Annotated in this window: 383 protein-coding genes, 13 tRNA genes and 8 pseudogenes (2 of these 404 running past the window's edge); 200 read left to right on the top strand and 204 right to left on the bottom strand. The window is 44.4% G+C overall.

From position 1 onward, the window contains the following. Both sbcB and MASE_RS07650 read left to right on the top strand, forming a co-directional pair. Positions 1 to 290, top strand: the 3' end of a protein-coding gene (gene sbcB / locus MASE_RS07655) for an exodeoxyribonuclease I (RefSeq protein ID WP_014949167.1). It extends 1,141 nt beyond the left edge of the window; only the last 290 of its 1,431 coding nucleotides appear in the window; its start codon lies beyond the left edge, outside the window; its stop codon occupies positions 288 to 290. 127 nt (positions 291 to 417) lie between these two features. Next, positions 418 to 2,073, top strand: coding sequence for a FapA family protein (locus tag MASE_RS07650; RefSeq protein ID WP_014949166.1), 1,656 nt, complete (start codon positions 418 to 420; stop codon positions 2,071 to 2,073). A gap of 19 nt (positions 2,074 to 2,092) precedes the next feature. Here the strand turns inward: MASE_RS07650 and MASE_RS07645 are convergent, their stop codons facing one another. The 4 genes from MASE_RS07645 to MASE_RS07630 all read right to left on the bottom strand — a co-directional run bounded on the left by MASE_RS07645 (position 2,093) and on the right by MASE_RS07630 (position 7,273). Further along, entirely contained in the window at positions 2,093 to 3,496 is a 1,404-nt protein-coding gene (locus tag MASE_RS07645) for a diguanylate cyclase (RefSeq protein WP_014949165.1), read from the bottom strand. Between the two features lie 132 nt (positions 3,497 to 3,628). Beyond that, positions 3,629 to 4,864: a kynureninase gene (kynU, locus tag MASE_RS07640; protein ID WP_014949164.1), complete on the bottom strand. Its 1,236-nt coding sequence runs from the start codon at positions 4,862 to 4,864 to the stop codon at positions 3,629 to 3,631. Beyond that, positions 4,854 to 5,996, bottom strand: a complete 1,143-nt coding sequence (locus tag MASE_RS07635; RefSeq protein ID WP_014949163.1) for an alpha/beta hydrolase family protein — start codon at positions 5,994 to 5,996, stop codon at positions 4,854 to 4,856. The genes kynU and MASE_RS07635 overlap by 11 nt, the downstream gene beginning before the upstream one ends. Before the next feature lie 101 nt (positions 5,997 to 6,097). Then, entirely contained in the window at positions 6,098 to 7,273 is a 1,176-nt protein-coding gene (locus MASE_RS07630; RefSeq protein WP_014949162.1) for a thiolase family protein, read from the bottom strand. 352 nt (positions 7,274 to 7,625) lie between these two features. Between MASE_RS07630 and MASE_RS07625 the strand changes: the two genes are divergently transcribed. The 7 genes from MASE_RS07625 to MASE_RS07595 all read left to right on the top strand — a co-directional run bounded on the left by MASE_RS07625 (position 7,626) and on the right by MASE_RS07595 (position 16,077). After that, positions 7,626 to 8,033, top strand: a complete 408-nt coding sequence (locus MASE_RS07625; protein ID WP_014949161.1) for a MerR family transcriptional regulator — start codon at positions 7,626 to 7,628, stop codon at positions 8,031 to 8,033. After that, positions 8,030 to 9,199 (top strand): isovaleryl-CoA dehydrogenase, encoded by a 1,170-nt coding sequence (locus tag MASE_RS07620; RefSeq protein ID WP_014949160.1) that lies wholly within the window; start codon positions 8,030 to 8,032, stop codon positions 9,197 to 9,199. Before MASE_RS07625 ends, MASE_RS07620 begins: the two co-directional genes overlap by 4 nt. Positions 9,200 to 9,456: 257 nt before the next feature. Then, positions 9,457 to 11,064, top strand: coding sequence for a carboxyl transferase domain-containing protein (locus MASE_RS07615; protein ID WP_014949159.1), 1,608 nt, complete (start codon positions 9,457 to 9,459; stop codon positions 11,062 to 11,064). Positions 11,065 to 11,075: 11 nt separating this feature from the next. Continuing rightward, entirely contained in the window at positions 11,076 to 11,876 is an 801-nt protein-coding gene (locus MASE_RS07610) for an enoyl-CoA hydratase/isomerase family protein (RefSeq protein WP_014949158.1), read from the top strand. Next, positions 11,866 to 13,884: an acetyl/propionyl/methylcrotonyl-CoA carboxylase subunit alpha gene (locus MASE_RS07605; protein WP_014949157.1), complete on the top strand. Its 2,019-nt coding sequence runs from the start codon at positions 11,866 to 11,868 to the stop codon at positions 13,882 to 13,884. Before MASE_RS07610 ends, MASE_RS07605 begins: the two co-directional genes overlap by 11 nt. Before the next feature lie 4 nt (positions 13,885 to 13,888). Continuing rightward, a complete protein-coding gene (locus MASE_RS07600) occupies positions 13,889 to 14,785 on the top strand; it encodes a hydroxymethylglutaryl-CoA lyase (protein WP_014949156.1) in 897 nt (298 codons plus the stop codon). A 314-nt stretch (positions 14,786 to 15,099) separates the two neighbouring features. Next, positions 15,100 to 16,077: a transposase gene (locus MASE_RS07595; RefSeq protein WP_041693454.1), complete on the top strand. Its 978-nt coding sequence runs from the start codon at positions 15,100 to 15,102 to the stop codon at positions 16,075 to 16,077. A 6-nt stretch (positions 16,078 to 16,083) separates the two neighbouring features. Here the strand turns inward: MASE_RS07595 and MASE_RS07590 are convergent, their stop codons facing one another. Further along, the gene (locus MASE_RS07590; RefSeq protein ID WP_014949154.1) at positions 16,084 to 17,238 is read right to left on the bottom strand and encodes an MFS transporter; all 1,155 of its coding nucleotides are present in this window, start codon (positions 17,236 to 17,238) and stop codon (positions 16,084 to 16,086) included. A gap of 76 nt (positions 17,239 to 17,314) precedes the next feature. Further along, on the bottom strand, positions 17,315 to 17,860 hold the full coding sequence (locus MASE_RS07585) for an SRPBCC family protein (protein WP_014949153.1): 546 nt from the start codon (positions 17,858 to 17,860) through the stop codon (positions 17,315 to 17,317). 752 nt (positions 17,861 to 18,612) lie between these two features. On the opposite strand from MASE_RS07585, the gene glgC reads away from it, so the two are divergent. Further along, on the top strand, positions 18,613 to 19,899 hold the full coding sequence (gene glgC / locus MASE_RS07580) for a glucose-1-phosphate adenylyltransferase (RefSeq protein WP_014949152.1): 1,287 nt from the start codon (positions 18,613 to 18,615) through the stop codon (positions 19,897 to 19,899). Between the two features lie 69 nt (positions 19,900 to 19,968). On the opposite strand, the gene MASE_RS07575 is transcribed toward glgC, so the two are convergent. Together MASE_RS07575 and MASE_RS07570 are read right to left on the bottom strand one after the other, a co-directional pair. Next, complete coding sequence (locus MASE_RS07575; protein ID WP_014949151.1) at positions 19,969 to 20,781, bottom strand: alpha/beta fold hydrolase; 813 nt, start codon at positions 20,779 to 20,781, stop codon at positions 19,969 to 19,971. Between the two features lie 71 nt (positions 20,782 to 20,852). Continuing rightward, positions 20,853 to 22,175: a spinster family MFS transporter gene (locus tag MASE_RS07570; protein WP_014949150.1), complete on the bottom strand. Its 1,323-nt coding sequence runs from the start codon at positions 22,173 to 22,175 to the stop codon at positions 20,853 to 20,855. A 169-nt stretch (positions 22,176 to 22,344) separates the two neighbouring features. Between MASE_RS07570 and MASE_RS07565 the strand changes: the two genes are divergently transcribed. After that, entirely contained in the window at positions 22,345 to 23,160 is an 816-nt protein-coding gene (locus MASE_RS07565; protein WP_014949149.1) for an acyl-CoA thioesterase, read from the top strand. A 39-nt stretch (positions 23,161 to 23,199) separates the two neighbouring features. Here the strand turns inward: MASE_RS07565 and MASE_RS07560 are convergent, their stop codons facing one another. After that, the gene (locus MASE_RS07560; RefSeq protein ID WP_014976262.1) at positions 23,200 to 24,045 is read right to left on the bottom strand and encodes an HDOD domain-containing protein; all 846 of its coding nucleotides are present in this window, start codon (positions 24,043 to 24,045) and stop codon (positions 23,200 to 23,202) included. A 489-nt stretch (positions 24,046 to 24,534) separates the two neighbouring features. Here MASE_RS07560 and MASE_RS07555 point away from each other — a divergent pair, with 489 nt between their 5' ends. After that, positions 24,535 to 25,824: a glycosyltransferase gene (locus tag MASE_RS07555; protein ID WP_014949147.1), complete on the top strand. Its 1,290-nt coding sequence runs from the start codon at positions 24,535 to 24,537 to the stop codon at positions 25,822 to 25,824. Positions 25,825 to 25,845: 21 nt separating this feature from the next. Here MASE_RS07555 and MASE_RS07550 read toward each other — a convergent pair whose 3' ends face one another. Together MASE_RS07550 and MASE_RS07545 are read right to left on the bottom strand one after the other, a co-directional pair. After that, complete coding sequence (locus MASE_RS07550) at positions 25,846 to 26,238, bottom strand: SufE family protein (RefSeq protein ID WP_014949146.1); 393 nt, start codon at positions 26,236 to 26,238, stop codon at positions 25,846 to 25,848. Positions 26,239 to 26,254: 16 nt separating this feature from the next. Beyond that, on the bottom strand, positions 26,255 to 26,650 hold the full coding sequence (locus MASE_RS07545; RefSeq protein WP_014949145.1) for a DUF2750 domain-containing protein: 396 nt from the start codon (positions 26,648 to 26,650) through the stop codon (positions 26,255 to 26,257). 318 nt (positions 26,651 to 26,968) lie between these two features. Here MASE_RS07545 and MASE_RS07540 point away from each other — a divergent pair, with 318 nt between their 5' ends. From MASE_RS07540 to MASE_RS07520, 5 genes are all read left to right on the top strand, one after another. Then, positions 26,969 to 27,688 (top strand): heme oxygenase-like domain-containing protein, encoded by a 720-nt coding sequence (locus tag MASE_RS07540; RefSeq protein ID WP_014949144.1) that lies wholly within the window; start codon positions 26,969 to 26,971, stop codon positions 27,686 to 27,688. 182 nt (positions 27,689 to 27,870) lie between these two features. Next, a complete protein-coding gene (xthA, locus tag MASE_RS07535) occupies positions 27,871 to 28,680 on the top strand; it encodes an exodeoxyribonuclease III (RefSeq protein WP_014949143.1) in 810 nt (269 codons plus the stop codon). A 43-nt stretch (positions 28,681 to 28,723) separates the two neighbouring features. Next, positions 28,724 to 29,365, top strand: a complete 642-nt coding sequence (locus tag MASE_RS07530; RefSeq protein WP_014949142.1) for an energy-coupling factor ABC transporter permease — start codon at positions 28,724 to 28,726, stop codon at positions 29,363 to 29,365. 111 nt (positions 29,366 to 29,476) lie between these two features. Continuing rightward, entirely contained in the window at positions 29,477 to 30,652 is a 1,176-nt protein-coding gene (locus tag MASE_RS07525) for an FIST signal transduction protein (protein WP_014949141.1), read from the top strand. Beyond that, the gene (locus MASE_RS07520; RefSeq protein ID WP_014949140.1) at positions 30,649 to 32,091 is read left to right on the top strand and encodes a sensor histidine kinase; all 1,443 of its coding nucleotides are present in this window, start codon (positions 30,649 to 30,651) and stop codon (positions 32,089 to 32,091) included. Before MASE_RS07525 ends, MASE_RS07520 begins: the two co-directional genes overlap by 4 nt. Positions 32,092 to 32,115: 24 nt before the next feature. Here MASE_RS07520 and MASE_RS07515 read toward each other — a convergent pair whose 3' ends face one another. Next, complete coding sequence (locus MASE_RS07515; RefSeq protein ID WP_014949139.1) at positions 32,116 to 32,679, bottom strand: phosphoribosyltransferase; 564 nt, start codon at positions 32,677 to 32,679, stop codon at positions 32,116 to 32,118. 77 nt (positions 32,680 to 32,756) lie between these two features. After that, the gene (locus tag MASE_RS07510) at positions 32,757 to 34,067 is read right to left on the bottom strand and encodes a lipoprotein-releasing ABC transporter permease subunit (RefSeq protein WP_014949138.1); all 1,311 of its coding nucleotides are present in this window, start codon (positions 34,065 to 34,067) and stop codon (positions 32,757 to 32,759) included. 192 nt (positions 34,068 to 34,259) lie between these two features. Here MASE_RS07510 and MASE_RS07505 point away from each other — a divergent pair, with 192 nt between their 5' ends. The 4 genes from MASE_RS07505 (at position 34,260) to MASE_RS07490 (ending at position 40,769) form a co-directional block, all read left to right on the top strand. Next, positions 34,260 to 34,862: a PilZ domain-containing protein gene (locus MASE_RS07505; protein ID WP_014949137.1), complete on the top strand. Its 603-nt coding sequence runs from the start codon at positions 34,260 to 34,262 to the stop codon at positions 34,860 to 34,862. Positions 34,863 to 34,920: 58 nt separating this feature from the next. Continuing rightward, positions 34,921 to 38,418: a transcription-repair coupling factor gene (gene mfd / locus MASE_RS07500; protein WP_014949136.1), complete on the top strand. Its 3,498-nt coding sequence runs from the start codon at positions 34,921 to 34,923 to the stop codon at positions 38,416 to 38,418. 1 nt (position 38,419) lies between these two features. Continuing rightward, a complete protein-coding gene (locus tag MASE_RS07495) occupies positions 38,420 to 40,171 on the top strand; it encodes a CsiV family protein (RefSeq protein ID WP_014949135.1) in 1,752 nt (583 codons plus the stop codon). 82 nt (positions 40,172 to 40,253) lie between these two features. Then, a complete protein-coding gene (locus MASE_RS07490; RefSeq protein WP_014949134.1) occupies positions 40,254 to 40,769 on the top strand; it encodes a cob(I)yrinic acid a,c-diamide adenosyltransferase in 516 nt (171 codons plus the stop codon). 46 nt (positions 40,770 to 40,815) lie between these two features. Here MASE_RS07490 and nagZ read toward each other — a convergent pair whose 3' ends face one another. Further along, complete coding sequence (gene nagZ / locus MASE_RS07485; RefSeq protein WP_014949133.1) at positions 40,816 to 41,826, bottom strand: beta-N-acetylhexosaminidase; 1,011 nt, start codon at positions 41,824 to 41,826, stop codon at positions 40,816 to 40,818. A 98-nt stretch (positions 41,827 to 41,924) separates the two neighbouring features. Here nagZ and MASE_RS07480 point away from each other — a divergent pair, with 98 nt between their 5' ends. Both MASE_RS07480 and ybaK read left to right on the top strand, forming a co-directional pair. Continuing rightward, entirely contained in the window at positions 41,925 to 44,327 is a 2,403-nt protein-coding gene (locus tag MASE_RS07480; RefSeq protein ID WP_014949132.1) for a penicillin acylase family protein, read from the top strand. Further along, complete coding sequence (gene ybaK, locus MASE_RS07475) at positions 44,324 to 44,794, top strand: Cys-tRNA(Pro) deacylase (RefSeq protein WP_014949131.1); 471 nt, start codon at positions 44,324 to 44,326, stop codon at positions 44,792 to 44,794. The genes MASE_RS07480 and ybaK overlap by 4 nt, the downstream gene beginning before the upstream one ends. 28 nt (positions 44,795 to 44,822) lie before the next feature. Here ybaK and MASE_RS07470 read toward each other — a convergent pair whose 3' ends face one another. The 4 genes from MASE_RS07470 to pheS all read right to left on the bottom strand — a co-directional run bounded on the left by MASE_RS07470 (position 44,823) and on the right by pheS (position 49,168). After that, on the bottom strand, positions 44,823 to 45,368 hold the full coding sequence (locus tag MASE_RS07470; RefSeq protein WP_014949130.1) for a hypothetical protein: 546 nt from the start codon (positions 45,366 to 45,368) through the stop codon (positions 44,823 to 44,825). A gap of 114 nt (positions 45,369 to 45,482) precedes the next feature. Then, positions 45,483 to 45,782, bottom strand: coding sequence for an integration host factor subunit alpha (gene ihfA, locus MASE_RS07465; RefSeq protein WP_014949129.1), 300 nt, complete (start codon positions 45,780 to 45,782; stop codon positions 45,483 to 45,485). Between the two features lie 3 nt (positions 45,783 to 45,785). Next, positions 45,786 to 48,173: a phenylalanine--tRNA ligase subunit beta gene (pheT, locus tag MASE_RS07460; RefSeq protein ID WP_014949128.1), complete on the bottom strand. Its 2,388-nt coding sequence runs from the start codon at positions 48,171 to 48,173 to the stop codon at positions 45,786 to 45,788. A 14-nt stretch (positions 48,174 to 48,187) separates the two neighbouring features. After that, the gene (gene pheS, locus MASE_RS07455; protein WP_012518127.1) at positions 48,188 to 49,168 is read right to left on the bottom strand and encodes a phenylalanine--tRNA ligase subunit alpha; all 981 of its coding nucleotides are present in this window, start codon (positions 49,166 to 49,168) and stop codon (positions 48,188 to 48,190) included. 285 nt (positions 49,169 to 49,453) lie between these two features. Here pheS and MASE_RS07450 point away from each other — a divergent pair, with 285 nt between their 5' ends. The 3 genes from MASE_RS07450 (at position 49,454) to MASE_RS07440 (ending at position 53,054) form a co-directional block, all read left to right on the top strand. Next, the gene (locus MASE_RS07450) at positions 49,454 to 51,298 is read left to right on the top strand and encodes an acyltransferase family protein (RefSeq protein ID WP_014949127.1); all 1,845 of its coding nucleotides are present in this window, start codon (positions 49,454 to 49,456) and stop codon (positions 51,296 to 51,298) included. A 135-nt stretch (positions 51,299 to 51,433) separates the two neighbouring features. Then, positions 51,434 to 52,018, top strand: a complete 585-nt coding sequence (locus tag MASE_RS07445; protein WP_014949126.1) for a serine O-acetyltransferase — start codon at positions 51,434 to 51,436, stop codon at positions 52,016 to 52,018. A 172-nt stretch (positions 52,019 to 52,190) separates the two neighbouring features. Next, positions 52,191 to 53,054: a glycosyltransferase family 2 protein gene (locus MASE_RS07440; RefSeq protein ID WP_014949125.1), complete on the top strand. Its 864-nt coding sequence runs from the start codon at positions 52,191 to 52,193 to the stop codon at positions 53,052 to 53,054. Positions 53,055 to 53,126: 72 nt separating this feature from the next. On the opposite strand, the gene MASE_RS07435 is transcribed toward MASE_RS07440, so the two are convergent. Then, positions 53,127 to 54,224 (bottom strand): glycosyltransferase, encoded by a 1,098-nt coding sequence (locus tag MASE_RS07435; RefSeq protein ID WP_014949124.1) that lies wholly within the window; start codon positions 54,222 to 54,224, stop codon positions 53,127 to 53,129. A gap of 330 nt (positions 54,225 to 54,554) precedes the next feature. Here MASE_RS07435 and MASE_RS07430 point away from each other — a divergent pair, with 330 nt between their 5' ends. After that, positions 54,555 to 57,032, top strand: coding sequence for a right-handed parallel beta-helix repeat-containing protein (locus MASE_RS07430; RefSeq protein WP_014949123.1), 2,478 nt, complete (start codon positions 54,555 to 54,557; stop codon positions 57,030 to 57,032). 148 nt (positions 57,033 to 57,180) lie between these two features. Further along, positions 57,181 to 58,008: a polysaccharide pyruvyl transferase family protein gene (locus MASE_RS07425; protein ID WP_014949122.1), complete on the top strand. Its 828-nt coding sequence runs from the start codon at positions 57,181 to 57,183 to the stop codon at positions 58,006 to 58,008. A gap of 108 nt (positions 58,009 to 58,116) precedes the next feature. On the opposite strand, the pseudogene MASE_RS07420 reads toward MASE_RS07425, so the two are convergent. The 10 genes and pseudogenes from MASE_RS07420 to MASE_RS07370 form a co-directional block, all read right to left on the bottom strand. Next, positions 58,117 to 58,380, bottom strand: a pseudogene (locus MASE_RS07420) (helix-turn-helix domain-containing protein); the annotation flags it as partial. 94 nt (positions 58,381 to 58,474) lie between these two features. Beyond that, complete coding sequence (locus tag MASE_RS07415) at positions 58,475 to 59,083, bottom strand: hypothetical protein (RefSeq protein WP_014949120.1); 609 nt, start codon at positions 59,081 to 59,083, stop codon at positions 58,475 to 58,477. A 165-nt stretch (positions 59,084 to 59,248) separates the two neighbouring features. Further along, positions 59,249 to 60,709, bottom strand: a complete 1,461-nt coding sequence (locus tag MASE_RS07405) for an oligosaccharide flippase family protein (RefSeq protein ID WP_014949119.1) — start codon at positions 60,707 to 60,709, stop codon at positions 59,249 to 59,251. Positions 60,710 to 60,754: 45 nt separating this feature from the next. Continuing rightward, positions 60,755 to 61,684 (bottom strand): glycosyltransferase family 2 protein, encoded by a 930-nt coding sequence (locus MASE_RS07400; RefSeq protein ID WP_148275219.1) that lies wholly within the window; start codon positions 61,682 to 61,684, stop codon positions 60,755 to 60,757. 19 nt (positions 61,685 to 61,703) lie between these two features. Further along, positions 61,704 to 62,687, bottom strand: coding sequence for a glycosyltransferase family protein (locus MASE_RS07395; protein WP_041693448.1), 984 nt, complete (start codon positions 62,685 to 62,687; stop codon positions 61,704 to 61,706). Between the two features lie 50 nt (positions 62,688 to 62,737). Then, entirely contained in the window at positions 62,738 to 63,598 is an 861-nt protein-coding gene (locus MASE_RS07390) for a glycosyltransferase family 2 protein (RefSeq protein WP_014949116.1), read from the bottom strand. A 55-nt stretch (positions 63,599 to 63,653) separates the two neighbouring features. Then, complete coding sequence (locus MASE_RS07385) at positions 63,654 to 64,613, bottom strand: acyltransferase family protein (protein WP_014949115.1); 960 nt, start codon at positions 64,611 to 64,613, stop codon at positions 63,654 to 63,656. Positions 64,614 to 64,622: 9 nt separating this feature from the next. After that, positions 64,623 to 65,729 (bottom strand): glycosyltransferase family 4 protein, encoded by a 1,107-nt coding sequence (locus MASE_RS07380; protein WP_014949114.1) that lies wholly within the window; start codon positions 65,727 to 65,729, stop codon positions 64,623 to 64,625. Further along, positions 65,729 to 66,631: an O-antigen ligase family protein gene (locus tag MASE_RS07375; protein WP_232362827.1), complete on the bottom strand. Its 903-nt coding sequence runs from the start codon at positions 66,629 to 66,631 to the stop codon at positions 65,729 to 65,731. Before MASE_RS07375 ends, MASE_RS07380 begins: the two co-directional genes overlap by 1 nt. Positions 66,632 to 67,071: 440 nt before the next feature. Then, positions 67,072 to 68,211, bottom strand: a complete 1,140-nt coding sequence (locus tag MASE_RS07370) for a glycosyltransferase (protein ID WP_014949112.1) — start codon at positions 68,209 to 68,211, stop codon at positions 67,072 to 67,074. 333 nt (positions 68,212 to 68,544) lie between these two features. Here MASE_RS07370 and MASE_RS07365 point away from each other — a divergent pair, with 333 nt between their 5' ends. The 5 genes from MASE_RS07365 to MASE_RS07345 all read left to right on the top strand — a co-directional run bounded on the left by MASE_RS07365 (position 68,545) and on the right by MASE_RS07345 (position 73,817). Continuing rightward, positions 68,545 to 69,273, top strand: coding sequence for a transglutaminase-like cysteine peptidase (locus MASE_RS07365; protein WP_014949111.1), 729 nt, complete (start codon positions 68,545 to 68,547; stop codon positions 69,271 to 69,273). Then, positions 69,273 to 71,210 carry a bifunctional diguanylate cyclase/phosphodiesterase gene (locus MASE_RS07360; protein WP_014949110.1) on the top strand — a complete coding sequence of 646 codons (1,938 nt, stop codon included), beginning with the start codon at positions 69,273 to 69,275 and terminating at the stop codon, positions 71,208 to 71,210. Before MASE_RS07365 ends, MASE_RS07360 begins: the two co-directional genes overlap by 1 nt. A 119-nt stretch (positions 71,211 to 71,329) precedes the next feature. Beyond that, positions 71,330 to 71,899 (top strand): hypothetical protein, encoded by a 570-nt coding sequence (locus MASE_RS07355; protein WP_014949109.1) that lies wholly within the window; start codon positions 71,330 to 71,332, stop codon positions 71,897 to 71,899. A gap of 47 nt (positions 71,900 to 71,946) precedes the next feature. Continuing rightward, the gene (locus MASE_RS07350; protein ID WP_014949108.1) at positions 71,947 to 73,356 is read left to right on the top strand and encodes an O-antigen ligase family protein; all 1,410 of its coding nucleotides are present in this window, start codon (positions 71,947 to 71,949) and stop codon (positions 73,354 to 73,356) included. Positions 73,357 to 73,406: 50 nt separating this feature from the next. Further along, positions 73,407 to 73,817 carry a hypothetical protein gene (locus MASE_RS07345; protein ID WP_014949107.1) on the top strand — a complete coding sequence of 137 codons (411 nt, stop codon included), beginning with the start codon at positions 73,407 to 73,409 and terminating at the stop codon, positions 73,815 to 73,817. A gap of 12 nt (positions 73,818 to 73,829) precedes the next feature. On the opposite strand, the gene MASE_RS07340 is transcribed toward MASE_RS07345, so the two are convergent. The 5 genes from MASE_RS07340 to MASE_RS07320 are packed head-to-tail and all read right to left on the bottom strand — an operon-like array spanning position 73,830 to position 79,326. Next, on the bottom strand, positions 73,830 to 74,594 hold the full coding sequence (locus MASE_RS07340) for a VpsP family polysaccharide biosynthesis protein (protein ID WP_014949106.1): 765 nt from the start codon (positions 74,592 to 74,594) through the stop codon (positions 73,830 to 73,832). Continuing rightward, entirely contained in the window at positions 74,594 to 75,325 is a 732-nt protein-coding gene (locus tag MASE_RS07335; protein ID WP_041693445.1) for a tyrosine-protein phosphatase, read from the bottom strand. The genes MASE_RS07340 and MASE_RS07335 overlap by 1 nt, the downstream gene beginning before the upstream one ends. A 9-nt stretch (positions 75,326 to 75,334) precedes the next feature. Next, entirely contained in the window at positions 75,335 to 77,551 is a 2,217-nt protein-coding gene (locus MASE_RS07330) for a GumC family protein (protein ID WP_014949104.1), read from the bottom strand. Between the two features lie 24 nt (positions 77,552 to 77,575). Beyond that, entirely contained in the window at positions 77,576 to 78,109 is a 534-nt protein-coding gene (locus MASE_RS07325) for a polysaccharide biosynthesis/export family protein (RefSeq protein ID WP_039227210.1), read from the bottom strand. An 11-nt stretch (positions 78,110 to 78,120) separates the two neighbouring features. Beyond that, the gene (locus MASE_RS07320) at positions 78,121 to 79,326 is read right to left on the bottom strand and encodes an outer membrane beta-barrel protein (protein ID WP_014949102.1); all 1,206 of its coding nucleotides are present in this window, start codon (positions 79,324 to 79,326) and stop codon (positions 78,121 to 78,123) included. Between the two features lie 683 nt (positions 79,327 to 80,009). On the opposite strand from MASE_RS07320, the gene MASE_RS07315 reads away from it, so the two are divergent. Together MASE_RS07315 and MASE_RS07310 are read left to right on the top strand one after the other, a co-directional pair. Continuing rightward, positions 80,010 to 81,464: an undecaprenyl-phosphate glucose phosphotransferase gene (locus MASE_RS07315; RefSeq protein ID WP_014949101.1), complete on the top strand. Its 1,455-nt coding sequence runs from the start codon at positions 80,010 to 80,012 to the stop codon at positions 81,462 to 81,464. 33 nt (positions 81,465 to 81,497) lie between these two features. Then, on the top strand, positions 81,498 to 82,907 hold the full coding sequence (locus MASE_RS07310; RefSeq protein WP_014949100.1) for a mannose-1-phosphate guanylyltransferase/mannose-6-phosphate isomerase: 1,410 nt from the start codon (positions 81,498 to 81,500) through the stop codon (positions 82,905 to 82,907). Positions 82,908 to 83,198: 291 nt separating this feature from the next. Here MASE_RS07310 and rplT read toward each other — a convergent pair whose 3' ends face one another. The 4 genes from rplT to thrS form a co-directional block, all read right to left on the bottom strand. Continuing rightward, positions 83,199 to 83,555 carry a 50S ribosomal protein L20 gene (gene rplT / locus MASE_RS07305; RefSeq protein ID WP_012518092.1) on the bottom strand — a complete coding sequence of 119 codons (357 nt, stop codon included), beginning with the start codon at positions 83,553 to 83,555 and terminating at the stop codon, positions 83,199 to 83,201. Between the two features lie 18 nt (positions 83,556 to 83,573). Beyond that, positions 83,574 to 83,771, bottom strand: a complete 198-nt coding sequence (gene rpmI, locus MASE_RS07300) for a 50S ribosomal protein L35 (RefSeq protein WP_012518091.1) — start codon at positions 83,769 to 83,771, stop codon at positions 83,574 to 83,576. Between the two features lie 118 nt (positions 83,772 to 83,889). Then, complete coding sequence (gene infC, locus MASE_RS07295; protein WP_071814473.1) at positions 83,890 to 84,429, bottom strand: translation initiation factor IF-3; 540 nt, start codon at positions 84,427 to 84,429, stop codon at positions 83,890 to 83,892. A 111-nt stretch (positions 84,430 to 84,540) separates the two neighbouring features. Then, positions 84,541 to 86,457 (bottom strand): threonine--tRNA ligase, encoded by a 1,917-nt coding sequence (gene thrS / locus MASE_RS07290; RefSeq protein WP_014949098.1) that lies wholly within the window; start codon positions 86,455 to 86,457, stop codon positions 84,541 to 84,543. Between the two features lie 447 nt (positions 86,458 to 86,904). Between thrS and MASE_RS07285 the strand changes: the two genes are divergently transcribed. The 3 genes from MASE_RS07285 (at position 86,905) to MASE_RS07275 (ending at position 89,852) form a co-directional block, all read left to right on the top strand. Next, positions 86,905 to 87,789: a fructosamine kinase family protein gene (locus MASE_RS07285; protein WP_014949097.1), complete on the top strand. Its 885-nt coding sequence runs from the start codon at positions 86,905 to 86,907 to the stop codon at positions 87,787 to 87,789. Positions 87,790 to 87,924: 135 nt separating this feature from the next. Continuing rightward, positions 87,925 to 88,674: a pteridine reductase gene (locus MASE_RS07280; RefSeq protein WP_014949096.1), complete on the top strand. Its 750-nt coding sequence runs from the start codon at positions 87,925 to 87,927 to the stop codon at positions 88,672 to 88,674. Then, complete coding sequence (locus MASE_RS07275; protein WP_014949095.1) at positions 88,671 to 89,852, top strand: DUF3080 family protein; 1,182 nt, start codon at positions 88,671 to 88,673, stop codon at positions 89,850 to 89,852. Before MASE_RS07280 ends, MASE_RS07275 begins: the two co-directional genes overlap by 4 nt. Before the next feature lie 153 nt (positions 89,853 to 90,005). On the opposite strand, the gene MASE_RS07270 is transcribed toward MASE_RS07275, so the two are convergent. Both MASE_RS07270 and MASE_RS07265 read right to left on the bottom strand, forming a co-directional pair. Beyond that, positions 90,006 to 91,256 (bottom strand): mechanosensitive ion channel family protein, encoded by a 1,251-nt coding sequence (locus MASE_RS07270; protein ID WP_014949094.1) that lies wholly within the window; start codon positions 91,254 to 91,256, stop codon positions 90,006 to 90,008. 47 nt (positions 91,257 to 91,303) lie between these two features. Then, a pseudogene (locus MASE_RS07265) lies at positions 91,304 to 91,929 on the bottom strand (CPBP family intramembrane glutamic endopeptidase). 426 nt (positions 91,930 to 92,355) lie between these two features. Here MASE_RS07265 and MASE_RS07260 point away from each other — a divergent pair. The 12 genes from MASE_RS07260 to MASE_RS07205 all read left to right on the top strand — a co-directional run bounded on the left by MASE_RS07260 (position 92,356) and on the right by MASE_RS07205 (position 108,177). Continuing rightward, positions 92,356 to 93,189 carry a MurR/RpiR family transcriptional regulator gene (locus MASE_RS07260; protein ID WP_014949093.1) on the top strand — a complete coding sequence of 278 codons (834 nt, stop codon included), beginning with the start codon at positions 92,356 to 92,358 and terminating at the stop codon, positions 93,187 to 93,189. A gap of 200 nt (positions 93,190 to 93,389) precedes the next feature. Beyond that, complete coding sequence (locus tag MASE_RS07255) at positions 93,390 to 93,953, top strand: DUF924 family protein (protein ID WP_014949092.1); 564 nt, start codon at positions 93,390 to 93,392, stop codon at positions 93,951 to 93,953. Between the two features lie 183 nt (positions 93,954 to 94,136). Continuing rightward, positions 94,137 to 95,402: an amidase gene (locus MASE_RS07250; RefSeq protein ID WP_014949091.1), complete on the top strand. Its 1,266-nt coding sequence runs from the start codon at positions 94,137 to 94,139 to the stop codon at positions 95,400 to 95,402. 168 nt (positions 95,403 to 95,570) lie between these two features. Continuing rightward, positions 95,571 to 97,148, top strand: coding sequence for a gamma-glutamyltransferase family protein (locus MASE_RS07245; protein WP_014949090.1), 1,578 nt, complete (start codon positions 95,571 to 95,573; stop codon positions 97,146 to 97,148). 72 nt (positions 97,149 to 97,220) lie between these two features. Continuing rightward, entirely contained in the window at positions 97,221 to 98,039 is an 819-nt protein-coding gene (locus MASE_RS07240) for a sulfite exporter TauE/SafE family protein (RefSeq protein ID WP_014949089.1), read from the top strand. A gap of 10 nt (positions 98,040 to 98,049) precedes the next feature. Continuing rightward, positions 98,050 to 99,318, top strand: a complete 1,269-nt coding sequence (locus MASE_RS07235) for a pyridoxal-phosphate-dependent aminotransferase family protein (protein ID WP_014949088.1) — start codon at positions 98,050 to 98,052, stop codon at positions 99,316 to 99,318. After that, positions 99,311 to 100,555, top strand: a complete 1,245-nt coding sequence (locus tag MASE_RS07230; RefSeq protein WP_014949087.1) for an allantoate amidohydrolase — start codon at positions 99,311 to 99,313, stop codon at positions 100,553 to 100,555. Before MASE_RS07235 ends, MASE_RS07230 begins: the two co-directional genes overlap by 8 nt. A 36-nt stretch (positions 100,556 to 100,591) precedes the next feature. Continuing rightward, a complete protein-coding gene (locus tag MASE_RS07225; RefSeq protein WP_014949086.1) occupies positions 100,592 to 100,957 on the top strand; it encodes an AraC family ligand binding domain-containing protein in 366 nt (121 codons plus the stop codon). 216 nt (positions 100,958 to 101,173) lie between these two features. Continuing rightward, positions 101,174 to 102,652 (top strand): adenosine deaminase family protein, encoded by a 1,479-nt coding sequence (locus MASE_RS07220; RefSeq protein ID WP_014949085.1) that lies wholly within the window; start codon positions 101,174 to 101,176, stop codon positions 102,650 to 102,652. A gap of 2 nt (positions 102,653 to 102,654) precedes the next feature. Further along, positions 102,655 to 104,232: a uracil-xanthine permease family protein gene (locus MASE_RS07215; protein WP_014949084.1), complete on the top strand. Its 1,578-nt coding sequence runs from the start codon at positions 102,655 to 102,657 to the stop codon at positions 104,230 to 104,232. A gap of 241 nt (positions 104,233 to 104,473) precedes the next feature. Further along, positions 104,474 to 106,909: a TonB-dependent siderophore receptor gene (locus MASE_RS07210; RefSeq protein ID WP_014949083.1), complete on the top strand. Its 2,436-nt coding sequence runs from the start codon at positions 104,474 to 104,476 to the stop codon at positions 106,907 to 106,909. 131 nt (positions 106,910 to 107,040) lie between these two features. Further along, positions 107,041 to 108,177: a purine nucleoside permease gene (locus tag MASE_RS07205; RefSeq protein ID WP_014949082.1), complete on the top strand. Its 1,137-nt coding sequence runs from the start codon at positions 107,041 to 107,043 to the stop codon at positions 108,175 to 108,177. Between the two features lie 14 nt (positions 108,178 to 108,191). On the opposite strand, the gene MASE_RS07200 is transcribed toward MASE_RS07205, so the two are convergent. The 3 genes from MASE_RS07200 to MASE_RS07190 form a co-directional block, all read right to left on the bottom strand. Then, positions 108,192 to 110,195, bottom strand: a complete 2,004-nt coding sequence (locus MASE_RS07200) for a hybrid sensor histidine kinase/response regulator (RefSeq protein WP_014949081.1) — start codon at positions 110,193 to 110,195, stop codon at positions 108,192 to 108,194. 159 nt (positions 110,196 to 110,354) lie between these two features. Next, entirely contained in the window at positions 110,355 to 111,275 is a 921-nt protein-coding gene (locus tag MASE_RS07195; RefSeq protein ID WP_014949080.1) for a diguanylate cyclase, read from the bottom strand. A 222-nt stretch (positions 111,276 to 111,497) separates the two neighbouring features. Continuing rightward, entirely contained in the window at positions 111,498 to 113,603 is a 2,106-nt protein-coding gene (locus tag MASE_RS07190; RefSeq protein ID WP_014949079.1) for a two-component system response regulator, read from the bottom strand. A gap of 331 nt (positions 113,604 to 113,934) precedes the next feature. Between MASE_RS07190 and MASE_RS07185 the strand changes: the two genes are divergently transcribed. After that, entirely contained in the window at positions 113,935 to 114,297 is a 363-nt protein-coding gene (locus MASE_RS07185) for an Hpt domain-containing protein (RefSeq protein ID WP_014949078.1), read from the top strand. A gap of 65 nt (positions 114,298 to 114,362) precedes the next feature. Here MASE_RS07185 and MASE_RS07180 read toward each other — a convergent pair whose 3' ends face one another. Further along, a complete protein-coding gene (locus MASE_RS07180) occupies positions 114,363 to 115,361 on the bottom strand; it encodes an adenosine deaminase (protein WP_014949077.1) in 999 nt (332 codons plus the stop codon). A 322-nt stretch (positions 115,362 to 115,683) separates the two neighbouring features. Between MASE_RS07180 and MASE_RS07175 the strand changes: the two genes are divergently transcribed. Continuing rightward, positions 115,684 to 117,015 carry an NCS2 family permease gene (locus MASE_RS07175; RefSeq protein WP_014949076.1) on the top strand — a complete coding sequence of 444 codons (1,332 nt, stop codon included), beginning with the start codon at positions 115,684 to 115,686 and terminating at the stop codon, positions 117,013 to 117,015. A 107-nt stretch (positions 117,016 to 117,122) separates the two neighbouring features. On the opposite strand, the gene MASE_RS07170 is transcribed toward MASE_RS07175, so the two are convergent. The 3 genes from MASE_RS07170 to MASE_RS07160 all read right to left on the bottom strand — a co-directional run bounded on the left by MASE_RS07170 (position 117,123) and on the right by MASE_RS07160 (position 119,056). Continuing rightward, the gene (locus MASE_RS07170) at positions 117,123 to 117,380 is read right to left on the bottom strand and encodes a hypothetical protein (RefSeq protein ID WP_014949075.1); all 258 of its coding nucleotides are present in this window, start codon (positions 117,378 to 117,380) and stop codon (positions 117,123 to 117,125) included. Between the two features lie 100 nt (positions 117,381 to 117,480). Further along, positions 117,481 to 118,410 carry an allantoinase PuuE gene (puuE, locus tag MASE_RS07165; RefSeq protein WP_014949074.1) on the bottom strand — a complete coding sequence of 310 codons (930 nt, stop codon included), beginning with the start codon at positions 118,408 to 118,410 and terminating at the stop codon, positions 117,481 to 117,483. A 1-nt stretch (position 118,411) separates the two neighbouring features. Beyond that, a complete protein-coding gene (locus MASE_RS07160; protein ID WP_014949073.1) occupies positions 118,412 to 119,056 on the bottom strand; it encodes a TetR/AcrR family transcriptional regulator in 645 nt (214 codons plus the stop codon). A 408-nt stretch (positions 119,057 to 119,464) separates the two neighbouring features. Between MASE_RS07160 and xdhA the strand changes: the two genes are divergently transcribed. The 7 genes from xdhA to MASE_RS07125 are packed head-to-tail and all read left to right on the top strand — an operon-like array spanning position 119,465 to position 127,648. After that, entirely contained in the window at positions 119,465 to 120,910 is a 1,446-nt protein-coding gene (gene xdhA / locus MASE_RS07155) for a xanthine dehydrogenase small subunit (RefSeq protein ID WP_014949072.1), read from the top strand. Beyond that, positions 120,903 to 123,269: a xanthine dehydrogenase molybdopterin binding subunit gene (gene xdhB / locus MASE_RS07150; RefSeq protein ID WP_014949071.1), complete on the top strand. Its 2,367-nt coding sequence runs from the start codon at positions 120,903 to 120,905 to the stop codon at positions 123,267 to 123,269. The genes xdhA and xdhB overlap by 8 nt, the downstream gene beginning before the upstream one ends. Beyond that, positions 123,266 to 124,165 (top strand): xanthine dehydrogenase accessory protein XdhC, encoded by a 900-nt coding sequence (xdhC, locus tag MASE_RS07145; protein ID WP_014949070.1) that lies wholly within the window; start codon positions 123,266 to 123,268, stop codon positions 124,163 to 124,165. The genes xdhB and xdhC overlap by 4 nt, the downstream gene beginning before the upstream one ends. Next, a complete protein-coding gene (gene uraD, locus MASE_RS07140) occupies positions 124,155 to 124,658 on the top strand; it encodes a 2-oxo-4-hydroxy-4-carboxy-5-ureidoimidazoline decarboxylase (protein WP_014949069.1) in 504 nt (167 codons plus the stop codon). The genes xdhC and uraD overlap by 11 nt, the downstream gene beginning before the upstream one ends. 58 nt (positions 124,659 to 124,716) lie before the next feature. After that, positions 124,717 to 125,043 (top strand): hydroxyisourate hydrolase, encoded by a 327-nt coding sequence (uraH, locus tag MASE_RS07135; RefSeq protein ID WP_014949068.1) that lies wholly within the window; start codon positions 124,717 to 124,719, stop codon positions 125,041 to 125,043. 5 nt (positions 125,044 to 125,048) lie between these two features. Continuing rightward, entirely contained in the window at positions 125,049 to 126,341 is a 1,293-nt protein-coding gene (gene guaD, locus MASE_RS07130; RefSeq protein WP_014949067.1) for a guanine deaminase, read from the top strand. Between the two features lie 47 nt (positions 126,342 to 126,388). Continuing rightward, on the top strand, positions 126,389 to 127,648 hold the full coding sequence (locus MASE_RS07125) for a urate hydroxylase PuuD (RefSeq protein ID WP_014949066.1): 1,260 nt from the start codon (positions 126,389 to 126,391) through the stop codon (positions 127,646 to 127,648). 43 nt (positions 127,649 to 127,691) lie between these two features. Here MASE_RS07125 and MASE_RS07120 read toward each other — a convergent pair whose 3' ends face one another. After that, positions 127,692 to 128,969: a diguanylate cyclase gene (locus MASE_RS07120; RefSeq protein WP_014949065.1), complete on the bottom strand. Its 1,278-nt coding sequence runs from the start codon at positions 128,967 to 128,969 to the stop codon at positions 127,692 to 127,694. A 293-nt stretch (positions 128,970 to 129,262) separates the two neighbouring features. On the opposite strand from MASE_RS07120, the gene MASE_RS07115 reads away from it, so the two are divergent. Further along, positions 129,263 to 129,538, top strand: a complete 276-nt coding sequence (locus MASE_RS07115; RefSeq protein ID WP_014949064.1) for a putative quinol monooxygenase — start codon at positions 129,263 to 129,265, stop codon at positions 129,536 to 129,538. A gap of 49 nt (positions 129,539 to 129,587) precedes the next feature. Here MASE_RS07115 and MASE_RS07110 read toward each other — a convergent pair whose 3' ends face one another. Further along, the gene (locus MASE_RS07110; protein WP_014949063.1) at positions 129,588 to 129,947 is read right to left on the bottom strand and encodes a winged helix-turn-helix transcriptional regulator; all 360 of its coding nucleotides are present in this window, start codon (positions 129,945 to 129,947) and stop codon (positions 129,588 to 129,590) included. Positions 129,948 to 130,243: 296 nt separating this feature from the next. Between MASE_RS07110 and MASE_RS07105 the strand changes: the two genes are divergently transcribed. The 3 genes from MASE_RS07105 to MASE_RS07095 are packed head-to-tail and all read left to right on the top strand — an operon-like array spanning position 130,244 to position 133,786. Beyond that, on the top strand, positions 130,244 to 130,735 hold the full coding sequence (locus MASE_RS07105; protein WP_014949062.1) for a (2Fe-2S)-binding protein: 492 nt from the start codon (positions 130,244 to 130,246) through the stop codon (positions 130,733 to 130,735). Next, on the top strand, positions 130,732 to 133,029 hold the full coding sequence (locus MASE_RS07100) for a xanthine dehydrogenase family protein molybdopterin-binding subunit (RefSeq protein ID WP_014949061.1): 2,298 nt from the start codon (positions 130,732 to 130,734) through the stop codon (positions 133,027 to 133,029). The genes MASE_RS07105 and MASE_RS07100 overlap by 4 nt, the downstream gene beginning before the upstream one ends. A gap of 16 nt (positions 133,030 to 133,045) precedes the next feature. Continuing rightward, a complete protein-coding gene (locus MASE_RS07095; RefSeq protein ID WP_232362825.1) occupies positions 133,046 to 133,786 on the top strand; it encodes a hypothetical protein in 741 nt (246 codons plus the stop codon). 88 nt (positions 133,787 to 133,874) lie between these two features. Here the strand turns inward: MASE_RS07095 and MASE_RS07090 are convergent, their stop codons facing one another. Then, positions 133,875 to 134,369: an acyloxyacyl hydrolase gene (locus MASE_RS07090; RefSeq protein WP_014949059.1), complete on the bottom strand. Its 495-nt coding sequence runs from the start codon at positions 134,367 to 134,369 to the stop codon at positions 133,875 to 133,877. A gap of 287 nt (positions 134,370 to 134,656) precedes the next feature. Between MASE_RS07090 and MASE_RS07085 the strand changes: the two genes are divergently transcribed. From MASE_RS07085 to MASE_RS07060, 6 genes and pseudogenes are all read left to right on the top strand, one after another. Next, complete coding sequence (locus MASE_RS07085; protein ID WP_014949058.1) at positions 134,657 to 135,307, top strand: NAD(P)H-dependent oxidoreductase; 651 nt, start codon at positions 134,657 to 134,659, stop codon at positions 135,305 to 135,307. 1 nt (position 135,308) lies between these two features. After that, positions 135,309 to 137,233 (top strand): annotated as a pseudogene (locus MASE_RS07080) (monovalent cation:proton antiporter-2 (CPA2) family protein). A gap of 278 nt (positions 137,234 to 137,511) precedes the next feature. After that, positions 137,512 to 138,645, top strand: coding sequence for an efflux RND transporter periplasmic adaptor subunit (locus MASE_RS07075; RefSeq protein WP_014949057.1), 1,134 nt, complete (start codon positions 137,512 to 137,514; stop codon positions 138,643 to 138,645). Positions 138,646 to 138,648: 3 nt separating this feature from the next. After that, entirely contained in the window at positions 138,649 to 141,696 is a 3,048-nt protein-coding gene (locus MASE_RS07070; RefSeq protein WP_014949056.1) for an efflux RND transporter permease subunit, read from the top strand. Positions 141,697 to 141,939: 243 nt separating this feature from the next. Further along, the gene (locus tag MASE_RS07065; protein WP_014949055.1) at positions 141,940 to 143,007 is read left to right on the top strand and encodes an MBL fold metallo-hydrolase; all 1,068 of its coding nucleotides are present in this window, start codon (positions 141,940 to 141,942) and stop codon (positions 143,005 to 143,007) included. Between the two features lie 194 nt (positions 143,008 to 143,201). Continuing rightward, a complete protein-coding gene (locus tag MASE_RS07060) occupies positions 143,202 to 145,136 on the top strand; it encodes an EAL domain-containing protein (RefSeq protein ID WP_014949054.1) in 1,935 nt (644 codons plus the stop codon). Between the two features lie 159 nt (positions 145,137 to 145,295). On the opposite strand, the gene MASE_RS07055 is transcribed toward MASE_RS07060, so the two are convergent. The 4 genes from MASE_RS07055 to MASE_RS07040 form a co-directional block, all read right to left on the bottom strand. Beyond that, a complete protein-coding gene (locus tag MASE_RS07055) occupies positions 145,296 to 147,014 on the bottom strand; it encodes a sensor domain-containing protein (RefSeq protein ID WP_014949053.1) in 1,719 nt (572 codons plus the stop codon). 197 nt (positions 147,015 to 147,211) lie between these two features. Next, a tRNA-Val gene (locus MASE_RS07050) sits at positions 147,212 to 147,288 on the bottom strand. Positions 147,289 to 147,446: 158 nt separating this feature from the next. Beyond that, entirely contained in the window at positions 147,447 to 148,523 is a 1,077-nt protein-coding gene (locus MASE_RS07045; protein ID WP_014949052.1) for a patatin-like phospholipase family protein, read from the bottom strand. Positions 148,524 to 148,719: 196 nt separating this feature from the next. Continuing rightward, positions 148,720 to 149,148 carry a MarR family winged helix-turn-helix transcriptional regulator gene (locus tag MASE_RS07040; RefSeq protein WP_014949051.1) on the bottom strand — a complete coding sequence of 143 codons (429 nt, stop codon included), beginning with the start codon at positions 149,146 to 149,148 and terminating at the stop codon, positions 148,720 to 148,722. 397 nt (positions 149,149 to 149,545) lie between these two features. Here MASE_RS07040 and hmgA point away from each other — a divergent pair, with 397 nt between their 5' ends. After that, a complete protein-coding gene (gene hmgA, locus MASE_RS07035; protein ID WP_014949050.1) occupies positions 149,546 to 150,841 on the top strand; it encodes a homogentisate 1,2-dioxygenase in 1,296 nt (431 codons plus the stop codon). A 292-nt stretch (positions 150,842 to 151,133) separates the two neighbouring features. Beyond that, positions 151,134 to 152,207 (top strand): 4-hydroxyphenylpyruvate dioxygenase, encoded by a 1,074-nt coding sequence (gene hppD, locus MASE_RS07030; RefSeq protein ID WP_014949049.1) that lies wholly within the window; start codon positions 151,134 to 151,136, stop codon positions 152,205 to 152,207. 37 nt (positions 152,208 to 152,244) lie between these two features. Here the strand turns inward: hppD and MASE_RS07025 are convergent, their stop codons facing one another. Then, on the bottom strand, positions 152,245 to 152,610 hold the full coding sequence (locus tag MASE_RS07025; RefSeq protein WP_014949048.1) for a VOC family protein: 366 nt from the start codon (positions 152,608 to 152,610) through the stop codon (positions 152,245 to 152,247). Between the two features lie 632 nt (positions 152,611 to 153,242). On the opposite strand from MASE_RS07025, the gene MASE_RS07020 reads away from it, so the two are divergent. The 7 genes from MASE_RS07020 (at position 153,243) to MASE_RS06990 (ending at position 158,258) form a co-directional block, all read left to right on the top strand. Then, positions 153,243 to 153,632, top strand: a complete 390-nt coding sequence (locus MASE_RS07020; RefSeq protein WP_014949047.1) for an ACT domain-containing protein — start codon at positions 153,243 to 153,245, stop codon at positions 153,630 to 153,632. A gap of 4 nt (positions 153,633 to 153,636) precedes the next feature. Beyond that, on the top strand, positions 153,637 to 154,137 hold the full coding sequence (locus tag MASE_RS07015) for a PTS sugar transporter subunit IIA (protein WP_014949046.1): 501 nt from the start codon (positions 153,637 to 153,639) through the stop codon (positions 154,135 to 154,137). A 257-nt stretch (positions 154,138 to 154,394) separates the two neighbouring features. Next, entirely contained in the window at positions 154,395 to 154,742 is a 348-nt protein-coding gene (locus tag MASE_RS07010) for an ArsC family reductase (RefSeq protein ID WP_014949045.1), read from the top strand. Further along, on the top strand, positions 154,736 to 155,872 hold the full coding sequence (dapE, locus tag MASE_RS07005; RefSeq protein WP_014949044.1) for a succinyl-diaminopimelate desuccinylase: 1,137 nt from the start codon (positions 154,736 to 154,738) through the stop codon (positions 155,870 to 155,872). The genes MASE_RS07010 and dapE overlap by 7 nt, the downstream gene beginning before the upstream one ends. Positions 155,873 to 155,881: 9 nt before the next feature. Beyond that, entirely contained in the window at positions 155,882 to 156,568 is a 687-nt protein-coding gene (locus tag MASE_RS07000) for a M15 family metallopeptidase (RefSeq protein ID WP_014949043.1), read from the top strand. Between the two features lie 14 nt (positions 156,569 to 156,582). After that, entirely contained in the window at positions 156,583 to 156,792 is a 210-nt protein-coding gene (locus MASE_RS06995) for a DUF2897 family protein (protein WP_014949042.1), read from the top strand. 206 nt (positions 156,793 to 156,998) lie between these two features. Then, complete coding sequence (locus MASE_RS06990) at positions 156,999 to 158,258, top strand: dicarboxylate/amino acid:cation symporter (RefSeq protein WP_014949041.1); 1,260 nt, start codon at positions 156,999 to 157,001, stop codon at positions 158,256 to 158,258. A 239-nt stretch (positions 158,259 to 158,497) separates the two neighbouring features. Here MASE_RS06990 and MASE_RS06985 read toward each other — a convergent pair whose 3' ends face one another. The 7 genes from MASE_RS06985 to seqA form a co-directional block, all read right to left on the bottom strand. Then, entirely contained in the window at positions 158,498 to 158,824 is a 327-nt protein-coding gene (locus MASE_RS06985) for a heavy metal-binding domain-containing protein (protein WP_014949040.1), read from the bottom strand. Between the two features lie 56 nt (positions 158,825 to 158,880). Then, positions 158,881 to 159,291, bottom strand: a complete 411-nt coding sequence (locus tag MASE_RS06980) for an HIT domain-containing protein (protein ID WP_014949039.1) — start codon at positions 159,289 to 159,291, stop codon at positions 158,881 to 158,883. Further along, complete coding sequence (astE, locus tag MASE_RS06975; protein ID WP_014949038.1) at positions 159,284 to 160,315, bottom strand: succinylglutamate desuccinylase; 1,032 nt, start codon at positions 160,313 to 160,315, stop codon at positions 159,284 to 159,286. Before astE ends, MASE_RS06980 begins: the two co-directional genes overlap by 8 nt. 145 nt (positions 160,316 to 160,460) lie before the next feature. Further along, positions 160,461 to 161,765: a putative bifunctional diguanylate cyclase/phosphodiesterase gene (locus MASE_RS06970; protein ID WP_014949037.1), complete on the bottom strand. Its 1,305-nt coding sequence runs from the start codon at positions 161,763 to 161,765 to the stop codon at positions 160,461 to 160,463. Between the two features lie 297 nt (positions 161,766 to 162,062). Next, a complete protein-coding gene (locus MASE_RS06965) occupies positions 162,063 to 164,540 on the bottom strand; it encodes a glycogen/starch/alpha-glucan phosphorylase (protein ID WP_014949036.1) in 2,478 nt (825 codons plus the stop codon). 218 nt (positions 164,541 to 164,758) lie between these two features. After that, positions 164,759 to 166,411, bottom strand: a complete 1,653-nt coding sequence (gene pgm, locus MASE_RS06960; protein WP_014949035.1) for a phosphoglucomutase (alpha-D-glucose-1,6-bisphosphate-dependent) — start codon at positions 166,409 to 166,411, stop codon at positions 164,759 to 164,761. Between the two features lie 47 nt (positions 166,412 to 166,458). Then, the gene (gene seqA / locus MASE_RS06955) at positions 166,459 to 167,244 is read right to left on the bottom strand and encodes a replication initiation negative regulator SeqA (RefSeq protein WP_014949034.1); all 786 of its coding nucleotides are present in this window, start codon (positions 167,242 to 167,244) and stop codon (positions 166,459 to 166,461) included. Between the two features lie 500 nt (positions 167,245 to 167,744). Between seqA and MASE_RS06950 the strand changes: the two genes are divergently transcribed. From MASE_RS06950 to cynS, 7 genes are all read left to right on the top strand, one after another. Continuing rightward, a complete protein-coding gene (locus tag MASE_RS06950; RefSeq protein WP_014949033.1) occupies positions 167,745 to 168,692 on the top strand; it encodes an AAA family ATPase in 948 nt (315 codons plus the stop codon). A 36-nt stretch (positions 168,693 to 168,728) separates the two neighbouring features. Beyond that, on the top strand, positions 168,729 to 169,862 hold the full coding sequence (locus tag MASE_RS06945; protein WP_014949032.1) for a DUF58 domain-containing protein: 1,134 nt from the start codon (positions 168,729 to 168,731) through the stop codon (positions 169,860 to 169,862). Continuing rightward, positions 169,859 to 171,925 carry a transglutaminase TgpA family protein gene (locus MASE_RS06940; protein WP_014949031.1) on the top strand — a complete coding sequence of 689 codons (2,067 nt, stop codon included), beginning with the start codon at positions 169,859 to 169,861 and terminating at the stop codon, positions 171,923 to 171,925. Before MASE_RS06945 ends, MASE_RS06940 begins: the two co-directional genes overlap by 4 nt. Before the next feature lie 441 nt (positions 171,926 to 172,366). Continuing rightward, positions 172,367 to 173,215 (top strand): formate/nitrite transporter family protein, encoded by an 849-nt coding sequence (locus MASE_RS06935; protein WP_014949030.1) that lies wholly within the window; start codon positions 172,367 to 172,369, stop codon positions 173,213 to 173,215. Between the two features lie 126 nt (positions 173,216 to 173,341). Beyond that, entirely contained in the window at positions 173,342 to 174,463 is a 1,122-nt protein-coding gene (locus tag MASE_RS20230) for a PP2C family protein-serine/threonine phosphatase (RefSeq protein WP_232362824.1), read from the top strand. 77 nt (positions 174,464 to 174,540) lie between these two features. After that, positions 174,541 to 175,251 carry a serine/threonine protein kinase gene (locus MASE_RS20225; protein ID WP_332306445.1) on the top strand — a complete coding sequence of 237 codons (711 nt, stop codon included), beginning with the start codon at positions 174,541 to 174,543 and terminating at the stop codon, positions 175,249 to 175,251. Between the two features lie 18 nt (positions 175,252 to 175,269). Continuing rightward, the gene (cynS, locus tag MASE_RS06925) at positions 175,270 to 175,719 is read left to right on the top strand and encodes a cyanase (RefSeq protein WP_014949029.1); all 450 of its coding nucleotides are present in this window, start codon (positions 175,270 to 175,272) and stop codon (positions 175,717 to 175,719) included. Between the two features lie 113 nt (positions 175,720 to 175,832). Here cynS and fusA read toward each other — a convergent pair whose 3' ends face one another. The 5 genes from fusA to MASE_RS06900 all read right to left on the bottom strand — a co-directional run bounded on the left by fusA (position 175,833) and on the right by MASE_RS06900 (position 181,293). Continuing rightward, positions 175,833 to 177,920, bottom strand: a complete 2,088-nt coding sequence (gene fusA, locus MASE_RS06920) for an elongation factor G (protein WP_014949028.1) — start codon at positions 177,918 to 177,920, stop codon at positions 175,833 to 175,835. Between the two features lie 183 nt (positions 177,921 to 178,103). Beyond that, complete coding sequence (gene rlmM / locus MASE_RS06915; protein WP_014949027.1) at positions 178,104 to 179,201, bottom strand: 23S rRNA (cytidine(2498)-2'-O)-methyltransferase RlmM; 1,098 nt, start codon at positions 179,199 to 179,201, stop codon at positions 178,104 to 178,106. After that, the gene (locus MASE_RS06910; RefSeq protein WP_014949026.1) at positions 179,194 to 179,661 is read right to left on the bottom strand and encodes a DUF423 domain-containing protein; all 468 of its coding nucleotides are present in this window, start codon (positions 179,659 to 179,661) and stop codon (positions 179,194 to 179,196) included. The genes rlmM and MASE_RS06910 overlap by 8 nt, the downstream gene beginning before the upstream one ends. 35 nt (positions 179,662 to 179,696) lie before the next feature. Then, positions 179,697 to 180,389, bottom strand: a complete 693-nt coding sequence (locus MASE_RS06905; RefSeq protein WP_014949025.1) for an alpha/beta family hydrolase — start codon at positions 180,387 to 180,389, stop codon at positions 179,697 to 179,699. A 1-nt stretch (position 180,390) separates the two neighbouring features. Beyond that, a complete protein-coding gene (locus tag MASE_RS06900; protein WP_014949024.1) occupies positions 180,391 to 181,293 on the bottom strand; it encodes a transcriptional regulator GcvA in 903 nt (300 codons plus the stop codon). 216 nt (positions 181,294 to 181,509) lie between these two features. Between MASE_RS06900 and MASE_RS06895 the strand changes: the two genes are divergently transcribed. Then, positions 181,510 to 181,788, top strand: a complete 279-nt coding sequence (locus MASE_RS06895; protein ID WP_014949023.1) for a hypothetical protein — start codon at positions 181,510 to 181,512, stop codon at positions 181,786 to 181,788. Between the two features lie 62 nt (positions 181,789 to 181,850). Here MASE_RS06895 and kdsA read toward each other — a convergent pair whose 3' ends face one another. The 6 genes from kdsA to hemA all read right to left on the bottom strand — a co-directional run bounded on the left by kdsA (position 181,851) and on the right by hemA (position 188,297). Continuing rightward, complete coding sequence (gene kdsA / locus MASE_RS06890) at positions 181,851 to 182,705, bottom strand: 3-deoxy-8-phosphooctulonate synthase (RefSeq protein ID WP_014949022.1); 855 nt, start codon at positions 182,703 to 182,705, stop codon at positions 181,851 to 181,853. Between the two features lie 20 nt (positions 182,706 to 182,725). Further along, entirely contained in the window at positions 182,726 to 183,097 is a 372-nt protein-coding gene (locus MASE_RS06885; RefSeq protein ID WP_014949021.1) for a SirB2 family protein, read from the bottom strand. A gap of 232 nt (positions 183,098 to 183,329) precedes the next feature. Next, a complete protein-coding gene (locus MASE_RS06880; protein WP_014949020.1) occupies positions 183,330 to 184,892 on the bottom strand; it encodes a response regulator in 1,563 nt (520 codons plus the stop codon). Positions 184,893 to 185,045: 153 nt separating this feature from the next. After that, on the bottom strand, positions 185,046 to 185,885 hold the full coding sequence (gene prmC / locus MASE_RS06875) for a peptide chain release factor N(5)-glutamine methyltransferase (RefSeq protein ID WP_014949019.1): 840 nt from the start codon (positions 185,883 to 185,885) through the stop codon (positions 185,046 to 185,048). A gap of 36 nt (positions 185,886 to 185,921) precedes the next feature. Next, entirely contained in the window at positions 185,922 to 187,007 is a 1,086-nt protein-coding gene (gene prfA, locus MASE_RS06870) for a peptide chain release factor 1 (RefSeq protein WP_014949018.1), read from the bottom strand. A gap of 15 nt (positions 187,008 to 187,022) precedes the next feature. Further along, entirely contained in the window at positions 187,023 to 188,297 is a 1,275-nt protein-coding gene (gene hemA / locus MASE_RS06865; protein WP_014949017.1) for a glutamyl-tRNA reductase, read from the bottom strand. A 131-nt stretch (positions 188,298 to 188,428) separates the two neighbouring features. On the opposite strand from hemA, the gene lolB reads away from it, so the two are divergent. The 15 genes from lolB to MASE_RS06790 all read left to right on the top strand — a co-directional run bounded on the left by lolB (position 188,429) and on the right by MASE_RS06790 (position 198,998). Further along, positions 188,429 to 189,055: a lipoprotein insertase outer membrane protein LolB gene (gene lolB / locus MASE_RS06860; RefSeq protein WP_014949016.1), complete on the top strand. Its 627-nt coding sequence runs from the start codon at positions 188,429 to 188,431 to the stop codon at positions 189,053 to 189,055. After that, positions 189,055 to 189,921: a 4-(cytidine 5'-diphospho)-2-C-methyl-D-erythritol kinase gene (gene ispE, locus MASE_RS06855; RefSeq protein ID WP_014949015.1), complete on the top strand. Its 867-nt coding sequence runs from the start codon at positions 189,055 to 189,057 to the stop codon at positions 189,919 to 189,921. The genes lolB and ispE overlap by 1 nt, the downstream gene beginning before the upstream one ends. Positions 189,922 to 189,954: 33 nt before the next feature. Next, a tRNA-Gln gene (locus MASE_RS06850) sits at positions 189,955 to 190,030 on the top strand. Positions 190,031 to 190,063: 33 nt separating this feature from the next. After that, positions 190,064 to 191,011 carry a ribose-phosphate pyrophosphokinase gene (locus tag MASE_RS06845; protein ID WP_014949014.1) on the top strand — a complete coding sequence of 316 codons (948 nt, stop codon included), beginning with the start codon at positions 190,064 to 190,066 and terminating at the stop codon, positions 191,009 to 191,011. Between the two features lie 255 nt (positions 191,012 to 191,266). Further along, on the top strand, positions 191,267 to 191,749 hold the full coding sequence (locus MASE_RS06840) for a hypothetical protein (protein WP_014949013.1): 483 nt from the start codon (positions 191,267 to 191,269) through the stop codon (positions 191,747 to 191,749). A 124-nt stretch (positions 191,750 to 191,873) separates the two neighbouring features. Beyond that, complete coding sequence (gene ahr / locus MASE_RS06835) at positions 191,874 to 192,875, top strand: NADPH-dependent aldehyde reductase Ahr (RefSeq protein ID WP_014949012.1); 1,002 nt, start codon at positions 191,874 to 191,876, stop codon at positions 192,873 to 192,875. Between the two features lie 365 nt (positions 192,876 to 193,240). Beyond that, a complete protein-coding gene (locus tag MASE_RS06830) occupies positions 193,241 to 193,873 on the top strand; it encodes a 50S ribosomal protein L25/general stress protein Ctc (RefSeq protein ID WP_014949011.1) in 633 nt (210 codons plus the stop codon). A 5-nt stretch (positions 193,874 to 193,878) separates the two neighbouring features. Next, entirely contained in the window at positions 193,879 to 194,460 is a 582-nt protein-coding gene (gene pth, locus MASE_RS06825; protein ID WP_014949010.1) for an aminoacyl-tRNA hydrolase, read from the top strand. 41 nt (positions 194,461 to 194,501) lie between these two features. Next, entirely contained in the window at positions 194,502 to 195,593 is a 1,092-nt protein-coding gene (gene ychF, locus MASE_RS06820) for a redox-regulated ATPase YchF (RefSeq protein WP_014949009.1), read from the top strand. 277 nt (positions 195,594 to 195,870) lie between these two features. Beyond that, entirely contained in the window at positions 195,871 to 196,713 is an 843-nt protein-coding gene (locus tag MASE_RS06815; protein ID WP_232362822.1) for a peptidylprolyl isomerase, read from the top strand. A 171-nt stretch (positions 196,714 to 196,884) separates the two neighbouring features. Further along, a tRNA-Met gene (locus tag MASE_RS06810) sits at positions 196,885 to 196,961 on the top strand. Between the two features lie 36 nt (positions 196,962 to 196,997). After that, positions 196,998 to 197,073, top strand: a tRNA-Gln gene (locus tag MASE_RS06805). 34 nt (positions 197,074 to 197,107) lie between these two features. After that, positions 197,108 to 197,192: transfer RNA gene (locus MASE_RS06800), tRNA-Leu, on the top strand. Between the two features lie 4 nt (positions 197,193 to 197,196). Then, positions 197,197 to 197,272, top strand: a tRNA-Gln gene (locus MASE_RS06795). Positions 197,273 to 197,591: 319 nt separating this feature from the next. After that, entirely contained in the window at positions 197,592 to 198,998 is a 1,407-nt protein-coding gene (locus tag MASE_RS06790) for an alanine/glycine:cation symporter family protein (RefSeq protein ID WP_014949007.1), read from the top strand. A 175-nt stretch (positions 198,999 to 199,173) separates the two neighbouring features. Here MASE_RS06790 and MASE_RS06785 read toward each other — a convergent pair whose 3' ends face one another. After that, the gene (locus MASE_RS06785) at positions 199,174 to 199,830 is read right to left on the bottom strand and encodes a cupin domain-containing protein (RefSeq protein WP_014949006.1); all 657 of its coding nucleotides are present in this window, start codon (positions 199,828 to 199,830) and stop codon (positions 199,174 to 199,176) included. Positions 199,831 to 199,880: 50 nt separating this feature from the next. Continuing rightward, the gene (locus MASE_RS06780; RefSeq protein ID WP_014949005.1) at positions 199,881 to 200,501 is read right to left on the bottom strand and encodes a flavin reductase family protein; all 621 of its coding nucleotides are present in this window, start codon (positions 200,499 to 200,501) and stop codon (positions 199,881 to 199,883) included. Positions 200,502 to 200,593: 92 nt separating this feature from the next. Here MASE_RS06780 and MASE_RS06775 point away from each other — a divergent pair, with 92 nt between their 5' ends. Beyond that, a complete protein-coding gene (locus MASE_RS06775) occupies positions 200,594 to 201,151 on the top strand; it encodes an acyl-CoA thioesterase (protein WP_014949004.1) in 558 nt (185 codons plus the stop codon). Positions 201,152 to 201,219: 68 nt separating this feature from the next. Here the strand turns inward: MASE_RS06775 and MASE_RS06770 are convergent, their stop codons facing one another. After that, positions 201,220 to 203,784: a TonB-dependent receptor plug domain-containing protein gene (locus tag MASE_RS06770; protein ID WP_014949003.1), complete on the bottom strand. Its 2,565-nt coding sequence runs from the start codon at positions 203,782 to 203,784 to the stop codon at positions 201,220 to 201,222. Positions 203,785 to 204,376: 592 nt separating this feature from the next. Continuing rightward, the gene (locus tag MASE_RS20055) at positions 204,377 to 204,547 is read right to left on the bottom strand and encodes a hypothetical protein (protein ID WP_014949001.1); all 171 of its coding nucleotides are present in this window, start codon (positions 204,545 to 204,547) and stop codon (positions 204,377 to 204,379) included. Positions 204,548 to 204,794: 247 nt separating this feature from the next. Here MASE_RS20055 and MASE_RS06755 point away from each other — a divergent pair, with 247 nt between their 5' ends. Further along, complete coding sequence (locus MASE_RS06755) at positions 204,795 to 204,977, top strand: hypothetical protein (RefSeq protein WP_014949000.1); 183 nt, start codon at positions 204,795 to 204,797, stop codon at positions 204,975 to 204,977. Between the two features lie 161 nt (positions 204,978 to 205,138). On the opposite strand, the gene MASE_RS06750 is transcribed toward MASE_RS06755, so the two are convergent. Continuing rightward, the gene (locus MASE_RS06750; protein ID WP_014948999.1) at positions 205,139 to 205,690 is read right to left on the bottom strand and encodes a carboxymuconolactone decarboxylase family protein; all 552 of its coding nucleotides are present in this window, start codon (positions 205,688 to 205,690) and stop codon (positions 205,139 to 205,141) included. A 149-nt stretch (positions 205,691 to 205,839) separates the two neighbouring features. Here MASE_RS06750 and MASE_RS06745 point away from each other — a divergent pair, with 149 nt between their 5' ends. Then, a complete protein-coding gene (locus MASE_RS06745) occupies positions 205,840 to 206,430 on the top strand; it encodes a TetR/AcrR family transcriptional regulator (RefSeq protein WP_014948998.1) in 591 nt (196 codons plus the stop codon). Positions 206,431 to 206,507: 77 nt separating this feature from the next. Here the strand turns inward: MASE_RS06745 and MASE_RS06740 are convergent, their stop codons facing one another. From MASE_RS06740 to MASE_RS06735, 3 genes are all read right to left on the bottom strand, one after another. After that, a complete protein-coding gene (locus tag MASE_RS06740) occupies positions 206,508 to 206,990 on the bottom strand; it encodes a hypothetical protein (RefSeq protein WP_014948997.1) in 483 nt (160 codons plus the stop codon). Positions 206,991 to 207,071: 81 nt separating this feature from the next. Next, a complete protein-coding gene (locus MASE_RS20050) occupies positions 207,072 to 207,248 on the bottom strand; it encodes a hypothetical protein (RefSeq protein ID WP_014948996.1) in 177 nt (58 codons plus the stop codon). Further along, entirely contained in the window at positions 207,248 to 208,447 is a 1,200-nt protein-coding gene (locus MASE_RS06735; protein ID WP_014948995.1) for an FAD-dependent monooxygenase, read from the bottom strand. Before MASE_RS06735 ends, MASE_RS20050 begins: the two co-directional genes overlap by 1 nt. A 305-nt stretch (positions 208,448 to 208,752) precedes the next feature. Here MASE_RS06735 and miaB point away from each other — a divergent pair, with 305 nt between their 5' ends. From miaB to MASE_RS06705, 6 genes are all read left to right on the top strand, one after another. Next, positions 208,753 to 210,186: a tRNA (N6-isopentenyl adenosine(37)-C2)-methylthiotransferase MiaB gene (miaB, locus tag MASE_RS06730; protein WP_014948994.1), complete on the top strand. Its 1,434-nt coding sequence runs from the start codon at positions 208,753 to 208,755 to the stop codon at positions 210,184 to 210,186. 28 nt (positions 210,187 to 210,214) lie between these two features. Continuing rightward, positions 210,215 to 211,297, top strand: a complete 1,083-nt coding sequence (locus tag MASE_RS06725; RefSeq protein WP_039216249.1) for a PhoH family protein — start codon at positions 210,215 to 210,217, stop codon at positions 211,295 to 211,297. Continuing rightward, positions 211,294 to 211,770, top strand: a complete 477-nt coding sequence (ybeY, locus tag MASE_RS06720; protein ID WP_014948992.1) for an rRNA maturation RNase YbeY — start codon at positions 211,294 to 211,296, stop codon at positions 211,768 to 211,770. The genes MASE_RS06725 and ybeY overlap by 4 nt, the downstream gene beginning before the upstream one ends. Before the next feature lie 116 nt (positions 211,771 to 211,886). Beyond that, positions 211,887 to 212,744, top strand: coding sequence for a CNNM family magnesium/cobalt transport protein CorC (gene corC, locus MASE_RS06715; protein WP_014948991.1), 858 nt, complete (start codon positions 211,887 to 211,889; stop codon positions 212,742 to 212,744). A gap of 106 nt (positions 212,745 to 212,850) precedes the next feature. Next, positions 212,851 to 214,356: an apolipoprotein N-acyltransferase gene (gene lnt / locus MASE_RS06710; protein WP_014948990.1), complete on the top strand. Its 1,506-nt coding sequence runs from the start codon at positions 212,851 to 212,853 to the stop codon at positions 214,354 to 214,356. A gap of 116 nt (positions 214,357 to 214,472) precedes the next feature. Beyond that, positions 214,473 to 215,771: a Xaa-Pro dipeptidase gene (locus MASE_RS06705; RefSeq protein ID WP_014948989.1), complete on the top strand. Its 1,299-nt coding sequence runs from the start codon at positions 214,473 to 214,475 to the stop codon at positions 215,769 to 215,771. 211 nt (positions 215,772 to 215,982) lie between these two features. Here the strand turns inward: MASE_RS06705 and pta are convergent, their stop codons facing one another. Further along, a complete protein-coding gene (gene pta / locus MASE_RS06700; RefSeq protein ID WP_014948988.1) occupies positions 215,983 to 218,124 on the bottom strand; it encodes a phosphate acetyltransferase in 2,142 nt (713 codons plus the stop codon). Between the two features lie 44 nt (positions 218,125 to 218,168). Further along, a complete protein-coding gene (locus MASE_RS06695) occupies positions 218,169 to 219,350 on the bottom strand; it encodes an acetate kinase (RefSeq protein ID WP_014948987.1) in 1,182 nt (393 codons plus the stop codon). A gap of 389 nt (positions 219,351 to 219,739) precedes the next feature. Here MASE_RS06695 and MASE_RS06690 point away from each other — a divergent pair. Continuing rightward, positions 219,740 to 220,188: pseudogene (locus tag MASE_RS06690) on the top strand (Hsp20 family protein). 100 nt (positions 220,189 to 220,288) lie between these two features. Here the strand turns inward: MASE_RS06690 and MASE_RS06685 are convergent. The 8 genes from MASE_RS06685 to dapB form a co-directional block, all read right to left on the bottom strand. Next, positions 220,289 to 220,681 (bottom strand): DUF3224 domain-containing protein, encoded by a 393-nt coding sequence (locus MASE_RS06685; RefSeq protein WP_014948986.1) that lies wholly within the window; start codon positions 220,679 to 220,681, stop codon positions 220,289 to 220,291. 91 nt (positions 220,682 to 220,772) lie between these two features. Continuing rightward, on the bottom strand, positions 220,773 to 221,312 hold the full coding sequence (locus MASE_RS06680) for an NUDIX domain-containing protein (RefSeq protein WP_014948985.1): 540 nt from the start codon (positions 221,310 to 221,312) through the stop codon (positions 220,773 to 220,775). 10 nt (positions 221,313 to 221,322) lie between these two features. Next, a complete protein-coding gene (locus MASE_RS06675; RefSeq protein ID WP_014948984.1) occupies positions 221,323 to 223,173 on the bottom strand; it encodes a hypothetical protein in 1,851 nt (616 codons plus the stop codon). A gap of 125 nt (positions 223,174 to 223,298) precedes the next feature. Continuing rightward, complete coding sequence (locus tag MASE_RS06670; protein ID WP_014948983.1) at positions 223,299 to 224,069, bottom strand: methyl-accepting chemotaxis protein; 771 nt, start codon at positions 224,067 to 224,069, stop codon at positions 223,299 to 223,301. Between the two features lie 489 nt (positions 224,070 to 224,558). Then, positions 224,559 to 225,035: a transcription elongation factor GreA gene (gene greA, locus MASE_RS06660; RefSeq protein WP_014948981.1), complete on the bottom strand. Its 477-nt coding sequence runs from the start codon at positions 225,033 to 225,035 to the stop codon at positions 224,559 to 224,561. A 117-nt stretch (positions 225,036 to 225,152) separates the two neighbouring features. Continuing rightward, complete coding sequence (carB, locus tag MASE_RS06655; RefSeq protein WP_014948980.1) at positions 225,153 to 228,374, bottom strand: carbamoyl-phosphate synthase large subunit; 3,222 nt, start codon at positions 228,372 to 228,374, stop codon at positions 225,153 to 225,155. 13 nt (positions 228,375 to 228,387) lie between these two features. Next, complete coding sequence (gene carA / locus MASE_RS06650) at positions 228,388 to 229,518, bottom strand: glutamine-hydrolyzing carbamoyl-phosphate synthase small subunit (protein ID WP_014948979.1); 1,131 nt, start codon at positions 229,516 to 229,518, stop codon at positions 228,388 to 228,390. A 370-nt stretch (positions 229,519 to 229,888) separates the two neighbouring features. Next, positions 229,889 to 230,692, bottom strand: coding sequence for a 4-hydroxy-tetrahydrodipicolinate reductase (gene dapB, locus MASE_RS06645; protein WP_014948978.1), 804 nt, complete (start codon positions 230,690 to 230,692; stop codon positions 229,889 to 229,891). Between the two features lie 403 nt (positions 230,693 to 231,095). On the opposite strand from dapB, the gene MASE_RS06640 reads away from it, so the two are divergent. Then, positions 231,096 to 231,779, top strand: coding sequence for a cytochrome b/b6 domain-containing protein (locus tag MASE_RS06640; protein ID WP_014948977.1), 684 nt, complete (start codon positions 231,096 to 231,098; stop codon positions 231,777 to 231,779). Here the strand turns inward: MASE_RS06640 and MASE_RS06635 are convergent, their stop codons facing one another. The 4 genes from MASE_RS06635 to MASE_RS20215 all read right to left on the bottom strand — a co-directional run bounded on the left by MASE_RS06635 (position 231,780) and on the right by MASE_RS20215 (position 238,030). Beyond that, positions 231,780 to 233,684, bottom strand: coding sequence for a propionyl-CoA synthetase (locus MASE_RS06635; protein ID WP_014948976.1), 1,905 nt, complete (start codon positions 233,682 to 233,684; stop codon positions 231,780 to 231,782). Positions 233,685 to 233,873: 189 nt separating this feature from the next. After that, positions 233,874 to 236,462, bottom strand: a complete 2,589-nt coding sequence (locus MASE_RS06630) for a bifunctional diguanylate cyclase/phosphodiesterase (RefSeq protein WP_014948975.1) — start codon at positions 236,460 to 236,462, stop codon at positions 233,874 to 233,876. Positions 236,463 to 236,768: 306 nt separating this feature from the next. Further along, positions 236,769 to 237,413 carry a hypothetical protein gene (locus tag MASE_RS20220; RefSeq protein WP_232362821.1) on the bottom strand — a complete coding sequence of 215 codons (645 nt, stop codon included), beginning with the start codon at positions 237,411 to 237,413 and terminating at the stop codon, positions 236,769 to 236,771. 2 nt (positions 237,414 to 237,415) lie between these two features. Then, complete coding sequence (locus tag MASE_RS20215) at positions 237,416 to 238,030, bottom strand: hypothetical protein (protein ID WP_232362820.1); 615 nt, start codon at positions 238,028 to 238,030, stop codon at positions 237,416 to 237,418. A gap of 101 nt (positions 238,031 to 238,131) precedes the next feature. Here MASE_RS20215 and MASE_RS20045 point away from each other — a divergent pair, with 101 nt between their 5' ends. Continuing rightward, a complete protein-coding gene (locus MASE_RS20045; protein ID WP_187289708.1) occupies positions 238,132 to 238,278 on the top strand; it encodes a hypothetical protein in 147 nt (48 codons plus the stop codon). A 121-nt stretch (positions 238,279 to 238,399) separates the two neighbouring features. Here MASE_RS20045 and MASE_RS06620 read toward each other — a convergent pair whose 3' ends face one another. The 5 genes from MASE_RS06620 to MASE_RS06600 form a co-directional block, all read right to left on the bottom strand. After that, positions 238,400 to 238,885, bottom strand: coding sequence for a c-type cytochrome (locus MASE_RS06620; protein ID WP_014948974.1), 486 nt, complete (start codon positions 238,883 to 238,885; stop codon positions 238,400 to 238,402). A 311-nt stretch (positions 238,886 to 239,196) separates the two neighbouring features. After that, the gene (gene dnaJ / locus MASE_RS06615) at positions 239,197 to 240,327 is read right to left on the bottom strand and encodes a molecular chaperone DnaJ (RefSeq protein WP_014948973.1); all 1,131 of its coding nucleotides are present in this window, start codon (positions 240,325 to 240,327) and stop codon (positions 239,197 to 239,199) included. Between the two features lie 200 nt (positions 240,328 to 240,527). Then, positions 240,528 to 242,456 carry a molecular chaperone DnaK gene (gene dnaK, locus MASE_RS06610; RefSeq protein WP_014948972.1) on the bottom strand — a complete coding sequence of 643 codons (1,929 nt, stop codon included), beginning with the start codon at positions 242,454 to 242,456 and terminating at the stop codon, positions 240,528 to 240,530. Between the two features lie 119 nt (positions 242,457 to 242,575). Continuing rightward, entirely contained in the window at positions 242,576 to 243,199 is a 624-nt protein-coding gene (gene grpE / locus MASE_RS06605) for a nucleotide exchange factor GrpE (RefSeq protein WP_014948971.1), read from the bottom strand. 212 nt (positions 243,200 to 243,411) lie between these two features. Beyond that, the gene (locus MASE_RS06600) at positions 243,412 to 244,317 is read right to left on the bottom strand and encodes a tetratricopeptide repeat protein (protein WP_014948970.1); all 906 of its coding nucleotides are present in this window, start codon (positions 244,315 to 244,317) and stop codon (positions 243,412 to 243,414) included. Positions 244,318 to 244,564: 247 nt separating this feature from the next. Here MASE_RS06600 and MASE_RS06595 point away from each other — a divergent pair, with 247 nt between their 5' ends. After that, positions 244,565 to 248,080: a hybrid sensor histidine kinase/response regulator gene (locus tag MASE_RS06595; protein WP_014948969.1), complete on the top strand. Its 3,516-nt coding sequence runs from the start codon at positions 244,565 to 244,567 to the stop codon at positions 248,078 to 248,080. 81 nt (positions 248,081 to 248,161) lie between these two features. Here MASE_RS06595 and MASE_RS06590 read toward each other — a convergent pair whose 3' ends face one another. The 3 genes from MASE_RS06590 to MASE_RS06580 all read right to left on the bottom strand — a co-directional run bounded on the left by MASE_RS06590 (position 248,162) and on the right by MASE_RS06580 (position 252,521). Next, a complete protein-coding gene (locus MASE_RS06590) occupies positions 248,162 to 249,055 on the bottom strand; it encodes an aspartyl protease family protein (protein ID WP_014948968.1) in 894 nt (297 codons plus the stop codon). Positions 249,056 to 249,244: 189 nt separating this feature from the next. Continuing rightward, the gene (locus MASE_RS06585) at positions 249,245 to 249,913 is read right to left on the bottom strand and encodes a response regulator transcription factor (protein ID WP_014948967.1); all 669 of its coding nucleotides are present in this window, start codon (positions 249,911 to 249,913) and stop codon (positions 249,245 to 249,247) included. Between the two features lie 229 nt (positions 249,914 to 250,142). Continuing rightward, positions 250,143 to 252,521, bottom strand: coding sequence for a TonB-dependent receptor (locus MASE_RS06580; protein WP_014948966.1), 2,379 nt, complete (start codon positions 252,519 to 252,521; stop codon positions 250,143 to 250,145). A gap of 263 nt (positions 252,522 to 252,784) precedes the next feature. On the opposite strand from MASE_RS06580, the gene MASE_RS06575 reads away from it, so the two are divergent. The 4 genes from MASE_RS06575 (at position 252,785) to MASE_RS06560 (ending at position 257,433) form a co-directional block, all read left to right on the top strand. Then, positions 252,785 to 254,080 carry a GntP family permease gene (locus MASE_RS06575; protein WP_014948965.1) on the top strand — a complete coding sequence of 432 codons (1,296 nt, stop codon included), beginning with the start codon at positions 252,785 to 252,787 and terminating at the stop codon, positions 254,078 to 254,080. Positions 254,081 to 254,184: 104 nt separating this feature from the next. Beyond that, a complete protein-coding gene (locus MASE_RS06570; RefSeq protein ID WP_014948964.1) occupies positions 254,185 to 255,606 on the top strand; it encodes an E22 family MetX-like putative esterase in 1,422 nt (473 codons plus the stop codon). After that, a complete protein-coding gene (locus tag MASE_RS06565; protein WP_014948963.1) occupies positions 255,603 to 256,673 on the top strand; it encodes an extracellular catalytic domain type 2 short-chain-length polyhydroxyalkanoate depolymerase in 1,071 nt (356 codons plus the stop codon). Before MASE_RS06570 ends, MASE_RS06565 begins: the two co-directional genes overlap by 4 nt. After that, positions 256,666 to 257,433: a 3-hydroxybutyrate dehydrogenase gene (locus MASE_RS06560; RefSeq protein ID WP_014948962.1), complete on the top strand. Its 768-nt coding sequence runs from the start codon at positions 256,666 to 256,668 to the stop codon at positions 257,431 to 257,433. Before MASE_RS06565 ends, MASE_RS06560 begins: the two co-directional genes overlap by 8 nt. An 88-nt stretch (positions 257,434 to 257,521) precedes the next feature. On the opposite strand, the gene MASE_RS06555 is transcribed toward MASE_RS06560, so the two are convergent. Next, on the bottom strand, positions 257,522 to 258,682 hold the full coding sequence (locus MASE_RS06555; protein WP_041693433.1) for an iron-containing alcohol dehydrogenase: 1,161 nt from the start codon (positions 258,680 to 258,682) through the stop codon (positions 257,522 to 257,524). A gap of 237 nt (positions 258,683 to 258,919) precedes the next feature. Here MASE_RS06555 and MASE_RS06550 point away from each other — a divergent pair, with 237 nt between their 5' ends. The 6 genes from MASE_RS06550 to tmpT all read left to right on the top strand — a co-directional run bounded on the left by MASE_RS06550 (position 258,920) and on the right by tmpT (position 266,325). After that, the gene (locus tag MASE_RS06550) at positions 258,920 to 261,262 is read left to right on the top strand and encodes a fatty acid cis/trans isomerase (protein ID WP_014948960.1); all 2,343 of its coding nucleotides are present in this window, start codon (positions 258,920 to 258,922) and stop codon (positions 261,260 to 261,262) included. A gap of 90 nt (positions 261,263 to 261,352) precedes the next feature. Beyond that, entirely contained in the window at positions 261,353 to 262,228 is an 876-nt protein-coding gene (nadK, locus tag MASE_RS06545) for an NAD(+) kinase (protein ID WP_014948959.1), read from the top strand. A 259-nt stretch (positions 262,229 to 262,487) separates the two neighbouring features. Next, positions 262,488 to 262,997, top strand: coding sequence for a DNA starvation/stationary phase protection protein Dps (gene dps, locus MASE_RS06540; RefSeq protein ID WP_014948958.1), 510 nt, complete (start codon positions 262,488 to 262,490; stop codon positions 262,995 to 262,997). A gap of 402 nt (positions 262,998 to 263,399) precedes the next feature. Further along, positions 263,400 to 265,085 carry a DNA repair protein RecN gene (gene recN / locus MASE_RS06535; protein ID WP_014948957.1) on the top strand — a complete coding sequence of 562 codons (1,686 nt, stop codon included), beginning with the start codon at positions 263,400 to 263,402 and terminating at the stop codon, positions 265,083 to 265,085. 124 nt (positions 265,086 to 265,209) lie between these two features. Next, positions 265,210 to 265,566, top strand: coding sequence for an outer membrane protein assembly factor BamE (locus tag MASE_RS06530; RefSeq protein ID WP_012517879.1), 357 nt, complete (start codon positions 265,210 to 265,212; stop codon positions 265,564 to 265,566). A 105-nt stretch (positions 265,567 to 265,671) separates the two neighbouring features. Next, positions 265,672 to 266,325: a thiopurine S-methyltransferase gene (tmpT, locus tag MASE_RS06525; RefSeq protein WP_014948956.1), complete on the top strand. Its 654-nt coding sequence runs from the start codon at positions 265,672 to 265,674 to the stop codon at positions 266,323 to 266,325. A 133-nt stretch (positions 266,326 to 266,458) separates the two neighbouring features. Here tmpT and MASE_RS06520 read toward each other — a convergent pair whose 3' ends face one another. The 3 genes from MASE_RS06520 to MASE_RS20395 all read right to left on the bottom strand — a co-directional run bounded on the left by MASE_RS06520 (position 266,459) and on the right by MASE_RS20395 (position 269,010). After that, on the bottom strand, positions 266,459 to 267,745 hold the full coding sequence (locus MASE_RS06520; RefSeq protein ID WP_014948955.1) for a DUF445 domain-containing protein: 1,287 nt from the start codon (positions 267,743 to 267,745) through the stop codon (positions 266,459 to 266,461). Between the two features lie 12 nt (positions 267,746 to 267,757). Beyond that, positions 267,758 to 268,252 carry an arsenate reductase family protein gene (locus MASE_RS06515; RefSeq protein WP_041693431.1) on the bottom strand — a complete coding sequence of 165 codons (495 nt, stop codon included), beginning with the start codon at positions 268,250 to 268,252 and terminating at the stop codon, positions 267,758 to 267,760. 623 nt (positions 268,253 to 268,875) lie between these two features. Further along, positions 268,876 to 269,010, bottom strand: a complete 135-nt coding sequence (locus MASE_RS20395; protein ID WP_269719637.1) for a hypothetical protein — start codon at positions 269,008 to 269,010, stop codon at positions 268,876 to 268,878. Between MASE_RS20395 and MASE_RS20210 the strand changes: the two genes are divergently transcribed. Continuing rightward, positions 269,011 to 269,430: a hypothetical protein gene (locus MASE_RS20210; protein ID WP_232362819.1), complete on the top strand. Its 420-nt coding sequence runs from the start codon at positions 269,011 to 269,013 to the stop codon at positions 269,428 to 269,430. 40 nt (positions 269,431 to 269,470) lie between these two features. Beyond that, a complete protein-coding gene (locus MASE_RS06505; protein ID WP_014948951.1) occupies positions 269,471 to 270,034 on the top strand; it encodes a sugar O-acetyltransferase in 564 nt (187 codons plus the stop codon). 223 nt (positions 270,035 to 270,257) lie between these two features. Here MASE_RS06505 and dkgB read toward each other — a convergent pair whose 3' ends face one another. From dkgB to MASE_RS06475, 6 genes and pseudogenes are all read right to left on the bottom strand, one after another. Further along, on the bottom strand, positions 270,258 to 271,061 hold the full coding sequence (gene dkgB / locus MASE_RS06500; protein ID WP_014948950.1) for a 2,5-didehydrogluconate reductase DkgB: 804 nt from the start codon (positions 271,059 to 271,061) through the stop codon (positions 270,258 to 270,260). 228 nt (positions 271,062 to 271,289) lie between these two features. Next, on the bottom strand, positions 271,290 to 272,186 hold the full coding sequence (rluB, locus tag MASE_RS06495; protein WP_014948949.1) for a 23S rRNA pseudouridine(2605) synthase RluB: 897 nt from the start codon (positions 272,184 to 272,186) through the stop codon (positions 271,290 to 271,292). Positions 272,187 to 272,226: 40 nt separating this feature from the next. Then, positions 272,227 to 272,820 carry an SMC-Scp complex subunit ScpB gene (scpB, locus tag MASE_RS06490; protein WP_014948948.1) on the bottom strand — a complete coding sequence of 198 codons (594 nt, stop codon included), beginning with the start codon at positions 272,818 to 272,820 and terminating at the stop codon, positions 272,227 to 272,229. Further along, positions 272,807 to 273,670 carry a segregation and condensation protein A gene (locus tag MASE_RS06485; protein WP_014948947.1) on the bottom strand — a complete coding sequence of 288 codons (864 nt, stop codon included), beginning with the start codon at positions 273,668 to 273,670 and terminating at the stop codon, positions 272,807 to 272,809. The genes scpB and MASE_RS06485 overlap by 14 nt, the downstream gene beginning before the upstream one ends. 224 nt (positions 273,671 to 273,894) lie before the next feature. Then, positions 273,895 to 274,515: an L-threonylcarbamoyladenylate synthase gene (locus tag MASE_RS06480; RefSeq protein ID WP_014948946.1), complete on the bottom strand. Its 621-nt coding sequence runs from the start codon at positions 274,513 to 274,515 to the stop codon at positions 273,895 to 273,897. Between the two features lie 226 nt (positions 274,516 to 274,741). After that, a pseudogene (locus tag MASE_RS06475) lies at positions 274,742 to 275,597 on the bottom strand (PHP domain-containing protein). Positions 275,598 to 275,875: 278 nt separating this feature from the next. Here MASE_RS06475 and MASE_RS06470 point away from each other — a divergent pair. From MASE_RS06470 to MASE_RS06440, 7 genes are read left to right on the top strand one after another with little or no spacing between them, the layout of a single operon-like run. Next, on the top strand, positions 275,876 to 277,612 hold the full coding sequence (locus MASE_RS06470; RefSeq protein WP_014948945.1) for an anthranilate synthase component 1: 1,737 nt from the start codon (positions 275,876 to 275,878) through the stop codon (positions 277,610 to 277,612). Beyond that, positions 277,609 to 278,241, top strand: coding sequence for an aminodeoxychorismate/anthranilate synthase component II (locus tag MASE_RS06465; RefSeq protein ID WP_014948944.1), 633 nt, complete (start codon positions 277,609 to 277,611; stop codon positions 278,239 to 278,241). Before MASE_RS06470 ends, MASE_RS06465 begins: the two co-directional genes overlap by 4 nt. After that, the gene (gene trpD, locus MASE_RS06460) at positions 278,234 to 279,265 is read left to right on the top strand and encodes an anthranilate phosphoribosyltransferase (protein WP_014948943.1); all 1,032 of its coding nucleotides are present in this window, start codon (positions 278,234 to 278,236) and stop codon (positions 279,263 to 279,265) included. Before MASE_RS06465 ends, trpD begins: the two co-directional genes overlap by 8 nt. After that, positions 279,258 to 280,667 (top strand): bifunctional indole-3-glycerol-phosphate synthase TrpC/phosphoribosylanthranilate isomerase TrpF, encoded by a 1,410-nt coding sequence (gene trpCF / locus MASE_RS06455; RefSeq protein ID WP_014948942.1) that lies wholly within the window; start codon positions 279,258 to 279,260, stop codon positions 280,665 to 280,667. The genes trpD and trpCF overlap by 8 nt, the downstream gene beginning before the upstream one ends. Positions 280,668 to 280,687: 20 nt before the next feature. Beyond that, positions 280,688 to 281,869 (top strand): tryptophan synthase subunit beta, encoded by a 1,182-nt coding sequence (gene trpB / locus MASE_RS06450; protein ID WP_014948941.1) that lies wholly within the window; start codon positions 280,688 to 280,690, stop codon positions 281,867 to 281,869. Further along, positions 281,869 to 282,678: a tryptophan synthase subunit alpha gene (gene trpA / locus MASE_RS06445; RefSeq protein ID WP_014948940.1), complete on the top strand. Its 810-nt coding sequence runs from the start codon at positions 281,869 to 281,871 to the stop codon at positions 282,676 to 282,678. Before trpB ends, trpA begins: the two co-directional genes overlap by 1 nt. A 4-nt stretch (positions 282,679 to 282,682) precedes the next feature. Beyond that, positions 282,683 to 282,982, top strand: a complete 300-nt coding sequence (locus tag MASE_RS06440) for a YciI family protein (RefSeq protein WP_014948939.1) — start codon at positions 282,683 to 282,685, stop codon at positions 282,980 to 282,982. A 317-nt stretch (positions 282,983 to 283,299) separates the two neighbouring features. Here MASE_RS06440 and MASE_RS06435 read toward each other — a convergent pair whose 3' ends face one another. Beyond that, on the bottom strand, positions 283,300 to 283,764 hold the full coding sequence (locus MASE_RS06435) for a pyridoxamine 5'-phosphate oxidase family protein (RefSeq protein ID WP_014948938.1): 465 nt from the start codon (positions 283,762 to 283,764) through the stop codon (positions 283,300 to 283,302). Between the two features lie 631 nt (positions 283,765 to 284,395). Here MASE_RS06435 and MASE_RS06430 point away from each other — a divergent pair. From MASE_RS06430 to MASE_RS06420, 3 genes are read left to right on the top strand one after another with little or no spacing between them, the layout of a single operon-like run. Next, positions 284,396 to 284,665: a PepSY domain-containing protein gene (locus MASE_RS06430; protein ID WP_014948937.1), complete on the top strand. Its 270-nt coding sequence runs from the start codon at positions 284,396 to 284,398 to the stop codon at positions 284,663 to 284,665. 1 nt (position 284,666) lies between these two features. After that, the gene (locus MASE_RS06425; protein ID WP_014948936.1) at positions 284,667 to 285,341 is read left to right on the top strand and encodes a response regulator transcription factor; all 675 of its coding nucleotides are present in this window, start codon (positions 284,667 to 284,669) and stop codon (positions 285,339 to 285,341) included. After that, positions 285,338 to 286,669, top strand: a complete 1,332-nt coding sequence (locus MASE_RS06420) for an ATP-binding protein (protein ID WP_014948935.1) — start codon at positions 285,338 to 285,340, stop codon at positions 286,667 to 286,669. Before MASE_RS06425 ends, MASE_RS06420 begins: the two co-directional genes overlap by 4 nt. A gap of 372 nt (positions 286,670 to 287,041) precedes the next feature. Here the strand turns inward: MASE_RS06420 and MASE_RS06415 are convergent, their stop codons facing one another. Then, complete coding sequence (locus MASE_RS06415) at positions 287,042 to 288,082, bottom strand: AI-2E family transporter (RefSeq protein ID WP_014948934.1); 1,041 nt, start codon at positions 288,080 to 288,082, stop codon at positions 287,042 to 287,044. A 73-nt stretch (positions 288,083 to 288,155) separates the two neighbouring features. On the opposite strand from MASE_RS06415, the gene folX reads away from it, so the two are divergent. Together folX and MASE_RS06405 are read left to right on the top strand one after the other, a co-directional pair. Continuing rightward, positions 288,156 to 288,524, top strand: coding sequence for a dihydroneopterin triphosphate 2'-epimerase (gene folX / locus MASE_RS06410; RefSeq protein ID WP_012517852.1), 369 nt, complete (start codon positions 288,156 to 288,158; stop codon positions 288,522 to 288,524). A gap of 23 nt (positions 288,525 to 288,547) precedes the next feature. Further along, on the top strand, positions 288,548 to 289,444 hold the full coding sequence (locus MASE_RS06405) for a TIGR01777 family oxidoreductase (RefSeq protein ID WP_014948933.1): 897 nt from the start codon (positions 288,548 to 288,550) through the stop codon (positions 289,442 to 289,444). A 328-nt stretch (positions 289,445 to 289,772) separates the two neighbouring features. Here the strand turns inward: MASE_RS06405 and MASE_RS06400 are convergent, their stop codons facing one another. Further along, a complete protein-coding gene (locus MASE_RS06400; RefSeq protein ID WP_014948932.1) occupies positions 289,773 to 292,295 on the bottom strand; it encodes an ABC transporter permease in 2,523 nt (840 codons plus the stop codon). Continuing rightward, positions 292,296 to 292,994: an ABC transporter ATP-binding protein gene (locus tag MASE_RS06395; RefSeq protein ID WP_014948931.1), complete on the bottom strand. Its 699-nt coding sequence runs from the start codon at positions 292,992 to 292,994 to the stop codon at positions 292,296 to 292,298. Positions 292,995 to 293,010: 16 nt separating this feature from the next. Between MASE_RS06395 and MASE_RS06390 the strand changes: the two genes are divergently transcribed. After that, positions 293,011 to 293,667: an arylesterase gene (locus MASE_RS06390; protein WP_014948930.1), complete on the top strand. Its 657-nt coding sequence runs from the start codon at positions 293,011 to 293,013 to the stop codon at positions 293,665 to 293,667. A 559-nt stretch (positions 293,668 to 294,226) separates the two neighbouring features. After that, positions 294,227 to 295,201 carry a transposase gene (locus MASE_RS06385; RefSeq protein WP_014948929.1) on the top strand — a complete coding sequence of 325 codons (975 nt, stop codon included), beginning with the start codon at positions 294,227 to 294,229 and terminating at the stop codon, positions 295,199 to 295,201. A 29-nt stretch (positions 295,202 to 295,230) separates the two neighbouring features. Here the strand turns inward: MASE_RS06385 and dusC are convergent, their stop codons facing one another. From dusC to gltX, 7 genes are all read right to left on the bottom strand, one after another. Continuing rightward, positions 295,231 to 296,169, bottom strand: a complete 939-nt coding sequence (gene dusC / locus MASE_RS06380) for a tRNA dihydrouridine(16) synthase DusC (protein WP_041693428.1) — start codon at positions 296,167 to 296,169, stop codon at positions 295,231 to 295,233. 283 nt (positions 296,170 to 296,452) lie between these two features. Beyond that, positions 296,453 to 296,641 (bottom strand): DUF1289 domain-containing protein, encoded by a 189-nt coding sequence (locus tag MASE_RS06375; RefSeq protein ID WP_014948927.1) that lies wholly within the window; start codon positions 296,639 to 296,641, stop codon positions 296,453 to 296,455. 277 nt (positions 296,642 to 296,918) lie between these two features. Next, the gene (locus MASE_RS06365) at positions 296,919 to 297,824 is read right to left on the bottom strand and encodes a M14 family metallopeptidase (RefSeq protein WP_014948925.1); all 906 of its coding nucleotides are present in this window, start codon (positions 297,822 to 297,824) and stop codon (positions 296,919 to 296,921) included. Between the two features lie 348 nt (positions 297,825 to 298,172). Further along, positions 298,173 to 298,248 (bottom strand) — tRNA-Glu (locus MASE_RS06360). Between the two features lie 155 nt (positions 298,249 to 298,403). Next, positions 298,404 to 298,479: transfer RNA gene (locus tag MASE_RS06355), tRNA-Glu, on the bottom strand. A 179-nt stretch (positions 298,480 to 298,658) separates the two neighbouring features. Further along, positions 298,659 to 298,734 (bottom strand) — tRNA-Ala (locus MASE_RS06350). An 85-nt stretch (positions 298,735 to 298,819) separates the two neighbouring features. Then, on the bottom strand, positions 298,820 to 300,229 hold the full coding sequence (gene gltX, locus MASE_RS06345; RefSeq protein WP_014948924.1) for a glutamate--tRNA ligase: 1,410 nt from the start codon (positions 300,227 to 300,229) through the stop codon (positions 298,820 to 298,822). Positions 300,230 to 301,135: 906 nt separating this feature from the next. Between gltX and MASE_RS06340 the strand changes: the two genes are divergently transcribed. Next, positions 301,136 to 301,197: transfer RNA gene (locus MASE_RS06340), tRNA-OTHER, on the top strand. Between the two features lie 244 nt (positions 301,198 to 301,441). Next, entirely contained in the window at positions 301,442 to 303,064 is a 1,623-nt protein-coding gene (locus MASE_RS06335) for a response regulator (protein WP_014948923.1), read from the top strand. A 45-nt stretch (positions 303,065 to 303,109) separates the two neighbouring features. On the opposite strand, the gene MASE_RS06330 is transcribed toward MASE_RS06335, so the two are convergent. Both MASE_RS06330 and moaA read right to left on the bottom strand, forming a co-directional pair. After that, on the bottom strand, positions 303,110 to 303,637 hold the full coding sequence (locus tag MASE_RS06330; RefSeq protein ID WP_014948922.1) for a GNAT family N-acetyltransferase: 528 nt from the start codon (positions 303,635 to 303,637) through the stop codon (positions 303,110 to 303,112). Positions 303,638 to 303,765: 128 nt separating this feature from the next. Next, positions 303,766 to 304,734, bottom strand: coding sequence for a GTP 3',8-cyclase MoaA (gene moaA, locus MASE_RS06325; RefSeq protein ID WP_014948921.1), 969 nt, complete (start codon positions 304,732 to 304,734; stop codon positions 303,766 to 303,768). Between the two features lie 324 nt (positions 304,735 to 305,058). Between moaA and MASE_RS06320 the strand changes: the two genes are divergently transcribed. The 3 genes from MASE_RS06320 to MASE_RS06310 all read left to right on the top strand — a co-directional run bounded on the left by MASE_RS06320 (position 305,059) and on the right by MASE_RS06310 (position 307,484). Further along, positions 305,059 to 306,879, top strand: a complete 1,821-nt coding sequence (locus MASE_RS06320) for an ABCB family ABC transporter ATP-binding protein/permease (RefSeq protein ID WP_014948920.1) — start codon at positions 305,059 to 305,061, stop codon at positions 306,877 to 306,879. Continuing rightward, the gene (locus MASE_RS06315; RefSeq protein ID WP_014948919.1) at positions 306,880 to 307,095 is read left to right on the top strand and encodes a DUF3820 family protein; all 216 of its coding nucleotides are present in this window, start codon (positions 306,880 to 306,882) and stop codon (positions 307,093 to 307,095) included. A gap of 65 nt (positions 307,096 to 307,160) precedes the next feature. Next, on the top strand, positions 307,161 to 307,484 hold the full coding sequence (locus MASE_RS06310; protein WP_014948918.1) for a hypothetical protein: 324 nt from the start codon (positions 307,161 to 307,163) through the stop codon (positions 307,482 to 307,484). Here the strand turns inward: MASE_RS06310 and MASE_RS06305 are convergent. The 8 genes from MASE_RS06305 to MASE_RS06270 all read right to left on the bottom strand — a co-directional run bounded on the left by MASE_RS06305 (position 307,481) and on the right by MASE_RS06270 (position 315,330). Continuing rightward, on the bottom strand, positions 307,481 to 308,845 hold the full coding sequence (locus tag MASE_RS06305) for a TrkH family potassium uptake protein (protein WP_014948917.1): 1,365 nt from the start codon (positions 308,843 to 308,845) through the stop codon (positions 307,481 to 307,483). The two genes, MASE_RS06310 and MASE_RS06305, sit on opposite strands and share 4 nt — an antisense overlap. After that, on the bottom strand, positions 308,842 to 309,498 hold the full coding sequence (locus MASE_RS06300; protein ID WP_014948916.1) for a potassium channel family protein: 657 nt from the start codon (positions 309,496 to 309,498) through the stop codon (positions 308,842 to 308,844). Before MASE_RS06300 ends, MASE_RS06305 begins: the two co-directional genes overlap by 4 nt. Continuing rightward, positions 309,498 to 310,193 carry a response regulator transcription factor gene (locus MASE_RS06295; RefSeq protein ID WP_014948915.1) on the bottom strand — a complete coding sequence of 232 codons (696 nt, stop codon included), beginning with the start codon at positions 310,191 to 310,193 and terminating at the stop codon, positions 309,498 to 309,500. The genes MASE_RS06300 and MASE_RS06295 overlap by 1 nt, the downstream gene beginning before the upstream one ends. Positions 310,194 to 310,197: 4 nt before the next feature. Further along, the gene (locus MASE_RS06290; protein WP_014948914.1) at positions 310,198 to 311,196 is read right to left on the bottom strand and encodes a sensor histidine kinase; all 999 of its coding nucleotides are present in this window, start codon (positions 311,194 to 311,196) and stop codon (positions 310,198 to 310,200) included. Positions 311,197 to 311,327: 131 nt separating this feature from the next. Further along, positions 311,328 to 312,671, bottom strand: coding sequence for a class II 3-deoxy-7-phosphoheptulonate synthase (locus MASE_RS06285; RefSeq protein WP_014948913.1), 1,344 nt, complete (start codon positions 312,669 to 312,671; stop codon positions 311,328 to 311,330). 177 nt (positions 312,672 to 312,848) lie between these two features. Continuing rightward, positions 312,849 to 313,802 carry an ABC transporter ATP-binding protein gene (locus MASE_RS06280; RefSeq protein ID WP_014948912.1) on the bottom strand — a complete coding sequence of 318 codons (954 nt, stop codon included), beginning with the start codon at positions 313,800 to 313,802 and terminating at the stop codon, positions 312,849 to 312,851. A 16-nt stretch (positions 313,803 to 313,818) separates the two neighbouring features. Continuing rightward, a complete protein-coding gene (locus MASE_RS06275) occupies positions 313,819 to 314,796 on the bottom strand; it encodes a FecCD family ABC transporter permease (RefSeq protein ID WP_014976065.1) in 978 nt (325 codons plus the stop codon). 57 nt (positions 314,797 to 314,853) lie between these two features. Further along, on the bottom strand, positions 314,854 to 315,330 hold the full coding sequence (locus MASE_RS06270; protein WP_014948910.1) for a low molecular weight protein-tyrosine-phosphatase: 477 nt from the start codon (positions 315,328 to 315,330) through the stop codon (positions 314,854 to 314,856). 93 nt (positions 315,331 to 315,423) lie between these two features. On the opposite strand from MASE_RS06270, the gene pepE reads away from it, so the two are divergent. Then, the gene (gene pepE, locus MASE_RS06265) at positions 315,424 to 316,146 is read left to right on the top strand and encodes a dipeptidase PepE (RefSeq protein WP_014948909.1); all 723 of its coding nucleotides are present in this window, start codon (positions 315,424 to 315,426) and stop codon (positions 316,144 to 316,146) included. On the opposite strand, the gene bioD is transcribed toward pepE, so the two are convergent. From bioD to bioB, 4 genes are read right to left on the bottom strand one after another with little or no spacing between them, the layout of a single operon-like run. Further along, complete coding sequence (gene bioD, locus MASE_RS06260) at positions 316,117 to 316,887, bottom strand: dethiobiotin synthase (protein ID WP_014948908.1); 771 nt, start codon at positions 316,885 to 316,887, stop codon at positions 316,117 to 316,119. The two genes, pepE and bioD, sit on opposite strands and share 30 nt — an antisense overlap. Further along, positions 316,884 to 317,966, bottom strand: a complete 1,083-nt coding sequence (locus MASE_RS06255) for a methyltransferase (protein ID WP_014948907.1) — start codon at positions 317,964 to 317,966, stop codon at positions 316,884 to 316,886. Before MASE_RS06255 ends, bioD begins: the two co-directional genes overlap by 4 nt. Before the next feature lie 2 nt (positions 317,967 to 317,968). Continuing rightward, positions 317,969 to 319,330, bottom strand: a complete 1,362-nt coding sequence (locus MASE_RS06250) for an aminotransferase class I/II-fold pyridoxal phosphate-dependent enzyme (RefSeq protein ID WP_014948906.1) — start codon at positions 319,328 to 319,330, stop codon at positions 317,969 to 317,971. After that, the gene (bioB, locus tag MASE_RS06245) at positions 319,330 to 320,454 is read right to left on the bottom strand and encodes a biotin synthase BioB (protein WP_014948905.1); all 1,125 of its coding nucleotides are present in this window, start codon (positions 320,452 to 320,454) and stop codon (positions 319,330 to 319,332) included. The genes MASE_RS06250 and bioB overlap by 1 nt, the downstream gene beginning before the upstream one ends. A 98-nt stretch (positions 320,455 to 320,552) precedes the next feature. On the opposite strand from bioB, the gene bioA reads away from it, so the two are divergent. The 3 genes from bioA (at position 320,553) to MASE_RS06230 (ending at position 323,251) form a co-directional block, all read left to right on the top strand. Beyond that, entirely contained in the window at positions 320,553 to 321,818 is a 1,266-nt protein-coding gene (gene bioA, locus MASE_RS06240; RefSeq protein ID WP_014948904.1) for an adenosylmethionine--8-amino-7-oxononanoate transaminase, read from the top strand. A 172-nt stretch (positions 321,819 to 321,990) separates the two neighbouring features. Beyond that, positions 321,991 to 322,512, top strand: coding sequence for a DUF2937 family protein (locus MASE_RS06235; RefSeq protein ID WP_014948903.1), 522 nt, complete (start codon positions 321,991 to 321,993; stop codon positions 322,510 to 322,512). A gap of 457 nt (positions 322,513 to 322,969) precedes the next feature. Continuing rightward, complete coding sequence (locus MASE_RS06230; RefSeq protein ID WP_039233500.1) at positions 322,970 to 323,251, top strand: hypothetical protein; 282 nt, start codon at positions 322,970 to 322,972, stop codon at positions 323,249 to 323,251. 125 nt (positions 323,252 to 323,376) lie between these two features. On the opposite strand, the gene MASE_RS06225 is transcribed toward MASE_RS06230, so the two are convergent. Then, positions 323,377 to 324,651 (bottom strand): GNAT family N-acetyltransferase/peptidase C39 family protein, encoded by a 1,275-nt coding sequence (locus MASE_RS06225; protein ID WP_014948901.1) that lies wholly within the window; start codon positions 324,649 to 324,651, stop codon positions 323,377 to 323,379. Further along, the gene (locus MASE_RS06220) at positions 324,648 to 326,135 is read right to left on the bottom strand and encodes a RimK family protein (protein ID WP_014948900.1); all 1,488 of its coding nucleotides are present in this window, start codon (positions 326,133 to 326,135) and stop codon (positions 324,648 to 324,650) included. The genes MASE_RS06225 and MASE_RS06220 overlap by 4 nt, the downstream gene beginning before the upstream one ends. A gap of 252 nt (positions 326,136 to 326,387) precedes the next feature. Between MASE_RS06220 and MASE_RS06215 the strand changes: the two genes are divergently transcribed. Beyond that, a complete protein-coding gene (locus MASE_RS06215; RefSeq protein WP_014948899.1) occupies positions 326,388 to 327,356 on the top strand; it encodes a calcium/sodium antiporter in 969 nt (322 codons plus the stop codon). A 182-nt stretch (positions 327,357 to 327,538) separates the two neighbouring features. On the opposite strand, the gene MASE_RS06210 is transcribed toward MASE_RS06215, so the two are convergent. Further along, on the bottom strand, positions 327,539 to 328,027 hold the full coding sequence (locus tag MASE_RS06210; RefSeq protein WP_014948898.1) for a hypothetical protein: 489 nt from the start codon (positions 328,025 to 328,027) through the stop codon (positions 327,539 to 327,541). A gap of 325 nt (positions 328,028 to 328,352) precedes the next feature. On the opposite strand from MASE_RS06210, the gene asnS reads away from it, so the two are divergent. Beyond that, complete coding sequence (gene asnS / locus MASE_RS06205; RefSeq protein ID WP_014948897.1) at positions 328,353 to 329,750, top strand: asparagine--tRNA ligase; 1,398 nt, start codon at positions 328,353 to 328,355, stop codon at positions 329,748 to 329,750. Positions 329,751 to 329,840: 90 nt separating this feature from the next. On the opposite strand, the gene MASE_RS06200 is transcribed toward asnS, so the two are convergent. Beyond that, entirely contained in the window at positions 329,841 to 330,614 is a 774-nt protein-coding gene (locus tag MASE_RS06200; RefSeq protein WP_232300918.1) for a hypothetical protein, read from the bottom strand. 413 nt (positions 330,615 to 331,027) lie between these two features. Here MASE_RS06200 and MASE_RS06195 point away from each other — a divergent pair, with 413 nt between their 5' ends. The 7 genes from MASE_RS06195 to MASE_RS06165 all read left to right on the top strand — a co-directional run bounded on the left by MASE_RS06195 (position 331,028) and on the right by MASE_RS06165 (position 340,788). Then, complete coding sequence (locus MASE_RS06195; RefSeq protein ID WP_110288075.1) at positions 331,028 to 332,170, top strand: paraquat-inducible protein A; 1,143 nt, start codon at positions 331,028 to 331,030, stop codon at positions 332,168 to 332,170. Further along, positions 332,167 to 333,819 (top strand): intermembrane transport protein PqiB, encoded by a 1,653-nt coding sequence (pqiB, locus tag MASE_RS06190; RefSeq protein ID WP_014948894.1) that lies wholly within the window; start codon positions 332,167 to 332,169, stop codon positions 333,817 to 333,819. The genes MASE_RS06195 and pqiB overlap by 4 nt, the downstream gene beginning before the upstream one ends. A 177-nt stretch (positions 333,820 to 333,996) precedes the next feature. Next, a complete protein-coding gene (locus tag MASE_RS06185; protein WP_014948893.1) occupies positions 333,997 to 334,608 on the top strand; it encodes a PqiC family protein in 612 nt (203 codons plus the stop codon). A gap of 2 nt (positions 334,609 to 334,610) precedes the next feature. After that, a complete protein-coding gene (locus MASE_RS06180) occupies positions 334,611 to 335,726 on the top strand; it encodes a GGDEF domain-containing protein (protein WP_014948892.1) in 1,116 nt (371 codons plus the stop codon). A gap of 139 nt (positions 335,727 to 335,865) precedes the next feature. After that, positions 335,866 to 337,014, top strand: a complete 1,149-nt coding sequence (locus MASE_RS06175; protein ID WP_014948891.1) for an efflux RND transporter periplasmic adaptor subunit — start codon at positions 335,866 to 335,868, stop codon at positions 337,012 to 337,014. Between the two features lie 9 nt (positions 337,015 to 337,023). Continuing rightward, positions 337,024 to 340,203: an efflux RND transporter permease subunit gene (locus MASE_RS06170; RefSeq protein ID WP_014948890.1), complete on the top strand. Its 3,180-nt coding sequence runs from the start codon at positions 337,024 to 337,026 to the stop codon at positions 340,201 to 340,203. 93 nt (positions 340,204 to 340,296) lie between these two features. Next, positions 340,297 to 340,788 carry a GNAT family N-acetyltransferase gene (locus MASE_RS06165; RefSeq protein WP_014948889.1) on the top strand — a complete coding sequence of 164 codons (492 nt, stop codon included), beginning with the start codon at positions 340,297 to 340,299 and terminating at the stop codon, positions 340,786 to 340,788. Positions 340,789 to 340,882: 94 nt separating this feature from the next. On the opposite strand, the gene MASE_RS06160 is transcribed toward MASE_RS06165, so the two are convergent. Further along, entirely contained in the window at positions 340,883 to 342,964 is a 2,082-nt protein-coding gene (locus tag MASE_RS06160) for a TonB-dependent receptor (RefSeq protein WP_014948888.1), read from the bottom strand. Positions 342,965 to 343,473: 509 nt separating this feature from the next. Beyond that, a complete protein-coding gene (locus tag MASE_RS06155; protein ID WP_014948887.1) occupies positions 343,474 to 344,088 on the bottom strand; it encodes a TetR/AcrR family transcriptional regulator in 615 nt (204 codons plus the stop codon). Positions 344,089 to 344,298: 210 nt separating this feature from the next. On the opposite strand from MASE_RS06155, the gene MASE_RS06150 reads away from it, so the two are divergent. Next, complete coding sequence (locus MASE_RS06150) at positions 344,299 to 345,381, top strand: efflux RND transporter periplasmic adaptor subunit (RefSeq protein ID WP_041693425.1); 1,083 nt, start codon at positions 344,299 to 344,301, stop codon at positions 345,379 to 345,381. A 3-nt stretch (positions 345,382 to 345,384) separates the two neighbouring features. Then, a complete protein-coding gene (locus MASE_RS06145; RefSeq protein ID WP_014948885.1) occupies positions 345,385 to 348,426 on the top strand; it encodes an efflux RND transporter permease subunit in 3,042 nt (1,013 codons plus the stop codon). Positions 348,427 to 348,529: 103 nt separating this feature from the next. On the opposite strand, the gene MASE_RS06140 is transcribed toward MASE_RS06145, so the two are convergent. Beyond that, complete coding sequence (locus tag MASE_RS06140; RefSeq protein WP_014948884.1) at positions 348,530 to 348,949, bottom strand: CBS domain-containing protein; 420 nt, start codon at positions 348,947 to 348,949, stop codon at positions 348,530 to 348,532. A 113-nt stretch (positions 348,950 to 349,062) separates the two neighbouring features. After that, positions 349,063 to 349,556 (bottom strand): annotated as a pseudogene (locus tag MASE_RS06135) (M48 metallopeptidase family protein). A 331-nt stretch (positions 349,557 to 349,887) separates the two neighbouring features. Between MASE_RS06135 and MASE_RS06130 the strand changes: the two are divergent. Genes MASE_RS06130 through MASE_RS06120 form a run of 3 tightly spaced genes read left to right on the top strand, consistent with a single transcriptional unit; the run spans position 349,888 to position 353,176 of the window. Beyond that, positions 349,888 to 351,132 carry a hypothetical protein gene (locus tag MASE_RS06130; protein ID WP_014948882.1) on the top strand — a complete coding sequence of 415 codons (1,245 nt, stop codon included), beginning with the start codon at positions 349,888 to 349,890 and terminating at the stop codon, positions 351,130 to 351,132. A 9-nt stretch (positions 351,133 to 351,141) separates the two neighbouring features. Next, positions 351,142 to 351,585 carry a hypothetical protein gene (locus tag MASE_RS06125; protein ID WP_014948881.1) on the top strand — a complete coding sequence of 148 codons (444 nt, stop codon included), beginning with the start codon at positions 351,142 to 351,144 and terminating at the stop codon, positions 351,583 to 351,585. After that, on the top strand, positions 351,578 to 353,176 hold the full coding sequence (locus MASE_RS06120) for a sensor domain-containing diguanylate cyclase (RefSeq protein ID WP_014948880.1): 1,599 nt from the start codon (positions 351,578 to 351,580) through the stop codon (positions 353,174 to 353,176). Before MASE_RS06125 ends, MASE_RS06120 begins: the two co-directional genes overlap by 8 nt. 137 nt (positions 353,177 to 353,313) lie before the next feature. Here MASE_RS06120 and MASE_RS06115 read toward each other — a convergent pair whose 3' ends face one another. Beyond that, complete coding sequence (locus tag MASE_RS06115) at positions 353,314 to 353,880, bottom strand: cytochrome b (RefSeq protein ID WP_014948879.1); 567 nt, start codon at positions 353,878 to 353,880, stop codon at positions 353,314 to 353,316. Between the two features lie 480 nt (positions 353,881 to 354,360). On the opposite strand from MASE_RS06115, the gene asd reads away from it, so the two are divergent. Further along, complete coding sequence (asd, locus tag MASE_RS06110; protein ID WP_014948878.1) at positions 354,361 to 355,485, top strand: aspartate-semialdehyde dehydrogenase; 1,125 nt, start codon at positions 354,361 to 354,363, stop codon at positions 355,483 to 355,485. A 118-nt stretch (positions 355,486 to 355,603) separates the two neighbouring features. Here the strand turns inward: asd and MASE_RS06105 are convergent, their stop codons facing one another. From MASE_RS06105 to MASE_RS06095, 3 genes are all read right to left on the bottom strand, one after another. Further along, positions 355,604 to 355,963, bottom strand: coding sequence for a VOC family protein (locus MASE_RS06105; protein WP_014948877.1), 360 nt, complete (start codon positions 355,961 to 355,963; stop codon positions 355,604 to 355,606). 173 nt (positions 355,964 to 356,136) lie between these two features. Then, positions 356,137 to 357,327, bottom strand: a complete 1,191-nt coding sequence (locus MASE_RS06100; RefSeq protein ID WP_232362818.1) for an OprO/OprP family phosphate-selective porin — start codon at positions 357,325 to 357,327, stop codon at positions 356,137 to 356,139. Between the two features lie 162 nt (positions 357,328 to 357,489). Continuing rightward, a complete protein-coding gene (locus tag MASE_RS06095; RefSeq protein ID WP_014948875.1) occupies positions 357,490 to 358,506 on the bottom strand; it encodes a 2-dehydropantoate 2-reductase in 1,017 nt (338 codons plus the stop codon). A gap of 220 nt (positions 358,507 to 358,726) precedes the next feature. Between MASE_RS06095 and MASE_RS06090 the strand changes: the two genes are divergently transcribed. Together MASE_RS06090 and MASE_RS06085 are read left to right on the top strand one after the other, a co-directional pair. Beyond that, complete coding sequence (locus MASE_RS06090) at positions 358,727 to 359,896, top strand: patatin-like phospholipase family protein (RefSeq protein ID WP_014948874.1); 1,170 nt, start codon at positions 358,727 to 358,729, stop codon at positions 359,894 to 359,896. A gap of 236 nt (positions 359,897 to 360,132) precedes the next feature. Beyond that, a complete protein-coding gene (locus MASE_RS06085) occupies positions 360,133 to 360,567 on the top strand; it encodes a hypothetical protein (protein WP_014948873.1) in 435 nt (144 codons plus the stop codon). Positions 360,568 to 360,754: 187 nt separating this feature from the next. On the opposite strand, the gene MASE_RS06080 is transcribed toward MASE_RS06085, so the two are convergent. The 16 genes from MASE_RS06080 to aspS form a co-directional block, all read right to left on the bottom strand. Beyond that, positions 360,755 to 360,845 (bottom strand) — tRNA-Ser (locus MASE_RS06080). A gap of 122 nt (positions 360,846 to 360,967) precedes the next feature. Next, entirely contained in the window at positions 360,968 to 362,023 is a 1,056-nt protein-coding gene (nadA, locus tag MASE_RS06075; RefSeq protein ID WP_014948872.1) for a quinolinate synthase NadA, read from the bottom strand. 244 nt (positions 362,024 to 362,267) lie between these two features. Continuing rightward, positions 362,268 to 362,343 (bottom strand) — tRNA-Lys (locus MASE_RS06070). 24 nt (positions 362,344 to 362,367) lie between these two features. Beyond that, positions 362,368 to 362,443 (bottom strand) — tRNA-Lys (locus MASE_RS06065). 292 nt (positions 362,444 to 362,735) lie between these two features. Then, positions 362,736 to 363,530, bottom strand: a complete 795-nt coding sequence (ybgF, locus tag MASE_RS06060; protein ID WP_014948871.1) for a tol-pal system protein YbgF — start codon at positions 363,528 to 363,530, stop codon at positions 362,736 to 362,738. Next, positions 363,530 to 364,096, bottom strand: a complete 567-nt coding sequence (pal, locus tag MASE_RS06055; RefSeq protein WP_014948870.1) for a peptidoglycan-associated lipoprotein Pal — start codon at positions 364,094 to 364,096, stop codon at positions 363,530 to 363,532. Before pal ends, ybgF begins: the two co-directional genes overlap by 1 nt. A gap of 40 nt (positions 364,097 to 364,136) precedes the next feature. After that, complete coding sequence (tolB, locus tag MASE_RS06050) at positions 364,137 to 365,492, bottom strand: Tol-Pal system beta propeller repeat protein TolB (RefSeq protein WP_014948869.1); 1,356 nt, start codon at positions 365,490 to 365,492, stop codon at positions 364,137 to 364,139. 4 nt (positions 365,493 to 365,496) lie between these two features. Beyond that, the gene (gene tolA, locus MASE_RS06045; RefSeq protein ID WP_014948868.1) at positions 365,497 to 366,390 is read right to left on the bottom strand and encodes a cell envelope integrity protein TolA; all 894 of its coding nucleotides are present in this window, start codon (positions 366,388 to 366,390) and stop codon (positions 365,497 to 365,499) included. Positions 366,391 to 366,397: 7 nt separating this feature from the next. Then, positions 366,398 to 366,817, bottom strand: a complete 420-nt coding sequence (gene tolR, locus MASE_RS06040) for a protein TolR (RefSeq protein WP_014948867.1) — start codon at positions 366,815 to 366,817, stop codon at positions 366,398 to 366,400. 29 nt (positions 366,818 to 366,846) lie between these two features. Beyond that, positions 366,847 to 367,536, bottom strand: a complete 690-nt coding sequence (tolQ, locus tag MASE_RS06035) for a protein TolQ (protein ID WP_014948866.1) — start codon at positions 367,534 to 367,536, stop codon at positions 366,847 to 366,849. After that, complete coding sequence (gene ybgC, locus MASE_RS06030) at positions 367,526 to 367,924, bottom strand: tol-pal system-associated acyl-CoA thioesterase (protein ID WP_014948865.1); 399 nt, start codon at positions 367,922 to 367,924, stop codon at positions 367,526 to 367,528. The genes tolQ and ybgC overlap by 11 nt, the downstream gene beginning before the upstream one ends. Positions 367,925 to 368,511: 587 nt before the next feature. Then, entirely contained in the window at positions 368,512 to 369,516 is a 1,005-nt protein-coding gene (gene ruvB / locus MASE_RS06025; protein WP_014948864.1) for a Holliday junction branch migration DNA helicase RuvB, read from the bottom strand. A 68-nt stretch (positions 369,517 to 369,584) separates the two neighbouring features. Next, the gene (ruvA, locus tag MASE_RS06020; protein ID WP_014948863.1) at positions 369,585 to 370,205 is read right to left on the bottom strand and encodes a Holliday junction branch migration protein RuvA; all 621 of its coding nucleotides are present in this window, start codon (positions 370,203 to 370,205) and stop codon (positions 369,585 to 369,587) included. Positions 370,206 to 370,241: 36 nt separating this feature from the next. Beyond that, on the bottom strand, positions 370,242 to 370,760 hold the full coding sequence (ruvC, locus tag MASE_RS06015; RefSeq protein ID WP_014948862.1) for a crossover junction endodeoxyribonuclease RuvC: 519 nt from the start codon (positions 370,758 to 370,760) through the stop codon (positions 370,242 to 370,244). Beyond that, the gene (gene nudB / locus MASE_RS06010; RefSeq protein ID WP_014948861.1) at positions 370,760 to 371,200 is read right to left on the bottom strand and encodes a dihydroneopterin triphosphate diphosphatase; all 441 of its coding nucleotides are present in this window, start codon (positions 371,198 to 371,200) and stop codon (positions 370,760 to 370,762) included. The genes ruvC and nudB overlap by 1 nt, the downstream gene beginning before the upstream one ends. A 3-nt stretch (positions 371,201 to 371,203) precedes the next feature. Beyond that, positions 371,204 to 372,964: an aspartate--tRNA ligase gene (gene aspS, locus MASE_RS06005; protein WP_014948860.1), complete on the bottom strand. Its 1,761-nt coding sequence runs from the start codon at positions 372,962 to 372,964 to the stop codon at positions 371,204 to 371,206. Positions 372,965 to 373,211: 247 nt separating this feature from the next. On the opposite strand from aspS, the gene MASE_RS06000 reads away from it, so the two are divergent. Then, positions 373,212 to 374,063, top strand: a complete 852-nt coding sequence (locus MASE_RS06000; RefSeq protein ID WP_014948859.1) for a DUF72 domain-containing protein — start codon at positions 373,212 to 373,214, stop codon at positions 374,061 to 374,063. A 124-nt stretch (positions 374,064 to 374,187) separates the two neighbouring features. Continuing rightward, a complete protein-coding gene (locus MASE_RS05995; protein ID WP_014948858.1) occupies positions 374,188 to 374,673 on the top strand; it encodes a GAF domain-containing protein in 486 nt (161 codons plus the stop codon). A gap of 86 nt (positions 374,674 to 374,759) precedes the next feature. Here the strand turns inward: MASE_RS05995 and MASE_RS05990 are convergent, their stop codons facing one another. From MASE_RS05990 to MASE_RS05945, 10 genes are all read right to left on the bottom strand, one after another. Continuing rightward, positions 374,760 to 376,100: a sigma 54-interacting transcriptional regulator gene (locus MASE_RS05990; RefSeq protein WP_014948857.1), complete on the bottom strand. Its 1,341-nt coding sequence runs from the start codon at positions 376,098 to 376,100 to the stop codon at positions 374,760 to 374,762. Then, the gene (locus MASE_RS05985) at positions 376,097 to 376,681 is read right to left on the bottom strand and encodes a hypothetical protein (protein ID WP_014948856.1); all 585 of its coding nucleotides are present in this window, start codon (positions 376,679 to 376,681) and stop codon (positions 376,097 to 376,099) included. The genes MASE_RS05990 and MASE_RS05985 overlap by 4 nt, the downstream gene beginning before the upstream one ends. A 1-nt stretch (position 376,682) precedes the next feature. After that, entirely contained in the window at positions 376,683 to 378,080 is a 1,398-nt protein-coding gene (locus MASE_RS05980) for a sensor histidine kinase (RefSeq protein WP_014948855.1), read from the bottom strand. Positions 378,081 to 378,140: 60 nt separating this feature from the next. Further along, on the bottom strand, positions 378,141 to 378,422 hold the full coding sequence (locus tag MASE_RS05975) for an EF-hand domain-containing protein (protein WP_223866688.1): 282 nt from the start codon (positions 378,420 to 378,422) through the stop codon (positions 378,141 to 378,143). A 298-nt stretch (positions 378,423 to 378,720) separates the two neighbouring features. Then, positions 378,721 to 380,349: a putative bifunctional diguanylate cyclase/phosphodiesterase gene (locus MASE_RS05970; protein WP_014948853.1), complete on the bottom strand. Its 1,629-nt coding sequence runs from the start codon at positions 380,347 to 380,349 to the stop codon at positions 378,721 to 378,723. A 215-nt stretch (positions 380,350 to 380,564) separates the two neighbouring features. Continuing rightward, positions 380,565 to 380,792 carry a hypothetical protein gene (locus tag MASE_RS20205; RefSeq protein WP_014948852.1) on the bottom strand — a complete coding sequence of 76 codons (228 nt, stop codon included), beginning with the start codon at positions 380,790 to 380,792 and terminating at the stop codon, positions 380,565 to 380,567. Positions 380,793 to 380,973: 181 nt separating this feature from the next. Beyond that, positions 380,974 to 381,414 carry a tellurite resistance TerB family protein gene (locus MASE_RS05960; protein WP_014948851.1) on the bottom strand — a complete coding sequence of 147 codons (441 nt, stop codon included), beginning with the start codon at positions 381,412 to 381,414 and terminating at the stop codon, positions 380,974 to 380,976. 251 nt (positions 381,415 to 381,665) lie between these two features. After that, the gene (locus MASE_RS20200; RefSeq protein ID WP_014948850.1) at positions 381,666 to 382,148 is read right to left on the bottom strand and encodes an ATP-binding protein; all 483 of its coding nucleotides are present in this window, start codon (positions 382,146 to 382,148) and stop codon (positions 381,666 to 381,668) included. Then, positions 382,115 to 383,341, bottom strand: a complete 1,227-nt coding sequence (locus tag MASE_RS19805) for a SpoIIE family protein phosphatase (RefSeq protein ID WP_014948849.1) — start codon at positions 383,339 to 383,341, stop codon at positions 382,115 to 382,117. Before MASE_RS19805 ends, MASE_RS20200 begins: the two co-directional genes overlap by 34 nt. Before the next feature lie 43 nt (positions 383,342 to 383,384). Continuing rightward, positions 383,385 to 383,690 carry an STAS domain-containing protein gene (locus MASE_RS05945; RefSeq protein WP_014948848.1) on the bottom strand — a complete coding sequence of 102 codons (306 nt, stop codon included), beginning with the start codon at positions 383,688 to 383,690 and terminating at the stop codon, positions 383,385 to 383,387. A gap of 171 nt (positions 383,691 to 383,861) precedes the next feature. Between MASE_RS05945 and yciH the strand changes: the two genes are divergently transcribed. The 3 genes from yciH (at position 383,862) to pheA (ending at position 386,595) form a co-directional block, all read left to right on the top strand. Further along, positions 383,862 to 384,194: a stress response translation initiation inhibitor YciH gene (gene yciH / locus MASE_RS05940; protein WP_014948847.1), complete on the top strand. Its 333-nt coding sequence runs from the start codon at positions 383,862 to 383,864 to the stop codon at positions 384,192 to 384,194. Between the two features lie 63 nt (positions 384,195 to 384,257). Further along, positions 384,258 to 385,058, top strand: a complete 801-nt coding sequence (locus tag MASE_RS05935; RefSeq protein WP_014948846.1) for a response regulator — start codon at positions 384,258 to 384,260, stop codon at positions 385,056 to 385,058. Positions 385,059 to 385,341: 283 nt separating this feature from the next. Further along, a complete protein-coding gene (gene pheA / locus MASE_RS05930) occupies positions 385,342 to 386,595 on the top strand; it encodes a prephenate dehydratase (RefSeq protein ID WP_014948845.1) in 1,254 nt (417 codons plus the stop codon). A 42-nt stretch (positions 386,596 to 386,637) separates the two neighbouring features. Here the strand turns inward: pheA and MASE_RS05925 are convergent, their stop codons facing one another. From MASE_RS05925 to MASE_RS05895, 7 genes are all read right to left on the bottom strand, one after another. Further along, the gene (locus MASE_RS05925; RefSeq protein ID WP_014948844.1) at positions 386,638 to 388,398 is read right to left on the bottom strand and encodes a GGDEF domain-containing protein; all 1,761 of its coding nucleotides are present in this window, start codon (positions 388,396 to 388,398) and stop codon (positions 386,638 to 386,640) included. 17 nt (positions 388,399 to 388,415) lie between these two features. Beyond that, entirely contained in the window at positions 388,416 to 388,628 is a 213-nt protein-coding gene (locus MASE_RS05920) for a hypothetical protein (protein ID WP_014948843.1), read from the bottom strand. Positions 388,629 to 388,799: 171 nt separating this feature from the next. After that, positions 388,800 to 389,303, bottom strand: a complete 504-nt coding sequence (locus tag MASE_RS05915; RefSeq protein WP_014948842.1) for a GNAT family N-acetyltransferase — start codon at positions 389,301 to 389,303, stop codon at positions 388,800 to 388,802. Beyond that, entirely contained in the window at positions 389,303 to 390,073 is a 771-nt protein-coding gene (locus tag MASE_RS05910) for an SAM-dependent methyltransferase (RefSeq protein WP_014948841.1), read from the bottom strand. Before MASE_RS05910 ends, MASE_RS05915 begins: the two co-directional genes overlap by 1 nt. A gap of 28 nt (positions 390,074 to 390,101) precedes the next feature. Further along, on the bottom strand, positions 390,102 to 391,394 hold the full coding sequence (locus tag MASE_RS05905) for a pepsin-like aspartic protease (RefSeq protein WP_014948840.1): 1,293 nt from the start codon (positions 391,392 to 391,394) through the stop codon (positions 390,102 to 390,104). Between the two features lie 45 nt (positions 391,395 to 391,439). Next, positions 391,440 to 392,594: a bifunctional chorismate mutase/prephenate dehydrogenase gene (tyrA, locus tag MASE_RS05900; protein WP_014948839.1), complete on the bottom strand. Its 1,155-nt coding sequence runs from the start codon at positions 392,592 to 392,594 to the stop codon at positions 391,440 to 391,442. 75 nt (positions 392,595 to 392,669) lie between these two features. After that, positions 392,670 to 393,758, bottom strand: a complete 1,089-nt coding sequence (locus MASE_RS05895; RefSeq protein WP_014948838.1) for a 3-deoxy-7-phosphoheptulonate synthase — start codon at positions 393,756 to 393,758, stop codon at positions 392,670 to 392,672. 428 nt (positions 393,759 to 394,186) lie between these two features. On the opposite strand from MASE_RS05895, the gene MASE_RS05890 reads away from it, so the two are divergent. Continuing rightward, complete coding sequence (locus MASE_RS05890) at positions 394,187 to 394,903, top strand: enoyl-CoA hydratase/isomerase family protein (protein ID WP_014948837.1); 717 nt, start codon at positions 394,187 to 394,189, stop codon at positions 394,901 to 394,903. Positions 394,904 to 395,000: 97 nt separating this feature from the next. Here MASE_RS05890 and MASE_RS05885 read toward each other — a convergent pair whose 3' ends face one another. From MASE_RS05885 to rpsP, 5 genes are all read right to left on the bottom strand, one after another. Then, the gene (locus MASE_RS05885; protein WP_014948836.1) at positions 395,001 to 395,630 is read right to left on the bottom strand and encodes a trimeric intracellular cation channel family protein; all 630 of its coding nucleotides are present in this window, start codon (positions 395,628 to 395,630) and stop codon (positions 395,001 to 395,003) included. Positions 395,631 to 395,759: 129 nt separating this feature from the next. Then, positions 395,760 to 396,119: a 50S ribosomal protein L19 gene (rplS, locus tag MASE_RS05880; protein ID WP_024015986.1), complete on the bottom strand. Its 360-nt coding sequence runs from the start codon at positions 396,117 to 396,119 to the stop codon at positions 395,760 to 395,762. 18 nt (positions 396,120 to 396,137) lie between these two features. After that, on the bottom strand, positions 396,138 to 396,899 hold the full coding sequence (gene trmD, locus MASE_RS05875; protein WP_014948834.1) for a tRNA (guanosine(37)-N1)-methyltransferase TrmD: 762 nt from the start codon (positions 396,897 to 396,899) through the stop codon (positions 396,138 to 396,140). Beyond that, positions 396,900 to 397,421, bottom strand: coding sequence for a ribosome maturation factor RimM (gene rimM / locus MASE_RS05870; RefSeq protein WP_014948833.1), 522 nt, complete (start codon positions 397,419 to 397,421; stop codon positions 396,900 to 396,902). A gap of 23 nt (positions 397,422 to 397,444) precedes the next feature. Next, positions 397,445 to 397,696 carry a 30S ribosomal protein S16 gene (gene rpsP / locus MASE_RS05865; protein ID WP_014948832.1) on the bottom strand — a complete coding sequence of 84 codons (252 nt, stop codon included), beginning with the start codon at positions 397,694 to 397,696 and terminating at the stop codon, positions 397,445 to 397,447. Between the two features lie 388 nt (positions 397,697 to 398,084). Here rpsP and MASE_RS05860 point away from each other — a divergent pair, with 388 nt between their 5' ends. Next, positions 398,085 to 398,579, top strand: a complete 495-nt coding sequence (locus MASE_RS05860; RefSeq protein WP_014948831.1) for a hypothetical protein — start codon at positions 398,085 to 398,087, stop codon at positions 398,577 to 398,579. A gap of 25 nt (positions 398,580 to 398,604) precedes the next feature. On the opposite strand, the gene MASE_RS05855 is transcribed toward MASE_RS05860, so the two are convergent. Beyond that, positions 398,605 to 399,279 (bottom strand): DsbA family protein, encoded by a 675-nt coding sequence (locus tag MASE_RS05855; RefSeq protein ID WP_014948830.1) that lies wholly within the window; start codon positions 399,277 to 399,279, stop codon positions 398,605 to 398,607. 191 nt (positions 399,280 to 399,470) lie between these two features. Here MASE_RS05855 and MASE_RS05850 point away from each other — a divergent pair, with 191 nt between their 5' ends. The 3 genes from MASE_RS05850 to MASE_RS05840 all read left to right on the top strand — a co-directional run bounded on the left by MASE_RS05850 (position 399,471) and on the right by MASE_RS05840 (position 405,578). Continuing rightward, positions 399,471 to 401,279 carry an ABC transporter transmembrane domain-containing protein gene (locus MASE_RS05850; RefSeq protein WP_014948829.1) on the top strand — a complete coding sequence of 603 codons (1,809 nt, stop codon included), beginning with the start codon at positions 399,471 to 399,473 and terminating at the stop codon, positions 401,277 to 401,279. A gap of 131 nt (positions 401,280 to 401,410) precedes the next feature. Next, positions 401,411 to 402,469, top strand: a complete 1,059-nt coding sequence (locus tag MASE_RS05845; protein ID WP_014948828.1) for an efflux RND transporter periplasmic adaptor subunit — start codon at positions 401,411 to 401,413, stop codon at positions 402,467 to 402,469. Beyond that, positions 402,462 to 405,578, top strand: a complete 3,117-nt coding sequence (locus MASE_RS05840) for an efflux RND transporter permease subunit (protein ID WP_014948827.1) — start codon at positions 402,462 to 402,464, stop codon at positions 405,576 to 405,578. Before MASE_RS05845 ends, MASE_RS05840 begins: the two co-directional genes overlap by 8 nt. A 206-nt stretch (positions 405,579 to 405,784) precedes the next feature. On the opposite strand, the gene MASE_RS05835 is transcribed toward MASE_RS05840, so the two are convergent. The 7 genes and pseudogenes from MASE_RS05835 to ffh all read right to left on the bottom strand — a co-directional run bounded on the left by MASE_RS05835 (position 405,785) and on the right by ffh (position 417,545). Further along, positions 405,785 to 407,041, bottom strand: coding sequence for an alpha/beta hydrolase (locus MASE_RS05835; protein ID WP_014948826.1), 1,257 nt, complete (start codon positions 407,039 to 407,041; stop codon positions 405,785 to 405,787). A 35-nt stretch (positions 407,042 to 407,076) separates the two neighbouring features. Further along, positions 407,077 to 407,469, bottom strand: a complete 393-nt coding sequence (locus MASE_RS05830) for a TerB family tellurite resistance protein (protein WP_014948825.1) — start codon at positions 407,467 to 407,469, stop codon at positions 407,077 to 407,079. A gap of 462 nt (positions 407,470 to 407,931) precedes the next feature. After that, entirely contained in the window at positions 407,932 to 409,149 is a 1,218-nt protein-coding gene (locus MASE_RS05825; RefSeq protein WP_014948824.1) for a hypothetical protein, read from the bottom strand. Beyond that, positions 409,146 to 409,781, bottom strand: coding sequence for a hypothetical protein (locus MASE_RS05820; RefSeq protein ID WP_014948823.1), 636 nt, complete (start codon positions 409,779 to 409,781; stop codon positions 409,146 to 409,148). Before MASE_RS05820 ends, MASE_RS05825 begins: the two co-directional genes overlap by 4 nt. Beyond that, positions 409,778 to 413,499: pseudogene (locus MASE_RS05815) on the bottom strand (ATP-binding protein). Before MASE_RS05815 ends, MASE_RS05820 begins: the two are co-directional and overlap by 4 nt. Positions 413,500 to 413,851: 352 nt before the next feature. Next, positions 413,852 to 415,918, bottom strand: a complete 2,067-nt coding sequence (locus MASE_RS05810) for a YncE family protein (protein ID WP_014948820.1) — start codon at positions 415,916 to 415,918, stop codon at positions 413,852 to 413,854. Positions 415,919 to 416,105: 187 nt separating this feature from the next. Then, a complete protein-coding gene (ffh, locus tag MASE_RS05805; protein WP_014948819.1) occupies positions 416,106 to 417,545 on the bottom strand; it encodes a signal recognition particle protein in 1,440 nt (479 codons plus the stop codon). A gap of 298 nt (positions 417,546 to 417,843) precedes the next feature. On the opposite strand from ffh, the gene MASE_RS05800 reads away from it, so the two are divergent. Together MASE_RS05800 and MASE_RS05795 are read left to right on the top strand one after the other, a co-directional pair. Continuing rightward, positions 417,844 to 418,635, top strand: a complete 792-nt coding sequence (locus MASE_RS05800) for a cytochrome C assembly family protein (protein WP_014948818.1) — start codon at positions 417,844 to 417,846, stop codon at positions 418,633 to 418,635. 175 nt (positions 418,636 to 418,810) lie between these two features. Beyond that, positions 418,811 to 420,106: an HlyC/CorC family transporter gene (locus MASE_RS05795; RefSeq protein ID WP_014948817.1), complete on the top strand. Its 1,296-nt coding sequence runs from the start codon at positions 418,811 to 418,813 to the stop codon at positions 420,104 to 420,106. Between the two features lie 37 nt (positions 420,107 to 420,143). Here MASE_RS05795 and MASE_RS05790 read toward each other — a convergent pair whose 3' ends face one another. Both MASE_RS05790 and sixA read right to left on the bottom strand, forming a co-directional pair. Then, positions 420,144 to 420,338 (bottom strand): hypothetical protein, encoded by a 195-nt coding sequence (locus MASE_RS05790; protein ID WP_014948816.1) that lies wholly within the window; start codon positions 420,336 to 420,338, stop codon positions 420,144 to 420,146. 121 nt (positions 420,339 to 420,459) lie between these two features. After that, positions 420,460 to 420,975: a phosphohistidine phosphatase SixA gene (sixA, locus tag MASE_RS05785; RefSeq protein WP_014976012.1), complete on the bottom strand. Its 516-nt coding sequence runs from the start codon at positions 420,973 to 420,975 to the stop codon at positions 420,460 to 420,462. Between the two features lie 171 nt (positions 420,976 to 421,146). Between sixA and MASE_RS05780 the strand changes: the two genes are divergently transcribed. From MASE_RS05780 to MASE_RS20040, 3 genes are all read left to right on the top strand, one after another. Next, on the top strand, positions 421,147 to 423,894 hold the full coding sequence (locus tag MASE_RS05780; RefSeq protein WP_014948814.1) for an insulinase family protein: 2,748 nt from the start codon (positions 421,147 to 421,149) through the stop codon (positions 423,892 to 423,894). Between the two features lie 225 nt (positions 423,895 to 424,119). Continuing rightward, the gene (locus tag MASE_RS05775) at positions 424,120 to 428,673 is read left to right on the top strand and encodes an EAL domain-containing protein (RefSeq protein WP_014948813.1); all 4,554 of its coding nucleotides are present in this window, start codon (positions 424,120 to 424,122) and stop codon (positions 428,671 to 428,673) included. Between the two features lie 300 nt (positions 428,674 to 428,973). Continuing rightward, positions 428,974 to 429,138, top strand: coding sequence for a hypothetical protein (locus tag MASE_RS20040; protein WP_014948812.1), 165 nt, complete (start codon positions 428,974 to 428,976; stop codon positions 429,136 to 429,138). A 98-nt stretch (positions 429,139 to 429,236) separates the two neighbouring features. Here MASE_RS20040 and MASE_RS19890 read toward each other — a convergent pair whose 3' ends face one another. The 3 genes from MASE_RS19890 to fadI all read right to left on the bottom strand — a co-directional run bounded on the left by MASE_RS19890 (position 429,237) and on the right by fadI (position 433,113). Continuing rightward, positions 429,237 to 429,434: a hypothetical protein gene (locus tag MASE_RS19890; protein ID WP_014948811.1), complete on the bottom strand. Its 198-nt coding sequence runs from the start codon at positions 429,432 to 429,434 to the stop codon at positions 429,237 to 429,239. 207 nt (positions 429,435 to 429,641) lie between these two features. Next, the gene (fadJ, locus tag MASE_RS05770) at positions 429,642 to 431,783 is read right to left on the bottom strand and encodes a fatty acid oxidation complex subunit alpha FadJ (RefSeq protein ID WP_014948810.1); all 2,142 of its coding nucleotides are present in this window, start codon (positions 431,781 to 431,783) and stop codon (positions 429,642 to 429,644) included. A gap of 19 nt (positions 431,784 to 431,802) precedes the next feature. Next, on the bottom strand, positions 431,803 to 433,113 hold the full coding sequence (fadI, locus tag MASE_RS05765; protein WP_014948809.1) for an acetyl-CoA C-acyltransferase FadI: 1,311 nt from the start codon (positions 433,111 to 433,113) through the stop codon (positions 431,803 to 431,805). 428 nt (positions 433,114 to 433,541) lie between these two features. Here fadI and MASE_RS05760 point away from each other — a divergent pair, with 428 nt between their 5' ends. From MASE_RS05760 to MASE_RS05680, 17 genes and pseudogenes are all read left to right on the top strand, one after another. After that, positions 433,542 to 434,498, top strand: a complete 957-nt coding sequence (locus MASE_RS05760; protein WP_014948808.1) for an AAA family ATPase — start codon at positions 433,542 to 433,544, stop codon at positions 434,496 to 434,498. 3 nt (positions 434,499 to 434,501) lie between these two features. Further along, complete coding sequence (locus MASE_RS05755) at positions 434,502 to 435,476, top strand: DUF58 domain-containing protein (RefSeq protein WP_014948807.1); 975 nt, start codon at positions 434,502 to 434,504, stop codon at positions 435,474 to 435,476. Continuing rightward, positions 435,476 to 436,138, top strand: coding sequence for a DUF4381 domain-containing protein (locus MASE_RS05750; protein WP_014948806.1), 663 nt, complete (start codon positions 435,476 to 435,478; stop codon positions 436,136 to 436,138). The genes MASE_RS05755 and MASE_RS05750 overlap by 1 nt, the downstream gene beginning before the upstream one ends. Further along, complete coding sequence (locus tag MASE_RS05745) at positions 436,131 to 437,207, top strand: vWA domain-containing protein (protein WP_014948805.1); 1,077 nt, start codon at positions 436,131 to 436,133, stop codon at positions 437,205 to 437,207. Before MASE_RS05750 ends, MASE_RS05745 begins: the two co-directional genes overlap by 8 nt. Continuing rightward, complete coding sequence (locus MASE_RS05740; RefSeq protein ID WP_014948804.1) at positions 437,207 to 439,285, top strand: vWA domain-containing protein; 2,079 nt, start codon at positions 437,207 to 437,209, stop codon at positions 439,283 to 439,285. The genes MASE_RS05745 and MASE_RS05740 overlap by 1 nt, the downstream gene beginning before the upstream one ends. Next, entirely contained in the window at positions 439,286 to 441,106 is a 1,821-nt protein-coding gene (locus MASE_RS05735) for a BatD family protein (protein WP_014948803.1), read from the top strand. A gap of 205 nt (positions 441,107 to 441,311) precedes the next feature. Next, positions 441,312 to 443,165, top strand: a complete 1,854-nt coding sequence (locus MASE_RS05730; protein WP_014948802.1) for a DUF885 domain-containing protein — start codon at positions 441,312 to 441,314, stop codon at positions 443,163 to 443,165. Positions 443,166 to 443,281: 116 nt separating this feature from the next. Beyond that, the gene (locus tag MASE_RS05725) at positions 443,282 to 443,839 is read left to right on the top strand and encodes a sigma-70 family RNA polymerase sigma factor (protein ID WP_014976004.1); all 558 of its coding nucleotides are present in this window, start codon (positions 443,282 to 443,284) and stop codon (positions 443,837 to 443,839) included. Further along, positions 443,832 to 444,536 (top strand): DUF3379 family protein, encoded by a 705-nt coding sequence (locus tag MASE_RS05720; RefSeq protein WP_014948800.1) that lies wholly within the window; start codon positions 443,832 to 443,834, stop codon positions 444,534 to 444,536. Before MASE_RS05725 ends, MASE_RS05720 begins: the two co-directional genes overlap by 8 nt. Positions 444,537 to 444,965: 429 nt before the next feature. Further along, positions 444,966 to 446,714 (top strand): GGDEF domain-containing protein, encoded by a 1,749-nt coding sequence (locus tag MASE_RS05715; protein WP_232362816.1) that lies wholly within the window; start codon positions 444,966 to 444,968, stop codon positions 446,712 to 446,714. Positions 446,715 to 446,829: 115 nt separating this feature from the next. Continuing rightward, positions 446,830 to 448,335, top strand: a complete 1,506-nt coding sequence (gene putP / locus MASE_RS05710; RefSeq protein ID WP_014948798.1) for a sodium/proline symporter PutP — start codon at positions 446,830 to 446,832, stop codon at positions 448,333 to 448,335. Positions 448,336 to 448,600: 265 nt separating this feature from the next. Beyond that, positions 448,601 to 449,515 carry a sulfate adenylyltransferase subunit CysD gene (cysD, locus tag MASE_RS05705; protein ID WP_014948797.1) on the top strand — a complete coding sequence of 305 codons (915 nt, stop codon included), beginning with the start codon at positions 448,601 to 448,603 and terminating at the stop codon, positions 449,513 to 449,515. Then, positions 449,515 to 450,111: an adenylyl-sulfate kinase gene (gene cysC / locus MASE_RS05700; RefSeq protein WP_014948796.1), complete on the top strand. Its 597-nt coding sequence runs from the start codon at positions 449,515 to 449,517 to the stop codon at positions 450,109 to 450,111. Before cysD ends, cysC begins: the two co-directional genes overlap by 1 nt. Beyond that, positions 450,111 to 450,901, top strand: a pseudogene (gene cysQ, locus MASE_RS05695) (3'(2'),5'-bisphosphate nucleotidase CysQ). The gene cysC and the pseudogene cysQ overlap by 1 nt, the downstream one beginning before the upstream one ends. Position 450,902: 1 nt before the next feature. Continuing rightward, positions 450,903 to 452,318, top strand: a complete 1,416-nt coding sequence (cysN, locus tag MASE_RS05690; RefSeq protein ID WP_014948795.1) for a sulfate adenylyltransferase subunit CysN — start codon at positions 450,903 to 450,905, stop codon at positions 452,316 to 452,318. Between the two features lie 16 nt (positions 452,319 to 452,334). Continuing rightward, positions 452,335 to 454,059, top strand: a complete 1,725-nt coding sequence (locus MASE_RS05685) for an SLC13 family permease (RefSeq protein WP_014948794.1) — start codon at positions 452,335 to 452,337, stop codon at positions 454,057 to 454,059. Positions 454,060 to 454,336: 277 nt separating this feature from the next. Further along, on the top strand, positions 454,337 to 455,041 hold the full coding sequence (locus tag MASE_RS05680) for a YIP1 family protein (RefSeq protein WP_014948793.1): 705 nt from the start codon (positions 454,337 to 454,339) through the stop codon (positions 455,039 to 455,041). Between the two features lie 312 nt (positions 455,042 to 455,353). On the opposite strand, the gene MASE_RS05675 is transcribed toward MASE_RS05680, so the two are convergent. After that, positions 455,354 to 456,223, bottom strand: coding sequence for a DUF3025 domain-containing protein (locus MASE_RS05675; protein WP_014948792.1), 870 nt, complete (start codon positions 456,221 to 456,223; stop codon positions 455,354 to 455,356). Positions 456,224 to 456,293: 70 nt separating this feature from the next. On the opposite strand from MASE_RS05675, the gene MASE_RS05670 reads away from it, so the two are divergent. Then, on the top strand, positions 456,294 to 457,961 hold the full coding sequence (locus MASE_RS05670) for a M28 family metallopeptidase (RefSeq protein ID WP_014948791.1): 1,668 nt from the start codon (positions 456,294 to 456,296) through the stop codon (positions 457,959 to 457,961). A 392-nt stretch (positions 457,962 to 458,353) separates the two neighbouring features. Beyond that, positions 458,354 to 460,024, top strand: a complete 1,671-nt coding sequence (asnB, locus tag MASE_RS05665) for an asparagine synthase B (protein WP_014948790.1) — start codon at positions 458,354 to 458,356, stop codon at positions 460,022 to 460,024. Positions 460,025 to 460,093: 69 nt separating this feature from the next. On the opposite strand, the gene MASE_RS05660 is transcribed toward asnB, so the two are convergent. Together MASE_RS05660 and queE are read right to left on the bottom strand one after the other, a co-directional pair. Next, positions 460,094 to 460,990 (bottom strand): type 2 periplasmic-binding domain-containing protein, encoded by an 897-nt coding sequence (locus tag MASE_RS05660; RefSeq protein WP_014948789.1) that lies wholly within the window; start codon positions 460,988 to 460,990, stop codon positions 460,094 to 460,096. Between the two features lie 76 nt (positions 460,991 to 461,066). Further along, on the bottom strand, positions 461,067 to 461,373 hold the end of the coding sequence (queE, locus tag MASE_RS05655) for a 7-carboxy-7-deazaguanine synthase QueE (RefSeq protein WP_014948788.1). 368 nt of this gene lie beyond the right edge of the window; 307 of the gene's 675 nt are visible here — the last part of the coding sequence; the start codon falls outside the window, past its right edge — the gene reads right to left on this strand; it ends in the stop codon at positions 461,067 to 461,069.

Here is a 461,373-nt window from a genome sequence, read left to right as displayed (position 1 = left end):
AAGCACAGCCCGATGATTTAGCCACTCTGAGTGAAAAAACACAGCACGAAGGGCTCAGAAAGCAGCTATTTCGATACCGCGCTAGAAATTATCCTAATACACTGACTGCAGATGAAATGACCAGGTGGCAGCATCATCGCCAAGCTCGCTTGACTGATTCAGCTTTTCACGGCTCAATCACATTAGAAAACTATATGATGCGGTTGGAATCACTGGCGCATGAACACAGCGACAATCCTGAGAAGCAGGCCATTTTACGCGCACTTTACCAATATGCCGAAAACCTTTGACGGGCGTTTTAGAACGCCTTAAATTAGTAGATGAAAAAAATAGACAGGCCGAGAACAAGTCAACGTCAAGTAATCGATAGATGCCGCCGATAAAAAGAATACACGTGCGCAAGGGAATAAAGAAGTTATGAATGGCGTAACAATAAGCTTCGACAAATCAAGAACCTACATTAACTTACAGTTAAATCCTTCTGATTTCACGTCAGAAGTTGATAGTAGGGAAATAAGAAAGCAACTAGAGAGCGGTGAAACTAAGCGGCTGTATGTTTCTGAAAAAGCGTTAAAGTCGGCCTGTGATACAGCTAATCATTATTTTAAGACGGGTGATAGCACTGTCGTTCAGGAACGCATTGGCGAACGCAAAAATGCTGAAATTGAATTTCGCATTCCCGAGGATGGGATGCAGGCGAACCTTGTGCTGACCACACCCTATGGCGGTAAACTTCCCTCATTAAGTACCGTTAAATCTCTAGCAGTAAAAAACAGAATCATTCGTGGCTTAAGCACCAAAACCATTGAATCTATGCTTACCCAAGCAAGGCAGTCTCCTCCAGGCATAGTGCTAGAACAAATTGTCGCGAAAGGCCTACCAGCTAGAAATGGCAAAAACTCAAAGTTTATTCCTCTAGTGCCAAACGCACTTGAAAGGGTGTTAAAACCCCAGACGGGTGATGGCGAGCGCGTGGACATGCGTAATTTAGGCGAAGTTATTTGCGTTAAAGTGAACACGCCTGTTCTGAGAAGAACCGAGCCAACTCAGGGCCGTTCTGGCTTCGATATCAAAGGAAATAAAATTCCAGCCGTTGCGGGCGAATGGGTCAACTTTAAAATGGGCAGCGGCACCGTGGTGTCCGACAACGACGCCAATTTATTAATGTCTGCAATTTCTGGTATGCCGAAATACCGAGACCAGATAATGAACATCGACGACACCTTCATTTGTAGCGGCGTGAACGTTGGCTCTGGGCACGTGAATTACGAAGGTGCAGTATTGGTAAACGGCGATGTTACAGAGAAAATGCAAATCAAGGCCGCTGGTGATGTAACCATTAACGGCTTTGTGGAGTCGGCGTATATCGAGTCTGGCGGCGACATCATCATTACCGAAGGCGCGATGGGTAAAGTTAACGATACCCAAGGTGAATTCCAATGCCAACTAGTCGCAGCCGGCAGTATCCACGTTCAACACGGTCAAGGCATTGATATTCAATGTAGCGGTAATATTACCGTTGGTCGTCAGTTGGCGTATAGCCGCCTGCGTTGCGGCGGCGCAGTCATAGTTGGACAAATTGATAAGCCCATGGGAAACCTATTTGCTTGTGACATTATCAGCCAAGATCGCGTTGAAGCTGGCACCTTAGGCGCTGTATCTGGCAGTACATTGAAAGTTGATTTTAGCCCGGGCTTTAACCAACTGTTAGAGCGCAAAGACTCTTTAGATGAATTGTTGAAGCAAATTCGCGAAAACAATCTTAAACACAAAGAAAAGATTAACCTTATTCAAGGTAAGAAAGTGCCTAAAGAGCTTCAACGTAAAGTAGCTGAAGCGTTAGAGCTTTTTAACAATGAGAGCGCATTGCTGGAGTGGCTTGAAAACAAAGCCAACGACGTCAAAGCAGCAAAAGAAAACTACCAGTCAGATATAAAACTTATCGCAAACAAACGTCTTTATCCCGGAGTATCGGCGAAGCTTAATAACCGTAACTGGCGTTCTGAGCGAGAATACGACAGGGCGCAAATTCGTTACGATTCGCACCAATGGCACTACGACCCTTTAATTTGACCTAACTAGTTCACTGAAGTTACTGTGCCACAGTTACGTTGCCATACCCTTGGCGCTTTGACTGGTACAGTGCCTTCATGGTGCGTTCAAACCACTCTGTGAATTCCTCAGACTCCCTGAGCTCAGATAAACCCATGGCCGTTTTAAAGCTCTCGACAAGCGAGTGATGTGTAGAAATGCAGTCTAACAATCTGTCTGCAAGGTTTTTAGCTGCGTTTAACTCGGTTTGAGGGCACAAGATAATGAACTGTTCACCGCTAAAACGCGAAACAACATCGACTTCTCGAACGGTATTTAGACAATTCGTTGCCACGGCTTTTAGCGCCTCTTCTTTAGCCGAGGGCTCAATTGAATCTCTGTCATCGCTTACAGGGGTTAGTTCGATAACAATTAACGAAGCCGTAGTGTGAAATCGATGGAAACGTGAGATTTCTTCTTCCGCACGCTGGATCATATGATTGCGGTTATATAGCCCCGTTACCGTGTCGTGAGCAGACAAGAAAGCAAGGGTCTTGTTCTTTTCTAACAAGGTTGCTTGTAACGCACCTATTTCCTCGTTTTTCTGGTTAATAATACGCTTGTAGCCGCTAACGTTTCTATTTCTAAAAGTAAAAAGCAAGAAAACTAAAATGACAATTGCGGTGCTCAAAACCATAACGACATAGTTACGACTATAGCGAACTTGGACATTATTCCACTGCTTATAAATTTCTACCTTTCGCGTTTCTGGAATACGCTCAATGGCAAAGTTAAGCTTGTCCACCAGGTGGCCATAGGTTTTGTTCACACCAAAAGCTAATGAGTCGAAGGGCTCGGCGTAACCAACAATATTGAGGTCTTTAAGCTTCAAATTATTAATGTGCATATTTACGCTCATTAATGAGCCCACCATTACATCAAACTCATCATTCGCCAGCTGCTTTAGCCCTTCTTCTTCAGACGGAATAAGCTTTAAACGTAACCCCGGATAGTGACGTGAAATATATTCAACTTGGCGATAACCCTGAACAATCCCTACTACTCGATTTCCCACTCCAGCATAGCCTTGTATCATTGGCATTCCAGACTTAGCCACCAGCACATTGGGCGCTTCAAAATACGGCACGCTAAAGTCGAGGAACTGCTTTCGATAGTCGGAAGTATTTAGCATGGGGATAACTTGGCACTTCCCCTGCTGAACGTACTCTAGGCTCTGTTGCCAGCTCTCAGTGGGCACTAGGGTAAACGTTAACTCAGATATTTCAGCAATAAGCTGCATATATTGGGCAGAAATCCCCACATGGATGCCGTTTCTGATTGCTTCGTAAGGCGCCCAGTTAGGATCTATACAGTACGTTACATTATTAGATTGTTCAGATGCCGCCTTTTGACCAGCTTCTGCTTGTAGGAACGCGCTAGAACAACTCGCTCCTACAAACAACATGGTACAAAGCAGATATTTTCTTATTTTTTTCAACTGCACACCCAAAACATGTGAAGATATCGATGACAACCGCGAAGTATTAAGCGTAAATTCAAAAATTGCAATTATTTAGCTGATAATCTCGCTTTTCAGCTAGGTAACGCTCTGTCTTTGCTGAAACTCATCGTTTTCATAGCGCTTTTCATTCATAATTTTGGTCAGGCTTGCCACCGCTTTTTCAATATCGACGAAACTTAAATACAATGGCGCAAAACCTATTCGCAGAATATTTGGTGCACGGAAATCTGCAATCACCCCCTCAGCGATCCAAGCTTGGCAAATGGCGTAAGCGTGGTCGTGAGCGAAAGCTAGCTGACTACCTCGATTATCAATATTGGGGCTTACAATGGAAAACTTTTCCAGAAGGCCTGCGCGCTTGGCTTCAGCGATGAAAAATGCCTGTAGCTTTTTGGATTTTTCATCAATAGCTTTAAGTGATACATCTTCAAATACGTCTAATGCCGCATCTAAAATGCTCATTCCAATAATTCCTGGCGTACCGCACAAGTTTTGCTTCACGGAATTGTCGCCAGCGTAATCAGGAGAAAATGAGAAAGGCGAGCTGTGCCCCATCCAACCAGACAAAGGTTGTTGATACTGTGCTTGATGTCGTTTAGCGACATAGATAAACGCTGGCGCGCCAGGGCCGCCATTTAGATATTTGTAGGTACAGCCGACTGCAAAATCCACATTACATGCGTCTAGGCTGACAGGAAATGCTCCAGCACTGTGCGCTAAATCCCACAAAGTTAAAATGCCTTTTTGATGGGCTTGCTCGGTAATGCTTTGCATATCGAGTTTGTTGCCACTTCTGAAATTTACCTGTGTCAGCATCAGTACGGCAATATCATCAGTTAGCTGCGACCCAATGCATGCTTCGTCAACATAGCGAATACTGTAATCGCTGCCGAGTAAGTCAAGCAGGCCTTGCACCATGTATATGTCGGTAGGAAAATTATCGCGGGTAGTCGCTATTACCTTGCGACTTGGGTGCATTTTTAACGCCGCGCTTAATACTTTAAACAGATTGATAGAAATGGAGTCACAACAAATAACTTGGCCACTTTTAGCGCCAATCAGACCGCCTATCTTATCACCCACTATTTGAGGTAGATGGATCCACTGATGCTTGTTCCAGCTTGTAATGAGCCCCTTTCCCCACTGTTCATTGACAACGTCGTCAGCTTGCTGTTTCGCTGCCTTAGGCAGAGGCCCTAGCGAATTGCCGTCTAAATAGACCGTATTAGCGGGAAGCGAAAACGCCTGCGCCTTGTCACGGAGTGGATCTTTAATATCAAGTTGTTCAGCTGAAAAAACCTTATTCATCATGTTCACTAATAACCTCAAGTAAAGCATCAAAGGATGTTGATTCAGGGTGAAGCCAATCGAAATGGCCACCATTTTTAATTATTTTTTGGTTGGTTCCAGATAATACAGCGTGGCGCGCTGGCACAATACTATCAGCATCGCCTTGGAGTAGTGTAATTGGCAAACTGCCATGGGTTGGCCGTGGTGTAGCCCTTTGATATGCGGTTGGAACATCTTCAGGCGTACCGTTCATGAATTTCGCTGTAGCCAACTGGCAGCTATTATGGCCCATGGCATAGGACTGGATGTCCGTAATTGCTGCTAATCCGATAATCCGTTTTATGTTTGCGCGCGATAAGTTCAAGGATGACGAAGATAGGCGTTGCGCAGCAAGCAAAGCTAAGTGCCCACCAGCAGAATGCCCCGCAATGTAAATGTTGGTGTAGCGCCCTTCGTTCTCTATTCGTTTTAAGGCTGTACTTATTGCTTGTGTCACGTCGTCTAAACTACCGGGCCAGCCACCGCCTTCATCACCTACGCGCCGATACTCTGTTACGTAGACACCCATCCCAAGCTCTGCTAAAGCATGGTACATCCCTTTCGCGTGTTCGTAACCGTAGGCATTAAGCCAACACCCACCGTGAATAAATATTAACGCTTTATCAGCGTACATTTCGTTCGTAGACGAACGTCCATGCCAAGTATAAATAGTTTGTAGTAGGTCATCGCCGTAGCTGAATTGTTCATCAGCTTCGCTTGTTGGCAAGACACCCAACGCTGAATAAGGTACCTGGCTTATTTTCTTGGGGTAGATAGCTGACGATTCACTGTTGGCATGGGCACTGTTGGCATGGGTGTTATCCGAAGTCTTTTTTTCTTCGTTAGTGTGGGTGTCTTCCGAAACAGCGTCGTCAGAACCATCAACGGTTGATTGAGTTTCGTGAAGCGCAGACAGAGTTAAGTCATCGTGGGTGTCTTCATTACTCGATAAAGAACGTGATTCCTCGTAGTGAGTGCCATTGTTATCGTGGGTGTCTGCGTAAGTCGAGTTTACTGAAAACGATGAGCCAGCTTGGACTTTCGCAACAAGCGTTAAAGTGGATAGCGCAACCGCAAGGGTTATAGAGTTGATAACGTAAGTCACTGTCTTCATGCTTTTGTATTTTTCTTTATATTGAACCACAGAGCGAAATCAATGTGATTAGGCTCCGTGATTAAATATTTTACATATTTGCCATCTATAGCTATAGCGGCTTAGAGCATTTCAACGGCAAGCGCTACACCCTCACCACCACCAATACATAAAGATGCGATACCTTTGCGACCACCGCGTTGCTTAAGCGCGTGAAGTAGTGTTACCAAAATGCGTGCACCAGAGGCTCCGATTGGGTGACCCAATGCACAAGCGCCGCCTTTTACGTTTACTTTACTTTCATCTAGTCCAAGCTTCTTGACAGCCAACATGGTTACCATGGCGAAGGCTTCGTTAATTTCGAAAAGATCGACTTCTTCTTTCGTCCAACCTGCCTTATCCAGCACTTTTTCCATAGCGCCAACAGGCGCAACGGTGAAGTTTTCAGGTTCAATAGAATTTGTAGCGTGAGCAACCACGCGCGCAAGCGGTGCTAGACCAAGTTCATTTGCTTTGCTTTCGCTCATTACAACCAGTGCCGCTGCACCGTCAGAGATTGAGCTTGAGTTAGCAGCCGTGACCGTACCGTCTTTTTTGAAAGCCGGTCTTAGTGTTGGAATTTTTTCTGGGCGAGCGGAACCTGGGCCTTCATCGGTATCAACAACGGTATCGCCCTTACGAGAAGAAACTGTAACGGGTACTATTTCATCGACGAAAGTTCCGCTGTTTATTGCTTCATGTGCCTTGGAAAGCGAGCTTAGAGCAAACTCATCCATTTCACCGCGAGAAATATTTTCTTCATCAGCAGTATCCTGTGCGAAGCAGCCCATTGCTTTGCCGTCATAGGCATTTTCCAGACCGTCTAACATCATATGGTCAAGCACTTGACCATGACCCATACGATATCCAGTTCTAGCTTTAGGCAACATATATGGCGCATTACTCATGCTTTCCATTCCGCCTGCCACGACTGCTGTCGCACTGCCTGCTTTAATTAAGTCGTGGGCCATCATTACCGCTTTTAAGCCCGACCCGCATACTTTGTTGATAGTTGTCACACCTGCACTTAGCGGAAGCCCCGCACCCAGCGACGCCTGACGCGCTGGAGATTGACCAAGACCAGCAGGTAATACACACCCCATGATGACTTCATCAATTACAGAGACATCCATCTCTTCACAGGCTGCTTTAATCGCAACTTCTCCAAGTTTGGTCGCAGCAAGCGAAGACAAATTACCGTTGAAACCACCCATTGGTGTGCGCTTAGCTGCGACAATAACTACTGATTCGTTACTCATAACCGTGCCCTTAAAATTCATTAAAATTATAGAGTTAAGTGAAGAAAGCTACGTAGATGTATACAAAAGTAAACACCCCTAACAGCTACAACGTCTTGCCTTCACCATGAAAAATTGACGTTAGCAAAATGTTACTTTACCTTAACGTAAAATGTAATTAACGTTAACGTAAACCTGTACTAAGTATGTGTCAACCAAACACTACGTTTTAATATAGCGGTATATAAAACCATCTACCTTAAAACGATAGTGCTATTGCAATGACACCCAACCTACTACAGAGAATTTAATTACAATGACACCCACGTCAAAACAAGGGTGTTAATCAGCGCTGAAATACAAGGTACGTGTAATGAGCAAGTACGACGACGAAACAACATATGCAATAGGCGAACTCGCTCGAGAGTTTGACATTACTCCTCGTTCAATTCGTTTTTACGAAGAACAAGGCCTAATGTCACCGTCAAGAACGGGACAAAATCGCGTCTATCTGAACAAAGATAGAGTGCGCTTAAAGCTGATCTTGCGAGGAAAACGACTAGGATTTTCCCTTGCTGAAGTCAAAACACTGTTCGACATGTACGACACCAACCCCAATTCGGCTATTCAGTTAGAAGCCATGCTCGAAATGACTGAACAGAAAAGAGCGGTGCTTAAACAGCAGCTAGAAGACATCCAGATGTTAATGACTGAACTGGATGATGTTGAAGCACGTTGCCGTGAAGAACTCGCAGAACTCAAACGAGGAAATATCGCATGAACACCTCCTACCCTACTTTAAATTTTGGACTTGGCGAAGACATCGAGATGTTACGTGATCAGGTCTATCAATTTGCACAAAATGAGATTGCTCCTCTTGCTGAACAAGCAGACGCAGACAACCAATTCCCAAACCAATTGTGGACAAAACTTGGCGATATGGGCCTATTGGGCGTTACAGTTTCAGAGCAATATGGTGGCTCTGATATGGGCTACCTTGCGCATACTATCGCAATGGAAGAAGTTAGCCGCGCGTCAGGTGGTATCGGTTTGAGCTATGGCGCACATTCGAATCTTTGTGTTAATCAGATCTTCAAAAACGGTAACGATGCCCAGCGTGAAAAGTACCTGCCTAAGTTAGTAAGCGGTGAACACATTGGTGCACTGGCAATGAGCGAGCCCAATGCAGGTTCGGACGTTGTTAGTATGAAGTTGAAAGCTGAAAAACGCGGCGACAAATACATCCTAAACGGCAATAAGATGTGGATCACAAACGGTCCTGATGCACATACCTTTGTTATCTACGCGAAGACCGACCCTAACGCGGGTCCACGAGGGATCACAGCGTTTATCGTAGAACGTGACTTCCCCGGCTTTAGCCGCGCGCAGAAACTCGACAAACTTGGTATGCGCTCATCTAATACCTGTGAATTAGTATTCGAAGATTGCGAAGTACCAGCTGAGAACATTCTTGGCAAAGAAGGCGAAGGCGTTCGCGTACTTATGAGCGGCCTAGATTACGAGCGCCTTGTTTTATCAGGTGGCCCGCTAGGCATTATGCAATCGTGCATGGATATCGTAGTACCTTACATTCACGACCGTCAGCAGTTTGGCCAATCAATTGGTCAATTCCAGCTAGTACAAGGCAAAGTAGCTGACATGTACACGCAAATGAATGCCGCACGCGCGTATGTCTACACCGTTGCACAGTCATGCGATCGCGGTGAAACAACGCGAAAAGATGCTGCTGGCGCTATCCTTTATTCAGCGGAACTAGCAACCAAAATGGCATTAGATGCTATTCAACTACTTGGTGGTAATGGCTACATCAACGAATATCCGACAGGTCGCCTATTACGTGATGCCAAGCTTTATGAAATTGGCGCAGGAACGTCTGAAATTCGCCGAATGCTTATAGGCCGCGAGCTATTTAACGAATCGAAGTAATACGGAGTTCTGGGTGGAAACAAACTTCGTTTGAAACAGGGAAAACTCAGGCATTCCCTGTGTCATAGAAATTAGGAAGACACCCACCCTACTCTATTTAAAGTAGATTTAGAAACGCTGAACTTTATTAATAGGCTAATGAATTGCAAAGACACCCAGCGCAGCGAAAGCGCTTAGCATGGGTGTCTTGCTAATCATCTTGCTAACTAGTGGCTAACGCGACAGCCGGTCGCATAGGCCCAACACAAGGAGGGGTTATGCCCGTTCTTCGCTCAAGTATAAATACGAAATCTGAAACATTTATCGCAAATGCCGAGCACATGCAGGCTCAGGTAAATGATCTCCTCGAAAAAATCGAACAAATTTGCCAAGGTGGCGGTGAAAAAGCGGCGGAGCGCCACGTGTCTCGAGGAAAACTTCTACCTCGCGACCGAATCAACGCACTGATTGACCCAGACACGCCTTTCCTAGAAATAGGCCAGCTGGCTGCATGGGAAGTCTACGAAGACTATGTACCTTGTGCCGGAGTCGTTGCCGGTATCGGTATCGTTGCAGGTATCGAGTGTATGATTGTAGCTAACGATGCTACTGTAAAAGGCGGGACGTACTACCCCCTTACCGTGAAAAAGCACCTTCGTGCTCAGACTATCGCAGAGCAAAATAACCTACCTTGTATTTACTTAGTAGATTCAGGTGGCGCTAACTTACCTCGCCAAGATGATGTATTCCCAGATAGAGAGCACTTTGGTCGCATCTTTTTTAATCAAGCGAATATGTCTGCTAAGAATATTCCTCAAATTGCGGTAGTAATGGGTTCCTGTACAGCTGGTGGTGCTTATGTTCCCGCCATGGCTGATGAAAGCATTATCGTTAAAGAACAAGCGACTATTTTTCTGGGCGGCCCACCGCTTGTTAAAGCTGCAACAGGTGAAGTTGTTACCGCAGAAGAGCTTGGCGGTGGTGACGTTCATACTCGAATTTCGGGCGTTGCCGACCATCTCGCCAACAACGACCACCACGCACTCTCATTAGCGCGTAATGCTGTCTCCAGACTAAACCGAAAGAAGCCAGAATGCCTAGATGTGGCCGAGGTAAAACCTCCACGCTACGACACCAAAGAAATCTACGGCATTGTGCCTGCTGATAGTCGTCATACATACGATGTAAGAGAAATCATTGCGCGTGTTGTGGATGACTCAGACTTTGATGAGTTCAAACCGCTTTACGGCACAACCTTGGTTTGTGGTTTTGCGCGCATTTTCGGTTTCCCCGTAGGCATTGTGGCTAACAACGGCATACTTTTCGGTGAAAGCGCGCTTAAAGGTGCTCATTTTGTCGAACTATGCGCCATGCGAAAAATCCCTCTCGTGTTTTTGCAAAACATCACAGGCTTTATGGTCGGTAAGCAATACGAGCATGGCGGTATCGCAAAACACGGCGCAAAAATGGTAACCGCCGTTGCATGTGCGAATGTGCCAAAGCTCACAGTGCTTATCGGCGGAAGTTTCGGTGCAGGTAACTACGGCATGTGCGGCAGAGCCTATGACCCACGCTTCCTTTTCATGTGGCCAAACGCTCGAATTTCTGTAATGGGTGGTGAACAAGCTGCTGGCGTTCTCGCTCAAGTTAAGCGCGACCAAAAAGAGCGCTCAGGCGAATCATGGTCTGCAGAAGAAGAAAAGGCATTTAAACAACCTGTTATCGATACGTACGAAAAACAAGGACATCCATACTATGCGTCTGCAAGGCTTTGGGATGATGGCGTTATTGACCCAGCGGATACTCGATTAGTGCTTGGACTATCGCTTTCAGCGGCGCTTAACAAGCCTATCGAAGACACCCAATTTGGCATATTTAGAATGTAGGAGTGCAGGTAATGGAACAATCAGTAATTTACAGCGTAGATGAAAGAAACATTGCCACTGTTACTTTAAACAGAGCTGAAAAACATAATGCCTTTGACGACGAAATGATAAACGAGCTTACTCGCGTTTTTAAAAAAGCGGGGGAAGATAAAAGCGTTAGGGCACTAATCCTGAGAGCTGAAGGCAAAAGTTTCAGTGCAGGAGCCGATCTTAACTGGATGAAAAAAATGGCCAGTTATACCGAAGCGCAAAATGAAAGTGATGCACTTGCATTAGCAACCATGCTGCAGACGCTTTATAAAATGCCGAAGCCCACGATAGCAAGAGTACAAGGTGCAGCTTTTGGCGGTGCTGTTGGTTTAATTGCATGTTGCGATATTGCTATTGGAAGCAAGCTCAGTAAATTTTGCTTAAGTGAAGTTAAAATTGGCCTTATTCCAGCAACCATCAGCCCTTACGTGGTTGAAGCTATGGGCGCACGAGTATGCCGACGCTACTTCCAGACCGCTGAAGTATTTTCTGCGCGCAGAGCAAGACGACTTGGACTTTTGAGCGAATCAGTAACAGAAGACGAACTCGATAGCACTATCGACAATATTTTATCAAACATACTGAAAAACGGCCCCCAAGCAGTGGCGAAAGCAAAAGACTTAGTGCAATGGGTGTCTACGCAAGAGATTAACGATGCGCTTCTCACAAAGACGAGCAAACTTATCGCACAAGTTAGGACATCTGAAGAAGGTCAAGAAGGTCTGTCAGCCTTTTTAGAAAAGCGCAGTGCTTCATGGGTGGAGGTTAAGAATGATAAATAAATTACTAATTGCAAACCGTGGTGAAATTGCATGCCGCGTTATAAAGACAGCCAACGCTCAAGGTATAAAGACGATAGCCGTTTACTCTGACGCCGACAAAAATGCCCTTCATGTACAAATGGCTGATGAAGCTGTTTATCTAGGGCCATCTCCGTCGAAGGAAAGTTATTTACGAGGCGAGTTGATAATTGAAAAAGCAAAGGAGCTTGGTGTAGACGCTATCCACCCAGGCTACGGCTTTCTCTCAGAAAATGCTGAGTTTGCGAATCTATGCGCCAAAAACAATATTATCTTTGTAGGCCCACCAGCATCTGCAATTGAAGCGATGGGGTCTAAGTCTGCCGCCAAACACATTATGGAAAAAGCAGGTGTTCCTTTGGTTCCAGGCTATCACGGCGACGATCAAAGTGAAGCGGTATTGAAAGGCGCTGCCGATGATATGGGCTACCCAGTCCTATTAAAAGCCGCTGCTGGCGGTGGCGGTAAAGGCATGCGCCAAGTTTGGAGTGATAAAGAGTTCTCTCAAGCATTAAACGCAGCCAAACGTGAATCTATGGCGAGCTTTGGTGACGACCACATGCTGGTTGAAAAGTACCTGACGCGCCCTCGTCATGTTGAAATTCAAGTTTTCTGTGACACCCATGGCAACGGCGTATACCTTTTTGAACGTGATTGTTCAGTTCAACGCCGACACCAAAAGATTATTGAAGAAGCCCCTGCCCCCAATATGTCTCAGTCAGTGAGAGAAAAAATGGGTGAAGCGGCGATACTCGCGGCGAAAGCCATTAACTACGTAGGTGCGGGAACGGTTGAGTTTTTACTTGATGAAGACGATTCATTTTACTTCATGGAAATGAATACACGCTTGCAAGTAGAGCATCCTGTGACAGAAATGATCACCCGTGAGGACTTGGTTCACTGGCAATTAACTATTGCCGAAGGAAAGCCCCTTCCCAAACAACAAAATGAACTCACCTTAACAGGACACGCATTCGAAGCGCGCATTTATGCTGAAGATCCAAACAACGAGTTTTTGCCTTCTACCGGCACGCTGTGCCTTTTACGTACGCCAAAAGAAAACGACGTAGTTCGCGTTGATACAGGTGTTGTTGAAGGTGATGAGGTAAGCGTTTTTTACGACCCTATGATTGCCAAGCTTGTGGTTTGGGGAGAGAACCGTGAAATAGCGCTCAAGCGCTTAATTAGTGCACTGGGTGACTACTACATCGACGGTGTAAGCACAAACATCGACTTCTTAAAGCGTGTCGCTACACACCCTGCGTTCGTTGCCGCTGAGCTTACAACTACGTTTGTGGAGAAACACCATGATTCGTTGTTTAGCGCGACAAGTGATGATGCAGCTAGCGATGACACCCAAGTAAACATTCCTGTGATGGCATTGCTTTCACTTTTAAATAGAAAAGTTTTTAGAAGCGATAAAACCCCATCTGTGTGGTCAACCGCCGGTGCGTGGCGCGCTAACGCAAATCATACAGAAACTCTCACCTTGCTTTGCAACCAAGAAGAAGTGCATGTTGGAGTCAAACACCAGCGTCACGGAACTGAAGATGCTTGGGAGCTATCTGTTGGAGACAATTCCTATAACGTTAAAGGCAAGCTGGTAGATAGTGCTTTGCAAGCAACGATTAATGGGTACAAATCAACATTTACGTTTTCAGATAATGATGGCGTGTTTACACTCCTCAACAAAGACACCCATGCTAAGTTCACCCTAATCTCAGCATCTCTTGGTGATGATAACTATGATAATGGCGACGCTAATTTCAGTGCCCCGATGAACGGAACCATAGTGGCGCATTTGGTCGAAAAGGGTGTGTTGGTCAAAAAAGGCGAGCCTATACTAGTTATGGAAGCGATGAAAATGGAGCACAGCATCATTGCCCCGCACGATGGTGCAGTGGAAGAGTTCTTTTTCAATCCCGGTGAACTAGTTGACGGTGGCGCAACACTGTTGGCGTTCTCCACTAAAGAAGCTGCCGAGGTTTGATGTGATGTTTCCTAAAGAAGTGAGTATTGTTGAAGTAGGTCCTCGAGATGGCCTTCAGAATGAAAAGCAGGCCTTAAGCGCCGAACAAAAGATTGAACTTATTCAACTTCTTTCTAAAACTGGCCTTAACCGTATCGAAGCAGGAAGCTTTGTATCGCCCAAATGGGTGCCCCAAATGGCGAACTCGGATGCGGTTTTTAAGGCGCTTAGCCCCGAAGACAAGATTCATTATTCTGCATTGACACCCAACCTTAAAGGCTTGGAAGCAGCCATTGAAGCGGGTGCGAAAGAGGTTGCAGTATTCGGTGCTGCCTCTGAGTCCTTTTCACTAAAGAACATTAACTGCTCTATAAGCGAGAGCTTAAAGCGTTTCGAGGCTGTGTTTGACCTGGCAAGCGAAAACAAAATCAAAGTGAGGGGCTACGTTTCGTGCGTAATGGGGTGTCCTTATGAAGGTAAAATTTCACCTAGTGCCGTTACACAGGTGAGTAAGGAACTTATTGACATGGGGTGTTACGAAGTATCCCTTGGCGATACTATCGGCGTAGGTACACCAATGTCTACAAAACTGCTATTAGATGACGTCTTAAATGAGGTTGATGTCAGCAAAGTTGCCGCCCATTTCCATGATACTTATGGACAAGCGCTAGTGAATTTATACACTGCCCTTGGATATGGCATCTCTTCCATTGATTCAGCTGTTGCAGGACTTGGAGGCTGCCCGTATGCCAAAGGCGCAAGTGGGAATGTTGCAACTGAAGACGTCCTATATATGTTGAACGGTATGGGTATATCAACAGGTATAGACATGGCGAAATTGTTAAAAGCGTCTTCTTACATTTCAGAACTTTTAGGCCGCTCTCCCGTGTCGAAAGCAGCTAATGCGCTTCTAGCAAAATAAAAAACTGATGGGGGATGCGGCAATGCGCCCCCTCTAAGAAAGACACCCACCCTAATTGTGAAGTCTCACTTTAAATCACCGTTTATGTAATGGGCGTCTTTATAAGTTTATAGGCACAAACTCAAAAATACATTCTTTCACGCTCAGCCAGTTAACTTTGCAATGGATGTCTCTCCAAATATTCATTACTTTTCATCGAAAAGTCTTACGTTGGGTGTCTCTTCTAAAACAAAACAAGTCCATCGGTCAGGTCACAACTGAATATTCACAATGCTAAGGTCACACAATGACTAATTACCTTGCATTTATCTAACATGGCGCAAAGCAGAAAATCCCTCATTAGTTTAAAAGATACACCCTACTATCATTGTATATCTCGCTGCGTGCGCCGTAGCTACTTATGCGGGTACGACCGAAACAATAGAATTAGTTACGAGCATCGAAAATCGTGGGTAGAACAACGGCTGTTATTTTTGAGCCGGGTATTCGCGATAGATATTTGTGCATACGCTGTTATGAGCAACCATGTCCATATCGTTTTATGCGTGAATAAAGAGGCAGCGCTCTCATGGTCATTACAAACTGTGTTACATCAATGGCATAAAATGCACAAAGGAACAGTACTCACTCAAAAGTTTATGAAGGGCGAAATCTTGAGCGAAAGTGAGTATGAGACAGTTAAAAGTACTGCTGATGTGTATAGAAAAAGGCTCTACGACATAAGCTGGTTTATGAGAAATTTAAACGAGTATATTGCGAGAAAAGCAAACGAAGAGGACGATTGTACTGGCAGATTTTGGGAAGGTCGCTTCCGTTCACAAGCATTGCTAACAGAAAAAGCCCTACTGTCATGTATGGCATATGTTGACTTAAACCCTATACGCGCAAAGGTCGCAACGGGCTTACAAGACTCATATCACACAAGCATTAATAAAAGATTGAACACGAGTATTTCACAAAACAAGACAATAAAAGGGTTAATGCCATTAAAGAGCCACCAACGATGTAGAAACACTCGCGGCTTAGATTTAACGTTGAATGACTATTGCGATCTTCTTAACCAGTCAATCGAACTGTTGCGCGACACCGATTCGACAGCCGCTCAAACGAGACCCATTCAACATGTAAAACCTCTTGGTGTATGCCAACATCATTGGCATCACATTATCAGTGATTTCGAAAACGTATTTTCAGTCGCGGCAGGAGACGGTTCATCTATGCGGAAGTTCCAAGCAAATACTAAAAGAAAACGAATGGCCAAAATATCTTCGGCAGCGATATGCTTTGACTAAACCAATCTACTTCTCGTCAGGTAAGATAACAGTAGTGATAATTGCCAGTAACAGCATGCCAGCCATAATATAAACCACTGAAAAGGTTAAAACAGAGGTTAATGCAGCGTAAAGTGCACCGAATGCTAATAAAATCATACCTATAGCCGTGTTTGAGAAGCCAACCAGCTCTGTTCTTTCATGGCCTTCTTTAACATCTAAACTATATGTTTTCCGTCCGGTTCTTACGCCAGCATGGGATACCGATAACAAGAAAAACAACAGTGCAGAGGTTACAATCGTCGTCGTTTGCAATGTAAGCAAACCAATGCATGAAATTATCGCGAGTAACCCTGAAATTTGAAGGGTTAACTTTGCGCTTTTGTCTGCAATCTTTCCCCAAATTATTGATGATAGAAGAGCAGCAGTTGCTTCGGCTCCTATATAAATAGGAAGCAGCTCTTTTACATCTCCATTTTTTTCTATCATGAAATAAGGCGCAACCAAGGCTGAGTGAACGAAAAGCCCTCTTACCAAAATGAATTTGTAAACCGTGGCGTCGAAGTCAATACTAAACGCTTTTTCCTCTTTATCACCCACATCTACCGTCGTTTTAACAGGCCATACACATATAAGGGTCAAAACAAATGATAAAAGACTCCCGCACAAGACTATCAGCAGCACGTTCGAAGAAAGAGAGCCGTCGTAAATTGCCAAAGGTATAGCGATAACAAGGGTGACCATGCCTGAAACGGTAGATGCAATTCCGATTAGGTTACCCCGCTCTCCTTTCTTAGCTACGTCAGCCTCCATATCTTTCACGGTAAGAGAGCAGGCAGAGCGACCCAGGCTCAAGAAGACAAGGGAAATAAGTATCAAGGTACCCGCCAAGCCCCCTGAAAATAAAATGACCGCGAGCAGCATACAGAAAACTGAAAGCGTTTGTGTGAGCATACCGACACGCCAAACCAAGTGCCGCTGAGTATGTTTTCGAAGATAAATGCTAATAAGTACTTGAGGCAGAAGCGCGCCCGACTCTCTAATTGGAACCAGCCAGCCTATCATCCAAACTGGTGCGCCGATGCTAATAAGAAGTGCGGTCAAGGTTGTTTTAGCAGAGATCAGTAGGTCGGCTAGTTTATTAAGCGAAAGGCCTGTAATAAGTAATTTTTTTTGTTTCATGGAAGGTAAGCATGCACCGCAATTCGATTGAACATATACGGTGCACTTATCCAGTCAGATCAGAAAGTTATATGCCCTACCCAGCGTTTTCAGCGAGTATTTTGAGATTTTCTAGGCCCATTTCGAAATCCGGACCAATCATGCTGTCCATCATCAAAGCAAAATATTTGTTTATAGGGTTATTGTCTACCGAGCCTTCATCTCTCCAGGTTACAAGAGAACCATTTTCTGTGGGCTCAATTTCTACGACGCCCGATGAACCCATGTCAAAATCGGGAAAATATAATCGGTACATCACACGTCTGTTATGCTCTAGTTGCGTAATCTCCATTTCTCCATTTCCCTCGGTTTCACTTAACCACTCGGAACGCATCCCAATAGCCCTATCAGGCCCTGAATAATCAAGTTTCATATCAGGATCACGCTTGAACCATACGCCCCATTTCTTCCACTCTTTCAAATCAACGACATAGGGATATATTTCTGATGGCTGAGCATCAATATTAATTGTCCTTTCAACGCTGTAATCTTTAGGAATAAAAAAGCTTGTTGCGACAAATAATACTATAACAACACCTACGACCATTAAGAGTTTTTTTAACGCTCCCATCTGAGACTCCATAAAAGAATTGATCCTTTAAATATAACATTTAATTAACATTTGTCACTGAAAGATCTTTCTTGCTCATTTTACTGTTAGATAGACACCCACCCCGTCATGTTTAACGCAGTTGAAAGCAAATTTATACACAAAATAACTATTATGAGCCTTCTCTTTCGCGTTACCGAGAAAGGACACTCAGCAATAAAACCTTATGATGCATGAAGTAACCACTTCGTTTATCGAGCAAAGTGTAGACTAACTTTCTACAGTTTAAAAATGGGTGTCTACACAGTGACTTGCTTTGATCGAGGGTCTTTTCTGGATGCGCATGATGAAATTGAATTGTGTGTCTCGCTAACTTTTTTATCGTCAAATTTACTAAGTAACTAACTCATAGTAGCGATGGGTGTCATGCTAATACTTTAATTCTAGAAGCCTATTCCAGCTTAATAATAAGAGATAGGGGTGGGTGTCTTTGTAAGAGCAACATTTGAATGCCATTGGATGAGATTAAGGGAATTAGGGTGGGTGTCTCTGTAAGGGCGAGAGCCCCCCAACCTACAATTTTTTAAAAACATTTACCATTTCATCACAAAGCATGAAAATCGCGCTGTCATTCTAAATTATCTTGTGTAATATGGATTTAGGTTATCAAGAAAGCCTGTTCAATCAGGCCTATCATGCATAGCGCAGTCAATCGCAACACTTCGTTTTCTTTTTATATTTCTATCGATACACAGTTGTCGCTTTATTACAGGAGTTTATAGGAAATGGCAGATCAAAGTTCTCGTTACATCAGTAACCTTACTCGCGATACATATGCGCTCATCCTCGCGGGTGGTAAAGGTTCTAGACTACACGAGCTCACTAATTGGCGAGCCAAACCGGCACTTTATTTCGGCGGTAAATTTAGAATTATCGATTTCCCGCTATCAAATTGTGTTAATTCAGGTATCCGTCGAATAGGCGTGGTTACCCAATACAAGTCGCATTCTCTTATTCGTCACTTGGTTCGCGGTTGGGGTCATTTCAAAAAAGAACTTGGCGAATCTGTAGAAATCCTACCCGCTTCTCAACGTTTCTCCGACAGTTGGTATGAAGGAACCGCAGACGCGGTCTTCCAAAACATAGATATCATTCGTGATGAGCTTCCAAAATATGTCATGATCCTTTCAGGCGACCACATATACCGTATGGACTACGGTGATATGTTGGCCAAGCACAAAGAATCTGGTGCAAAAATGACGGTTTCATGTATGTCAGTGCCCTTGGGAGAAGCCGCGGGTGCGTTTGGCGTTATGTCGGTTGATGAAAACTATCGTATTAACGGATTTGAAGAGAAGCCAGCTAACCCGACTCCACTTCCTAATGACCCAACGCGCTGCTTAGCATCTATGGGCAATTACGTGTTTGATACAGAGTTTTTATTCGAGCAATTACGTGTTGATGCTGAAAATATGGGCTCGCAGCGAGACTTCGGTAAAGACATCATTCCATCAATCATCGCCGACCACCCTGTATACGCCTATCCTTTTGAGAAAAGTGGCGGAGACAACGCCTATTGGCGCGACGTAGGTACTATCGATTCATTTTGGGAAGCCAATATGGAAATGGTTGCTCCTGTACCTCAATTGAACCTCTACGATAGAAAATGGCCTATATGGACATACCAAGAGCAACTGCCACCAGCAAAGTTTGTTTGGGAAGACCACGACAGACGTGGTGAAGCGATTAACTCCGTAGTTTCTGGGGGCTGTATAATTTCAGGCTCTACACTTCGTTCATCTATTTGCTTTTCCAACGTACGCGTACATTCCTATGGCCTTATTGAGGACGCCGTAATTCTTCCTGATGTGGAAATTAAACGCCATTGCAAGCTGAAAAAGGTGATTATTGATCGAGGTTGTGTCATTCCTGAAGGTACTACGATTGGTTACGACCACGAGCAAGACAAGGCACGTGGATTCCGCGTATCTGAAAAAGGTGTGGTACTGGTGACGCGAGAAATGTTAGGTCAGCCCGTGGGTGGACTAAGCAAGCCTAGAAAGCACGACTAACTCATTTATCCTAATGTTATGGCGAGATTGATTTTGGCGTTAAAACGCTTAAATCAATCTCCGTAATATTTAATTCGCCTCATGACTCCACTGCGTTAATGTACGCTCAATAAAGCTCGCTACCTGCTCAGGGTGTTCTAGTGGAAACATATGCCCACCATCGAGCACGCTATGCTCAATAGCATTATGCTTCAGAAGCCGCGAGTACATTTCTGGCTTACACACGTTACTTTTGCTTCCTGTCGCCAATACGGCCGGACACTTAAGCTTTCCTTTATATTTACCCAAATTGTGCGGAACATTGCGAAACAAATCTGCTTCTACTTCTGCACGAAATGTGAGTGAAATATTGTCCCCCTTCAAGGCGGTTACAGATTTTACATAATCGCGTACGCATCGTTTATCCATATCCCTAAACAATGCTTTGCTGTGAAAGTACGCCACCATGTCAGTATTCCTTGGCCAACTGGTATTGCGTGTTTGCGCGAGTTTCGCTGGCGTTAGCTTGTTAATTAACGGCGTGTGTTTCGCGAATTTAAAAAAGTAACTTAACGGGCCGACAACAAGTGGCGGATCGAATAAAATAATGCCTCTGAACAGCTCTGGCGCTTCGCAAGCCGCCATGTAGGTAATTACAGCACCAAATGAATGCCCAATACCATAAACGCCTCGCGGATCCTTGTTCTCTTTTTTTATATGCTTGATAAGTTCTTGAACTTGATTGCGCCAGTTACCATTCACAGGAAGCTGAGGATCGTGTCCAAAGCGCTCAACATGAAGACGGTGAAAGTGATCAGGTAACGCTGAAAACATCGCATTATAACTACCTGCCGGAAATCCATTTGCATGGGCAAAATGAAAACTCAACTCTGACGATGTCACCAATACACTCCTTTATACTCAAACAACAAAGGGGCTTTAAATCAGCCCCTTAGCATGAAAGTTCGATAATACTATAAGCCTCTGGCTTCTGCCATTTCCCAATCTTTTACAATCTTCGTGCTCGTCCATAAGAACACGGCAATAGAAAGCGCGTAAGGAACTACTAGGTAGATGAGTGCCTGTCTCAATGCCTCCGTCTCGCCTAAAGATGGCACCAATGCTTGGCTAATAATACCCGTCAGCGTTGGGCCACCGCCCAGAGCAATGATGTTCAATACAAAGAAGAACAACGCTGTCGACATAGCTCTTACGTTTATTGGAGCTAGTGTCTGTGCCATCGCAAAACTTGGGCCTAGGTATGAACCACTGGTGAATAACAACAGCGCCATGAGCCCTACTGATAACCACAAATCTTGCACTTGTAACGATGCATAAAATGCCGGCACACCAATAATAAGTGCGATAGCGGGCAATAACGCATAAGCTTTTTTATTGTGCTTACCCCATCTATCAGCAATATAGCCTCCTAGCCATACACCGAGCGCATAGGCGGTGCCATTGATAATGCCAAAAACGATTAGCAACTGTGTAATATCTAAACCCGCAAAGGCGCGAACGTAGTAATCAATTACCCATGTCGATATGGCATAGTTACCGAATGATCCAAAGGAAATACCCAGTGCCATTCCCCACCACGTCGGAATTTTCAGTAGCATCTTGAGAGACGACTTTACACTCGGCTTGTTCGCATCATCTGCGCTTGGTAAAGAGACCGTTCTGGCAGGTTCCTTGACCGTGAGCTTAAGCAAAATAGCCAGTAACACCCCTGGAATACCCACGCTGTACATTACCGTTCGCCAGTCGGCAGAACCGCCCTGTAAAAAGAACGCTGATGCAAAAAACGCAAGCATAACGCCAAAAGGAATACCTAAAGAGTATATTGCGAGCGCGCCCGCGCGTTTTTCTTTAGGGAATAAGTCAGAAATAATACTGTGGGACGGTGGACTACCACCCGCTTCACCGATGCCGACACCAATACGTGCTATGGCAAGCTGCATGTAATTGGCAGCTAACCCAGATGCAGCGGTAAATCCACTCCAAAGCGTTAGAGAGATCGCAATGATATTAACGCGGCTGTACCTGTCGGCAAGCCATGCAATTGGGATCCCCATCACGGTATAAAGTAGCGCAAAGTAGATGCCTTTAAGCCACCCAAGTTGGGCGTCATCTAACCCCAAATCGGCTTTGATAAAAGGAGATAGAATCCCAATGATTTGCCTGTCTATAAAGTTAAAGGCATACACCAAGGTTAATATGAATAGAACGTAATTCCGGTAACTTCTAGATGCTCCTGCTTCTGCAGCGGGAATACCTTCAACGTGAGTATGGGCCATAACAGTCCTTTTGAGTGACAATAGCTCAGTCTATGCATTAGGCAAAAAAATAAACAACTAATTGTTACTTATTTGTTAACATAACGAAAATTTCTAACTGAGGCTTTTCGTTCTATAGCGCTTAAGGTACGATGACAAACACTTAACTCATCAGACCAGACAAGCAAATATGACAGTAGATGAATTGCTCAATATTCCTCAATTATCTCAAACTTCGGAAAACACATGGAAAGTTGATGGACTAGTTATCCCTAAGACGTGGGGACAGGGACGAACTGCGTTTGGAGGAATTTCTGCCGGTATGCTTTACACCGCAGTAAAGCAGCAAGTCACTGATAACCGCGTGCTGCGCTCTTTTACCACTAACTTTGTTGGTCCCCTATCTCTTGAAACGCCTTTTTCTATCGAGGTAACGCTACTTAGAACAGGGAAAAACGTCTCTCAGTTCACCGCTCATGCTATTCAAGACGGCAAAAGCTGTGTTTTTTCGCAAGCCTGTTTTGGTGTTGCGCGTCAGTCAGGTATTCAAGTTGAGAATACAGATACACACGACATGCCTCAGCCGAATAAAGCAAAGTTCATCCCGCAAATACCTAAAGTTACGCCTAAATTCTTACGCTATTTTGATTTGGCAATTGAAGATGGCGGCATTCCATTTACGCGCAGAAAAACCAGCCATTATCACGGCTTTATGCGCTTCAAGCAGCCCCCCGAAGCCATCACTGATGCACATATCATTACTATGATCGACGCATGGCCACCTACACTTTTACAAATGATGAAGCTTCCGGCACCAGCCAGTACAGTAAGTTGGAACTTAGAATTTATCCATCCTCACAAGCCGGTAAGCCCGACAGACTGGTTTGCTTATAAAGCTCACACAAGACAAGCTGCAGATGGTTATGGCCATACTGAAGCGACGATTTGGGATAAGGATAATGAAGTGATTGCCATCAGTAGGCAAACCGTAGCGATTTTCGACTGATCGCTACGGCATTTCGAAAAGCACGTTAAAAACGTTACATTAATACAGCATAAACGCGTTAGGGTTAAACAGGGAAATTACCGAAATACACTGCAGGTTGGTTATATCTAGCGCGTCTTCTAAATCTTCGCGATTAAGCGACAATGCCTCATGCAATTCTGGCTTTAAGTTGTGATAACTCGGGTAGATCTCAGGGTTGACGTTATCGAGTGCCAACACATACGAGAGTTGTAGAATCTTCTCATCTGTAGAAGCAGACTCCTCCTCTTCTTTGTGGATACTGGCAATTGGCGTATAAATAGAGCTTGGAATATCCCACTTTTCAATTAATCTTGCCGATAATTCCGCATACGTGAACCCTAGCACTCCAAATTGAAGCTCAGCAGGACTTACTCTGGTGTTGAATGCCTGACAACGGGTTGCCGACTCAGGCAAAACCGAAACGGTTACCAGCTCGCCTATGTTGTGAAGCAGCCCCGAAACAAAGAGTCGCTCAGGCTCACGAATATTGCGCATATCCGCAAAGTACTTTGCCAGAAGACCGCATGAAACACTTTGCTCCCAAAACTTGTCGAGATCGATACGTTGACCGTCTACATCACTGAATGCTTGACTTACGCCATAAGCCAGTGCCAAGTCATAAGTGGAGCGGGTCCCCACTACCTGGATGGCTCTTGTGACGGTGTCTATTTTATTAGGAAAACGATAGAGCGCTGAGTTTGCTACTCTTAGCAATTGCGTTGCCAATGACGGATCGAAAGCAATAATATCGCCGATGTCGTCAATGCTTGAAGCTTCATCATCCATACAAGCTTTAAGTCGAGTTACCGAATCAGGTAAAACAAAGAGGTTTTCCGCTTTCGAAACTAGTTCATCTAAATTCATTCGTGCACTCTCTTTCATGCCGCCTTTGTCAATGTAGCGTTGAAGGCACCTCCATTCGCCTTGCGTTCATTAAGGTATAGGCACAAAAATGTAGTTGGTCAATAAGTATCAACTAGTAAAAAAGTATGATTTCTTTACTAATCATTAAGTTAACCTAAATCCTTCATAAGCCTTGATACCGCGGGGCTCATTTTCAATTTGAAAATCTTGCTTTACGCTGAACATCAACAATTCACGCAACGCCGCTGATACGCACTACACTCGTGTATTCAGCGCATCTCTGGAAGGCCTGTATTATAGCTTTTTGCCCCTTTTTACATACAAATAATTCTAATACATAGAAAAACTTAGGGTAATTACCCATAAGAATTAGATTTTCTAAGGAACACTTGCTTTTGTAATGACCAATTCAAATTTATGGTAGTATTTGCACACTATTTACTATGCCCTTGATGGCAAAGTTCTTAAAGCAAAAGTTGTAATCCATCCATGTTAAATGTCGCTGTTATCGGTTATGTGTGGCCTGAGCCAAATTCTTCGGCCGCGGGCCAAAATATGTTAGCTATTATTAAGCGTTGCTTATCTGCCGATTTCAATGTGACATTTCTGACCGCTGCCACCGATAGCGACCATAAAGAAGACCTTACAGCATTAGGCGTTGATGTGCATTCTGTGGCATTGAATTGTAGTTCTTTTAATAGCCAAATAGCGCATATAAAGCCTGACGTTGTTATATTCGACCGCTACATGACAGAAGAGCAATTTTCTTGGCGAGTAAAAGAAGCGTGCCCAGATGCACTTCGAGTTTTAAACACTGAAGATTTGCACAGCCTGCGTCAGGCTAGGCACGAAGCGGTAAAACAGGACAATGATGCTCGCCTTGCTCAGTTAAATAGCGAATTGGCGCAAAGAGAAGTTGCAGCAATACTAAGAAGCGACCTTACATTAGTAATTTCAAAACGAGAAATGGCGCTTTTGACGGAACATTACGGTGTACCTAGAGCGCAGCTCCAATACCACCCTCTTGTTGTAGGAAAAACGCCCCTCGTGACGCTTCCTTTTGAGGAAAGAGCGCACTTTGTTCATATTGGAAACTTTCGCCATGCGCCTAATTGGGACGCGGTCCTGCAACTAAAGCAAAGCATATGGCCTGAGATAAGAAAAGCGCTACCTAAAGCAGAATTGCACATATACGGCGCTTACCCGCCTAAAAAGGCCACCCAACTGCACAACGAAAAACAAGGCTTTTTGGTAAAAGGTTGGGCCGAAAATGTGGAGTCTATAATGTTGAGTGCAAAGGCGCTGATCGCTCCTTTACGATTTGGCGCAGGCATTAAAGGCAAACTAATTGATGCGATGCGCTGCGCTACTCCTAGTATCACCACGTGGATAGGCGCAGAAGGTATCACCTCAACCGCTTCAATCACTGCTAATAGCAATATACAGGAAATCGATGATCCAAAGCAGCTAGCGCAATGGCCTGGTGCGCTTTGTAGCGCGAATACAACTGACGCAGCGGTTATTCAAGACTACGTCAGACAAGCTGTGGCACTTCACAATGATAAGTCTACGTGGGATAGCGCTAGTAACTTAACGGCGACAATACTTAGCTCTTTTGAAAGCGAACAGCCAGAAGTGCCGTTAATTGAAAAAATCACTGGTTTAAAACAGTCGCTTAACACGCATAGAAACGGTTTATTTATGCAAAGCTTGCTGTGGCATCAAACACTGACGGCGAGCAAGTACATGAGCCAGTGGATTGAAGCAAAAAACAAATAACGGCAGCCACTAGTTTAGCGGCTAGATGCCCTTTAATTTAGCTATTACAGATTTAATCCCGTTTCCACGAGACTGACTTAAGTAGCGTTCCAGCTGACAGCGAGACAAATATCTCTCAAAGTCGAATTCACTGCGCTGCTGCGGGGTTAATTCGTTTGCTTTTTCTAACAATACTGCAAGCACGCCGCGAATCACTTTGCTAGGCGAGTAAGCCATCAAATTGCCTTGTTCGTCAGAAGTGGCGAGCCATACCGGGCTTTCACACCCTTCTACTTCTGTTTCAGCCAAACGTTTTTCCGCTGGAAGCGGGACAAGCGATTTACCCGCAAGCATCAGTGTACGAGTAAAATCGTCCCACCCTTTCGCGTTAGCCAAAGATGAAGCCAGAGGAAGCAAAGTTTCGAGAGAACTCATGATCTCTATACCTTGCTTAATTTCCGCTAAGCTCTGAGGCTAAATCATCTGCAGTCATAACTAGGTTTTCAACATCACTCGTGGTGGGGAACATTACTAGCTCAACGCCATTCTTCTCAAGGCCTGGCAACCAAGTTTGCATAAACTCATCGAGTGTAATATTCACGCATTGGCCTTCAATTTCGTTTATATCTACAAACTTTTGAGCTAAATCGTGATGCGGGAATACTGGTAGCTGAACGCTTTCAGCACCTTCAAACATCACAAAACCTTCACTACCTTGCACCATCCAAATTTCATTTGCTTTTGCAATATAGCTCACTACAAGCTCTTGTCGGTCTTCTGCACTTAGCTTCATCGCTTGCTCGATAACCGCATCACTCAATTTGTCTGCAACTGTTTCTGGAAACACGTTATTTCACCTATCTCAAATTTTGCGGCAAGTATACCTGCCCCAGTAATAGGCGCAATGCAATAAGCGTTAAAAAAGCCCCCTCGGCTAACACACTTACAAAGACACCCATCCGTAGCTCTTCTTCTTCATCAAAAACAATATAAAGAAGACACCCAAGTTTACCCCTGAAATTACGGGAATCATTGTCCGATTGTAACTCGATCAGCCATTACATTATTAACATTGACATTTTTCGCCCGTTACGAAGACACCCATGATAAAGTTAGAGCAAATCATTCAACGCTGTGAAAGCTTAAACGCAAAGACCTTTACCTCATGCGCAATCTATTTACTGCTCTTAAGCAAGACACCCATGCCAACCACGCTATCTTGGAAAATACCTTTCCCTTCTCGATGTACCACAAAGATAGTGAGTTTAACCATGAGGCCTATCTTGCCATCCTTAACATCATGAGGGTGTTTCACCAAACAACAGCAGAAACCGTAAAACAGACTGCACTCCAGACCCCTTCCCTTAACCGCATCGCCTCAATGCTCAATAGCGAAGTTGTTCTACTAGCGCTTAACAATGACACCCACGCGTTGTCGTCCGCAACACTGTCTGCTCAACAACGTTACAATGACACCCATGCCAAGCTCGAACCTACTACAAGAATAAAAAACAAAGATGAGCCAGTCTTAAACGCCCAGGCTATCGCACAGTTAATTCCTTGCTCTAATTCAACCACCAGCCAGGCTATCGCAGCCATCTATGTATGGTTGGGCTCATCAATGGGCGCCAACATTATTGTTAGGCGGTTAGAAGCCATGACGTTAGATATTCCTACCGAGTATTATCAAGCGATGGCAGGGTGTGCCAAAGCATGGGTGTCTTTCAAACAAGACGTAGAAACACTCTTACCCGAGCTCGGCCTAGATAATGAAAGCTTTGTTAAGAACGCGGTGCAAGACGCAAATGCTTGGTTTGAGTTCTTGATTTCACTCGGTAAGCGCACGGCACCAAATGACACTCCCTACCATGAGGCAAACGTGTGATTAAGGGATGACTAAATTTATGCTAATGACGAGCTTTTATACACAGCGATTTCACCATTAGCTATAAATAAACTTAATCTAGCCAATCGACTGAATGCATTAATATAGTGGCAAAACGTCGTTAAGCGGCCGTGCAGTTTCTGGTAAACTCTAGCCAAATTCGAAGCAACCACTAAAAAAGCATGAAAGTAATCTCATTTAATATAAACGGTATTCGCGCTCGTCTACATCAACTTCAGGCGGTTATCGACGCACACCAACCCGATATTATTGGCTTACAGGAAATTAAAGTTCACAACGAACAGTTTCCGGTAGAAGCCGTTGAGGCCATGGGCTATCACGTTTATTTCCACGGACAAAAGAGCCATTACGGCGTTGCTTTTTTGGCGAAGAAAGAGCCGCTTTCTGTGTCGATGGGTTTCCCAACAGATGACGAAGACGCCCAACGTCGCATGATTATTTTAAAAACCACCGATGATGCTGGCGAGCCCGTTACCGTTCTAAATGGTTACTTCCCTCAGGGCGAAAACGAAAAGCATGAAACCAAGTACCCAGCTAAGCGTAAGTTCTACAAAGACTTAATGACTTATTTAGATGATAACCACACACCAGATGACAACGTAATTGTTATGGGCGATGTCAACATCTCTCATACAGACTTGGACATTGGCATTGGTGAAGACAACCGCAAACGTTGGCTGAAAACTGGAAAATGCAGCTTCTTGCCGGAAGAGCGTGAGTGGTTGAACACAGTAATTGACTGGGGCTTTGAAGATAGTTTTCGAACACTCAACCCAGAGACAAACGACAAGTTTTCATGGTTCGATTACCGCTCAAAAGGATTCAACGATAATCGTGGCCTTCGCATAGATTTGATTTTGGCAACAAAACCGCTTCATGCAAAACTACATGACGCCGGTATTGATTATGAGCTGAGAGGCATCGAAAAGCCGTCTGATCATGCGCCTATTTGGGCTGAGTATAAAGGGTAAACAGTACTAAATACTGCTCCCCGCCATTAACTAAGGAGTAAAAGTGAGTTCACTACAACTGCTAGCATTGCTGATTTACGGTGTATTATTACTCGGTGCGGTCAGGCATGTGGACTTTACTCATTTTGCGAGTAACAAGCAGCAGCAACACCTTATTTTTGGTACTGCTGCTTCGCTTTTCGTTCTCTGGTTGTTTAAAGCAGGCATCTTCGAGGGCCTAGATGTTCATTTTCTAGGCCTTTCAGTTTTGACATTAATGCTCGGCTTTAGAAACGCTATTATTGCATCGTTTATCGCGCTATTAGGCGCAAACGCAGTCGGCTACGGAAGTTGGGAAAACTTTGGCGTTAACGGGCTACTCGGCACCGTTGTACCTATTGGCATAACCTATCTATTTTATATGCTTTCTTTTCACCGTATCCCTCGACAACTTTTCGTGTACATTTTTGTTTGTGCCTTTTTCCCTGCCGCTCTTTCTATTGCATTAAAGACGCTAACGCTCGGCGCATTTTATTACATTGAAGGTACATATACTTGGGACATCATTTTTGACAACTACGTTTTGCTTATACCACTTTTGGTCTTTCCTGAAGCTCTGTTAAACGGTATGGCGATAACGCTTTTAGTGATCTACCAGCCAACGTGGGTTTATACCTTTCACGACAAGTTTTACCTCGATAATTAAGTTCTCTTCAACACAGTTACTGTAACTCGTGTAACTCTTCAACTAATGTTTAATAAGCTTTTCCTAATTTCAATCTATTATTAAAGAGTATGGTTGAGTGGTAAAGGCCGAATGTATATACAAACATTTTCGTTGGAGTGTAACGACGCACCTAGTATGGCGTCCGAAATAGATAGGTTATTTAGTGAAAATACACCTTCACTCGTTATTGGCTACGGCAATGCAGACTTACCTTTTAACGAGCTTCAACATGGCCTTAGCGCGTTTACCGCGCCTTATTTCATTTCCAGCTCTTGTTTAGGAGCGCTACTTTGCGACGGCAGTACCGTTGACGCGGGTTGCCAGTTAGCGCTTTTTTGTGTGAATGACGATGGTGGAGCCTACGGCGTTGGAAGTGCAGACGCCTCCTGCTACAGCGCCTTTGAAGCTGGCGCCATCGCGTTACAAAATGCGCTAAACAATGCGGGAAGACCTTATGAAAGCCCAGCGTTAATTTGGTGTGCGTTGCCGCCAGGAGAAGAAGAAAGAATACTTGAAGGTTTCGCCAGCATTGTAGGGACTCAAGTTCCTATTTTTGGTGGTTCAATGGCAGACAACACGGTTTCAGGCGACTGGACAACCGTTACAAAAGATGCGTGCGGACCACACACTGTGGTAGTTGCAGTTATGTATCCCTCTACTCCATTAGGGGTGAGTTATAGCTCAGGATACAAGCCAACCGATACCCTATTTGAAGCAACGAAAGCGAAAGGACGCCAACTACAACAGCTTAACAATAGCGGTGCAAGCACCGTTTATAACAAAGCGACCAATAACCTTATCGCTCAACAGCTATACGGCGGTCAAATCTTAGGACTAACATCGTCAGCGCCGCTAGGCAGACCAGTAGAATTAGACAACGGTGCGGTGAATTACCTTCTGTGCCACCCCGATTCTGTCGATGAAAGTGGTGCACTACATGTTTTTTCAGAAGTAGAAGAAGGTGAAGAGTTGGTGTTGATGGAAGGTAGCATTTCTAGCCTTACGTCTCGTGCAGAGCGTGTGATAAACAATGCGGTTATGTTGCTGCCCGAAAATAGAAAGCCTGTTGGCGTACTAATGATTTACTGCGCAGGATGTCGCTTGATGGTTGGAGACGAAATTAATTTCATGCTGAATTCGCTGCAAGAAAAATTTCCAGCATTACCTATTTGCGGCCCGTTTACTTTTGGTGAGCAAGGGCGCTTTTTAGATGGCAAGAACAGACACGGCAACCTTATGATATCAGCGGTAGTGTTCTCTCAATGAATAAAGATTACGAAAATGTTTTAGAAGATCTAGCGCTAGTTTACCGTCTTAAACAGCAGGCTGAGGCACATAAGAAGGAAAGCGATGCTTTGCTAGAAGGCACTCGTGTATTACTTACCGCAGAGGACGAACAAGACCTTTATAAAAAAATGTTTAGTGTGTTCAAGGGACTGTATAATTATCAAGTTTGCTTTGTTCTTGAGAATGAAAGCGCTGGCAAAATGAGGTGCATTAACAGCACCCATCCACCGCTACTTAACACCGTATGGCAAATCGATGACACACTCTCCCGTGCGGTTAAAAGTGAGCCTATAGCACTATTCAACATTAAGCAGCAAGCGACGTGGCAACGCCACCTATCCTTATTCGACACGCCCGTCACCTCTGTACTTTATTGTCCATTTAAAGTACATCAGCAACACGCAGTTATTGTGTTTTGCCATCAAGCACTGGGTTATTACACCCAAGAATTTGTGGATATGGCTAACAGATACCGTACATTTACCGAGCAAATGGCCATGGGGATGCAGGCTAAGCTAATGGCGCTTGAAACGGTGAGGTTGAAAGAAGAAAAAGCCATTGTAGAAAAAAGCCTTATCGATTCAGAAAAAATGGCATCGCTAGGTTTACTTGCCGCTGGTGTTGCCCATGAAATTAATAACCCTGTTGCTTTCATTAATAGCAACATTCACTTTTTACGGAACGTGCTGCCTGCGCTTTCGCAAATGCAAGACATCGTCTTACAATTGGCGGCTAGCGCAACCGACGATGAGAGGCTGAAGGTAGCTGAAGCTGCGAAACAGTGGAGGGTTGAAAATAAGATTGATTCATTAAGCGACGAAATTGCAGATATTTGCAGCGAATCAGAGGAAGGCCTAAATAGGGTTACAGACATTATCACCAGTCTTCGCTCTTTTTCCCACGATGCAGATATTCCCGATGATGAAACCGTAAACGTGAACGACTGCATAGCTCACGCCTTGCGATTAGTAAACAGTGAATTGAAGCACCGCATAAAGATTCAACAGCACCTAAGCGATGTGCCTTTAATTAAGGGAAAAACAGGAAAATTAAACCAAGTATTAGTCAATTTATTCGTAAATGCTGCGCAAGCGATGGAAGATGGGGATAAATTAACTATTTCTTCGTTTGAAGAAAAAGATCACACCGTCATAACGGTAAAAGATACGGGCTGCGGTATAGAAAAGCATGCCCTTCAAAAGCTCTTTGAACCGTTTTACACCACCAAACCAACCGGCAAAGGCACTGGGTTAGGACTTTATATCTCGTTCTCCATCGTTGAAGCGATGGGGGGAACCATTAGCGTAGAAAGTGAAGTAAACGTGGGCACCACATTTACACTATCTTTTCCAACAAAGTTGGAAGATAAAAAAACCGCACAAGCGTGCGGTTTAGATACGTTTGACAGCAACTCCTAGTCGCTTATATCAAGCAATTACTCACTACTTTTTGAACAAAATGTCCATAACGTCAGCCAGCTCGCCTTTGCCTTCACGAATTTCTTCTTCCGACAAACCCGCAATTTCATGAGGGAAAACTAGCCATTCATCACTTTCGTTAACGTAATAATCTGGCACGATGTCTGTTGTGTTGTTTTGCGGCTTGTACCACGGACATGCAATGCGAATATCTTTGGGCATGTTCAAACGCATTAGTTTATTAATTTGCTTAATAAGTGCATCTACGCTGCGGCCTGAATCGAAAACATCATCAACAATCAACAACTTGTCATCAGCATTCGCGTTTTCTACCAAGTAGTGTAATCCGTGCACACGGATCTCTTTCGATTGTTTGTTTATTCCGTAGTAAGACGATGTACGTACTGCGATATGGTCGGTTGACGTATTCTTAAATTCAAAGAATTCTTGAACCGCGATACCAATGGGAGCACCACCACGCCAGATACCAATAATAAAGTCAGGGCGAAAGCCGTCTTCATACACCTTTGCCGCTAGGCGAAAGGAATCCTGTAGAAGCGATTGCGAGGTGATAAAATTCTTGTTCATGACGTCTCACTGGGCAAAATTTAAAAGACCGCGAGTATAGTGAATTTTGCACTAACTTGCACGGTAAATTCAGCGATTTATTCGTTTTGGAGCGCTTGCGATGGTGCAATTTTCATCGCTTTTCGCGCTGGATAAACGCTGGCTAAAACACACAGTAGCAAAGACAGCAAAGCAATACCTACAATTTGTACAACGTCCATTTCAATTGGCAGCCCTCTACCATCTGCCGCTAAGGCTAACGGCGACCCGATAAGGTCCAAAATGTTATTTAATTGGAGCGTAATCACTACGCCTAATACTAGACCAATGCCAGCGCCTTTGATGCCGTTAAACAAGCCGTTTAACACAAAAATCCACATTACTGAACTGGGTAACATACCTTGAGTTTGGAGTACTGCGATATCGCCTTGTTTTTCCGTTACCACCATTACCAGTGCCGAAACGATATTAAATGCCGCTACCGCGATAATAAGCAGCAACATGAGCGTCATCATGTTCTTCTCCATCTTGACGGCATCAAATAGCGGCCCCTGACGCTCACGCCAAGTCTTCATATTATTTACAGAGACACCCACCCTATCGGTGAGCGCGCTAACAACTGCTTGGTAGTTAAAAGCGTCATTTAAAAAGAGTCGAAGCGATTGTTCGCTACCTTTAGGATCTCGCATTAAGCGGTTCACATCCTTAAGGTTCATATACATCACTTTGTCATCCATCTGCGAGCCCATATCGAAGACACCCACCACGGTTACAAGCCGTTGACTTGGCATTCTTCCAAAAGGTGTATACACACTTGCGCCTGCCACCATGACACGCAATCTATCTCCTACTCGTGCTTCAAGTTTTATGGCAAGCGAGCGCCCAATGATCGCTGCAAAACTTCCTTTGGTTAGATCGCTAAATCGCCCCTGCTCCATATGGTTTGCAACCAAAGTGTGCTCAATCATTACTTCAGGTTGAACACCGTGAACCTGGACACCACGCAAGTCCGAGCGAGACTGCACTACTGCTTCAGCTTCCCTGTAAGCCATAGTGGCAACAACGCCTTTGATGGGTGTCTCGCTAATTTCTTTTAAAGTCACTGTCTGCGTTTTTTCTGCAGTTTGCGTGGGTGTCTCTGAAATTGCGTTTTCGTTGGATGTCCTGCTAGGGTTCTCGCTTATGATGGGTGTCTTTGTAACTTCAATATGAGGGACAATGCCTAATATGCGCTGTTTTAGTTGACCTTCTAGGCCGTTCATAACAGACACAACGATAATGAGCGCCATCAATCCCAGTGCAATACCCGCCACTGAAAATCGATTAATGAATGAAACAAAACTGGTTTGGCTTGCTTTGTTAGACTTGGCATAACGATAAGCAATGAATGCAGAAAGAGGATAAAACATAGCGCCTTGCTTTTCAGTAATACGGTAATCTGCCTTATGTTTAGCTATGCTTAATGAATGAGAAATTCAGATAAGTAGCCCAAAGACGAGATGACGGGTTAACCCCAAAATAGTAAAGTGGGTATACTACGTGTGATCGGTATACTACTTATAAGTTACTAACTGCACAAGAATTAGTGGCAGAGGAATGATGTGAGCGAACTTAGCCTAGAACAAAAAAAAGCCCAATTCGATGAATATTTTTCAATCGCACATCGCATAAACGCCAATATGCGCCCGTTAGGTGAAGACGAAGTAGTGCCTGATGAAGAAAACTTAGAGGAGTCGATGCCGTATGCATTTCGCATTGCCAGCGAAATGGCCGCTATTGAAGCGCAAGCAATTCGTCCGCTTCGCAACTTAAGTGACCACGCTGAGTCGCTGGCTGACTACTTAAACCATCAGTCTCGAAAAATTGACTTGATGATGTCGTTCGTTTTGCACCAGCAAGACGAGCCAGAGTTTCGCTTCAAAACCGTAAAGCTCGGTGGTGGCGGTGTGGTCATCGAGTCAAGAGAAGCATTGGATGTGGGCGCCAAAGCGGAACTTAAACTTTTCTTGGATGCCGAAGCAGCAGCAATATTTTGTTTTGGCGAAGTAATTACTTGCGAGCAAGTAGAAGACCGTTACCATATCGCCTTTATTTTTAACACCATTCGAGAGCAAGACCAGGAACTTTTAGTTCGCGCTAGCTTGCATATTCAAACGCAACAGCTAAGAAAGCGGGCAAAAGAAAAAAAAGCGGGATCTGAATAGACCCTAACATCAGTATATAAGCCGTAAAACTCATCTTGCACTTAAAAAACAGGACGTCATGACAGCCACTTTATTATCGCTTCCATTACCTGCGCCTATAAAAGAAGCCTCATCACAAGATCACAAACACTGGGGCCAACTTCAAGGCAGCAGTGCCGCACTATGTATCAGCCAAGCACTCAGCCAATACAAAGGCCCTATTGTACTGATTACCGCCGATACACCGTCGGCAATGAAGCTCGAAAAAGAAATAGCCTTCTTCTTAAGCGATAATACAAAGCATACACCTATTACTCTGTTTCCAGATTGGGAAACACTGCCCTACGATTCGTTTTCGCCCCATCAAGACATTGTTTCTCAGCGATTAGAAACCCTATTCCGCTTTACACAGCAAGGCGAAGGCATATTCATAGTGCCTGTTAACACGTTAATGCAGCGTTTAGCCCCTACCAATTATTTAGCAAAGTATTTGCTTATGCTAAATAAGGGCGACACCTTAGATAGAGATCAGTTCAGACGCAACCTCGAACAAGCCGGCTACCTGCATGTTAGTCAGGTAATGAGCCACAGCGAATTCTCGGTGCGCGGCAGCATCATCGACCTTTTTCCGATGGGAAGCGACCAGCCATTTCGAATAGACTTGTTTGATGACGAAATCGACTCCATTCGCTATTTCGATACTGAAACCCAACGCTCTGGCGAGGCTGTTAACGAAATTCGCTTGCTTCCAGCACGAGAATTCCCCACAGACAAAGAGGCAATCACGCTTTTTCGCCAGCAGTTTTTAGAAAAGTTCGACGCAAACAATGCATCTGAAAGCGTATTTTCTCAGGTAAGCAAGGGCACCATGCCGAGCGGTGTGGAATATTATCTTCCCCTCTTCTTTGAAAAAACCGCTACGCTTTTTGACTATCTTCACCCTAAAAGCCTGCTATTACTTCACGGTGATGTGCAAGACGCCAGCGAGTTTTTCTGGGCCGACGTACAAGAACGTTACGAGCAGTATCGTTATAACTTAGCCCGTCCACTGCTTGCACCAGACGAGCTGTTTTTACCTATAAATGAGCTATTTGGTGCCATAAAACAGTGGCCACGTGCATCCCTTTCTAGCAAGGTGCTTGAAGAAAAATCAGGTACTAGCAACCTTCAGTGCGAAAAGCTTGACGACATCGCGATTAACTCGCAGAAAAAAGTACCTGCTGAGCGACTCATTAAAACGGTAAATCAAGCCACTGACAACGGGGCTAAGGTACTGTTTTGTGCTGAAACCCAAGGTCGCCGAGAGGGTTTGCTAACCGTACTCGCAAAAGCAGGCATCAAACCAAAGATTGTTGATAGCTTTAGCGATTTTATCGCAAGCCACGACGCCATTGGCATTACCGTGGGTATGGTTGATAACAGTTTCCGCTGGCAAACTCAGGAAGGCGAGCTGTTATTCATTACCGAAACCGAACTATTAGGGCAAAAGGTAAGCCAGCGCCGTCTTCGCGATAAACGCACCGCCACCGACGAAAGCGCCATTATCCGCAACCTGGCCGAACTTTCTATTGGTCAGCCTGTGGTGCACCTCGATCACGGTGTTGGCCGTTATTTGGGTCTTCAAACGTTGGACGCGGGCGGCGTAGCAACCGAATATTTGTGCATCGAGTATGCCAAGCAATCTAAGCTTTACGTGCCTGTGGCCTCGCTTCACTTGATTTCACGCTACACCGGTGGCGACGCCGACAGCGCGCCAGTAAGCGCCCTAGGTTCTGACGCATGGACAAAAGCCAAGCAAAAAGCCGCCGAAAAAGTTCGTGACGTGGCCGCTGAGCTTTTAGATGTATATGCCCGCCGCGCAGCCAAGCCAGGTTTTGCGTATAAAATTAACTGGGACGACTACCAAGCCTTCTCAGACAGCTTCCCCTTTGAAGAAACGCCTGACCAAGCCCAAGCCATTGCTGCGGTTATGCACGACATGGGCAGTCCATCGGCTATGGATCGCCTCGTTTGCGGTGACGTAGGTTTCGGTAAAACCGAAGTTGCCATGCGCGCGGCATTCCTTGCAGCTAATGCTGGTAAACAGGTGGCTATTTTGGTGCCCACTACCCTACTGGCTCAGCAACATTACGAGAACTTCAAAGACCGTTTTGCTGCGTGGCCGTTTGAAATTGAAGTGATGAGCCGTTTTGTGAGCGGTAAAGCGCAAAAATCTGTGGTTGAGCGTATCGGCGAAGGGAAAGTAGATATCGTTGTAGGCACACATAAACTGCTGTCTAGCGATATAAAATACAAAGATTTGGGGCTGGTGATCATTGACGAAGAACATCGCTTTGGTGTGCGTCAAAAAGAGAAACTTAAGTCCTTACGTGCCGATGTAGATATCTTAACGTTAACCGCTACGCCTATTCCTCGGACGCTTAACATGGCGTTATCAGGCATGCGCGACTTATCGATTATTGCCACAGCCCCGGCTCGTCGTTTATCAATTAAGACTTTTGTGCAGCAGCGTAATAAAGCCGTTATTCGCGAAGCCATTATGCGTGAGATACTGCGCGGCGGTCAGGTTTACTTCCTTCACAACGAAGTGGATAGCATTGCGCGAACGGCCGAAGAAATCGCTGAAATCGTTCCCGAAGCCCGTATTGCAGTGGGTCACGGCCAAATGCGCGAGCGTGAACTTGAAGGCGTAATGAGCGACTTCTACCACCAGCGCTACAACGTACTTGTGTGTACTACCATCATTGAAACAGGTATCGACGTACCAAGTGCGAATACCATTATTATGGATAGAGCCGACCATCTAGGTTTAGCGCAGCTGCACCAGCTTCGTGGTCGTGTGGGTCGCTCGCATCATCAAGCGTACGCCTACTTATTAACGCCTCATCCAAAGCGCATGACCAAAGATGCAGTAAAACGTTTAGAAGCAATATCGCAGCTTGAAGATTTAGGTGCAGGTTTTGCGCTTGCTACCCACGATTTAGAAATTCGTGGTGCCGGTGAGCTGCTAGGCGACGATCAATCGGGGCAAATAGCGAGTATTGGTTTCAGTTTGTATATGGATATGCTCGATAAAGCCGTTAACGCGCTTAAAGAAGGCCGAGAGCCATCATTAGACGACGCGACCTCAGGCCATACCGAAGTTGAACTGCGTATTCCAGCCCTATTGCCTGAAGACTATATTGCCGACGTTAACACTCGCCTATCGCTATACAAACGTCTGGCCAGCTGTACGTCCCAAGACGACATTGATGAATTCCAGGTAGAATGTATTGACCGCTTTGGTCTATTGCCAGAGCCAGCTAAAAACTTGATAGAAGTGGCTGAAATTAAACTAAAAGCCCAGGCGTTGGGCATTCTAAAAGTAGACTTGTCGGCACAAGGCGGTACCATAGAGTTTAAAGAAACCACTAAGGTTAACCCAGGCTATATTATTAGTTTGGTGCAAACCAAACCAAACACCTTTAAGTTTGAAGGAAGCCAAAAACTGCGTTTGGTGAAAAAGACCGAAACAGCTAAAGAGCGCATCGCGTTTATTAGCGATATTATTGCCGATTTTGCAAAGGAGTCGCGGTAACATGAAGTTATCTCGCTGGTGCCCGTTAGTTGCATCAATAAGCGCCGTTTTCTTAACGACAATTTCAACTGCAGCTAACGCCAATGACAACTGGTGGTTCGATGTGGAAGTTATTGCGTTTAAGCGCAACGTAGCACTAACTGAGTTAGAAGAGCAGTTTTCTTTGGCTGACAACTTGTCAGCCCCTCGCGCTCAGGCAGACATCATCAGCGATATCATTTCGCCTGATATAAGCTATCTAAAACAAGGGTTAGCCGTTTGCGGCGCTGATACATCGGTTAAGTGGCCTAGCAACGGACTTTTGAGCGTGCCCGCAAAAGATGTAGATTTTTTGTCGCTGCCTAAAGATAACAGTGCGCAGTACGGTGACATGTCTCCTAGCTCTTACTCTGAAGAAGCGGGCTATGGATATAATGAAACATCTGGTTTAACAGCCAATGAGCCAACTCCTACACCAGACGTAGCGAGTCAGGCACAAAGCGAAACCATTAAAGGCGATGAGTATGGCGCTACTTATTCTTCAACAGACTCAGACTATAGCGATAGCCTTGACTACTCAAATGAGGGGATCATCACTGACGACGCGACACCCGCTCCTGATGCTGCAACCATCGCCAGCTATTGGACGTCATTCTTCGGCGTAAAAGATTCCTCACCTGTCACGGTGCCTGTATTTAAGTACTGTGAAGAAGAGAAGCCATGGCTTAGCGCTGAGGTAACCACTGCACTGAACGTTGTTGTTCGAGGCGACGACGAACTAAACTCAGGCGTTTCGACAAGCGAGAGCAAGTCTAGAAGCAGCGCGCTTCAACCTGTAATCGTATGGAAGGTGAATCAGCCGGATAATAGGCTACCCGCTCCAGCAAGCTTACCTATTATCATTGAAGGGCACGACTGGCCGCTTGCGTCAAAAGCGCATCTGCTTACCAGTAATCAGCAAGCACTGTCTTCAATTTCTCGCCAAATACGTTCTAATCGCGAGCTAGAACGTTTGTTTCATGCAACCTGGCGTCAGCCAGTTATATTTGGTAAGAACAAAGCTTTCAACGTGCGTCTTTATGGTGGGCAAAACTACGCGCAGCAGTTTGACTTGAACGGTGATATGCGAGCTCCAAAACACGTTGATAATGTAAACAGTGAAACTGACGATTCCGCTCCAGAGTTTGGTTACGGCTCCACCGCCGCTCTTACTGATAATGATGCTTATAAAAACACATCGAGCACAGATGAAAACAGCCTAAGTGGTGTAAGTACTGCTTTTGAAGCTGATAAAACTGCAGCGCATGGCACTGATCAATTTCTTGCTGTTTCAGATATTTTTGCCGATTTGGACCGCCGTTTGTCAAACCCACAGGCTATAGAGTATGGCGCATTTAAAGCGCTTGATACGCCGATTATTGTAGAGCAAGGTGAAGATGACACTACCGACGCTTCATTAAGAACCCCCATTTGGGAAATTGACGGCACTATCAAAGTATTTCTTAAGTATATTAACCGCGTACCTTACCTTCATGTAGATGGCGAGATGTTTTATCGCCAGCCGGTGCCAATGAGCTACTTCAGCAGTGAAGATGACAGCTCTGGTAATGCTGCTAAGCCCCGTCAGGCGACATCAACAGCGTACAAACTGGTTTCAGTTCCGTTAGCTGAGCAAAGACGTGTAATCAGTACGCAACTGCATTATTTCGACCACCCGCTGTTTGGTTTTGTAGTACAAATTCGTCGCTATAATCGCCCTGACGTTAGCGAGTAATTTGAGTAAACACTTAGTGTAAGTGCTTTGGTTTTAAAGACAAAAAACAACATTTGCGATTGATAGAGAGATATAGGTTTTTATGAAGATTTACACTCGCACTGGTGATAAGGGCAGCACGCAAATTTACGCTGACAAAGCCGTTCGTGTAGATAAGGATGATTTAGTAGTACAAAGCTATGGCGATATGGACGAACTCAATAGCCACATCGGGCTACTCGCAGCGCATGTCACTGACAAACATAGGCCAATGCTCCAGGACATTCAGCGCAACCTGTTTCAAGCTGGCTTTGCTATTTCAGCAAGCTCAACGCTGACGCAAACTGATATTGAGAACCTAGAAAGCCTTATAGACAATATTACCCGTCAAATGCCGCCTAATACGTCGTTTGTGCTGCCTGGCGGATGTAAGGCTGCTGCCCAAGCTCATGTTTGTCGAGCTGTATGCCGCCGGGCTGAACGTGCTGTCATTAGCCTATCTAAACATTATGACGTGCCGGAAGTGGTACATGCTTATTTAAATCGCTTAAGCGATTTTCTCTTCACTTTTGCGCGATTTATGAATGTAGAAGCTGGCGTAGACGAAGTACCAGTATAAGCAAACGGCATTAAAAACAGAAAATGAAAAACGGTAGTTATAAAAACTACCGTTCGCTTAAACGCTTCACCAGCTCAACCGCACTGTCGTATTTATCATTAAGCCCTACTGGCATAATACGATCGTAAAGCGCCATAACGCGCTCTTGCTTTTGTAAATCGTTGTGAGACGGATTAGCAAAGCGCATTTCCAATCCATCAAGGATAGTCTCAGCCCCTTTCGGATTGTTGCACGCAAGTACCATGTCGCAACCTGCTTCCAGCGCTGCCTCAGCACGCTCAACGTAACTTCCCGCAACACTTGCGCCGTGCATAGACAAGTCATCAGAGAATACTGCGCCGCCATAGCCTAGATCCTGTTTAAGGATATCCTGCAGCCATTTAGTTGAGAAACCCGCAGGCTTATCGCACACCTGATTATAAATAACATGGGCAGGCATAACGCCATCAAGCAACGCACGCTCAATTAAGCGTTCAAAGACCACCATATCGGTACTGCGTATCTCATCAAATTCGCGTTCATCGACGGGTAACGCTACATGAGAATCTGGCGCTACACTGCCATGCCCAGGAAAGTGCTTTCCAATAGCTGGCATATTTACAGCTTTTAAACCTTGGATTAAATGAGCGGCAAGGCGAATAACGTCGTCTGCATTGTCTGAAAATGCCCTGTCACCAATAACTTGCGATACACCATTTATATCAAGCACCGGTGCAAAGCTAAAATCGATGTCTAAGGTTTTAAGTTCATAAGCCAATACTAATCCACACGCTTTTGCGTATGCAGCACTTTCATCTTGATGCTCTGACTGCCTTAAAATATCGCCCATTGCAGGTATGGCAGTAAAGCCTTCACGAAAACGCTGAACGCGGCCTCCTTCATGATCGACGGCGATCAGTACTGGACGCTTTGCAAAGCGTCTTATATCTTGAACCAGCGCAGAGAGCTGACGTTTATCATGATAGTTGCGGCTAAATAAAATAACGCCACCCACTACTGGATGTGTTAACTTTTCCTTTTCTTCAGGCAGAAGTTCTTCGGCCTGACAATCCAACATTAATGGCCCCACGGCACCGCCTTAGTATGTGTCATAAAACATCACTTCAATTTTGCAAGTTCTGTGGTTAGGATAGAGAAAAATAGGGAGTTTTACACGTGATAAATTGGTTCAAGTGGTTGGTTTTAAGTGTTTTAGCACTGCTTTTTTTAACGGTACTGGGATTGTACATCTCGCTTCGTATGAGTTTGCCCGCACTTGACGGAAATAGCGCCACCTATCACGTAAACGCACCTACTGAGCTAAGCCGTGACGAACTAGGCCAAGCTGTTATTAAAGCCAACGATATTTTCGACGCAGCCTATGCACTGGGTTTTGCGCATGCTCAAGATCGCTTTTTTCAAATGGATTTACAGCGCCGCGCCGCATCGGGTAGTTTGTCACAGTGGGTGGGCGACATTGCCCTAGATATCGATAAGAAAGCCCGCTTTCATCAATTTGAGAAACGAGCAAAAGCCGTATTCGATAACCTTCCCTCAAAACAACAAGAACTACTTGTACGTTACGCCCACGGCGTAAATGACGCATTGTCTGAGTATACGTTGCCACCTTTTGAATACCTAGCTGCAGGCGTTGATATAAAACAATGGCGCCCCACCGACAGTATTCTTGTGATTTACAGTATGTATTTGGATTTACAAGGTAGCCAAGTAGAGCTTGATTTAGCAAGAGAGGCATTGCTTTCAACATTTGGGAATGATGTATACAGCTTCATTACTCAGCCGAGTAATTATCAGGCAGCGCTTGATGCCAGCGAGATACCACTGCTTGAAGCACCTATTCCAGAGTACCCTGCATCGCTACGCCCAATTACTCACTCACCAGAAGATAGTAATGGCGAGAGCATTAAGCAAGAGCCTGAAGACGCGACTACTCAGTACTTAAACGATAACGACAATACTGCGATCGCCCGAGCACAATATAACGGTACTGAGCTTCCTGATATTGGAAGCAATAACTGGGCGGTGACCGGGAGTCACACCACTACAAGCGCAGGCCTTTTAGCAAACGACATGCATTTGGGCTTACGGGTTCCCATCATCTGGTATCGCGCCCAGCTAAACTATCAAGAATCGGGCAGCGATGTGCAAGTAACCGGGGTTTCCCTTCCGGGCATTCCTGGCATTGTTGTAGGCACCAACGGCCATATCGCTTGGGGTTTTACCAATGCAAATTTAGACAATGTAGATTGGATTGAACTAGGCGAATCGACGGCCACAAGTACGGTAACAGAGCGTATTCCTTTACCTGATGGTGAGCACACATTTGAGTTTGAAGTAAGCTCGTATGGGCCAGTGAAAGAACTCAATGGCAAGCGCTATGCACTTAATTGGGTAGCGCATCATCCGTTTGCTGCGAACTTGGGAATAATAAACTTCGGCAATGCAAAAAATGTCCAAGCAGCGATAAAGATGGGCCAACGCATTGCTATTCCCACGCAAAACCTCGTGATTGTTGATGAAAGCGGCAATGCGGCTTGGCTTCCTGGCGGCGCAGTTATGGAAAGGCAGCAGGCTTCATTCACTGCTATAAAAGAACAAGAAGCAGTAAACACACCACCAAAGCGCGCATCAAAGCTTCCCATGGTTTTAAACCCCGATATGGGAAGAATATGGACTGCAAATGCCAGAGTAATTTCAGCTGATGACTTCAAAGTCTGGGGCGACGGTGGTTACGCGCTAGGTGCTCGCGGACAACAAATAAGAGACCGTTTATTTGAAAAAGACACCTTTACTGAGACTGACTTTTACGCCATTCAGTTAGATAATCATGCCCGCTTTCTTATTCCTTGGCAGCACCTTTTGTATGGGCTGCTCAATATGCAAGACATTGAATTTAAACCCGACCTCGCTTACCTAAACACATGGGACGAATGCGCGTGTGAAGATTCGGTTGGCTATACGTTAGTTAAGCACTTTAGGCAGGAGGTGGTACAAACCCTGTTTGGAGGCGTACTTTCAACGTTAGACCAACAAGGTGTAAACAGCCGTACACTCTTACGTGGCATTGAACCTGCTGTGTGGCAACTTATTCATAGTCAGCCTGACTCTTGGCTACCTAACGATACTGAAAGCTTCGACGAGCTACTTGTAGACGCTTACAGGCGCGCCAAACACAAGCTGTTAGACAAGTATTCACCAGTAGAAGCTAATATGGAAACATTAGCCTGGGGCAAGGTGAACGCACTTTCTGTTAAACATCCATTTGCTGATCAAATTCCTCTAGTTGGTGATATGTTAAACATGCAACAAGTAGAAGGTTTTGGTGATACATACATGCCTGCTGTACAAGCACCTAGTTTTGGTGCCTCTGAGCGACTATTTGTCAGCCCTGGCCATTTAGAGGATGCCATTCTAACACTACCTGGCGGACAATCTGGCCACCCACTGTCAAATTTTTTTACAACTGGCTTTAACGACTACGCAACACACGCAGCTACCCCTCTGCTACCCAGCCAGCCGATATATAGCCGAACATTTTACAAAAAAGAGGTTGAATGACACCTGCAATCACTTTGCTTACTAAAAAGCGTATCGCTCACAGCGTTTTAAAATATGAACACGACGCAAATGCGGCGTCATACGGGCTAGAGGCGGTTGAAAAGCTAAACCTCAATGCGGATACCGTTTTTAAAACATTGGTAGTGAGTACAGATAACAACAAGCTTGCCGTGGCCGTGGTCCCTGTAAACACCAAACTTAGCGAAAAGAAAATGGCTAAAGCGTTAGGTGTTAAAAAGGTAGAAATGGCGCAAGCAAACGCGGTAATTGTTGCAACAGGCTATGTGTTAGGTGGTGTAAGCCCTTTAGGGCAAAAAAAGCGCTTAGCGAGCGTTATTCATTACAGCGCTGAAAATCTGCAATCTATTCACGTAAGCGCTGGAAAACGAGGATTGGAAGTGGCGCTCGCCCCTTCTGATCTAGCTACGCTCACTAGTGCTAAGTTTGCAGATATTTCAGTAGATTGAACAAAGATTGAGAGAGTGCGTTACTTGGCTACTTGCTAGCCTGGGCTAACCACTGCTTGCGTGCTTCTTTAAGCGCGGCTTCATCAGGCTGCTCGCTTCCTGCAATGGCTACAGCAATTTGTTGAATGATAGCGTCACGCTTTTCAATCAGTGCATCAGTACGAGTAAACAAGTCCTTGGCTTCCGGGTACTGCTCTTTAAGCGTTTCTACCTCTTCCAACGCATAATAACGCGCTTCAAACGCTTCGTTGTACAGCTGGCGCTTAGCATTGAATACAACGTAGTCTTTCGCAGTTTCTGAATTAAGATAATCCATATCTTCAGATGACAGGTTGGCAGCCTGCCCTACTTCACGGGCTTGTACCATCCAAGAATCTACTACTTCGATATTCCCATCTTTTACAGCCTGCTTAACGCCTTCCTGCAAATCACTAGCGTGAAGAATTTCCATGACTGTGATTAGCGGAACTTGCGCTGCGTCTTGGTCTCGTTTGTCTGCATCCAGCGACAGATAAGCAAACCATGAAAACGTAGCAGCAATAATAATAACAAGAACGACAAGTGCTTTCTTCACACTTTCCTCCAAAGAAATTGCATATGAAAACCAGTGCGACGGCACTGTATAAAAGAAGCAATACAAAAAGAGCGAGAGACCCCGCTCTTTTTCAGTATTGTAACGACCTAAAGATTATTGGTCGACAGGTGCAGAGTTTTCAACTCGGCTTTTCAATTTTTGACCCGGGCGGAATGTAACCACACGACGTGCTTTAATTGGAATGTCTTCACCGGTTTTTGGATTGCGGCCAGGACGTTCATTTTTATCACGCAGGTCAAAGTTGCCAAAACCTGACAGTTTCACTTGCTCACCAGATTCCAGAGCGCCTTTAATCTCTTCGAAAAAAAGCTCTACCAGATCCTTCGCATCACGCTTGTTAATGCCTAGTTTCTCGAATAGGTGTTCAGCCATCTCGGCTTTGGTCAATGCCATAGTTTACTCTCTTAACGCGGCCCCAAACTCAGATTCCAGACCTTTAACCACAGTATCTACAGCTTGCTGAATCTCAGCTTCTTCCAAGGTTTTATCCGGATCTTGTAAATGAAGTGACAAAGCAAGGCTCTTATAGCCAGGCTCAATTCCCTTGCCTTTGTACTCATCGAACAAGTTTAGAGCAACTAGTTGATTTACGCCAATATTTTCTATGTAAGAAAGAACATTCCCTACACGCACTTCATCTTTAACCGTAATAGCAATATCACGGCGATTCGATGGGAAGCGCGATACTGGTACGGCTGACGGTAACTTGCGATCAGTAATGGCATCTACCACTAGTTCGAACACAAATACACGGCCGTTAACACCAAGCAATTTAGTGAACTGCGGGTGTATAGCACCAATATAGCCAACTTCTTCATCATTAAGCAAAATTTTTGCCGTCATGCCAGGGTGTAACGCACTGTGTTGCCCTGTAACGAACTGGAACTCACCGGTTCTGCCTGTAAGTGCCAATAACGCCTCAACGTCGGCTTTTGCATCGAAGAAATCAACCGGGCTGTCGCCCAAGTCCCAATGTTCTTCATTACGACGCCCTGCTACTACACCACCAATTACTTGCTGTTGCAATACACCATTTGGCGCATCTTGTTGAGGTATAAAGCGTAATCCGGTTTCAAACATGCGAACACGTTGCTGCTGACGCTTCTGATTATAAGCAGTAGCACCTAGCAAACCCGGCCATAAACTTACACGCATTACCGACATATCAGATGAAATTGGGTGTGGTAACACCATACCTTTTACGTCTGGGAATAATGCGTTTTGAATTTTAGGGTCTACAAACGAATACGTGATTGCTTCGTTGTAGCCACGGCTTAGAAGCAATGACTTCATTGTGTTTAGCGGCAGCTTGGCTTCTTGCGAAGGCAGCATTGCCAACGTCGCTTTTGGTGCCACGTTTGGAATGTTGTTGTAGCCGTATACACGCGCAATTTCTTCAATCAAATCTTCTTCAATTGAAATATCGAAACGATAGCTTGGCGCAACCGCTTCCCAGCCAGCTTCGGTTTGCGTTACGTCTAAACCAAGGCGGTTTAGCATTTCGGTTACTTTTGCATCGTCAATGCTAATGCCTAGTACGCGAGACAAACGTTCGCGACGAAGCGTAACCGTAGCCTGCTTGGGTAGCTTGTCTTCAGCCACTGTTTCAACAACAGGGCCAGCTTCACCACCGCAAATTTCTAGTACCAGTGCAGTAGCGCGCTCCATGGCTTTACGCTGAAGCTGTGGGTCTACACCACGCTCGTAACGGTGCGACGCATCGGTATGCAAACCGTACTGACGGGCACGGCCCATAATCGCATCACGGCTAAAGAAAGCACTTTCAAGTAAAATATCTTGGGTTTCGGTGGTAACACCAGAATGTAAGCCGCCGAAAATACCTGCCATAGCTAACGCTTTGTTGTCATCAGCGATAACTAAAGTATTGCTTTGTAACTTAGCTTCGGTTTCATCAAGTAGTGTAAGCGTTTCGCCTTCATTAGCCATACGCACGTTAATGTTGCCTTCAATGCTGGCAAGATTAAACGCGTGCATTGGCTGGCCAAGCTCTAACAATACAAAGTTAGTCACATCTACAATGGGGTCGATACTGCGAATACCGCAGCGACGTAGCTTTTCAACTAACCATAGTGGTGACGCTGCTTTAACGTTAACGCCCTTAACCACACGGCCTAAATAACGCGGGCATGCGTCATCAGCGCTTAGCGTAATTGATAATTTATCTTCAATAGTTGCGTTTACCGCAGCTACTTCAGGCTCGCACACGTCAAGGTTATTAAGTACGCCAACTTCACGGGCAATGCCGCGAATACCCAAGCAGTCTGCACGGTTTGGTGTTAGGTCTACTTCGATTGCGTTGTCATCAAGACCAAGATAATCGCGAATGTCTGTGCCAATAGGTGCATCGGCGGGAAGCTCGATAATACCATCGTGGTCGTCGCTAATACCTAGTTCAGAGAAGCTACATAGCATACCGAATGACGGCTCGCCGCGAAGCTTTGCTTTCTTAATTTTAAAGTCGCCTGGCAATACAGCACCAACAACAGCAACTGCTACTTTAATGCCCTGACGGCAGTTAGGCGCACCACAAACGATATCAAGTAGCTCATCGCCACCTACGTTTATTTTAGTCACGCGCAGTTTATCGGCGTTAGGATGCTGACCGCACTCCACTACTTCACCTACTAGCACGCCTTTAAAATCGCCTGCCACTGGCTCAACGCCGTCTACTTCTAGGCCAGCCATGCTCAACTGTTCAGACAGCTCATGTGCCGACAGCGACGGGTTAACCCACTCTCTTAACCATTTTTCACTGAATTTCATGTGTACTCTCTGCCTTAGTTGAACTGCTTAAGGAAACGAAGATCGTTTTCAAAGAACGCGCGTAAGTCGTTAACACCGTAACGAAGCATTGTTAAACGCTCTACGCCCATACCAAAGGCAAAACCTGTGTACTCTTCTGGGTCGATACCTACCGCTTTAAGTACATTTGGGTGCACCATGCCGCAGCCCAATACTTCAAGCCACTGACCGTTTTTACCCATTACGTCGACTTCAGCTGACGGCTCAGTAAACGGGAAATAAGACGGACGGAAGCGAATTTCTAGTGACTCTTCAAAGAAGTGATGTAAGAAGTCGTGCAAAATACCTTTAAGATCGGTAAAGCTGACATTCTTATCAACCATCAAACCTTCCACTTGGTGGAACATCGGCGTGTGTGTTTGGTCGTAGTCGTTACGATACACACGGCCTGGCGAGATAATACGCAATGGTGGCTTTTCTGCTTCCATAGTACGAATTTGAACACCAGAGGTTTGCGTACGAAGCATCATGTCTGGGTTGAAGTAAAACGTATCGTGGTCGGCACGCGCTGGGTGATTCGCAGGAATGTTCAGCGCGTCGAAGTTGTGAAAACCATCTTCAATTTCAGGGCCAGTTTTAACTGAAAAGCCAAGCTCGCCAAAGAAAGACTCAATGCGTGCAATCGTGCGGCTAACCGGGTGTAAGTTTCCTGGCTTTTCTGTGCGACCAGGCAACGTTACATCTACTGCTTCTTCTGCTAGCTTCTTGTTAAGCTCTTCAGTGCGTAAAAACTCACCTTTTGCAGAAATAGCTTGCTGAATAACCTGCTTAGCTTGGTTAATCTTTTGGCCTGCGGCAGGACGTTCTTCGTTAGATAACTTTCCAAGCCCTTTAAGTAAGTCGGTAAGTTTACCTTTCTTACCCATGAATTCGACCCTAACTTGGTCTAATGTGGCTGCATCTTGTGCAGCGTCAATCTGGCTTTGTGCCTGATTGATAATAGCGTCAAGCTCCATGTTTTCCTCAATTTACATGATGACTGCATGGCCAAAGCATAGGAAGAATTTTTCTGTGCGCTAAGGCTTGCCTGAAATAAAAGCGATAGTTTACACGAGTGACTGACATTACCGCTACCCTATATAGCTGATAATGGCGAAATTTTAGAAAAAGCTAGTAATTATATAAAAGCCCTACATAAATACTCGACTAACCATTACCCTTATTAGACAATGCCGGTGCAAAGTGTGCGTTTTTAGTGGATCGTATATTCTTTAACACTGCTTAATTGAGAAATATGTAATATGAAATTCAGGGAAGATATCAATGCCCTGCGAGCCATCGCAGTAGCTTCAGTAGTCGTTTTTCACTTCAATCACAGTTGGTTGCCTGGCGGCTTTGCAGGTGTAGATGTCTTTTTTGTTATTTCCGGCTTTCTTATGACAATGATTGTTGTGAAAGGCTTGGAAAAAGAAAATTTCTCAATTCTTTCGTTTTATATTGCGAGGGTAAAAAGAATCATTCCAGCATTGTCTGTTCTTTGCTTTACTCTGTTGATCTTCGGTTTATTTTTCATTTCTCCGATAGACTATTTGAACTTAGGCAAACACGCGGCGGCAAGTTTATCTTTCGTATCAAACATGGTTTATTGGTCGGAATCAAACTATTTTAACCCTTCATCAAATGAAAAATGGCTATTACACACTTGGAGCCTTTCGGTAGAGTGGCAGTTTTATCTAATCTACCCATTGGCTCTAGTTTTTCTTAAAAAAGTTCTGACATTTCGACAATTGAAGTTCGTTGTACTTTGCGGAACTGTACTAGCTTTCATGTTTTCTGTTTTCGTTACCATTAAATCAAGCAGCGCAGCATACTTTTTGCTACCTACTCGAGCCTGGCAAATGTTAGCTGGAGGTTTAGTATTTCTCTATCCTTTGAGCATCAAAGATTGCTTTAGGCCGCAGCTACAATTAACTGGCCTAATATTAATAATAATAAGCTTCTTTATATTCTCTTCATCTACGCCTTGGCCGGGGTACGCTTCACTAATACCAATTATTGGTTCGTGTATGGTACTAGCTTCTAACAGTGACTCTAAGCTTGTAAGCAACAATATTGCTCACTCACTTGGCAAATGGTCTTATTCTATTTACTTATGGCACTGGCCCATAGTCGTTGCTGGGTATTATTTTGAATTGGGTCCGTATTGGTGGCTAGTTGGTATACCCCTATCAATTTTGCTTGGTGCTCTAAGCTATAAATATATTGAATCTAAAACGCTAAAAGATTACCACTTGGATAATTTCAAAGTGCTTTTACGCCCCTTACCATTCGCAATTGTAGTAGCTCTAAGTGGCATGGCCATTTTTTATACTAACGGGCTTTTGCACCGTTTTTCACAGAGCGAACAATTGTTGGTTAAATCTGCTTTAGAAGCAAAAGACGACTGGAATTATCCTAAACCTAATATGGAAATAGCGGGCTTAGAAATAAGATTTATAAAAGGTAGTTCAGATAAAAATTTATTGGTAATGGGAGCAAGTCATGTAGAACAACTTTACCCTTACGTCAAAAGTTTAGAAAACAAATACAATATATATTTTCTGACGCAGAGCGGCTGCTTTGTTACGCCTTCGATGAAAAACCCTAAATGGGGATGCAGTGACCTTCAAAACTACAAAAAGCTGCTCGATAAAATCAAGTTTGAGAAAGTACTGACATCGTTTTACAGTTTTAACTCGTATCTACCAACCTCAACTTCCCAGAGAAATAGCGAAAAACTTATCCGGATAAAAGAATTCGATAATTTTATGCTTGTCCTGAAAAGTAAAGTTCGTGAAATTTTCTTATTAACGGGCGAGCCTAAGGGCACAGAATTCGATCCCGTTTTCGCAGTCCGTAATAAACTACCCGATAGTATTGCAGAAACACAAGTCCGTATAAATTATTCAGAGCATGAAGAAGCTTTAACTAAGCTAAAAAATATTGATGACATAAACATCATTGATCCTATTGCCTATCTCTGCCAAAACAAACAATGTAAAACAAGAGATGAAAAACGAGGCTTCTACTACCGAGACAACAACCATATGCGGCCATGGTATTCAATTCATGCGAACTCGTATCTAAATAACATCTTTCTACTGTAGAAGTAGTAATTACGGTCATTTAAGGCTAAACCATAAGCTTCATGAATTTAGTAACAAACAATTGATTTAGCTATAAAATATTTTTAAACCTAATAATATAGGCAAAGAAAATAGCTTTTTAATTAAGAGAGAGAGATGATGATAAAAAATAGACGCGACTATTTACATTTCTTAGAACAAGATAGATTAGCATTGAATGTAAAACCAACTCTTAAAAACTACTTAACCCATGATATTTGGCGTTTCCAAGTAGCTTTAAGAAAATTAGAGTTTAGGAAAAACACTTCTAAAACTTTAATTGGCAAAGGTTATGCTGCGTATTTGCAGTTAAGGGTACGAAGGCTAGGACGTAAGCTAGGTTTTTCTATACCTGCCAATGTCTTCGGCCCCGGTTTATCTATAGCTCACGCAGGTACCATAGTAGTCAATGGAAAGTGTAAAGTTGGTGCAAACTGTCGAGTCCATGTATGCGTTAACATCGGAGGAAGTTTATCTAAAAAGGGAGCTGCTCCTCACATTGGCGATGACTGCTATATAGGCCCCGGCGCCAAAATATACGGCGATATAAAAATTGGCGATAATGTCGCGATAGGTGCTAATGCTGTAGTGAATAAATCCTTTGACAGTGACTGTACTATCGGTGGCATACCTGCAAAAGTTATCGCAGATCAAGGGCCACTGGAAATTTTAAAAAACAAGCGAACAGAAATTAAATATTAACTCTATGCTGAAGAGAATACTTGCACACACACGTTTTTAACGTTTTAAAATGACACTTCAATGTTTTTCTAGAAGAGCTAAGATAGTACACTGCTGCCCTGTATGTTCGGCAACGGCATTTATATTGCTTCCCGGTAGATAGTTTAAGTTCGGTAAAAGGATATTAAAAAATATGGAAGTACAAGTGCTACCTTCAGTGTCCGTTATAATCACGACACACAATCGCCCTGACTATTTAAAAGAGTCACTCGCTGCAGTATTAAAACAAACTGTTATGCCAAAAGAAGTGTTCGTTATTGATGATGGCTCTTCGGTGAGCTATGAAGAAGTGTTATCTCTTTTTCCAAAAGATCAATTTACTTATATCAAGGTCCCCGTTGCGTCAGGTGCTAATGCAGCACGTAACTTAGGAATATCTAAGTCGACATCAGATATTGTTGCGTTCTTGGATGATGATGACGTGTGGGACAACGACTATCTTGAACAACATATTGCAGTACACCAACACGCTGATGCTGTAACCTGCGGATACCGATTCCTTGAAACACCAGATAAAATTCACATCAACGAAACTGAAGTTATCACCACAGATGTGATCAAGAAAGGTAATAAATTCTGCGGAATGAGTGGCGTTACGTGCAAGGCTTCATTAGCTAAAAAGCTGATGTTTGATGAAGAGCTAAAGAATAGCCAAGATTGGGACTTCTTTGTTCGTATTACATTAGAAGATACTGTTTTCAGAAACATCCCTAAAGATATTTATTTCTATCGCAGAGGTCACGTTAGTATTTCTACCGAAGTAGCCAATATGCCACTAGAAAAAGTCTTCCCTAGGCTCAAGGCATTTAAAAAACATAAGGCGCTATTAGGCAAAGAAGCTTATAACGACCGAGTTGCTAATCAAATTCTTAGTCAAATTGGCAAGAAGAATAACAAGCTAGGTTGGATTAGTTTATCTGTGCGAGAAGCGGGGTTAGTAGCAACAGCCAAAGTTATCTTAGGGAAAGATAGGCTTCGTCGGAAGTTCGGCAAGTAAGCAGCATTTACAAAATAGTAATGCGCGCTGTTACCGACGTTAACAGCGCACTTTTTATGTAGAGATAAAACTTTATAAACTCTCTATCACGTCCGCGTATCGCTCAGCTACACTCTCCCAACTAAAATCAGCTGCTTGCTCAACTGGTGCATTAGCCCAGTCGGTTGATAGTGTGGTGGCTATGGCAGCAGCGTATTCTTCAGTGTTTTCAACATTACAAACCACACCTGCTTTACCTATTAGTGTTCTACGCATGGAGTCATCGGTAGCTACAACGGGTAAGCCACTTGCCATTGCCTCTAGGTACACTCGCCCAAAAGGCTCGTCTTCAGATGGTAATGTAAATGCATCAACTGAACGATAAACATTGGGAATATCAGCAAAGTCAACTTTAACGATGTTAAAACGTTGTGCACCTAACTTTTGTGAACAAAGGTCATTAAAGTACTGTACATCTGGGCCATCACCACAAATAAGTAACGACACACCGTTTAGTTGACTTACTGCCTCGATGGCTAGATGTATACGCTTGTGATTTTGCCTACTTAACGCACCAACAGTTAATAACACTTTGCCCTGTAAACCATGCTCATATTTTTCGCCCTGCGGGCTGAATTTAGCTAAGTTTACACCGTTAGGAATAATCTCCACCCGTTGTTCAGGTGCTATAGAATGAACATACTCTTTGGTTTCTTGGTTAAACACAACCAAGCAGTCAGGTTTAAATTTCAAATTGCGACGTAATACTTTACCGTTCGATACCATCCCTGCCCTTTCGGTATAAAGAATGGGCGTTTTGAATAGTTTTCTAATTACTGTTGCTACTGCCAAGCCACCATAATCGTTATTAGGGTAAATGACATCACAACGCTCAAAAATTAAATATGGCGTGTATGTTAGGAAGCTAGTTAGCGACTCGATAAGCAGAGATGGATTAGAAACAAAGCGCGTCAGCAACCAATCAATGGTTTTATTGCGCTGGGCTTTTTTCACTTTCCCTCTGGGAATACAGGGAATAACTACACTGTGTTCACTACATTTGGATGAGCTTAAAAGCTTTACGTCAAAAAATGCGGCAAGATGTTCCGCCATTTCATACGCACTGAGCTGAGATCCGCCGCTTGATGAAAACCCTGCCTCAGGGTGAATAACGGCTACTTTTTTCTTCATAAAATTTCCATTTTAGTGCATAGAAGTAATTGCTTTGTCCGGTATTCTTTTTAAGTATACCAAATTGTCTTCAAAGATTATTCTTGAAATAGGCGAGTTAGTAATAAACTATCATTAATAGTCCATTTTCGAATATTTAGATTAAGCAATTTAGATTCCGTTTTTTATAAAACTTAAAAGAACCAGAGTAAGGCGAGCTGTTTTACCAGCAGTAGCAAACTAAAATTGTAAAGATCCCATCCACAGGCTTGCTACGTACCAAGGTTAACACTACCCTTTCGATACAGCCCTAGTTTTCCTTTCATGCTTTTCAACCTATAGGGATATACCATGCACTCTGCTAACTCAAAGCCATCTATTTTTCGCTTCGCTTTTATTGGTTTACTGTCGTTTCTAATGCTTTCTTGTGCCACAGTGAACAAGAATGATAAAGATTATACAAAAGGCGGCCAACCCGGTGATATTTTGCATAACTATCTTAATGCGAATATTAGTAATAATAATACTGTAAGCTCATTACTAGCTAATTACAAAGGTCCTAAAAACCTATCAACCGTTATTGAAAAGTACGAAGACGAGATAGCCCAGCTTTATAAGCAACATGTGTTAATACCTAGGCCATCTATAAGTGAAGAAGAAAAGAAAGCGCTGTTTGCTAATATAACGTCTAATCAAGCCTCAGCTCTGTTTGCTTTGTATCCTATCGATACTGCAAAGTGGATGAAAATAATTTCAACATATACGGGCTTAAGCAAAAACGATATTTACGAGTCGGCGATTACAGCAGGGTTAGACCCTTCAATAGTTTTTGCCGCATCAGCCTCAGGGTTTGAAGATACCGCTACGCCGCTTATCAACTCGATAGGGTTGGTAATTTACGGCCAAGATGAAGAAAGTACTGCCACCGTTAAATTTAGGGCTGATGATGATACCTATTGGCGTGAAGGGTTAGACCTAGCGTGGGAGCCCATTTACGGGTCGTTCACTGGAAGCATAGTGTATCTAGAAGCAAACACTACGTACCATATAGAAGTTAAGATTACAGATATTTATGGCGACGTAATAGAGCATACCTTTCAAACAACAACAAAGCTCAATAGTCCCCCTATCGACCCAAATAAAATTTATTACCTTTCAGAAATTTATTCTGGCGGCCAACTGGATTTAGAAGCGCTAAATATAGAAGGTAGCGAAGATGGTTACGCGAAAATTATTGGTGATGGCCCCGCTATTGAAGCTGGCAGCGATGTACTCTCGGCTGTGAATATTGGTAACAATTCATACGTAATGCTAGAAAACCTTACCGTTAAAGGCGGGCAGCGTTACGGTATATTCGCTAAAAAAGCACACCATATCTGGATTAAGGGCTGCAATGTTTCTGAATATGGTAGAGAGGCTGTAGATATAAGGGATGGTATTGCCTACTCAAGCACCACTAATAACTCACCTATTAATTACGATTCCGGTATTTACTTGGAACGAAGTGGTATTGCGGTAATAGAAGAATGTGAGGTACATAGCCCTAACTTGGGTGCAAATAGCTGGGCAGCAGGTCACCCTAAAGGTGCAAATGCGCTACAAGTTTGGGCATATCACGACAGCGACGCCTACCGAGGTGAATTCATCGTTAGAAACAATCGCTTTTACGGCGCGCCCGATCATAGATTCAATGATGTTATTGAGGGCAGAAAAAATTTCGAAAGGCGCGGTGGCTTCGTTAAGAATTCGGCAATCTATGGCAACTACCTAGCTTATGCAAATGATGACTTAATAGAAATAGATGGTGGTCAACAAAATGTGTTGGTTTACGACAATGAAATGGAGCAAGGTTATGCAGGTATAAGTATAGCGCCGAATACTTTGGGACCTAGCTATATATTTCACAACTACATACATAATTTAGGTGATGAAACAGGCAAAGAATGGACTGCAATAAAAGCAGGCGGGTTGATTTCTAGACCAGCGGGCAGAACCTTCGTATTCGAAAATGTGATTGACGTTGAGCGTAACGGTATTGCTGCATCCAGAGTTGATAACGATTCTACATTTTGGGTAACCACGCAAAACAATATCATATTCACGAAGAAGACTGGCTATTCTGTTGGGCACTGTATTTTTGACAAAGAAAAGTATTCGGGCAGCACAAGTACTAACGACCTTTGTTTTAACGAGAATTCAGCCGATGCAAGATATGAATTTAATTTAGATAATGTTGTTGAGCACCCATACTCCGACGATATCTCATACATTGAGTCACTACAAAGCTCACCCAAACCAAAGCTGTATATATCGGATGAATTCAAAATTCCTAACTTTTCTTCGGAAGAAGTTTTACAAGCCGTAGTAGAGCAGACACCAACAGTGTGGGAGTTTAAAGCGAACGAAATTGAGTACACCGGCTTTCCCAAACAGTATCGTTACGGAACGACAACCGTTACAAGTGACCATACTGTTACTTTAACCGGAAATAACTGGCACATGTTCCCGATTAGCTACACATTGACCGAAGACTCTGTATTAGAGTTGGACCTTGAAGTAGAAGGTAACCCCGAAATAGTAGGTATTGGCTTTGAAACAGACACTGAATTAAATAGCTCTAGAGTGGTTAACTTTTTTGGTACGCAGACATGGGGTATAAAAGGAAAGGACTTTTTTACGTTTACATCAAGTACTATATCATTCCCTATAGGGCAATATGTAAAAGGTAAAGTGAACTACTTAATACTAGTGTTAGATAATGACGATATTGAAAGTTCGCGTAATAGAGATAAAGTAAAATACAAAAACATTCGACTAGTTGAGTATTAAATAAGGACAAGAGTTAATTTTCAATGTACAGATCCTTAAATGCGTATAGTCTATTGATTGCTAGAAGCTCTAGGTATAGGAAATAGCGATGTTTGGCATCAATTATGCTGCAAAGGAATTTCAATTTTTCTACTACTAGAGGTAAACAGTGCTAAAGAGTTTATTTAACAAAGGAAATAAAAGTAAAGTTGATAACAAATTATCATTAGCATTAAATTTACAAGAAAAAAATTTTTTCTGGAATCCAAAGGATAGGACACCAAACATTGGTGATTATTTAGCATTCGAGACCGTTAACTACTTACTAAATTTAAAAGATAAGCACCCAATTGAGATTCGAGATGGAAAGATACTCTCTATTGGATCTGTACTTCATTTTGCAAGAGATAATGATGTTGTATGGGGTACGGGGAGAAATGGAAAAATCTCTGAAGATAAACATAATTTCAGCAAGTTAGATGTTAGAGCTGTTAGGGGCCCTAATACTAGGAAATATCTAGAAGAAAAAGGGATAGAAGTTCCAGATATTTTTGGTGACCCAGGCATACTAGCACCTTTAATTTATCCGAAACACATGTTAGAGCAGGTTTTTGAGTGCCCCAAGTCAAACTTTGTAATTATTCCTCAACTAAATGACAATATTGAAAACTATAAAGGTTATGAGAAACATTTGGTTTCTCCTAGGCAGTTTCCAGCTCATTTCATAAGCAATATAATCAATGCGGAGTTAGTTGTTGCGAGTAGTTTACACGGCTTAATTCTAGCAGAATCATATGGAATTCCCGCCGTCTTTTTCAATTCAGGTAGTGGAGAAACAATGTTTAAATATGAGGACTATTATTATGGTACAGGAAGAGAATCATTTATAGTAGAAAAGGAACTAGCCTCCTGTTTTGATAAATCCACCCCTCCCATACCGGAACTTAGTCGAAAACAGGAGGCACTTGTAGCAAGTTTCCCGTATGACAGATATTAAAACTACTAAAGGAAAAGCCTTTTATCTAGTTTTACAAAAGGTTTTTCTATAAATCTAAATATCAACGCCGAAAAATGCATCATACGGAACGGTATTGTTAATATTTGATTCTCTCTCGAGGCGTTTTATTTTTTCGGCTGGTGTTTCTTTTGAACTTGGCATAAGTGGATGCTGAAATGGTTTCGACCAGTCGAGTCTACCATGCTTTCTGAGCCAAACCAGTACCGTCGACCTTCCTTGTATTCCGAAGTGAGCTTGTGCCTGTTTATAAGTGAATTCGCCTTTTTCTACACGCTCAACTACACCCAATTTAAAAGCTAATGTGTAATCACGCTGTGTGCGCTTAGGTCTTTGATTACTTGAAGTTGTCATAAAGAAGTCCTCTTTATGTCAACGTATTTTAGGACGGGACAGCGAAAACAAAAAAGCCAGGTCGTAAACCTGGCTTTTCCATAAACTAAGTCAGTTAACGCTTTAATCTGCGAGATGCAAATAAAATCATCAACGAAGATAAAAGAATTGAAAGAATACCCGGCTCGCTTACAGACGTAAAATTGCCGTTTGAAGCCGTTATGCTGTAGACAGAGTTCGCGTTTACACCTTCAACATCTTGATCGTTAATGAAAACGATATAGTTAAACGTGCCCGTTACGAAGCTACCCACGTTTACAAAAAAAGTTTCGATAGTATTTACTGTTTGGTAAGTGTTGAAATCCTGAACACCAAACGTTTGAGAACCCGCTAATTGAAAGTATCTATTCGTTCCGTTTCTGTAATCATCTTGAGAGTCAAAAATCACATCATCATCAAAACCAAACCCATGAAGTTCGCCTAACAGCGATGAAAAAAACGTAACTTCTAGAACGGTATCCTGTTCTATAACAAATGGCCCTTCAAACGCAACCCAATTATTGCCGTTCATTGTCAAGCTAGCACCACCATTACTTGCTTCAACCTGACCATTCTCAAACTGATTGCCATAATCGGAGAATGAGCTCGAAAAATCCAACGATATTACTGCAGCGTTTACCGAAAACGCGAACAGAGAAATGAATACTGCGATTAATTTTGTCACTACTTTACATCCAAATGTTAAGACTACACCTGAAAAGGTAATGCAAAAAAAATGCCAAGATAAAATAACCTATAAAAATCAGCAATATGAGCAAACCCAATTTACTTTAAAATATTCTGTTGTAAAAAAAACAGACATGATGCTTTATGGATAACTAAACTTTAATTAATTATTAACTTTCTTACGAAAAAACATGTCTTTCAATTCTAGTAAACTCAACTTTAAATGCGGATAGAACAGCACAGCTAGAGTTAAGGGATAGACTAGTGCGCCTATGGTAACAAGCCCAAGTAATAAAATAATATTATTCTTTAGAGTCTCTGCTAACACTGGTTTAATTAAATTTAAAACTGTAAACATTATTACAGAAGATACAACCGCGGGAGCTACACCCGACAAAAGACTCTTTATGTTGATCGGAACGTGCTTTTTCACTATGTAGAGCCTAACAGGTAATATAAAAAAACTCGCAACTACCAATGATATCAACATCACTTTTACACCAAACCATATCGTGCAGCCAGCCACTAAAATGTTGGACACTAAATTAAGCATTGTAAGCCTCAAAGCGTCGTGAGTCTTTCCTTCAGAAACTAATAAGTTTGGAAGAAACCAAGCAATAACACTTGGAAACATAGCGAAAGCTGAAATAGTCATATAAGCGGCACTGGGAGAAAACTTTTCTCCAAATGCTATGATAACAAAAGGGTCTGCAATAGCAGCTAACCCCATAAAAATTGGAAGTACAAGTAATGCTGTGATCGAAACCATTTTTATGTAAAGGGTGCCAAGCCTGTTTTTTTCTGTCACTCTAGAAAAGCTTGGAACAACCATCGAATTTATTGAACTCATTGTTACCTGGTTTATAACTAACTCCCCTTTATGAGCTGCAGCTAGTAATGCAAAACTTGCTGGACCTAACACGAATCCTGTAAACATGTTGCTAGCTTTCCTGTGAAGGAAGTTCATTATTGTCATTCCGAAAAGAGGTAAGCAAAAGCTAATCAACTCTTTGTTATCGCTTTTATCGAAATGAAAGTAAGGTTTAAATTTAGCCACATAAAGTAAAAGAAAATATTGGACTATAGCATTAACTAACTTACCGATAATTAGCGCCCAAAGACCATAATCATTCTCGGCCAATACAATAATCGTCACGGCAGAAATTATAGTGGCACAGAACTTTGCCCCCCCCATTTGCTTGTTCTTAAATTCGCGAAGTAGTTTCCCACTAACAACTACCTGTAGGCTTGTCACTAGCGTAATTGGGGCAAGGCTGGCAACAACCCAAGCGGCTAATTCGGAGTAAGAGTAATAGGCTATAGGCGCTCCTATACCCAGAATTCCTAATACAACTATCATTCCCATACCAGCAACAAACGTCATTGTACTGGCAGCGTATCTGTCTTCCCACTTGTCTCTTTGAACTAGGTTCTGATTAACACCCGCATTTACTAGAGTATTGGCAAATTCAATGAACAGAAAACAGAAACCGGCCAAACCGAATTCCTCTAAGGTAAGAACTCGAGCCAAATAGGCATATACCAGAAAATCAACAACGTTGATCCCCGTTCTTGTTAAAGACGTCCAAATACTACCTTTTGTAGCTTTTTTCTTAAGCGACATTCATTTCTCAATAATTTAACTGGGAGTGGTTTTCGAAAGTATTAACTAAGTTCTATTTGCTTCTTTACCTAATTGAAGCAAAAGAAACTCCGTCATACTGGTGAGAAAAATTAAAAAAAGTAACCAAGTAAGACTAACCTTGCGTTTGAAGGAAAAGCTGGCATTAGTAAAAGTCTTCTTTGTTCGCCCCAAGAACATTTTTACTAAGCCAACACAAAACCGAAGTTTTCGACCTACGCTAGCCTTTGAAAGTTCTGCGTCCCAAGTCCCCCCTACTACACGCTTTCGTTTGATTAACAACTCTTCTTTATTGCGCGATGGGTGAAAAACTTCGGCTTTTTCTGAATATACAATTTTGCCCCCGGAGCTCACTACTCGCTGACTAAACTCAACGTCCCCGCCAGATTTTAACTTTTCGTTAAACCCGCCGTGTGTTTCAAGTAGTTGCTTTGTACAAAACAAATTTGCAGTTATGCACTTGCCGTTTTTTGCGTTCTGGTCTTGCTTCATAGAAAACATGTTTTCAAAGTCTAGAGCACATTGTTCAGTATTTTTCGCGCTATCTGAGAAAAACGATACTTTTCCTGCGACCACAGTCCTGCCACTTTGCGCTTTCCAACAATCAAGTAGGCTCTGAAGCCAATTTTCAGAAACCACACAATCGGAATCTGTAAATGCAACGAATTCTCCTTGAGCCAATTTAAGCCCTTCATTTCGTGCAGCATAAGATCCGGGCGTAAGGCACTGGATAAGGCGGAACGCTTTTTCATCCAATTCAGAAATTAATTTTTGCAGTAGTTCGTATGTACCGTCAGATGAACCATTATCAACAATTATGACTTCATACTTATCTTTTGGAAAAGTCATGGCCCCAAGCTTTTCAATACAAAGGCCTACTCTGTCAATGTCGTTATAAACTGGTATTAAAACGCTAACTTGTGGGGTATACAGGGAAGCACTATTATCTGAATTCATTTCATTTTCTACCAATACTCTAGGCATTATTAAGAACCATGTTCCAAGCTTCGACTACACGGTTTTCACCGTAACAAGCTAACACTTCTTTGCGAACTTCTTTTTTAGATACAAAAAGAGTTCGCAGCATATCCTTTGAAACTTTTCCAATATCTACTAGGTGAACAAATGAATGCTGCTCGCTTTTGACTTTTCCAAACTGGCTTGCGTTCACCAAAACGTTACATCCTTCTCCGATAGCATGATAAAAAGACCCAGAACTTATCATAGTGTTATCTGAATGGGGTAAAAGGACGAACTTTGATGCTCTCAACATTTCATTCAACTCATCACTTGAAAGAAAGCGATTATCCCAATCAACGTTGAGGCTTCGTTCTTCAATAATCTTTTCTAACATCTCGGTATAAGTTGGATCCGAACACTTTCCCGCTATCTTCAACGGAATTGATGAAGGCCAGTCGAGAAGGACTTTATCTAAATTTTTATAAGGCTTTATTCCACCGAAAAACAACACATCTATAGTGCTTTCTTGCTCTGTTGCTTTAACGTCCTCAATGAGTTCATTGTTTGATTTATACAATGGATGAATAAGAGAAGGAGACGAAAAGTAACTCTCTAGTGATATTGGGGGTATGTTTAGCTGTGAGTACAACTTACATAGAAAATCAAAGCGCTTAGTACTCCCTTTGCTATTATGTGGCCGAAAGTTATGCTTTATCCAGATCACTTTTTTAGCACAGATTTTAGAAAAGACGACTAATAAGATCATTTTAAAAAAATACTGAACAGTAGTTTTATATGACCTGCCATATACTCTATCTTCTACCCAGTTTAAAATCACGATGGCTTTTTTAGGGTGAATTAATAAATACTTAATAAAAGTTAAATCGGTTGGCTTAACATCGTAACCTAACTTTCGAAGTGCTTTTTTATTTAAGTCTAAAAACTCATTTTGACTTCTTGGTGGATACATAAAAGCTTTTTGCATACTTTCCTGCTTCATTACGCTAATCCCAACTTAATTTTCCCTTCGCTTTTATTCCAATAAAAACACTATATCGCCATAGGCTTTTTCAATATTTTTCTACGTAAAACTCTGACGAAATAGTTTGCTGTAGCTTTAATACCGGCAAGCTCTATCGACAGAAAAACCCATTCTTTTTTGTTTTTCTTATGTTTTAGCGAAAAGAGTACTTGCTCACTCACACGCTTTTTAAACCAGTAGTCACCTAAAAACTCCTTGTGCTTATATGCAGAAGCTAGCCTAGGGTAAATATCTTTAGGGGCTAGTTTACGTACTTTAGCTCCAATTCCATCTTCATTTTGGAAGCGATATAAAAAAAGCGCCTTTGGTATGTTTCTAAAATCCATTCCTTTTGTAAATAATCTCACAAACATGTCCCAATCTTGGCCATTGGGGAGGTTTTCATCGAACTGGTTCTCCTCTAAAACTTTTCTGCGACAACTAAACCCAGACATTCCACAGTAGGTATTCCCTCTTTGCAAAGAGGGTTTAGTCACTTTTTCATCGTTATTTACGACTATTACATTTTCATTTCCTAGTTGTTTAAAACCAGTTACAACCGCATCAGCCCCTTCCAAAAACCTTGCATGCACTTCACTGAGATAGTTAGGAAGCCAAACATCATCATCATCGAGAAAAGCAACGATAGCTCCTGAGGAATTATTAATACCTATATTTCTAGCCGCATTTGCCCCAACGTTAAACGGTTGTTTTAGATATTTAACACTAAGGCTTTCCATTAACGATTCAATGTTGTCATAACTCTCAGTAGAACAGTCATCTACAACTATTATTTCGAATGGCTTGATATCTTGGCGGCTTATTCCATACAATGCCTCTTCTAAAAAATGAGGTCTATTACGAGTCGTTATAACAACAGAAATTTTCACTAAATTCCCTTTCCATTAAAAATTAATTATCGAACCATTTTGTGTGCCCTATAAATTAGGCTGCGCGTCTATTTTTCTCACCTAAAAGCAAGAACCTGGCGAAAGCTACCTTGGCCACAATCAAATAAACAGCTATCGGCCCGATTAAACCCGCCGCCAATCCAAACGCGAAGTTAACTTCAATAGGTAGCTCAACAACTTTATTAATAATTATCCTACTTGCTGCTGTAAAGAAAACATGGAATATGTAGATGCTATACGAATAAATGCCAATTTTTGCCAGCCAATGAATTTGCAGCCTTAAACCTAACAAGAAATAACAGCTAATCATTCCTATTACACAACCCAATAAGCTTCTGCCATATACACCGTCCGTCAGAAAGTAAATTGCAGCCATTATTCCTATAAAACCGATTAGGCTAGGTAACACAGGTAAAGGAGGTATTTTGAAACGCACTATGCTCATTCCAAACAAAAAGAACGGCGTTAAATATATAAACCCTTTAAAGGCCAGTAATTTCGTGTAGGGCTGTCCAATGGCTAGAGCTAAAAAAGCCGCAATAGTTAAAATTGTAACTAGTCTATTATTTAATAACCTATTGAGTTCAAGCGGTATTATTAAAACAAACACCCAAAATAACGCCTCTACAAACCAAAAATGTTGAACTGGATATATATGTAGAAGCCACCAATTGTCTATTTTATTGTTGGTGCCAGGCACTAAAGCTTGAATTATAGCGAATAGCGTACCTACAACTAACATAGGAATAAGCAGTCTTCGTGCTTTACCTTTTAAAAATTTCGGCCAATTACCTGACAACGGCCTATAGGCATACACCATACCCGAAAGAAATGTAAATAAAGGCATTCTCACGGTTTCAAGCAAGTCATTAATCTCCCGCAGAAAGCCACTTTCTATATGCAAGCCATTTGACGGGTTATTACCAATTACATGGTAACCCACCAAAAATATGCAAGCCAATCCGCGAAGCGTGTCTATTCTTATATCTCTCATTTACTCTGCTTACTTGTCGCTTCCATCTAATGATTGGATGTATTTTTTTGTATAAAGCGCTATTTGGTCCCAATCGAACTGAGTTAAAAACCTTTCCCTGTCGATGTATAAATTCAGAGCATCCAAATTATTCAGCTTAGAAGTGAGCATAGCTTCGTTACCTACTTCAAAATAAGTATCTGCAGGCGCTTCTATATCTAAATTAGGGATGATGTCACTCAGCAATACATCGGTTCCCGAACTGATTGCTTCTAATGCCACAATTGGAAGGCCTTCGTGATAAGACGGCAACACGAAAACTTTTGCATGTTGATACAGTGCTTTTAGTTCGCTGCCAGAACGACGCCCTGCGAAAATAATATTTTCAGATGCCATTGCTTTTAGCGACGTGGAGTATTCGTCTTCGTGATCGGTATTACCTACTATAACTAGTTTAAGCTGCGTATTTGCCTTTTTATAAGCGTTTACTAGGTTATGAAAACCTTTTTCTGGTACTAAGCGCCCTACCGTTACAATGTAGCCGCTACTAGTAAGGTTAAGTTGAGCGGGCAAGTCACTCTCTGGTGATCGGCCAGTAAACGAAGGCAGCATACCGTTAGGAACATAATTTATTTTGTGTGCATGTTTTGGGTACTGTTCTTGTAGCCGCGCTGTTAGAGACTTGCCAACCACAAACATTTTCTGCGAAAAAACAACGCCCATTTTTTCCCCAAATTTTAGAATACTTTTTGCAAAACTATTCCACTTTTGCCTGTCGTAATCTGCACCATGATGTGTAACTACTACCTTCATACCCAGCAATCGTGCAAGGGGTGTGAAGAGTGCTGGGCCTATAGCGTGAAGATGAATAACATCGGGCTTTAAAAATAAACGTGCATAAAAAATAGCGATAAAAGTGTGAAGAAAAGTTTCTAAAAATTTGTTTCGCACAGCCCAAACTGAACGCACTTTAACGCCTTCATATTCGCAAGCTTTTTTACTCAAATACGGCGAACGTCCAATAACGGTTATATCGAGATCATCGCTTTTCATTCGGGGGTAAATATTCTGGCAATGAGATTCGATCCCCCCCATTACATCTGGTATTCCACGCAAACCGATAACAACAATATTCATTAAATAGCATTTCCCTGTGTTGGATTTATTCCCATAACTTTTTCAATACTTGAAATAGGCGCTTTACGTTGCTTGTTTGGTTTATTGGCGAAAACTAACGCCCCCATTAAGCTAAAGAATATAAGGCCTTCTATATTCCATAACGGCATAGTCGCCATGTTCATAGCCATAAAACCAAAAAACGATAGTAGCAACAGCTTTTTAAGACCTGAATCAGATAAAGTAAGGGTCTGAAATACAATAGAAACACATAATAATAGGAATGATAGCAGCCCTAGCAAACCGTACTCATAAAGATAAGAAACGAAAGTATTATGTGCATATTGCGCAAAAACACCGCGCCACGAATCAGGTCCAAACCCGAAAAGTTGGTTCAGGAGGTCAGCATTTATAAAGGCGTTTATGTAAAAGCTCCAAATATAAACCCTAGCAGACATTATATCCTTTTCAGCCTCGCTGAAATATATAGGAGCTTTTAAAACAACATCGAGATTAGATATGAGAGTTCCAATATCAGCGAACCGCTCGCGCATCGTTATAGAGAGCGCCATAAAAGCGAGAATGATGACCATGCTAACAATCGTCATAACTGACACTTTTTGAGAGGGGCGAATTCGCTGCTCTATCAAATTGTAATAGAATACGGCTACTGTAGGTAGAACTGCTAACATTGCTGTTCTGTAATTGACTAATATCAGTAAAAACACAGCCAGGCTAAACAGCGTACTTCTAAACTTTATACTTCCGCGCTCTGTTAAACCAATGACAAAAATAAAGCTTACAATAATCATTGAAAACGCAGCTTCGTGATTATACCCGCCTATATAACTGGCTGAACCGTCAGCTTCTGTAGCTTTTACTTCGCCTAACAAAAACGAAAACACTTGTAACATTACTGGCATAACAAACGCGACAGCGAGCTTTTTGAACGTATCTGCGTGACCCTGCATGCGGATTGAAAGAAACAGTGCGCCAGATAGAACTAAGAAGTAACACCATTTAACTAAAACATTAATGGTGCCTGGAATTTCAAAATTTACTATGCCGCTTGCCGCGATGGCCGCGAAGAAAAGGTAATAAGGAAATAGTTTCCTTAAAGTAAAAACAGCAGTAGGTATTAATAGTAAGCCCAAACCAGCTACGCCAATGCTCCCCAATGCATTTATTGAAAAGCCAGCTACTAATGACGAGTAAGTAATGCTATGAAACGCCGACAAAAAGAATCGCAACCATATAGCGCAAATAGCAAACGCAAGATATTTATTGCAGTTCCCAGTTATGGTGCGATACACCAAAATAAAACTTATTAGGCCAACAACTACTTTTAACCCTTCAAACATGTTTATTTGCAAACCTTTTCAATAATGGCTATTACTTTTTCTTGAAAGGCATTGTAAGAAAATTGCTTTGCACAGCTTTTGCTTTTTGCAGCGTAAGATGCCCGAACAGTTTCATCACTGAATGAGCTTAACGCACTTGCAACACCTTCAGCGTTATTTAACTCACAAAGAATACCGTTTTTTTCATTGCTAGCGCCAGTTACTCTGTAAGGGTATTGCTCGGCAATAATTTCCGCAGGGCCAGATTCGCAGTTTGTTGCTATTACTGCTTTTTCTAAACACATGGCTTCAACAATGGCATTAGGGAACCCTTCAGCATTCGACGTGCTTACAAAGTATTCGGCATTGCTTAAATAAGGGTATGGGTTTGCTTTAAAACCAAGAAACTGCGTTTTATTTTCAATTCCCAGTTCTTTAGCTTGTGCTTTTAGGTTCGCTTCTTCATCGCCCACGCCCAGAATCACTAAGTTTTCTGCAATGTTAGCTTTAGCATAGGCGTTAAGTAATAAAGAGAAATTTTTATTTTTGACTAAGCGCCCTACCCCAATAATGTAAGGCTTTGCTGGTAGATCCTGCACACTTTCCGATGCCTGAGCCTGAAGTTGCTCGATATCATACGGGTTATACAGCACCGAAATTTTATCTCTTGATACTGCATAGTTGTCGATAAGGTCGGCTTTTACACCTTCAGAAACGGCTACAACGCTGTCAGCTTTGTTGTAAAGCAAACGAACTAATAGTCGGCTAACACTGTCTTTTAGCCCGCCAGAAAGATGGCTTGTTGTATTAACCCGCTCGCTTATTATGGCTTTAAATTTTAGCCGTTTAGCCAAGATAACGTTTAAGAAGTTACTTCTTGTTAAAAAGCTGAAGCAATATTCTGGGTTCAGATCTGCCAATACGGGTTTTAGTTGCTTATACCCTGAAACCAAACTTCCTTCGGTATTAAGTACTATTTTATTTACGTACTCGGGGCATACCTGTGACTCTGGCAAGTCGTCAAGAAGAATAAGATGGACAGGAACACTTTTAGCAACAAAGTACGATTGCATTATGGTTAATAGTTTAACCATAACTCGTTCAGCGCCGCCGCCTTCAAGTGAATTTATGATAAACACCGCTGGACGCGCTGAGTACTTCATGAAAGTTCCTTTTCGTTGTAATAAAACTACAAACAGTTCTAATGATATCAGGTGTTATTGATATTCGTACATGGTTTCCGCCCTTCAATGCTAATTGATGGCAAGTGCTTATCGAAGCTTTCGAGGGCGCTGCACGATTTACCTAGCTTATAAGAAACACGAATTATGCCAATTATGATCACTTTTGAGTAAAAGATAATTCAGTTAAGCAAAAACCTTTCAAGTTATCACCAAGTTTGCCATCATAACGCAATCACAGGTGAGACAGCGTACAACGTTGTAGTGAAACATTTTTTACATTCGCCTTAATCTATTGCATAAAGTATCCACGGCTTGCACCAAAAAGAACGCTACGTCACGCGAACACAGAACCCAGTCAAACTCCGCAGTTTAATTACTGCTTTTCGCGCTGGCGTTATTATGATGTCTTGCGTATTTGTCGTCGCGTCTGGTATTGCTCAACAAAAAACGGTCTTTACCGAGCAGGTTTATAAGCGGATTAATGACGTATATGGCAGTAACGCTGCCGAAGATGTTGCTGATTGGCGACAACTGATCGATGAATTACAACAAGAGGCGATTGATGAAAAACTCTATTCTATCAACCGCTTCTTTAACCGGTTCGATTTTGTTGACGATCTTGTTCACTGGAACGAAAAGGACTACTGGGCCACCCCTATAGAGTTTATTGCCACTGGCGCAGGCGACTGCGAAGACTACACCATTGCGAAATATTTCTCACTCATTGAGCTAGGTGTACCAGAAAGTCAATTAAGGCTTATGTATGTAACAGCATTAGAATTACGTCAACCTCACATGGTGCTAGCTTATTATGAAACGCCTAGCTCAGTACCTTTAGTTTTAGACAATATTAATCGGCGAATTTTACCGGCGAATAAGCGCAGAGACTTATCCCCTATTTACAGTTTTAATGGTAATGGATTGTGGGCTGCGAAAGCGATGGGAACAGGCCGGAAGTTGAGAGGTAGTGGCCCAATGAAAATGTGGGACGACATGGTAGAGCGACTAGACCGCGTAATGTACGGAGATAAAGAAAAATAATGAGACTATCTACCCAATTAAGTACGAGCTTAGCCATTTTTTTAGTTTTAGTATTTGCTGGCTCTTTCATTATAAATGTAAAGCTAACTCGAGAATATGTTAACGAGCAACTAGCGACTCACGCTCAAGATACAGCAACGTCTTTAGGCCTTTCCATCACGCCTTACATTGGCGAACCCAACGGAATAATCGTTGCGGAGACTATGGTAAATGCCATTTTTGACAGGGGTTTCTATCAGTATATTACGGTCTCTGACATGGAAGGAAATTTACTGATTGAGCGTAAAAACCCAAATACTCAAGATTCAGTGCCTGCGTGGTTCACTAATTTAGTAGAAGTCACACCACCCGTTCAACGAACTGAATTAAACGACGGCTGGACCCTGGCCGGGGAGCTAACCGTTCAAAGCAACCCAGGGCTTGCAAATGAAACGCTTTATGAAAGTGTCAAACAAAGTGCCTTTATGTTTTTTGCCGCGTTCGTTGTAGCCTACATCGCGTTGCTTTTCATAATTACCGCTATTACAAAACCGCTTAGAATCGTGGTTCGCAAGATTAATGACATTCAAAACCAAAAGTTTTCTCAAATAAACTATAAGCCATTTACCCAAGAGCTTACATTTATTACCCAAGCGGTGAATAAGCTGTCTTCATCTGTAGAAGGGATGTTTAAAGAACTTTCCCAAAAAGCAGAACACTTCAAGGCGCAAGCGTACGAAGACAGCCTTACGGGCGTTCAAAACAGAAGTGCCTTCACTCGTCACATGAACGCTTTATTAAGTTCGACAGCCCATTCAGATGAAGGTTATTTAGTTATAATACGACTAGCGCACCTCAACGCTATCAATACTTCTCTCGGAGCCCAAGAGGGCGACAATTACGTTACTTCAGTTGCCAACATTCTTAAGCAGTTCTCCAAAGAGTCGGCTGAGACTACACACTTATTCAGGCTATCAGGCGCCGACTTTGCACTAGTCACTGAAGCCATATCAAAGAGAGAATGTTCAAATAAAATCGAAGATTTAAGTGAAACTCTCGTACATTGCAATCCTCTCAAAGACGGAAATCGCTCGGTGTGGATGGGCGTGGCGCAATTTAGCGATAAGCAGTCTTTTTCCGAAATTATGGAAAATGCTGACAGCGCGCTTATGGCTGCAACTAAACAAGCTAATGGATGGCAATTTGCTTCAGAACTCTCTCATATACACAGTAACACTGCATGGAGAGAAAGGCTTAATGTGATATTGGAGCAACAGTACGCTGACATGCTGATACAACCCGTCATGAGTATTGCTGAAAACACTCCCTCATATTTTGAGGCTTTCGCACGCTTCAAAGACAAAGAAAGCGGCAGTGTTATACCAATGTCGCAGTTAATCCCCGCTTCAGAACGATTGAACCTTATTCCAGAGGTCGATAAGTTGGTAGCAACCCTCGTTTTTAAAAAGCTTTCTCAGGCAAAATGTGATGTGGCCATTAATATTGCAAATGCATCTCTAGCTAATTCCCATTTCAGAACCTGGCTAGTTGCACAATTGAACCAAAACACGGCACTTTGCACTAAGTTGGTGTTCGAATTCGAAGACTCAGCACTCATTCACCATAAAGATGACACCATATCTTTTTGCAAGACTCTAATGACATTAGGCTGCCGCGTAACAATTGAGCACTTTGGAGAAAATCTTGCATCACTTGCAGGATTGAGGGCTATTCAGCCTCATTTTGTAAAAATTTCCGGCAAGCTTACGAAAGATATTCACACAGATAAAGATAATCAGTTGTTTGTAAGTAGCTTGTTGAGCATAGCTCGAGGATTAAATATCAACGTAATTGCTGAGCTTGTTGAGAATGAAGCAGAGTCAGTGGCATTAACTCAACTCGACGTTGCTTATCAGCAAGGTTTTTATTTCGCAAAGCCTACGCTTTGGCAAAATTAAGTTACTTAGCCGAAAAGTCGTATAACAAAGTGAAGACCTAGCACGCTTATTTGTTATACAATGATTACTAATGGTGTTAGCAAGACGCTGACCCGACGTTTTATTTAAAAGGATAAGCTATGCGTAGCAACGTTATTTTATCTCTACTTTTGATTGCACTGGTTGTGCTAACGCCTGTTTCTTCAGCGCAAGAAAATAGCGCACCGGGCACTCAAGTAAGAACGTTACTTGTTAATGAACTTGATAACGGAGCGAATATACAAGACGCCGCAAATCAAGTTAGTCAGACTGTAATCAATGAAGGTCTTTACTTCGATGCTGCAGGCACTGCGTATTTATCTGACAACCAAGATTCATTTGAATCTGTAGTAAGTTTACTTAACGAAAATGCCACAGGGTTCGAATTAGCCATCGCTGGATTTACACAATTTCCAGATCAAGCATCTCAAATCATAACGATTACTGTTTTAATGTTTCCTGAGAGTGCAAGCGAGATCTACAATATCGCTCTTCAAATGCAGGTAATTAGTGAAGACGATGCACTGCTAGCAGTTATTAATGCTGGTGTAGATCCAAGCACATTAACAGCTACTGCAGCAGGTGGAACGGGCAATACGTTTTCTCCGCTTGGTGTCGGTACTGGGGCAGCGGGTGCAGGTGGTGGTGATACAACAATTTCTGCCAACTAACCAAAACGTAACTGCTTAAACTTTAACTATTTTTGTTGTAGTTGTTTATGGTTAATGTTCTGAAAACCGAAAAGTTTCTTTTCGGTTTTCTTTTATTCACTTTGTTCTGGCTTCCTCTGTCGTTGGGCGCAAATCGCCCGTGGGCGTGGGCGCTGATGCAAATGTCGCTGTTTTCAATTGGCGGCACCTTGGTTCTGCTAAACACTTCTCTACTTCATCAACTCTACACAAAATATCGAACATTCATTATTCTTTGGGTTATTTTTCTTGCTTGGCAGCTTATCAATATTGTTCCTCTACCCTTTGCGCTGGTCGAGGCAATAAGACCTGAACGTGTAAGCTACCTCTTAAGTGAGCAATGGGGTAACCAAGAGAACGTCACTTCAAAGTGGCTATCTTTGAGTTTTGATGTAGGCCAGAGCGACGTAACTTTCTTCAAGTCTCTTGCCTATTGCTTTCTATTTTTCATCGCATTAACCCTTGTCAATTCAGCTAAGCGTTTACGCTACACCCTTATAGTCATTAGCGCAGCTGGCATATTTCAAGCTATCTACGGCGCACTAGAAGTACTTTCAGGTATTAAGTACAGCCTGGTGTTCAAGCAGCCGGTTTCGCACATCGCGACTGGCAGCTATATTTACAAGAATCATTACGCAAATTTTCTAATGCTCTGTTTGAGTGCCGCAATCGGGTATTTGATAGCGAGTTTGCATCAAGACAACACCACCAGTAAACGAGAAAGGCTGCGAAGGCTGGTGAAGTTTTGGCTAAGTAACAAAGTACTATTTAGAATAGGCATAATTATAATGGTGATTGCGTTAGTCATGTCCCGTTCTCGAATGGGTAATAGCGCTTTTTTTATAGCCATGACAATTACTGCCACGCTCGGCTTGATTTACTTTAAGCCCCGTCAAAAAAGCTATATCACTTTGTTTATCAGCATGCTGATTATCGATATTTTGTTAGTCAGTAGTCTTTTTGGCCTCAAGCAAGTGCAACAGCGCTTAGAACAAACAAACTTTGCACAAGAAAGTAGAGATGAAGTAATAACAGACGCACTCCCCCTCTTAGGTAAATACGGACTAATAGGTACCGGAGGTGGAACTTTTTACACCGTTTACCCTCAATTTCAGAGTGAAAGTATCCAGCACTTTTACGATCACGCACACAACGAATATCTTCAATTTAGCATTGAGTTTGGTGTCGTAGGTGCCTTTGTTCTTGCTCTGCTAGTGCTGCTGTGTACTAAAAATGCACTTAGCGCCGTTCGAAATAGACGCCACCCTTTACCCAGGGGCACCGCTTTTGCAAGTATTATGGCAACTATCGGCATGGCTTTGCACAGCAGTGTGGATTTCCCTCTACAAGCACCAGCAAATACGGCTATATTTATTGTTCTTCTAGCATTAGGAGCGCTAAGCAGAAATATTTCTATGGGAAGGCAATCACATAGATAAACTGCTTAACTCAATTTTTTCTCGATCGTTTTATCGTAAAAGGACGCAGTGTGGTTTTAAAAATTAAACGCCCCGTTAGAGAAGAGCCCAACGTTCAACACATGCTTGAGCGTATGCCGAAAAAAGTAGCTGACTCATTCTCTGATGAACAATTATCTCATTTAAATACTGCGCTTGCGGGAAGACGTTGGGGTAATCATAAAGTGGATGTTCGGGGCACCATTAGCCTCCTACGCAGCCGCTATTATTTCGTAGTGTTAGCTGGAACAGATAAACGAGATTTATCCAGAACTGAAAGTAGAATTGGCAGAATTGCTATGGCAGCAACTGTTGCGCTTTTTTTCTGCGTATCGTTAATACTTGGTTTGGTACTTCTTTATATCCTCAAAAGTTGGTTAGGAATAAACCTTTTCGAAGGATTTTCACTGGGGCTTTGGGACTGGTTGAAAGGAAAAAGTTAATTTCGGTCGTTTTTAGTCGTATGTCACGCAATTAGGTATACGCTTTTTGACAGGGTAACTCGAAGTATTCAACCAACGACACACTACTTCCTCTGCGCTATGCTTTTGGATAGCTTCTAAAACAAAATTTCTGCTAAGTGGATTTTGAATTCCTAAATCTAAATGGCGCTTTAATAGATCTTTCACTTTTACATAATGCACTGAGCGTGCGGCAAACATGTCTAAGCCATATTCTACGATAAATTTGTGCACTATGGCATCTTGTGCTCCCACATCAACGGCACGCGTTACATAATCATAGAATGCACTATCTAATTCTCTCTGTTTCCACTTAACTGACGCTAGCCCTATCCAACTGCCGCTCCAATTCGGTCTTAGCTCTAGACTCTTTTCGTAGGCGGTAAAGGCTTGGTATAAATTTCTCTTCGAATCAAAAGCTGCTGTTTGAGTGTCGCTCGACACGCCGGCTTCACCCACACTATATGCTTTCCATTCATATAATTGCCCTTGTACTTGATAGTAGAGTGCGTTTTTCGGGAAATAACTAAGCGCTGTTTCTATTTTATTTAGAGCTCGCTCTATCTTCTCTGTAGTCGCACGCTCAGGCCTTTGCTGCCACATATCGATGTTATTCTTTACGCTATAGTACGCATTACCCGCAATAAAAAGCTGCACACTCCACACTAAACTCCATAACGCCATAAGCGCTACGATCCATTTAAGCGCTATACTAAAAATTTGTTGGTTGTGAAAGCTAGCGAGATGAAACGCCTTCATTAAACACCTTGCCTAAGTGCTTTACCTATTATTTCACCAGGCTTGTTAATGAAAACGTCTTGAGCGAAGACCCTATCGAAGGCAGCGACAACGTCAAACGCATCTCTCATGTCATTAGGCCGTCGTACTAAATCATGGGTATCAGAGGCAACGACATGAAATGCTTTTCGCTGCATTAAACTTAATGCAAATTGTGCTACGTTGTCTCCAAATCGCCCCGTCAAAGCGCCAGCGGTAACTTGAAACAAACACCCTTGTCGTTGAAGCCAGCTAAACTTAGTTGGCTCTGCTAACAACTCCCGATTCCGTTCTGGATGCGCTATAAGAGGTTGAACGTTATTTCTTAATAGCCATTTAACTAGGGTCTCAAGCCCCTGGGGAACATGGCTATGAGGCATTTCAAGCAGAAGTATTTTTTTATCGCTTAGTTCACCGATGAATGGTAGCTCCCCTTGTTTCAACCAAACGGGAATAAGCTCATTCACTCTCACTTCAGCTGCATAAGAAAGTGTTAAGGGAATCGCCGCTGCTTTGACAGCTTTCACAAACTCATCAAATACAGGCTTTATTGTGCTGGGAGAATTGTCGAAGTAGCCTTTATGGATATGAGGCGTGCAAACCATGTGACTTACGCCACAGTCAACAGCTTGCTGTGCCATTTCTATGGCGATATCTAAAGACCTGGCACCGTCGTCGATGCCAGGCAATATATGACTATGTATATCTATCAATAATTACTGTTAGCTGTCTTTATGACTCGTATAACCGTATTGGTCGTAGAATCCAGCATACCTTTGTGCTGCACCAGATTTACGTAAGTCTACTTGATTTAGCACTACCCCATCAAGACGATGACCAACTTGAAGGAATCGAGACAAACCATTATTTATTAACTTCTCACTGGTACTGTCTGCACGAACTACGTAGATTACAGAATCACATGAGTTTGCAATAACCATAGAGTCACTAACAGCTTGAGTTGGTGCAGTATCAACAACAACGTATTTGTACTGGGTCTTGAGCTGGGCGATAAGTTCGCCGAAGCCTTTGTCAGCTAGCAATTCTTGTGGATTTGATGGGATAGTTCCTGCGGATAATATATCTATCTTAGATTCTTCATCCTGCACTAAGCATTCATCAAAAGTATGTGATTTTAAGATTAAGTTCGCAACACCGGGCTGGTAATTTGGAATGCCAAATTGCTTGCCAACGCTAGGACGACGTAAGTCGGCATCAATCAGTATGGTCTTATCCAGCTGCCCCAAGGCAAACGCTAAATTAATCGAAACGGTAGTTTTACCTTCTTTAGGCACGCTCGATGTAATCATTATGGCCTGCTGCTCTTTATCTAAATTCAATAATGATAGGCTAGTTCGCAGGGTACGAACCGACTCTGCAAATTGATGCTTTTTACCATCAAAGAACGAACGAATTGGTAAGTCAGTCTTCTTCTTGTGTGGAAGCCATGGGATAAGACCCAACATACGCTGTCCAAGTTTACGCTCAACATCTTCAACCGAACGAATACCGCTGTTAAGGGTTTCCATTGCAATGGCCAAGAAAACGCCAAAGCCCATACTAAAGACAAAAGCAGCACCTATTAACAGCTTTTTGTTGGGCTCGGAAGGCGTATATTTGGGTAACGCCGCGTCGAGTACTCGCGCATTTGCTGACTCAAAGCCGCCCAGCTCATCGGTTTCCTTCAAACGAGTAAAGAAAGAGTTGTAAAGCTGCTGATTAATATCAACTTCACGTTGCAGAGCTCGCCGCTGGTTGTCTAACGCTGACAGTGAACGGAACTCAGCTTTCGCTTGCGCGACTTCTTGCTCTAGCTGTACAACGCGGTCTTCCGACACTTCGTATTGCGTTGTAATACTCGTTATCAAATCTCTAATCTGACTGCTCAGTGTTTCCCGAATAGAAGAGAGCTCTGCATTCGCAGCAATCATTCTAGGGTGTTTAGGGCCATAAACTTTACTTAGCTCGCTCACGCGCGTCATCGCCTTTGCTTCGTCACGTCGAACATCTCTGATGGTTGGGTGATTCAGTACTTCAGGAAGACGCGCTATGTCTTCTAACGAAACATCGTTGCGCGTTTGTCTATAAATAACAGCATTGAGCTTAAGTGCGGTTTGCGCATCGAGTAACTGCTTGCTCAGCTGCTCTAGTTCATCGGCCGCTAAGCCCACTACACCATCTATGTTAACGACTTGATTTTGTTCGTAAAACTTAGCAAGATTACGTTCAGCCACGGTAAGCTTTTGCTTGAGGCCTTCTAAGCTATCTGTAAGAAAAGACGTTGCTTTCGCAGTCATATCAAGCTTAGCCTGCAGATAGTTTTCAATGTAGACGTCTGCGACTGCGTTAGCCAGTTCTGCTGAAAGTGTAGGTGATTCAGTAGTAATGGTTATTCTCATTACTTGCGTATTATCGACCATTTCAACGGTAAGTGCGCTCATTAAGAGTGAAGTAGCTTTGCGCTTTTTTGCCGCTAAAATTTGCTCTTCAGTTAAATCTTTAGGCTCTTCCTGTGGAAGAAACGGTAAAGCTTCGACTACCCTAGCTTTTAGTTCATCGAATAGACTAGGGCCCTCATCAACTGGCATAAACTCTTCGTTGTTATAAAGCGATAAGCTTTCAACCGTGCGTTCTGCAATTTGACGGGACTGCAGTATTTCAAATTGCGTTTGCATGTAGTCCTTGCGCTTTGTGTCAAGACCATATACTTCTTCTATTGAAACAACGTTCGCCTTTTCTGCCTCTACTAAAATAGTTGTAGTAGAAGTGAACATGGGCGTCATACGCATAACTAGCAATGCAACTAAGATCGTAAATGCAATTGCTAATGATACAATTCGAAATGCGTAACGCTTAATAATTCCCAAATAATGAGCAATGTCGATGGTCTCATTTTCAAACACACCAGCATTGAACTCTTCCCTGCCATTTACTGCCATTTTATTTCCTGCACGCTACGTAATTTAGAAGAAACGCTGATTGATGGTGATAATATCACCAGGCTGAATCATATCGCTCACGGTTACGGTGAATTCGTTTGTTCTGCCGTCCTTTTCACGAATTATGGTAATTTTGTCGCGGGCCGCTCGCTCTGTGTAACCGCCGGCTAATGCAGCTGCTTTATTAACAGAAAGGCCTGGTTGATATGGATAGCCGCCCGGCCTTTTCACTTCACCATCAATAAAGAAGGGCCTGTATTCAACGATAGCTACTGAGACAGAAGGGTTAACCAAATAATCCCCTAGCAAACCATCATAAATTTTCTTTTCGACTTCATCGGCAGTTAAGCCTACCAATTTAATTTCCCCTAAGAATGGATAATTAATTGTACCGACGTCAGGTAGACGTACTTCCATCGAAAGATCATCTTGGCCAAAAACACTGATTTTTATTCTGTCACCAGATCCAAGTTGATACTGACTCATGCTCAAGTTTCCTTCCTGAGCGAAGGAGAACGCCGAGTAAAGAATTATGAATAGTATCGAAGCTAAACTAATTACCTGTCGTTTCACAGTGTTACCTCAGCAGTTACCCCAATTTCGCTCTTATCATAGCCAATGGTCTCTCGGTTACTATCGCGATCTGTATACTGATAATAAGTGCTGAATTTTAACCATCTGCGAGCTTGATAACTTAAAGATGCTGAGTAATTTATGAGTTCGTCGTCTCTATTATCGATATCAATTTCGTTAAATACATATTCGTCATCTTGTTGAGTGACACTAAACGAGGTACTTAAACGCTCAAGCCAATCATGATTCCAGCGAACACTATAGTTTTGTCCACGGATGAAATCGCCTTCACCATTCGTTTCGAAGGTATCTGCACTTGTCGAGATTCTAAACGTAGAATAGCTCACTGGTTGCCAATCTATTCCAACCTCCCAATCTGTGCCGTAGAATGTCCCTCGTGATTGATCCTCAAACTCTTTCTCTTTATAACCTACTTTTGCAAAACCTGTTGTCGCAGCAGTGCTTTCCCAAACAACACCAACTAAAACGCGTGTCTCATCACTGTCGCGAGTGACAAAGTCTAACTGCTCATCATATCTAACGTAGGTTTGCGTAATATCAATAACAGCACTAGTTGCAGCTCCAATTTGGTAGCCAAACTCACCGCCAACCATGGTTTTTACCCTATCGCGGATCAAATAGGCGTCTTCAGATCTGTCATAGTCTAGTGATTGTCGACGTGTTTTTAATGTAATAAGACCATCAGAAGTCACGGCACCATACGTGTATTCAGCAGAAAGGTTCGAGCTTTTATAAGTATCTGGTGTTGAAATATCCAACCCAGAACCAATTGAGAAGCCGGTTCCGCGATCTTCATGACCATCTTCATATTGAGCGAGCGCACTCACACGATGACGACTATTCAATTCAAAGTCGCCCGAAGCTTCTACAAAATGGTCAGTATAATCATCATTGCTACTGGAAAAATATACACCACGCTCCAGTCTATAACCAATCTGAACGGGGTTGCCGTTGACTTGTGTAGCGGCAATAAGTTCAGGGGATAAAGTGGTACGCCAGCTGTATATTTTACTTTGGTTATCTCGTGCATTCGCCACGTTGTCAACATACGCCATCGAAGACGTAAATGAAGGGATCAAATCAAATTGCCCAGCTTGAATTCGACCAGCCTCTTGGGCAAATAGAGTCGGTGTGGCGCAAATTACCGACAGAGCTATTATGCTTTTGGTCCTTTTTAACATGTTATTTCCTTCCTACGATGGCTTGGGTGTATTAAAACGGTGCATTATTTCGATATAGCGCTTTCAAATACATCCTTACGTAAACGCTATAAACCGCGAAACAGCCGGAATATGTGTAATTCTTACAAACTAAACAAGGTGAATGCCTTAATAGTTCATGGATAATCAATGTCGAGCAATAGGCGTGCCGCTTTTGCTTTGCTAGGCTGTGAACATTACTAGCGAACACATTAGAGCAAAAGTCAATTTGCTCTATATTGTTTGACTCAACAGTCAGTTAACAAAGTACTGCAACTTATACCTAGGTATTGTTGCATCTATATGTCCAAGGCTGCAAACGCGGTATATGCTATCTTAATTATATTGTTCATGAAAAGCGCTAGCGCCGTATTCTACTCATTTTGCACCAAATTAGTACGGAATGAACTTTGTTTTTGTAATAAAATTACAATATCCATATAATACGCTGTTGCTAGAGCACTTAAGCGCTAGACGTGAAAAATTTCAACGCGAATATAATCAGCACGTTGTGATTATTCATCTTACGCGCTTAAAAGTGGGCACAGTATTTGCCTAACTTCCATAAGTTGTCTTCGCTATTCTTCTTAATTCATGGCTTAGCTTGTTTTTGTTGTCGTTAGCTTTGGCTACAGGCTTCACTTTTTCACTTAGAGATTACTTAAATGGACAATAGAGTAGAATCTAACAAAGCACTTAAAGCTCACCCCGTTGAGTCTAATACTAATGGTGGTTTGGTAGTCAGGAACCAAAGTGGTTTTTCAACCATTTACAGACTCATCGATCTTTCGCTGGTAACGATTTTGTATTATTCAGCAGCAGCGTATTACGGTACCCAGATAGATACCACCAGCTTAATTCTTCTTTTTGTAAACGTTATTTGCTTTCAAATTTCTGCCGAAGGCGTTGAGTTATATCGGTCGTGGCGTGGGCACAGAACGCCTGAAATGCTGAGAGCGGCTGCAATCACATGGACATTGAGCGTTCTCGGTACCATGTCAATGGGGTACTTTTTCGTTCAAGAAATAAAAACGCCCCCACCTGCAATATTGCTTTGGTTTGCATCTTCGTTTGTCGTTTTGATTCTGTGGCGTTTTATTATGCGCAAGTTCCTCTTCCGCATCCGCAAAAGTGGCTTGAACACACGCCGTTCAATTATCATTGGCGCTACTCATTTAGGTGCGAATGTTGCTCTTCAGATACAACAGAACGAACATTTAGGTATTCGCTTTAACGGTATTTATGATGACCGTGAAGCAGAACGTCTCCCTCATGAGATGCAGGGCGCTGTGCTCGGCAACATTGAAGAAGCCATAGAAATGGCCAAGCGCAACGAAGTTGATTACATCTACATAGCATTGCCAATGAGTGCAGAAAATCGCATTCGTGCAATTCTTGAACAGTGCAGCGATACCACCGCTAACGTTTATGTAATTCCGAACTTCTTTATGTACAACTTGCTTAACGCTCGCTGGCAAACCGTGGGTAATGTACAGGCACTAAGTGTATATGACACCCCTTTCCAAGGCGCCAGTGACGTATTGAAGCGGTTTGAAGATGTTGTATTAAGCAGTCTGATTTTAATGTTGATATCCGTTCCCATGTTAGCAATTGCGGCCGCAGTTAAGCTCACATCTAAAGGGCCAGTCATTTTCAAACAAAAGCGTTACGGATTAGATGGTAAACAAATTACGGTTTACAAATTCCGGTCTATGACTACGCAAGACAACGGAGCAGTTGTTAAGCAAGCAACGAAAAACGACGCGCGTTTAACCAAAATAGGTGGTTTCTTAAGGCGCACATCGTTAGATGAACTACCTCAGTTTATCAATGTTCTGCAGGGTCGCATGTCAATTGTAGGCCCTCGCCCGCACGCGGTTGCTCACAATGAGGAATATCGTAAGATCATCACAGGTTACATGCTGCGGCATAAAGTTAAGCCTGGTATTACAGGTTGGGCACAAGTAAATGGTTTGCGCGGTGAAACGGAAACCACTAACAAGATGGTACAGCGTGTAGAGTACGATTTAGACTATATACACCGCTGGTCTATTTGGTTCGATATTAAAATTGTATTCATGACTGTATTTAATGGATTCATTAACAAAAACGCATATTAGAAGTACACCAAATCAAGAAAAGGACATCATCATATGAAACCTGTTGTATTGGCTGGCGGCACTGGTAGCCGCCTTTGGCCAAAGTCTCGCGCCGCTCTTCCAAAACAGTTTTTGTCGCTTACATCCAACAGCACGATGCTTCAAGATACAATAACTCGACTTAAAGGAACCAATGCGGAGCCTCCTGTATTTATATGTAACGATGCGCATCGATTTTTAGTTGCTGAGCAGCTTCGTAAAAAAAATATAGAACATGATGGTATTTTATTAGAGCCCGTTGGGCGAAATACTGCACCAGCAATAGCGCTTGCGGCATTACATGCCACAAAAAATGAGAATGACCCTGTTCTTCTTGTCCTCGCTGCGGATCATTTAATTAAAGACCAAAGCGCATTTCATAGTGCCATTACTAAAGCAGAAGTATTAGCAAACGAAGGAAAGCTTGTAACTTTTGGTATAGTTCCAGACCAGGCCCACACCGGCTATGGCTACATCAAGGCTGGAAATGTACTGAATGTTGGATTTGAGGTAGCTGAGTTTGTCGAAAAGCCAGAACTTGAAACAGCAAAACAGTACGTTGAGTCAGGTGATTTTTTCTGGAATAGCGGCATGTTTATGTTTAAAGCCAGCCGTTATATTGAAGAATTAGGTAAGTATCACCCCGAGATGCTAGAGATTTGCCGTCGCGCAATTGAAACTGAAGCACCTGATTTAGACTTTATTCGAGTTGACTCTGAAATTTTTGCTACGTGTCCTGACGACTCTATTGACTATGCAGTGATGGAAAAAACTGACAGCGCTGCAATGGTGCCATTAGATGCAGGGTGGAGCGATGTAGGCAGTTGGACATCGCTTTGGGAAACCGCCGATAAAGATGACAACGGCAACGTTTGTGTAGGCGATACGATTTTAGAAAATACTAAAAATAGTTACGTGAACGCAGAACAGCGATTAGTATCTGTCATTGGCTTAGAAGACGTTATTGTTGTCGAAACCAAAGATGCCGTTATGGTCGCACATAAAGATGACGCTCAAAGTATTAAGACCGTGGTCAACAGGCTAAAAGCTGAAAAACGTCCTGAGTTTGAATTCCATCGCGAAGTTTTCCGTCCGTGGGGTAGCTACGATTCAATTGACAGCGGTGCACGCTTTCAAGTTAAACGTATTACGGTAAAACCTGGTGAAAAACTATCTGTGCAAATGCACCACCACCGCGCTGAGCATTGGATTGTGGTATCGGGCAGTGCCAATGTGACTATTGATGACAATACTCAATTAGTAACAGAGAACGAATCTGTCTATATCCCAATCGGTGCAGTACACGCACTAGAAAACCCCGGAAAAATCCCTCTAGAGCTTATAGAGGTGCAATCGGGCGCATACCTTGGTGAAGATGATATAGTTAGGTTGTCAGACCGCTACGGGCGTGTAGAGAAAAAATAATAGCACTAAGTGCTAAATTGCGAATATAAGCAGAGCTTTGGCTCTGCTTTTTTGTGCTTAAAATTCCACATGTAGAAGCCCCCCTACTCTTTTGTTCTTTGCGCATGAAAACCTAGAGTAAAGCTAGAGAAGGCGCGCTTTTCTACAGATATTCAATAAGTGGATATTAGAAGGGCGTTGTTAAACTATGGACTAGATAAGTTTAAAACAAAGTCTGAACCCCAAAAACGAAAAAAGGCGAGCATCCTGCTCGCCTTTTTCCGAAAGAACTTAAACTTAATTAGTTAATAATTAAGCTAATGCGCCTTTAGCCGCTTCGACTAGTGCGCTGAAAGCTGCTTTGTCATGTACTGCGATGTCGGCAAGGATCTTACGATCGATTTCAACAGACGCTTTCTTCAAACCGTTAATGAAACGGCTGTATGACATACCATTTTGACGAGCAGCAGCGTTAATACGTGCAATCCATAGTTGACGGAATTGACGCTTGCGCTGACGACGGTCACGGTAAGCATATTGACCAGCTTTAGTTACAGCTTGTACCGCTACGCGATATACACGTGAACGTGCGCCGTAATAACCTTTTGCCTGCTTGAGGACTTTTTTGTGACGAGCACGTGCGATAGTGCCGCGTTTTACTCTAGCCATTAATCAGTCTCCTAAGTCTTATACGTAAGGCAACATGCGCTGAACCAATTTGGTATCAGAGTCATGAACCAGTTTTTTGCCACGAAGGTGACGTTTACGCTTAGAGCTCTTCTTAGTCAGAATGTGACGTAAGTGAGACTGTTTGCTTTTAAAGCGGCCAGAACCCGTTTTCTTAAAACGTTTGGCGGCACCGCTTACAGTTTTCATTTTAGGCATTGCTAAAACTCCGCATTGTTTAATATCGGTATTTTTCGTGTTGCAGTCACTTCATACCGGTTAATGTTTAGCAGCAAGGTGTTTAAGGGTGCAGATTCCTTAAAACTTTAGACCGTTACTACTTCTTATTTGGGGCTAGCACCATGATCATCTGACGGCCTTCCACACGACGTGGGAAAGACTCGCATGTAGCGATATCTTCTAAATCGGTTTTAACGCGGTTAAGTAGATCGATACCGATGTCTTGGTGCGCCATTTCACGACCGCGGAAGCGGATCGTAACTTTGGCTTTATCACCACCTTCAAGAAAGCGACGCAGGTTGCGCAGTTTGACCTGGTAATCGCCTTCATCAGTGCCAGGGCGAAATTTAATCTCCTTGACCTGAATTTGCTTCTGTTTTTTCTTCTGCTCTTTTTGAGCTTTACTTTTTTCGAAGAGGAATTTGCCATAGTCCATAACTTTACAGACTGGCGGCTCGGCATTCGGACTGATTTCTACAAGATCTAGGCCCGCTTCTTCTGCGTTACGAGTAGCTTCTGCTAGAGAAACCACACCAACCTGTTCACCGTCTTTGCCAATTAATCTTACTTCTCTGGCTTTAATCTCATCGTTAATGCGGGCTTTGTCGCCCTGAGCCTTGTTGTTAGCGCCTTTAATGTGCTATTCCTCCAAACATTTAATTCTTTTGTCTGCTTTTGGGAGGTCGGTTGACCCAAAGTAAAACCAAAAGCAGACACCTTAATTGTGTATTATACACAATTTGCTCAACTACTTAATCGTCTTTTCAACAACTTCTTGTTGAGCCATGGCAATAAAGTCTTCCAGGCGCATTTTGCCTAGGTCGTCACCGCGACGAGAGCGCACTGCTACTTCGCCCGCTTCCATTTCTTTATCGCCCACAACTAGCATATACGGAATACGCTTCAAAGTGTGCTCGCGGATTTTAAAGCCGATCTTCTCATTTCGCAAGTCAGACTTTGCTCTAAAACCTAATTCTTGCAGTTTTTTTACACAATCTGAGGCATATTCAGCTTGTTTGTCGGTAATATTCATTACCACAACCTGCTGAGGTGCCAACCAGAGTGGGAAGAAACCTGCAAATTCTTCGGTCAAAATTCCAATGAAGCGTTCTAGTGAACCTAAAATAGCGCGGTGAATCATTACCGGCACTTTGCGTTCGCCATCTTCTGCTACATAAGTAGAGCCTAAGCGACCTGGCATTGAGAAATCTAGCTGTACGGTTCCGCACTGCCATGCACGGTCTAAGCAATCGTGCAGTGTAAACTCAATTTTTGGCCCGTAGAACGCTCCTTCTCCAGGCTGATAATCGAACTCGATGTCATTAGCTTTAAGTGCATCTGCAAGCGCAGCTTCTGATTTATCCCAAATCTCGTCAGCACCTACGCGCTTTTCTGGGCGAGTAGACAGCTTAACTTTGATATTTTCGAAACCAAACGCAGCGTATGTCTCGTACACCATCTTAATACAGCCACTCACCTCTTCTAGGATCTGTTCTTCAGTACAGAAAATGTGAGCATCGTCTTGTGTAAAGCCACGAACACGCATTAGACCGTGTAGTGCACCCGATGGTTCGTTACGGTGACAGCAGCCAAACTCAGCCATACGAAGAGGCAGGTCGCGGTACGACTTCAAACCTTGATTGAAAATCTGTACGTGGCCTGGGCAGTTCATTGGCTTAACGGCATATTCACGCTTTTCAGATTCAGTCGTAAACATGTTTTCAGCGTATTTGTCCCAGTGACCTGACTTTTCCCAAAGCGAGCGGTCCATCATTAATGGGCCTTTTACTTCGTCGTAACCGTATTCGCGTAGTTTCTTACGAACGTAGCTTTCAAGCTCGGTATAAATTGACCAACCGTCGTTGTGCCAAAACACCATGCCTGGCGCTTCTTCTTGCCAATGGAAAAGGTTAAGTGCTTTACCAATTTTACGGTGGTCGCGCTTTTCAGCTTCTTCTAAGCGCTGTAGGTAAGATTTAAGCTGCTTCTTATCTGCCCACGCAGTACCGTAAATACGCTGAAGCATTTTGTTGTCGCTATCGCCACGCCAGTAAGCACCCGCCACTTTCATCAGTTTGAAGTGATGGCAGAACTTCATATTTGGCACGTGAGGGCCACGACACATATCTGTGTATTCTTCGTGGTGATACAGTGCTGGGCGGTCGTCCTTGCTGATGTTCTCATCAAGAATTTCCATTTTGTAGCTTTCGCCGCGCGCTTCAAATGCATCGCGTGCTTCTCGCCAGCTAACTTTGTTCTTAACCACGTCGTAATTAGTTTTAGCCAGTTCAAGCATACGCTTTTCTAGTTTAGCTAAATCTTCCTGGGTTAGGCTTTCTTCCATATCAACATCGTAGTAGAAACCGTTGTCGATAACAGGGCCGATAGCCATTTTGGTGTTAGGCCAAAGTTGTTTGATAGCGTGACCTAACAAGTGCGCGCAACTGTGACGAAGAATTTCTAAACCTTCATCGTCTTTTGCAGTAATAATTTGAAGTTGTGCGTCCGCGTCAATCATATCAACGGCGTCAACTAACTCACCGTTTACTTTTCCTGCAATGGTTGCTTTGGCTAAACCAGGGCCAATATCATTTGCAACATCTAGTACAGAAACAGCGTTATCGAAAGCGCGTTGGCTTCCATCAGGAAGGGTAATTACAGGCATTTTAATTCCTTTACAGTGGTGACGCCTACTCTGCGCCACATGCATATTTTTGAAAATTTAATCGTGCTTTATAGCACTCGAAACTTGCTTTATTTGAAGCGACTAAAGTACAGCATAAAAATACAGCGCATTGGTACTGCAAAACTGTATACGCGTCGAACTTACTGAGTTTTCTCAGTATTAAAGCAAGTTGTGGATTATAACCAGTGTAGGGGCAACTTCAATATCGAAAAGCCTTTATTGGCTAATTTGTGAAGGTTTGATTTCGTTTAGGAAGATTTTGAGTAGGAATTTATGCATTTCACCGTTTTTATCCCATACTTTAGTGTAAGGCGATAAAGGCTGCTGGACTGGTTCTTTGCAGGTGCTCTAGTGTGCCATAGGAAAGTAGTCACTCAACACTCCAATCGCCTTGAAAAAAGCATTAGAACAAGCAGAGCGTACAATATGTGGCATTTTATTAGCGAGCATATTTCAGATGAAACCCAGCAATTTTTTATCTGCCAAAAAGCACAGCGCGTAAGCGGCGGAGATACGCACGAAAGTTACATCATAAAGGATACGACCCATCGCTACTTTGTTAAAACCCGCAAATATGATGATACTCAGCAATTATCTCATGAAGCCGAAGGACTAGCGGCCATCGCTAACACGCAAACCATTGCTACCCCGCGAGTCATTTGCCATGGAATTACAGCCAATGAAACGCCCAATATGGAATATTTGGTACTTTCTCACGTTCGATTTATTGAACCTACTGAAAATGACTATTTCATTTTAGGACAGCAACTCGCTGCACTTCATGCGGTTAACGCCTACACCAGCTATGGGTGGCCGCATGACAATTACATTGGCGCCAGTGTACAAACCAATGGAAAAATGGCGTCTTGGGCTGACTTTTTTGCAGAAAAACGAATTGGTAGCATGCTAGAACGCTTGGCATCAATTGGTACATGGAAAAGAGAAGATGGCAATATAGACAATATTGTTACTCGAGTAAGACATCTCTTGAGCTTACATCAACCCCACCCTTCCCTACTTCATGGCGATTTATGGGCGGGTAACGCGGGATTCAATAAGAAAGGGCCAGTCTTATTCGACCCAGCGGTGTACGTTGGCGACGCCGAAACCGACCTTGCTATGGCCGAATTGTTTGGCGTTTTTCCCCAATCATTCTTCGAGGGCTACCATCAACACACCCCAATCGAAAATAATTACCGCTTAAGAAAACCAATTTACCAGCTTTACCATATTTTAAATCACGGGTTATTATTTGGCGCGCACTACATAGCGCAAGCCAAACAAATATTAGACGACATTTACAAGCACTAATGCGACATGCAAACTAGCTCGCATTTCTTGTCCATCATTCGTTTAATCGTCGTATGGTTGCCACCCCCACTTAACAATGAACATGCAGGCGATAGATAGACAGCATACGATTTAAAATAGAGAGCAGCTTTAATTATGAAAAACTCAGGCCCTGTTGCATTTATTACCGGGGCAGCAAAACGAATAGGCGCCGCTATGGCGTGTCAGCTTCATAGCGAAGGCTATCGCGTTATTATTCATTATGGACATTCCAAAGACGATGCACTCGCACTGACTGAAAAACTTAACAATCAGCGAGCGGATTCAGCTATCTGCCTTCAGGCCAACCTTTGTAATTCAGACGAAGTAAGTGCACTTGGGCAGCGAGCATTAGGCATTTGGGGTCAGATAGACGTTTTAGTAAATAATGCTTCTAGTTTTTACCCCACTCCGGTGGGCGAAATTTCAGAAGACGACTGGGTATCTCTGATAGGCAGTAACGTGAAGGGGCCATTGTTTTTGTCACAAGCATTGGCACCAGCATTAGCGGTAAGTAAAGGCTGCATTATCAATATGGTCGACATGCATATCGATCGTCCACTTCCCAAGCATAGTGTTTATTTGATTGCTAAATCAGGCCTTGCCTCACTGACCAAGTCACTAGCAATAGACTTAGCACCCCATGTTCGCGTAAATGGTATCGCGCCAGGGGCTATTTTGTGGCCAGAAAGAGAAATGGGTGATGATGAAAAAGAAAAATTATTGTCGAGTATTCCGTTAGGGGAATTAGGTACACCTGCAGACATTGCCAAGACATTGTCGTTCTTGGTATCAGCCCCCTATATCACAGGACAAATCATTTATGTCGACGGCGGGCGCGGACTTCATACCGGTGCCTCCGCGTGAGGAAATTTCAACGAAAAGCCTTGCAACCAAAAGTTTCGCACTTAAGAAGCGCCTGCCGAAATGTCATTATCAGCGTGGGCTTACTTTCTTTAACGGGTTGTTTTGGCGGTAGTACTGTGAAGCAAAGCATTGATGATTACGCCGCACGGCTTTCTCGCGTGCTCGATATGCCCCTACCCGACTCGTTTAACAATAAGATTACTACACCACTTCCCAAACTTGCCGACTCCGCAACGCTTAAGCACACCATTGAAGGCGTGAGTATAAACCTGCGTGAGTTTTATGCGCTGCAAGATTGTGAGCTGGGCACTGTAGTTGCCGAGCGCAATACGTCACTAGGAAAAAGTCAGTTGCCATCCCAACGGCTTGTTTATGAGAGCAAACTGCTTACCGTGCTTAAAAGCTGCGAGGCGGCGCTTACTAAAGAAGGCGAAACTAGCCAGAGTAATGCGGCACTGGCCGCAACCATCGCATCGTGGCGTGAACAAAAAACGCAAGACTACAGCAAAACTTGGGCAAACCTAGTCCAAGGAAGCCAAGAATTACGTTTGGCGCTTAATACACCTGAACGTCTATTTTCAGTTGAAAATAATAAAGACACACTTTCTAGCGTAAACGCGCTTTATTACATCAATAGCTTAAGTAACAAAGAAGTGCTCTTGAGCGATATGTATTTCTCAAATACAGCACCGAGCGATACAGAAACAGAGGCTACGAATGAAAATAATAGTGAGAGTATTATTGAGAGCAGCGAGCTTGAACAACAGTTGAAAATTATACGCTCAGCCAGGTTACCCGCTACACTTTGGCATACACAACAAACCTTAACGCAAAACCTCTCATTGCTTACAAATATGCTTGAAACCGAGCTTGATGCGGTAAGCTGCCCAGAAGGCCGCGCCAGCGACAAAGCAAAAATATTGCGTAATGTATTCTATCTTTTTTTTATTGAGGAAATTCAACCTGTAGGAAGCTTGGTAAATCAATACCACTACAAACTAGCGCCATTATGGGAAGAGTGGCTTGCGCAGCCGTCGCTGCACGAGGAATTCAAACGCTACATCAGGCAACAGTCACAAGACGGATTCAACCAATACAGCAGCGTAATGAAAGCGCATGTCAACTTATGGCAAGGATTCCTTGGTAGATGTAATCTATCGCCCGTCGCGCCTATTTAATAGCGCGACGAGCAAATCCACCAGCCCAGCTTTTGCTGAACATCTCCTCACCTCTGGCTAGCTTTGCCGAAGCACGCTCAATTTGCACGGTTCCCTTCTAGATTTGAAAAGAGGGCAAATGACACATTCCAATAATCCTTTACATAACAAATGTTAAAGAATATTTTCTCCTGCTTCTGGGTCTCTCGAATTCCGAGCCTGCTCTCGTATCTCATGGGCTTCGGAAGACACATCATCATTAATTTTCGAGTCTTGTGGGCGCGTATTTCCAGCCCCTTTAGCACTTGACCTTTCGTTTCGATTTTCTGTGGCTCCACTATTCTTTTCGCTATCCAAGCTTTTTACGTTCTTTTGGCCTGTAGTTATTTCACTTAACTCATTTGCTTCATTTTCAGAAGGACGAGCGCTTGAAGCGTCTTTCTCGGAAGCGTGGTAAATATGCATACCCTCAGGGAAAATGCGCTCTCTCGCGTCATCAGGCATACTGATATTCGCCTCTAAGAAGGCTTGGGTGATTTTACGCATCAGCACCGATGCCATTTTTAGTACACTCGTTTTCTCTACATCCACCCAAAAATAAACCTTGATGTTGTAGGTCGAGGGGCCTAGTTCGTCGATAAGAATTTGCGGTTCAGGGTCGATTAACACGTTGTCTTGTGCTGACGTAATTTCTTGCGCCATCTGCTGTGCGTGTTGTATATCAGCATCGTAACCCACGCCAATAACAAACTGACCACGCATTAGCGGGTTGGCCGTAAGGTTTTTGATTACCCCTTTGTAAATAGTCGCGTTAGGTATTTGAATATGGTTGCCGTCAAAATCCACCAGCGTGGTCGCACGTGCCGTTACTTTCTGAATGATGCCGGTGAAATCGTTGATTTGTACGATATCCCCTATTCTAAAAGGGCGTTGAATAGTAAGCAGTAGGCTAGAAATAAAGTTCTCTGCGATGTCGCGAAAGGCGAAACCAAGAATCAGCCCTACCACACCTGTACCACTCACCACCGCGATTGCAAATCCGGTGAGCCCAGCTAAGAACAAAAATAGATAAATACCGAGTAAAATTAAGACTAAACTGACACTTCTTTGAATGACTGAGCGCAGCAATGGAGATGTGGTCGTACGGGTTAACGGTTTAACTAAAACCTTGGCAATATGTGGCGCTAAAAGGATAAACGCCGCCATGATAACTAAACCTAGCGCCAACCCTGGTAATCGATAAACAAAGTTCTCCCAAAGCTGAGAGAGTAGCGACTGTGCACTTGATAAACTGCTTATTGCGCCACCTTCGTCACTTTGTTGAAGCAAAGTTTGTATTAAAGGTTCGCTGTCGGTTTGCGGGAAAAAAAGCCCCGCTCGCTTGTTTAAAATAGAGGGTTGCAATATTTGTTGCGCACTGAACATCACCTCACTCCTTGGCGTTCATGTGTTTCGGTTTTTAATATAAATAACTACGACGCGATAACTAAATAAGATCCCAGCCCGATGGTAAATAAAAAACTGCCCCATATAGCGTGTTCTATAACCACCACGGGCGTCGAGTTAGTTTGCATATACCTATAACCGAAAATGCCACCGCCAATCCAAGAAATGACTACAGCAATCCAGTTACCGTACACTAAGTGGGCTAAACCAAATAAAAAAGTACTTAAGGCCCACCTTGCATATTTCGAAGGCAGTATTCGCTTGTAACGGTGAAAAAAGTACGTTCGAAAAATGATCTCTTGCGGGATGACCGACACTAACGGATAAATCAATAATGTAGCTACCCACATCCATGGCTGGTTCATAGGCCAATGTAGGAACAATTCCGGTTTAAAAAAGTAAACTACCAGCGCCAGTAAGCTCGCCCAAGGCAAAAATAACCTTAGCGTACTTTTAAATGCGTTCGATAGTCTTCCCAATGCCACAATTTAATGCGTTTAAATTGCTTATCTGCTAACAAGATAGCTAAGCAACAAAGTCCCATAACACCTAAAATAGGCATGAGATAATTTGCAAAATGCTTTATCCAGTAGAGAACGGCAAAGGGAATCACCACAAAGAGCAAGATCAATTCAGACCACAGCTTTGCCACAACTCACCTCTTTCTCTCGATCATGCTAGGTTCGCTGATCGATTCCCCAAACGTTTTTACTAACTAGAATCGATGCTAAACCAACAAGGTAATTACCAACCGATGACACTTTTGTGAATTTTTACGGTTTATGTCTATGAAAGTGTAGTGCCAATTTGCAAAGCATGAGTGATTAATTAAGTGCTACTTTAGCCCTATACTTTACTGCGCATTCGTAACTCTCTATATAGATAAGATTTTTTAAGAACAGTGGAAACTTGTGAGCGTTTTTTAGTAATGAGCAACAACGCTTATTATAATGTTCTACTTCAATAGTCGGCTTCGAAAAACCTATTTTGAAGTACGTAAACGCGTTGAATTCAGGTAGTGTTTGTATATCGCACAAAAGTCGTGAAATAATTGCATAAGATGTAAGAGGCGATACCAATGACAAAAAATAGCCCTAGCGACGTTTTACAGCAAATTGAAAACCACTATGCCTCTTTGTCCCCTTCGGGCAAGGCTATTGCGCATTATATTCAGCAGAATCCTATCGCAGTATTAAGCCAATCTACGTCTTTAATTGCAGAAAAAACGGGGACGTCAAAGGCCACAGTCAGTCGCTTCTTTCGCCAGCTGGGTTTTGACTCGCACCAGCAAGCTAAAGAGGCGCTTGTTCAGCTACGTGAGCAAGGCGTGCCTGTTGTAAGCCCTTCAAGTGGCGTACTTCAGCATGAGAATGATAGTAAGAATTTGGCCAATACATTTGATAGCACTTCCTCAGAGGCATTGACAGATATTGCTAAATTGCTGGCATCAGCAGGCCAGGTCACCTTGATTGGTTTTAGAAACGCCTACCCCATTGCACTTCATTTTAGGCAGCAGCTCAAACAAATTCGTGCGTCGGTCCGTGTGCTTCCCCAGCCCGGTCAAACACTTAGTGAAGATATTATCGACCTAACCGAAAATGATCTTGTCGTACTTTTTGGTTTTCGTCGTAGAACCCGACAATTCAAATTTGTTTTAAATAGCATTAAACACTGTAAAACCGTATTAATTACCGATCCAACGGGCCAAGGATATCGTCACGATGTCGACCACCTGTTGGTTACCCACATTGGCAGTGACTCGCCTTTTGATAGTTACGCGGCTCCAATGAGCCTGGTTGCATCACTGTGTAACCTTACCTACGAAGCATTAGGAAGCCAGGCCGCAGACCGCGTCGACGCGATTACTGACATCTACATTCAAATGGATGAGCTAGAAAGTCCAAAGCGTTAACCCTTCCCACAGAACACTTTTTAAGCAATACTATAAAGAGAGCGGATAGCAGAGAATTGTTATTTTGCAAGCGTAAAGGGAACTAAAGCGCTTAAAAATGGGTATAAGTATTAATTCACAACGCTTATTTTGGGTTTTAATGCATAAAAACGTACCTGTTAATTTAATTTCACTGCTAAAAGCGTGTGGTTGGAGTTGATATGGATAAAACGCAAGTAGTCATGGAAGAAGCTAACGGTGTGCTAGACTTTTGGTTTGGAGAACTCTCCCCAGAGCAATGGTTTAAGGAAGATGCAGCACTAGATAAAACGATCACTTCGCGATTTTCAAAATTGCGCGCAGCAGCCATAAAGGGCGAGTTGTGGCCTTGGCGAGCGACGGCTACCGGTCGTCTTGCCGAAATAATTCTTCTCGATCAATTCTCGCGAAATATTCATCGCAATGACAAAGATGCATTCAGTGCAGACAGCATTGCTTTGGTTCTTGCGCAAGAAGCGGTAAGTGTTGAAGCCGATAAAGTACTTACACCGCAGCAGCGCGCGTTTCTGTATATGCCGTTTATGCATAGTGAATCACTCGCAATCCACGACGTCGCATTGGAACTATTTTCACAAGAAGGCCTTGAAAGAGAATTCTCCTTTGAAAAGCGCCATCAACAGATAATTGAAATGTTTGGCCGCTACCCTCACCGCAACCGAATTTTAGGGCGCGAGTCGACACCAGAAGAAGTTGCATACCTGAAGCAAAACCCCCAAGGCTTTTAGCAACTTATTTAGTGTTCTTTAACGATTTACTCAGCGCTTTACCAATTATGTAACTCACAGAAAATAATGTACGTACTAAAATGCCCAATGAAGTAACGTTCGTTTCTCTTGACTTTTTAATGAAACAGTTGTTTCATTAATCTAAAGACTAATAAAGAAACAATAACGAATAAGTAACGCGCTGTGAGCTCTCCTTTTGTACTGAAGCCCTGTGATGCCAAGTTCACACAGGCAATTAAAAACCTAGAAATCGCATTCAGTCTTGACGGTAGTGTTAAAGATGACGCATTTTCGGCGTCAGGAAAAGCGCTGAATCAGGCAAAAAGTCAAAGTAAATTGCCGCTTAGCGGACTAGGTCTGGCAGTGAAAGATTTGTTTCACATTGAAGGATTGCCAACTGCAGCAGGAAATCCTGATTGGTTAGCCACACACGCGATTCCGAAAAACACAAATCGTTGCGTAGCAAAGATGCTTCAAGCGGGTGCCACGTTCAAAGGCAAAACCATCACTGATGAACTTGCCTACAGTTTACACGGGCAGAATAAGCACTACGAAACACTGGTAAATCCAGTGGCACCAGCTCATATACCTGGTGGTTCTTCGTCAGGTTCAGCGGTGGCCGTTAGCGCGCACCTTGCCGACATAGGGCTTGGCACCGACACCGGCGGCTCTATTCGCGTACCGTCTAGCTATCAAGGGTTATGGGGGCTTCGCACCACGCACGGCGTTGTGGCCTGCGACAATATGGTGGCACTTGCTCCGTCGTTTGATACCGTGGGCTGGATGACACGCGATTTAAACACGCTGACTAAGGTTGCCAATGTCTGCATAGATAGCGCAACACAAAGTGAAATATCAGGTTCGCCTCGATTTGGCATAGCAGCGCATTTATTTGAGCAGGCCGCTCACAAATCGCTGTGCAAAACATGGCTTGCAGCGCTGGCTGATAACAACGACTGTATTGTATTGTCAGAGACACAGCTAGATTTAAAAACCTTACAAACTGCCGCTACCTTTCGTACCTTACAGGGCAATGAAATATGGCAGCAACATGGCGAATGGATTGAATACACTCAACCCGATATCGCCAAAGATATAATGTTGCGCTTGAATTGGTGTAAAACCATAACAACGCAAGAAGTAGAACAAGCTAAAGCGCAACAATCTGTGGTAATCAATCATTTAAACACGCTGTTTGAAGAAATAGATGTATTGATTATTCCCACGACACCCGGTGTAGCACCTCGATGTGATGCCGATGAAACAACGCTGGCAAATGATAGAAACGCTCTGCTCGCACTCACGGCGATAGCTGGGCTTGCGGGATTACCCCAACTTCATTTGCCGTTGTTTACCCTACACAACGCCCCGTGCGGATTATCGCTAGTGGGCAAAAAAGGCAACGATCTTGCACTTCTCGCGTTAGCAAAAAAGCTAACCACTCGCTAAACGTGTAAAGCGCGCCTGTTTTTTTAAGTTGCACTTAAAAAAAGCATTAGCGCCCTATCGCATTCAAGTTGAAACTAGAAAGCGGAAGTAAGACCTAAGCGCCCGTCATTTTGCCTGATTTGGGCTTAAACTGACTGCGCGGTTGCCGAGTTTTTGAAGGAATTAAAAATGAGTGAAAAACCAAATATAGCGTTTACTGCCCCTCACTTTGCGGCATCGCAAGTGGGCTTGAACATATTAGAAAAAGGCGGCACCGCTATTGAAGCTATGGTAGCTGCTGCAGCATCTATCGCGGTTGAATACCCGCACATGAATGGCATGGGCGGTGATGGATTTTGGCTAATCAGTGAACCTGGTAAAAAGCCGATTGGCATTGATGCATCTGGCGTAGCAGCAAAGGGCGCGACACCTTCTTTCTACGAGGGTAGCGATGCCATACCGAGTCGAGGCGGAAAGTCAGCATTAACCATGGCAGGCGCAGTTGCTGGTTGGCAAGCCGCGCTTGAATTAAGTCACAAATGGCAAAGCGGTTTACCGTTAAGCACATTGTTCGATACGGCGATTAGTCAAGCTAACTGGGGGATTGAAGTTACCCAGAGCTTGGTGGATGCCAGCAACAAAACCTTTGAAGAGCTAAGTGCGGATGAAAATTTCGCTCAGTTTTTGATTAAGGGGAAAGCCCTTAAAAAAGGTAAAATTTTAAAGCTAACAAAGCTCTCTGAAACTTTGAAGCATTTAGCAGAAAAAGGGTTAGATGATTTTTATCACGGTGAGTTAGCTTCACAGCTGGCTGAAGACTTAGAAGCCGCCGGCTCCCCTATTCGTCTTGAAGATTTTAACAATTACAAAGCGACAATTGTTGAGCCATTGTCAGTGTCCACCAGCAAAGGCAAGCTTTATAACTTGCCGGCGCCCACACAAGGTGTGGCGTCGCTCATTATTTTAGCCTTGTACGACAAAGTTCAGCATTTAGGCAGCACCGATGCTGACATGGTGCATTTACTTATTGAATGCACGAAACAAGCCTTCATTGCGCGTAACGCGAACGTAACCGACCCATCTCGTACGCCTGTTAGTCTTCAAAGCCTGTTAAGTGACGATGTGCTTGATGAAATGGTGAAGAACATCTCATTAGATAAAGCACTTCCTTGGCCGCACGAAGCCAAGCACGGCGATACTATTTGGATGGGTTGCTGCGATTCTGAAGGCCGAATGGTGAGCTACATACAGTCACTTTACTGGGAGTTCGGCTCGGGCGTAGTGAGCCCGCAAACAGGCATTGTTTGGAACAACCGTGGCACTTCGTTTTCACTCGATCCAAACAGTAACCAATATTTGACCCCAGGCTTGAAACCATTTCACACACTTAACCCCGCTTTCGCTGAGCTTGTTGACGGTCGACGCATGAGCTACGGCACCATGGGTGGTGAAGGTCAGCCTCAAACCCAAGCGGCGCTGTTTGCTCGTCATGTGTACCACGACCAACCTATCGCCAAGGCTATTTCCCTAGGCCGTTGGCTACTTGGTAGAACTTGGGGCGATCAAAGTCACAACTTAAAAGCAGAGCGAGATTTAGTTGAGTATGTGGGTGAAAGCTTACTGGCACGGGGCCACGATATGGTGACGGTAGATCCTTGCAACGAACTCATGGGTCATGCTGGTGCAATTATTTGCGACACAGAAGGTACGGTTAGCGGCGCAAGCGACCCAAGAAGTGACGGCAAAGCCTACTTTGGACATCGCTAGTTTATTCGCGGTGGCTAAGACGCAGCACTGACAAATAGTTAAACCAACAAACGTTAAAGAGAAAGAAATCACATGCAGTTTTTAATGGATAACCTAACGGTTATATTATCGCTAGCAGGAACAGGCGTGTTCGCAGGCATACTAGCAGGAATGCTTGGCGTAGGTGGCGGTATTGTCATCGTGCCGGTACTGTTTTTCTTGTTCCAAGCCCTCGGTGTGTCCCCTGAGAGCGCAATGGTTATAGCCACGGCAACGTCTCTGGCAACCATCGTCCCTACTTCAGTAAGCTCTATTCGTGCTCATCACAGTAAAGGCAACGTAGACTTTGCGTTGCTAAAAGCGTGGGCAGTGTTCATTTTAATTGGCGTGCTTGCCGGAAGCTATGCGGTGACGGCTGTTAACCCGACGTTCCTTACCTTACTGTTTGGCATTATTGCAACCTTGTCTGCCATTAATATGCTCATTGGCAAGAAAGACGCGCTATTTAAAGGGCTACCGGGCCGCGCGGGTCAGTCGATTATGGCAACCTGCATTGGCCTATTTAGTTCTATGGTAGGCATTGGTGGCGGTACGTTAACCGTGCCGACTCTCACATTTTGTAACTACCCAGCACACAAAGCGGTGGGCACCGCTGCTGCAGTCGGTTTGATTATTTCGCTTCCAGCGGCGCTTACGCTGCTATTTGTTGGTACCACTCCTGTTGATGCGCCCTTCGCTACGTACGGCTATGTAAACTTGCTGGGGTTTGTCTGCATTGTTCCGCTCACCGTGTTATTTGCGCCTGTCGGTGCAAGCATAGCCAATAAGCTAGACGCTGGCTTACTTAAGAAAATCTTCGCCGTTGTTCTCATCATCACTGGCTTGCGCATGCTAGCGCAAGTGCTTATCTAGGAGTGCCCACATGTCTAAAGAAGCTTCTAACAGAACGTTTGCTCCACTATCCCCGCCGCCTCGCTTGCTAATGGGCCCGGGCCCAATTAACTGCTACCCCCGTGTGTTAAGCGCCATGTCTACCCAGTTAGTAGGTCAATATGACCCTGTAATGACTGGCTACATGAACGAGGTCATGCAACTTTACCGCGATGTTTTCAATACGAAAAACCAGCAAACCTTCTTGGTTGACGGTACGTCGCGCGCTGGAATTGAAGCTGTATTGGTATCGGCAATTGAGCCAGGCGATAAAGTCCTCGTGCCTATCTTCGGGCGTTTTGGGCATTTGCTTGCTGAAATTGCAGAGCGCGCCGACGCTGAAGTTCACACCATTGAAGTGCCGTGGGGCGAAGTGTTTTCACCTGAACAAATTGAAAAGGCGATAAAAGACGTAAAACCAAAACTGCTTGCCATTGTTCAAGGGGATACGTCCACCACCATGCTGCAACCGCTTGCAGAAATTGGCGCGATTTGTGAAGCAAACGATGTGTTGTTTTACTGCGATGCAACAGCGTCAATAGGTGGGAACCCGCTAGACGTTGATGCTTGGAAATTAGATGCGGTGTCAGTTGGCCTGCAAAAGTGCTTAGGAGGCCCATCAGGCAGTGCTCCTATTACACTAAGCGACAAGTTTGTTAAAACCGTGCGTACCCGTCACCACGTTGAAGCCGGCATTCGCGATGCTCACCATGAAGCTGCGCGTGGCCCTAAAATTCGTTCTAACTACTTCGACTTGCCCATGATCATGGATTATTGGGGCGAGGAGCGACTAAATCACCACACCGAAGCGGCCAGTATGCTCTATTGCGCCCGTGAATGCGCGCGCCTGCATTTAGAAGAAGGCCAGGAGAACGTGATTGCTCGTCACAAAGTAGCGGGCGACGCGATGCTAGCCGGTATTCAGGCCATGGGACTTGAGCCCTTCGGCGACCTGAAACACAAAATGTACAATGTTGTAGGTGTTCATATTCCCGAGGGTGTTCATGGCGAAGAGGTACGCGAAACCTTACTTCTGCGTTTTAACATTGAAATAGGCACTAGTTTTGGTCCGCTAAAAGGAAAAATTTGGCGCATTGGCACTATGGGCTATAACGCCAGAGAAGATGCCGTGTTACATACCCTCCAGTCCCTTGAAACTGTGCTTCGTATGCAAGGGTTTGCGCTACCTGCTGGTAAAGGTGTAGATGCTGCGCTTAGCGTTTATGCTAAGGCTAAAGCGGCGGGAGTCACCAATGGGTGAATTCGCAGAATTTGCTGAATTGGCTACGCAAGTCATGGCAAGGTGCGAAACATTAGGCACCTTAAGCCAGGACCCAGCCTGTTTAGACAGGCGCTATTTGACCGAACAACACAAGCTTGCAAATCAACTAGCCTCAGGGTGGATGATTGAAGCAGGAATGACCACCTGGCAAGACGCCGTTGGCAATATATGGGGGCGCTATACATCAAGCGTGCCCAACGCACCGCGATTAATTCTAGGTAGCCACCTCGACACTGTGCCTAACGGCGGAAAGTACGACGGCATGCTAGGCGTGGTCGCCGCTATTTCGCTGGTCGCTATGTTTGACGGCACGCAAACCAAGTTCCCTTTTCATATCGATATTGTGGGTTTTTGTGATGAAGAAGGCACGCGATTTGGCACCACCCTTTTAGGAAGCCGCGCGCTCACCGGTAAGTGGCAAGAGCAATGGCGTCATTTAAAAGACGAAAATGGCGTGAACTTAGAGCAAGCCATGGCGAACTTCGGCCTTAATTTCGACGCAGTAAACAGTGCCGCTATTTCCCGTACCGACATTTTGGGCTACATAGAGCTTCACATTGAACAAGGCCCTGTTTTAGAGCAAGAAAATCTGCCTGTTGGCGTTGTCAGTGCTATTGCAGGTGCAAAACGTTTTAATTTTTCAGTAGAAGGCATGGCGGGTCACGCTGGCACTGTGCCAATGTCTATGCGACGAGATGCGCTGTGCGCAAGTGCAGAGATGCTATTGGCTGTAGAGAGCATTAGCTTGCAGCGTCCGGGCGTTGTAGCCACGGTAGGTAAAATTGAAAATGCGCCAAACGGCGTTAACGTCATTTCTGGTCGCACACGTTTTTCTCTCGATATCAGAAGCGAAGATGATGAATTGCGAGATTCTGTATTGGCAGAAATATTGCAAAAGTTTGATGCCATTGCGCATGCAAGACAAATAACGCTAACACGGGAGCAAACCCACAGCGCGCCCGCGGTACATTGCGATAGCCAGCTAAAAGAAGCACTCGTTCGGGGGGTAGAAGAAAGCGGGATTAAGCCAAGAGTCCTTGCCTCGGGAGCAGGTCATGACGCTATGGCTATTGCTGATATTTGCCCTGTGGCCATGTTGTTCACACGTTGTAAGGGCGGAATAAGTCACCACCCTGCAGAATCTATTACCATTGATGACGTGGCCGCAAGTTTGTCAGTACTTTATAAAACCATTAGCAAGCTCAAGCATACGTAGTGGTCAAATCAGTAAAGTTTCAATGAAGGGTTAATAATGAAAATAACAAGGATTTACAACGATGAAGCAGGCAAAAGTCACTTTGGCGAAGTGGAGATTGCGCTAAAAGACGGCGGTCCTATCGGCATGCTTTCAGAAAAATTTGGAGCCGATAAGATCATTTTTCGCGAAACCCCTGCAGATTATGATTTTAGGTGGCATCCAGCGCCGGCACGACAACTCCTTTTCATAATTAAAGGGCGTGCTGAATTTACGGTGTCTAACGGTGAGCGACATGTGTTTGGAGCAGGTGACGTATTATTGCTAGAAGACACAGAAGGCGAAGGCCATTGTTCCCGCGCAATGTACAATGAAGTGCGCCACTCAATTTTTGTGACGTTAGATGAAGGCGTAGTCCTTTAAAACGACCGTTCGCACTGCTCTGAAAAAATGCGCTAATTTAGCGCATTTTTTTGTTTAGGCACCAAAATGGGGCTTACGAATTGCCTAATTATTTGCTCCTTACCCAAACCCACATAAAAAACATTTTAAAACAAAAACTTAAAAACACATTACTAAGCAGACCAACTGGTCAATATCTTGCAACCATAGAGCAACTATTGCTAAGAAAAATTGCTCATGTCATTTGTTGTACGAACCCTGTTCATTTTGTCTTTATCCTTTGTTGGTCTTTATTCCGCCGCAAACCCCTTTCCTACTGAAGAAGACGCAAACAATTGGTTTAAGCAATATACACAGTCATTGACCGACTCACAGACCTATCAACTACTTAAACAGTTTCCAAAAGGCGGTGACTTGCACCATCACTTATCAGGTTCGGCGTACGGCAAATGGTGGTATGAGCTAGCAACTAATCAAGCACTAAACGGCGGCTATCAGTACTTCACTAAGATAAATCATAGCGAGTGTGACTCGGCGCCGTTGTTTCATACCATTTCTAACACTACCCACTCTAAACTAACGAAATGTGAGCAAAAGCAATATAAAGCGCTGAATGCCCTAAGTAACAAAGAGCAAGAAGCGTTTATCCATAGTGTTGAACTTGATAAGCCAGAAGAAGGTCGAGAGGAGTTTTTTGAGTTTCACTGGCAGCGTTTAAGCGAGCTTACTCAAAACCCCTATATTACAGCGCAAGTTCTGCTTAGAAACATGCAGCTGTATCAACAAGAAAATGTGCGCTATTTAGAAACGCAAATGAACGTTAGGCTCATGAATCGCGCAGATGGTAGCCGCTTTCCTCCTGCTGAAGCACTTAAAGTTATTACAGACATGCTCGATAGCGAAGCAGCTAAAGCTACTGGTGTCACCGTTCGTTTTCAATATGCCTTGGTTCGTTTTACTGACAACATTGAAGCCCAATTAGACTGGATCTTCAAATTCGTAGACGCCAATAGAAAATGGTATGTAGGGATAAATTTGGTTGGCAGGGAGGATGATCCCCGAGGTCAACCCACGCGCTTTTTAGCGCCTATAACGAAACTAAGAGCTCAATATCCAGCCATTCGCCTCTCCTTTCATGCAGGTGAATCTGAGCATGCAGATACCAATATTCGCGACACCTTATTGTTAGGCGCAGAGCGAATAGGCCATGGCATTAATCTGCTAAAAGATCCTTCAACGTATTTGCTCATGCGCCATAACCGCTATTTGATTGAAACCAATTTAATTTCAAACCTAAAGTTAGAATACATCGACGATTTGAGCGCTCATCCCTTTCCTCAACTTTTAAGAACCGGTGTACCCACTGCACTTTCAACCGACGACCGAGGGATGTGGGATGCCACACTCACAGATGAATATTACCTGGCATTTACCCAGTTCAATATAAGCTGGAGTGAGCTAGTTACATTAAGTCAAAACAGTATCAAGTACAGCTTTTTACAAGACGAGAAAAAAGAGCAACTACTTACTGAGCTAAACCGAGATTTAACACAGTTTTTAGCCTTAATAGCGGAAAGCGCTAACCAAATACCATCAGCAAACAGCAAAGTACAACCTCTTAACAGCAACGTGGAACGCTACAGTGATTTCATCTGCGAGTTTGCCGCCTCGGTCTGCGCCAATGAAGGAAATAATAAGGAAACAACAAGGAAATAACCATGTCTTCAAATCACAACGAACTACTTTACGATTTACATGATAGTCCGGCATTTCTTCCTTCACTTACCGCGGCATTTCAGCATTTACTTGCAAGCTTTGTCGGTGTCATTACCCCGACTCTTATCGTTACATCAACACTGGGCCTTACTGAATACACGCCTTATCTTATCAGTATGGCCTTGTTTGTAAGCGGCTTAGGCACGGCAATTCAAACAAAGCGTATAGGCCCGGTAGGCAGTGGATTGGTAGCCATCCAAGGTACCAGTTTTGCGTTTATCAGCGCGTTAATACTGGCAGGAAATCAGGTCAAGGCGGATGGAGGAACACCCGAAGATGTCTTGTCTTTGTTGTTTGGATTAACTATGGCGGGAGCCATGGTCGAAGTGGTGTTTAGTCTGTTTGTACATAAGCTCAAACGTATCATTACGCCATTAACTACAGGAATTGTGATAACCGCTATTGGGCTAAGCTTGATAAACGTAGGCATGACTGATCTTGCGGGCGGTTTTCACGCCGCTGACTTCGCCAGCACAGAAAACTTAGCCGTCGGCCTTGGGGTGTTACTCATCATTGTTTTCTTGAACGCCTCAACAAATCATTGGCTGCGTTTAAGCGCCATCTTTATTGGTATGGCGATTGGCGCAACCTATGTCGGCTTTACCAAAGGGTTAGATTTTAGCGGCCTTGCTTCACTTTCTGTCATAGCAATCCCCACTCCGTTTGCCTTCGGCATTGCCTTTGATATCAATCTCTTTTTACCTATTGCGCTTATTTATTTGTTCAGTGCAATAGAAACGGCCGGCGACTTAACCGCAAATAGTCTTTTCTGTAACCAGCCTTTGAGCGGTCCGATTTATTTAGCAAGAGTGGAAGGCGGAATCTTGGGCGATGGCATAAACTCGTTCCTTGCTGGCATGTTCAACACCTTTCCAAATACTACATTTGGCCAGAATAACGGGGTTATCCAATTAACCGGTATCGCCAGCCGTAAGGTCGGCTTTTTTGTTGCAGCGCTTTTCGTTGTTATTGGGTTCTTCCCCATTGTAGGTGGTGTGCTGCAGGCTATTCCCAAGCCAGTTCTTGGCGGTGCCACACTCGTTATGTTTGCCATGGTGGCGGTAGGCGGCTTAAAGCTATTAGCCAGCTACGCGCTTGATAGGCGCAGTAGCTTGGTGACAGCGTGTGCTCTAGGTATGGCGATTGGTGTAATGATGGTTCCAGAAGCCCTTGCTCAATTGCCTTCATGGCTTGAAAATATCTTACTTTCCCCAGTAACCTCGGCCGGCCTCACCGCCGTCATCCTTGATTTAACCTTACCAGGAAAAAAGCCCATTGCTTCGCCACACACTAATGCACAAAAAGTAGAAAGCAGCACTGACGTTGCTCAGGAAAACCCTTCTTACGAACCTATTCACAACCCAAAGCCAGAAAGCAGCCGTAGGGCAACGAAAGTCCCCTATGAAAAAGCCTTTGTAAACCATGAGGCTGTTAAGCACTCAGCACACTCGACATCCATTTTAAGTATAGACGGACAACCGGGCGTAACCTCTGCTCTTTTTAGTGCAAAAGCTCGCTAAAAATCACCTTAAAAGTGCATGCATTTATGCGATTGAGTTTATTTACATAAAAATAACAATATAAGAACAATATTATATATTTTTATCCCTATAATTCAGCAACTTAAGAGAAGGTTAAAAGTTGACCAACTGGACAAGTAGTTGGCACTCATCCTGCTAACTCTCTTGCCAATAACAAAACGCATATAAAAATGCGTGAAAAGAGCCCTAAAAAGGGGCAACTAAAAATAACGAGGAAACCATGAAAAACACTACATTCAATTTATCTCCTCTAGCAAAAGCTTTTGCAATGACTACCGCGGTCGCGCTATCGTCGCAAGCTTTTGCTCAAGAAGAGACAGAGGTTAAAGAAAAAGACGTTGAAAAAATTCAGGTAACAGGATCTCTTGGGAGCCTTCCTGGCCAAGACGTTGAGTCAGTTTTTGGCTTTGGCAAATCTATTCTCGAAACGCCTCGCTCAGCGTCCACGATTTCTCAAGAGCAAATGGAGCGCTTCAACGTTTCAGACATTGATGAACTCGTCGCGTTCGCACCAGGTACATTCACACAGTCGTTCTTCGGTGTTGCAGGCTCTCTGGATGTGCGGGGCACGCCCGGGGAAACTTACTTCCGCGGTGTTAAGCGCTTAGACAACCCAGGTAACTACCCTACGCCTATTGGCGCGTCCAGCCGAATCGACATCGTTCGTGGTCCGGCATCACCTATTTACGGCCCATCAAAAATTGGTGGTTATCTGAACTTTAATCCCAAGTCTGCCCGTGCGTCATCGGGGCAGTATTTAGATGCACCGACGGGCGCGTTGTCTTACACAACGGGGTCGTGGAACAAAAGCATTTTAACCGCAGAAGTTGGCGGACCGACTAGTGTTGCCGGTAAAGAAATGGGCTATTACATATACGGTGAGCTAGAAAACTCTGACAGTTACTACGACAATACCCAGACTGATCAAACCGTACTTCAAGCATCATTTAATATCGATATTACCGATAACCTTCGCTTTGAATTTGGTGGTATGTACCACGACTACGATGGTAACCAAGTGGCCGGCTGGAACCGATTAACTCAGGAGTTAGTTGACGACGGAACCTATATTACAGGTACGGCTCAACCATTAGATACGGACGGCGACGGTCAAATCAGTCACGAAGAATATGCTGAAGTTGCCGACTTGATTTCACCGTTTATTTTCACGCCAGCTGTCCCATTAGATTCGGTTACAGGCGACTTTTTCGATCCTTTAATGGCATTACAAAACCCAGGTACTACGACCTTAAGTGGTAGCCAAACTTTGGTAGCACCTGATGACCAACTTGGTAACGAAGCCATAACGCTCTACTTCGACACCATTTACTACACGGATAATTGGGAAATTCGCAACCAGCTTTTCTATGATGCATACGACAACATAAACGAAAATGCTTATGGCTTCTCACAATTCCATGACAGCTGGGTTATAGAAGACAAACTAATTTTTGCGACAGAATATGAGAACGACGGACTATTAGCGCAATTTCAATTTTCACCATCTGTACGCTATACCGACTTTGAGCACGGCGATGACTTCACTTACGAGTTCTTTAATCGTCGCGACCTTACCATGCCGTCTTCAGCGCTCGATCGCCGCCTTTTGTCTACCCGCTCGGGTAAAAACTACGACAACTATGACGTAGGTAATTACTTAGACTTAGGCATTGCTGCAATGACCGATTTAACTTGGGACTGGGGTTTAAACTTAGTACTAGGTTTACGATACGACACTATTGATATTGAAAGCACATCGCGCACGGATTTACTTTTGGGCGCTACTGGAGATGAAACACCAGTTTATGCTGAAGAAACCGTAGATGGATGGTCTTGGAACGCTAGTATTTCATATGAATTTGAATTTGGCCTTATTCCTTATATCACTGCAGCAGAGCAAGCTACCCTTGTTGCAGGCCAGGGCGCCGAGATTGGTGTTGGCCAACTCAATCAACCTGGTGGTGGCGGTGCATTCGACACCTCTGAGCTGATGGAATACGGTATTAAAGGTTCTCTCGTTGACGATACACTCTATTTTGCACTTTCATTCTTTGAGCAAGAGCGTACCGACTTCAATACTCAGAATACGGTTACCAACAACACAACCAATAACGAAGGCACCGAATTTGAACTTCGTTGGGTAGTCAATGAGAACCTTGTTGTTTCTGCTGGCTATACAAATATAGAAGTTATCAACTTAACTGCACTTGCCAATGGAAACCAATTTGGGTTCTTAGGTGCTGACGATTTAGTTGCTCTTGATGATCCTTCGTTAATTTTTGGCGGGAACGTAGTAGGTCTTAACCTTGTTGGTGAAGGAGAAACAAACTCTGACGGACGAAAGGCCGGTATTCCTGAAAATATTTACACGCTGACAGCAACCTATGACTTCCAAAATGGTTATGCTGCCAACGTGAGTATTGTGGATGTGGATGAGGTCGCGTCTGGCTACTCAGCTGCAGTGACACTTCCAGCCTACACGTTAGTCAATGCTGGCTTGTCATATCAGGCGGAAGATTGGTCGTTAAACTTAACCGTTAAAAACTTAACTGACGAGCGTTATTTCCGCTCTAACTTCCCTGATCTATTTGGTAGTCAAATTGTACTACCTGAACTACCGCGTCACTGGAATGCTAAATTTACTTACTCATTCTAAGTTCGCATACTCTTTGAGCGTGGTCGTGCCTCATGTGTAGATTGAACGTTCGACACACGCTCTCAGGCCTGTAAGTTTTTTCGATAAGAAGCCCAGTTTGATAATGCTGGGCTCTTTTTTAGGAGTACTAAATGCATCTTTCTTTTTATCCACTGCTTAAACAAAAACGGTCTGCCTTTTTCAACGCTTTGCTTATATTGGCTATGTTTTTGGGTTTCTGTAGCAGTAGTTATTCTGCCAGTGTTAAAACCAATGACGCTAAGCCGCCAATGAAAGTGAAGGTTGTTGTGGTAAGTATGTTCGAAATTGGCAGCGACGAAGGCGACGCGCCTGGTGAATTTCAATTGTGGAAGGCTCGCCAGAAACTCACAACCCAATACCCTTTGCCTCATGGCTTTCACGACATTTACGCCAATTCTGATACAGGTGTAATCGGTATGGTTACGGGAATGGGCATTGCGCGCGCTTCAGCAGCAATAATGGCACTAGGTCTTGATCCTCGCTTTGATTTATCCCAAGCCTATTGGTTGGTCGCAGGGATCGCGGGAGTCGACCCAGCGGATAACACCATTGGGAGTGCAATTTGGACCGATTACGTAGTCGATGGCGACCTAGCACATCAAATTGACGCTAGAGAAATTCCGTCTCAGTGGAGTACGGGCTATTTCCCCCTCTTCACTCACGCGCCCTTTGAAAACGCTGACGCTGTAGACGTAAACAACAGCCCAAATGGCGAGGTGTACGCGCTGAACTTACCGTTAGCAAAGTGGGCCTATTCGTTGACAAAAGACACCAAGCTTTTAAACAACGAAGCGATGGATGCACTGAGAGACAAGTACGCCAACTCCGCTAATGCAAGGGCACTTCCAAATGTATCTATGGGTGCGCATTTATCTGCTTCTACCTTTTGGCATGGCGAAAAACTAAATACGTGGGCAAACGATTGGGTAGCATACTGGACGCAGGGCAAAGGAAATTTTGTTACCTCGGGCATGGAAGACTCAGCAACACTTCAAAGCTTGAGCTACTTGGACAATGCAGGGTTAGTCAACAAAGACCGCTTACTTATTCTTAGAACGGCGAGCAATTTTACCATGCAGCCACCATCGTTGAGCGCTGCGGAGAACCTAAAGTTAGAGAGTTCTGGCGATGGATATGCAGCAATGGGAGCCGCTATAGAAGCCGCCTATAAAGTCGGCTCACAGGTGACAGACTATATTGTAACGCATTGGGAAACCGTAAAAGATACGCCCCCTTCAGCGGAATAAACGCACTTTAACCTCTACGCTGTCACTGATTTAGCATTTAGTGCATGGCGCACCTGAAGGGTAACGTCATTTTGTACTACGGGCTTGGCAAGAAAATCGGCCATGCCCGCATTGCTACAATTAGTTTTATCTTCAGGCGTTGTATTTGCCGTTACAGCCACAATACGACCGTGTTTGGGCAATAAGTTTTCTTGGACAATAATCTTAGTCGCACTTACCCCATCGAGCACTGGCATAGCGCAATCCATAAAAATAATGTCGTATTTTTTAGCTCGGGCCATTTGAACGGCCACTTCGCCATTTTCGGCTTCATCTGGAAGGTAATTAAACTTCTCTAGCATGGATGCAAGCACGAAACGGTTTATATCGTTGTCATCAACAACCAAAACGTTAAGAGGAACGCTAAGCAAGTCTGAAGAGAGGATAACGTCACTCTGCTTTTCTTTATCTAAAACTGCCATTTCTACAGGTATAGCTATATCGAAACAGGAGCCTTTCCCTGCGCTTGAACGTACTTCAAGCTCGCCGTCCATTTTGCCAACAAGTTGATTGACGATAGACAGCCCTAAACCGTTTCCATTTAACTCTTCAGAGGCACTGGCGGTGTCGTTTTGAAATGGTCTAAAAATACGTGACAATATTTCATCACTCATGCCCACACCAGTGTCTTCAATTGACGCAAGTAAGATAGGCACATCGCCTTGATGCTTTAACGTAACTTGCACCGAAATATACCCTTTCGGCGTAAATTTGACCGCGTTCGATAGTAAATTTGTAATGACTTGACTGATTCGGGCGGCATCTCCGTGAACATAAGTGTTTTCGTCAAAAGACAGCACCGCGTAAAGCCTTACGCCTTTCTCTGCACATTTTGTTTTAAATACATCTAGGATATCTTCAATTAACGAACGCGCACAAAAATCGCTATATTTTAGTGAGAATTCGCCGTTAATGATGGAGGTGTAATCCAAAACATCGTTTATAAGAGACAATAAGCGGTCTGCGCTATGAAGCGCCACATCCGCTTTGCGCATTCGCACATTTTCTTTATTTTCGAACTTGAGCGCCTGCAGCATGCCGGTAATGCCATTAAGCGGCGTCTTTAACTCGTGGCTTATACGGGATAACAACATGCCACGTTCTTTAGACGCAGCTTCGGCTTCCCTTCTTCTCTCTTCCAATTCGAGTCTAAGTTGCACCGACTTGTTTACGTTTTGGCAAGTCCCAAACAAACGAATACACTTTCCGTGCTTCATCTCAGCCATGCCGTGGGTTTCTATCCAAACTGAATTACCTTTGGCAGAGACAAGTTCAAGCGTTGCACTCCACGGTTCACCCGTAGCGACTGTGTGGGAGACAATGCGGTTTATCTCATCTCTATCAAACCCCTCTTTGTAGAAGTTGATAGCTGTTTCTAATGTGGGTACAAAGTCTTCTGAGACTTCGTGAATAAGCCGAGTTTGTGAAGACCAGCTAAGTGCATTAGTGGTCAAATCAACTTCCCATGTGCCTATGTTCGCTACACTTTGTAACTTTTCGTACAACGTGTTTTGATTGGTCTCTGCTTTTTCGAGATGAAACTTATCCAACATCACGCTCAGGCAATCGTCTAACAGCGACAGCTTGTCGAGGTTTACCGACTGTTCTGGGCACGCATTAATAAAGACTAAGCAGACTTGGCTTCCATCTAGGGTATGAACACGGCCTCGAATGTATTTTTCGGCATTAAAATAAGTAGAAAACCATTGTTTAAATGCAGTAGAACACTTAGCGCTGTTTACAGGGAAACAGTTGTCTACTGGCACACAGGTAGAGAAAGAAGGGACCGACTTAAAGTTGGGTGCATACGCCGACGAAGCTTTAACCAATATATTAACTGTCTCTTCGTCCAGCTGTAAAAGTAAACCTTGAAACACGCCAAACGAATCGCAGCCTCGCTGTACCAAACTGGTTAGCGATGCCTTCAACTGGTGTTCCAGTTTCACATTCAAACTCGATTGTTCGTCAAAATAAACCATGGTTCGCTACCCAAGCGTAAAGACCACAAGATTCTTGCCGCCTTGCTCGATTCGTGCACAGCGGCCCCGCATTTATAATGATAGCTTGGGATTTGAATACGGGATATTAAACAATAGGCTAGAAATTCTATTTTTATGATGGGATATTGGGCGGTGGCCTCAGCCCTTGGCTTGGTTTCGCCCTAATTCTTTTGCTTCAAACAATGAAATGTCAGCGTCTTCTATAAGCGCAGCCACATCGTCTTCAACCACATCCGTAGCTTTCCAAACTGCAAAGCCTGCACTTATTGATACGCGGCTTTCTATCCCTTTACCATGTGGAATGCTTGCATTGGCGACAGCCTCAACAAGCTGTTGTGCCACTAGCTTTGTGCCCTGATGGTCGATATAGGGGAGGACGACCAAAAACTCTTCGCCGCCAAAGCGAATAACGGCATCTTTCGGCCGTTTAACCGTATCCGATACAATTTGCGCCACTTTTTGAAGACAAATATCGCCTTCGAGATGCCCGTACGTATCATTGAAAAGCTTAAAATAATCGATGTCGATCATTATTGCTCCAACCGTACCTTTGTCTCTCGCAACTTGCTTAATGAGTAACGGAATTTCCTTGGTTAAATACGTACGATTGTACAAACCCGTTAGCTGATCGTGAAATGTCATCATTTCAAGGAATTCGGTGCGAAGCTTATTTTGCAGATGTGTTTTGATGCGATGCGTTAATGTAGAGGCGTTAACCGGTTTCATGACAAAGTCTGACGCCCCTACTTCCCAGCACGCATTTTCACTCTCAATATCCATTGTAGATGTAACGAAAATGACGGGGATATGATTCGTTTCAGGCGAGGCTTTTAAAGCGGTACAAACATCTAACCCATTAATGTCTGGCATGTTCATGTCAAGCAGGACTAGGTCAGGAAGGTTTGCCTCGCAGTAGGATATGGCTTCTTCTCCCGACTCGGCTGTAGCACAGGTAAACACCGACTCTAGGATGGATTCGAGCAGCATACGACTCATCGGCTCATCGTCCACAATAAGTACGTTACACTCTGCGTAGGGTTTTATTTCTTTTCGATTCATCAGGTACTTTTATTGTTACTACACCAAGGTGACCATTCTCGCTTGCGTTGTTTCTGCTTTTACAATATCAAAGTAATAACAACGCTTTACGCAAGTCTAACACCTTACATCCAAATTTGTATCGAAAAGTCAGCTAGTTTGCTTTCAAGTAGGTATGGTTTGAACGACAAGGTTATAAAGAAGAGACTATCGATTAGCACTCAACTCAGCGTCCAGTGAACTTTACGCTACTTGGCAATCATCGATGAACTTCGTGAAGAAATCCGCCATCGCCATAGGGCGACACATAAAATACCCCTGCCCTAAGTGACACCCAAGTGCTTTGAGCGCGGCAAAATGAGATTGGGTCTCTATCCCTTCGGCAACAATGGTTAACTCTAAGCTTAATGCTAAATGCACTATTGCCGTTACGATATCATGTGCCTGCTGTTCTTTATCCATATCAATAACGAAAGAGCGATCTATCTTAAGCACATTCAATGGGAACTGACGTAAATAAGAGAGACTTGAATAGCCCGTACCAAAATCATCCAACGCAATAGTAACGCCCAATGAAGCCAAGTCGTTCAGGATATCTCTGGTTTGTTCAAAGTCGTGCATTAAGGCTGATTCTGTTACCTCCAATTCTATAGACGACGCGGCGATACCCGCTTCGTTGATAATTTCAGCAACTTCTTTTGCGAACCCTGGGTTTGAAAGCTGTTTAGCAGCTACGTTTACCGCCACTTTGAAGTCTTGCCCCAATTCGTTGCATCTAGCGACAAACTCACAGCTTTTTTGCAACACTTGCTTACCTAACTGATGTATTAGCCCAGTCTCTTCTGCCAGCGGGATAAATTCATCGGGTCCAATAACTTTTCCATTTTCGTCGAACATTCTGACTAAGCTTTCCGCACTTAATACTGCGCTATCGTCAAAGTTATATTTTGGCTGTAGGTAAATGGCGAGACTGTCGTTCTCGATAGCATTTCTAAGCTTTACCTCCATCTCCACACGATGATGCATGGCATGCTGCAGGTCTTTTGAAAAGAAACTGAAAGTGTCTTTGCCTTTTGATTTAGAGCGGTACATGGCTGAGTCTGCATGGCGCATCATCTCTTCCGCATTAACAGCATCTTGGGGATAAAGGCTAATTCCAATGCTTAAGCTAAGTTGATGGGCCTTACCGTCTATATCAATGGGCTCTCTGCCCGCCTGCAAACACGCCATAGCAATACTGTCTGCACTGTAGCCCGAACCAATTTCAGTAAGTAAGCAGGCAAACTCATCGCCACCCACGCGGGCGAGCGTAGCGCTTTCTCCAACAACCTTTGCAAGGCGCTTTGCAATAGACGCAATAATATAGTCGCCGACTTGATGCCCCAGGCTGTCATTGAGGTATTTGAAATTATCGATATCGATTAACAGTAACGCTATGCTTTGCTTAGAGGTAAAACAACGAGTGATAGCTTGAACAACTCTATCGTGCAGCAGAACTCGGTTTGGCAGGCCCGTGAGCTGATCATGATTGGTTAAATGTGTCATCTTTACTGCCATTTCAATGGCTTCTGACACATCTTGGAAAACGATAACCGCGCCAGACAGATGGCCATCCTCATCAATGATGGGCGACGCTGTATCTTCTACCCTGAATACTTGATTGTGTCGGCTTACCAGCGTGGCGTTATAAGACATAGCTACCGGGCGCATCACTTCTAGTGCGTAAAGAGCGGGGTTTAAAAGACGCTCATTTGTCGAGGCATCTCTTAAATTCATAACCTCATCGATAGGTTTGCCAAGGGCTTCCGTTTCACTATAACCGGTTAACCTTTGCGCTACCGGGTTAATAAAAGTTACATCCCCTGCTGCGTTAATTGAAATAACGCCGTCAGCTATAGATTTGAGAGTAATAGCAAGCTGCTTTTTCTCTGCTTCTAATTCGTGATTAACACGAGCAAGCTTCGTTTTTTGGTCCTGAATAGTGAGATGATTTCTAACTCGCATCTGGCACAACCCAATATCAATGGGCTTGGATATAAAGTCTATGGCACCTAACGACAATGCCACATGTTCATTTTCTGGATCGCTATGGGAAGTGACAAAGATTACTGGAATTGCTGCCGTTTCTGGACACGCTTTTAACTGCTTGCAGACCTCAAAGCCAGATAGCTCAGGCATGCTTATATCTAGAACAACCAAATCAGGAAGTTGTGCTTTTATCACCGAAAACGCATTCGCGCTTTGCGAGACCGTAACAACCTTTGCTAGAGATTCTACTGCACTTTCTAATAACAAGAGTGTTGTTGGTTCATCGTCAATGATGACTACTTTCTGTGTCTCATTATCCATGAGAAATTCCACACCATGTAACAAATATCAGAATAAGTATCGCCCGAGATACGTAAAAAAAAATTAGTCTTTAGTCTAGGGCCTGTTGACCTTTGGTGTACGAATTTTGGTCTAAATGGCAGCCTTTTAATCGCGGAACAGTCCTGCAAGCCTAGCGGGCTAAGTTAAAGCTAGATGGCACACAGACCGCTGCAAAAATGTACAGCAAAGGTCAACAGGCCCTAGGTTTTGCTGGTTTATGAACCGCAGTATGCTATGCCACTAAACTTGCTATTTCTTGATTAGAACATGTATTGTACACTGGCATAACGCTTCAATTACGGTGGCACATATGGACACATCTAACTCAAACGATACGCCCACTCGAGAACAATTATGGAACCGCGATGCTGCAATAAGCAGGTTGGGTGGAAATGAGGGGTTATTGAACCGTATTGTTGAAATGTTCCTCGCGCAAATAGAACAAAAACAACAAGCACTTAAAAGTGCAGCGACCGCATTGGATGTTGAAGCTGTTAGATTCAACAGTCATGCTATGAAAGGTGTGTCGGGCGATGTAGGTGCCGATGCCATTCGGGAAAAGGCATCGTCTATTGAAAACAAAGCCAAGCAAGACGATTTAAGCGAAATCGTTCAAGACATCACGGAATTAGACAATTTGATTAAGCAAACTATTGCAGTCATGCAATCGTAAAATCACATTAGCTTCTCGCATTAATCGCCAGAAGCTAACTCGACTATCATCCACTCCTCGCCTTGCTAGGCTGAAAGAACCTTTTCAACAAGCTGGTTTTTCTGCTCCTGCGGTAAAAAACTTGCCTTAAAGCTATTTGCTACCAACGTACGAACTGTTTTTTCATCAATACCCAGCGACTGGTGCAACGCTTCAAAATTGTCATTTAGGAAGCCACCAAAATACGTAGGATCATCAGAGTTAACCGTGACCAGAAGCCCAGCATCAAGAAGCTGGACAATATTGTGGTCTTTCATATCATTTATCACACACAGCTTGAGGTTACTTAACGGACAAACAGTGAGTGGAATTTGTCTTTCTTTCAAGAGGTCCATAAGCGCCTCGTCTTCTTGGCAGCGTACACCGTGGTCAATACGATCAACGTCCAATAGCTCGATGGCTTCCCAAATGTAAGATGCCGGTCCTTCTTCTCCAGCATGGGCGACAATTTTAAATCCCAGCGCTTTGGCTTTTTTGAATACGCGTTCGAACTTTGATGGCGGATGCCCAAGTTCGGAGCTATCTAACCCTATCGCTGTAATGTGCTCGTAATAAGGCTCTGCTGCAGAAAGCGTATCGAAGGCAGCATCTTCTGGCAAATGGCGAAGGAAAGACATGATTAAATAGCTACTGATACCGTATTCATCTTTTGCTTTTTCCATCGCCTTCAAAAAGCCTGGCATGAAAATATCGAAACCTATGTCACGCTCTGTATGGGTTTGCGGATCAAACATAATTTCTGTGTGGACGATATTGTCCTCATGACACCGCGTTAAGTATTCCCACATTAAGGCAAAGAAATCATCCTCATCGCGAAGCACGCCCGCCCCTGCATAATATAAGTCAAGGAAGCTTTGTAGATCTTCAAAGTTATACGCCGCTTCTATCTCTTCCACGCTAGCATAAGGAAGTGATACACTGTGCTTTTCAGCTAGGCGCCACATAAGTTCAGGCGTTAAGCTACCTTCTATATGCAGATGCAGTTCGGCCTTTGGAATGTTTTTAATTATTGATGACAGCGACATGGCCCCTCACTTATTTGCACCACAACAATGCAATGGCATTTAATTGGTGCGTAATAGTTTATCTTTAATGCTATCTGTAAACGAGTTCTATTGCTCATTTAGGTTTTGTTTGCGGTTTTTTTGACTTCATCTATGTTGATTACTAACCGTTTGGCTGGCTTTGTGCTGCCTGGCTAGTGACCTTGAGTCACGCAATGGCTATTAATTAGTCATTGTACTGAAAAGTAAGTTAGCACAAAACACACCAACAAGTTGACTAATTGGTCAGTTTATTGCTTTCAACGCACAAAACACACAATGAAATACTAACAGAGAACTCTTGATGTCCAACAACGTAATCGAACGGCTATTTAAGCTGCAGGAACACGGAACAACAGTAAGAACAGAGATCATTGCAGGACTTACTACGTTCGCAGCCATGTCTTATATACTCGTGGTGAACCCAGGTATTCTTGGGTTAAGTGGCATGCCCGTAGAGGGCCTAATTACAGTGACAGCAATAGCGGCGTGTATTGGCACTTTAATGATGGCGCTAATGACTAACTACCCTATTGCGTTGGCCCCAGGCATGGGCTTGAACGCCTTTTTCGCGTTTACCATTTGTCTTGGTCGTGAAATCCCATGGGAAGCAGCGCTTGGTATTGTTTTCTGGAACGGCATTCTCTTTTTACTCCTTTCTCTCACCGGAGTTCGAACCAAAATAGCCGAGTCTATACCTCCTTCTCTCAAAATCGGCGTGCAGTGTGGCATAGGTTTATTCATTGCCTTTATCGGCCTTAAAAATGCGGGGCTGATTGTTGATAATCCTGCAACCTTCGTACAGCTTGGCGACCTTTCTGAGCCGGCAGTAATGTTAGCGCTCATCGGCATTATCTTTACTATCGTTCTTATGGTGAAACGCGTTACAGGCGCTATCTTAATCTCTATCGTAACACTCACCTTAATTGGTGCTTTTATCCCCACTGAAAACGGTACCTTAACTGCAACGCCTTCTGCTGTAGTTGGCATGCCAGAATCTATTTCAAACACCTTTATGGCAATGGACTTTTGGTACCCAATCGATCACCTTGCTGAAACGTGGGACCTCATTTTCGCACTTATGTTTGTGAACATGTTCGATACCATAGGTACCTTAATCGGCGTATCTCGAAAAGCCAATCTACTTACACCCGAAGGCAAGCTACCGAAAATTGGCTCAGCAATGACAGCCGATGCATCAGCGAGTATTGCTGGCGCATTAGTGGGTACATCTCCAGTAACTAGCTATGTGGAGTCCGCTACGGGCGTATCGGCGGGCGGCAGAACCGGGCTTACCGCAGTAGTGGTTTCTGTCTGCTTCTTACTCTCGCTATTTTTAACACCGCTAATGAAAGTTATCCCGCTGATGGCCACTACGCCAGCGCTATTGATGGTAGGTATTTTGATGATGGAATCGATTCGACAGGTTGATTTCGACGACTTAGGTGCGTTAGCCACTGCTTCTGTTGCACTTATCGCCATGCCGCTCACATTCAGCATTAGCGAAGGCATTGCCCTTGGTTTTATTACTTATGTTGGCATTAAGGTAGGTACGGGAAAATTTAAAGAAGTAACACCGCTCACTTATGCACTGGCGATTGTTTTCTTATTACGATACTTATTGGATTTAAAATAATTCAACGGCGCTTATTGCGTGCCTGTAAGTTAACGCTTTAGATACAAAAAAGGTGGCTTTCAACGCCACCTTTCTTTTTAAACTAGGCAAGTGAAAAAGATATACGTTTACTTCAATCCATCGTAAGTGAAGGTAACGGCTTTATCACCCATAAATACGATTTTAACGTGCTTACTGTCTTCATTGCCCCATGTACATGCCATGGTACCCATTGTTTTTCCGCAGTTGTCAGCTGACCCTAGAATTGCTTCAACTTCGTCCTGAGACATACCCATTTCTAATTTATCGTAGTTTTCTTTAGTCAGCTTTGAACATGCTGTCAGCGCTAGCGCCCCAAGGGCAATAATGGCTAGTTTTGTTTTCATGGTTTTGTCCTTTATTAAGTGAAGGCGGTAGTGATCAATCTGTTTCACTCTCGTCTCTTCACTTTACTGTACTTCAAATATAGTAGGCGTACTGTAAACGCTACGTACGCGGCTTGTCACCACCATCTTTAGGATGAAGCTCCAACCAGTGACGGGCAATTTGCTCTCGTGTCGCTAGCCATACTTTATCATGAGACTTAACGTACTCGATAAAGCGCTTAAGTGCGGCGAGTCGAGCAGGCCGTCCTATTATGCGATTATGAAGGCCGATAGATAGCATCTTAGGCGCTTCTTCTCCTTCTTCATACAACACGTCAAACGCATCTTTTAAGTAGGTGAAAAACTGTTCCCCACTGTTGAAGCCCTGAGGCGTGGCAAAGCGCATATCATTGGTGTCTAATGTGTACGGCACCATCAATAACGGCTTGCTGTAATGGCAGTCGTAGTAAGGTAAGTCGTCAGCATATGAATCGGCGCAATATAAGATATCGTCGCGCTCTGCAATCAACTTCAGCGTATTCGGACTCGTTCTTCCTGTATACCAACCTACAGGTTTACTGCCCGTTAACTGCTCATGAAGAATAATCGCCTCATCAATTTGTTTACGCTCTTGCTCTTCGTCCATGTCTTGATAATGCACCCAGCGCATGGCGTGGCTGGCGATTTCCCAACCTGAATCCATCATGGCTTTTACGGCGTCAGGGTGTCGTTGCATAGCCATAGTGACGCCAAACACAGTAACGGGAATGTCGTATTTATTAAGCAAACGGTGTAAACGCCAAAACCCTGCACGACTGCCGTATTCGTAAATAGACTCCATGCTGAGGTGGCGGTCTTTATACGCTTGTGCGCCGATAATTTCCGATAGGAATATTTCCGACGCCTCGTCACCATGAAGCACGCAATTTTCGCCACCTTCCTCGTAATTTAATACGAACTGAATCGCGATTTTTGCTTCGCCCGGCCACTTAGCGTGAGGTACATGTTGACCATAACCAATCAGATCACGAGGGTAAACAGACTCTGTCATGCTACACCTCGAAGTTTTCTGGCACAGATAACCCACAGCCACCGAGCACGAGTTTTACCACTTGTTTTGTAGCGTCTTCAAAATCTGATTTTGTCATTTTTTTACCGCGTAGACGGGTTATTTGCGCAGAGAAGTCAGCATAGTGCTGGGTACTCGCCCAGATTGTGTAAAGCAAGTATTCACCTTCAACAGGTGGCAGTTTGCCGGCCTTTACCCATGCATCAATAACCGCAAGTCGCCCTTTCATCCAAAGCGCATGCTCTTCATCAAAGTAGCCACTTAAGTTTTGTGCACCATTGATAATTTCCATCGCAAAGATCTTAGAGGCCATTGGATGCGTTCGCGACACTTCCATTTTCTCGGCGATATAATTGGCGAGTACCTCGGCTGGGTCGTCTTCTACTGTGGCTTTATCAAAACGTGAGTTCCACAGCGAGAGGGTTTCTTCTAGTACCGCTACGTAGAGCTCTTGTTTTGTTTTGAAATAATACAAAACGTTAGTCTTAGGAAGTCCTGCTTCATCAGCAATTTTTTGTACTGCTGTGCCTTTGAAGCCAAACTGTGCAAAACATTTTTCAGCGGCTTGGAGTATTTTTCTTCTGTTCATAGCGCCAACGCCAGCGTCAGCACTTTTTACCTTCATCATTATTATTAAAATTCCTTTGCAATCTACTTTGCAAGCGCACGGGCAGTATAAATGCTGCATGCCTTTTCGATAGGTTAGCATTTATTGCCGACGAGTTGCTATGCTCTTATAGATCATACATACCCTATACAGGGAGTGTTAACCATACTAAAACACGAATTACGCGAATAGTTCAAAACCTTGCACGAATCTTGCCTTATTCTTTATTAACAAATCGACGTAGTGCTTAGCAAAAGAAAAATAGAAAGGTATCACTTCTTTTTTTCCAATCAAATTTGCGCAAAATCATGGCCTTTTAGAACTCGGCCTTTTTTTATAAGCAATAAATTGACCAAATGGTCTACTTTTATTGAAAAAATACAGCTATATTAATGAATACAAGAATGAATATAACAAGAAGGTGTGAGTATGATTCGCTTTCTAATAAATAACGATGTCGTTGAATTAAATGAAGCGCGGGCCGACCTCACCCTTCTACAATTTATTCGCGAACATCGCAAAAAAACAGGCACAAAAGAAGGCTGTGCAGCAGGAGACTGCGGTGCATGTACCGTAGTACTTGTGGAACCAGCCTCCTCAAATAGCGCTGCAAAACTTAATTATCGAACAGTGAATAGCTGCATCACGCTAATGAGTGCAGTTCATGGGAAGCAGCTTTTATTTGTTGAGCATTTGAACGATGGTAAACACTTACACCCCGTACAGCAGGCGTTAGTTGATCACCATGGTTCTCAGTGTGGCTTTTGCACACCTGGTTTTATCATGTCGATGTTTGCCTTATATCACAGCAATACAAAACCAAATCGCGACGATGTGCTGCACGCTTTATCAGGCAACTTATGTCGCTGCACAGGCTACCGCCCTATTATCGATGCTACGATGGAGGTGTGCGAACAAACACCTGTTGATCAATTCACTGCACGCCAAGCTGCCACCCTTTCTACATTACTGTCATTATCTGGTGAGAAACCCACTGGTACGGGCAATATCCATACGCCAACGTCTCGCGAAGAACTGAAGACTCTGATTCAAGCGCATCCAGCTGCACAGCTAGTCGCTGGCAGCACGGATTTAAGCCTTCAGTTCACGCAACAGCTAAAAGATGTAGAAACGCTTATCAGTGTGACGCATATTGATGCACTAAAACAATGCACCAAAAGCGAGCATTCTCTTATTCTTGGTGCAGCTGTACCGCTAAATGATGCGGCACCTTTATTACTAAATGCATTTCCGCAAGTGGCTGAGCTTGTTACCCGATTTGCCTCGTTGCCTATCCGCAATCAGGCTACCATTGGCGGTAACGTGGCTAACGCTTCCCCTATTGGTGATATGCCACCGTTACTACTCGCGTTGAATGCCATACTGCATTTAGATAACGGCGAGAGCGTTCGTATGATCCCAATTAGCACATTCTTCACAGGCTATCGCGAGACCATGCTGGCGAAAGATGAATGGATAAGTGCAATAGAAATACCATTGAAACAGCCCAATCAAGCATTAGCTGCATATAAAATATCGAAACGATTTGAAGATGATATTTCTGCAGTATGCGCCGTATTTAATGTCACACTCGACAACGGCAAAGTAGAAGCCATTAGCAGTGGCTTTGGTGGTGTAGCAGCAGTTCCGTCAACCTGCAATGCGTTAGAAAACGTTTTGAAAGGTAAGCAGTTCGCTAGCAACGAATGTTTAACGTTGGGCAAACAAGTCTTATTCGATGCATTTTCACCTATCGATGATGTGCGCGCTACAGCCCAATACCGTAAAACTGTTTTAGCTAACCTGTGGCATCGCTTCTGGTTAGAAAACCAAACAGCAAACCAATTTGAAACACGGGTGGTGCAGCATGCGTAAGTTAATTGATGCCCCTAATTCACTGCAACAAAACGACAAGCAAAGTGTCGTTCACGTATCTAAAAAGCACGAGAGCGCAACACGCCAAGTACAAGGCAGTGCCAACTATGTTGACGATGTTATTGAACCTCAAGGCACTCTTTATGCTGCCGTTGGTGTAAGCCAATGCGCAAAAGGTACAATTAACTCGATAAATCTTGACGCTGTTCGCCAAAGTGAAGGCGTTGTAGATGTGGTTACGATTGACGACGTGCCTGGCCATAAAGATATTGGACCTGTGTTCGAAGGCGATCCGTTACTTGCTAATGGCGAAATCAAATTCTTCGGTCAGCCTGTATTTGCAGTGCTTGCCACTTCGATAAACCTTGCCCGACAAGCTGCGCTAAAAGGGAAAGTAGAGGTGAGTGAAGCCAAACCTATACTTAATGCCGAAGCTGCCCACCAGCAGCAAACGTTTGTGCGTCCCCTACATCGGTTTGGCCAACATACTGACCGCGTTGAAAGTACATTTGAAAAAGCGATCCACCAAGCACATGGCACGCTCAGTATTGGTGGACAGGAACATATGTACTTAGAAGGACAAGTGAGCCTTGCGATCCCTGATGAAGAAGATCGCATGAAAATCTATACGTCTAGTCAACATCCCAGTGAGGTACAAAAACTCGTTGCCGAAGTGCTCGATGTAAAATTGCACCGTGTAATGGTAGACATGCGACGTATGGGCGGCGGCTTTGGCGGAAAAGAAACGCAAGCCGCGCAATGGGCCTGTATAGCGGCTCTACTGGCATCGCGCAATCAATGTGCGGTTAAGCTTCGCTTACCACGCTTCACCGATATGCATGTTACTGGCAAACGTCACCCGTTCGAAAACGAGTTCGACGTGGCCTTTGACGAGACAGGTAAAATTGAAGCCACCCGCATGACAATCAATGGTATTTGTGGGCACTCGCCTGATTTATCTGACGCCATTGTCGATAGAGCCATGTTCCATGCGGACAATGGTTATTTCTTAGGTGATAGCGACATTGTTGGCCACAGATTGCAAACCAATATGGTATCGCACACCGCTTATCGAGGCTTTGGCGGACCGCAAGGTATGATTATGGCTGAAGCCGTGATTGATAAAATTGCCCGTGCTATTGGCAGCGACCCCCTATCGGTAAGAAAACGTAATTTATACGGCCCCACTACAGGTAGTTTTACCCCCTACGGAATGAAGGTAGAACATAACCTTCTGCCCGATATGATTGCCGAGCTAGAAGAAACCGCTCAGTATTGGCAGCGCCGTGAAGCTATTGCAGCGTTTAACCGCGAAAGCCCGGTGATTAAGAAAGGTTTAGCGCTAACGCCTGTTAAGTTTGGCATTTCATTCACCGCGAAGCATTTAAACCAAGCTGGCGCTTTAGTGCACATTTATACTGATGGTAGTATTCAGGTGAACCATGGTGGTACTGAAATGGGCCAAGGGCTTCACACCAAAATAGGCCAAATTGCAGCCAATGAATTTGGACTAGATTTGGATATGATTGAAGTCACTGCAACACGCACTGACAAAGTACCTAACACTTCACCAACAGCAGCTTCAAGCGGCACTGACTTAAACGGAAAAGCCGTACAAAATGCATGTATTACGCTAAAAGCCCGTTTGGCCGAGTGCTTTGCCAAAAGCTTAGGTCTAGAGGACCGCGCTGGCGACGTGCTATTCATTAATGAGCACGTGGTATTGGATGAGCACAAAATTACCTTTACCGAGCTTGTGCAGAAAGCGTATTTTGCTCGTGTATCTTTGTCTTCAAGCGGTTTCTACAAAACCCCAAAATTACAGTATAACCGCGAAACCGGTGAAGGCCGTCCGTTTTTCTATTTTGCCTATGGCGTCTCAATGAGCGAAGTCTCTGTCGATACACTTACCGGTGAATATACGGTAGATAAAGTTAACGTACTCCACGATGTTGGCAACAGTCTTAACCCTGCCATTGATATTGGCCAAATAGAAGGCGCGTTTATTCAAGGTATGGGTTGGCTTACCACAGAAGACCTTAAATGGAATGAAGCGGGTAAGCTGATAAGTGAAAATATGGCGACCTATAAAATTCCAGCCATTGGCGATACGCCAAAAGAGTTTAATGTGAAGCTGTTTGGTAGAAAGAATGCTGAAGACAGCATTTACCACTCAAAAGCGGTTGGCGAGCCACCATTTATGCTGGCTATTTCAGTGTGGTGCGCCCTTAAAGACGCCATATCTAGCCTATCTGGCTACACAGTTGATCCGCAACTAGATACACCAGCCACACCAGAACGCGTGTTAAATGCAGTAAGTGCTATGCAGCATTCTTCCAGTCGAGGCGGTGTTTTATGACACTCACGGCAGCAAAGTCATCTCGCGCGCCCCAATCATTTCGTGCAACAAACTGGTATGAGGGAATAGCCGAATGCCAAGCGCGTAATGAAGGCTATGTGCTTGTGACTGTGGTTGGCACTGCAGGCTCTACACCTCGTGAACCCGGGAGTAAAATGGTAGTTACCGCTTCACAAAGCATCGATACCATTGGCGGCGGGCACCTTGAGTTTAATGCCATTGCCCGCGCACGAGAGTACCTTGCAAAAGGCGAAGCATGCACTGAACTTCACAGCTACCCGTTAAGCAGTTCTTTAGGACAGTGCTGCGGCGGCGCGGTAAAGGTGCTATTTGACGTGTGTAACGTTCATCAGCAGCACATCGCCATTTTTGGTGCTGGCCATGTTGCAAAAGCATTGGTGCCTATTTTGGCTCAATTGCCTGTACGCATTTCGTGGATAGACAGTCGCGAGGAACTGTTTCCATCGTCTTTGCCAGCCAACGTGCACAAAGTCGTGGAAGAAGCACCAGAGAGCGAAGTTAGACACCTTGATGAGAACAGTTGGCTGATTATACTCACCCACGATCATCAATTGGACTATCGCATTACAGAACAGGCGTTAAAGCAACCTTCCCTCCCCTTTGTTGGGTTAATTGGTTCAGACACCAAAGCAAAGCGCTTTATTACCAAACTGACTCAGCGTGGGTTTGACGACAACGCGCTGGCAAGGCTATTTACGCCAATAGGTAACCGAGATATCCCTGGCAAGCAACCAATTGAAGTTGCCGTTTCTATATCTGCGCAAATTATCGAGCGTCTTCATGTAAAAGAAGTAACGGCAGGCAACAGTAACAAATACAGTGAGAAACCCGTTACAGCTTTTCACAAAGAAAAGGACACCACCAGTGACACTTAAAGAATTAAATACGCTAAGCGCTGAAGAGGCATCTTCTTGGTTTGAGCAATGCTGCGCGGCGAAAACCTGGATTTATCAAATGGTAAAAGCACGCCCCTACAGCGACAAGGACGCACTTGTTAATCAAGCGAAGAGCGCGTGGGCCAAATGCAGTGATGACGACTACCTTGAAGCTTTTACGGCACACCCCATGATTGGCGACGTTGATTCGTTGCGCAAAAAGTTTGCAAATACCAAAGCCATTGCTGCGGGCGAGCAGTCGGGTACAGCCAGCGCGTCCGAGGCCGTTTTACACCAGTTAAAAGAAGCCAATCACGCCTATTTAGACAAGCACGGGTTTATCTTTATTATTTGTGCCACCGGTCTTTCTGCGCAGACTATGTTAGAAGCATTACAAGCTAGGCTACCCAATACCACACAGCAAGAGATTACCAATGCTGCTGCAGAGCAAATAAAGATAACCCTATTGCGTATTAACAAAGCGCTGGATTAACCCCCGTATTTTCAAAAATATGGTCAATACGCATTGAATAGTTTTTAAGGAAAACAGTATGAATACGCTTTCTAGCCACGTACTCGACACTACATTAGGTAAGCCAGCACAAGGCATTGCCCTTACACTTACACTACCTGACGGTAGCACCCTTTCGGGTGAAACGGATAATGACGGGCGTTTTAACAACTGGGGCGTTGAAGACGGTTTTGCCGCAGGCGTTTATACCCTGCGCTTTCACTGCAAGCCTTACCTTGTAGAAACGCATGACAAAAGTTTCTACCCACACATTGATATTACATTTGAACTTGATGAGAATGGCGGTCATTATCATGTGCCACTTCTTATCTCTCCATTCGGTTTCAGCAGCTACAGGGGCAGCTAACAAACATGCAGCTTTTTCGTGCAAGCATTGCGCACTTTCCTAACCAAACTACACAGTTCGATAATGACATCGCTATATTCAAAGACGGTGGTTTGTTAGTAGACAATAAAGAAATAAAAGACATTGGCACATTTGAAGAGATAGCAAAGCGCTACCCGGCTGCCACTGTGACAGATTTTTCAGGCAAGTGGATTTTGCCAGGTTTAATAGACAGCCACCTGCATTATCCGCAAACACAGAGCATAGCTCATTATGGCGAGCAGCTGTTGAGCTGGCTTGAAAACTATACGTTTCCCACAGAAATGCAGTTTGCTGACAGTGAACACGCTAAAACCATTGCTAACGTATTTTTGCGCCAATTGCTAAAGAACGGTACTACCACAGGTTTTGTTTTTACTACGGTTCATAAAAGCAGTAGCCACGCATTATTTAGTGCAGCAAGCGAAATTGATATGGCAATTGTGGCCGGTAAAGTATGTATGGACAGGAATTGCCCTAGTGCGCTTAATGACTGCGCCGACACAGCACAAGCTGACAGTGCAGAATTAATCGAAGCTTGGCATAACAAGGGCCGCAACCGCTATGCGCTAACGCCCCGTTTTGCGCCAACCAGTACTGAAGCTCAGCTTGCTGCATTAGGGGAACTTGCCAAGCAGTATCCCGACGTTTTCATTCAAACACACTTGTCTGAGAACTTAGACGAGATTGCATGGGTGAAGAGCTTATTCCCTAAAGCGGACGGCTATTTAGATGTATATGACACCTACAGCCTTGTGCGTGAACGTGCGGTGTTTGGCCATGGCATTCACCTTACGCCCAACGAATGGGCGCGCTTAGGCGAAAGCGGCGCTACGGTGGCCTTCTGTCCTACATCTAACCTGTTTTTAGGAAGTGGCCTTTTTGATATGACCGCAGCGCGTGCTAACAAGGTCCATGTGGCCATGGCCACCGATGTGGGTGCAGGCACTACGTTTAACATGTTTAAAACCTACGGCGATGCATACAAGGTTAGTCAATTGCGCAGCGAGCCCATCAGCCCGTTAGAAGGCTTTTATCTTATGACCCAAGGCGCGGCCGTAGCTCATGCGCTTGATCATGAAATAGGCAACTTAAAGCCAGGCACCACTGCTGACTTTATCGTTGTTGAGCCTAGGTTTGACGAATTGACACAATTGAGAATAAAAGAAGACGCGGACTTTGACGATGTGTTTTTTGCCTTGAGTATTTTAGGTGATGACCGCGCTATCGACCAAACGTGGATAAGCGGCACCTGCCGCTATAAAAAAGAACATCATTAATAACAGGCTGCTGTAGGGCTTTTTGGCCCTAAATAAGGAGAACAATAATGCCGTGGCTAGATTGGATAAGTTTATTTGTACGTTGGTTCCACGTTGTAGCGGGTGTAGCGTGGATTGGCGCGTCGTTTTACTTCATTTGGTTGGATAACAATCTACGCACGCCACCTAAATGGAAACAGGACAAAGGTATCAAAGGCGACTTATGGGCTATTCACGGTGGCGGCTTTTATGAGGTCGCAAAATACGCCTATGGCCCAGAGAAAATGCCAGAAACACTGCACTGGTTTAAGTGGGAAGCCTATACCACGTGGTTATCGGGTTTCGCACTACTCATAATTGTTTATTACTTTGGTGCTAGCGCTTATCTTATCGACCCTTCGGTAAACGCCATGTCACCGACCACGGCAATATCTTTAAGTTTAGGGTTAATCTTTGGCGGACTAGCCTTATACGAATTTGCTTGTCGCAGCCCATTGGCAAAATATCCACTTGCCTTCGGTATTGGATTAGTCGCGCTTGTTTGTATTGTCAGCTACCTGTCTACCCAGTGGTTTAGCGGTCGCGGTGCCTATATTCACGTTGGTGCGCTTATTGGCACTATCATGGCAGGGAATGTCTTTTTCAACATCATGCCGAACCAGCGCAAAATGGTAGCAGCTGTAGCCGATAAGAAAGATATTGATCCTACTTGGGGTGCGAGCGCTAAATTGCGTTCGGTACACAATAACTACTTTACGCTGCCTCTGCTGTTTATCATGATTTCAAATCATTACCCCATGACGTATCAACACCCGCAAAATTGGCTGGTACTCATTGCGATAATGGCCGCTGCCGCTTGGATACGTCATTTCTTTAACTTGCGTCATGTGGGCATCACTAAACCAGGTATTTTAGTGTCTGGCGCAGTCGCTATGCTAGCAATAGCGCTATGGGTGTCATGGCCTCAGTCGCCATCACATACATCGAATGAAGGACATGAAGATGTGAGCCTTGTCGATGAAGTAGGTAAAAAAGTAACGGCTAACAATGCAGTCGCCCAAGCGAGTTCTGAAGTAAGCAATGAGCGAGTAGTAAGCTTAATTACAACCCATTGTGTGGGTTGCCACTCGCGCACGCCAACCGACGATATCTTTAAAGTCGCGCCTTTAGGCGTAGTATTAGATACATGGGAAGATATTGAAAGGTTTGCGCCACAAGTGGTTCGAAGAACCACTGTGACCAAAGACATGCCATTTTTAAACAAGACAAAAATGACAGACGAAGAGCGTCAGGAAATAGCGCGCTGGTTCGCTCAAAGACAAAAATAGAATGGCGAAAGCGATGTAGATATCGAGTCTCAGGAATAGCTGTCTACATCGCTTTATCAATCGCGGTTAAAACTTGCTGATAACGCTTTTTTCCGTACATTACCTCATCGGCCTTATCTAGCCACTCCTGCACGGTTTCAATCCCTTCGCTCCACTCAACCCAGCCAACACTGAAGCCAATTGGTACTACCTTATTGCCATCTACATTAACTTCAAAGTCGCTTTGGGCAACCCTATTAAAAAAAGCTTCCGTTTCCTTTTCACCCGTGCCATAGAGCAAGATGACAAATTCATCTCCTCCAATACGACCGAATCTATCACTATCACGCAGCAAACTACTCATTCTTTCAGAGAACTCAACAAGCGCCTTGTCTCCTACCTTGTGACCATATTTATCGTTAATTTCTTTGAATTTGTTTAAGTCTATATAAACAAGCGTTGACGTTTGTTGGCCACGATCCATACGAGAAATTTCGTCACTTAACTTGCTAAATATCTCTCTCCTATTCGCAAGTCCAGTGAGCGAGTCGGTTTTCGACAGGTGCTCTAATTTAGTGACGGCGCTCATCAGAGCTTGTTGCTGCGTTTTCTCTCTTGTTATGTCGTCGGCTGTACCTAAAATAAGCGACTGCATTTCACGGTCGTCAAATATCAAGCTTCCGCGATCGTGAAGGTACTTCACTTCGCCTTTCGAGTCGTATATACGATATTGAATATCCCAATTCTGCAAAGGGCGTTGACTGAACAGTTTTAACACCCGTGCTTTATCATCTTCATGTACATGATCAATAAAGCTCATAGGGTTACAGTAAAGTTCGTACTCGTTGCGACCGAATATGTTTGAATAGCCATCGTTAACGTATTGCAGTTTAGACAAGTCTGGCGTCGCCACCCATATAAACGTTCTATCAGAAAATGCGCTAACAATTTTGCTAAACAAGGCATCAACTTGAAAGAGCTCAGACTGGATGCGCTTTTTCTCGTCGATATCTTCCACAATAGAAATAAAATAGTCTGGGTTGCCGCGCTGATCTCTTACTAAAGACACTGTTAACTTCGCCCAAACTTGCTCGCCATCGCGCCTTACATATCGCTTTTCAATCGCATAGTCATCGATATCACCTGCCATCAGGCGCTCTAAGTAACTTAGATCTTCATCAAGATAATCTGGCGCAGTTAATTCTTGAAAGGTTAACGTCGTTAGTTCTTCATCAGAATATCCTAAAAAATCACACAGTCGCTTATTTACACGTATAAAGCTTCCATCCACGCTTACGTGAGCGAGCCCAACAGGACAAAAGTGAAAAGTTTTTTCAAACATAGGGCATCGCCCCGTTCGGTAATTGCATTCCGTCGCCTCAAGAGGTGGCACTCAAAGGATAATGAGCACCCTTTTATACTTTAGTATAAGCCATTATAGATTAACTTTTTTCATTCGCTAAAAAATGCATCTAAGAAAAAGGCTTAGATAGCGTCTAACTGCGACATAGCGGTAAAAGGCATTTGATGGTGGAGATTGCTTTTCACCTGAAAAAAGTTGCTAGTCAGCTTTAAACGCTAACCATTACTCCGTTAGTTGCCTATGTTAGCGTTTTTTCTCAATAGGACAGTAAAATGATCGAGTTTTCAGTCGTAATCTATTCTCAACCAAACCAACAAGATGCACTTTTAGACGCATTGTTACCCTTGGTTAAATCAAGCCGAGAAGAAGTCGGCGCAGTGATGTATGACCTACATGCAAGTGAAGAGGGTGTGTTTGTTATTACGGAGAAATGGCAATCTCAGGATGCCCTTGATGCTCATGAAGCTACTGAACACTTTGTTGGTTTCCAAGAAAAAGCCGGAGAGCTTGTTGAAAAAGTACTTCGATTACCGCTAGTGTCGGTCTAGCTCTTTATAAAGCAAATGCGGTGAGATAAATGCTCACCGCTAGCGGTATTCAATCATTCGTGTGGTTTTCAGACCAGACTCTTAGCTGTTCAAGAATATCTAGCGCTGAGCGCCCAAACTCGGTGAGACTATAAGCAACCGCAATTGGACGAGAGTCGATAACGTTGCGGATCACCATACCGTTGTTTTCCAGCTCTTTAAGGCGCTGATCGACCATCTTCCGGCTGGCGCCGCCAAGCATTCTACACAGGTCGTTAAATCTAACAGGCTCATCTTTGAGATGATAAATAATAGAACCCGTCCACTTTCCACCAATTAGGCGCATTCCACGCTCTATAGCACAAGGCTCTGTACAAGTATTTAGAACGGTTTTTCTACCCTTAGCGTCTGTTTTTATTTCACTTTCCATCTATTTTCCTAAAAAAGCCACCTAGTTACTAAAAGTATACTAATTGTTTGTTTGAACAAGGTAACTAAAATAGACCACATAAGCAAGTTTGGCCTCTAGTATACCTTTAGTTAATTAGTCTAACTCCAATTCGAAAGGTTCATTCGGGCGTCTATGGAGTGAGCGGTTATTAAAGGGAGAGCCAACGCGGCCAGATTTTAATAATACCAATTAAAACAGGCAAAACAGACCGTTCAAACCAAGTACAGCGCCTTGGCGAGAGCATATTAAACATTAACTTCACGGTGACACAAACCATGATTGAATTTACGTTAAATGGAAAAAGAGTGCAGACAGATGCTGCATCAGATACGCCTCTCGTTTGGGTAATACGCGATGAATTTGGACTAAAAGGTACCAAGTTTGGGTGCGGTGTAGCGATGTGTGGCGCATGCACGGTACATATTGATGGTAACGCTATTCGCTCTTGCTCCTATCCCGTTTCGTTAGCTAAAGATAAGAACGTAAACACTATTGAAAGCTTCAACAACGCGCATCCGCTGCAATCTGCTTGGGTAGAAGAGCAGGTTCCTCAGTGTGGCTATTGCCAGTCTGGCCAAATCATGCAAGCAGCGACATTGCTAGACAGAAATCCAAACCCGAGCGACCAAGATATCGTTAATCACATGAGCACCAATTATTGTCGCTGTATGGCTTACCCGCGCATAAAAAAGGCGATTAAGCGCGCTGCAACGTCTTCCGTTCAATACTTTGATCCAACCGCTTCATCAGAAGGGGAAAACGCATGAGCATGAAAAATATCTCTCAAGAAAAGAAAGATATGATCAACTTATCTCGCCGTTCTTTCATGGTGGGATCAGTGAAAACGTCTTTATTCATGGCATTTGGTGCTGCTGCTATTCCATCCCTGCTGTCGGCGAAGGAAAGTATTGAAAACAAAAAGTTTTCTCCAAATGTTTGGTTTGAGATGGATATAGATGGCAACGTCACCGTCAACATAGCCAAAGCGGAAATGGGTCAGCATATCGGCACGCCAATCGCTAGAATCTTGGCTGATGAGCTTGAGTGCGACTGGGAGAAAGTGTCTATTGTGCACGTTGATACAGACCCTAAATGGGGCTACATGATAACAGGCGGCTCTTGGTCAATTTTCCATACTTACAAGCCCATTTCTCAGGCGGGCGCCGCTGGCCGCATGGTGTTAACTGCTGCAGGTGCGAAGCTACTTGGCGTGCCTGTCGATAGTTGTAAGGCAGAAAAAGGCTTTGTTATCTCAGGTAACAAGAAAATTAGCTATGGCGATATCGTAGCGAATGGCAAAGTAGACAAAACATTCAGTGCAGATGAGCTTGCGGAACTGCCGATTAAGCCGGGTAAAAAACGCCACCTTATTGGCGTTAATGCAGACTATAAGGCTCTCGACATACCGCCTAAAACTAACGGTACTGCGGTATACGGTATTGATGTTGAAGTGGAAAATATGCTTTATGCACGCCCCATTCTGCCGCCGACGCGTTATGGCAGTACAGTAACGAATGTCGACGACAGTAAGGCTAAGAGTCTACCGGGATATAAAGGTTATAAAGTGCTTACCGATCCAAGCGGTACCATCGAAGGCTGGGTCACTGTATTGGCTACAGACTACCCCACCGCGATTAAAGCTGTTGATATGGTAAAAGTCAGCTATAACGCCGGTAAAACCGCTAATGTTTCTGAAGCTGATATACAAAAAGAAGGCGAAAGAATTGTACGTGACCGCAATGAAGGCACTGTCTTTGTTGACGAAGGCGACGTAGTTAAAGCACAGGCTAATGCTGCCTCTACTATTGAAGCGATATATACAACCTCTACGGCGAGTCACTTCCAACTAGAACCGTTGAACGCTATTGCGGAATTCAAAGAAGGTAAATGGCACATCCATACAGGCAACCAGTGGCAAGGACTGACGCTGCCGGCCGTAGCCAAAGCTGCTGAAGTGTCGGATGACGAAGTCGTTATGCATCAATACTACCTAGGTGGTGGTTTTGGACGCCGTCTTTTCGGTGACTGGGTTATTCCAGCTTTACTTACTGCTAAGGCGGCAGGTCAACCAGTAAAACTGGTATTTATGCGCCCAGACGATGCCCTGTTTGACCAACCTCGCTCTGCATCAACATCATTGTTTAACGCATCGTTTGACGAAAATGGTGAATTCACAGGAATGGAACATGCACTCGCTGCCGGTTGGCCAACCTTACACATGGCGCCAGATTTTCTTGTACCTGGCGTTGATGGCAAGGGCAAAGTAGACATGTTCTCAGCGTCGGGAGCCGATCACTGGTACACCATGTCACATCACCGTGCTCGCGTTGTTAATAACAAGGTCGCGCAAGATACTTTCACACCAGGCTGGCTGCGTTCGGTAGGTCAAGGTTGGATTGTATGGGGCTTAGAATCGTTTATTGACGAAGCTGCCATTAAAGCCAACAAAGACCCTGTCGACTTCAGGCTTGCGATGTTAGACGGTAAAGGTAAACAAGGAGGCAAAGCGCCAGAAAGTGTGGGCGGAGGCAAACGACTTGCCAATACTCTTGAAATTCTTAAGAAAAAGACCGCAAATATTAAACTTGGCGCTGACGAAGGCATTGGTTATAGCGTGACAGCAGGGCAAGAACGTACAATGCCAGCGTGGCTAGCCACCGCTGCACATGTCCATGTTAATAAGCGCACAGGAAAAATAACCGTTAAGAAACTTTGGGTAGTATCGGATGCCGGTATTGTTATTCACCCAGATGGCGCCATGGCGCAGCTTGAAGGTTCACTGTTGTGGGGGCTCAGCTTGGCCTTATTTGAACACAATGAAATAAAAAATGGTCAAGTCGCGAAAACCAACCTACATACTTATCTTCCTTTACGCATGAACGATGTACCAGAAATGGACATTGAACTGGTAGAGAGCGATGAATTCCCAGTTGGTCTTGGTGAACCTGGCGTTATTGGTGTAGCCCCTGCTATCGGCAATGCAGTATACCAAGCGATTGGTGTACGGCTACGTCATTTGCCCATGCTTGCTCAACACGTTACCGCAGCATTAAAAGCATAAGGGCAGTATGATGAAAATGATAACAGTCCTATTAAGTGGTGCTCTCTCATCATTCGTCCTGAGCGGGTGTATTGCAAACAAAAATGACGATAGCGACCATAGTAATTTGACCGCTAGCGTTTCAAAAGCAGCTAACTCAACGCCTGCTTTTGAAGCTTATCAGCAAGATCCTAACCCAACGACAGCATTTAACTACTTGTTCGATGTAGCAACACATCCACGGTGTGTGAACTGTCATGGTGTTATTGAAGATGGCGCTCACCGACCGACAGTGGGCGACAACAGCGTCCCCCACCCTATGAACATTACCTCTGTGAATAATTTGAAAATGGCGGTGCAAGATGGAAAGTTTGTTCAGGTTGGCGAAACGCACCCCGTAAACTGCCGCGGATGTCACCAAGATGAAAATGCGCGTGAACCTGGCAGGCCACCTGGTGCAGCAAACGACCTTATGCCAGGTTTCGTGTGGCACATGCCGCCTCCTACCATGATTATTGGCAGCGACATGACACCCTCAAAATTATGCAACAATTGGTTAAACCCGCGTTTGAACTCTTTTCTTGCTCAACGTGGGGGAAGAGATGACATGAAAACGTTCAAAAAAGAATTTGAACACCATGTCAGTGATGATCCATTAGTGAGATGGGCATGGAACCCCGGCCCAGGCAGAACACCTGCTCCTGGCACACATGCACAGTTCGCTAAGGCAATGTCGGTTTGGATTAACGGCGGCGCACCTTGCCCGACAGAAAGTTAAGTTAAAAAAGTCTTTGCCAAAAATGAACAGCCCGCGTTTTAAGCGGGCTGTTCAACAAAAGAAGTAGGCATTGCTTGTTTAGGCGAGATTAGAAATGGTAGTGAGCGCTCAATACGAACGATTCTGAACCAGGGTTCGTGTCCCCTAGCCCACCGTTAGAAATATGGCCAATTTCAGCCTCTAGCGAAAAAGATTCAGAAAAATTGTAGAGTCCGGAAAGTGATGAATAGAACTCAATGGTGTCGCCTAAATTTTCAGATTCATCAACAATGCCCGCGTGAAAGGCAACGCGTACTGAAAAGTCATTGTATTTGTAGACGTCTTTTGCCAACCCCGCAGCGAAATAGTGTTGGCCTTGATCTGCGTTTACCAAGAGAACTGTTGGTCGAATTCCGTAAAATGATTCGAGCGGTTTGTGAACATAAGCCACATGCAATGCGTAACGGTCTGCGTCATCAAACAAGTTCCATACCGCAGCCCCAGCTTTAAGCTCACTTCCTTGCGGCAGGGCTTGAGTAGAAAGAGAAACAAGGGGAGAAAGTAAAGATAATGCAAGTGCGAGTGTTTTTACTGGTGTTTTCATGTTTATACTGTTCTAAGCAAAAGTTAAAAATAGTGTTCCGTCGACGCTTCTATTAGAAGCGGTTTTTATACGTGAGTACATAATGGTAATCAGGTTACTTTTTTCAACCTAATAAATATTAGTAACCTTATAACTTTGAGGAAAAACACATTCTTATTTGCTCTAAACGTACAGATTGAATTAATGAATAACCTAGGGTCTTTTGACCTTTGCCGTGTTTTGCACATCAAAAATCAACGGCTCCTTATCGCTCAACTAGAGCTGGATGTAGCACTGAGTAGAAATGTATGACTGACGAGAACATCATTGAAAGCAATGTAGAGAGCACTAAGAAAAGTAAGAAAGTACTGGTTCTCTTTGCCCATCCCGCGCAAACCCGTTCAGAAGTAAATGTGCCGCTTTTTCACGAAGCAAAAATGAATAAACACGTTACTGCTGTTGACTTGTATGCGGAATATCCAGATTTCAATATTGATATTGAGCGGGAACAGCAGCGTTTAGTTGACCACGATGTCATTATTTTTCTGTTTCCACTTTACTGGTATTCCACACCTTCAATCTTAAAAGAATGGCAAGATTTAGTGTTGGAATATGGTTTTGCCTATGGGCATGAAGGCACTGCACTTAAAGATAAATTATTTCTTTGCGCATTAAGTGCAGGCGGTAAGGAAGAAGCCTATCAAACTGATGGCTTTAATCATTACACCATCAGGCAACTGCTCCAGCCTTTAGAGCAAATGGCTCAGATCACGCACATGACCTACATTGCTCCTTTTGCGATCTTTGGCTCTCGTACCGCGCAAGAAGAGCATCGCGTTGCTGAACATAGAGGTAAGTGGACAACCTTGCTAAACAAATTGACCACTAACACCCTGAATCTAGAAAAAGCAAAGCACATCGAGAATCTCGCAGACCTTTGTACATCGCAAGGAGAGTAACGTGACTGGCTATTTCTTATATGCATTTATCTATCTGGTCGCCGCCGTAATTGCAGTGCCCATTGCGAAGCGTCTTGGATTAGGGTCTGTACTAGGCTATTTAATAGCAGGGCTAGTGATTGGCCCCATATTCGGCCTTGTTGGTGACGAAACTGTTGCCATTCAACATTTTGCTGAATTTGGTGTAGTCATGATGCTGTTTTTGGTTGGGCTAGAACTAGAGCCTCGCTCGCTGTGGGCGATGAAGTCAAAATTAATGGGATTGGGCGGCCTTCAGTTAGCGTTAACCACCGCCCTTATCACAGGCGTAGCCATATTGCTTGATCAGCCTTTTAGCATTGCCCTTACAATAGGCCTTATATTCGCCCTTTCTTCAACTGCCATTGTTTTACAAACGTTGCAGGAAAAAGGGCTGCAAAAAACGGAAGGAGGCAAAAGCGCTTTTTCTGTGTTGCTGTTTCAGGATATCGCGGTTATTCCCATGCTTGCGCTTATCCCCCTCCTTGCCATACCCGAGCTGGTCGAAGCAGGAAATGCACATGGCGGCGATACAGGGTCACACGATAGCTTTAATTTAGTTGAAGGGCTTGCCCCATGGGCTTCAGGTCTTGTGATCATTAGCTCAATTGCCTTTTTAACCATCGGAGGACACTACTTAAGTCGCCCCTTATTTAAGTTTGTTGCTGCATCGGGTTTACGGGAAATTTTTACCGCCACTGCGCTCATGCTCATTATAGGAATTGCAGCACTAATGGGACTTGTAGGTCTCTCTCCCGCCCTTGGTGCATTCTTGGCTGGTGTAGTTTTAGCAAACAGTGAATTCAGGCATGAACTTGAAGCTAATATCGAGCCGTTTAAAGGCTTACTGTTAGGCCTCTTTTCATAACGGTAGGCGCAGGCATTAACTTTTCCGTACTTAGTGAGAGCCCAATGCTAATAGCAGGGCTAACCGTAGCTGTTATGCTTGTGAAAGCCATTGTGCTGTTTATCATCGCCTTAATTTTTAAAATAAAAGGCACTAACAAATGGCTATTCACATTAAGCCTTGCTCAGGCGGGTGAATTTGGCTTTGTGCTATTAAGTTTTGCCTCGCAAAACTATGTGCTTCCCAGCGACATTATTTCTGTTCTCTCGCTTGTTGTTGCCATTTCAATGTTCCTAACACCAGGACTTTTTATTCTTTTCGACAAGGCCATCATTCCTCGCTACAAAAACGCGAAATCACAGCGAGCTGAAGATGAAATTGACGAGAAAGGCACCGTCGTTATTGCTGGAATTGGGCGCTTTGGACAAATCATTAACCGTCTTTTAGTGGCCAACGATGTAAATACCGTTGTGCTTGATATTCGCTCTGAGCAAATAGACCTTATCAGACGGATTGGCACCAAAGCCTATTTTGGCGATGCATCCAAACCAGACATTTTGCATACTGCTGGCGCCCATGAAGCATCGTTACTAGTTATTGCTATAGACGATAAAGAAACCGCTGCCGAAATGGTGAAATACGCCAAGCACGCATTTCCTAACATTAAAGTGCTTGCGCGTGCCTTTGACCGCGGTCATGGGTATCGCTTGCGCCAGTTGGGTGCAGATTTTGTGGTATCAGAAACGTACCACAGCGCTCTTGAAATGGGCGCAGAGGCACTTCGCTCACTCAATATTCACCCTTTCCAAGTTGAACGGCAAAAAATGGCGTATAAAAATATTGAGGCTCAGCAAAACGATGTGCTGTATCACGCGTGGGCGGATGAGGCCAGCGGAGAACGAGTAGACAATAATTATTTGAAACTCTTTATTGAACTTGAGTCGCTAATCGAAAATGCGCTAAAAGCAGATTTACACGACAAGCATTCGAAAATGCGTGGCTGGACGCCACCACCGAAAGGCTATGCTGAAAACCTCGCGCCCGATGAGAAACCTGATTAGGGTGAATTGCGAACTAGCCGGCGGTATTTCGAGAAGGTAATTGTCTGATAGTGACCGGACACCCACGAATATTTATGGGTGGTAGCATACTATCGCCTTGTAAAAATAAACAAAAAGCTGATCGAAAAGGGAAAAAAGCGCTATAACCTGTATGTATAACAAACTTGTCGTATATTGGCTTTTTATCTTTCACGTTCAAAAGTTAACACGCGCCTTGTACAAGATAACCCATTGCCTTAGTGGGAATAAAAAGTGGTCTATTTAAATGGAGAGTTACCATGTTGTCTGAAAAAAGTCTCTTTCACAGCTTAGCCCTGCGCACTGTGATGGTATTTACTGCACTCGCTGGATTAAGTGCGTGTGAGGAAGCCCCCACGCCACCCAAAGCAGTCTCATCGACACCGGTAACGCTTTATAAAGTGCAGCACTCAGACGAAACCATCGCCAAATTCCCGGGGCAAGTGGAAGCGGCTGAGTATTCAAACCTTTCGTTTCGCATTGGCGGCAAACTCCAAGAACTCAGAGTAAAAGCTGGTGAAGAAGTTAAAGAGAACCAGCTTATCGCAAGACTTGATGATAGAGACGCGAAAGCACAGTTAGCCACCGCCCAGTCTCAGTTTGACGTGTCATCGGCTATGTTTGAACGTATGGAGGCTTCCGTTGAAAAAGGCGCGGTAAGCCGCTCTACTTTTGATGAAGCGAAAGCCAATTTTTTAGCCGCTAAAGCCAGTCTGACCAACGCACAGGACCAGCTAAGCTATACTGAGCTTCGCGCACCGTTTGCGGGGCTTATAGCGTCTGTTCCTGTTGAAAATTACCAAGTCATTGTACCGCAGCAAACCATTGCCGAGCTTCATATGCCGGGTGCAATCGACGTTACGTTTCAATTGCCAGAGCAAAAAATGCGTATGATTGATCGCTCACGAGCCCGTAAAAATCGTACATCTGAAATGGCATGGGTGAGCTTTTCAGGTATGCCAGACAAGCGTTACGCGGCCATGTATAAGGATCACGAAAGCACCACGCGACAAGGCGAGCTTAGTTATGAGGTAACAATTACTCTGCCAGAACCAGACGACATCAATGTTCTAGCGGGCATGAGCGCCACCGTATTACTTGATATGTCGAAACTCATTGAGTCTAACGCAAAACTTTGGCTAGTGCCTTTTGGTGCGGTGGTTACCGACAATGCAGATCCGGACAAAGCGATTGTATGGCGTTTTAAACCTAGTGATAGCGACGCAACGAAGGGCACCGTAGAAGCAGTAGAAGTGATGATTACGCGCGGTATTTCCAACGGTCTGTTAGTTGAAGGCCCGCTAAACGACGATGATAAAATCGTTGCTGCTGGCGCTCATCTTGTAAAAGAAGGCCAAGCTGTTACGGAGTGGACGAAAGAAGGGGGCCTATAAGCCATGGTCGAGTATTTTTTTCGTCAAAAAGTAATTAGCTGGATGGTCGCCATCATCTTGGGTGTTGGCGGCATTGTGACTTTTCTTGGCTTAGGTCAGCTAGAGTTTCCTGAATTCACCATTAGAAATGCTCTGGTTATTACTCAATACCCAGGGGCAACGCCTGAGCAAGTTGAGGAAGAAGTTACGCTGCAGCTTGAAAAGGCGATTCAGCGTATACCCAACGTAAAACGAATCAGCTCAGTAAACATGGTTGGGCTATCGCAAATTACTGTTGAGCTTAAAAGTAGTGTTCAGGCCAAGGACCTAGAGCAATACTGGGACAACTTGCGCCGTAAAGTGGGCGATGCACAAGCATCGCTGCCACCTGGCACCAGCACCTCGATTGTGAATGATGACTTTGGTGACGTTTTTGGCCTGCTGCTTACTCTTAAAAGCGAAGACTACTCCCTTAAGCAAATGGAAGACTTTGCAGATTTAATGCAGCGAGAGATTCAGCTTGTTGACGGTGTAAAAAAGGTGTCGATTGCCGGTACCGTTAATGAACAGATTATTGTGTCGTTAGATCACGATAAAATGAAAACCCTTAATGTTTCTGCAGAATCCATTGCTGGCCTTTTAACCGCGCAAAATGTAGTGGGCAACGCGGGTTCGATTAAGGTTCAGGGCAAGCGCCTGTCCATACAGCCCACTGGCGAATTTGATAACCTAGAAGCGTTAGGTCAGGTGGTGATTGGCTCACCGGCAAGCGGCCTTATTCGCTTAACAGATATTGCGACTATTGAGCGCAAGCTTAACGATACCCCTTCAATCCTTTATCACAGTTCTGGCACGCCGGCTCTGTCAATTGGTGTGTCGTTCGCGTCGGCGGTAAATGTAGTTGATGTAGGTAAACGGCTTGATAGCAAAATAGCCGAGCTAGAGCAGCGTATGCCCCTGGGTATGACGCTGGATACCGTTTACAACCAGCCTACAGTGGTCGACGATTCTGTAACTGGCTTTCTTATTAACCTTGTTGAAGCCGTGGCCATCGTTATTTTCGTGCTGCTACTTTTCATGGGCTGGCGCAGTGGCGTTCTGATGGGGCTCATTCTTGTGCTTACCATTCTCGGCACCTTTATATTGATGTCGGTAAAAGGCATTGAGTTGCAAAAAATCTCCTTGGGTGCGCTTATTATTGCTCTGGGCATGTTGGTCGACAACGCCATCGTGGTAACCGAAGGCATGTTGATTGGTGTGAGAAAAGGGCAAACCAAACTTCAGGCGGCAAAAGACGTGGTATCGCAAAATGGGTTGCCGCTGCTTGGCGCGACTGTGATTGCCATCACCGCTTTTGCGCCAATTGGTCTATCGCCAGATGCCACAGGTGAATTCGTCGGCTCCCTCTTCTGGGTACTGTGCTTTTCGCTTTTCTTAAGTTGGATCACCGCACTTACCATTACCCCCTTCTTTTTCGACTTACTGTTTAAAACTGAAAAGGAGCGCGGAGCTAATGACGAAGATGACGACCCATATAAGGGCATTATTTTTACGGTATACAAGCGTGTGCTTACTGCTGCTATCAATCATCGTTACGTGACAATTGTACTGGTACTTGTTGCATTAGTAGGCAGCATGGCGTCAGGTAAATTCGTAAAAAATGCATTTTTCCCAGATTCATCCACACCGCTGTTTTTCGTCGATTTGTGGTTGCCTGAAGGTAGCGATATCTTAACCACCGAGCAGTCTATTCGTCGCTTAGAAGACAACGTGTTAGGCATGGAGAATATCGCCAACGTAACAAGCGTTATTGGCGGTGGAGCACAGCGCCTTACCCTCACCTATGCGCCAGAAGACAGATACGCCAGTTATGGTCAGCTTATCGTTGAAACTGATACGGTTGAGTCTCGTGATGCTCGTATGCGAGAAATTATCGAGCTGGTGCAAGAAGACTTCCCTAATGTGCAATACAAGGTAAAAGCACTGCAAGTAGGCCCTTCTGCAAAAGCGGCAATTGAAGCGAGAATTTACGGACCAGAGCCTGAAGTTTTGCGTGAGATTAGCAGCGACATTGAAGCCATATTTCAAGCAGAGAAAACCATGGACAGCGTTCGCTTGTCGTGGAGCAACAAAGTCCCATTTGTTGAACCTGTGTTTCTGGAAGAACAAGCTAGGCGTATCGGCGTAACGCGAGATGCCGTTCACACCGCATTTTTACTGAACAATGAAGGTGAAACTGTGGGCCTTTACCGCGAAGGTAGTGATTTAATACCTATCGTCATGCGCAACGATCCAAACCAGCGCTATGACATAGATAACCTCGCCTCGCTCAACGTATGGAGCCAAGAACAAGGTAAATATATTAGCATGGCTGATGTTATCAGCAATGTGGATGTATCGCTTGATAACCCTATCATCAAACGCCGCAACCGGGTGCGGATGCTAGCGGTTTATGCAGAGCCCATGCCTTTATCCGGTGAGACGGCCGCGAGTGTGCAAGCTAAAGTTCGCCCTCTTGTAGAAGAGCTTAAACTGCCTGATGGCTACCACATTGAATGGGGCGGCGAATACGAGACCTCAACAGACGCACAAAGCGCCCTATTTGCAAGTATGCCTATTGGTATATTAGGTATGTTCATTATCACCGTTTTGCTGTTTGGCAAGCTTCGTCAGGCGTTAGCGATATGGGGCGTAATTCCACTCACCACTATCGGCATTATTGGCGGGTTGGTGTTAGTTGGTGCACCCTTTACGTTCATGGCGCTGCTCGGCAGCTTAAGCCTTATTGGTATGGTGCTTAAAAACGGGATCGTATTAATGGAAGAAATAAACGTACAGGCAAAGGGTAACAGTGGCGCATTCGATGCCGTAGTAGCCGCGTCAGTATCTCGTGTACGTCCCGTTTCAATGGCAGCCATTACCACCATACTGGGTATGATCCCGCTGTTTTCTGACGCGTTCTTCGCGTCAATGGCAGTTGTTATTGTATTTGGTCTGACCGTTGCCACCGTACTTACACTGCTTATATTGCCTGTGCTGCACTGTACGTTCCACGGTATAAAGTCAGAATAAAAAGTACGCACAACAAATTCGATTAGTTGTGCGCTAGTTCGTGTAGGTAGCACAAAAACGGTGCGGACCTAATATTGTTAACAGCCAGCATGAGGAGAGTCTACTCATGCTGGCTGCATACTATCGCTTAGCTGCAATCTATCCTTCTCAACAAAAACTACACCCACCAGTTTACTTTTAACAAAATTAGTTTAATATGGGTATACTACACTGTGCAGTATACTTTTTGTTTAAGGTGAGAGCATGCCCGTTTTTAATCGCACACGCTTTCTTGTTGGAGTTTTATTTATGACATCTTTCTGTGGTTCTTCAAACACCCTTGCTGCAAGCGCGTCGCAACCTGAAAAATTCACTAATACTCATATTGAATATAAAACGACGTGGCGAGACATGTGGAAAGTCACCAAAGCGTATTTTCGTGACAATAGAGATGCTGCAACGCCAACGTTTGACATACCCGTGTCGGCACTTACACCACAGATGCTTGACGCAGTTGCAGAAGACAGCGTGATAAAGCTGGGCCACTCTACTACCCTATTGAAACTTGCCAAACGTTATATCTTGATCGATCCGGTCTTTAGTGAACGTGCTTCTCCCGTCCAATGGATGGGGCCCAAGCGTTTCCACCAAGCGCCAATTTCACTGGAAGACTTGCCTAAATTAGATGCCGTTATCATAAGTCATGACCATTACGACCATTTAGATAAAGGCAGTATTGAAATACTAAAAAACAAAGTCGACGTGTTTATTACACCGCTAAAAGTTGGCAATCATTTACGTGACTGGGGTGTGGATGCAAATAAAGTTGTTGAGCTAAATTGGTGGCAAAGTACAAAGCTGAGCGACATTGAAATAGTGGCCACACCGTCTCAGCATTTCTCGGGGCGAGGTTTATTTGATAGAGACGAAACTCTTTGGGCAAGTTGGGTTATTAAATCTGCAAATACCAACATCTTTTACAGCGGTGACTCGGGATATTTTGACGGATTTAAAGCCATTGGTGAAAAGTACGGTCCGTTTGATTTATCGATGATTGAAACCGGTGCGTACAACCAGCTATGGTCTGACATTCACATGCTGCCTGAAGAGAGCTTGCAAGCCCATATTGATATTCAAGCTAGTGTCATGATGCCCGTGCACAACAGTACCTTTGATTTAGCACTACATAATTGGAATGAGCCTTTAATAAAAATCACAGACCTTGCTGGTGCTAAGGGTGTTCCCACCAGTATTCCTATCTTTGGCGAAGTTGTTCCGGTTAAGGGTGCAGGCGAAGCTCCGAACAAAACCTGGTGGTTAGACGAAAGGTGAGTAGCTAATAAACAGCGCTTGCTTCATTATTCTGGGCTTTAATTGCTCGCTTAACTCTATGTTTTGCAGTACATTTATTATTCGCCGCTTAGGCACTATTGGCGGGTATAACAAAAGCCTCAATCAAAGTGATAGTACTCGATTTGGTTGAGGCGAATAATAAATTTCTCAGTTAAAGGAGCTAACTGCTAGCAATGAAGCTGTCTAGTCAAATTAATTTGGGCGTTTTTGCCCTTATGCTTTTAGCATTTACGGTGTTGTCGAGTATTGAGCTAAGCGAAATAAAATCTCGCACTTCAGTGTCAATCGAGCAAGAAGCTGAAGAAGCACGGCTGCGTTACGAAACAACCGTCTTACAAACCTCTGCCTTGTCTTCTCAGTCGAAGCAATCAGTGATTGATGCCATGCTTCGTCAAATGGTATTGCAGCCGTTTTTATCTGCAGCCAAAGTCATTGATGTCGAAGGAAATGTGTTTGCGAAGTACGAGCGCTCGCCTAACACTATTGTTCCTAATTGGTACTTACAGCTGGACTCCGCACCTGCCGTTAACAAGAAAATTCCTTTTTCGAACAATGATGGTTATTTGTTAGTTACGTCAGACACGTCTTATATTTACACTGAAATCACCGCTATTCTCATCAAAAATGCTGTTATCTTTTGTGGGCTATTTTTCGCCCTCGCGCTATATATCGTCACGGTAACCAAATTTGCTAGGCGCCCCATTGCCAACACCATTAAGAAGCTTAATGAGATAAATAGCCACGACTTCACCCCCTCGCAGGTAAATGCGTTTACAACAGATTACCGCCAACTTACCAGCACAGTGAACACCCTAACCACTTCGTTAGCATCAAAATTTAATGACATTGCTCAGCAATCTGAGCGATTCAAAACAGAAGCCAATAAAGATACATTGACGAAGTTGTCGAACCGCAGTGCATTCGAGCGACACACTCGCGCGCTGTTGTCTGACACGTCTAATTTCCAGGAAAAAGAGCTTATTCTCATCAGGCTCGCTCAACTTACCACTATAAATACTAAGTTGGGCATGTTAGCTGGTGACAATTATGTAAAATCTATCGCGGACTTTCTTGTGCATGAGGCGAAGCACAATTGCAAAAGTGGCTTTGTATTTCGGTTATCAGGCGGAGATTTCGCCTTGATAAGTGAAATTATGGGGCGGGACGAACGGGATTTGATGTTAGAAAATATGTCGAAGCAGTTTGCAAACGCCACGCCACTTCGAGATGGAAGCAAAGCAACGTGGATGGGCGTTACACGTTTTTCTAGCCAAATGTCGTTACAGCAGGTAATGGAAAGTGCTGACAGTGCGTTGATGGCGGCAATGAAAACGCAAAAAGGATGGCAGTTTTCTTCAGAAGTGTCTCAGGTTCATAGCAATACAAAATGGCGTGAGCGCCTCAATTACATCGTGTCGCAGCAATATGCCGATATTCTCATTCAACCCGTGATGAATGTAGAGCGAAACGCACCAGCATATTACGAAACGTTTGCTCGATTTAAAGACAAAGACACCAATGATGTTATACCCATGGCGCAACTTATCCCCGCATCGGAGCGATTGGACCTTATTCCTCAAGTCGATAAGTTGGTAGCAGGCATCGTGTTTAAAAAACTAACGGTAACGTCTCATCAGGTTGCTATAAATATTAGTAACGCCTCAATTGCCAACGGCGAGTTTAGAAAATGGTTAATTGAAGAGCTTCGAACCCGGGAAACGCTATGCCCAAGACTTATTTTTGAAGTCGAAGATGCAGCGCTTATTCACCATCGAGAAGTAGCCGAGAACTTTTGCCGTCAACTCATACAGCTGGGCTGTAGAATTACCATAGAGCACTTTGGCGATAACTTTGCCTCGCTTGCGGGTTTAAGGGCAATTCAGCCTCAATTCGTTAAGCTTTCGGGACGGCTAACCCAGGGAATTCATACCAACAAAGATAATCAGTTATTTGTCTCTAGCCTTATCAATATTGCGAAAGGCCTTAATATCCATGTTATTGCGGAAATGGTAGAAAACGAGGCTGAGTCTGTTGCACTGAGAAAACTAGACGTTGAACACCAACAAGGCTATTACTTTTCTAAACCCTCACTTTGGACAATGTACTAAGTGTAAGCTCGCTGGTCTGAGGCACTGAACGTCAGGATAAGTATTGACGCTTTATGTGAGACCCCGCGCTTTATACGAATTTATTGTGCGTCGATTCGATGAAACGTTTAAGGCGGTGTTGTGAAAATCTCTTTCATATACACCTCCTTTGAACCGCATTTACTGTTCGTTAAGCAGCTTTACAATGGCGTCAGAGCGAATGGGTTTTGAATACAGAAAGCCTTGCACATATTCAACGTTAAGAGACTTGCAGTAGTTCGATTGATTTTGAGTTTCCACGCCTTCAACAACAATGTTTAAATCGAGTTTGTGACCAACATTCACGATAGCCTCCATTAACGCGCTATCGTAGGCATTTTCCGGTGCACCTCTTAAAAATGAACGATCTATTTTTAAGTGGCTAACGGGAAACTGTTTTAAATAACTAAGCGAAGAATAACCCGTACCAAAGTCATCAATTGATATTTCAACGCCTTGGTCGCGTTGCACTCTCAAATTTTCTAAAATCGTATTGTCAGACTTAATAAGCACATTCTCAGTAAGTTCTAACCCAATATCTTTAGGCAGTAAACCGTGCCGCTCTCGACACTCCCTTAGGCGTTCGAAATAAGCATTCTGCTCTAACTCTTTTCCTGAAACATTGATATCAACGCGAATATTAATGCCCTGCTCTTTCCATAACTGTGCCTGTTTGCACGCCTTTTCTAACACCCAATTTCCAATGTGAACAATTAACTCACTGCGCTCAGCGATGGGGATGAAGATATTGGGTGGAACAGCCCTATCCTCATCTTTAGGACGCCACCTTAACAGCGCTTCACACGATGCCACTTTTCCAGTGAGCAAATCTATTTGAGGTTGATACAAGAGTTCAAACTCATCGTTAACCAAAGACTCATGGAGATAAGCTGCGATACTTCGCTGTTGTCGAACTTTCTGACTTAAAGCGTGGGTGAAAAAATGAAAACGGTTTCGGCCTTCAGCTTTCGCCTGATACATTGCGACGTCTGCATTTTTCAGAAGATCATCAATCTCACTTCCGTCTTTAGGGAACATACTAATACCGATACTTGAAGTGATATGCACGTTTTCAGTGCTAAGTGCGAAGCTCTGCTTGAAACACTCAGTAAGTTTCTTAGCAATGTCAGCACTTTCATTTTCAGAAGTCACTTGTGTGGCGACAAAAACAAATTCGTCTCCACCGAACCGAGCCAGTAAGCCTTGCTCGCTCAGACAATCTGACAGCCGCTTAGAAACAGAGCGCAGTAATTCATCACCCCAGGTATGCCCAAGCGTGTCATTAACTTCTTTGAACATATCTAAGTCAATGAAAAACAAAGCGAAGCCAGACTCATTGCGCGATGCATCCTCGATGGACGACGTCAAAAACTGCTCTAACAGGCGTCGATTAGGCAACTCGGTTAACAAATCTGTGGATGCCATTCGCTCAAGTTCTTGCCTGATGTTGTGCTGCTCACTCAGGTCAATATCCACACAATACATTTCGGGTGAATCTGTGCCTTCTTTCAGCATGACGTGAGATGAGAAAACATGGATAGGCTCGCCACTTTTCTTCTCAAGCACGAGTTCGTCTGAAGGAATTGCCTCACCGTAATCTATCCATCGCTGATGTAGCTTTATCACTTCACTTTTCATGAACGAGGGAATGATGAGATCTTCAAGTTTTTGACCTAGTGCTTCGCACTCACGAAAGCCATACATGTCTTCACTTGATTTATTCCAGTAGATAACTTTTCGGTGCTTGTCATAACCTTGCACCGATACCTTTGGCAAGGCACTAATAAGCTGAAGGAACCGCCTTTCAGCCGAACCATGTTGTTCAAATAACGGGGGCTCTTGGTATTTCTGTAAGCTCATCGTACTCCCGCGAGTGCTAAATTGTTAGATAGCAAAGATATAAAAACGGCCACCATTCTTTTAGTGTAGTCCAAATCACACAGACCACCCGACATTAAAAAGTTAAATTACTCATGAATATCGCTGAATAGAGAAAAGGGTAGCAGTGCGTGTTACGCAGAACTTGGGTAAATAAAAGATGAAATTAAATCGTAAGATGGTGCGTCTACCCTGATTCGAACAGGGGACCTCTACCATGTCAAGGTAGCGCTCTAACCAACTGAGCTATAGACGCATATAGAATTTTGTTGCACCTGATAGGTGGGCGAATGCCAAGCAACGGCGCGTATAATACTTAGCACGAGCGTTGCCTGCAAGGAAAACTTATCAAATGACGATTCAAGTGACTAATTTGACAGCAATTAGCCACTTTCTTCAACAATTTCGATTAACTTAAATCATTTTAAATGGAAGCGGCTTGATAGCGTCCACTAAGGAGCCATCGTTAACAGCACGCATAAAATATTCACCCAACCTGTCAGTTTCTTTCAATACTGTTTGCCAATACTGGATGCGCGTTTTTGCATCGAGTACTTCAAAATCTTTCCTATCGGGGATTTTGCTATAAGGCAAATTAGCAACAAACGATGCCGAAGGCACAAGCATTACAACGTTATCGTAGCTTGAACGATGAGGCACTCTGCCCTTCAAGCCCTTGTCGAACCAGCCTGGAATGGGCTTGTCATAAAAATGAGGGTATAACACTAAGCCATCATCTGGTCCGAAGGACAAGTCGAAATGGTAGTCAATAATACCGCCATCTCGATACATTCCGGCTGGCGCACCTTCAATTTGCTGTACGCCCTCAATTACCACAGGAATAGAACCAGACGCTAGCAGCGCGGTATGAATATTTCCACGCGTTAATGCATGGTACTGAGTAGGCAGTTGATACGGGTCGTTTATCGCAAACTCCGTACCCGGCGTTGAGAACACGTAGCGCTTGTATAAGCGAGAAAGGTGTCGTCGGTTCACTGTATTGGCCGCTGCACTCATCGCCAAGCCCGAAAGTTGCCTAAACTTACTTTCAAAACGAGTAGCACCTAAACATTTAGCAACGATCAGGTGCGCTTTAAAGCGGGAGTTAGACAGCACTTCTTGCTTACCTGCTTCATCCACCATTTCTTTCAGCAGGTCTTCAGCTTTAGCCGTAATTTCTCTAGGCGTAGGCTTATCACTGCTATAGGTCGTTGTTGAATAAGAAGAGGCTAGACGATTTATGGCTGCTAGGGGATCATTTTGAACAGCGCAAATGGTACGAAACGCACCTGCTGAAGAGCCAATCACGTGAATTTGATGCTTAACGTTGGCAAACCACTCAGGGAACAGTACGCGATCTAGACCAGCCAGAGAAAACCATTTCGGGCCGCCAGATGCCCCCAGAAAATAGCTAAATAACTCAGGCGTAAATCCGTTTTTCATTATGGATTCACGTGCTTTTTTACCTGCGTATATTTCTAAGGGTGCCACTCAATGTCCTCGCTGTGCGCCGAATAGAAGCGCTTGATAAATATTTAGGGGGTAGCAAGCCATGACCAATAAATCCAATAACTTCCCCATTTAATTAGTTTCGGGGGAATTTAACAGTTAAAGGCGCGAAAGTAACCTTTATAGCAATGCCCTCACATCTGCTCAGACCAGACTTTTCAACGACTTCACCCGAATCTTAAGGCGTTAGTGCATCTATCACTTTTACAAATATTCGATACTCATCTTCATTGATATTTTCCAAACGCTTATTTTGCCAAGCCACAATTTTAGGCAACAGCGCCCGATAGATTCGTTCTCCTTCCACTGACAATGAAATTAATGTGGCCCGTTTATCTCGCTTGCTCACACGCTTAACGATAGCATCTCGCTTAACCAATCGCTCCAGCGCTCGCGAAACCTGCACTTTATCTAGTCGTGTTGCAATAGCGATTTCTTTTGCCGTTAGCAGTGATTTTGGCGAGCTTTCATTTCGGCCGCCTAATGTGGCTAAGATTCGCCACTCTGGTTTAGTAAGTTTATATTCTGCATATTCTTTTGAGAGCGATTCACTTAAATCGCTCGCGAGCATGGCTACCTTGTAGGCAAGCATATCTTCTAGCTGCATGTTTTAAGCCCTTATCACTGTATTACTCTTGCTATTTTTACTTCTGCGACCGCCTTAAAAGCCATGGTTGTTTTTCATTTACCTTAGGCGTTACTTATACCCACAGTGTCGCTACCATCTGTCGAGCGTTCAGGCGCGTTCAACATTAACCCAGGTAACTTTCACAGCTAACATCGTGCATTAAAAACACGCAATACGTGTAACCTTGTAATGGCCCTCACATAAAAGGTGTAAAGCTAGCGTACCAAATGACGTTGGTTCTATTCCCTCTACTCGCCCACGGCCATTGATTTACATTTCATTTACCTCTAGCCTAAACCACATAGTTTCATTTGTAACTACTTTTATTTAGCATTCATCTGTACAGCCACATCGATGGCCGCCTGTGGGAGGGTTTATGGATAATTTGTCGTATTTAACGGGTTTTAATAACGAGCACGAGACAGAGGCACTGCCGGGTGCCCTTCCTAAAGGCCAGTTCAGCCCACAAAAAGTGAATTATAAGCTTTACGCTGAACAGTTTAGCAGTACAGCATTTACTGCCCCACGAGCAGAAAACCGCCGCAGCTGGACCTATCGTTTACGCCCCTCTATTGCTATGGGCGACTTTGAAAAAATTGATAACGGCCTGGTAAAAACAGCACCTGAGTCTGATGTCCATTGCCCTCCGAATGTACTTAGGTGGGATCCTGTTCCCTTACCAGACAAAGACGTTGATTTTGTAGACTCGCTTGTAACCATCGCCACTAACGGTGACGCTAAAGCCCAAGTAGGTATGGGCATTCACTGCTACAGTGCCAGTGCTAATATGCAAAATCGTGTTTTCTACTCATCAGACGGAGAAATGCTTATTGTCCCCCAGCTAGGCGACATGCTGATCACCACCGAGTTTGGTAGGCTCAACTTGTCTGTAGGTGAAATAGCCGTTATTCCTCGTGGCGTTCGTTTTTCGGTTAACCCTATTAATGGGCCAATTCGCGGATATATATGCGAAAACTACGGTCATCCTTTTGTGCTGCCAGAGCGTGGCCCTGTAGGCGCGAATGGCTATGCGAACCAGCGTGATTTTTGCTATCCCACGGCCTGGTTTGAAGATAATGAGACGCCTCACACTTTGGTAAACAAGTTCTGTGGAAATTTGTTCGAAGCAAAACTCGATCACTCTCCCTTTGATGTGGTGGCTTGGGTAGGTAACTCTGCCCCTTATAAATATGATTTGTCCCGTTTCAACGTTATGAACACCGTAAGTTTTGACCACCCGGATCCGTCTATATTTACCGTGCTTACCTCACCATCTGAGCTGGAAGGTACGGCGAACGTTGACTTCGTTATTTTCCCTCCAAGGTGGATGGTTGCTGAAAATACTTTTCGCCCACCGTATTACCACAGAAATATTATGAGCGAGTTTATGGGGCTAATTGAGGGGATGTACGACGCCAAAGAACACGGTTTTGTGCCCGGCGGCATGAGCCTTCACAACTGTATGACTCCCCATGGCCCAGAAGCTGAAGTATTTGAAAAAGCCTCGAACGCCGAGCTTTCACCGCAGCGTTATGAAAACACGCTGGCGTTTATGTTTGAATCTCGCTATGCCATTGCGCCAACGGAGTTCGCTTTAAACAGTTATATTCGTCAACGAGATTATTTGGCGTGCTGGAAAGGCCTTAAAAAGTACTACGATGGTGAAAAATAAGCTCCCTGGGATTTGTAACGTTACACGTACCGATACCTAAACAAGCAATTGTACTGATTTTTGAACACAACCGACAAGCATCACATTTGCTCAATATCATTTATTTTCAACAAGTTAGGGGAAGTCAGCTTTCCCTAACTCAGCATCTCATTCACGGGTGAAAACAAAACGTTACAGCTTTGCTTTCCATGCCCAAAATCCTTGAACTCGACACCTATTGCTTGCTTTTTCACTGCGCCCTTACAATCAGGTAACAATTATAAAATGTGATTTACGTTGAGGATGTATCGCTATGGCTGATTTGTTTGAAAACCCTATTGGTTTAGACGGGTTTGAATTTTTAGAGTTCACTGCGCCGAAAAAGGGCATGTTGGAACCCATTTTTGAAGCTATGGGCTTTACCCTTGTTGCTCGCCACAAATCAAAAGACGTGGAATTATGGCGTCAAGGCGACATCAATTTATTAAGTAACTACGAAAAGAAATGTCATGCAGCCTATTATGCCGAAGAACACGGTCCATCAGCGTGTGGTATGGCATTCCGCGTTAAAGATTCACAGCACGCATATAAAGAAGTGCTTGCCCGCGGTGCTCAGCCTATGGATACCCATACCGGTCCAATGGAACTGAAACTTCCTGCTATTAAAGGTATTGGCGGTGCGATGCTTTACCTTATAGACCGTTATGAAGGCGAAAATACCATTTACGACATCGACTTCAATTGGATTGAAGGCGTTGATCGCCATCCTGAAGGATGTGGCTTCCATACGCTCGATCACCTCACCCATAATGTGTACCGCGGCCGCATGAATTTCTGGGCAGGGTTCTACGAAAAGCTATTCAACTTTAAAGAAATTCGCTATTTCGATATTAAAGGTGAATACACAGGTCTATTATCGAAAGCAATGACGGCGCCAGACGGTAAAATTCGCATACCGCTAAATGAAGAGGCGGTTGGCGGTGGTGGCCAAATTGAAGAGTTCTTAATGAAGTACAATGGTGAAGGTATTCAGCATATCGCTTTCGCTTGTGACGACCTAGTGGCGTGTTTAGACAAGCTTAAAGCGAAAGGCATGAAGTTTATGACGCCTCCACCAAACACTTACTACGATATGCTTGAAGAACGTCTTCCTGGGCACGGCGAAAACGTAGATGAGCTACAAAAGCGCGGTATTCTATTGGACGGCACAACGGAAAATGGTGAGCCTCGCCTACTGCTCCAGATATTTTCTGAAACCGTTTTCGGCCCAGTGTTCTTTGAATTTATCCAACGCAAACAAGATGAAGGTTTCGGCGAGGGTAACTTCAAGGCACTATTTGAGTCGATTGAACGCGATCAGGTAAATCGCGGCGTGCTAAACAAGTAATTCGATAGCTAACACAATACTAGGGCAGCAAGTCTCATCACTTGCTGCCTTTTTCATAAAGCGCGCACGCAGCGCCGCTTGGGTCAATAATGACACAAAAGCTGTCTTTGCCGTGATGACGTATATCACCCGCCTGCTTTCCACCTTTGGAAGTAACTTCTTTCAACGCGGCATCTAGATTTTCTACGGTAAAGTAATTAATCCATCCGCTTGGGTACTGCGCGTTTACACCCCGCTTATGACAAATGCCGCCCACAGGTGTGCCGTCGGCCTTCATCATGACATAATCATTGTAGCCACCCATATCTATGGATTCTTTCTTCCATCCCATCACCGCTTCATAAAAGCTGACAAGTTCGTCTGCGTTTTCTACAGTAATATCGCACCATGAAGAATCTGACATTGTCTCTCCCTCTGTTTTTTTTTAGGGCTGTTGTTTTGTAAGGGCTCTATTTATGGTTGAGGCATTTTTTCTAGTCAGCGCTCTTGTTCTGGTTAGAGATCAAATACCTAGTAAGCTACATAACTGATAAGCGCAATGCCCCATTGCTTCAATAAGCAAAACCCAAGACTAAATTAACTACTAACAGTAGTACCTTACTGAATATTTGTTAACTAATAGATCATTTTAATGTACTGATGTTTTAAAGGTAAAAAGGCTAGAGTCTATTGACCTTTGCTGTACATCAAAGATCAACATGGCCAAAAGAGTTCGATCATTTGAATCTCGCGTTTTAGTAATACGCAAATTTCTGAAAAAAGCCATGGTTGTCAAGCTAAGAAATTGCAAAATTACAAAACATTTTTTATTTTAGTTGTAGACATGGCCTGTGGAAAATGCTTGTAAAATTGAGAATGTTATCCACTGAACATTGTTTGTACAGTTTATTTATTCCTTTAAATACATACACTTACAACAAAGCCCCAAACTACTCAACAAACTTATCCACAGATTAAGTGGATAACACGTAGCACTTAATCACAGTTAGTGGTTTAATGTGAATATCTTCGAAGTTATCTTTTTTTCGGTTTCTCATGCCCAAACAAACACTTTTAGTCAGAGAATCTTTGTTTACCATTCACAGCTTGGATCCTGAAACCAATATCCCCGCATCTGTGCTTAATAGCCCTCTTTTTTTCTTAGGTAAAACAGAAGATGAACTATCTATTGTTGTGCCTGACTCGGTAGACGTACCGTCACTAGATAGTGATGAAGGTTGGCGTGCACTTGAACTGTTAGGGCCTTTGCACTTGTCCATGGTAGGGATCATGGCCCAAATCGGCCAAGTGTTAGCATCAGCAAAAGTGGCTATATTTGTGGTATCAACCTTCGACACTGACTTCTTTTTAGTAAAAGACAATAAACTAAAAGATGCCATTAGTGCGCTTAAGAAAGCTGGCTATTCGGTAAGTGAGGACGTTTAATACCGTGAATGCTAAGCAACTACAATACGCACCAGACAGTTTTACCAAGCAGTTTGTAACTTTAAGCCCATTTTCAGGGCAAGTGGTTTCACTCTCACACATTGACGATCCCTATTATAAAAGTGGCCTTATGGGGCCTGGTGCAGCAATAAGCTCAACATCAAATACTGTCTTATCGCCTTTCGCTGGTAAAGTATTGAGCGTTTCCCCGCTAGATTACGCAATCGACATACAGTCTAGCGCGGGCCTTAAATGCAAGATTAAATATGGTGGCGATACTAGTCATTTGCATGGCGCACAATTCGCCTGTTCTTTGAAGCGGGGCGATGAAATAAGACTTAAACAAGTACTTTTTACCGTGAATGCTGCATGGCTAAAGCAGCGCGGTGTTAGCAATACCTGTTCAATGACGTTGCTTAATGCAAATGCGCTTATCGGCGTGGTGCCTACGCATCAAAAGTTTGTCGAAGCGGGCGAAGATACGTTGTTGACACTTTACCTCTAAGGCCTGTTGACCTAATTGTAAAACAGGCTTTCAGCCCTGAATGATTTACTATTAAAAATCATCGCAAGTGAGTTTATCAACGTATCAACAGCTTGTATGATGGAGCACATTGAAAAACAAAAATGTACAGGCGCACTGTTTTCGGGCTATTGCGGTTTTCTATTTTCTCTAGCTCTTCGAAACAGCGCCACATAATGGCACTGTTCTAACCAGCGTCTTTCATTTACAAACAACAAAGTAGTACGGAATAAATCACCATGAGCACAATCCTTTATGGGATCCCAAACTGTGACACCATTAAAAAAGCAAAAAAATGGTTAGCAGACAACGATATCGCTTTCACATTTCACGATTACCGCAAGGACGGGATAGATAACGACTTTCTTGTACGAGCCGAGTCTGAGCTTGGCTGGGAAGCAATGCTCAACAAACGCGGCACGACCTTTCGCCAGCTAGAAGAGCAAGAGAAAGCGAATCTAGATAAAGATAAAGCACTGGCTCTGCTAGAGCTTCATCCTGCCATGGTTAAACGCCCTATCCTTGTTCATGACAACGCGTTTTATATTGGCTTCAAACCCGCGCAGTATGAGGAAATATTTTGTTAAACGACTCTGTTATTGAAATTGCTAAACAATTAATAAACCGCCGTTCTGTAACGCCAGAAGACGCAGGTTGCCAAGAAGCCATGGGCGAGTTTTTAGGTGCTTTAGGGTTTAATAATGAAACCATGGTATTTGAAGACACGACGAACCTTTGGTCTCGCAGAGGTAAAGAAGGCCCGGTATTTTGTTTCGCAGGCCACACTGATGTAGTGCCTAGTGGCCCTGAGTCAGCATGGAAAACACCGCCATTTACCGCGACAGAAGTTGACGGCTATCTGCATGGGCGCGGCGCAGCTGACATGAAAGGCAGTCTTGCCGCTATGCTAGTAGCCACCCGCGAGTTTGTGAACAAATACCCTGATCACAAGGGAAGTATTGCGTACCTTATTACTAGCGACGAAGAAGGCCCTTTTATAAACGGTACCACTCGCGTTATTGATACCCTTGAAGCCCGCAACGAAAAAATTGATTGGTGTATTGTTGGCGAACCCTCTTCAACCGATGAAGTAGGCGATATTGTTAAGAATGGCCGTAGAGGTTCATTAACGGGTGATTTGATAGTAAAAGGTATCCAAGGCCATGTCGCCTACCCTCATTTAGCTAAAAACCCTGTTCATAGTGCAATGGCAGCCCTTGACGAGCTAGCTAAATCTCATTGGGATAACGGTAACGACTTTTTCCCTCCCACCAGCTTCCAGATATCAAACATTCACGCGGGAACAGGTGCGGGCAATGTGATCCCGGGCGAGATGCACATTTGCTTCAACTTCCGTTTTTCAACGGAAGTAACCGACCAAATTCTCATTGAGAGAGTCACGGCAATTTTGGAAGCCCACGAACTGGAGTACGAGATTAAATGGACGTTTAACGGTCAACCCTTTTTGACCGATACGGGTGCCCTGTTAGAAGCCACTCAAGGTGCAATAGCTGCGGTTAAAGGAACACCTACCGTGCTGTCTACTGCTGGCGGTACATCAGATGGTCGCTTTATCGCGCCAACAGGTGCACAAGTGATAGAGCTAGGCCCGGTGAATGCCACTATTCACAAAATTGACGAGTGCGTGAAAATGTCTGACCTTGAACAGCTTGCTGATATGTACTTCGGTATCTTAGAACGCTTGCTGGCTCAATAGCCGCTATTGATGGTTATGAATCAAGTGCCAGAAAAAGCGTGGTTGGGCCAGCACAACGACTATCTCGTTGATGCTGGCAACGGCCATAGACTGCATCGCGACGTGATATCGCCGTTTCTTGCCATGCAAGATGCTGCGCAAAAAGACGGTATAGACTTACAGTTGGTCAGTAGCTTTCGAGATTTCGACAGGCAAACAGCCATTTTTAACCGCAAATGGGCAGGTCAAGCACAGCTTCTTAATACCAACGGTGATGAACTGCCATTCGAGGCACTAAGCGATAATGAAAAGCTTCATGCTATTTTGACATGGTCAGCACTTCCCGGCGGCAGTCGCCACCACTGGGGCACTGACATCGACGTGTACGACAGAGCTGCCGTGCATAACTGGGGGGGCAAGTTTAATCTTGTCGAACGCGAATACCTTTCTGGCGGACCGTGCCATGCCCTTTCATGTTGGCTAGCTGACAATATGGAACAGTTTGGCTTTTATCGCCCTTTTTCGGTTAATACGGGTGGCGTCGCAGTAGAGCCATGGCATTTAAGCTTTCAAAACACAGCGTATGCTTTCGAAAATGCCAGGCACTTAGATGGCTTTACGAAAGCCATCGAACAAAGCGATATAGAAGGCAAAACATGTATTTTGCCACAGCTACCTAGCTTGTATAATCGCTACGTATTGAACAAAGGGCTGTAGCCTACGGAATTTTTATGAGTACTACCTGGGTCATCATCATTATTGTTTTAGTATTGGGCGTTGTGATTGGGAATATCACGCTGCTTAAATACAGTGCTAGATTTAAATTTCCGACACCTTCTAAACCTTATGATGATAGTGACGACGATTCAAACAAGGACAGTGAAAGCGCGAATACATCCGTTAAAGACCAAGATAAAGACAGCAACACCCCTATGAAATAACCCTATCCTGATAGCGTCAATCGCGGCATTTTAATCGAAGCCTAAGTAAAGCTTTTATAATTCGAGGCTTTTATAATTCGAGGCTTTTATAATTAGAAGCTTTTACCCATTGTTTATGCCGACGCGGGCACTTCAGTATTAGGGCTCTCAATTATTCATTCACAAATCACTTTTCACATTTAAACACACTCTAAGAGGTTCTAGACGTGTCTAAAAAACAATCCTTACTGGGCAATATCGGCGTACAAGTTGTCATTGCTATGATTATTGGCACCGCTGTTGGCGCCTTTATGGGTGAAAACGCTGAAATGTTCGCACCACTAGGTGCCATTTTTATCAATTTAATTAAAATGCTGGTCATTCCACTGGTGGCAGTAGCGCTTATCTCTGGCGCTGCGGGGCTTGGCAACAGCACTAATGCAGGAAAAGTGGGGCTATCTACCCTTGCTTATTTTGCGTTAACGTCAGCACTTGCCGTAACACTGGCCCTCATTATGGGTGAAGTGTTTAAGCCAGGAATAGGTATCGACGTTTCTGCGGTAGAAGGTATGTTCTCTGGTGAATACGCCTCTAAAGGTGAGCTACCTTCATTTTGGGCTACCGTTACAGGTATGATCCCCACCAACGTATTTGCGTCGTTAACCAACGCGAACATTCTTCAAATTCTGGTGTTTTGCTTGTTCTTTGGCCTCGCCCTTTCCAAACAACCTAAAAAGAACCGTGAGCCTATTTTAAATGGCGTGAACACTATCGTTGATGCCATGGTATGGATGATCAACTGTGTGATGAAAATCGCGCCTATCGGCGTATTTGGTTTAATGGCAGAGGCCGTAGGAACATTTGGTTTTGCCGCGCTCATGGTTGTATTCAAACTCTTCTTGGTATTTACTGCGGCAATTTTAGTATTTGGTTTTGTAGTTTACCCGCTTTTGGTACAGCTATTTACAAAAACGTCGGCTAAGTCATTTCTCGTGGCTATGAAAAAGCCTCAGGCGGTTGCTCTTTCAACCGCGTCATCCATGGCGACACTTCCGCTCACTATGAATACAGTAGAGAATGAGCTAGGTGTAAGAAACGCAACGGCATCTTTTGTACTGCCGTTAGGCGCCACCATCAACATGAGCGGAAATGCCATTTATTATGGCTTGGTAGCGGTGTTTTTTGCGCAGCTTTTCAATATAGATTTATCAATGGGTGCATATGTTGCCATCGTCCTAACCTCTACCCTTGGCGCGGTTGGTCAAGCGGGCGTTCCTGGGCCATCATTCTTGGTCGTTGCGGTGTTGCTTGCTGCCGGCATTCCCATTGAAGGTTTACCCCTGCTATTTGCCTTGGACAGAATTTTCGACATGATCCGCACTGCGCTAAATATTACGGGTGATGCAGCATGCGCAGTGATCGTAGATACGATTGCCATTGATGCTGATGCTGTTGAAGAGCAAGCAATAGAAAATACGGCCAAATAAAGCCTAGTCTTACAGATAGAAAAGGGCAGCAAAGCTTTTTGAAACGCTTAGGCTGCCCTTTTTTGATTGGATTGTGTCGCTTTTTGCTTATCGCAATTTTATACCAGTCCGCATAGACAATTACCCACTCAGCGAGACTTAAAATGTTCGTATGAGTGGGCAATTATCTATGCGGATTGGTATTAATCGGCACTTAATTGATAAACGTTAATTCACCAAAGCATACGCCCTTCATAATCTTATAAAGGGGTTGTTTTCACCGCGGTACCGCTAATGCTCACCATAAGCATACTGCCTTTATCGCCAATCACTTGATAATCTAAGTCGATGCCAACCACAGCATTTGCGCCCATGCTTCTGGCTTCATGCTCAAGCTCAGTAAACGCTAACTTACGTGCGGTGGTTAACTCTTCTTCATACGACCCAGAACGGCCGCCAACGATATCGCGAATAGAGGCGAAAAGATCTTTAAATACGTTTGCGCCCATCACGGCCTCGCCCACAACAATACCGTAATAAGCTTCAATTTTATGCCCTTCAAGCGTTGGGGTAGTTGAAACTATCATGCATAACTCCTTTTAATGTGAACTGTTTATTTTGCGCTATTAAGGGCGTGCGCCCTCTAGCTGTTGTTTTCGAACCACTGCTTAACAGACTTAACAAGTGCCTGAGCATCGTTTGTGTTATACGCCACTGCTGGCTGGTTGCCCCACACAGGTTTTGGCCACGCACAATCATTTTCAAAACGTGCGACGTGATGAACATGAAGCTGCCTTACCACATTGCCTAGTGCTGCCACGTTAAGTTTAAGCGGTGAAAACAAGGACTGCATGGCTTTTGATGCCAATGCAGACTCTTTAAGTAAAGTAATCTGCTCTTCTTCTGACAAATCGATAATTTCCGCAATATCATTTTTCATCGGCACTAAAATAAGCCACGGAAACTGACTATCGTTCATTAACAGTACACGACACAGCGAGAGATCACAGACAAAAAATGTATCATTGTGTAAACGGCTATCAAGTTTAAACATCTAGCTTATCCAACGTAGTAGGCACAACGGTTAATAAGGCGCGTTGTCCAATGGCCACTTTTGCATTCGGGAAAACAATGGCTTCGCCGTCCTGCTCTGCTATGTACTCTTTACTCGGTTCAGAAGCCAATACCGTGCCTTTAGGGTAGTCAGTGAAGTTTGGCGTATCGTCATCGAAATGAAGCGTAAACTGTTCTTCGTTTCGGTTTATAACTTGGTTCACGCGATAAATATCAAGGTCATCCATATCAACCTTAGGCGCGTACTCGGTTTGAGTAATTAGCTGCGTTATCGCTTGTTTCGCATCTTCAAATCGACGCATATCGTTTTGCCCAAATGGACGCACTTTGCCAAGTTCAACCGTAAACGCGTGCGCGTTGTATTGATATGACGAGAAATAGCTAAAGGTGGTTGTCGAGCTTTCCGACAGTAATATGGTTTTCACACCACACGCGGCGAGAAATGCCAGCTGCCCTTTGCTGTGTATTCTGTCATGAAGATAAGGATATACCGCAAACTTTTCATTTTTTGAGGCGCGAATTGCTGTGTGTAGGTCGTAGTGATATCGGGTGCCCTCTCCCGCTTCAAAGAAAGACGCCACAGCATCTTCGAGCTGTTTAGCACGAACGCGCTCTGCGTTCACTAAACCTTCGCCCTTCGAGTGTGCACCGCTAAACAAGCGGTTCATGTTCTCTTCAACGAAACGCTCTGCAATATCCATCGCTGGCAGGTTGCCAAATAAGAACAAAACATCATGTGCCAGCGTTATGTTCCCTGTAAGGATCCCCTTAACTAAATCATCACAGATTTCGATAGGTGCGGTTTCATTACCGTGCACACCACACGATAAAACAATGCGTTTATTAGGCTTAGAGGTTGGCTGTACTGAAAAACTGATAATGCCAGGTGCGGTAATATCGACGAGCGTACCATTAGCTAATGTAAATTGATGAGAGCGTTCAAATAATGCGGAATTACGGCGAGAAAGTGTTAAAAATTGGCCGCTTTCGATAAGTTCTTGCATAAGTGTGAGCTTTGTCTACGTTGTCTAATCTCGAATGCTTCCAGTGTACCCAGACAGGCCTTCAAAATCACGTTATCTCACTGTTTAATTCCCAGTAGCTGTAAGCATTGAACAACGGAACTACAGATTGCCGCACTTTCAGATACTACGCTTGAGCGCGTCTAGGCGAGTTGCCGATAATTATCTCTTGTTGGGTAAGCTGTACGAAATCAACGAATGGAATGGCGCGAGAGAATAGGTATCCCTGCCCTTGTGTAACCCCTATTTCTCTGAGTATGTGAAGCTGCTCTACGGTTTCTATGCCCTCGGCGACTACACAGCACTCTTTTGCATGCCCTATCACTTTCGCCGCTTCGATAATGGCGCGATTAACAGGGTGAGCTTCAAGTTCCATCACAAAGGACTTATCGATTTTCAGCGCATCCAAATCCAGATCTCGAATATAAGCAAGATTTGAATACCCTTTACCAAAATCATCTACAGAAATAGATACGCCTAAGCTTCGCAGCTCATCTAACTGCTTTTTCACCATTAATGAATTAGACAGTGCCACGTCCTCGGTAAGCTCCAACTCGATTAACGAAAGCGGCATTGAATACGTACGACTCAGCATCGTCAGGGTTGGAACTAACTGGTTGTCGTATAACTGTGTAGGAGAAATATTCACAGACAGCATTAAAGACCGCTTCATTAGGTCCAATTCCGAGAGCGCCCTAAAGGCTTGCTCAAGCGTCCAGTAGCCCAGTTCGCTCATCATATTATACGACTCGGCCGCTTCGATTAGCGGACCTGGAAATAAGACGCCATCAAGAGGGTGATTCCAGCGAAGTAAGCACTCAGCCCCCACTACTTCTAGCGTTGTCAGATCGACTTTTGGTTGATAGTAAAGCTCGAGTTCATTTTGTGCTAATGCACGTTTTAAATCTGCTTTTAGCGCCAAACTTCTGCCCGTGTCGGTTTTGTCTGACTTAGTCAACGCGAAGTAATTTTCGTATTTGTTTTCTTTTGCTTGTTTTAAAGCCGTTTCCGCTCGGGAAACAAAGGAAGTGATATCAAAGTCATTCTTAATACTGCACACCACACCTACGTTAAAGTCTGCAATAAAAGCCGTACCATCATAATGCATAGGCGTTTTGAAATGCTCGACTAAGCGTTCGAACATTTGTCGCATTACGGTTTCATTACTTTCATTAGGAAAAACGATGCCAAAAACATCACCACTGATACGGCCAATCGATACCGCAGTTCCAAATAGGAGTTGGATGCGGTTGGCTATTTCAAGTAAAAAGCGATCGCCTACATGAATGCCCAGACTGGTTGTCACATCAGAAAAACGCACTACATCGACCAGCATCAATGAAATAGAAGCACTGCGAGATGCTTGCTTCGAAATGCTATCGATAAACGCATAGCGATTGGGAATGGTTGCCAGTGATGTGTGTTGGCTCATGATGTTTTCCTTGAGCTTTACGCTTCGAGGTACTAAAAACAACTAGTTATATAAAACCATGGCGCTACGAAAGGCGCAACGACAGTAACGTATTATTTTGTATACCGTCTTATACTTTTGTACAACATTAGCCTAATATTGGACAAAAAACATGGCTGTAGTACTTATTTCTGGTGACGTTAAGAACAAACTGTGCCGTATTTTGAACCCAATACGAAACAATGAAGAAGTATTTAGAGGGTAATAAAAAACCCGGCGAGTGTACCACTGCCGGGCTATTTCTTTACGGTTCTGCGATTAGCTTTCAATCTTACACGGTGAAAGTTTCCAAACGCGTTCTACGTAGTCACGAATTGAACGATCTGAGGTAAATTTACCCATCTTCGCTGTATTGATGATGGCCATTTCTGCCCAACGCTCTTTGTCGCGGTATGCAGCATCAACTGCAATTTGTGCATCAGAATAAGCACGGAAATCTGCAAGCACCATGTACGGGTCACCGTTATCAAGTAAGCTTTGCTTAATTGACACCAATGCACCTGGTTTACCTGGCGTAAAGTAATCCGTTTCTAACCAATCCAGCACAGCTTTAATTTCTGGATCTTTATAGTAGTAGTCATGTGGGTTATAGCCATTCGCTTTAAGCTCGTTCACTTCTTCTACTGTAAGTCCGAAGATAAAGATGTTGTCATCGCCCACTTCTTCAGCAATTTCAACGTTTGCACCATCAAGTGTACCAATAGTTACCGCACCGTTCAGCGCAAGCTTCATATTACCGGTTCCTGATGCCTCTTTACCTGCCGTACTGATTTGCTCAGATACGTCTGCCGCTGGAATCATTTTTTCAGCGAGTGATACACGGTAGTTTGGTAAGAATGCTACTTTAATCTTGTTATTTACGCGCGGATCGTTGTTGATCTTATCCGCTACCTTGTTAATAGCGAAGATAATATCTTTCGCAAGCTTGTAGCCCGGTGCCGCTTTAGCACCAAACACAAATACACGCGGGTGCATATCGTAATCAGGGTTTTCTAGAATACGACGGTACAACGCCATAATATTCAGAAGCGCTAAGTGTTGACGCTTATACTCGTGCAAACGCTTAATCTGCACATCGAAAATGGCGTTAACGTCTACTTCTATATCAAGGGACTTGCGAATTTCCTCTGCTAGTAACTCTTTGTTCTCAAGCTTCACTTTCATGAATTGCTTCTGGAACGTTTTGTTGCTCGCAAATTTAGCCAACCCCTGCAGTTTGTCTAAGTCGCGCGGCCAGTCTTCACCAATCTTTTTATCGATTAGCTTGGACAGCGCTGGGTTACACGCTTTCAACCAGCGGCGTGGTGTAATACCGTTGGTTACGTTAGTTAGCTTACCTGGATATAGTTCATCGAACTCTGGGAACAGAGACGACTTAACAAGACGAGAGTGCATTTCTGCCACACCGTTAACGGCAAATGAACCGATTACCGACAGGTGGCCCATACGAACCATCTTCTCGTTACCTTCTTCAATGATTGAAAGCTTAGCTTTCATGGCATTGTCGCCAGGCCACTTCTTATCAACCTCTGCCATAAAGCGGTGGTTAATTTCATAAATGATTTCTAGATGACGAGGAAGGATCTTCTCAATCATGCGCGCAGGCCACTTTTCAAGTGCCTCTGGCAGCAAGGTGTGGTTGGTATATGCAAATACTTTTGTACAAATCCCCCACGCTTCATCCCAGCCAAGCTCTGCGCGGTCAACAAGAATGCGCATTAGCTCTGGTATAGAAATAGCTGGGTGCGTGTCGTTTAGCTGAATAACAACCTGATCGGCGAAACGGCTCCAATCGTCACCATGAGCACGCTTGTAACGACGGATAATGTCTTTAAGCGAGCACGAGCAGAAGAAGTACTGCTGAATAAGACGCAGCTCTTTACCCGCTTCGGTCTCATCGTTTGGATAAAGTACTTTTGAAATCGTTTCAGCTGATACATTTTCACGCTGTGCATCAACATAACCACCAGCATTGAATACGTCCCAATTGAAGTAGTCAGACGCTTCTGACTGCCACAACCGCAGTACGTTTACGGTTTTACCTTCGTAGCCTACAACCGGAATGTCCCACGGCACACCTTTAACAATTGAGCCAGGGTGCCATTCTTTCAGCACTCGTCCGTTGTCGCCGTATTTAGTCTCTACATAGCCGTAAAGCGATACTTCTTGAATAGATTCTGGACGGCAAATTTCCCATGGATTACCGTAGTCACGCCAGCTATCTGGACGCTCGATTTGCGCACCGCTTTTAATTTCTTGGCGGAACAAACCGTGCTCGTAATGAATACCATAACCTATTGCAGGTAATTCCATTGTCGCTAGTGAGTCGATGAAGCAAGCCGCTAGTCGGCCAAGGCCACCATTACCTAGCGCCATATCAGGCTCTTCTTCAAGAATGTCTGAAATTTCAACACCTAGCTCTTTCAACGCACCACTCGCTACATCGAATAGGCCAAAGTTTTGTAGGTTGTTTGAAAGCAAACGGCCCATTAGGAATTCAGCAGAGAAATAATGAACGGCGCGGGTGTCGTTCAGGTAATGACTTTTCTGGGTTTTGCGCAACCCTTCAAGTACTTGTTCTTGAATTGCAGCGCACGTTGCTTTCCACCAAGCGTGATTGTTTGCTTTGTTTTCGTCGGTGCCTAGCGTGCAGTGTAAGTGTTTAATAACCGCTGCTTTGAATGCAGCCTTATCGATCACTGGAGAGGGTTGCGTCTTGGTCGCTTTTGCGTTCATTTTGCGTCTCACTCTTAAGTAGAAGCGGTGTTTACACACCGAAAACGTAATTTAATTACAGAATAACTTCAGAATATGACAGCAATATAGCAGCGCTTAAACGATTATGTTGTAATAATTTTGTTAAAATAACAAAAAATCGCATGAATTCGTATGCATTCATGCGATTTTTAACAATTGATTTACAAAAAAGAATTTAAAGTGATTTATTTTTGTACTTATTTAATTATTTTTCCGACTAAGGCTTCGGCTTCAGCAATTAGATCCTGTAAGTGGCTTTCACCGTTAAAGCTTTCCGCATAGATTTTATAAATTTGTTCGGTGCCAGAAGGACGCGCTGCGAACCAGCCATTTTCTGTCGATACTTTAACGCCACCAATTGCCGCATTATTACCTGGCGCATGGGTTTGAACGGCAGTGATAGGCTCGCCTGCCAACGTATCGCTAGTGACGACAGATGCATCCATCGCCGAAAGCTTTTGCTTTTGTTCAAGTGTTGCTGCCACGTCAACACGGCTGTAAACCGGCGCTGCAAATTTTTCCGTTAGCGCTTTGTAGTGCTCGCCAGGATCTTTGCCTGTGATGGCTAGGATTTCAGCTGCCAGCAAACAAAGAATAAAGCCGTCTTTGTCTGTCGCCCACGTGCTTCCATTGCGTTCAAGGAAAATTCCACCAGCACTTTCTTCACCCGCAAAACCAATAGTGCTGTTTGATAAACCATCAACAAACCATTTAAAGCCTACCGGCATTTCAGCCAAAGGTTTACCTAAACTGTTGGCTACGCGGTCAATCATACTGCTAGACACCAGTGTTTTACCGATATTTAAATCGCTAGGCCATTCTGGACGGTGGGTATAAAGGTAGTTAATAGCCACGGCCAAATAATGGTTTGGGTTCATAAGGCCCGCACTTTTGCACACAATACCGTGACGATCGAAGTCAGGATCATTGCCCCAAGCTAAGTCAAAGTTATCTTTCAGCTCGATAAGCCCTGCCATCGCATAGGCAGACGAACAATCCATGCGAAGCTTACCGTCTTTGTCACGGCGCATAAAACCAAACTGTGGGTCAACCGCGTCGTTAACAACGGTAATGTCCAATCCATACTTTTCAGCAATACGCGACCAATATCCGACACCTGCACCACCGAGTGGGTCTGTACCTAGTTTTAAGTTAGCTTTTGCAATCGCTTCCATGTCGATAACGTTCGCTAGGTCTTCAATATAAGGTTCCATGAAGTCTTCTTCACGAACCAATTTGCGCGCGGTAGCTTGACGAATATCAATGCGCTTAACGTTTTTATTGCCATCGGCAATTAGTTCATTCGCGCGTTCTTGAATTTGCTTGGTTACGTCGCTATCGGCAGGTCCACCATGAGGCGGGTTGTACTTAAATCCACCGTCTGAAGGAGGGTTATGAGAAGGCGTAATGACGATACCATCTGCCTTGTCGGTGTTACCTGCGCGATTGTAGCGAATAATAGTACGTGAAATAACAGGTGTCGGCGTATAGCCCATGCTTTCATTGTCTGCGCGCTGCACGACAACATTGACACCGTTTGCACACAAAACTTCGATAGCGGTAATCATGGCAGGCTCAGATAACGCGTGGGTATCTTTACCAACGAACAGCGGACCGTCGATACCTTCTTGTTTACGATACTCTACCAATGCTTGGCAAATTGCACTGATGTGGGTATCGGTAAACGTAGCGTTGGAAGCTGTACCTCTGTGACCTGACGTGCCAAAAGAGACCGCTTGACCCGGGTCATTCATATCCGGTTTATAGCTGTAATACTGGCTCACTAACTGCGCTACGTTAATGAGTTGCTCTTTTGCTGCATGCTGTCCAGCCTGCGGATGTAATGCCATGAAAAAAATCCTTATTTAGAAGTTTCGTTGTTCTATACCTTGGCTTGCTATTTACCTTCTGAAGAGAAACGCGCAATCACGGTTTCAATAACATCGGGTTGATAGCCTAAGTTACGCAAAACTTGTTCCAGCATATTCGTTTTCTTGGCAGTATTGTTATTTGTTACCACCCAGAACGGGCTATCAGGGATAGCTTTAGGATTAGTACTGCTGCCGTTTTCCAACAATGCCGCCTTACTTGTCGCAAAGTACGTACGGTTTTTACCTTTTATACTTTCAACACGAGTAAAGTTTTCTGCATTAAGCTTGTGCGCTGCACTTAAAACAAACAGGAATTGATCAACGCGCTTGGTAAATGTGCCTAATGCATCTTTTGACACCGCTTCAAGAATGTCTCTTTTCGAGTGAGCTTCTGTTGCTGGCGTTACTGAAGAAACTTCCGAAACCTTTTTAGCTGCCCTTGAGCTCGCAGGCGCTTTTGCTGCCGTTGCTTTAGCTGGAGCTTTCTTCGCTGCAGCCTTTGGCGCTGCTTTAACTGCTGAACTGGCTGTCGCTTTAGTAGGCGCTTTGGTTTGTACTTTAGTCGCCACTTGAGTTTCAACTTCGGGTGTTGACTCACTTCCGTTATCTGCGGTTTCTACAACGTCTGTACTTTTTGGTTCGCTTGTTTTTACAGATGTAGATGAAGCCCCACCATGCTGGACACCGTGGGACACGGCACCGTCTTCAGGCAAAAGTAAACGTCTTAAAATTTGTGATGCACTCTCACCAATATGCTTCGTTTGGCTGGCGATGAAGGCATATAAATCGTCATCTATTTCAATGCTTTTCATAACTACTTCCTTTTTAAGAGGCACCATTATAGACAACACAGATAAACTACGCAGCACTTAATAACAGATGTTTTGCGGGAATCTATGCTAATAAGGCAAGAAAGTGACGTTTTACTGCTTCCCATCCCGTCGTATCTGCTGTCGATAAAGTCCATGTAAGCCGTTTTTACTTTTTTTAAAATAGACGTCGCCTTAACAACATTAAGAACATAGGAGAAACAACGCAACGAACCATCAAGTCGCTGATATACCTGCGTATAAAATTTAACAGGTAATTCAATAGAAAGCCTTTCACTATCGTTGCTATTATTAAGAAGTAGTGACCTTCGAAACACCACATTGTCGGCACTCGTTACCGTTCGCTAAACATGTAAGCTAGAACATGAACTCAGACATGAACTTAAACATCATTGCGCAACATCCTTAGAAAAGCCTTAATCGCTTTCTCACTGTTTAATACGTAGTGTGACAGAGTAACTTTAAACTTAAGTGACAATCATATGCGCCAAGATATCATTAACGTACAGCGGGCTCTTAGTCAGAAAATTATTGGTAAAGATCACCAATTAAAACTCGCAATAACTTGTTTACTTGCCAATGGCCACTTATTAATTGAAGACTTACCGGGAATGGGTAAAACCACCCTTTCTCATGCGCTTTCACAAGTTTTTGGCCTACAATATTCTCGCATTCAATTTACTTCTGACTTACTCCCATCAGATATGTTGGGCGTAAACATTTTTCATAGTAATGAACAAGACGAGGCAAAGCGCTTTTCGTTTAGACACGGCCCTATTTTTAGCCAAGTGGTGTTAGCGGACGAGCTAAACAGAGCCAGCCCCAAAACACAAAGCGCTCTGTTAGAAGCGATGGAAGAGCGACAAGTAAGTATCGATGGTGTAACCCACGCGCTACCCTCTCCATTTTTTGTTATTGCTACACAAAACCCAAGCTATCAATCGGGCACTTATCCCTTGCCAGAGTCCCAACTCGACCGTTTCTTTATGCGTATCTCTTTGGGCTATCCAGCGTGGGAAGCAGAAAAAGCCATGCTATTGCAACAGGATGCATCAGCACCGCTTGCACAAATACTAAATGAGGAGAATTTGTGCGAGATGCAACGAGAGGTAGCCGCTATTCATACCAGCGATGCCATTATTCATTACATTCTAAGATTGGTGAGTGAAAGTCGAGAAAGTAATGATTACCCTAATCCCCTATCGCCACGAGCGAGTAGAGCGATACTCCAAGGTGCCAAAGCCTGGGCGTTTGTTTCTGGAAAATCATATGTTACTCCCGAAGATGTACAGGCCGTCTTCGTGGCCATTACCGCTCATAGGCTAACATTGTCTTCACATCAGTTGGCACAAGGGCAGCAAACCCATGCTTTTGACGGTGAAAAACTGAGCCAGAAATTACTCGATAGTATTGACCCACTGGCAGCCTAGCATTCATGAATTTTCGGAGCGCTAAAGGTGCGTAGAATGCCAGCTTCACTTTCGAATTACCTACAACGCAGGCTATTAAAGTGGTTAGACAGGCGAGTTCCGGCTTCTCACGAACATCACCTCAACGTAAACAGTATTTTTATATTGCCGAGCGGATTCGGTTGGTCTTTTATTATTCTATCGCTGTGTTTGTTTTTACTTGGCACTAACTACCAAAACAACTTGATGTTGCTGCTTAGCTATTTGTGCTTAAGCATTATGCTATTAACGCTGTTTTACACTCATCAAAACTTTGCGCGTTTAGCGCTTAAAGCGACGCCCCCCAGTCCATTTCACTGTAACTTACAGGGTGAATTGCAGCTTCAGGTTATCCCTCACGCGGCAGCGCCAACGAAAACGTGCAATGGCGTATTAGCAATAAAGTGGCTAAATACAGTGCGCCCCATGGATACGACTGCTCATGCAAGCAATGAAAACATTTCAGTGGCTCAGCAGACGTACAGCTTTTCTTTAAACGACAATGAAGTTACGGATACAAAACAAACGCAAACCCTCAGCGTGCCTCTTCCAATACCAGTACGGGGGCGATTTGCACTCGGCAGACTAACCATTGCATGCGATTTTCCGTTGGGATTATACAAATGCTGGACCCACCTCGATTTTGACCAACAAGTCACTGTCTACGCAAAACCTCAAGAAGGTCCGGTCACTGTTAATAAGGTAGCGAGTTCTAATGAGTCGGATAGCGTCAGTCAGGTTAACGACCTTACAAGTAACGAAGACTTTTACGCATTAAACGATTACGAAGTTGGACAGCCGCTTAATCGCGTATCATGGAAGCATGTGGCGAAAAACGGAAATTGGGTTTCGAAATCCTTTACCTCCTTGCAAAGCGACAGTTTTGTACTTTCAGTTCCCTCAAACATAGATGTGGAAACTGCCGTGTCGGCGCTTACCTATGCAACATTGTCTTGGACAGGCGCAGACCGGGTATTTGGAATACAGTACAAAGGGCTTAACATTGCCCCTGCTCACGGGGTAAAACAAATGCACGAATGTCTTAGTGCACTTGCGTGTTTGAATTCGCATTCATCACAAGCTTCTTCAACCTCAAATAAAACGGTCTCAATATCTTCCATAAAGAATGAAAGGGCGAGGTCAACGAAATGAGCTCCGCTATCTTAAGCCGTTTAACGCAATTAACCGTTGTTAAAAGCGTGTTTAGCCAACCAACGTCCGTGGCTGTGCTTATGCTCTGCATAGCTTTCTCTCTTATTCTTTTTACTCTTACCGCGCCGCTTATGACATGGGTAATTATGCTAGGTGGGTGTGCTGTGATAGTGAGAGCCGCAGGCCTTAGTGCGTTGAATAGTTTGCCAACATCACGCACGGTTAACTTGCTGGCAATATTGGCAGTGTTCGCATTATCGTGGTTCGGCTTTTCAGTAGGATTGCTTGATAGCATGATTAACCTATTGACCGTCGCGTGCGCGCTCAAAATCATGCTGGTTGAGAAAAAACGAGATTTTCACTTAATTGTATGTACCTGTTTGTTCTTGATCGGCTGCGGATTTATCTCGTCTCTAAGCGTATTTGCGTGGATTGGCTATACAGGAATACTGGCCCTGCTGCTATTCGCGACTGCCATTTATCACGGTGCAGGAGTACCCAAATCAAAAAGCATTAAATTCGTGACCGTACTTATTGTCCAAGCTTTCCCTATCGCGCTGCTACTGTTTTTACTGCTTCCCCAACTCCCTCCGCTTTGGCAGATGCCCACGTCAAAGTCGACTGAAACCGGGCTTTCTGACACGGTGACGCCTGGTGATATTGCGTCACTTGCAAGTTCATCTGAATTGGCTTTCAGCGCCACATTTGAAAACGCAGAAGCAGTCCCTGTTGCACCGTCCAGGTATTGGCGCGCTATGACCTTAGAACATTTTGACGGGAAAACCTGGTCTATTAGCAACAAACGCAAACAGGCAGAGCAGCAGTTAGCTTACATGGGCAAGCCAACACCCTTGTCAGCTCTGGCCGAGGAAAATACGCCTCAAGTGATAAGTTATGAATTGATCGTGGAACCCACACAGCAAACGTGGCTGTTTGCGCTAGCGCCTTCGACACCCAACAACCGCGAGAACAGTATTTTCGTAAGAAGTCTTTTTGATTTTACGTTAAGGGCGAATAGCCCAATATCCAGTAAAAAAGCGTTTTATCTGCGCTACTATCCAACTGCGCAAATCACTAGCGGAATAGGAAATTTTGAATCGCAACTAAACCTTCAGGTTTCCATGAATGGCAACCCTCAAGCCAGAGCATGGGGACAGACACTTGCCAAACAATACTCAAGCGCACAGCAAATTGTTAGCGCAATAATGCGTGAATTTAATCAAGGGGGCTTCCGCTACACCCTATCGCCGAACGCCATGCCTACCGACCCCATCGACCGTTTTTTATTTGAAGAACGCTCAGGTTTTTGTGCCCATTACGCAGGCGCCATGGTGTATGTGCTTCGCGCCGCAGGGGTACCGGCAAGAATGGTGACAGGCTACCAGGGCGGAAGCGCACTTAATGACAATGTGCTGCAAATAAGGCAGTACGATGCACATGCGTGGGTGGAAGCATTTATTGATGGTGTATGGATTCGACACGACCCAACGAGTATGGTGGCACCGTCACGCTTAACCTTCGGGCTTGAACGTGCGTTGGAAGAGCTTGGGGAGTCTCGTGAAGCGAGTATTTTGGGCGACCTTAGCAACGCTGCCATTTTTGCAACGTTACAAAGCTGGTTTCAACAGCTCGATTACTCATGGAGTAAATGGGTACTGGGCTTTGACAATACTGCGCAAACCAACATGCTTGAAGAATTACTAGGCTCGCTAACGCCGCAAAAAATGCGAGTTGTATTTCTTTCCGCCATTGGCCTAATTGGGCTTATTTTAGCACTTTATTTTTTACCCAATACGCATCGCAACACACTGTCGCCCTCACACAGAGTTTTACTAAACGCAATAAAATGCGTTGAAGCTAAAACAGGAAAAGAAAGAGGGAATAAAACCTTGTCCGCCTTTATGAGTGAAGTTAACCCTTTGATAAACGAAGATGCTACCAAGGCACTAACACTTCTGTGTGAACTATTTGAGCATGAAAAATACGCACACCGAACACAAGAGACAAAAGTTTATCCAACCATGAAGCGTCAGTTAAAAATGTTAAAACAGGCATTAAAGTAGGAAATGGTTAAACCGGTTGCACCTTAAACACTCACACTCCCCCCCTTTTTAGTGCAGACTAATTAATAGTGCCTTGGCGCAAGCGTCTATCAACACAGCCATGAATTTATACAAAGCATTGTTTTTAATAGCAATAAATAACGCATTTAGGTACATTTTGGTTATTGGCACTTTTTTAGCTTTGTACAAATGGATAACAAAAGTACGAAGGCGCTTATACAAGTATTAGTTGCCAACGGGCTTCAGAGTACAAAGGCGTACATATAACCGACGGTTTATTTGTTAGCTACCACAATGCATGAGTTTCGGACAAAGGCGTCCCCAGTTCTTTCTTACGAGAGCGCTGCGGACGCCTTTTTTTGATCTTCTGGAACGCATTGAAACAGTAAACGCCAACATACAGATGACAACTTATTAATAACGACAACGTGAGGTGAAACCATGGCTTATCTTCTCCCCGCTGAGTTTGCAACCAAGATGGTAGATGCAGGCGAAGCCAAAATTTATATGTCTACACGAGATACTCTAATTCGCGCTTATATGGCAGGTGCAATATTGGCCCTAGCCGCTGTTTTTGCCGTTACCATTGCCGTTCAAACCGGCGTGTTTCTTCTTGGCGCAGTGTTATTCCCAGTGGGCTTTTGTATGCTCTACCTTATGGGGTTTGACCTATTAACCGGCGTGTTTGTACTTACCCCGCTCGCTTGGCTTGCACAGCGACCTGGCGTCACGCCAAAACAAATTCTACGAAATTGGGGATTAGTATTTTTAGGTAACTTTGGCGGCGCATTAACCGTGGCCTTTATGATGTCGTTTATTTTTACCATGGGGTATAACGTGGATGGCGGTGCCATCGCGACTAAGGTAGCCAGCATTGGCGAAGCTCGTACATTGGGCTACGCAGAACACGGCGTTGCAGGCTGGTTCACCATTTTTATTCGCGGCATGTTGTGTAACTGGATGGTGTCGCTAGGCGTAGTGGGTGCAATGATTTCAACCCACGTTAGCGGAAAAGTACTAGCCATGTGGATGCCAATCATGCTGTTCTTCTTTATGGGTTTTGAGCACTCAGTAGTAAACATGTTCCTTTTCCCATTTGGCCTTATTATGGGCGGCGACTTCTCGGTTATGGACTACTTCATTTGGAACGAGATCCCAACTGCACTTGGAAATCTTGTTGGTGGCCTCGCCTTTACTGGACTAACCCTGTACACCACCCACGTTAAGACGCTACCCAAACGTACTATCCCTGTTGATAAAGCCGCTGCATCGCAAACACTGCCTATTTAACTAAAGCGCTTATCTTAAAGCCATCATGCCTTGCCCCTACAAGACACGTCATGATGGCGTTATCCGTTTCCTTGGAAATAACTAATTGGGCTCATAATTAAATATGCAGGTAAGAAGCAATTAAACATGAATGAGCGAGCCGCGTTAAACGCCCCAATTAACCCACCAGCTAACACGCTCAGTGTAAGTGCATTTTCTACAGCCGGCGTTAAAGCGATAAACCAAGATGCATACGCTTTTCATGTTTCTGATAACCCAGATCAAAGCAGCGTTTTTGTTATCGCCGACGGTGTAAGTAGCAGTACGGTTAGCCAAGTTGCTAGCGACTTTGCTACCAGTCAGTTTATTAAACTGTTTAATATGGCGCCGGAACAATGGTCGGTTAAGACGCGCGCTGAAACCATTATTAAAGAGATAAACGCGCTGCTTTACACACGTACGCAAAGAAGTCCCTTTTGCTATACACCAGAAAAAGGTTATGTTTGCACGTTAACAGTGGCAGTGGTAACAGGCAATCACATGGATGTATTTCATGTGGGGGATTGTCAAATTCAAGTTCTTTCTAAGAACGCACAGTCGCCTGTCTTACTCACAAAACCTCATCGTCAAGTATCGGAAAGTGAGCCTTCGCAGAGTTATCTTACTAAAGCATTAGGCGTTAAAGCGAATATAGACATCGACCACACAACACTCACCCTCAACTCATCGAGCACGTTTTCGATAAGTAGCGACGGGGTTTATGAGTTTGTTTCGCTACCCACCATTCTTATGAAAATCAGTGAGGCCGATACGCTTTCTGAAAACCAAGCTGCGCTGGTAGTACATGAGGCATTTACTAGAGGAAGCGATGACAACCTCACCTTACTTCTCGTAAAGGTTCTTGTAGCTAGCCATGATGGCCTAGACGATCACAGACACCCACTGTATACAGGCGTTTCAACTTCACCTCATTCATCTGTACTTAACAGGTCGTTGGGCGAACAACTGATAACCAATTCTGAGGTTTCTGATGCTGCGATTCATTACTCAAATCAGCATTCTGATGAACATGTATGCGAAGAGCCTGCTGCCGCAAACTTTAAGACGGGTGATGATGTTGATGGACTGAAGCTAGAACGACAGCTTTATACGTCGGCCCGAAGCCATGTTTTTATTGCCACCAATTCGTCTTGTGAAGCTACGCACAGAAACAGCCCTGTGGTTGTAAAACACCGGCTACCGACTTTACCCTATCACCAGAAATGGTAAATGGATTCCTAATAGAGAGCTGGTTTTCGAGACGGATTAATTCGGCACACGTTATTAAAAGCCCAACGTTTACTGATTTGGGTTTACCGTACCCTCCTTCTTCTTTTTACAGCGTAAGTGAATATATTCAAGGTCAAACGCTAGCTCAATGGGCTGTTGATAATCCTACGCCGCCATTAGAGCAAGTTAGGAATATAATCGAGCAGGTTGGTAAAGGTTTACAGGCAATGCACCGTCAGGGCATTGTTCATAGGGATATACGCCCCGACAATATTATTATTAGCGAACAAGGGCACTGTACTATTATAGATTTGGGTTCAGCAGCCTTAGCCGATGCCCCAAGCCTCTATAGTGACACACCTATTCCTGGCGCTGCACTTTTTTCCGCACCTGAATACTTTTTAGGAAATGTTGGCACAGAGCGCTCTGATCTGTTCTCCTTAGCCGTACTCACCTACTATCTTTTGTGCGGGCGTTACCCCTATGGCACAAAGCTCGCTCATTGTCGCACGTTGGCCGAGCAGAAAAAGTTAAAATACCAAACCGCATTGGCTCCTAATCGACCAATACCTAATTGGGTTGATAGCGCCCTTAAGCGTGCTTTGCATGTGAACCCTGATAAGCGATTTTCTTCACTATCTGAGTTTCTTTTTTCGCTTCGCTACCCAAATCCATCACAACATACGGCGTACGAGCCGTTAGTAAAACGACACCCTCTTTTTGTGTACAAGGTGCTAATACTGGCACTTATTTTCAGCAATCTAGTTACGCTCATTTTGTTTAACTAACCCTTTAAGGAAATGCAAATGATTACATCGAGAACCCAAGTTACCGACATGATCCAGTCAGCCAAAATTTTAAAAGGCATAAAGTGGAGTCAGATTGCCGAAGTTGTTGGTCAGTCAAAAGAATGGAGTACAGCAGCTTGCTTAGGACAAATGGCCATGACAAAGCAGCAAGCTGAAGCCGTGGGTGAGTTACTTGAACTCACCGACGAAGCCATTGCTTGGCTTCAAATCGTGCCTTACAAAGGCTCGTTACCCACAGAAGTCCCTACCGACCCGCTTATTTACCGCTGGTATGAATTGGTGAGTGTGTATGGCACTACATTAAAGGAATTAATTCATGAAGAGTTTGGCGACGGCATCATGAGTGCAATTGATTTTTCTATGGATTTACAGCGCGAAAACGATCCTAAAGGTGACCGTGTCAGCGTAGTTATGTCAGGGAAGTTTCTGCCATATAAGATGTACTAAACGTATTTCAGGATGGGACACCCGACATAAAAAAAGCCGGTCATGCGACCGGCTTTTTAGTATTTCTTGAAGCGTAAGCTAACCCAAAGTCAGCTTACGTTCGCAAAGGCTAATTACTTAGCAGCTTTACGTGCTTTCGCTTCTTCAATTACTTTGTCAGCTACGTTCTGAGGACATGCTGAGTAGTGGCTGAATTCCATAGAGAACTGACCACGACCAGATGTAATAGTACGTAGGTGACCGATGTAACCAAACATCTCAGATAGAGGTACGTCAGCCTTGATGCGAACGCCAGTAGCGCCAGCTTCTTGGTCTTTGATCATACCACGACGACGGTTAAGGTCACCGATTACGTCACCAACGTTGTCTTCTGGGCTGAACACGTCAACTTTCATTACAGGCTCAAGAATTTGAGGACCTGCTTTTGGCATTGACTGACGGAATGCGCCTTTCGCTGCAATTTCGAACGCGATTGCTGATGAGTCAACTGCGTGGAAACCACCGTCGAATAACTCAACTTCAACATCTAGTACTGGGTAGCCAGCTAGTGGACCCACTTCCATCATGCCTTTGAAGCCTTTTTCAATGGCTGGGAAGAATTCTTTAGGTACGTTACCGCCCACAACAGAAGAAGTGAACTTGAAGCCTGAGTTAGTTTCGCCCGGACGGATGCGGTAATCAATCTTACCGAACTGACCAGAACCACCAGACTGCTTCTTGTGCGTGTAGCTGTCTTCAACCGCTTGCGTGATAGTTTCACGGTATGCAACCTGAGGCTGACCAACTTCTAGCTCAACGCCGTAAGTACGCTTCAAGATGTCTACTTTGATATCTAGGTGAAGCTCACCCATACCTTTAAGGATGGTTTCGCCTGAATCTTCGTCAGTTTCAACTTGGAAAGATGGATCTTCTGCTACTAGTTTACCGATAGCGATAGACATCTTTTCATTAGCGCCTTTGTCTTTTGGCTTAACAGCAATCGAGATTACTGGCTCAGGGAAGATCATTGGCTCTAGTGTACAAGGGTGCTTCGGATCACATAATGTGTGACCAGTTTGAACGTTCTTCATACCAACAACAGCTAGGATGTCACCTGCTTGTGCTGAAGTAAGTTCTGTACGTTCATCAGCGTGCATCTCAACCATACGGCCGATACGCTCAGTCTTACCCGTTGCGCTGTTAAGAATGGTGTCGCCTTTGTTAAGTTTACCAGAGTAAATACGGATAAACGTAAGGGCACCGAAACGGTCGTCCATGATTTTGAACGCAAGTGCACGGAACGGCTCGTCAACAGATACTGTTGCAACTTCACCAGTAGGCTCACCCGTTTCTTCGTCAGTTAGATCCTGTGGATCAACTTCTGTTGGAGAAGGTAGGAAGTCTACAACCGCGTCAAGAACTAGCTGAATACCTTTGTTCTTAAATGCAGAACCACAGTATGTTGGGAAGAACGCTAGGTCACGAGTACCTTTACGGATACAACGCTTGATGTCTTCTAGAGACGGCTCTTCACCATCCATGTAAGCCATCATTAGGTCGTCGTCTTGCTCAACAGCAGTTTCGATCATTTGCTCGCGATATTCTTGAGCTTTCTCAACCATGTCTTCAGGGATGTCTACAACTTCGTAGTTTTCAGGAAGACCTGAATCGTCCCAGATGTACGCTTTCATATCTAGAAGGTTAACAACACCTGTAAACTCGTCTTCGATACCGATTGGAAGCGTCATTACTAGTGGGTTTGCAGCAAGTACTTTCTTAACTTGGCCAACTACACGGTAAAAGTCTGCACCCATACGGTCTAGTTTGTTTACGAAGATTACACGCGCAACTTCTGATTCGTTAGCATAACGCCAGTTAGTTTCTGACTGAGGCTCAACACCGCCAGAACCACAGAATACACCGATACCGCCGTCTAGTACTTTAAGTGAACGATATACTTCAACTGTAAAGTCAACGTGTCCCGGAGTATCGATGATGTTCATGCGATGATCTTTCCAGAAACAGGTTGTTGCCGCTGACTGGATGGTAATACCACGCTCAGCTTCCTGCTCCATGAAGTCAGTTGTTGATTCACCATCGTGAACCTCACCAGTTTTATGGATTTTACCAGTAAGCTTCAAGATACGTTCTGTTGTGGTAGTTTTACCCGCGTCTACGTGGGCGAAAATACCAATGTTTCTGTAATGAGATAAGTCTGACATTAGTTCACTTTCATTGGTTCAGAGTAAAAAAACGGCCGGATTATAAAGGATTTCTATACCAGATTTACACCTTTTTTAGCATAAACCTTAAATTCGTTTGCCAAAATCCGCGCCACCATTAATTCTTTTCTTTAAGTATCAATAACTTATTAATTAATGACACTTTTTTGAAAAATAACAAAATCACACCTCATCTTTTGAAGTGCGAACAATTGTTACTGTAACTTCATCTCTGTCGTGGTAGAGATGCCTCACCTTCACCGCAAATGCATCTTCCAAGGCATTTAATCGGCCTCTTAGCAACGTCATGGCTTCAACTACAGTTTCATAACGTTGTTTCATAGGTAACTTTAAATTGAATATTGCGTGCGTTGCCCAGTGCTTAACTAACCAATCACCCATCAATTTAGCTACCCTATCGGGTTGCTCTATCATATCACATACCAGCAAATCTACACGACCAAATTGTGGTCGATAGGTAAACCCGTCTGCCGCGTGATGTTCAACCAAGCCCGTGCTCATTAAACTATCGGCTACAAGTCCATTGTCGATAGCTTCAACATACATTCCGCGCTTCACCAGCTGATATGTCCAACCGCCCGGGCATGCACCTAGGTCCACGGCACGTCCACCGCTTCGAAGTACCTTAGCCTGCTGTTTGTCGCTCAGCATATTCACTAAGGCATCTTCAAGTTTAAGCGTCGAGCGGCTCGGCGCATCACTTGGGAACTTTAACCGGCAAATACCCAAGTGATCGCCACTAGCATGACTGGGTAATGTATAGCCAATATGGCAAATCTCAAATGACTCAAAGAAAATATGTAGCTTTGGTTTACCTAAATTTTCCTTTGCGGTGAGCCATCCCGCCTTTCTTAGGGCTTGGCGAAGAGGAACCGTAAACTTTCGGCAGAACTTTGCGAGGGTTTTACCTTCTTCTGTATCTGGGTATTCGACGTCTATGGCGCCAAAAATTTGAAATGGTTTTTCTACCTCTTTCAAAGCCTCGAGCACTTGCCCTACCCTGTCCTCTTTCTCTATATCGTTTAGCGTGGCAAAAACTGCCACCAGCTGACGAGGGAAGATACTGTCGTGAACAGCAAACTGGGTAATGGTTTGCTCAAGCTGCTTGGCATCATATAAATGATAAAGTACAAAGCCACTGTTCTTCTTAGATACTGGGTAGCCATAACACTGGGCTTCACCGTAACGAGAGGTAAGCTCGTTAGCCGTATCATTTTCATAACCAGGTCGGCAATAACCTAAAATACTGGTGTTAGACATTACCTGCCCCCGGCATGTGGTGAGTTTTGTTCTGCTCTTCTTTTTGTTGCTTGTTTAAATCATGACCCTTTATCAGCCCAATCACTAACAACACCCAACCGATAATAAAGAACATGCCACCCAAAGGGGTTATCGGGCCAAACCATTTTATGCTGCTTATTCCTAGCGCGTATAAACTTCCACTAAACAACACCGTACCGGTAACGAAACAAAACGCTACCCGATTTGCCCACGTCGATGAGACAACGCCTGACAGCGCAGGCAAAATCAGCAAGGCTAATGCGTGATACATTTGATAACGCACGCCAATTTCAAACGTGTTGAGCTGCTGTGCAGTTAAGACGCTTTTTAAACCATGTGCGCCAAACGCACCTAGCACGACAGAAAGGCCCGCTAGCAATGCGCCAATAATAAGATAAGGTTTAGCAACGGTGGCAAACCTAAGTTTTTCAGTTTTCATTAAATTAGTCTTTCGCTCTGATTTCTAATTAACCATTAATTATTTAAATGGGCTTCAATAAAAGAAGCGGTAAGCGTGGCAGCGGTAACAATATGTTCTTCCTGCGTTTTGCCACTTGCTTTGCGAGGCTTAAAACTGTGATCGCCGTCGTCTAAATAGGCGCATTCAATGTCTGTAGATAATACGCTGCGCTTTTTGTAATCCTCTACTTCGCTCTTTGTACCAAAGGTATCTCGTTCACCCTGAATAATAAGCAAAGGCTTAGACGCCGTTTGCAGATGGTCGGTGCGTGTTTTTTCTGGCTTACCAGGAGAATGGAACGGATAGCCCAGCGCTATCGCGCCTTTTACATTGCTCACCGCTTCGTACACCATGGTCGCCATACGCCCGCCCATCGACTTTCCACCGATGAACACAGGCAAGTTATGCAAGGCTTTGTTATCTTTGCTGCAGGTTTCAATCACCGCAGTAAAATGTGACATAAGTTTATCGGCTTTATCGGGAGGCCTACGCTTACCGGTAGCTTTTATGGTTTGCATATAGGGAAAGTTAAAAAGAACGGTTGATATACCTCTAGCAACAAGTTCCTTCGCAATGTCTTGCATGAACTCATGCTCCTTACCGGCGCCGGCTCCATGGCCTAGTATCAAACACGCTAAGGGCTTATCGGCTTCATGCAATTCAATGTCAAAACTAGGCTGTTCAGCAATGGTGTTCAACTTAGTCATATTACAACAAGTCCTCTTGTTCAGCTTCGACCAGCGCTAAGATCCAGTCTCTAAATGCCGCAATCTTACCGAGTTCAGCCTGTGATTCCTCACACACGAGATAAAACGCATCGCGACTCTCCACTCGTTCTTCAAACGGCATAACTAGCCTTCCCGCTTCAATTTCCGGCCTTGCAAGTACCGTGTTACCCAACGCAATGCCTTGACCGAGTGCAGCGGCTTGCAAAACTAGCATGGAGTGACTGAAAACCGGTCCTTGGTTAACGTTTACGCCAACCACACCTACATGCTTCAACCAATTTTTCCATGCAGTACGGCTTAAGTCGTGAAGCAACACGTGGTGCCGTAAGTCAGACAGGCTGGATAAAGGTTTGGGGCCTTGAAAAAGCATTGGAGAGCAAAGCGGAGTAAGAAACTCTCGATGTAGCTGATCGGCTTGAAGACCAGCCCAACGACCTTTACCGTAATATATCGCAACGTCTACATCGTCTTCTAAGAAGCCTTCATCGAAATCAACTGCCTTGATGCGTACGTCGATGTCTGGATGCGCCAAACTAAACTTATGAATACGGGGTACCAGCCATTGGCTCGCAAAGCTGGGCGGCATCGCTACCGTGATAGCACCTTTACTGCCCTTCGCAAGTAGCCTTTCTGTCGCATCTTGTAAGTTTTTGAAGATATCTTTTAGCTCAAGAAAATAAGCTTGACCTTCTTCGGTTAGAAGCAGGGTTCTATTTCTTCGAAGAAATAGCTTCATCGATAAGAAATCTTCAAGTGCTTTTATCTGGTGGCTAACGGCAGCTTGCGTAACAAACAGCTCATCGGCAGCCTTAGTAAAGCTCAAATGGCGAGCAGCCGCTTCAAACGATTTCAAGGCGTTGAGAGGGGGTAAACGTCGATGCATATATCGTTTTTAATCCAGTGTGACCGAAGCATGACAAATTCATTAGTTTTTCTAATGACAACCCATACTTTTACTCGTTTTATTTTTCACCACCCACTGACTATAATTTACCCGAAATTAAAAAAGAACATTTAATTTCAGCATTTTATGATGAACATTTGTTAAACATTTTAACATTCATCAACAATTATTTAATTATTTTTATTAGGTGTGAAAATGAAAAAATTACTTTTAGCTAGTGTTTCTGTAATGGCTTTTGTAAGCGCTGCTGCAAATGCTAACGCACAACCAGAAAAGATCAATCTACAATCGTTAATCAACACAGCAATGACCAGCGTAAAAATGGCCGAAGTACTGCCAGAAAACGATGCGCACATTGTTGTGAAAAAGCAGTCTAAAGCGATTTTAGCTGAAGAGACGCAAGTTCAGCTTCACAAGAACTTATTAGCAATGACAAAAGGTGAAGAGCGCGTAAACGTTTCTGAAGCGGAATAAGCAACTCACACACCTGATACGCATGCCGGTGCTTGCACCGGCATACGCCATCAAATACTAGCTTAGGTATTACTTGTATCTAACGCGTCAAAACCTTTCACCAATTCATCTAGTGCTTTCATCTGCTGCAAGTAAGGCTCTAATTTTGCCAACGGCAGTGCGCAAGGCCCATCACATAGTGCTTCATCAGGGTTAGGATGCGCTTCTATAAATAGCCCTGCCAAACCTAATGCCATACCACTTCTGGCCAACTGTGCAGCTTGCGCTCTACGACCATCTGCAGACGTCGCACGGCCACCCGGCATTTGAAGTGCGTGAGTCGCATCAAATATTACTGGGGCATATTCTTTCATTGCGTCCATGCCAAGCATATCCACAACTAAATTGTTATATCCAAAGCAGCTACCACGCTCACAAAGAATAACCTTATCGTTCCCCGCTTCGCCTAGCTTTCCTATGATGTGACGCATTTCATGCGGTGCTAAGAATTGAGGCTTTTTCACATTGATAACGCTACCGGTTTTTGCCATTGCAACCACAAGGTCGGTTTGGCGCGCCAAGAAAGCAGGCAGTTGAATAACATCCACCACTTCAGCTACGGGAGCTGCTTGGTGCGGTTCGTGCACATCAGTGATAAGCGGAACGTTAAAGGTCGACTTAATTTCTTCAAAAATACGCAACCCTTCTTCCATGCCAGGCCCACGGTAAGAAGTCACAGATGAACGGTTCGCTTTATCAAACGAGGCTTTAAAAACGTACGGGATATTGAGCTTTTGCGTTACTTCAACATAGTGTTCTGCAATACGCATAGCGAGATCGCGAGACTCAAGTACGTTCATTCCACCGAACAGAACAAACGGCAAGTGGTTGGCAACGTCAACGTTACCTACATTAATAATCTGTTGAGATTCAGACATTATCTATTTCCAATTAAATCTTAAAAAAGAGGTTGTTTGGTTACAGCAACCATAGCCGTTGCCATAAGCACAACAAGCGCTGCTACGAAAAAGCTCCATTTGCCTAACGCTGTTTTGGCTTTTTTCAATGCAAACAATCCAAACACTATGTACAGCACCACGCCCACAACTTTAAATGTGAGCCATGCATTAACTAAAGGATATTGAGACAAAATAATGCATAGCCAAATTGCGCTGGCTAATAGCACGGTATCAATGATATGAGGGAGAATTTTAACCCATTTTTTGCTAAGTGCTGTAGCGTCGAATTGACTCCATATAAAGCGAAAGACAAAAAATAATATGCTCAAGCCAACGGCGGTCATGTGAAGGTGTTTAGCCATCATGTACATAATGTGTTCCTGTTCTTATTAGATAGTAAGGCTGCTTCTGGTTACTTTAACACAGGTGTTAATTGAGCCGATTTAGTTTTACAGCAATGCAAAATTCAACAGACTCAGAATACGAGTAGCAGACTCAAAAAAACAGGTGCATGTAGCACCTGCCTTCGTTTTAATTATGGCGCCTGTCTAGAGGCTGTTATTGTAACGTATTACAGTACGTAAATAACGGAGAAATAAATCATTATGCGTCAGGGAATTGAGCTTGAATTGCCATAAAGGCCGGAAGGTCATTTAGCATACACTGAACTAAATCAGGGTCGAAGTGCTTGCCACTTTCCTCTTTCAATACGGCTTCAACCTTATCAATTGTCCACGCTGGCTTATACGGCCTTGCGTTTAACAGTGCATCAAACACATCAACTAACGTGGCAATACGGCTTTTTATATCAATTTCTTCGCCTTTAAGCCCGTCTGGATATCCCTTTCCATCCCAGCGTTCGTGATGCTGCTTTGCTAACATTGCTGCAAGTTGGATAGTGGGCCGGCTTGAATCTCGCAAGATCTGGTAACCAAATTCAGCATGCTGACGTATTTTAAATACTTCCTCTTCGGTTAACGGCGTCGTTTTGTGCAAAATAGATTTAGGCACTATAGACGTCCCAATATCATGGAGTGGCACGGCAAGGCGTAATGCGTGGATGTCTTGCTCGTTCAGCCCAACCTTTTCTGCCAACAGTTGCGCCATTTCAACCATTCTTGTGAGATTATTTGATGCATTTGACTCATGCTCTAACGCTCGACCTAAACGCTCAATTATTTCTTTCTGCGTCGCTTCAACATCTACGGTTTTAAGTACGTTGTCAAAAGCAAGCTGAACACTGTCTGAAAAGCGTTTTACCAGATGACGATCACTTTCCCCTATTCGTCTCGGTAATCCTGACAAGTACAAGAGTGCGCCATTGTGGCTTTTACTGTTGCAATAAGCCACAACGTGATCTTCTGCATAAACAATTTGCTTATCGCGCATGGCTCTTGCGCACAGGGCATATTCTTGTGCGCTAATCGCGTCTTTTAAAGGCACCCCTTCCTTACTGGCGTACTCACCGTTGCCAGCAAAAACATATAGTTCGTCGTCACCCAATTTGTTGTTGCTGGTATTAATAGTACGCGATGTGGTTGCCACCGCTGTAGTAATGTAGGCTGCATCCTTTGAACAGCCCAGAATAGATGCCAGCTGTTGAATAATCCCCTGCATGAACTTTTCGAGGGAACGGGAGGAAAATAAATCCACAGACGCATCTATAATTTTTTCAAGGCCGCGTCTATTTTCTTCGATAACGATAATATCTCGATATGAGCGGAGCGCTGCAATGATAACAGTAAAAAGTTTTTGCGCGGTCAGTTCGGTTTTCGACTTGTAGTCGTTGATGTCGTAATTAATGATGACATCTTTTTCAGGGGCTTGGCCAGGTTGTCCAGTACGCAAAATAATACGCGTGAAATGATTGTCTAATTCGTTACGAACATACTCCGCCACTTTAAGACCGGCGTCATCAGTCTCCATAACAACATCAAGTAACACAACGGCGATATCATCATGGGTTTTGAAAATGGCCTTCGCTTCCTCTCCGCTATAGGCACTAACAAACTCAAGGGTTTTGCCATTTAAACTAAAGTCATTTAGCGCCAGCTTGGTAACGGCGTGTACTTCGGGTTCATCATCAACAATGAGTACTTTCCAGCTACCCAGATCATCTACTTCATTTTCATCGTCATCTTCTGCGAAAAGAAAGTCATCATTCATCTGGTACGTCCTGTAGTGTAAGAGATTGTTTAACTTAGTGCTTTTTGAGGTCTTACAACCGCTTAATAGATACTAATGTAAAACAAAATATTAGCAAGTTTGCAATTAAATTTTGATAACTACAGGAAAGATAATTTCTTTGGAAGTTGAAAACTACTGCCACTGTCCTAGCGTTACACGGTCATTGTCGCCGTAGTCTTTAACAGTTTTGACTTCTACAAATCCCGCATCTACGAGCAAAGCGTTTACCGCAGCCCCTTGGTCAAAGCCGTGTTCGAATGCAAGTAAGGCACCTTTATTGAGATATTGCGGCGCGTTATTAATAATCTGTTTGATGTCGTCTAGACCATCACTGCCCGAGGTTAATGCTGTTTTTGGTTCAAAACGCACGTCGCCCTCATTAAGGTATGGACTGGATTCTTCTATATAAGGTGGGTTTGAAACAATAATGTCGAAGGTTTGACCTGCCAGCGCACTAAACCAATCACTTTGAACAAAATGCGCATTGGCTATGCTATTAGCTTGGGCATTACGGGTAGCAAGGTTCACCGCCCCCGCTTGAAAGTCTACGCCAGTAACGGATGCTTCTGGCAGTTCGCTCGCTAATGCCAACGCAATGGCGCCGGTGCCTGTTCCCAAATCACAGATTGATAAGGATGCAGAGGAGTGTTGATTTGCCCAATTAAGCACGTGCTCAACCAATACTTCAGTATCCGGTCGTGGAATTAACGTATCTGGCGAGGTAAACAGTGACAGAGTCCAGAAATCACGCTTGCCGATAATATACGCCACGGGCTCACCCCGTTTACGCTTGGCCACATCCGCTTCAAACTGCGCTTTTTGGGCGGCATCCAAGGTTTTATTAGGCCATGTGAATAGGTAAGTTTGTGACTTACCTAGAATGTTCGCCAACATGACTTTGGCATCAACAGAGGGTGACTCCCCACCCTCTAGTTGCTCAGCAGCCCATGCTAAGGCGTTGTCTATGCGCATTGTTTTTCTATAAACAGTTTGTGTAACAAGACAGCGTTATTCGTCAGAAAGAGAGGCCAGCAAATCGGCCTGATGCTCTTGCAAAATTGGGTCGATAAGCTGCTTAAGGTCACCCTCCACTACTTCGTCTAAACGATAAATAGTCAGGTTGATACGGTGGTCGGTTACACGTCCCTGCGGGAAGTTATAAGTACGAATTCGCTCAGAGCGGTCACCGCTACCGACTAGGCTCTTACGAGTAGAAGCCTCTTCTGCTGCTCGCTTCTCTTCTTCAATCTGATTTAAGCGCGCTTGAAGTACCGACATCGCTTTCGCACGGTTTTTGTGCTGTGAACGCTCGTCCTGACATTCCACTACCAAGCCTGTTGGCAAGTGAGTAATACGAATAGCCGAGTCGGTTTTGTTAACGTGCTGACCACCCGCACCTGATGCACGGAAGGTATCGATGCGAAGCTCTGCAGGATTAATTTCAATTGCCTGCGACTCTGGAATTTCTGGTAATACCGCCACGGTACATGCCGAGGTATGGATACGGCCTTGTGATTCGGTTTCTGGTACACGCTGTACGCGGTGACCGCCCGACTCGAATTTCAATACGCCGTACACGCCATCGCCGCTAACATTCGCAATGACTTCTTTATAACCACCATGCTCACCTTCATTGGCGTTTACTAACTCTACACGCCAGCCACGGCTTTCGGCATAACGGCTGTACATGCGGAACAAGTCACCTGCGAATATTGCCGCTTCGTCACCACCCGCACCAGCGCGAATTTCCAAGAAACAGTTGTTATCATCGTTAGGATCTTTTGGCAGGAGTAGCACCTGAAGTTCAGTTTCAAGGCGTTCAATTTCCGCCTTGGCATCTTTCATCTCTTCCTGCGCCATCTCGCGCATTTCGGCGTCGTCTTCATTCAGCATTTCCTGCGCTGAAGCCAAGTTTTCTTGTGCTTGCTGATAAGCATTAAAGCCTGCCACTACATCTTCTAGCTGACTGAACTCTTTTGACAAGTTGCGAAACTTATCCTGATCGCCGATAACTCCAGGGTCGCCTAACAACGCCTGAACTTCTTCGAAACGCTCGACTAAGTGTTCGAGTTTCCTAACTACCGACTCTTTCATATGCTTCTTATTACCTTATTTATTATCGTCTGACGAAAAGTCAGATAAATCTAATGCCTGTCCCATCCATCGGCTCAATGCCGGGTCATCGTGCATGGCAGCCTCGCGTAACGCTAAGGTTGTTGGGTGCAATAGCGTATTGGTTAATTTATACGCCATTTCTTCTAATACCGTTTCGGCATTTTTACCTTCCGCTAATTGCGCTTTGGCTTTTTCCACAATATCGTCACGCTGTGCCATGCCTTTTTGGCGATACTGTCTTACTAAATCTATCGATTGCTGCGACTGCTTCCACGTCATGTAGTCGCCAGCTTGTTTGTCGATGAGCTTTTCCGCTTCTTTTGCTGCTTGCTCGCGGTTTTCTAAATTCTTCTGAACAATATGCTGCAGATCATCAACAGTATAAAGATAGGCATCGCCTAGCTCGTTAACCTCTGACTCAATATCTCGTGGTACCGCCAAGTCCACCAAAAACATCGGCATATTTTTGCGCTGTTTAAGGGCTTTCTCCACCATCCCCTTGCCAATTAAGGGCAGTTGGCTAGCGGTAGAGCTTATCACGATATCAAAGTCTTTTAAGTGCTCTGGCACTTGCGATAAGGTAAACACACTCGCATCTAGTGTTTCGGCTAAGGCCTCTGCGCGGGCTACGGTTCTATTCGCCACCGCCAAACAGCTCACGCCCTGCTCTTTCAAATGCTGAGCCACAAGCTCAATGGTTTCGCCAGCTCCCACTAATAACACTGAACGTTTTGGTAGTTCAGCGAATATATGCTTGGCCAACTGAACGGCTGCATATGCCACGCTTACCGCGTTTGCACCTATATCTGTTTCACTGCGAACTCGCTTCGCCACCGAAAACGTATGTTGAAACAGCTTATCAAATTCGCTGCTCACCATACCTGAGTGTTTTGCATCACCAAACGCCTGCTTCACCTGACCTAAGATTTGAGGTTCTCCCAAAATCAGTGAATCAAGTCCGCTGGCTACACGCATAATGTGCTTTACCGCTTCATCCTGCGCGAGCACATAGCTGTTATTGGCAATCTCTTCTACATCCAAGTGATGGAAGTCACTTAACCATTGTAGAAGCTTTTGGCCGGTGTCGTCTTGAGTATTGACGTATAGCTCAGTGCGGTTACAGGTCGATACAATGACAGACTCATCTACGCCTTCCAGCTTTTTTAAACTCGCAAGCGCTTCCACCAGAGAATCCGGTGTAAAGGCCACTTTTTCGCGAAGTGCTACTGGTGCTGTTTTGTGGTTAATACCGAGGGCGAGTAAAGTCATTAAAATCTGTGCTGGCAACGTCGGAGCGGCATTGTACGAAAAACCCAAAATGATTGAAAGTGTTGGTGAAACTGTGTTCCCATAATGTCACAATTAAATGTGTTTTATTTTTATACAGGTAACGCGCCTTAATGATTCGCTTTATTTCCCTACTGTTGTTTCTCTGCTTCGTACTGAGCGCATGCACAACCGCTCCCAAAGGCCCAGAAAACGCGGTAAACCTCACGGCCCAACTTGAAAAAGTTGCTGAAGTACATAAGTGGCAAATGCGCGGAAAAATTGCATTTCGCCAAGGAAAGGAAGCGGCCAGCCTTAATTTAGTCTGGAAAAACGATTCCGGTGATTTTGATTTTCGATTAACCAATTTTCTAGGGGTAAGTCTGGTTAACCTTTACGTTACCCAGCAGCAGTCGGTATTAGAGGCTGACGGTGAAACGTATGTAGATGCTTTACCAGAACCACTTATTTATCAGATTACGGGAATGGTCATTCCGGTGGAATCACTATTGTCTTGGGTAAAAGGCTTACCGCTAGACGGTGATAAATTCACCCTAACTGAAAAAGGGTTGGTTAATACCCTAGAGAGCTATTGCCAAGGTTGCCGCAATTGGCAAGTTGCTTACGGTAACTACGGTAGTGTTGAGCTAGATGATGGCACATCTGTATGGTTGCCTCACAGCATAACGCTTACCCAGAATGAAACGCCGGACATGCCTAATACTCAGCTTAAAATTAAAATTTATCAGTGGACTCTGTAGTGAACTCATCTGTTTCAGAACATAAAGATTGGTGGCCTTCCCCCGCTAAACTGAATCTTTTCTTGCATATACTTGGCCGCTACGACAACGGCTATCACCAGCTTCAAAGTCTGTTTCAAATGCTGGATTACGGCGATGCACTCGCCTTTGACATAAGTACAGACGACACAGCCATTCGCATGGAAACACCTCTTGATGGTGTGCCAGACGATGACAATTTAATTGTAAAAGCAGCGCGACTGCTGGCAACAAAAACAAAATGTGATAAAGGTGCCGTTATTTCGTTAGACAAGCGCCTTCCTATGGGGGGCGGAATTGGCGGGGGTTCATCGAATGCGGCAACCACGTTAGTGGCGCTTAATCACCTTTGGAACACAGGGCTAAGTGAAGATGAACTGGCTGAGCTTGGGTTATCTTTAGGCGCTGATGTACCTATTTTTGTGCGAGGTCTAACTGCATTTGCAGGAGGCGTTGGAGAAGAGATAACGCCAGCTCCCCAAAAAGAACAGTATTTTCTTGTAGCGAACCCAAATGTTCATGTCAGCACAGCCGAAGTGTTCACCTCGCCGGATTTGCCCAGAAATACACCTGCGATACGTTGGGAAGACTATAAATTTGAAAAAACTTGGAATGATTGTCAGCAATTAGTCGCGAATCGCTATCCTGAAGTTGCAAAATTATTACAGTGGTTGGTACACTACGCACCGTCGCGAATGACGGGCACAGGTGCATGCGTGTTTGCCACTTTTTCTGACTACACTTTAGCCGAACAAGTTAGGGCTCAAATGCCTGAAACTTGGCAGAGTTTTGTCGCAAAAGGTGTGAATCGCTCACCACTATTAGACAAATTAGAACAACAAAGATAGCGTGTACGCCACATCGGACAAGAACTTAAAAATTGGGGTATAGCCAAGTTGGTAAGGCAGCGGGTTTTGATCCCGCCATTCGTAGGTTCGAGTCCTGCTACCCCAGCCAAACCTCTTTTATCAACGCACTGAGGAACCACTTGTGCCAGATATGAAGCTCTTTGCAGGTAATGCCGTACCAGAACTTGCCCAGAAAGTTGCCGATCGCCTCTACACCAAACTTGGAAATGCCAAAGTTGGCCGTTTCAGTGACGGTGAAATCAGCGTAGAAATTCATGAAAACGTCCGTGGCTCGGACGTTTTTATTATCCAGTCTACGTGTGCGCCTACTAACGATAACCTTATGGAACTTATTGTGATGATCGACGCACTACGTCGCGCATCAGCTGGTCGTATTACAGCAGTAATTCCTTACTTTGGTTATGCACGCCAAGACCGTCGTGTTCGTTCAGCTAGGGTGCCTATTACTGCGAAAGTAGTGGCTGACTTCCTGTCTAACGTTGGTGTTGACCGCGTACTTACTATCGACCTACACGCCGAACAGATTCAAGGTTTCTTTGATGTTCCGGTGGATAACGCATTCGGTACTCCTATCCTTCTTGCTGACATGGTAAGACGTGATTTTGCCGACCCTGTAGTCGTTTCTCCTGACATTGGCGGTGTTGTACGTGCACGTGCTACTGCGAAACTACTTAACGACACCGACCTTGCCATTATCGATAAGCGTCGCCCTAAAGCGAACGTGGCTCAGGTAATGAACATCATTGGTGACGTAAAAGACAGAGACTGCATCATTGTCGATGACATGATTGATACAGGCGGTACGCTTGCAAAAGCAGCCGAAGCACTTAAAGCACATGGCGCGCGTCGTGTTTATGCTTACGCAACTCACGCTATCTTTTCAGGTAACGCTGCAAACAACCTTAAAGAGTCTGTTATTGACGAAATTATCGTTACCGACTCTATCCCATTAAGTGCAGAGATGAAGCAAATTGGAAAAGTAAAACAGCTTACTTTATCTGAGATGCTTGCAGAAACTATTCGTCGTATCAGCAACGAAGAGTCTATTTCAGCAATGTTTGAATACTAAAATTTAAATATTGTTACTCCTACCAAAGAGCTGGCCCATGTAAGTGGCGCCGGCTCTTTTTTTACCTTTCTTTTTTCTTTGAAAGCGAACATCGCCTTAAAAATAAGAACAGTACATCAAGCCAAACACATTCCGTTTACGCCTTAAATATACTTTATTGCCGTTTTCCGACTCGTTAATGTGACTTTCTTTTCATCAATTTTAGGTTTAACGTTAAGAATTGTTGCGCGTTAAAACTACTATGAAGGACATAAAATGAAAACAAAAACACTATGCCTTGTTGCAGTAATTACTGCCCTTTTAAATACAACGGGCTGCTCTGGAGATGACGACTCAGTGAAACAAGCAGATCTTGAGAAACAAGGAACTGAAATGAAAGACAAATCTTCCACAGTTCAAGCTAATGATAAGAGTTCTATGCCCAAGGAACTGGTAGCCGAACCAGTTACTCAGGCTGAAGCCGTAGAAGATAATGCAAAAGGTGAAGTCACCATGAAGGGCAGTATTATTTATAAAGATCTCGAAGGCGGTTTTTATGCTTTTATTGCTGAAAACGGCGATCGCTATACGCTACATGGTTTAGATGAAACTTATCAAAAGAACGGCCTTGTTGTGGAAGTTAAAGGTACTCCTAAACCTGACATGATGACCTTTACGCAATTCGGTACGGTACTTCAAGTATCAAGCGTTAAAGTACTCGATACCAGTAAAGTCATTGATAACCTGCAAACACAATGATCGTGAATGTAGCTATGCGTGTAGCAAATTACTTATAAAGGTAATTAAGCTAGCGATTTAGCAATTATAGAATTTTTGCTTACGCGTTAATGTTGCGTAGCAACACTTAAAAGGACGGTTATTGATGATAAATGCATATGCCGCTAAAGAAGCGGGTGGAAAACTAGAAAAGTTTCAATACGACCCCGGTAAGCTTGGCTCACATGACGTTGAAATAGACGTTGAAAGCTGTGGTATCTGCCACAGCGACCTAAGCATGCTCGATAATGAATGGGGCATGACAGAATATCCCTTTGTGCCTGGTCACGAGGTTGTCGGCACAATTAGCCAAATAGGTGAACATGTAACGTCACTTAAGGTGGGACAGCGTGTCGGTTTAGGCTGGCATTCAGGCTACTGCAATAGTTGTAGAACCTGCGAAGAAGGCGATCATAACCTGTGTGCCGATGCTACGATGACCATAGGTGGTCGTCACGGTGGATTTGCAGATAAAGTCCGCGCCCAAGCACGTGCCGTTATTCCCCTTCCCGATGCTATCGATAGCACAAAGGCAGGCCCTCTTTTTTGCGGAGGTATTACCGTCTTCAACCCATTAGTCCAGTTTGGTATTAGTCCTACCAGTGAAGTGGGTGTAGTTGGTATTGGCGGCCTGGGTCATCTTGCCCTGCAATTTTTAAATGCGTGGGGATGTAAGGTAGTTGCGTTCACATCAAGCGAATCTAAAAAGAAGGAAGCGCTAGAGCTAGGTGCATCAGATACAATTAATAGCCGTGATGAAGACGAAATTAAAAAAGCGCGCGGTCGGTTTGACTTAATTATTTCAACCGTAAATGTGAAGCTAGACTGGAATTTGTACCTATCTACATTGGCACCGAAAGGCCGACTTCACTTTGTAGGCGCCACCCTTGAACCCCTAGATATTGGTGCATTTAACCTAATTGGTGGTCAAAAAAGCGTGTCGGGTTCGCCAGTAGGAAGCCCCGCGACCATTAAGACCATGCTAGATTTCGCAGCACATCACAATATTGAACCTGTGACCGAAACCTTCAAGTTTGAAGACGTGAATGACGCAATTGCGCGACTAAGAGACGGTAAAGCCCATTACAGAGTGGTGCTGACGAAGTAAACGCTTGTGTAAAAAGTTGCTATGTTCCCAAGGCCTGTTGACCTTGTGAAGCCACAGGAAAGAGACATTAACGGTCAAGTTAGTCTTAGCAAAGTGCTTTTTTCTATAAATATGATAGAAGCGCGCCAAGGTGCGCTTCTTCTATTGTGAGCAACGTGAACACTCACATTTGCTTGGTTGGATATTTTATCTGCCTTTGTAATTGTATGTTTTGGTAGGTGGTGTTAGAATTCGCCGCCCTTGAATTTTGGGCTGGTGTTTTATTGCGCATAAAAAGTTATTTTTAAACGTAATTCACATCATTTTACCGTGGGTTTTGGTCGCAAAAATCCACATCATTAGACTTATATTTTTGGAGACAGACAATGTCTGAAGCAAATTTCAAACTAGACGCTTCTGTTCGTACAGACCTAGGGAAAGGTGCGAGCCGCCGCCTACGTCGCGAAGATAAGCTTCCTGGTATCATCTACGGTGGTGAAGAAGCACCAGTTTCTATCACACTAGATCATAACAAAGTAAACAACTCTGCTGACTTTGAAGCGTTTTATTCTCACGTTCTTGAGATTAACCTTGACGGTAAAGTTGTTGAAGTTCTAGTTAAAGATATGCAACGTCACCCGTTCAAGCCAAAGATCACACACATTGACTTCCAACGTGTAATCGCTGGTCAAGACGTTCACACTAACGTACCACTTCACTTCGTAAATGAAGAGAAATCTGCTGCTGTTAAAGCTGGCGGTATTGCTGAGCACCACGTAACTGAAATCGAAGTTACTTGTCTACCTAAGAACCTTCCTGAGTTCATCGAAGTAGATATGGCTGGTGTTGAAATGGGTCAAACGCTACACCTTTCTGACCTAACTCTTCCAGCTGGCGTTTCTTCAGTAGAACTTGCGAAGAACGACGAAGCTCACGACCTAGCGGTTGTAACTGTTAAGCCTGCTCCTAAAGCGGCTGACACAGAAGAAGACGGCGAAGAAGCAGCTTCTGAGGAATAATCCTCTTGGCTGATATCCGCCTTATCGTGGGTCTGGGTAATCCAGGCCCCGAATATGAAAATACCCGACACAATGCCGGTGAATGGTTTCTCAACCAACTAGCCGACACCTACAACGCCCCGCTAAAACCAGAAACCAAATTCTTCGGTAAAACTGCTCGCATTACAGTTGCAGGCAAAGATATCCGTTTGCTCTACCCCACTACCTTTATGAATAAGAGTGGACAAGCCGTAGCAGCACTGGCTAATTTTTACCGCATAGAACCAGAACAAATATTAGTAGCGTTTGACGAGTTAGATTTACCCCCAGGTGTTGCAAAATACAAAGTGGGCGGAAGCTCTAGTCAAAATGGCGTGCGTGACATTGTGGCTAAAATGGGTAACAACAAGAATTTTTTGCGTTTGCGCATAGGTATTGGTCATCCAGGTCATAAAAGTCGCGTTACCGGCCATGTTCTTGGAAAACCACCAGCAGAAGAAAAAGCAGCCATTGAAAGTGCCATCGATGAAGCGGTACGCTGTACAGAAATTTTGCTGAAAGAAGACCTTAAGCAAGCACAAAACAGGTTACACTCGCACAAAGGGTAAACCTAGCCAGTTATCACTTTTCCAAACTAAGGATCCATACCATGGGTTTTAAATGCGGTATTGTTGGCCTACCAAACGTAGGTAAATCAACACTTTTCAATGCATTAACTAAAGCAGGTATTGAAGCGGCAAACTTCCCGTTTTGTACTATCGAGCCAAACACAGGTGTTGTTCCTGTGCCAGATCTTCGTTTGGACAAGTTGGCTGAAATCGTAAAACCTCAGCGCGTTATTCCTACTACCATGGAATTCGTAGATATTGCTGGCTTGGTTGAAGGTGCTTCTAAAGGTGAAGGTTTAGGAAACAAATTCCTTGCTAACATCCGTGAGACTGACGCTATTGGTCACGTAGTACGCTGTTTTGATGATGAGAACATTGTTCACGTTGCAGGTCGCGTTAGCCCTAAAGACGATATCGATGTTATTAACACCGAGCTTGCACTTGCTGACCTAGAAACGACAGAAAAAGCACTTCACCGTGTTGCTAAGCGCGCCAAAGGTGGCGATGCTGAAGCTAAGTACGAAATGAAAGTGCTTGAAAAGATTAAGCCACACCTAGATGAAGGTTTGTTACTACGTTCACTTGAGCTAACTAAAGAAGAGCTTGCGGCAATCAGCTACATGAACATGCTTACCCTTAAGCCAACCATGTACATTGCAAACGTGAATGAAGACGGTTTTGAAAACAACCCGTACCTTGATCAGGTTAAAGAAATTGCAGCAGGCGAGAATGCCACTGTAGTTGCAGTGTGCGCGGCAATCGAGTCTGATATTGCTGAGCTTGAAGACGACGAACGTGAAGAGTTTATGCAAGACATGGGTCTGGAAGAACCAGGTCTTAACCGCGTAATTCGTGCGGGTTACAGTCTTCTTACACTACAAACCTATTTTACTGCAGGCGTAAAAGAAGTACGTGCGTGGACCTTCCCTGAAGGCTCAACTGCACCACAAGCGGCAGGTAAAATTCACACCGACTTCGAAAAAGGATTTATTCGCGCTGAAATCGTAGGCTACGAGCACTTCGTTGAGTTCAATGGCGAGCAAGGTGCGAAAGACGCAGGCAAATGGCGTTTAGAAGGTAAAGACTATATTGTTAAAGACGGTGACGTTATTCACTTCCGCTTTAACGTGTAATTTCTATTGTAGAAATTAGCACTGTTTACTAAAGCCACCGCAAGGTGGCTTTTTTGTTTCTAGCGAATAATTGTGAAGCGCACATAGGCCTGATATAACTAATAAAAAATTAACGGCTTTTGTAATGACTATTAATCAGCTTTGCGCTTCGCTCCCTTTAACTTGCAGCAAATCACAGCACGCCAAACGGTTTTCTGTATTAAGAACCTCAATTAAAGCGTTGTGCTTGTTAAGCCTGGCTAATTTTTCTTTTGCCAGTGCCCCCCAAACTAACCCTGTGAATTCACAAATCAATAGCGACGCTGTTGAAAAGACAACAGCAATAGCGAGTAACACCGCCAGTTGGTATCAAGTACGTCACAGTAATACTGTGACGTTTAAAACAGCGTATGGTGATGTGGTTATTGCGCTTCACCCTGCCCTTGCGCCGAAACATGTGGCCAGATTTAAAAGTTTAATAGACGCAGGCTTTTATAACGAACAAGCATTTTATCGTGTAGTAGACGGGTTTGTGGCACAAGCAGGCAGTAACGATACTCACGATGCCTCAAAATTTCCGCCGACACTGCTTAAGCCAATCAACGCTGAATTTACCCAACCGCTCAATAGCAATGTCAACGTAGTTGAGAGCAAAGATATGTTTGCGCCTAACACCGGCTTTTTAGATGGCTTTCCAGTAGGCATTGATCAAAGCCGTAAAGAAATGTGGGGGCTTCACTGCCCAGGTGTTGTGGCTTTTGCTCGCAATAGCGAGAAAGATACGGCCAGTACGGAATTTTATATTGTGATTGGGCAAGCACCACGACACTTAGACAGAAATATGTCGGTCGTAGGTCGTGTAGTCCAAGGTATGGATATACTTCAAAAATTACCGCGAGGGAATTTGGACAGAGGTGGCGTTCTAGATGATATAACGCAAGAAAGCAAAATTAAGCAGGCTTTTGTGCATGCAAACAACGCTACACCTTATTTCTTACAAACGCCGCATCATGAAGAATATAAAAAACGGGCAAACACAGGAAGAAACTTAGATAACCCGTTTTTTCATGACAATACGTATGGCCCGCGCCCTATTGACGTATGTTATTACCAAACAAAAACCAGTAACAAAGCGTGGTAAATAGCTAGCTTATTTCGTGCAAGTTGTTCAATTTCACGGCTTTTTGCACGTATTTCGCCCTAATGCGCACACTTAATGAGCATTTAAAAAAAGTTAGTAAAAAAGGGGTTGACGGTTGCCAGTCATATACGCATAATACGCGCCACTTCCTGAGAGGGAAGAGAATAGCAAGGCTACGTAGCTCAGTTGGTTAGAGCACATCACTCATAATGATGGGGTCGCAAGTTCGAATCTCGCCGTAGCCACCAACTCTCACTTATCCCTTTTAGGAAAGTCTCCACGACTGGGGTATAGCCAAGTTGGTAAGGCAGCGGGTTTTGATCCCGCCATTCATAGGTTCGAGTCCTGTTACCCCAGCCATTCTTTTTGAATGACTATTATAGCTAGCGTCTACGCGGAAGTGGTGGAATTGGTAGACACGCTGGATTTAGGTTCCAGTGCTTCACGGCGTGAGAGTTCAAGTCTCTCCTTCCGCACCAATATTGGGGTATAGCCAAGTTGGTAAGGCAGCGGGTTTTGATCCCGCCATTCATAGGTTCGAGTCCTGTTACCCCAGCCATATTCTTGAAAAAGCCGCTCTTTTGAGCGGTTTTTTGTTTGTACTCTTGTTTTGTTCAGCAAATGTGTTCTTCTCCCCCATGAATGAATAAATTTGCTATATGCGAGCATAAAACGTCATAGTTTCAGTACGTTTTCATTGTCCAATCATTTAATTGTCGTGCTAGTATTGGTTTTTTATCGATATAGCTCGGCTCATTCCAAGGTTTAGCAAATATAAGTTTGCTTAAGCCGAAGCGTTTGTTCTGACAACGCACCTGTCATGTTCAGTTCATTTCTACACGCCGAGCAATAATTAAAACAATAACGAAGGAAAGTGCGTGATAAACGAATTCGTTTCATTAGTTAACAATATTCTTTGGGGAGACGGTCAGGTACTTATCATTATGCTGCTTGCATGTGGTATCTGGTTTACCGTTAAACTTGGCGGTGTGCAGCTTAGGCACTTCGGCCATATGTTCAGCCTACTAAAGGGCAGTAACACTTCTACTAAGGATGGGATCAGTTCATTCCAAGCTTTGTGTACCAGCTTATCGGCTCGTGTAGGCACGGGTAACTTAGCTGGCGTCGCGGTTGCTATATCTCTAGGTGGTGCTGGCGCTATTTTTTGGATGTGGATGATTGCCCTTCTCGGTATGGCCACTGGCTTTGCCGAAAGTGTATTAGGTCAGCTATACAAGGTCCGTGACGAAAACGGCGAGTTCCGTGGCGGTCCCGCTTATTATATCAAGCAGGGTTTGAACAAAACCTGGCTTGCAGTCGCATTTTCTCTATGTTTGTTCTTTGGCTACGGCTTTGTCTTTAGCGCCGTTCAAGCCAATACTATTACCGATGCATTAAACAATGCGTACTCTTTCCCCACAGAATATGTGGGCCTAGCCATTATTGCTCTGGCAGCCTTAATTGTAGTAGGAGGCCTTAAAAGCATTGCGCGCTTTGCCGAGTTTGTGGTGCCATTTATGGGAATAGGCTATGTGCTTGTAGCGCTCGCTATTACCTTTATTAATATTTCCGAACTGCCAGCCATGCTGCTCGATATCGTTAAATCAGCATTTGGCTTGCAGGAAGCTGGCGCTGGTGCACTCGGTGCGGCCATTAAAAATGGTATTCAGCGCGGACTGTATTCGAACGAAGCGGGCAGCGGCTCTGTACCGCACGCTGCGGCGAGTGCAGTGCCAAACCCTAATCACCCGGTATCACAGGGCTACATTCAAATGCTAGGCGTTTTCTTAGATACACTCGTGCTATGTACGTCTACTGCCTTCATTATTTTACTTGCTGGCGGTTCAAGCTCTGATCAAATGGAAGGCATACGCCTAACCCAAGACGCGATGAGCAGTCACCTAGGCGAAGGCGGTACTGACTTTGTGGCTGCCGCCATCAGCTTATTTGCATTCACATCTGTAGTAGCAAACTACGCTTATGGCGAAAGTAACCTTCACATGTTCAAGTTGGATAACAAAATAGGCCGTGCAGTTTACACTATTGGTTATTTAGGCATGATTTATTGGGGCGCACAGGCAGCACTACCTCAGGTATGGGCCATGGCCGATATGGCGTTGGGCCTAATGACGGTGATAAACATCATTGCTATTGTATGGATGACCCCTACCATTGTGTCTATCAGCAAAGACTACTTTAAGAAAAAAGACAGTGGCGCAAACATGGAATACAAAGCGGGCGACTGTGAAATACAGGGTAAGTCAGAAGATGGTATTTGGGATTAAGTCCGGATTTTACTAGGTTAGTGTTTTAAAGTTAGGTGTTACCGGGCTAACTTTAACCTAGTGAGACTAAACAAAAGAAAGGCTAACCTCAGGTTAGCCTTTTTCGTTTGTAGCAATTGACCGCAAGTAAAACAAACACTGGTTTTGATTTACCTGCAACAAATGAAATGGCGACCTACAACGCTACTGGCAAATGCCCTGTCTTCACCCAAATTACTGTTTCCTCATCCACGTAGGGATGATGCTGACTCATATGTGGGCTTCTTATCCACGTGCTTTTTGGGTATTCACCATGCTCATCTTTGAATGTACCCGACAGTACGAAAATCTCTTCACCACCAAAGTGCTTATGAGGCTTGAATACCTCACCCACGGGCCACTTAACTAGCGCTACATGTTCATGCTCAAAGTTGTGGAGCGGCATCACTTGTAAACCGCCCTGCCCTTGCAGCCATTGTGCTTTATTTGTATTTACCCGTACTTCACTCAAGTCGCGCTTATCAAACTGGTTCAGCTTCACTAAAATAACACAGCCTTCTTTACTAAAAGGGCTATGTTTACTGCCTGGCGGGTTACGCAAGTAAGTGCCCGCAGGGTAATCACCGTGTTCATCGGAAAACACACCTTCAAGCACCAATATTTCTTCACCATAAGGATGACTATGCTGCTTAAAACTCGCGCCAACTTCGTACTTCACGACGCTTGTTGTATGACCAGACTCTTTTGCTTCACGCTCTAAAGGCTTCCGCCATACCGTAGAAGACGGTGACGCCTGCCACTCTTGCATTTGCGTATTAATCGCTAGGCGTTCATCAAAGTTCATATTTAGCATTTAGGTCACCGTTTAATATTGACGCGTTGTCACTGTTTTATTAAAGACCGTTACTCTGGTCTTAGCATTTCGAAAAAGTTATCTCGGGAAATAGTGTAATAATCGCCTCGTCCGCCACCACGGGTAACTGGCGCACTTTTCAGCGTGCTGTAAACGCCGTTCTCTATGAGTGACTTATCAATGTGTACACCCACTACTTCACCCATGATAAACCAGCTATTCACCTCCTCACCTGAGGCGGTCTTAAGCTGTACCACATCAGTTAGCTTACATTCCATGCTCACCTTACTCGCTTTTACGCGGGGAACGTTTACCACTTCACTTTCTACAGTTTGAAGCCCTGCATGGTCAAATTCACTTTCTTCAGGTGCCAGAGGTTTACTTGTCGTGTTCATTGCATCAATCAAATCTTCTGATACAAGATTCCAGCAAAACTCACCCGTTTCCTGTACGTTTACCAGTGAATCTTTCTTACTGCCTACTACTGAAAAGCCGATAATTGGCGGCGTATAGTTCAGCGCATTGAAAAAACTATAAGGAGCAAGGTTTAGCACTCCCATTTTTGATTTTGTAGAGATCCATCCGATTGGGCGCGGTGCGATGATCGCGTTAAACGGATCGTGAGCCAAGCCATGACCTTCTTTTGGTTGATAAAAATGCGTTTGTGACAAAACCAATCCTTAAAATTTGTGGTAGGGTAAATCTAATACTGATATGAACGCTTATTCGGCGCTTTTCAAGGGCTTAAGATCAAAGGTTGTTTATGACTGCACGTAATGTCGCTTTTTCAAGAACAAGACTGACTGAATTAATGGTGCCATCTTTTGCTAATTTTGGCGGTAAGGTGCATGGGGGTGTCATTTTATCGTTAATGGATAAAGTCGCCTATGCCTGCGCAAGTAAACACGCAGGGGCCTATTGTGTAACCGTTACTGTTGATGGCGTCGAGTTTTTACAGCCTGTTGAAGTGGGTGACTTACTTCACCTCGACGCTACCGTTCATTATGTCGGAAACACATCCTTGGTAGTAGGGATAAAAGTTACTACGGAAAATATCAAAACCAACGAGGTCAAACATACCAACAACAGCTTTTTTACCATGGTTGCCAAAGATGACAGCGGCACACCTGTTTCAGTCCCTGAGCTAGAGTTATCTACTCACCATGAAATGCGCAATTTCGTAACGGCTATACGCCGCAGTAAAATTCGCAAAGAAGCACAAGTTAAGCTGCAACGTGATTACGACGCTTTTATTCCCAAAGAAGACTTTGCGCTTTTAAACGAACATCGCTGTGCGGTTACCTTTGAGAAAAATGAATAAGTAACAGGTACAAAAAAGCCAGTTGATTATTAATCAACTGGCTTTCAACACTCAAGAACCGATGCTAATTAAAAGCTATACGAGACTTTTCCGTAAACAAAACGGCCTGTAAAACCGTAAGGCGAAAAGCCTGAATACGGGAATAAGCGCGAGAACGTGGTTACATCATCCACAAGTTCACGGGTTGTTTCTGGGTACACATCAAACAAATTGTTAGCACCAACAGAAACGGTAAGTCCTTCCGTTAACGCAATGCGAACGTCTAGGTCTGTGATCCACTCTGATGGAATGATTTCATTGCGTGCTTCAACTGACGATGGGTCTTCCACTTCACCATAACGAGTAGTGCGTAAGGTTGTTGTGTAGCGGTCATAATTCCACGTAACACCTAAGTTAAGTTTGCTGTCAGGCGAAGCCGTTTCGAAGCGACGTAGTTCAACATCATCGAACAAGTTAGCCTGGTCGAAGCCTGCATTTTGCAACACATCAGGTGCATCGATAACATTTGTTACCTCGTTATCGTTAAAGTTAGCACCTGCGTTAAAGTTAAACGCACCATAATCTGACGTATTAAGCGTATAGGTAGAAACGATATCAACACCTTCCGTACGCGAATCTATCGCATTTAAGAAGAATCGAGCCTGATTAGCTCCCGTACCCGCAAGTAGTGCTTCTATACCCTCACCTGATAGGTTGTTAGACAGCACGATACGATCGTCGATATCAATGCGATAAAAGTCTACTGTCAGGTTGAAATCAGCAGTTGGCGAGTAGGTAAAACCTGCACTGTAGTTATTCGATTCTTCTGCATCAAGACCTGGGCTGCCCAGCGCTTGCGCAACATCACTTGACGGCGCAAATGTGCCTGTCTCTGTTGGCTCGCCATCAACAAATACCGTCGCGATTGAAGTGAAGAATTGCTGTTGTAGCGATGGTGCTCTAAAGCCGGTTGATACTGACGCTCGAAGTGCAAATGCATCACTCAGGGTTACACGGTGAGACATTTTCCAATTAAACGTGCTGCCGAAGTCAGAATAATCTTCATAGCGCCCTGCCACCGCTACGTTCCAGTTTTCTACAACGTCAGCTTCTACATCCACATAAAAGCTATAGTTATGACGGCTGTTTTCACCTGCAGATTCTGGTGTAAAGCCAGGGAATACTTGCGAACCAGCAGCACCAAACGGGCCGTCTACCGGGTCAGTCACCACGCCGCCAGGTCCAAACGAACCTTGTATGTAAGACCCTTCTTCACCTGCGGTTATTTCATAGCTCTCATGACGATATTCTGCGCCCATAGCGAAGTTCATTTCGCTGTAGAAATACCCGGTATCTACCAAACGCGACGCGTCAGCATTCACAATTGTGGTGTTGTATTCTAGCGTACCCGCGTCAAACTCAGTTTGACTCGTTGGACCTAAAGACGTGTTTAGGGTGTTGATAACACCATACTCAAGCTCATTACCACCATGTGTTACGGACAAGTCGTAATTCCACACATCGCCATAGCCCTTAATACCAGCAAGCAGCGACATATCGGTTATGTCAGTTTGAATAGAAGGTAGGAATCCGTCTGGATAAATTTCAACTACGTTTCGTGAATCTTGAGCACGACGGTAAAAGCCTCCGCCTACCGAATCACGAGTGCTGTAGCCTGCGGTAGTATAAAACTCAACGCTATCAGTAAGGGCTTTGCCCGCGTTTATGAACAAGGCGTAGTCTTCTACCTCACCATTTCCGTAAACGTGATTGTAGCGGTTGACCGTAAGCTCACGAGGGTCTAAGTTGCCGTCCGCGTCTCGCGCATAGTTTTCTCGCTGGTCGTAGTCAGAACGGTTCGCCTGTCCACGGTCGCGGTATTCACCTGATACGTTAACAAAGCCGTCATCTCCCCATTCGAAACCTACGTTGCCGCGAAGGGTAAAGGTTTGTCCATCGGTTACGTCTCTGTCGCTTCCTTCAGCGAATGCTAAATTACCGTCAGCACCAACACTCACACCTTCAAGGTTAGGCACACCGTCCATTGTTGTAACGTTGGCACCATACGTTGCCGACACTTCACCGCCTTCGGCAGCATCTTTCAAAACAATATTAATAACACCGGCAATGGCGTCTGAGCCGTACTGAGCCGCAGCACCGTCACGCAACACCTCAATACGCTTAATCGCATTAGCCGGGATAGCGTTTAAATCTACCGCTGAAGAGCCACGCCCCACCGAACCATTTAAATTAAGAAGCGCAGAGGTGTGACGACGCTTACCATTAACTAATACCAGCGTGTGGTCTGGTGCTAAACCACGCAGCTGCGCTGGTCGTACGTGGTCGGTGCCATCAGTAATAGATGGCTGAGGGAAGTTAAAGCTGGGCAGTAACTGGTTTAAGATCATGTTGGTTTCAGTGAGCCCCGTTGCTTCTATAGATGAAGCATCGATAATGTCGATAGGTACAGGGGAGTCATTGATGGTGCGACCAACGCGACGTGAACCTACAATTTGGATTTGCTCAACATCTTGCTCATCAACAGAAGCTTGCTCCTGTGCAAGCACTGACGAAGAAGAAAAAGCCATTCCTGCAATTGCAGAAGCAATGAGGGAAAGCTTGAAAGCAGAAGCGTTAAATTTTGCCTGTTGCATTGTGTTGTTCCTGAATTCTTTTAAATTTTACTTTTCGAAGTGTGTAGTTTTGTATTTCGTGAATTAAAAACGCGTTGAAATACAATATCTTCTTTCTGTTGTTGGGGTACTGCTAAACGCCAGATTGTCTGATCAGACTTATTATTATTAGAGATGAAAAGCACGCGGTGCTTGAAGGCTGAGTAAATCACAAAAAGATTCGCTCGCACAATACTAAAGTTGTAATAAATCCTTAATATCGACGACAGGCGGAATTTTGAAGATGAAGCGACGGAATCATCTATTGCACTGGTGGTAAGAGGCGGTAGGAAGGTGCCCCCTTCACAAAAGGTAATTTGGACTAGAGTACATGAAACAAAAAAAGCGCTCCGTTCAGAGCGCTTTTCATACTAAATTTGCACTAATGAGTGCCAAATAGGCGCTTATGCTTTTTTAAGCTTCTTCTTAAGCTTTTTAAGCTTTCCTTCTTGCTTAGAAATTTTCGCCTTAGTTGCTTTAATCGCTTTTTTTAACTCTTTTTTCTTAGCCATAATGTAAATCCTTATCTTTATTTGTAGTGTTCGCTTCACTCACATAACGTTTAGCAAAGCCGCTATTGATCGCCGTGTTTGGCAATAAATTCTCGAATAAAGTGTCTAACTTCACGAGCAGCAGAAGTGTCTAGGTCTTCACATAACGCGATAAACTGAGCACGCTCTTCGTCGTTGATTCGAATAATCATCTGACTATTCTTTTTCTTCTTTTTATTGTTTTTTTCAGACACCTTAAATCCTTGCAAATACCAATACGTGCAGTATGTCGTTCAATGAGAATCTGCAAGTACTACCACATTATTCGAACACAAAATGTATAGCCTATGTATATACATTTCAAGGTATTTTGAACTTTTCACCCTTATTTTTCATAAAAGCATAATGCTAGCGTCACATTAGTGACTTCAGGCTAAGCCAAAGTAATCCCAATAAAAATGGAAACAACGAACTTACGTAAAATTAAAAGTGAAGTAGACCATGACACAAGCACAATCTATAACTCACCTATCGTGTTTCATCGAAGCAGTGGCTATCGCGAAACAAAATAAATGCAGTAATTGCGACGATTTGAAAACACTGTTGCAGGAAAAGGGATACGAAGAGTTAGTTGCAATGGAAACCGTAGAAGAATTAAGCCCGCAGCTGCCCTTAGCGTCTTAATAGTCGTATTTTGAATAGGAATAGAAAAATGCTGTTTGCGCTTTTTATCTACACACTGTGTAGCCTACTGCTATTCAGCTTTTGCGAGATTGCTCGCAAGCGTTTGAACCAGAAACAAAAAACGGAAGCCTTGCTTCCGTTTTAAAAGAGCTATCAAATGATTATTTAGGCGACCAATCAAATTTTTTGAAAGGTTCGTCTACAGGCGTATCGGCCAAATGATTGGTATAATTACTCATCACTTTTTGCGCCAATATAAGTATGATTTCTAACAATTGCTGATGCTTGTATCCAGCACTGTAAAATGCGTCAAGCTGCGCATTATCAACATTACCTCGCCCGCGAGTTACAGCTAGCACAGTTTCTTTAAGCGTATTCAATTTGCTGTCAGACAGTGTTTCATCGTTTCGCAACTCTTCAATTAGGTCATCGCGCACTTTCATACTCTTAGCAATACCCGTATGCGCTGGAACGCAGTAATGACACGCGTGCTCTACATTCACAGCCTGCCAAACCACCGTTAACTCTTCTGCATTGAACGATGTTTCTTGCGCTAGTTTATGCAGCACTTGATAGCCTTCAAGCAAAGTCGGCGCTTCTGCCATTACTGCATGTAGATTTGGAATCATTCCAAATGCTGCTTGCGAATTATCAAGTAAAGGCTTCGCTGCTTCTGGCGCACTCTCTTTCGTGTGTAAAGTAAAATCGCTCATGTCACTCTCCTATTGATGTGATCAAAAACTGCAAGCAACGCTTTGCGCTACTCACAACTCGTATGCCAATAATAATAGGTTTACTTGAACGCTCGTTCAAGCGATAATTGAACATATGTTCAAAATATTCACGTATAAGGTATGCAGCGATGAAATATGACCACGATGAGATTATAGAAAAAGCCACTACGCTTTTTTGGCAACGAGGCTTTCAGGCGGCTGGCATGCGTGATATTCAGCAGGCATTGGATATGCGCCCCGGTAGTATTTATGCGCGTTTTCAAAGCAAAGAAGGTTTATTCAAACTTGTTGTTAAGCATTATGCAGACAACAGTGCAAAACGTTTAAAGCAAGTCACAGAAGCTCAATCACCTTTAGATGCTCTTTACCATTTTTTTGAAACAGCATTAACTGGCCCCGACGAGCAACGCTACATGCGCCAGTGCTTGCTGGTTAAGTCTATTGCAGAATTAGAACTCATTGGCGATATTGCCAAAAAAGCTGTACTTGAGAGCATGCAAACCCTCAAGGCTGGTTTTAGAAATATTATTGAAGCCTGTATCGAAAAAGGTGAGCTGCCTGAACATACGCCAACGTCAACAGCCGCAGAGTGGCTTCAAAATCAGTTCGTTGGCTTACGAGCGTTTGCCTTACTGCAAGACGATAATCAAACAACTATTAAGATGATAGACAAAGTCATTATTGATTTGAAAGGACAATGGCCACAACAAACACATTAATGTAGATGAAGGCTTACAAAAACTGACGCAGTGCATTTCATGAAAATTGCCGTGAAACCAGTTGGATGAGCCCTGGTTTACTTAACTAAGCGGCTCGGAATGAACCGATTAAACCAAGTGGAAAAACCATTTTTGTCCGTTTTCAGATTAACGTAGGCTCGCTTTACCTCAACCCACTGTTCCTGGTCAACAGTCACTTTACCATCAGCAAACGGTACATATAGCTGATCGCCTTCAAAGTGGGTTCTAAATTCTAAGTAAAAGTCGCCGTGTAACTCCTCAAGTAAGGCATCGGACTCCCCCAATCCGTTGGGGAGGAAGTAATGAAACCGAGTGAGAATAAGGCTTCCTTCAGCACTTAACTGGTAACTGCCTGCATAGCCATCCCAGCAGGCAGACATCACCTCAACCTTTTCAGGGTCAGGTTTACTCTTCAACTGATAAAAGTGTTTTTCGCCTACGTCTGCTGGATGCCCTTGCCAAATATAATAAAGGCTATAGCCTTTTAGATTAACCCACGGACATTGATTGGAGAACCCTTGCGAAAATTGTACGGTCATTCCTTTGAACCTTTGAAAAAGTGAATTGATTTGAGTTCGGCAAGTGGCTAGATTTTGTGACTTTTTAAACCTAAGCAGCAGCTAAGAGAACAGTAACCGCAACAACTGGGCGATAAGTAAAATCCCCATTAAGGGCCAAATCCACTTTGCCCATTTCGCAGCATCCTCATTACTGATTCGCATTTTAGAGCGTTCTATTAGCGGTATAATCAATGCTAGCGCACCAAATAACACCGCCAGTAAAATTAACACTTCCATTATCGTAACCCTATCGCATATTTGAGCACTTCTTGTTTAGCAGGCTCTATGCGCTGCGCCACAGAAAGAAGCTGGTTTCTTATCCATTTTATGGGGGCAACGTCATTGCTAAACAAGGTATAAAACCCATCCATTGCCGTCATCATCACCAAATTATCTCGCTTTCGTGGCTTTTCATAATTGCTGATAAGCCTTTGAGAAAATACTTTATCGGTTAGCGACAATGCGTTGTCGCTACCGAATGGCTTGAATTCAGCACACACAGAAAGAAAGGTTTCTACATCTTTAAAACCTAAATTAACACCCTGTCCGGCAAGCGGATTAATAGTGTGTGCTGCATCACCAACTAACGCACAACAGCCTTTCACATAGTGATTGGCATGAGCACGCGTGAGTGGAAAAATCGCTTTATCAATAACTGAAAAGCTATTGCCATTTCTGGTTAATTCGTCTGGAAACGTTTTAAGAATTTCACTTTCAAGTTGGTTCGCTTTTAAACTTTTAATCCGTTTGAGTTCGTCAGGCGAGTCATACCAAACCAGCGAAGCGAAGTTATCAAACATAGGTAAAAAGGCTTTAGGGCCGCTCGATGTAAACTGCTGCCAGGTTACAGGTTCAACGGCGTTCTCCATCTTTATAGTGATCCCCATCGCCTGCTGCGCATATTGCCAACCTGTAGTGCCAATGCCCGCCGCCTTTCTCACCTGAGAGTTTGCGCCATCTGCACCAACAAGCCAGCTCGCTTCAATGGTTCTGCCATTCGAAAGGCTGACCTTAGCCGTATTCGTTAATTGAATATCTTGCACCGTTTGTCCGGTAATGAGCTCAACATTGTCAAACTGCTTTAATGCGTGGTGGCATCCTAGCTGCAACAATCGGTTTTCCACAAAAAAGCCTAGTTGGGGCATGTCAATACTATGTGCGGTAAAATCTGTTCGATGGGCTGGGTCGTCCCACACGCTTAGGCCTGTGTAAGGTTTAACACGCATGGCGGCTATGTGTTCCCAAGCGCCAAGGGCTTTTAACAGCGTTACCGATGCTTCGCTGATGGCTGAAACCCTTAAGTCAGGCCCCTTCTCAGCGTTAAAAGGTGCTGGTAGATACGGCTCTATCACTGCTACCTTAAACTGCTGCTGAGCAAGTCCCAACGCAAGTGCAGCACCTACCATACCGCCGCCATTTATACAAAAATCGACCATTTACTCTCCTTAAAACACGCACTTGCATTATGTCTTAAAACACAAAGCGCTGTGAAGTAAAACGTAGAACTGGCTTGCCCTAGATCAATTCTTAACGAATCGTCTCAAGATACTGGGAATATGCTTGCATAACAGGTAAAATATGCGGCTATTTTGAACATCTTCCTGTAACTGACATTATCAGTGTTTTTTACGTGGTGATTTAAGCGCCTCACGTAAAACAACATTCTAGCAGCCACCTTTTCTAAACAACGGTGAAACTGCTCTCACTTACAGGAACACTAACAGGTTATCGAATAGTTGTTATGACTAAAAAGCTGTATATCAAAACCTGGGGCTGCCAAATGAACGAGTACGACTCGGAGAAAATGGCAGACTTACTAGACTCAACGCATGGCTACAGTGCTGCAGAAAGTGCTGAAGAAGCCGATGTTATTTTGCTTAACACATGCTCAATTCGTGAAAAAGCACAGGAAAAGGTGTTCCACCAGCTGGGACGTTGGAAAACACTTAAGCAAGATAAACCTGAACTTATTATCGGTGTGGGCGGCTGTGTAGCCTCTCAAGAGGGCGATACTATTCGTCAACGCGCGCCTTTCGTAGACTTAGTATTTGGTCCACAAACACTGCACCGCTTGCCTGAAATGATCAATCAGCTTCAGGGCGGCGCAAAGTCAGTCATTGACGTTAGCTTCCCAGAAATTGAAAAATTTGACCGTTTGCCTGAGCCACGTGCTGAAGGTCCAACGGCGTTCGTTTCAATCATGGAAGGCTGTTCAAAATACTGCACATTTTGTGTTGTGCCTTACACCCGCGGTGAAGAAGTAAGCCGTCCTGTTGACGACGTGTTGCTTGAAATCGCTCAGCTTGCAGGTCAAGGCGTGCGTGAAGTAAATCTTCTAGGTCAAAACGTTAACGCGTATCGCGGTGAAAATTACGACGGTACAATTTGTCGTTTCTCTGAGCTGCTTGAATTGGTAGCGGCCATAGACGGTATCGACAGAATTCGTTACACCACCTCACACCCGGTTGAATTTACTGATGACATTATAGAAGCATACGCGTCTATTCCGGAGTTAGTAGACCACCTACACTTGCCTGTTCAAAGCGGCTCTGACCGTATATTGAACTTGATGAAGCGTGGCCATACAGCAATCGAATACAAGTCTAAAATGCGTAAGCTGAAGAAAATTCGCCCGAACATTAGTTTGTCGAGTGACTTCATTATTGGTTTCCCAGGTGAAACAGATGCCGACTTTGAAGCCACCATGGATTTGATTCAGGCAGTCGATTACGACCTTAGCTTCAGCTTTATTTACAGTGCTCGCCCGGGTACGCCTGCTGCCGACGCAGTAGATGACGTAAGTGAAGAAACTAAGAAGCAACGTCTTCACCTACTACAGCAGCGTATTACGCAACAGGCCCTTCGTATTGCTCGTCACATGGTTGGCACAGAGCAGCGAATCTTGGTTGAAGGTCCGTCGAAGAAAAACCCAATGGAGCTTTCGGGACGTACTGAAAATAACCGTGTAGTGAACTTCGAAGGCACACCAGACATGATTGGCGAATTCGTTGATGTAAACATCACTGACGTATTCACTAACTCATTACGTGGTGAAGTTGTGCGCAGAGAGAGCGAAATGGGCTTGCGTGTTGCCGTTTCGCCCCAATCTATCATGGCAAAGCATCAGGCAGATTTGCCCGATGAGCTTGGCGTGGGTCAATTTAACCCAGCCTAAATACATTTATAGCGAGGAAAAAAGTAGCTTGAGTACATTGGTTAGTAACGAATTTGAATTAGAACCGGCAGATAGCAAACGTTTGTCGAGTTTATGTGGCCCCTTTGATGACAACATTAAACAAATTGAGCGCAGGTTAGGCGTAGAGATTACCTACCGCAATAACGCATTCAAGGTGTTGGGTGAACCGCAGCAAATAAAAAGTGCTAGCGAATTACTTAAGCTTCTTTACATAGAAACACAGCCTATCAAAGGCCGTATTCCCGAGCTAGAAGCGGAACAAGTTCATCTTGCCATTCAAGAAGCCCGTGTTATTGAAAAAGACGCAACAGGCGGCTACGGCAAAGAAGTGAATATTAAGACCAAGCGCGGTGTGATTAAGCCGCGTAACCCTAACCAAGCGCAATATGTGGCGAACATTGTAAACCACGATATTACTTTTGGTATTGGACCTGCTGGTACGGGTAAAACCTACCTAGCCGTCGCTGCTGCTGTGGACGCGCTTGAGCGACAAGAAATTCGCCGCATCTTGCTTACCCGCCCGGCGGTAGAAGCGGGTGAAAAGCTCGGTTTCTTACCCGGCGACCTTTCACAAAAAGTTGACCCGTACCTTCGTCCGCTTTACGACGCCCTATTTGAAATGTTGGGCTTCGAGAAAGTAGAAAAGCTTATGGAGCGCAACGTGATTGAGGTTGCACCGCTGGCCTATATGCGTGGTCGAACACTGAACGATGCCTTTATTATTTTGGATGAAAGTCAAAACACCACGGTAGAGCAAATGAAAATGTTCTTAACCCGTATTGGCTTCAATTCAAAAGCGGTGATCACCGGTGACATCACGCAGGTAGACTTACCTCGCGGTGCAAAATCAGGTCTTCGTCATGCTATTGAAGTGTTAAGTGAAGTGGATGACATTTCATTTAACTTCTTTAACGCTGAAGACGTGGTTCGTCACCCTGTGGTTGCGCGTATCGTTAGAGCCTATGAAGTGCACGATGCTGAACAAGAGCGTCTTCGCAAAGCACGTAAAGAAGAAGCGTTGCGACTTCAACGTGAACAGGCTTCCCAAGACGATAATGCCACGCAAACGAAAGACGACAACGCATCGTGAGCGCCATTATTGATGTACAGCAAGCGTTTGAAGGTGACGAGGCCATTTTGTCGGCCATTCCCTCACCTTCGGAACTTGAGCTTTGGGCTAACGCCGTGCTCAAGTACGAAGGGTTAGCTGAGCAAGAAGTGACCATTCGCTTTACTGACGAAGCCGAAAGTCAAAGCCTTAACCATGAATACCGAGGAAAAGATAAACCCACAAATGTTTTATCTTTTCCGTTTGAAGCGCCTCCAGGTATAGAAATAAACCTTTTAGGCGACCTGGTTATTTGTGCCCCCGTTATTAGTCGAGAAGCCGAAGAACAGCATAAAGACGTAAGCAACCACTACGCGCACATGACTGTTCACGGGCTATTGCATTTAATGGGTTACGACCATATTGATGATGCGGAAGCTGAAGAAATGGAAAGCAAGGAAATTGATATTCTTGCGCACCTTGGCATTGCTAATCCTTACGAATCTATTGATTAACAATTCAATATAAACCATTGTTAGTTAAGTACTTTAACACTTAATAACAATAAAACATTGACGACCAGCGAGAACCATTTTAACGTTGGCGTTGAACTAACAATTAAACGGACATTATGAGCGACGATAATCCTCACTCTACCAACGGCTCATCAGGCAAGAGTTGGTTAGATAAACTAAAAAATTCAATTTCTGGCGAGCCGAGAAGTAAAGAAGAGTTAGTATCGGTTATTACTGATGCTGAACAGAACGAAATCATAGACCCACAAACCCGCGAAATGATTGAAGGGGTTATTGGGGTAAATGAAATGCGAGTAAGGGATATCATGATCCCTCGCGCTCAAATGACCACCATCGATGTAGAGCAAAAGGTAGAAGAGTTTTTACCTGTAATGCTTGAATCTGCTCACTCCCGTTTCCCTGTTATCAGCGAAGATAAAGACCACATCGAAGGTATCCTGTTAGCAAAAGATCTTTTGGCTTTTGCTTTTAACGCGGAAAAAGAATTTAACCTTCGCGATATTCTGCGCCCAGCGGTTATTGTTCCAGAAAGTAAACGCGTGGACGTTCTGCTTAAAGAGTTCCGTCAGCAACGCTACCACATGGCCATTGTTGTAGATGAATATGGCGGTGTGTCTGGTCTAGTCACGATTGAAGATATCCTTGAAATTATCGTGGGTGAAATTGAAGACGAATACGATACGGAAGAAGATGGTACCGATGATATTCGCCCGTTAAATAAATCAACATACTCTGTTAAAGCCTTAACGCCGGTTGACGATTTTAACGAGTTTTTTGAAACCAAGTTTAGCGAAGAAGAAGCCGACACTATTGGCGGTATTGTGCTGAAAGCGTTTGGTCATATGCCTGAAACCAATGACGAAATCACCATTGGCGACATTCAATTTAAAGTGACTAACTCTGATAAGCGCCGACTTATCCAACTTAAGGTTTCAGTGCCTTCGCTCGAATAGTGAAGTAACGCAAACTACGCCTGTTTCAGCATAGGGCAGCATGATTTTATGCGTGCTCACCCTATGTTGACGTAACAACTCTATTAACCACGATCAGATGACTCCTATGCTGAAACGGTTTACTCCCCACCTTCTTCTTTTACTAAGTGGTGCAAGCTTAACCCTTGCTTTTGCTCCCTTTAACATGTGGCTTTTAACTATTCCTGCGCTTGCACTTGCTATACGTCAGGTGATAAAGCTCAAACATCGCCCATTTTTAGCCGGATGGCTTTTCGGTGCGGGATGGTTTGGAGCGGGTATAAGCTGGGTTCATGTGAGCATTGCCGACTTTGGCGGGCTTCCTATTGCGGCATCTATTGGCATTATGGCGTTACTATGTGGCTACTTATCGCTTTATCCTGCGCTTGCCACCAAGTTAACCGCCAAGTTCTTCTCTCCTCAATTGTGGCCAATGACGTTACCTCTTTTCTGGGTTGCGGCTGAGTGGTTACGAAGCTGGATGCTAACCGGCTTTCCATGGTTATCTTTAGGGTATAGTCAACTAGAGAGCCCTCTTTCAGGCTTTGCGCCAATCATCGGAGAAACGGGAATAAGCGCGCTTATCGTTATCAGCGCTACGCTATTTGCGTTGATACACAATAAGCGAACTTTCGCCAACGCAGTGCTAGTGGCACTGTGCTTATTTACCAGTGGCTACCTTCTTAAACAACATACTTGGGTTGCCCCCCAAAAAAACTACTCAGTAGGCATGGCTCAAGGCAACATCGCGCAAAGTCTGCGATGGGTGCCAGAGCAAGATGGTCCAACCATGGACACCTATTGGAAATTAACTGAAAGCTTATGGGATAACGACCTCATCATTTGGCCTGAAGCCGCGGTTCCTAAGTTAGAACCATTAGCCCAACCTTATCTTGCTAAAGTTAACGAAAGAGCCTTTCAAGAGAACACGGCACTTATTACGGGTATTGTTAATTACAACTGGGAAACTGATGAAGCGTGGAACAACCTAATTGTGCTAGGTAAACGTACGCCAGATGCCGCTTATCCCGACTATCAATATTTCCACAACAACCGATTTTCGAAACATCATCTATTGCCCGTAGGCGAATTCGTACCTTTTGAAGACTGGCTTCGCCCGCTCGCTCCCCTATTCGATTTACCTATGTCATCATTCTCTCGAGGTGACTATCAACAGGCAAACCTTGAAGCTAACGGCATTCACCTAGCCCCCGCTATCTGTTTTGAAATTGCGTTTCCTCATCAAGTGATGGCAAATGTATATGAAAATACCGACATGATCATAACCGTGAGTAATGATGCGTGGTTTGGTCACTCACATGGGCCTGCTCAGCATTTGCAGATAGCGCAAATGCGCGCCCTTGAGTTAGGCCGCCCTGTCGTTAGAGCGACAAATAATGGCATTACGGCTTTTATAGACCACAGAGGCGAAATAACTGCTCGGCTACCTCAATTCATGGCAGGTAATATTTCGGCGCCAGTTGTCGCAACCAGAGGGTTTACACCGTATTACCATCTTCAAGAGCTAGGTGTTTGGTTTATAGTTATTTTGCTATTTGTTAGTGCGTTGCTTCTTAGACGAAGACAGAGATGATCTGTACAAGTTAAAGGTACCGACACAATAGTCATTCAATAATAATACTAACTCGATGTAGGACATGCTGAGCTTGTTTTTGCAAAGTTCAATGTGTGCTAATTAAGGAAATACTTGTGAACTGGGTTTCTCTTTTTTCAAAAAAACTACTCACCTTTTCAATCACTGCCATTGTTTGCTCTACTGCTGTTTTGGCAGAGACAACGGTTATTACTGCAGATCGCATGATAGACGTTGCTAACGGGAAAGTCGTCAAACAGGCGGCTGTTATTGTAAACGACAATATAATTACTGCATCTGGTCGTCTTAAAGACCTGACAGTTCCAAACGAAGCAACACGTATTGATTTAGGCAATGCCACGCTAATGCCTGGGTTAATGGATATGCACGTACACTTAACCAGTGATGCAACTCGACACGGGTACAAGCGTTTAGAAGTATCACTGCCCCGCGCGGCTATTACTGGCGTTAAACACGCTAAAGCAACGTTAGATGCAGGTTTTACCACTGTGCGTAATGTGGGTGCACCTGGTTTTGCTGATGTTGCGTTAAGAGATGCCATCAACGCGGGCGACGTAGTGGGACCGCGCATGTTTGTAGCTGGGCCAAGCCTAGGCGTAACTGGCGGCCATTGTGACAGCAATCTTTTGCCCTATGAGTATGACAATTATAGCGAAGGTGTAGCCGATGGCCCGTGGGAAGTACGCAAAAAAGTACGTCGAAATATTAAGTACGGCGCTACCGTGATCAAATTCTGCGCTACAGGTGGCGTTTTGTCTAAAGGCACAAAGGTAGGTGCACAGCAATACACATTCGAAGAAATGAAAGCCCTCATTGATGAGGCCCATTTGCGTGGTTTGACAGTAGCGACTCATGCTCATGGCACTAATGGCATTAAAGCAGCCATTAAAGCGGGTGTAGATTCAGTAGAACACGTAAGTTTGCTTGATGACGAAGCGATAGATTTAGCGAAAAAGAACGGTACTTACTTCTCTATGGATATTTACGTAACTGAATATATTCTGGGTGAAGGAGAGAAAGCCGGTATTCTAGAAGAAAGCCTGAATAAAGAGCGTATTGTTGGTAAAACTCAGCGCGAAAACTTTGAGAAGGCAGTTAAAGCTGGTGTAAATATGGTATTTGGTTCCGATGCCGGGGTTTACCCTCACGGTGATAATCCTAAGCAGTTTGCCCGGATGGTGAAGTTCGGTATGACCCCCATTCAGGCTATTCAAGCTGCTACTATAAACCCTGCCCGCTTACTGAAACAAGAAGCTACCCTTGGAAGTTTGGAAAAAGGTAAGCTGGCAGATATCGTCGCAGTGCCCGGCAACCCACTAGATGATATGAGCCTTATGGAAAAAGTGGGCTTTGTTATGAAAGATGGACAAATTGTGAAGCAGTACGCGATGTGATGAATGGCCGCTAAAGGAAAATCTTTAGCTTGTAGTTCATAGATTGCAGCTTGCTGCACGGAGCAGAGGATAGTCGCTACGCAAGGTTAATAGCTTAGCAAAACATAACACTGCATCAGACTAAGAAATAAAAAACGGCGCTAACTTCATTTGAAGTAGCGCCGTTTTTGTTAGCAGCAACTACCTTACAACAGATAGGTAGTGTACCCTGTTAAACGTTACCTGCCGCCTGAATAGCAGTAAGTGCTATGGTAAATACAATATCGTCAACCAATGCACCGCGACTTAAATCGTTAACGGGCTTTCGCATGCCTTGCAGCATTGGGCCAATACACACTAGATCGAAGCTACGCTGTACCGCTTTGTAAGTGGTATTTCCGGTATTGAGGTCAGGAAAAACAAACACGTTTGCCTTACCAGCAACAGGGCTATTTGGTGCCTTGCTCTTGCCCACACTTTCGATAGCCGCTGCATCGTATTGAAGTGGACCATCAATAAGTAAATCAGGGCGAAGGCTTTGCGCAATTTTGGTCGCTTCTCTCACCTTTTCTACATCGCTTCCTGCTCCTGACGAACCAGTGCTGTAGCTAATCATCGCAACCCGCGGTTCAATGCCAAACATTTGTGCAGATTCCGCAGATTGAATAGCAATATCAGCGAGCTGTTGAGCGTTGGGATCTGGGTTAATTGCACAGTCGCCGTAAACCAAAACTTGGTCAGGCAACAGCATAAAGAATACTGACGACACCAAAGACGCGTTTTCAGCGGTCTTTATTAACTGGAGCGCTGGGCGAATAGTGTTCGCAGTTGTATTTACTGCACCTGACACTAATCCATCCACGTCATCTTGCTGAAGCATCATCGTGCCCAGAGTCACATTATCTTCTAACAACTCTTGGGCAACCACTTCCGTCACACCTTTATGGCCGCGTAGCGCCACTAAACTCTCAACATAGTCTTTTTTAATGGCCGACGGCGAGAGAATCTCAACGCCTTCGCTCAGTACAACACCTTGCTGTTCTGCTACCCGCCTAATCTCAGTTTCATCGCCTAGCAATACAGGACGAGCAAGACCCCGCTTGGCACAAATAGAGGCCGCCACCACGGTTCTTGGCTCGTTTCCTTCAGGAAGCACAATGCGTTTATTTACCTGCCTTGCACGGTTTGTTAGGTAAAAACGAAACGCTGATGGAGAGAGTTTTTTCTGGCGCGACACTTTTTGGGTAAGTGAATTTACCCAACTTGCGTCTAAACTTTCCGCAGTGTGAACCATCACCTTTTCAATGCGTTTACTGTCATCTACAGGTACTTCCTGATTAAAAGCGTGAAGTGCTTGTGCTGTTTGCCACGTATTGGAATTTACCAGCATAACCGGTAAGCCCGTTTCCATGGCCTGGCTACACAACGCCATAATGTTTTCATCTGGCTGATAGCCGCCGGTAAGCAAGAGCGCGCCTAGCTTTGTGCCGTTTAATGCAGCTAAACAGCACGACACAAAAACATCGCCGCGATCACCCGACATTACAAGTAGCGCCCCCGGCTTTAAGGTGTGCGTCATGTTGTGAATTTCTCGCGCGCAAAACGTGACACTACTTAAACGCCGCTCAGCCAACTCGCCTTCGTTTAACAAGCTAGCGTTAAGATGCTTCGCTACGTCGGTGGCGCGAGGAGATACTAAATCAGCGCTCCAGTCAATTGTGCCAAGTAGACTCAAGCCCTTTTTGAAAATAGGCAAATCACGTAACGCTTGGGTTCGCTCTTCGTCGTGCTCAGGGGCTTCTATTGCGCCAATATCAGCGCGTAAGCGACCATGTTCATCAAAAGACGCGTTAACCTTATTGAAGATACAGCCCACTACTTTTTGACTTTTGTGACCGCCATAGGTGTCTACAACGATTTCGAGGCGATGATTGATATCTGTGGTCGACTCATTTCCAGGCACAGCCACGAAAACGATGTCGGCATCAAGTGCCCGACTAATCTCTAAATTCAGGCGCTCTGCATAAGGATGATGGCGAGTTGTCACCAGTCCTTCAATAACAGTAACAGCTTCTTGAACACTGCTTTCTTCAAACCGCTCGATGATCTCCTCTAAGAGCTCATCGGTGCTGTCGTTACTGATCATTCGCTCTACGTATTCAAGCTCGAAAGGCGTGATGGGCGACACACTGGCATGGTGCGCAATAATTGCTGTAGAGCGCTCTTCGCCGTTATCGCCTTTACGTGGCTGTGCAACGGGCTTAAAGAAATTGAGCTTTATGCCTTGTTCCTCGATAGCACGAACAAGGCCCATGCTGACCGTAGTTAGGCCAACACTTGTGCCTACGGGGATCAACATAATTCTGCGAGACATAGTTACTCCTGCTTTTGCTAACGCGTTGGCGTTGCTTATATAATTTACGCGAAGGTTGCAGCTTCTGCGGCTATCACCCATTCTTCATTTGTAGGCACAACATAAACTGCCGTTGATGCGGTATCAGCGGTAATCTTTCCACCTTGACCAAATCGCGCGTCGGTATTTCTTTGCTCATCTAAGCTAATTCCAAAGTGGGCGAAATACCCCATAGTTGTCTCACGAATAAGCGATGAGTTCTCCCCTATTCCGCCTGTAAATACAATAGCGTCTAACGTGGGCACGGCTACCATATAACCCGCGATGTATTTAGCTAAGCGATAGCAAAAAATTTCAATGGCCAATAATGCACCTTCGTGACCTTCAAGCGCCGCATCTTCAAGGGTTCGACAGTCGTTACTCAGCTCTGAGATACCAAGTAATCCAGACTGTTTGTTAAGTAAATCACTTATCTCATCTGCGGTTTTGCCAAGCTTCTTCTGCAACGTTCCCGGTAGACTCGGATCTAAGTCGCCACAGCGAGTGCCCATAACTAAGCCTTCAAGAGGAATAAAGCCAAGGCTTGTGTCTACTGCCACACCTTTTTCTATAGCCGACACACTGCAGCCATTGCCTAGGTGGGCACTGATAATGCTGGTATCTGAAACCGGCTTCTCAAGAATTTTTGCCATGCTATCAAGTATGAACTTGTGACTGGTTCCATGGAATCCGTAGCGTCTTATGCCGTGCTCGCGATAAAGCGACATGGGTAAAGCATAAATGAAGGCTTTTTGGGGTAAGGTTTGAAAGAAAGAAGTATCAAATACGACTACGTGAGGCAGGTCAGGGTAAGCCTCTTGCGCCGTGACGATCCCCTTTAGGTTCGCCATATTATGAAGCGGAGCCATGCTTGCATAATCTTCAATTGCTTTTAGTACGCTATCATCGACAAGTGCAGCCTGCTTAAACTTTTCACCACCATGAACAACACGATGCCCTATTGCGATAGGCTTAACGCCCGTACTAGCGATAACTTCTGAAATTGCGCTTAACGCTTCGGTATGGCCAGCTTTTTCAGGTAGTGCGCGTTTTTCTTTTTTGCCGTTTAACTTGTAAGACAAACTAGCATCACTATTACCTAGTGCTTCAGCAATACCAGACAGTCCAGCCTCTCCAGTGTCAGCGTCAATTATCGCGAACTTTACGGACGAACTGCCGCAATTTAAAACTATAACTTCTTTCTTCATTTTTTAAATTTACAAATAAAAGTGGTAAGACATTTTGCTTAACCAAATTGTAGCATTTATAAACAACCGGATTGGTTAAACAATTGCTAAATGTTTTATAAAAAACATCGCATACACTTATTGTATGTGAGGTTTTTTCTCAATATTTATTGAAAAGCACGCGATTCATTTCATGCCGTAAAAAAAGAAACAAATAAAACCAATAAATACATACACTTAAAATTAAATCCAAGTTTTTTGGAAAAAATATGCATTTTCTTTCTTGAAAAGTATTTGGGCCATTCCTATATATGTTTTGTCGGCGCTGAAAGGTCAGGTCGACAAAACCGCCGCCGCAGAGTCGGGGCATTTAAACTTTTAACATATTGCTTAATTTTGAGGATATGACTATGCGTACTATCGATCTATCTCCACTTTACCGTTCATTCATTGGTTCTGATCACCTAGCGTCATTAATTGATGCAGCATCTCGTGCTGAGAAGCAAAGTACCTACCCGCCGTATAACATAGAGTTACTTGGCGATGACAAGTATCGTGTAACCATGGCTATTGCCGGCTTTAGTAAAGACGACGTTCTATTCAGGTTGAAGAAAACACGTTGACGATTACGGGCACGAAGAAAACGGAAGCGGACGATAAAGAAAGCAAAGAGCGTAAGTTCTTACACAAGGGCATTTCAGAGCGTAACTTTGAGCGTAAATTCCAACTTGGCGACCATGTAAAAGTGCTAGCTGCAGATATGGAAAACGGTCTGTTACACATCGATATGGAGCGAGTCATTCCCGAAGCCAAGAAGCCTCGTCAAATAGAGATTGGTTCTCGTTTAATTGAAAATTAATAGCTAGTTTCTTGGTTTGTTTCCCAACTTTTAGCGGCGCCTTTCGGCGCCGTTTTTTTTGGGGCTTAAAAAATCGCTTTTAGTTGGCGCTTACCATTACTCAAGCGTTGTCGATTTCAATGGCGTAATCAGCTTTACCCGATTCACCAGACTTAAAGTTACCTCGAAGGTTTTTCCCCGTCAGTTCACCTGTAGCAGACCCTTCAATTGATATAAATTCGCTGCTTGCAACTCCATTCTCAAACTTACCGGCATGCTGAAAAGTAACCGTGCCGCGCATACCGTTTACTACGCCAACGAAGGTTTCAAACCCGGTAAATTTGGCAGACATCTGAGATTGATAAGACATCAAAAACTCGACATTAGATTCGCCACTCATTTCACCAGAATACACCTGCTTAATACTAGCGTGAGATACCTTAATTCCCTCTGATCTTTCACTAAGTGTGTCTTCGTCCCATTGAGTAATGGAAAAACTTCCTTTGAACGCCATAAATATCTCTTTATAAATGGTTTTTAGTTATAAACTGTAAACCCTAGCTTCTCAGAAAGAAAAAAACAGTCAGCAAATTGTAACAGGGTGTTTAGATAATCCCCTTAAGCATGGCTAACCCCACTGCGTTACAGGTGCTTGCGTCCTTGATTTCACCACGTTTTATTTTCTCCTTTAACTCATTTAAGGAGAGTGAAACAACGCGCAAGTCTTCTTCCTCAATATCGAGTTTTTGTGCGCCTTGAGTGAGGCCTTTAGCTACATAAATGTGATAACCCTGATTACAAAAGCCGTATGCTAAATATTGAAAACCCACATATTCCATTGAATCTGCAGTTAAGCCAGTCTCTTCTTTAAGTTCACCTTTCGCCAATTCAACAGGGTCGACATCAGGGTTACTTTCCCATGCACCTTGAGGCAACTCAAGCTGGCGCTCTTTTATGGTATAGCGATATTGCTCAACCATGTAAACCGTATCGCCTTCTATCGGCAAAATAATAGCGAAGTCAGGCTTTTCCACCACGCCGTAAATGCCTTCGTTTCCACTGCTGCGTTGTATTTTGTCTTCTCTTACGCGAAGCCATTTATTTTCGTACACAACTTTTGTATCTAGTGTTTTAATATCAGCCATGCCTCACTCCTCACTCACTGTCTTTTTCGTTTCGAAGAAAACCTGCACTTTCTTCCGTCTCTTTAAGTGTTAGGCGATCGTCAGGGTTTTTATTAAACGCTCGGGTTTGTTGATTAACTTGATGAATGGTACTTGCATTGGCTAAGTCTGATTCATTAGTGATGGAAGCGATGGTCTCTCTACCGCGTAAGAATGCTTTAATTTCGTCGACGATTTCCTTCAATTCTCCGTCGTTTTTGTTCATTCCCATTACAAAGCGCGGGGCTTCCAGATTGTTCATACCGCTAGTGGCGAATATAGAAGTGTTAATTCGGCTAGTAATGATCCACGGTGTGATACTGCTTCTAACTACGACATTTTCAGACCGTGTAGAATCGTGAATTGCCATACCTGTTGAAACTCTAGACTCGGTATACGTGCCTTCGGTTTTCATGTACATAAGCAAAGAGTTAAAGTTCAGCTCGCCCCAAAACATGTGAGACGCGTTATTTAAAATACTTCCTGCCGCTCTGAAAGTAAGCCAAGCGAATATCAGCATGAGCAAATTATTGACCATAGAAAAAGCATTATTCAACAGTGCGCTGTTATCTACACCGATATTGATAACCAGATGTAGTAGCTCAGCGAGCTGTACGCCAGATGAGTAAAACAATACCGCGGCAACAACGACGGCAACTTGCGCAATAGCGCTCAACGCTACCTTAGCCCCTTTGGGTAATGCTACCCCCTCACTGAGGGTTGGCTGAGTTTCTATCAATAATTCCCCTTCAAAACTACCCTTCCCTTCAGCCTGCTCTTTAAGCTTAGGAACAAAATCGGCGTATATTCTGTTTGGGACTTCCTTGTAACGACGGTTGGCAAGCACGATGTTTTCTATATTGATAAAAATCTCATTGGGATGAACAGACTCTTGCATGTTTGCTCGAAATTCGCTGACTTCAGTTTGTGGTGTCACTAAATCCATGCGCTTTTTAAGTAATGGAAATACAAGACCTATCACCACGCCGATACTGATGAAAAGGTATACAAAGTTCAGCCAAGCGCTAAAAAAAGCGTGTTCTTCAGACCAGTTTTTAAGTTCATTGATATTACTTCCCACCACACCATCGAGAAACACACCCGCACCAAGAGGAAGGACTAGTGCTAATCCAATGATTACACCAATTGACAACCCTCCCGCTTTAGCAAGTTGCGAGTTTCCTTCGTTATGGATGCCCTTTGCCGTAGAGGTCCAGTTGGCAACAAAATAGATAAGCAATACCAAAGAAAGAACAGGCATAACGACAATTTTTGCGACTTCACCTGCAAAGCCATTACTTACTAAAAAATAGACGATGGCGTAGGTAACTAAGCCCACGATAAGTGTCGCCCCCATGGCTAAAATTTCTTGGGCAAGATGGCGTAGCGGGTAAGGTAAGAAAACAAGCTTAGGAAAAACGCTGTGAACTAGCCGAGCGAGCCAGCCTTTTGGCTCCTCAAAGGTAGTATTTCGTCTTCCCATAAGCATAGAGTGCAGTGACTCTTTTGAGTAAAGCAGGGATTTTTGCTCTGCCTGAGCAGCATCTTGTTCAGATTTTGAGAAGTTGTAGGCCAGTGAAGTGGGAACCGTTCTACCTACAAAAAAGCGCATAAGTTGAAGGATACCAACCGCCGTATGGCGTATTCCCGATACCACTAAAACAAAACCAACCGCTAGCAAGGTATAGCCTTTCACCTTGTTGGCGTCAAATATTGCCGGCACTGTGAAAACAACGTAAACCGCTAACAATAGCGTTAAGACACCACCCAGTGTTCTTAGCGCTCCTTCTGTCTTAAATGGGTTCTTTATCCCTAGCGTCTGAGAACCAAAATCATAAGCCATGATGCATCCTTTCGAAAACAAAAGGAAAAATCATACTTAGTGTAAGTAGATTGAGCAATGATTTTAAGTAGAGCGCCCCGCCAGTCAGAGACTACAATTTTTTAAGCTCGGGCTATTAACCGTTCTTAATCTACGTTAAACCCCGCAATAGTGCGTTGCAGTAACTGGTTGTTGCGCTGCATTTCATCAGACAGCTCAGACAATTGTTGTGCAATGTGAAGTTCGTGCCGCGCCGCTTCCTCAACCGCTACTACATCTTTAGCTACCACTTCCGTGGTCACTGACTGTTGCTCGGCCGCAGACGACATATTATTCGCCATAAGCTCAAGCTCGCACGCTGCTTCTTTCACCTTTTCCGCAGTTTGCCGACCTTCAATAGTTGTATTCATTGACGCTTCTATAGATATAACACTCTTGTTGATATCATCGACAACAATTACGCTAGCGTCCTTTAGACTCACTAACAGCGTAGATATTTTATCTGACGATTCCCTGCTACTTTGTGCAAGCTTTCTTACTTCGTCAGCAACGACGGCAAAGCCTCGGCCATGCTCCCCTGCTCTAGCAGCTTCAATTGCTGCATTAAGTGCGAGAAGATTAGTTTGGTCGGAAAGGGTATTGATAGTTTCCAGTATATTTCCTATTTCGCTGACTTTCATTTCCATTTGAGCGGCATTAGATTGAACATTTCGAATATCATCAGAAAGCACTACCATGCTCTTTCGTATATTGTCGTTGGCTAAGAGCGAATGGTCAGCTAAACGATCTAGGCTTTGACTCGCATTAAGCGTTGCCAACGAAGAACTGGCAATCTCACGGCTTGTTACCGCCACCTCTTCAACCGCCGATGCAATATTAGTGGTGAGTTGCTGAGTACTCCCAGCGTCACTTAGCATTTCAGCACACGCCGTTTCTAAATTGTTTGATAATCGAGAGCTTGTGCTTATCGACTGGCCTACCCCCCGAATAAGGTCACGTAAAGCTAAGATGGTTGTGCTAACAGAACGAGATGCATCACTTCTTTCGAAGCAACGGATTAATGAAAAGGTGATAAAACCGATACATCTACAACTGGTTCCAGAGCTAAGTATAGGCCTCTTTGTAAAAGCGGTGGATTTTTATACTAAAAATCGCATGTATTTTGGGATAGGAAAACGCAAAAGTGAGCTAACGGGACAGCGTCATCACTTAATTTTATTCTTATAAGTACGAGCGCAGCAGGAACAGGGCTAACCGTTGAGTTCAATCAATGCTTATTAAACAACAATACACAGGCAAGAAAATTAAAAAACGCTTTGGCTTAACAGATTACAAATCCATGATCGGATTCAGAAGTTTTGTGACGGAAAATATAGCCAGCAGAAGGACTCTGCTGGCTTGCGTAGTTAGATATATTCTACTTCGATGATTTCAACTTCAACTGCGCCGGCTGGCGTTTGAATCGTTACCATGTCATCAAGCTCTTTGCCTATTAGACCACGAGCGATAGGTGAATTAACCGAAATCAAGTTGTTCTTAATATCAGCTTCGTCATCACCAACAATACGGTAGGTGGTTTCTTCATCGGTATCGACGTTTAGAATGGTTACGGTAGTACCGAAAATAACCTTACCCGTATTTTCCATTTTGGTAACGTCGATAATCTGTGCATTTGATAGCTTGCCTTCAATATCTTGAATGCGGCCTTCACAGAAGCTTTGCTGCTCACGGGCCGCGTGATACTCAGCATTTTCTTTTAAGTCACCATGTTCACGTGCTTCGGCAATAGACTCGATAATACGTGGGCGTGTTTTGGTTTTTAGCTCATTTAATTCGTCACGCAGCATTTGAGCGCCGCGCGCTGTCATTGGATACTGACTCATGAATACCGTCTCACTTAGCTAGTAATTTAAACAGAAAAGTGCGCCGCGAAGGCGCACTTTTTATTCGTTCACACAAATGTAATATTGCTAGGATACCTCGTATCCTAGCGTATGTCATTAGTGTTTGAGTCTAGCGTGTAGTTCTTGAACTGACGCCACTTTATTGCGGTCATCAGCAGACTTAGCACGGATAGTTGCGAACGCTGCGTTCATTGTCGTGGTGTAGGTTACCTTGTTTAGCAAGGCTTCACGACGAATGTACACTGAGTCGGTGATGGCTTGACGACCTTCTGTTGTATTAATCAAATACGCGTATTCGCCATTTTTGATTGCATCAACAATATTAGGGCGGCCTTCAGACATCTTATTAACCACAGTACTCATGATGCCTGCATCATAAAGCTCGGTAGCCGTACCGCGGGTAGCTTCAATGCTGAAGCCCGCTTCAACTAACGCTTTTGCCAGTGCGATCATACGAGGCTTGTCGTTATCACGTACTGAAATTAACGCTTTACCTTGCTTAGGTAGTGGCGCACCCGCACCTAAGTTAGCTTTAGCATAGGCTTCTTCGAAGGTATCGCCAACGCCCATTACTTCACCCGTTGAGCGCATCTCTGGGCCTAGCAGTGGGTCAACACCTTGGAACTTAGCAAATGGAAGCACCACTTCTTTCACAGAGTAGAAAGGTGGAATCACTTCTTCTGTTACGCCCTGCTCGGCTAGGCTCACGCCAGCCATTACACGTGCTGCAACTTTAGCAAGAGGTACGCCCGTTGCCTTAGAAACGAATGGAACGGTACGTGCTGCACGAGGGTTAACCTCGATTAGGTATACTTCACCATCTTTAATCGCAAACTGTGTGTTCATCAGACCGACTACGCCAAGTTCAAGCGCCATGGCTTTAACTTGTTCGCGCATGACATCTTGAATCTCTTTTGAAAGCGAGTGTGGAGGTAATGAACACGCAGAGTCACCAGAGTGAACACCCGCTTGTTCAATGTGTTCCATGATGCCGCCAATCACTACGTCTTTACCGTCGCAAATAGCGTCGATATCAACTTCAATAGCATCATCCAAGAAACGGTCTAGCAATACTGGCGCGTCGTTGGACACTTTAACCGCTTCATTAAGGTAACGCTTAAGATCTTTGAGGTCATACACGATTTCCATCGCACGACCACCTAGCACGTAGCTTGGACGAACCACTAGCGGGAAGCCAATCTCTTCAGCCATAGTTAGCGCTTGCTCAACGTTAGTTACCGTGGCATTCGCAGGCTGCTTGAGGTTAAGCTTGTTCACCATTTGCTGGAAGCGCTCACGGTCTTCGGCACGGTCAATCGCTTCTGGTGAGGTACCGATAACCGGTACACCCGCCGCCTCTAGTGCACGGGCAAGTTTAAGTGGCGTTTGACCACCATACTGCACGATAACGCCTTTAGGCTGCTCTTTAGCAACGATTTCAAGTACATCTTCCAGCGTTACAGGCTCGAAGTACAGACGGTCTGATGTGTCGTAATCGGTAGATACTGTCTCAGGGTTACAGTTAACCATAATGGTCTCGTAACCGTCTTCACGCATTGAAAGCGCCGCGTGAACACAGCAGTAGTCGAACTCAATACCTTGACCAATTCGGTTTGGACCGCCGCCCAAAACCATAATCTTGTCTTTGTCAGTTGGCGCTGCTTCACACTCTTCGTCATACGTTGAGTACATGTAAGCTGTACTGGTAGAGAATTCTGCTGCACAAGTATCTACACGCTTGTAGACAGGAGAAATACCAAAGTCACGACGGGTTTCTCGAATATCGCTTTCTGCCACTTTGGTTAGCTCAGCAAGACGCGCATCAGAGAAGCCTTTACGCTTAAGTGCGCGCATAAAGTCAGCATCAATACCCGGTAAACCAAGCTCTGCTACTTTAGCTTCAAGAAGAATAAGATCTTCAAGCTGTACAAGGTACCAGCGGTCGATATTAGTAAGGTTAAATACCTCTTCAACCGTCATGCCCATACGGAATGCATCACCGATGTACCAAATGCGCTCTGCACCAGGCTGACGAAGTTCATAAACCACTTTATTACGTGACTCAGGGTCTTCAAGGTCAACCATTGGGTTCAGGCCTGTCGCACCTACTTCAAGACCACGAAGGGCTTTTTGCAGTGATTCCTGCTGGTTACGGCCAATGGCCATCACTTCACCTACAGACTTCATTTGGGTAGTCAGTCGGTCGTTAGCACCGGCAAACTTCTCAAAGTTAAAGCGTGGGATCTTAGTCACTACGTAGTCAATAGACGGCTCGAAAGAGGCTGGCGTTAGGCCACCTGTAATGTCATTTGCTAATTCATCTAGCGTGTAACCTACCGCAAGTTTCGCTGCCACTTTCGCGATTGGGAAACCTGTTGCTTTAGACGCAAGTGCTGATGAACGCGATACACGCGGGTTCATCTCGATGATTACTACACGACCAGTTTTCGGATCTACACCGAACTGTACGTTTGAACCACCGGTTTCAACGCCAATTTCGCGCAGTACAGCCATCGCTGCATTACGCATTAGCTGGAATTCTTTGTCAGTCAGGGTTTGTGCTGGAGCAACTGTGATTGAGTCGCCGGTATGCACGCCCATAGGGTCGAAGTTTTCGATAGTACATACAATAATGCAGTTATCTGCTTTATCGCGTACTACTTCCATTTCGTACTCTTTCCAACCTAGCAACGATTCATCGATAAGAAGCTCGTTGGTAGGAGAAAGGTCTAAACCACGGTGACAAATTTCATTAAATTCATCAATGTTGTACGCGATACCGCCGCCGGTTCCACCCATGGTGAAAGACGGACGAATGATACAAGGGAAGCCGATGCGGCTTAGTACATCGTGCGCTTCATCCATGCTGTGCGCGATTTCCGCACGTGGACATTCAAGGCCGATGTTTTTCATTGCTTTGTCAAAGCGCTCGCGGTTTTCTGCTTTATCGATTGCATCTGCCGTTGCACCGATGAGCTCACAACCGAACTCTTCAAGTACGCCGTGCTTGTCTAGCTCTAGCGCACAGTTAAGCGCAGTTTGTCCACCCATTGTAGGTAAGATGGCATCTGGACGTTCTTTTTCAATAATCTTGCGAACTACTTCCCAGTGAATAGGCTCGATATAAGTCGCATCTGCCATTTCTGGGTCGGTCATAATGGTTGCTGGGTTAGAGTTAACCAAAATAACACGGTAGCCTTCTTCTCGAAGGGCTTTACACGCTTGCGCGCCTGAATAATCGAATTCACAAGCCTGGCCGATAACAATAGGGCCAGCACCAATGATAAGAATACTTTGTATGTCGGTACGTTTTGGCATAGCGGGCTAATTCCTACTGCTTGTGTTGTTCAATAAGTTCGATGAAGTGGTCGAATAACGGTGCCGCTTCATGAGGACCTGGGCTGGCTTCAGGGTGACCCTGGAAGCTGAACGCAGGCTTGTCGGTGCGGTGAATACCCTGCAGCGACTTGTCGAACAACGAAATGTGAGTTACTTCTAGGTTATCTGGCAAGCTAGACTCATCAACTGCAAAACCGTGGTTTTGGCTAGTGATCATAACTACATTACGCTTAAGGTCTTTAACCGGGTGGTTTGCACCGTGGTGACCAAACTTCATCTTCACTGTCTTCGCACCACTTGCGATAGCAAGTAGCTGGTGACCAAGACAAATACCAAATACAGGCGTACCGGTTTCGACGATAGTTTTGATTGCGGTTACTGCGTAGTCACATGGCTCTGGGTCGCCTGGGCCATTTGACAAAAATACACCATCAGGATTCATGGCTAGTACGTCTTCAGCAGGCGTTTGCGCTGGTACTAACGTAACTTTACAACCGCGGTCAGCTAGCATGCGAAGAATATTATTTTTAACACCGTAGTCAAAAGCAACAACGTGATATTTGAACTCGCTTGGTGTTACATAACCTTTACCAAGTTCCCAACTGCCCTCTGTCCATGTTTTTGGCTCAGTAATACTTACTACTTTTGCCAAATCCATGCCTTTAAGGCCAGGGAAAGCTTTTGCTTGCGCTAGTGCGCTAGACTCGTCTAATTCATCAGAGCAAATAATGCAGCCGTTTTGTGCACCTTTGTCTCGCAAGATACGCGTTAAGCGACGTGTATCAATGTCGGCAATACCCACAACGCCTTTCGCTTTAAGGTATTCAGACAAAGTTTGCTGTTGACGAAAGTTACTAGCAACAAGAGGTAGGTCACGGATGATTAGACCTTTCGACCAGATTTTATCTGCTTCGACGTCTTCTTCGTTAGTGCCGGTGTTGCCAATGTGTGGATAAGTAAGGGTGATGAGTTGTTCAGCGTAGGATGGGTCGGTGAGAATTTCTTGATAGCCGGTCATGGAAGTATTAAAAACGACTTCCCCAACGGCGGAGCCTGTAGCGCCTATCGCCGTACCTTTAAAAACAGAACCATCCTCTAACACCAAAAGGGCAGAATTAGCCAAGTCAACCTCCAGATTAAGGATAACTATGTGTTTGTGCAGTTTTCTGCACAAACCCCACAAAAACGGGAGTTATTGATAACAATACATCCCGTTTTACGATCTTTGCAGCTAATAAAACCGCACTCTTCAGCCATTTTGGCGGCCTCAGAATACGAAATTCTGGCAAATTCCGGCGAGTATACATCACTGACCGAAAATGGCAAATTTATTTGTAATAATTTACTAAAATACCGCTTATACCACGATTTTTGCGCAGAACCACCGAAAGTACGGCTTATTGCTCATTTAAAGTGCAACTTTAGTTTAACACTTTGATAACGCCCTCAAGCTCGCCTGCTAATTTAGCTACAGCATGCTGGCATAAAAACGCCTATAGCTTTAAATCAAGTACATCAACCATGGAGTATAGACCAGGTTCTTTTCCATACAACCACTTCGCTGCATGCACTGCGCCTTTCGCAAAAGTAAGTCGACTTGATGCCTTGTGCGTAATCTCCAGGCGCTCACCAATATCTGCAAATAAGGCTGTGTGTTCACCGACAATGTCTCCGGCTCGAATTGTTGCGAAGCCAATAGTACCTTGGTCGCGTTCAGGCTCTTTTCCTTCTCTGCCGTATACAGCGCAGTTTTTTAAATCACGGCCCAATTCGTCAGCAATGGCTTCACCAATGGCCATGGCTGTACCAGAAGGCGCATCTTGTTTAAATCTGTGATGTGCTTCTGTTATTTCGATGTCAGCCGTTTCACCCAGCACACTTGCAGCTTGTCGAACTAGGGAAAGCATTAAATTTACGCCCACACTGTAATTAGCCGCAAATACGATAGGTATATGCTTTGCTGCTTCGTCGAGTGCCGCCAACTGTGAATCGTTTAATCCAGTAGTTCCAATAACAACAGGCATTTTATTTTTAACGCACCACGTAAGATTACTTTCAATAACCGAAGGCAGGGTGAAATCGATCATTACATCTGCATCATTACCACTTAAATCTGATAGCGCAGTACAATCAACGTCTTTTTTGCCAATGCCCGCAAGTTCGCCCACATTTAGTCCAACCCAAGGTGAATCATCGCGTACCGTTGCCACGCTAAGTTGTGCATCGTCACTTAAATCTAGCGCTTCAACTAAAACCCGTCCCATACGCCCGTTGGCGCCAAATAATCCTACTTTCATTTTTTCGTTTTACACTTTAATAAACCTTCAACTGTGAGGCATTTTGCCAAATGCCGTCACTATTGCAATGTGAGATTCATATTAAATAGGCATAACAAGGAATCGGTAAGATTTAACTAGTACCAATCTGCATAGTTCTATGCCAAAACTTCAGGCTCGGATGTAAAAAAATTCAGTACACGATGCTTAGGACATGTTGAGCTTTACTGCGCATTTTTGATGCAAAGATCAACATGTCCTAATTGCAACACTAAGACAAACAGAGGTTTTCTGCCGTTGGGCCTACTTGTTTTATAGAGTAAGTTAAGCGACGCTATGGCAATTAACAGATGACCGAGTACTTATGCGTCACCGCTGAACGGTAAGTGTGGATAGGTCAGAATACAACCCAACTAAATTTACTATGCAAAAAACTCTTATATGGGATATTCCCACCCGGCTTTTTCACTGGCTTATTGTAGCGAGCCTTTTAGCGCAATATGCAACAGTAGAATGGCTTGAAAACAAAGTGCAATGGCACTTTTACATTGGGTACTTCACCTTATTCCTTATCGTTTTCCGCATAATCTGGGGATTTGTTGGTACGCAACACGCCAAGTTCAGTAGCTTTATTACTGGTCCCAGAACGGTTTTCAATTATATAAAAACCTTATTTAATAGGCAGTCCGAACCCGCTATTGGCCACAACCCTTTAGGCGGATGGTTTGTCGTCGTTATGCTAGTGTTGCTTACCATACAAGCGGTATCGGGATTGTTCATGACCGATGATATTTTCTTAGACGGTCCCTATCGCCAGTTAGCCGGAGAAGAAACACTAGCGCTAATGAACACTCTGCATCACCTTGCCTTTGATGTGTTACTTTACGTTATCGCACTTCATATAGGCGCGGTAATATTTTACAGCGTGTATAAGAAGCAAAAATTGGTTCCTGCCATGGTGCATGGCAATAAGGAGTCAGCAACAGCAGGTATTACTGACTCGCGAATTCTACGTGCTTTTGTTGTGGCGCTCATCGCCGCAGCAGCTGTATATATGGCTATTGAAGTATACCCGCCAGCTCCACAGGCAGATGAATATTACTACTAGCTAAACAGCCGTGGGCTTGTTGACCAAGCCCTTCTCTCGCATGAGCGTCTCAATCTCACTTACGCTTGACGGATCATCGATGGTTGAGGGTACGGCAACAGATTCATTGGCTGCAATTTGACGCAGCAGTTTGCGGAGTATTTTACCTGACCGGGTTTTGGGTAAACGATTGACGACGATGGCTCGCTTAAAGCACGCCACTGGCCCGATTTTATCTCGAACCCGTTGAACCAAATCTTGCTCAAGTGCCTGTTCATCAACGGTAACGCCGTCTTTTAGCAGTACCAATCCAACTGGCAATTGCCCTTTCAGTGCATCATGGATGCCTATTACACTACATTCAGCAATGGCAGGATGTCCTGCAAGCACTTCTTCCATTTCACCGGTAGATAACCGGTGCCCGGCAACGTTTATGACATCGTCGGTGCGACCCATTATAAATACGTAGCCATCTTCATCTACGTACCCGTTATCTCCGGTACTGTAATACCCTTCAAATTCTCGTAAATAGCCATCAACAAACCGTTGATGGTCTTGCCAAATCGTTGTCAAACAACCTGGGGGAAGCGGTAACTTGATAGCAATAGCGCCTTTTTCACCGGTTATTTGCTGTTCATCAGCTCCTTGCAATACCTTTACGTTAAACCCAGGTGTAGGCACGCTTGATGAACCGGGTTTCGTAGCCATTGGCTCAAGCCCCATCGGGTTTGAACAAATTGGCCAGCCAGTTTCGGTTTGCCACCAATGGTCGATAACAGGAACACCTACTTTCTCGCTCGCCCAGAAATATGTTGGCGGATCTAGACGTTCACCCGCCATAAATAAGGTACGCAAGCTCGACGTATTGTATTTAGATAAAAACTCAGCATCAGGGTCCGCTTTTCGTATCGCTCTAAATGCTGTTGGAGCTGCAAAAAGCACATTCACTTTGTGAGACTCTATCATACGCCAAAATGCACCGGCATCAGGAGTGCCAATGGGCTTTCCTTCGTACAGTACCGTCGTTGCGCCTTTTATGAGCGGGCCATAGACAATATATGAATGACCGACCACCCAACCAACATCCGATGCAGCCCAAAAAATATCGTCCTCACTAATACCGTAAATCGCGCCCATTGAATAATGAAGAGCAACCGCGTGCCCGCCATTATCTCGAACGACCCCCTTGGGTTTACCGGTTGTACCTGAAGTATAAAGAACATAAAGCGGGTCAGTTGCATCGACGGCAACAGGAGAAGCTGGCACGCTAGCTTCAACCAGAGAGAGCCAATCGTGGTCAGTTGCTTCATTTAACTCAGCAATTAGCTGAGGGCGTTGATACAACACGCATGCCTGTGGTTTGTGCTCTGCCAATGATATTGCTTCATCAACAAGAGGTTTGTACGGTAGAACTTTATTGCCTTCAATGCCACATGACGCAGTAACAATAACTACCGGTTTTGCGTCATCTATTCGTACTGCAAGCTCATTTGCGGCAAAGCCACCAAACACCACAGAGTGCACAGCTCCCAAACGAGCGCAAGCAAGCATCGCGATCACTGCTTGCGGGATCATGGGCATGTAGATAATCACGCGGTCGCCTTTCGTCACACCCAAGCGAGATAAGCCGCCTGCGAACTCGGCAACACGGTTTAATAGCTCTTTGTAAGTAAAGTGCTGAGTGGTTTGTGTAACAGGTGAGTCATAAATAAGCGCGGTTTTATCGCCACGACCATTTTTTACGTGATGATCAAGCGCTAAATAGCTAGTGTTAAGCTGCCCTCCCCTAAACCAGTCGAAGTAACCATTATCTGTAGGTTGGCATCCTTTTTGAGGAGGTTGAAACCACGCTAGCTTTTGTGCTTGTTCTAACCAAAACTCATCGGGGTGCTGGGTCGAGGCAATATATTCATCTTTATAAGTCATAACCATGTCCTGAGTAGGGTTTATCTTCACCCTACGATAGTTACATGACATCTACTAATAAGACTTCAGGCGTAGATCGACTAACAAATTGATTTACATAAATTTAAACTTTATCTATCCGTTTGATAACAAGAGGTATCGAAGCGGTTGTTTCAACGCATACTTGAATAAGCCCTCGACTGCGTAGGGTCAAATACCTTCTTTATATTGCTTCTCACTAATTTTACTTTTCCAATCACCTACACTCATGGGTTTATCTAAGTAATATCCCTGAAATGCTCCGCAACCACATGCCTTAGCTTGATCTAATTGACCCGTTGTCTCTATTCCCTCAGCTACGGTATTTATGTGCAACGCTTTAGCCATGTTACAAATACTTGTAACTAATAATGTTTTTTGCTGCGAGCCTTCCATCGCTTCGACAAATACCCTGTCTACTTTCAGTTCGGTAATTGGCAAATCTTGAAGATAATTTAAATTTGAGTCACCAAGACCAAAATCGTCGATAGACAAACTAAACCCTTGTTCCGCTAATTCTCTGACGCGACGTTGAATAACGCTCACCCCTCTTATCAATGCACCTTCAGTGAGCTCTAGAGTTAAATTTTTGTGTGACACTCGCCACTTATTTACTATTGCGACAAACTTACTCACAAAATCAGCTCGCGCTAAGTGCTTTGCACTGATATTAACAGACAACTTAGTGTTAATTTTATTTGACTGGCATTCACTAAGTAACCCGCAGGCTTCGTTACACACCCACAGCCCGAGTTCAGCAATAAAATCATTCTCTTCGGCAATAGGAATGAATTCAGAAGGGCTTACTGTACCCATATGAGGATGCTTCCACCTTAACAACACCTCTGAGCTTATAACGTTCTTCGTTGCATCGTATTGAGGTTGTAGCTCAATATATAACTCGTTGTTAGAAATAGCCCTGCTCAGAGAGTGTTTAATGTAATTGTACCGCTCGATATCAATTGCATTAACATGAAAATACTCGTGCTCCGACTTAAAAGTAGAAGTATTTTTTACCTCTCTTAAAGGTTTTCTCGACAATAGTTCTTTTATCTTTTTAAACGAAAAATGCTTCGTTGGAACCGTGCAACTTATGGTTTGCGTTTCAATATTTAAGAGGCTGTTGTGCAGGGTTATTGGCGCTAGCACGTGATCGTGGATAAGAATAGCGCAATCGTGTGCAGCATTTAGAGACTGTGCTTCTTCACTAAAATATTGATGAAGATGAATATAAAAAGCGCCTCTCTCACATTTGAATATACTGGCTGAATTGCGCTTGTTAATTTCGAATATGCGAATGAAGCGACTAGCCAAAATTCTCAGAATATAGTCTATCGTTGGCTCTCCAAACGCATTTTCGTATTCTTTTATGTTACAGATAGCAACGCGCATAAACGTGGCAAATGGTTTAGATGACTTGTCGTCATGAGCTTTATCGCCAAGGTATCGCTCAAATTGGTGTAAGTTCGGAAGACCTGTCACCGTATCGATTAAAGCGAGTTGTTTGTAATGCTCAATTTCGTGGTTTTGATTAGTGATATCGCGCACTGAGGCGATAATTAATTGTTGATTATGTACAGAGCATTTCGACAAATTAACTTCACAGGCAATACGTTTACCATTTTTATGGCGAAGACATTCGTTTACCGAGCCATTTTCGCTACACCATGCTAAACCCGCTGGTATGTTTATGAAACAAGAAGGCGCATCGGTATTTTGCACCTTGGTTGATATTAATTTTATATCTTGCCCAATCAGCTCTTCGGGCTCAAAGCCTAATACAGAATAAACGCGTTCATTTGCAGTTAGAATAGTGCCATGTTCATCTATGCTTAACACCACGCTATCCACATTATTCAATAAACTGGTCAGATAATCTGTGTAGTTATGTTGTGAATCCGATAGACGCTGTATTTCCGTTTCATCCTGCACTGCGCCATAAAGCCGGGTTAATTTAATTCCGCTAGCATTTCCTCGCTGAACCTGTAAGAACACGGTTAGTTTTATACTTTTTCTGCGACCTTGCTTGTCGTGAAATTCAAAGTGCTTTACGAACTCTCTATCTTCTTTAAGCGCTTTAAAAACGCGCTGCTTTAAGTCTCTTCTATCACTCGAGGTAAGCATATCGAGCACTTCATTAATGCCGACGCTTTTTACACGAGGTAAGCCTAATAAGGCTTTCATCACCTCAGTCAGAGAGAGTACGCCTGTGAATCTGTCAATCTCCCACGCGCCCACTTTAGAAATTGAACTCACCTCTTCTAACAAGGCAAGCTGTTCGGATAACTTGTCTGAATAGGGATGACGCGCCAGCTCATATTGGTAACTAAGCTCTACTTTTTGGCGCGTAATATCTATCAATGTATGTTGTAGAGGGCTCAATACACTGTGGCGTACAAAAGTGAGAACAACACCCATTACTTCATTTTGCATATCTCGCACGGTAGCAACTACTACATAGCTATCAGCATAATGTTCGAGTGAAGGGGGAAAGATAAAATCTTTGCAAGGTATTGGAGCGCTCAAAGGTGTAAGCGGGAGCATGAGCAATACATGTGAAGGAAAAACAACACTCTCGGCTTCTAATGATAGGTGGTTTACGTCGCAAGATAATACCGTTGCTCTTCCATTGCTAGGGTTTACCGAGGCAAGTAATATACACAGAGCCTCTGTTTTCGTTCGACTTTCATTGAGCAACACAGAAATGTTTTGCTGTGTTGTGCGCATGGTTGACAACATGCGTTCACTGCGTAAATCCATCTAAGCAAACCTTTTGATATCTCTTCGAATTCAGCACAAACGATAGCAGCACGACAATAAAAGGATGAAAAGTTGTGTCGTGGTTTTAAGCGCTTTACAAGTTTTGCTGTTTCAGTTGTCTACGAGCTGTTTTATATTTTTTAAAAGCAGGACCTGCGAAGATTGGGTACCTAAACGCGTACCTTCAGTCGAAGAAAATTATCGCCAAGCCTGAGTGTTTAACATAGCCAAGAATTGTACAAATTTCCAGCAAAAACCCATTGAAACGTTTCGAACCCGTGGAAAGTTCTTATTATTACGAATTAACTATTTGAAATCCGGGATAGTACTTGAGAGCTCTTTTATCTGAACAGGATCTAACACTACTGAGCTTAGCGCGCTAGAAACAGTTTGCGTGGGAAGGGCTGTATTCTTGCTAAAAAATTCACGGTCACGCAACTTGAATTTACGCGTTATTGTCGGATACAAGTAATTTTCTGTCAGCCAAAGGACTGCCGCTACTTCTGGACCCGCCGCCATAAGACCCGCAGCGAAAAAGCCTACGCCAATAGCGACCCTCGCAACTGCAGATTCCGATTGCTTTTCACCAAACAACGATGACAACTGCTTCGAATAGGCACGAGCCTCAGCAGTTAAACACTCTTCTGTACCTTGCCCAGAAAAATAGTCATCTTGAGCTTGACGGTATGCTCTCAACTGTTTGCCGACATCGCTAAACGGAGATACTAGTTCCGCCCATTTTGGCCCGCTATTCATTGATATATTTTGCGGTACACGCAATCCGGGTATTGAAACGTGCTGCATTTGTAACTCTTGATCTACTTTGGATAAATCAGCAAACGCTGAGCTAAATCGTGTTTCGACCAAAATTTGCTGTTTCGACAAAGACGTCTGGCTGCCCAAGCAAACACCGAAATTGTAGTGATACGCCTCACAGGCCAGGTGCATCATAGCTAGAGCCCTTGATGGTTATCAGCTAAGCACTCAGTGACCGCAGACTCCCAACGGGTTCGGGTAGCCTCTTTGTCGTATCGATTTGATTGTTCATACAAATCAAACACTCGTCGCCACTGGTCATGACTGACACTGCCAATTGATAAGTCTTCTGGTGTGCGTTCAGCCAACCGCATGATCATTTGATCAAAGCCATGACTGATGTGTTTTTCTGGCCAAGGTATAAAATTATCCGTTTCTTCTAACAGTGGCTGCCACTTACGTAATTCTCGCTTCAAACTTGGCCATTCGGCAGAATTTTTCAAAACGTTGAAACTGGCAACACCTTGATCCGCCATTTTCTCTGGTAAGGAGACTAAATCGGCGTTCCGCGATAAGATCCTTACAAAACCTTGCTCAATTAGTGACGTGAGCGGAGAACAACTGGGGTTTAGAATAGCTTGCCTTGCCGCACTATTATTAAGTAAATACCCATCATTGATAAGTATCTTCTCTCCTAATATAGCCTTCCTCACTAGCAATTGATTAAAGTAGTTTATATCAGCGTCGAATTGCCAAGGAAAACGCTCTACAACATCGTCCAGTGTACCTACATACGTTAGCGAGGGTCGCATCTTATCTCCATATTAAAAATCTGTTGTTAAGCACTTACGAATATACCACAGCGTATGGGTCTTAACGATGTACTCTCGTAGACACGTTCTACAAGGCTATAATGAAGTCAATTTCTGAGGTGGCTAAGTGTGTGGCGATGCCTGATGCTTATTACCTACAAAGCCCTGGACGAAAAAGTACACTACTGTTTGAGGAAGGTTGCGAGTCTGCGCTTCAGCGCCACTCTCAATTTATCTGTATGATTTAATTATAAAATACTAATTAACACATCGAAGTACTAATCGAGGTTTTGGGTCAGTAAAATGCAATAGTACATTCTTACTGACCCGATATTAGAGCGCTTTCACGTGTTGAAAAACAAGCTTGGGCTAGTCCTTCTTATAGTCGTCATGGCATGATTTACAACTTGCACCAATTTTACCGATTGCACCTCTGTACGCGCTTTCATCACCCGCTTTAACAGCTGCTTGAAGCCCTTGCGCTGCCGTTTTAAGTGCCATCACTTTCTTTTCTACATCTGAGAAATTTTCCCAAATTTCATCTTTTGCGCCAGTTTCAACGTCAAACTTACGGGTATCAACTGATAAATAATCGCCCATCATGTCAGCAAGTTGTTCTAGACGTACGGCATTTGTTTCCATAACGCTTTCGTCAAAAGGTAGAGCACCTTTTGCCATGCCACCTAACGGTCCCATGTTACTGCGTACTAACTGAAAAACGGCCTGGCGATATTGTGTTGCAGCTCCCGCGTGTTTTTCTGACGTTGCTTCTGTCACGTCAGCAGCTAATACCGAGCCTGATAAGATTGCGCCTGCCGTGGCAGCGCTCAGTAGCAATTTACTTGAAAATTTCATGCCTGTTCCCTTGTTAGGTAAATATTATTCATTGGTCTCAAACGGGCTTTTAAGCCTTGTGATCTGCAAGCTAAAAGTCCCGATACTTGGGTTATCGTGACGAATAGTCGGATGATGCGCAAGATTTTTAGCGGTAAAAGTAAGTAAAGAAAAGACTAACTCCCCCTTTCCTTCTTAAAGTGAGCACTTTCTATTACAAATACCAATCTGCATGGATAATTGGCCACTCATAAGAGCGCGTTTAAGTGCCTTTCAAAAATAAAAAAGCCCTCAACTGAGGGCTTTCAAATGAAGTATGTACTACTAAGCAATTAGTTCGTTAAGTCGTCAAAGAACTTTTTAACGCCGTCAAAGAAGCCTTGCGCTTTCGGGCTATGCTTACTTGACGCTTTACCCATCGACTCTTCAAGCTCTTGAAGTAGTTCTTTTTGGCGAGATGATAAGTTTACTGGTGTTTCGACCACAACCTTACACATTAAGTCGCCCATGGCACCGCTTCGCACTGATTTAACACCTTTACCACGTAGACGGAACATTCGGCCAGTCTGCGTTTCAGGGCTGATTTTCAGTTTTACTTTCCCATCTAGCGTTGGCACTTCTAGCTCGCCGCCAAGGGCTGCCGTAGTGAAGCTCAACGGTACTTCACAGTACAAATTGTTGCCATCGCGCTTAAAGATATCGTGCTCACGTACGTGGACCTGAACGTATAAATCACCTGGAGGTGCACCGTTCTCTCCAGCTTCACCTTCGCCTGATAGACGAATACGATCACCGGTATCTACGCCAGCTGGAATTTTAACGTTAAGGGTCTTAGTCTTTTCTTTACGACCGTGGCCATGACAGCTGTTACAAGGATCTTCAATGATCTTGCCTTTGCCCGAACACGTAGGGCAAGTCTGCTGAACAGCAAAGAAACCTTGGCGCATTTGAACTTGGCCATTGCCGTGACAGGTTGGACAGGTCTTAGGTGAAGAGCCTTTCTTCGCACCAGAACCATCACAGACTTCACACTCGACCAAAGTTGGTACGCGAATATCTACGCTCTTGCCACGAACCGCTTCTTCAAGCGTTAGCTCTAAGTTGTAGCGGAGGTCTGAACCTTGACGTGCGCGAGATTGACGACCTCCTCGGCCACCGCCGAAGATATCACCAAATACATCACCAAAAATATCGCCGAAATCGGCACCACCACCGAAGCCACCGCCACCACGGTTAGGATCTACTCCCGCGTGGCCATATTGGTCGTATGCTGCACGTTTCTGCGAATCTGACAGAATTTCGTAGGCTTCCTGGATTTCTTTAAATTTATCTTCCAGGCCTTTATCGCCTTGCGTACGGTCAGGGTGATATTTCATCGCCAGCTTCTTATACGCCTTTTTAATTTCGCGTTCGCCTGCGCTTTTATCTACCCCGAGTACTTCGTAGTAGTCTCGTTTCGACATATCGTTTACATATCCTACTTTTTGTCGATAAGCATTTTATGCTCATCGAATCTACATCTGACTGTTGTGAAAATAACCTGAACACACATTCAATAAAGCCAAGTCATTTACACAACAAAGGCGCAACAAGAAATTCCTGCTGCGCCTGAACTGCTTACACGGCCCGCTAACATGCTATGTAACGGGCCTGACACAACAGTTTACTTCTTGTCGTCGTCTTTCACTTCTTCGAATTCAGCGTCAACAACGTCATCGTCTGCTTTACCAGAAGAAGCTTGCTGCTCTGCACCTTCTGCGCCACCGGCTGCAGCTTGCTGAGCTTGCGCCGCTTCCATCAGCTTGCTAGATGCTTGGATAAGCTCTTGCGTTTTCGCTTCGATGTCCGCTTTGTCTTCGCCTTTAACTGCAGTTTCAAGTGCTGAAAGTGCTTCTTCGATTGGCGCTTTGTCTTCTGCACTTAGTGCATCGCCAACTTCTTCAAGCTGTTTACGTGTGGCGTGAACCATACCGTCAGCTTGGTTACGCGCTTGAATCAGCTCTTCAAACTTCTTATCAGACTCTTTATTCGCTTCCGCGTCAGCTACCATTTTTTCTACTTCTTCATCGCTTAGGCCTGAAGAGGCTTTGATAGTGATCTTCTGCTCTTTACCTGTGTCTTTGTCTTTCGCAGACACGTGTAGGATACCGTCAGCATCAAGATCGAATGTTACTTCGATTTGCGGTACACCGCGTGCTGCTGGACGAATACCTTCTAGGTTGAACTGACCAAGAGACTTGTTGCCACTTGATTGCTTACGCTCACCCTGTAGTACGTGTACTGTTACCGCAGACTGGTTGTCTTCAGCAGTTGAGAACGTTTGCGACTTCTTCGTTGGAATTGTCGTGTTCTTCTCGATAAGCACAGTCATCACGCCACCCATAGTCTCGATACCTAGAGACAGAGGTGTAACGTCTAGAAGTAGTACGTCTTTAACGTCACCTGACAGTACGCCACCTTGAATTGCTGCGCCTACTGCAACTGCTTCGTCAGGGTTTACGTCTTTACGTGGCTCTTTGCCAAAGAATTCAGTCACGTACTTCTGTACTAGCGGCATACGAGTTTGACCACCAACTAGGATGATGTCGTTGATGTCGCCTACAGAAAGATCTGAATCAGCTAGTGCCTTCTTAAGCGGCTCAAGTGAATTCTTAACTAGGTCTTCAACCAAAGACTCAAGTTTTGCACGAGTAAGCTTAATAGCTAAGTGCTTAGGACCTGTTGCATCTGCAGTGATGTATGGCAGGTTAACTTCGGTCTGTTGAGAAGAAGAAAGCTCAATCTTCGCTTTTTCACCGGCTTCTTTAAGACGCTGCATAGCAAGCGGATCTTTACGAAGGTCGATACCTTGGTCTTTCTTAAACTCTTCAACTAGGTAGTTGATAACACGGTTATCGAAGTCTTCACCACCAAGGTGAGTATCACCATTAGTTGCTAGTACTTCAAACGTGTGTTCGCCGTCTACTTCATCGATTTCGATGATAGAGATATCGAACGTACCACCACCTAAGTCGTATACTGCAACAACGTTGTCGCCTTGCTTTTTGTCCATGCCGTAGGCAAGAGCAGCAGCAGTTGGCTCGTTGATAATACGCTTAACTTCAAGACCAGCGATGCGACCCGCGTCTTTAGTTGCTTGACGCTGAGAATCGTTGAAGTAAGCAGGAACAGTGATAACTGCGCCAGTAACTTCTTCACCAAGATAATCTTCAGCTGTCTTTTTCATTTTCTTAAGTACTTCAGCAGAAATCTGCGGAGGCGCCATTTTCTCGCCTTTCGCTTCTACCCACGCATCACCATTATCAGCACCTACAATTTTGAAAGGCATGATGTCGATGTCACGCTGTACTTCTTTATCTTGAAAGCGACGACCAATTAGACGCTTAATTGCGAATAATGTGTTAGTCGGGTTAGTTACCGCCTGACGCTTTGCAGACTGACCAACTAATGTTTCCCCATCGTTTGTGTAAGCGATGATTGAAGGGGTTGTACGATCGCCTTCCGCGTTTTCAATTACGCGAGGTTTGTCGCCGTCTAGAACTGCGACACATGAATTCGTTGTACCTAAATCGATACCAATGATTCTACCCATTTCGTGTCTCCGAAAAAGTTTCTTAATTCTGTACTTTTAGTGGGGTTATTCCCCAGCCTTTTCAATAGATGTCAGTAAAAAAACTGACATTTTTGTGTGTTTATCGCAAAAAGCGTGACTTACGCTTGCGTGTCCACACCACCACTTGGCGCACGCGATACCATAACCATGGCAGGGCGTAACAAGCGGCCGTTAATTTGATAACCTTTCTGCATAACCGCCATCACCGTATTTGGCTCGTGGTCTGCACTTTCTTGCATAGACATTGCCTGATGCAAGTCAGGGTTGAAGGTTTCGCCCTGCGGATCAATAAGGCTTAATCCAAATTTCTCAATAGTGCTTAAGAAAGTTTTGTGGGTCATTTCCACACCTTCTAGAAGCGGCTTAACCGCTTCATTGTCGCCATCGGTCATTTCGATAGCACGCTCTAGGTTATCGATAACCGGAAGCAACTCTCCAGCAAAGCGTTCAAGGGCAAATTTACGCGCCTTTTCTACTTCACCTTCAGCACGACGACGTGCGTTGTCAGCATCTGCACGCGCGCGAAGCACGCCATCTTGCTGCTCTTTGATTGTGGCTTGCGCCTCAGAAAGTGCCGTTTCTAGCTCGTAAATGCGTTGAGCATTTTCATCAAGCTCTACGCCTTCTGCTTGTGACGCTTCTACTTGCGCTTCTTCAGCATTTTGTACAGTTTGATCAACTGTATTTTCTTGTTCTGCCTGCACGTCGCGATTATCGCTCATGCCTACCTCCAAACGTTTTTCTTAATTAGGCATTGCCCAATAACGTTAAAATTATTGGGAATAAGTCTGTTGCGCTTAGTTATGGGGCTAGATTTAAGGTGATCAAGGGTATCCACATTATTTTTGTGGGTGATTTTAAAAAAATATAAAAAAAGCCAAACTTCAATACTAAGTTTGGCTTCCTAACGCTTTAATGAGTTTCTTTAATTTAGTTACCTAGTGGTACCAACTTGCCAAAATGTTGGCGTTCGTATTGAACCACTATCTAGGATAACACACTGAGGGTCACCTCTTTTGCAACCATTCCCTTTTATCCTGCTTCCCGTTTGCCCATGGTGCTTTCTGAGTTCACTTAGCATCAACCCGTGAACATCGCCCATATTGATACTAATTCCAGTCACCGTAATAGTTTCAATGCTGCTATCGAGACCAGCAGTAGCCTTAGGGTTCTCATTATCCTGCGCTATAACTTTCTCTCCACTTAATTGTTGAAGTAGCTCTACAGAATTGGCGTATTTACCTGACGCTGGAAATGCTAATAGAGACTTCGCTTTCACTATATCCTTTTCCACAAACTCTCCATTGATATAAAGAACGGCTAATACATAGTTAGCGAGGTAGCTCATTCCTTCTTCAACTTCGGCTTCCAAAAATTCAACCGCAGTCGCTTTTTCTTCGTCGGTAGATTCATTATCAGAAAAGACGAGAACAGCATATTCCTCTGCCGTTCTATTAACGCCTTCATCTGCAGCAAATTTCATCAATCGCTTGGCTTCAGCCATATTCTTTTGTGTACCAATTCCCTGTGCAGCCATCCCCGCTGCTTGTCGGTAAGCTGGCAGGAAGCCCTGTTTGGCAGACTTATCAAAGTAATAATAGGCATTTTCTAAATCTGTCTTTACCCCAGATTCAGGATTCATAAAGATGTGGCCAAGGGAGAAGCTGGTTTGTTCATGACCTCTGGACGCCAAAGCTCGAAGTGTATTCAGCTTAGCAACTGAACAATCTTCGTCTGCGCATTCAGGTTGATTCGGAATAGCCCAAACAGATGCAGATATTATAGTTGAAATTAGTAGTGAGATTCGCAGAATACGTGTGCTTGCTGAATTTTGTTTCATTAAATTCCCTTTTTATTATTCCGGTGATTGGCTAAGACCGACTTATGTGTAAATCCTACTGCTCAAAAAGACGTCGCCTTGTATAAAAACCTATCACTTATCGTTCAAATTGCAAATAATTAACTCCGAAATATTGCTTGTGTACCAACAGAAGATACCTCGCATGTGAAAACTATGTTAATGTAAATCAACAATAAAACGCGCTTTCAATTGCGCTAATAAATGCGTTCAACTACACGGAATATCTATGCTAAGTATCTGGACGGTTGGCACTATTGTTGGTTGTTATCTCCTCGCGCTTTTCGCTTTAGCATTTTGGGGCGATAAGCGTTTACGTGACAACCGGCAACACCCAATATTGTACAGCCTTGGATTGGGTGTGCATTGTACATCTTGGGCATTTTTCGGCACTACCTCTCAAGCAGCACAATATGGCTGGGCAGTTATCCCTACTTATTTAGGGATTATGCTGACTATGGCATTTGCGTTTCCTGTGGTGCTTCATATAAGCAGACTGTGTCAACAACACAACATCAGCTCTTTAGCAGACCTCATCTCACTTAAATACCAGCACTCCCACTTGATTGCCGCGCTTATCACTTTACTGTGTTTTTTCGGTGTAGTGCCCTACATCGCCCTGCAGTTAGACGCCATTACGAAATCAATAAATTTGTTGACTGACGACGCGCATACAAGCACGCCATGGTTAAGTATCTACGTAGCTATCTTGCTCGCATTATTTGCCATTATCTTCGGTACCCGTACACTCAACTTGACCGACAAACACCCCGGTCTGCTATTTACTATAGCGTTTGAATCGGTTATAAAGCTTGTTGCCCTGTGCGCTGTAGGTGTTTTCGTTTGCTTCTATCTGTTTGATGGTGTGTTGGATTTGGTGTCTAACGCCGCCTCAAATGCCAGTGCTCGAGAAGTCATTTATGCTGATAGCGCACCCTGGGTTTATGTATCACATGTTGTTTTGGGCGTTTGCTCTATGTTCGTTTTGCCACGACAGTTTCATATGAACTTCGTTGAGCAGAACGGTGAGGGGGAGCTTAGAACAGCAAGGTGGCTATTTCCCCTCTATTTATTTGACATGACCCTTTTTATTATTCCTATTGCACTTGCAGGAAAAATGCTGCTGCCAGTGGATACGAGCTCTGATGCGTATGTGCTTGCCCTACCTTTATATGCTGAAAATATCGCGCTGTCGTCATTTGCTTTCATAGGAGGTCTTTCTGCAACCACCAGCATGGTGATTGTTGCAACCTTGGCGCTGGGAATAATGATCTCGAACAATGTTGTCACGCCACTTTGGCTAAAAGCGCGACTAAAGACTTCGCCCAATCGTTCAATGCAGCCAAACAAAATACTGTCTATACGTCGTATTACCGTTGTGGTCGTACTTAGCATTGCGCTCTGGTATCACTTGAATATAAGTCAGGCTGCACCTCTGGTTAAAAGCGGGGTGATTGCTATAGCATTATTAGCACAGTGCATGCCTGCACTTATGTTTGGTCTTTACTGGCCGAAAAGCAACAAAGCTGCCGCTATTTGCGCCTTATTGGTAGGGTTCACATGTTGGGCAGCATTCCTCCTCTACCCAAGCTTACTGTCGAGTTATTATTTCAACCCAGTACCCACTGACCAAGCGCTTGGTTTGGGCTTTGCCTTTTCCTTATTGGCTAATTGCCTAACATTCGTTACGGTTGCATTGATTACATCAAGACGTGGCATGAAGCCAAATGATACGCTCCTCACAGATCACGACACACCTCGTTTACTGGTAAAAGTGAGGGACTTAATTGCACTCACCGAACGTGTGCTCGAAAGTGCCACGCACTCTCAACTGGTTAAGCAGCTATCAGTTGACGTCAATCGCGCCGCTAGCAGTGGTTATGCCAGTCAGGCGCTTATCGACAGGGTAAATAAGTTGCTTGCTGCACAAGTAGGAGCACCTAGTGCTCGTATATTACTGGGTGCCATCGCAGATACAGGCAGCGATAGCTTTCCAGAACTGGTTGACTGGGTAGAAGAAGCTTCTCAGTCATTTCAGTTTAACCACGAGGTACTTCAATCGTCAGTGCAAAACATTGAGCAAGGCATAAGTGTGCTTGATGACAAACTGCAGCTACTAGCGTGGAACGAACGTTACGTGGAGTTATTTGCCTACCCTAAAGGATTTCTAAAAGCGGGCATGCCCATTACCGATATACTTAGCTACAACGCGAACCGAGGGTTGTTTAGCCCCTCATCTATCGAAAAGCGCGTTAGCTACATGCTGGAAGGCACCCGTCATAAACATATTCGCAAACAGCCTGACGGAAAAGTGATTGAACTTAACGGCGCGCCGCTACCTGGTGGCGGCTACGTGACTACCTATAGCGATATCACTGAATACATAGCAATTCAAAAAGAATTAGAAAGTGCAAAAGAAGACTTGGAGGCAAGGGTTGCGCAGCGTACAGCAGAATTAGAAGAAGCCAAACAACACGCTGACAAAGCTAACGAGAGCAAAACCAAATTTCTGGCCGCGGCTGGGCACGATCTCATGCAACCTTTCAACGCCGCAACATTATTTGCCAGCATGCTCAGCAAAAAGACGCAAGGTAGTGAACTGGCCACACTATCTGAAGGCGTGGTGAATTCTTTGGACAATGCTCAGAGCTTACTTTCAATGCTACTTGATATGACGAAATTAGACGCTGGCGTACTTACCCCTCAAAAGACTGAATTTCCAGTCAGTGATATGTTGTCTTCATTGGTGCAGGAATTTAGTGTCATTGCAAAGCAAAAAGGTATTGAGCTCAGGTATGTACCGACCAGAGTTATGGTGTACTCGGACAAAGTGCTACTGCGACGGGTGCTTCAAAACTTGCTGTCCAACGCAGTCCGCTATACCGCAAAAGGCCGTATTTTGGTGGGCGTGAGACGCACAAGAGTCACAAATACCGAGCAGGTTATAAAGCTTTGTGTTTACGATACCGGACTAGGTATCGCCGACCACCAACAGCATGAAATATTTAGTGAATTCCACCAGCTAGAGAGCAACAACAAAGGCGAAGGAATTGGATTAGGCCTGACTATTGTAGATAAGATATGTCGACTACTCGGTCATGAAGTCGGACTGACTTCATCGCCAAATAAAGGAAGCTGCTTCAGTGTGGCTATATCTAGAGCATTTCAAAGCGAAGCCTCGATTCCCACAGCATACAAAAGCAACACTAACCATGTTGACTCCCCTTTTAATAAATCGGTATTAACGAAGAACTCAGCAAGTGCGCCAAATAATTCAGTAAGCGTTCAAAAAAGCGCATTAGACAGCCGTTCTCGCCCTGTCTCCTCGCACTCCCATCAAATGCCCTCTTTAGACTCAGCGAATAAAAACAACAATGCATTTTTAAAAGACACCCGTTTTCTACTTGTAGAAAATGACGAGCAAGTGGCAAATGCAATGTGTACCTTACTGAGAGATTGGGGAGGGAGTACAACATTGATAGCGGGCGGAGCAGAAGTGTCGAGTATTTCACAAGAACACTTTGATGTGCTCGTCGCCGATTATCACCTAAATTATGGCGAAACCGGTTTTGACGTTGCAGCGATTCTTTCTGAAAATAACGTGCGTTTTGCCTTAAAGATTTTAGTCACTGCCAACAGAAGTAACGACATAAGAGAGGAAGCGGCGGAGCAACAATTTAGCTACCTGCCAAAACCCTTAAAGCCTGCGGCACTTAAGCGACTGCTAAAGCAATCGCTTGTTTAATAGAGAACTCGTGATCGCGTTTATAGTACGGCAGTAGGTATTTCGTCTTCTTTTGGTAGCTGGTTTGCATCAAGATACGTTTTACTTTTGCGGTAACGCGATGTGAAGTTTCCCGTAACGATAATCAAGTGTTACAACGAAGTCTTTCAACAAATCATAGCCTATTAAGCCTACTACCCGCTTTCCACCTATCCGGCTACCCGTTCTTTCATACTGGCTTTCTAAGTTTGTCTTTTGCCCTTCAGCAGGAAAGCTAACCTTAACGTCACTAATCTCGAATGGGCCAAACTTCACGACATCAGACGTAGCGAACTCATTGACCCCAGAACTATTGGCACCAAATGACGTGCTTGCGCCTTCCACTTTTTCAAGCAACCCAACCTTGGACGCCGCTCGACGGTTAATCAAAATTGTACCGGCGTTACCAGTATCGACTAATAGCCACAAAGCAACACCGTTAATTTCTACTTGCGCGATAGGCATTCCACTACCCTGTTGAGAGTTGGCTCGAACATTTGCCACCTCCCCCATATCTATCGAATCACGCGTTACTAAACGAATTTTTCTGTGGGGATAGTCCAATTGAACAATGAAGTTATTGAAAAAACCTGCCCCCAGTAGCATACCATTAGAGTGATGACCTAAGCTGGATTCGACAAGTGAATCCAGCTCGAAATCACTACTGAATATTTCAACGTTTACATTGTTGTAAGCGTTACGCCTTTCAACGTCATACACCCCTTTAACGGTCACGGGGCGCCCTTTATCAAGGTCTAAATCATGCTTCCCGATAAACGCGCGATTGATACTGTTTATTTGTGCTCCTGAATCCAGCATGACCCGAGATTCGATGCCTTCTATGGTAACAGGCAGAAAAACGTGACCGTTGTCCAGAGTGAAATCTGTCCATGCTGTAACGGCACTAAACGCATTGAAAGAACTAAGAAGAAGGGAAAGTAAAATAAATCGCGTCATAAATATCCTTTTACGCCAGTAAACTAATCCTTTGAAATCTTACGCTAGCACATGAGCTGATTGAGATCGAATTAGCACGATGAACCGAACGCGTAAAAATCCCTAATCTAGTGGAAAGCATCTAATACGTGTTAGTGCTTAAACTATATCGATATGATCATAGTCTTGAAGACGACTATCGCTTTCCGTTTAGCTTAAATGCATTGCATTTTTGAACGCGATACCAGCCTTGGTTCTGTTAATAACACCAAGCTTTCTCAATACTGCAGATACATGCTGTTTAACGGTGGACTCAGAAATGGCCAGTTCGTAAGCAATCTGCTTGTTAAGCAAGCCGTCTGATACCATTCGCAACACTTTAAGTTGGTGAGGGGTAAGTTGCTTTAATCGGTTGGTGAAATCATCTTGGCCAGAGTGGCCATTCGCATTCGATGCAGTGGCATTTGGCATCGTAGCTGATGCATTGTGAACTGAAGGCGGGATCCAAGTTTCACCGTCTAACACCGTATTTACCGCGTCAATAATGCAATCGACCGAAGCTGATTTGGGTATAAAACCGCTTGCGCCTAACGCAAACGATTTTGCCATAACATCAGGCTCTTCTTGTGCGGTAATAACAACAACAAGTACATCAGGATAGAGCGCATGTACCTCAGCAAGGCCATTTAACCCTTCATTGCCTGGCATAGTGAGATCTAAGAAAAGCAGATCGATGTCGTCATTTTCTTCAAGACTAGTGAGCGTATCGGGGAACGTGGAAGTTTCTACAAGTTCGATATGCTCCACACTAGCTAACGCATGGCACATCGCAGCCCTGAACAGAGGATGATCGTCAGCAATCAAGATTTTCACAGACATAATGCTATCAACTTGTAACTACCTTGTTAATCAACATACTACCACGCCGGTAAAAAAAGGTTAATCTTATTGGCGTATCTGTTATTTAGTAAGGCTCCGCACCACGCCCTTCACTGCTCGACATATCCGCCGGCCAACACAATCGAAAGAGGTCGAGCAAACGTGAGCACGCCTAAGCGCAATGGCCTAGGCGTGAAACGTGTTGCAGGTCTTCTTCAGAACATACCGTTTAGAATCGATAACCTACCGTAAGGTGAACTGTACGTGGGTCACCGTAATAACCGATAAGTGTCGTATCACCACCAAGGCCCGGACCAAAGTTACCTTCATCGTCTTGCGTGACAAAGTCATAACCACCAACCAGATACTCTTCATCGGTCAGGTTTTTGACGTGTAGTCCAGCATACCAGTCGCCTTCAACGCTTTCCCAGCGCGCGCTTAAGTTCACCATCCCATAGGCATCTTGTTGAATAAGATCGCTGGTTTCAAAGATAAGATAATCATCGCGATAGTAGTAGTTGGCGTTGAAAGTAATATCCCCAAAACTCGTTTCTAGTAGGTAGTTGGCATTAAGATTAAAGGTATTCTCTGGCGTACTTGCTAGACCAATCAACGGAGGGATTGCATTGTTTTTCTTAATCTCAAAGTCAATATAACCATAAGCAACGTCAAACTGAAGGTTATCCGTGGCTACCCACGTCATCTCCAACTCGGCGCCTTTTGCAGCCGTTTCTGCAGCATTGCGCAGTCGCTGGTCAAGGGCTGTTGGATCAGACAAATCTCCTTCTACACCAATATACTGACGATCTTTGTGGTCGTAAGAGAACAATGTGATATTCATACGAAGTGCGTCGGTTAAGTCACTCTTCACACCCACTTCGAAGCTGTCAACGACTTCTGGTTCAACACCAGGCTCGTTAGTCTGAGCACGAGGGTTAAACGTGCCCGATTTGAAGCCTTGTGAATAGCTCGCGAAGAACATGGTATCGCGGTCCATTTGATACTCCACGCCCACTCGCGGGGTAAAGCGCGACCAACTTTCTACCGCTGGCGCGTCTAACACTTCATCGCCATCGGTGTCTGTCCCAAGTACTTGAGGTACTAATTGTCCGTCGGGACGCACGTACCCATCAATCCAGTCGGTATAAGGATAAACATTGGCGAATACCAGACCGTTATTTACAAACGCGGTCTTTTCTTCATCGGTGTATCGGGCACCAAGCGAAAGCGATAGTTTATCGGTTACGTCATAGTTCATCTGCGCATAGGCAGCCCAGCTTTCTGAGTTATTACAACCCGTCACTTCCCGCGTTAACCCTGAGGCACCAAGCGATTGACCTAACACACCTAAAATGGCATCAAAATTACCGCAACTCTCACCATCGTAAAAATAGAGCCCTGACACTAAGCTAAACGCGTTCCCGGTATAATTCGCTTGAATCTCGTGAGTATCATTACTGTCGTCATACTCTGCCGGTACATCAAAAATAGGCAGAGGCGTATTGTCAAAATCAATGTTGGTAGGTGAATAGCTCTCTCTATGCGAACCAATATATTTAAGCTCTAAATCATCATTCACTCTGTATCGTGCCAGCCAGTTATAGCCTTCTAACTCGACTTTATTCCATGTAGGTAAGCTGGTGTACGAATCGAAAACCGAATCAGGCACGGGCGCATCAGTTAATATACTTGGGATTAAACGGTAGCCGCCTTTCGCATTTGATGTGTCTTCGGTCTTATCCCACCCAATACGGAAAAACAAATCTTCACTCGGGTGAACTTCTAGCGTTACACGTGCTGCCCAGAGATCTTTGTTATAATTCTCTTTATCTTGATTGGGCAACGCGCTTACCAGATATTCGCCGAAGCCGTCGCGGTTTAAGTTGGCATAACCCACGCCTAGATACACCGTGTCTTCAATCAGCGGTATTTGACCTGTCACTTTGATATCACGCTGACTGTAACTACCTACCGTAGCTTCAACGTTCATCTGCGTATCGCCGGTCATTTCTTTCGTAACGTATTTAACCGCGCCACCAATGGTATTCTTTCCGTAAAGCGTCCCCTGCGGGCCACGTAACACCTCAATACGCTGTACGTCTAACAAATCAAGTACGGCCCCTTGTGGGCGAGCAATATAAACATCATCAACATAAATACCCACGCCTGGTTCATAGCCCCAAAGCGGGTCTTGCTGACCCAATCCGCGAATAAACGCCGTCAAGGTGGAATTGGTACCGCGACTAGTTTGTAGCGTAGTGTTGGGCGAAAACTGCTGCACTTCAGTCAGCACGCTAATCCCTTTTTCTCCAAGTTCAACCGCACCAATAGACGTGATAGCTACCGGCGTTTCCTGTAGCGACTCTACAGTTTTTCGCGCTGTCACCTCAATGCGTTCTAATTTTCCTTTTTGCGCTTCGGCATCGGCATCAGCTTGACTATCCTGAGCAAATACTGGCGCTGTGCTTAAAACGCTAGCCACCGCTAGGGCACAAAGGCTGCGAATGGGGAGCTTAACTGAATCGCTTTTGCGTTCTACTGTACTAACAGAGGCTGAATGTGATTGGTAGGGTAAAACCAAGCCATTTGTGTGTATTGATTGAGACATAGTGAGTCCTTGTTGTTCTAAGTTCTGGTCACTGCCGGATGTATTGCCTACGGTCAAAATCACTTTAGTTAATTATTTGTTAATAGTATGTAGTACCATCGTACTATGGGATTTTGATAAAAGTAACGTCAAACTTTATGTCTGTTATGAACGCTTTTTATCTGATTTGTATACACTTTGTGGTTTTGAGTGTAAGCAAATCTTAAATCGACTTAACTGTTTAGGATCATCTGCGGTCACAGATTTTTTAAGGAATAATAACTATGTTAAGTATGATTGGCTTAGTAGGCGGTCTGTTGTTGCTTATTGTTTTGACAATACGCGGAATGAACCTCTTTATTGCTGCACCTTTGTGTGCGCTTGTAGTTGCCATTACCAATAATATCGGCGTCTTCACCGGCGACGTAAACTTCGTTCAAACCTATATGAGTGGTTTCTCTGGCTTTATCGCCTCTTGGTTTTTCATGTTTTTACTTGGTGCGTTATTCGGTAAATTCATGGAAGACACAGGAGCAGCAGATGCTGTTTCTCGCTGGATTATCACCAAAATTGGTTACAAGCGTGCCGTATTAGCTGTTGTGCTAGCTTGCGCTATTTTGACCTACGGTGGTGTAAGCGTGTTTGTGGTAGCGTTTTCTGTTTACCCTATGGCGGTGAGTTTGTTTAAAGATGCCAACCTACCCCGTCGCTTCATACCTGCTGCCATGGCATTCGGGTCGGTAACATTTACGATGACCTCCGCGGGCTCGCCAGAAATCCAAAACTGGATCCCTATAAAGTATTTGGGTACCTCCCCTTTTGCCGCGTGGGAAGTTAGCCTTGTCGTCGCCATATTCATGGCATGCTTCGGTTACTGGTGGCTTGCTAAGATGATCAGAAAAGCCGTTAATAAAGGCGAGGTGTTTGAAGCCAGAGCAAGCGACCCTGAAGTGCGAAACAGAGCGCTACCCCACCCGCTTACCGGAATTGTGCCGTTAGTCGTGGTGTTAGTCATTTCGTTTCTATTCCATGAAGAACTCGCTCAGCTTGCGCTTATTCTGGCGTTAGGCGGCGGCGTACTGTGTTTGCTGGCGATTAACTACAAACATTTTCACAGTTTACCGGTTGCCATAAATGCGGGTACCACCGGCGCATTGATCGCCATAGGTAACACCGCAGCTGTTGTAGGTTTTGGCTCGATAGCAAAAAACACCGAAGCGTTTCAAACAACAGTAGCGCTTATGACCCAAATTCCTGGTAACGAGCTTATTGGTGCCGCCATTGCCGTAAGCGTGATTGCAGGATTAACAGGAAGTGCATCTGGCGGACAAGCCATTGCCTTACCCTTGGTGGCTCCGCATTACCTTGACCAAGGCGTAGAGCCAGAACAGCTACATAGAATTGTGTCTATATCATCAGGCGCATTAGATTCGTTACCTCACAATGGCTATGTGGTTACTACCATACGCGCCATTTGTAACGAAACCCATCAGGCTGCCTACTGGGCGGTTGGTGCGCTAACAGTTGTGGTGCCAGTTATTGGCCTTGCCATGGCCATTGGCCTGTTTAGCATTATGTAGCATTAGTCAAAGCCAAAGATATGGCCTAAGGCCGCACGATATATAAGTCACTCTAGCAAAACATTGCCATCTAAAAATGCGGCCAGAGAAAGGGATAAGAAAGTATGAATTGGAAAAAGACGCTTGCTTCCACGCTAGTGTGGAGTAAGAGCAAAGGCATCAATAAGTTATTGAAACAGCTCAGCTCACAACGAGTGCAGAAACACTTAGCAATAGCAAATTTGGTTGAGGTGTATTTAGTTAAAAAGCAGCGCTCCTTGGTGGGATTATTTGCCACACTAATGTTGACGGTACATTGCCAGGGCATTGCTGGCGAATCCGACGATACATCGCCATCGCTCAGTTCTTCAAAAGCACCTACTTCTGAGCCCGTTTCTTCCTTGCCAAGCGCTTCGCTGATGGTAGAAAAACGCGTTTTTGAAATGCCTCATTTCACAACCTTTGGTGGTAAACAAATTAAAAACGTAAAAGTTGGCTGGGAGGCGTACGGAACACTAAATGAAGCTAAGAGTAACGTTATACTGATTACCCACTATTTTTCTGGATCTTCTCATGCCGCTGGAAAGTACGATGAAAACGATCCAGCGCCAGGCTACTGGGATAGTATTATCGGCCCCGGCAAGGCGATTGATACAGACCGCTTTTATGTAATAAGCGTTGATACGCTGGCCAATCTAAATGCTTACGACCCGCACGTTATTACAACCGGTCCTACGTCAATAAATCCAGATACAGGTAAACCCTATGGCTTAGACTTTCCCGTCGTGACAATACGTGATTTTGTCAATGTTCAAAAAGCACTTCTCGAAAGTTTAGGTATTAGCAAACTGTATGCGGTTATTGGGCCTTCTATGGGCTCTATGCAGGCTATCGATTGGGCGAGCGCTTACCCAGACTGGGTTGAACGTATGATTTCAGTTATCGGCGCAGGTCAAAGCGATGCATGGACTACCGCGGCATTGGAACACTGGGCAACGCCAATCACTCTAGATAAAAACTGGAACAACGGCGCTTATTCCAAAGAGCAAGCCCCTCTTAATGGCTTAGCTGCCTCGCTCATGTTAATTACGCAAAATGCCCTTACCCCTTCTTTTTTCAACCAAACCGGCAACACGTTAGGGTATAAAAATGTTGAGTCGGCGCCGCTGAATGACATACGTCAATCACACAGTATTGTGAACTGGCTACGTGAGCGAGCGAAGACCCGGGCAAAATCTATGGACGCAAACCACCTTTTATATTTGGTTCGAGCTTGCCAGCTCTTCGTTGCTGGACATCAAGGTAATCTTGAGCAAGGGCTGGCGTCGATAAAGGCGAAAACGCTGTTTATTCCAGCTCAAACTGATTTGCTTCTTATGCCCTACTTATCGCAAAGTGCACACCAAGGTTTAACTTCAATGAATAACGACAGCACATTGGTTACGCTAAATGGCAAATTAGGTCATTTGGAAGGCGTGACGAATGTATCCGCTCAGGCTCAGGCTATTAGCCAATTTTTAGAAAATGATAAGGCAGCAATGCAATGATGAAATCTACCCCCTTTTTACGCCACGCGCTTTGTCTGTCTGTATTAAGCGCACTTGCCGTTAGTGTACCGGTATTCGGTAACGAGTCATCTGCGCAAGACGCGCTCCCTTCACTCACCATTGATTTAAAGAACGTTACCGTATCTGGCTTATCGTCAGGCGGTTACATGGCAACACAATTTCAATTAGCACACAGCGACTGGGTAAAAGGCGTTGGCGTTATTGCTGGTGGCCCGTACTTCTGTGCACAAGGTGATATAACCACTGCCCTGGCACAGTGCGTGAACAAGGTAGAGGGAGAAATTAACCTTGAAGCGCTGAATGAAAAAGCCAAACAGTATGAAACTGAAGGAAAAATTGCGTCGCTTTCCAATATGAAAGACACAAAAGTCTGGCTTTTTCACGGTACGCAAGACACCAGAGTGATTGCACCAGTGAGCGATTTATTATTTGAGCAATACAAATTGTGGACAGACACACAAAATATTGCCTATATCAATGATAAACCGATGGCTCACCTTTTTCCCACCAAAAACAATGGGGTTAACTGCATGAAATCAGAGAGCCCCTTCATTGGAAACTGCGATTACGATGCAGCAGGTGCCATGCTCTCTCATCTTGTTGAAGATGTTTCGACACCCGACGAGTCACTGTCAGGGCAAATTCATTCAATTGATCAGCAAAAAATAGCGGGTGACGATGCCAAAACATTAGCAAGTGAAGGCTTTATGTATGTGCCTGAAAGCTGTGCACAAGGCGAGCCATGCAGAGCCCATATTAGTTTCCACGGCTGTAACCAGTATGCCGATGCCGTAGGCGATGCCTACACTACCCAAACAGGGCTGAATGAATGGGCTGATGACAACAATATTGTTGTGCTTTATCCGCAAACTAAGAAGTCGTTATTCATGCCGTTAAATCCACAAGGCTGTTGGGATTGGTGGGGCTATGCCTCTGGCGATTACGCCAACAGGAACGGCGCACAAATAAACGCAGTAAAACAGCTGCTGTTTTCATTAAATAGTGCACCTTCACTAAATAAATCCAACGGAAGTAACAATGACTAAGCGCACAATATTTATCACGGGTGGAGCAAGCGGCATTGGCTTTGGCATTGCTGAGTCAATGATGAAACAAGGGCACCATGTGATCATCGCCGACATAAACGAACAGGCAGCAAAAGAGGCTGTGACTCGACTTGCGCATTTAGACGGTTCGGCCAGCGCAGTAGCCGTAGACGTGTGCGATGCAGGGCAAGTCGCAGCGCTACCTGAGGTACTAGGGAAGCATACCGTTGATGTACTTATAAACAATGCCGGTATTCAGCACGTTTCACGCATAGAGGACTTCCCTGCAGATAAATGGCAGCAGCTTATAAATATCATGCTTGTTGGACCTGCTCTTTTAACCCAAGCTTTTTTACCTGTCATGCGTAAGCAAAATTACGGGCGCATTATCAATGTAGGATCTATTCACTCGTTGGTAGCCTCGCCCTATAAGTCTGCTTATGTAGCGGCGAAGCATGGGCTGTTAGGGTTCGCAAAAACTATCGCGCTTGAAACAGGAGATTGCGATGTAACTATCAATACCCTTTGCCCCGCCTATGTGAAAACACCATTGGTGGAGAAACAAATTGCAGCTCAGGCAAAAGAAAACAATCTTACCGAGGAAGATGTTATAACAAAAATAATGTTAGAACCCATGCCTAAAAAGCAATTTGTTAGCGTTGAAGAGCTTGCCGATACCGCAAGCTTCTTAATGTCACCCAGTGCCCGCAATATAACTGGGCAAACCATGGTGCTTGATGGGGGCTGGACGGCACGATAGCCCGCAAGCTTTTTACACAATATTTCTTTTCACATAAAAAAGACTGCAATAAGCAGTCTTTTTTCATTTAGTGTTTTCGCAAAAAGCGCTATTCCCAAAGAGATACATAAATGGCAACCATTTCTTCAATGGTAGGTACACGTGGATTATTACCGGGAGAACCTGATGCCAGAGCTTGTTCTGCCATTGTTGACGTCGCTGCAAAAAATGCCTCTTTATCAATACCGAAGTCGGCAGGCGTAGGTACCTGCAAATCTGCATTCAGTGCTTTTAGTTCGTTGATAAGCTTTTGATTCGCCACCTCATCAGAGTCACTTTGGGTAGCAACACCCATGGCGCGGGCACATTGTGCATAACGCACTGATGCACTTGGAATAGAAAAGGCGGTAACCGCGGGCAACAACATGGCATTCGACAATCCGTGAGGCACATGGAACGCCGCACCGATAGGCCGGCTCATTCCGTGAACAAGGGCAACTGAAGCATTTGAAAAAGCAATGCCCGCGAGCGTTGAGCCCAGCATCATTGATTCTCTCGCCGTTTCATTTGATGGGTCTGCAAATACAGTGCGTAGATTAGGCGCAATTAACGCCATGGCTGACAATGCCTGTGCATCACTGTAAAGATTGGCTTTACGGCTTACAAACGCTTCAATAGCGTGAGTAAGTGCATCAATGCCTGTATCGGCTGTCACGCGGGCAGGCAAACTTTGCGTTAATGAATAATCGACTAAGGCTGCCGTTGGCATAAACCCTAAACCAACACACAACATTTTTTCAGTGGTATCTTCGTCAGTGATAATGGTAAACCGGGTTGCTTCTGAGCCCGTTCCCGCTGTTGTGGGAATGGCGATAATTGGTAGCCCCGCTTCATCTACAACCCGCGGGAATTTGTAGTCTCGCATTTCGCCGCCGAACTTACCCAAAATAGCGATGGCTTTTGCGCTATCAATAGGGCTTCCACCACCTAAGGCAATGATGCTGTCATAAGTGTGGGTTTTGAACGCATCCACACCGCGATAAATAGACCTCACCGTGGGCTCTGGCACCGTATCTGAAAATACATCGGCGCTTATTCCTGCCTCTTCCAGCACCTGTACTATGGCAGCACTATATCCCAACTCAACCATTACCTTATCGGTAACCAGTAAAGGTTTATGGCAGTTGAGTCCTTTTAGCGTTTCAGCAACCCGCTGACTCGCCCCTTTCCCTATGTGCATCACTCTTGGCAGAATAATTTGATGAGACATGTTTCCCTCGCTGCGAATTCTTTTCATCAGCATACCTAGTACAACGCCCAAAGCAATGACAATGTAAAAATAATGTTACCGCCCCACTACCTCTCCAGCTTTCCTCCAAATACATACAAATGCGTGGTTGTTTCCATTGCCAAGAGTTAATGGTTAATTATTAACATCACCGTACGTGAAATGAGTGATAAACTGATTAGAACTTTTCTGTGGACTACGATTATGAAGAAACTCGGTATGATTTCGTTGCTGATAGCAATTATCGCTATAGCGATATGGCAATGGCCGAAACCTGACGCTCCTTTACTTTCATCAAACAACGTCATGCCCGCCATGGAGAATTTGCCCGACAATTTCTTTGATACACAAGTAAACCCAGTACTAACGCAGCGCTGTGTTGTCTGCCACGCCTGCTACGATGCGCCATGCCAACTAAAAATGTCATCTCCAGAAGGTATAGCCAGAGGTGCTAACAAAGAAAAAGTCTATGAAGGGACACGACTCACCGCTGCCCAACCCAATAGAATGTTTCTCGACGCCCACAACGTAGACGCATGGCGAGAGCGTGGCTTTTTCGACGTGCTCGAATCGAAAGAAAAACCTAACGCTTCGCCGACCCAATCTTCGGTGCTAGCGCAAATGCTTTTGCTAAAAAAACAGCACCCTTTGCCCAACACCGCTCATTTAGGTGACAATTTCGATATAAGCTTAAATCGACAAAACCAATGCCCAACAATAGATGAAATGGGCGGGTACATAGCAGGCCAGCCCCTGGGAGGCATGCCCTACGCACTGCCAGCCCTGTCGGATGCAGAGCACAATACACTCATTCAGTGGTTAAACCATGGCGCGCCGTTACCTTTACCCAAAGGGCTCTCACAAGAACTGAATGAGAACATAACTGATTTGGAAGTATGGCTTAATGGGGATAGCAACAAGATGCAGCTTTCCGCACGCTATATTTACGAACACTTGTTTACGTCTCACCTCTATTTCGAAGATATTTCAGAAAAAGGTAAAACGCCTCAGTTTTTTAATCTAGTGCGCTCGCGTACACCACCCGGACAAGCGTTAGATATTATTGCTACTCGCAGACCCTTCGACGACCCGGAGGTCGAGCGCGTTTACTATCGTCTACAGCCAGTGCATTCAACTATTGTGAGTAAAACACATCAAGCGTACGCCATTAATAAAACACTGATGGATAAATGGCAATCGTGGTTTGTCGACGCAGAATTTTCTGTAGAAACATTGCCATCATACAAACCCCAAGTGGCGGCCAACCCATTAACGGCCTTTACCTTATTGCCAGTAGAAAGTCGTTATCGATTTATGCTTGAGCGCGCGCAAAACACCATTATGGGTTATATCAAAGGTCCCGTGTGCAGAGGACAAGTCGCTCTTAACGTCATTAACGATCGATTCTGGGTGTTCTTTGTCGACCCAGACATTGCAGCCTCTGAAAAAGTAAATGCTTTTTACGCTTCTCAAAAAGAAAACCTCCACCTTCCCGCTGAAAAAGATAGCTCAGCCCTTGCGGTAAACTGGGTTAAATACGCAAAGCGCCAAGGCGAATATATGCGTGCAAGAACCACCTTTTTGAACAATGAATTCAAAAATGAAGAGCATTTGAGTGTGTCGAGTATATGGGATGGCGACGGCGATAATACCAATGCCAGCTTAACCGTATTTCGTCATTTCGATAATGCCACAGTTGTTAAGGGGATGGTTGGCCAGCCCACTAAAACAGCATGGGTGATTGACTATGCCTTGTTAGAGCGCATTCACTATTTGCTTGTGGCTGGCTTTGATGTTTACGGCAATTATGGCCATCAGTTATTGACCCGTTTGTACATGGATTTCTTGCGCATGGAAGGTGAATCGAACTTCCTTAATCTGCTTCCTCCAACTACCCGCCATGACCTTCTCGACGATTGGTATCAAAACGCAAGCCCTGAACTTACCGATTATTTGGAAGGTGATATCAACAGTTTCGAACAACCTTCTGGCATAGCGTTCGAAACAGATAATCCTCAACAAGAACTTTATCAATTGTTATCGCAATACTTGGCTAAGGTTCAACCGAACGCCTCAACCTACAATAAACGTTTGCTATCAGCTGAACAGTTCGAAGCATTAGAGCGCTTAGATTCACTTCCTGCTCAACAAGCGACCTTGATGCCTGAAACTACCATGATTGTGATTCAAGACGACAAAAACCCAGACAACATTGATGTATTCACTGCCCTTAGAAATAGTGCGCATTACAATGTAAATAGCCTATTTGAAGAAGAGGAAAACCGGGAGCCTTCTAAAGATTCAATCACGCTAGTTCATGGTTTGTTGGGCAGTTACCCTGACGCATTCTGGTATATCAATGCCTCAGAAATAACGTCTTCGATTGAGAAGCTTAAATCTATTAAAAGCGAAGCCGATTACAAAGCCTTGCTCATCGATGTTGGCATGCGCCGAACCAACCCTAACTTTTGGGCGTTTAGTGATAAACTAATGCAATGGTCTAGCGAGCGCTATCCTATTGAAGGCGGTCTTCTCGACTATAATCGGTTAGAAGATCGCTAAACCTTGCGCTGTGTGCCGTTTAACGCTTTTCTTTTGTAAAAAACCTGTGCTAATGTCCAACCATTGGAAATGAAAGGACATTAGCATTCCATGCCCTATCAAACCGTTGCTTTAATTGGAAAACCTCAGCACGCTGCAACCCACGACAGCCTGAACATTCTTGCCGAATATTTATTGGCAAAAGGCTGTAAATTATTGGTTGAGGAAAGTATTGCTGAAGAACTTGAAACCGAAAACTTCAAAAGCTGTAACCTTGTCACTATTGGCAAAGAGGCTGACCTTGCCGTTGTGGTAGGCGGTGACGGCAGCATGCTTGGTGCAGCACGTGTGCTCGCTCGCTTTGACATTCACGTTGTCGGTGTAAACCGCGGAAATCTCGGCTTTTTAACTGATATCCACCCCGATGATATTGTTCAACAACTTGACCTTATCTTTAACGGTGAATGCGTAGTAGAAGAGCGCTTCTTACTTGAAGTAGAAGTTTATCGACACGAAAAGCTTAAAAGTAACAACTCTGCTGTAAACGAAGTGGTACTTCACCACGGAAAAGTTGCCCATATGATGGAATTTGAAATTTACATCGATGAGCAATTTGTATTCAGTCAGCGCAGCGACGGATTAATAGTAGCCACACCTACAGGTTCAACGGCTTACTCTTTATCAGCGGGCGGCCCTATTATTATGCCCAAGCTAGATGCACTTACGTTGGTACCCATGTTTCCTCACACACTGAGCAGCCGTCCAATCGTTGTTGATGCTGACAGTCAGGTATCGATGAAAGTATCAAAGGTTAATAGTGACTCGCTACAAGTGAGTTGCGATAGCCATATTGTTCTGCCGGTGCTACCTGGCGATGAAATTCGAATAAACAAAAGCGTAGACAAACTCCATCTTGTTCACCCTAAGGGCTACAGCTACTTCAATGTACTTCGTAAAAAGTTAGGTTGGGGTAGTAAGCTTTACTAACCTCCCTGCTCCATTTAGTTGATTCCATGTGCATTTATTACATAAGCCTGTAGCATTTTCTTGATTGCTACAGGCTTGAAAAATAAAGATTTTTTAATCTTCTCTAATTTCCTTAACGAAAACCAAGACTTATAGAAATATAAGTTTTCGGCATACCTGTTGCACCTATTACAACAAGTCGTCAGCACAAGGTCTTTGTTATTTGGCCTAAATGATGTTTCGCATCCCGCTGACTTATTTGCATTCAATAGGAGATATCATGAGTAACACCAATATCAAATTTACAGCCCCTGGAATGGATAACGATGCAGCTGCCAAAACAATCAAGGTATTGGATCAGCGATTGGTTGCACTATTAGATTTACAGTTAACGTTGAAGCACATTCACTGGAATGTAGTAGGACCAAATTTTATCGGTGTGCATAAAATGTTGGATCCGCAGGTAGATGCGGTACGCGAAATGACCGACACAATTGCAGAGCGAATTGCCACGTTAGGTGGCGTACCTAAAGGTACACCGAAAGCCATTGTTGAAGGTCGCAGCTGGAACGATTATGAGTTGGGTAAAGGTTTAGTACTTGACCACCTTAAGGCGCTGGATGCCGTATATGACGGTGTAAATGGTGACCATAGAAAAGCGTTAGAGCTTTTAGGTGAAATTGACCCAGTATCGGAAGATATGATCACCGGCCAACTTGCAGATTTAGAACAGTTCCAGTGGTTTGTGCGCGCGCACATTGAGTCTGGCAGCGGTGAGCTACAGCAATAATGTATAATTGCTGGTAAACCACATAGTCATTTGGACTACCTGCTATTTAATTGAAATTGAATTTTAAGGAGAGCTTACGCTCTCCTTTTTGCTATCAGGTTCTCTACTGCGTTGTGGAATTGTTTACCGCTAGCTTTTGAGTTATTCAGCTACTTAGCATTGAGCTAATTTACTACTGTATAACCACTGTAACGAACGCATCTAGCGCAGCCTATTATTAATGGGTTACTCATAACCACTCCTTTTTAAACGCTCTATACAATATTGATTTCTTTAAACTTTTCACAATCCACTTTAATTTTTAAGTAAAATATTTACGACTTAACTTTACACGGAAAAAATACTGTATATATTATCAGTTACTGTATATATCATCATGTTCAACTTTTTTCGAGTGTGGTTATGTTAGCGCATCTTTCTATTTCAAATTTTGCTGTTGTAAAACAATTATCGGTTCAACTGGAAAACGGGTTGACTGCTATAACCGGCGAAACCGGTGCTGGTAAATCCATCGCCATTGATGCTTTAAGTTTGTGCTTAGGCGAGCGCGCCGACGCAAATGCGGTGCGAAAAGGCAGCGCAAAAGCGGAGATCATTGCTCACTTTTCTCTAAACGGCAATGTATTAGCTAAAGCCTTCCTCGATGAACATGAGCTCACCTCAGATGAAGATGAGAATAGCTGCTTTATTCGCAGAGTTATTTCAAAGGAAGGCCGTTCAAAAGCTTTTATCAACGGTATTCCCGCCTCACTTCAGCAGTTAAAAGGCTTAGGCCAGTTTTTGTTGGCCATTCACGGTCAAAATACTCACCTACAGTTGCTGAAAGAAGACCACCAAAGGGAATTAGTTGATGGTTACGCTAAGCACGACGACATATTAGTGCAAGTTAGAGAAACCTACTCTCTTTGGCGTGATAAGCAGCGCACGTTAAAGGCGCTTCAAGAACAAGCCCAGCAGCGCGAAGACAGAATTCAGCTGTTAACTTATCAGGTTCAAGAACTTGATGAATTCGCCATTGAAGAGGGTGAATTTGAAGAGTTAGAAATAGAGCACAAACGCCTGAGTAACGGGCAAAGCCTTTTAGAGCAAGCACAGACCAGCGTATACAATTTATATGAAAGCGATGAAGGCAACGCATTGTCAGTTATACAAAGCAGTATTGAACGTTTAGGCGAACTAGAGGCGCACGACGCTAGTTTAACGCCAATCATTGCAATGCTTAATGATGCAGCAATTCAAGTAGAAGAAGCGGCAGGAGAGCTACGTAGCTACTGCGATCACTTAGAGATCGATCCACTTCGCTTACAGCAAGTTGAGGCGCGCTATGCGAAGGCGATGGAACTTGCCCGTAAACATACTGTGATGCCAGAGGGACTTTATCAGCATCACCAAGAGCTAGCCGCCGAATTCAATGCTTTATCGGAACAGGAAACACTGTTAGGTACGCTTGAAGGCGAAGTAGAAGAAGCACGAGCAACGTATTTAACCGCGACCAAAGCGCTTTCCGAGAGCAGGCAACGTGCTGCTGGTAAGCTAAGCGAAGATATTGAAGTGCAAATTCGCCAAATGAATATGCCCCACGCAAAAGTGGATATTCAGATTCAATACGACGAACTTAAGAAGCCGGTGAGCACAGGTCTAGATACCGTAGAATTTAAAGTGTCTACCAACCCTGGTCAAGATGCAGACAAATTAGAAAAAGTCGTATCAGGTGGTGAACTTTCTCGTATAGGACTGGCTATTCAGGTTATCGCGAGCGGCCATCACGCTACCCCTACTATGATTTTCGATGAAGTCGATACGGGCATTAGCGGCCCAACAGCATCAATCGTTGGCGGGCTTTTACGTAAATTAGGTAAACAATCGCAAGTAATGTGTGTTACCCATCTACCTCAAGTAGCGGCACAGGCACATAATCAATTGTTTGTTACCAAGCTTACCGACGGGGAAAGTACTGAAACCCAGATGTTGGCGCTGACTAAGCAAGACAGGATCGATGAGCTTGCAAGACTGTTAGCCGGTGATAAAGTAACCAAATCGGCGCTAGCGAATGCAAAAGAACTGCTTAAAAGCGCAGCATCGAACTAAAATGCAGTTGATTGGTCATAGTTGTCAATGTAGCATGCCTTCGCGCTTGCAATAAAACAGTCTCGAAATTCGCTTTAGCGAAGTTCATTGACACTAACAAAGGCAATACTGGACAAATTAACGCATGAAGTTGCAACACCTATTAGTAATTCTTGGTATCACACTAACATCAACCGCTTGCTCGAACTGGATTTATCGAATCGACGTTCCTCAAGGAAACTTCCTTGATCAAAGAGATGTGGAAAAGCTGCGCGTTGGAATGACAAAAGAACAAGTTATTTATGTACTAGGTAACCCTGTTGTTCAAGACTCATTCGACGATGACACTTGGTACTACGTTTACGATATGAAGCGCGGTATGAAAAAGCGTGGTGAAGATTTTCAAAAGCAAATGGTGATTAACTTTGTAGACAACAAAGTGACAACGGTTGAAGGTGACTTCGAGTTATCTGAAGACTTCAATACACCGCTTGATAACTAATTTTGTTTAAAAGGTAGCGTTTCTCGCTACCTTTTTTGTTTCTAATACCCTTCATAAAAACGCCTGTTTTTTTAGAGATATATCGCTTACCTACTTGAGGTTTATATGGAACATAGTTTTTGGCACAGTAAATGGCAAAAGAACGAGATTGGATTTCACGAACCTGAAGGGAATGCACTTTTAGTAAAGTATGCGTCTTTTCTGTTTGGCGACGATAGTCCTAGCACATCTTTAAAGCGCATTTTTGTACCACTATGTGGAAAGACCCGTGATATTGGTTGGTTACTGGCTCAAGGTTGTGAAGTGGTTGGTGCTGAGCTAAGCGAAGTGGCTATTATACAGCTGTTTGAAGAGCTAGGTGTAGAGCCTACCGTTACCACTACTTCCAACGGTAAAATTTACGCTAAAGACGGTTTAACCATTTACGTAGGTGATATCTTTAAACTTACATCAAGCGACTTAGGTGACGTTACGGGCATTTATGATAGAGCCGCTTTAGTCGCACTGCCTAGCCCGCTTCGCGAGCAATATGCTGCGCATTTAATGGCCATTACTCAATGCGCTCCCCAGCTAATCATTTCTTTCGAGTATGACCAGAATGAAATGGCCGGCCCTCCCTTTAGCGTAAACGAAAAAACCGTTGACGCTCTTTATTCAGTGGACTACAACATTCAAAGGTTAGAGCGCTCGGTGCTTGAAGGCGGTTTGAAAGGCAAAGTAGACGCTGATAATTTGGTATTTGCACTAACGGCGAAGTAGACTTTTTTAAAATTTGTTGCCAATAGAAAGCGTTGAAATGGTTGCTTTATAGTTTGCGTTTTAGCGCTGATTAACAGCGACACTTAAGCTATTCATACCCACACCAGCTAATGCGACTTGCTTAAATAAATGACTAGAGGCCAAGCAGGGCCTCTATGCCAAACAATATTGCACCTATCAACCCGCCTACGATCGTGCCGTTTATGCGAACTTTTTGAAGATCGCGGCCAATATTCAACTCTACCTGCTCAGCCATTTCACGTTCATCCCAGCTATTGATGGTGTCACGAATGTGACGGGTTAGAAATTCAGCCAACTCAGGCGCCATATATTTAGCCGCTTCTCCAATGTGCTTATTGAACGCTTTTGCTAGCTCACTGTCTTGCGTTAACGTAGTACCCAAATCTTTTAAAAGGCTCGACACCTTTGTTTCTGCTTTACCATTTTGCTGTTCAAGAGACGTTAAAAGCCATTGATGAAACTTGGCCCATGATTGCTGAACATACGCGTTTAACGCTGGGTCATTAGTAATTTTTTCCCGATAGCTGTTTACCTTTTTCTCCATTAACGGGCTGTGCTGTAGTTCGTAAAGAAATTCGTGTACTTGCTCATCAAATGCATGGCGAATGGGGTGATGCTCATCTTCGTATACATCTTCCAAAATACTTGAAACCGCTTTAACAGCAATGAGTGCCCCCTGCTCGCTTAGCCAACTAGACGGCAATAGCTTTTCAATACGACTGTATTCGGTTTTTAGCCAGACTACTAACGTATCTGCTATGTAGATTTGTGTTTCAGGCTCTGCAAGCAGTGAGGCCAATTTCCCTAACACCCTATCAAGCACTACCTGATGCTGGCGCTCTTTCGTAACGGCGCTTAACGAGGTTGCCATCAATTGCCTAAGATCAAGTTGGTTAATGCCCTTCTGTGCGGTTTTAGCGATAAACGCTTTCACAGGTTTGTCATCGAGCACACGCAGAACGCCTGCAAAAGCATCGCATAGAAAGCGACTTAAACGGGAAGCGTTTCTATCCTGTGACAACCACCTTCCCGCGCCCTTAGCAGGGTCGCTGTCCCGAATTAGCTTCTCTATTGCTTCAGGATGAAAGAACTTTTCCTTAACGAACAATGACAGGTTATTAGCAATAACAGACTTGTTACTAGCCACGATATTGGTGTGCGGAATGGGGTACTTCGCTGGAATTGGCTTAAATAATGCTGTCACTGCAAACCAGTCAGCTAGACCACCGATGAGCGCCGCCTCACTGGCCATCTTAATAAGCCCCAACCACCATGCTCCTTGCAAGTTTGGATAAAACTTGGGAAGTAAAACCGTTAAAACAAATACACTTGCGGCAAAAATCAAACAGGCCAATGCAAGCCTTTTAGCCTTATTTAATTGCGTGTACTTGTCCTGCATAAACTACTCCGTTTAAATTACTCGTTTACCATCTTGGTCTATAAGTGGTGTGCCGTCTTCTTTAGCAAAAGGGCCTTGTGGCCATACAGGCAAAATATCCAGTACAGCTTCACTTGGCCGGCATAATTTCACTGTTTCTTTTGCGTTATTCGAATAGGAATTACCTTCAACTCTCCCAAGAGGTAAAGAAACTGCTTTTTCGTGTTCACCTTCGGGAATGCAAACAATAGGCCTATTCACTAAAACGGGATGTTCCAGCATCAATTCAAAGATGATTTCGTTACTCACTGTTTCATCAAGTAACCCTAATTCAGCAGCAGGCGACTTTGTTGTGCGAAGCGCTTGTCGAGGGTTAAGGTTAGCCGCATTCAACAAATAAGTTAGTTGTTCACGTTCCCACCCAACACGTAAATACTCAATAACCTGCACCTCATACCCAGAGGCCTTGATCACCGCCAGTACATTCCTAGACGTGCCGCACTCTGGGTTGTGATAAATCTTTATCATCGCCACCTAACCTCACTAAAAAGTAAAAACCACATATACCAACATACTATTAAAATTCGAGGACAGACACTCGCATAGGCTAAAACCTTGCCTGTACTCGTTGGACACACACTCAAATAGCTACCTGTACTTCTCGGACACACACTCAAAAAAGCAGCTTGTAACCAAAAAGATGTATTCACATTGAGTGTCTGTCCATTTCTTTAAATAATTTCTTCAAGCGAGTGTCTGTCCCCTTCTGAGCTCCCTTCTGAGCTTAGGGCCATGTGGTGCAGAATGGTCAAATTCGCCATCCGATGGCAGATGAAACTATAAAATTAGTCATTACACTATTAAGGCAGTCTCCCCCTTTAGCATGTTAAACCAACCTTTTGATTTTAAATGCTTTTTAAGAGTGGCATGATACGTGATATGTATTTTATAAATGCACAACAAAATTTGTGTTTGATATCAATACCGTTAAAGCGTGTTATTAAGTATTTATGAAACAATCAAGGATATAAGAATATGAAAAAGTCTATTATTGCTAGTGCAGCTATGTTGCTTTCAGCCTCTTTGCTTACTGGCTGCGTTATCCATGTTGGCGACGCTAGCGCATTAGAAGGCAGCGATTCAGTTCTATTCTAGGCAATATTGACATAGCTGAAGGGAAACACGCTGGTGATATTTCTTCTGTTAATGGCAATGTGGAAATTAGCGATCATGGTGGCGCGGATGAAGTCAGCATCGTTAACGGCAATCTTGAAATGGGTAGCCATGTGTCTGTCCGAAATATCGATATTGTAAATGGCGATGTAAGCGCAGCTTCACACCTCAATGTACTTAAGGGTGTAGAGACCGTGAATGGAAATGTTACGCTTCCTACGCAAAGTGCAATTGGCGGTAGCGTTGAAACAGTGAATGGAGACATAACAGCCGTTGATACAACCATTGAAAAACACATCAAAACACTCAACGGCGATATTACTTTATCTGGCTCTTCTCACGTTTTAGGCGATATCGTATATAAGGAAAGTGAAAGCGCTTGGGGCAAGAAATCAGACAACAAACCTACCCTATCGATTAGTGCATCGGTTACTGTAGACGGCAACATTGTTTTGCACCGTCCTGTTAACTTAGACATTGAAAGCGATGAACTAAAACAAAAAGTCATTGTAAGCTACGGCAGTGCACAGTAACGTATTGGCTTAATCATTTAAGCTTACCTACTGGAAATGCATGACTGAACAAGAAAAGATGCTTGCTGGCGATTTATACTTTCCGTCAGACAAAACATTATCGGCATTGCGCAAGCAATGCCGTATGCAATTAGACGAGCTCAACACAACTTGTCAAAGTGACCACAAAAAGCGTACAAAACTACTAAAAGAGCTGTTTGGTAGTACTGGAAAAAGGCTTTACATCGAGTCATCATTCAAATGTGATTACGGCGAAAATATTCACGTAGGCGAAAATTTTTTCGCTAACTTCAATTGTGTGATTTTAGATGCAGCGAAGGTCACGATAGGTGATAACTGCATGATTGCGCCTCAAGTCGGCTTGTACACCGCTACGCACCCATTAGATCCTGTACAAAGGGCAACCGGCATCGAGTTCGCCAAGCCCATTACTATTGGCGATAATTGCTGGATTGGTGGTATGGCGGTCATAAACCCTGGCGTAACGTTGGGAGACAATGTGGTTGTGGCCTCTGGCGCGGTGGTAACTAAGTCTTTTGGCGACAATGTGGTCATAGGTGGTAACCCTGCCAAAGTCATCAAAGAAATAGAGCAAGCCGAATAGAGCATGTGATGTTTTCGGTATCACATGCCTTAAAAAACACCTTTACACGAGTCCATTCCAAGTCACATCTATCGATTTAATCTGAACCGGTAATTCAAAGACTCTTCAGGGGCCGCCATTAGTACCTCAAAGGCGGCCCCTGATTTTAGCCCTGTACACAGAGCTAGGTAAAATTAAACGCTATCCCGTTAGTAGTCTAAAGACAAACGCTCTCTACAAATCGTTAATCCCAGTCTGGAGCAAAATCCGGGTTTACAATTCGGTCGCCGTTATCAAGATCATCAATAAGCGCGAGCTCTGAATCAGTTAAGTGTACACCACCGTAAGCTAAATTCTCCGCCAAGTGTACTTTACTGGTTGATGAAGGGATTGCGTAAATGTGACGTTTCTCCATCCACGCCAGAACAACTTGCGCCGGCGTCGCATCGTGGTTTTGTGCTATTCGCAATAACGTTTCGTCCTTCATTACTTTTCCTACCGCAAATGGCATATATGCAGTCGCTTTTATGCCTTTTTCCTTACACGCTTCAACAACTTTCTTATTTTGCATGAAAGGATGGATTTCAATTTGGTTGGTGTAAATCTCGCCTTTACCAAGAACCTTTTCGGCCTTATCTAACAAATCAATAGTGAAATTAGACACCCCAATATGACGAGTAAGCCCTTGCTCTTTCGCCTTTGCAAGATTGCCTAAGTAACTTTCGAGTGAAATATCATTGCCAGGATATGGCCAATGGATAAGAAGCAAATCAACATATTCTAGCTTCAGCTTTTCTAAGCTTTCGTGAACACTTGGAATAAAATGGGTATCGCCCAATGACTCGTGCCACACCTTGGTGGTGACAAACAGTTCGCTTCTATCAAGGCCGCTGGTTTTTATGGCATCGCCAACTTGTGCTTCGTTGTCATAAAATTGTGCGGTATCAATGTGTCTGAAACCAACCTCTAGCGCTTTACTGACTGACTCACGGGCCTCGTCACCTTTCAATCGAAACGTTCCCATTCCTAACTGAGGCATATCTTTCATTACTATCTCCTTTTCCGTTTTGGTCTTACCCTACTTGACGTAGCAGCTTCACACTTTGCTACGCCATCGCTTAGAAAGAAGATCGTAATCATCGTGACTGAAATCAGAATTAAATGGGGGACAAACCTAGTGATTAAGTTGAAGAATGCACGTCACTGAAATAAAAAAGCCGCTAGCGAACGCTTGCGGCTTTGAGTAATCACTTACACGTCAAGAATAAATTAACTATTACTTACGTTTGGCGGGACGCCCAGCTCGTTTATTTAAGCCTTGTTGCTTACGCACTTTATGCTTTTTAACCGAGCGACGCATGCGACTTAAACGCGCGTGGTCAAGTTTGCCCTGGCGCACATTAACCATAGTTTGCGTTTCATCCGGCAGTTGAACATGGCTACGAAGCGCGTTCACGTCTTCTAATCCTAGTTCTACCCACGCACCTTGGGGTAGACGCTTTTGCAATTCAATTGGGCCATACTTAACACGGATCAAACGGCTTACCTGCACGCCTTGCGACTCCCAAAGACGACGCACTTCGCGGTTACGCCCTTCTTTCAACGTTACGTTGTACCAACGGTTCATGCTTTCATCTTCAGCATGCTGCGGCGTAGGCGCACCTGAAATTGTCAGGAACTTTGCTTCGCCGTCTTCCAGCTCTACACCTTTTTGAAGGGTATGTAGTGTTTTGCCTGTTACCTCACCGAATACACGTACTGCGTATTCGCGTTCTACTTCGCACTTAGGGTGCATTAGGCGGTTGGCTAATTCACCATCGTTAGTGAATAACAGCAGGCCACTGGTGTTCATGTCTAGACGACCAACGGTGATCCAGCGCCCTAGTCGAATAGCGGGTAGACGGTCAAATACCGTATCGCGACCTTCAGGGTCGTGACGGCTACACAATTCACCTTCGGGTTTGTTGTACATCAACACTCGGCAAATTGGCTGTTCTGTTTGACGAGATAGCAAATGACCATCAACACGGATTTGTGCGGTGTGGTCGACTCTATCTCCTAATGTTGCTTTGGTGCCATCGACCGATACTCGGCCTTCTTCAATCCAACGTTCCATTTCTCGTCGCGAGCCTAGCCCTTGGTTAGCCAGTACTTTTTGCAACTTTTCAGTCATGGGTTTTCACTCTTTAATTGCTTGTTTACGGTCGCACGGTCTATTCAGACGGTGCCTCATTTAACACCTTAAGCGGCGAGTCTGACGCAACGCTTTCAGCCATGTTTTCGAAAGCATCAGCATTGGGCAAATCGCTCAACGACGTCATCGAAAAATAGTCTAAGAAGCCTTTGGTAGTTGCATAAAGTGCTGGTCGCCCAGGCACTTCTTTGTGGCCTACTACCTTTACCCAGTCTCGTTCTGTGAGTGTCTTTATAATATTACTGCTTACCGCCACGCCCCTTACCTGCTCTATTTCTCCGCGGGTTATAGGTTGACGATAGGCAATGAGTGCCAAGGTTTCGAGCATTGCTCTAGAATACTTTGGCGCATTTTCCTGCCACAATTTGCTTAACCACGGGCTTAACGCATCTAACGATTGAAAGCGATAGCCACTTGCTACTTCCACCAATTGAATGCCTCTTGGCTGATAGTCTAACTTTAGCTCGTTAATCACCTTACTCAAGGTTCTATCAGCGACGGTAAACTCATTGAGTACCGTTTCTTTTAAATGCTGCTTTGAAATAGGTTTATCAGCAACAAATATTGCTGCCTCTACCAATTGTTTAAGCTGCGCCGTGTTAATTTTCTTCATGGGCACCTAATTTTACATGAATTTTTGCATAAGGACCTGCCTGAATGCATAAAATTAGCTGTTCTTTTACTAATTCTAAAATTGCTAAGAAGCAAACCACTACCCCAGCTTTACCTTCTTCAACCGTAAATAGGCGTTCAAGTGGCGTATATTCTGTTGTTGTGAGTAACGACAAAATGAGCGACATGCGCTCTCGCGTGCTCAGTGCTTCCCGTGCAATGGTATGGTGTTCAAACGCTTCAGCGCGCTTCATGGCCGCACTGAACGCCAATACAATTTCAGCTAAAGACACATCGGGCTCAATGCGAATTGGCGCCACATTCTCACTTAGTTCAACGTGAGTGGTGAAAATATCCCGTTCAAGTCTAGGCTGAATATCTAAATCTTCTGCCGCTTGCTTTACTAGCTCGTATTCTTTTAATCGGCGAATAAGCTCTGCTCGAGGGTCTTCTTCTTCGTCGGAATCGTCACTGCGTTTAGGAAGTAGAAGCCTGGACTTAATTTCCGCCAATATGGCTGCCATCAGCAAGTACTCTGCCGCCAGCTCTAATTTTAGCGACATCATGGCATCCACATACTCCATATACTGCTTGGTAACATCAGCGATGGGCAGTGTGGTGATATCAAACTTTTGTTTTCTAATCAGATAAAGTAGTAAGTCGAGCGGCCCTTCGAAGGTTTCTAATATGACCTCTAGGGCATCGGGGGGAATGAAGAGATCTTCAGGCTTTTCAATTAGCGCTTCGCCATTAATAAACGCAAGTGGCAACGGCTGCTGAACAGGTGTCAAAAGCCCCTTCTCAACAGAGGCATCATTATCGTTATTATTTTCTTCAACAAGCTCTGACACAGTTCCACAACCGTTTTTACGCGCTAACAAAGCGGCGATTATTGATATTATTATTTACGCGTTCACGCGAGAACTTGCAGCGCTTCGCTGCAAACCGAAGCGCTACAGGCCCTCGCAACATAGCTTACGGTTTCCTACTATAACTCCCACCTGCAACTAGCAAAAGAAGCTATTTAAAATAACCTATTTAAAACAGTCTCTTCAAAAAGCCAGCCTAACGAAAGTTACTCAAAGGGAGACGGATCGCCCGTGCCATGTCGCACAATTACTGGTGTGTCTTCCGACAAATCAACCACGGTAGTGGGCTGCTCACCAATGTAACCACCGTGAATAATAAGCCCTACTTGCTTTTCTAAGTTGTCGCGAATGACATCTGGGTCTGATTCGGCCATGGTGTTACCTGGCAAAATCAAAGACGTTGACATCAACGGCTCGCCCAGCTCTTCCAATAATGCAAGTGCAATGGCGTTATCGGGCACGCGAATACCTATGGTTTTACGTTTAGGATTTTGCAAACGCTTTGGTACTTCGCGGGTCGCTTTCAACACGAAGGTGTAACGCCCTGGTGTGTTGTTCTTAATTTGCCTGAACGCCGTGTTGTCTACCTTTGCGTAAATTGATAGCTCAGACATGTCTCGACACATTAAGGTAAAGTTGTGATCTTTATCGATTTGACGAATACGACACAACTGCTCAAGCGCCTTTTTGTCTTCCATTTGGCAACCTATGGCGTAGCCTGAGTCTGTCGGATACACCACCACTGCTCCCTCTCGAATTAACTCACAAGCCTGACTAATTAGGCGCTTTTGCGGGTTGTCGGGGTGCACATAGAAAAATTGACTCATAATTACTTCCTTTTCTTAAACGCGCAGAACGATACTACTTTGCCAACGAGGTAAGTGTCTGTCCACTCGTAAAGCTTGCTGGTTAAGCTCGTGGGTAAAACTCGTTTTTAAGCTTTTTACCAACCAACTCTCGGCATTTTAATTAGCTTTAGCGCTCATCAACCGTACGTGAACCATTTGCCTTACCTTGCCCATTTATACCGAGAGCGTTGCAAATTAGATTTCCTTAGCTCTCGGCCACCTGCCCTTCAAATTGTTTCCAATTATGCCATACGGGTGTGAGCTTACTGCTAATGCCGAGGTTCTTACCCAGCTCAGTCCAACGAGACGGAAAGTGAAAATCAGAGCCCGCCGATGCTAGTAACTGATGGGTTTGTGCAAGCTCATTAATAAGCTCTTGTTTGGTTTTATTGATACCTGGAAATGCGGTTTCAATGGCGTCGCCACCGGCTTGTTCGAACAATGCCACCAAGCGCCGTAGCCACTTCGCTGTCATATCATAATGAGCAGGATGAGCCAGTACAGCTTGTCCACCTGCATCGTGGATCCACTCGATAGCCGTTTCGATGCTTGGCCACTCTGCTTTAACTGCAGCTCGTTTGCCTTTGCCAAGATACTTTTTAAACGCGGCGTCCATACTTGGCACACCGTAGTTATTTACTAATACGCGCGCAAAGTGCGCCCGTGTCACCTGGCCAACGCCCGCTAGCGCTTTTGCTCGCGTTAGAACACCTTCAAACCCACACTTTTCGAGCTTATCAGCAATTTTTTCAGCTCGAGCTTCTCGGGTTTGAGACTGGCCTTGCAGCCGATGATGAAACGCCTTGAATCGGCGTAACAGGGAATCCAACTACATGGATATCGAAACTGTGCCAAGTGGTGGAAATTTCAACACCATCAATAATGGTTAATGCACGTTTTTGCTTCGATTGAGTAGCATGTGCTTCTTCCAAACCGGCTACGGTATCGTGGTCGGTAACGGCAAGCGCATCCACCTGCATGGTGTGCGCGCGAAGGATTAATTCTTCTGGCGTTAGGTGGCCATCAGAGAATTTTGTATGACTGTGTAGATCTATTTTCAATGTCTTATGCAAATTTTAGGTTGACACAAACGGCAATTTGTTTTCTTCTATACACACAAAGTATACGTACTAACCGCTTCAAATCCTATTGAAGTTTGGAAAAACAACGAGTAATTCATGCATTCATACAATATTTCAACAGCAATGACAGTTGCAGCTTGGTGGTGGCACTCCCTAACTTAACGGGCGGTGTGCACTGTAGTGCGTGAATGAATACACATAAAGGCCCGTTAATACGGGCCTTTTTTTTGTCTTTTTGCAGTTGGAGAGTAGCAAAAATGAGTTTAGCGGAACTGGGGATTTCTCCAGGTAAGGTAGAGACAATTGAGCAGGTGGGACACTATGTCGATGATCCACTTGCCGCGTTTGCCCACCTTTGTGGCAATAAAAATAACGCATTGCTTTTAGAGTCGGCAGAAATTGATTCTAAAGACGATTTACAAAGCTTGTTAATGGTTGACGCAGCACTGCGCATGGAATGCCGGGGCAACCGCGTTGAAGTGAAAGCACTGACAGGCAACGGCGCTTCAGTGTTACCTTTATTTGTTGACCACGCCCCTGACGGCCTACACATCAAAGAAAGGACAGACACTTCAATTACGTTGGTGTGTGATGAAGCCGACGGTGAACTTGACGAAGACAGCCGCTTAAAGGCCGCAAGCGTAATGGACGCGCTTCGCATTGTTATCAATAAGATAACGCCAATCCGCCAGCATCCCCACGCCGTTTTCTTAGGCGGTGTTTTTGCCTATGACATGCTAGCAGGCTTTGAAAAATTACCTAACGTTGCAGAAGGTGAAAATGACTGTCCAGACTTTGTATTTTACTTAGCAGAAACTTTAATTACCGTTGACCACCAAACCCGCGAAACCCATTTAATTGGCAGTGTTTTTAGCGGACAAGACGTAGCCCAGCAATACTTTGCCATTGCTCAGCGCTTAGAAGCAATTCATCAGCAGCTACACGATATGCCCGCTGAACCCGTGCTAGTAGGTGCAAATACAGCAAAGATTGCTGATGTAGAAAGTGAAGCACAAAGCGGACAGTCACTCGTTTCCAACTCAGAAAACTCAAACGAAACTCAAAACGGACAGTCACTTTCTTCTTTTGACCCAAGCGTTGAAGTTAGTGTTGATTTAAGTGATGAACAGTTTTGCAACCATGTGCTGGACTTAAAACAGCACATTTTAGCCGGCGACATTTTTCAGGTTGTGCCCTCGCGCACATTCTCTCTCCCCTGCCCGTCGCCGCTACTTGCTTACGCTAAACTTAAAGAATCAAACCCAAGCCCTTACATGTTTTACATGCAAGATGCCGCTTTCAGCATATTTGGCGCCTCTCCTGAATCAGCGCTCAAATACGAAAGAGAAAGTAATCAGGTAGAGATCTACCCGATTGCCGGTACCCGTCCACGTGGCAAGCGCCCCGACGGCAGTATTGATAGAGATTTAGACAGCCGTATTGAGCTCAACCTTCGCGAAGACACCAAAGAAAAGTCTGAGCACATTATGCTGGTTGACCTTGCCCGAAACGATGTTGCAAAAGTGAGTCGCCCAGGTACGCGCTATGTGAAAGACTTGCTAAAAGTTGACCGTTACTCTCACGTGATGCACTTGGTGTCACGCGTGGTTGGCCAGCTACGTGACGACTTAGATCCACTGCACGCTTATCAAGCCTGCATGAATATGGGCACTCTAGTTGGCGCACCAAAAGTAAGCGCAGCGACGTTAATTCGCGAAGTAGAGAAAAAACGCCGCGGCAGTTATGGCGGTGCGGTTGGCTACTTGAATGGTCAAGGCGATATGGACACTTGTATTGTCATTCGCTCAGCGTTTGTGAAAAACGGCACGGCTTATATTCAAGCGGGTGCAGGTGTAGTATATGACTCGGTTCCACAAGCTGAAGCTGATGAAACCCGCGCTAAGGCACAAGCGGTAATTGGTGCAGTAAAAGCAGCGCTACAAGAAGAAGCTGAAAGTATCAACGTTGCATTAAATGAAGGAGGCAACGCATGAATCAGCAAGTGACCACCCTATTTTTGCTCGACAATGTAGACTCATTTACCTACAACCTTGTGGACGAACTGCGCACCTTAAACCTAGACATTAAAGTCTATCGCAACACGGTTTCAGCAAATGCTCTGTTTGAAAGAATGCAGGAACAAGCAACAAAAGGCCCAGTGCTTCTTATGCTGTCGCCAGGCCCAGGTGCACCAAGTGAAGCTGGCTGTATGCCTGAGCTACTTAAAAAGGTACACGGCGTGTTCCCCGTTATTGGAATTTGCTTAGGCCACCAAGCCATTGTTGAGCATTACGGCGGCACCGTAGGTCGCGCCAGCCAAGTTATGCACGGCAAGTCTTCTGCTATTACCCATTCTGAAGACGCCATGTTCAAAGGCTTACAGCAGCCCTTACATGTAGCACGCTACCACTCTTTAGTGGCACATTCATTGCCTGAAAACCTTACTGTTTGCGCATCTACAATAAACGATGACGGCAGTGAGGCCGTAATGGCAGTTTACAACAGCGAAGATCGCATGTTGGGTTTCCAATTTCACCCAGAATCTATTTTAACAGCCCACGGCAGTATGCTGTTAAAGCAAAGTATTGACTATTTAACGTTACAGGGAGCGAACCATGCTTAATGCAGGCCCTCTACTAGAACAAATTATGTTGCGAGAATCACTGTCGCAAACCGAGGCATACAGCTTGTTTAACAGCATCATGCACGGTGAACAAAGCGAGGTGATGATTGCTTCAGTGCTGACTGCGCTGAAAATGAAAAAAGAATCTCCCAGCGAAATTGCGGGTGCGGCGAGTGCCATGGTTGCCAATGCACTGCCCTTTCCCACACCGTCTTATGAGTTTGCAGATATCGTTGGTACAGGCGGAGATGGCCACAACACCATTAATATTTCCAGTGCAGCTGGGGTGGTTGCCGCTTCTTGTGGCGTGAAGGTGGCGAAACACGGTAATCGCAGTGTATCGAGTAAGTCTGGCTCTGCTGATTTGTTTCGCCAGTTTGGTCTTAATTTAGAAATAAGCCCAGAAACTTCCCGCAAGTGCTTAGATGAAGCAAATTTCACATTTCTTTTTGCACCGGTTTATCACGCCGGTATGCGCCACGCAGCCCCCGTGCGCGCTGCGATGAAGACCAGAACCTTATTTAATATACTGGGGCCGCTGGCAAACCCGGCGGGTCCAACTCATGGCGTTTTCGGCGTATACTCTCCTGAACTGCTTGAACCTTACGCAAAAACCCTTATGCTGCTTGGCCAACACCGCGCAATGATAGTGCATGGCGATGGCTTGGATGAACTGGCGCTTCACGGCGAATCAATGATTTACGACCTTGAGCATGGCGATATTCGCAAGCTTACCGTTACCGCCGAAGACTTCGGTTTACCTCATTATCCTCTTTCTGCGATTGAGGGCGGTGAACCTGAAGAAAACAGACAATTTGTTGAAGCAGCGCTAAACGGCGAAGGTAAAGAGGCGCACCGTGCCGCTATCGCCATGAACTGCGGGGCACTGTTGAAAGTAACCGGCAAAGCCTCAACCTTCAAAGAAGGGGCTGAAATGGCGATGAACGCTATGGCCGAAGGGTTACCCATGCAGTTATTAACGAAGGTTGCCAAAATTACTCAGGAGGTAAGCACGAATGGCTAATGTGCTTGAGAAAATTGTTGCAGACAAACGAGAAGAAGTGGCCGCACGCAAAGAAGCACTGCCGCTGGAAAGCTTCAAGGCGAATCTAGTTCCTTCCGAAAAGAGTTTATTTGCCGCACTTAGTGAGCCAAACGCAGGCTTTATCTTCGAATGCAAAAAAGCATCGCCTTCAAAAGGTCTTATTCGAGAGCATTTCGATTTAGACGAGATCTTAGCGGCTTACACGCCTTATGCTGCCGGTATTTCTGTGCTGACAGACGAGAAGTACTTCCAAGGTAAATTTGAGTACTTAGCTTATGTTACTGAGCGTGTTGCTCAGCCTGTGCTTAACAAAGATTTCTTCGTTGATACCTATCAAGTGTATCTAGCCCGTCACTATAATGCCGACGCAGTGCTATTAATGCTTAGTGTGCTAAATGATGACGAATATCGCGAGTTGGCAAGCGTTGCCAATGCTCTGTCATTAGACATTCTTACCGAAGTAAGTAATGAAGAAGAAATGGAGCGCGCTATTGCCCTTGAAGCCAACATCATTGGTATCAATAATCGCAACTTACGCGACCTTTCTACCGATTTAGCCACAACCGAACTCCTTGTGCCCATGCTTGAAAAAGCCACGCACGACTACGTGGTTATTTCAGAGTCGGGCATATACACACATCAAGACGTGCTTCGTTTAGCGCCTGTATCCCAAGGCTTTTTGGTGGGCAGTGCGTTAATGGCAGAGGCTGACCTACCGCGCGCTGTGAAAACGTTAGTGAATGGCGCAGTTAAAGTGTGCGGGCTTACCAACCCCGAACAAGCGCAAATGGCGTTTGATAAAGGCGCTAGCTTTGGCGGGCTTATCTTCGCTGAAAAATCGCCACGCTATGTGAGCGAAGCACAGGCTTTGACTATAACGCAGAGCATTGACGGTGCTTTTGTTGGTGTGTTCGTTAATCACGACATTGATGAAGTGGCATCACTCGCCGCCTTGCTCAACCTTTTTGCCGTGCAGCTTCACGGCAGCGAAGATGACACCTACATTTCAGCGCTTGCTGCCAAGCTTCCAGAAGGTTGTGAAATTTGGAAAGTCGAAGGTGTTAAAGCAACCTCTTCTGGCGCACTACCAGACGCAGTGGACAGACACTTAAAAAATAGCCTTGTAAGCCGTGTTCTTCTGGATTGCCAAGTGGGTGATGCCAAAGGCGGTACAGGCGAAGCGTTCAACTGGCAACTATTAAACGATATCGAAGCGAAGCATAAGTTAGTGCTTGCTGGCGGTATTAACGCCCAGAATGTTGCAGAAGCTATTGCAACCGGCTGTGGTGCTATTGATGTGAATTCAGGCGTAGAAACCGCACCCGGCGTGAAAAGCGAAGAAAAACTCGACGCGCTTTTTGCCATTTGCCGCCGTTACTAATTTAAATACAGGACAACGTAATGAACCAGTTAGATACAAAATTTGGTGAATTTGGTGGCATGTACGTGCCCGAACTACTAATTCCAGCACTAGACCAACTGGAAAAAGCATTTTTGGATGCCAAGGACGACCCGACATTTAACGAAGAGTTTTTATCTCTGTTAAAAGACTACGCCGGTCGCCCAACGTCAATGACGTTAACTCGCAATCTGGTAAGTAACCCAAAGGTGAAGTTATACCTAAAGCGTGAAGACTTACTACACGGTGGCGCTCACAAAACTAACCAGGTGTTGGGCCAAGCGCTACTTACCAAGCGCATGGGTAAAAAAGAAGTTATTGCCGAAACAGGCGCGGGCCAACACGGTGTTGCAACTGCGTTAGCATGTGCATTGTTGGGGCTAAAGGCACGTATTTATATGGGTGCGAAAGACGTTGAGCGTCAAGCGCCAAACGTGTTCCGAATGAAGCTTATGGGCGCAGAGGTTATTCCTGTAAACGCAGGCTCAGGTACCCTTAAAGATGCCGTAAACGAAGCCATGCGCGACTGGTCAGCAAACTATGATAAAGCGCACTATTTGTTAGGCACAGCCGCGGGTCCTCACCCGTTCCCGACTATTGTTCGTGAATATCACCGCATGATTGGCGAAGAGACTCGCGCACAAATTATGGAAAAAGAAGGTCGCTTACCTGACGCAGTAGTGGCATGTGTGGGCGGAGGCTCAAATGCTATCGGTATGTTTGCAGACTTTATTGAAGAGCCTTCTGTACGCCTGGTGGGCGTTGAGCCTGCGGGTAAAGGTGTGCACACCAAAGAGCACGGCGCAACTATCGTGACGGGTACAAAAGGTATTCTTCACGGCGCATACACCTTCATTATGCAAGACAAAGAAGGCCAGATTGAAGAGAGCTACTCAGTATCTGCTGGACTGGACTACCCTGCTGTTGGCCCTCAGCATGCTTATCTTCACGACATTGGCCGAGCGGAATACGTGGCCGCCACCGACGAAGAAGCGCTGAACGCATTCCAATTGCTTGCAAGAAAAGAAGGTATTATTCCTGCCCTTGAATCGTCGCATGCCTTAGCGCACGCGCTTAATATGGCAGATGAAGCGGAAGAAGAAACCATCATCGTAGTTAACTTATCAGGTCGTGGCGACAAAGATTTAGCGCACGTTATCAACATTTTAGGGGACGATTTATAATGGATAGATATGCACAAATGTTTGCCGGGCTTGATAAAAAGAACCAAGGCGCTTTCGTACCTTTTGTAATGGTAGGTGACCCCGATTTAGCGCAATCTGAAGCCATTATTTGCCAGCTGGTAGAAAGCGGTGCTGACGCACTTGAGTTAGGTATACCTTACTCTGACCCCATCGCCGACGGCCCCACAATCCAAGCTTCTGCCATTCGCGCATTAAGTAATAAGGTGACGGTAGCAGATTGCTTGGGCGTTATTTCACGTGTTCGCGCAAAATATCCTAATGTGCCTATCGGCTTGCTACTGTACAGCAACTTAGTAATGGCCCAAGGTATTGAGAACTTTTACAATAAAGCGCAAGAGGCAGGCGTTGACTCAATTTTGGTCGCTGACGTTCCTATTCGCGAAGCGGCACCTTTTCAAAAAGCAGCCGAAGCCACTGGCATTTCACAAATTCTGATTGCACCACCTAATGCTACTGACGAAACCATGGAAAAAATCGGGGAATACTCGAAAGGTTACACGTATTTGCTGGGTCGTGCTGGCGTTACTGGCGCAGAAACTGCCGCAAACGTGCCTGCTTCAGAGCTTATTGAGCGCTTGAACAAACACAAAGCAGCACCAGCATTGTTAGGTTTTGGTATTTCTACACCGGAACAGGTTAAATCTGCTATTGACGCTGGTGCCGCTGGCGCAATTTCAGGCTCGGCGACAGTGAATATTATCGCTGCCAATTTATCGGACAGTCACAAAATGCTAAGCGAGCTCGGCAGCTTTGTTGAAAGCATGAAAGCCGCTACGGCGAAAGGATAAACGCATGCTATATATGATTTGTGCAACCGATGTTGCGGACAGTCTAGAAAAACGCTTGGTAGCGCGCCCTGCTCACCTTGAACGTTTGAATGTATTAAAAGATGCGGGCCGTTTAGTTATGGCAGGCCCCTTCCCTGCTGTAGATAGCCCAGATCCTGGCCCAGCCGGCTTTACCGGCTCTCTAGTAGTAGCAGAGTTTGATTCACTAGAAGCTGCTCAAGCATGGGCAGACGCTGATCCGTACATCGAAGCTGGTGTTTACGAAAGTGTTGTAGTTAAACCTTACAAAAAGGTCTTGCCTTAGATTTTGAGCTAAGCGTTATATCGTAATTAATGTTAAATAGCGAAAGCCCCTGAAAATCAGATTACTTTGGTTTTCAGGGGCTTTTTTGTTTCTTCAACAATAATGAAGCTAACTTTGGACAGACACTTATTTACCGAAATAATGTGGACACACACTTGTAATCGTTCACCAAGCTTCACATCATTGATAGTGGACAGTCACTTAATAATCAGCCAACAATCGCAATAAACAATCCCTTGTGGACAGACACTCGCTCCTCTGAGTAAGTCTCCTAACACCTCCAAGCTTCGCCATAAAATTGGCCCAAAATGCTGCGTTTAAAGTTCGACCTTTTCGTGTTCACCCATCTCTTCTGGCTTTACCGTTTTACCAGTGAGCATTTTAAACATGCCTTTTAGCGAAGGATCTGCATCCCACACTTCTGCATCTATAAGTTCAAAGCGAAGCATTAATAAAGAAGGATCATCTTTACCTTTCTCGAACCATGCTTCTACTGGATTAGACCAGTATTTATCAATCACGTCTTTACGTGATTCAACAGTGAGGTTGCCTCGGATACAAGCAAATACATCATGACCTTTGGATGCAAAGTGAACCATGGCTTTTCCACCTTTAGCAATGCGGTTGTCTCGACTAGTGTAAAACCAAAACTCACTATCAGCGTCTTTATCAAGTTGGGCGTACATAGGCTCGGCATGCATATCCTCACCAACCAGACTTACCATGACTTTTGGACTATCTGACATTGCTTTCCACATTGTTTTCTTAATATCGCTAGACATAACTTCTCCTTGTTGAAAATGAATGTCTGTCCGACTTTACTATCTAATTAAGTAGTTGAGCTGAACAGCTTATTTTCGTTTTGTTGATTCATCTGAAGCTTATGCCTCGCACGTGGCATGCCAAAAAAGTCAATATCATCCCGCTCAGCTGCCAAAAGAGTTATTGAGAAACGTAAGCTCTTCACTACACACTAGTTAGGTACAGCTTTGGACACACACTCGTACATCCATATGAGCGTTGAGAACTAATTTACAAAAACCGTGGACAGTCACTCGTTTGCACAATAAACATTGGTCCCCCTTAATAACAATCAACAAAGTGGACAGACACTTTTTCAAAGTAGAAGTAAAGATTACTCAATATGACTTACTAACGAGAGCACTTAAATATATGCGTCACTTTGAAGCTTAGAAATAGACTTGTGGACAGACACTCTCATTTTGACTTGTGGCCTCTTAGCAACTAAGTGTCTGTCCACAATATTTGCTCTTTCGTAAATGCCATTTACTTAAGGCTTATATACAGCTTTTGCTCCGCAAGGTAGACTAAACCCAGTTCAGAATCGGTTCAGTTAACCAAGTTATACTTATCTGTAGTTTGGCCTGAGTGGGATAATAATTGTGAGGTTGTATGAAATTATCGCTTCGTGTTGCAGTAGTTTGTTTAGTGTTAGCTTTGTCTAACACAGCGCCAGCTTTGGCGTTTCAAGACTCTGGCGGCGATATATCAAAAAGCGAAGCTGCTGAGCGTGCTCGCGTTGCTGTAAATGGACGCGTCTTAAAAGTTGAACAGACCTCAAAAAACTACCGGGTAAAAGTACTTAAAAAGTCAGGGCGAGTAGTATCAGTAGATGTAGACAAACGCTCAGGCAAGGTAAAAACAAATAAAGATAAGGACTAACATGCGTATCCTCGTAGCCGAAGACGATAGCAGATTATTAACCCAGCTTGATGCGCTCCTTCAGCAAAATGGCTATAGCGTAGACCTCGCAGATAATGGTGAGCACGCGCTTTTTCTCATTAAAGAATATAGCTATGACCTGGCTATCGTCGACATCGGCATGCCAAAGCTAGACGGATTTGAGGTTATACGAAAAGCCCGTCAAGCTGATATTTCCTGCCCTATACTCATTTTAACTGCTAGAGATAGGTGGCAAGAGAAAGTGGAAGGCCTTGATGCCGGAGCCGATGACTACCTCACCAAACCCTTTCACAACGAAGAGTTACTTGCTCGAACAAAAGCACTAATTCGACGAGCTTCAGGACAAGCGAACCCAACCATTCAGTTCGGCCCTATCTCGCTGGATACCGTTAGTGAAGAACTATCGTTAAACGGTCAAGCTTTGGATCTAACAGCTTACGAATACAAAGTCATGGAGTACCTTATGCTTAACCCGCAAAAGGTCATCTCTAAAACAGAGCTAACCGAGCACATTTATGACCAAGATTTCGATTTAGATAGTAATGTAATAGAGGTTTTCGTGGGAAGACTGCGGAAAAAGCTGGACCCGACCGGTGAGTTAAAGCCAATCGAAACCCTTCGAGGTAGAGGCTATAGGATAAATAGAAGTTTATGAGGCAATTGTCGCTACGTCTTCGGAGTATCTTTCTAGCGATTGTTCTTCTAGCGTTATTTGCGCCCTTTACTGTTGTCATTTTAGACGAGGCATATACTGATAGCCTTACGCAAGCCAAGATGAGTGAGCTTAGGTTGATGAACTTAGGTCTGTTATCGGCTTTCGAGTTAGATGGCGACCTGCCCTATATGCCTGAAATTTTATACGAAGAGCAGTTAAACCTTCCGGGATCAGGTTATCTTGGCGTGATTGTGTTTCGAGACGAAGTAATTTGGCAGTCAGCCTCAGCTCTTGAATATACCTTTTCACCACCAGAGATAGACGTTGCAGTCGGTAACGAGTTATTTTTGGATTCCCATACACCTAAGTTTGAAGAAGGTTCCCAGTTTTTTGTATATGCCTTCACTGCAGAATTTGCTTCAAGTAAAGACTTCGAGCCTGTTCGGTTTTATATATTTAACAATAAAGCACTTTTTGAAGCAGAGCGGAATACGTTCTTAGACACGACGTGGCAGTGGATTTTCACGCTCTGTATAGCGCTCCTAATTTTTATTATTATCGGGATTAGCCTAGTACTTCTTCCCGTTAGGAAGTTAATTGACGAAATTTCACAAGCCTCAAGTGGGCATAAACGCCAGTTAGAATCACGCTATCCCGTTGAATTCGATTCCTTAAAACAATCCATTAATGGTTTGCTTCAAACTGAGGCCGCCCAAAGGGCGAGATATAAAAACAGTTTAGGAGACTTAGCACATAGTTTGAAGACGCCTTTGGCAGTAGCATCGGGCACTAGCGATTTACCTACTGAGGTAAACGAAGCATTACAGCAAATTGACCGAATCATTAAACGCCAGCTGAAAAGAGCGAGTGCTGGAAAATCTGGCTGGCAACAAGCTATCTATATATTACCCATTTTGCACAAGCTTGCCGATGCAATGGACAAGGTCTATCAAGATAAAGCCCTTACTATTGAGTTTGAACTGGATGAGGATACTCAGTTTAAAGGAGACGAGACCGACTTCATGGAACTATGTGGCAACCTTCTAGACAATGCATGCAAAGCAGCGACCAATAGAATTATCGTATCAGCGTCGAAGCGTGCTGGTTGGCTAACAATTAAAGTAGAAGACGACGGCCCTGGTATTCCTGACGACAAAAAGGTGCTTTTGTTAGAGCGAGGAACTCGACTTGATACCTATACAGAAGGCCACGGAATAGGCATGGCGTTGGCGGCCGATTTAGTTTCAATCTACGAAGGTAGAATGCTCATCGAGGACAGTTCGCTTGGCGGTGCTCGTATCGTTATTCAATTTCCCAATCACGAATAGTGCTTTAAAAAGTACAACGAAGTTTGTGCATGATCGTTAACCCCTTTAGCTTTCAATTCCTCAAATATGAGAGTGGACAGACACTTGAGTTCCTACAAAAATTTGGTGCGTATGGAAAGTGGACACACACTTAGATTTACACAAAAGTTTGGGGCAGACAGACACATTCTCAACTGACTGTTTAGCTAGAAACCAATGAGAAAATTCTGTTTTAAAATGGATTGCGTGTCTGTCGCCTTTTAACCTTTCTTTTTCGGGCGTAAAAATTGTACAAGTAGAAGCAGACAGTCGCTTTTATCTAGCTTGAGTGCAGTCTTTCGAAGAATTACGCTAAAACAGCTGAGTGTCTGTCCACTTTCTACTTCCACTAAGTTACGACGCAGACTTCTCACCTTCACTCGATAACAGCACAGCAAGCCACTTGCTCTCTTCGCGAGACTCTAATGCTATTTTTACCACCATGGTTAACGGAACTGATAGCAACATTCCAACGGTGCCTAGCAGCCACCCCCAAAATATTAACGAAAGGAATACTACAAGTGTAGAGAGCCCCATGCCTTTACCCATCAATCTGGGTTCCACCATATTTCCCATGATGGTATTAACAAGCACAAAGCCAAGCGCTGCGAAACCTGCTGAGGCAGGGCCAAGTTGAACAAAGGCTATCAACACTGCGGGCACAGCAGCGATAATTGAGCCAATGTTAGGAATAAAGTTGAGCATGAAAGCCAACACAGCCCATAACATGAAATGATCTACTCCCATCACATACAGCCAAATACCAATAATCAGACCTGTTCCTAAACTGACCACAGTTTTTATCGCTAAGTAACTGTTCACAGAACGAATAAATCTGTCGATATGCTTTAGTTTCATTCCAGGATCGGCAAGGGCAATATGCAACCGGCGGGGAATACTGTCTGCTTCAAAAAGCATGAATATGACAGTAAGAAGAATAAGGAATAGGTTTGAAAGTACGCCGCCCATCCCGCTGATGAAATTTGTTGCTACAGACATAGCCGTCGCTGGGTCAAGGTGCGAAGCAATTAACTCTCTATTGATGTGAATATTAAATTCAGCCAATTTGGACACAACCCAGGCAAACTCTGTATCAAGCTTACTTCTGTATTCTGGCAGATTTTCTCGAAACTCGGTCATAGACTGGCCAACTAAGCCAGCTAAAAGAAAACCAAAAACAACGATAAGCAGTATAACAAAAGTTATAGAGAGCCATTTAGGCACGCCGAATTTCGAAGTCCAACGTATTATTGGGCTACACGCGATCGCTATAAAAATAGAGAGAAAAAACGGTACCATGATCGTACTGGCGGCTTTAATACCAGCCATTACCACTACTAAACATGCTAAAACGATTAGAATTTTTGCTGTTGGCGAGCGTAGTTCCATTGACATTTTGTGCTACATTCCTGACTGAAACGACAACACTTTACAACGACTTATAAACAACTACAAACAAGAGACTTCAATGAACTTTAATCTCGCCACTATTAAAATTAAAAACTTAAGACTACGCACATACATCGGCATCAATGAAGATGAAATAAAAAACAAGCAGGACGTTGTTGTTAACGTGAAAATTGATTACGACGCTGAAAAAGCGACGAACACCGACGATATGAGTGATGCGCTTAACTATAAAACGATTACAAAGGCAATCATCAAGCTTGTAGAAGACAACCGTTTTTCTCTTCTGGAAAAACTTACCGCCGATGTGCTAAGCATTGCCGCAGAACATTCTTCGGTGCGCTACGCTGAGGTTGAGGTCGATAAGCCACATGCCCTTAGATTTTCTGATTCCGTGTCCCTGACACTATCTTGCAATAAGACGGGATAAGGTCATACCTCGAGGAGCTAATTGTGAACATTCTTTTGACCGGTGGAACAGGGCTGATAGGAGGCGAATTTATTCGTCAATATTCTCGAGAACATGAATTTACGGTGATTTCTCGCGACTTTGCAAAAGCAAAGAGCAAATTGGGGGATAACGTCAAAATCGTCGAGAACGTTTCTTCGATAGAGAATTTTGAGAATTTCGACGCAGTAATTAATTTAGCTGGTGAGCCTATCGCCGATAAGCGCTGGACAGACACTCAAAAGAAAATAATTTGCAATAGCCGCTGGGACATCACTTCTGAGCTAGTCTCAAAAATAAATAGTTGTGATGCGCCTCCGCCTGTTTTCTTATCGGGCTCCGCGATTGGTTACTACGGCAATCAAGGAGACAAGCTTGTAACTGAAGAAACTCCTCCTCATAACGAGTTCACCCATGAACTGTGCGCTAAATGGGAGACTATTGCCCAAAGTGTAGATCAAGCTAAGACACGTGTCGTAACGCTTCGAACTGGTGTAGTTCTCACCGAAAAAGGCGGAGCGTTAGAGAAAATGGCACTACCGTTTAAATTGGGGGCCGGAGGTACACTTGGGAGTGGTAGTCAGTATTTGGCCTGGATCCACTTACAAGATATGGTGCGTGCTATCTCCTTCTTGCTCGAGAATAGTGCATGTTCTGGTGCATTTAATTTAACGGCACCAGAACCAGTGACGAACAAGGAGTTCTCTAAAGCGCTCGCAAAATCACTTAATCGACCTTGCCTGTTCAATGTCCCGGGCTTTGTTATGAAAATAGCAATGGGCGAATCGTCGACGATGATACTTGAGGGGCAAAGAGTCATTCCTCAAAAGCTTACTACCGCCGGCTTCAGTTTTGACTTCCCTTCTATCGACGAGGCGCTAAGAGAAATATATCGCGCATAGTTGAATTACGGAAATTCGTTATGTGCCTTGTGGACAGTCACTTGAATTGCTAAGCAAGTGTGTGTCCACATTTATTGCACAACATTATCGCGAGGCACTTTGCTTAGTTACAAACCTCAAAAACATCTATTTACTATCAAACCAGAGCACTTCTCAAACTCTTCGCGAAAACCATTCTTTTGTAATTAGTGAACTTTGCTGTGAAATGCACAGTGGACAGACACTCATTTGAATTGAGTGACTGTCCACTGCCCTTAATCTAAACGGCACTTGACCGAGCGTCTGTCCGTTTTGTATTAAAGCGCATTTTAAACTAACGCAACAATACCTAAACCATATTCCGCAGCATCTGACTGGTATTAAGTGTAAGCAAACGCCAGCATCCAAACGCACCTAATATGCCTACAACGACAGCGCCAACGCTTGGCGCTATTGCCCAGTATTCTGGGTGTAAGCTTGCTTCCATTTGGAATACAGAGGTTTGAAGTAAATAAAGGCTCAACTCATTGGCCATTGCTGCCATAAAGCCTGCTACTACACCAATGATAACAAACTCAAAAATAACACTTTTTCTTATCAACGCCCCCTTTGCACCTAGCGTCCGAAGTATGGCTATTTCCTGTCTGCGTTCATCCATACTCGCCTGTACTTGTGCAATCAATACCAGACTGCCCGCTAACAATACCAGCACCAAAATAAATTCAACGGCAACAGACACCTGATCCACAATCTCTCGCAACTGATTAATTCGAGCATCAACGTCGAACATAGTTATTGATGCAAACGGTTTAAGTAGGTTAGTTAACTCTGCCTTTCTCTCGGTAGGAAGGTAGAAACTAGTAATATAAGTTGGGCTAAATGCGGCCATTGCCTCAGGGTGAATAACGAAGAAAAAGTTAGGCTGCATAGTCTGCCAATTCACAGTACGAATACTCGTTACTTTCGTTTCGACAATCTCGCTTCCCACATTAAAAGTAAGCCGATCGCCCATTTTAATGTTCAACCTTTCTGCAACGCCTTCTTCAACGGAAACCGGGAACCATCCTTCGCTGTAGTGTTTATCCTCATCGCCATGCCAGTTCCCGTCAATGACCTCGTTTTCTTTTTGAAGCGCGTTGCTCCAAGTTAGGTTTGCTTCTCTGCCTAAACCTCTTCGGCCTTCTCGATTCGGCTCATCTTCTTTAGAAACCTCGGTGTTTACCCCTTCTCCATTTACCGAAACAAATCGGCCTCGAATGACAGGATAAAACTCTTCGATTTTTACTCCATTGTCAGCGAAGTGTCTGTCCAATTCTGGTTGGATGTCTGGCGTAATGTTAATTAAGAAATAATTGGGTGTACCTTCGGGCAATTGCGAGCGCCATTGCGAAACCATATCGTTGCGCATTACCAGCACCACTAAAAGCAACATAATGGTGACGGAAAAGCTAATAAGCTGCACGCTGTTGTCCATTGCACGTCGCTTAATACGTGCCCATGCCAACTGCCACGCCCCCATTCTTCCACTGCCCAGCTTGCGACCTACAGCAATTAAGATATACGTAGCACCAAGTAATCCGAGCACCAACGCAGCGCCAGAAACGAAAAGAATAGCGCTAATTTTTAAATCTCGACTATACATCCACATCAGTAAGAATATTGCGCCACCGGAAGCCACGAACTGAATGCTTCTGGAACGTAAATTCGCTGATATGTCCTTTATTAATACGCGAAGCGGAGGAACTGAAAATAGCTGCAAAAGCGGATATAAGGAAAAGAGCAATGCACACGTAGCGCCTGTAGCAACGGCGATTAAAAGCGGCCGCCAATGCCACACATCAAGAGATACATCCACTCTGTCCGCTACAAGTGAAATCACTACTTGCTGACCGATAAAACCTATAACGAGGCCAATAAAAATACCAAGCCCAGTGATAAATAAAATTTGGAACAAATAGACTTTTCGAATGGTACTGCTTGTTGCCCCCAAGGTCTTCATTATTGCTACGGGATCAAAGTGACGTTGAGCATAACGCTGAGCAGCAACGGCAATGGAAACGGCCGCTAATACTATTGCTAACAAACTCGCTAACAGAAAATAGCGCTCAGCACTTGCGACAGAACGCCCTATCGCTGACTCGTCATCTTCGACTGTACGCCACGAATGTAAGTCGTCATTTAATTGGGGCAATAACCAGGTATTGAAGTTTTCTATGTCACCCGCATCACCGGCAAAAAAGCCCACATAACGAGCGCGACTCCCTGGCCCGGTTATCGCAGTTTTTTCCAAGTCGTTTAAGTTAATTAGCGCAATAGGGTCAGTATTAAACACGCTAAAACCAGCATCGGGAATATCTACCAATACATGCGTAACGGTAAAAGTGCCATCACCAATATCGATACTATCGCCAATAGAAAGCCCCAAGCTCTGAAAAAGCCGAGACTGTACCCATGCTTCCCCAGACTGAGGTAATTCTGCAGTATTGCGTTTTTCTCCAAAAGGCTGGTCGGTAATATTGACTGTCCCTTTCAGTGGATAAGCGTCATTCACGGCTCGTAAATCAACAAGCGACATCTCGTCGCCTTTAAATACCATTGAACGTGTTGCTACCTGCTTTGCCGTCGCAAGGCCCTCTTCTCGGGCTCTAGCCAACCATTCCTCGTTTATAGGGTCGTCTGAACGAAGTTGCGCATCTGCTGCAATGAAAGCCGCAGAGCGAGACTTTAGTGCGCCCTGTAAACGCTCGCTAAAAAGTGACAACGACAATACGGCTGCCACAGAAAGCACAATGGCCAGCAATATGATGGTCAGTTCACCACGTCTAGCTTCATGCTTGAAAAGCCGCCAAGCTAAATTAAAAGACGTCGACATCTAAACCGCCTCTTTCTTATTCATTGTGTTCGCGCCAGTTGTTTCAACTAATTCGCCAGCATTCATAGTGAGTTGCCTGTCACAATGTTCCGCAAGCTCGTTATCATGAGTTACGAGTACGAGAGTTGTGCCTTTTTCTCTATTCATCTCAAACAACAGCGCTTCGATTTTTTCACTATTTTTGGCGTCTAGGTTGCCGGTAGGCTCATCGGCGAAAAGTATTTTGGGAGAGGTAATAAATGCTCGCGCTATGGCAACACGCTGTTGCTCGCCCCCCGACAACTGATTCGGGAAGTGATGTGCGCGATGTTTCAATCCGACTTGCTCTAGAATACCCAAAGCTAGTGCCCTTGGGTTATCAAGCCCTGCAATTTCTGCCGGTAGCATCACGTTTTCTAAGGCTGTTAAGCTTTGAACTAACATAAAGCTTTGGAAGATGAAGCCTACTTTATTTCCTCTTAAAATTGCGCGCTCTTCTTCATTCATACTGTGAAGTGCTTCGCCATCTAAGAAAATTTCCCCTTCTGTAACTTGGTCAAGTCCAGCTAACAAGCCCAAAAGAGTTGACTTACCCGAGCCTGACGCGCCAATAATGGCAACGGACTCACCAGACTTGACTTCAAAAGAAATAGGACGAAGGATCTGCAGTGAACCTTCACTCGTATCCACTACTTTGGTTACAGCATTAGCTTTTATCATAAGAGGTCATCAATTCGTGTTTGTTAAATTTCGTTGTTTGTTCGCGTTTTTACTTATTCTTTTAATACCCTTTCAAGCGCTATCAGATCAAGCCGAGCAGAGCGACACAAGCGAAAATGCGGTTTTACTTATCTTAGGTGACAGTTTATCCGCGGCTTATGGATTACAGCAACATGAGGGTTGGGTCAGTTTGTTACAAAAGATGTGGCAAGACGACAACATTCCGATTGATATTGTAAATGCTGCGGTAAGCGGAGAGACCACTGACGGTGGTTTAGCGCGATTTCCCCGTTTATTAGAGCAACACAACCCTACCCATGTATTGATTGAACTGGGCGGTAATGACGGCCTTCAGGGCCATAATATCGGTAAGATTAGGGATAATTTAGATTCACTGGTAAGTGTTGCGAAGGAGAGTAATGCCGTAGTGTTTCTGCAAGAAATGCAAATTCCTTCTAATTATGGCAAGCGCTATACGCAGATGTTTACTCAAAACTTCAATAAAGTAGCGGAAGCTCAGGACGTTCAAAAAATTCCATTTTTCCTTGAAGAAATAGCGCTAAATAAGGACTTAATGCAAAACGATGGTATTCATCCCAATGCTGAGGCACAGCCTTTGATCGCTAATTTTATGGACAGACACTTAAGAAGTTTAATTCTTAGCGCTCAATAATTGTGCTAATCTTATCAAGTGATTTTTTAAATGCGAGGTTTGTTTATGGACGTTTCTTCTGTTAATTCGTCTCCTGTTTCCACTGTCTTAGAATCGCCACAGCGACCTACTCAACAGGTTGAGCCCCGTAATGTGCAAGAAAGTCGCGAGACTCAGCCCCAGAGCACACAGCAGACCTCAAGCGCTAACGATGGGCGTGTGGGTTCTAGGGTTGACGTGTTTGTATAACTTGCCCTTTAAATTAAATTGTTAGGGACAGACACTCGTTGGTACTTTTGCTTAGTCCTCTTGCTAGTAGAGGCGGCTTTGCAATAAGGAAATTAGAAAGGACAGAAACCCGGCGAATAAGGGTGTCTGTCCTTTTTCTTTTGGGTCAAATAGACTTAACGATTGACGTCTATCCGTTATGAAATTCGAGTGTCTGTCCACGATTGCCAGTTCTGAGATTTGATCGAAAGAGCACTCATGAAAAATAACCGTCCCTAAAACTGTCCCAAAGACCACTTAAAATTGACGCCGTAAATCTCATAATGTCAATAAATAACTATGGGATACGGATATGCCTCTACCTCGTTACAAGCAAATAAATACTGATGTTACACCTTATTACCACTGCATTTCTCGCTGCGTGAGGCAATCTTACCTTTGTGGTCGCGATGCCCGCACTGGCATAAACTATGAGCATAGAAGAAAGTGGATTCAAGACAGGCTCCATAAGCTTTCTCAAGCTTTTGCCATCGACCTATGCGCCTACGCTGTTATGCACAATCACATTCATGTGGTATTACATATAGCAAAAGGCAGAGCTGAAGGCTGGACGATGGATGAGGTCTTGCTTCGGTGGAGGATGTTTTATAAATGCCCGCCCGTAGTGCAGCGATATTTAGAAAACTTTGATTCTGTAACGTCAGAAGAACTTGCTGAATTGAAATCATTATCTGTTTTATATCGAGAGCGACTTCAAAGCATCAGCTGGTTTATGCGTATGCTCAATGAATATATTGCTCGAAGAGCTAACAAAGAAGATGAATGTAAGGGCTATTTCTGGGAAAGAAGGTTTAGGTCACAAGCTATACTCGATGAGAAAGCACTGGCCAGTGTAATGGCTTACGTCGATTTAAATCCCATTCGAGCAAAAATAGCGACGACGCTAAGCAACTCTCACCATACTAGTATCCAATATCGGTTGAATGCCAAACGCTCGAATAAAACGCCTAAGTTTTTGATGCCCTTTAGCGATAGTCACCACAAGAACACAGTGCCGTTGCCCTTCGCATTTACCGATTATTTGCAGCTTATCACTGATACGATGAATGCAGAGAGTAATAACGATATCTGCAAAGTCCCAAAGCTTCCTAACCGCTTGCTAAGTAAGCTTGGAATGACAAAAGAAAACTGGCAGCTAGTAACTAGTAATTTTGAAACACTTTTTACTGGGCCTGTCGGTTGCCCCGAGATGATGGAGAATTTCGCCAGATGCTGCCAAAGGGCATGTCGCCCAAACGTTGCAAATGCCCAAAGGTATCTGTCGTGAACCTCTAACACTATTGCAAAAGTACTTGGCTAAATATCGGCTTGGCGTGCAAGCACATCAACAATGTCCTGAGATTTCGTTAGGCGCCTTATGTCGTTGAACAGAACTTCAGCTTCAGGGTATTGTCTTTTCAGATAGCCGCACCATTGCTTAATTCGGTTGGGGTAATATTTGCCCTTATCACCAAAAATTTCGTAGCCAGAGTACTGAATCAGCAAAGCAGCCAGTTCAGACCATGGCATAGGTGCTACACCCTCTTTAATACTCATCGCCAAATTAGGCATTGCCAATGCACCTCGTCCAATCATAAGGTTGGTACACTCTGATTGGCTCTGACAACGCTGAGCGTCTTCAGCGTTCCAAATTTCACCATTTGCGACAAGTGGAATATCGGTGTGTTGTTTTATCTTCGCTATCCAGTCCCAATACGCCGGTGGTTTATACCCCTCCGTTTTGGTCCGCGCATGAACAACGAGCTCAGAAGCGCCCGCTTCAGTGATAGCTATAGCATTCTCGATAGCTAAAGATTTGTCTTCAAAACCTAGTCTGATTTTGGCTGAAACTGGGATTTCTGCAGGAACAGCGTCCCTTACAGCTTTCACAATGTCATAAAGGGTTTGGGTTTCTTTCAACAAAACCGCCCCGCCCTTACTCTTATTAACTGTTTTGGCAGGGCAACCAAAATTTAGGTCAACACCAGGAGAGCCCAGCTCTATTGCTGTTTGTGCATTCTCTGCAAGCCACTGTGGATGTTGTCCTAATAATTGAACTCGGACAGGCACACCTGCCGGAGTTTTGCCGCCATTATGAAGCTCAGGACAAAGTCTATAAAACGTTTTCTTTGGTAATTTTTGATCGACCACTCTTACAAATTCAGTAACACACTGATCGAAACCACCCACGCGAGTGAGCATATCTCTCATTAAGTGGTCGACAACGCCCTCCATAGGGGCAAGCATTACTCTCATTGCAAACGTCTCAGATTAATAGAACATAAAATTGGCGCGGGAGTTTAGCAAAAAGCACTTATATCAGCCAGGCTTTGATGCTTAGTTTTTCAACTTCTGTGACTGTCTATTTAAGGTGCATTTAAGGTGGTTTTAAATTGCAGCTATTTAAATTTAGTAAGTGTCTGTCCGCTAGACACTTTAATTCATGTGGGAGTGATGCAGGCTTCTAATTCTATACGAATAGAAAAGCTTGTGTGTCTGTCCATATGTAGAAAGTTCTTGATAGAAGTTCGCACTTAGCCTATTTACGAGGCTGTGACTGGGTAGCGGCTTCCTTTTCTAAATTTTCAAGGCGAGTGAATACGGCCTTCTTTTGATTATCGGTGTATGTCCGCCAATTAATGATTTCTTCAATCGTACGTTTACACCCAATGCAAATGTCTTCTTCGGTTAATTTGCACAAGGCTACACATGGGGAAATTAAGTTCATAAAGCTTCTGTTTTATCCAGACCGTCTTTTTTACTCTGTACTCGCGAAGCTGCGATAGCTGCCATTGTAGTTTCTGATAGCTCTTTATTGGACCACAAACAGACATGACAACCAAAGCGCGATTCAAGATATGAGGAAAACTCAGTGTCTGTCCCACAGTCATACCTCACTAAATTTTGCTTTTTACCGTCGTAAATAACCGCAGAATAAGTAAACACAAAGAGCCTCCTAAAAAAGAGGCTCAAATATACATCTAGACGTCTAAACGTTCAAGCGTCTAATTTAAATAATCGAGTGCAGCGCAAATTGCGGCCACCTGAGCATCATTGCAATTTTCGGGTGTCGCATTATCGCTATCGGGATAGACTTCTGTAGTTGTGACGTACTTAGCATCTGTCATACCTCCACAAAGGTACAACGACTTCTTGTCATAGCAAATTACACCTTCACTCACCACATCTGCACCTATAATCTTTCCGTTTTCATCGGCCGGTGCGATATGCGTTACTTTTTTCACAGCCTCAATAACTGCTTTTTGAAACTCTATTTGGGGGCTTGGAGTATTAGCAACCGTATAGAAACCATCTGGAATGTTCCAGTTATCATGGGTCACCCCATCCCGCGCAGCCAGTGCTGGTCTAAACTCACTATTGTCCGTGTCTGTCGTTTCGTGCAAATCAATATGAAGCGTAAGAGATAACGCTAAATCAGATACTAATTGCATAAGCTGAGCAGACTCTGGTGCAGGAGAATCACTGTAAAACGAGCGATTCGGATCTAATGCCATTGGGTTCCATCGATTTATCGACTCGTATCCCCAGGGACTTACACATGGCACCACAACTATATTTACTTGCTCTGCGTACTGAGCCAACTTTGTTTCAATAAATTGAAGCGCTCCTTGCACACCACTAGTTTCGTAGCCGTGAACACCGCCTGTAACGAGTGCAGACGGCTTTTCAGCGTCAAAACTCTTGGGAATTACAGCATATAGTGGGTAACGCGCTGTATCATAAGGAAGTGCGCCATACTGCTTTAACTCAAAGCCTTCAGGGATAATGCTGAAGAGTTTATTAAGTACTTCTTCCTGATAACTTCTTTTCACAGTCTGCTGTGCTTTCCATTGGGCTTTTTCTTCTTCGCCCCACGGCTCACCAGGAGTTCCAATTGGATAATTCTGCATATAACACCTCTTTTGTATTTTTTAGATCATAACAGTTCAACAAGCTCACGTATCTATCACACAAAAGTTTCTTAAAGGGTTGTGACATGAGTTCTTTACGCATTGAACCTCTGAAAAGTACTTGCGCGAAGGTGTTGACGCCTCTTTTGTAAGAATTGCAAATTCCGATGAAAATGATCGGTGTATGTCTAGGTAGATGGTTTAAAGAGGGAAAGAAGAGTGTCTGTCCACTGAAGCTTTCTTAAAATGGCTTTGCATCTATTTGCTTACAGATTTAATTGCAGTGTCTGTCCACAAAGTTTTAAGCCAGAAACAAAAAAACCAGCCGAATGGCTGGTTTTTTCGATATGGCGTCCCCTAGGGGATTCGAACCCCTGTTACCGCCGTGAAAGGGCGGTGTCCTAGGCCTCTAGACGAAGGGGACTGAAAATTTCTTTCGGAAGCAACGCTTTCGAGATTTCAGTAAGGCGAAGTGAGTCAGCTAACTGAGCGACCTTACCCTACCGAAACTTTCAGTCAGAAGTTGAATAATCAACTCCAGCCTATTTCACAGTTTTAATCGACTGTGACGCGATAAAATGGCGTCCCCTAGGGGATTCGAACCCCTGTTACCGCCGTGAAAGGGCGGTGTCCTAGGCCTCTAGACGAAGGGGACTGAAACTTTCTTTAGAAAGCACCGCTTTCAAGATTTTCAGTAAAGCGAAGTGAACCCGGTGTCCTAGGCCTCTAGACGAAGGGGACTGAATTCTTTCTTCGAAACTAAATTTTCGAATTTTTCAGTCCGAAGCTGCCTTAACAACTTCAGCCTATATCAAACCACATCTCAATGTGACTTGGTGGAGCCAGGCGGGATCGAACCGCCGACCTCCTGCATGCCATGCAGGCGCTCTCCCAGCTGAGCTATGGCCCCATCATGGTACCAGTCATTTTGTGTGACTGTTCCGTGACAGCGGGGCGCATTCTAGGCATCCCCCCCTGTCATGTCAACGCTTTTTTTATGAATTTTCTCTGTTTGCTATAAAAGTAAGCGCTTTGTCGATTCTCTCGCCAATTTTCTCTTTTGAGATAAGATTCAACGTGATATCTAACGACGGTGAATTACCACCACCTGTCACAGCTACACGCAGCGGCATACCTACTTTCCCCATGCCCACTTCCAATTCTTCGGCTGTACTATTTATAGCAGCCTGAATATTTTCTGGGTTCCACTCTTCAATTGCCATTAATTTATCTTTAGCAAGCTCTAATGGGCCGCGAGCGACTGGGCGAAGGTGTTTTTTTGCTGCGTTCGCATCAAAATCTTCATAGTCTTGATAAAAGTACGTAGAAATCTCAGCTAACTCTTTTAGCGTTTTTACTCTATCGGCCTGAATAGCAATTATAGATTCAAGCGCTGGGCCTGTCGTTAAATCAACATTCAACTCTTCAAAGTGCCATTTAGCGTGTGACGCAACTTCACTTGCTGGTAATGTCTTAATGTAGTGTTGATTCAACCAGATTAGCTTTTCTGTGTTAAATGCCGATGCAGATTGCCCAATGGCATCTAAGCTGAATTTCTCAATCATTTCATCAACTGAGAAAATTTCTTGATCGCCGTGAGACCACCCCAACCTAACAAGGTAATTAAGCACAGCTTGCGGTAGGAAACCATCATCGCGATATTGCATCACGCTTACAGCGCCATGACGCTTAGATAACTTCTTGCCGTCATCACCTAAAATCATAGAAACGTGAGCATATTCTGGAACAGGTGCACCAAGCGCTTCAAGAATATTGATTTGACGTGGCGTGTTATTAATATGGTCTTCACCACGAACTACGTGAGTAATACCCATATCCCAATCATCAACAACTACACAGAAGTTATATGTAGGGGTACCGTCAGAGCGCTGAATAATAAGATCGTCTAGCTCAGTATTGCTAATCTCGATTTTTCCACGCACGTGATCATTAATTACCACTTTACCTTCTAAAGGGTTTTTGAAGCGGATAACAAAAGGCTGACCTTCTGGATGATCCGTTCTGTCTCTCCACGTACCTGGGTAGCGAGGCTTCTCACCACGTTCTTTTTGCGCTTCACGAATCGCATCTAACTCTTCAGAGCTCATAAAGCATTTATACGCTTTACCTTCATCCAAAAGCTGCTGAATAAGTTCTTTATATCTATCGAAACGCTCAGTCTGATAGATTGGACCCGTATCCCACGTTAAACCTAACCATTGCATTCCGTCTAGAATGGCCTGCTTTGCTTCTTCAGTTGATCGCTCGATATCTGTATCTTCAATACGAAGAACAAACTCGCCGCCTTTGCTTTTAGCAAGAAGCCAAGAATAAAGCGCAGTTCGTGCGCCGCCAACGTGAAGATAGCCTGTTGGGCTGGGTGCAAATCGTGTAACAACCGACATGGTTACTCTCTATTGTTAATGTATTTCTAAAGTTGGGCGCATTCTACCAGTGTAAGCGCGACTTCAAAAGTAAGATAAGAATAGAAGGAAAAAGAAATCCCTTGAAGTAGTTTAGATGGTACGAAGAAAGTGAGCTATAAAGTGGACAGACACTTATTGTTGAAGCCCACTTTTTCAAAATTCTTTTCTTGCTGAAGTGGACACACACTCAGAAAAGTCTAACGCTCAAAGAGTGCCAGAACTGAAAAAAACTCTAAAAAAGTAAGTGTGTGTCCGAAAAGACCAGGTAGTTTAAATAAAAAGATTCTGCACGCACTTTATCAGGTTTACGTGAGTGTCTGTCCTTTCTCCTTCTCTCCTTTGTTTTTTCGTTGCGTGTTTTTTAAGTGACTGTTCACTTGGTAATTCAATTGATATTTCAAGAATAAAGTAAGCACCACTTTTATTTGGTTAGGTTTACTAGCGTTAAGCTACGAAAAAATAAGTGGGTGTCCACTTTGCGCTTGCACTTTGTCCTTGTTTGCCACTTCTTCTTTTAAAAAATGAGTGTGTGTCCATTGTGCGAAGCCCCATTGTGCGAGGCCAATTTAATTATATGTTTGTGGTAAATAAGTGACTGTCCACTTCAATTACACCCAACCTCTATTTCAACTCTTAGTAAGAAGCAAGTGTCTGTCCCCCCCACAAACTCCAACTGGCTCGTGTAAACCCACGCTGCAGTTTTTGTCTATCGATGGATTCAAAACGCGATTAAAAACGCTGTTCTTTTCATCAATTTAGTTAAGATGCAGCCAGAGTGTCTAAAATTCGGGCACACAGTCATTTTTCTTTAATTTTATTGTTGACACTAACGGAACCGACTCTATAATACCGCCCCACTTGCTTAGGCAAGCTTTAAAGAAATATGGACGCTTAGCTCAGTTGGGAGAGCATCAGGGTCACTGGTTCAAGCCCAGTAGCGTCCACCATCCCTCTCAATATATCAATCTTTAGAAACACAACAATCTAACTATGTCTTAGTCGTTGTCACGTTAAAGCATTTTGGCTACTCCTACACCAAATCCAGCAATCATTATCAATAACCAGTACTGAAATTCAGCTACGAGCAGCTTCCATTATGCGATAGTCTCCATAAAGAACTATACTTAAGGTGTACTTACCGTGATATGGTAAGAAAAATAAGGGTTCTCATGTTTCAGAGGCTACTAATTGATGAAACTACACTTAGCTAGAAATACTAAGTTGTTAATTGCTGAAGACCAGGTGCTGGCGAAAAGCCATATGCACTATGCACTTGAGCAGTTAGGTTTCAAGAACATGAACTATGTTGATAGGCCCTCTCATGCCCTTTCGGCACTGCAAGAACATGATTATGACGCCATTATCTGCTCTTATAATTTGCGCTCTGAACAAGGCGGTTATTTTTTACTTGAGCAACTAAACGAAACTCAATCACTCCCCCTTACCAGCGCATTCATCTTCACCAGTGCAGATACCTCAGCAGAAGTCGTCCACGCCATCATAGAGTTACAGCCGGATGAGTTTATCGCTAAGCCTTTTTCGGTTAACGAGTTAGACAGGCGACTTTCTAGAGTTTTATCAAGGAAAAAAGCGCTAAAGAATATCTATTCATTCATGGATAAAAAGGACTACGAAAAAGCCCTGGCCGAAGTTGAGTTCTTTCTATTACAGCCTGAGCAAGCCGAACACTTTCCGCTAGCGATGAAGATTAAAGGCGATTTGTTGATTATCACAGAAAGGTTTCAAGAAGCCGTAGCCTTCTTTGAATCGATAATTAACGTTCAAGATTTTAGCTGGGCAAAAATGGGGATCGCGAAGAGTCTGTTGGCACTCAATGAATTAGACGATGCCGAAAGAGAAGTTATCCAGTTAGCGATGCGACCTGACTCTGCGCTTGAGGCCTATGACTTACTCGCCAAACTGCAAATTAAGCAGTCAGCTTTTGACGAAGCGCTGGAGTGTACATCGCTGGCGTGCAATATCTCACCTCAAAACATTGCTAGACATAAGTTAGCGATAAATTTGGCGCGGATCACCCATGATTACGAAAGTCAGTTTAACAGCGCTAAAAAGGTGGTCCGCTACGCGAAAGACTCTATCCATGACAAGCCAGATATTTATTTAACTGCCGCAAGAGCGGGTGTTGATTTTGCTATGACATCTGAGCCCGAACACGTAAACAGCATAGTTAAACAAACTAATGAGTATTTGCGACAGTTGAAAAAGGCTCACCCGAAAGCAGCCTTAAACGATGAGCTGACGGTGATTGACGCGCGTATTCATTATTTGAAAGACGACACAGTGAAAGCACAAATGCTGTTGTCAGATTTTCACACTGATCATGCCCAACACCACTCCACAGAAGCCTTACTTGATAGAGCCAAAGCCCTTCATGAAGTAGGAATGAAGAAAGAGTCCCTTGCGATTTTAGACGCCATTTCCTCAAGGCAGGATGAGGAGAACGATGAATTAAACCTCATGGCCACCTATTTAAAACAAGAGAAAGAAGAAAAAGAAGCGATTACGCTAAGCCCTAAAATACTTAACAACACCGCCGTTGCGCAGTATAAACGAGGTAATTTAGAACAGTCTTACACAACATTTGCTCAAGCGTTCCGCGTCATGCCTAAAAATCCCTCTATTGCGCTTAACTACCTTCAAGCAATAGTAAGGGCCCGAAAAGCTAACACGCCTATGCTTGCCGACACCCTTTCGGCCATCAAAAAATGCAGAGAAACACTCGAGTCGGCAGCTTTGTCAGAAGATCAGTATTCTCGCTACGAGAACGTAAAAAGCATTCTAAAGAGCGAATGATAACGTCAGTCATTCCCCTCGCCCTTCTTATACCAATACGATTACTTAATTAGAGTAGACGACTACTGTCTCGTGATAGAGTTTGTCTTTATACTCAAGCTCGTGACTAAACGTCATTCCTAGCTTTTTCATAATATTGATAGACGCACTATTTTGCGGGTTAGCAATAGCAGAGAATTTTTCAACACCTATATCATACAGCGCTTCTTTAACAGACTCCGCAGCCTCTGTTGCGTAGCCCTTGCCCCACGTATGGCGCTTAAAACGCCACCCTAGTTCCATATTGTCACTTTCGGGGTGTTGAGTAAAAAAGCCAAAGGGTCGAACTAAAATCCAACCAATGCTTTCCTTTTCGACTAGCGTTTCCACGCGCCACAGTCCCCACCCTAGAGCTGGATTGGAATAGGCTTGGAAACGAGGAACAAAGATTTCCCGAATATCTTCCTTAGAAGACTTCTTGCCACCGTTGATATATTTCATGACAAGCTCATCTTGATCGAGCTCCCATAAAAAGTCTGCGTCTTGTTCGGTGATATAATGGTAGGAAAGACGCGCACTGTCCTTGATATGCATATACTTCCTTTATCGTTATTATTTTTAATATACTTACACCGCTGAATATAGCTCATTTTTACAACAAACCAAACTTATTCGATGTATTTATTTTGCCCTACATTTTCCTTTAACGTAGAGCCAATTAACTAGCCTCCCAGCATGGCAAGGTGCTTGGTTGCCCCTGTTTTACCTTCATGCAAATAGTGTGTTTCGTGTTTTTGACCGAGCACATCTTGTAAAAAAGCGACCACTTCATCCACATTTCCAGTGGCAAGAAGATGTCTCATGTCTATTCCGTTTTCACTAAACAAGCATAGGTGTAGCTTTCCTGGGGCAGAAACACGTAGTCGATTACAAGTTTTACAAAAATCTTTGCTGTAAGGCATGATTAAGCCAATTTTACCGGCATAGTCAGGGTGGTAAAACTCTTGCGCTGGCCCCGCATCTTTTCTACGCAACAAAGGCTGCCAGCCCATTTCTAACAACGTACTTTTTAGCGGCGTACCACTTTGATGTTGCTTATTGAAAAACTGATTTAAGTCGCCTGTCTCCATTAGTTCTATAAACCGGAGCGTTACTGGCATATCTTTTAGCCAAGCAAGAAACCTATGAAGACGGCTATCTGAAAAATCGTTGAGTAAGACAGAGTTCACTTTCACGTCTAAGCCGGCATCAATCGCTGCGTCTAACCCTCGAAGTACAGCTTTAAGCTTGTCTTGTCCTGTTATAGCGGCAAACTGACGGGGATCTAAACTGTCAATACTTACATTTACTTGGTGTAACCCTGCTTCTTTCCACTGATGCGCAAACTTTTCCATTCGCGCTCCATGTGTTGTCATCGCTACACGTTCGATACCAGGCGTATTACTTGTTAGCCGTAAAATATCAAGAAAGTCTCTTCGCAGCGTTGGTTCGCCGCCTGTTAGGCGCACTTTCGACGTACCTAGCTTAGCGAACGCTTTGAGCAAGGTATCAATTTCGTTTAGCGTCATAAACTGATCGCTCGTCGGGCCTTCATATCCGTCTGGCAAACAGTACTGACAACGAAAGTTGCACGCTTCGGTCACTGACAAACGTAAATAATGAAACTGTCTACCGAAACTATCTTCTAACAAACTAACTCCTTAATCCTGTGCTGCTTAGTCATTCAATTCACGGCTTTCTCAATCTAACAAAAGCCAGTAAAACATTGAGTGAATAACAAGGTAACTAAATTAAACTACCTCTAGTGTACGCGCGGAGAAACCAAAATTAAACACATTCATCGCTATAAATAAGACCATTTTAATCTCTAGCCTATTTCAAAACGTACTTCAAAAAGCGAAAATCGCCCTACACGAGCAGGTTAGCTCAATATCTATTACATCGTTTACGAAAAGCGATTTTTTGAATCAGCGCATTCCTAAGACTGTAAACACAATAATAAAGCACACTATAAAATGAGAAAAAACCGTTTTCCTACCAATGTCGACGAACCTGTTAAATGGCACGTTCTCTCACAGCTTTGGCCTTATCTCCTAGAGTTCAAGCACCGTGTATTTCTTGCTCTACTCTGCCTAGTAGCAGCAAAACTTGCCAGTATCGGCCTACCCTATGTATTGAAATACACTGTCGATAGCTTAAATGGCGACCTAACCACGCTTGCATTAGCGGTACCTATCAGCCTTATCGTTGCCTACGGAACACTGCGTTTACTGAATGTTTTGCTCGGCGAAGTACGCGACACGCTATTTGGACGAGTTACAGAGCGTGCCATGCGCCGCCTTGGACTAAAAGTCTTCAAACATTTGCACAACTTAGACTTGGGCTTTCATTTAAATCGACGCACAGGCGGATTGTCACGAGATATAGAGCGCGGTACCAACGGCGTAAGCTTCCTCATGCGTTTTATGGTGTTTAATATTGTTCCTACCCTATTAGAGATCACTCTTGTTGTAGGCTTACTCTTGTTTCAGTTTGGCGTATCTTTCGCGTTAATTATTGTAGTTAGCGTGGTGGCTTACATTGGCTTTTCGATGAAAGCCACGGATTGGCGCACTCGCTTTGTTACTCAGATGAATGAAGCTGACTCGACCACCAATTCCCGGGCGGTAGACAGCCTGCTAAATTTTGAAACCGTTAAATACTTTAACAACGAATCCTTTGAAGCCAATCGCTACGACACGGATTTAGCTGCATGGGAAAAGGCACGAAGAAAAAACCGCTTGTCGCTATTTGCATTGAATGGCGGCCAAGCTGCCATTATCGCTATCGCCATGACATCTATGATGGCAAACGCTGCCTTTGGCGTCATGAATGGCGAGATGACCATAGGTGACTTTGTATTGATAAACGCCTTCACCATGCAAATTTTTATGCCCTTAAACTTCTTGGGGTTTGTGTACCGTGAAATTCGAGGGAGCCTTGCGAATATCGATAAACTGTTTGACCTTCTCGCCCAAACTCCGGCCATAAAAGATGCCCACGACGCTACGGAATTAACCTGTGCGAACCCCGCACTGCGATTTAACAATGTCCATTTTGCATATACTGAGAAACGACAAATACTTAACGGCTTAAGCTTTGATGTACCGCCAGGCTCAAAAGTAGCGGTAGTGGGTGAAAGCGGCGCGGGAAAATCAACGCTGATGAAACTACTCTTTCGGTTTTATGAGCCTCAACAGGGCGACATCACGATAAATGGAAAAGACATCACATCGGTTACGCAACAAAGTCTGCGTTCACATATCGGCATTGTCCCTCAGGATACGGTGCTGTTTAACACTACCTTGCTGGAGAACATTCGCTACGGTAACCCTGACGCCAGCGATGAAGACATTAAACAAGTTATCAAACTCGCGCATCTTGAAGCATTTGTAGAAAGCCTACCTGAAAAGCTAGACACAACGGTAGGTGAGCGAGGCCTAAAACTTTCTGGTGGCGAAAAGCAGCGCGTTTCTATCGCAAGGGCCTTACTTAAAGGCGCGCCAATCATGATTTTTGATGAAGCCACCAGCTCGTTAGACAGCACGTCAGAACGCGCGATATTAGCGGCCCTTCGCGACGCTGCTAAAGGACACACCAGCTTAGTCATCGCCCATAGACTGTCCACAATTGTTGATGCCGACAAGATCCTTGTACTTAAAAACGGTACCATTGTAGAGGAAGGGACACACACTTATTTGCTTGAGCAAGGTGGTGAATACGCAGCACTATGGCAAGCACAACAACGTGAAGATGAAGACCTCAACGAAAATCCCAAGACAAAAGGTAGTCAGTGAATGGACCCAACGCTTATCAAAGCCGCTATTAACCAAGTGATGCCCTTTGGCAAATACGCTGGAAGACGCCTATTTCATTTACCTGAACCCTATTTGGTCTGGTTTCACAAGCAAGGCTTTCCAGAAAACAAGCTTGGTGAACAGCTCGCTTTAATGTATGAAATTAAGCTAAACGGCTTAGAGTCTGTTGTAGAACCGCTATTAAATGACGACTAGCAATCACAAGGGGACTCAGCGTCCCCTAATGGCAAAATGAGTAAACTCTAACCACACGAAGATTTATGTTAGCAAGACCCAGAAAGCAACGTCGAAGTGACGTAAACGAACGTATCAAAAAAATACACAATGCCATTGCCGACAAACTGATGTTGCAACCAGAACTATTTGAAGAAGTCGAAAAAACATTAGAAACCCGTTATCACAACAAAATGATGCGCTATGGAAGCTACCTTCTTTGGAAAGGAATAATTGAGGCTCGCCATCAACCAGACGTATTTAAGGCGCTTCTTTTGGCTGACGACGAGCGCACAGCCAACCTAAGAAGAGAAACCATCTTCGTCGGTATTTTAAGTGAAGATGAACGAGCCGCTGTTTTTGCAGGTTAACCAATTGCTAGTTTAGCTTCTGGGTATTTAATGCGGCTTATTCGAGGGCTGGCAATAAAATAAGCCAATGTCAAAGGCCCTAATCTACCCGCGTACATCAGTAAGATAATGATCCACTCACCACTGTTTGACAGCTCGCCAGTTAGCCCTCTGGAAAGACCCACGGTCCCAAGAGCAGAAACCGCTTCGAACACGATATCCAAAAAGTCAGCTTTTTCTGACATTAATAAAAGAAAAATAGCTATCCACGTAATACCTATGGAAATCATCGTAAGCGCTAGCGCTTTGCTGATAGTGTCATTTGAAATTGTTCTGCCAAAGAGTCGTGGTGCAGCTCCCCGCTGAATATAGTTGTATGCGGCAATGATCAAAACGATGAAAGTCATCAGTTTTATACCGCTTGCGGTACTCATTGAGCCCCCGCCGATAAACATTAACAACAACATTAATGCTGTCGTTGGATCTTCTAACGATGCTATATCCAGCGTATTAAAGCCGGCTGTTCTTGGAGTAACGGCTTGAAACCAAGATGCCCATAATGCGCTTTGAGTATCGAGGTTCGCCAAGGTTGCAGGATTATCACTTTCAATAACAAAGATAAGCAAAAAGGCGGTTACATTGACAATTAGCGTACCCAATATCATTGTCTTGGCATACACAGAGATACGTTGCCATCTGCGCTTTTTATGAAGCTCTATCCAAACGGAAAACCCGAGACCACCAATAATAAATAATGCAGAAATAGTGATGTTGATAATCGGGTCTCCCACATAGGCGGAAAGACTATCCCCACTAAGTGCAAATCCTGCGTTGTTGAACGCAGAGATGGTGTAAAAAAACGCGTGAAATAACGCTTCACTTACTCCTTTTTCCTGCATCCAGTAGGCCGACAGAATACAAAAACCCACTAACTCAACGAAGAAGGCAAAAATCAGTACCGACTTTGCTGTAGATACAAGTGTTGATAAATCTGTTTGATTAAACGCCTCCTTCACTGCCGATTGCTGCAAGAAACTTATTTTACTTCCTAAGGCAATGAGCGTGACGATGGCAAACGTCATCAACCCTAAGCCCCCCAGCTGAATTAAAACCGCAATCACCGCTTGTCCAGCAGTTGTAAAAACAGATCCGGTATCGACAACCACAAGACCCGTTACTGTCACCGCCGATGTGGAAGTAAATAGGCTTTGGATCCACGAGATGGGCTCATGAGTCATCATTGGTAATTTTAGGATAACGGTGCCTAAGAAAATCACCGCCACAAAGCTTAGAGAGAGAATAAGAGGCGGCCCTACCTGAATTTTATTGATACCTCTAGGCGAGCGCTCTATAGGTCTATAGCCAGGATCCCATCTGTTCATTGTGCTAGCCTAGGCGCTATTTTAACAAGGTTCTCTCTATGGCCGCAGAGAATAACGGTATCTTTCGAAGTAACTTCAAAGTCTAACGATGGATTATGATGTAGCTGGTGACCTCGCTTAACTAACAAACAAGAGACCTGCCCCTTTCCGACGGACAGCACGTCTTTTAAGCGCTGTGAAGAAAAGTGATCGGACAAAATAACATCAACGATATAAACGCCGTGTCCTATACCCAAGTAGTCATTCACCATTGGGTAGTTAAGCGCTTGCGCCACCCTTGCTCCCATCTCTTCTTCAGGATGAATAATTTTCGACACACCCAGCTTGGATAAAATAGCGTGGTGAGCAGAGCTATTAGCTTTCACCCAAATATTGGCTACGCCCAAGTTTTTTAGTGCTAACGTACACAGTAAGCTAGCTTGCATATCTTCGCCAATAGCGACAAGCACGGCTTCGCTCTGACACAAGTTTAATTCCTTGAGCGCACGCTCATCACTGGCATCACACACAACGCACTGCGTAAACTCACCTGCATACTGTTCAACCAGCTTTTCACTTTGGTCAATTCCTGTAACAGTGTGCCCCATATGAATTAACTCTAAACTGGCCGTTAAGCCAAACTTGCCAAGCCCAATTACACTAAAATGCGACATTAATTAGCCTCCGGTTTATCAACCGCTATTCGGTAGCCTTGTTTAGGCATTGTCTCTATTAAATCTTTCTCGAACGGATCTATCTTCTTTCTTAGCTGTCTTACAAGAACGCGGATGTAGTGGGTATCTTCACTGTGATGTAGCCCCCATATTCTTCTTAACAATTCTTGCTGACTAATAAACGCCCCAGGCTGTTTTGTAAGCTCGTCAAGAAGCTGAACTTCTTTTGGGGCGAGCGCGATAACTTCGCCTTCAACGAGCAGCCGTCGCTCGGTAATATCCAACGCTATCTTGCCAATCTGTCGTGTGGGCGATGTGGGCTCAACCACAGGATTGAAGTCTCTTAGCAGTACTTTCACACGGGTGACAAGCTCTCTGATCCCAAAAGGCTTGCTGACATAGTCATTGGCACCCCGGGACAACAGGTCGACTTTGTCTAACTCCTGATCTCTTGCAGACAACACGAGCACTGGCAGGCGACTAGATTCTCTTATGCGTTTAAGTACTTCACTCCCCTCACCATCAGGTAACCCTAAATCGAGTATGACAAGGTCAGGACGGTGCTGATTAAACAATGACAAAGCTTCTCGAACCGAAGCAGCTTCAACACAAAGGTAGCCTTCTGCACCTAGCGCAATGCTCAGCATCTGACGAATATTCGCATCATCTTCAACAAGTAGAATGGTGTGGCTCATTGCGCTAATCCCTTTTTGGAATTGTGATACTGACGAGAAGGCCTGGTGTGGTATTCGACAGCTTGATAGCACCACCATGGGCGTGAACTATGCCTGCTGCTACGCTTAGCCCTAAGCCAATGCCGCCTTTTCCGCTATCGCTGCGACGACTGGTTTGAAAAAGCTGTATTGGCGCTTGTAGCTGTTCATCGCTGATCCCTTCGCCTTTATCGGCTATTTGAAACTTAAACTCTCCATCAGAGCGGCTAACCATCAGCAATACACTGTCATCGCTGAATTTAAGGGCATTATCAATTACGTTAAATAAAGCTTGTTCAAACAGTGATTCAGACACAGTTATACCGCGACTGTCACTGTTGTTGATCACTTTTAGTCGACCACTGTTAATACGACTTTCAAGGTTAGCTAAAAAGGCAGTCAGGTTTACATGGGTTAAATTTAGCGCTAACGCGTTATGCTCAATTCGTGTGGCTTGAAGCAGGTTCTCAACGTAAACATAAAGGCGTTTACCTTCATCGTGAACCCCTTTTAACAGTGCCTGTCTCTCAATGTCATCAAGCTTGTCTTGATATGTCATATAGGTTTCAACAGAACCGATAATGGTAGAGAGCGGCGTACGCAAATCGTGGGACACAGATCGCAGGACACTAGATTGTGTTTTAACAACCTGTAGTGCATGTTGTTGAGAATTGACGTAGACAGCAAGCTCGCTAATGAGGATGGCTACAATGATGAAAACGACAAAATTTATGCTGTCTTCAACTTCTGCAATTTGAAATGAGTGCAAAGGCTCGGTGAAAAAATAATTAAAGCTCAGTGCTCCGGCTACCCCTGCAAGCAAGCCGTAAAACCTTGAGGTCGTTAACGCCACAATGGCACACGCAAGCTGTAGTATGAGCAGAATACCGCCAAGCGGCAGTAACCAGTTACTAAGTGCTAAACACCCTAAAATAGCCACAGCCATAATAAAGAGTGTATAGAAACCGTGTTTAAATTGGGTCATAGGTCAATCGTGTTTACTTCAACACAATGAGCATATCAACCTAACCTCAAATATACGCGTAAAATTTAGGTAAAAAAAACGGCATCTCAATGATGCCGTTTCTTCAACTTGCCAATGCGATGTTGGTCACTTTAAGCATTACGCAAATGATCAGCCACCAAGAATGCCATTTCAAGTACTTGGTCTGCATTTAAGCGCGGGTCGCATTGCGTTTTGTAGGCTTGCGCTAAGTCTTCATCGCTAATTTCATAAGCACCGCCAGTACACTCCGTTACGTGCTGACCGGTCATTTCAAGGTGAATACCACCTGCGTGAGTACCTTCTGCTTCGTGAGCTTGGAAGAACTGCTTAATTTCTTTCAAAATTGCATCGAAGTTACGGGTTTTATAACCGCTAGATGCCGAGAACGTGTTGCCGTGCATCGGGTCAGAACTCCACACAACGTGTCTGCCTTCAGCTTTCACTTTACGCAATAAGCCTGGCAAATTGTCGGCTAAATTATCGGCGCCCATACGCGTAATTAGCGTTAAACGACCTGGATCGTTTAGCGGGTTAAGCGCATCAATCAAACGAATAAGCTCGTCTTCTTGCATGCTTGGCCCCACTTTCACACCAATTGGGTTGTGAATGCCACGGAAAAACTCAACGTGCGCATGATCAAGTTGACGGGTACGCTCGCCAATCCACACCATGTGAGCCGAACAATCGTAAGGCTTACCGGTAAGGGTATCGATGCGTGTTAGCGCCTGCTCATAGTTCAACAGCAATGCTTCATGCGACGTGAACAGTGAGGTCTCGTGCAGCGTAGAACTGGTTTGTGCGTTAATACCAATAACATCCATAAATTCAAGGGTATCTTGAATACGGTTGGCCATATCAGAATAACGCTCTTTAAGCGGATTGTTTTCAACGAACGCCATGTTCCAGCGGTTAACTTCATGAAGGTCGGCCAAACCACCTTGCGCGAACGCGCGAAGTAAATTCAGGGTTGACGCACTGCGATGGTAGGCTTCCAACAAACGGTCAGGATCTGGTCGACGGGCCGCTTCGGTAAATTCGAAGTTGTTGATGATATCACCACGATAGCTTGGCAAGGTCACGCCATCGCGGGTTTCGAAATCTGATGAGCGCGGCTTGGCGTACTGGCCTGCCATACGGGCAACCTTAGTTACCGGACAACGACCAGCAAAGGTAAGCACAATGGCCATTTGAAGAATAACTTTAAAGGTATCGCGAATTTTAGGCGCATTAAATTCGTCAAACGACTCAGCACAGTCGCCGCCTTGTAAAAGAAAGCCTTTACCCAAGCTGACTTCACCTAGCTGGCGTCTAAGCTCACGGGCTTCAGCAGCAAATACAAGCGGTGGATAAGAACTTAATGTTTGCTCTACTTCTTTTAAACGTGCTTTATCGTCGTACTCTGGTTGCTGAAGAATAGGTTTATTTCTCCAACTGTCTACTTGCCAATTACTCAACGGTGTTCTCCTGAATAAAAAACGTAGGGCAAACGTTTTACTGAAAATATTTATTGAAGCTAGATGCTTCGAATAAAAAGACTGTAACGCGCTTAACAGTGCGTCTGTAGCGCTTTTTTCTAATCAGTCTAATGTGAAAATGTGAATCTAAAAAATGCTGGGGGCACTTTACCACATTTATTCTAGGGAAATAGGTGCGCAAACTTGAATTTCTAGAAAGTTATCGTGCTTGCTTATAGCAAAATGGCATTCAAACACACTTTCTAAGTTTGTTTGCGTGGCCACCTCTTGTGGCTTACCGAACGCTACCATGCGACCTTTTTGCATAAGCCATAAACTATCGCAATAGTTGGCACTAAGCGCGATGTCGTGAGACGTCATAAGTAGGGTATTCCCTTTATCGCAAAGGAATTTTACCAAACTAGCCAGTGCATATTGATGCCTTATATCAAGTCCTTGCAATGGCTCGTCTAAAAGCACTACCCCCTCTCCGCGCTCTAGCTGCGGCCAAATTTGCAAAAGCGAACGACAAATCTCAACTCGCTGACGCTCGCCGCCAGAAAGCTGGGTGACAATTTGGTTCAAGAAACCCGATATTTCGAGTGCTTTTTCTAAAACCGGAGGAATTAGTTCATCTTGCTGTGCTGTTGCATAAAAGCTTAGGTATTCTTTTACCGACAAGTGAAAACCACTTTCGCTTTGTTGCGCTAATAAGGTGCGCACACTCGCAAGTGTTGCCAGCGACCAATCGTTCATTGGTTTGCCTAGCAGCATGACGGTGCCCTCATCAGCGTCAATAAGACCCGCAAGGGTAAGCAACAGCGTTGATTTCCCTGCCCCATTTGGTCCTATAATGTGAACGCACTCGCCTTTTTTTGCACGTAAACCTTCCACCGAAAGTCGCGATGCTACTTTTACATTCTGTAAGCTTAAAACGGTACGACTATCTGCTAGGTTATGGCTATTCGCTGGGCTATTGCTATCCGCTTCGCTTGGGCTTTCTCCTACACCATTTTTGCTGCTGGTGTTTTGCTTTGTGTTAACACCAAGTGCGGCATGGCCACTTGTATTTATTTTTACATCGCTGGTCGAAACTGGGCGTTGGTAGGTAGTACTATTGTTTGTCGTCATTTCATTTCCCCCTTCACTACCCTTTTATTTGACCTTTTGCTAATGCCCAAATTAATAATGGACCGCCTAACGTAGCTGTTACCATAGACACCGGAAGCGTAATGGCACGGGTCATTTCAGAGCTTAACGCAACCAGCATCAGCAGACTTGCACCACTTAATGCACTTAACGGCAACAAATAGCGATTATTATGCCCGATGATCAAACGTAAGATATGCGGTACTAACAAGCCAACGAAAGCAATAGAGCCTGCCATAGACACCGCAGTACCTACAGCAATAGCGCAGACAATGAGTGCGCGCTCAGTGAGTTTCTCCACATCCACACCACTACTTTTTGCTGCAAGTTCACCGGCATAGAGCTTGTTTAAATCGCCAGCGAAATAAAGCTGTAATGCGACAGCAACAGCGATTAACGGACCACCCACTGATAAAATTAACCAGTTAGTTTGGTACAAACTACCCATTAACCAGAAAGTAAGATTGCGCAGGGCATTAGCGTCGCTGAACATGTAAAGCCACGCTATAACGGCGCCGCTAAGGGTAGAGATGGCAATACCCGCTAGAATAACAGCCGTAGAGGAGCCCAACAGTTTTCTTGCTAAGCGGTAGATAATAAATGTAGATAACAACGCACCAATAAAACATCCCAAAGGCAACAAATAGTGTAGGTACGCTGTAGCCCATTGTGGGGTTAGCAGTAGCAAAAGCGCAGCAACCAAGCTTGCGCCACTCGTAATGCCAATAATTCCCGGGTCTGCCAAAGGATTTCGCAGCACTACTTGCAAGGTAGCTCCACTTGTAGACAGTGCCGCCCCTACTAAACACGCAGTAAGAATAAGCGGTATTTGAAGCTGAACAATAATATGCTGTTTTAGTTCAGCCGCCGTATCAGACAGCCCTGTCACGCCAACAATCCCTACCACACCTATGACGAGTGACAAAAGTACTGTTATTACAACCAAAGTGACGGCGGTGCGTTTAGTTCCTGTCATTGTCAATACGGGTTCTCAAGGTGGGCTTTCGAGATGGTTTATCAATATGATTTGCGTTTATTGTTGTTGGGTTTGTTTAATATGCGCAATCAAACCGTCCGACGCTTCTTCGATAAGATCCAACACCAGCTCAAAGCCGCGCTTGCCGCCATAATATGGATCAGGTACTTCCTTATCGTCTGCATTTGCAAAATCAAGAAACAGCTTAATTTTATCGTGGTACTGGCTAGGCGACATACCGTGCAAATTAGCAAGGTTGCTGTTATCCATGGCAAGAATGAAATCAAATCGCTCAAAGTCGCTTTCATCCACACGTCGGCATTTTAGCCCTTTGAAACTGTAGCCTCGTTCTACGCCTGCGGCTTGCGAACGCTTATCGGGCGGGTTACCAATGTGATAGCCGTGGGTTCCCGCTGAGTCAATTTCAATATTTAATCCGGCTTGTGCAGCCTTGTGTTTGAACACGGCTTCTGCGGTTGGAGAACGACAAATATTACCCAAACACACGAACAACACCGATGTAGATTGTTTCATTCAAAATCCTATTTCAACACAGTGACGGAGCGTGACTAAACTTTATGCCTAGTTTCACGTATGATACGCCGTCAGAAAAATTGTGGAGTTAGTATGACCGCACATGTACTTATGCTAAGTAGCTCACGCCAAGGCGACGAGACTTACTTAGAGCACGCTAGAGCGCTTATTTTTGCACACTTAGGCGAAATTCGCGACCTTCTATTTGTTCCTTACGCCGCCGTCACTCAAACGTACGATAGCTATGTAGACGCCGTTGCTACCGCCCTGCCAGAGTGCAAGGTTACTGGGCTACATTCCGTTGAAGATCCGGTTGCTGCTGTAAATAACGCAAAGAAAAACGGCCAAGCCATTGTTGTAGGCGGTGGAAACACCTTTCACCTGCTTTCTACTCTTTATGCAAACGCGCTTATTGTGCCAATAAAGCACGCCATCGCCGATTGTACTCCTTATATTGGCTGGAGTGCGGGTTCGAATATTTGTGGTCAATCAATTAGAACCACTAACGACATGCCCATTATCGAGCCGCCGAGTTTTGATGCACTAGATATCGTGCCGTTTCAGTTAAACCCACATTACACCGATTATCAGCCGCCGGGTCACAATGGCGAAACCCGCGACCAACGTTTGGCAGAGTTCACTACGCTTAATCCAACCACACCAGTAGTTGCTATTCGCGAAGGCACAGCGCTGCGCCTTACTAATAATCAACTTAGCCTAGTGGGTGAAAAAGACGGCTTTATCTTTCTAGGTGAAGAAAAAACGCCAATCAGTTCAGGTGATGATTTAACTTATTTGCTTGATAGCGGCGAATAGTGCCTCATCATTAGGCGTTACTTGGTAGGGAATTTCTGCCAGTAGCGGCTCGGGTAACATGGCTTTAAGAGAATGAATATTTTCTTGGTACCGCGTCATGTTACCTGTGATGTCGTTCGCAACCCATCCTTTAATGGTAAGTCCATCAGCACGAATTGCTTCTGCGGTTAGTAGCGCATGATTCAAACAACCTAAGCGCATGCCTACAACTAAAATCACATCCATTTTGAGTGTTTTCACGACATCAGAAAGATAGTAAGTGGGCGTATACTCATCACCTACCGTTAGCGGTAAACGCCACCCACCTGCACCTTCCATTAACAGAAGATCGGGTTGATAGGCGTGCAGTTCATCAAGCCCTCTAGCTATTTCGTCAAACGTTAACGCCACGCCTTCTTCAAGGGCAGCAATATGTGGCGCAATAGCCGGCTTTAGTGCAATTGGATTTATTTGATGCAAAGGAAGTGTCTGTCCACTTTCTTCGTTGTTTTCATTTACGCTTTTTAGCTCGTTATTGTCTGTAATTTTAATGGCTTTATTTGCGCGTATTTTGGAGCACGCTTTCTGAATATTTAGCGCATCTTCGTTAACCCACTCGCCGTTTATCTGTTCGCATCCGGCCGCAATAGGCTTGTAGCCGATGGCGCTTAACGAGGCTTTTTGCGCAGCTTGTAGTAGTTGGCAGGTGACATAGGTTTTACCTACCTCGGTGTCGGTACCGGTAATGAAATACTGCCTCATCGTTTTTCCAATCTAAAATGACTCACGCGGTAGGTAAGCGGTAACTTACTTTCTACACCGCTCATATTGCTGTAAGCCATGGCTAATTTTTTAATATCTCGACGGGTTAGCGGCGGTTGTTTTTGGCCGGTCTCTCCTGCCCCCACCCCTTTCACAGAGCGCAATAGCGACATAATATCGCAGTGAGTATCGACATAGTCCTTGGTAATCACCCGTTGCAAAGCAAGGGCCGACTGCTTAAAGCCATTTACCCATTGTGCGGTTGTTGGCATATAGGTTTCGGCCTGTGGAAGCTGCGCTACTTTGCGCGCCGTTTTAAGCTCACTAAATGAACCCGCCACCATAATCGCCAGCTCGGCAATACCACTCTTTTCAAGCACTCGCGCTATCTCATTAGCAACAATCCCAGTATCGCTAACCCACTGAAGCGCCATAGATGAAAATACGGTTGAAAATTGGCTATCACAGAAAGGCAAATCAACAGCACTACCTTCCACGAAAATGGGGTCAGAGTACATTTTTCTGGCCTGCGCTAACATGCCCTCGGCAATGTCTACGCCAGTTGCGGCTGCACCTTTATTTGCAAGGGTTTGGGTATGAATGCCAGTACCACAGCCGATATCAAGAACCGTACCCTGTAAGTCTATCGGTAAGTTCGCTAATGCCTGCTTAGCAATAATGCGCTGAACACCCGCAATACTGTTGTACTGCACAGCCGCTTTTGAAAAACGATGTGCCACGTCCTGCTCATTAATTGTTGAAGCAGTACCATTACGCTCAGCTTTTGCAGCGCCTTTAATTGTTATAGAGCCTTCAGCTGTAATATAGCCCTCAGTTTTTGCCTTCTCCTCGGCATGCATATTGGCCGAAGCTTTGGAGGAGCAATCAGAAGGGTAAGCACTTTTAACTGTGAGAGCCCCTTCAGCGTTGGTCGCACTTTTAAAATCGAGAGGTGCCTCGGACGAAAAAACCCCGTTTGCCTTAAAAGCCGCCTGCGCCGCGTCACGCGACAGCTTACCGTCGAAGAGACTTCTCGATTCTGCCGACATAGCAGCTTTTATAGCGGGACTTAGTGACATCGTTACATCTCTTTTTTACTTACAGAGTCAGGAGTATTCACAGCGCTGTCTGATTCTTTTTCTACTGAAGTCTCACTTAACAGAAAGTTATTAAGTGAAAGCTCTAGGGCATCAAGCAATACGTCAATATCCTGTGATGAATGATTTGACGTAAGCGTAATACGCAGCCTGTCTTGGTTTTTCGGTACAGTAGGCTGCCTGATAGCCGTTGCCCAAATGCCGCGCTGTTTTAGCCCGTCACTTAGTGCAACTGCACGTTCTGGGCTACCAACGATAATAGGCTGAATCGCGCTTTGCGATTGCCCCAAAGTGATTTCAATTGGTGCTTTGTCTTTCTCGCTTGAATTGAGTGTCTGTCCAAAACGCTTTTGAAACGAGTCTCTGAAATAGGCGATATTGTTATGCAGCGTTTCGCGGCGGGCAGTATCACTGGCGATATGTGTAAGAGAGTACAACGTCGCGACCGCTTGTGCTGGTGGCATGGCAGTGGAATACACATAATGTTTAGAAAAATTCACCAGATAATCAATTAGGGTTTGGCTTCCTGCAATAAAGGCGCCGGCCGTGCCCACTGCTTTGCCAAATGTTCCCATAACAATAGGCGCTTGTTGCTGGCTTAAGTTTAGTGCTTCTGCTGTGCCAAAACCGTTTTCACCCAATACACCCATACCGTGTGCATCGTCTAACATGAACCATGCATTATATTTAGCGGCCAGTTCAGCGATACCTTCGCAAGGCGCTACGTCACCGTCCATACTAAACACACCTTCACTGGCAATCAGAATGTCTTGCTGGTTTGCATCAGAATTACCAACCGCATCGGATAACTGGCTGTGACAAACGTTTGATAGCACGCTCTCTAAATGACTTAGATCGTTATGCTTGAAACGGCGAAGCTTAGCGCTGTCAGATACACATTGCGCACCCTCTAAAAACGAAGCGTGCATGAGCTTGTCGGCAATAATATGACCCGCACTCGCGCTTTTATTAGGGAGAGACATGTGAGGAAAAAGTGCCATGCACAGTGCCTGATTGGCGGCAAAGCCAGAGTTAAACAACAGCGCAGCTTCTCGGTTTAACCCATCGGCAATGTAGGCTTCTAGCGCCAAATGAGCCTGTGTGTGCCCAGTTACCAAAGGCGATGCACCACTGCCACCACCAAATTGCGCTAGCCCCTCAACCCAACTTTGCAATACACCCTCATGCTGGCGCATGCCTAGGTAGTCATTGCTTGAAAAGTTAAGATAGTGCTCACCGTTAATACAAATAATGTTGTCTTTTTCGTATTGTTGGCAGTGGCGCTGGCGCAGCAAGCCTTGCTCGGCACGCGCGCTCAGCGAATCGTCTAACCAGTGAAAGGCCATTACGCCTCCTTTAAATGCTGTTTCTTTGGCGCTACCTTAGGCTTGGTTGCATCAATAAACAAGTCGTTACTGTCGTCGGCTTGTTCTTGTTGCTGGGCAATTTCTTCTTCTAACACTTGTTGATGTGCTTCGTCTGAGTAATCCCTTGTACGCTCAGTATTAATACCAAGCTTTTTGAACAGCATTACATCTTCATGGGTATCTGGATTTGACGTGGTTAACAGCTTGCAGCCATAGAAAATGGAATTCGCACCTGCCATAAAGCAAAGCGCCTGCATTTGTTCGTTCATTGCTTCGCGGCCTGCCGACAAGCGCACATGTGACTTAGGCATCATAATACGGGCAACGGCAATAGTGCGAATAAACTCAAAATAGTCCAAGTCTTCTACACTATCGAGTGGCGTACCTTTTACTTTAACCAACATATTAATAGGTACACTTTGAGGCTGCTCAGGAAGGTTTGCTAATTGCACTAACATACTAGCGCGATCGCTCACCGTTTCTCCCATGCCAACAATTCCCCCAGAGCAAACATTCATACCTGCAGCACGCACGTTCTCTAACGTATTCAATCGGTCCTGGTAAGTACGGGTCGTGATAATATCGCCGTAGTATTCCGGAGAGGTATCAAGGTTGTGATTATAATAATCAAGGCCCGCTTGCTTTAAGGCCACAGCTTGATCGCGGGTTAACATACCCAGCGTCATGCAGGTTTCTAAGCCTAAGCTTTTCACCTCTTCAACCATTTTTAAAATGTAAGGCATGTCTCTGTCGCGCGGGTTTCGCCAAGCAGCCCCCATACAAAAACGGGTTGAGCCTACATGCTTTGCTTCTTTCGCACGCTGGATGACTTTTTCAATTTCTAGCAGGCGCTCTTTCTCTAGGCCCGTATCATACCGAGCACTTTGCGGGCAGTACTTACAGTCTTCAGGACAAGCACCGGTTTTAATCGACAAAAGCGTGCTAACCTGCACTTCATTCGGATTAAAATGCTGCCTATGCACCACTTGGGCATTAAACAGTAAATCGTTAAATGGCATGGCAAACAAAGCTTCGACTTCGGCTTTGGTCCAATCGTTTCGAATAGTTGTCGTTTGCGCAGAAGGCGCACTAGCCAGCGTCATTGACTGTCCTTTACTAATTATTATTGCTGGCTTAGTCTATGCCCCAATATCGAGTTGTCAACTCTGACCAATTTAAAACATTTACTAACGGTTAATTTGTGAACAATATAGAATTTGATAAACAACACATTTGGCACCCTTATACCTCGGCGGTTAATCCCCTTCCCTGCTATGAAGTAGTTGGTGCAAAAGGCGCTGAACTTACCTTGGCCACAAGTGAAGTGCTAGTAGATGGCATGTCTAGCTGGTGGGCAGCTATTCACGGTTACAACCATCCTGTACTCAACGATGCTGCGCACAAGCAAATTGACGCATTTTCTCACGTTATGTTTGGCGGTATTACCCACCAGCCGGCGGTAGATTTGTGTAAATCGTTACTGAACATGGTGCCGGCAGGTTTAGAGCGTGTATTTTTAGCAGACTCTGGCTCAGTGTCTGTTGAAGTTGCGATAAAGATGGCGATTCAGTATTGGGCGTGTCAGGGGCGCTCAGAGAAGTCACGCATTGTCGCGCCGCGCAATGGCTACCATGGCGACACGTTCGCTGCAATGAGCGTGTGCGATCCCGTTAACGGCATGCATAGTTTATTTGAGGGTGTACTAAGCAAGCAGATTTTTGCGCCCGCTCCTCAAACTCGCTTTGGCCAAACGTTTAGCGAAGATGACATTCTTCCACTTGAAGAGATTTTTGAAAAGCATCACCACACGATGGCAGCCCTTATCCTAGAACCTGTTGTTCAAGGCGCAGGCGGCATGCGTATTTATCACCCCGAATACTTAAAGCGCTGCCGACAGCTTTGCGATACCTACGACGTACTTTTGATTTGCGATGAAATTGCCACTGGCTTCGGCCGTACAGGTAAGCTCTTCGCTTGTGAGCATGCAGGTATTTCGCCTGACATCATGTGTTTGGGTAAAGCGATTACGGGTGGTTATATGACACTGGCCGCGACCTTGTGTACCGAAGACGTGGCTTTAGGGGTTTGCCAAGGGGAGCCTGGCGTATTTATGCACGGCCCCACATACATGGGCAACCCGTTAGCCTGCGCGGTGGCCAATGCCAGTCTGTCGCTAATTAACGAAAATCATTGGCAGCAACAAGTTCCTGCTATTGAGAAACAATTACAAGCCGAATTGGCAAAATGTGCAGACTTGCCGAGAGTCGCTGACGTAAGGGTGTTAGGTGCTATAGGGGTAGTCGAGACGGTAAATCCCGTCAATGTTGCCGAAATTCAACGCCATTTTGTGAAACATGGCGTGTGGATACGGCCATTCGGGAAATTGGTATACATTATGCCTCCTTACATTATATCTTCCGAGCAGTTAAGTAAGCTGACCCATGCGATTTACACCGCCTTGAAATAGTGTGTGAGATTGTTACGCTAACTATCTTCTTGGGTGAAATATGAGTTTTGAACCACCAGTTGACGTCAATTGGCCCGAGGGTTGATGTTAGTTTTGTTATAGAGTGAACATTCAACTTTAAAGCGGGTCACTAATTAGATCATTAATGCAGAGTGTTTATAGCGAGATTTGAATGATAGTACGTGTTTTAGATAAAGTTGTATTTGCAGTCTTGTTTATCATTACACTTCAAGTCCCCATCTTGGCGGATCATTATCGTCAATACCTCAATGGTTATTATGATGCACTGAGAGATGAAGTTTCTAGTTCGTCAGCGCTCGCCAAGCAGCATGGTTTTTCTTCGGTTGAAGCCATGCTTGAAAGCTTACAGAAAAACAGTGAGCCAGTTGTGCGAGAGAATGCCTCGATGAAAGCCACACGCTTCGCCCAGATCACCACTTTAGAGCAAGGTATGAGGAAGCTAGAGCACGGTCATTACTTCGAAAAGCTTGTGTTTATGGCCTCGCCTTCTCAATATGGTACGCTGAAGCGCGTGTTAGATAATTTCAGCCCCTCTGTCCCACTAACGCCTTCGTCAATTGTGTTCAGCCTTGTTACCGCTATCTTACTTAATCTGTTAATTTGGACGCCACACTTCTGCTATTGTCAGGTAAAGAAAATTAAAAATAAACCCAAGCGCTACGCTTATAAATAGCACTTGGGTTTATCTTGTTAATACGTGGTTTATTATTTTTTTAAAAAGCCACTTCTACCAGTCCCACTAAACCAACACATTAGATCTTAATGAGCAGCATGGCTCTGATATTTCATGGCCTGAGATTTCAAGGCGTCATGCAAGCCATGCACTAAAATCGCTCGGGCTTTTCTCTATCCGTTAGCCGGCTTCGCTATTTTTCCTTTTAGCTTTTCCTCGCTCTCTTTTCCTCGCTCTCTTTCTCGCTTTAGTGAGCCTCAACAGTTGCAATCCGCATTTAGGCACATTTGGCGTGTTCTAAGTCATCTACTAGTAAGAGTTGGCATCTTTGCTGCAACACTTATTATGAGTGTGTGTTGAGATGTTGCTGAATTTACACTACGTCTATCAAAGTAAACACTTAATGCCTTTGATAAACAGCAACTTAAGCACAAAAAGCTATACAGGAGATATTATTATGCCAACAGATGCACAATTATTAATCGGGAAAGTGTTGCAAATAAAAGACAAAATTATTGCAAAACGCCACTGTATTCCAAGTGACCTAAAAGCGGAATGGAACACGCTTAATGAGCAAACTGCGTGTTTTGAAAGTGAGGCGCTTTATAGAAGTGCTGTGAAAGGCCAGGAAATGAATAAGCACATTGATTATTCAGGTTCGGTGAAAGAGCTTTCTCAATTAGTAAAACAACTTAAAACGCTAAATAAAAAGGTTAACGTTACACGAGTTCATCACTAATACCTGCGATGACACGCCACGGTTATGGCTATTTTAAGTTTCGCTGAGTGGCTATTTATCTTTGCGGACTAATGGTATGAGGCCTCAAGCATTCTCCGTGCCTCAGGCCTAAGCAAAAATTCGTGTTACTTTTTCTTTTTAAGGAGTACCAATGTTCTTACTTTACGCGTGCCATAGCTGGCAAGCCTTAGAAAGTCTTCGCGGGCAACCGGAATGTGTTGATACTCGACAGGCTGCCCCTCACTCGCATCTGGATCGTGCAGATAATAGCAATGAGAATCGCAGCTAGTCACCGCAACCCAATGGGGAACCTTTTTCTTATCGAACGCGTATGTGCTGATTAAGCACAATACTGCCCCGCCAGCTTTAAGGGTTTGGTCGATAACATCAACTCGCCAGTCAGAGATTTCAACAGAAATGCCTTTTCTACGTGCCTCTGCCATAAACTGCGACTCAACATTTTCGACTATCGCTTTCTTGTTAGTATCTCTAACGCCATCAACAAAAAGCGGGACATCCTGATTGATGACCACTTTCGCTGCATAACCTTCGTTTACCGCGGCGAGCGCTAATCCCACCGGGTGGCAACCGCCATGACCTGACATCATAAATATCGTGGTCGCAGTACGCCACAACGATAGTTCTTTTTCTTGGGTCATTTCATAGCGATTGTTCAATGCACACATTGCCATCATTAATGCTGATGGACCGCAGGTAAAATCAGTCGTTTGTTGGTACCACGGATAAACCTCTGGCTTAACTGATTTACTCGGCACCAACACTTTTTGCATACGTAATGCGTCAGTGTGATCGTCGTAGTAATCGGTATACATACCAAACTGACTAAACCCTAATTTTTTATACAGAGCAATGGCGCCGGCATTACCTACTGCCACTTCCAGGCGCATAAATCGCTTTCCCCGCAAAAGCGCCCGCTCCCCCAAGCTATTTATGAGCTTTTCAGCAACGCCAAGCCCTCTCGCCTCAGGCAAGACTGCGATAGAATACAGTCTAGTGAGCTGCGTTCCACGACGTAGTAGCAACAGTCCATAGCCAACAATGCTATTTACACTCGGCTTATTTTTGTCGAGGTTAGAACTTGAAGTCGACGGCTCACGCTCGGCCACAATAAGCTCTGCGTGCTGTGCATCAATGTAAAATTTGAAACGACTTTTACTTAGCCTGTCGGTGGTGAAACAAGTTTGCTCAATGTGCTGAAGCGAAGCAAGATCGTGTAATGTCGCAATGCGCAGCACTACACTCGACTGCGTAGAAGGCACACCAACACTATTTGTCGATTTAGTATTAGATGCGCCCTCAGCTAGGCCATATGCACGATTTGCGCTTTCCTGTGGACTTGCATTATTCACTTCAATTACTCGCTCAGCCGATGTAATCATCGCCCTCTTTGCTCCAACCTGTCAGCAAATTCCTGCATAATTAATTCGTACAGTTCTTTGCCTAAATATTTGTCTTCAACACCCGAGTCGATACTTGGGTTGTCGTTCACTTCAATAACATAAACTGCATTGCCGGTTTGCTTGATGTCTACACCATACAAGCCGTCACCCACCGCTTTAGCGGCCTTGATAGCAGCTTGTAACACCGGCTTAGGCACTTCAAATGTTGGCATTGTGGCAAATCCACCCGAAGAGAATCGGTCTCCCTGATGGTTGTATATCTGCCAATGGTTGCGCACCATAAAGTATTGGCAAGCGTAAATAGGTTTGCCACCTAATACACCAATTCGCCAGTCGAATTCAGTGAATATATATTCCTGAACCAAAACAAGCGCCGATTCAGCCAGCATTTGTTCTAAGCGCGTTTTTAACGCTTCTTTATTTTCAGCTTTATGCACGCCGCGGGAAAACGAGCTTTCTGGCAGTTTTAAAACAAGCGGCAAACCAAAGTCAGCTATGAGTTTTTCGCATACTTCATCAGTAGCGCTCGATACAAACGTCGCTTTCGGCGCTGGCACTTTTTGATAAGCAAACGCATCCTGCAGGTACACTTTGTTACAGCAGCGCAGAATTGACTGCGTGTCGTCCATAACCACAATGCCTTCTCGCTCTGCGGCACGCGCTAAACGGTAAGTATGATGGTCAATCGCTGTCGTTTCACGAATGAACAATGCATCATAGTGACCCAATTCTTCTTGCGACAGGCGACTTACCACATCTGCGCGAAAGCCCACTTTTTCAGCTGCTTTCACAAAGTTTTTAATGGCGCGTTCGTCACTAGGCGGCGTGCTCTCTTCTGGGTTAACCAAAATGGCCATATCCCAACGAGTACTTTTGCTCGTTTTACCGGCTTTCCACTGTATTTTGGTATGTGCTTCTAATTGCTCAATGAAACGCGCTTGTTGCTTGGCATTTAAGTCCTTAAACGCTTTTGCCTGTACGCTTGCAAAGCCTTCAATTTGTACTTTACCCGTGGCTTTAGGCGACACTTTCGTATCGGTAACTGTTGGGCTTAACACCAAAACAGGGTACGGGTACTTTTCAAACGCTTGGCGCGCCAAACGCTTAAAGCGCTGATCTTTCACTTCGCCGAAAAGTACTAATATAGGCTCATCAGTAATTTCCATATTGTCTTGAGATACCGACAAAGAGAAGACGATGCGATCGATACTTTTCTCTTCCGCCATGCGTAAATCGTTAATGGTATTTACAGAAGGCAATACAGAGTGATTACGTGCCTGAGCCAAAAGTGAACAATAGTACCCTTCGCTTAAGTAACGCGTAGTATCACAAATGTTGATCACGCGTGTTTTGGGCTCGTTCAACTTTGGAAACTCAGCAAGATAATCTTGAAAAGTCAGCACGGTTAAAGCTGTGTTACAAAAAGGAGTAACATCATCAGTAACAATCAGTGTATTGTGCATGTAATTCGCTTCTAAATAGTGTGTTGTCAGTTACAATTATTACTGTGTTTGTTCAATTTACAAACACGATTAAAGTAGCGCTGAGTTTACGCTTTACTCATCATTTGCATAGCATTATCAGCACGGCTTTTTTTCATCGTTAAGACAACAAAAACTAATGTGTATTTGAATAGATTGAAACGACTTTTGTTTATTGAGTTTGCCTATACATTGAAGTAAGCAAACAAGATACGAATGGTTTAAGGAGTACGTATGTTATTAGCCAGCTTGGCTATTTTAATCGGATTACCGGTTTTGCTTTGGAGCGCAGGGAAGTTTGTAGGTGGTGCCGCATCGGTAGCCAATCATTTCGGTGTTTCACCCTTGCTCATCGGTATGCTCATTATTGGGTTTGGTACATCGGCCCCTGAAATCATCGTTTCAGTGTTTGCAGCTATTCAAGGCAACTCTGGCATAGCGCTGGGTAACGCCTATGGCTCTAATATCGCCAATATCCTGTTAATCCTTGGCCTTACCGCAATCATTAGTCCTATTGCGGTTAAATCAGAAATCATTAAGAAAGAGCTGCCTGTTTTACTTGGCATCACCTTCTTTGCCGCATGGCAGGTGTGGGACTTAAATATCTCGAAAGACGACGCATTCTCTTTGTTAGGACTGTTTGTGCTTCTGCTTTCTTGGAGTATTTATCACGGTATGAAAGGCGACAAAGACGCCCTCGCCGACGAATACGATGAAGAGATTAATAGCAACGAAGGTACGGTAAAAACCCACGTAATGTGGTTGATTGCGGGGCTTTTATTGCTAGTTGCAAGCTCGCGTATGCTGGTATGGGGCGCGGTAGAAGTCGCCACCTTCTTCGGTGTTAGCGATACTATTATCGGGTTGACGGTTATCGCAATTGGTACATCGTTACCAGAACTTGCATCATCGCTAATGGCGGTGAAGAAAGGCGAACACGATTTAGCCATTGGTAACGTGATCGGATCTAACATGTTCAACACCTTGGCAGTAGTGGGCATTGCAGGCACCATTCAGCCAATGGCTGTAGGTTCTGAGTTTTTATACCGCGACGTTATGGTGATGTTCGCATCAACCATTGCCCTATTCATTTTCTGTATTGGCATTAAGCGCCAAGGACGTTTAAACCGTCTGGAAGGCGGAGCATTTGTGCTGGCCTACGCGGCCTATACGTACTGGCTTATCCAAGCAGCTTTTATTTAAGTTATTGCCGCAAGCCTTGTAAACAATAACGCTTTTTATGCATCGCTCACTTGATGGGAAGGTCATAGCAACCCCATCAAGTGACATAAACACCGTTTGTCGAAAGCGCTACTCACAAAGCTTTGTTATTTGTCCTTGAGTTATGTTTTTGTCGTGCACCCCATGTAGAGCGCTTTCACTATTTACAGGCCCAGTGTGGTAGCCAGTGTGATTAGGCTTATCGCCGCAATAGCAAATAAAATGAATAGGTTTATGCCAAAACTATCGCTTTGACGACGGTTTCTTCTGGCACGCATAATTATGCTAATTAAACTCACTATCAAACATACCTGCAGCATGATGGTCATGGCCGATAAATGACTTTCAGACCAACTGGTATCGCCTTTTATTCCCCAGTACTGCTGCACGCCGCTGATAAAATCTGGGCGCGCATAGTGAAACAGTATGAGTACGACAACCATGCCAACCCAGCCAACGATGTTTAACCCAAGCATCACCTTATAAAAAGGCGTTTTAGAACGGGGCGTTGAACGTCGCTCTGCAAGTTGCTCGTAAGTCATAGAACTTCTCTCATTTTCGGCATCGCTAGAACGGTCAGCGTCACTTTGCGTAGCACTCGGTTCTTGTGCTTGCTGAGACACTTGCGTGTTCGAATCATTTTTATTTCCCATTTGTCACTCTGTTCTCTGGCATCCCGCTTTATGTTGGGTATACTAGCGTGCTATTGGATTGTATTTCATTGGTTATTTTTACATCACCAAGTCATGTTTCGATCTGTATTTTGCTTATATTTGGCACCAAGCGAATTGCGAAATGCCTTTTTGAAAAGCGAAAAACTAATACAGATTCTAGTAAGTTATCGGCATGGCAATCCAAAAACATTGACTATAAAGCAAATTTTAGTGCATTTTTTCATTCACAGTTTAATGCACTGTGTTGTTGAAAATGACTCAATAGTAAGCAACAACATAAAATTAGTAAGACGGAGAAATTAACATGACGCATGCGCCCGTAGTTGACGTACTTAAAGGTAAGTACGCCGTTGGCGAATCGGTAACCGTAAAGGGTTGGGTAAGAACACGCCGCGACTCTAAAGCGGGGTTATCATTTATTGCACTACACGACGGTAGTTGCTTCGATCCTGTACAAGTTATTGCGCTAAATTCTCTGTCAAATTATGCCGATATCCAGCGCTTAACAGCAGGCTGCTCATTATCGGTTACCGGTACAGTGAAAGAGTCTCAGGGCCAAGGCCAAGCCGTTGAAATTGACGCGACTGACGTTGAAGTTTTGGGTTGGGTAGAAAACCCTGATACCTACCCAATGGCCGCTAAACGTCACAGCATTGAGTACCTTCGCGAATATGCGCACCTTCGCCCACGCACTAACGTTATCGGCGCGGTAACCCGTGTTCGCAACTGTTTGTCTCAGGCGATTCACCGCTTTTTCCATGAGAAAGGTTACTTCTGGATCTCTACGCCTATTCTAACGGCAAGCGATACAGAAGGTGCAGGTGAAATGTTCCGCGTATCAACCCTTGATATGATGAACCTTCCACGCGACGACAAAGGCAATGTTGACTATTCAGAAGATTTCTTCGGCAAAGAAACCTACCTTACGGTATCAGGACAGCTTAACGTTGAAACTTACTGTACAGCTATGTCTAAGGTGTACACCTTCGGCCCTACGTTCCGTGCAGAGAACTCAAACACATCTCGCCACCTTGCCGAGTTTTGGATGATTGAGCCTGAAGTGGCGTTTGCTGAATTGAAAGACGTAGCACAGCTTGCTGAAGACATGCTGAAGTATGTATGTAAGGCTGTGCTTGAAGAACTGCCTGACGACATGGCGTTCTTTGCTCAGCGTATTAAGAAAGACGCCATTGAGCGTTTAGAAAAGTTAGTAAGCTCTGACTTTGTTCGCATGGACTACACTGACGCTATCGAAATTCTGCAAAACTGCGGCAAAGAATTCGAATTCCCTGTTGAATGGGGTATCGATTTATCTTCTGAGCACGAGCGCTATCTTGCAGAAGAACACGTTGGTGCGCCAATTATCATGCAAAACTACCCGAAAGATATTAAAGCGTTCTACATGCGCATTAACGACGACGGTAAGACAGTTGCAGCAATGGATGTACTCGCGCCAGGTATCGGTGAAATCATCGGTGGTTCACAACGTGAAGAGCGCCTAGACGTTTTTGACGCACGCCTTGACGAAATGGGCCTATCGAAAGAAGACTACGCGTGGTACCGCGACCTTCGCCGCTACGGCACCGTACCTCACTCAGGTTTCGGTCTTGGTTTCGAGCGTCTTGTAGCATACGTAACCGGCATGCAAAACGTACGTGACGTGATCCCATTCCCACGTACACCAGGCAACGCTAGCTTCTAAGCAGTTGCTGTATCAATAAATAAAAAGCTCGCCACAGTTTGCTGTCGCGAGCTTTTTTACTTCTTGAACCGTTATTATCTCAGCGCTAGTTTACGGACTTACTGAAATTCCAATTGCAGCAGAGCGACAAGGTTCAACCGTGTAAATAAATCCCTCTTCCACTTCATCTGTCTTTTCAATCTGCAAAATTTCATAGTCGTTAAGCTCTATAACGCGGGTTCCCTCGGGATGAGCACAGCGTGAGAGTGAGTCAGCTTCAAACTCATAAATGAAATAGGCTAAGGCACGTCGTTGTGACTTTTTGTAATCAACACTCTTTTGTTTTGCGTTAGTCAGTAGCGTGGTTAAGTCCTTTTCTAACTCAGAAATATCTTCCGCTTGTTCCTTAGTAAGTTGCGCTTCACCATTTTCAAGCTCATTTTCCGTTACGTTTTCTATGCTTATTAAAGGGTTAGCACTTTCACTACTAAATTCAGAGAGTAGCCCAACTTGCCCAGCTAAAACTCCCAGCTGCAGCGCCACGCCCAATGTCCATGCTAATCTTGCCAATGTGGTAGAGGTAGCAAACCGATAGTGTTTGGGATGCCAAAACCGCGCAACGCCAAACGGCTTCAATAGCAGTAAGAAAAACAGATAGAAAATAATAAGAAGCATACCACCCACAAGCCCTAACATGGTGGTAACAAAGAACCAGCTTGGCACCATAAGAATAAGCGCAAAATTGTGACTGTAGGGCAAGGCGTTTGCTGATACGCCAGTTATGCTATTCACTAACCCACTTGCAGAGGCGAGTGCAAAGTTTGCGATGATTGCATATATAAACAGAATCACAGCTTTACCTGGTAAGCTGTTCCAAAGTGTCATGAACCTGGGCCATGTCTCGCTAACAATGCCCGTAAGAGCAAAACCAAACATTATTGCTTCAAACAGTCTACTTTCTATGTTCAGAAATATTTGCAACAAAAGCATGCTGGTTGCTAAAAAATAACATCGCTGAGCAAAGGTAATACTCATCCAAAAACGTAAAAAACCAACACGCCTTTTCAGGAATAAACGACTTACCTGCTTCTTAATTTTTCCATATACACTACGAATTTCGTTTGCTATTTCCATCACTTAATCGTCAATTATTGTTGTTATACTGCTAAATACGACTGGCTATACTTCCCGACATGCCTGCAATAAGCTATGCTGTTGATTCTAAAAATCAACGGGTTATACCTCTAGGCTGCTATCTATCATACAACGAGCATACAAAAAGTGGCGTGCAAAAGCATATGGCTGAATCAAATACGTTATCTATAGTTTGTGAGCAATGCCATACTCAGGTACACATTCCCGCCCTAGCACACAGGCAACGGGCCGTGTGCCCAGTATGTAACCACACACTAATATCTCATCGCGATGGCGCAAGCGAAAAGTTGCTCGCTTATACTTTCAGTGCTCTGATATTTTTATTACTTTCGTTACCTTTTAACTTTCTGACATTTAAAGCTAGCGGTCAAAAGCACAGTATTGACTTGCCCACCGGCATTACCGTACTCATTGAAAACGATTATTTATCACTAGCGATAATAACCAGCTTAGCGACGTTACTGCTGCCCGGAATGGTACTCGGCGGCCTGCTATTGTTATCGTTAGCTCAAATACAAAACCGACGCCCCTTTTACTTGCCGCGGCTTTACAAACTTGTGAAAGCCCTCTTACCGTGGAGCATGGCAGAAATTTTTCTTGTTGGCACCTTGGTTAGCCTTATCAAAATTACCGAGTTGGCCGACGTTTCCATAGGCCTATCATTTTACGCATTCGTTGGCTTTTCAGCGTTCACGGCTCTTTGTATATCCCAATTTGATCCCACACGCTACGCCATGTGGATGTCTCAAGGCCAACCACCACAACCTAAACCACTGTGTGAAGCACAAGCGCAAGAGAGTATTCAGCGCACGTGGGCGTTGTTGATCACCGCTTGTATCTTATATATTCCTGCTAATGTACTGCCAATTATGTATACTGAATTTTTTGGCCAAGAGACGCCCAATACCATTATTGGTGGTGTCATATCGTTGTGGGAATCGGGCTCGTATCCAGTGGCGATTATTATTTTAGTTGCCAGCGTGGTAGTGCCAGTGGCAAAAATTATTATTCTTGCTTGGCTCAACTTTTCCGTACAGCGAGAGAAAACCACTTCAAAACAATTACGTATACGTTACTACCGCATCACTGAGGCGATAGGCCGCTGGTCGATGATAGACGTTTTTGTTGTAGCAGTGCTGGTATCCCTTATTCAGATGGGGAACACCATGTCTATTTATCCGGGCCAAGCGGCACTCGCCTTTTGTGCCGTTGTATTTGTAACGATGATAGCCGCGATGACGTTTGATTCGAGGCTAATTTGGCAGCAGTGGAAGCAATTACCATGACCACAAACGATCCGAACATTAATGAAGCTAAGGTCAAACCGACCTCGTCCATTTCTCGCATTTGGATTATCCCAATTCTTGTTATCGTTATTGGTGGCTGGATGGTGTACTACCAATGGAAGAATCAGGGCCCTCTTATTACGATAGAGCTGCATTCGGCAACAGGTATTGAGGTAAACAAAACACCAATAAAAGTGCGCGACTTAGATATTGGACAGGTCAAAAAGATAACGCTAAAACCCGACTTAAACGGCGTACTTGTCACGGCCAGAATTGATGCAAGCGCGGCCCATCTACTCAATGAAAATGCAAAATTTTGGGTTGTCGCCCCCCGTATAAGTTTTTCTGAAGTTTCAGGGCTCAACACCCTCTTGTCTGGCAGCTATATTGCTATGTCAGCCCATGATAAAGGCAAAGAGCAACTCCATTTTACGGCACTTGAGCGCCCACCGGTTACGCCTCCTGGCACTCCAGGGCTGCATGTTATGTTAAAAAGTGACGACGAATTTGCCTACAAACCTGGCGATCCTATTATTTATAAAGGGTTTAAAGTTGGCGAGTTTGAAGACGCTACCTTTAATATTGAAGAACGTGTGGTGTATTACGACGCATTTATTGAAGCGCCCTACCATAAACTCATAACCAACACGACACGTTTCTGGGATGTCAGCGGCGTTAAATTGTTGCTTGAATCGAACGGTGTAAGCGTTGAAACAGGCAGCTTGGAAACCCTATTAGCGAACGGTATTACCTTTGGGATCCCTGACGGCGTGCCAAAAGGTGAACAAGTGCTAGATAACGCCTTTTTCACAATTTATGGGGATAGCACATCCGCCTCAGATGCACGTTATAAAGTCGCCGCTGAATACTTGCTACTTATCGATGAAAGTGTGCGAGGTCTAACCGTTGGCGCTCCGGTTGAGTACCGTGGTATTGAAATTGGCAACGTGACTGCTATCAACTCCTTCCCTGCTTTGGATGGCAACATTTTGGAGCGAGATTATCCCATCCCCGTGCTTATTAATATTTACCCTGGCAAAGCAAGGCAGCCAGATACTAAAGAAGGCCTTAGTGCAATAAAGCAAACCATTCGAAACTGGCTAGAAAGAGATCTTCGCGCATCGCTACGCATGGGTAATGTATTAACAGGTGGCTTGTATGTAGATTTACAGCATGTACCCGACGCTGACAGTAACAGCGGCATTGAAGTGATTAACGGCTACGAAGTAATTCCTACTGTTAGTAACGAGTTCACGCAATTGACGCAAAAGGCCGACGCAATTTTAGACAAAATCAATCAGCTTCCGCTTAAGGAAATGGTGGAAAATGTACAGTTAGCCGTTGAAGACATGCGTTTAGCTGCTGAGTCTGTGGAAACGGCAAGCAGCGACTTTGATGTACTTATTGCTGATATTGATGCGAAAGCATTAAATAGTAATCTTAATCAGGTTCTTGTTAGCCTTGATGGCCTGCTTAAAAATTACAGCGAGGGTGGTTTTAACCAGTCTGAGATAAAAGAGACCGTTGATGCGCTGCAAGAAACCATGCGCAACATTCAGCCTTTATTATTAAAGCTAAACCAGTCTCCGAATAGTTTAATATTTTCAAAGGATGATGAAGCGGACATTCAACCTAAAGCGAAGAATTAGCGCAGTAGAGTCAAACAAATGCGCGGTTAATTTTCGAGCAACAATGGCGTAAAAAATGAATGCTCTTTATCCTTGATAATTAGCCAATATTGAGAAAGTAATACGCTACAGTGAATGTCAATTGACAGTATTGCCATAGCGAAACATCCAAAAACAAGGATGGAAGGAATAAATAGAATGATACAGCAGTTTAAGGTTTTCCCATTTCAACCTACAGGTAAAGCACTGTTTATCGGTGTATTTGCGCTTTTCGCCTGCGTATTATCGGCGTGTAGTAGCGCGCCTCGTTCGCTGACATACTACTTACTTCACACCACGGGTGACAGTGCATATACCGTAAACAAAGCATCAACGGCTGTTGTAATAGATAAGATAACCCTACCGGAATATCTCAAACACCGTGGGCTTGTGTACCAAACCAGTGACACCAACTTGCATATCTCAACCAGTCACTTATGGGCCGAACCTGTAGACGAAGGGCTTACTAAGGCCCTAACCAGCGCGTTAGCATCAAAGCAAGTGTCATTGCTTCGCCCCGATCACTACGCAAGTGAAGAAGCCATTCATATGGCGTTGCACCTCAATGATTTTGTCAGCACCTATGAAGGGGAAGTTATTCTATCTGGCCAATATGTGATTACTCACGTGAAAGGCCAAACGCAAAGCTACCCATTTTTATTCAAAACGCCCCTGGAAGATGATGGATTTTCTCCAAGTATCAAAGCAATGAGAAATACTATCCAACAACTCGCAGAAGATATTAGAAAAACTGTGACAAAATCTGCTTAATCATGTTCGGCTCTCTCAAACAATACGTATTTAGTGGTGTAAGCCGTCACTACAAAGATGAAACCAACAGACGCATTATGGTGGTGAACCTTTTTGCGGCAGTGGGTATGTCTATCACGTTCTTGCTTGGCTCCAGGGCTTTTATTGACGGTGAATATTCTCTTTCAACTACGCTCTATACTGCCAGTGTAGTATTTGCTATTTCACAGCGCTTACAAGTTCGGTTTGCGTCAGCCAGAGCTCGTACATGGTCTATAACACTTCTCATTATCTGTTTAATGGTACTGACTCTCCTGCTGCTGATTACCGGTGGTAAAGACAATACCGGTCCCCTTTGGATTTACTTGGTGCCGCCAGTCACTATGTTTTTTGCAGGCTTTGTCAGAGGCCTCATCGCACTTATTGCCTACACGCTAGTTAGCGCCATCGTGCTGTTTGGCTTCAACGACGCTTCATTTGTAGCAAACTACACCTACGCGTTTAAAACTCGTTTACTGTATTCTTTTTTAACCGTTTCATTTCTGTCGGCGTTTTATGAGTACAGTAGACAAAAGAGTTACGACACCGCGCTTTATTTAAGTGAGCAGTTTGAGCGCCAGGCCAAGCATGACCACTTAACTCAGTTGTTAAACCGGCGAGGCGCGCAGCAGTGTCTAGAGCGCGAGTACGCAAGAATGCTGAGAAGCAAACGTAAATTTTCGGTCGCCATTGCAGATATTGACCGCTTTAAAAGTATTAATGACACCTTAGGCCATGAACAAGGTGACGAGGTCCTTCGTCAGATTTCAAAAGTGTTTAGTTCTCGTCTGCGAGGACAAGATATTCTCGCACGGTGGGGTGGCGAAGAATTCATGTTCATCTTTACCGACACTGATGAAGCGGGTGCTGTAAATGCTTTGGAAAATATTCGAGATATTTTGAACAACGCACCGCTTAATATTAACGGTAGCGAGATCCATGTAACGAGTAGTTTCGGGGTGAGCGAAGTGAATCCCGACATAGATATTTCCTGCGCTGTTCGTCGAGCAGACCAAGCACTTTACTATGCCAAAGATAATGGTCGAGATTGCGTGTGTGGATTTTCGTCGTTGAGCTCCCCCTCTTTTTCGGAAAACTAAACCAATTTCCCTGTTTAAATCAGTACGGATAACTGACTTTACACAAAATTGACTCATGTTTAGTTACATTTGCGCTGTATTCCTGAAACACTTTAGCGCTACACTATGTAAAGTATTCGCTATAAAAGTAGATTTAGCCATGAAATGGATGAAAGTTGCACTGCCTATTGGTGTTTTATTAGTAGGCTACTTAGGTATGAAAGGAATCGAAGCCTCTGCCTCTGATAATACTATTACAGAAGAAGTTGATACCCGCCCAACGGTGACTATTGAAGCTTTATCGCCAGAAGACGTGCGCGTTCAACTTACCTCGTATGGCGAAATAACGCCCCTTGAAACCACAAACCTTGCAGCTCAGGTATCGGGAGAAGTTGAGCGCTGGAACCCTAAGTTTGTGAGCGGCGGTCTGGTTCGACGTGGCGAAACCTTATTTGAAATAGAAGCTGACGCATATGAAGCGGCATTGTTGCTGGCTGAAGCTAACCTCGCTAGCGCGCAAGCACAGCTTATCCAAGAGCAAGCCCAAGCTGATGTCGCTGCCAAAGAAGCGAAAACGATGCCTAACGCACGGGTTACTGACCTTTACCTTCGCAAACCTCAAGTGATGAGTGCGCAAGCTGGCGTAAAATCAGCAGAGGCGCAGCTTAAAATCGCCAAGCGTGACTTAGACAACTGTAAGGTAAAAGCACCTTACGATGCACTTATAGTATCGAGAGATATCAGCACTGGTGACTATGTAACTCAAGGCACGCCAGTCGCTGTCATTAACAACATCGAATACGCTGAAGTAACCTTCCCTGTAGCCGGCTTTGACCGTGTTTTTCTAGCAGACAACACCATTGGTAGTGAAATCGCCATCGAAGTAGATGATGTGCAGGGCGCTACTGTAAAAGGTACCATTCACCGTGATACGGGTGTGGTAGATAACACCACGCGTATGAGCTATTTCGTTGCCCGTATTGAAGATCCTTACGCCATCAATTCGTCGAAGCCTATCGTGAAGTTTGGTTCATATAGCACAATCGCATTTGAAGGAAAAACCCTTAGCGACGTATACCGCGTACCTCAAGAGTTGGTAACCAATCGATTGTTATGGACGTTAGATGACGAAGACAGATTAAAATCGCAAAAGGTTAAAGTTGTTCGCGAAGAAAATGGCGACTTCCTTATTCAAGGCGATTTCAATGCCAAAAAAGTCGTGATGAGTTTGCCCGAATATCCTCAAAACGGTATGCCTGTTAAGGTCATTGAGACCACGACCGAAATTGTGACAGCAAAAGCGAACTAAGGAGCTGTCATGGAAAACCACAACGATACACAAGCCGGCATTATTTCTTGGTTCGCCAGAAACTCCGTGGCCGCCAACCTACTGATGATTTTTATCATCATCATGGGGATAGCGAGCTATTTCACTATTCAGCGTCAGATGTTTCCAAACATCGAAATAAACTACATCACCGTTGAAGCCAACTACCCTGGAGCTTCACCTCAAGAGATTGAAGAGAGTATTTTCATTAAAGTTGAGGAAGCGGTAAAAGACATTACTGAGATTAAGCGTACGGTTTCACGTGCATTTCGCGGTGGCGGTGCAGTTACACTGGAAATTGATACCAAAGCTGAATTAACAGATGTACTTGATAAGGTGAAGCTTCGCGTTGACAGTATTGCCACCTTCCCTGCAGGCATGGAGCCGGTTAATGTTTCCCAAGTAGAGTTCCAGCAGCAAGTTATCGAAATGCCTATTGTCGGTGACTTGCCTTTATCAGAACTCAAAGTACTGGCAAAAGAGGTGGAAGATGAGCTTCTACAACTTGGCTCTATCTCTTTGGTTGAAGCCAATACGCCGGACGATGAAATTGCCATCGAAATTAAACCTGATACGCTTAGGAAGTACGGTTTAACTATTGCCGATGTCACACAGGCAATTAATAGTTACTCTGCCAACATTTCCGCAGGTCAGCTTAGAACTAACTCAGGTATCGTATCGGTACGTGTTGAAAACCAGTACTACAGCGGCGATGAGTTTAAGCAAATCCCTATTAAAATTGGCACAGGCGGCGCTAAGGTAACCTTGGGCGATGTCGCTTATATCAACGATGGATTTGTTGAAGGTGAACGCTACTTTAAATACAACGGCATGAACGCTATCTACATTGCCGTTAAAGCCACTAAAACCCAAAACACCATTCCTGTAGCCGAAACCGTAAAAGCCTATATTGATCAGAAAAACGAAAGCCTTCCTCAAGGAGTAAGCCTAGAAATTCTGGTTGATATGACCTATTACCTTAACGCTCGTTTAGACATGATGTTGTCGAACCTGGTTCAAGGCTCAATTCTAGTGGCGCTAATGTTAACCCTGTTCTTGCGCTTTAGGCTTGCCGTGTGGGTTATGGTTGGTTTACCGGTATGTTTCCTTGGTGCCATGATGCTAATGCCTTTGTTTGGTGTAAGCATAAACATCCTTTCGCTGTTCGCATTTATCATGGTACTGGGTATTGTGGTTGATGATGCGATCGTTATTGGCGAGAGTGCTTACACCGAAATTGAAAGCAAAGGTGGCGGTGTTGACAATGTAATCCGCGGTGCCAAGCGCGTAGCTACGCCCGCCACATTCGGTGTTTTAACCACTATCGCCGTGTTTGCTCCGTTTACGCTAAGCAGCGGGCCTGAAGGCGCGTTCTTCTATAATATCGCTGTTGTCGTAATTTTGTGTTTAGCATTCAGTCTAGTTGAATCTAAGCTCATTCTGCCGGCCCACTTAGCCCACACTAAATTTTCCCCAGTTAAACAAAATAGCTGGCGGTCGCGTTTTAACAAGCGATTCTTTGCTTTTGTTAACGGTCCTTACAAGCGTTCTCTAGCGAAAGCGATTGAATGGCGCTGGGCTGTACTCATGATGTTCGTCGCAATGCTAATGCTAAGTATGGGGCTTATTGGTGCTAATTACGTAAGAATGGTCCCCAATCCGAAAGTACCTCATGACTTCCCAAGCGTTAAAATAGAGATGAATGAAAACGTCTCAGATTTAGCAACCATTAACGCGTTAAAAATTGTTGAGCAAACAATCTTAGACGTTGAAGAACAAATCATCGATGAGTTTGGTCAAGGCATGATAAGAGACCGCCTGGCGTTTAACGATGACAGAACTGAAGGCCGTATTTTAACGCCGTTAGTTAATGAAGAAGACCGCCCTATTGACACGTTTGAGCTTGCTCGTCGCTGGCGCGAAGCCATTCCTGAAATTACCGGCATGAAATCATTTACCGTAGTTGATGACGTAAACGGTGATGGCGATGACGGCGAATTTGGCTATTTACTCTTTGGTCCTGATATCGACACGCTTAACGCTGCAGGCCTTAAATTTATTGAAATGCTGCAGCAGCAAGAGGGCTTGTTTGACGTTAGCTCAACTATCGACCCTCCAAGCAAAGAAGTACAAATGACATTGCTTCCAGTTGCGTACGATTTAGGTCTTACTCTGTCTAATATCGCTTCTCAAGTAGGTGCAGGCTTCTACGGCGGCGAGGCACAACGTGTTATTCGAAACGGTGAAGAAGTGAAAGTAATGGTGCGCTACCCAGAACTTACCCGCGAACGCTTCGCCGACTTGAAGTACTCTTTGATCACCACGCCTAATGGTCAGGAAGTTATGCTGGGTGACGTTGTGGCCTTAGAGGAGAAACCAGGTATAAGCTACATTCGCCGTGAAGGTGGATACCGTAGCGTTTACATTTGGGGCAATATCGATGAAGAAAAGATTGAGCCAAACGAAGTGGTCACTGAAATTAGAGAGAAGCTACTTCCTCAATTAAAAGAGTCGTTTCCGTCGGTTATGACTGAACTTGGTGGTGACATTGAGGAGCAGCAAGCGCAACAGAATGAGCAGATATTGTTTTTCTTAGCTGCCATGATCATGGTGTATATCCTTCTTGCTGTACCACTTAAAAGTTATGGGCAACCACTTATTATCATGTCGGTTATCCCATTTAGCTTTACAGGCGCAGTCTTCGGCCACTTTGTGCTGGGCTTAGACTTATCTATGATGTCTAACTTTGGCCTAATCGCTGCGGCAGGGGTTGTTATCAATGACTCACTAGTTATGACTGACTTTGTGAACCAGCGCCGTGCACAAGGCTACAGCATTAAAGAAGCGGTGACCGAAGCTGGTACCGCGCGCTTCCGAGCGATTACGTTAACCTCAATCACTACGTTTGTGGGCGTACTGCCCATTATGTTTGAAACAAGCCTACAGGCAGCGTTTGTTGTACCAATGGCCGCAGCACTCGGTTTTGCTGTACTTTACGCTACGCTTGTAACGCTTATATTGGTGCCGTGCTTGTACTTAATACTGCTTGATTTACGTGGTCCGTTTACGTTTATTAAGCGCAAGATTTTACGCAAAAAGCCTACTAAGGATAACGACGGCAATAGTACTTCGCACACACATGTACCTCAGCCAAGTGCATCGATGGACTAGCTTTTATCGCTGAGAAAAGCTACAAACACCTAACTGTTTTAAAATGAGCCTTTATTGGCTCATTTTTTTTGATTATTTATGATGGGAGTCACCATGAGCAACACCATTTCAATAAGACCAGCCACGCCTGAGGATATTTCACAAATTCGCCAGTTCATTCTGGAACTTGCTATTTATGAAAAAGCAGAGCATGAAGTAGAAGCAGATGAAGAAGCGCTACTTAAAACATTATTCGGAGAAGGCGCAACCGCGCATTGTGTAATGTGTGAAAGTGATGACACGCCTATTGGTTTCGCTGTGTATTTCTTTAATTACTCTACGTGGCAAGGACGCAATGGACTCTACCTTGAAGATTTGTATGTTTCACCAAAATCACGTGGCCTGGGTGCAGGGAAAGCATTATTGCAACACTTAGCTAAAACAGCGGTAGAAAACGACTGCGGGCGTTTCGAATGGAGCGTTTTAGACTGGAACAAACCAGCTATCGATTTTTACGAGTCACTTGGCGCTAAACCAAAGAGTGAATGGTTAGGCTATCGTATGGATGGACAGACACTTATCGACTTTGCAAAGCAAGGCGAATAGAGCACAAAGCCTCTAAATACAAAGTGCAGAGACAAAAAAAGCCATTCGCTTTTGCGAATGGCTTTTAAACAATATTTTAAAACTGACGGCTAGTTTAGAAAGAACCAATCAGTGATAGACGCGCATTAATTGGCGCACCTACTGTTACCTGATGCGTAGAGTGTGCATTCGGGAAGTAAAGCGTATCAGTCAAGTTTTCAACGTTTAACTGAAGGCGCATTTTGTCGCTAAGCGTGTAGTAAGCAGACGCATCAACACGCGTATAGCTAGGTAGTACAGGCGATGAAGCACTTGTCGATACCTTACTTTCGTCCTGATATGTAGCACCAATGCCGAAGCCAAATACTTCATTCACTTCGTAGGTTGTCCACACAGACATCGTATTTTCAGGCAGCTCACGAAGCTCTACGCCACTTGCGTTTTCGCCATCAAGGTTGCTGTAGTTTGCAGTAATATACCACTTGTCTGTGATATAACCTTGCAGCTGTAGCTCAAAACCAGATACATCTGAATCAACTTCAACAAAGCTTTCAGGGTCATTCGGGTCGTTATCCAATGACGTCTGCTCGTTCTCAAAGATAGCTGCTGTAAAGCTCATGCTGTCGTTGAAGTCCCACTTAACACCAATTTCTTGGTTCGTGAACGTGTCTGGATCTAGCGCGTTTGCGTCGCCATTAATATTCGCATATTGCTCGCCGCTGCGTGGCAAGAATGACTCACTGTAGCTAGCGTATATAGAGATATTTTTCTGTGGCTTATACACTAGGCCAGCACGCGGTGACACTTCTTCGTCTTTTCTGCTGCGTGTCTCTAAAACTTCAGGATCCGCGTTGAATACTTCAATATCGAAGCTGTCAAAACGTGCACCTAGTACAAGGTCGAAGTTGTCTGATAGTGCAATTTCATCTTGAACATAGAAAGAGTATACATCTAAGTCTACATGCGTATCGTCGTTCAAGTCAGAGAAGTCTGCTGTAACTGTTACGCCTTCAGCATTTGTACCAGTTAAACCACGGAAGCTTAACGGACGTGAAATATTAAACGTTTCTCTATCACCGTCAGTGGAATCAAACACAGGGTTGTAACGATCTTGGTTTGACTTGGTATTAATAACCTCACCACCGAAGATAACCGTGTGCCCAATGCTTCCCGTTTCAAATTCGCCAACTAGGTTAGAAGACAAGATCATGTTTTCACGCTGCGTAGTATCAACGTATCCGTCTAGCGTTACTTGCTCAGTCTCAGCGTTATAACCTGCCGCATAAAAGTTCGAGTAAACTTTGTCATAGTCACCGTAAAAAGCGTTGAAGTTACCTTTCAGGTTATCAGAGAAAGTGTGCTCAACGTTTGCACGGAACACGTCAGCGCCCAATGTTTGGTAGTTGTTATCTGGATCGCCAAACACGATTTCTTCAAACGCTTCTACTGGTTCACCGTTGGCAGTTGGCACACCGCGGTCAATAAAGCGCTCGTGGTCGATATATTCATATGACACATCAACAATTGTGTCATCGCTTAGCTCAAAGCGTGCCGTTGGGTTGAAGCCGTAACGGTCTCCGTAGAAGAAGTCGCGATGGTTGTCTAGGCTTTCGTACATGGCGTTAATGCGCAGGGCCGACTTATCGCCCGTGTCAACATTGGTGTCTAACTGTAAGTTATATGCACCAAACGTATTAGCAGATACGTTGTAGTTTACAAACTTATCGCTCGTTTTCGCTTTCTTAGATACACGATTTAAGATACCGCCCGTACCACCGCGACCGAATAGCAACGCATTTGGGCCACGAAGAATCTCTACCTGCTCAACATTGTAAAGTGCACGGTAGTATTGAACGTCATCACGGTTACCATCTAAGTAGAAATCTGCAGTAGAGCGCACACCACGGAATACTACCGAGTCGCGGTGACCTTCACCTTGCGATGTATTAACACCTGGTGCGTAGTCAATAATTTGTCCAATGCTAGTAATACCGCGAGCCGTTATTTCTTCAGCCGTAATAATCGACAAGCTCTGTGGCACGTCGATAATAGGTGTAGGGCTTTTAATTGAGTTGGACTGGTTAACCGAAAGGTACTTACCTTTCACCGTTAGTCTCTCAATATCTTCCATATCAGCAGCAAAAGTTGCTGGGCTTAGAATTATCGCAGCAGCAATACTCGTAAGTTTGAATTTCAAAATTGCTCTCCAAGTGTTCTGTAAGTGTTGTGTGTTTACTTTTAAAAATCTGTAAAACCCTATTATCACGACCCGGCTTTCTGCCGAATTTTGCAATTGCAAATAATAATAGTTGTTATTTTTGGTCGGGATATTATAAAAATTTAGAACAAATGACGAGAGCAAAAGCGACAAAATTTAAAAACTCTTTATAAATTTTCTTAATTTATTAGATGAATAAGACTCAAATTGCGCCAAAATAGACTAAAGAATAAGCAGATGAATATATTTCGTACGATTGTAGAGGCGCATATTGCAGGTGTCGGAGGACGAGCGACAGGGAGAACAAACAGCTAAGTGAAAAGGTATTTACTGGCTACATCATCTGAAGTGTAGTCCGTTTGAATCAAAAGGGATCTGTGAAGTTAGCGCGAAGACGGATAAGCGGAAAAAATGTTTGGGAAGTAAAAGTTCAATGGCCCTTCAATACTGAAAGAGCCTTGAACAAACTCATCGATATAGCCTGCCAACTACACAACAGCATAGCGGCTTAAAATCAAAGCCACTGTGTTTTTTGCTAAGCTCTTCTTATCGTTATCGCTGAGGGAATCTTCAATTTTGAACAGCTGAGGCCAAAAGCACTGCCCTTTTACTAAGCTATCAATTTCATCGACAACCCGATCCAAGTCGTCAAATGCGAGTTTATTGTCGGCTTTGGCATCCTTTAACCAGCGGTGCATAGCCGTCTCTTGGGCTTTTAATTGCGCAACTTCATCTTTTAGCTTTTCCGGCTCGTAGAAGAAGTGGCCAATCGCAACCCGAGCTAAATCGAGGTGTGATTCACTCACCATAAACTCAATGTCTTGCAAAATAAGGTCTTCTAGCTGCTCGTCTAGCGGAAGCGTAGCATCGTACTTTTTATTAATATTTAAAATAGCTGTTTGCCACTGCTGCGTAACCAAATGCATCACCAGCTCTTCTTTTGTAGAAAAGTGATTGTACACAGTGCGCTTTGACACATTTGCCAGTTCAGCCAGCTTATCCATGCTTGTGCCGTTTACGCCAAACTCTTGGAACGCCTGTGTTGCTGCCTGAATAATGGCTTCGCGTTTGATGTCGCTACGCGTACGTGTGTTGCCTACCATATGGAAATTCTCAAAATTAGTTATCCGCTACATTAACCCGATCATTTTACACCGAACAGTTTACTTTTCAATGCGACCGCACTAAAATGCACTCACCAGTTTACTTTAGGTAATGACTATCTTTGCTGCCGTTGTGCATACCATCACTACCTGGGGTTTACACATCTATACTTTAATTACCCTGACTATGGATTACATACACCTATGTCCATGATGCGATTCTCTCACATTTTATTTTTAAGCGTTTTATCGGTTTCCACTTTAAGTGCATGTTCTTCCGAAGAGCCTGCCGAGCAACAAGCAAACGTTGCACCTCGTTATGTCAAACTCGCTACGGTTAGCAACATTCCAGACTTTGACGAATTCACTTTCCCTGCCGTTGTATCGGCAGTGAAAACCGTCGATTTAAGCTTTGAAGTTTCAGGTCGCCTTATCCAGACCGACTTGGTGACAGGCAGTGATATCAATAAAGGCAAGTTACTGGCCACTATTGATCGTAAACCATTCGAAAGACGCGTGGACGAGTCTACGACACGACTTGATCAGGCCAAACGAGAGCTTGATAGAATTGAGAAAATGTTCGCTCAAAAGCTAGTTGCACAGAGCTCTCTGGATACTGCAAAAACATCTTACGAACTAGCAGTTATCGACTTAAAAAATGCAGAGCAAGATTTGAGCTACACACAGCTATATGCTCCTTTTGATGCAAAGGTATCTCAACGACTTGTTGAAAATAACAGTTTTGTTGCCGCAGGTACGCCGATTGCTCGCCTGCAAGATGTATCTAAAATATACTTCAACATTAATGTTCCTGAGCGCTTACTTACTGCCAATATTGGCCGTGGGATAAAACAAGCCAGCGCCACATTAGCCACCAATCGCAGTCAGTGGTATCCGGTGAACTATGTAGAGCACTCTACCCAACCTGATCCTGTGTCGCAAACTTATGAAGTGGTGTTTGCCATGGAGCCTCGCGAAGAACTCCCCCTAACACCGGGCGCGCGCGCAGTGGTAAAAGTCAGCCTACAAGGTAGCCTTTATCCAGAAGGCTTTGTTGTGCCAGTAAGAGCACTTGTAGGTGACAAGGACTCAGGCTTTGCAGTGTGGGTATATAACAATGAAACAAGTTCAGTGGCCAAGCAAGCTGTAAACGTTAAGCATATTGAAAATGAGCTAGCGATTATTGAGGCTAAGAGCCAGGGCGAAATCACCCTTGGCCAGCAAGTGGTTGCTGCTGGAGCAACACAAATGCGTGCAGACATGAAAGTGCTTCCTTACCAAGGAGAGAAGTAATTTATGGATATCGCACGCTATTCAATTGATAAGCCCGTCAACATTTGGCTAATGGTAGTCATCCTGCTTTTAGGCGGCGTTTTGGCTATGAGTAAAATTGGTCGCTTAGAAGACCCTGCGTTTACTATCAAACAGGTAAAGGTATACACCAACTATCCTGGAGCCAGTGCTGAAAAGGTAGAACGTGAAGTCACTGAACGCTTGGAAATTGCCATTCAGCAAATGCCGCAGTTAAAGGAAGTGACGTCAGTTTCATCGCCGGGCCTTTCAGAGATTACCGTTGAAGTTAAGAGTACTTACGACAGTAACCTCTTGCCACAGATTTGGGATGAGTTGAGAAAGCGACTTCGCGACACCGCAAGCTCGTTGCCAACGGGGGCACAAAACCCAGTGGTATTTGATGATTTCGGTGACGTTTACGGGCTTTATTACGCGTTAAGCGCACCTGATTTCGATACTCGGGAGCTTCGAGAATTCGCCCGCATTATTCGACGTGACCTACTTACTACTGAAGGCGTTGCCAAGGTAAATGTAACTGGCGTTCAAAAAGAACAGATAGTGGCCTATATCAACCCTTATCAACTCGCGGGCTTAGGCATTTCATTTCCTGATCTCGCCTCTCTTTTTGAAGACAACCTGCGCCCGTTCAACGGCGGTCGTATTAAAGTTGACGAAAAAAATGTGCGCCTAATTGTAGAGCGCGCACCAGACAGACTAGAAGAAATATCTAATCTGTCAGTGGTAGTGCCTGGCACAAACCGTTCCCTTCGGGTTGCTGATATTGCCACGCTAAAGTTAGAGCCTGCCGACATACAGCCCGTTCATGTACGCTACAACGGCGAAGAAGCACTTACGCTTTCAGTATCAGCGTTGACCGACGTTAACATTGTTGATGTGGGCGAGCGCGTTAACGCAAAAGTAGAAAAGCTGCTTCAAGAACTGCCTGTCGGTATTACGCTTACGCCTATTTACGATCAGGCCTCAGTCGTCGACGAATCGGTTACTGGCTTTATTAATAACCTCGTTATGTCGGTGGCGGTTGTTACCTTAACGCTATGTTTGTTCATGGGATGGCGCTCAGGCGTGGTAGTTGGCTCTGTGCTTCTTGTCACCGTACTAGGTACTATTCTAATCATGTGGCTTATGGATATTCAGCTTCAAAGGATATCACTTGGTGCCATGGTTATCGCCATGGGTATGCTGGTAGATAACGCTATCGTAGTTGCTGAGGGGATGATGCTGCGCATGGCCACCGGCTCTACAGCCAAAGAATCAGCCAGCTTTATTGTTAAGCGAACGCAGTGGCCCTTACTTGGCGCAACCGTTATCGGTATTGCGGCTTTTTCAGGCATAGGCCTTTCAAACGATGCTACAGGCGAGTTTCTTTATTCATTGTTTGCCGTAGTATTGGTCTCCCTCATGATAAGTTGGGTATTAGCGGTAACCTTGGTGCCCGTGCTTGGCGCATATTTTTACCGCAAAGGTATTGGGCAATCCACAGGTAACGAACTCTCTGCATCACAACGCTGGTTTAAGCGTGCACTTTTAGGCGCACTTAAGCTTCGTTGGGTAACCATTGGTGCACTGTTTGTTATTACTATCGTGGCTTATGGAAGTTTTGGCATGGTAAAACAAGGCTTCTTCCCTCCGTCAAACGCGCCGCTGTTCTTTGTGCATTATTGGGGCCCGCAAGATAGAGATATACGTGCCACTGAAGTCATTGCAAAAGAAGCTGAAGCTCGTATTTTGGGAATGGAAAACGTCACGGCTGTAACCACCTTTATAGGGCAAGGCGCCGATCGTTTCACCCTAACTTATGCACCTAAAAGTGCTAACGAAAACTATGCCTTTTTCATGGTTCGTGCGAATGAACTTGATAATATTCCGGCTATTCAAAGTGCGCTTTCGAGTAAGCTTACCGACCTGGACTTCGACGCTAGCTTTTATATGGAACGCATGCAGTTTGGCCCTGGCTCTGGTGCAAAACTTGAGGCCCGTTTTTCAGGCCCTGATACTGAGGTACTTCGCGAACTGGCGGATGAAGCCAAAGCACTGCTTTTTGCTGACGGACAAGTGAAAGACGTTCGACATAACTGGCGTGAAAAAGGCTTTGCCATTAATACGCAATTTGACAACTACAACGCAGGGATTGCTGGCGTTTCGCATAGTGACTTTAGCCAGACCATACAGTATGCAAGTAGCGGCGTTCAGCTAGGTACGGTGCAAGACGGTGATTATGCTTACAACATTATTGCAAAGATGGGTAAGGCTGAAGATACCGAGCTTCAATCAATACGTGAATCACAAGTATGGTCTACGCAACAGCGCCAGTATGTGCCTTTCACGCAGGTATCTCAGGGCTTGGAGTTAATGACCGAAGAAATGCGTATTCACCGTCGCGACCGCGTTCGCACCATTACGGTAGAAGCTGAGCCGGGTGACGATGAAACTGCAGCCAAAGCGTTAGCGAGAATCCGCCCACTTATTGAAGACATAGAACTTCCAGCTGGATATTCATTAGAATGGGGTGGCGAATTTGAAAGCTCTAGCGATGCACAAAAAGCGCTGGGCGCTGGCTTGCCTGCTGGCTTCCTAGTCATGTTTATTATCTCAGTGTTGCTATTCGGTCATGCTCGTCAGCCGCTGATTATCTGGCTTGTAGTACCTATGGCTATTGTTGGTGTAGTCTCTGGTTTATTGGGTACCGATATGCCGTTTGGCTTTATGTCGCTACTCGGCTTTTTAAGCTTGTTTGGCATGCTTATTAAGAACGCTATTGTACTTATTGAAGAAATTGACCTTCAGATAGAAGAAGGCTTAGCCATTCGCCAAGCGATTGTTGACGCTACGATCAGCCGTGTACGCCCTGTTTCACTGGCGGCGGTAACGACCATTTTAGGTATGGCGCCGCTGCTGTTCGACGCCTTCTTTGCCGATATGGCAGTGACCATTATGGGTGGCCTGGCCTTTGCGACGGTACTTACACTTATCGCTGTGCCCGTACTCTACAGTTTGCTGTTTAAAGTCAGCTACCGCAAAAGCTAACGCTTTAAAACTAACGGTCTCTTTACCGCAATTTATAAACGCAGGTAGAGAGACCACTCCCCTTTAAAGCGGTGTTCACTATTAATAACATACGAGTACCGACCTAACGCTTTGCCTCTACCCTACTTTGCATAAACTTCATCACATCGCGCCACGACACCATTCCTACTGGATGCCTTTTCGTGTCGATAATAGGAATGCAGGAAATTTTATGGGTATTAAAAAGCTCAATAGCCGAATAAACAGAGTCACTTGGGTTAAGTGTAATGACTTCACGAGTCATGATTTGGTGCGCTTTTTTATCCAATGTAGCGCGATCAAGCTTTCGTTCGCTTAGGGTATCTACAAAAGGACTAATCGATTTCATCAAGTCTCTGTCAGATATAATCCCCTGCAGCTTATTGTCATGCACCACGACCAAATGATGAAACCCCGTAGCAGCAAAGAGCTCGCGCAATGACTGTAAACTGTCATCCATGTGCACGCTAACCACCCGCGTAGACATAATTTTAGCAATGCTCATTAATACTCCTCGTTAATTCCAGCGCTTGGGCTTTAATTTAGTTATAGCAAGCACACGACAATTGTACTCAACATGGGTTTAAACATAGCGACACCTGATGAGGCGTTCACATGTTACGTGTACGGATTTTCTCCCATTGATACGGCCACACAGAACAAGCGTAAATCCAGCCTAGTTATGATAATCTGGCTCCATATAGCAGCAAAGTTTATAGAAGGCTTTATTGTGGTCTTTTCTTTAAAGTGCGCCAGTTCATGCACTACAAGGGCTTTTAACAAGGCCTCTGGGGCATAGAGTAAATCGTTATTAATGGCCAAGTCGTGTTTGCGCGTTTTACCCTGCATACGGTAAGTATGCGTACCTAGCGCGTTAGTTATCATATCACCTTGCTTTTTAAACGCGGCGCGCCCAAACGGTGGCGCATTTTTTAAGTATCGCTTTTTTAATTCCGTCGCGTACTGATACAGCAATTTGTCGGTGGTTATATCATGGGCCTCTGGGTATTTTTTAGTAAATAACGCTGTAGCCGATTGCTGGAAATGAGCTGTAAGGCTTGCTCCACAATAGTTGAAGGGTAGCCGTTAAAATACCGAGCATATTCATTCACGTTTTTTCTCCTTTACGTCAGGAATTATAAAGCAAATTGGAGCCGTAGACAGTGAAAGCCGCTTACAAACATTTCTGTTGAAAATAAAAAAGCAGCAGTAACAATAAGTCATATTAGGAATCCCCCTACAGTAACGACAAGCTAAATGATATGCTGGTCAAACAACGCTCGAAGATACCACTCGCATTTATCAAGCGCTCGGTTAAAAAAATAAAAAAAGCTGACTTTTCATACGTTTTCCTGTTTCTTTACTATTCTTACTGTAACCAGCAGCTCGAAAGTATGATTTTTAGGTGTTAGCAAAGACAAGCTTGAATTTGGATACGCATTGATGATTAAAAAGCCCTTCTCAGTTATCGCTATGGTGATGAGCTTCCTCATTGTTAATAGTGCGTTTGCTGAAAAAGAGAACGTAAAGGTTAGTGGTTTTGGCACCGTTGCAACAGCAACTTCCGATTCTGACAGGTATCAGTTTCGTTCAGACCGGTCTCAAGCTGAATCGGCGAAAAAAGGCGGCCTTGCATTCAAGCCTTTGAGTTTAGTTGGCGTACAGCTTGATTACAGCGTTTCTGATAACCTAGACTTTGTGGGTCAATTCGTTTATCGAGAGCAAGATGAGCAAAACCTGGATTCGATAACCCAGATGGCTTTTCTAAGATACGATATAACCCCATCATGGCAAGTAAGAGCAGGAAGACTTGCGGCCGATATTTTTCACTTCAGTGATACCAGAGACGTGTCGATAGCCTATCCTTGGGTGAAAGTCCCCACCGAGGTTTACGGTATTGTTCCCGCAAGAAGCTTTGATGGAGGAGACATTAGCTACACTAAGCCTTACGACAACTTTAATTTATTGATTAAAGGCTTTTGGGGAAGCGGAGAGAGTGACTTTTCTAGTGACGATTACAACCCGATTAGGTTTAATAACTTACGTTCAATTGGTGTTGAATTTGTCTCATTCGACTGGAGCCTTGCTCTTAAACACACCCAAACCGAAGCGGACAATGACGACGAAGATTTAGCAGTTGTCGCTGCTTCCGTTGCGCAGCTACAGCCATTTTGGAGCGGCGCCATAGACTTTGCTAAAGAAGTAAGCCTTAAAGATACAACCATTCACTATACGTCCGTTTACTTCAACCGTTATTTTGATGCGTGGGAGCTTTCTGGCGAGCTATCATATATCGATTCAAATTCAATTGCGTTGAGACCCTCTTTTAATGGCTTCCTCAACCTCAGCTATCTTTATGGTGCGCATACATTCTACGGTTTATACTCATTTGCAAAGACAGACACATACTTTCTTAGCCAAGAGCAACCTGGCTTCCCAATAAACGAGAGCACTGCTCAACTAGCCGTTTTTGTAGAAGAAGTAGCGAGTAGCTTGGCACATCATCAACAAACACTTTCTCTCGGATGGCGTTGGGATTTGCAAGAAAACCTAGCCTTTAAAGTGCAGCTTGAGCGAACTGATGTTGAAGCTAGAGGAACTGGCCTACGCGCCAGAGATGGTCTTGTTGTAGATGATGAAGATGGGGTTGTTCACACTCTCTTTGTTGCGTTAAGTTTCAGCTTTTAGGGGGAGGAGATGACTTTTTATAAACACTTCTCACCCCTACTGGCTGTCGTGCTTGCCTTGTATAGCTTTTCCTCTGTAGCGCAATCACAAGAGAAAATCGTTGTTGTTACTAACTTAAACAATGATGTGCAGGTTTTAGATAAGAAAGGGATTATAGATCTCTTCATGGGCAAGTACTCGGCTTTCCCTAACGGTAGGCAGGCAACGCCCATCGATATAGAGCTTAATGACGAGCTAAAAGGTCAATTTTATAAATCGCTGGTGGGCCTTCCCCTTGCTCGCGTTAATGCGTATTGGTCTAGACTGAAGTTTTCTGGACGTGTTAAACCACCTGCGATAGAACAAACTATAGAAGATGTTAAACAACGGCTAGAAGACGATGAGTCAGCCTTAGCCTATGTATATGAGTCGTACGTCACCGACAAAATGAAGGTAGTGTACCGCTTTGATTAACATCCACGGCTTAGGGTTTCGTTTTTCACTCATATTAGTAGCTGCTGCTATGCTGGTAGTACTTACGACCGCCGAATTTTTTTATCGCGCTACGTATGAGCACGAAATTAGTGAAGCGAACAACGATATTCAAGAACTTTACCAAACCGTTGCCGCAACGGCGTCTATCGCTGCTTTTTTAGAAGATGAAGATCTGGCAAAAGAGGCGATCAACGGCTTGGTTAAAAGTGAAAAAATACTCGCAGCGTCTATTAAAAGCGATGCAATGTATTATCAATTCAATGTGAACGATGCCATCAGCAAAGGCGTCAAGCCTCGGGTATTTTTGGTGAGGCACCCATTCATTCCTGAAGACACCTTGGCTGAGGTCAATGTTTACCCTAACTTTGCCCACATTATTGAACAGGCGAAAAAAATAAGTACTGACAATAATTATTCATTGTATGTTGAAGCAGTGGTTGTCGGCATTGTTGCGTTGATAATTACCTACTACATCATAATCTCTCCTATGCTTCGCGTGGGTCGTTCACTGCATAAGATTACTCCAGGCACAAAAGAAAGAATTGAAATGCCGGAGTATCACTCCCGAAGTGAAATAGGCGAGCTGGTGCAGGACACCAATCAACTGTTAAACAAAGTCGAAGAGCAATTCACTCAAGAGCGTCAACTTAGGGAAGAAATCGAATTTCTGGAAAAGCGTTTCAGAATGCTTTTTGAAAACGCAAAGTCTGCCACTGTGTTAATGGCGGAAAATGGAATTATCGAGCTTAGAAATAAGGCCTTCAACGACTTGGTAGAAAAGATTGGCCTAGAGATAAAGCAAGGTTATGGCGAGCTACTTGATGAGCTATTTGAAGCGCCTACTGCAATGAAAACTTCGCTTTCGGAGGCATTTGCACGCAATGAGTTTGCAACAGGTGAATATAAACTAAAATCAGAGAAAACTGACGACGCCACATGGGTTCAACTAATCGCAAGCCCTTTAGTCACTGATGATGGCGAACGCTACTATCAGCTGACGCTGAATGATATTTCTAGTAGAAAACACGAACTCCAGAAACTGGCCTTACAGGCAGACTTCGATGCACTCACAGGTATTTATAATCGCAATGGCGGTGAAAAGCTGATTGCGAAGTTAATGAGAAAAGACCACCACTTCGCTCTCGCGTTAATTGACCTGAACGGCTTCAAAGCGGTGAACGATATTTTCGGTCATGATGCGGGCGACGAAGTACTCATCTTTGTGGCTGAACAGTTACAGGAAAAAATTCGCAAAAACGATGTAGCGATACGTTGGGGCGGCGATGAGTTTGTATTATTACTTCAAGCTGAAGACGAAGTTTCTGTAAAACGCGCCATAGAAAAAGTGAATGACGGGGTGAAGCAACCTTTCTACTTTAACGGCGACCCAGAGCCAACCTTTATTTCAATGAGTGTGGGCGTTTCCTTTTTCCCTGCCATGAGCGATGACATGAGTACGTTAATAAAACTGGCTGACATTGCCATGTACAAAGCGAAACAAAACAAGGTCTCAGCGCCCAATGACTATCTCTTCTTTGCTGACTCAGCATCACGTAATGGCAGCCAATAAATGTTGAAGAAAAAAAGCCGAGCAAAAATAGCTCGGCTTCTACGTGAAAGTTATCTATCTGTTCTCCCTGGGTGCAAACTTCAGTCAAAATACTTTTACGATGACGAAGGTATACACGAAAACTAGGTTATTAAGCACTACTCCCCAATGGTTTTGCCTAGCATGCGCTTCAATGTGCCATCTTTATCAACGAAATGATGCTTAAGAGCGCCAGCAATGTGTAGCAAGAGTGCGACAATAACGGTATAACCAAGATAGAAGTGTATAGCGCCACCTGCTTTGGAAAGCTCGTAATTTATCGGTAGCGTTTTCTCAGGATCTTCAACACTATAATTTGGCGCGAAGACCTCCAGACCAAAAACTGACAGCCCGTGCCCACCCAATACCGACGCCATCAAGCCTGAAATTGGCATTAAGAGCGTGGCGATAATCAACACCCAGTGCACAACTGACGCTAATTTGTGCTCTATTGGCTTATAGTTAGCAGCAGCGCTAGGCCAACCATTTTTCATGCGCCATACCACACGTGCTAGTGCGACAAAGAGTACAAGAAAACCAATCGCTTTGTGCCAGGGGTATAGTGCATACACACCGTTTTCCGACATGTAAATCCCAGTGGCAAGCAAGCCAATAATGGTTAATCCAACCAACCAGTGCAAAAATACCGTAGTGGTAGCAAATTTGTTATGACTATCGTACTGCATGCGTTCCTCACTTTTATTTTCATATTAAGAACTACGTTTTCCTTAAAGCGTATCTCAATATTGTATATCTCCTCACACATTGTGAGGGATTAATTCTATTTATAAAGCAATTTTTAGACCGTAAGCAGTACATAGGCACAATGAGGGGTTAATACAGGTTCGCTCTCTACCCTGCGCTTTGATTGCTCCTTCAAGTGTTTTGTTGAAATTTTTTGCCATGAACTAACCGTTTCTAAAATGCTTATATCAGCGATAGATTATTTATAAAAACCATCTAGCCAGCGGGATAAATAACACTTAGACTGCAAAGACAAAAATAAAAACGACAGGTATTGCGCCAGCACAATAAAGCAGCGGCGTTCGACATCATTCTACGTTCAATTGATAGACACGTTAATTCATAAGTACATGTGTTAGCGTTGAGCAAAAGGCATAGGTGGTGAAGTACTTTTCATTTTAGTAACAAGGGTTCTCAATTTAATGTCACAACAAAAAGTAGGTTTAGTGGGCTGGCGCGGTATGGTTGGCTCAGTATTAATGCAGCGCATGCAAGAAGAGCAAGATTTCGCGCACATTGAGCCCACCTTTTTCACTACCTCGCAAAAAGGTAGTGCAGCACCAGATTTTGCTGGAAAGGATGCTGGTGTTCTAGAAGATGCGCACGATATCGAAGCGCTATCTAAACAGGATATCATTATTACCTGTCAGGGCGGCGACTACACAAAAGCCGTGTACAACGATTTAAGAGCCACTGGCTGGAACGGTTATTGGATTGATGCTGCGTCAGCGCTTCGTATGAAAGACGATGCCGTAATTATTCTAGATCCAGTAAACCGTAAAGAAATTGATAGTGGCATTGAAAAAGGCATTCGTACCTACGTAGGTGGAAACTGCACGGTTTCCCTTATGCTTCTGGCACTCGGTGGCCTGTTTGAGAAAGACTTGGTTGAATGGGCTTCGCCAATGACCTATCAAGCCGCTTCAGGTTCGGGTGCACAGCACATGCGTGAGCTAATTAATCAAATGGGTGCAATTCACAGTAATGTGAAAGCTAAAGTTGAAGATCCCGCTACCGCGATTTTAGAAATTGACCAGCAAGTGTCTGAGTTTATTCGAAGCGCAGACTACCCTAGTGAACAGTTCGGTGTTCCGCTTGCGGGTAGCTTAATTCCGTACATCGATTCGCAACTACCTTCAGGTCAAAGCCGCGAAGAGTGGAAAGCCCAAGCGGAAGCCAACAAGATTTTAGGTATTAAAGGCAGTGAAGTGCCGATAGACGGTATTTGTGTACGTGTTGGCGCCATGCGCTGTCATAGCCAGGCTATCACACTTAAGCTAAAGAAAGACTTGCCTCTAGCCGAAATTGAAACAATCTTGGCTAACCACAACGACTGGGTAAAAGTGATTCCTAACGATCGCGACGCGACGATGCAAGAACTTACGCCAGCGAAAGTGACCGGTACACTGTCTATTCCCGTAGGCCGTATTCGCAAGCTTAACATGGGTCCTGAATATATCTCGGCATTTACTGTCGGCGATCAGCTATTGTGGGGTGCCGCAGAGCCGCTTCGCAGAATGCTGCGCATTGTGCTTGAGCAAAAGTAACGACAAGCTTATAGCTAATTAATCTGAATTTAGAGCGCCTTGCTGTGTCATTACACGCAAGGCGTTTTTTATCAGACTATAAAAGCCAGAATCACTAGACATCGTAGACACGATAGAGCTATTTTGCCGACTCAGACCAAACAGCAAGCTCATTACCACCTGGCTCGACAAAATGAAAGCGACAGCCCCCCGGGAAGTCAAACAACGGTTTAGTAATTGCTCCACCTGCTTTTTCTACACATTCTTGCGATTCAGAAATGTTATTGGAATACAGCACCAATAAAGGCGCACCACTTTCTGCCTTCATCACACGTTGTGCAGAAAAAATCCCTCCGTCCATGCCAGCATTGCTAAACGCACTGTATTCACTGCCATAATCGGTAAAACACCAGCCAAACGCACTTTCAAAAAACGCTTTTGAGCGGCGAATATCTAGAGATGCAAATTCGACATAGTTGAGTTTGGTGCTTTCTTGCATGTCACTCTCCTCTTTTTAAAAAATGATGAGCTCATACTATCACCAACTTTAGACTTATTGATTAAATTCTAAACGTGCTTAATCGTTTAACATAAGACGAATAGCATTTATTCAGGTCACTTAGTTTGCAGCATTTTATTAGTTTGGCTTTATTGCTCACTCGGCGTGAGTAGTTAAAAACTGACGTCCCACTGCAGAGAGTAGATGGTCTCGTCCCCTACTTCAGTATCGAACTGATCCAGTGAAACCCTGCTTACCTCTGCGGTAAGTTTGTTTTTGTGGCCGTTAAGAAAATAGTTTAATGCTACTGTCTTTTCAAAAAAGCGTTCGTCTTGTTCACTGTCTCGGGGCGAATAGGTCCCGAAGCGTGCAGCCATTTCAAGGGGCTCTGGCCACCAGCTGATTGATTCACTCAAAAAATAACCCGCCTGCACATAATAGCCGCGCAGCGTAGTTTCTCTATTGTTGTCCGCTAAATTCACAATATCTTTTTCATGATATTCCGCTTGAGCATTAAACCCTTTATAAAAATAGGCACCATCAATCACAAACTGCTGAATGTCGTACTGACCTTCGATCTCGCCCGCACTAAAGTTGGCTAAATTACCAGCGCCAGACGATGAAAAACGCGTAAACTGGCTTTTGAACTTCGCCCCTGCTATTGCTAGAGCTGCTTTGGGAGTAGCTGTTCGTTTAATGTCACTGTTTTTAAACCCGACAGACTCACCTAAGAAATTCCACTGTAATCGCCCTGTATACATATTCTCGCCATCGTGATTGCTATAATCACCACGGCCCGAGCCATTGAATACTCCTACCCAGTAATTGAAATTGGCCGCGCCTGGGCCATCAAAATTACCGTACAGGGATGCCCCCATTTGCCTATCTAGCGTAAATATTCTGTTGATGATTGAACGATCCATCATTTGCTGGCCGCCACTGCTAACACTGCGCTCTCTGGAATACTCGACTTTCCACTGACCAACCTTAAACCGAAGCGCGTCATACTTTTCAAAAGATAGTGTAGCGGTCAGCGTGCGCTGATCGACAGCATCGTATTCCACACCATATTTAATCCAAGGCAAACCAATGTGACCATCTAATTTGACCCGCGCCCTGTTAACGCCAAATTGATTACCGGCGTTATGCTCAAAGTCAGCACGCTCGGTAGGCTGGCTTATACCGGGATTGGCATAGCGAAACTGAAGTCTACCGCGCACGCGAAGCGAGAAGGTATTGTTGTCGCTTTGAAATGAAAGGCCGTTGCCATTGTATTGAGAGAACGTTGCGCTAGATTCGCGCTCGACATCAACCTCAGACGCTACAACCGTCGTATGGAAAAGCGACGCCCATAAAGCACTCAACAGAAGACAAGAAGAAAAACGATTTTGAAAAAGCAAAGCACACTAAAAATAACAGAAGTTTGCGCGCAGGATATATACTTTAGTATAAGAATCAAGTGCTCTGACATAAAAATGACACAAAACTGTAATATTTAACGTTAAAATACATCTTAGATAGGCCTGTCACTTTAACAGTAAAGCATTTGCCGGTAAGTGAGGACTTCCTTTCTTAGCGACTTCGTGTTGTTTGATCAGGTTAACAATATGCTTATTCACTGGCGTCGCTATGTGATTTTCTTCACCGAGCCTGACTATCTCGCCGTTCAAATAATCAATCTCCGTTCGTCGCCCCAGCGCCAAATCTTCATACATTGATGAACGTGCTTCGGGATCTATTTTAAGCGTAGATGAAGCCATCACATTGAATAAAAAATTAGGTAGCTTCATAATTTTTGGCATCAGTTTGGGAATGACCTTACCGGTTCTTGCTGGTGCAATTCCTTCCGCTTTTAGTACTGCTAACGCCTCGGACAACACCTTTGCCATAACTAACCTATATTGCCTATCCCCTAGCTGTGATTTCAGCGGTATACCCGACAGTGCATTGACTGCGTTATTCAAGTTCATAATAAGTTTGCCATACTGTACAGCTTTCATATCGTTATAAACCGTAACGGGCAACGACGCGTTGTTAAGCGCTTTTATAATGTCACTACATTGGTTATTGGGGTCTTCAAGGGCAATATTACCCTCAGTACCACAGTGAAAATGGCCGTTACCTTTATAAAAAACATTGAAAGGCACCATACCTGCAATTACGCATTGTTTTATGTGCTGGCGCAGCAGGTGTGCATTACCCACTCCGTTTTGAAGACTGACTACGACTGCTGATTGCTTTGCATGCTGATTGATTATCGCAGCAGCCTGCTCGGTATCTTGGCTTTTAACGCAAAGCAAAATGACGTCAGCATCAACTAAACTATCGTTCTCAATTGAAAAAGCGATATGCTCAGGCTTTGTTAGCTGCTCACGCCCTTGCCAATCCGTTACTTTAAGACCATTAGCAGTAATATCATCATATAAACGCTGACGGCCAATGAGCGTAAGCGCATTAGCGGCGCTCAATGTGGGGTCAGAGGCTAACAGGCAGCCCGCTACATAACATCCAATACTTCCCGCACCTAACACGGCAATTTTCATTATTGACTCCCAATGAAAGTTTAGCTTTCAACACTTTGTTAGACTGCGATTAAACGATCAAAATGTAAACACAAAAATCACAATGAAATAACAAAAAGTGTTTCAGTATCAGTTATTTCCTATCAGTCCGATTTATTATTTCCATTTTCTCCGGCATCGTGATCTCCCTACAATTAGACCAAGTAGTCAATTTGTAGTCATGGTCAAATAGAGGGTTATCATGTCGGGTCAACAATCTGCTCCTTCTCTCGCTTATACAAAAGCACACAGTGCTGAAATGTCGAACAATGGCAAAGTTGCCTTGGTTGCGGAAGGTGGTGGACAGCGAGGAATTTTTACGGCAGGCGTACTCGATACATGGTTAGACGCCGGACACGACCCTTTCGATATTCTTATTGGCACTTCAGCAGGTTCACAGAACTTAACGAGTTTTGTGGCGCGTCAAAAAGGCTATGCAAAGCGTCTTATTCGCGGCTTAACTCGACACAAACGCTTTTTCCAAATGGGAAGAGGTTTAATGGGCAAACATATTGTCGATTTAGACTGGTACTTTGACAAAACCCAAGAAGCGAACCGTTTACTTGATCTTGATACTGCGAAGGCTAATGTTGCGGACAGAGAAATTTTATTTACCGCCACAAATTCCAGAGACAGACAGGCGTATTTTCTCGATCCAATGAAAAGTACTCACAACTGGGTCGATCTTATCAAGGCTTCGAGCGCCCTCCCCTTACTTTACAAACAGGGCGTACCGCTGCACATTGACGTCGAGACGAAACAGGCAGCCAATACCGATTTCTTTCTAGACGGTGGCTTGGCTGCACCGTTGCCTGTTACCGAAGCATACAAGCGCGGCGCGACGAAAATCGTAGTTATTCGCACCGTAGATAGAGGCTTTCAAGTACAGTCGCCTTGGCTACAAAAGTTAAGCGCGGTAATGTGCGCAACGGGCACGTGCCCAAAGACCATCGACTATCTGCTGCAGCACGAACAAGCGTATCAAAAAGAACTGGCGTTTATTGAAAACCCGCCAGAAGGCGTAGAGGTTATTCAAATTTTTGCGTCGGATAAGCTTCAAAGTAAATTGTTAGGTAGTACAGACGCACAACTTCGTCATGATTATAAGCTTGGTAAGCAAGCTGGAAGTGCCTTTTTAGAAACCGAAAACAAAGTCCTTGCTTACCAGCTAGAGGAAAACAGACAGCCTGTTGCTCCGCTTTTCGATGTAACTGATACCCCCAAGGGCATGCATAGTAAAGACAGCGCTAACTATAGTGTGAAATCAGAACACGCTACATTAAGTGGTAGACGTCCAATTAAGTTGCCTTTTCCAGCACGTCGAACAGGCAAGATAGAAAAAGTAGACAAAGAGAATAGGATCTCCGCGTAGCCCGTTTACTCATTTGATAAAGGGTGCTTGGCAGCAGGTGCCTTTTCTCTATTTTGCTACTCTTTCAGTAATATTTCTTTGCTATTTCGGTGCTATTTCGGAGCTTGGTTCGCCATGTTTACATCATGACTTAGCAAGCTCCTCTCCCGTTCTTGCCTCTATTAGCGGCAAACGGGTTGACATTGTCTGGCAGAATATTTATAACGCGCTCACCCACATAATCATTAAATGTAACCATGTCAGAATTATCAACACCCGTAAAACAAACTGAAGCCCATAAACTTATCGACAGCCTATTGAAGTCGAACGACCCAACTGCTGATCTAGATAAGATTGCTGAAGAATTCAACATTGCGAACTGGGGACAGTCTAACGCTGTTTCTGCTGATTTATACTCAGCAGTTAGAGACTTGCTTGGCAAAGGCGTTGTGACTGGTAATGACCTAGTTTCTGGAAAAGACACCATGGACCCGATTGTACATAAAGTACAAGCGGAGACAGACAAGCTTATTGCTAACCCAAGTGATGCAGACGCTGATCGCGTTCAAACGTTTGTACTTGGCTTCCTACGCACGTTCGTGAGCCAATTACTTCACCCAGGTACAAAGAAAGCGATTTACGCGAAAAAGCTTCCTGACCTAATCAAGCTTCACCAGCAAATTGCGAAGTAATTAGCAGCGGCGCGACATCACAGGTGAAAAGCCATTAGCTTTAGCATACCAGCGTCGCAACAATCGCGTTTAAAAAGAAACCCGCTTCATAGCGGGTTTCTTTTTACGTAAGCGAAAAGTATCCGCGCATCATCCAGCGCTGATCGGCAGGCACAAAAAAACCGGCCTAAAGCCGGTTCTCAGTATTTGGCGGAGAGAGAGGGATTCGAACCCTCGATACGCTATAAACGTATACACACTTTCCAGGCGTGCGCCTTCAGCCACTCAGCCATCTCTCCAAATTTTGTATCAAGAAGATTTCAACGACGAAAACCCTTGAGCGCGCGTATAGTAGGTAAAGCCGCGCGCTTAATCAAGAACTTGCTGGAAAATATTCAGCAAGTGCTTATAAAACGTGCGCTTATAGCCCGCCTTTCGCTTTTAACTCGGCTGAGAAGTTAAGCATGCGATCAAGTGGAATAAGTGCACCTTTACGCAATTCATCATCAACAAAGATTTCATGCCCATCAGTTTCGCCCGTTAAAGACGCCTTAATCGCTTCTAAGCCGTTCATTGCCATCCAAGGACAGTGAGCACAGCTTTTACACGTAGCGCCGTTACCGCCCGTTGGAGCCTCTATAAACGTCTTCTCTGGAGTAAGTTGTTGCATCTTGTAAAAGATGCCTTTATCGGTAGCAACAATAAAGGTGTCGTTATCCATGGTTTGCGAGGCTTTTATCAATTGACTGGTTGAGCCAACTGCATCTGCCATTTCTACCACGCTTGCGGGTGATTCAGGGTGAACCAGTATCGCGGCATTTGGGTACAGTGCTTTCATGTCTGCTAGTTTCTGTGCAGAGAACTCGTCGTGAACGATACACTCGCCCTGCCACATTAGCATGTCGGCACCCGTTTGCTTGGCAATGTACGAGCCTAAGTGTCGGTCAGGGCCCCAAATGATTTTCTTGCCCTGGCTGTCTAAGTGCTCAACGATTTCAAGCGCGATGCTTGACGTTACTACCCAGTCAGCGCGCGCTTTTACTGCCGCTGATGTATTCGCGTAAACCACTACAGTGTGGTCAGGGTGCTGATCACAGAATTCGCTAAACTCTTTTACCGGGCAACCAATATCAAGCGAACACGTTGCTTCAAGTGTTGGCATTAGTACGGTTTTTTCAGGGCTAAGAATTTTTGCCGTTTCACCCATGAAGCGAACGCCAGCAACAATTAAGGTTTGTTCTTGTGCATCTCTTCCGAAGCGCGCCATTTCCAATGAGTCTGCCACGCAGCCACCAGTCTCTTCAGCGAGTGCCTGAATTTCATGGTCGGTGTAATAGTGTGCGACAAGCACAGCGTTACGGGCTTTAAGTAAAGCTTTGATCTCAGCCTTTAATTCAGCTTTACGTGCTTCTGACAATGGCTGTGGTTTTGCTGGGAACGGGTACTCTACCTGATCCACTCGAAATGCTACTGACATTAACCTACATCTCTGTTGCGACAAGGGTGCGGATTATACCCAACTGTCATAAAAATTACACACTACCTAATCAACATAAGGGTAATTAAATAGTCGTAGTTATGCTTACCTGTTCTACTACATGGGGTTAGGTAAACCAGATCAAAGTGCAAATGAGACGAGTAGCGTTTTAAAACGCAATAAGCATTGGTGTTTTGTACTGAGGAGATTATTTAAAAAAGGAATATTTGAGTTTGAGACTTGATGGTGGGTCGTGCTGGATTCGAACCAGCGACCAATTGATTAAAAGTCAACTGCTCTACCAACTGAGCTAACGACCCATCATTTGATGCTAGGAGAGAAAGTGGTGGGTCGTGCTGGATTCGAACCAGCGACCAATTGATTAAAAGTCAACTGCTCTACCAACTGAGCTAACGACCCTTTCTTTCCTGTTGTTGCCTGTGTCTTGGCAACGGCGGCATATAATACTCAGATTTTTATTCGACGCAACCCATAACGTCCTTTTATTTTCATTTTTCTGTCAAATTACGACTAAACGGTCAAAATGAAAACAAATCGCTGAGTATTTATACCAGTACTAATTGAGTTTAGTCAGGTTTCTACGAAATACAGTGAAATTTGGTGCAGAAGTTTTATGCACTCTAAATGGAATTTTTTGAAAAAAACTTTTCTCTAACTCATAAAAAAGCCTCTTTAAAAGAGGCTTTGTTCATTACAAGTTATTTAACCGAGATTCAGCGAGGCGTTTTGCCGAAGAATCAGGGTAATCATTTACAACTTGTTGGAACAGCTGACGCGCTGTTGAACTGTCTCCCGTTCGCTCGGCAATGACACCTAGTTTTAATAAGGCATCAGGACGCTTGGAAGAATCGGTAAAGCGATTAGCTACAATATTAAATTGCTCACTTGCTTCGCTCCACTGCTGCTTATTAAACAACAGTTGCCCTAACCAATAGTGCGCATTTGGTGCGTAACCACTGTTGGGAAAGCGTGAAATGAACGATTGAAACGCAGGAATGGCTTTATCGTACTCACGAGACTTAAGGATCAAATTCACCGCATTTTCGTAGGCTTCATCTTCACCTGCTTGCGGAGCTTGCGTTGGAGTAGATGCTGTTGGAGAGCTCACAGAGCCCGAATCAACACCTGCACTAGGCATGGCACTACCTTGTAGCGCGCCGCTTTGCTTAAGTGCCTCCACCCGTTTATCTATTTCAAGGTAAAGCTCACGCTGACGCTCAAGTACTTTTTGAAGTTCATTGGTATTAACTTCAACCGCACCACGCAGCTGGTCGACTTCCATTTGCATGTTGTCTAGTTGCGTTTGAAGCCTGTGTTGCATTTCGGTTCGGCTCTTAACAATACGCTCTAGCACAACAATACGCTGCTCTAATTCACTGCCGCCATTGGCGTCTACCACAGGCGCTTGCGCAAATGCGGTAGAAACAGCAAGGGCGGCACATAAAGTGACGCCCATTTTTAATGTCTTATTCGTTAGAATAGTCATTAGCGGTAAACAACCACTCCGCGACGGTTTTGAGCAAATGCATACTCAGTAGACCCCATCACTGCTGGTTTTTCTTCGCCGTATGAAACTACTGTTACTTGGCTGCTGCTTACGCCAGCATTAAGTAGGTAAGTTTCAACAGACTGTGCACGACGTTCGCCTAGCGCGATGTTGTACTCAGGCGTACCACGGCTGTCAGTGTGACCTTCAATAGTCACTTTAGTGCTTGGGTTTTTCACCAAGAACGCCGCGTGCTTGTCTAAAATACGCTGGAACTCTGGCTTGATGCTTGAGCGGTCAAAGTCAAAGTAAACGGTTTGTTCGTTCTTCAGCGCTTCCATTTCTTGCTGAACCATTTCTTCTTGACGCTTCATACGCTGTGCAGCTTCTGCTTTAACGCGCTGTGCTTCTGCTTCACGTGCTTCCGCTTCTGCAGCCGCTTGTTCTTGTGCAAGGCGGTTACGCTCTGCTGCCAATTCTTCTTCGCTAGGGCCTGAAGAACATGCCATCATTGTCACTACTGGCAATGCGATAATGAAGCTCTTCATCACTTTATTCATTTGCATCCTACTAATCCTTAAATTTTATTGTTTAGTCGTTAAATTGTTAGAACAAAAATGGTGACCAACTTGGCGATTTAACTTGCCCATTGGCTGCTGGTAACCTAGCTTTAAAACGCCCATCTAAAGAAACCAGTGACAACACTTGGGTTCCCTCGTGAAGGGTGCTGTATATAATCATGCTTCCATTCGGCGCTACGCTTGGTGATTCATCTAAGTACGTCCGTGTCAGTACTTGAGGTGATCCACCATCCAAAGACTGCTTCGCAATGTGATAGTTCCCATTAGTTTGGTTTACCATAATCATTTGCTTGCCGTCTGGGGAAATCGTACCGCCAAGGTTCTGTTCACCTACAAAGGTAACTCGCCTTACTTTCCCAGAATTTAAATTTACGCTATATATCTGGGGTTTACCACCCCGTTCCGAGCTAAATATTAACCCACTGCCGTCTGGTAGCCACGCGGGCTCCGTATCAATCGCTCTATTTCGTGTTACTCGGCGAAGATTTTTTGTCGCTAAGTCCATCACATAGAGTTCAGGGTTTCCATCTTTCGATAAAACCATTGCAAGTTGCTTGCCATCTGGTGAAAACACCGGGCTACTATTTATTCCAGGGAAATCAGTAATGCGCGTACGCTCGCTGGTGTAGATATTCTGAATGAATATTTGCGGTCTACGATTTTCAAAACTAACGTAGGCAAGCTTCTCGCCATCAGGCGACCACACTGGCGACATAAGCGGCTCTGGCGAAGACAACAAGCGCGTTTCGTTCTCACCATCGTAGTCTGCAATGACTAATTGGTAAGGTTTTTCTACCGTGTCACGGTCGCGAACAATGACGTAAGCAATTTTCGTTAAAAATGCACCGCGAACACCGGTCAATTTTTCATACACAATGTCGCTAATTCGATGCGCATACTGGCGAAAATCTCGGCCGTTGATCACTGCCTGACGGGCAGCTAGTACGTGATCATTACTCGATACCAAATTCCCGTCTTTGAGTACTTTAGCTTGCCCATTGTCAACTTGCCCTTTAAGTACATCAATCAACTCATAGGATACAAGGTAACGGTCGCCTCCTTGTGGCTCAATACTTCCTACTAAAACCGTGTCCACACCTAAGGTTGCCCATGCAGTGAAAGACACTTGTTCCGCTGTCTCCGGATACTGTGGCATTTTGTCGACAGATACCGGATTAAACTTACCACTACGCATTAAGTCGGCCATCACCACTTTAGAAATATCGCCAGGCATACTGCCCTGACCTTTCCATTTAAATGGCACAACCCCGATTGGACGTGCACTATCTACGCCCTCGGTTATCACAATTTCTAAGGATGCAAACACTTTGGCACTGAATGCCATCGTAATAAGCGCTATCCATAAACCTAGTTTTTTCATACCACTATAATTCCACTTTTAAAGTAATGTCTTTTAACTGCTCGTAAACGTCTGGCGCATCAGATACCGGTAACTTTTCGGCCCTGCGAACCGCGCTTTCTGCCGCTCTACACAGCGCATCATTGCCGCCGAGTACACGAATACTCGTAACAAACCCTGTCGTTGCTAACCGAATATTCAATCGACAGGTTTTGCCTTGATAGCTGTCGTCCGAATACAAATTGCGCTTTATGGTTTGCTGAATAAGCGCGGTATAACGCTCTACTTCAGTAAGTACCTGTTTTCGCCTACGTTCTTGCTGAGCAGCTTGTTCTTTTGCAAGCTGCTCTTGCATGATCCTTTCCATTTCAGCGCGTTCAGCTGCTTCTTTTTTCTTTCGCTCAGCCTCAGCTTTCGCTTTTGCTTCGCGCTCCTTACGCTCTTGTTCCTTCTGCGCCGCTAAGCGCTCCAAGTCTTTCTGACGTTTCGCTTCAGCCGCTTCTGCTTCACGCTTCTCTTTCGCACGCTTGGCTGCTAGCTGCTGCCGGCGTTTTTTCTCTGCCGCGGCTTCTGCTTTTCTTTGCCTTTCTTGCTCTTCGGCTCTTGCTTGAGCTTCAGCTTGTGCCTGCTCCCTTTTTTGATCCGCAATCGCTTGCGCATCAATAAACGTCGCTTCTATCACAGGCGCATTCGACGGCATACTTGGCAACGGGTCAGGAGAGAAACTGACGCTAATTAGCAACAGCGCAGCAATAAAAAGATGCAAACCAATGGACTTGTACAAGCCTACTTGTTCTGGGCTTATACTGTTGGCTTGCTTGGCACTTTTGCCGTTCTTTTTATCACCACTTACACCGTTACTCGCGTTGTTTGAGTGGCTAGCGGTTGACGTGCTTTTCGACACTTCAGGTTTAGACATATCTATATTACTCAACCGGATCCGTCATTAACCCTACTGAAGGCACACCCGCCTGCTGTAATAACACCATTAGCTGTATCACTTCGTTATACGCTACTTGTCCATCGCCTTTTACCACTACGGGCGTATTGGGCTCTTTGGTCAATTGTGCTTTTACAATAGCGCCAAGCTCTTCTTCGCTAATTGGCGATTCCTGGTCTTCGCCTACATTAAGGAAGTAGCGACCTTTAACATCCACTGACGCAATAATAGGTGGTGTATCTTCTTGCTCTATCGGGTTGGCACTTGCTTTAGGCAAATCTACCTTTACCCCTTGAGAAATAAGCGGCGCCGTTACCATAAAGATAATAAGCAACACCAACATCACGTCGATGTAGGGCACTACGTTTATCTCTGATACCGGCCTGCGGCGTTTTCTTACATACATAACAAGTCCTCCGTTTGGAATGTAAACGCTTAGGCTTGTTGTTGTGCTTGCGCAGCAACGGCTTGGCGATGAAGGATTGCAGAGAACTCTTCCATGAAGTTGCCGTAGCTATTTTCTAGCTTCTCAACCTGATGGCTGAAACGGTTGTAGGCAATAACCGCAGGAATAGCGGCAAACAGGCCGATAGCAGTTGCAATAAGTGCTTCTGCAATACCCGGCGCTACCATTGCAAGGGTAGCTTGCTGCACTTCACCTAGTGCGATGAAGGCATTCATGATCCCCCACACAGTTCCAAATAGACCGATGTAAGGACTAATTGAGCCCGCCGTGGCTAAAAAGGGTAGACGACTTTCTAATTCTTCGACTTGACGAGACATAGAAACGCGCATGGCACGGTATGTACCATCAACTATGCCGTTGGTAGCGGTGTTAGACTTGCGCAGGCGAACAAACTCTTTAAAGCCTGAGCAAAAGATGCTGCCCATGCCTGTGAGGTTAGTTCTGGCAGAAAGCTCTTGATAAAGACGGTTAAGGTCAGCGCCTGACCAGAACTTATCTTCAAACTGACGCATTTCGTTGCGTGCCGCCGACAACGCTTTGCTACGTTGGAAGATAAACGTCCACGACGCTATCGACACGCTTAGCAACAAAAGCATAACTAGTTGAACAATAAAACTCGCTTGTAAAAACAAGCCAATAAAAGTGAGATCAGATGACACGCGAAATTTCCCCTAACAAAGTACGTGGTAATCTTTTTGGCTTCATAACGGCCAAATCGACGCAGGCAACCTTGATATCTCCCGATACCAATGTAACGCCTTGTTCATTTTTAATAATTTGTTGAAACGTCATACTAGCGCCTTTCAATTCTACAACGCGAGTTTCAATACTCAACAGTTGATTGAACCGTGCAGGCGCATAGTTATGCATTTCAACGTGTTTGACGACGAAAGCGATGGATTGTTCCATCAGCGTGTCTTGTTCAAAACCTAGCTCGCGAAGCCACTCTGTACGGGCTCGCTCCATAAACTTTAGGTAATTCGCATAATAGACGATACCGCCTGCGTCGGTATCTTCGTAATACACTCTTACCTGGTGTAAATGCATAACTATTCCTTCACCTAAAAATTTAATAATCCAAAGCGGAGTTAAAATAACTAATTAGCGCGACAAAATGCAGAACAAAAACACTCCACAAGCCCCACCAAAGCTAACATTTAATCAAAAGTAAACCAATATTAAACACCCAGTTAACACATTAGTTTTTCTAATTCAAAACAACAATTTTACTCAATTGTAGTTTTTTCTGCTCTCCCTATAATGCACAGCATCAGTCGTACAGAGCGTGATGGTGCTTAGCACGGTCATGCAAGAGTTATTCTCCTGTTAGACATGAGTTCCCTGGATTTATTTCCTTCAACACTTGTTGTTTTAGCCCGCTCAATGAGCGGGCTTTTTTTTTGCCTGTAATTTAGCATCGGTACAAACCAAAATATTGGCGGCCCATGCTTAACTTGCGCTATGCAATAATTCGCCATCCAATCTCAATGCTCTGAACTTACAGCTTCCCCCATACGAGCATTTACTTGTAGCGTTTGAAACGGCTTCTGTATTTTCTGTGTTGCCAAAAAAAGCCCAGCAATCCTGCTAGGCCTTTAAAACGAATCTGTACCTTCTTACAAAGGGGCGGTAAATTATTCAGACGGAGCGAAGCCAAAATGAAGATAAGCGCGCTGCGACACAATACGGCCTCGAGGCGTGCGCTGTAAAAAGCCCTGCTGAATAAGGAAGGGTTCAATAACGTCTTCTATGGTTTCTTTTTCTTCACCAATGGCTGCTGCCAAATTGTCTAAGCCTACTGGCCCACCATCAAACTTTTCGATAATAGCAGTAAGCAATTTACGATCCATGTAATCGAAACCTTCTTTATCAACGTCAAGCATATCCAGTGCCTTCGATGCCGTATCGGCCCCCACCGTGCCGTCTGCTTTAATTTCTGCGTAGTCTCGAACACGGCGTAACAAACGATTGGCAATACGCGGTGTGCCACGCGAACGACGAGCCACTTCTTGCGCACCTTCATCGTTCATGTCTAAATTCAGATAGCTCGCACTTCTTGCCACAATACTGGTAAGGTCTTTTACGTTGTAAAACTCAAGGCGTTGAACAATGCCGAAACGGTCGCGTAATGGCGACGTTAGCGAGCCTGCGCGGGTGGTAGCGCCTACCAGCGTAAAAGGAGGAAGGTCTAGCTTAATTGAACGGGCGGCAGGCCCCTCGCCTATCATAATATCAAGCTGATAGTCTTCCATGGCAGGATAGAGAATTTCCTCTACCACTGGGCTTAAGCGATGTATTTCGTCTATGAACAATACATCATTGCGCTCAAGGTTGGTAAGCAGTGCAGCCAAGTCGCCAGCTTTCTCAAGCACAGGGCCTGACGTGGTTTTAATGTTCACGCCCATTTCATTTGCCACAATGTTCGCAAGCGTGGTTTTACCCAGTCCTGGCGGACCGAAAATAAGTAGATGGTCTAGCGCATCGTCGCGATTACGCGCAGCTTGAATAAAAATTTCCATTTGCTCACATACGTGAGGCTGCCCCGTATAGTCTTCCAGCATTTTAGGGCGAATGGCGCGGTCGATGACCTCGTCTTCGGTGCTGGCTTCAGGCGTAATCAGTCTGTCGGCTTCAATCATGATAGTTCTACTTTAAACGGTGACGTGAAGACAGGCAGACTAAGAACCGCTGTCTTCGTTGAGCGCCATTATATGGCCGCTTTTAATGATTCGCGAATAAGGGCCTCACTTTCCATGCCCTCTTTATATACGCTGTCGACTAGCTTGCTCGCTTGAGCAGGTTTATAGCCCAGTGCAATAAGCGCGCTTTGCGCTTCTTCCCGAGCGTCGTTTACAGCAACAATAGTGTTGGTGGATAGCAAGTCGCCACTTGGGGGCGGTACAGCAATACTCTGCGCCTTACCAAATTTTGCTAGGCGGTCTTTAAGCTCTACCACTAAACGCTCTGCGGTTTTCTTACCTATACCCGGTAAGCTGACGAGTGCAGAAACATCTTCATTTTGTACACTTGCCAAGAACTGGCTTGCCGACATTCCAGATAAAATAGCAAGGCCTAATTTTGGACCTACACCATTGGCTTTGATCAATTCTCGGAAAAGCCCTCTTTCCATTTTATCAGCAAAACCAAACAGCAATTGGGCGTCTTCACGAACCACAAAGTGTGTGTACACCACCACTTCTTCACCCACCGCGGGAAGCTGGTAGAAACTGGTCATAGGCATGTGAATTTCGTAGCCAACACCGGCTACATCTACAAGAATTTCTGGAGGCTGTTTCTCAGCCAACGTACCGCGAATTCGTCCAATCATGAATTATCTCTGTAAAAGCGTGAGCTTCGAGCAGTATTAGCGCAAACGACCACGAACGGTTTTTCGGGCTTGCCCTGCCATGTTTATCAGGCTCTGTTCAGTGTGTGCATGACACAAGGCAACGGCTAATGCATCGGCAGCATCGGCCTGTGGCGTGCCGCTTAAATTCAGCAGGTGTTTTACCATGTGCTGAACTTGCGTTTTATCTGCGCCACCTTTTCCAACTACCGACTGCTTAATTTGCCTTGCGCTGTATTCAGCAACAGGAAGTTGCGCTTGGGTGGCTGCCACAATCGCGGCACCTCTGGCCTGACCAAGCTTCAGCGCTGAATCAGGGTTTTTCGCCATAAATACCTGCTCAATAGCAAACTGGTCGGGTTTATATTGACGAATAATATCGCCAACACCGGTAAAAATATTAGCAAGACGAGAGGGTAAATCTGCCGTTCCAACGCGAATGCATCCGCTTGCTACATACACCAGTTTACCTTGCTTGCGTGCAATTAAACCGTAGCCTGTGATCCGAGAACCTGGATCTATACCCAGTATAACCATTAAGGCACACTCGGTACAAACAAAGATACCGCTTCTTTATTAGAGGGAGACCATAAACGCGCGAGTGCTTCGTCTTTCGACACCCATTCGTACTGTAAGTGCTCTGTTAAAACAAGGGGTAAATCGCTGTTTATTTGAAGGGAAAATACGTGTTCTGTGTTGTGCACAGTACCAGGAGGATAACGATGTAGCCAGCGGCTACGAATTTCATATTGGTTTTGCTTATCGTGGTCGTTGACCACAAAGCCGTGTGCTTTGGCATCGATGCCAATTTCTTCACACACTTCACGATATGCCGTTTCTAAGGGTAACTCCCCCTCTTCTAACGCGCCGGTTACCGACTGCCAAAAGGTGGGGTCGTCTTGTCGTTGCAAAAGCAGCACTCGGTAGTGTTGGTCGTACAACACTACCAGTGCAGATTCAGGCTTCTTATACGCCATAAATTACGATTGCTTTTTCACCGTTGCAATAGCAAGCTCTTCAAGCTGCTGTGGGTTCGCAGGGCTAGGCGCCGATGTTAACGGACATGCCGCTGTGGTCGTTTTAGGGAATGCCATAACATCACGAATAGAGGTTGCGCCCGTCATTAGCATTACCAAACGGTCTAGACCAAACGCAAGACCTGCATGCGGCGGCGCACCAAAGCGCAGCGCGTCAAGCAAGAAGCCAAACTTGTTCTTCGCTTCTTCATCGTCAATGCCAAGAATGTTGAATACCGTAGACTGCATGTCTTCATTGTGAATACGTACAGAACCACCGCCTAATTCAACACCGTTCAATACCATATCGTAAGCATCAGATAAGGCTTCAGCTGGGTTAGCTTTAAGTTCTTCTGGCGTTAAACCACGCGGCGCGGTAAACGGGTGGTGAATAGCGTGTAGCTGACCGTCAAACTCTTCGAACATTGGGAAGTCAACAACCCAAAGTGGTTTCCACTCGCCTTCAAGAAGCTCAAAGTCTTCACCAAGCTTAAGACGAAGTGCGCCCATCGCTTCGGTAACCACAGTGTAGCTGTCTGCACCGAACAATAGAATATCGCCACTTTGTGCGCCAGTGCGCTCTAGCATGGCGTTAGTGATGTCTTCAGTTAGGAATTTAAGGATTGGCGACTGTAGACCTTCAAGACCAGCACCAGCATCGTTAACTTTAATCCAAGCCAGGCCTTTCGCGCCGTAAATACCTACAAATTTGGTGTATTCGTCAATTTGCTTACGCGAAAGCGACGCCCCACCGGGTACGCGAATTGCCGCAACGCGACCTTTAGGGTCGTTTGCCGGGCCGCTGAATACTTTAAAGTCAACGTTAGCAAGCAAGTCTGCAACGTCTGTTAACTCTAGCGGGTTACGTAGGTCTGGCTTGTCACTACCAAAGCGCGTCATGGCTTCTTTATACGTCATGCGCGGGAAGTCACCAAGGTCAACGTTTAGCATTTTGTTGAACAAGTCGCGGATCATACGCTCGGTAATAGACATTACGCCATCGGCATCTAAGAACGTGGTCTCAATATCGATTTGGGTAAATTCTGGCTGACGGTCGGCACGTAAGTCTTCATCGCGGAAGCACTTAACGATTTGATAGTAACGATCCATGCCCGACATCATCAGAAGCTGTTTGAAAAGCTGTGGCGATTGCGGAAGTGCAAAGAACTCACCTTTGTGTGTGCGGCTTGGCACTAGGTAGTCACGTGCACCTTCTGGCGTTGCCTTAGTAAGAATAGGCGTTTCAATATCAAGGAAACCTTCTTCTTCTAGGAAACGACGTACAGCTCCAGTAACTTTTGCACGGAACTGTAAGCGCTGGCTCATTACGGGACGGCGAAGGTCTAGATAACGATAGCGAAGGCGCTGTTCTTCTGAGTTTTCTTGGTTCCAGTCTAGTGGAAGTACGTCAGACTTGTTGATCACTTCAAGGCCTGTGCCTAGGATCTCAATCTCACCTGTGCGCATGTCTTTGTTAACTTGACCTTCAGGGCGCGCACGCACTTTACCCGTTAGCTTCACGCAGAATTCGCTACGCAAGGTGTTAGCTACCGATAGCACGTCTGGTAAATCTGGGTCGAACACCACTTGTACGATACCTTCGCGGTCGCGTAAGTCGATGAAAATTACACCGCCTAAATCGCGACGCTTATTAACCCACCCGCAAAGGGTAACTTCTTGTCCAATGTATGATGAATCGATATTCCCACAGTAATCTGTGCGCATGGTCCTTGACCCCTGATGTTTTTTCTTGCTTCGCATGCAATGAATTGGCGTTCAAAACCGCTTACTTTTGGGCTTAAGACTTTGCCAAAAATCACGTAAACTTGCTGGCCAATTAGCTGGCCCGCCCACAACATGCATAATGTAATGATTTAAAGGCCGCATAGTATAAACAAATGCTTGATAAAGCCCAATGACAAATATGCACAAATCAGCCATATCACAAGGAAATCTCTATATTGGATTGCCAATGTGGCAACACAGCCATTGGCCAAGCACGTGGTTTGCTAATTATCCCAAGTCTGATAATGGATTGTCGCTGTATGCTAAGGAGTGTAATACGGTTGAAGGGAATACCACATTTTACTCTCTTCCCCACCAAGACGCTGTAGCGAGATGGTGCGATTCAGTACCCTGCCACTTCAGATTTACTTTCAAGTTTCACCAGAACATTACTCATGTACATCAATTACAGCATTGTGATGAAGAGGTTGCCCAACAGCTTGCTTTATTAAGCCCGTTAAAAGAAAAGCTAGGAGTCATGATGCTGCAACTGCCCGCTTCTTTTGGGCCAGAAAAGCTATCCATTTTGGATACTTTTTTAGCGGCGTTACCTCAAGAATTAAACATAGCGGTTGAGGTGCGCCACCTGGCATTTTTTGCAAAGGGTGATGAGGAAAAGGCGCTTAATCAACTTTTGATCCGCCACGGTGCGAACAGAATCATTATGGACACCCGAGCGCTTTTCACTGGCTCTTTAGACTCAGGGGGAACAAATAGACGTGCGATGCTAGAGGAAGTGCGAGAGAAAAAGCCTCGTGTACCAGTAAATGTTATCGCTACAGGCCATACTCCCATTGTCCGCTTTGTCGGTAACGATATAGATGATGACAACCAACGCTGTTTATTGCCTTGGGTGAAAAAAGTGAAGATTTGGCAAAGTGAAGGAAAAGACGTTTACTTTTTTTGTCACCGCCCAGACAACAAAGATGCTCCCTGGTTAGCGCAGCAGTTTATCGATTTGTATAACAACACTACTCCATCACTCGCGCTAAATAACCTGTCTATTAAAACTCAACCAGAGCAGAATTCACTGTTTTGATGACGAGCAACTGACATTGAGCCTATCAATATTTTTTAATAGATAGCGTTTTTCTAATTCAGCGGTAAACTACTGCTCTTATCTATTTTGGTACTACACCATTATTTACCGTGAAATAGCCTCAATGAACCATGAATATGAGAAAGCGCGTATTGCTGCGCTTGAATCGTTAGATATTTTAGATACTTCCCCAAGCGAACAACTTGACGAGCTCACCAAAGCTGTACAAGAAGAATTTAATGCTAAAACCTGCTTGGTAAGCCTTGTTGCAGAAGATCGCCAATGGTTTAAGTCTCGCCAGTGTATGGATGCTACCGAAACACCGCGTAATATCTCGTTTTGCACCTACGCGATAGCCGAAGAAGAATACTTGATTGTTCCCGACGCTAAAGCCGATAAGCTATTCGCTAATAACCCGCTGGTTACTGGCAGCCCTTACATAAGAGCTTACGCAGGTGCTATCTTGCGCAACAAAGATGGCTATGAATTGGGTACGTTATGCCTACTGTTTGATGAACCACGTGACTTTTTAGATGTTGAGATAGAAAGCTTAAAAAACCACGCCCGCACAGTTGAAACCATTATTTTTTCAGAGCACCTTCCAGCATAACTCCAGCCCTACGCTTTTCGTATCGCAAAACAAAAACGCATCACTAAAAAGTGATGCGTTTAATAACTCTTCAAGCTCGACTATGTCTATCTGAAATCAGCTGCGTCTAGCTCGTGCTTTTTCATAAGCTTGTGCATATCAGTTCTATTTCTACCAGCAAGCTCTGCCGCGCGCGTTACGTTGCCGTCAGTCATTTTAAGAAGCTTGTGCAAGTATTGCTGTTCAAACGCGTCTCTAGCCTCTGTAAGCGTTGGCCAGCTTTGTTTAGTGGCAGACAAGGCCTGCTCTACTAAGTGAAGCGGAATCACAGGCGTTTGCGTTAACGCAACACACTGCTCGACCACATTCACAAGCTGACGTACGTTACCTGGCCAAGATGAGGTTACCAGCTGTTGCATAGCGTCATCAGAAAATTGGCTTACATTCACGCCATGACGCTGTGCGCTTTGCTGCAGCAGCGAGCGAGCCAGAAGTGGAATATCTTCACTTCGCGATTTTAGCGACGGAAGTTTTAGGTTCACCACGTTTAGACGGTAATATAAATCTTCGCGGAAGGTGCCTTCTTCCATTTCTTTGTGCAAGTCTTTGTGCGTTGCAGAAATGATACGCACATCGATGTCTACGTGCTTGCTGCTACCTACTGGACGAATTTGGCGCTCTTGTAATGCACGCAGCAGTTTTACCTGCAGCGTCATCGGCATATCGCCAATCTCATCCAAGAACAAGGTACCGCCGTCGGCTTCTCTAAACAGACCAGGGTGAGCAGCTACAGCACCGGTAAACGCACCTTTGGCATGACCAAATAGCTCAGACTCAAGCAAGTTTTCAGGTAATGCTCCACAGTTAATAGCTACAAATGGTTTGTCGCTGCGGTTACTGGCTTTATGAATGGCATTAGCAAGCAGTTCTTTACCTGTACCGCTCGCGCCGCTAATAAGCACAGATACTTCACGCTGAGCTATGCGGAACGCCTGGTCTAGTACATTTAGCATTTCTGGAGAACGGGTAATGATGTCCTTTGCCCAATCCCCAGGCTGTGCAGCTTGAGACTGGCTAAGTGCTTTTTGCAGCAGCGCGCGTAATTCGTCGTGATCGACAGGTTTAGGCAAAAACCCAAATACACCACGCTGAGTGGCTGCTACCGCATCAGCAATGGTGCCGTGAGCCGTCATCAGAATTACAGGAATATCTTTTCTAATTCCCATAATTTCTTCAAACAAACTCAGACCATCTAAGCCCGGCATACGCAAGTCACTTAATACTACATCGTAGTTGTCGTTTTGAAGCTTTCTTAACGCTGATTGACCGTCTTCCACTGCGGTCACCTCATAACCTTCGCCTTCCAGACGAATGGTTAATAAGCGCAATAAGCTCTTATCGTCATCTACCAACAATAAGTTAGGGTTACTACTCGCCTTTTCGCTCACTGTTGTGTACTCCTGTTTTTATCCATCAGTGTTGCTTCAATCTGCAACAATTCTTCTAGTTTTTTGCGCAGGTTAACTGCTTCAATTTCAAGTGCTTTTACTTTCTCGCCACGAGAAGTATTTTCTTGCTCCAACACCACCATGGCAGATTCAAGCTGCATAATCTGATTGTTGTGCGACGCAGCAATAACAGTCACCACTTCTTGCGCAGTGGGTGTAAATGTTCCAGCAATATCATTTAGGGCAAGCTGCGCGCGCAACCTGTCTTGATAAGGTGTATCTGTTGGTAGTGTTAAAACGTAGGCGTGAAGCGTGTCAGATGCTGTATCACCTAACGCTTTTAATGCTTGCTTACGCTCTAACCAAGGTTGGTTGGCCGCGTCAATCCACGCGTTAAGCCAATAGGTTGCATCGCAATTGTGCTCGAACCCCTGTGGAGGCTCAACAAATAAACAAAGGCCACGTTCTATTTTAGCTACAGGCGTCACCTTTTCTGGCTCACCTGCGTTGTCGTTGTTCCTGGTTAAACTCTGACATCCTGTCAGCACCAGTAAGGCGACAATTAAACCACTTATTCTCATTTTATTTTTCCTGTTGCCCAATGGTCACTCTAAAGCAAACATCGGCATAGTCTACATCTACAACACGCACATCACCATGCATCAGTCGAGCGCAATCGGCAACAATTGATAACCCTAAACCCGTCCCAATGACATTGTCGTTTCTCGGCTCGGTTCCTCGGATAAAAGGTTCAAATAAAGTATGTACTGACTCTGGAGCAATACGCTTACCGCGATTGGCAACATCCAGTACAAGATTATCGTTTTCGTTATAAAGGCTAATATTTATCGGTCTTCCCACTGCGCCATGCGCGACCGCATTGGACACCAAGTTATCAAGTATTCTTCTAAACAGCTCCTCGTCTATACGCACCTCGGACGCAGTTATCTTTACTTCCACTTCTCTATCCTGAATGGCGAGCGCGTAATCTTCTAAACAAGCAGAAACTAACTTACTAACGTCACTTTGTACCATTTTTGGCTGAGCTTGTTGCAACAGCAGGTTGTAGTCGAGCAACTTTTCCACCAGCGTGTTGAGCCTTTGCGTGCTAGCAGTAAGTAGCGAAAGTACTTCGCGTTGACTGTTATTCAACTCGCCCACCACGTTTTCAGACAACAAGCTGCAGCCTTCTTTAATGCTGGCAAGCGGAGTTTTAAGCTCGTGAGCAGCGTGTCGCAGCAAGGCGGTTCTAATATGCTCCAACTGCTGTAGTCGATCATAAAGCCAATGTAAATCTTTCTCTACATCAATCAGTTCTTTTGGCGCTTGTCTTGAAAGGGGTGGAAGCTGACCATCGCTGTGGGCCATGATCCTTATAATCTTTTTTAAGTTGTTAACGGGGTTCACAATAAGTTGACTCCCCATCAGTATTAGCAATAACGAAACGCTTACAAGCATAGCTGTAGACCAAGCTTGTTTTGCTTGCATGGCATTTAAATCATCTTGCTGGACTTTGACACGTTCAGTAATAGCGGCTTCTACATCGTCGCGAAGCTGGTCGACGCTATCGCCCACTGACGCAAGGTATGCATTAAGTAAAAGCTGGTCTTCAATCGCTCGATATTCGGCTAATTGATTTAGCTGTTCTGAAAGTCGTGTGCAGGTAGTTGGTACCGAGAGAGCCTGACATAGATTGTCAGCGGCCACGGCAAATTGATCGATGGCGTTATCAGAAAGAGAGGCCACCCTATCATTTCTCAACACAGCAAATTGGCGAATGCTGCGCTCTACGTCAACGACCGCGTTATCGAGTCTTTGCATGTCGCTAACAACATCGACAACAAACCGTGTTTCAAGTGTTGTCATTTGACCCACTTTGGCTAAGTCGCTTTGACTTTGCCAAAGTAAGGCTATAAGAGGGATAAGGGCCAGTACAAAACTACCTAGCGTCAACTGCCTTAGTGAACCAAGTTGTACCAAGCGTTCACCAAACGAAACCTTGTTTATCAGAACCTTACCCTCTTAAATATATTATTTTATCTACTCACTTGCTGTGAGCTTTTCATTGCCTGGCGTCAACTTGCTTTTTGCCAATTCGGCTTCGGAAAGTTTGCCATCTTCGTTGTCATCAATCAGCCCAAAGTTACGCAGTAGACCTGTGTGTCGAACCGCTTCTTTAAGTGATATCAGACCATCTTTATCTGTGTCTAATTCCTGCATCAACGAGCGCGCTGGACTTGCGTACGCGTCCGCTACTGAAATGGCTTGTACTGCAGCAACAGCACAAAGTGCTAAGAAAACTTTTTCGAGACGTTTCATCATGAATCCTCCGCTAAACGCTTTTAAAATCCTTCTCAATCCGCTTTGATACCAGCCCTGTGTTATCAGGTTATGCTGCTATTAAAGCTCATGGATACTACCACTAGTCTTCAATTAACCACTATCATAATTGCATTCAAACTGCTTATGCGATTTTCAGACCAAAAAGAAAAAGCACATTAAAAACAGCAGCATATGCAAATAAGTGTACTATCAACCACTCAGCATACAGGTTAAATGTTGCAAAAAAGAAACACCACTTTGAAACACTGTATGTCAAAGTGGTTTTATCGATACCTTGCTATACAGAGAAACTACTATCGCTATAATGGGAGGGAGAGCAAGTGAGCTCCGATAAGGGGATGGGCTTGCTAAACATAAATCCTTGCACATTGTCACATCCATGCTCTCTAAGATAATTCCACTGTTCAAGGTTTTCTATGCCCTCAGCACATACCGAGAGTGACAGTCTTTTCGCCAAATCAATAATTGCCCCAGTCACAAGACGGCTTCGTTCTGAAGTTTGAATTTCCATTACAAACTGTCGGTCAACTTTTAGCGTGTCGATATTGATTTGCGTCAGGTAACTTAACGAGGAGTAACCCGTTCCAAAATCATCTAGAGCTATGGCGCACCCCATATTTCCGATGCGTCTGAAGAACTTGTTTGAAAGAGTAAAGTTTTCTAGATACGCACTTTCTGTCACTTCAAATTCAATGTTTTCTGGGTTGATGTCATAGAGCTTGAAAGTATTGTAGATGTAGTCAAACAGCTGCGAGCTTCGCAAATCATGTCCAGATAAATTGATTGAGGCTCTAAACGGAGACGTGGCCCATTGTTTTAAATCTGGCATATCAATACAAACGCGCTTAATTACCCAACGGGTAATTGCAGTGATCTTACCGCCCTGCTCAGCAATGGGGATAAACTCGTTCGGCATGACCAAGCCAAATTCAGGATGTTGCCAACGAATAAGCGCTTCTACGCCGATTACGTTCCCTTCGTTGTTAACTTTAACCTGGTAATAAACAACAAACTCATCGTTGCTGATTCCTTGCTCAATACCGTTAGCTAAGTGGAGTTTACGCTTGTGCGACTCAACCATATCAGGTGTAAACAGTGTGTAGCTGCCCCGCCCTCGCGCTTTTGAACGATACATTGCAAGGTCTGCATTGCTCATCAGCTCGCTTAGGTCGTAGCCCGCATCGGAAGCCGTAGCGATTCCAACGCTTAAACCTACCGTTAGTGATAAGCCACGCAGTTCAAAAGGCTCATCAAATGCGGTAATAAGTCGCGTTGCCAAGCTTTGCGCTTGGTCAGTAGTCACATCTCTATCGGGCAGTACTAAGAACTCATCCCCTCCCAGTCGCGCGAATAAATCGCCGTCGCGCAGCAAACACTGAACTCTGTCAGCAACCTCTATGAGAATGAGATCTCCGGTTTCATGTCCTAAAGAATCATTGATGCCCTTAAACCCATCTAAATCAAAAAACAGGAGCAGTAAGTCTTCATCATTTCTTTTGGCTCTGGCTAGCTCAAGTCTTAAGTTATCGAGAACAAACTGTCGATTGGGAAGACCGGTTAAGCTATCGAAGTTTGCCAGACGAGACATGGTTTCTTGTTGATCAACCAATGTTTGCTTTTGCTCAAAGTTGATGAGTAACTCAACTTCAATGGTATCCAATAAACTATTAATGTTATTCGATAACTGTCCAATTTCATTAGATGTATTAAGTGAACTGCGCAGCGCATAATCTTTTGACTCAAATACTTCTTGAGTAAACTGCCTCAGCGACCCAATAGGAGAAATCAAACGGTATAAAATAAAGACACAAGTGCCAGTGCAAAGCAGCCAAACCGCGATAACGATAGGCACTTGCTTAATGAGCTGGCGGGCTGAACTTGCCGCCATGGTGTCTTCAATATCCACATAAAGAACAACATGTCCAAGTGGGTATAGGCTACTACCTACAATTTGATGGGCAGTGATAACATTGTCGTATTGCGTAACACCAAATGGAATTTCTGCAGGATCAAGTGGAACAGATTGATTGGAAAGCTGGCTTAAGGAATCAGGTTGAATAGTGGAAATGACTTGATAGTCGTTGTCATATAGCGTGGCGGAAATAAGATTATCGTGTTCTTTTATCGGTTGAAAAGAGAGGAAAATAATGCGTTATCACCGGGACTTCGCTCCATGACAACCGATAACTGCAGCGACAAAGCGTTACTTAACGTCGCGGTATTGCCCTTAACCACATCCACCACAGAAGCGTTGTGTTCTAATTTATTAACAATTACCACAGAGAGCGCCAGCACCGACATCGTCAATGCAATGACAAGCCCAATTGGGATTTTCAACGTTCTAAACACTCAACTACCCTTACTTCAGTACTGCAAGCTGTTGTAAGCAAGTGATGCCATAGGCTCTGAAACAGCACTGTCACCGCTAAGCTTTTATTATTATTTGTTCACAATAGTAAGGTACAGGTCGCTAAATTTGAATCCATTTTTTTAGCTAATACAAAAAAGACTAACTGAGTGATGATGAACGCTATGTTCTTTCAACTACTTCAAGTTTAGTTTTAATGTATTGGCTATGGGGAACGTACAATAAATCAGCTATTTGACGAATAGTACTCTCTTCAAGAGGCGCTAAAGATTCATCCGCGTATGCAATAGCCCAGAGGCTCTTTATCACATCTCTTTTCTCATCAGCGCTGCAGTGTTTATTTAGTACTTGAGTAAAACGCACTAAGTCAATTGAATCGTCAGCCGTCTCTTGCCCTCTTTCAAGCAACAACGACATCGCTTCCTCATCTATGTTTACATGCTTTCTGAGCTGTTTCTCGTATTCACTTCTCTCGCTATCCGTTACTTCATTATCAGCGTTTACAATTTCACTAAGTAATGCAGCAGTCGCCAATTCAACGGTATACGTTGGCTCTGTGCGCTTATGCGTGTCTTCGAAAAGTTTAAGAAATGATTTCAGCATGGGGCCCTACTTCTTGTGTCACCGCAGAAACGCCCGCGGTTAATGAAATTTGAGTATCGATAAAACTTTTACTCGGTAAAAGCTAAATTCGATTAATTGCTGGATTAGATGGACAGATTTACAGCGATGACTAAGTAAGCAAGTCTATGTAAACTGTACTCAACGACTAGAGCTGTAAAGTGAGAGTTTAAAAGCCCTCAGAGAAACATGAATATGAACATTTTGCTCGTAAATATATTTTCTAAAGGCGCCTAAATTTTAGTATCAAGTAAGCAAATCACTTTACTCCCGCCATTTTCGAACCACACTCGTTCGCACAGCGCGTGAAGCAAAGGGAGCCCACGCCCAAAGCTTTCGTCATGAACGGAATGACGCCGGCCTACCGTACTTGCCTTATTCCACTCAAAGCCTTCACCACTATCTTCAACCGCTATCAGCACCTTACCTTTAAGGGGTAAAGACTCTATCCTAATATTAATTCGCCCGTGACTAAGCGCTTTTAGAGAAGCCTCGCGGTTTTCGTAATATTGATGGAACCCTGTACTATCAGCTTTGAGTTTTGAGTCGAGTTTCAAGATCCCATGCTCTAACGCATTATTAAACAGTTCCGACAACACGGTATAAATTATCGAACGCACCGCTTGAATGCCCTCACATTGCCCCGCAAGCTGTAGCACGCGTTGGAGAATGTCAGGCTGTTTCAAATGTTGTGCGTCAAGCGCAACTTCATGCACCGATGGCAATCCAAAATCCATGTTTGGTGATACGGGCGTTTTAATGGTTGAGAGGTAAACACGACTAGCGTGACATCATCGTGAAATGAAGAGGCTGCGCAATGCTCTTTCGCCTTAAGAAAAAGTGAATTGGATTCTATTTTCCCATGCGTCTGCATTTGCTCTTTTACTATTCTTACCAAGCCTTCCTCAAGAAGCATTTCTCCCTCTTGAGTAGTACTCTCAATTAGCCCGTCGCTACAAATTACAAGCTGTTCATTGCATCCTAATTGAATGGTATCGCAATCGGTGTTGAGTTCATGCTCGTCTAGGATCCCTAATGCCATGTGACGTGAGGGGATGCAGCGCAGCGCTAAATCAGTTTTCGCAGGAACAATGACAGCCGGCATTCCACCCTGCCATAAGTTGATTCTATTGCCCCCCGCGTTAATTTCGCCCACCACTGCGGCCATAAACATGTCACTTGGTAGAAACTTAATTAAAATTCGATTTAATTCTGAAATAATCTCAGAAATAGATACCCCTTGCTGGCTGAGTTCCTGAAAGGCTCGGGTTACAGGCAACGCACCAATTGCTGACGCCAAACCATGACCTGTAAAATCTCCCACCACAAAATAAATACCACCACTAGGGCTTGATTCGCATAGAAAGAGGTCGCCATTAAAGGTTTCAGCTGGCTTTAGGAAGCAGTCGAAATGCGCCATTACCTCGGGTCGATTGACAATAGCGTGGCTAAAAATATGTTCCACAATGGCGTGCTCTCTCGCCACTCTTTGATTGAATAATCGAAGTGCTTTATTTTGCTGTTCTATGTGTTCACTCAAAGCACGTATTTTTAAGTGGGCTCGAATTTTGGCAATTAGAATGTGTCGGTCGAAGGGCTTTGTGGCAAAGTCGTTCCCGCCAACTTCCAGACACCTCACTAAGCTTTCTTTATCTTCTAATGCGGTGATAAAAAGAATAGGTAGATACGGCCCTTTCGCAAGCTTGCGTATTTTGGGTGCAACGTCAAAACCACTGAGCCCAGGCATCACAACATCCAACAAAACCAAGTCGGGTTTTTCGTGCGTAAATTTTTTGATAGCTTCAACACCATCCACCGCTTCGATACACTCTTTATAGCCTGCGTTATAAAGCATGTTAGTAAGCAATGTACGGTTGATAGCCTCGTCGTCAACAATGAGGATCTTCACGTATGTCTCTTCGATAAAATGTTAATTTAGCGACTTGCTTTTCTTACTTAATGTCGAACTTTTTATCGAATCGAGATATTTTCAGGATTTTAGCAACCTGAGGACGGGCATTTTCGATACTGTAGGTTAATTCTCTTTCAGCGAGTGTCTTTTGCATGTTTAACAACATACCTAAGGCAGAGCTATCCATGTATTCAGTACGCGATAAATCTACGGTGATGTGAGAGACATCGGCGCCCAGTTCGCCATAGGCGTTTCTGAAGTCTTCTACCTTACTGAAGTCAAACTTAGTGCCTACATCTACCACTAGTACTTTCCCTTGATTTTGATAGCTCGACGTTATTTCCATATTCGCTCCTTAAAAATGTAAGCAGAAATGCTTCATCACATGCTTTTAACTTTGCTATTCTTATACTAGTTGAACTTTTACACATCGCCATGAAAGTCATCTTAAACTTTCGTATGGTAATGCTTTTTTTATCGCCATTTAGATGGAAAGACGCAATTTATTGAGGTATGTATGCAAGACTGGCAAGACGCCCTTTTGGTCTATAGTACTGAAAGCGGCAAAATAAAGCCTGAGCCAAAAGAGCAAGCGCGTTCGGTGTCTTCTGACGGCGTTGTTCGTATTCACAGGGAAACTAAAGGTCGCAAAGGAAAAGGGGTGTCTCTGATTAAGGGATTAGACCTCGCGTCTGATGAGCTGAAAAAACTAGGCTCTGAGCTAAAGAAAAAATGTGGTTGCGGCGGCGCAGTGAAAGACGGTGTCATTGAAGTACAAACTGATGACAGGGAAAAGCTCCGCACACTACTTACCGATAAAGGGTATAAAGTTAAGCTTGCTGGGGGCTAATGTAACGCTAGCCAGCTAGCGAGCTCTCACTTTTTCATAAACATATAACAAAAAGAGTCTGAAATGGAAAAGCTGTCAATTTCTGATCTACACATTATTTTAGTTGAGCCTTCTGACACACAAAGAAAGATCATCACCACTTTGTTGTTAAAAGAACACGTAAAGGAAATTGACCCCGTCAGTACCCTTTCCGAAGCTCGTTCAGCGGTAAAAGCGCACGGTGCTGACCTAATCGTAAGCGCGATGTACTACGAAGATGGAACCGCACTAGAACTACTTAAATTCATTAAAGAAGACGACGCATTTAAAACAATTCCCTTCATGTTGGTTTCCAGTGAAAATCGTTTGAGCAAACTAGAAGAGTTTAAGCAGGCGGGTGTTGCGGCAATTCTTCCTAAACCATTTGAACCCCTTCATTTGTCTCGTGCGTTAAACGCAAGCTTAGATTTAATCAATCACGATGAACTAGAATTAGAACTATTTGACGTACACGATGTTCGCGTACTACTTGTTGATGACAGTAAATTAGCGCGTAATCATATTCGACGCGTACTAGAAGGCATGGGGCTTCAACGCATAAAAGAAGCAGAGAATGGCGCAATGGCGCTAACTTATATAAAAGATGAACCTTTTGACCTCGTGGTTACCGACTACAATATGCCCGAAATGGATGGCAGGGAACTATCGGAATTTATCCGCTTTAATCCAGAAACCACACATATACCGATTATCATGGTAACGTCAGAGTCAGCTGACAGTGCACATATGGCTAATATTCAGCAAACAGGTGTGAACGCGCTATGCGATAAGCCTTTTGAGCCCAACGAAGTAAGACAAATGCTTTCAGCACTATTAGGTAACTAAGCGCTAAAATATTAAACGGCGTTCTCAAATTACCCACCGGCAGGTGTATATTTACGGCACCTGCCAACGCTTCATGCCCTAACCGTTTGGCTTTTTATAAAGCCAACAGCGCATTTTAATTACTTTTTCAAGTCCCCCACATTAAAAACAACTATTCAATTTGTAAAAATGGGTTGACACACATAGGCGTTCAACATACATTCAAACCTATGAAACAGAATATTATGCACGTAGCACTTTTCTTTTTTGCGTTTATATCCTTTAACTAGGGAGGCGCGGCTACATGCATGAAAACCTCCCAACTGGGAGGTTTTTTTTTAACAGAATTTTCTTATACGATACGCACGGGAATGATATGTCAGACAATGCATTAGATACTGTTAGAGAGCGGATTACCGCTTTAGACAGTGAATTACTTACTTTACTCTCAGAACGCAGAAAGTTAACCAACGAAGTGGCTGAGACGAAAATAAAGCATCACATTCCTGTGAGAGATCAAAAGCGAGAAGAACAGCTATTGGTGCGCCTAATAAAAGAAGGCCAAAACATTGGCTTAGACCCTCATTATGTGACGCAAATTTTCCACGTTATTATTGAAGACTCTGTTTTAAACCAGCAGGCTATGCTTGCTGAACGCGCTAACCCTGGCAGTACATTGCCTTTAAACCGAGTGGCATTCTTGGGCGATAAGGGCTCTTACTCTTATCTAGCAACGCAAAAGTACTTCTCTCGTCGCCCAGGCGAATTGCTGGAAATTGGCTGTCAGAGCTTTGCTGAAATTATTCACAAAGTTGAAAGTACAGAAGCCGATTACGCGGTATTGCCTATTGAGAACACGACGTCTGGCAGTATCAATGAAGTATATGACCAGCTACAGCATACCCAACTTAGTATTATTGGTGAACTCACCCACCCTATCCGCCATACATTGTTAGTGGGAACCAACACCAGTATCGATAAAATCAAAACGCTTTACGCTCACCCTCAAGTGTTCACTCAGTGTAGCCATTTCTTAGCAGAACTAGGGAACGTAGAAGTGAAAACCATGGACAGCACCTCGTCTGCCATGTTGACAGTTAGTGAGCTTAAACGCGATGACGTAGCCGCAATAGGCAGCGAAGCGGGTGGTAACTTGTACGGCCTAATGGCTATAAAGAGTAACTTAGCAAACCAAAAAGAAAACCATAGCCGTTTTATCGTTGTTGCGCGCAACCCAGTAGTGGTTCCACTTCAAGTTCCAGCTAAGACAACACTTGTTATGTCTACCATCCAAAAGCCAGGTGCACTTGTAGAGGCCTTGTTGGTGCTACGAGAGAACAGCATCAATATGACGAAGCTTGAATCGCGTCCTATTCCAGGTAATCCGTGGGAAGAAATGTTCTACATTGATGTAGAAGGCAACGTAGAAGATGGCCCTGTACAAAATGCCCTTGATGCATTGCGTGGTATTACCCGCTACATCAAAGTATTGGGCTGCTATCCAAGCGAAGAAATTAGCCCGACCAAAGTGGCCGCGGCGAGTGCGCTGGCTGATTAAGCCAGCACACGCCCCAGTGTTTACTTTCTTTCGTTGTAATGTTTAGGCAGGCTGAAAGGCTTGCCCTACATTACCAACGTCACTTTCACCATTAACCTGAAAGACAGAAACTCTGTTGCGGCCATGCTTTTTACTGCCATACAAAGCTTCATCGGCATTGGCATACAGCGCCTCGAATTGATACTTTGATGACGCAGTGCTGGAGATACCAAAGCTTGCTGAAATATCGAAGGTAAAACCGCTTTCAGCTGTATCAATTTGACGGATACTATTGCGCATACATTCCGCTATTTCTTTTGCTTTTTTCTCATTACACCCTGGTAATAGTAGGCCGAACTCCTCACCACCTAAGCGCCCGAAAACATCTTCTTTTCTGCAGTGTTTCCTCACCGCGTTAACTACTGCCTTTAATACCCAATCGCCTGTTGGATGACCGTAGCTATCGTTAACTGACTTAAAGTGATCAAGGTCAAAAATTACAAAAGATAATACGTCCTGCTGCTCTGACATTCGATCAAGCGCTTTCGATGCCAACTCAGTAAAATAGTGACGGTTCGCCACTTTTGTTAACGAGTCAGTTTGCGCCTTTTCCCTAAGTGCTGCATGTAACTTACGATTTATTATTGCCCACATAAGGACAAGTATCGTGGTGGAAGCAAGCAATGTTATCAACAGCCTGTGATTTTGCTTTTCTTCTCGGGAAAGGGCTGCTTGTGCTTTCAGTAGGCTATTCTCTTTGTCCAGTAGCTGAATTTCGATATTCTTCTCGAGGTTATCGAACTTAGCCTGTTGAATCGCCATTTGCTTAACGTTGTACTCATCAAGGTACGCTTTATCAGCCTCAGCGTATTGAATAAATGCATCTAATGCTTGTGCATTATCCCCTTTCTCTATTGCCGACTGGTACAGTATATAATATGCCGTTTTTCTGGGTTTTGAATATCCCATGCCTTTTGCAAGCTCCGCGCCTTTAAGCGCACTCTCCTGTGCGTTATGAAAGAGCTTATTGGCAAAATAGGCTTGTGCTAGCGCTGTATAGTACTCTGACGTTAATCGTGGATAGTTAGTACTTTCAACATCTGCTTGGATAGCAAGTAAGGCGTCTAACGCCCCTGCGATACTGTCTGGCGATGCTAACATCAGTTGAGCAAGCCATAATTTTGCTAGATTCAGAGCGATTGGCTCTTTACTCGCATTACATACCTCAATAGTTGTATTTAGCGTTTCTCGGTCAAGTCGTCCTAAATTGTGCAGCGACTCACTACGCAGATTGTGAGCCAGACACGCATTGCGGGAAGAAAGCTCTTGTCCAATTACGCGAGCACTGTACTGCAAACTCTGCTCAAACTCTTCCAACTGATTATAAAAAAGCGCAATCGTCAAAATTGAAAGGTGCTTATCTTTATCTTTCGCTAACGAAAGTAGAGGAACAATATCAGGAATTTGCTGAAGTGCTTTGGGAAAATCCCGAACTAACGCGTAGTTGTTGAGAATTGAATTTTTGGCTCGTAGTTGTAACGATTTATCTGAAGCACTTTGAAACACACTTTCATAAAGTGGAACTGCCTCTATGAGTTTTCCTGAATACGATAAGCTATAAGCATTGAGATAGTTAAAGTATTGGACTTGGGCCGGTGAAAAGGAGGCTGATTTATTACTGAGAGCCGACAATGACGTACGAAACGCCTCCACGTCTTGACTGCGAAGTGCATCAGCGCGCACCAACTGCTGATCAATTTCGTCAGCAGAAAGCGGAAATATGAAAAAGGGGCAAAGTAACGCCCCTATTAAAAACCTAACCACAATTTAAACTATCAGGGTTAGTGAAGTGACACTTGGTTCTTTTCTTCACTCTCTTGTACATCACCAGGCGCGTCTTGCTCTTCATCTTCTGGCATCAAAAGACACCACATTTTTTCTTTCTCTTGAGAAAGTTCGTCTGCGTGGTCAGCTTTAAATTGTGCAATTACATCAGTGTCACGTTGCTTAGATGCATCTTGTGCAATAGCGAGAAGTTCTTTTAGCGCTTTCATGAGTTTGTTCTACTTTATAGTTATTAATGTTTAATAGGTTAGCAACTATTTGATGAGTTGTTAATCAAATATATAGAATTTTAGACATATTATACCAGTTACTATTTGCATCAATTACCTTTGAAAACAGAAATACTTACTGGTTTATTAGGTATGATGTAACCAAATATTCTAGCGATTAAAGGTATATGTGACCAAGTTGGTTTTACTTGGCTGAAAACGGCTGTCCTTTGACTGTTTGAAGTTTAATTGGGTAACTAGACGTTTTGTAGCGAGGTGACGCTTTTCAAATTGGGCAACAATTTGGTGAAGATTTAGATTTTCCAAGCCAAATTCGACTAGCGCGCCCATCGCTTCTCGTGCCGCGCCTTTTCCGTTCATTGAAGGCGCTAATATAATTCCAATCTCTGCAGTGTCTTGTAAAACGCTTTTACAAAGCATCTGAATTCCACAAAATGCCTGCGTTTGATTACACGTTATCGACCAGACCTTCTGTGCTGGCCAAGGCCTTTTGTTTGCTTCAATGAAAGTACTAGCGACTACTTCACTTTCCTTCTCAGAAAGGGGCTCACCTATTAATCGCATAACTTTTCTATTTTGGTACAAGCTTGCTGTTTCCTCTTTCCACTGCTGGCAAAGTAAAGCGCTGGTAAAACGAGGTGTAGCGAACTGCACTAGTTAGTACCTTTGGAGTAATCGACATCATCTATCACTGGTTTACTAACTGGTGGTATGACAAGTGTAGAGTGCTGGTTAATTTCGTGATTATGCAGTTCACCAATAGCAATCGTCGTAGCTCTGAACTCATCGATGGGCAAGGTTGCAGCTTCATATAAAATAGCGCTGTCATTCGCTTGGTAAATAGATAACAGTTTATCAGTAAGCTTTTTTCGTTGAAGAGAGCTGGAGGTAAAAACGGCACTTGAGAAATCTCCTGCAACCCCAACCTGCCATAAAACTAAATACGCAGCCGTATCTACTTCTCGTTTATATAGTAGAAACTGGTTTGCCTCGTAGTGTTGGCAACCTAGAGCACCTGGGTCTATGCCCAAATCGGCGTATAGGCACGATTCAGCTGAGATCCCCGGCAACATGTAAGCATCAAACCCTCGACTTTTAGCGATTGCGATAGCGTCATGAGGCACCTTTGCAAAAACCCCAGGGTGTCCATAAAAAGCGCCAACTACTTTTTCGCCTTTCTCCACACGCTCTAGCATTGCGCTAGTCATTTGAGCATAGGTATCGTGGCGATCTTTGCCTTCACCATAGAAAGTTTGTAGGTTTACTGTGTTTTTGTTCAAAGAGGTGATCCATGCCTCCATGTAGTGCTCAGCTACACATACGAAAACGACGTCGGCTTGCTCAATATGACTTTGACAAATAGGCGATAAATGCGCTCCAACCATCATCCCGGTTCCGACACATACTAGGCTGCCTTGTTGCATGTAACTGTTCCTTTCTTATTATTAGGTTTTAGCTGTTTTTATCAAAAACATGTTTAAGCGCGTCAACCGTATCACTCAATGTCACTTTTCGTGCAAACGATACAACACCATTAGTGCCCTGTCCTCTGTCAAAAATTGTATAGTATTGAGAGATCAGCGGAAGACCGAGGATGCTTTGATTCGGCCAGTGTTTTAATGGGAATATTTTAAAGGACGCTTGGTTAAATGTGGGGGCGTGCTCCTGCCAGTAGGCTTCAGGTGGTAGCGAGAGTAAAACATCTTCACCCTCATCGCCTTCAAGAACAAACGTTAGTTCAGGCCATTGTGCCAAATCTAGCTTTTCCAAGTCTATTCCTTGCTCCTCTAAAGAGAAAGCAGCGAAGGGCTCAAGCAATGTTTTCGCGTTATCAACACAGGAAAAAATCTGCTCGATCACTTCGTTATACAAAGATTCTGGCAAACCAATCACCGTTGCTCCTGAATCTACTATCGCATTTGAACACCAGCGTGCTTCGTCCGATTTATCCAAAGCTGGCGCTTTAATGCCTTCGTTTTCTCCACATTTTACGGCTTTTAACGTGACGTTATAATACTTATCGTGGAGTACCTTCACAGACCTAATAGGAGGAGCGTATAAGTCTCGATGAAAAATAGGCTCACCTATTACAAAAAGGCCATGATTTTTTCTATGTGCAAGCGCAGCGCGAAGACAATTTCCATCTACGTTATAGACGCTTGAGCGATGTAGCCAAAAAGCGAATTTATCGGCGTTAATTTGACGCTGCTCTAACTCAGAAAAGTAGCTAGGGAGTGTGGTCGCAACGTAATCAGCTGTCTTTAGGTTAATAATTGCTGACTCGTTAGGCTCGGCCAACGCTTTTTCAAAAATCGCTTGCTCGCTCATTTCACACGTAATTTTGTCAGTGCAACGATAGGCGTGATTTAGCGGTTGATAAGCTAACCCCATAATTCCGTCAGCTTTTTTAAAGCAAGATTCTTTTGTCTCTTGCGATTCTTTCGCTATTGCTACATAAGTTTGCGGCAACGAAATGCTGTGACCGAAAATGCCCAGGCGCACCGTGGTCTTAACAACAGGGCCATGCCAACTTCCTGCAGCATATTTAATTGATTGAGAGTAGTAGGTGAACCTCACATCACCATCACGTTCAACATGATAATGAATGTCGCCTAGCACTAAGGTTGAGCTTCCCGTATCTAAAATAAGATGAACGGTCTGCTGATGCGCGCCTATATGTGCTCTCACACAATAGCCGCCATCAGCGAAAGTATTGGTAATTGGCAAACGAAGAGAGCGAGTCACGTTGGCTACCTTAAATTAGCTATCGCTATAAACAGTCGGTCAAAACTACTTGTCTCTTAAAAGCTGACCATCATCCGCTTTTAACAACATCTGTTTGCTGTCTACTAAACACTTCTTCGCATAATCTCCGAACCACGCGCCGACCTTCATGAACTGTTCTACAAAGCCTTTTTTGTCGCCATTCTCAAGTAATGACAATGCAATCCCAAAACGTTCGTAAAAGCGACGTAGAAGTGCAAAGTTATCAGGGTTATTGAAAATAATATCGGCATAAAGTTGTGGTGACTGAGCGAATAACCTGCCTACCATTGCGAGTTCTAAACGATAAATAGGTGAGCTAAACATGGTGAGTGATTCCAGATTAGGATCTTCACCTTTTAAGTGTTGCCCGTACACAAACGTGTTGAAGTGACGCATTACCTGAATATAAACCATGGCTTGGTCATGTTCTTGCGCGCTGGAGTCGTGAATGGTAGCACCCCAAATTCGCATTTGCTCAATGAGCCAACTGTATTTCTCACTGCCACGTCCGTCGCACACTACCACTACCTGTTTAATCATGCCAGGCGCGTCAGGACCAAACATGGGGTGCAGTCCAACAACCGGACCATTGTGTGCGGCAAGCATCGCCTCAAGTGGCTTAGCTTTAATACTGGTTATATCTGCAAGCACGCAATCCTCTGGCAGCATAGTAAGCTTGCTAATCACGGCTTCGGTTAGATTAATAGGCACTGCAACAACAACCAGTGAAGCACAGCTTAATAACGATGTTGCTCTACCACTTTCCCAGTCGTCTTTTTCAACAACTGAAACGTTGTAATTACTTCGTTCGAACAAGCTCACAAACACACGGCCAAGTGCCCCTGCTCCACCAATTACAACAACGTTGTCGACATCAGGTTTCACACAGCGATATTTGTTGTTTTGCGTGTGATAAGACTCTCGCATTACTCGACGTAATAAGTCTTCGGTGAGATCGGGCGACACCCCAAGTGCTTCTGCCTGAGCACGGCGGGATGCGATCAACGCTCTTTCACGCTCTGGTACATAAACGGGCATACCAGCTTCAGCCTTAATTTGACCGACCTGGGTTGTAATTTGATTGCGTTTTGCGAGTAATTCGACAAGCTGGGTATCCAGCTCGTCGATACCTTCACGCAGCGTATCTAACTTTTTTAAGTGCTGCGATAAATCGGCCATTCTGTCTTATCCTTGAATCAAATGGCACGGGGCTTATTGGCAAATTTTTCTTGCCACTTTAGGCGTTGCTTGGATTTATGCCACCGTGCGCTTATTTTGGCGTAAGGGTAACACAGTTATTAACTTATCTCTGGTTTGAGATATTAAGTTCTCTGTTGTTTCCCAATCAATACATCCGTCTGTGATTGAAACACCATACTCAAGTTCTTCTGGCTTTTTACCTTCAGCTTTTTGATTACCCGGTTTCAAGTGACTTTCCAACATAACGCCAATGATAGACTGATTGCCTTCTAGAATTTGATTGACCACGTTCTGTGCAACCAATGGCTGACGGCGATAATCTTTTGAAGAGTTTGCATGGCTGCAATCTACTACTAAGCCCGCTGTTAAACCAGCATCCTGCAGCTCAATCTCGCACTCTGATACGCAAACCGAGTCGTAGTTAGGCTGCTTTCCACCGCGCAAAATAATGTGGCCATCTGGATTACCGCTGGTCCCGATAATACTTACCTGGCCTTGCTTATTGATTCCCATAAAGCGGTGACCCGATGCCGCCGATTTAAGGGCGTTTATGGCAATATCTAGGCTTCCATCTGTACCATTTTTGAATCCTACAGGCATAGACAGGCCGCTGGCCATTTCACGGTGGGTTTGCGATTCAGAGGTACGCGCACCGATAGCAGCCCAGCTAAATAGCTCAGCAAGATATTGTGGACTAATTGGATCCAGTGCTTCTGTTGCAACAGGCAGCTCTAATTCTGCAAGCCAAATTAACAACTCTCTTGCCTTACGAAGACCTGTTTCAATATCAAATGTACCGTCGATATGCGGGTCGTTAATTAAACCTTTCCAACCTGTTGTGGTACGCGGCTTTTCGAAGTACACACGCATAACGATAAATAGTGTGTCTTTGCATGATTCATGAAGCTCTTTAAGCTTAAGTGCGTACTCTTTCGCGGCTTCAACGTCGTGTATAGAACATGGTCCACACACTACAAGCAATCTATGGTCGCGACGATGAATGATATCTGAAACAATCTTTCTAGACTCAGAGATAGCCGCTAACGCTTTGTCTGACACAGGCAATTCAGCACTAAGCGCTTCAGGGGTTATAAGTACATCTTCGGTACTTACGTGAACATTATTTACGGTGTCCTTGATCATGGGAGCTCTCTTACTCTCTTAACTACAAATAAAAAACGAAAAATTAAACGCCAAAAGAGTGTGCAATCTGCATGTAAACTTTATTGTACAACCAGCTTTTTCTATATTTCTTTAACGTCATTGACTTTTTAGCAACTCAAGCGTAATAGCGCAAGTAATAACGAATAATACTTTAATCTAGGGTAGATTCGAAGCGAATGAGCATGACTGAATGGCAATAGTGCATAGGGATAGCACAATTTTTAATCGACAGTGAGGCTTGTTCCGAATTACCTCATTAGTCAAACGCTTTGTAGTGACATCCCGCCCTTACGTTTTTAAATGCTCCACGAATTTAATGGCGTAATTGACCAACATAAATAAGCTAAATTTCTCATTTATTGTCAGGATTTTGTATCATTGCGACACGGAATAATAATGAGAACACAATGCAAAATTTAGCCCTAACCTACACTGGCGACGTCGCCATTCTAACCATGCAAAATGGAGAGAACCGCCACAATCCTCTCTTCGCAAAGGAGATGCTTTCAGCGTTAAATACCATTAAAAGTAATGAAAGCTGTAAAGCGCTAGTGATCACATCAAATGATGAGAAATGCTTTAGTCTAGGTATAGACACAGACTGGCTAATGCCAGCAATGAAAGCAGCTCGCACTGAGGAAATAAAGCAATTTATGTACGGTATGGATGACGTGTTTAAAGCGCTGCTTCTGTTCCCTCTTCCCGTTATTGCTGCAATCAACGGACACGCCTTCGGAAACGGAGCAATTTTGGCGTGCGCTTGCGACTTCAGATTTATGCGCGCAGACAAAGGCTTCTTCTGTTTCCCTGAAGTAGATTTATCAATCCCCTTTCTGCCCGGTATGATTGAGTTTGTTAAAAAAGCGATGCCGTATTACAGATTTAATGAAATGAAGCTTTCCGGAAGGCGTGTATCTGGTAAAGAATTAGAGCAAGATCACGTGGTAGAAAAGGCGTACGATACACAAGAGAGCTTGATGGAAGGTGCGCTGAACTACGCTAAGACCTTTGATAAAAAGCGTGGCATTTTTGGCGAACACAAAAAGCGTCTACACAAACATATCATCCACACTATCGATAACGAGAACAAACCGTTAATAGAATCGCTATCACTCATGGCATAACAATAACCGGCGCTATGGTGAAGCGTCACTTAAGACGCTTCACCGATATTTGCTAATAAGTCTTTTCATGGGCATATCGATGTTGGACTCTACACTGTTAGTTAGGCCTTGGTGTTCTCTTCCTAAAAAGATCGACTTTAACCCCCCAATGCAACGATGCAATTCTCATTAAAACTGTTACAGAGATAGAACCTAAAATGCACCAAATGTAAGGGATGTCTAGGGCAAATAAGGCGGCGTAAGTGAGACCACCGGCAAAACATGCACTCGCGTAAACATCTCCACGCATAACGTAAGGTACTTCTCTGCAAACCACATCGCGCATCAAGCCCCCGAAGATACCGGTTGTCATACCCATCGTTAGGGCGACAATCATTCCGGTTCCACTAATAAGTGCTTTCTCGATGCCTATGACATTAAAAATAGCAAGCCCTATGGTGTCGATAAGTATAAAGTAAAAATTGGAAGGAGAAGGCATATAGCGAATGAATAAGACTGTCGCGAATATAGCTGAATAGGTTGCTAGTAGATACTCTGAGGTTTCTACCCAGAAAATAGGTTTTCCTAATAGGAGGTCTCTTAAAGTACCTCCGCCAAGGGCTGTCATCACGCCGACAACGACGATGCCAAACCCATTGATACTTTTGTCATGCCCCAGCAATGCTCCCGATACAGCAAAAAATGCGACGCCAACAACGCCTAACACGATAAAGTATTCTGTACTCATCCTTCTCTCTATTAAGAAACCTTAATGTTTGTATTAAAAAACAGATTGAATGGATCGAATTGCAGGCACAAAAAAGCCCGCTTAAAGCGGGCTTTTTCGAAGTTAACAATAACGCAAGGATTAGTAATCTTAGTTAAGCTTCTCTTTGATACGTGCAGATTTACCTGAACGCTCACGTAGATAGTAAAGCTTAGCACGACGAACCGCACCGCGACGTTTCACTTCAATTGAAGAAACTGCCGGGCTGTGTGTTTGGAACACACGCTCAACGCCTTCGCCGCTAGAAATTTTACGCACGGTAAAAGACGAGTGCAGACCACGGTTACGTTTAGCGATAACAACACCTTCATAAGCCTGAAGACGCTCTTTGTCACCTTCGGTAACGCGAACTTTAACAACTACTGTGTCACCTGGACCAAACGCAGGAACATCAGTCTTTAGCTGTGCTTCTTCGATTTTTTTGATGATATCTTGACTGACTTTGCTCATCATATCCTCTCGTCCTAGTTAACTGTCATCTTGCTGCAGTTGCGCTTGGAATAATTCAAGCAAACGCTGCTGCTCCTCAGTCAGAGCTAGGTGATTTAACAATTCAGGGCGACGCTGCCAGGTTCTACCTAATGATTGCATCAATCGCCACTGCCTAATTTTTTCATGGTCCCCACTTAACAACACGTCAGGTACCTTTTGACCATCGAGTATTTCGGGCCGCGTATAGTGCGGACAATCCAAAAGACCGTCAGTGAAAGAATCTTCAACTGCTGAGGCTTTATGCCCCAACACGCCAGGAACTAATCGAGCAACCGCGTCCATAAGGACCATTGCTGGCAGTTCACCGCCGCTTAACACGTAATCACCAATAGAGACTTCTTCATCTACATGGCTTTCGATTACTCGCTCGTCGATGCCTTCATATCGGCCGCAAATTAAAATTGTGCGGTCAATGTTAGCAAGGCGCTGTACGCCTGCTTGGTCAAGGGGTTTCCCTTGTGGTGATAAGTAGATCACCTTACTTTTTTCGCCACCAACTTTCTTGGCAGCTTGTATTGCGTCGGTTAGCGGTTTTACCATCATCAGCATACCGGGTCCGCCTCCGTAGGGGCGATCGTCTACTGTACGATGGCGATCATGTGTAAAGTCACGGGGGTTGAAGGTGTCAACCGATAACGTTCCAGACTTAACTGCTCGACCTATAACACCCTGTTGGGTAAAAGGGGCAAACATATCTGGAAACAGGCTAACAACGCCGAACCACTTTTCCGGTGTCACTTAAAACCCCGGGTCCCAGTCAACTTTAATGACCTTCGCTTCCTTATCCACCTCTTGTACGACTTCGTCGAATACAAAAGGTAATAGTCTTTCTTTTTGACCAAAAGCATCGCCTACATTCGCTTTAACGTGAATCACGTCGTTAGCACCTGTATTAAACACTTCTTTCACCACACCCAAGTCGTAACCTTGCGTTGTTACTACTTTCATGCCGGTGAGCTCACGCCAATAAACCCCTTCGTCGCCTAAATCAGGCAGCTGTGAAGCATTTATGTTGATATCCAAGTTTTTGATGCGCTCAGCATCATCTCGACTATCAACGCCCACAATTTTTGCAACGAGGCTTTTACCGTGCGGTCGCCACTGGTCAATTTGGTATTCCTTTTCATCGCCAAGAAACCATGGCGCGTAATCAAAAATACCTTCTGGCGTTTCTGTATAGCTGTTGATTTTGACCCAACCTTTAACACCGTACGGTGCGCCAATTTTGCCAACAATCACTTTGTCAGACGCTAGACTCATCTATACCACCAGTTAATAACAGCTTACGCTGCAGATTTTTTCGCTTCTTTTACCAAGCTAGAAACGCGATCTGATAAGCTCGCGCCTACACCAACCCAGTATTCAACACGCTCTAGATCTACGCGAAGACGTTCCGCTTGACCTTGTGCAGTTGGGTTGAAGAAACCGATGTTTTCAATGAAACGACCGTTTCTTGCACGACGGCTATCAGCCACCACTAGTTGATAAAATGGACGCTTTTTCGCGCCACCACGCTGTAAACGAATAGTAACCATAAATGCCTCAAACTCGTTGTAGCGTTACCGTTAACTTAAGCCTTCAACCAACGTCTAAAAATTAGACACCAATTAGAAGGCCGCCGAATTATACGGATATCACCACTCAATGCAAGTAAAAACCTGATTTATCCTTTGTTTAGTTCAATATCGCTCCCGTAAATAGGTGATGGCCTAAGAACGCAAATACACATGCATGATCTTTCGTAAATTTCTTTAAAATATCATCTGGTGGTGTATTGTTAACGTAGCACTAGGATTTAGTGTGGATAAAAAACTTAAGCCATATGCAGTTTAAAGGATGGCAGTTAACTGGATTTTAGTTTTTCTCTGGCGCATTTGTTAATCAAAGGCTTCAGTAAATGGATCACGAAGAAGGATTATTCGAATGAAATTATCATCACTCATACTCGCTACATCAATTGCTCCACTTTTCGCGTGTTCATCCGCTACAGATATGGTCACACAACAAGCAGAAGTCCAACCCAATGAAGCTCGTATAGACTTTTTCGCTAACCGCGGAGAAGCCTTTGACAATAAGCGAGAGTACGTAAAGTTGATGTGTTTTAACCAACGCCCTAACGGTGCGTTAGTTCTTCGGGATGTTGAGCCGGGAGAGCATGTTCTATTTGTTCAAGCCAGTGTCGTAAACACTGACCTGCCTGATGGTACCACTCGCGAGGCGATAGTTAGGCTAGATGTAAACTTAGAAGGCGGCAAGCGTTACTCGCTCAACCAATCTCGTGACCATCACGATATGAAAGTATGGCTCCAAGAAACGGATTCTGGCGTCCCTGTTTCTGACATCGTTACAACCCGTGTTGAATACCCAAAATCGGTGGGAGATTTACGCCTTGAACAATGCAAGGAAGGTACAGTTTAAAAGTACTTGCTTCTTTCAATAACGATTATAGATGACGCAGGGTTACACTTGCGTCGTTATAGTCGTAGGGAACGTTTTGCCACTGTGGCTTTTTAAGCGCTTGTAATTTTGTCTCTTCTGCCTCGGCAAATTTGTTTGATTTGAGTATTAAGCTGGGAAAGCCTTGGGCGCCTATACTACGCGCCATATGCATTTCTTCGTTTAATTTCTCAATTGTACTTTCACTATTGAGTGCTATTTCAAAGCGCTCGACATCAAGCCCTATTTCTTCAGCAAATGCTATCAAGGTATCAAAATCCGACGGGTTTTTCGCATTCAGGTAATACCCTTCTTGAATTGCCTTGATCATTGCCTTCTCTAATGCTTTTGCTTCATCGCTATCTCTAGCCTGCGCTTTTGCTGCAAGAACTGCTCGACATGAAGGATAGGTCGAACGACGAGGCTGACACTTTGTCCAAAAATCATAGTTGAATTGTGTTCCAGGCACACGATCTTGAATAGTTTGCCAATAGCCTGCAATAGTAAGTTTCATTTGTTCCGGCATAGGTAAATCACTATCCGGTGCGAGCCCGCCAAGCAAGTAGACAACCTCAATGTCGTTGGGTAACTCACGCTGTATTTGCTCCCAAGTAGGAACGAATGCCCAACACCAACTGCACATTGGATCATGAACATAATACAAAGTACGTGTTTCACTCATCGTTATTTTCCCGTTTTAACTATTTTGCTTTGCTTCTGCGACGTTAACTTTCATCCCAGCGTAAATACTGCCGCTGTAATCGCATTGCTTACGTCCAATGTACATGCTTTGCCGTATAATCCAAATAATGAATTTTAATAAGCGTAGCGAAATCAACGCTATGAATTAGTTATGCGCATGAAGAGGTAATTTTGACAACACCACTCGCTAGTGTATCAACCAAACAAGTCTTACAGTGGATTGGCTCACATTTACTTCGCTACAAAGCGCGCGTTGTAGGTGCAGTTATAGCACTTTTCACGGCCGCAGTTGCATGGCTTTTACTTGGGCAAGGCATTAAGTACGCTATCGACAGCGGCTTCATAGAAAACGCAGCGGATACGTTAAACAAAGCCACAGTATTAGTGCTAGCCATTACTATCGTGGCCTGTTTAGCGACATATGCGCGCTTTTACTTAATGACTTGGCTTGGCGAGCGCGTTAGTGCTGATATCAGAAACCAGGTATATGCGCACTTGCTGTCTCTTCCGCCTTCATTTTTTGCGGAACTTAGAACTGGTGAGGTCATTTCTCGATTTACCAGCGACACTACAATTATCCAGACTGTAGTGGGAATGAGTTTGTCGATGACCCTTCGCTCGGTCGTGACTTTCGTTGGTGCACTGGCGCTTATGACGTTTTCTAGTCCCCTTCTTACCTTCTGTGTAATTGTTGCAGTACCCGCGGTGCTGGTTCCTATCAAGGTACTGGCGCCTCAAGTGCGCCGTTATGCCAAAGAAAGCCAGGACAAAGTGGCAGACTTGGGTGCACGAATTGATGAAAGTCTCCATGAAATTATGACCGTACAGGCCTATACCGCTGAAAATGCCGAACGAATGCATTTCTCTAAAAAGGTAGAGCTTGCCATGGACGTAGCTAAAAAGCGTATTCACTATCGCTCACTACTTATTGGCTGCATCATGTGTATCAGTATGACGGCCATCATCTTTATTGCTTGGGTGGGGGCAAGACAAGTATTAGACGGCACTATGACCGTAGGTGAACTCTCCGCTTTCCTTTTCTATGCCGTAATGGCTGGCGGCAGTGTGGCCACAATCAGCGAAGTCATTGGTGAAGTACAGCGAGGTGTTGGTGCAAGTGAGCGTTTGTACGAGCTATTTACCACTGAGCCTTCTATTCGATCTTTGAATGGTGACACAGCTGAAGCCTCTGCTTCTTCAACGTACTCAGCATTAAAAGGAGCAAGCGCTAAACCGATAATCTCCAAAGCGGCACCAAAAATAGAATTGGAAAATGTCAGCTTTGCTTACCCCAACAGCAAACCTTTGTTTGATAATTTAAACATTAACATTCAAGCAGGAGAACGTCTTGCTCTGGTAGGAGCAAGTGGCGCAGGCAAAACAACGCTATTTCAATTATTAATGCGCTTCTACGACCCAAGTGCCGGACAAATACTGTTCAATGGTGCGCCAATCAACAAAATGCCTGTAGACGTTCTGCGCCAACATATTGCGATAGTTACCCAAGAGCCCGTGGTCTTTGCTGATACCGTGTTTGAAAACATTCGCTACGGCAGCCCACATGCAAGTGACGACGCCGTGATAAATGCAGCGAAGCAGGCATTTGCCCACGAATTTATCGATAACCTAGATGAGCGCTACAACACACAGTTAGGCGAACGAGGCGTAAAACTTTCTGGCGGTCAAAAACAACGTATTGCTATTGCTCGCGCTATTTTGGCCGACCGCCCAATTTTACTCCTCGATGAAGCGACGAGTGCGCTTGATGCGATGAGTGAGCGTATGGTTCAACAAGCGATAGATAGGTTAATGGTAGGCAAAACCAGCATTGTGATTGCTCACCGACTTGCGACAGTGCAGCACGCCGATCGCATATTAGTTATGGATAAAGGTCGGGTCGTAGGAAGCGGCGACCATGCATCGTTAATGAAAAGCGATACCCTGTACAGGGAATACGCCGAACTGCAATTGCTTAGCTGAACCGCCTGTGGTGCTATACGGTACAAACAACGAGGTCGACCAATCGACTACAAAACATACGTTTTGGTAATACAAAAATAAAGGGCCAGCAGCTTTTTCTGCACAGGTTCCAATAACGCTACGGGTTTAAAATGAAAAATTCATTCTATGGTGCAATGAAGACATGGACAGGTCTTTGCGCTCTTTTTTTAATGATGGTGCCAACTGCAAATGCGCAGTTTATGGGAGACAGGCAAGCAAAGCTTGTAGTAACCAAGCCCATTGAATTTATGAACGAAACGCGAAAAGTGGAAGCAGTAGGTAGTGCTGAAGCCGTTCGTTCAATTGTGTTGTATCCTGCCGTCGCTGATGAAGTAACAGAAATTAACTTTGTCCCTGGGCAAACAGTAGAAAAAGGAAAGGTGCTTGTTCGTCTTGATGATAGACGTCAGCAAACGGCATTAAAACGCGCCAAACTCACTTTGGAAGACGCACAGCGCACCGTAGAACGATTAGCATCAAGCTATAAGCAAGGCGCTGTGCCGGTCAGTGAATTGGACTTAGCACGCACTCAACGTGACCTTGCAGAAGTTGCATTGGAAGAAGCTCAAGCCGATTTACAAGACAGACACATCGTAGCGCCTTTTGACGGTGTTGTGGGCATAACTGACGTTGAAGTAGGCGATCGCATTAACGAGCAGACTGTGATCACTACACTGGATAACAGAAGCAAACTCTTTATTAACTTCAGAGCGCCTGAAGCAGCATTGCCCGTTTTACTGAATGCGCCAAACGTAACGCTTGAGCCATGGAGTGACAGAGAGAAACTAGTAAGAGCCGAAATAGCTCAGGTTGATTCTCGTATCAATGAGGCAGATAGAACGCTTCGCGCTAGAGCATTACTCGACAACTCTTCTGATCAATTTCGCCCTGGCATGAGCTTTCGGGTTAATTTAAGCATTGAAGGCGATCGCTTTGCCGCGATTCCAGAAGCCGCACTTTTGTGGGGAGCTACTGGCGCTTACATATGGCTTGCCGAAGACGGTAAGGCTAAACGTGTTGACGTGAGTGTTCATCAGCGTCTTAGAGGAACTATCCTTGTTTCGGGCGACATTGAAGAAGGTGACACACTAATTTCTGAAGGTGTACAACGCTTACGTACCGGACAAGAGATTACTACCGAACTGGCCGGAGGGCCTCAAGGTGAGTGATGCAAACCTATCTTCGTCAGTTAGCGACTTACCATCGCTATCTATTCGACGCCCGGTTCTTATTGTTGTACTAAATCTACTTATTGCTATCGCTGGGTTTGCTGCATTGAGCGGTCTTGAAGTGCGCGAACTGCCCGATGTAGATACACCTCAGGTAACCGTTACAGCAGAATTTCCCGGCGCATCTCCTGAAACAGTAGATGCCGAAGTAACTGGTCGCCTTGAAGGTGCGGTTGCGCGTGTGAGTGGCGTCAAAGACATCTATGCGCAAAGTGAAGAAAACTCGGCTCGTGTTCGGGTTGAGTTTCGCCCCGGCGTTAACTTGGAAGACGCGGCTAACGAAGTACGTGAGTCGGTCAGTCGAATTCAGCGACAGCTTCCGGAAGATGTCGAACAAGTATCGATCATTCGGGCCGACAGCGACGCTCAGGCGGTCGTAAGCCTTGCTATTTCAAGTGATACCTTGGACATGGAGACGCTCACCGAACGTGTCGACACCGATGTAGCACCATTGTTTTTAAGCATTCCTGGCGTTGCCGACGTTATGTTAGATGGAGAAAGAGAGCGTGTGCTGCGCGTTTCTGTGGATCCTCTACGATTAACCAGTTTTGGCCTATCGATGAGTGACATTGCTAATGCACTATCGCTTGCGCCTTTTGATGTACCCGCTGGCAGTATTCAATCTGCCGAACAAGCGTTAATCGTGCGAGCTGATGCAACTTCGGTATCGGCAGAAGATGTGGGTAACATTGTTGTAAGCGGTGACATTCGCATTAATGATGTTGCCAGTGTGTACTTCGGCCCTGCCGACACCACCAGCGTAGTTCGTTTGGATGGAACGCCAGTCATAGGCGTTGGCGTAATACGTCAAGCAAGCTCTAATACTATTGAGATTTCAGATGAAGTGCTGGCCATGGTCGCAGACCTCGACAAGCGTTTTACTGATATGCATATCGTAGTAACGTCCGATGATGCAGAGTTTATCCGCGACTCGGTTAAAGAAGTGGTCGTCTCTCTCAGCCTGACCGTGGCGTTAGTGGTGGTCACACTCTTAGTGTTTATTGGTTCATGGCGTGCCACCATCGTCCCAGCCCTGTCGATACCCGTTTCGCTAGCGGGTGCACTGGCTATTATTTGGGGCATGGGCTTTTCCATTAATATTCTTACCCTCCTCGCTCTTGTATTGGCCACGGGCATGATAGTAGACGACGCTATTGTGGTTTCTGAAAATATACAGCGTCGTAGAAGTATGGGCCTAGGTGCCCGTGCGGCTGCCGTGGTGGGCACACGAGAAGTATTCTTCGCAGTAGTAGCAACAACCGCTGTACTCGCCTCAGTATTTATTCCCATCGCATTCCTTCCTTCTACTGCAGGGCTTTTATTCAGGGAGTTTGGAGGCGTATTAGCTGGCGCTGTTATAATCTCATCTTTCGTCGCCCTTTCCTTGGTTCCTGCACTTACCGCCCGACTTAAAGTGAAAGAAGCGAAAGAAAGCGGTTTGTTTAGCAATACCTTTGGCCGTTTTGGCAACGCTTGTTTGCGCCTGTATCAGGCGTCATTACTAAAAGCGCTCAAATATGGCTGGGTAGTTGGTGTGTTAAGCGTAGCAGCAGGCGGTGGCGCTTATATTTTATCGCAAAATATCGATAATGAATTACTGCCAAGCGAAGACAGAGGCACAATTCGTATTTTTGCACGAGGTCCAGACGGTGCTGGCCTAAACTTTATGGACAGACAAGCTGAAAAGATGGAAGAACTGCTGCTTCCCTATGTGGATAACGGCACCATAGACTCCATTTACACGGTAGTCGGTTCGTGGGATCCCAACATCGTCTTTATCACAGCGCCTTTGAAGCATTGGGATGACCGAGACAAATCTCTGCAAGAAGTAGTAAATGAAATACGCCCTAAGCTTCAGCAAATTCCTGGTGCGCCAGGCAGTGCCTTCGGCGGCAATAGTTTGAACCTTCGCGGTCAAAGCGGCGGGCTTGAAATAGCTTTAACTGGCGACACTTATGAAAACATTTTCGAAGCTTCACAAGCATTCTCTCGTCAGATTGAAGATGCACTACCTGAACTAGGTAGACCGAGAATCAGCTACGACCCTACCCAACCTCAGATGAGAGTAAATATTGACAGACGCCGTGCTGAAGAACTGGGCGTGCCGCTTACCGATATAGCAAGTACCCTGCGCGCCGCAGTGAACGGCGATGATATCGCAGATTTGAATGTGGGCGACCAATCTATCCCTATCATGCTGCAAACTAATAATCGCAGTACATTAGATCCATCTGAGCTTACTAGCTTATATGTGAAAAGTACTGACGGAAACTTGGTGCCTCTTTCTAGCGTAGCTTTCATCAGTGAAGAAGGTGTTGCCGCTGAATTAGAGCGTCAGGCACAGCGCCGCGCAATTAAGCTGGAAATGGAATTGCCCGAAGACGTAGCGCTTAGTAATGTAGTAGAGAATATTCGCAATCTAGCGGCAGAATCATTACCGAACGGTATCGGACTTGTGTTTCTTGGCGAAGCACAAACTTACGAAGAAACGTCTAAGCAAGTAGCGCTTACCTATGTGTTGGCTTTTGTTATTGTACTGCTTGTATTGGCTGCGCAGTTTGAAAGTGTTAACAGTGCGGTTGTGGTTATGCTTACCGTTCCTTTTGGTATTGCAGCCGCGGTCTATGCTCTGTTTTTAACCGGCACCAGCATTAATATTTACTCGCAAATTGGCTTGGTAATGTTGATAGGCCTTCTCGCCAAAAACGCGATTCTTTTGATTGAATTTGCCGACCAGCTTCGCGATAAGGGTTATGATATTTACGATGCTATCGTTGAGGCTGGTAGAGTGCGATTACGCCCGATTATGATGACGCTGGTTTCAACTATCCTAGGTGGCCTGCCGCTCATTCTGTCCACAGGCGCTGGCGCAGAAGCTCGTAATGCTATTGGCTGGGTCGTATTTGGTGGATTGGGTATAGCCGTGGTATTTACTCTATACCTCACGCCAGTGTTATATCTCGCTCTTGCCCGCTTCACCAAGCCTCGTGCAGACGAAAGTGCTAAACTTGAAAGGGAAATGGAAGAAGCGAACGCACAGCATTCCTAGGATTTACCCGCTTAAGTAGGCGCTATGCCTATTTAAGCGGCACCTAAACGGCGACTGTGCGCTAGGTTTGCTTTGAGAATTAAGAGAGACGCCCAAGCTACGTGTGTTGTAACAACAAGTGTTACTACCCGCGTTGAGGCTTGGGCGTTTTTTTATTAAAAAACGGCTGATGCTAGAGCTTTCAAATGGATTAAGAACCTACTGCCCTAGTAGGTTTTACAGAACGCTTTGACTTTGGCTTTACCTGTAAAGGCGAGTAGTTGATCGACCATTCTATCAAAGTAAGGGTTGTAGGTTAGCCTTGCATACACCTTGTCTTTCTTATTAGTTGCTAACTCTTCATCAACGTTATCGGGCTCAAATCCCCACGGCCCATACCACACTTCTTCGCCCGCTTTGCAGCGCGCTTCAGCGTCACTACCTTGACCGTTATCACATATGCGAAAGTCACTCGAAGTACCATATAGCGGGTTCTTATCTGAAAAAAGTGTACTCATATGGGAGGCTGCGCTAATCCGCTGCTCCGGAACCTTCATGGTTTGCATGACGAGTGTATTTTCAGGTACATCGGGTTCACCCTCACCCTGCCACAATAAACACTTGTGTGGATGAGTAAAATTATCTCTAAACTGTTCAGCTACTTTTTTTGTGTCAACCACACTGTCTTTTTCTGCCACCACCATAAGCACAGGTAAATTCAACGCACGCTTTTCTTTTTCCGATTTAGAGAATAAATCTTGAAGCACATTTACGCTTTCTTGATAGGCAGCGAACCCTGGCATTGCAGTGGAGTTATAGCGGCTTGGGTTATCTTCTTCTTCAACATTAGGCCAGGGAAATAATGAGTCAATATAAGGCGCTAACCGGGACACAAAGAAGCGTGATTTAAAGGCTGGTGAAAAATGCATTAGCCCTTTTATATCAAGCTCTTCAGCCATCGAAAAACTCGCTATTGTGGTTAAATTAGCGCCTGTCGAAAAGCCACCAATGTAGAGGTTGTCTACTTCTTCGGAAAATAGTCGTATGTGATGATTAGTTTCTGTCTGCCACTGCTGATAGCTAACATTTAACATGTCTCCGGGTTTCGAGCCGTGTCCCGGCAACAAGATGGTTCTAACGTGAATGCCCTCACTGCACATGGCGTTGGCGACATCACGAAAAAAGTAAGGTGAATCGCCTAATCCATGAACTAACAAGACGCCAATATTGCGGTATTGTGTGCCGCATTCAAATGGCATATTCATGGACATTTCTTGTGCTTTGTCGTCAGAAATAAATGCCCTATGTTCAAGCAAGTAACGTTCAACTTCATTTAGGTAATTATCGAAAGGCTGCACACCAACCGGGAAGGCCTGTGCACTGGCGCTAAACTGAGAACTGTGCGACGAATGGCAGCCGCTCAATAAGAACAGCGCGAGAGAAGCAGCACATGCGTGTGCTGCTTTAACGGTAAAATTTGGCATTGTTAACGTTTAGGTCTGTGGCAATAAAAAAGCGATTATTGCAGTGTATCTTTACCCGAAACTAAAGCTTTGGCGAGTAATTTATGGGTAAGTAATGATAGAAGTTCGGTTTCTTCCTCGCTTCGCTCGCCATCAACGCCTGTGATCGCCATCGCCACTTCTAGTGTTTTCTCAGCATCAAACGACAAGTCATGTTTTAAGCTGCGTAAAAACGTAATGGCATCACCGGTGTCAATGGCCTTTCGGGTTTGGTAGATAGTATCGTTAAGAAATGCTTCGCGGCAGATTGGACTTTGCCAGTCTAAAGACTCGACCATTGCATTCAGGTAGTCTTGTTCAGACAGCGTGACCATTCCATCGACTTGATAAAGTAAAACTGAAAGCTTGATAAGGGCTTGGTTAAAACTTTGTTGTTCTGATAATTGCATAACACTCTTCCTCTTCGTACTGTACGCGGCAGTACCACAACATGCTCTGCATCCTAGCAGTAGCGATAATTTTCAGTGTCTACATTGCGCTATTAAACATCGAAAACACTTTAGCCGCTGATTAACTGCAATAGGACCTGTAAACCTTTACTTTGGTTCCAAGGCTTAACTGGACCAACAATGTAGACCGCAGAATTGACGGTAACATTACGCAGCGATGAAGCTTTTAGTTCACAATGTTAAATAAGTGTAAACACCTATTGCATTATAGGTGTTTTTTGACAGGTTCCAAGTGTCATACATCTCAAAATCTTGTGTGATGATGATGTAAACATGGGTTAAAAAAGGCAGTAGCTTATGTTTAGATTTGAACAACTAACGTTGTAAGAAAGTCTGGCACCCCCTTAATAAACGTGGGCCAGACTTACCTTGATAAGCAATGGGTAAGATTAAGAAGTTTCGTTAACGCAAGCCCAAGGTGATATCGTTTATGTAGAAATTACCCGTATAGACTTTATCGTTATTACCGTGAGATTCTAATGCAAAAAACTGCTTATCTTCATCGTTTAGGGCTTGATACCCCCCGATCACCTGATAAATCCACACTTCAGGGTCAAAGTCTAAAGCCTGTTCTTCGAAGTAATCCAGCGCCGTTTTAGGCTGGCCCGAATCGATGACTTCACAGAAATACGCTTCTACCGCTTGCTGCAATGGATCTTTTTCAAGCGACAAAGTTGATTGCTCAGTCACATCAATATCGACTGGCTTCGTATCTTCCTGCTTAGTTTGACGTTTGTGTACGTGGGTTAACGACGCCACAATATTTTGATAATCGGCTTCATGCTCAACGTTGTTCACGTCTGGTGCTGCGTTAGCAATAATCGTGTCCGATTGATTAAACAACACAGGTACGTTAGTCAGGTTGGCGTAGTTGCCAGGCGCAAAATCAGGCTGCTGCTCCATGTGAAGCAAGAAGCCTTTAAGCAAGCGTGTGCGACCTTGGAACTCTCTAAACCGACCCAACAAGTCTAATAGGCGTGCTTGTACTACTGATAACTCCTGTGCGGCCTTGGCAAAGCGCTGCTGTAGCGACACCACCAGCAAGTGACGAAGTTCGCGGTTAGAACCTGCCAGTTCACTTAGCTCATCGAAGCGGAAACACTCAAGCTGAGCAAGTAAGTCTGTTACCTGTCCTTGCGCTAACTCATTTTCGCGAATTTTAGCTTCAACCGAAGACACATAGCCAAACTCATTGTTAATGCGGCCAAACATGACACGCACGCTATTACTCAATGATTCTGAAAGTTGATAGACATGCTCGGTTAAATCCCCCATGTGGGCTGCCGCTTCATTATACTTGTTGTAGTGAAGGGCTTCTTTATAGTGCTCGGTTAGGGTTTTAAGGCTTGCCAGCGACGCACCAATATTGGCGTTGATAGTTCGGTTGCGTTCGTCTTGTAAGCTCCCCTCTAAAAGGGTTCTCACCGCGCTTTTCAAACGCAGTTCGCTTTGCGCTTCCGGGCGCCACAATACGCCTAGTTGAACAAGCTGGTCTAATACCTTAGGGCTGTGATCGCGCTCTTTTACTGAACCATTAATGTACGCCTGCATGATAAGGTCGCTGTGACGACCCAATGCGTTTAATAGTTTAGTTCCTGCCTGAATTAACACCTGACTCATATCAAGCTACCTTGCGAAATAGCGGCCTCCGCCTGCTCAGATAAACTCAGCGCTTCGGTTTCATCAATGAAACGTAGCATTTCGTAAAGGTGTTCAATTTTGCCAGTGCCCAAATAAATCTGTTTATCTGGGTTTGGCTTAATCAGATAACCCATTTCAATTAAGCGTTTAAACACCTGCTTTAGCTGACCATCCAAATTCACACTGGTAGAACCAAACATGCGATAGCGCGATATTTTCTCTAACTGCTCAGCATAGGCGGGGGTGTCTTCAATGGTAGTTTGCAGCTCGTTTAGTCGAATAGCGCTACCCATGGTAATGGGCATATCAGATTCATTGGCTTGCTGAACCAGCAGCAACCACTCTACCAGTGGCACTAGGTTAGATGCTGTATCTTGGAACTGCTGTGTAAGCACTTTGCGCTCGTTCTCACCAATGGTGAGGAAGCTGGCAAAGAATACGTCACCCTCAGCGGTGGTCGATAATGTACGATTTAATAACGCTAAATGAGGTTCTAACTGCGCAGCGTTGTCTCTTGATTTAAGAAAACGCCATGCCTCTTCATCGGTCACCTGACAAATAAACGCGCCTTGTAGAAGTGCACTTAGTACACGGCCTTGTTCTGTCATCATGCTGATGCCTCCTCACCTGCTACTTCACCGTTCTTTTCTGCTTCTTTTTTCTGTTTAATGCGCGCCCCTATAGAGCTTGCTTTTGGCTGAACCACCTGCAGTTGGCGGGTTACCTTATCTATCAAGTAGCGGTTTTCAAACAACGTCAATACTTCTGACTCTGGGTTAGGGAATGCGCCGACTACACTAATGTTATTGTTTTGACACGCTTCAAAGATTTTCTTCACGTTGTTTTGGTGAAGTGTACCTAGTTCATCGATCGGCCAATGCACTGTGGCGTCGGCATCGCCGCGCAGCAGACGGGTGAAAGCGAGTAAGAATTTACACAGAATAAGGTAGGCCATACCGTGGCTTGATGACTCGTTAAGCTGGCGATCAGTACGAATAACAAGGTCACTTTTACCCTCACGAAGGTGTAGCTCGATATCAAGTAGCTTGCTAATGCCGCCCGTAAGCGCTGCACGGCCAAGAATATCAAGAACCCGGCGCATACTTTGACCGTACTCTTCCTCTGGTAACTCGTTAGCCCCCTCTTCCATCCAGTGCTCATAGAGCTTTCTGAATTGCTCAAGTTCGGGCCAGAATTCAAGTTCACTAATACGTGAGCGAATTTTAACAGCCGAGTCTGATACACCATCAAGAGAAAGGTCGCCGTCGACCTCTTGGGTAATACGGCGGCTTTGCGACACAATGCGTTTGTCGATATCGGCAAGTCAAAGTAGTATTGCGAAAGATCGGCACCAAAGATACGGCCTTGCTCACGCAAGCCCTGTAGCTTCTGCGGAACAATCACGTTTAGAAGCTGTGCTAAATGCGACACCATTCGGCGGTGATCAAAGCTCTTCACGCCGTGGGCGTTTAGCGTTGCACACTCTTCACGGGCGCGCTCCCACGTATCAGATAGCCCTGTACCCGCTTGCGCAGCAATAAGCTGGTCGAATCTTTCTACATAGGCGCGAATATCGCTTAGTAAGTTTTCGCGCTCTTGAAGCTGGCTTTGCACTTCTGAAATACGCTGACCAATACTTACATCGTCGTGCTTAATTTCAGCCGTTTCATCACCTGCTTGAAGCGTAAGCTTGGCAAGAGATTTACTTAAGGTTTTAACCTGTTCTAGGTGCTCACTGGCAGTTTTAAGCGTAGTTTCAAGCTGTCCGTGCTGCTCTTGAAGCTGTTCGCGGTTAGCTTTATAGGTTGCTTGTTTGCTGGCTAAATTACGCTCAGATTCGCCCAATAACTTACGCGACTTAGACAAGCCTTCCTGCCATACCACTTTTTGCTTGGTAAACACGTTAGTGTACCAACGCTCGTAGTCGGCTACTTTATGACGGTGGGTTTCAGTGCGCGTAATGTCTTCTTTAAGCTTATTGATTTGCTTTTTAAGCTGACCTATTTCATCAACATCCACACCGCGATTGCTCAATTCGCTTTCTAGCCAATCCTGCATATCTTTGCGGTCTTGGGCAGCATTGTCTTTCGCCTTACGCATGTCGCTATCAAGCTGAGATATACGTGCTTCACTGTCAGCAATAAGCTGCTGCCAATGGAATTTGTGTTCGGTTTCCGCTTCGCGCTGCTGATCTTTGATTTCGTCACGACTAAGCTCAAACTGCGCCTTCGCTTGCTTTTGCGACTGCTGATTCGCTTCAAGCTTAGTTTTGGCTTTTTGCTTACGTGCAGAAAGCGCCTGCTGATATTCGCTAAGTACCGTATCGCGGTCTTGCTGTGCACGTTTACGGCTGGCTTCGGCACTTTTAACGGCGTTGTCTTTTTGGGTAACCACAAGCTCGGCGTTGCGCACATCTTCGTTCGCTTTCGCCAAGCGCTGTTCGCATTCGTTTTGCGCAGCAAGGGCAGCGGCTTGACGAATTTCAGCTTCTTGCAGTTGCTGCTTAAGCGCTTGCTCGGTAAAGGCATAGTCTGGGGTATCAAGTTCAGTAAGTGCTAACTTAACGCCCATAAAGGTATGGCTGTCGCCTTGTGCATCCTTTGCCATAGCAGGCGCTAAATCAGTGCGCTCTAGTAGCTCAGGGCGAACAACTTTACCTAAGGATAACTCCCAGTCATCGACATTGGCGCGCAAGAACTCAAGTAGCGAGCCTTCGCCAGGGTAAAGAAGCGCATTAATTTTGTTAACCGCTTTTTCTTCTTGTTGAAAGGCGTTACGTGCTTTATCTAACGCATTTGAACATTCTTTGCGAAACTCAACTGATTTACTGTGCGCCTGCTGCGCTTGTCGCAGCTCACCGCGCGCTGCATCTTCATTGATAGATGCTTCTTTGATGGCCGCATCAAGAATATCTAGCTGAGATTGTTCAAACTCGTTGTAGCCTGCGTTACTTAGTGAAGCTTTTAGTTCAGCTTCAGCAACTTTTAGCTCATTCAAACTATTTTGGTAATCGTTCTGAAGCGCGCTTAGCTGACTATTGTAGTCGCTCTGAATGCGACTTAATGCTTCACGCTCGCTCTGCTGCTGCTCAGCTTTATTCTCTGCGGCTTCTTGGCGTGCGGCTGACATTTCTTCTAGAGTAATTGACAGCTTTTCACCTAGCTCAGCCAAGCGCTTGTTGTAGGCCGACTCAATATCTTGGTGTTTTTCAGTAAGCAGTACATAGCGACTGTCGGCCATGGCCTTTTCATTTTGCCACTGCGCTAGATTTGCCACGTCTTCTTTAAGCTGCTCAATATTTTGGTCTTGCCATTTATCGAATTCACGCTCTACCGTATCAAGTTCACTGGTGAACCTCTCAACATCGGCACGAGCAGATGAAATAACCTGATTTAGGTGATCGCGGGTATCACCCCACTCGCTGTCCGTTTGTTTGCGCTGGAAGCTATTCTCATCCAGTTCATTCTTTGTTGTTTCAACGCGCGCAGCCAAGTAGGTCTTATCAAGCTCGAAGCTATGCTTAAGGTTAGCAAGCACTTGCTCTGTTGTGGTTAGCGCCATGTCAGCTTGTTCGAGTTTAGAAAATTCAGGGCGAATTTTGTCGAACTGTTTAATTAAGTGACATTCTTTAATCCAGTCATCGACGCGGTGGCGGCTTAGGCCTGAAGTAGGTGGCGTAACACCATCCTCTTCTAAAATGGCGGCAATCATGGCCTTGATAGTTTCCATCTTGCCTTCTTTAGAGTGAACCGCTTTAGCCAACTTCTCAATGTGGCGCATGTGTTTCGACGGTTCGCAAAGGCTAAAGATTTTGGCGTAGCCTAATAGCTCACGGGCATTGTTACTCTGGTTAAGCACCCCGTGGTCGTTTTGAATGATTGCACGGAAGTCTTTCGTATTAAGTAAGCTCGTAACCAATATGTTGTTACGCTTCATGGCGCGTGCAAGCTCGGCGCTGCTTACACTAGCGTGTTTGCCGTTCTTTTGCTCTATCAAATAATCACTGATTTCAAATGGCTTGCCGATTAAACGATAATTGACGCCGGTTCCGTTTGAGCTTAACACTGCTTGGCACAGGTCACCTTCAGCACGCGTGTATTCATAAATAATAAAGCTAGATAAACGAGGCAAATACCAGCGTTCAAAGCTGTCACGGGTTGCCGGTACCACGCGACTTGGGTACTCGCCGTAAAAAACGGGAATAAGTCGTTGAAGCGTGGTTTTACCCGACGCATTGGTACCACAAATATTGGTGTGTCCATCAAGCTTTAGCTCGACCACGCCTGGTAAATGCGTGTCGATAAGAATAATACGTTTTAAGCCTGCCATAGTGTTCCTGTATCAATAACTCTGCCGCGTGAACGCTCACACAGCACAAAACTGTACCTGCTTTGATAGGGTAAAAGTTGCATACCTGAAAAGAAAGCGAGCACATGCGCACGATGTAGCCCGTCAGTGTATTATGAATTCACGAATTTGCACAGATGCGCGGTGATTTGTTGGTTATAAAGCATGCTATTGTTTAAAAGTTAGTTGGCAAAGCTTTTGAATATCCCAATAACGCCAAATAAATATAAAGCGGCACGTACTGATTAGGTACGTGCCACTTTAGCGAAAGCATTGAGCTTTCATAGAACAGCGATAAGATGAACGGTTTCTACAAGGCTGTTCATCAGTTGTTTTACTTCACTGACAATACATTTACCGACTCTGGTGCGGGATACATCATGCTAAAGCTGGGCGTAATATCACCCGAGGCTGCATTTAGAATATTGTCAAAGCGCAGGATCATGCCATTTGATTTTTCAGCAACATATACATGACCATTGCTGAGCATCAAGTCTACCGGATTACCCAACATTGAGCTCGGTCCTGCAATATTGACGGATACATCCGTTATGCCATCGGCACTGCCTGCGCCAGGAATCACGTACAATTTACCGTCAGTAGCATCCGCTGCGCTGCCTACATCAGAAATGACCAAACTATCGCTTTGGCTATCATAGTCTATGCCATGGATGTTGGTTGGCGCGGCAAATGCTGTCCCACCACTTGCAGGGACAATCAGCCTATCTTCACCCGTAATTACGGTTTCACCGCTTTCCATTTTGCGCATCACTTCTTCAAACACGGCAACCGAACCGTTAGTTAACGCCAGATACGCGCTATCAGTTGATGGGTCGTAATCCACATCCCAAGGGCGCGCCCCGTTGGCAGCTTCAAGTGTTAATAGAGGCGCAACATTGCCTGATGCACAAGGCGAAAATACGCGAACGGCAGGAGTAGCTTCGTTAACATCTGCCACAAATACCACACCTGCTTCTGAAGCAATGTCTAACCCTTTAGGTGCAATCAAGCCTGTATCGCTACCCGCAATCATGTGGTCGAAACTATCGCTATACATCATACCGTCTCGCATGGTTTTAAGGCGATTAATCACGAGTAAACCACCCGTTGAGGTTTCAACATCATCGAAGGTAATGACGCCATCACCGCTAGCCGTGAAAGCGGCACTCTCAATGCTCATACCAGCGTCAAAAGTGCTTAGCTCACTGGAAAGTACAGCGCTGTATTGCGCTACTTGCCCCGTGGTTGCACCTTCGCTTGCAGGGTTACTTGATACCGAAAGGCCCATAATAGGCATGGTAGTTATGCCATCGTCCGATGCGTCTTTCATCTCGTTCAGCTGAGTTAACTCGGCCAACGACTCTGGTTTTACTGAGGGCGTTGATAGCGTTGGTGCAACGTCGCCACTAGCACCGTTGAATATGTTTGAGAACACCAAAATGGCGTCATTGGATTTTTCCGCCACGCGAAGATCAGAACCGGTTAAAACAATGTCTACTGGATTACCAAGCTGGGTAGATGCGCCACCAATCACTCTGCTTGGTACCACAGCCCCATCAGCCGTAGAGGCATTTTCTAAAACAAAAATTTGACCATCATCAGCAATTGCAGCATCGCCAACGTCTGACAATACCATACGATTAGACATAGGCTCGTAAGCGATACCGTGCAGATTAATCGATATTTGATTTCCGTCTGCATCTGAAGGCACCACTGAACGCATAACTGTGGGCGCAAAATCAGAACCAGCGACATTATCGTAAACCGCGAGTGTCCCATCGGTCAGTGCAACAAACAATCTATCGCTTTGTTCGTCATAGGCCACATCCCATGGTTTTGCTGAGGTCATTATTTCTGCAATCGGTGCAACATTGCCTGCTGCTTGGCCACCGAATACGCTAACCTTTTGACCGTTAAAGTCAGCCACCATAACTAAACCTGCATTTTCAGCAAAGGCAATACCTTTCGGATTAACAAGGCCCGTAGTTGCGCCCGTTATCTCATGCCCTGTACTCATCATGTAGTCGGCTTGAGCTTCAAAATTACAAAGCGTTCTTAATAACGGTAAATCACTGTCACCAGCTTGTACCAAGCTTCCGCTTTGCGTGAATACAATCCCCTCATTCGCTCCAGTGGTTACCGTAGATAAAACATTTGCGTTTTGGTCAATCGAAGTAACCGTATTGCGGTTGTCATCGCCATTATTTGCGACCAAGAATGTCGCAGACGCGAAGCCTGGGGTTCCATCTTGACCGGTTGCACCATCTTGGCCAGGCGCGCCATCAGTCCCATCGACACCATCTGTTCCGTCGTCACCGTCGCAGGCACTTAGCGCGAGAACCATTGCCGTCGCCAACAGTGACAGTTTTAATTTTTGCTGTGATGTTTTATTGAATTCCATCTTCATCTCCGTACTTGTTGATTCGTGAAGAGACGTCACTTAAACGCGCGATGCGATAAGTACTGCTCACGTCCTGTTCAACAAGCCAAACGATTGATGAGTGAAACTGGATGCAAAAAAATAAAAAAACCTCAATGCATTGCTGCGATTGAGGTTTTTAAGCATTCTTAAGTAATGCGATAGTCTTTTAACGTGGTGGGAAGCCACCGCCTCCGCCAAACCCGCCAGGGCCGCCGAATCCACCCGGGCCGCCTGGACCACCTGGGCCTCCAAAACCGCCACCCGGAGGCATCATGCCTTTCATCTGACGCATCATCTTCTTCATGCCGCCGCCAGACATCTTCTTCATCATTTTCTGCATTTGCGTAAACTGCTTAAGTAAACGGTTTACGTCTTGAATTTGCGTACCTGAACCGGCTGCTATACGGCGCTTACGCGACCCTTTAATCATATCTGGGCGCGCACGTTCAGCTGGTGTCATCGAATTAATGATGGCTTCCATTTGGTTAAACTGCTTGTCGTTTGCCTGATCTTTGATTTTATCAGACATACCGCCCATGCCAGGAAGCTTATCAAGCATTCCCATCATGCCGCCCATGTTCTTCATTTGCTCAAGCTGATCTTTAAAGTCTTGCAGGTCGAAGCCTTTTCCTTTCTGTACCTTCTTGGCCAGCTTTTCCGCTTTCGACTTATCGACTTTACGCTCAACCTCTTCGATAAGGCTAAGTACGTCGCCCATGCCCAAGATACGAGACGCAATACGCTCAGGGTGGAAAGGCTCAAGTGCATCAACCTTTTCGCCCATACCGATAAACTTAATAGGTTTACCCGTGATGTGACGAACCGACAGTGCAGCACCACCTCGTGCGTCACCATCTGCTTTGGTCAGTATTACACCGGTTAGCGGTAGCGCGTCGTTAAACGCCTTTGCCGTATTCGCAGCATCCTGACCGGTCATGGCATCAACCACAAACAGGGTTTCAATTGGCTTAACTGCAGCGTGAAGCTCTTTAATTTCGTCCATCATGTCGTTATCGACATGCAAACGACCCGCGGTATCTACTAGTAGAACGTCGAAGAAATTTTTCTTCGCTTCAACAATAGCGTCGTTAACGATATCAATGGGCTTTTGTAAAATCGTTGACGGATGGAAAGCTACGTTCACTTCACCGGCGAGTGTTTCAAGCTGCTTGATAGCGGCCGGACGGTATACGTCGGCACTCACTACCATCACTTTCTTTTTCTCGCGCTCAGTTAGGTATTTCGCAAGTTTACCTACAGACGTAGTTTTACCCGCACCTTGTAAGCCCGCCATAAGCACAACAGCCGGAGGTTGAGTTGCGAGGTTAAGCTTTTCGTTCGCCTCCCCCATCACCGACTCTAGTTCAGACTGAACGATTTTAATAAATACTTGGCCAGGCTTGAGGCTTTTGGTTACTTCGGTACCAACTGCACGTTCTTTTACCTGTGCAACAAACGCTTTTACTACGGGTAGCGCAACGTCGGCTTCAAGTAGTGCCATACGCACTTCGCGTAGCGTTTCTTTAATATTGTCTTCAGTAAGACGCCCTTTACCGCTGACATTTCGTAATGTCTGGCCTAAGCGTTCTGATAAATTCTCAAACATAGTATGAAACTTCTTTTTATTTCAGACGTAATGCCCGCATTGTAACGTAAAAGCGAACGGTAACGTACCCACAATTGCGGTTAAATTTTTAAACTTTTGCGTCAAGGGTTGTCGAAATTTGATGTACGAATTTCGAAGTCGATATGGAGTAAAAATTGTCCTTCCATGATCCTATACCCACACTAAAAGTGGGTGTGAAACAAACAAAATCAAGGAGATGGTTGAATTTACTTGCAAGTTGCAGTATCAATACCGACTCAGTCGGTGAAGACGTCACCTACCTATTACAGGACGCATCATGAACACCCTTTTCGCCATATCTGCTGCTTTACTCTACGCATTAGCTGCGGCAGTACTTATTGGCAAATTCGTACACCAAGACGGCCCAAATAAGCGATTAGGGCTATCCATCGCTAGTGTTGGGGCAATTGCACATATCGCTTTTCTCACCAACGTTATTATTGTCGCGCCTGGGCAAGACATGAGTGTAACCAACGTGCTTTCATTAGTGTCGTGGATAATTACAGTATCCATGCTTATATTTGCCCGCGCCATTCCTAATCTTATTTTACTTCCTGTTGTTTTCGGCTTTGCAAGTCTTACGGTACTCGCCTCACAGTTTATTCCCGTGTCGTACATCATGCACATAGAGCTGCAGCCGGGCTTAGTTATCCATATTAGTTTGTCATTGTTTGCTTACTGCACTTTGGTCATTGCATTCTTATACGCACTGCAAATGTCCTACATTACCTACCGGTTAAAGCAAAAAGGTGCTGCGCTACTACATTCATCACTACCGCCTTTAATGCTTGTAGAAAACATTTTGTTCAAGCTGTTGCTTGCGGGAACTTGTTTACTAACCGTCTCACTAATTAGCGGGTTTGTTTTCTTAGAAGATATGTTTAACAAAACTTACGCGCATAAAACGGTGCTATCAGCGGCCGCTCTCGTTGTTTTTCTCATTCTTTTAATAGGCCAGAAACTTCGAGGTTGGCGCGGGCGACAAGTTATTGTGATGACAGTCTTGGGTGTGACGCTACTGTCCCTTGCCTATTTTGGTAGCAAACTAGTTCGCGAATTTCTTCTTTAAAACTCCCTGTATTTATTGCTGAGCTCGCTGCCGGGCTTGCTTTTTAGGCGGCTCGGCGGCGCTTGTCACTTTTTGGTGTTATCTAGTTAATTAGGGGCATATCAACAATTTTCCCTTGAAACTCGCACCTCAAATCAATACATTTGAAGCCTAAGTTAAGACAGGAACCCATTAATTGGACGACATATCAACGAGTACGCTGTTTATCGCGCTCGGCGTACTCATATTACTATCTGCGTATTTCTCTAGTTCAGAAACTGGCATGATGTCGATTAATCGTTATCGACTCAAGCATTTGCAAGGAGAAGGCAACCGCTCAGCTATACGTGTTGCTAAACTTCTAGAACGACCTGATCGCCTTATCGGCCTTATTCTCATCGGAAACAACTTAGTGAATATTGCAGCATCCTCGCTTGCAACCATACTTTGTATTCGTTTATTCGGTGACTATTGGGGGCTGTTTGCTGCTACCTTTGGCTTAACGCTGGTCCTACTTATTTTTGCAGAAGTAACGCCGAAAACACTAGCTGCGCTGTATCCAGAAAAAGTGGCATTTCCGAGCTCCATTATTCTGCTTCCACTACTCACCTTGCTGTACCCTTTTGTGGCAGCGATTAACGGTATCACAAACGGCATTCTAGCTTTGCTAAGAATTAGTCCTGCAAGTGGAAGTGACGACTCGTTAAGTCGAGAAGAGTTAAGAACCGTGGTTTTTGAAGCTGGTGCCATGATCCCTAAGCGACACCAAGATATGTTGGTGAGTATTTTGGACTTAGAAAGCGTAACGGCCGAAGATATCATGGTGCCACGTGCTGAAATTTTTGCTATCGACATTAACGACGATTGGAAGAAAATTCAAAAAGCGTTAACCCATGCTCAACATACCCGTGTTTTATTATACCGAGACAGTGTCGACGATGCGGTCGGCTTTGTGCATGTGCGTGACGCCCTGCGCCTTCTATCTAAAGACCAGTTCACTAAATCAAGCTTGCTTCGCGCAGTTCGTGAGATTTACTACACACCAGAATCTACCCCGCTGCACACGCTGATGTATAAGTTTCAAGCCGAAAAAGAGCGCATTGCTCTGGTTGTTGATGAGTATGGCGACATTATGGGTCTAGTCACTCTTGAAGATATTCTTGAAGAGATTATCGGTGACTTTACCACCAGTATGGTTCCAGACCACAGTAAGGAAGCACACGTACAACAGGATGGTTCAGTATTGGTTGATGGTAGTGCCAACGTCCGAGAATTGAACAGAGAAATGGATTGGAACCTGCCTACGGAAGGCCCTAAAACCCTTAATGGTTTATTACTTGAGTATCTTGAAGATATTCCTGAGAACAAAGTAAGCGTGCGTTTGGCGGGTTATCCGTTAGAAATTGTAGACATTTCAGAAAGCATGATAAAAACCGTCAGAATCATGCCGGAATACTATGTTGCACCTAAAGAGTCGAATAACGACCACTAAACGTTTTGGTGGTTAACCTGCCTTTCGGCCTTATCAGCTAATTTTTTGATTCGTCAGCTAGACGCTGTGCTCTATTTGCCAGCGCTCTAGCTTTCGCAGCAGCGACCTTATCTGACAATTCAGATAATTTGGCAATAATATCCTGCGTCTCCTTATCTTCACGTAAATCTGCCTCCGCCATATGCGATTGCAATGAACGTTTAAGGAGCTCAGGAATAGATTTGCTGTCCATTTCCCAACCCTTCAATAGAATAAACTTTGACACTCTCAAAGAGTCTATCGACCATGTGGGAATATACTTAACGATTAATTGTTCAATTTCCGAAATTAATCGCTAAGAAGGAGCAAGGCGTTTACAGTCCTTGATAATGCGTTACCAGCGTGCCTTTGTGCTCTTTTAAAGAGTACTTGATAACAGCAATTGAGGCCGTAGAAAACAAACTTGTGGTGTAAGACTGGCACAGTTCATCAACGAGATAGCTAACTAGCGGCATGTGACTAACAACAAGAAGTTTTTTGATTGGTTTTTTGGAATTGACCGCGGCGTGAAGAAGTCCATCAATATAATCACTCACCAGTCTTGGCGAGCCTTCCGGAACAATATCTTCATTATTTTCAACTTTGTTCGCAATGATATCAAGCGATACCATATCATGGGTCTGTTTGGCTCGACGATAAGGGCTCACAAGCGCTAAGTCCACAATGCCTTTCTGGCAATACTGATCTTTTAACCATAAAGCTGCTGTTTTGGCTTGCTCTCTACCTAATGGTGTAAGTTGCCTGCTTTTATCATCGAGTCTGGGCGCTTCTGCTTCACCGTGACGCATAATGAAAAGATAAATGTCGTCGTTGCTACTTTGACCTGACATAACATTGCGCATAGTATTAATGAAAGTATGCTAACGATATCAGAGAGCTGATACTACGCCTAGCGCTAAACGGCGAATAGTGAGAATTTTCGTACATTATTTAACGTTTTGTGAAGTTTCTCTTTATAGACGCTCCAGCAGTAAGGTGCTCTTGACCAAAAACGAGACAATGTGAACAACACCATAAATTTAGAAAACGCACATCACGTTACTTTACCTAATGGGTTGCGTGCCATGTTATGTCACACGCCAGAAGCGAGTGAATCTTTTGTTTCAATGGCGGTAAGAGCCGGACACTTTTATGACCCAAGCGATTGCCAAGGGTTAGCCCACCTTCTTGAACACATGCTTTTCATGGGAAGCCGTCACTTACCTAAGCCCAATGCGATTAATGGATTCATTGAACAGCACGGAGGCACAATAAACGCGTGGACGGGAACTGAATACGCTAATTATCATTTCAGTTGCAGTAGAGACACTATTGCGCAAACGTTGCCTGCGTTTGCAGATATGCTAAGGCAGCCCCTCTTTGAAGAGGATGCACTTACCAATGAAATAAAGAATATTCATTCAGAGTTTGAGTTTAAGAAAAAGGACGACCTTCGACGTCTTTATCAAATACATAAAGAAACATGTAACCCCCAGCATCCTTTTGCAAAATTTTCGGTGGGCAATAGCGATACATTTTCCCAACATGAATGTGCAGAACTGAAGCGTCGCCTAAAGGTACTTCACCAATCTTATTATTGTGCTCAGAACATGCGACTGTGTGTAGCCAGCCCTATGCCAATACCACAGCTCGAGGCATTAGTGCATCAATGCTTTGGTACGTTACCAAGCGGACAGTTAGCCTCTGACGACTGGCCTGAACTATATACTGAAAATGAGCTAGGCATTCAGATCAATATACATCCTCTGCAATCTGCTAGACGGATGATAGTAACGTTTGCGCTACCCGCTTTACAGAACGACTACAAAACCAAACCACTGAACTACATCAGCCATTTGATTGGTGATGAAGGCGAAGGAAGCCTACTTGCCTATTTGAAAGAAAAAGACTGGGCACTAAATCTAATCGCCGGTTCAGGTATAGAGGGCGATAAATTTAAAGACTTTAACGTGAGCTTTCAGCTCACTCAGGAAGGCCTTAAACATAAAGCGCAAGTGTTAGAGGCATTGTTTAGTTATATCGAATTAATAAAAGAAGCATCCACTGAAGAATGGCGCTTTCACGAGAAATCGCAGCTTAATGCGCTGGCACTAGAGTACGAAGAAAATGTGAAGCCACTTGGGATCATGACCGAGTATGCACAGCATCAATTTATATTTGAGCCGGAAGAATTAAATAGGCTACGTTCCACTATTGGTAGTTATGACAGAAGCGTTATTGAGCATGCCCTGTCGTTTTTTACACCGAAAAATCTTCGCTTAAAAGTAATATCGAAAGACGTAAAAACTACTCAAGTATGTGCATTTTATGAAGCTGAATATAGTGTCGAAAATATCGATGACTCTCTATTGCGCTCTCTTGAGTCAGCAAAAAGAATTTCTGCATTACGTCTTCCACCGCCTAATCCTTATTTGGCAAGTGAATACACCCTGATACTACCTGAAACAGGGTTTAACATTCCTAACAAATTAGTCGACGACGGTGGCTATCGTTTTTGGTTCGCTCAGGATCAGCAGTTTCATAGCCCTAAAGGAGATATTTATATTTCCTTCGACACTGCTCGTTTTTCTGACTCACTGACCTCAGTCGCAGCAAAGAGAATTTGGTTGGGAGCTCTGAATGACCACCTTCAAGCGAAATATTATCGAGCAGAAATTGCTGGTCTTCACTATCGAATTTATGGGCATCAAGCAGGGTTTACGCTGCATACACGTGGTTTTACTAATCAACAAACCTTATTAGCCAGCCAGCTTCTTGATGCTGTTCTTGAGTTCACTCCCGACGAAAGAGTGTTTGAACATCACAAAGCGCTTCAAATTCAAAGCCTCCACAACTCACTGCTGAACAAGCCGACTAACCGTTTATTCTCACGGTTGAGCGTGCTGATTCAACGCAATACACAAGCGCCTGTGGAACTGCTGGATGTGATAGAAAATATCTCTTATCAAGAGATGTTAAGTTGTCGAAACAATGCTTTTGAACATTATTTTGTAGAAGCATTTATGCATGGTAACTGGGCAAGTGAAGAGGCAAAGGGATTCTCTACGGAACTCCGTAACCATTGTAAAAATACGGGGGGAGCACCACTTTCTCGTGCAGTATCAAAACTTCCCGTGGGAGGAACACTCTATCACGAGGTTTTGTGTAATCACGATGACTCCGCTGTTGTACTTTATCTACAAGCCCCCTCACCTAGCCTTACTGATACAGCGTTGTGTATGGTCCTAGAACAAATGCTGGCCGCACCATTCTTCAATTCATTGAGAACAGAACAGCAGCTTGGGTATATTGTGGGAACAGGCTACGTACCACACAATCAACACCCTGGAATGGCTTTTTATATTCAAAGTCCTCAGTGCAGCCCCAAGCAACTGTTGGATGCAATGACCGCCTTTTTGTTCCAGCAACTCAATGAAATAGAGTTCTATCGTTTTTATTGGCCGACTATCCAACAAAACCTTATTAAGCAGTTAGAAGAGAGAGACCTTACTCTTTCGATGAAGTCACAGCGTTTATGGGTAAGTTTGGGTACGCAAGATTTAGAGTTTAATAGAAATGCAAAGCTTGCTGAAAGAATCAAAGGCTTGAGTTTCGAAGAGATTCAAGACTTCGCGTATCAACTCGCTAAACGAGAGCGCTGCGGGGAATTGGTGCTGTTCTCTCGAGGAAAATTTGAGAGTATTCCCACGCAGGAAAAACGAACGATTAACAGTATTTCTGAATTCAAAAAAGAAATTCCTTACTACTAAAGCTGCATGATAGGCACGTGCCACGGTCGTTAAGATTTTAATCAATCTGCCGATACCCAGTGGTATTCGCAGACAAGGTTGGTTAATAAGTAAACCATCATTCTTGTTATTACTAAAAAGTCCTTGTAGAGGCTTAGTTAATTCGGCATATTTATTATTCTGGCTGTTAGGGATGCCGCCAGTGAAATAAAAAAATAATAAATGGCGTATGCCAAAGGTGTGTAGGTGCGCTCAACCCTAATTTATTCAATTTCTCTTCTTTTGTTGGCTTTGTCAGGAATTCTTTTTTCTTCTGCAAAGGCGATAGAGGTTTCTGATCTTCATTTTACAGAGCTAAATAAGCAGCATGGTCTATCGGATACCGCGGTATTAGACATTGTGGAAGACGACATGGGGTTCATTTGGCTTGCAACGTCAAACGGCCTCAACCGATACTCTGGTTATGATGTAAAACAATACCATCCCTCAGATGTAGACCCGAATTCGTTACCTTCAGGGTACATTCAATCCTTGTTTGTGGATTCGGAGGGGCAATTATGGGTAGGCACACACTCGGGACTAGCGCTTTATCAGCCTGAAACCGACAGTTTCAAAGTTTTCAATAAAGAAAACTCGGTAATAAAAACTGATTTAATAACAGCAATTACAGAGTCCAAAAATGGCGATATTCTCTTCGCGGATCGCAAATTCTTGTATAGATACTCCAAACAACGATCGCAAATAAGTGTTCTGACTCAGGTTTTCAATGAAGAAAGCTTCATTAAAGTTATCTTCGAAGAAGCCAATCGTATCTGGGTGGGCTCAAATAAGTTTGGCGCAAAACTTATAGATACGGAGACCTTAGAGGTTCATGACGTAAAAAAAGTGAATCCTTGGGGTGTTTCACTTGATATTCGAGCGCTCCATGACATATCAGTGATTAACGGCAACTATTGGTTGGCGACTAATAATGGACTTATAGTAATTGCGTCAAATGGGAAAATTCTAAAGAAAATTGAAAGTAAAGATCTAGGTGTTGAAGAAGAGGTAAATTCATTTTCAATATCGGTTGTTGATGACGATATTTGGATTGGTACTTTTATAGGGTTGTTTTTGCTTTCTGACGGCGCAGCAGTTCCAGTAACTGAAGCTTATAACCCTGAAGTTATACATTTAAACGCCGAAACGTACAACACAACAGGAATCCCACCAGAAATCATAATTAAGGTTATAGAAGATAGAACGGGTGTTGTTTGGGCTGCAACCTTTCATCGGGGAGCTTTTAAATATCACCCCGATTTTGCCAGTGTTCACTTCCAACCCGTGTTTAATTCGGAACGGCATACTGAAGACAATTATTCAACTATTTGGGGCTTCGCAGAAAACAGCTCAAACGAACTGTTTCTTGTTTCTCAGCAAAAAGGCGTGGGGAAAATTTCGAAAGAAACCGGTAATGTATCGTTTTTCAATTTGCCCCAAGATATAGATGTCAATAGCTCATTCTGGGACATTGAGATAGATAACAACAACAATATTTGGCTTGCTTCGTCGGTAGGATTGATTGTACTTGCGGAAACAGATAATGGACTAGTAACACTACGAAAATACTTCGAAGGTTCATTCATTGATCACATCTTTAAAAGTGAATCTGCAATATGGTTCCAACTTCCTAATGAAGATGTTCATTCAATAGATTTTGATAATGTGCCTAATGAGAGTGAGCCGGCAACTCCTCAAAAAAACCTTTCTCAAGAATACGGAAAAATGTTTGCTATCTATGCCGATGACAAAAAGAGGGTTTGGTTTAGAGCTGGAGAAAAACTAATTGTTTATTCAGTTGAAAAGCAGCAAATCACAAAGGTATTGGATTCAACCAATGGCATTAACTCTCTTGTATATGGAATTCACCAAACAAGTGATGGGCTTTGGCTAACTACTCGTTCCGACGGTGTCATCCAACTAGACGAAGAAAGCCTTGTTTTGGTCAAAAAACAAAAGCGAGACAACCAAAGTGGATTTATCACGTCTACAACATCTATAAACAACAATATTTGGTACTCTGACGCTAAGGGTGTCCACAAAGTGCTTCTTCCTTCACTCAGAGAAGCTGAGAGTATACCAAATCAGCAACTAGACTTTAACTCACTGGGTGAAGGCGCTGTAATTGCTACTAGAAACAACATTATTTACTTTGGTGGCAACAAAGGCTTTATAAGAATATCCAAAAACGCAAACTCTGATGCTGAAGGCATCCTACAAACCCTAGCTCCTCAGTTATATCAGATCAACATCTTTGGTTCAGTCGCTAAATCCAAAAGAAACTCAATGGAAGGAGATGATTCAACTCATTCGTTCTCTTCCAAGGAAATAATAACCTACGTAAGTCAGTTAACGCTTAAGCACGATGAAACCAGGTTCAGTATTTCATTCGGCTCAGTAAACCCTGTTTATCCTAATCAAGTTACTTACCGTTATAAGCTCTCTAATTTTGAAAATGATTGGATATATGTTGACGATGAAAGGTCTGCACAATTCAACAATATATCCTTTGGAAGCTACACTTTTTCAGTTCAAGCAAAAGAGCCCGGGAAATCATGGTCTGAAAGTAAAAACTTGCAGATAATTATCGAACGTCCTCCATGGCTCCATACCGTCGCTTTGGTATTTTATTGTTTAATAGCTTTCGCGATATTTGCGTTCATCGTTCGCCAATATCAAATAAGAAAAGCCAACCAGCTTGCCATCAAAGAGTCGGAAGAACGCCTTAAACTGACGTTATGGAGTTCAGGTGATGAGTTGTGGGACTGGGACGTATACAGAGGCCAAGTTTACCGTGCAAATACGTGGGGCACACTTGATTTTCCACAAGATGATATACGCACTACAGGCGCTTACGATGCAAACATCCATCCTAACGACGTAAACCGTGTTAAAACTGCCCTAAGAGACCATCTTGAAGGTAATAGCGACTTCTACGAGCTTGCATACCGCGCAAAGACATTTAAGAATCAGTGGATTTGGATACTTGACCGCGGAAAAGTGGTTGAAAGAGACCACAATGCTCAGCCGGTACGAATGACTGGTACGCTTAAGAATATTCATCACTTAAAAGAAGCTGAAGAGCAGCTGAATCTATTTAAGCGTTCAATTGAGAATATTTCTGAAGGTGTATTCATAACTAATACCCAATTTAAATTCATAAGTGTAAACAATGCATATTGCGGTTACACCGGCGAGACCCGCGATCAAGCGTTAGCAAGCTATATGCACTTCCATCTATATCCAGACGCGTTTACCGAAGAAATTAAGAAAACGCTAAAAGCGAAAGGTAACTGGTCAGGTGAAGTAGAAAGTGTGCGAGTGAACGGCGAGCGCTATGAAATGGAATTAAACATAGACGCCGTCCATGACGATGACGGAAAAATAAGCCATTTTGTAGGCGTATTTAGTGATATCACGTCAAGAAAAAGTACTGAAAAAGAGCTATTGAAACTAGCTAATACTGACCCGCTTACGGAGCTTCCGAATCGTTCGTTCTTCCAAGCTAGCCACCAGAACTTGGTGCGGAAAGGGGCACAACATACCCTACTCTGTTTGGATATGGATAACTTTAAGAAAATAAACGACTCTTTAGGTCACCAAACGGGCGATATATTAATTAAACAAATAGCAAAGCGCCTACAGAGAATTACGGGTAAGAGTGCGACCTGCTATCGCTTAGGTGGTGATGAGTTTAGCGTGTTAATGGAAGACAATGCCGATATCCACACGGTAACGCATTACGCACAGAACCTATTAGACACTTTATCTCGTCCTTTTATCATTAATAAGCAAGAGTTTGTATTGGGTGCCAGTATTGGAATTGCATTCTTCCCTGACGACGGCACTTCTCCACAGGAAATGCTGAAAAACGCCGACACTGCCATGTATTTCGCTAAAAACAATGGCGGTAACAGCTATCAGTTCTTTAGCGGAGAGATGAATCAAAACGCCGTTAGGCAACTGCAAATTGAAAACCTTATAAGACAAGGTATTAAAGATGACTTGTTTACGGTTTACTACCAGCCTAAAGTAGATATAGCCTCAGGTAAGCTAGTTAGCATGGAAGCTTTGGTGCGCTTTGAGCACCCACAAAAAGGCATAGTAAGCCCTGGGCAATTTATCCCCCTGGCAGAGCAAACAGGCCAGATTATAGAAATTGGTGAACAAGTGCTAAGAAAGGCTTGTGCAGATACCAAACGCTGGGTAAACCAAGGTTTGTTTAGTGGTCGTGTAGCTGTGAATATATCTGCGAAGCAGTTCGAATTACCTGACTTAGACGACAGAATAAACAAGATTTTAAGCGATATCGGTTTGTCACCACTACATTTAGAGTGCGAAATAACTGAAGGTACGCTAATGGAAAGTCCTGAAAACGGCCTTCAAATGATGACTCGCCTTCGCGAAAGAGGTATTCACCTAGCGCTAGACGATTTCGGTACAGGTTACTCGTCCCTAGCCTACTTAAAGCGTTTCCCGCTAAACACGCTAAAAATTGACAAAGCATTTATTGACGATATTGCAAAAAGTAATGTGGATCGTCATATGGCGGCTGCCATTATAAATATCGCCCACAATCTAGGCTTAAAAGTTGTAGCGGAAGGCGTTGAAGAAGAAGCTCAGCTAGATATTTTACGTCGCTACGATTGCGAAATGTTGCAAGGCTTCTTGTACAGCCGACCATTAAATGCAGAGCGCTTCGAGAAGCTCCTTACCGAGAATCAAAAGCTTCATACGCTGCTCGGCCACTCTAATTTTTAACCGCCCTTACCTTTTACTCGCGTATAGGGCGTTTGCTTTCCCCTCCTTGACGCCACTCATTGCAGCTTTAGGCAAAGTCATGCCTATTCAACCTTAGTTTATTAGACTTTAGTGCCATTAAAATGGCGCTTATGAACGTCGATAAATCCCTGCACCAAAAACAAACTATAACCAATTGAATATAAAGGAAATTTTAAAAAATATCATTTCTGGCACGCATTTAGCTAAGTATTAAGTACCGATGACAAATATAAAAAATCGGTTTTGTTTGTTCGTTCAAAATAATCAGAGGAAATTAACATGTTAAAAGAGTACGCAGTTGCACTAGTACTTTCTACCGCTACCCCAGTTGCTGCCGACAAGCAAGAAGGCGCTAAACAAGCTCCTGAGTCGCAAAAAGAAACCATCTCTCAACCAGAGTATGTTAAGCCACAATCTGGTGGTGGCTACGGCGTTGGCTTCTAATCTGAAGCACAGTATTTCAAAAAAAGAGAGCGACGCTCTCTTTTTTATACCTGTATTTTACGCCCCACTTACTTATTTCAGCAGACCGCTAGGAAAGACTACGCAGAAATATAAAGGTTATTAAACCCCACCGCATTGCGCCAATGTATATGGCGAGAGATGGAAAACATGGGTAGTAAGATTGGACCTAACACAAAACCAGCTATCGCCCACTTTTTCGCGCTCATTCCCCATTTAAACGCTTCTACATAAAAATATAGAGAAAAGATAACGCTTAATACTACGAGTGAAATCACACTGCCTCCGCCTGTTTGACCTAGTTACGTGGGGTTACTTGTCCCCATCAATTATTCAATTTAACTTACTGATAATTGACGCCAACAATTTGACACGTTCATTTTTTAACCGCAGGAATTCTACCCAAAATAGAACAATAAACCAGCAAAAATACCCATTAGACATAAAAAAACCGGGCAACGCCCGGCTTTTAACATTTTATAAACTTAGCTGTAAAACTTTTGATCGTTTTCTGCCATTTTTACTAACACTTCAGCAGGTGCAAATTTATCACCTACAGCAGTAGCATAATGGTTTAAACGAGCAACAACGTGTTTAATTCCCAGTGTATCCATATAGCGGAACGGGCCGCCTAAGAATGGAGGGAAACCAATACCGAAGATAGCGCCAATGTCGCCGTCGCGCGCATTACGGATAACGCCTTCGTCTAAACAGCGCGCTGCTTCATTAAGCATCATTAATACACAGCGTTCCGCTACTTCTTTTTCGCTTAGTTTGGCAGAAGGCGATAGCCCAAGTAATTCGTAGATTGATTCATCCACTTCTTTACCTGGTTTTTTGCCTTCATAAGAATAAAACCCTTTTTGGTTTTTCTTACCCTTTCTGCCGTCTGCAAGTACTTTATCGAAAGCACTTGGCGCAGTGAAGCGCTCGCCGAACGCCTCTACAAGGAATGGGATAATCTTAGTACCAACATCAATGCCCACTTCATCGAGTAGTTTCACAGGGCCTACAGGGAAGCCAAACTTAACCAATGACTTATCGATGTGCTCAATAGGCTCACCGTCAAGAATGAGGTTTGCCGCTTCATTCATGTACGGCGCTAAAATACGGTTTACGTAGAAACCCGCACCGTCTTTAACAACTACCGGCGTTTTGCCTTGCTTTTTAGCAAACTCTACCGTAGATGAAATGACTTGGTCAGACGTTTTATCGTGAGCAATAACTTCGGCCAACGGCATTTTGTCTACTGGCGAGAAGTAATGTAGACCAATCACGTTTTCAGGTCGTGCTGCTTTAGCTGCAATTTGTGTAATTGGAATAGACGACGTATTAGACGCGAAGATCGTGCTTTCTTTGCAGTTCTCTTCAATATCCGCCACCATTTTTTGCTTAAGATCTAAATCTTCAAAAACCGCCTCAACCACGATATCAGCATCTTGGTAGCCACTATAATCTAGCGTACCGGTAAGAAGCGCCAACTGTTTCTGCATTTCACTATTGCGCATGAAACGCTTCTTCACCTTTTTGTTTAAGATGTCATAGCTATATTTCATTGCATTGGCTATGCCTTCAGCACGCACGTCTTTAATACGGACAGGTACACCGGCTTTGGTCGACGTTACATAGGCGATACCACCACCCATTAAACCACCGCCAAGCACACCGACTTTCTTCATTTTTTCAGGTTTAACACCTTCAACGCCGTTTTCTTTCTTCATTTCTGTCGTAGCGAAGAAAATCTGACGTAACTGGAAAGATTCCGGCGTCATAACAAGCTTACCAAAGGCTTCAGCTTCGGCTTTAAGCCCCGCTTTCATCCCTTCGTTCATGCCCGTTTCAATTACATCAATAATGTAACCTGGCGCTGGATAATTACCTTTGGTTTTGGCAAATGTCGCTTCGCGCGCTTTTTTGAACATCATGTTACGGCCCGGGCCGGTTTTCTCTAACACTTTGTCCATCACACTCTTTTGCGGCGCTTCTCTTTCTGGTTTGCGTTTAAGCGCAAACTGTTCAGCTACCTTTAGCAAAACACTGTGAGGTACCACATCATCTACAATACCGTACTTTTTAGCTTGCTTAGCGCGTGCTGGAGACCCAGTAAGCATCATTTTCATCGCTTGCTGAATGCCAATTAGGCGAGGAAGGCGCTGAGTACCACCGCTGCCTGGCAACAAGCCAAGCTGCACTTCCGGTAGACCTACCTGAGTACTAGGTGAATCGGTACATACACGGTAGTGACACGCTAATGCTAGCTCTAAACCACCGCCTAACGCTGGGCCGTGAATAGCCGCAACGAAGGTAGCCTTCATGTTCTCAATTCTATCGAAAATGGCTTGACCGCCAGCGGCTATGGTTGTGGCATCTTCCGCAGTTTTACACGCTGCTAGCATGGTGATATCGGCACCTGCTACGAATGAGCTTGGCTTGCCGCTTGTTAACACCACACCTTTGATGCTGCTGTCGCGTTCAATATCATCAAGCATGGCAGATATCTCATCGCCAAACTCAGCTTTAAGCGTATTCATGCTCTCGCCAGGTACGTCCATGCTAAGAATAGCAACGCCATTATCTTGCTTAGTTAACGTAAATGCGCCTGATGTTGGCTGAACTTCATTTGTCATTTCTTGTTCCTGACTCATATTATTCTGTCTCCACAATCATTGCGGCACCAAGACCACCCGCAGCACATGCAGTAAGAAGACCTGTACCACCGCCACGGCGATTTAGTTCGTTAAGCATTTGCGTAATCATACGTGTACCGGTTGCGGCAAACGGGTGACCATAAGCAATTGAACTACCCATCACGTTGAACTTGTCCATGTCAATTTCGCCCGTCGCTTTGTCGCGGCCTAGTTTCTCTTTGGCGAACTTGTCACTTGCAAACATTTTAACGTTTGCCAAGGTTTGCGCTGCGAACGCTTCATGCATTTCAATTAGCGTTAAGTCGTTTAGGGTCATGCCTGCGCGATCTAGCGCAATAGGTGTCGCGTACGACGGCCCCATTAGCATGTCTTCCCACACGTCGATTGCCGAGAACGCGTAGCTCTTAATGTAACCAAGCGGCGTATAACCTAGCTCTTTCGCTCGGCTTTCTGTCATCATAAGTACTGCAGAAGCACCGTCAGTAAGCGGTGTAGCGTTTGCCGCAGTTACCGAGCCGTACTTTTTATCGAATACTGGGCGAAGTTTCGCGTAGCCTTCAAGCTTAGAATCGAAACGTACGTTGTTATCGCGCTCAAGAGCACCTTTATAAGGTTCAGCATAAGCGGTCATCACTTCGCTAGAGAGCTTGCCTGCTTCCCAGCTTTCAGCGGCTAGGCTGTGCGAGCGATGTGCAAGCTTGTCTTGCTCTTCACGAGAAATTTGATGCGTTTTCGCCATTTGCTCTGCCGTTTGTCCCATCGACAGACCTGTTGAGTACTCTGCTACCGCAGGAGGAACAGGCGCTAGGTCTTTTAAGCTTAAACGCTTGAAGATGTTTAGCTTTTGGCCAAGGGTCTTGGTTTTCTGTAAATCAACCAGCGCACGCGCAAGATTCTTAGAAACCCCAATAGGTGATACCGACGTTGAATCAGCACCGCCAGCAATACCTACCTGTACTGTACCAGCCATCATGCTTTCTGCGATGTTTACCGTAGATTGAAAACTCGTCGCACATGCGCGAGATACGCTGTAAGCGTCGGTATGAATATTCATGCCTGTGCCAAGCACGATTTCGCGCGCAATGTTAGGCGCTTCAGGCATTTGTACTACTTGACCGTAGACAACCTGGTCAACCCACTCTTTTTGAACACCATGGCGAACGAGAAGTTCGTTTACGACCATTTTACCTAGATCAACAGCCGGAACACCGTGGAAATATGTAGCCATTTTCGCAAACGGAGTACGCAACCCCGCGACAATGGCGATGCGATCACCCTCTCGGGTAGTAACTGATTGTTTTGTTGCCATAATGCACCTAAATTAATGACCGACTTCCGTTTGAGCTTATCGCTCCAAAGTGGTCTGACCTGTAATAAACCCGATTTTTACAAACAATGAACAAAATAGCAAATAATGCAGGGTTAAGGGCAACATAAATGAAACTAAAGTTTGCCCTGTTTACAAATTTTGACCGTTTTATGCTATCGAAATTTAAAAAGCTTGCTTTGCATCCAACCGCATATCGCATTTTTATTACTGTTTGACGACTTGAAGAAAGATAGAATGAACCTTATATGGAAATGAAAGTCTGTTTTGTGTCATTGTGACGGGCTAGAGCTATCTAAATTAATATGTAATTTACTTTTTAGCTAAGCGATCACTTTATAAGAGATTTATAAATCTATCGGTCCGGTGACACTTCCTGATAACGAGAACTCAAACGGAAATTTTGCATTATGGCAGCAGCGCAATTTCAACAGTTACACGCTTATTTAGACCAGCAGATTATTGGTCAGCACGCGTTAACCAAAAGCCTTCTTATCGCTCTTTTGGCCGACGGCCACCTTTTGGTAGAAGGTCCTCCTGGGCTTGCAAAAACACGCGCAATCAATGCACTTGCTAATGGTATTGACGGCGACTTTCATCGCGTACAATTTACTCCTGACCTTTTGCCTGCCGACTTAACTGGGACAGACATATACCGCCCCGAGACTGGCGAGTTTGTTTTTCAGAAAGGGCCGCTTTTTCACAACTTAGTGCTAGCCGACGAAATCAACCGTGCCCCCGCAAAAGTACAGTCGGCCCTGCTTGAAGCCATGGCCGAACGTCAAATTACGGTAGGCAGTAAAACCTACCCTCTTCCTCCGCTATTTTTAGTAATGGCAACGCAAAACCCGCTAGAGCAAGAAGGAACGTATCCACTACCTGAAGCACAGCTAGACCGATTCTTAATGCACGTGGACATCGACTATCCCGGTGCCGAGACAGAGCTGGAAATATTGCGTTTAACCCGAGGTGAAGCTCTTTCAGAACCGCCTGTTACGCCACCTACGCTTACACAAGACGATATTTTTACGTCGCGTAAAGAAGCGTTATCTTTGTATATGGCGCCTGAGTTAGAACAGTATTTAGTTCAATTGATTATGGCCACACGTCAGCCTGCAAATTTTGACGCAGAATTAGGCCAATGGATAGCAATGGGAACAAGCCCTCGAGCAACCATCAGCCTAGATCGCTGTGCACGCGCTCACGCATGGCTTAGTGGCAGAGACTTTGTTGGTCCTGATGATATTCAAGCTGTGGTTCACAACGTGCTTCGCCACCGTATTATTCTGTCATATCAAGCCGAGGCTGAAGGCGTAACGATTAACGACGTACTTGATAAGATTGTTGCAACTGTCGCAGTCCCTTAAGCTATGGTGAATGTACAAGCGCAGCTAAACAAGCTGCAAAGTAATGGCGTCTCGCTGTCTACCGCAGAGTTATTACGCTACCAGCAGTTAGCTAAGCTTTTTAGTTTGGCGCCTAAACGAATGCCACAAGCTAAACTTGCTGGGAGTTATCTCACCAAGCATAAAGGCCGAGGCATGGAGTTTGATGAGGCCCGTCATTATCAGCCCGGTGATGATATTCGCGCTATCGATTGGCGCGTTACTGCGCGCACGGGTAAAACTCACACTAAAGTGTATCGGGAAGAACGAGAGCGCCCGGTTTTTCTATTCTGTGACTACCTACCTTCAATGGCGTTTGGCACGCAGTTGCTTACTAAAGCGGTACAAGCCGCGCACGTATCTTCATTAATTAGCTGGTCTGCTGCCGCTCGTGGCGATAAGGTCGGCGCACTGGTATTTAACCAGCAACAGCACAAAGAAATTAAACCGCTTACCCGCAAGAAAGCCGTGTTGCACGTGTGCCATGAACTTATGGCATTGCACGAACAGAGCGCGCAATCTAAGCCGGACAAAGTCAAAGACGAACAAGCTTTTGCCGATGCGTGCGCTAGGGCAAGACGTTTAGCAAGACCTGGGAGCTTGGTTTATCTGGTGTCAGACTTTCAGCATTTAAGTACCCAAGCTATTCAACACTTAAGTCACTTAACACGACACTGTGAAGTGAGGGCTATCGTAATTAACGATCCTATAGAACACGCCTTGCCACAAACCAGTTCATTACAAACCGTCAGCGTTTCTGATGGCCAAAACCAACAACGCTGGGTGTTAGGCGACAATACCGAGCAACAGCACTATCAAAAATGGCGCAGTGAACACAACAGCGCGATTTATAGCACCTTGCGCAAAAACAATATCGCTCGATTCAGTGTTTCAGCGGGCCTTCCTTTAGACGAACAGCTTCAAAGTATGCAACAAGAACAAAGGTTGGAGCTTAATTAATGCAAAGCAGTATTTTTTCAACCCATTTTTTATCAAACTTTCTATCTAGTTACACAAAATCAGCTGCTCAATCGATGCCGCCGGCAAATCAAATGCCAGTGCCCCCTCAGCAGCAAGACCCACTTGCTCAACTGCGCGATATACACGTACCTACAGAGGTCAACATTTGGCCATTAGATTGGGGTTGGTGGGTAGCTATCGCAGTGTTTTTACTTGCCTTATTTTGCCTGTATAAAGCTATCACTGCTCACATACGTCACAACAAGGCGCGTAAGCAAGCTTTAGCCTTACTTGAATCGATTTCGGCACAACAAAGCAATTGGCCCGTGGCGTTAAACTCAATTCTAAAACGCACGGCTATGAGCTATTACCCAACTCAGCAAGTAGCCGGGTTATACGGTAAACAGTGGCAAGCGTTCTTAACCTCTGCATTGAAAAGTAGTGATAGCAAACTTGAAAGTGATTTAGGTTTGTTAGTAAGCAATGTTTATCAAGCCACCCCCAACCCTAGTGATTTTGAAACCTGCAAAGGAGCAGTAAAAAACTGGCTTTCAAAAGCCAAACTGCCAAAAAACAAGCAGGCTTCAGGCGGTGTGAATGATGGCGATCTAAACGATGGCAGCCCTCATGATAAACAAGCCAAGGAGCCGCATCATGCTTAATTTTGCTTGGTGGTGGGTCTTTTTCGTACTCCCCTTGCCTATTATCGTTCGCCTGCTTTCTAAAAAAGCACAAGACATGCCCATGGCTGCACTGCGGGTTCCAAGTTTGCGACCTAGCGATGTGTCAGAGCAAACCCAATTGAAACAAACCAAAATACCGCTGTTGGTAAGCAGCTTGATATGGCTGCTGCTAGTAACGGCTGCCGCGCGTCCTCAGTGGTTAGGAGAGCCTGTCAGCATACCAAACGAAGGTAGAGAAATGATGTTAGCAGTAGACTTATCGGGCAGTATGAAGATAGATGATATGCAGCTAAATGGCCGACAAGTTAACCGTTTAACCATGACTAAGTCGGTGGTTTATGACTTTATTCAGCGTCGCGTTGGCGACAGAATTGGCCTTATCTTATTTGCCGATACCGCGTACGTTCAAGCGCCGCTTACCTATGACAGAGATACGGTTTCTACACTTCTGAGTGAAGCTGTCATTGGGTTGGTTGGCGAACAGACGGCTATTGGCGATGCGATAGGTTTAGCGGTGAAGCGCTTTGACGAACGGGAAGAGTCTAATAACGTGTTAATTCTTCTTACCGATGGGCAAAATACTGCAGGGAATATTACACCCGAACAGGCGAAAGAGTTGGCAATTAGTAAGGGTGTGAAGGTTTACACTATAGGTGTGGGCGCAGATAAAATGCTGATCCAAAGCTTTTTCGGTAGCCGACAAATAAACCCATCGCAAGAACTTGATGAAGGCATGTTAACCAACATTGCGACTAGCACTGGCGGTCAATATTTTAGGGCTCGAAACGCCCAGGAACTTCAAGCTATTTATCAACAACTTGACGCGCTTGAGCCTATTGAAGGTGAAACGCGTAAGATGCGTCCATTGAGCGCACTGTTTTACTATCCCCTTGGCGCGGCAATATTACTGTCAGCACTATGGGCATTCTTGACGGTTCTTTTATCAACATTTCGTTGGTTCGCACAAAGACGAATTAACTCGTCCCAGCCACACCCGAACTCAGCTGATTCTATCCAAGCAGCTCAAACAAATAGGGAGACGAAGTAATGGAATTCGACTTCTTAAACCAATTTCATTTTTTACGCCCCGAATGGTTTATCGCACTCGTTCCCCTGATGCTGCTCGTGCTTTTAATTAGAAAAACCACGGCTAAGCAATCTGGCTGGCAATCTGTGATCCCTTCTCACCTATATCAATACATGGTGATTGGAAAAAACGAAATGGGCGCAAAACCACCAATGTGGATGCTTGCTTTTGTGTGGATTATAAGTGTGATAGCACTCGCTGGTCCAACATGGGAGCGCCTGCCGCAGCCGGTATACCAGTTAAAAATGGGACACGTTATAGTCATAGATATGTCGCTTTCAATGCGCGCTACCGATATGACGCCAGACAGGCTAACTCGCGCCAAATATAAAGCGATAGATCTAGTCAACGCTATTGGTGAAGGTGAAATGGGCTTGGTTGCTTACGCTGGCGATGCGTTTGTCATTAGCCCTTTAACCGAAGACGCAGGAAATATCACAACCCTTATCCCAAGCCTATCACCGGAAATTATGCCCGTGCCGGGCAGCGACCCACTCCTAGGCATAGAGAGTGCGTCTGAGCTTCTCACGAATGCCGGATATAACTCAGGCATGATCTACTGGATTACTGATGGTATAGAGTTAGAACAACAACAAGAGCTTCAAGAGTATGTGGCCTCTATTCCTTTTACAGTAAATGCACTTACCGTTGGAACATCTGAAGGCGCGCCTATTCGCCAGCAAAGCGGCGAGCTTTTAAAGGACTTCACTGGCAGCATCGTTATACCCAAGTTAAATGAAGGCGCAGTGAAAGGCGTAGTTAAAACGAGCGGCGGACGCTTTGAATCCTTTACATCAAACGACGCCGACATTGATGCCCTCGCCTCGGTATCTCTACTAGATAAAAGCGACAGCGAAGAGAACGAAGAAGAGAGTAATTTACAAGGAGACCAGTGGAAAGAAGTTGGCCCTTACTTGCTGCTTATACTTCTACCGTTTGCCGCCTTCGCATTCAAACGCGGGTTAGTTTTCATCGTGTTGGTGGGTTTACTTAGCCCCTCTATGATTAAAAACGCCCATGCTCTGCAACGTGCCCAAGCCTCAGAAATTGCTGGCACGTCACAAGGCATAAGCACGTCACAGGGCATAGGCGCACCAGAAGATACTCTAGAGATGGCAAACAAACCTGATTCACTCTCATGGTGGCAAACGCCATTTATGAATGACAACCAAGAAGCATTAAACAGCTATCAAAGAGGCAAGTATAAAGACGCCGTTAATCAGTTTAATGACGACACTTGGAAAGCATCATCACTTTATAAATCAGGTGACTACGAAGGTGCATTAAATGCCTTCAAAAGCATTCCTGGTCCCGAGAGTCTTTACAATCAAGGCAATGCACTGGCAAAACTCGGTAAGCTTGAAGACGCTATTAAGAAATATGATCAGGCGTTAAGCGAAGCCCCCGATTTCGACGATGCAAGAACCAACAAAAAGATTGTCGAGGATTTGCTGAAACAGCAGCAACAGCAGAATCAGGAGCAAAACCAGAACGAAAATGGCGATGATGGTGAACAGAGTGACTCACAGGATAATGGCCAAGATAGCTCTGATAACTCTGATAGCCCTAATAGCAAACAGCAATCAGGGGACCAGAACAATCAGGAAGGTTCAAACGAGCAGAATGGTCAGCAAGACGATAATGAGGGTCAACAGTCTGACCAAAGCCAAGCTAACGATGATCAGCAAAGTGGCGGAGATAACTCACAACAGCCTGATGATTCCGAGATGAACAGTCGGAACGAGTCATCAGACTCTCAGCAGCAAAATGCAGAACAAGAGCAGTCTGACCAAGGTGATGGTGCACAGCAAAACAGCGCGCAAGCACAAAAAGACGAACAACAAGCAGAGCAGGAAGCACTGGCAATGCAAGGTCAAGAGACCGAGCTTACCGACGCAGAAAAAGAAGAGCTGCAGCGAATGGAGAGTTTAATGCGCCGCGTGCCAGACGACCCTGCATTCCTACTAAAACGAAAAATGCAATTAGAAGCACAAAAACGTCAGCGTCAACGTATGCCTTCAAACCGGAGTGATTGGTAGATGAGAGCCTTATTACAGTCTACACGTATAGTTTTTTTATTAACCCTACTCTTAAGTACGGCGGCTTATGCCGATGTAAATTCGCTGGAAGCCACCATTGATAGAAACCCTGTCATGTTGGATGAAGCCATTCGCTTAACGGTTACCGCAGACGGCAGCGCGGACAGAGATGCATTCGACAGTTCTCCTCTGCTTAAAGACTTTGTGGTCGGAAGAACATCAGTAAGTAGCCAAACCTCAATTGTCAATTTCGACACCAAGCGCACCACCGTTTGGACCACTACGTTATTTCCTCGTAAGGAAGGCACGTTCACCATTCCTTCATTAACCATTGAAGGTAAATCAACCAAGCCTATTCAAGTTAAAGTAATACCAGTTCAAGAACAAAGTAATGTCGCACGAGACTATTTTGTTACCACTGACATCGACGTAAAAGAGGCCTATTTAAATCAACAGCTGCTTTACACGGTTAAGCTGTTTCTTTCTAGCAATATTGAGCGCGGCAGCCTACAAGCGCCAGAAATGCAAAATGCGGAAATCACCCAGCTAGGAGAAGATAAACAGTATACAGATATCGTAAACGGTAGAAGGTATCAGATTATAGAGCGTCAATTTGCCGTTGTGCCTCAAGCATCCGGTGAATTCACGCTAAGAGGCCCTATTTTCACTGGCGAAGTTATGGCTGCCAATACTAACCAACGTTTTGGCTTCTTCAACCGCACCCAGCAAATCAACCGGGTTGGGCCCGACATTACGGTGAACATTAAGCCCATTCCTCAGGGGATAGATTACCCTTGGTTGCCTTCTGAAATGGTGCGAGTGGATGAAGAATGGCCACAAGGTGATAGTTTTGTAGCAGGTGAACCAGTCACTCGTATTGTTACGCTAACCGCATTGGGCGTAGTAGAAGAGCAGCTTCCTGATATTCCTGAGTTTTATCCGCCAAACTTTAAGCTGTACCCTGATCAATCTAATACTACGACAGTTGAAAAAGACCAGAGCTTAATTTCACAGCGCCAAACGTCGCTGGCGATCATTCCAACGCAGCCTGGTAACTTTGTCTTACCTGAAATTACTATCCCTTGGTTTAATACGCTTACTCAGCAAACTGAGTATGCCACTATTCCCGCTCGTTCAATTACGGTAGCGCCAGCGAGCGGCGCAAATAATGCCAATACTCCGAATAGCTTAGACACTCCATCAATGAGTAGTGCAAGCAATGAAGATATTCAAAACGATATACCATCAACTGCAACACAGCCTAACGCTAGTGCTAGCAATGAGGGTAAACCATTAGACAGCGCTTCAGGTGAAGTCAATTCTGACGAAAATACCCAGCTTAATCGGATGGTAACTGGTGCACTACTTGTGCTGTTCATCATTGCGCTTACAGGATGGTTAGTTACCTACAGAAAGCTTAAACAGGCTCAGTTTATGGGAGTTGGGATCACTAACAAAACCGGTTCTGCACAGCGCCTCCACTCTTATGCTCAGTGGGATGAAAAAGCACAGTTTCAAAACCTAATGTCAGTAATAAAGGCAAAGGACACACGTTTACTTACGCCTGCTCTTAAGCAGTGGATAAACGCGTTAACTTCGGGTAAAGCGCAACTTTCGCAGTTTGAAGGAATCAACGCTAGTGTTAATGAGCTCTATGCACTGCGCTTTTCAGCCAATAAAGCTGACGCTAACACCCAATCTAAACAGGTCATGAAAGCTTTAGATAACCTTTCACATGAAGCTAAGCTTGCCCGCAGCGAATGGAAGCAAAAAAGTGAAGGGAACAATAACACGCTATCTGCCTTATATCCTGCTTCATAAAACGCATTTCATTTGCCAATACACTAGAATTTGCGTAATGAAAGCCCTTGCAATTAGCTAAATTACTGTGACAAGGGCTTCGTAACAGAAATGATTGAGTTCGAGAAACAGTCGAGCCTTTGAGCCTTATTGTCCTCTTTAAGGCTTATTAACCTTAGAAGCTTTAGCTTATAAAAATAATCAATTAAACGCGACGGGGAATATAATGAAGAAAACACTAGTAAAGCTAACGCCAATTGCGTTGGCCATTACCACGCTTACGGCTTGCTCTCCTGCAAGTGAAACCGCTAAAACAGCGCCAGAACCTATTAAAACAGAACAGCCAGCCGGGCAGTCTGAATCAGAGCGCCTTAATGCGTTCTTCGAACGTACTTTTGAAGAAGATCTTAAGCGTTCGCCATTATTTCAAAGTTACTTGGGTAAAAAATGGGACTATGACAAATGGGATGACATCAGTGACGAAGAAGCTGATGCTCGAATTGCCATCTCCAAAAACCGACTAGAAAAGCTTAATAGTTTTGACACCAGTCAGTTAAGTGAACAGGAACAGCTAAGCTTGCGCCTGTACAAACTAGGTATTGAGCGCGATTTAGCTAACGACGAATTTCGACATCACCGTTACATTGTACATCAGTTCCGCGCCGCACATACACAAGTGCCTAGCTTCCTTATCAACATTCACAGCGTAAAGAGTAAAGAGGACGCTAAGGCATACATTGGACGACTAGACAATGTACGTACGTACTTTGATCAAGTTATCGAACAAATGAAAGTTCGCGAAAAAGCCGGCGTATTCCCGCCAGCATGGGCCTACGATCAAATGATTGATGCGTCAAAAAACGTGATCACCGGCGCACCATTTGATTCTAGCGAAATACCTTCAACTATCTGGGAAGATTTTCAAAATAAAGTAAATAGCCTGGATGTTACAGAGGCGGAAAAAACGACGTTATTAGGTGAAGCGAAAGCCGCTTTGGTAACTTCAGTCATGCCGTCATACGAGAAGTTTATCGAAGAACTCGCTCATCAAAGGGAAATCACGCCTGAAGGCGATGGTGTGTGGCGCTTACCCAATGGTGATCAATGGTATCAGAATCGTCTAAACTGGTTTACCACTACAGACCTAACCGCTGAAGAAGTCCATCAAATTGGCTTAGACAATGTAGAGCGCATACACGATGCAATGCGCGACATTATGAAACAAGTGAAATTTGAAGGCACCCTTCAAGAGTTTTTCGTTTTCATGCGTGAAGACGAGCAATTCTATCTACCTTCAACAGATGAAGGTAGACAGCAATACCTTGATATGGCGAAAACCGCCATAGACGACATGCGAGAAGCTATCCCTGAATACTTCGGTATTCTTCCAGAGGCGCCCATGATTGTTAAACGGGTTGAAGCATTCCGCGAACAGTCTGCGGGCAAGGCGTTTTATCAAAGCCCGGCGCAAGATGGCAGCCGCCCAGGTATTTATTACGCAAACCTTTATGACATGAAAGCAATGCCTACTTATCAGTTAGAGGCGCTGGCGTATCACGAAGGCATCCCAGGTCACCACATGCAGCGCGCTATTGCACAAGAGCTAGAAGGTGTACCTCAATTCCAGAAATTCTTGAGCTTTACCGCATACACGGAAGGTTGGGGCCTATATACCGAAGAACTTGCAAAAGATATGGGCTTTTATAAAGACCCTTATTCTGATTTCGGTCGTCTAGCCATGGAACTTTGGCGCGCTTGCAGACTTGTGGTTGATACGGGTATTCATGCGAAAAAATGGACGCGTGAAGAAGCCGTAGATTACCTTGTTGAAAATACGCCAAACCCTAAATACGACGCGCAAAAAGCCATTGAGCGCTACATTGCTATGCCAGGTCAGGCTACGGCCTATATGATTGGTAAACTGAAAATTATGGAACTTAGAGAGCATGCCCAAGCTGAACTTGGTGACAAGTTTGATTGGAAAGGCTTCCATGACGAGGTATTGAAGTACGGTCCAGTCCCACTTTCTATTTTAGAAGAAAACATTAATGCTTGGATTACTTCCCAAAAACGTACCTAGTTTTTCGAACTAGGTGCTCTGATCACTGGAAATAAAATGAAAACGCGCCTTTCGGCTAACGAAATGGCGCGTTTTTTATGCCATAGTGAGAAAAAATTAAGTTTTTGGATTTTTTTATGTTTGGGCGAAATAAATCCGATAGTGCTCAGGTCTTATCGGGTATGAAAGCAAAACACCAAAGATATGAAGCATTAGTAAAGGCATTTCACGCCGACATCTACCGCTATGCATTTTGGCTTATCAAAGACCAGAGCATTGCTGAAGATGTTGTTCAGGAAACCTTTTTACGTGCTTGGCGCTCATTAGACGCCCTAAATGATGAAAAAGCAGCAAAGTCATGGTTAATTACCATTCTTCGCCGCGAAAACGCCCGTCGGTTTGAACGCAAACAGTTCGACACAGTAGATATTGATGATTGCCATATTCAAGATGACACACAGCATGCTGATGGGGACTTGAAAGATAGAGAGCTTCAGCGACTATTAGGTGGATTGAGTGTGGAGTATCGTGAACCCTTAATACTCCAGTTGATTTTCGGTTTTAGTGGCGAAGAGATCGCCAACCAGTTAGGGCTTAACAAAAACACGGTAATGACTCGCCTTTTCAGAGCGAGGAATCAGCTAAAAGAGGCATTAGAGAAGCAAAATGAACAGAGAGGTCGTGTAAATGGATGAGTTAGAATTTAGGCGTCGTATCTACGCCGATCCAGAAACGACTGACAGTGATGTTGTAGAAGCGGCAAAAGCGGATGAAAGTAAACGCAGTTTCTGGAATGAACAAAAGCAGTTAGATAAGCAATTAAAGCAAGCATTGAAAGTCGATGTACCAGAGGATCTCGCAAGCAAGCTAATATGGCAGCAGTCTGCAGACGAATTCACCCGTTATAAACGAAGAAGTCGTTGGTATTTAGCCATGGCTGCATCGGTTGCTTTCACTGTAGGTATCGGACTTACCATGTGGTACCACCAACCGCTTAGTATTGGCGGACAAGCACTTGCCCATATGCAGTACGCAGAAATGGAACACGCTCATTCGTTGCTTCCTGTTGATTTGAACATGGTTAACGCAAAGCTAGCAAGCTTTGGTGGCAGCTTTAGCGAAATGCTCGACGGTGTAGAGGTCGCAAACTATTGCCATTTGAGCACAGTTAGAAGCCTTCATCTGATTGTGAATACGCCGCAAGGCAAGATGTCGGTATTCGTAGTACCTGAACGTGGAGATGTCTCCGTTCCAAGCGAGTTTGCCGATGGTCAGTACCACGGAGAGAGCATTAAAATGAAACACGCCAATGTAATGATTGTTGGCGATAAAGATGCTGATTTAAGCGATATGAAAAAGGCGGTGTCAGAAAGGATTCAATTCTCTGCTTAACACACGTTATGTAACTGTAAAGCGTTCCAAAAAAGTGCGTATCTTTAGCACTTCCCTTCGTCGGCCCCCTATGGGCCGATTTTTTTGCCCAAAATTAAGATGAAACCCTGTTCAATAAAACTTATACTCCGACTTAAAGGTTAAAACGTCCGTTTTAATTTCAGTTAATCACTTCATTCACTTACCCGCAGTAAAGAGGTCTCCATCACAATGAGCGCTTGGTTTCGTTTTACAAGGCTAATGATTTGCCTTTTGATTCCTGCAATAGCTTGTTTCACTGTCTTTGCTCAAAGTATAGATATTCCCAACGCACTTAGACTAAAAAAACTTGATAATTATAGTCATATAGCTGCAACGGCAATTTATCATTGGAATACACCTAGCGAGGTGAGCAATGAGAATATCATTGCTATGTTAACGAGCGCCGGTTTGCAGAATGACACGCAAAGTGAAGGCGTGATATTTAGACACTTGTTGGCCACTTATACTGCGAATGATGCTGACTCGCCGAGAATCCCACTTTTCGTTAAAGAGCCTCTATTAGATAAGCATTGGCAAGAGCTTAAGACAATTAAGCCTGAGCTTTTCGCTGCTGCGAAGGCATATTACATTTATGCTAGAGCGGTAAATGATTTTAAAGGCTCTGACCATAGGGTAAATTTTTCTGTTCCTGAACTGCGCCGTTTACAGCGAGAAGCGCTAGAAACTGGGAGTCGACGAGCCACTGCTATAGCTAGCATATGGTTAGCGATGGAACTCACCCTTGCGAACCCAATACAAGCAATTAATGAAATCGAATATGCGTTACCGCACCTTCCTCGATACTCATCAGACAAAAGCTTAGAAAATGCGTTATCAAACGTAATTGCACATGATTGGCTGAGAGGTGCTTACCTGGAACTCTTCGTTCCAAGCAGAGCATTTTTCCACTCAAAAGAGATCATTGAAAGTAAAACGCAAGATAACAACACCATGGTAAAGACTTGGGCCTACTTCTCGGCCATCGATTCATTGTTAATTCAAAATAAGTTTGAAGAAGCATTGGCTATGTCAAACGACGCAATAGAGCATTTGTCCACAGTAACGTCAGTGCACGAAAAGTTGTTGACGTATGTCCAAAGACTTCGTGTAGTAGTGTTTCAAAAAAGCGAAGGATATGAACTGCTAGCGCAAGAAGTCATGACGCAAATCAGGCAGCTTGATACCACAGAGGTAAAACAAAGAACTGAGGAGCTTTCAGCTTACGCAGATGCACTTTACGCAGCGGTATTGAACGATGATGCTAAATTTCAAGACTCCCTTCAGCGTTACCGCAATATCGTTCTGGCTACTATTCCAAATTCGGGTTTTAAAGAAAAAATCAAGCTTAGGTTAGAGCGGGAGCTTTCTAGGCTTTACGATGCTTCGGGTGACTACGAAAAAGCATATGAGCATTCGAAAACCTACAATAGGCTTCTTGTTGAAAAAAACACTGAGCAATTCAAGTTGTCAAATTCTTCGTTTACCGACGGTATTGCGAAAGATATCGAGTTAGCGCGATATCGACAAAAAGAACTCACTGTGCTCAGAAGTGAAAAAGATGGCCTTTCTACCGACAAAGAAGCAATGAAAACCACCATTTTTGCATTGATTATCACAATTCTCATCATTCTTGCACTATGGCTATGGATTTCAAAACGACAGAGCGACTTGCTAGCTGAGCGTGACTCACTTACCGGTGCTCTCACGCGACGAGCTATGCTAAACAGTTTGAAAAAAGCACTGAAAGGCAATAAAGCGTCCTGTATTGCTCTACTTGATGTCGACAACTTTAAAAAAATTAATGACAAATACGGCCACGTTGTCGGTGATGAAGTGTTGACTACCTTTACGCAGATTATCAAAAACCGAATTCGTAAGTCAGACAAGCTCTGCCGATATGGCGGCGAAGAGTTTTTGATTTACTTTTCCGACTCCGATCAAAAGTCTGCTAAGCGAATTCTGGACGAGCTGAATTTCGCGCTTTCTCGCCAGAAACACTGGAGCAATACAAAAGAAATGTTTTCCGTGAGTTTTTCTTCGGGTCTGTTAGACGTCAACGGAGAAACCAACCTAGACACCATTATCAAGATGTGCGATGAGCTTCTCTACAGAGCCAAAAGAGAAGGTCGAGCGCGCGTTGCATCTTTTCCAATTTAACCTTTCGCCAAACTTTATTTACGAATTACCGTATAGAAAACATGCAAGGTCGCTGACTGACATAGAGACTCTATGTCATAGGTGTTAGCATGAAAGAAAAACATAGGGAATTTATATGGCTACTGGCACGATAATCTCGTTGGGTTTGTATTTTGTTGTAATGTTAGGGATAGGCCTTTTCGCTTATCGGCAGACAGACACCAACGTAGAAGGCTATATGCTTGGCGGCCGCCAACTAGGCCCCGCGGTAACCGCGCTTTCAGCAGGTGCATCGGATATGAGCGGATGGATGCTCATGGGCTTACCCGGTGCAATGTATGTATCAGGCTTATCTGCTGGCTGGATTGCCGTTGGTTTGACACTCGGTGCTCTGGCAAATTATATGTTAGTTGCTCCACGCCTTCGCGTTTACACTGAAGTAGCCAACAACTCCATTACCCTCCCCGACTATTTTGAAAATCGCTTCGCTGACAACACGCGTTTATTGCGCGTTATAGCCTCTGTGGTTATCGTTGTCTTCTTTACGCTTTACACCTCTTCTGGTGTGGTAGCTGGCGGAAAGCTCTTTGAGACATCATTTGGATTAACTTATGAGACCGGCTTATACGTTACCGCGGGTGTCGTCGTAGCTTATACCCTCGTAGGCGGTTTCATGGCAGTAAGCATGACCGACTTCGTTCAGGGGTGCATCATGTTTGTATCTCTCATTATGGTACCTGCCGTTGTTATTAGCGAGTTGGGTGGAATCGGCGCGTCAATTGACGCCTTAGATACCATTAATCCGGCGCTTTTCGATGCATTTATGGATGCGTCTACCAATGAAGCACTAAGCGTAATAGGCATTGTTTCACTGATGTCATGGGGCCTAGGTTATTTTGGTCAGCCTCATATCATTGTGCGTTTTATGGCGATACGTTCTGTTAAAGATATACCAACTGCGCGCAATATCGGTATGAGTTGGATGATTGTGTCGATTATTGGTGCGTTAATGACGGGGCTTTTCGGCCTTGCCTATGTAACAGGTAACGGAAACGAAATCGATCCAGAAACCGTCTTCATCTACTTATCTCAAATTCTATTCCACCCGCTCATCGGTGGCTTCCTGCTCGCTGCGATTTTAGCGGCGATCATGAGTACTATTTCTTCTCAGCTGTTGGTAACCTCAAGTTCACTAACCAGTGACTTTTATCAAGCCTTCCTAAGACGTGATGCGTCAGATGGCGAGCTCGTTATTGCTGGTCGAGTCAGCGTAGTAGTTGTCGCGCTCGTAGCAATCTATCTAGCTTATGATAGAGACAGCACCATTTTAACGCTTGTAAGTAATGCTTGGGCTGGCTTTGGTGCAGCCTTCGAACCGCTTGTACTATTTAGCCTGTTTAAGCGTGAAATGACTCGCCGTGCTGCATTAGGTGGTATGATCGTTGGTGCAGTGACGGTGTTACTGTGGATTTATCTTCCTATTGAAATCGGCGGCCAAAAGCTTGGTGACTGGATGTACGAAATTGTCCCTGGGTTTATTTTATCTAGCTTAACCATCATGATTTTAAGTAAATCTGGCTCGCCAAGAGAAGGTGTGGTTGATACGTTCGACGCTTTCCAGACCAAATTGACTGAAAGGTAAGCGAACGATACGAAATAAGTCATTCGCAACGAAAGTGAATAACAAGCCCTGTTTATGTTACTAAACAGGGCTTTTTTCTTTTTATAGGCCTTGAAAAAAGTGGCTTATGCTTCAATTGCATGACAGTTTTATTTATTGGAATAAGATAGCTATTTTAAATAGCAAAATCGCATACTACTTTTGAAATTAAATATGTTATCGTTCTATGCAGAAAAATAACCCATATATAACTTTTTTGTATATAACATAAAATTCGGACTTCAAAATGACTGCTAGTATCCCGTCTGTAACGCATTTGAAACAACTCGAAGCCGAGAGTATCCAGATTTTCCGTGAGGTTGCTGCTGAGTTTGAAAACCCAGTTATGCTTTACTCTGTAGGAAAAGACTCTTCTGTACTGCTTCATCTTGCCCGTAAAGCGTTCGCGCCCGGCAAAATTCCTTTCCCACTATTACACGTAGATACCACGTGGAAGTTTGGTGAAATGATTAAGTTCCGTGACGAACAAGCTAAGAAGCACGGTTTTGATTTGCTTGTTCACATCAATGAAGAAGGTGTTGAAGCTGGTGTTGGCCCATTTAGCCACGGTTCAGCAAAACATACTGACATCATGAAAACCCAAGCACTTAAGCAAGCACTGAACAAATATAAGTTCGATGCTGCATTTGGTGGCGCTCGACGCGACGAGGAAAAATCACGTGCAAAAGAACGTGTTTACTCATTCCGCGACAGCAACCACCGCTGGGACCCAAAAAACCAGCGTCCAGAGCTTTGGAATATTTATAACTCTCAGGTTAATAAAGGCGAAAGCATTCGTGTATTCCCAATGTCTAACTGGACTGAGCTAGATATCTGGCAATACATCTACCTAGAAAACATCGATATTCCGCAACTTTACCTTTCTAAGCCTCGCCCTGTCGTTGAGCGCGACGGCGTTCTTATTATGGTTGACGACGACCGTATGCCACTAGAAGAAGGTGAAGTACCAGAGATGCGCTCTGTGCGTTTCCGTACTCTTGGCTGTTACCCACTTACCGGTGCGGTAGAATCAGAAGCAGCTACCCTACCTGAAGTTATCCAAGAAATGCTGCTTACCAAGACGTCTGAACGTCAGGGCCGAGTTATCGACCATGACAGCGCAGGCTCTATGGAGAAGAAGAAAATGGAAGGGTACTTCTAATGGCCACCGACAACGTTGTTTGGCATAAACACGAAGTAAACAAGACCACCCGCTCTGAAAAGCTTGGTCAAACGCCTCGTGTATTCTGGCTAACGGGTTTAAGCGGCTCTGGTAAATCGACATTAGCCAACCTGCTTGAGAAAAAGCTTCACGAGCAGAACAAGCACACCTATCTGCTTGACGGCGACAACGTGCGCCACGGTCTGTGTGGCGATTTAGGTTTCAGCGATAAAGATCGCGTTGAAAACATTCGCCGCATTAGCGAAGTCGCTAAACTTTTTGTCGATGCCGGTACCATTGTGCTTACCGCTTTTATCTCGCCTTTCAAAGCCGACCGCGATTATTGCCGCAGCTTAATGGAAGACGGAGAGTTTGTAGAAGTGTTTATCGATACACCTCTTGAAGTGTGTGAAAAACGCGACCCGAAAGGGCTATACAAGAAAGCGCGTAGCGGTGAAATTAAGGACTTCACAGGTATTGATTCAGCCTATGAAGCACCTGAAGCGCCAGAAGTACACTTAACCTATCAGGATGAACCAGCAGAGCAAACCGCTGAGCGATTGTATGCTTTGCTTCAAGAAAAGGGATTGGTGTAATGACACAGCCTTTAAATAGTCTTGCACAAAAAGTGCTAGCTATCGCCAAAGAAGCTGGCGATAAGATAATGGCCATTTACGAGAAAGACTTCGCCATTTATGAAAAGCAGGATACCAGCCCGCTAACAGAAGCTGACCTTGCCGCACATAACGTAATCGTAAACGCCCTTGAAGCTGAATCTGACCTGCCGATTCTTTCTGAAGAGTCAGCAGATATTTCATGGGAAGAGCGCAAAACGTGGTCGTCATACTGGCTGGTAGACCCGCTAGACGGCACTAAAGAGTTTATTAAGAAAACGGTGAGTTTACGGTAAATATTGCACTTATCGAAAACGGTAAACCGACCATGGGTGTGGTTTACGCGCCAGCACTAAACAAAAGCTATGTAGGTATTGTTGGTGAAGGTGCGTGGACTGAAGTAAATGGCGAATTTACCGCTATTTCTGCGCGTAAGCACGATGGTGCCGAAGTGTGGAAAGTGGTAGGTAGTCGTTCTCACCAAAGCCCAGAAATTCAGAATTTATTGGCACAGCTTAAAGGTGAAACCGAGCTTGTGGCGATGGGTAGCTCACTGAAGCTTTGCTTGGTGGCTGAGGGCGAAGCACATCTTTACCCTCGATTAGGCCCAACATCTGAATGGGATACGGGAGCAGCGCACGCCGTCGCATTAGCGGCAGGCGCAAACGTAAGCGTACTAGACCCTGAAAACCCATTAGATGACAACGCTGACGCTCTTACGTACAACCAAAAAGAGTCTGTGTTAAACCCCTTTTTCCTTGTGAGCGCATAACATGAACAATGAAAACGAATTATTGAGACAGGACATTCTGTCTTACCTAGAACAACACGAAAAGAAAGACATGCTACGTTTCCTTACCTGCGGTAGCGTAGACGACGGTAAAAGTACCTTAATTGGTCGCTTGCTTCACGATTCTAAAATGATTTATGAAGACCAACTTGCAGCTATCACTAAAGACAGTAAAAAAGTGGGCACTACCGGCGAGAAAGTTGACCTTGCCCTTCTTGTAGACGGTCTTCAGTCTGAGCGTGAGCAAGGGATTACTATCGACGTAGCATACCGCTACTTCTCTACTGACAAGCGTAAGTTTATTATCGCAGATACTCCGGGGCACGAGCAGTACACCCGTAACATGGTAACCGGTGCGTCAACGTGCGACCTTGCTATTATTCTTGTTGATGCTCGCGGCGGCGTTAAGGTACAAACGAAACGTCATTCGTTCCTGGTTTCTCTTCTAGGTATAAAACACGTTATTGTTGCTATCAACAAAATGGACTTGATGGACTATTCAGAAGAAGTGTACAAGCAAATTCAGGAAGACTACCTGAAGTTTGCTGAGCAGCTTGATATTCCTGACATTCAGTTCGTACCTATTTCAGCACTTGAAGGCGACAACGTAGTAGGCAAGAGCGAAAAGACACCATGGTTTGACGGCACGCCACTTATGGAAATGTTGGAAAACATTGAAATTGGTGAAGACGATAACTTAGAAGATTTTCGCTTCCCTGTACAATACGTTAACCGCCCTAACTTAGATTTCCGCGGCTTTGCGGGTACCGTGGTATCTGGCCAAGTTGCACCTGGTGATGAAGTAACGGCACTTCCTTCTGGTAAGAAATCAAAGGTGAAGCAAGTCGTTACGTTTGAAGGCGACCAAGAGCGCGCTTATGTACCTCAAGCAGTAACGTTAACGCTAGAAGATGAAATTGACATCTCTCGTGGCGATATGATTGTAAAATCAGACAACTTGCCACTGCTTAACACGCAATTTAAAACTCACCTTGTGTGGATGTCTGAAGAGCCGCTAATGCCAAACAAGCAATACTTGTTTAAGTTCGCGACTAAATCAACGCCAGGGGTAGTTGCTCATATCGATAATCAAATTGATGTGAACACGTTGGAAGAAACGGATGCCATGCACTTAAATCTTAACGAGATTGGTGTAGTAGACGTTAAGTTTACTCAACCTGTTGCATGCGACCCGTATAAACGCAACCGCCCTACCGGTTCATTCATCGTTATCGATCGCTTGACCAACGGCACTGTTGGTGCTGGTATGATCATTGACGAAATTGCGGGTGACGCACAGCATACATCGCCAAACTTCTCTGAGTTCGAGCTTGAATTCAATGCACTAGTACGCAAGCACTTCCCGCATTGGAACTCTGTGGATATCAGTAAACTTTAAGCAGGACTGGAGCAATATGGATGTGACCCAGTTCATCGTACTGGCAGTATTTGCCGGTACGATATGCGCGCTGATCTTTACCAATCAGCGCCCTTCCACTGTGTTTTCTGGTGCAGTGTTAGCTTTACTGGTTACCCAGCAGTTATCTCTTGATGACATCTTGCTAAATTTAACAAACAAGGGTCTTATTACCCTTGTTTTGTTGCTTTTGGTAAGCAGTGCAATTGATAAAACAGCGCTAATAAAACGCCTAGGTAGGAAACTAGTAAGTGCTAACTTTACTCAATCCTATTGGCGCTTGTTTTCACTGACCTTTTTATCGTCTGCGCTTTTGAACAATACTGCTATTGTGGCAAGCCTTATTGGTCCAATTAAGCAAAACCAATATCATCCTGCCTCTCGATTACTGATCCCGCTCTCATACGCAGCTATCTTAGGCGGTACGGTCACCTTAATCGGTACGTCTACCAACCTAATCGTAGACAGCTTTTTGCAAGAGCACGGGCATCCAGGCTTTAACTTTTTTGACTTCACACTTTATGGCACCGTAGCGGGTTTAAGCTGTGGTCTTCTCATGTTTTTGTTACTGCCTTTGCTACCTCATATTGGCAATAAGAGTAATAACTATCACGAGTATATGGTTGAAGCCGAAGTGGAATCTGGTTCAGAGCTCATAGGCAAAACCGTAGAACAAAACCATTTACGTAACTTACCAGAACTCTTTTTGGTAGAAGTGGTGCGCAATGGCAACCTGATATCTCCTGTTGGGCCTGACCTGGTCATTCTGGAAAACGACAAACTGATCTTCTCTGGCAACGTTCAAAAGCTTGATAACCTTAGCCACATAAAGGGGCTAAGCATGTTTGCTGAGACCGATGGGGTATTGCGTGAGAGCTTAACCGAGGTAGTTGTTGCCAATCGCGCTCAAGTTATTGGGCAAACCATTAAAAAACTTGGCTTTAGAGCCCTATTTGATGCGGCTGTTGTAGCCATTCGCCGCGATGGAGAGCAGCTGTCAGGCAAGTTAGGAGAAATAAAGCTTCAAGCAGGTGACTTCTTACTTTTAGCAACAGGCCCAGACTTTGCGACTCGTCAAAATTTAAATAAAAACTTTTTTATTTTGTCAGAGCAAAAAATCGCCCGCCCACTAACCAACAAGCAAGAGTGGATTACCCTTGGCGGCTTCCTTTCCACGGTGTTATTGGCTGCAACTAATGTCATTTCACTGGCTATTGGTCTGCTGTTTTTAGCCGCTGTGCTAATTGGCGTAAGGGTAACGTCAAACGGCGAAATGAAACGAAATTTACCGTTGAATTTGATTGTAGTGATTGTAGGCGCGCTAAGCCTGGCAACCGCATTAGAAAATTCAGGGGTTATTAATATAACCACCGAGGCACTTATGCCGGTGTTGTCGGGTACTGACTGGTTCATAGCATTGTTAGTCATCTACTTGCTAACACTGGTTTTAACAGAGTTCGTTACCAACAACGCTGCTGCAGCGTTAATGTTCCCGTTTGCCTACGGGTTAGTGCAAATCATTGGCGCACCGCTAATGCCATTTGCATTAGCGGTAGCATTTGCAGCAAGTGCCAGTTTTATTTCACCATTCGGCTATCAAACCAACTTGCTTGTTTATAATGCGGCGAATTATAAGTTTTCGCATTTTATAAAAATTGGACTGCCTATTTCGCTGTTGTATAGCACCATAGTTTTGACACTGCTTAATATTACTTATTTGTAAGGTCTTGCGGCGCGTTTTGAGAGGACATAGAAAATCACCAAAGATAGAGCAGCAATCAGCAGTATTACGTAAAGGGAAGCGAACGCTTCCCTTTTTTTATTTATAACCTTTCAATACATTCATTTTCTCTTACAAATATCAAGATGTTGTGCTGTACAACACCTGTAGCCAACAGTAATCTATAACTCAATTTATTGCCTGCCTGTTGGTAAGCTAACAATGACTCATGGCTTTACCCAGAGCCAGAGTAATAAGAAAAACGAAATAGGAGCAAGGGATGCACAATGTAACGAACCCCTTTCAAGCGTGTAACGATATTTTCTTCAAGCCTAATGGCGTATTTAAAGCAGTAGGTGAAAACAACAATTGGAGCTGGATGCCATTTATTTTGATCATGGCTATTTCGCTTGTTTCCCAGTACTTGTATGTAAACTTCGTTGACATTGAATGGTTCGCTCAGATGAATATTGCCGCGCAAGGGGATATGAGTCCGGCAGAAGAAGAGCAAATGAAGGCATTCTTCACCAGGGATGCTTTGCTTTGGTCATCGGTTATAGGTGCCTTTTTTATTCCTATTATCGTAAACGCCATTTACGCCGTGTACGTGAATTTAATGACCCGTTCTGACGACAGCCATGTGTATGGCTTTACCGACTGGTATGGTTTCGCTTGGTGGCTTTCAATGCCTTATGTGCTTACTGGTTTAGTGGGTGTTGCTTTACTGTTGTTCGCAGGCGACCATCAAGTAGCGCCATCAATTTTATCGCCAGCGTCCCTTGGGTATATTGCGAATATCCCGATGGACTCGCCTTGGTACGCTTTCGGCCAGGCGTTAAGGGTAGAGCTATTCTGGGGCATTTATTTAGCCACCGTAGGCATTACTCAATGGACCGCCTTTTCTCTTAAAAAAGCGGCATTAATTGCAAGTGCACCTTATATTGTTATCTACGGCATTTGGTTGATTGCCCTCGCCTTGTTCTAATTAACCTTGCGAATGTAACGCGCCCACTATACGAAAAATCCGCTGTGCTATTAATACAGTAGTTATGAATATAACGTTTGTGATTACAGTGTTTTAGTACAGCGTTTCTATAAACTGGCCGCGCAGCCTCACCTTAGCCTTACTTTAAAAAGACGCCCCCTTTCATCTCTTTCACTACCCATGAATAGCATCATTGCAGATTTTGTCGTCACACGAAGTATCTTTATACCAATCCGCATAGATCGTTACCCACTCAGCGAGAGTTAAAATGTTCGTAATTTCTGAGTGGGCAATGATCTATGCGGATTGGTATTACACCCACAGCGGCAGCTGTTTCGTTGGCTTAGACCCTTGTCGTAACGGCCTGAAATAATCTTTATTTTGATAAAACTTCGCATCCTGCGGTGAATGCCATAAAGGCACGCCTAACAAAGGAAGGGGCTTTAAGAGCGGTGTGATCTGAAAAGCATCGAGTGCTGAAATTCGGGCTGACATTGCATCGTCGAGTACGGCGCGTTGTTGCCATTTATCGAGCTCACTAAATCCTTGAGGCACTGAAACCGCGAGCCACTTTCCAGTAAGCCCAATAAACGGGTTCAGCATCATTTCTAAATTCGCATGCCCAAATACATAGGGCGTTACTTCAGCATGCCAACGCCCTCGATTTGCTAGAAATACCTGTTCCCATTCATGGGTGGCCAGTTGCTGTAGGAAAACTTCTAGCGATTCAACGCCACTTGGTTTGGGCTCTTCTATCGCCAGCACCACGCCACACTCATCAAAGTGGGTAATCCGATTGCGACGTGCGGTGCGAGGGTTTACGCCGTACGCCTCGATATCGCTTATATGCAGTTCATTTAATAAGGATTTTGTTTTGGGAAATTGCAGCCAGATCAGTGCATTAAACAAATCGTGCCAGCTTTGCTCTCTGGTAGGGACAACCCCATCTTCACTAATAATCGTTTCATAGTAACGCTGTTCATCTTCTGAAAACTGACTCTGTCCTTGAAATACAGGCCCCGTCCATTGCTTGTGATATCTAGATGTAAGTTCATTTAGCACATCAGGAGATGGAAACTTACTATGACTCATTAAACCGAGTTCATCTAAAAGAATGGTTACAGGATAACTTGCGTGTTTTTTTAAGTAGTCTTTACAGAAAGGGATTGAGTCTGATTGCATATCAACTATTGGTTCGCTCTGGGGTTTTCTCTATACTGAGCAAGTATTGTAGAGCAAACAGAGACTAACAATGAAAAAAATGTTTTTGCCATTGCTTGTACCTACCCTTCTGGGCGTAAGTGCTTGCACACCTAACAACGACAGCGCGTCACAAGATCAGTCTGCGAAAAAAGAGATGCCTGTGGCGTCTAACTTTGACAGTGTTTACAACAATATTACAGACGCCGATATTCGTGAGCCATTAAAGGTACTGTCTTCAGATGAGTTTGAGGGCCGTTTACCGACGACTGAAGGTGAAAAGAAAACCATTGAATACTTGGTTAGTGAATTTACCAAAGCGGGGCTTAAACCGGGTAACGGGGATAGCTTTTTACAAAAAGTAGCCCTTATGGAAATTACTGCTGACCCAGATATGACCATGACTATTGGCGACAATAACTTCGCGTATAAAGAGCAAATGGTTGCCTCTTCTAAGCGAGAACAGAGCTCAGTGTCGCTCGAAGATTCAGAATTAGTCTTCGTTGGCTATGGTGTGAATGCACCAGAGTACGACTGGAACGACTACGAAGGGTTAGATGTTGAAGGCAAAACCGTGGTCATGCTAATTAATGACCCGGGATTTGAAAATCCAGAAAGTGGTAAGTTTCAAGGCACAACGATGACCTACTACGGTCGTTGGAGCTACAAATATGAAGAAGCGAGCCGTCAGGGCGCTGCTGGCGCCATTATTGTTCACGAAACAGCCCCTGCCTCTTACGGCTGGTCAGTTGTTGCTAACAGCTGGAGCGGTCCGCAGTACGGCCTAGTAAGTGCCGACAAAGGAGCAAGTCGTGTGGCTGTTGAAGGTTGGTTAACGTTAGATGCGGCGAAAAAAGTGTTTGCTGATGCAGGGCTGGACTTTGACCAAGAGAAAGCAAACGCCATGCAAGGTCCTTACAACAAAGCAATGGGTATCAAAGCATCGGTTACGGTTAACAACACCTTCAAAAAGTCAGAGAGCAACAACGTTATCGCGACTCTGCCGGGCGCAGAGTTTCCTGATGAGCATATTATCTACACGGCACATTGGGATCATTTGGGTAAAGATGAGAGCAAAGAAGGCGACCAAATCTATAATGGCGCTCATGATAATGCCACGGGCACTGCGGCTATTCTAGCCATGGCCAAAGCATACTCAGAGTTGACGCCTGCACCAAAACGCTCGGTATCATTTTTAGTAGTAACTGCTGAAGAGCAAGGGCTGTTAGGCAGTAAATATTATGCAAGCAATCCTGTTATTCCGATTGAAAATACGGTTGCTAATATCAACATGGACGCAATGAACGTATTAGGTAAAACCAAAAACGTTGCCGTTGTAGGCATGGGTAAGTCAGAAATGGAAGACTATCTTGAAGCCGCTGCGGCTAAGCAAGGTCGTACACTGACTCAGGAAGACAGACCAGAAGCTGGGTACTACTACCGCTCAGATCACTTCAGCTTTGCCAAGCAAGGTGTTCCAGCACTGTACGCTGAAGGCGGAAATGAACCAGCAGATGAAGAGACAGCCAAATACAGAAAACGTATGAATGTTATTGTTACTGGCTGCTATCACCAAGTGTGCGATCAGTATCGTGACGATTGGGATTTAAGCGGTATCGTACAAGACACGCAAATGCTGTTTGATGTGGGTGTAGGTGTTGCAAATGCAGAGGCTTGGCCGAAGTGGAATGAAGCAAGCGAGTTCCAGCGCCAAAACTAAATCACCTTGACGTAAAAACGCAAAGAAGGCCGCGTCTTCTTTATCGTTAATAAAGGGTTTCTTCGTGAAACCCTTTTTTATTGACCCGCATTAATTTACTACCCTCTACATTTGAACTCACTTCCCTCTATTTTAAGCACTGCTTACCGCATTCATAATGCTTACCTTTGCATGGAATTAGGATAAAAATGTTAATAAACGGCTATTTTGGGATAAATGGAATAAGAATTTCCATTTTCTCATCATAATGTACTTGCAATTTCCTGTCAGACTGGCACATTCAGGGGCACGCGAATAAGAATAACAACAAACCATCGCCCACTCGTACGCGAGTACCGACAGAAAAAACTTCTATTATTTTTTTCAACAAGTGAACAGAGAGAATCCGTTATATGTGTGGTATTTTCGGTATCCTTGATATCAAAACCGATGTGTCTGAACTCAGAACCCAAGCCCTCGATTTATCAAAACTTTTGCGCCACCGTGGCCCTGACTGGTCGGGTATCTGGAATAATGACAATACCATTCTTTGTCACGAAAGATTGGCGATTGTCGACGTTGATACAGGGGCGCAGCCTCTTATCAGCCAAAACGATAAACAGATTCTTGCCGTTAACGGCGAGATTTACAACCACAAGCAACTTGCTGCTAATCTAGATGAGCCGTACCCATTTAAAACCCGTTCTGATTGCGAAGTTATTCTTCCGCTTTTTCAGCAAAAAGGCATCGACTTTATCGATGAACTAGAGGGTATGTTTGCGTTCATTCTATACGATGAAGAACAAGACGCTTACCTTATTGCCCGCGACCATATTGGTATTATTCCGCTTTATACCGGTTACGATGAACACGGTAACTTCTATGTTTCATCTGAAATGAAAGCGTTAGCAGGCGTATGTAAGACAATCAGTGAGTTCCCTCCTGGCCACTACCTGTGGAGCAAAGAAGGTAAAATTACCAAGTACTACAAACGCGACTGGATGGAATACGACAACGTAAAAGACAACACCAGCAACCTAGAAGAGCTACGTGTAGCATTCGAGAAAGCTGTGAAGTCACACATGATGTCTGACGTTCCATACGCTGTACTTCTATCGGGCGGTTTGGACTCTTCACTGGTTTCAGCTGTCGCTGCGCAGTACGTTGCAAAGCGCGTTGAAGACGAAGACAAGACAGATGCATGGTGGCCTCGCCTGCACAGTTTTGCTGTAGGTCTTGAAGGAGCACCTGACCTTAAGGCAGCGAAGAAAGTGGCCGACATGATTGGCACCGTACACCATGAAATTCACTTTACCATTCAAGAAGGTTTAGATGCCATCCGTGATGTTATCTATCACTTGGAAACCTACGATACAACAACGATCCGCGCCGCTACTCCAATGTACTTAATGACACGCAAGATTAAAGCGATGGGCATTAAAATGGTGCTATCGGGTGAAGGTTCTGATGAAATTTTTGGTGGTTACCTGTATTTCCATAAAGCGCCAAACGCCAAAGAATTCCACGAAGAAACGGTACGTAAACTTGATCGTCTACATATGTTTGACTGTGCGCGTGCTAACAAAGCCACATCGGCATGGGGTGTAGAAGCTCGTGTACCATTCTTAGATAAGAACTTCATTGACGTAGCTATGCGTTTAAACCCACAAGACAAAATGTGTCTAGATGGAAAAATGGAGAAGTGGATCCTTCGTAAAGCGTTTGATAACGGCGAAACCCTTCCAGCAGAAGTACTGTGGCGTCAAAAAGAGCAGTTTGGTGATGGTGTAGGTTATTCGTGGATTGATTCAATTCGCGATTTCGTTGAAAACGAAGTGACTGATCAGCAACTTGCAACAGCGGAATTCCGCTTCCCAGTTAACACACCAGACACCAAAGAAGGCTACTACTACCGCACTATTTTCGAGAGCTACTTTCCTCAAGAAAGTGCAGCGCGCTGTGTGCCAGGCGGTAAATCTATTGCGTGTAGTACAGCAGAAGCACTTGAGTGGGATGAGAGCTTTAAAAACAACGCAGATCCTTCTGGCCGTTCGATGAAAGGCGTCCACGCTGGCGAGTCTTAATAGACAATCGTACAAGCAGAGCTAACATTAAAAAAAAACGCGGCCTAAGCCGCGTTTTTTATTGTCTATTTATTCTTTTGAATCTTCTGTTTTTGGTTTATACCATAAAGCAGAATTAGTAAGAGGGGTCTCAATGGGTAATAACGGGTTTTCGAGAGTGAAAATTTTACGCTCATTAACCCCTAAAGACGCTAAGATTGGGGCGTACGTAGATTCAAATAACGCATCAAAAGAGCCATCTTCAATGGCTCTGTTAAGGCCTGTTTCAATGAGATTCGCTAACGTCTTGTTACTTGAACTTACAAAGTAATACATAGCGGTGGGGTAATACAGCGCCATTGAAGGCTCAAGGTAAAGGTTGTTACGACGACCTTCCACCTCCAACTCTGCGTCCACTTCCATAACAGAACGAGGAAAGAAGTCTCCTTTACCTTGTTTAATCATGTCATACGCTTCGCGAAACTCAGGCACAGTAAACACGTTAAACCCGTTGGCTTGAAGAATTTTGGTGTCCGGCCATTCTTCACCCTGAATGGGTATAAGTTTACGCATGTCGGTCAGCGATAATACATCGTCGAACTTCGTCTTTTTATTTTCGTTAATAACGAAAACACGAAGACCTATAAGCCCTTTTGCGATTGGAATACGAATCGGGGTCAGTTCCTTCTCGCGCTGGCTGTCCGTCATACTCCATACTACGTTAACTTCTCTGTTTTCACGCAGCTGACGCATCGCTTTGCCCGTCAGCAATATACGATCAGAAGGGCGTAGCTCATAATTTACGCCGGTTTTATCGAGCGCAAGTTTAAGCAGTGCTATCGGATATTGAGCACGGGCATCTGAGTCGTCAATCGGACGCGGATAAGTGATTGTCCAAGTAGCGGCCTCAACCATTGATGCAGCAGTAAAAGAACATAAAGCGACGGCCGCTATCACGGCTTTTTTTAGCAGATTAAAGCTATGCATCTTCTTTATGTCCTTTGTTAATTTGAATACTTAAGCGCAAGACGTGTTTGCCACAAAGGCGGCGCATTTCAAACACTTATTCAATACCAATGTATTTATGTGTTTGTAAAGATAGCCGCCAGTTACGTTCAATACAAGTACGCACTGCAAGTTCTGTGGCTCTCTTTTGCTGGCTAATTGGTTGTAAACAAACCTGTTTTCCGTCTAATGACGATACATTAGCAAGCAGCGCATCAAGCTCGTCAATATGCTTTTGCATTGCGATGGGGTGCTTGATTTCATTCGCTCTTTCAAGCGCACTTACTAAGACGTCATATCCGCCTTTCATGTTTATTTTAGGAGAAACCGTCACATACGTACGCGTGTCACAAAGTACCTCAAAA

The organism is Alteromonas macleodii ATCC 27126 (assembly GCF_000172635.2).
Lineage (GTDB): Bacteria > Pseudomonadota > Gammaproteobacteria > Enterobacterales > Alteromonadaceae > Alteromonas > Alteromonas macleodii.
The sequence above is the reverse complement of the archived record's forward strand: the minus strand, read 5'-3'. Positions and strand labels throughout refer to the sequence as shown.

What these genes read in the sequence shown, in the direction of transcription:
- MASE_RS06555 (WP_041693433.1), bottom strand. Translation starts at nt 258,682, where the DNA reads ATGTCTCATCAAATTATTCTGCCAAGAGTGATGCACATAGGGAAAGGG.
- MASE_RS06155 (WP_014948887.1), bottom strand. Translation starts at nt 344,088, where the DNA reads ATGGTAGGCAACACACGTACGCGTAGCGACATCAAACGCGAAGCCATT.
- prfA (WP_014949018.1), bottom strand. Translation starts at nt 187,007, where the DNA reads ATGAAAGAGTCGGTAGTTAGGAAACTCGAACACTTAGTCGAGCGTTTC.
- asnB (WP_014948790.1), top strand. Translation starts at nt 458,354, where the DNA reads ATGTGTGGTATTTTCGGTATCCTTGATATCAAAACCGATGTGTCTGAA.
- MASE_RS06085 (WP_014948873.1), top strand. Translation starts at nt 360,133, where the DNA reads ATGTCAGAATTATCAACACCCGTAAAACAAACTGAAGCCCATAAACTT.
- ahr (WP_014949012.1), top strand. Translation starts at nt 191,874, where the DNA reads ATGATAAATGCATATGCCGCTAAAGAAGCGGGTGGAAAACTAGAAAAG.
- MASE_RS06420 (WP_014948935.1), top strand. Translation starts at nt 285,338, where the DNA reads ATGAGGCAATTGTCGCTACGTCTTCGGAGTATCTTTCTAGCGATTGTT.
- MASE_RS07200 (WP_014949081.1), bottom strand. Translation starts at nt 110,195, where the DNA reads ATGGTTTATTTTGACGAACAATCGAGTTTGAATGTGAAACTGGAACAC.
- MASE_RS06430 (WP_014948937.1), top strand. Translation starts at nt 284,396, where the DNA reads ATGAAATTATCGCTTCGTGTTGCAGTAGTTTGTTTAGTGTTAGCTTTG.
- MASE_RS07560 (WP_014976262.1), bottom strand. Translation starts at nt 24,045, where the DNA reads ATGAATTTAGATGAACTAGTTTCGAAAGCGGAAAACCTCTTTGTTTTA.
- MASE_RS07310 (WP_014949100.1), top strand. Translation starts at nt 81,498, where the DNA reads ATGAAACCTGTTGTATTGGCTGGCGGCACTGGTAGCCGCCTTTGGCCA.
- MASE_RS06580 (WP_014948966.1), bottom strand. Translation starts at nt 252,521, where the DNA reads ATGTCTCAATCAATACACACAAATGGCTTGGTTTTACCCTACCAATCA.
- MASE_RS07330 (WP_014949104.1), bottom strand. Translation starts at nt 77,551, where the DNA reads ATGGCAGTAAATGGCAGGGAAGAGTTCAATGCTGGTGTGTTTGAAAAT.
- greA (WP_014948981.1), bottom strand. Translation starts at nt 225,035, where the DNA reads ATGAGTCAGTATCCAATGACAGCGCGCGGCGCTCAAATGCTGCGTGAC.
- MASE_RS06985 (WP_014949040.1), bottom strand. Translation starts at nt 158,824, where the DNA reads ATGATAGTTTCAACTACCCCAACGCTTGAAGGGCATAAAATTGAAGCT.
- MASE_RS07495 (WP_014949135.1), top strand. Translation starts at nt 38,420, where the DNA reads ATGAAGTTATCTCGCTGGTGCCCGTTAGTTGCATCAATAAGCGCCGTT.
- MASE_RS07525 (WP_014949141.1), top strand. Translation starts at nt 29,477, where the DNA reads ATGTATATACAAACATTTTCGTTGGAGTGTAACGACGCACCTAGTATG.
- MASE_RS06885 (WP_014949021.1), bottom strand. Translation starts at nt 183,097, where the DNA reads ATGTACATGATGGCTAAACACCTTCACATGACCGCCGTTGGCTTGAGC.
- pal (WP_014948870.1), bottom strand. Translation starts at nt 364,096, where the DNA reads ATGCAAATGAATAAAGTGATGAAGAGCTTCATTATCGCATTGCCAGTA.
- MASE_RS06970 (WP_014949037.1), bottom strand. Translation starts at nt 161,765, where the DNA reads ATGAGCCAACACACATCACTGGCAACCATTCCCAATCGCTATGCGTTT.
- dnaK (WP_014948972.1), bottom strand. Translation starts at nt 242,456, where the DNA reads ATGGGTAGAATCATTGGTATCGATTTAGGTACAACGAATTCATGTGTC.
- MASE_RS06235 (WP_014948903.1), top strand. Translation starts at nt 321,991, where the DNA reads ATGATAGTACGTGTTTTAGATAAAGTTGTATTTGCAGTCTTGTTTATC.
- MASE_RS07340 (WP_014949106.1), bottom strand. Translation starts at nt 74,594, where the DNA reads ATGAAGGCGTTTCATCTCGCTAGCTTTCACAACCAACAAATTTTTAGT.
- ffh (WP_014948819.1), bottom strand. Translation starts at nt 417,545, where the DNA reads ATGTTTGAGAATTTATCAGAACGCTTAGGCCAGACATTACGAAATGTC.
- seqA (WP_014949034.1), bottom strand. Translation starts at nt 167,244, where the DNA reads ATGAAAAGCATTGAAATAGATGACGATTTATATGCCTTCATCGCCAGC.
- MASE_RS07610 (WP_014949158.1), top strand. Translation starts at nt 11,076, where the DNA reads ATGGAACAATCAGTAATTTACAGCGTAGATGAAAGAAACATTGCCACT.
- MASE_RS06620 (WP_014948974.1), bottom strand. Translation starts at nt 238,885, where the DNA reads ATGAAATTTTCAAGTAAATTGCTACTGAGCGCTGCCACGGCAGGCGCA.
- MASE_RS06560 (WP_014948962.1), top strand. Translation starts at nt 256,666, where the DNA reads ATGACTAAGCGCACAATATTTATCACGGGTGGAGCAAGCGGCATTGGC.
- MASE_RS07280 (WP_014949096.1), top strand. Translation starts at nt 87,925, where the DNA reads ATGAAAAACTCAGGCCCTGTTGCATTTATTACCGGGGCAGCAAAACGA.
- MASE_RS05745 (WP_014948805.1), top strand. Translation starts at nt 436,131, where the DNA reads ATGCTTAATTTTGCTTGGTGGTGGGTCTTTTTCGTACTCCCCTTGCCT.
- MASE_RS06115 (WP_014948879.1), bottom strand. Translation starts at nt 353,880, where the DNA reads ATGCAGTACGATAGTCATAACAAATTTGCTACCACTACGGTATTTTTG.
- MASE_RS07370 (WP_014949112.1), bottom strand. Translation starts at nt 68,211, where the DNA reads ATGAAGTACTCAGCGCGTCCAGCGGTGTTTATCATAAATTCACTTGAA.
- MASE_RS20050 (WP_014948996.1), bottom strand. Translation starts at nt 207,248, where the DNA reads ATGGAAGTGTTAATTTTACTGGCGGTGTTATTTGGTGCGCTAGCATTG.
- MASE_RS06965 (WP_014949036.1), bottom strand. Translation starts at nt 164,540, where the DNA reads ATGAACGCAAAAGCGACCAAGACGCAACCCTCTCCAGTGATCGATAAG.
- MASE_RS06685 (WP_014948986.1), bottom strand. Translation starts at nt 220,681, where the DNA reads ATGGCGTTCAAAGGAAGTTTTTCCATTACTCAATGGGACGAAGACACA.
- MASE_RS07435 (WP_014949124.1), bottom strand. Translation starts at nt 54,224, where the DNA reads ATGAAGAAAAAAGTAGCCGTTATTCACCCTGAGGCAGGGTTTTCATCA.
- MASE_RS07010 (WP_014949045.1), top strand. Translation starts at nt 154,395, where the DNA reads ATGAGCACAATCCTTTATGGGATCCCAAACTGTGACACCATTAAAAAA.
- pta (WP_014948988.1), bottom strand. Translation starts at nt 218,124, where the DNA reads ATGTCTCGCAGAATTATGTTGATCCCCGTAGGCACAAGTGTTGGCCTA.
- MASE_RS07625 (WP_014949161.1), top strand. Translation starts at nt 7,626, where the DNA reads ATGAGCAAGTACGACGACGAAACAACATATGCAATAGGCGAACTCGCT.
- MASE_RS07120 (WP_014949065.1), bottom strand. Translation starts at nt 128,969, where the DNA reads ATGTTTGAAAAAACTTTTCACTTTTGTCCTGTTGGGCTCGCTCACGTA.
- MASE_RS05740 (WP_014948804.1), top strand. Translation starts at nt 437,207, where the DNA reads ATGGAATTCGACTTCTTAAACCAATTTCATTTTTTACGCCCCGAATGG.
- MASE_RS07195 (WP_014949080.1), bottom strand. Translation starts at nt 111,275, where the DNA reads ATGAATCGAAAAGAAATAAAACCCTACGCAGAGTGTAACGTACTTATT.
- nudB (WP_014948861.1), bottom strand. Translation starts at nt 371,200, where the DNA reads ATGGCGTATAAGAAGCCTGAATCTGCACTGGTAGTGTTGTACGACCAA.
- MASE_RS06225 (WP_014948901.1), bottom strand. Translation starts at nt 324,651, where the DNA reads ATGATTACATCGGCTGAGCGAGTAATTGAAGTGAATAATGCAAGTCCA.
- aspS (WP_014948860.1), bottom strand. Translation starts at nt 372,964, where the DNA reads ATGCGCACAGATTACTGTGGGAATATCGATTCATCATACATTGGACAA.
- MASE_RS07360 (WP_014949110.1), top strand. Translation starts at nt 69,273, where the DNA reads ATGAGACTATCTACCCAATTAAGTACGAGCTTAGCCATTTTTTTAGTT.
- MASE_RS20040 (WP_014948812.1), top strand. Translation starts at nt 428,974, where the DNA reads ATGTTAAAAGAGTACGCAGTTGCACTAGTACTTTCTACCGCTACCCCA.
- MASE_RS07160 (WP_014949073.1), bottom strand. Translation starts at nt 119,056, where the DNA reads ATGATGAAGGTAAAAAGTGCTGACGCTGGCGTTGGCGCTATGAACAGA.
- MASE_RS07090 (WP_014949059.1), bottom strand. Translation starts at nt 134,369, where the DNA reads ATGAAAACACCAGTAAAAACACTCGCACTTGCATTATCTTTACTTTCT.
- MASE_RS06255 (WP_014948907.1), bottom strand. Translation starts at nt 317,966, where the DNA reads ATGTCACTAAGTCCCGCTATAAAAGCTGCTATGTCGGCAGAATCGAGA.
- pgm (WP_014949035.1), bottom strand. Translation starts at nt 166,411, where the DNA reads ATGGCATTACATCCGCAGGCTGGACAGCATGCAGCAAAAGAGCAACTC.
- MASE_RS07230 (WP_014949087.1), top strand. Translation starts at nt 99,311, where the DNA reads ATGGGTGAATTCGCAGAATTTGCTGAATTGGCTACGCAAGTCATGGCA.
- MASE_RS07585 (WP_014949153.1), bottom strand. Translation starts at nt 17,860, where the DNA reads ATGGAGTCTCAGATGGGAGCGTTAAAAAAACTCTTAATGGTCGTAGGT.
- MASE_RS06565 (WP_014948963.1), top strand. Translation starts at nt 255,603, where the DNA reads ATGATGAAATCTACCCCCTTTTTACGCCACGCGCTTTGTCTGTCTGTA.
- xthA (WP_014949143.1), top strand. Translation starts at nt 27,871, where the DNA reads ATGAAAGTAATCTCATTTAATATAAACGGTATTCGCGCTCGTCTACAT.
- trpA (WP_014948940.1), top strand. Translation starts at nt 281,869, where the DNA reads ATGGATAGATATGCACAAATGTTTGCCGGGCTTGATAAAAAGAACCAA.
- thrS (WP_014949098.1), bottom strand. Translation starts at nt 86,457, where the DNA reads ATGCCTGTAATTACCCTTCCTGATGGAAGCCAACGCGCTTTCGATAAC.
- MASE_RS07540 (WP_014949144.1), top strand. Translation starts at nt 26,969, where the DNA reads ATGCGCAATCTATTTACTGCTCTTAAGCAAGACACCCATGCCAACCAC.
- MASE_RS07170 (WP_014949075.1), bottom strand. Translation starts at nt 117,380, where the DNA reads ATGAAAACAAAACTAGCCATTATTGCCCTTGGGGCGCTAGCGCTGACA.
- MASE_RS05750 (WP_014948806.1), top strand. Translation starts at nt 435,476, where the DNA reads ATGCAAAGCAGTATTTTTTCAACCCATTTTTTATCAAACTTTCTATCT.
- dps (WP_014948958.1), top strand. Translation starts at nt 262,488, where the DNA reads ATGAGTAACACCAATATCAAATTTACAGCCCCTGGAATGGATAACGAT.
- MASE_RS07105 (WP_014949062.1), top strand. Translation starts at nt 130,244, where the DNA reads ATGATTGAATTTACGTTAAATGGAAAAAGAGTGCAGACAGATGCTGCA.
- MASE_RS06505 (WP_014948951.1), top strand. Translation starts at nt 269,471, where the DNA reads ATGACTGAACAAGAAAAGATGCTTGCTGGCGATTTATACTTTCCGTCA.
- MASE_RS07515 (WP_014949139.1), bottom strand. Translation starts at nt 32,679, where the DNA reads ATGAACAAGAATTTTATCACCTCGCAATCGCTTCTACAGGATTCCTTT.
- MASE_RS07355 (WP_014949109.1), top strand. Translation starts at nt 71,330, where the DNA reads ATGCGTAGCAACGTTATTTTATCTCTACTTTTGATTGCACTGGTTGTG.
- MASE_RS06905 (WP_014949025.1), bottom strand. Translation starts at nt 180,389, where the DNA reads ATGACTAAGTTGAACACCATTGCTGAACAGCCTAGTTTTGACATTGAA.
- MASE_RS06600 (WP_014948970.1), bottom strand. Translation starts at nt 244,317, where the DNA reads ATGAAACAAAATTCAGCAAGCACACGTATTCTGCGAATCTCACTACTA.
- dapB (WP_014948978.1), bottom strand. Translation starts at nt 230,692, where the DNA reads ATGAAAGTAGGATTATTTGGCGCCAACGGGCGTATGGGACGGGTTTTA.
- putP (WP_014948798.1), top strand. Translation starts at nt 446,830, where the DNA reads ATGGCTACTGGCACGATAATCTCGTTGGGTTTGTATTTTGTTGTAATG.
- xdhB (WP_014949071.1), top strand. Translation starts at nt 120,903, where the DNA reads ATGCGTAAGTTAATTGATGCCCCTAATTCACTGCAACAAAACGACAAG.
- mfd (WP_014949136.1), top strand. Translation starts at nt 34,921, where the DNA reads ATGACAGCCACTTTATTATCGCTTCCATTACCTGCGCCTATAAAAGAA.
- hmgA (WP_014949050.1), top strand. Translation starts at nt 149,546, where the DNA reads ATGGATAATTTGTCGTATTTAACGGGTTTTAATAACGAGCACGAGACA.
- MASE_RS06950 (WP_014949033.1), top strand. Translation starts at nt 167,745, where the DNA reads ATGCGCCAAGATATCATTAACGTACAGCGGGCTCTTAGTCAGAAAATT.
- MASE_RS06840 (WP_014949013.1), top strand. Translation starts at nt 191,267, where the DNA reads ATGAAAACAAAAACACTATGCCTTGTTGCAGTAATTACTGCCCTTTTA.
- MASE_RS07095 (WP_232362825.1), top strand. Translation starts at nt 133,046, where the DNA reads ATGATAACAGTCCTATTAAGTGGTGCTCTCTCATCATTCGTCCTGAGC.
- puuE (WP_014949074.1), bottom strand. Translation starts at nt 118,410, where the DNA reads ATGACAGAGTCTGTTTACCCTCGTGATCTGATTGGTTATGGTCAACAT.
- MASE_RS07620 (WP_014949160.1), top strand. Translation starts at nt 8,030, where the DNA reads ATGAACACCTCCTACCCTACTTTAAATTTTGGACTTGGCGAAGACATC.
- lnt (WP_014948990.1), top strand. Translation starts at nt 212,851, where the DNA reads ATGCTGAAACGGTTTACTCCCCACCTTCTTCTTTTACTAAGTGGTGCA.
- MASE_RS07315 (WP_014949101.1), top strand. Translation starts at nt 80,010, where the DNA reads ATGGACAATAGAGTAGAATCTAACAAAGCACTTAAAGCTCACCCCGTT.
- recN (WP_014948957.1), top strand. Translation starts at nt 263,400, where the DNA reads ATGTTAGCGCATCTTTCTATTTCAAATTTTGCTGTTGTAAAACAATTA.
- MASE_RS06305 (WP_014948917.1), bottom strand. Translation starts at nt 308,845, where the DNA reads ATGAACAGATGGGATCCTGGCTATAGACCTATAGAGCGCTCGCCTAGA.
- ruvC (WP_014948862.1), bottom strand. Translation starts at nt 370,760, where the DNA reads ATGGTTATACTGGGTATAGATCCAGGTTCTCGGATCACAGGCTACGGT.
- MASE_RS06735 (WP_014948995.1), bottom strand. Translation starts at nt 208,447, where the DNA reads ATGGTCGATTTTTGTATAAATGGCGGCGGTATGGTAGGTGCTGCACTT.
- MASE_RS07115 (WP_014949064.1), top strand. Translation starts at nt 129,263, where the DNA reads ATGATCGAGTTTTCAGTCGTAATCTATTCTCAACCAAACCAACAAGAT.
- folX (WP_012517852.1), top strand. Translation starts at nt 288,156, where the DNA reads ATGAACTTTAATCTCGCCACTATTAAAATTAAAAACTTAAGACTACGC.
- ruvA (WP_014948863.1), bottom strand. Translation starts at nt 370,205, where the DNA reads ATGATTGGACGAATTCGCGGTACGTTGGCTGAGAAACAGCCTCCAGAA.
- nadA (WP_014948872.1), bottom strand. Translation starts at nt 362,023, where the DNA reads ATGTCAGTAGCATTTCGAGTGGATCAGGTAGAGTACCCGTTCCCAGCA.
- MASE_RS06310 (WP_014948918.1), top strand. Translation starts at nt 307,161, where the DNA reads ATGTTAGCAAGACCCAGAAAGCAACGTCGAAGTGACGTAAACGAACGT.
- MASE_RS06275 (WP_014976065.1), bottom strand. Translation starts at nt 314,796, where the DNA reads ATGACAGGAACTAAACGCACCGCCGTCACTTTGGTTGTAATAACAGTA.
- MASE_RS05935 (WP_014948846.1), top strand. Translation starts at nt 384,258, where the DNA reads ATGGAAAAGCTGTCAATTTCTGATCTACACATTATTTTAGTTGAGCCT.
- MASE_RS06150 (WP_041693425.1), top strand. Translation starts at nt 344,299, where the DNA reads ATGATGCGATTCTCTCACATTTTATTTTTAAGCGTTTTATCGGTTTCC.
- MASE_RS06680 (WP_014948985.1), bottom strand. Translation starts at nt 221,312, where the DNA reads ATGGCTGATATTAAAACACTAGATACAAAAGTTGTGTACGAAAATAAA.
- asd (WP_014948878.1), top strand. Translation starts at nt 354,361, where the DNA reads ATGTCACAACAAAAAGTAGGTTTAGTGGGCTGGCGCGGTATGGTTGGC.
- MASE_RS07555 (WP_014949147.1), top strand. Translation starts at nt 24,535, where the DNA reads ATGTTAAATGTCGCTGTTATCGGTTATGTGTGGCCTGAGCCAAATTCT.
- MASE_RS07100 (WP_014949061.1), top strand. Translation starts at nt 130,732, where the DNA reads ATGAGCATGAAAAATATCTCTCAAGAAAAGAAAGATATGATCAACTTA.
- MASE_RS07205 (WP_014949082.1), top strand. Translation starts at nt 107,041, where the DNA reads ATGCATCTTTCTTTTTATCCACTGCTTAAACAAAAACGGTCTGCCTTT.
- MASE_RS06670 (WP_014948983.1), bottom strand. Translation starts at nt 224,069, where the DNA reads ATGCTAAGTGACGCTGGGAGTACTCAGCAACTCACCACTAATATTGCA.
- trpD (WP_014948943.1), top strand. Translation starts at nt 278,234, where the DNA reads ATGCTTAATGCAGGCCCTCTACTAGAACAAATTATGTTGCGAGAATCA.
- MASE_RS07605 (WP_014949157.1), top strand. Translation starts at nt 11,866, where the DNA reads ATGATAAATAAATTACTAATTGCAAACCGTGGTGAAATTGCATGCCGC.
- MASE_RS06435 (WP_014948938.1), bottom strand. Translation starts at nt 283,764, where the DNA reads ATGTCTAGCGATATTAAGAAAACAATGTGGAAAGCAATGTCAGATAGT.
- nagZ (WP_014949133.1), bottom strand. Translation starts at nt 41,826, where the DNA reads ATGTTGGATTGTCAGGCCGAAGAACTTCTGCCTGAAGAAAAGGAAAAG.
- MASE_RS06900 (WP_014949024.1), bottom strand. Translation starts at nt 181,293, where the DNA reads ATGCATCGACGTTTACCCCCTCTCAACGCCTTGAAATCGTTTGAAGCG.
- MASE_RS06180 (WP_014948892.1), top strand. Translation starts at nt 334,611, where the DNA reads ATGTTCGGCTCTCTCAAACAATACGTATTTAGTGGTGTAAGCCGTCAC.
- MASE_RS07255 (WP_014949092.1), top strand. Translation starts at nt 93,390, where the DNA reads ATGGATAAAACGCAAGTAGTCATGGAAGAAGCTAACGGTGTGCTAGAC.
- MASE_RS07180 (WP_014949077.1), bottom strand. Translation starts at nt 115,361, where the DNA reads ATGTCGCTGTCATCAATAATTAAAAACATTCCAAAGGCCGAACTGCAT.
- pqiB (WP_014948894.1), top strand. Translation starts at nt 332,167, where the DNA reads ATGACCACAAACGATCCGAACATTAATGAAGCTAAGGTCAAACCGACC.
- MASE_RS05885 (WP_014948836.1), bottom strand. Translation starts at nt 395,630, where the DNA reads ATGAGTACAGAATACTTTATCGTGTTAGGCGTTGTTGGCGTCGCATTT.
- prmC (WP_014949019.1), bottom strand. Translation starts at nt 185,885, where the DNA reads ATGCGCATAGACAACGCCTTAGCATGGGCTGCTGAGCAACTAGAGGGT.
- sixA (WP_014976012.1), bottom strand. Translation starts at nt 420,975, where the DNA reads ATGTCAGGTCAAAGTAGCAACGACGACATTTATCTTTTCATTATGCGT.
- MASE_RS05685 (WP_014948794.1), top strand. Translation starts at nt 452,335, where the DNA reads ATGGATGTGACCCAGTTCATCGTACTGGCAGTATTTGCCGGTACGATA.
- MASE_RS07520 (WP_014949140.1), top strand. Translation starts at nt 30,649, where the DNA reads ATGAATAAAGATTACGAAAATGTTTTAGAAGATCTAGCGCTAGTTTAC.
- MASE_RS07065 (WP_014949055.1), top strand. Translation starts at nt 141,940, where the DNA reads ATGCCCGTTTTTAATCGCACACGCTTTCTTGTTGGAGTTTTATTTATG.
- MASE_RS05945 (WP_014948848.1), bottom strand. Translation starts at nt 383,690, where the DNA reads ATGGAAATAACGTCGAGCTATCAAAATCAAGGGAAAGTACTAGTGGTA.
- MASE_RS06775 (WP_014949004.1), top strand. Translation starts at nt 200,594, where the DNA reads ATGACTGCACGTAATGTCGCTTTTTCAAGAACAAGACTGACTGAATTA.
- MASE_RS06530 (WP_012517879.1), top strand. Translation starts at nt 265,210, where the DNA reads ATGAAGTTGCAACACCTATTAGTAATTCTTGGTATCACACTAACATCA.
- MASE_RS07210 (WP_014949083.1), top strand. Translation starts at nt 104,474, where the DNA reads ATGAAAAACACTACATTCAATTTATCTCCTCTAGCAAAAGCTTTTGCA.
- MASE_RS05755 (WP_014948807.1), top strand. Translation starts at nt 434,502, where the DNA reads ATGGTGAATGTACAAGCGCAGCTAAACAAGCTGCAAAGTAATGGCGTC.
- MASE_RS07055 (WP_014949053.1), bottom strand. Translation starts at nt 147,014, where the DNA reads ATGAGCTTACAGAAATACCAAGAGCCCCCGTTATTTGAACAACATGGT.
- MASE_RS06165 (WP_014948889.1), top strand. Translation starts at nt 340,297, where the DNA reads ATGAGCAACACCATTTCAATAAGACCAGCCACGCCTGAGGATATTTCA.
- MASE_RS06470 (WP_014948945.1), top strand. Translation starts at nt 275,876, where the DNA reads ATGAGTTTAGCGGAACTGGGGATTTCTCCAGGTAAGGTAGAGACAATT.
- MASE_RS06785 (WP_014949006.1), bottom strand. Translation starts at nt 199,830, where the DNA reads ATGCTAAATATGAACTTTGATGAACGCCTAGCGATTAATACGCAAATG.
- MASE_RS07245 (WP_014949090.1), top strand. Translation starts at nt 95,571, where the DNA reads ATGAGTGAAAAACCAAATATAGCGTTTACTGCCCCTCACTTTGCGGCA.
- MASE_RS06945 (WP_014949032.1), top strand. Translation starts at nt 168,729, where the DNA reads ATGCCAGCTTCACTTTCGAATTACCTACAACGCAGGCTATTAAAGTGG.
- MASE_RS07285 (WP_014949097.1), top strand. Translation starts at nt 86,905, where the DNA reads ATGTGGCATTTTATTAGCGAGCATATTTCAGATGAAACCCAGCAATTT.
- kdsA (WP_014949022.1), bottom strand. Translation starts at nt 182,705, where the DNA reads ATGTCTGAATCTCAACAGATTATTAATGTAGGTAACGTTGACGTTGCC.
- MASE_RS05830 (WP_014948825.1), bottom strand. Translation starts at nt 407,469, where the DNA reads ATGCAATTATCAGAACAACAAAGTTTTAACCAAGCCCTTATCAAGCTT.
- MASE_RS07350 (WP_014949108.1), top strand. Translation starts at nt 71,947, where the DNA reads ATGGTTAATGTTCTGAAAACCGAAAAGTTTCTTTTCGGTTTTCTTTTA.
- MASE_RS06195 (WP_110288075.1), top strand. Translation starts at nt 331,028, where the DNA reads ATGGCTGAATCAAATACGTTATCTATAGTTTGTGAGCAATGCCATACT.
- MASE_RS20395 (WP_269719637.1), bottom strand. Translation starts at nt 269,010, where the DNA reads ATGGCTACCCATTTCAAGATTGCCGTTAACGATGCTGACTTCATCCGC.
- ybaK (WP_014949131.1), top strand. Translation starts at nt 44,324, where the DNA reads ATGACACCTGCAATCACTTTGCTTACTAAAAAGCGTATCGCTCACAGC.
- MASE_RS05985 (WP_014948856.1), bottom strand. Translation starts at nt 376,681, where the DNA reads ATGAGAATAAGTGGTTTAATTGTCGCCTTACTGGTGCTGACAGGATGT.
- MASE_RS07125 (WP_014949066.1), top strand. Translation starts at nt 126,389, where the DNA reads ATGCCGTGGCTAGATTGGATAAGTTTATTTGTACGTTGGTTCCACGTT.
- MASE_RS06980 (WP_014949039.1), bottom strand. Translation starts at nt 159,291, where the DNA reads ATGTTTAAACTTGATAGCCGTTTACACAATGATACATTTTTTGTCTGT.
- MASE_RS07025 (WP_014949048.1), bottom strand. Translation starts at nt 152,610, where the DNA reads ATGTCAGATTCTTCATGGTGCGATATTACTGTAGAAAACGCAGACGAA.
- tmpT (WP_014948956.1), top strand. Translation starts at nt 265,672, where the DNA reads ATGGAACATAGTTTTTGGCACAGTAAATGGCAAAAGAACGAGATTGGA.
- dnaJ (WP_014948973.1), bottom strand. Translation starts at nt 240,327, where the DNA reads ATGTCGAAACGAGACTACTACGAAGTACTCGGGGTAGATAAAAGCGCA.
- MASE_RS06200 (WP_232300918.1), bottom strand. Translation starts at nt 330,614, where the DNA reads ATGACACTTTGGAACAGCTTACCAGGTAAAGCTGTGATTCTGTTTATA.
- MASE_RS06220 (WP_014948900.1), bottom strand. Translation starts at nt 326,135, where the DNA reads ATGCACAATACACTGATTGTTACTGATGATGTTACTCCTTTTTGTAAC.
- MASE_RS05995 (WP_014948858.1), top strand. Translation starts at nt 374,188, where the DNA reads ATGAACCATGAATATGAGAAAGCGCGTATTGCTGCGCTTGAATCGTTA.
- MASE_RS06320 (WP_014948920.1), top strand. Translation starts at nt 305,059, where the DNA reads ATGAGAAAAAACCGTTTTCCTACCAATGTCGACGAACCTGTTAAATGG.
- uraH (WP_014949068.1), top strand. Translation starts at nt 124,717, where the DNA reads ATGAATACGCTTTCTAGCCACGTACTCGACACTACATTAGGTAAGCCA.
- MASE_RS07440 (WP_014949125.1), top strand. Translation starts at nt 52,191, where the DNA reads ATGGAAGTACAAGTGCTACCTTCAGTGTCCGTTATAATCACGACACAC.
- bioD (WP_014948908.1), bottom strand. Translation starts at nt 316,887, where the DNA reads ATGAGGCAGTATTTCATTACCGGTACCGACACCGAGGTAGGTAAAACC.
- MASE_RS06750 (WP_014948999.1), bottom strand. Translation starts at nt 205,690, where the DNA reads ATGAGCGATTTTACTTTACACACGAAAGAGAGTGCGCCAGAAGCAGCG.
- MASE_RS06365 (WP_014948925.1), bottom strand. Translation starts at nt 297,824, where the DNA reads ATGCAGAATTATCCAATTGGAACTCCTGGTGAGCCGTGGGGCGAAGAA.
- MASE_RS05825 (WP_014948824.1), bottom strand. Translation starts at nt 409,149, where the DNA reads ATGAGTCAGGTGTTAATTCAGGCAGGAACTAAACTATTAAACGCATTG.
- MASE_RS06895 (WP_014949023.1), top strand. Translation starts at nt 181,510, where the DNA reads ATGAAAAAATTACTTTTAGCTAGTGTTTCTGTAATGGCTTTTGTAAGC.
- pheT (WP_014949128.1), bottom strand. Translation starts at nt 48,173, where the DNA reads ATGAAATTCAGTGAAAAATGGTTAAGAGAGTGGGTTAACCCGTCGCTG.
- MASE_RS07375 (WP_232362827.1), bottom strand. Translation starts at nt 66,631, where the DNA reads ATGCCAGTAATGTTACAAGTGTTTTCGTTTTTGTTAGGCGAAGTAAAA.
- MASE_RS05820 (WP_014948823.1), bottom strand. Translation starts at nt 409,781, where the DNA reads ATGATGACAGAACAAGGCCGTGTACTAAGTGCACTTCTACAAGGCGCG.
- rluB (WP_014948949.1), bottom strand. Translation starts at nt 272,186, where the DNA reads ATGACTGAAAAGTTGCAAAAAGTACTGGCTAACCAAGGGCTAGGCTCG.
- cysN (WP_014948795.1), top strand. Translation starts at nt 450,903, where the DNA reads ATGAACAATGAAAACGAATTATTGAGACAGGACATTCTGTCTTACCTA.
- MASE_RS07645 (WP_014949165.1), bottom strand. Translation starts at nt 3,496, where the DNA reads ATGTTGTTTGTAGGAGCGAGTTGTTCTAGCGCGTTCCTACAAGCAGAA.
- MASE_RS07235 (WP_014949088.1), top strand. Translation starts at nt 98,050, where the DNA reads ATGTCTAAAGAAGCTTCTAACAGAACGTTTGCTCCACTATCCCCGCCG.
- MASE_RS06375 (WP_014948927.1), bottom strand. Translation starts at nt 296,641, where the DNA reads ATGAACTTAATTTCCCCATGTGTAGCCTTGTGCAAATTAACCGAAGAA.
- MASE_RS05670 (WP_014948791.1), top strand. Translation starts at nt 456,294, where the DNA reads ATGAAAAAAATGTTTTTGCCATTGCTTGTACCTACCCTTCTGGGCGTA.
- rplT (WP_012518092.1), bottom strand. Translation starts at nt 83,555, where the DNA reads ATGGCTAGAGTAAAACGCGGCACTATCGCACGTGCTCGTCACAAAAAA.
- guaD (WP_014949067.1), top strand. Translation starts at nt 125,049, where the DNA reads ATGCAGCTTTTTCGTGCAAGCATTGCGCACTTTCCTAACCAAACTACA.
- MASE_RS07240 (WP_014949089.1), top strand. Translation starts at nt 97,221, where the DNA reads ATGCAGTTTTTAATGGATAACCTAACGGTTATATTATCGCTAGCAGGA.
- MASE_RS07510 (WP_014949138.1), bottom strand. Translation starts at nt 34,067, where the DNA reads ATGTTTTATCCTCTTTCTGCATTCATTGCTTATCGTTATGCCAAGTCT.
- kynU (WP_014949164.1), bottom strand. Translation starts at nt 4,864, where the DNA reads ATGATGAATAAGGTTTTTTCAGCTGAACAACTTGATATTAAAGATCCA.
- MASE_RS06675 (WP_014948984.1), bottom strand. Translation starts at nt 223,173, where the DNA reads ATGGCTTATGATTTTGGTTCTCAGACGCTAGGGATAAAGAACCCATTT.
- MASE_RS06575 (WP_014948965.1), top strand. Translation starts at nt 252,785, where the DNA reads ATGTTAAGTATGATTGGCTTAGTAGGCGGTCTGTTGTTGCTTATTGTT.
- pheS (WP_012518127.1), bottom strand. Translation starts at nt 49,168, where the DNA reads ATGGAGCTTGACGCTATTATCAATCAGGCACAAAGCCAGATTGACGCT.
- MASE_RS07445 (WP_014949126.1), top strand. Translation starts at nt 51,434, where the DNA reads ATGATGATAAAAAATAGACGCGACTATTTACATTTCTTAGAACAAGAT.
- MASE_RS05835 (WP_014948826.1), bottom strand. Translation starts at nt 407,041, where the DNA reads ATGCCAAATTTTACCGTTAAAGCAGCACACGCATGTGCTGCTTCTCTC.
- fadI (WP_014948809.1), bottom strand. Translation starts at nt 433,113, where the DNA reads ATGGCAACAAAACAATCAGTTACTACCCGAGAGGGTGATCGCATCGCC.
- lolB (WP_014949016.1), top strand. Translation starts at nt 188,429, where the DNA reads ATGATTCGCTTTATTTCCCTACTGTTGTTTCTCTGCTTCGTACTGAGC.
- xdhA (WP_014949072.1), top strand. Translation starts at nt 119,465, where the DNA reads ATGATTCGCTTTCTAATAAATAACGATGTCGTTGAATTAAATGAAGCG.
- MASE_RS05720 (WP_014948800.1), top strand. Translation starts at nt 443,832, where the DNA reads ATGGATGAGTTAGAATTTAGGCGTCGTATCTACGCCGATCCAGAAACG.
- MASE_RS05860 (WP_014948831.1), top strand. Translation starts at nt 398,085, where the DNA reads ATGAAATTATCATCACTCATACTCGCTACATCAATTGCTCCACTTTTC.
- MASE_RS06270 (WP_014948910.1), bottom strand. Translation starts at nt 315,330, where the DNA reads ATGAAACAATCTACATCGGTGTTGTTCGTGTGTTTGGGTAATATTTGT.
- MASE_RS06145 (WP_014948885.1), top strand. Translation starts at nt 345,385, where the DNA reads ATGGATATCGCACGCTATTCAATTGATAAGCCCGTCAACATTTGGCTA.
- nadK (WP_014948959.1), top strand. Translation starts at nt 261,353, where the DNA reads ATGCCCTATCAAACCGTTGCTTTAATTGGAAAACCTCAGCACGCTGCA.
- carB (WP_014948980.1), bottom strand. Translation starts at nt 228,374, where the DNA reads ATGCCAAAACGTACCGACATACAAAGTATTCTTATCATTGGTGCTGGC.
- dkgB (WP_014948950.1), bottom strand. Translation starts at nt 271,061, where the DNA reads ATGAAAGATATGCCTCAGTTAGGAATGGGAACGTTTCGATTGAAAGGT.
- MASE_RS07590 (WP_014949154.1), bottom strand. Translation starts at nt 17,238, where the DNA reads ATGAAACAAAAAAAATTACTTATTACAGGCCTTTCGCTTAATAAACTA.
- MASE_RS06590 (WP_014948968.1), bottom strand. Translation starts at nt 249,055, where the DNA reads ATGACGCGATTTATTTTACTTTCCCTTCTTCTTAGTTCTTTCAATGCG.
- MASE_RS05735 (WP_014948803.1), top strand. Translation starts at nt 439,286, where the DNA reads ATGAGAGCCTTATTACAGTCTACACGTATAGTTTTTTTATTAACCCTA.
- MASE_RS07070 (WP_014949056.1), top strand. Translation starts at nt 138,649, where the DNA reads ATGGTCGAGTATTTTTTTCGTCAAAAAGTAATTAGCTGGATGGTCGCC.
- MASE_RS06210 (WP_014948898.1), bottom strand. Translation starts at nt 328,027, where the DNA reads ATGGGAAATAAAAATGATTCGAACACGCAAGTGTCTCAGCAAGCACAA.
- MASE_RS07430 (WP_014949123.1), top strand. Translation starts at nt 54,555, where the DNA reads ATGCACTCTGCTAACTCAAAGCCATCTATTTTTCGCTTCGCTTTTATT.
- MASE_RS20230 (WP_232362824.1), top strand. Translation starts at nt 173,342, where the DNA reads ATGAATGAGCGAGCCGCGTTAAACGCCCCAATTAACCCACCAGCTAAC.
- MASE_RS05790 (WP_014948816.1), bottom strand. Translation starts at nt 420,338, where the DNA reads ATGGACAGCAAATCTATTCCTGAGCTCCTTAAACGTTCATTGCAATCG.
- tolR (WP_014948867.1), bottom strand. Translation starts at nt 366,817, where the DNA reads ATGTATGTAAGAAAACGCCGCAGGCCGGTATCAGAGATAAACGTAGTG.
- MASE_RS07075 (WP_014949057.1), top strand. Translation starts at nt 137,512, where the DNA reads ATGTTGTCTGAAAAAAGTCTCTTTCACAGCTTAGCCCTGCGCACTGTG.
- pepE (WP_014948909.1), top strand. Translation starts at nt 315,424, where the DNA reads ATGACCGCACATGTACTTATGCTAAGTAGCTCACGCCAAGGCGACGAG.
- MASE_RS06130 (WP_014948882.1), top strand. Translation starts at nt 349,888, where the DNA reads ATGATTAAAAAGCCCTTCTCAGTTATCGCTATGGTGATGAGCTTCCTC.
- MASE_RS05855 (WP_014948830.1), bottom strand. Translation starts at nt 399,279, where the DNA reads ATGAGTGAAACACGTACTTTGTATTATGTTCATGATCCAATGTGCAGT.
- MASE_RS06415 (WP_014948934.1), bottom strand. Translation starts at nt 288,082, where the DNA reads ATGTCAATGGAACTACGCTCGCCAACAGCAAAAATTCTAATCGTTTTA.
- rplS (WP_024015986.1), bottom strand. Translation starts at nt 396,119, where the DNA reads ATGAGCAAAGTCAGTCAAGATATCATCAAAAAAATCGAAGAAGCACAG.
- MASE_RS07215 (WP_014949084.1), top strand. Translation starts at nt 102,655, where the DNA reads ATGTCTTCAAATCACAACGAACTACTTTACGATTTACATGATAGTCCG.
- MASE_RS07635 (WP_014949163.1), bottom strand. Translation starts at nt 5,996, where the DNA reads ATGAAGACAGTGACTTACGTTATCAACTCTATAACCCTTGCGGTTGCG.
- MASE_RS07550 (WP_014949146.1), bottom strand. Translation starts at nt 26,238, where the DNA reads ATGAGTTCTCTCGAAACTTTGCTTCCTCTGGCTTCATCTTTGGCTAAC.
- MASE_RS06425 (WP_014948936.1), top strand. Translation starts at nt 284,667, where the DNA reads ATGCGTATCCTCGTAGCCGAAGACGATAGCAGATTATTAACCCAGCTT.
- MASE_RS06465 (WP_014948944.1), top strand. Translation starts at nt 277,609, where the DNA reads ATGAATCAGCAAGTGACCACCCTATTTTTGCTCGACAATGTAGACTCA.
- cynS (WP_014949029.1), top strand. Translation starts at nt 175,270, where the DNA reads ATGATTACATCGAGAACCCAAGTTACCGACATGATCCAGTCAGCCAAA.
- MASE_RS06995 (WP_014949042.1), top strand. Translation starts at nt 156,583, where the DNA reads ATGAGTACTACCTGGGTCATCATCATTATTGTTTTAGTATTGGGCGTT.
- MASE_RS06480 (WP_014948946.1), bottom strand. Translation starts at nt 274,515, where the DNA reads ATGAGTCAATTTTTCTATGTGCACCCCGACAACCCGCAAAAGCGCCTA.
- asnS (WP_014948897.1), top strand. Translation starts at nt 328,353, where the DNA reads ATGACGCATGCGCCCGTAGTTGACGTACTTAAAGGTAAGTACGCCGTT.
- MASE_RS07630 (WP_014949162.1), bottom strand. Translation starts at nt 7,273, where the DNA reads ATGAGTAACGAATCAGTAGTTATTGTCGCAGCTAAGCGCACACCAATG.
- MASE_RS07185 (WP_014949078.1), top strand. Translation starts at nt 113,935, where the DNA reads ATGGACACATCTAACTCAAACGATACGCCCACTCGAGAACAATTATGG.
- trpCF (WP_014948942.1), top strand. Translation starts at nt 279,258, where the DNA reads ATGGCTAATGTGCTTGAGAAAATTGTTGCAGACAAACGAGAAGAAGTG.
- MASE_RS20215 (WP_232362820.1), bottom strand. Translation starts at nt 238,030, where the DNA reads ATGCGACCCTCGCTAACGTATGTAGGTACACTGGACGATGTTGTAGAG.
- tyrA (WP_014948839.1), bottom strand. Translation starts at nt 392,594, where the DNA reads ATGGCCGATTTATCGCAGCACTTAAAAAAGTTAGATACGCTGCGTGAA.
- MASE_RS06400 (WP_014948932.1), bottom strand. Translation starts at nt 292,295, where the DNA reads ATGTCGACGTCTTTTAATTTAGCTTGGCGGCTTTTCAAGCATGAAGCT.
- MASE_RS07020 (WP_014949047.1), top strand. Translation starts at nt 153,243, where the DNA reads ATGCCCAAACAAACACTTTTAGTCAGAGAATCTTTGTTTACCATTCAC.
- MASE_RS05725 (WP_014976004.1), top strand. Translation starts at nt 443,282, where the DNA reads ATGTTTGGGCGAAATAAATCCGATAGTGCTCAGGTCTTATCGGGTATG.
- MASE_RS06300 (WP_014948916.1), bottom strand. Translation starts at nt 309,498, where the DNA reads ATGTCGCATTTTAGTGTAATTGGGCTTGGCAAGTTTGGCTTAACGGCC.
- MASE_RS06395 (WP_014948931.1), bottom strand. Translation starts at nt 292,994, where the DNA reads ATGATAAAAGCTAATGCTGTAACCAAAGTAGTGGATACGAGTGAAGGT.
- MASE_RS07615 (WP_014949159.1), top strand. Translation starts at nt 9,457, where the DNA reads ATGCCCGTTCTTCGCTCAAGTATAAATACGAAATCTGAAACATTTATC.
- MASE_RS06215 (WP_014948899.1), top strand. Translation starts at nt 326,388, where the DNA reads ATGTTATTAGCCAGCTTGGCTATTTTAATCGGATTACCGGTTTTGCTT.
- dusC (WP_041693428.1), bottom strand. Translation starts at nt 296,169, where the DNA reads ATGAGAGTAATGCTTGCCCCTATGGAGGGCGTTGTCGACCACTTAATG.
- fadJ (WP_014948810.1), bottom strand. Translation starts at nt 431,783, where the DNA reads ATGACAAATGAAGTTCAGCCAACATCAGGCGCATTTACGTTAACTAAG.
- MASE_RS06385 (WP_014948929.1), top strand. Translation starts at nt 294,227, where the DNA reads ATGCCTCTACCTCGTTACAAGCAAATAAATACTGATGTTACACCTTAT.
- gltX (WP_014948924.1), bottom strand. Translation starts at nt 300,229, where the DNA reads ATGTCGGTTGTTACACGATTTGCACCCAGCCCAACAGGCTATCTTCAC.
- MASE_RS05660 (WP_014948789.1), bottom strand. Translation starts at nt 460,990, where the DNA reads ATGCATAGCTTTAATCTGCTAAAAAAAGCCGTGATAGCGGCCGTCGCT.
- MASE_RS06585 (WP_014948967.1), bottom strand. Translation starts at nt 249,913, where the DNA reads ATGTCTGTGAAAATCTTGATTGCTGACGATCATCCTCTGTTCAGGGCT.
- MASE_RS06550 (WP_014948960.1), top strand. Translation starts at nt 258,920, where the DNA reads ATGATTTCGTTGCTGATAGCAATTATCGCTATAGCGATATGGCAATGG.
- MASE_RS06105 (WP_014948877.1), bottom strand. Translation starts at nt 355,963, where the DNA reads ATGCAAGAAAGCACCAAACTCAACTATGTCGAATTTGCATCTCTAGAT.
- fusA (WP_014949028.1), bottom strand. Translation starts at nt 177,920, where the DNA reads ATGTCAGACTTATCTCATTACAGAAACATTGGTATTTTCGCCCACGTA.
- corC (WP_014948991.1), top strand. Translation starts at nt 211,887, where the DNA reads ATGAGCGACGATAATCCTCACTCTACCAACGGCTCATCAGGCAAGAGT.
- MASE_RS06940 (WP_014949031.1), top strand. Translation starts at nt 169,859, where the DNA reads ATGAGCTCCGCTATCTTAAGCCGTTTAACGCAATTAACCGTTGTTAAA.
- tolA (WP_014948868.1), bottom strand. Translation starts at nt 366,390, where the DNA reads ATGTCTAAACCTGAAGTGTCGAAAAGCACGTCAACCGCTAGCCACTCA.
- MASE_RS07405 (WP_014949119.1), bottom strand. Translation starts at nt 60,709, where the DNA reads ATGTCGCTTAAGAAAAAAGCTACAAAAGGTAGTATTTGGACGTCTTTA.
- MASE_RS07565 (WP_014949149.1), top strand. Translation starts at nt 22,345, where the DNA reads ATGACAGTAGATGAATTGCTCAATATTCCTCAATTATCTCAAACTTCG.
- hppD (WP_014949049.1), top strand. Translation starts at nt 151,134, where the DNA reads ATGGCTGATTTGTTTGAAAACCCTATTGGTTTAGACGGGTTTGAATTT.
- MASE_RS06095 (WP_014948875.1), bottom strand. Translation starts at nt 358,506, where the DNA reads ATGAAAATTGCCGTGTTAGGTGCGGGAAGTATTGGATGTTATGTAGCG.
- MASE_RS05845 (WP_014948828.1), top strand. Translation starts at nt 401,411, where the DNA reads ATGAAAAATTCATTCTATGGTGCAATGAAGACATGGACAGGTCTTTGC.
- MASE_RS07320 (WP_014949102.1), bottom strand. Translation starts at nt 79,326, where the DNA reads ATGTTAAAAAGGACCAAAAGCATAATAGCTCTGTCGGTAATTTGCGCC.
- MASE_RS06745 (WP_014948998.1), top strand. Translation starts at nt 205,840, where the DNA reads ATGAAATATGACCACGATGAGATTATAGAAAAAGCCACTACGCTTTTT.
- MASE_RS06770 (WP_014949003.1), bottom strand. Translation starts at nt 203,784, where the DNA reads ATGCAACAGGCAAAATTTAACGCTTCTGCTTTCAAGCTTTCCCTCATT.
- pheA (WP_014948845.1), top strand. Translation starts at nt 385,342, where the DNA reads ATGCATGAAAACCTCCCAACTGGGAGGTTTTTTTTTAACAGAATTTTC.
- trpB (WP_014948941.1), top strand. Translation starts at nt 280,688, where the DNA reads ATGAACCAGTTAGATACAAAATTTGGTGAATTTGGTGGCATGTACGTG.
- MASE_RS07060 (WP_014949054.1), top strand. Translation starts at nt 143,202, where the DNA reads ATGAAGCTGTCTAGTCAAATTAATTTGGGCGTTTTTGCCCTTATGCTT.
- MASE_RS07260 (WP_014949093.1), top strand. Translation starts at nt 92,356, where the DNA reads ATGACAAAAAATAGCCCTAGCGACGTTTTACAGCAAATTGAAAACCAC.
- hemA (WP_014949017.1), bottom strand. Translation starts at nt 188,297, where the DNA reads ATGACTTTACTCGCCCTCGGTATTAACCACAAAACAGCACCAGTAGCA.
- ychF (WP_014949009.1), top strand. Translation starts at nt 194,502, where the DNA reads ATGGGTTTTAAATGCGGTATTGTTGGCCTACCAAACGTAGGTAAATCA.
- MASE_RS06335 (WP_014948923.1), top strand. Translation starts at nt 301,442, where the DNA reads ATGAAACTACACTTAGCTAGAAATACTAAGTTGTTAATTGCTGAAGAC.
- MASE_RS05675 (WP_014948792.1), bottom strand. Translation starts at nt 456,223, where the DNA reads ATGCAATCAGACTCAATCCCTTTCTGTAAAGACTACTTAAAAAAACAC.
- MASE_RS07190 (WP_014949079.1), bottom strand. Translation starts at nt 113,603, where the DNA reads ATGGATAATGAGACACAGAAAGTAGTCATCATTGACGATGAACCAACA.
- ybgF (WP_014948871.1), bottom strand. Translation starts at nt 363,530, where the DNA reads ATGACTATTCTAACGAATAAGACATTAAAAATGGGCGTCACTTTATGT.
- MASE_RS06570 (WP_014948964.1), top strand. Translation starts at nt 254,185, where the DNA reads ATGAATTGGAAAAAGACGCTTGCTTCCACGCTAGTGTGGAGTAAGAGC.
- MASE_RS06515 (WP_041693431.1), bottom strand. Translation starts at nt 268,252, where the DNA reads ATGATAAAGATTTATCACAACCCAGAGTGCGGCACGTCTAGGAATGTA.
- MASE_RS20220 (WP_232362821.1), bottom strand. Translation starts at nt 237,413, where the DNA reads ATGATGCACCTGGCCTGTGAGGCGTATCACTACAATTTCGGTGTTTGC.
- MASE_RS07385 (WP_014949115.1), bottom strand. Translation starts at nt 64,613, where the DNA reads ATGAGAGATATAAGAATAGACACGCTTCGCGGATTGGCTTGCATATTT.
- cysD (WP_014948797.1), top strand. Translation starts at nt 448,601, where the DNA reads ATGACTGCTAGTATCCCGTCTGTAACGCATTTGAAACAACTCGAAGCC.
- MASE_RS07600 (WP_014949156.1), top strand. Translation starts at nt 13,889, where the DNA reads ATGTTTCCTAAAGAAGTGAGTATTGTTGAAGTAGGTCCTCGAGATGGC.
- MASE_RS06175 (WP_014948891.1), top strand. Translation starts at nt 335,866, where the DNA reads ATGAAATGGATGAAAGTTGCACTGCCTATTGGTGTTTTATTAGTAGGC.
- glgC (WP_014949152.1), top strand. Translation starts at nt 18,613, where the DNA reads ATGGCAGATCAAAGTTCTCGTTACATCAGTAACCTTACTCGCGATACA.
- MASE_RS06910 (WP_014949026.1), bottom strand. Translation starts at nt 179,661, where the DNA reads ATGAAAACTGAAAAACTTAGGTTTGCCACCGTTGCTAAACCTTATCTT.
- MASE_RS06935 (WP_014949030.1), top strand. Translation starts at nt 172,367, where the DNA reads ATGGCTTATCTTCTCCCCGCTGAGTTTGCAACCAAGATGGTAGATGCA.
- MASE_RS07270 (WP_014949094.1), bottom strand. Translation starts at nt 91,256, where the DNA reads ATGTTCAGTGCGCAACAAATATTGCAACCCTCTATTTTAAACAAGCGA.
- MASE_RS07110 (WP_014949063.1), bottom strand. Translation starts at nt 129,947, where the DNA reads ATGGAAAGTGAAATAAAAACAGACGCTAAGGGTAGAAAAACCGTTCTA.
- MASE_RS06880 (WP_014949020.1), bottom strand. Translation starts at nt 184,892, where the DNA reads ATGAATGATGACTTTCTTTTCGCAGAAGATGACGATGAAAATGAAGTA.
- MASE_RS06315 (WP_014948919.1), top strand. Translation starts at nt 306,880, where the DNA reads ATGGACCCAACGCTTATCAAAGCCGCTATTAACCAAGTGATGCCCTTT.
- MASE_RS07650 (WP_014949166.1), top strand. Translation starts at nt 418, where the DNA reads ATGAATGGCGTAACAATAAGCTTCGACAAATCAAGAACCTACATTAAC.
- MASE_RS06140 (WP_014948884.1), bottom strand. Translation starts at nt 348,949, where the DNA reads ATGAGCATTGCTAAAATTATGTCTACGCGGGTGGTTAGCGTGCACATG.
- MASE_RS06740 (WP_014948997.1), bottom strand. Translation starts at nt 206,990, where the DNA reads ATGACCGTACAATTTTCGCAAGGGTTCTCCAATCAATGTCCGTGGGTT.
- MASE_RS06090 (WP_014948874.1), top strand. Translation starts at nt 358,727, where the DNA reads ATGTCGGGTCAACAATCTGCTCCTTCTCTCGCTTATACAAAAGCACAC.
- rpmI (WP_012518091.1), bottom strand. Translation starts at nt 83,771, where the DNA reads ATGCCTAAAATGAAAACTGTAAGCGGTGCCGCCAAACGTTTTAAGAAA.
- MASE_RS06170 (WP_014948890.1), top strand. Translation starts at nt 337,024, where the DNA reads ATGGAAAACCACAACGATACACAAGCCGGCATTATTTCTTGGTTCGCC.
- MASE_RS05960 (WP_014948851.1), bottom strand. Translation starts at nt 381,414, where the DNA reads ATGCTGAAATCATTTCTTAAACTTTTCGAAGACACGCATAAGCGCACA.
- xdhC (WP_014949070.1), top strand. Translation starts at nt 123,266, where the DNA reads ATGACACTCACGGCAGCAAAGTCATCTCGCGCGCCCCAATCATTTCGT.
- MASE_RS05975 (WP_223866688.1), bottom strand. Translation starts at nt 378,422, where the DNA reads ATGATGAAACGTCTCGAAAAAGTTTTCTTAGCACTTTGTGCTGTTGCT.
- MASE_RS07000 (WP_014949043.1), top strand. Translation starts at nt 155,882, where the DNA reads ATGGTTATGAATCAAGTGCCAGAAAAAGCGTGGTTGGGCCAGCACAAC.
- MASE_RS07225 (WP_014949086.1), top strand. Translation starts at nt 100,592, where the DNA reads ATGAAAATAACAAGGATTTACAACGATGAAGCAGGCAAAAGTCACTTT.
- rimM (WP_014948833.1), bottom strand. Translation starts at nt 397,421, where the DNA reads ATGAGTCTAGCGTCTGACAAAGTGATTGTTGGCAAAATTGGCGCACCG.
- MASE_RS05760 (WP_014948808.1), top strand. Translation starts at nt 433,542, where the DNA reads ATGGCAGCAGCGCAATTTCAACAGTTACACGCTTATTTAGACCAGCAG.
- MASE_RS07380 (WP_014949114.1), bottom strand. Translation starts at nt 65,729, where the DNA reads ATGAATATTGTTGTTATCGGTTTGCGTGGAATACCAGATGTAATGGGG.
- MASE_RS06185 (WP_014948893.1), top strand. Translation starts at nt 333,997, where the DNA reads ATGATACAGCAGTTTAAGGTTTTCCCATTTCAACCTACAGGTAAAGCA.
- MASE_RS06520 (WP_014948955.1), bottom strand. Translation starts at nt 267,745, where the DNA reads ATGCAGGACAAGTACACGCAATTAAATAAGGCTAAAAGGCTTGCATTG.
- MASE_RS06640 (WP_014948977.1), top strand. Translation starts at nt 231,096, where the DNA reads ATGCAAAAAACTCTTATATGGGATATTCCCACCCGGCTTTTTCACTGG.
- MASE_RS06330 (WP_014948922.1), bottom strand. Translation starts at nt 303,637, where the DNA reads ATGCATATCAAGGACAGTGCGCGTCTTTCCTACCATTATATCACCGAA.
- cysC (WP_014948796.1), top strand. Translation starts at nt 449,515, where the DNA reads ATGGCCACCGACAACGTTGTTTGGCATAAACACGAAGTAAACAAGACC.
- MASE_RS07400 (WP_148275219.1), bottom strand. Translation starts at nt 61,684, where the DNA reads ATGAATTCAGATAATAGTGCTTCCCTGTATACCCCACAAGTTAGCGTT.
- MASE_RS07570 (WP_014949150.1), bottom strand. Translation starts at nt 22,175, where the DNA reads ATGGCCCATACTCACGTTGAAGGTATTCCCGCTGCAGAAGCAGGAGCA.
- bioB (WP_014948905.1), bottom strand. Translation starts at nt 320,454, where the DNA reads ATGACGCTGGCTAGTGCGCCTTCTGCGCAAACGACAACTATTCGAAAC.
- MASE_RS06000 (WP_014948859.1), top strand. Translation starts at nt 373,212, where the DNA reads ATGTGGCAACACAGCCATTGGCCAAGCACGTGGTTTGCTAATTATCCC.
- rpsP (WP_014948832.1), bottom strand. Translation starts at nt 397,696, where the DNA reads ATGGTTACTATTCGTTTACAGCGTGGTGGCGCGAAAAAGCGTCCATTT.
- ybgC (WP_014948865.1), bottom strand. Translation starts at nt 367,924, where the DNA reads ATGCATTTACACCAGGTAAGAGTGTATTACGAAGATACCGACGCAGGC.
- MASE_RS06595 (WP_014948969.1), top strand. Translation starts at nt 244,565, where the DNA reads ATGCTAAGTATCTGGACGGTTGGCACTATTGTTGGTTGTTATCTCCTC.
- MASE_RS05730 (WP_014948802.1), top strand. Translation starts at nt 441,312, where the DNA reads ATGAAGAAAACACTAGTAAAGCTAACGCCAATTGCGTTGGCCATTACC.
- MASE_RS06630 (WP_014948975.1), bottom strand. Translation starts at nt 236,462, where the DNA reads ATGGATTTACGCAGTGAACGCATGTTGTCAACCATGCGCACAACACAG.
- MASE_RS06230 (WP_039233500.1), top strand. Translation starts at nt 322,970, where the DNA reads ATGCCAACAGATGCACAATTATTAATCGGGAAAGTGTTGCAAATAAAA.
- yciH (WP_014948847.1), top strand. Translation starts at nt 383,862, where the DNA reads ATGCAAGACTGGCAAGACGCCCTTTTGGTCTATAGTACTGAAAGCGGC.
- MASE_RS07040 (WP_014949051.1), bottom strand. Translation starts at nt 149,148, where the DNA reads ATGCAGCTAGAAGATATGCTTGCCTACAAGGTAGCCATGCTCGCGAGC.
- MASE_RS06280 (WP_014948912.1), bottom strand. Translation starts at nt 313,802, where the DNA reads ATGACGACAAACAATAGTACTACCTACCAACGCCCAGTTTCGACCAGC.
- MASE_RS05910 (WP_014948841.1), bottom strand. Translation starts at nt 390,073, where the DNA reads ATGCAACAAGGCAGCCTAGTATGTGTCGGAACCGGGATGATGGTTGGA.
- MASE_RS06125 (WP_014948881.1), top strand. Translation starts at nt 351,142, where the DNA reads ATGACTTTTTATAAACACTTCTCACCCCTACTGGCTGTCGTGCTTGCC.
- MASE_RS06755 (WP_014949000.1), top strand. Translation starts at nt 204,795, where the DNA reads ATGACACAAGCACAATCTATAACTCACCTATCGTGTTTCATCGAAGCA.
- MASE_RS07175 (WP_014949076.1), top strand. Translation starts at nt 115,684, where the DNA reads ATGTCCAACAACGTAATCGAACGGCTATTTAAGCTGCAGGAACACGGA.
- MASE_RS06635 (WP_014948976.1), bottom strand. Translation starts at nt 233,684, where the DNA reads ATGACTTATAAAGATGAATATATTGCCTCGACCCAGCACCCCGATGAG.
- MASE_RS05890 (WP_014948837.1), top strand. Translation starts at nt 394,187, where the DNA reads ATGCAAAATTTAGCCCTAACCTACACTGGCGACGTCGCCATTCTAACC.
- tolB (WP_014948869.1), bottom strand. Translation starts at nt 365,492, where the DNA reads ATGAAAAAACTAGGTTTATGGATAGCGCTTATTACGATGGCATTCAGT.
- rlmM (WP_014949027.1), bottom strand. Translation starts at nt 179,201, where the DNA reads ATGTCTAACACCAGTATTTTAGGTTATTGCCGACCTGGTTATGAAAAT.
- MASE_RS05895 (WP_014948838.1), bottom strand. Translation starts at nt 393,758, where the DNA reads ATGATCAAGGACACCGTAAATAATGTTCACGTAAGTACCGAAGATGTA.
- ruvB (WP_014948864.1), bottom strand. Translation starts at nt 369,516, where the DNA reads ATGATTGAAGCCGACAGACTGATTACGCCTGAAGCCAGCACCGAAGAC.
- MASE_RS05920 (WP_014948843.1), bottom strand. Translation starts at nt 388,628, where the DNA reads ATGAAAGCGCTAAAAGAACTTCTCGCTATTGCACAAGATGCATCTAAG.
- miaB (WP_014948994.1), top strand. Translation starts at nt 208,753, where the DNA reads ATGACTAAAAAGCTGTATATCAAAACCTGGGGCTGCCAAATGAACGAG.
- MASE_RS06440 (WP_014948939.1), top strand. Translation starts at nt 282,683, where the DNA reads ATGCTATATATGATTTGTGCAACCGATGTTGCGGACAGTCTAGAAAAA.
- grpE (WP_014948971.1), bottom strand. Translation starts at nt 243,199, where the DNA reads ATGAGCGATAATCGCGACGTGCAGGCAGAACAAGAAAATACAGTTGAT.
- astE (WP_014949038.1), bottom strand. Translation starts at nt 160,315, where the DNA reads ATGCAAGAACTTATCGAAAGCGGCCAATTTTTAACACTTTCTCGCCGT.
- MASE_RS05810 (WP_014948820.1), bottom strand. Translation starts at nt 415,918, where the DNA reads ATGGAATTCAATAAAACATCACAGCAAAAATTAAAACTGTCACTGTTG.
- MASE_RS06830 (WP_014949011.1), top strand. Translation starts at nt 193,241, where the DNA reads ATGTCTGAAGCAAATTTCAAACTAGACGCTTCTGTTCGTACAGACCTA.
- MASE_RS07085 (WP_014949058.1), top strand. Translation starts at nt 134,657, where the DNA reads ATGACTGACGAGAACATCATTGAAAGCAATGTAGAGAGCACTAAGAAA.
- MASE_RS06295 (WP_014948915.1), bottom strand. Translation starts at nt 310,193, where the DNA reads ATGAGCCACACCATTCTACTTGTTGAAGATGATGCGAATATTCGTCAG.
- MASE_RS07395 (WP_041693448.1), bottom strand. Translation starts at nt 62,687, where the DNA reads ATGAAGCAGGAAAGTATGCAAAAAGCTTTTATGTATCCACCAAGAAGT.
- MASE_RS20045 (WP_187289708.1), top strand. Translation starts at nt 238,132, where the DNA reads ATGAAGTCAATTTCTGAGGTGGCTAAGTGTGTGGCGATGCCTGATGCT.
- MASE_RS06290 (WP_014948914.1), bottom strand. Translation starts at nt 311,196, where the DNA reads ATGACCCAATTTAAACACGGTTTCTATACACTCTTTATTATGGCTGTG.
- scpB (WP_014948948.1), bottom strand. Translation starts at nt 272,820, where the DNA reads ATGAAGAAAATTAACACGGCGCAGCTTAAACAATTGGTAGAGGCAGCA.
- MASE_RS06250 (WP_014948906.1), bottom strand. Translation starts at nt 319,330, where the DNA reads ATGGCCTTTCACTGGTTAGACGATTCGCTGAGCGCGCGTGCCGAGCAA.
- MASE_RS07220 (WP_014949085.1), top strand. Translation starts at nt 101,174, where the DNA reads ATGTCATTTGTTGTACGAACCCTGTTCATTTTGTCTTTATCCTTTGTT.
- MASE_RS06695 (WP_014948987.1), bottom strand. Translation starts at nt 219,350, where the DNA reads ATGAAGAAAGAAGTTATAGTTTTAAATTGCGGCAGTTCGTCCGTAAAG.
- MASE_RS05800 (WP_014948818.1), top strand. Translation starts at nt 417,844, where the DNA reads ATGAACACCCTTTTCGCCATATCTGCTGCTTTACTCTACGCATTAGCT.
- ihfA (WP_014949129.1), bottom strand. Translation starts at nt 45,782, where the DNA reads ATGGCATTGACCAAAGCCGAGATGGCTGAACACCTATTCGAGAAACTA.
- MASE_RS05680 (WP_014948793.1), top strand. Translation starts at nt 454,337, where the DNA reads ATGCACAATGTAACGAACCCCTTTCAAGCGTGTAACGATATTTTCTTC.
- MASE_RS07490 (WP_014949134.1), top strand. Translation starts at nt 40,254, where the DNA reads ATGAAGATTTACACTCGCACTGGTGATAAGGGCAGCACGCAAATTTAC.
- MASE_RS07595 (WP_041693454.1), top strand. Translation starts at nt 15,100, where the DNA reads ATGGCGCAAAGCAGAAAATCCCTCATTAGTTTAAAAGATACACCCTAC.
- MASE_RS07450 (WP_014949127.1), top strand. Translation starts at nt 49,454, where the DNA reads ATGAAATTCAGGGAAGATATCAATGCCCTGCGAGCCATCGCAGTAGCT.